The organism is Xanthomonas cannabis (assembly GCF_040616535.1).
In the GTDB taxonomy this organism is placed as follows: domain Bacteria; phylum Pseudomonadota; class Gammaproteobacteria; order Xanthomonadales; family Xanthomonadaceae; genus Xanthomonas; species Xanthomonas cannabis.
In genome coordinates, this window is the sequence record NZ_CP136580.1 from 2,297,970 (window position 1) to 2,759,342 (window position 461,373).

The 461,373-nt window shown below is 65.6% G+C and carries 400 protein-coding genes, 11 tRNA genes, 1 other RNA gene, 3 pseudogenes and 1 riboswitch (2 of these 416 running past the window's edge); of the genes and pseudogenes, 155 read left to right on the top strand and 260 right to left on the bottom strand.

Translation table 11 applies throughout. The annotated features are described in order from the left end of the window. The 15 genes from RZV17_RS09760 to fliE all read right to left on the bottom strand — a co-directional run. Window positions 1-5 carry the start of a diguanylate cyclase gene (locus tag RZV17_RS09760; protein WP_355609293.1) on the bottom strand. 2,863 nt of this gene lie to the left of the window's left edge, so 5 of the gene's 2,868 nt are visible here — the first part of the coding sequence; its start codon is at window positions 3-5; its stop codon lies beyond the left edge, outside the window. 189 nt (window positions 6-194) lie between these two features. Further along, on the bottom strand, window positions 195-986 hold the full coding sequence (fliR, locus tag RZV17_RS09765; RefSeq protein WP_047696075.1) for a flagellar biosynthetic protein FliR: 792 nt from the start codon (window positions 984-986) through the stop codon (window positions 195-197). 13 nt (window positions 987-999) lie between these two features. Next, window positions 1,000-1,269 (bottom strand): flagellar biosynthetic protein FliQ, encoded by a 270-nt coding sequence (locus RZV17_RS09770; RefSeq protein ID WP_005917968.1) that lies wholly within the window; start codon window positions 1,267-1,269, stop codon window positions 1,000-1,002. Between the two features lie 580 nt (window positions 1,270-1,849). After that, window positions 1,850-2,695: a flagellar type III secretion system pore protein FliP gene (gene fliP, locus RZV17_RS09775; protein ID WP_104580591.1), complete on the bottom strand. Its 846-nt coding sequence runs from the start codon at window positions 2,693-2,695 to the stop codon at window positions 1,850-1,852. Window position 2,696: 1 nt separating this feature from the next. Further along, a complete protein-coding gene (gene fliO / locus RZV17_RS09780; protein WP_355586547.1) occupies window positions 2,697-3,104 on the bottom strand; it encodes a flagellar biosynthetic protein FliO in 408 nt (135 codons plus the stop codon). Continuing rightward, window positions 3,101-3,439: a flagellar motor switch protein FliN gene (gene fliN / locus RZV17_RS09785; protein ID WP_355608955.1), complete on the bottom strand. Its 339-nt coding sequence runs from the start codon at window positions 3,437-3,439 to the stop codon at window positions 3,101-3,103. Before fliN ends, fliO begins: the two co-directional genes overlap by 4 nt. Then, entirely contained in the window at window positions 3,436-4,449 is a 1,014-nt protein-coding gene (gene fliM / locus RZV17_RS09790; RefSeq protein WP_039565009.1) for a flagellar motor switch protein FliM, read from the bottom strand. The genes fliN and fliM overlap by 4 nt, the downstream gene beginning before the upstream one ends. A 9-nt stretch (window positions 4,450-4,458) precedes the next feature. Then, a complete protein-coding gene (locus tag RZV17_RS09795) occupies window positions 4,459-5,001 on the bottom strand; it encodes a flagellar basal body-associated protein FliL (protein ID WP_179455335.1) in 543 nt (180 codons plus the stop codon). Window positions 5,002-5,166: 165 nt separating this feature from the next. Beyond that, complete coding sequence (locus tag RZV17_RS09800) at window positions 5,167-6,450, bottom strand: flagellar hook-length control protein FliK (RefSeq protein ID WP_355608958.1); 1,284 nt, start codon at window positions 6,448-6,450, stop codon at window positions 5,167-5,169. Further along, window positions 6,447-6,902 carry a flagellar export protein FliJ gene (gene fliJ, locus RZV17_RS09805; protein WP_039407767.1) on the bottom strand — a complete coding sequence of 152 codons (456 nt, stop codon included), beginning with the start codon at window positions 6,900-6,902 and terminating at the stop codon, window positions 6,447-6,449. Before fliJ ends, RZV17_RS09800 begins: the two co-directional genes overlap by 4 nt. A gap of 3 nt (window positions 6,903-6,905) precedes the next feature. After that, a complete protein-coding gene (locus tag RZV17_RS09810) occupies window positions 6,906-8,282 on the bottom strand; it encodes a FliI/YscN family ATPase (RefSeq protein ID WP_355608962.1) in 1,377 nt (458 codons plus the stop codon). Beyond that, on the bottom strand, window positions 8,279-8,899 hold the full coding sequence (locus tag RZV17_RS09815) for a FliH/SctL family protein (RefSeq protein ID WP_039407761.1): 621 nt from the start codon (window positions 8,897-8,899) through the stop codon (window positions 8,279-8,281). The genes RZV17_RS09810 and RZV17_RS09815 overlap by 4 nt, the downstream gene beginning before the upstream one ends. Next, complete coding sequence (fliG, locus tag RZV17_RS09820; RefSeq protein ID WP_355608965.1) at window positions 8,896-9,885, bottom strand: flagellar motor switch protein FliG; 990 nt, start codon at window positions 9,883-9,885, stop codon at window positions 8,896-8,898. The genes RZV17_RS09815 and fliG overlap by 4 nt, the downstream gene beginning before the upstream one ends. 10 nt (window positions 9,886-9,895) lie before the next feature. Beyond that, a complete protein-coding gene (gene fliF / locus RZV17_RS09825; protein WP_355608968.1) occupies window positions 9,896-11,620 on the bottom strand; it encodes a flagellar basal-body MS-ring/collar protein FliF in 1,725 nt (574 codons plus the stop codon). 13 nt (window positions 11,621-11,633) lie between these two features. Next, window positions 11,634-12,005 carry a flagellar hook-basal body complex protein FliE gene (gene fliE / locus RZV17_RS09830; RefSeq protein ID WP_010373676.1) on the bottom strand — a complete coding sequence of 124 codons (372 nt, stop codon included), beginning with the start codon at window positions 12,003-12,005 and terminating at the stop codon, window positions 11,634-11,636. Here fliE and RZV17_RS09835 point away from each other — a divergent pair. Then, complete coding sequence (locus tag RZV17_RS09835; protein ID WP_355608971.1) at window positions 12,004-12,183, top strand: hypothetical protein; 180 nt, start codon at window positions 12,004-12,006, stop codon at window positions 12,181-12,183. The genes fliE and RZV17_RS09835 overlap by 2 nt on opposite strands. A gap of 762 nt (window positions 12,184-12,945) precedes the next feature. Here the strand turns inward: RZV17_RS09835 and RZV17_RS09840 are convergent. The 37 genes from RZV17_RS09840 to RZV17_RS10020 form a co-directional block, all read right to left on the bottom strand. Continuing rightward, window positions 12,946-16,443: a glycosyltransferase gene (locus tag RZV17_RS09840; RefSeq protein ID WP_355608974.1), complete on the bottom strand. Its 3,498-nt coding sequence runs from the start codon at window positions 16,441-16,443 to the stop codon at window positions 12,946-12,948. 134 nt (window positions 16,444-16,577) lie between these two features. Then, entirely contained in the window at window positions 16,578-18,824 is a 2,247-nt protein-coding gene (locus RZV17_RS09845; RefSeq protein ID WP_355608977.1) for an N-acetylneuraminate synthase family protein, read from the bottom strand. Window positions 18,825-18,839: 15 nt separating this feature from the next. After that, window positions 18,840-20,045 carry a polysaccharide pyruvyl transferase family protein gene (locus RZV17_RS09850; protein WP_355608980.1) on the bottom strand — a complete coding sequence of 402 codons (1,206 nt, stop codon included), beginning with the start codon at window positions 20,043-20,045 and terminating at the stop codon, window positions 18,840-18,842. Further along, on the bottom strand, window positions 20,042-20,761 hold the full coding sequence (locus RZV17_RS09855; protein WP_355608982.1) for an acylneuraminate cytidylyltransferase family protein: 720 nt from the start codon (window positions 20,759-20,761) through the stop codon (window positions 20,042-20,044). Before RZV17_RS09855 ends, RZV17_RS09850 begins: the two co-directional genes overlap by 4 nt. Further along, on the bottom strand, window positions 20,758-21,675 hold the full coding sequence (locus RZV17_RS09860) for a class I SAM-dependent methyltransferase (protein WP_355608985.1): 918 nt from the start codon (window positions 21,673-21,675) through the stop codon (window positions 20,758-20,760). Before RZV17_RS09860 ends, RZV17_RS09855 begins: the two co-directional genes overlap by 4 nt. Continuing rightward, window positions 21,672-23,606 carry a hypothetical protein gene (locus RZV17_RS09865; protein ID WP_355608988.1) on the bottom strand — a complete coding sequence of 645 codons (1,935 nt, stop codon included), beginning with the start codon at window positions 23,604-23,606 and terminating at the stop codon, window positions 21,672-21,674. The genes RZV17_RS09860 and RZV17_RS09865 overlap by 4 nt, the downstream gene beginning before the upstream one ends. A 5-nt stretch (window positions 23,607-23,611) precedes the next feature. Then, on the bottom strand, window positions 23,612-24,079 hold the full coding sequence (locus RZV17_RS09870; protein WP_355608990.1) for a hypothetical protein: 468 nt from the start codon (window positions 24,077-24,079) through the stop codon (window positions 23,612-23,614). 26 nt (window positions 24,080-24,105) lie between these two features. Further along, window positions 24,106-25,323: an FkbM family methyltransferase gene (locus RZV17_RS09875; protein ID WP_355608993.1), complete on the bottom strand. Its 1,218-nt coding sequence runs from the start codon at window positions 25,321-25,323 to the stop codon at window positions 24,106-24,108. A gap of 14 nt (window positions 25,324-25,337) precedes the next feature. After that, window positions 25,338-25,961: a UDP-3-O-(3-hydroxymyristoyl)glucosamine N-acyltransferase gene (locus RZV17_RS09880; RefSeq protein WP_355608996.1), complete on the bottom strand. Its 624-nt coding sequence runs from the start codon at window positions 25,959-25,961 to the stop codon at window positions 25,338-25,340. Next, window positions 25,951-27,096, bottom strand: a complete 1,146-nt coding sequence (locus tag RZV17_RS09885) for a Rieske 2Fe-2S domain-containing protein (RefSeq protein ID WP_355608999.1) — start codon at window positions 27,094-27,096, stop codon at window positions 25,951-25,953. Before RZV17_RS09885 ends, RZV17_RS09880 begins: the two co-directional genes overlap by 11 nt. A gap of 3 nt (window positions 27,097-27,099) precedes the next feature. After that, entirely contained in the window at window positions 27,100-27,750 is a 651-nt protein-coding gene (locus tag RZV17_RS09890) for an acetyltransferase (protein WP_355609002.1), read from the bottom strand. Then, entirely contained in the window at window positions 27,750-28,502 is a 753-nt protein-coding gene (locus RZV17_RS09895; RefSeq protein ID WP_355609004.1) for an SDR family oxidoreductase, read from the bottom strand. Before RZV17_RS09895 ends, RZV17_RS09890 begins: the two co-directional genes overlap by 1 nt. Beyond that, on the bottom strand, window positions 28,499-29,272 hold the full coding sequence (locus RZV17_RS09900) for an SDR family oxidoreductase (protein ID WP_355609007.1): 774 nt from the start codon (window positions 29,270-29,272) through the stop codon (window positions 28,499-28,501). Before RZV17_RS09900 ends, RZV17_RS09895 begins: the two co-directional genes overlap by 4 nt. After that, the gene (locus RZV17_RS09905) at window positions 29,269-30,309 is read right to left on the bottom strand and encodes a ketoacyl-ACP synthase III (RefSeq protein ID WP_355609010.1); all 1,041 of its coding nucleotides are present in this window, start codon (window positions 30,307-30,309) and stop codon (window positions 29,269-29,271) included. Before RZV17_RS09905 ends, RZV17_RS09900 begins: the two co-directional genes overlap by 4 nt. 5 nt (window positions 30,310-30,314) lie before the next feature. Then, entirely contained in the window at window positions 30,315-30,539 is a 225-nt protein-coding gene (locus RZV17_RS09910; protein ID WP_042822332.1) for an acyl carrier protein, read from the bottom strand. A gap of 64 nt (window positions 30,540-30,603) precedes the next feature. Then, window positions 30,604-31,713, bottom strand: a complete 1,110-nt coding sequence (locus RZV17_RS09915; protein ID WP_047696145.1) for a DegT/DnrJ/EryC1/StrS aminotransferase family protein — start codon at window positions 31,711-31,713, stop codon at window positions 30,604-30,606. 120 nt (window positions 31,714-31,833) lie between these two features. Continuing rightward, window positions 31,834-33,318 carry a sigma-54 dependent transcriptional regulator gene (locus RZV17_RS09920; RefSeq protein ID WP_166748551.1) on the bottom strand — a complete coding sequence of 495 codons (1,485 nt, stop codon included), beginning with the start codon at window positions 33,316-33,318 and terminating at the stop codon, window positions 31,834-31,836. After that, window positions 33,311-33,694, bottom strand: coding sequence for a response regulator transcription factor (locus tag RZV17_RS09925; RefSeq protein WP_005997154.1), 384 nt, complete (start codon window positions 33,692-33,694; stop codon window positions 33,311-33,313). Before RZV17_RS09925 ends, RZV17_RS09920 begins: the two co-directional genes overlap by 8 nt. Window positions 33,695-33,702: 8 nt before the next feature. After that, complete coding sequence (gene rpoN / locus RZV17_RS09930; RefSeq protein ID WP_355609015.1) at window positions 33,703-35,106, bottom strand: RNA polymerase factor sigma-54; 1,404 nt, start codon at window positions 35,104-35,106, stop codon at window positions 33,703-33,705. 248 nt (window positions 35,107-35,354) lie between these two features. Continuing rightward, the gene (locus tag RZV17_RS09935) at window positions 35,355-35,987 is read right to left on the bottom strand and encodes a response regulator transcription factor (protein ID WP_003482986.1); all 633 of its coding nucleotides are present in this window, start codon (window positions 35,985-35,987) and stop codon (window positions 35,355-35,357) included. 69 nt (window positions 35,988-36,056) lie between these two features. After that, window positions 36,057-36,623 (bottom strand): PilZ domain-containing protein, encoded by a 567-nt coding sequence (locus RZV17_RS09940; protein WP_355609018.1) that lies wholly within the window; start codon window positions 36,621-36,623, stop codon window positions 36,057-36,059. After that, window positions 36,623-36,916, bottom strand: a complete 294-nt coding sequence (locus tag RZV17_RS09945; protein WP_104580607.1) for a hypothetical protein — start codon at window positions 36,914-36,916, stop codon at window positions 36,623-36,625. The genes RZV17_RS09940 and RZV17_RS09945 overlap by 1 nt, the downstream gene beginning before the upstream one ends. Before the next feature lie 8 nt (window positions 36,917-36,924). After that, window positions 36,925-37,338, bottom strand: a complete 414-nt coding sequence (gene fliS, locus RZV17_RS09950) for a flagellar export chaperone FliS (protein WP_047696154.1) — start codon at window positions 37,336-37,338, stop codon at window positions 36,925-36,927. Window positions 37,339-37,488: 150 nt separating this feature from the next. Beyond that, window positions 37,489-38,814: a flagellar filament capping protein FliD gene (gene fliD / locus RZV17_RS09955; RefSeq protein WP_355609021.1), complete on the bottom strand. Its 1,326-nt coding sequence runs from the start codon at window positions 38,812-38,814 to the stop codon at window positions 37,489-37,491. 270 nt (window positions 38,815-39,084) lie between these two features. Beyond that, window positions 39,085-40,284, bottom strand: a complete 1,200-nt coding sequence (locus RZV17_RS09960; RefSeq protein ID WP_047696158.1) for a flagellin — start codon at window positions 40,282-40,284, stop codon at window positions 39,085-39,087. 318 nt (window positions 40,285-40,602) lie between these two features. Continuing rightward, window positions 40,603-41,808, bottom strand: coding sequence for a flagellar hook-associated protein FlgL (gene flgL, locus RZV17_RS09965; protein ID WP_166744994.1), 1,206 nt, complete (start codon window positions 41,806-41,808; stop codon window positions 40,603-40,605). Beyond that, window positions 41,808-43,682, bottom strand: coding sequence for a flagellar hook-associated protein FlgK (gene flgK / locus RZV17_RS09970; protein ID WP_104580611.1), 1,875 nt, complete (start codon window positions 43,680-43,682; stop codon window positions 41,808-41,810). The genes flgL and flgK overlap by 1 nt, the downstream gene beginning before the upstream one ends. An 11-nt stretch (window positions 43,683-43,693) precedes the next feature. Further along, complete coding sequence (locus RZV17_RS09975; RefSeq protein WP_355609026.1) at window positions 43,694-44,872, bottom strand: flagellar assembly peptidoglycan hydrolase FlgJ; 1,179 nt, start codon at window positions 44,870-44,872, stop codon at window positions 43,694-43,696. A gap of 1 nt (window position 44,873) precedes the next feature. Then, entirely contained in the window at window positions 44,874-45,992 is a 1,119-nt protein-coding gene (locus RZV17_RS09980) for a flagellar basal body P-ring protein FlgI (protein WP_355609028.1), read from the bottom strand. Between the two features lie 10 nt (window positions 45,993-46,002). Beyond that, on the bottom strand, window positions 46,003-46,695 hold the full coding sequence (flgH, locus tag RZV17_RS09985) for a flagellar basal body L-ring protein FlgH (RefSeq protein WP_047696166.1): 693 nt from the start codon (window positions 46,693-46,695) through the stop codon (window positions 46,003-46,005). A 38-nt stretch (window positions 46,696-46,733) separates the two neighbouring features. Then, on the bottom strand, window positions 46,734-47,519 hold the full coding sequence (flgG, locus tag RZV17_RS09990; protein ID WP_047696168.1) for a flagellar basal-body rod protein FlgG: 786 nt from the start codon (window positions 47,517-47,519) through the stop codon (window positions 46,734-46,736). Between the two features lie 773 nt (window positions 47,520-48,292). Continuing rightward, window positions 48,293-49,048, bottom strand: a complete 756-nt coding sequence (gene flgF / locus RZV17_RS09995) for a flagellar basal-body rod protein FlgF (protein ID WP_019300290.1) — start codon at window positions 49,046-49,048, stop codon at window positions 48,293-48,295. A gap of 122 nt (window positions 49,049-49,170) precedes the next feature. Further along, on the bottom strand, window positions 49,171-50,394 hold the full coding sequence (gene flgE, locus RZV17_RS10000; protein WP_047696172.1) for a flagellar hook protein FlgE: 1,224 nt from the start codon (window positions 50,392-50,394) through the stop codon (window positions 49,171-49,173). Window positions 50,395-50,425: 31 nt separating this feature from the next. Further along, a complete protein-coding gene (locus RZV17_RS10005; protein ID WP_039564604.1) occupies window positions 50,426-51,091 on the bottom strand; it encodes a flagellar hook capping FlgD N-terminal domain-containing protein in 666 nt (221 codons plus the stop codon). A 34-nt stretch (window positions 51,092-51,125) separates the two neighbouring features. Beyond that, entirely contained in the window at window positions 51,126-51,533 is a 408-nt protein-coding gene (gene flgC, locus RZV17_RS10010) for a flagellar basal body rod protein FlgC (RefSeq protein ID WP_005914451.1), read from the bottom strand. A gap of 3 nt (window positions 51,534-51,536) precedes the next feature. Then, window positions 51,537-51,938, bottom strand: coding sequence for a flagellar basal body rod protein FlgB (gene flgB, locus RZV17_RS10015; RefSeq protein ID WP_039415202.1), 402 nt, complete (start codon window positions 51,936-51,938; stop codon window positions 51,537-51,539). A 479-nt stretch (window positions 51,939-52,417) separates the two neighbouring features. Next, window positions 52,418-53,362 carry a chemotaxis protein CheV gene (locus tag RZV17_RS10020; protein WP_003482947.1) on the bottom strand — a complete coding sequence of 315 codons (945 nt, stop codon included), beginning with the start codon at window positions 53,360-53,362 and terminating at the stop codon, window positions 52,418-52,420. Window positions 53,363-53,724: 362 nt separating this feature from the next. On the opposite strand from RZV17_RS10020, the gene flgA reads away from it, so the two are divergent. From flgA to RZV17_RS10040, 4 genes are all read left to right on the top strand, one after another. Continuing rightward, complete coding sequence (gene flgA, locus RZV17_RS10025; RefSeq protein ID WP_355609031.1) at window positions 53,725-54,369, top strand: flagellar basal body P-ring formation chaperone FlgA; 645 nt, start codon at window positions 53,725-53,727, stop codon at window positions 54,367-54,369. 66 nt (window positions 54,370-54,435) lie between these two features. Then, window positions 54,436-54,747, top strand: coding sequence for a flagellar biosynthesis anti-sigma factor FlgM (gene flgM / locus RZV17_RS10030; protein ID WP_039403903.1), 312 nt, complete (start codon window positions 54,436-54,438; stop codon window positions 54,745-54,747). Window positions 54,748-54,762: 15 nt separating this feature from the next. Next, on the top strand, window positions 54,763-55,095 hold the full coding sequence (locus tag RZV17_RS10035; protein ID WP_047695196.1) for a flagella protein: 333 nt from the start codon (window positions 54,763-54,765) through the stop codon (window positions 55,093-55,095). A 369-nt stretch (window positions 55,096-55,464) separates the two neighbouring features. Next, a complete protein-coding gene (locus RZV17_RS10040; RefSeq protein WP_047695195.1) occupies window positions 55,465-56,691 on the top strand; it encodes an ATP-binding protein in 1,227 nt (408 codons plus the stop codon). A 171-nt stretch (window positions 56,692-56,862) separates the two neighbouring features. On the opposite strand, the gene RZV17_RS10045 is transcribed toward RZV17_RS10040, so the two are convergent. Together RZV17_RS10045 and RZV17_RS10050 are read right to left on the bottom strand one after the other, a co-directional pair. Continuing rightward, window positions 56,863-58,584: an EAL domain-containing protein gene (locus RZV17_RS10045; RefSeq protein ID WP_039403898.1), complete on the bottom strand. Its 1,722-nt coding sequence runs from the start codon at window positions 58,582-58,584 to the stop codon at window positions 56,863-56,865. 3 nt (window positions 58,585-58,587) lie between these two features. Then, window positions 58,588-60,720 carry a PAS domain S-box protein gene (locus tag RZV17_RS10050; RefSeq protein ID WP_355609036.1) on the bottom strand — a complete coding sequence of 711 codons (2,133 nt, stop codon included), beginning with the start codon at window positions 60,718-60,720 and terminating at the stop codon, window positions 58,588-58,590. A gap of 119 nt (window positions 60,721-60,839) precedes the next feature. Here RZV17_RS10050 and RZV17_RS10055 point away from each other — a divergent pair, with 119 nt between their 5' ends. After that, on the top strand, window positions 60,840-63,626 hold the full coding sequence (locus tag RZV17_RS10055; protein ID WP_184374256.1) for an EAL domain-containing protein: 2,787 nt from the start codon (window positions 60,840-60,842) through the stop codon (window positions 63,624-63,626). Between the two features lie 864 nt (window positions 63,627-64,490). On the opposite strand, the gene RZV17_RS10060 is transcribed toward RZV17_RS10055, so the two are convergent. The 6 genes from RZV17_RS10060 to RZV17_RS10085 all read right to left on the bottom strand — a co-directional run bounded on the left by RZV17_RS10060 (window position 64,491) and on the right by RZV17_RS10085 (window position 68,568). After that, window positions 64,491-64,778 (bottom strand): hypothetical protein, encoded by a 288-nt coding sequence (locus RZV17_RS10060; protein WP_039403892.1) that lies wholly within the window; start codon window positions 64,776-64,778, stop codon window positions 64,491-64,493. Between the two features lie 86 nt (window positions 64,779-64,864). Then, complete coding sequence (locus RZV17_RS10065) at window positions 64,865-66,055, bottom strand: methyl-accepting chemotaxis protein (RefSeq protein WP_039403891.1); 1,191 nt, start codon at window positions 66,053-66,055, stop codon at window positions 64,865-64,867. Window positions 66,056-66,201: 146 nt separating this feature from the next. Next, entirely contained in the window at window positions 66,202-66,816 is a 615-nt protein-coding gene (hflD, locus tag RZV17_RS10070; protein WP_039564599.1) for a high frequency lysogenization protein HflD, read from the bottom strand. Further along, window positions 66,816-67,952: a tRNA 2-thiouridine(34) synthase MnmA gene (gene mnmA, locus RZV17_RS10075; protein WP_355609039.1), complete on the bottom strand. Its 1,137-nt coding sequence runs from the start codon at window positions 67,950-67,952 to the stop codon at window positions 66,816-66,818. The genes hflD and mnmA overlap by 1 nt, the downstream gene beginning before the upstream one ends. After that, window positions 67,949-68,407, bottom strand: coding sequence for an NUDIX hydrolase (locus tag RZV17_RS10080; RefSeq protein WP_104580615.1), 459 nt, complete (start codon window positions 68,405-68,407; stop codon window positions 67,949-67,951). The genes mnmA and RZV17_RS10080 overlap by 4 nt, the downstream gene beginning before the upstream one ends. Continuing rightward, complete coding sequence (locus tag RZV17_RS10085) at window positions 68,404-68,568, bottom strand: hypothetical protein (RefSeq protein WP_355609043.1); 165 nt, start codon at window positions 68,566-68,568, stop codon at window positions 68,404-68,406. The genes RZV17_RS10080 and RZV17_RS10085 overlap by 4 nt, the downstream gene beginning before the upstream one ends. Window positions 68,569-68,657: 89 nt before the next feature. On the opposite strand from RZV17_RS10085, the gene clpS reads away from it, so the two are divergent. Together clpS and clpA are read left to right on the top strand one after the other, a co-directional pair. Continuing rightward, window positions 68,658-68,978, top strand: coding sequence for an ATP-dependent Clp protease adapter ClpS (gene clpS / locus RZV17_RS10090; RefSeq protein ID WP_016901748.1), 321 nt, complete (start codon window positions 68,658-68,660; stop codon window positions 68,976-68,978). A gap of 142 nt (window positions 68,979-69,120) precedes the next feature. Then, the gene (clpA, locus tag RZV17_RS10095; RefSeq protein WP_039403881.1) at window positions 69,121-71,403 is read left to right on the top strand and encodes an ATP-dependent Clp protease ATP-binding subunit ClpA; all 2,283 of its coding nucleotides are present in this window, start codon (window positions 69,121-69,123) and stop codon (window positions 71,401-71,403) included. 420 nt (window positions 71,404-71,823) lie between these two features. Here clpA and infA read toward each other — a convergent pair whose 3' ends face one another. From infA to trxB, 4 genes are all read right to left on the bottom strand, one after another. Then, on the bottom strand, window positions 71,824-72,042 hold the full coding sequence (gene infA, locus RZV17_RS10100) for a translation initiation factor IF-1 (RefSeq protein ID WP_002813418.1): 219 nt from the start codon (window positions 72,040-72,042) through the stop codon (window positions 71,824-71,826). Window positions 72,043-72,122: 80 nt separating this feature from the next. Further along, window positions 72,123-72,872: a leucyl/phenylalanyl-tRNA--protein transferase gene (aat, locus tag RZV17_RS10105; RefSeq protein ID WP_047695185.1), complete on the bottom strand. Its 750-nt coding sequence runs from the start codon at window positions 72,870-72,872 to the stop codon at window positions 72,123-72,125. Window positions 72,873-73,118: 246 nt separating this feature from the next. Continuing rightward, the gene (locus RZV17_RS10110; protein ID WP_355609047.1) at window positions 73,119-74,237 is read right to left on the bottom strand and encodes a GNAT family N-acetyltransferase; all 1,119 of its coding nucleotides are present in this window, start codon (window positions 74,235-74,237) and stop codon (window positions 73,119-73,121) included. A 57-nt stretch (window positions 74,238-74,294) separates the two neighbouring features. Further along, on the bottom strand, window positions 74,295-75,263 hold the full coding sequence (trxB, locus tag RZV17_RS10115) for a thioredoxin-disulfide reductase (RefSeq protein ID WP_184372689.1): 969 nt from the start codon (window positions 75,261-75,263) through the stop codon (window positions 74,295-74,297). Between the two features lie 284 nt (window positions 75,264-75,547). Here trxB and RZV17_RS10120 point away from each other — a divergent pair, with 284 nt between their 5' ends. From RZV17_RS10120 to crcB, 5 genes are all read left to right on the top strand, one after another. Beyond that, window positions 75,548-77,905: a DNA translocase FtsK 4TM domain-containing protein gene (locus RZV17_RS10120; protein ID WP_355609051.1), complete on the top strand. Its 2,358-nt coding sequence runs from the start codon at window positions 75,548-75,550 to the stop codon at window positions 77,903-77,905. Window positions 77,906-78,221: 316 nt separating this feature from the next. After that, complete coding sequence (locus RZV17_RS10125; RefSeq protein ID WP_355609053.1) at window positions 78,222-80,147, top strand: DUF3857 and transglutaminase domain-containing protein; 1,926 nt, start codon at window positions 78,222-78,224, stop codon at window positions 80,145-80,147. A gap of 98 nt (window positions 80,148-80,245) precedes the next feature. Next, window positions 80,246-80,875, top strand: a complete 630-nt coding sequence (lolA, locus tag RZV17_RS10130) for an outer membrane lipoprotein chaperone LolA (protein ID WP_355609056.1) — start codon at window positions 80,246-80,248, stop codon at window positions 80,873-80,875. A 160-nt stretch (window positions 80,876-81,035) separates the two neighbouring features. Further along, window positions 81,036-82,409 (top strand): replication-associated recombination protein A, encoded by a 1,374-nt coding sequence (locus tag RZV17_RS10135; protein WP_355609059.1) that lies wholly within the window; start codon window positions 81,036-81,038, stop codon window positions 82,407-82,409. A gap of 1 nt (window position 82,410) precedes the next feature. Then, window positions 82,411-82,479, top strand: a riboswitch (Fluoride riboswitch). Between the two features lie 114 nt (window positions 82,480-82,593). Continuing rightward, the gene (crcB, locus tag RZV17_RS10140; RefSeq protein WP_039564608.1) at window positions 82,594-82,995 is read left to right on the top strand and encodes a fluoride efflux transporter CrcB; all 402 of its coding nucleotides are present in this window, start codon (window positions 82,594-82,596) and stop codon (window positions 82,993-82,995) included. Between the two features lie 158 nt (window positions 82,996-83,153). On the opposite strand, the gene RZV17_RS10145 is transcribed toward crcB, so the two are convergent. From RZV17_RS10145 to RZV17_RS10155, 3 genes are all read right to left on the bottom strand, one after another. Further along, window positions 83,154-84,359, bottom strand: a complete 1,206-nt coding sequence (locus tag RZV17_RS10145; protein ID WP_039403863.1) for an acetyl-CoA C-acyltransferase — start codon at window positions 84,357-84,359, stop codon at window positions 83,154-83,156. A 162-nt stretch (window positions 84,360-84,521) separates the two neighbouring features. Next, entirely contained in the window at window positions 84,522-86,894 is a 2,373-nt protein-coding gene (locus RZV17_RS10150) for a 3-hydroxyacyl-CoA dehydrogenase/enoyl-CoA hydratase family protein (protein ID WP_184372699.1), read from the bottom strand. A 24-nt stretch (window positions 86,895-86,918) separates the two neighbouring features. Next, window positions 86,919-87,551, bottom strand: coding sequence for a TetR/AcrR family transcriptional regulator (locus RZV17_RS10155; RefSeq protein WP_047695173.1), 633 nt, complete (start codon window positions 87,549-87,551; stop codon window positions 86,919-86,921). Between the two features lie 219 nt (window positions 87,552-87,770). Here RZV17_RS10155 and ndk point away from each other — a divergent pair, with 219 nt between their 5' ends. From ndk to glp, 8 genes are all read left to right on the top strand, one after another. Beyond that, window positions 87,771-88,196 carry a nucleoside-diphosphate kinase gene (gene ndk, locus RZV17_RS10160; RefSeq protein WP_002812972.1) on the top strand — a complete coding sequence of 142 codons (426 nt, stop codon included), beginning with the start codon at window positions 87,771-87,773 and terminating at the stop codon, window positions 88,194-88,196. Window positions 88,197-88,226: 30 nt separating this feature from the next. Next, window positions 88,227-89,420, top strand: coding sequence for a 23S rRNA (adenine(2503)-C(2))-methyltransferase RlmN (rlmN, locus tag RZV17_RS10165; protein WP_228335611.1), 1,194 nt, complete (start codon window positions 88,227-88,229; stop codon window positions 89,418-89,420). Between the two features lie 10 nt (window positions 89,421-89,430). Next, the gene (gene pilW / locus RZV17_RS10170; protein WP_355609297.1) at window positions 89,431-90,219 is read left to right on the top strand and encodes a type IV pilus biogenesis/stability protein PilW; all 789 of its coding nucleotides are present in this window, start codon (window positions 89,431-89,433) and stop codon (window positions 90,217-90,219) included. Beyond that, a complete protein-coding gene (locus tag RZV17_RS10175) occupies window positions 90,216-91,067 on the top strand; it encodes a RodZ domain-containing protein (protein ID WP_355609063.1) in 852 nt (283 codons plus the stop codon). The genes pilW and RZV17_RS10175 overlap by 4 nt, the downstream gene beginning before the upstream one ends. Window positions 91,068-91,137: 70 nt before the next feature. Beyond that, a complete protein-coding gene (locus RZV17_RS10180) occupies window positions 91,138-91,776 on the top strand; it encodes a tetratricopeptide repeat protein (RefSeq protein ID WP_166748571.1) in 639 nt (212 codons plus the stop codon). Continuing rightward, window positions 91,776-92,993, top strand: a complete 1,218-nt coding sequence (gene bamB, locus RZV17_RS10185) for an outer membrane protein assembly factor BamB (protein ID WP_047695165.1) — start codon at window positions 91,776-91,778, stop codon at window positions 92,991-92,993. The genes RZV17_RS10180 and bamB overlap by 1 nt, the downstream gene beginning before the upstream one ends. A 10-nt stretch (window positions 92,994-93,003) precedes the next feature. Next, window positions 93,004-94,401 carry a ribosome biogenesis GTPase Der gene (der, locus tag RZV17_RS10190; RefSeq protein ID WP_039564581.1) on the top strand — a complete coding sequence of 466 codons (1,398 nt, stop codon included), beginning with the start codon at window positions 93,004-93,006 and terminating at the stop codon, window positions 94,399-94,401. Between the two features lie 315 nt (window positions 94,402-94,716). Continuing rightward, the gene (gene glp / locus RZV17_RS10195; RefSeq protein ID WP_355609067.1) at window positions 94,717-95,937 is read left to right on the top strand and encodes a gephyrin-like molybdotransferase Glp; all 1,221 of its coding nucleotides are present in this window, start codon (window positions 94,717-94,719) and stop codon (window positions 95,935-95,937) included. 342 nt (window positions 95,938-96,279) lie between these two features. Here the strand turns inward: glp and moeB are convergent, their stop codons facing one another. Beyond that, complete coding sequence (moeB, locus tag RZV17_RS10200; protein ID WP_047695212.1) at window positions 96,280-97,422, bottom strand: molybdopterin-synthase adenylyltransferase MoeB; 1,143 nt, start codon at window positions 97,420-97,422, stop codon at window positions 96,280-96,282. A gap of 249 nt (window positions 97,423-97,671) precedes the next feature. On the opposite strand from moeB, the gene RZV17_RS10205 reads away from it, so the two are divergent. Together RZV17_RS10205 and RZV17_RS10210 are read left to right on the top strand one after the other, a co-directional pair. Then, window positions 97,672-100,350 carry a TonB-dependent receptor gene (locus RZV17_RS10205; protein WP_355609072.1) on the top strand — a complete coding sequence of 893 codons (2,679 nt, stop codon included), beginning with the start codon at window positions 97,672-97,674 and terminating at the stop codon, window positions 100,348-100,350. Window positions 100,351-100,524: 174 nt separating this feature from the next. Continuing rightward, complete coding sequence (locus tag RZV17_RS10210) at window positions 100,525-100,740, top strand: hypothetical protein (protein WP_104580700.1); 216 nt, start codon at window positions 100,525-100,527, stop codon at window positions 100,738-100,740. A gap of 123 nt (window positions 100,741-100,863) precedes the next feature. Here RZV17_RS10210 and RZV17_RS10215 read toward each other — a convergent pair whose 3' ends face one another. After that, complete coding sequence (locus tag RZV17_RS10215) at window positions 100,864-101,754, bottom strand: SDR family oxidoreductase (RefSeq protein ID WP_355609074.1); 891 nt, start codon at window positions 101,752-101,754, stop codon at window positions 100,864-100,866. A gap of 217 nt (window positions 101,755-101,971) precedes the next feature. Between RZV17_RS10215 and RZV17_RS10220 the strand changes: the two genes are divergently transcribed. The 4 genes from RZV17_RS10220 (at window position 101,972) to RZV17_RS10235 (ending at window position 105,714) form a co-directional block, all read left to right on the top strand. Then, window positions 101,972-103,309 (top strand): cytochrome P450, encoded by a 1,338-nt coding sequence (locus RZV17_RS10220; protein WP_355603133.1) that lies wholly within the window; start codon window positions 101,972-101,974, stop codon window positions 103,307-103,309. A gap of 113 nt (window positions 103,310-103,422) precedes the next feature. Next, window positions 103,423-103,998 carry a DUF4142 domain-containing protein gene (locus RZV17_RS10225; protein WP_355603135.1) on the top strand — a complete coding sequence of 192 codons (576 nt, stop codon included), beginning with the start codon at window positions 103,423-103,425 and terminating at the stop codon, window positions 103,996-103,998. A 3-nt stretch (window positions 103,999-104,001) separates the two neighbouring features. Continuing rightward, on the top strand, window positions 104,002-104,532 hold the full coding sequence (locus RZV17_RS10230) for a hypothetical protein (protein ID WP_355603137.1): 531 nt from the start codon (window positions 104,002-104,004) through the stop codon (window positions 104,530-104,532). Between the two features lie 12 nt (window positions 104,533-104,544). Continuing rightward, on the top strand, window positions 104,545-105,714 hold the full coding sequence (locus RZV17_RS10235) for a zinc-dependent alcohol dehydrogenase (RefSeq protein ID WP_355603140.1): 1,170 nt from the start codon (window positions 104,545-104,547) through the stop codon (window positions 105,712-105,714). Window positions 105,715-105,782: 68 nt separating this feature from the next. Here RZV17_RS10235 and RZV17_RS10240 read toward each other — a convergent pair whose 3' ends face one another. Next, complete coding sequence (locus tag RZV17_RS10240; protein WP_166745025.1) at window positions 105,783-106,559, bottom strand: OBAP family protein; 777 nt, start codon at window positions 106,557-106,559, stop codon at window positions 105,783-105,785. A gap of 150 nt (window positions 106,560-106,709) precedes the next feature. Here RZV17_RS10240 and xth point away from each other — a divergent pair, with 150 nt between their 5' ends. Further along, window positions 106,710-107,753 carry an exodeoxyribonuclease III gene (gene xth, locus RZV17_RS10245; RefSeq protein ID WP_184440543.1) on the top strand — a complete coding sequence of 348 codons (1,044 nt, stop codon included), beginning with the start codon at window positions 106,710-106,712 and terminating at the stop codon, window positions 107,751-107,753. A 272-nt stretch (window positions 107,754-108,025) separates the two neighbouring features. Here the strand turns inward: xth and RZV17_RS10250 are convergent, their stop codons facing one another. After that, window positions 108,026-108,301, bottom strand: coding sequence for a membrane protein (locus RZV17_RS10250; RefSeq protein WP_039403771.1), 276 nt, complete (start codon window positions 108,299-108,301; stop codon window positions 108,026-108,028). A 193-nt stretch (window positions 108,302-108,494) separates the two neighbouring features. Between RZV17_RS10250 and RZV17_RS10255 the strand changes: the two genes are divergently transcribed. Genes RZV17_RS10255 through RZV17_RS10265 form a run of 3 tightly spaced genes read left to right on the top strand, consistent with a single transcriptional unit; the run spans window position 108,495 to window position 110,701 of the window. After that, window positions 108,495-109,748 carry a molybdopterin molybdotransferase MoeA gene (locus RZV17_RS10255; RefSeq protein ID WP_355603143.1) on the top strand — a complete coding sequence of 418 codons (1,254 nt, stop codon included), beginning with the start codon at window positions 108,495-108,497 and terminating at the stop codon, window positions 109,746-109,748. A 37-nt stretch (window positions 109,749-109,785) separates the two neighbouring features. Continuing rightward, the gene (locus RZV17_RS10260) at window positions 109,786-110,355 is read left to right on the top strand and encodes a molybdenum cofactor guanylyltransferase (RefSeq protein ID WP_355603146.1); all 570 of its coding nucleotides are present in this window, start codon (window positions 109,786-109,788) and stop codon (window positions 110,353-110,355) included. Further along, entirely contained in the window at window positions 110,339-110,701 is a 363-nt protein-coding gene (locus tag RZV17_RS10265) for a hypothetical protein (RefSeq protein WP_104580633.1), read from the top strand. The genes RZV17_RS10260 and RZV17_RS10265 overlap by 17 nt, the downstream gene beginning before the upstream one ends. A 100-nt stretch (window positions 110,702-110,801) precedes the next feature. Here RZV17_RS10265 and RZV17_RS10270 read toward each other — a convergent pair. Beyond that, a non-coding RNA gene (locus tag RZV17_RS10270) (sX9 sRNA) lies at window positions 110,802-110,875 on the bottom strand. 92 nt (window positions 110,876-110,967) lie between these two features. After that, window positions 110,968-111,972: an NAD(P)-dependent oxidoreductase gene (locus RZV17_RS10275; RefSeq protein WP_355603149.1), complete on the bottom strand. Its 1,005-nt coding sequence runs from the start codon at window positions 111,970-111,972 to the stop codon at window positions 110,968-110,970. Window positions 111,973-112,056: 84 nt separating this feature from the next. On the opposite strand from RZV17_RS10275, the gene RZV17_RS10280 reads away from it, so the two are divergent. From RZV17_RS10280 to cobA, 7 genes are all read left to right on the top strand, one after another. Then, window positions 112,057-112,629 (top strand): ANTAR domain-containing response regulator, encoded by a 573-nt coding sequence (locus tag RZV17_RS10280; protein ID WP_039403910.1) that lies wholly within the window; start codon window positions 112,057-112,059, stop codon window positions 112,627-112,629. Window positions 112,630-112,633: 4 nt separating this feature from the next. After that, window positions 112,634-113,713, top strand: a complete 1,080-nt coding sequence (locus RZV17_RS10285; protein ID WP_184554355.1) for a CmpA/NrtA family ABC transporter substrate-binding protein — start codon at window positions 112,634-112,636, stop codon at window positions 113,711-113,713. Window positions 113,714-115,285: 1,572 nt separating this feature from the next. Continuing rightward, window positions 115,286-116,455, top strand: coding sequence for a NarK/NasA family nitrate transporter (locus tag RZV17_RS10290; RefSeq protein WP_179456040.1), 1,170 nt, complete (start codon window positions 115,286-115,288; stop codon window positions 116,453-116,455). 58 nt (window positions 116,456-116,513) lie between these two features. Beyond that, entirely contained in the window at window positions 116,514-118,931 is a 2,418-nt protein-coding gene (gene nirB / locus RZV17_RS10295; protein WP_233548935.1) for a nitrite reductase large subunit NirB, read from the top strand. After that, window positions 118,928-119,293 (top strand): nitrite reductase small subunit NirD, encoded by a 366-nt coding sequence (gene nirD, locus RZV17_RS10300; protein WP_179455799.1) that lies wholly within the window; start codon window positions 118,928-118,930, stop codon window positions 119,291-119,293. The genes nirB and nirD overlap by 4 nt, the downstream gene beginning before the upstream one ends. Continuing rightward, window positions 119,290-122,088 carry a molybdopterin-dependent oxidoreductase gene (locus RZV17_RS10305; RefSeq protein ID WP_355603154.1) on the top strand — a complete coding sequence of 933 codons (2,799 nt, stop codon included), beginning with the start codon at window positions 119,290-119,292 and terminating at the stop codon, window positions 122,086-122,088. Before nirD ends, RZV17_RS10305 begins: the two co-directional genes overlap by 4 nt. 65 nt (window positions 122,089-122,153) lie before the next feature. Beyond that, window positions 122,154-122,900, top strand: coding sequence for a uroporphyrinogen-III C-methyltransferase (cobA, locus tag RZV17_RS10310; protein ID WP_355609302.1), 747 nt, complete (start codon window positions 122,154-122,156; stop codon window positions 122,898-122,900). Window positions 122,901-122,956: 56 nt separating this feature from the next. Here cobA and RZV17_RS10315 read toward each other — a convergent pair whose 3' ends face one another. Genes RZV17_RS10315 through RZV17_RS10340 form a run of 6 tightly spaced genes read right to left on the bottom strand, consistent with a single transcriptional unit; the run spans window position 122,957 to window position 128,954 of the window. After that, a complete protein-coding gene (locus RZV17_RS10315; RefSeq protein WP_355603157.1) occupies window positions 122,957-123,991 on the bottom strand; it encodes an acyltransferase in 1,035 nt (344 codons plus the stop codon). Between the two features lie 38 nt (window positions 123,992-124,029). Continuing rightward, window positions 124,030-125,331 carry an SAF domain-containing protein gene (locus RZV17_RS10320; RefSeq protein ID WP_355603160.1) on the bottom strand — a complete coding sequence of 434 codons (1,302 nt, stop codon included), beginning with the start codon at window positions 125,329-125,331 and terminating at the stop codon, window positions 124,030-124,032. After that, window positions 125,328-125,909, bottom strand: a complete 582-nt coding sequence (rfbC, locus tag RZV17_RS10325; protein ID WP_355603163.1) for a dTDP-4-dehydrorhamnose 3,5-epimerase — start codon at window positions 125,907-125,909, stop codon at window positions 125,328-125,330. The genes RZV17_RS10320 and rfbC overlap by 4 nt, the downstream gene beginning before the upstream one ends. Further along, window positions 125,906-126,955 (bottom strand): NAD(P)-dependent oxidoreductase, encoded by a 1,050-nt coding sequence (locus RZV17_RS10330; protein WP_039564450.1) that lies wholly within the window; start codon window positions 126,953-126,955, stop codon window positions 125,906-125,908. The genes rfbC and RZV17_RS10330 overlap by 4 nt, the downstream gene beginning before the upstream one ends. Before the next feature lie 2 nt (window positions 126,956-126,957). Then, window positions 126,958-127,731: a glucose-1-phosphate cytidylyltransferase gene (gene rfbF, locus RZV17_RS10335; RefSeq protein ID WP_104580641.1), complete on the bottom strand. Its 774-nt coding sequence runs from the start codon at window positions 127,729-127,731 to the stop codon at window positions 126,958-126,960. Window positions 127,732-127,769: 38 nt separating this feature from the next. Then, complete coding sequence (locus RZV17_RS10340) at window positions 127,770-128,954, bottom strand: glycosyltransferase (protein WP_355603168.1); 1,185 nt, start codon at window positions 128,952-128,954, stop codon at window positions 127,770-127,772. 234 nt (window positions 128,955-129,188) lie between these two features. On the opposite strand from RZV17_RS10340, the gene RZV17_RS10345 reads away from it, so the two are divergent. The 5 genes from RZV17_RS10345 to RZV17_RS10365 all read left to right on the top strand — a co-directional run bounded on the left by RZV17_RS10345 (window position 129,189) and on the right by RZV17_RS10365 (window position 133,292). Beyond that, the gene (locus RZV17_RS10345) at window positions 129,189-130,349 is read left to right on the top strand and encodes an NAD(P)/FAD-dependent oxidoreductase (protein WP_355603171.1); all 1,161 of its coding nucleotides are present in this window, start codon (window positions 129,189-129,191) and stop codon (window positions 130,347-130,349) included. Then, entirely contained in the window at window positions 130,340-130,648 is a 309-nt protein-coding gene (locus RZV17_RS10350) for a hypothetical protein (RefSeq protein WP_047695135.1), read from the top strand. Before RZV17_RS10345 ends, RZV17_RS10350 begins: the two co-directional genes overlap by 10 nt. Window positions 130,649-130,885: 237 nt before the next feature. Further along, window positions 130,886-131,143 carry a KGG domain-containing protein gene (locus tag RZV17_RS10355; protein ID WP_039411372.1) on the top strand — a complete coding sequence of 86 codons (258 nt, stop codon included), beginning with the start codon at window positions 130,886-130,888 and terminating at the stop codon, window positions 131,141-131,143. A 605-nt stretch (window positions 131,144-131,748) separates the two neighbouring features. Further along, complete coding sequence (locus tag RZV17_RS10360; RefSeq protein WP_039411375.1) at window positions 131,749-132,258, top strand: ferritin-like domain-containing protein; 510 nt, start codon at window positions 131,749-131,751, stop codon at window positions 132,256-132,258. Window positions 132,259-132,371: 113 nt separating this feature from the next. After that, window positions 132,372-133,292: a M14 family metallocarboxypeptidase gene (locus tag RZV17_RS10365; protein ID WP_355603174.1), complete on the top strand. Its 921-nt coding sequence runs from the start codon at window positions 132,372-132,374 to the stop codon at window positions 133,290-133,292. Window positions 133,293-133,391: 99 nt separating this feature from the next. Here the strand turns inward: RZV17_RS10365 and RZV17_RS10370 are convergent, their stop codons facing one another. Then, on the bottom strand, window positions 133,392-135,203 hold the full coding sequence (locus RZV17_RS10370; protein WP_355603177.1) for an EAL domain-containing protein: 1,812 nt from the start codon (window positions 135,201-135,203) through the stop codon (window positions 133,392-133,394). A 728-nt stretch (window positions 135,204-135,931) separates the two neighbouring features. Here RZV17_RS10370 and RZV17_RS10375 point away from each other — a divergent pair. Next, on the top strand, window positions 135,932-146,131 hold the full coding sequence (locus RZV17_RS10375) for an autotransporter-associated beta strand repeat-containing protein (RefSeq protein WP_355603180.1): 10,200 nt from the start codon (window positions 135,932-135,934) through the stop codon (window positions 146,129-146,131). Window positions 146,132-146,402: 271 nt separating this feature from the next. Here RZV17_RS10375 and RZV17_RS10380 read toward each other — a convergent pair whose 3' ends face one another. After that, window positions 146,403-149,213 carry a S8 family serine peptidase gene (locus RZV17_RS10380; protein ID WP_355603183.1) on the bottom strand — a complete coding sequence of 937 codons (2,811 nt, stop codon included), beginning with the start codon at window positions 149,211-149,213 and terminating at the stop codon, window positions 146,403-146,405. A 1,208-nt stretch (window positions 149,214-150,421) separates the two neighbouring features. Here RZV17_RS10380 and RZV17_RS10385 point away from each other — a divergent pair. Next, window positions 150,422-150,712, top strand: coding sequence for a hypothetical protein (locus RZV17_RS10385; RefSeq protein WP_355603186.1), 291 nt, complete (start codon window positions 150,422-150,424; stop codon window positions 150,710-150,712). 63 nt (window positions 150,713-150,775) lie between these two features. Here the strand turns inward: RZV17_RS10385 and RZV17_RS10390 are convergent, their stop codons facing one another. Then, window positions 150,776-151,408, bottom strand: coding sequence for a carboxymuconolactone decarboxylase family protein (locus tag RZV17_RS10390; protein ID WP_355603189.1), 633 nt, complete (start codon window positions 151,406-151,408; stop codon window positions 150,776-150,778). A gap of 857 nt (window positions 151,409-152,265) precedes the next feature. Here RZV17_RS10390 and RZV17_RS10395 point away from each other — a divergent pair. The 4 genes from RZV17_RS10395 to RZV17_RS10410 all read left to right on the top strand — a co-directional run bounded on the left by RZV17_RS10395 (window position 152,266) and on the right by RZV17_RS10410 (window position 156,455). Continuing rightward, complete coding sequence (locus tag RZV17_RS10395) at window positions 152,266-152,682, top strand: hypothetical protein (RefSeq protein ID WP_166748598.1); 417 nt, start codon at window positions 152,266-152,268, stop codon at window positions 152,680-152,682. Continuing rightward, window positions 152,679-153,995 carry a sorbosone dehydrogenase family protein gene (locus RZV17_RS10400; RefSeq protein WP_355603192.1) on the top strand — a complete coding sequence of 439 codons (1,317 nt, stop codon included), beginning with the start codon at window positions 152,679-152,681 and terminating at the stop codon, window positions 153,993-153,995. Before RZV17_RS10395 ends, RZV17_RS10400 begins: the two co-directional genes overlap by 4 nt. Window positions 153,996-154,393: 398 nt before the next feature. Further along, window positions 154,394-155,077: a thermonuclease family protein gene (locus RZV17_RS10405; protein ID WP_355603195.1), complete on the top strand. Its 684-nt coding sequence runs from the start codon at window positions 154,394-154,396 to the stop codon at window positions 155,075-155,077. Between the two features lie 319 nt (window positions 155,078-155,396). Continuing rightward, entirely contained in the window at window positions 155,397-156,455 is a 1,059-nt protein-coding gene (locus tag RZV17_RS10410) for a Gfo/Idh/MocA family oxidoreductase (RefSeq protein ID WP_355603197.1), read from the top strand. A gap of 69 nt (window positions 156,456-156,524) precedes the next feature. Here RZV17_RS10410 and RZV17_RS10415 read toward each other — a convergent pair whose 3' ends face one another. From RZV17_RS10415 to RZV17_RS10425, 3 genes are all read right to left on the bottom strand, one after another. Next, complete coding sequence (locus RZV17_RS10415) at window positions 156,525-156,800, bottom strand: hypothetical protein (protein WP_039414552.1); 276 nt, start codon at window positions 156,798-156,800, stop codon at window positions 156,525-156,527. 147 nt (window positions 156,801-156,947) lie between these two features. Beyond that, window positions 156,948-157,373 (bottom strand): YqaA family protein, encoded by a 426-nt coding sequence (locus RZV17_RS10420; protein ID WP_047695124.1) that lies wholly within the window; start codon window positions 157,371-157,373, stop codon window positions 156,948-156,950. A 367-nt stretch (window positions 157,374-157,740) separates the two neighbouring features. Then, window positions 157,741-158,283, bottom strand: a complete 543-nt coding sequence (locus RZV17_RS10425) for a TetR family transcriptional regulator (protein ID WP_355603201.1) — start codon at window positions 158,281-158,283, stop codon at window positions 157,741-157,743. Window positions 158,284-158,512: 229 nt separating this feature from the next. Between RZV17_RS10425 and RZV17_RS10430 the strand changes: the two genes are divergently transcribed. Further along, window positions 158,513-159,124, top strand: a complete 612-nt coding sequence (locus RZV17_RS10430) for a DUF1349 domain-containing protein (RefSeq protein WP_355609305.1) — start codon at window positions 158,513-158,515, stop codon at window positions 159,122-159,124. 190 nt (window positions 159,125-159,314) lie between these two features. Here RZV17_RS10430 and RZV17_RS10435 read toward each other — a convergent pair whose 3' ends face one another. Beyond that, a complete protein-coding gene (locus RZV17_RS10435) occupies window positions 159,315-160,676 on the bottom strand; it encodes a thioredoxin family protein (RefSeq protein ID WP_355603204.1) in 1,362 nt (453 codons plus the stop codon). 488 nt (window positions 160,677-161,164) lie between these two features. Between RZV17_RS10435 and RZV17_RS10440 the strand changes: the two genes are divergently transcribed. Beyond that, the gene (locus RZV17_RS10440; protein ID WP_184384527.1) at window positions 161,165-161,326 is read left to right on the top strand and encodes a hypothetical protein; all 162 of its coding nucleotides are present in this window, start codon (window positions 161,165-161,167) and stop codon (window positions 161,324-161,326) included. Between the two features lie 421 nt (window positions 161,327-161,747). On the opposite strand, the gene RZV17_RS10445 is transcribed toward RZV17_RS10440, so the two are convergent. From RZV17_RS10445 to RZV17_RS10460, 4 genes are all read right to left on the bottom strand, one after another. Further along, window positions 161,748-162,317, bottom strand: a complete 570-nt coding sequence (locus RZV17_RS10445) for a hypothetical protein (protein ID WP_355603207.1) — start codon at window positions 162,315-162,317, stop codon at window positions 161,748-161,750. A gap of 488 nt (window positions 162,318-162,805) precedes the next feature. Further along, entirely contained in the window at window positions 162,806-163,288 is a 483-nt protein-coding gene (locus RZV17_RS10450) for a hypothetical protein (protein ID WP_355603210.1), read from the bottom strand. 81 nt (window positions 163,289-163,369) lie between these two features. Next, window positions 163,370-163,834, bottom strand: coding sequence for an Ig-like domain-containing protein (locus tag RZV17_RS10455; RefSeq protein WP_139015216.1), 465 nt, complete (start codon window positions 163,832-163,834; stop codon window positions 163,370-163,372). Window positions 163,835-163,867: 33 nt separating this feature from the next. Next, window positions 163,868-164,218: an Ig-like domain-containing protein gene (locus RZV17_RS10460; protein ID WP_355603214.1), complete on the bottom strand. Its 351-nt coding sequence runs from the start codon at window positions 164,216-164,218 to the stop codon at window positions 163,868-163,870. Between the two features lie 187 nt (window positions 164,219-164,405). Between RZV17_RS10460 and RZV17_RS10465 the strand changes: the two genes are divergently transcribed. Both RZV17_RS10465 and RZV17_RS10470 read left to right on the top strand, forming a co-directional pair. Next, on the top strand, window positions 164,406-164,693 hold the full coding sequence (locus RZV17_RS10465) for a hypothetical protein (RefSeq protein WP_355603216.1): 288 nt from the start codon (window positions 164,406-164,408) through the stop codon (window positions 164,691-164,693). Between the two features lie 92 nt (window positions 164,694-164,785). Next, window positions 164,786-165,061: pseudogene (locus RZV17_RS10470) on the top strand (MFS transporter); the annotation flags it as partial. Window positions 165,062-165,244: 183 nt separating this feature from the next. On the opposite strand, the gene RZV17_RS10475 reads toward RZV17_RS10470, so the two are convergent. From RZV17_RS10475 to RZV17_RS10495, 5 genes are all read right to left on the bottom strand, one after another. Continuing rightward, a complete protein-coding gene (locus RZV17_RS10475) occupies window positions 165,245-165,391 on the bottom strand; it encodes a hypothetical protein (RefSeq protein ID WP_158255450.1) in 147 nt (48 codons plus the stop codon). Window positions 165,392-165,513: 122 nt separating this feature from the next. Beyond that, window positions 165,514-168,009 (bottom strand): TonB-dependent receptor domain-containing protein, encoded by a 2,496-nt coding sequence (locus tag RZV17_RS10480; RefSeq protein ID WP_199680079.1) that lies wholly within the window; start codon window positions 168,007-168,009, stop codon window positions 165,514-165,516. Between the two features lie 472 nt (window positions 168,010-168,481). Beyond that, window positions 168,482-169,132, bottom strand: coding sequence for a TraX family protein (locus tag RZV17_RS10485; RefSeq protein WP_104580675.1), 651 nt, complete (start codon window positions 169,130-169,132; stop codon window positions 168,482-168,484). A gap of 109 nt (window positions 169,133-169,241) precedes the next feature. Beyond that, window positions 169,242-171,029: a transmembrane repetitive protein gene (locus RZV17_RS10490; protein ID WP_355603221.1), complete on the bottom strand. Its 1,788-nt coding sequence runs from the start codon at window positions 171,027-171,029 to the stop codon at window positions 169,242-169,244. Window positions 171,030-171,042: 13 nt separating this feature from the next. Further along, window positions 171,043-171,642: an NfuA family Fe-S biogenesis protein gene (locus RZV17_RS10495; protein ID WP_039409117.1), complete on the bottom strand. Its 600-nt coding sequence runs from the start codon at window positions 171,640-171,642 to the stop codon at window positions 171,043-171,045. 88 nt (window positions 171,643-171,730) lie between these two features. Here RZV17_RS10495 and RZV17_RS10500 point away from each other — a divergent pair, with 88 nt between their 5' ends. The 4 genes from RZV17_RS10500 to RZV17_RS10515 all read left to right on the top strand — a co-directional run bounded on the left by RZV17_RS10500 (window position 171,731) and on the right by RZV17_RS10515 (window position 175,577). Continuing rightward, window positions 171,731-172,087 carry a 4a-hydroxytetrahydrobiopterin dehydratase gene (locus RZV17_RS10500; RefSeq protein ID WP_039409115.1) on the top strand — a complete coding sequence of 119 codons (357 nt, stop codon included), beginning with the start codon at window positions 171,731-171,733 and terminating at the stop codon, window positions 172,085-172,087. Beyond that, window positions 172,084-172,506 (top strand): energy transducer TonB, encoded by a 423-nt coding sequence (locus tag RZV17_RS10505; protein WP_104580677.1) that lies wholly within the window; start codon window positions 172,084-172,086, stop codon window positions 172,504-172,506. The genes RZV17_RS10500 and RZV17_RS10505 overlap by 4 nt, the downstream gene beginning before the upstream one ends. 210 nt (window positions 172,507-172,716) lie before the next feature. Further along, the gene (zupT, locus tag RZV17_RS10510; RefSeq protein ID WP_039409112.1) at window positions 172,717-173,535 is read left to right on the top strand and encodes a zinc transporter ZupT; all 819 of its coding nucleotides are present in this window, start codon (window positions 172,717-172,719) and stop codon (window positions 173,533-173,535) included. A gap of 242 nt (window positions 173,536-173,777) precedes the next feature. Further along, window positions 173,778-175,577: a DUF3300 domain-containing protein gene (locus tag RZV17_RS10515; RefSeq protein ID WP_355603225.1), complete on the top strand. Its 1,800-nt coding sequence runs from the start codon at window positions 173,778-173,780 to the stop codon at window positions 175,575-175,577. A 156-nt stretch (window positions 175,578-175,733) separates the two neighbouring features. On the opposite strand, the gene RZV17_RS10520 is transcribed toward RZV17_RS10515, so the two are convergent. Next, window positions 175,734-176,720 (bottom strand): RluA family pseudouridine synthase, encoded by a 987-nt coding sequence (locus RZV17_RS10520; protein WP_104580679.1) that lies wholly within the window; start codon window positions 176,718-176,720, stop codon window positions 175,734-175,736. A gap of 411 nt (window positions 176,721-177,131) precedes the next feature. On the opposite strand from RZV17_RS10520, the gene RZV17_RS10525 reads away from it, so the two are divergent. Then, window positions 177,132-180,866 carry an Rne/Rng family ribonuclease gene (locus RZV17_RS10525; protein WP_355609309.1) on the top strand — a complete coding sequence of 1,245 codons (3,735 nt, stop codon included), beginning with the start codon at window positions 177,132-177,134 and terminating at the stop codon, window positions 180,864-180,866. A gap of 576 nt (window positions 180,867-181,442) precedes the next feature. Here RZV17_RS10525 and RZV17_RS10530 read toward each other — a convergent pair. The 3 genes from RZV17_RS10530 to RZV17_RS10540 form a co-directional block, all read right to left on the bottom strand. Further along, a complete protein-coding gene (locus RZV17_RS10530) occupies window positions 181,443-182,090 on the bottom strand; it encodes a response regulator (RefSeq protein ID WP_039409104.1) in 648 nt (215 codons plus the stop codon). 208 nt (window positions 182,091-182,298) lie between these two features. Further along, a complete protein-coding gene (locus tag RZV17_RS10535; protein ID WP_355603228.1) occupies window positions 182,299-183,060 on the bottom strand; it encodes a sulfurtransferase in 762 nt (253 codons plus the stop codon). 159 nt (window positions 183,061-183,219) lie between these two features. Continuing rightward, window positions 183,220-183,585 (bottom strand): DUF6164 family protein, encoded by a 366-nt coding sequence (locus RZV17_RS10540; RefSeq protein WP_047694826.1) that lies wholly within the window; start codon window positions 183,583-183,585, stop codon window positions 183,220-183,222. A gap of 59 nt (window positions 183,586-183,644) precedes the next feature. Between RZV17_RS10540 and RZV17_RS10545 the strand changes: the two genes are divergently transcribed. Further along, entirely contained in the window at window positions 183,645-184,076 is a 432-nt protein-coding gene (locus RZV17_RS10545; protein WP_047694828.1) for an FKBP-type peptidyl-prolyl cis-trans isomerase, read from the top strand. Between the two features lie 11 nt (window positions 184,077-184,087). Continuing rightward, the gene (locus tag RZV17_RS10550) at window positions 184,088-185,350 is read left to right on the top strand and encodes a TIGR03862 family flavoprotein (RefSeq protein ID WP_355609312.1); all 1,263 of its coding nucleotides are present in this window, start codon (window positions 184,088-184,090) and stop codon (window positions 185,348-185,350) included. Here RZV17_RS10550 and RZV17_RS10555 read toward each other — a convergent pair. Beyond that, complete coding sequence (locus RZV17_RS10555; RefSeq protein ID WP_355603231.1) at window positions 185,334-186,626, bottom strand: nucleotide sugar dehydrogenase; 1,293 nt, start codon at window positions 186,624-186,626, stop codon at window positions 185,334-185,336. The genes RZV17_RS10550 and RZV17_RS10555 overlap by 17 nt on opposite strands. 140 nt (window positions 186,627-186,766) lie before the next feature. Between RZV17_RS10555 and RZV17_RS10560 the strand changes: the two genes are divergently transcribed. Continuing rightward, a tRNA-Leu gene (locus tag RZV17_RS10560) sits at window positions 186,767-186,850 on the top strand. Window positions 186,851-187,415: 565 nt separating this feature from the next. Here the strand turns inward: RZV17_RS10560 and RZV17_RS10565 are convergent. The 13 genes and pseudogenes from RZV17_RS10565 to RZV17_RS10625 all read right to left on the bottom strand — a co-directional run. Further along, window positions 187,416-187,491 (bottom strand) — tRNA-Gly (locus RZV17_RS10565). A gap of 83 nt (window positions 187,492-187,574) precedes the next feature. Further along, window positions 187,575-187,648, bottom strand: a tRNA-Cys gene (locus tag RZV17_RS10570). A gap of 68 nt (window positions 187,649-187,716) precedes the next feature. Next, window positions 187,717-187,792: transfer RNA gene (locus RZV17_RS10575), tRNA-Gly, on the bottom strand. 36 nt (window positions 187,793-187,828) lie between these two features. After that, window positions 187,829-188,461 carry a CDP-diacylglycerol--glycerol-3-phosphate 3-phosphatidyltransferase gene (gene pgsA, locus RZV17_RS10580; protein WP_047694836.1) on the bottom strand — a complete coding sequence of 211 codons (633 nt, stop codon included), beginning with the start codon at window positions 188,459-188,461 and terminating at the stop codon, window positions 187,829-187,831. Beyond that, the gene (gene uvrC / locus RZV17_RS10585; protein ID WP_355603234.1) at window positions 188,461-190,317 is read right to left on the bottom strand and encodes an excinuclease ABC subunit UvrC; all 1,857 of its coding nucleotides are present in this window, start codon (window positions 190,315-190,317) and stop codon (window positions 188,461-188,463) included. Before uvrC ends, pgsA begins: the two co-directional genes overlap by 1 nt. Beyond that, a complete protein-coding gene (locus RZV17_RS10590) occupies window positions 190,314-191,732 on the bottom strand; it encodes a hypothetical protein (RefSeq protein ID WP_355603237.1) in 1,419 nt (472 codons plus the stop codon). The genes uvrC and RZV17_RS10590 overlap by 4 nt, the downstream gene beginning before the upstream one ends. 23 nt (window positions 191,733-191,755) lie before the next feature. Then, a pseudogene (locus RZV17_RS10595) lies at window positions 191,756-192,219 on the bottom strand (low molecular weight protein-tyrosine-phosphatase). Beyond that, the gene (kdsB, locus tag RZV17_RS10600; protein ID WP_355603240.1) at window positions 192,216-192,995 is read right to left on the bottom strand and encodes a 3-deoxy-manno-octulosonate cytidylyltransferase; all 780 of its coding nucleotides are present in this window, start codon (window positions 192,993-192,995) and stop codon (window positions 192,216-192,218) included. Before kdsB ends, RZV17_RS10595 begins: the two are co-directional and overlap by 4 nt. Window positions 192,996-193,295: 300 nt before the next feature. Then, window positions 193,296-194,333 carry a tetraacyldisaccharide 4'-kinase gene (gene lpxK, locus RZV17_RS10605; RefSeq protein ID WP_355603243.1) on the bottom strand — a complete coding sequence of 346 codons (1,038 nt, stop codon included), beginning with the start codon at window positions 194,331-194,333 and terminating at the stop codon, window positions 193,296-193,298. Continuing rightward, window positions 194,330-196,099, bottom strand: coding sequence for a lipid A export permease/ATP-binding protein MsbA (gene msbA / locus RZV17_RS10610; protein ID WP_039409079.1), 1,770 nt, complete (start codon window positions 196,097-196,099; stop codon window positions 194,330-194,332). The genes lpxK and msbA overlap by 4 nt, the downstream gene beginning before the upstream one ends. Beyond that, complete coding sequence (locus RZV17_RS10615) at window positions 196,096-196,551, bottom strand: biopolymer transporter ExbD (protein WP_166744353.1); 456 nt, start codon at window positions 196,549-196,551, stop codon at window positions 196,096-196,098. Before RZV17_RS10615 ends, msbA begins: the two co-directional genes overlap by 4 nt. A 3-nt stretch (window positions 196,552-196,554) precedes the next feature. Further along, window positions 196,555-197,217, bottom strand: a complete 663-nt coding sequence (locus tag RZV17_RS10620; protein WP_184374308.1) for a MotA/TolQ/ExbB proton channel family protein — start codon at window positions 197,215-197,217, stop codon at window positions 196,555-196,557. Next, window positions 197,111-199,642 (bottom strand): annotated as a pseudogene (locus RZV17_RS10625) (DNA internalization-related competence protein ComEC/Rec2); the annotation flags it as partial. The pseudogene RZV17_RS10625 and the gene RZV17_RS10620, both read right to left, overlap by 107 nt. A 425-nt stretch (window positions 199,643-200,067) precedes the next feature. On the opposite strand from RZV17_RS10625, the gene RZV17_RS10630 reads away from it, so the two are divergent. Beyond that, entirely contained in the window at window positions 200,068-201,132 is a 1,065-nt protein-coding gene (locus RZV17_RS10630) for an SDR family oxidoreductase (protein WP_355603248.1), read from the top strand. A 347-nt stretch (window positions 201,133-201,479) separates the two neighbouring features. Here RZV17_RS10630 and lolD read toward each other — a convergent pair whose 3' ends face one another. The 10 genes from lolD to RZV17_RS10680 form a co-directional block, all read right to left on the bottom strand. Continuing rightward, window positions 201,480-202,235 carry a lipoprotein-releasing ABC transporter ATP-binding protein LolD gene (gene lolD, locus RZV17_RS10635; protein ID WP_047694857.1) on the bottom strand — a complete coding sequence of 252 codons (756 nt, stop codon included), beginning with the start codon at window positions 202,233-202,235 and terminating at the stop codon, window positions 201,480-201,482. After that, the gene (locus RZV17_RS10640; protein WP_104580692.1) at window positions 202,228-203,469 is read right to left on the bottom strand and encodes a lipoprotein-releasing ABC transporter permease subunit; all 1,242 of its coding nucleotides are present in this window, start codon (window positions 203,467-203,469) and stop codon (window positions 202,228-202,230) included. The genes lolD and RZV17_RS10640 overlap by 8 nt, the downstream gene beginning before the upstream one ends. Window positions 203,470-203,492: 23 nt before the next feature. Next, a complete protein-coding gene (locus tag RZV17_RS10645; protein ID WP_166748619.1) occupies window positions 203,493-203,945 on the bottom strand; it encodes a hypothetical protein in 453 nt (150 codons plus the stop codon). Continuing rightward, window positions 203,896-204,144 carry a succinate dehydrogenase assembly factor 2 gene (locus RZV17_RS10650; RefSeq protein ID WP_047694862.1) on the bottom strand — a complete coding sequence of 83 codons (249 nt, stop codon included), beginning with the start codon at window positions 204,142-204,144 and terminating at the stop codon, window positions 203,896-203,898. Before RZV17_RS10650 ends, RZV17_RS10645 begins: the two co-directional genes overlap by 50 nt. 108 nt (window positions 204,145-204,252) lie before the next feature. Further along, window positions 204,253-205,035, bottom strand: coding sequence for a succinate dehydrogenase iron-sulfur subunit (locus RZV17_RS10655; RefSeq protein WP_039409057.1), 783 nt, complete (start codon window positions 205,033-205,035; stop codon window positions 204,253-204,255). A 16-nt stretch (window positions 205,036-205,051) separates the two neighbouring features. After that, the gene (locus RZV17_RS10660; RefSeq protein ID WP_047694864.1) at window positions 205,052-205,261 is read right to left on the bottom strand and encodes a hypothetical protein; all 210 of its coding nucleotides are present in this window, start codon (window positions 205,259-205,261) and stop codon (window positions 205,052-205,054) included. Between the two features lie 3 nt (window positions 205,262-205,264). Beyond that, window positions 205,265-207,055, bottom strand: a complete 1,791-nt coding sequence (sdhA, locus tag RZV17_RS10665; RefSeq protein ID WP_039409054.1) for a succinate dehydrogenase flavoprotein subunit — start codon at window positions 207,053-207,055, stop codon at window positions 205,265-205,267. Between the two features lie 33 nt (window positions 207,056-207,088). Continuing rightward, window positions 207,089-207,475 (bottom strand): succinate dehydrogenase, hydrophobic membrane anchor protein, encoded by a 387-nt coding sequence (gene sdhD, locus RZV17_RS10670; protein WP_039409052.1) that lies wholly within the window; start codon window positions 207,473-207,475, stop codon window positions 207,089-207,091. Continuing rightward, window positions 207,472-207,867: a succinate dehydrogenase, cytochrome b556 subunit gene (gene sdhC, locus RZV17_RS10675; RefSeq protein WP_047694866.1), complete on the bottom strand. Its 396-nt coding sequence runs from the start codon at window positions 207,865-207,867 to the stop codon at window positions 207,472-207,474. The genes sdhD and sdhC overlap by 4 nt, the downstream gene beginning before the upstream one ends. 56 nt (window positions 207,868-207,923) lie before the next feature. Continuing rightward, a complete protein-coding gene (locus tag RZV17_RS10680; RefSeq protein WP_338063804.1) occupies window positions 207,924-208,232 on the bottom strand; it encodes a DUF1674 domain-containing protein in 309 nt (102 codons plus the stop codon). Between RZV17_RS10680 and RZV17_RS10685 the strand changes: the two genes are divergently transcribed. Further along, window positions 208,134-209,006, top strand: coding sequence for a folate-binding protein YgfZ (locus RZV17_RS10685; protein WP_047694868.1), 873 nt, complete (start codon window positions 208,134-208,136; stop codon window positions 209,004-209,006). The genes RZV17_RS10680 and RZV17_RS10685 overlap by 99 nt on opposite strands. Here RZV17_RS10685 and ugpC read toward each other — a convergent pair. Further along, window positions 209,003-210,091 carry an ABC transporter ATP-binding protein gene (gene ugpC / locus RZV17_RS10690; protein WP_047694870.1) on the bottom strand — a complete coding sequence of 363 codons (1,089 nt, stop codon included), beginning with the start codon at window positions 210,089-210,091 and terminating at the stop codon, window positions 209,003-209,005. The two genes, RZV17_RS10685 and ugpC, sit on opposite strands and share 4 nt — an antisense overlap. A 420-nt stretch (window positions 210,092-210,511) precedes the next feature. Between ugpC and zwf the strand changes: the two genes are divergently transcribed. The 6 genes from zwf to RZV17_RS10720 all read left to right on the top strand — a co-directional run bounded on the left by zwf (window position 210,512) and on the right by RZV17_RS10720 (window position 217,869). Further along, a complete protein-coding gene (gene zwf, locus RZV17_RS10695; protein ID WP_104580695.1) occupies window positions 210,512-211,942 on the top strand; it encodes a glucose-6-phosphate dehydrogenase in 1,431 nt (476 codons plus the stop codon). Continuing rightward, the gene (gene glk, locus RZV17_RS10700; protein WP_005995646.1) at window positions 211,939-212,946 is read left to right on the top strand and encodes a glucokinase; all 1,008 of its coding nucleotides are present in this window, start codon (window positions 211,939-211,941) and stop codon (window positions 212,944-212,946) included. The genes zwf and glk overlap by 4 nt, the downstream gene beginning before the upstream one ends. Next, window positions 212,943-213,662, top strand: a complete 720-nt coding sequence (pgl, locus tag RZV17_RS10705; RefSeq protein WP_355603257.1) for a 6-phosphogluconolactonase — start codon at window positions 212,943-212,945, stop codon at window positions 213,660-213,662. Before glk ends, pgl begins: the two co-directional genes overlap by 4 nt. 142 nt (window positions 213,663-213,804) lie before the next feature. After that, window positions 213,805-215,721 carry a phosphogluconate dehydratase gene (edd, locus tag RZV17_RS10710; protein WP_355603260.1) on the top strand — a complete coding sequence of 639 codons (1,917 nt, stop codon included), beginning with the start codon at window positions 213,805-213,807 and terminating at the stop codon, window positions 215,719-215,721. A gap of 52 nt (window positions 215,722-215,773) precedes the next feature. Beyond that, window positions 215,774-216,433, top strand: a complete 660-nt coding sequence (locus RZV17_RS10715; RefSeq protein ID WP_039409030.1) for a bifunctional 4-hydroxy-2-oxoglutarate aldolase/2-dehydro-3-deoxy-phosphogluconate aldolase — start codon at window positions 215,774-215,776, stop codon at window positions 216,431-216,433. A gap of 491 nt (window positions 216,434-216,924) precedes the next feature. Continuing rightward, entirely contained in the window at window positions 216,925-217,869 is a 945-nt protein-coding gene (locus tag RZV17_RS10720) for an IS1595 family transposase (protein ID WP_355603263.1), read from the top strand. Between the two features lie 95 nt (window positions 217,870-217,964). On the opposite strand, the gene RZV17_RS10725 is transcribed toward RZV17_RS10720, so the two are convergent. The 3 genes from RZV17_RS10725 to RZV17_RS10735 are packed head-to-tail and all read right to left on the bottom strand — an operon-like array spanning window position 217,965 to window position 225,678. Further along, window positions 217,965-221,048, bottom strand: coding sequence for an efflux RND transporter permease subunit (locus RZV17_RS10725; RefSeq protein WP_355603266.1), 3,084 nt, complete (start codon window positions 221,046-221,048; stop codon window positions 217,965-217,967). Further along, a complete protein-coding gene (locus RZV17_RS10730; RefSeq protein ID WP_355603269.1) occupies window positions 221,045-224,551 on the bottom strand; it encodes an efflux RND transporter permease subunit in 3,507 nt (1,168 codons plus the stop codon). Before RZV17_RS10730 ends, RZV17_RS10725 begins: the two co-directional genes overlap by 4 nt. Beyond that, the gene (locus RZV17_RS10735) at window positions 224,548-225,678 is read right to left on the bottom strand and encodes an efflux RND transporter periplasmic adaptor subunit (protein WP_355603272.1); all 1,131 of its coding nucleotides are present in this window, start codon (window positions 225,676-225,678) and stop codon (window positions 224,548-224,550) included. The genes RZV17_RS10730 and RZV17_RS10735 overlap by 4 nt, the downstream gene beginning before the upstream one ends. 204 nt (window positions 225,679-225,882) lie before the next feature. Between RZV17_RS10735 and RZV17_RS10740 the strand changes: the two genes are divergently transcribed. From RZV17_RS10740 to RZV17_RS10765, 6 genes are all read left to right on the top strand, one after another. Continuing rightward, complete coding sequence (locus RZV17_RS10740; RefSeq protein ID WP_047694883.1) at window positions 225,883-226,275, top strand: cytochrome c; 393 nt, start codon at window positions 225,883-225,885, stop codon at window positions 226,273-226,275. A gap of 8 nt (window positions 226,276-226,283) precedes the next feature. Further along, window positions 226,284-226,742: a cytochrome c gene (locus tag RZV17_RS10745; RefSeq protein ID WP_355603276.1), complete on the top strand. Its 459-nt coding sequence runs from the start codon at window positions 226,284-226,286 to the stop codon at window positions 226,740-226,742. Between the two features lie 92 nt (window positions 226,743-226,834). Further along, window positions 226,835-226,910 (top strand) — tRNA-Ala (locus tag RZV17_RS10750). A gap of 47 nt (window positions 226,911-226,957) precedes the next feature. Further along, a tRNA-Glu gene (locus RZV17_RS10755) sits at window positions 226,958-227,033 on the top strand. A 561-nt stretch (window positions 227,034-227,594) separates the two neighbouring features. After that, window positions 227,595-227,670, top strand: a tRNA-Ala gene (locus RZV17_RS10760). Between the two features lie 47 nt (window positions 227,671-227,717). After that, window positions 227,718-227,793 (top strand) — tRNA-Glu (locus RZV17_RS10765). 226 nt (window positions 227,794-228,019) lie between these two features. Here the strand turns inward: RZV17_RS10765 and RZV17_RS10770 are convergent. Both RZV17_RS10770 and RZV17_RS10775 read right to left on the bottom strand, forming a co-directional pair. Beyond that, a complete protein-coding gene (locus RZV17_RS10770) occupies window positions 228,020-228,283 on the bottom strand; it encodes a hypothetical protein (RefSeq protein WP_184371175.1) in 264 nt (87 codons plus the stop codon). A gap of 311 nt (window positions 228,284-228,594) precedes the next feature. Next, window positions 228,595-228,681: transfer RNA gene (locus tag RZV17_RS10775), tRNA-Leu, on the bottom strand. Window positions 228,682-228,819: 138 nt separating this feature from the next. On the opposite strand from RZV17_RS10775, the gene RZV17_RS10780 reads away from it, so the two are divergent. Together RZV17_RS10780 and RZV17_RS10785 are read left to right on the top strand one after the other, a co-directional pair. Beyond that, complete coding sequence (locus tag RZV17_RS10780) at window positions 228,820-229,200, top strand: response regulator (protein ID WP_039409661.1); 381 nt, start codon at window positions 228,820-228,822, stop codon at window positions 229,198-229,200. Window positions 229,201-229,374: 174 nt separating this feature from the next. Beyond that, window positions 229,375-233,079 (top strand): PAS domain S-box protein, encoded by a 3,705-nt coding sequence (locus RZV17_RS10785; RefSeq protein ID WP_338122374.1) that lies wholly within the window; start codon window positions 229,375-229,377, stop codon window positions 233,077-233,079. A gap of 325 nt (window positions 233,080-233,404) precedes the next feature. Here RZV17_RS10785 and RZV17_RS10790 read toward each other — a convergent pair whose 3' ends face one another. Together RZV17_RS10790 and RZV17_RS10795 are read right to left on the bottom strand one after the other, a co-directional pair. After that, window positions 233,405-235,768: a Tex family protein gene (locus RZV17_RS10790; protein WP_047694888.1), complete on the bottom strand. Its 2,364-nt coding sequence runs from the start codon at window positions 235,766-235,768 to the stop codon at window positions 233,405-233,407. A 102-nt stretch (window positions 235,769-235,870) separates the two neighbouring features. Continuing rightward, a complete protein-coding gene (locus tag RZV17_RS10795) occupies window positions 235,871-236,098 on the bottom strand; it encodes a hypothetical protein (RefSeq protein ID WP_039409670.1) in 228 nt (75 codons plus the stop codon). Between the two features lie 189 nt (window positions 236,099-236,287). Between RZV17_RS10795 and RZV17_RS10800 the strand changes: the two genes are divergently transcribed. Continuing rightward, window positions 236,288-237,499: an FAD-dependent oxidoreductase gene (locus RZV17_RS10800; protein ID WP_355603279.1), complete on the top strand. Its 1,212-nt coding sequence runs from the start codon at window positions 236,288-236,290 to the stop codon at window positions 237,497-237,499. A gap of 235 nt (window positions 237,500-237,734) precedes the next feature. Here the strand turns inward: RZV17_RS10800 and RZV17_RS10805 are convergent, their stop codons facing one another. The 5 genes from RZV17_RS10805 to RZV17_RS10825 all read right to left on the bottom strand — a co-directional run bounded on the left by RZV17_RS10805 (window position 237,735) and on the right by RZV17_RS10825 (window position 241,463). After that, window positions 237,735-238,199 (bottom strand): hypothetical protein, encoded by a 465-nt coding sequence (locus tag RZV17_RS10805; RefSeq protein ID WP_166744373.1) that lies wholly within the window; start codon window positions 238,197-238,199, stop codon window positions 237,735-237,737. Next, window positions 238,196-238,393, bottom strand: a complete 198-nt coding sequence (locus tag RZV17_RS10810; RefSeq protein ID WP_029219975.1) for a PspC domain-containing protein — start codon at window positions 238,391-238,393, stop codon at window positions 238,196-238,198. The genes RZV17_RS10805 and RZV17_RS10810 overlap by 4 nt, the downstream gene beginning before the upstream one ends. Window positions 238,394-238,499: 106 nt before the next feature. Next, window positions 238,500-239,573 (bottom strand): class III poly(R)-hydroxyalkanoic acid synthase subunit PhaC, encoded by a 1,074-nt coding sequence (locus RZV17_RS10815; protein WP_355603282.1) that lies wholly within the window; start codon window positions 239,571-239,573, stop codon window positions 238,500-238,502. After that, window positions 239,570-240,793: a class III poly(R)-hydroxyalkanoic acid synthase subunit PhaE gene (gene phaE, locus RZV17_RS10820; protein WP_355603285.1), complete on the bottom strand. Its 1,224-nt coding sequence runs from the start codon at window positions 240,791-240,793 to the stop codon at window positions 239,570-239,572. Before phaE ends, RZV17_RS10815 begins: the two co-directional genes overlap by 4 nt. A 55-nt stretch (window positions 240,794-240,848) precedes the next feature. Next, a complete protein-coding gene (locus tag RZV17_RS10825; protein ID WP_039409759.1) occupies window positions 240,849-241,463 on the bottom strand; it encodes a phosphatidylcholine/phosphatidylserine synthase in 615 nt (204 codons plus the stop codon). 128 nt (window positions 241,464-241,591) lie between these two features. On the opposite strand from RZV17_RS10825, the gene RZV17_RS10830 reads away from it, so the two are divergent. Further along, the gene (locus RZV17_RS10830; protein WP_355603288.1) at window positions 241,592-242,350 is read left to right on the top strand and encodes a 3-hydroxybutyrate dehydrogenase; all 759 of its coding nucleotides are present in this window, start codon (window positions 241,592-241,594) and stop codon (window positions 242,348-242,350) included. Window positions 242,351-242,706: 356 nt separating this feature from the next. On the opposite strand, the gene RZV17_RS10835 is transcribed toward RZV17_RS10830, so the two are convergent. The 3 genes from RZV17_RS10835 to RZV17_RS10845 all read right to left on the bottom strand — a co-directional run bounded on the left by RZV17_RS10835 (window position 242,707) and on the right by RZV17_RS10845 (window position 244,958). Continuing rightward, window positions 242,707-243,195 (bottom strand): 8-oxo-dGTP diphosphatase, encoded by a 489-nt coding sequence (locus RZV17_RS10835; protein ID WP_039409691.1) that lies wholly within the window; start codon window positions 243,193-243,195, stop codon window positions 242,707-242,709. A gap of 230 nt (window positions 243,196-243,425) precedes the next feature. Beyond that, window positions 243,426-243,935 (bottom strand): DUF1249 domain-containing protein, encoded by a 510-nt coding sequence (locus RZV17_RS10840; RefSeq protein ID WP_123137235.1) that lies wholly within the window; start codon window positions 243,933-243,935, stop codon window positions 243,426-243,428. Between the two features lie 201 nt (window positions 243,936-244,136). Then, window positions 244,137-244,958 carry a pyruvate, water dikinase regulatory protein gene (locus RZV17_RS10845; RefSeq protein WP_047694908.1) on the bottom strand — a complete coding sequence of 274 codons (822 nt, stop codon included), beginning with the start codon at window positions 244,956-244,958 and terminating at the stop codon, window positions 244,137-244,139. Between the two features lie 142 nt (window positions 244,959-245,100). On the opposite strand from RZV17_RS10845, the gene ppsA reads away from it, so the two are divergent. Both ppsA and RZV17_RS10855 read left to right on the top strand, forming a co-directional pair. Next, window positions 245,101-247,479: a phosphoenolpyruvate synthase gene (gene ppsA / locus RZV17_RS10850; protein WP_355603292.1), complete on the top strand. Its 2,379-nt coding sequence runs from the start codon at window positions 245,101-245,103 to the stop codon at window positions 247,477-247,479. Continuing rightward, complete coding sequence (locus RZV17_RS10855) at window positions 247,479-248,444, top strand: mechanosensitive ion channel domain-containing protein (RefSeq protein ID WP_355603295.1); 966 nt, start codon at window positions 247,479-247,481, stop codon at window positions 248,442-248,444. The genes ppsA and RZV17_RS10855 overlap by 1 nt, the downstream gene beginning before the upstream one ends. 159 nt (window positions 248,445-248,603) lie before the next feature. On the opposite strand, the gene orn is transcribed toward RZV17_RS10855, so the two are convergent. From orn to mntR, 3 genes are all read right to left on the bottom strand, one after another. Continuing rightward, window positions 248,604-249,188: an oligoribonuclease gene (orn, locus tag RZV17_RS10860; RefSeq protein ID WP_039564095.1), complete on the bottom strand. Its 585-nt coding sequence runs from the start codon at window positions 249,186-249,188 to the stop codon at window positions 248,604-248,606. 71 nt (window positions 249,189-249,259) lie between these two features. Then, window positions 249,260-249,715, bottom strand: coding sequence for a tRNA adenosine(34) deaminase TadA (gene tadA / locus RZV17_RS10865; RefSeq protein ID WP_052077038.1), 456 nt, complete (start codon window positions 249,713-249,715; stop codon window positions 249,260-249,262). A gap of 68 nt (window positions 249,716-249,783) precedes the next feature. After that, window positions 249,784-250,251, bottom strand: coding sequence for a manganese-binding transcriptional regulator MntR (mntR, locus tag RZV17_RS10870; RefSeq protein ID WP_039409702.1), 468 nt, complete (start codon window positions 250,249-250,251; stop codon window positions 249,784-249,786). Window positions 250,252-250,394: 143 nt separating this feature from the next. On the opposite strand from mntR, the gene RZV17_RS10875 reads away from it, so the two are divergent. Both RZV17_RS10875 and RZV17_RS10880 read left to right on the top strand, forming a co-directional pair. Further along, a complete protein-coding gene (locus tag RZV17_RS10875; protein WP_355603299.1) occupies window positions 250,395-251,729 on the top strand; it encodes an Nramp family divalent metal transporter in 1,335 nt (444 codons plus the stop codon). Between the two features lie 513 nt (window positions 251,730-252,242). Next, window positions 252,243-253,067: an alpha/beta hydrolase gene (locus tag RZV17_RS10880; RefSeq protein ID WP_355609315.1), complete on the top strand. Its 825-nt coding sequence runs from the start codon at window positions 252,243-252,245 to the stop codon at window positions 253,065-253,067. 170 nt (window positions 253,068-253,237) lie between these two features. Here RZV17_RS10880 and RZV17_RS10885 read toward each other — a convergent pair whose 3' ends face one another. From RZV17_RS10885 to RZV17_RS10915, 7 genes are all read right to left on the bottom strand, one after another. Then, window positions 253,238-253,396 (bottom strand): XapX domain-containing protein, encoded by a 159-nt coding sequence (locus RZV17_RS10885; protein WP_039409705.1) that lies wholly within the window; start codon window positions 253,394-253,396, stop codon window positions 253,238-253,240. Continuing rightward, entirely contained in the window at window positions 253,393-253,623 is a 231-nt protein-coding gene (locus tag RZV17_RS10890) for a DUF1427 family protein (RefSeq protein WP_039409767.1), read from the bottom strand. Before RZV17_RS10890 ends, RZV17_RS10885 begins: the two co-directional genes overlap by 4 nt. A 5-nt stretch (window positions 253,624-253,628) precedes the next feature. Next, window positions 253,629-255,257 carry an MFS transporter gene (locus RZV17_RS10895; RefSeq protein WP_355603302.1) on the bottom strand — a complete coding sequence of 543 codons (1,629 nt, stop codon included), beginning with the start codon at window positions 255,255-255,257 and terminating at the stop codon, window positions 253,629-253,631. A gap of 85 nt (window positions 255,258-255,342) precedes the next feature. Beyond that, the gene (locus RZV17_RS10900) at window positions 255,343-257,184 is read right to left on the bottom strand and encodes an amidohydrolase (protein WP_355603305.1); all 1,842 of its coding nucleotides are present in this window, start codon (window positions 257,182-257,184) and stop codon (window positions 255,343-255,345) included. 113 nt (window positions 257,185-257,297) lie between these two features. After that, the gene (locus RZV17_RS10905) at window positions 257,298-257,684 is read right to left on the bottom strand and encodes a DoxX family protein (protein ID WP_179456062.1); all 387 of its coding nucleotides are present in this window, start codon (window positions 257,682-257,684) and stop codon (window positions 257,298-257,300) included. A gap of 47 nt (window positions 257,685-257,731) precedes the next feature. After that, entirely contained in the window at window positions 257,732-258,388 is a 657-nt protein-coding gene (locus RZV17_RS10910; RefSeq protein WP_047694923.1) for a hydrolase, read from the bottom strand. Further along, on the bottom strand, window positions 258,385-258,858 hold the full coding sequence (locus RZV17_RS10915) for a helix-turn-helix transcriptional regulator (RefSeq protein WP_355504657.1): 474 nt from the start codon (window positions 258,856-258,858) through the stop codon (window positions 258,385-258,387). The genes RZV17_RS10910 and RZV17_RS10915 overlap by 4 nt, the downstream gene beginning before the upstream one ends. Before the next feature lie 472 nt (window positions 258,859-259,330). On the opposite strand from RZV17_RS10915, the gene RZV17_RS10920 reads away from it, so the two are divergent. From RZV17_RS10920 to RZV17_RS10945, 6 genes are all read left to right on the top strand, one after another. Beyond that, window positions 259,331-262,423, top strand: coding sequence for a triple tyrosine motif-containing protein (locus RZV17_RS10920; RefSeq protein WP_355603309.1), 3,093 nt, complete (start codon window positions 259,331-259,333; stop codon window positions 262,421-262,423). Beyond that, window positions 262,416-263,057, top strand: coding sequence for a response regulator transcription factor (locus tag RZV17_RS10925; protein ID WP_166744384.1), 642 nt, complete (start codon window positions 262,416-262,418; stop codon window positions 263,055-263,057). Before RZV17_RS10920 ends, RZV17_RS10925 begins: the two co-directional genes overlap by 8 nt. A 391-nt stretch (window positions 263,058-263,448) precedes the next feature. Beyond that, window positions 263,449-264,576: a Cache 3/Cache 2 fusion domain-containing protein gene (locus tag RZV17_RS10930; RefSeq protein ID WP_047694931.1), complete on the top strand. Its 1,128-nt coding sequence runs from the start codon at window positions 263,449-263,451 to the stop codon at window positions 264,574-264,576. A 43-nt stretch (window positions 264,577-264,619) separates the two neighbouring features. Beyond that, window positions 264,620-265,261, top strand: coding sequence for a hypothetical protein (locus RZV17_RS10935; protein ID WP_166744386.1), 642 nt, complete (start codon window positions 264,620-264,622; stop codon window positions 265,259-265,261). A 364-nt stretch (window positions 265,262-265,625) separates the two neighbouring features. Then, window positions 265,626-266,303 (top strand): TetR/AcrR family transcriptional regulator, encoded by a 678-nt coding sequence (locus RZV17_RS10940; RefSeq protein WP_355603314.1) that lies wholly within the window; start codon window positions 265,626-265,628, stop codon window positions 266,301-266,303. A 209-nt stretch (window positions 266,304-266,512) separates the two neighbouring features. Further along, entirely contained in the window at window positions 266,513-267,436 is a 924-nt protein-coding gene (locus RZV17_RS10945; protein ID WP_179455920.1) for an NADP-dependent oxidoreductase, read from the top strand. 366 nt (window positions 267,437-267,802) lie between these two features. On the opposite strand, the gene RZV17_RS10950 is transcribed toward RZV17_RS10945, so the two are convergent. Next, window positions 267,803-268,561 carry an SDR family NAD(P)-dependent oxidoreductase gene (locus RZV17_RS10950; RefSeq protein ID WP_166751074.1) on the bottom strand — a complete coding sequence of 253 codons (759 nt, stop codon included), beginning with the start codon at window positions 268,559-268,561 and terminating at the stop codon, window positions 267,803-267,805. A 155-nt stretch (window positions 268,562-268,716) separates the two neighbouring features. On the opposite strand from RZV17_RS10950, the gene RZV17_RS10955 reads away from it, so the two are divergent. Then, window positions 268,717-269,628 carry an AraC family transcriptional regulator gene (locus RZV17_RS10955; protein ID WP_184374982.1) on the top strand — a complete coding sequence of 304 codons (912 nt, stop codon included), beginning with the start codon at window positions 268,717-268,719 and terminating at the stop codon, window positions 269,626-269,628. A 380-nt stretch (window positions 269,629-270,008) separates the two neighbouring features. Here RZV17_RS10955 and RZV17_RS10960 read toward each other — a convergent pair whose 3' ends face one another. The 18 genes from RZV17_RS10960 to RZV17_RS11045 form a co-directional block, all read right to left on the bottom strand. Continuing rightward, a complete protein-coding gene (locus RZV17_RS10960; RefSeq protein ID WP_355603320.1) occupies window positions 270,009-271,778 on the bottom strand; it encodes a hypothetical protein in 1,770 nt (589 codons plus the stop codon). 35 nt (window positions 271,779-271,813) lie between these two features. Next, the gene (locus RZV17_RS10965) at window positions 271,814-273,481 is read right to left on the bottom strand and encodes a hypothetical protein (protein ID WP_355603323.1); all 1,668 of its coding nucleotides are present in this window, start codon (window positions 273,479-273,481) and stop codon (window positions 271,814-271,816) included. A 106-nt stretch (window positions 273,482-273,587) separates the two neighbouring features. Beyond that, window positions 273,588-274,274, bottom strand: coding sequence for a YfbU family protein (locus RZV17_RS10970; RefSeq protein ID WP_355603326.1), 687 nt, complete (start codon window positions 274,272-274,274; stop codon window positions 273,588-273,590). 148 nt (window positions 274,275-274,422) lie between these two features. Beyond that, window positions 274,423-274,701, bottom strand: coding sequence for a DUF2274 domain-containing protein (locus RZV17_RS10975; RefSeq protein ID WP_355603329.1), 279 nt, complete (start codon window positions 274,699-274,701; stop codon window positions 274,423-274,425). Beyond that, window positions 274,698-275,978 carry a TrbI/VirB10 family protein gene (locus RZV17_RS10980; RefSeq protein WP_355603332.1) on the bottom strand — a complete coding sequence of 427 codons (1,281 nt, stop codon included), beginning with the start codon at window positions 275,976-275,978 and terminating at the stop codon, window positions 274,698-274,700. Before RZV17_RS10980 ends, RZV17_RS10975 begins: the two co-directional genes overlap by 4 nt. A 2-nt stretch (window positions 275,979-275,980) precedes the next feature. Further along, complete coding sequence (trbG, locus tag RZV17_RS10985) at window positions 275,981-276,973, bottom strand: P-type conjugative transfer protein TrbG (RefSeq protein ID WP_355609319.1); 993 nt, start codon at window positions 276,971-276,973, stop codon at window positions 275,981-275,983. Further along, window positions 276,970-277,674: a conjugal transfer protein TrbF gene (trbF, locus tag RZV17_RS10990; protein ID WP_054440884.1), complete on the bottom strand. Its 705-nt coding sequence runs from the start codon at window positions 277,672-277,674 to the stop codon at window positions 276,970-276,972. The genes trbG and trbF overlap by 4 nt, the downstream gene beginning before the upstream one ends. 17 nt (window positions 277,675-277,691) lie before the next feature. After that, complete coding sequence (gene trbL / locus RZV17_RS10995; RefSeq protein ID WP_355603337.1) at window positions 277,692-279,074, bottom strand: P-type conjugative transfer protein TrbL; 1,383 nt, start codon at window positions 279,072-279,074, stop codon at window positions 277,692-277,694. Next, window positions 279,071-279,397, bottom strand: a complete 327-nt coding sequence (locus RZV17_RS11000; RefSeq protein ID WP_218503177.1) for a hypothetical protein — start codon at window positions 279,395-279,397, stop codon at window positions 279,071-279,073. The genes trbL and RZV17_RS11000 overlap by 4 nt, the downstream gene beginning before the upstream one ends. A gap of 12 nt (window positions 279,398-279,409) precedes the next feature. Continuing rightward, entirely contained in the window at window positions 279,410-280,093 is a 684-nt protein-coding gene (gene trbJ, locus RZV17_RS11005) for a P-type conjugative transfer protein TrbJ (RefSeq protein ID WP_355609322.1), read from the bottom strand. 50 nt (window positions 280,094-280,143) lie between these two features. Beyond that, a complete protein-coding gene (trbE, locus tag RZV17_RS11010; RefSeq protein WP_218503179.1) occupies window positions 280,144-282,594 on the bottom strand; it encodes a conjugal transfer protein TrbE in 2,451 nt (816 codons plus the stop codon). 12 nt (window positions 282,595-282,606) lie between these two features. Next, on the bottom strand, window positions 282,607-282,879 hold the full coding sequence (locus tag RZV17_RS11015; protein WP_218503180.1) for a VirB3 family type IV secretion system protein: 273 nt from the start codon (window positions 282,877-282,879) through the stop codon (window positions 282,607-282,609). After that, complete coding sequence (locus RZV17_RS11020) at window positions 282,876-283,268, bottom strand: TrbC/VirB2 family protein (RefSeq protein WP_218503181.1); 393 nt, start codon at window positions 283,266-283,268, stop codon at window positions 282,876-282,878. The genes RZV17_RS11015 and RZV17_RS11020 overlap by 4 nt, the downstream gene beginning before the upstream one ends. Then, the gene (gene trbB / locus RZV17_RS11025; RefSeq protein ID WP_218503182.1) at window positions 283,265-284,335 is read right to left on the bottom strand and encodes a P-type conjugative transfer ATPase TrbB; all 1,071 of its coding nucleotides are present in this window, start codon (window positions 284,333-284,335) and stop codon (window positions 283,265-283,267) included. Before trbB ends, RZV17_RS11020 begins: the two co-directional genes overlap by 4 nt. Then, window positions 284,332-284,808, bottom strand: coding sequence for a ribbon-helix-helix protein, CopG family (locus RZV17_RS11030; protein ID WP_218503183.1), 477 nt, complete (start codon window positions 284,806-284,808; stop codon window positions 284,332-284,334). Before RZV17_RS11030 ends, trbB begins: the two co-directional genes overlap by 4 nt. Then, a complete protein-coding gene (locus RZV17_RS11035) occupies window positions 284,805-286,805 on the bottom strand; it encodes a conjugal transfer protein TraG (RefSeq protein ID WP_355603344.1) in 2,001 nt (666 codons plus the stop codon). Before RZV17_RS11035 ends, RZV17_RS11030 begins: the two co-directional genes overlap by 4 nt. A gap of 233 nt (window positions 286,806-287,038) precedes the next feature. Continuing rightward, window positions 287,039-287,302 carry an EexN family lipoprotein gene (locus tag RZV17_RS11040; RefSeq protein ID WP_355603347.1) on the bottom strand — a complete coding sequence of 88 codons (264 nt, stop codon included), beginning with the start codon at window positions 287,300-287,302 and terminating at the stop codon, window positions 287,039-287,041. Further along, on the bottom strand, window positions 287,299-288,243 hold the full coding sequence (locus RZV17_RS11045) for a LysR substrate-binding domain-containing protein (RefSeq protein ID WP_355603350.1): 945 nt from the start codon (window positions 288,241-288,243) through the stop codon (window positions 287,299-287,301). Before RZV17_RS11045 ends, RZV17_RS11040 begins: the two co-directional genes overlap by 4 nt. 395 nt (window positions 288,244-288,638) lie before the next feature. Here RZV17_RS11045 and RZV17_RS11050 point away from each other — a divergent pair, with 395 nt between their 5' ends. Continuing rightward, window positions 288,639-288,779, top strand: a complete 141-nt coding sequence (locus tag RZV17_RS11050) for a MarR family winged helix-turn-helix transcriptional regulator (protein WP_355603353.1) — start codon at window positions 288,639-288,641, stop codon at window positions 288,777-288,779. A 234-nt stretch (window positions 288,780-289,013) separates the two neighbouring features. On the opposite strand, the gene RZV17_RS11055 is transcribed toward RZV17_RS11050, so the two are convergent. Then, window positions 289,014-289,370 (bottom strand): DUF1330 domain-containing protein, encoded by a 357-nt coding sequence (locus RZV17_RS11055; protein ID WP_355603356.1) that lies wholly within the window; start codon window positions 289,368-289,370, stop codon window positions 289,014-289,016. Window positions 289,371-289,426: 56 nt separating this feature from the next. Then, window positions 289,427-290,440: an NAD(P)-dependent alcohol dehydrogenase gene (locus RZV17_RS11060; RefSeq protein ID WP_355603359.1), complete on the bottom strand. Its 1,014-nt coding sequence runs from the start codon at window positions 290,438-290,440 to the stop codon at window positions 289,427-289,429. A gap of 90 nt (window positions 290,441-290,530) precedes the next feature. Here RZV17_RS11060 and RZV17_RS11065 point away from each other — a divergent pair, with 90 nt between their 5' ends. Beyond that, window positions 290,531-291,436: a LysR family transcriptional regulator gene (locus RZV17_RS11065; protein ID WP_277569161.1), complete on the top strand. Its 906-nt coding sequence runs from the start codon at window positions 290,531-290,533 to the stop codon at window positions 291,434-291,436. Window positions 291,437-291,459: 23 nt separating this feature from the next. Here the strand turns inward: RZV17_RS11065 and RZV17_RS11070 are convergent, their stop codons facing one another. From RZV17_RS11070 to RZV17_RS11110, 9 genes are all read right to left on the bottom strand, one after another. Then, complete coding sequence (locus tag RZV17_RS11070; protein WP_355603364.1) at window positions 291,460-293,454, bottom strand: relaxase/mobilization nuclease and DUF3363 domain-containing protein; 1,995 nt, start codon at window positions 293,452-293,454, stop codon at window positions 291,460-291,462. 436 nt (window positions 293,455-293,890) lie between these two features. Continuing rightward, a complete protein-coding gene (locus tag RZV17_RS11075; RefSeq protein ID WP_355603367.1) occupies window positions 293,891-294,478 on the bottom strand; it encodes a S26 family signal peptidase in 588 nt (195 codons plus the stop codon). Further along, entirely contained in the window at window positions 294,475-295,011 is a 537-nt protein-coding gene (locus tag RZV17_RS11080; protein WP_355603370.1) for a DUF2840 domain-containing protein, read from the bottom strand. The genes RZV17_RS11075 and RZV17_RS11080 overlap by 4 nt, the downstream gene beginning before the upstream one ends. Next, window positions 295,008-295,271 carry a chromosome partitioning protein ParB gene (locus RZV17_RS11085; protein ID WP_355603373.1) on the bottom strand — a complete coding sequence of 88 codons (264 nt, stop codon included), beginning with the start codon at window positions 295,269-295,271 and terminating at the stop codon, window positions 295,008-295,010. Before RZV17_RS11085 ends, RZV17_RS11080 begins: the two co-directional genes overlap by 4 nt. Further along, window positions 295,268-295,906 carry a ParA family partition ATPase gene (parA, locus tag RZV17_RS11090; protein WP_355603376.1) on the bottom strand — a complete coding sequence of 213 codons (639 nt, stop codon included), beginning with the start codon at window positions 295,904-295,906 and terminating at the stop codon, window positions 295,268-295,270. Before parA ends, RZV17_RS11085 begins: the two co-directional genes overlap by 4 nt. A 253-nt stretch (window positions 295,907-296,159) precedes the next feature. Beyond that, entirely contained in the window at window positions 296,160-297,017 is an 858-nt protein-coding gene (locus RZV17_RS11095; protein ID WP_355603378.1) for a replication initiator protein A, read from the bottom strand. A gap of 26 nt (window positions 297,018-297,043) precedes the next feature. Beyond that, window positions 297,044-297,334: a helix-turn-helix domain-containing protein gene (locus RZV17_RS11100; protein ID WP_355603381.1), complete on the bottom strand. Its 291-nt coding sequence runs from the start codon at window positions 297,332-297,334 to the stop codon at window positions 297,044-297,046. Between the two features lie 83 nt (window positions 297,335-297,417). After that, window positions 297,418-298,167 (bottom strand): DNA -binding domain-containing protein, encoded by a 750-nt coding sequence (locus tag RZV17_RS11105; protein ID WP_355603384.1) that lies wholly within the window; start codon window positions 298,165-298,167, stop codon window positions 297,418-297,420. A gap of 341 nt (window positions 298,168-298,508) precedes the next feature. Beyond that, window positions 298,509-298,856 carry a DUF2958 domain-containing protein gene (locus RZV17_RS11110; protein WP_355603387.1) on the bottom strand — a complete coding sequence of 116 codons (348 nt, stop codon included), beginning with the start codon at window positions 298,854-298,856 and terminating at the stop codon, window positions 298,509-298,511. Window positions 298,857-299,079: 223 nt separating this feature from the next. Here RZV17_RS11110 and RZV17_RS11115 point away from each other — a divergent pair, with 223 nt between their 5' ends. Both RZV17_RS11115 and RZV17_RS11120 read left to right on the top strand, forming a co-directional pair. Further along, the gene (locus RZV17_RS11115) at window positions 299,080-299,373 is read left to right on the top strand and encodes a helix-turn-helix domain-containing protein (protein ID WP_287804343.1); all 294 of its coding nucleotides are present in this window, start codon (window positions 299,080-299,082) and stop codon (window positions 299,371-299,373) included. Window positions 299,374-299,602: 229 nt separating this feature from the next. Further along, window positions 299,603-300,646 carry a DUF4917 family protein gene (locus tag RZV17_RS11120; RefSeq protein ID WP_355603391.1) on the top strand — a complete coding sequence of 348 codons (1,044 nt, stop codon included), beginning with the start codon at window positions 299,603-299,605 and terminating at the stop codon, window positions 300,644-300,646. A gap of 343 nt (window positions 300,647-300,989) precedes the next feature. Here RZV17_RS11120 and RZV17_RS11125 read toward each other — a convergent pair whose 3' ends face one another. From RZV17_RS11125 to RZV17_RS11145, 5 genes are all read right to left on the bottom strand, one after another. Further along, window positions 300,990-301,304 carry a DUF736 domain-containing protein gene (locus tag RZV17_RS11125; RefSeq protein ID WP_355603394.1) on the bottom strand — a complete coding sequence of 105 codons (315 nt, stop codon included), beginning with the start codon at window positions 301,302-301,304 and terminating at the stop codon, window positions 300,990-300,992. Between the two features lie 808 nt (window positions 301,305-302,112). After that, entirely contained in the window at window positions 302,113-302,928 is an 816-nt protein-coding gene (locus tag RZV17_RS11130; protein ID WP_355603397.1) for a hypothetical protein, read from the bottom strand. Window positions 302,929-303,167: 239 nt separating this feature from the next. Next, window positions 303,168-303,380, bottom strand: a complete 213-nt coding sequence (locus RZV17_RS11135; RefSeq protein ID WP_355603400.1) for a hypothetical protein — start codon at window positions 303,378-303,380, stop codon at window positions 303,168-303,170. Window positions 303,381-303,441: 61 nt separating this feature from the next. After that, on the bottom strand, window positions 303,442-305,496 hold the full coding sequence (locus tag RZV17_RS11140; RefSeq protein WP_355603403.1) for a ParB/RepB/Spo0J family partition protein: 2,055 nt from the start codon (window positions 305,494-305,496) through the stop codon (window positions 303,442-303,444). A gap of 65 nt (window positions 305,497-305,561) precedes the next feature. Continuing rightward, window positions 305,562-306,389, bottom strand: a complete 828-nt coding sequence (locus RZV17_RS11145) for a DUF932 domain-containing protein (RefSeq protein ID WP_355603406.1) — start codon at window positions 306,387-306,389, stop codon at window positions 305,562-305,564. Between the two features lie 589 nt (window positions 306,390-306,978). On the opposite strand from RZV17_RS11145, the gene RZV17_RS11150 reads away from it, so the two are divergent. After that, the gene (locus RZV17_RS11150) at window positions 306,979-307,266 is read left to right on the top strand and encodes a DUF3892 domain-containing protein (protein WP_355603409.1); all 288 of its coding nucleotides are present in this window, start codon (window positions 306,979-306,981) and stop codon (window positions 307,264-307,266) included. Between the two features lie 62 nt (window positions 307,267-307,328). On the opposite strand, the gene RZV17_RS11155 is transcribed toward RZV17_RS11150, so the two are convergent. Continuing rightward, entirely contained in the window at window positions 307,329-307,679 is a 351-nt protein-coding gene (locus RZV17_RS11155; protein ID WP_355603412.1) for a DUF2958 domain-containing protein, read from the bottom strand. 324 nt (window positions 307,680-308,003) lie between these two features. Between RZV17_RS11155 and RZV17_RS11160 the strand changes: the two genes are divergently transcribed. Both RZV17_RS11160 and RZV17_RS11165 read left to right on the top strand, forming a co-directional pair. Beyond that, complete coding sequence (locus tag RZV17_RS11160; RefSeq protein ID WP_355603415.1) at window positions 308,004-309,263, top strand: hypothetical protein; 1,260 nt, start codon at window positions 308,004-308,006, stop codon at window positions 309,261-309,263. Between the two features lie 102 nt (window positions 309,264-309,365). After that, window positions 309,366-309,749: an AlpA family phage regulatory protein gene (locus RZV17_RS11165; protein WP_355603418.1), complete on the top strand. Its 384-nt coding sequence runs from the start codon at window positions 309,366-309,368 to the stop codon at window positions 309,747-309,749. Window positions 309,750-309,759: 10 nt separating this feature from the next. Here the strand turns inward: RZV17_RS11165 and RZV17_RS11170 are convergent, their stop codons facing one another. The 7 genes from RZV17_RS11170 to folD form a co-directional block, all read right to left on the bottom strand. Further along, window positions 309,760-316,338: a hypothetical protein gene (locus RZV17_RS11170; protein ID WP_355603421.1), complete on the bottom strand. Its 6,579-nt coding sequence runs from the start codon at window positions 316,336-316,338 to the stop codon at window positions 309,760-309,762. 141 nt (window positions 316,339-316,479) lie between these two features. Then, window positions 316,480-317,430, bottom strand: a complete 951-nt coding sequence (locus RZV17_RS11175) for a nucleotidyl transferase AbiEii/AbiGii toxin family protein (RefSeq protein ID WP_355603424.1) — start codon at window positions 317,428-317,430, stop codon at window positions 316,480-316,482. Next, window positions 317,414-318,238, bottom strand: coding sequence for a type IV toxin-antitoxin system AbiEi family antitoxin domain-containing protein (locus RZV17_RS11180; RefSeq protein WP_355609325.1), 825 nt, complete (start codon window positions 318,236-318,238; stop codon window positions 317,414-317,416). The genes RZV17_RS11175 and RZV17_RS11180 overlap by 17 nt, the downstream gene beginning before the upstream one ends. A 155-nt stretch (window positions 318,239-318,393) precedes the next feature. Beyond that, on the bottom strand, window positions 318,394-319,650 hold the full coding sequence (locus tag RZV17_RS11185; protein WP_355603427.1) for a tyrosine-type recombinase/integrase: 1,257 nt from the start codon (window positions 319,648-319,650) through the stop codon (window positions 318,394-318,396). A 300-nt stretch (window positions 319,651-319,950) separates the two neighbouring features. Then, window positions 319,951-321,516 carry a glutamine-hydrolyzing GMP synthase gene (guaA, locus tag RZV17_RS11190; RefSeq protein ID WP_355603430.1) on the bottom strand — a complete coding sequence of 522 codons (1,566 nt, stop codon included), beginning with the start codon at window positions 321,514-321,516 and terminating at the stop codon, window positions 319,951-319,953. A gap of 120 nt (window positions 321,517-321,636) precedes the next feature. After that, entirely contained in the window at window positions 321,637-323,094 is a 1,458-nt protein-coding gene (gene guaB / locus RZV17_RS11195; RefSeq protein WP_039409741.1) for an IMP dehydrogenase, read from the bottom strand. A 180-nt stretch (window positions 323,095-323,274) separates the two neighbouring features. Continuing rightward, window positions 323,275-324,186 (bottom strand): bifunctional methylenetetrahydrofolate dehydrogenase/methenyltetrahydrofolate cyclohydrolase FolD, encoded by a 912-nt coding sequence (gene folD / locus RZV17_RS11200; protein WP_104579685.1) that lies wholly within the window; start codon window positions 324,184-324,186, stop codon window positions 323,275-323,277. A gap of 49 nt (window positions 324,187-324,235) precedes the next feature. On the opposite strand from folD, the gene RZV17_RS11205 reads away from it, so the two are divergent. Further along, the gene (locus tag RZV17_RS11205) at window positions 324,236-324,571 is read left to right on the top strand and encodes a DUF1244 domain-containing protein (RefSeq protein ID WP_047694936.1); all 336 of its coding nucleotides are present in this window, start codon (window positions 324,236-324,238) and stop codon (window positions 324,569-324,571) included. Between the two features lie 269 nt (window positions 324,572-324,840). Here the strand turns inward: RZV17_RS11205 and galU are convergent, their stop codons facing one another. From galU to cmk, 8 genes are all read right to left on the bottom strand, one after another. Next, the gene (galU, locus tag RZV17_RS11210) at window positions 324,841-325,734 is read right to left on the bottom strand and encodes a UTP--glucose-1-phosphate uridylyltransferase GalU (protein ID WP_047694937.1); all 894 of its coding nucleotides are present in this window, start codon (window positions 325,732-325,734) and stop codon (window positions 324,841-324,843) included. After that, window positions 325,734-327,641, bottom strand: a complete 1,908-nt coding sequence (locus RZV17_RS11215; protein WP_166751078.1) for a nucleoside-diphosphate sugar epimerase/dehydratase — start codon at window positions 327,639-327,641, stop codon at window positions 325,734-325,736. The genes galU and RZV17_RS11215 overlap by 1 nt, the downstream gene beginning before the upstream one ends. 13 nt (window positions 327,642-327,654) lie before the next feature. Continuing rightward, a complete protein-coding gene (locus RZV17_RS11220) occupies window positions 327,655-328,629 on the bottom strand; it encodes a glycosyltransferase family 4 protein (RefSeq protein ID WP_355603435.1) in 975 nt (324 codons plus the stop codon). 269 nt (window positions 328,630-328,898) lie between these two features. Beyond that, window positions 328,899-330,077 carry a lipopolysaccharide assembly protein LapB gene (lapB, locus tag RZV17_RS11225; RefSeq protein ID WP_355603438.1) on the bottom strand — a complete coding sequence of 393 codons (1,179 nt, stop codon included), beginning with the start codon at window positions 330,075-330,077 and terminating at the stop codon, window positions 328,899-328,901. A 6-nt stretch (window positions 330,078-330,083) separates the two neighbouring features. Next, on the bottom strand, window positions 330,084-330,389 hold the full coding sequence (locus RZV17_RS11230; RefSeq protein WP_039409757.1) for a lipopolysaccharide assembly protein LapA domain-containing protein: 306 nt from the start codon (window positions 330,387-330,389) through the stop codon (window positions 330,084-330,086). 67 nt (window positions 330,390-330,456) lie between these two features. Continuing rightward, a complete protein-coding gene (locus tag RZV17_RS11235) occupies window positions 330,457-330,768 on the bottom strand; it encodes an integration host factor subunit beta (protein ID WP_355603441.1) in 312 nt (103 codons plus the stop codon). Window positions 330,769-330,856: 88 nt separating this feature from the next. Continuing rightward, window positions 330,857-332,542, bottom strand: a complete 1,686-nt coding sequence (rpsA, locus tag RZV17_RS11240; RefSeq protein WP_016903550.1) for a 30S ribosomal protein S1 — start codon at window positions 332,540-332,542, stop codon at window positions 330,857-330,859. A gap of 182 nt (window positions 332,543-332,724) precedes the next feature. After that, a complete protein-coding gene (gene cmk / locus RZV17_RS11245) occupies window positions 332,725-333,408 on the bottom strand; it encodes a (d)CMP kinase (protein WP_039414613.1) in 684 nt (227 codons plus the stop codon). Between the two features lie 174 nt (window positions 333,409-333,582). Between cmk and ykgO the strand changes: the two genes are divergently transcribed. The 6 genes from ykgO (at window position 333,583) to RZV17_RS11275 (ending at window position 338,270) form a co-directional block, all read left to right on the top strand. Then, the gene (gene ykgO, locus RZV17_RS11250) at window positions 333,583-333,708 is read left to right on the top strand and encodes a type B 50S ribosomal protein L36 (protein ID WP_005913193.1); all 126 of its coding nucleotides are present in this window, start codon (window positions 333,583-333,585) and stop codon (window positions 333,706-333,708) included. A gap of 199 nt (window positions 333,709-333,907) precedes the next feature. Then, complete coding sequence (locus RZV17_RS11255) at window positions 333,908-334,249, top strand: hypothetical protein (protein ID WP_039414634.1); 342 nt, start codon at window positions 333,908-333,910, stop codon at window positions 334,247-334,249. Between the two features lie 229 nt (window positions 334,250-334,478). After that, window positions 334,479-335,513, top strand: coding sequence for an agmatine/peptidylarginine deiminase (locus tag RZV17_RS11260; RefSeq protein ID WP_039564075.1), 1,035 nt, complete (start codon window positions 334,479-334,481; stop codon window positions 335,511-335,513). A gap of 115 nt (window positions 335,514-335,628) precedes the next feature. Continuing rightward, window positions 335,629-336,513: a carbon-nitrogen hydrolase gene (locus tag RZV17_RS11265; protein WP_047694940.1), complete on the top strand. Its 885-nt coding sequence runs from the start codon at window positions 335,629-335,631 to the stop codon at window positions 336,511-336,513. A 4-nt stretch (window positions 336,514-336,517) separates the two neighbouring features. Beyond that, window positions 336,518-337,057: a GNAT family N-acetyltransferase gene (locus RZV17_RS11270; RefSeq protein ID WP_047694941.1), complete on the top strand. Its 540-nt coding sequence runs from the start codon at window positions 336,518-336,520 to the stop codon at window positions 337,055-337,057. Continuing rightward, the gene (locus RZV17_RS11275) at window positions 337,050-338,270 is read left to right on the top strand and encodes a TraB/GumN family protein (protein WP_047694942.1); all 1,221 of its coding nucleotides are present in this window, start codon (window positions 337,050-337,052) and stop codon (window positions 338,268-338,270) included. The genes RZV17_RS11270 and RZV17_RS11275 overlap by 8 nt, the downstream gene beginning before the upstream one ends. 92 nt (window positions 338,271-338,362) lie before the next feature. On the opposite strand, the gene RZV17_RS11280 is transcribed toward RZV17_RS11275, so the two are convergent. The 10 genes from RZV17_RS11280 to RZV17_RS11325 all read right to left on the bottom strand — a co-directional run bounded on the left by RZV17_RS11280 (window position 338,363) and on the right by RZV17_RS11325 (window position 352,567). Next, window positions 338,363-339,286, bottom strand: a complete 924-nt coding sequence (locus tag RZV17_RS11280; RefSeq protein ID WP_355609328.1) for an endonuclease/exonuclease/phosphatase family protein — start codon at window positions 339,284-339,286, stop codon at window positions 338,363-338,365. Window positions 339,287-339,348: 62 nt separating this feature from the next. Next, window positions 339,349-342,486, bottom strand: coding sequence for a discoidin domain-containing protein (locus tag RZV17_RS11285; RefSeq protein WP_355603448.1), 3,138 nt, complete (start codon window positions 342,484-342,486; stop codon window positions 339,349-339,351). 26 nt (window positions 342,487-342,512) lie between these two features. Further along, window positions 342,513-343,349, bottom strand: a complete 837-nt coding sequence (locus RZV17_RS11290) for a carbohydrate ABC transporter permease (RefSeq protein WP_039412596.1) — start codon at window positions 343,347-343,349, stop codon at window positions 342,513-342,515. Then, window positions 343,346-344,230: a carbohydrate ABC transporter permease gene (locus RZV17_RS11295; RefSeq protein WP_081419495.1), complete on the bottom strand. Its 885-nt coding sequence runs from the start codon at window positions 344,228-344,230 to the stop codon at window positions 343,346-343,348. Before RZV17_RS11295 ends, RZV17_RS11290 begins: the two co-directional genes overlap by 4 nt. Continuing rightward, window positions 344,227-345,594 carry a sugar ABC transporter substrate-binding protein gene (locus RZV17_RS11300; RefSeq protein ID WP_184440386.1) on the bottom strand — a complete coding sequence of 456 codons (1,368 nt, stop codon included), beginning with the start codon at window positions 345,592-345,594 and terminating at the stop codon, window positions 344,227-344,229. Before RZV17_RS11300 ends, RZV17_RS11295 begins: the two co-directional genes overlap by 4 nt. Before the next feature lie 3 nt (window positions 345,595-345,597). Then, on the bottom strand, window positions 345,598-347,217 hold the full coding sequence (locus RZV17_RS11305; protein ID WP_047694946.1) for a glucoamylase family protein: 1,620 nt from the start codon (window positions 347,215-347,217) through the stop codon (window positions 345,598-345,600). A 103-nt stretch (window positions 347,218-347,320) separates the two neighbouring features. After that, window positions 347,321-350,299: a TonB-dependent receptor gene (locus tag RZV17_RS11310; protein WP_355603453.1), complete on the bottom strand. Its 2,979-nt coding sequence runs from the start codon at window positions 350,297-350,299 to the stop codon at window positions 347,321-347,323. Between the two features lie 104 nt (window positions 350,300-350,403). Next, window positions 350,404-351,426, bottom strand: coding sequence for a LacI family DNA-binding transcriptional regulator (locus tag RZV17_RS11315; protein WP_047694948.1), 1,023 nt, complete (start codon window positions 351,424-351,426; stop codon window positions 350,404-350,406). Between the two features lie 575 nt (window positions 351,427-352,001). After that, complete coding sequence (locus RZV17_RS11320; protein ID WP_047694949.1) at window positions 352,002-352,271, bottom strand: BolA family transcriptional regulator; 270 nt, start codon at window positions 352,269-352,271, stop codon at window positions 352,002-352,004. Beyond that, complete coding sequence (locus tag RZV17_RS11325) at window positions 352,268-352,567, bottom strand: YciI family protein (RefSeq protein WP_039412619.1); 300 nt, start codon at window positions 352,565-352,567, stop codon at window positions 352,268-352,270. The genes RZV17_RS11320 and RZV17_RS11325 overlap by 4 nt, the downstream gene beginning before the upstream one ends. 350 nt (window positions 352,568-352,917) lie before the next feature. On the opposite strand from RZV17_RS11325, the gene RZV17_RS11330 reads away from it, so the two are divergent. From RZV17_RS11330 to RZV17_RS11340, 3 genes are read left to right on the top strand one after another with little or no spacing between them, the layout of a single operon-like run. Then, window positions 352,918-353,823 carry a ScpA family protein gene (locus tag RZV17_RS11330; protein WP_039412622.1) on the top strand — a complete coding sequence of 302 codons (906 nt, stop codon included), beginning with the start codon at window positions 352,918-352,920 and terminating at the stop codon, window positions 353,821-353,823. 13 nt (window positions 353,824-353,836) lie between these two features. Next, complete coding sequence (scpB, locus tag RZV17_RS11335) at window positions 353,837-355,051, top strand: SMC-Scp complex subunit ScpB (RefSeq protein WP_355603457.1); 1,215 nt, start codon at window positions 353,837-353,839, stop codon at window positions 355,049-355,051. Further along, complete coding sequence (locus RZV17_RS11340; RefSeq protein ID WP_355603460.1) at window positions 355,044-356,681, top strand: pseudouridine synthase; 1,638 nt, start codon at window positions 355,044-355,046, stop codon at window positions 356,679-356,681. The genes scpB and RZV17_RS11340 overlap by 8 nt, the downstream gene beginning before the upstream one ends. A 204-nt stretch (window positions 356,682-356,885) precedes the next feature. Here RZV17_RS11340 and RZV17_RS11345 read toward each other — a convergent pair whose 3' ends face one another. Further along, window positions 356,886-357,323: a hypothetical protein gene (locus tag RZV17_RS11345; protein ID WP_355603463.1), complete on the bottom strand. Its 438-nt coding sequence runs from the start codon at window positions 357,321-357,323 to the stop codon at window positions 356,886-356,888. A 163-nt stretch (window positions 357,324-357,486) separates the two neighbouring features. Here RZV17_RS11345 and RZV17_RS11350 point away from each other — a divergent pair, with 163 nt between their 5' ends. Beyond that, window positions 357,487-358,257, top strand: a complete 771-nt coding sequence (locus RZV17_RS11350; RefSeq protein WP_355603466.1) for a glutaminyl-peptide cyclotransferase — start codon at window positions 357,487-357,489, stop codon at window positions 358,255-358,257. Window positions 358,258-358,346: 89 nt separating this feature from the next. On the opposite strand, the gene RZV17_RS11355 is transcribed toward RZV17_RS11350, so the two are convergent. Beyond that, window positions 358,347-359,150: an amidohydrolase gene (locus RZV17_RS11355; protein ID WP_355603469.1), complete on the bottom strand. Its 804-nt coding sequence runs from the start codon at window positions 359,148-359,150 to the stop codon at window positions 358,347-358,349. 239 nt (window positions 359,151-359,389) lie between these two features. Continuing rightward, window positions 359,390-360,538 (bottom strand): pyridoxal phosphate-dependent aminotransferase, encoded by a 1,149-nt coding sequence (locus tag RZV17_RS11360; RefSeq protein WP_355603471.1) that lies wholly within the window; start codon window positions 360,536-360,538, stop codon window positions 359,390-359,392. A gap of 226 nt (window positions 360,539-360,764) precedes the next feature. On the opposite strand from RZV17_RS11360, the gene ccmA reads away from it, so the two are divergent. From ccmA to RZV17_RS11415, 11 genes are all read left to right on the top strand, one after another. After that, on the top strand, window positions 360,765-361,409 hold the full coding sequence (gene ccmA, locus RZV17_RS11365) for a heme ABC exporter ATP-binding protein CcmA (RefSeq protein ID WP_039414312.1): 645 nt from the start codon (window positions 360,765-360,767) through the stop codon (window positions 361,407-361,409). After that, window positions 361,406-362,101 carry a heme exporter protein CcmB gene (ccmB, locus tag RZV17_RS11370; RefSeq protein ID WP_039414310.1) on the top strand — a complete coding sequence of 232 codons (696 nt, stop codon included), beginning with the start codon at window positions 361,406-361,408 and terminating at the stop codon, window positions 362,099-362,101. The genes ccmA and ccmB overlap by 4 nt, the downstream gene beginning before the upstream one ends. Before the next feature lie 112 nt (window positions 362,102-362,213). Then, window positions 362,214-362,963 carry a heme ABC transporter permease gene (locus RZV17_RS11375; RefSeq protein WP_047696538.1) on the top strand — a complete coding sequence of 250 codons (750 nt, stop codon included), beginning with the start codon at window positions 362,214-362,216 and terminating at the stop codon, window positions 362,961-362,963. Continuing rightward, window positions 362,960-363,130 (top strand): heme exporter protein CcmD, encoded by a 171-nt coding sequence (locus RZV17_RS11380; RefSeq protein WP_166751088.1) that lies wholly within the window; start codon window positions 362,960-362,962, stop codon window positions 363,128-363,130. The genes RZV17_RS11375 and RZV17_RS11380 overlap by 4 nt, the downstream gene beginning before the upstream one ends. Continuing rightward, window positions 363,127-363,585, top strand: a complete 459-nt coding sequence (ccmE, locus tag RZV17_RS11385; RefSeq protein WP_184374997.1) for a cytochrome c maturation protein CcmE — start codon at window positions 363,127-363,129, stop codon at window positions 363,583-363,585. The genes RZV17_RS11380 and ccmE overlap by 4 nt, the downstream gene beginning before the upstream one ends. 318 nt (window positions 363,586-363,903) lie before the next feature. Then, window positions 363,904-365,841 carry a heme lyase CcmF/NrfE family subunit gene (locus RZV17_RS11390; protein WP_355603476.1) on the top strand — a complete coding sequence of 646 codons (1,938 nt, stop codon included), beginning with the start codon at window positions 363,904-363,906 and terminating at the stop codon, window positions 365,839-365,841. Continuing rightward, window positions 365,834-366,436: a DsbE family thiol:disulfide interchange protein gene (locus RZV17_RS11395; RefSeq protein WP_039565919.1), complete on the top strand. Its 603-nt coding sequence runs from the start codon at window positions 365,834-365,836 to the stop codon at window positions 366,434-366,436. Before RZV17_RS11390 ends, RZV17_RS11395 begins: the two co-directional genes overlap by 8 nt. Further along, window positions 366,433-366,870 carry a cytochrome c-type biogenesis protein gene (locus RZV17_RS11400; protein WP_047696546.1) on the top strand — a complete coding sequence of 146 codons (438 nt, stop codon included), beginning with the start codon at window positions 366,433-366,435 and terminating at the stop codon, window positions 366,868-366,870. Before RZV17_RS11395 ends, RZV17_RS11400 begins: the two co-directional genes overlap by 4 nt. Next, window positions 366,870-367,883, top strand: coding sequence for a tetratricopeptide repeat protein (locus RZV17_RS11405; protein ID WP_184370854.1), 1,014 nt, complete (start codon window positions 366,870-366,872; stop codon window positions 367,881-367,883). Before RZV17_RS11400 ends, RZV17_RS11405 begins: the two co-directional genes overlap by 1 nt. Before the next feature lie 854 nt (window positions 367,884-368,737). After that, window positions 368,738-369,922, top strand: coding sequence for a homoserine O-acetyltransferase (locus RZV17_RS11410; RefSeq protein WP_179455951.1), 1,185 nt, complete (start codon window positions 368,738-368,740; stop codon window positions 369,920-369,922). 101 nt (window positions 369,923-370,023) lie between these two features. Beyond that, complete coding sequence (locus RZV17_RS11415) at window positions 370,024-370,323, top strand: DUF1294 domain-containing protein (RefSeq protein ID WP_104579719.1); 300 nt, start codon at window positions 370,024-370,026, stop codon at window positions 370,321-370,323. 54 nt (window positions 370,324-370,377) lie between these two features. On the opposite strand, the gene cydC is transcribed toward RZV17_RS11415, so the two are convergent. Both cydC and cydD read right to left on the bottom strand, forming a co-directional pair. Next, window positions 370,378-372,054 carry a thiol reductant ABC exporter subunit CydC gene (gene cydC, locus RZV17_RS11420; RefSeq protein ID WP_184370857.1) on the bottom strand — a complete coding sequence of 559 codons (1,677 nt, stop codon included), beginning with the start codon at window positions 372,052-372,054 and terminating at the stop codon, window positions 370,378-370,380. Continuing rightward, a complete protein-coding gene (gene cydD, locus RZV17_RS11425) occupies window positions 372,051-373,760 on the bottom strand; it encodes a thiol reductant ABC exporter subunit CydD (protein WP_184370860.1) in 1,710 nt (569 codons plus the stop codon). Before cydD ends, cydC begins: the two co-directional genes overlap by 4 nt. 177 nt (window positions 373,761-373,937) lie before the next feature. Here cydD and RZV17_RS11430 point away from each other — a divergent pair, with 177 nt between their 5' ends. Together RZV17_RS11430 and cydB are read left to right on the top strand one after the other, a co-directional pair. Beyond that, window positions 373,938-375,560 (top strand): cytochrome ubiquinol oxidase subunit I, encoded by a 1,623-nt coding sequence (locus RZV17_RS11430; RefSeq protein ID WP_166744406.1) that lies wholly within the window; start codon window positions 373,938-373,940, stop codon window positions 375,558-375,560. A 15-nt stretch (window positions 375,561-375,575) separates the two neighbouring features. After that, window positions 375,576-376,727: a cytochrome d ubiquinol oxidase subunit II gene (cydB, locus tag RZV17_RS11435; RefSeq protein WP_355603485.1), complete on the top strand. Its 1,152-nt coding sequence runs from the start codon at window positions 375,576-375,578 to the stop codon at window positions 376,725-376,727. 91 nt (window positions 376,728-376,818) lie between these two features. Here the strand turns inward: cydB and RZV17_RS11440 are convergent, their stop codons facing one another. After that, on the bottom strand, window positions 376,819-376,950 hold the full coding sequence (locus tag RZV17_RS11440) for a hypothetical protein (protein WP_355603488.1): 132 nt from the start codon (window positions 376,948-376,950) through the stop codon (window positions 376,819-376,821). Between RZV17_RS11440 and cydX the strand changes: the two genes are divergently transcribed. The 3 genes from cydX (at window position 376,949) to RZV17_RS11455 (ending at window position 378,546) form a co-directional block, all read left to right on the top strand. After that, window positions 376,949-377,059, top strand: coding sequence for a cytochrome bd-I oxidase subunit CydX (cydX, locus tag RZV17_RS11445; protein ID WP_047696850.1), 111 nt, complete (start codon window positions 376,949-376,951; stop codon window positions 377,057-377,059). The genes RZV17_RS11440 and cydX overlap by 2 nt on opposite strands. 60 nt (window positions 377,060-377,119) lie before the next feature. Further along, window positions 377,120-377,196: transfer RNA gene (locus RZV17_RS11450), tRNA-Pro, on the top strand. A 123-nt stretch (window positions 377,197-377,319) separates the two neighbouring features. Beyond that, the gene (locus tag RZV17_RS11455; protein WP_039414269.1) at window positions 377,320-378,546 is read left to right on the top strand and encodes an MFS transporter; all 1,227 of its coding nucleotides are present in this window, start codon (window positions 377,320-377,322) and stop codon (window positions 378,544-378,546) included. Here the strand turns inward: RZV17_RS11455 and RZV17_RS11460 are convergent. From RZV17_RS11460 to RZV17_RS11520, 13 genes are all read right to left on the bottom strand, one after another. Beyond that, window positions 378,527-380,440 carry a CocE/NonD family hydrolase gene (locus RZV17_RS11460; RefSeq protein WP_179455958.1) on the bottom strand — a complete coding sequence of 638 codons (1,914 nt, stop codon included), beginning with the start codon at window positions 380,438-380,440 and terminating at the stop codon, window positions 378,527-378,529. The two genes, RZV17_RS11455 and RZV17_RS11460, sit on opposite strands and share 20 nt — an antisense overlap. Window positions 380,441-380,926: 486 nt before the next feature. Beyond that, window positions 380,927-382,171, bottom strand: a complete 1,245-nt coding sequence (locus RZV17_RS11465) for a glutamate-5-semialdehyde dehydrogenase (RefSeq protein ID WP_179455959.1) — start codon at window positions 382,169-382,171, stop codon at window positions 380,927-380,929. Between the two features lie 160 nt (window positions 382,172-382,331). Continuing rightward, the gene (proB, locus tag RZV17_RS11470; protein WP_179455960.1) at window positions 382,332-383,483 is read right to left on the bottom strand and encodes a glutamate 5-kinase; all 1,152 of its coding nucleotides are present in this window, start codon (window positions 383,481-383,483) and stop codon (window positions 382,332-382,334) included. A gap of 12 nt (window positions 383,484-383,495) precedes the next feature. Further along, complete coding sequence (locus RZV17_RS11475; RefSeq protein WP_039414258.1) at window positions 383,496-383,756, bottom strand: YciI family protein; 261 nt, start codon at window positions 383,754-383,756, stop codon at window positions 383,496-383,498. Then, complete coding sequence (locus tag RZV17_RS11480) at window positions 383,756-384,115, bottom strand: cupin domain-containing protein (RefSeq protein WP_184375007.1); 360 nt, start codon at window positions 384,113-384,115, stop codon at window positions 383,756-383,758. The genes RZV17_RS11475 and RZV17_RS11480 overlap by 1 nt, the downstream gene beginning before the upstream one ends. Then, window positions 384,115-385,410, bottom strand: coding sequence for an argininosuccinate lyase (locus RZV17_RS11485; RefSeq protein WP_166744411.1), 1,296 nt, complete (start codon window positions 385,408-385,410; stop codon window positions 384,115-384,117). Before RZV17_RS11485 ends, RZV17_RS11480 begins: the two co-directional genes overlap by 1 nt. 40 nt (window positions 385,411-385,450) lie before the next feature. Beyond that, complete coding sequence (argC, locus tag RZV17_RS11490; protein WP_179455961.1) at window positions 385,451-386,407, bottom strand: N-acetyl-gamma-glutamyl-phosphate reductase; 957 nt, start codon at window positions 386,405-386,407, stop codon at window positions 385,451-385,453. Continuing rightward, window positions 386,404-387,015 (bottom strand): GNAT family N-acetyltransferase, encoded by a 612-nt coding sequence (locus RZV17_RS11495; RefSeq protein ID WP_184370866.1) that lies wholly within the window; start codon window positions 387,013-387,015, stop codon window positions 386,404-386,406. Before RZV17_RS11495 ends, argC begins: the two co-directional genes overlap by 4 nt. 5 nt (window positions 387,016-387,020) lie before the next feature. Beyond that, on the bottom strand, window positions 387,021-388,364 hold the full coding sequence (locus RZV17_RS11500; protein WP_179455963.1) for an acetylglutamate kinase: 1,344 nt from the start codon (window positions 388,362-388,364) through the stop codon (window positions 387,021-387,023). Window positions 388,365-388,409: 45 nt separating this feature from the next. Then, on the bottom strand, window positions 388,410-389,507 hold the full coding sequence (locus RZV17_RS11505) for an acetylornithine deacetylase (protein ID WP_179455964.1): 1,098 nt from the start codon (window positions 389,505-389,507) through the stop codon (window positions 388,410-388,412). Window positions 389,508-389,745: 238 nt separating this feature from the next. Further along, a complete protein-coding gene (locus tag RZV17_RS11510) occupies window positions 389,746-390,987 on the bottom strand; it encodes an argininosuccinate synthase (RefSeq protein ID WP_039414240.1) in 1,242 nt (413 codons plus the stop codon). Window positions 390,988-391,058: 71 nt separating this feature from the next. Then, window positions 391,059-392,084 (bottom strand): N-acetylornithine carbamoyltransferase, encoded by a 1,026-nt coding sequence (locus RZV17_RS11515; RefSeq protein WP_007963158.1) that lies wholly within the window; start codon window positions 392,082-392,084, stop codon window positions 391,059-391,061. 310 nt (window positions 392,085-392,394) lie between these two features. Further along, entirely contained in the window at window positions 392,395-392,889 is a 495-nt protein-coding gene (locus tag RZV17_RS11520) for a hypothetical protein (protein ID WP_047694959.1), read from the bottom strand. 177 nt (window positions 392,890-393,066) lie between these two features. On the opposite strand from RZV17_RS11520, the gene cysS reads away from it, so the two are divergent. From cysS to RZV17_RS11535, 3 genes are all read left to right on the top strand, one after another. Next, on the top strand, window positions 393,067-394,482 hold the full coding sequence (gene cysS / locus RZV17_RS11525) for a cysteine--tRNA ligase (RefSeq protein WP_355603501.1): 1,416 nt from the start codon (window positions 393,067-393,069) through the stop codon (window positions 394,480-394,482). 457 nt (window positions 394,483-394,939) lie between these two features. Next, window positions 394,940-395,377 (top strand): SufE family protein, encoded by a 438-nt coding sequence (locus RZV17_RS11530; protein WP_039407583.1) that lies wholly within the window; start codon window positions 394,940-394,942, stop codon window positions 395,375-395,377. Then, window positions 395,374-396,624, top strand: coding sequence for an MFS transporter (locus RZV17_RS11535; RefSeq protein ID WP_355603505.1), 1,251 nt, complete (start codon window positions 395,374-395,376; stop codon window positions 396,622-396,624). Before RZV17_RS11530 ends, RZV17_RS11535 begins: the two co-directional genes overlap by 4 nt. A gap of 305 nt (window positions 396,625-396,929) precedes the next feature. Here the strand turns inward: RZV17_RS11535 and dksA are convergent, their stop codons facing one another. Further along, entirely contained in the window at window positions 396,930-397,955 is a 1,026-nt protein-coding gene (dksA, locus tag RZV17_RS11540; protein WP_104579702.1) for an RNA polymerase-binding protein DksA, read from the bottom strand. An 84-nt stretch (window positions 397,956-398,039) separates the two neighbouring features. On the opposite strand from dksA, the gene yidD reads away from it, so the two are divergent. From yidD to RZV17_RS11555, 3 genes are read left to right on the top strand one after another with little or no spacing between them, the layout of a single operon-like run. Further along, complete coding sequence (yidD, locus tag RZV17_RS11545; protein WP_068838601.1) at window positions 398,040-398,336, top strand: membrane protein insertion efficiency factor YidD; 297 nt, start codon at window positions 398,040-398,042, stop codon at window positions 398,334-398,336. Next, a complete protein-coding gene (locus tag RZV17_RS11550; RefSeq protein WP_355603510.1) occupies window positions 398,333-399,682 on the top strand; it encodes a dihydroorotase in 1,350 nt (449 codons plus the stop codon). Before yidD ends, RZV17_RS11550 begins: the two co-directional genes overlap by 4 nt. After that, window positions 399,682-400,524, top strand: coding sequence for a M23 family metallopeptidase (locus RZV17_RS11555; protein WP_355603513.1), 843 nt, complete (start codon window positions 399,682-399,684; stop codon window positions 400,522-400,524). Before RZV17_RS11550 ends, RZV17_RS11555 begins: the two co-directional genes overlap by 1 nt. Window positions 400,525-401,085: 561 nt before the next feature. Here the strand turns inward: RZV17_RS11555 and RZV17_RS11560 are convergent. After that, entirely contained in the window at window positions 401,086-401,379 is a 294-nt protein-coding gene (locus RZV17_RS11560) for a hypothetical protein (RefSeq protein ID WP_355603516.1), read from the bottom strand. A gap of 468 nt (window positions 401,380-401,847) precedes the next feature. Here RZV17_RS11560 and eat point away from each other — a divergent pair, with 468 nt between their 5' ends. From eat to eutC, 3 genes are read left to right on the top strand one after another with little or no spacing between them, the layout of a single operon-like run. Further along, on the top strand, window positions 401,848-403,212 hold the full coding sequence (gene eat / locus RZV17_RS11565) for an ethanolamine permease (protein ID WP_355603519.1): 1,365 nt from the start codon (window positions 401,848-401,850) through the stop codon (window positions 403,210-403,212). Beyond that, window positions 403,209-404,621 carry an ethanolamine ammonia-lyase subunit EutB gene (locus tag RZV17_RS11570; protein ID WP_355603522.1) on the top strand — a complete coding sequence of 471 codons (1,413 nt, stop codon included), beginning with the start codon at window positions 403,209-403,211 and terminating at the stop codon, window positions 404,619-404,621. The genes eat and RZV17_RS11570 overlap by 4 nt, the downstream gene beginning before the upstream one ends. After that, the gene (eutC, locus tag RZV17_RS11575; RefSeq protein ID WP_355603525.1) at window positions 404,618-405,436 is read left to right on the top strand and encodes an ethanolamine ammonia-lyase subunit EutC; all 819 of its coding nucleotides are present in this window, start codon (window positions 404,618-404,620) and stop codon (window positions 405,434-405,436) included. Before RZV17_RS11570 ends, eutC begins: the two co-directional genes overlap by 4 nt. A gap of 49 nt (window positions 405,437-405,485) precedes the next feature. Here eutC and RZV17_RS11580 read toward each other — a convergent pair whose 3' ends face one another. From RZV17_RS11580 to RZV17_RS11590, 3 genes are all read right to left on the bottom strand, one after another. After that, window positions 405,486-405,776: a hypothetical protein gene (locus tag RZV17_RS11580; protein ID WP_355603528.1), complete on the bottom strand. Its 291-nt coding sequence runs from the start codon at window positions 405,774-405,776 to the stop codon at window positions 405,486-405,488. 94 nt (window positions 405,777-405,870) lie between these two features. Beyond that, a complete protein-coding gene (locus tag RZV17_RS11585) occupies window positions 405,871-406,752 on the bottom strand; it encodes an MBL fold metallo-hydrolase (protein WP_355603531.1) in 882 nt (293 codons plus the stop codon). 116 nt (window positions 406,753-406,868) lie between these two features. After that, a complete protein-coding gene (locus RZV17_RS11590; RefSeq protein ID WP_039407610.1) occupies window positions 406,869-407,357 on the bottom strand; it encodes a pyridoxamine 5'-phosphate oxidase family protein in 489 nt (162 codons plus the stop codon). A 409-nt stretch (window positions 407,358-407,766) separates the two neighbouring features. Here RZV17_RS11590 and RZV17_RS11595 point away from each other — a divergent pair, with 409 nt between their 5' ends. Next, window positions 407,767-408,906 carry a putative acyl-CoA thioester hydrolase gene (locus RZV17_RS11595; protein ID WP_355609332.1) on the top strand — a complete coding sequence of 380 codons (1,140 nt, stop codon included), beginning with the start codon at window positions 407,767-407,769 and terminating at the stop codon, window positions 408,904-408,906. A 387-nt stretch (window positions 408,907-409,293) separates the two neighbouring features. Then, window positions 409,294-410,961 carry a glycosyl hydrolase family 28 protein gene (locus RZV17_RS11600; RefSeq protein WP_355603534.1) on the top strand — a complete coding sequence of 556 codons (1,668 nt, stop codon included), beginning with the start codon at window positions 409,294-409,296 and terminating at the stop codon, window positions 410,959-410,961. Between the two features lie 66 nt (window positions 410,962-411,027). Here RZV17_RS11600 and RZV17_RS11605 read toward each other — a convergent pair whose 3' ends face one another. The 6 genes from RZV17_RS11605 to efp form a co-directional block, all read right to left on the bottom strand. After that, complete coding sequence (locus tag RZV17_RS11605) at window positions 411,028-411,717, bottom strand: phytoene/squalene synthase family protein (RefSeq protein WP_166748729.1); 690 nt, start codon at window positions 411,715-411,717, stop codon at window positions 411,028-411,030. Window positions 411,718-411,745: 28 nt separating this feature from the next. Next, the gene (locus RZV17_RS11610; protein ID WP_355603537.1) at window positions 411,746-412,411 is read right to left on the bottom strand and encodes a phosphoglycolate phosphatase; all 666 of its coding nucleotides are present in this window, start codon (window positions 412,409-412,411) and stop codon (window positions 411,746-411,748) included. 112 nt (window positions 412,412-412,523) lie between these two features. Continuing rightward, on the bottom strand, window positions 412,524-413,243 hold the full coding sequence (ubiG, locus tag RZV17_RS11615) for a bifunctional 2-polyprenyl-6-hydroxyphenol methylase/3-demethylubiquinol 3-O-methyltransferase UbiG (protein WP_039407691.1): 720 nt from the start codon (window positions 413,241-413,243) through the stop codon (window positions 412,524-412,526). A 29-nt stretch (window positions 413,244-413,272) separates the two neighbouring features. Further along, window positions 413,273-414,610 carry a TRZ/ATZ family hydrolase gene (locus RZV17_RS11620; RefSeq protein ID WP_047697848.1) on the bottom strand — a complete coding sequence of 446 codons (1,338 nt, stop codon included), beginning with the start codon at window positions 414,608-414,610 and terminating at the stop codon, window positions 413,273-413,275. 18 nt (window positions 414,611-414,628) lie between these two features. Continuing rightward, complete coding sequence (locus tag RZV17_RS11625) at window positions 414,629-415,477, bottom strand: hypothetical protein (protein ID WP_233548906.1); 849 nt, start codon at window positions 415,475-415,477, stop codon at window positions 414,629-414,631. 4 nt (window positions 415,478-415,481) lie between these two features. Further along, window positions 415,482-416,048 (bottom strand): elongation factor P, encoded by a 567-nt coding sequence (gene efp / locus RZV17_RS11630; protein WP_039407624.1) that lies wholly within the window; start codon window positions 416,046-416,048, stop codon window positions 415,482-415,484. Window positions 416,049-416,149: 101 nt separating this feature from the next. On the opposite strand from efp, the gene epmB reads away from it, so the two are divergent. Further along, the gene (gene epmB / locus RZV17_RS11635; RefSeq protein ID WP_179455993.1) at window positions 416,150-417,178 is read left to right on the top strand and encodes an EF-P beta-lysylation protein EpmB; all 1,029 of its coding nucleotides are present in this window, start codon (window positions 416,150-416,152) and stop codon (window positions 417,176-417,178) included. Window positions 417,179-417,316: 138 nt separating this feature from the next. Here the strand turns inward: epmB and RZV17_RS11640 are convergent, their stop codons facing one another. The 3 genes from RZV17_RS11640 to RZV17_RS11650 are packed head-to-tail and all read right to left on the bottom strand — an operon-like array spanning window position 417,317 to window position 421,176. Continuing rightward, window positions 417,317-419,434: a bifunctional diguanylate cyclase/phosphodiesterase gene (locus tag RZV17_RS11640; protein WP_104579642.1), complete on the bottom strand. Its 2,118-nt coding sequence runs from the start codon at window positions 419,432-419,434 to the stop codon at window positions 417,317-417,319. Further along, the gene (locus tag RZV17_RS11645; protein ID WP_047697830.1) at window positions 419,431-420,360 is read right to left on the bottom strand and encodes a phosphate/phosphite/phosphonate ABC transporter substrate-binding protein; all 930 of its coding nucleotides are present in this window, start codon (window positions 420,358-420,360) and stop codon (window positions 419,431-419,433) included. Before RZV17_RS11645 ends, RZV17_RS11640 begins: the two co-directional genes overlap by 4 nt. A 51-nt stretch (window positions 420,361-420,411) precedes the next feature. After that, window positions 420,412-421,176 carry an RNA methyltransferase gene (locus RZV17_RS11650; RefSeq protein ID WP_179455994.1) on the bottom strand — a complete coding sequence of 255 codons (765 nt, stop codon included), beginning with the start codon at window positions 421,174-421,176 and terminating at the stop codon, window positions 420,412-420,414. Between the two features lie 116 nt (window positions 421,177-421,292). Here RZV17_RS11650 and RZV17_RS11655 point away from each other — a divergent pair, with 116 nt between their 5' ends. Next, a complete protein-coding gene (locus RZV17_RS11655; RefSeq protein ID WP_355603542.1) occupies window positions 421,293-422,126 on the top strand; it encodes an inositol monophosphatase family protein in 834 nt (277 codons plus the stop codon). A 159-nt stretch (window positions 422,127-422,285) separates the two neighbouring features. Here RZV17_RS11655 and RZV17_RS11660 read toward each other — a convergent pair whose 3' ends face one another. After that, a complete protein-coding gene (locus tag RZV17_RS11660; protein WP_039407641.1) occupies window positions 422,286-422,897 on the bottom strand; it encodes a superoxide dismutase in 612 nt (203 codons plus the stop codon). 260 nt (window positions 422,898-423,157) lie between these two features. Here RZV17_RS11660 and RZV17_RS11665 point away from each other — a divergent pair, with 260 nt between their 5' ends. After that, on the top strand, window positions 423,158-423,598 hold the full coding sequence (locus RZV17_RS11665; protein ID WP_104579640.1) for a ribonuclease: 441 nt from the start codon (window positions 423,158-423,160) through the stop codon (window positions 423,596-423,598). Beyond that, window positions 423,595-424,020 carry a barstar family protein gene (locus tag RZV17_RS11670; RefSeq protein WP_039407647.1) on the top strand — a complete coding sequence of 142 codons (426 nt, stop codon included), beginning with the start codon at window positions 423,595-423,597 and terminating at the stop codon, window positions 424,018-424,020. Before RZV17_RS11665 ends, RZV17_RS11670 begins: the two co-directional genes overlap by 4 nt. A 166-nt stretch (window positions 424,021-424,186) precedes the next feature. Here RZV17_RS11670 and RZV17_RS11675 read toward each other — a convergent pair whose 3' ends face one another. Then, window positions 424,187-426,076: an ATP-binding cassette domain-containing protein gene (locus RZV17_RS11675; RefSeq protein ID WP_355603546.1), complete on the bottom strand. Its 1,890-nt coding sequence runs from the start codon at window positions 426,074-426,076 to the stop codon at window positions 424,187-424,189. A 110-nt stretch (window positions 426,077-426,186) separates the two neighbouring features. Between RZV17_RS11675 and dbpA the strand changes: the two genes are divergently transcribed. Next, window positions 426,187-427,563 (top strand): ATP-dependent RNA helicase DbpA, encoded by a 1,377-nt coding sequence (gene dbpA / locus RZV17_RS11680; RefSeq protein ID WP_355603550.1) that lies wholly within the window; start codon window positions 426,187-426,189, stop codon window positions 427,561-427,563. Between the two features lie 299 nt (window positions 427,564-427,862). Here the strand turns inward: dbpA and RZV17_RS11685 are convergent, their stop codons facing one another. Continuing rightward, window positions 427,863-428,423: an adenine phosphoribosyltransferase gene (locus tag RZV17_RS11685; protein ID WP_355603553.1), complete on the bottom strand. Its 561-nt coding sequence runs from the start codon at window positions 428,421-428,423 to the stop codon at window positions 427,863-427,865. Window positions 428,424-428,517: 94 nt separating this feature from the next. Continuing rightward, window positions 428,518-430,074: a protein adenylyltransferase SelO gene (locus RZV17_RS11690; protein ID WP_355603556.1), complete on the bottom strand. Its 1,557-nt coding sequence runs from the start codon at window positions 430,072-430,074 to the stop codon at window positions 428,518-428,520. Window positions 430,075-430,336: 262 nt separating this feature from the next. Here RZV17_RS11690 and RZV17_RS11695 point away from each other — a divergent pair, with 262 nt between their 5' ends. Beyond that, the gene (locus tag RZV17_RS11695; RefSeq protein WP_355603559.1) at window positions 430,337-431,212 is read left to right on the top strand and encodes an alpha/beta hydrolase; all 876 of its coding nucleotides are present in this window, start codon (window positions 430,337-430,339) and stop codon (window positions 431,210-431,212) included. A gap of 100 nt (window positions 431,213-431,312) precedes the next feature. On the opposite strand, the gene RZV17_RS11700 is transcribed toward RZV17_RS11695, so the two are convergent. Next, a complete protein-coding gene (locus RZV17_RS11700) occupies window positions 431,313-432,011 on the bottom strand; it encodes a glutathione S-transferase (protein ID WP_104579634.1) in 699 nt (232 codons plus the stop codon). 371 nt (window positions 432,012-432,382) lie between these two features. Then, window positions 432,383-432,598, bottom strand: a complete 216-nt coding sequence (locus tag RZV17_RS11705; RefSeq protein ID WP_005923176.1) for a cold-shock protein — start codon at window positions 432,596-432,598, stop codon at window positions 432,383-432,385. A 268-nt stretch (window positions 432,599-432,866) separates the two neighbouring features. Here RZV17_RS11705 and RZV17_RS11710 point away from each other — a divergent pair, with 268 nt between their 5' ends. The 4 genes from RZV17_RS11710 (at window position 432,867) to RZV17_RS11725 (ending at window position 437,432) form a co-directional block, all read left to right on the top strand. Beyond that, entirely contained in the window at window positions 432,867-433,352 is a 486-nt protein-coding gene (locus RZV17_RS11710) for a YaiI/YqxD family protein (RefSeq protein ID WP_047697810.1), read from the top strand. Between the two features lie 56 nt (window positions 433,353-433,408). Then, window positions 433,409-433,957, top strand: coding sequence for a YaeQ family protein (locus tag RZV17_RS11715; protein WP_355603564.1), 549 nt, complete (start codon window positions 433,409-433,411; stop codon window positions 433,955-433,957). Continuing rightward, window positions 433,954-435,135, top strand: a complete 1,182-nt coding sequence (locus RZV17_RS11720; protein ID WP_355603567.1) for an NAD(P)/FAD-dependent oxidoreductase — start codon at window positions 433,954-433,956, stop codon at window positions 435,133-435,135. Before RZV17_RS11715 ends, RZV17_RS11720 begins: the two co-directional genes overlap by 4 nt. Before the next feature lie 227 nt (window positions 435,136-435,362). Beyond that, window positions 435,363-437,432, top strand: coding sequence for an EAL domain-containing protein (locus RZV17_RS11725; RefSeq protein WP_047697805.1), 2,070 nt, complete (start codon window positions 435,363-435,365; stop codon window positions 437,430-437,432). 220 nt (window positions 437,433-437,652) lie between these two features. Here RZV17_RS11725 and htpX read toward each other — a convergent pair whose 3' ends face one another. Then, window positions 437,653-438,531, bottom strand: a complete 879-nt coding sequence (gene htpX / locus RZV17_RS11730) for a protease HtpX (protein ID WP_166748737.1) — start codon at window positions 438,529-438,531, stop codon at window positions 437,653-437,655. Window positions 438,532-438,628: 97 nt separating this feature from the next. Here htpX and gluQRS point away from each other — a divergent pair, with 97 nt between their 5' ends. The 3 genes from gluQRS to phaR all read left to right on the top strand — a co-directional run bounded on the left by gluQRS (window position 438,629) and on the right by phaR (window position 441,077). Beyond that, window positions 438,629-439,528 carry a tRNA glutamyl-Q(34) synthetase GluQRS gene (gluQRS, locus tag RZV17_RS11735; protein WP_355603571.1) on the top strand — a complete coding sequence of 300 codons (900 nt, stop codon included), beginning with the start codon at window positions 438,629-438,631 and terminating at the stop codon, window positions 439,526-439,528. 73 nt (window positions 439,529-439,601) lie between these two features. Further along, window positions 439,602-440,342 carry a beta-ketoacyl-ACP reductase gene (locus RZV17_RS11740; protein WP_047697799.1) on the top strand — a complete coding sequence of 247 codons (741 nt, stop codon included), beginning with the start codon at window positions 439,602-439,604 and terminating at the stop codon, window positions 440,340-440,342. 159 nt (window positions 440,343-440,501) lie between these two features. Next, the gene (gene phaR / locus RZV17_RS11745) at window positions 440,502-441,077 is read left to right on the top strand and encodes a polyhydroxyalkanoate synthesis repressor PhaR (protein WP_039410688.1); all 576 of its coding nucleotides are present in this window, start codon (window positions 440,502-440,504) and stop codon (window positions 441,075-441,077) included. A 184-nt stretch (window positions 441,078-441,261) separates the two neighbouring features. Here the strand turns inward: phaR and RZV17_RS11750 are convergent, their stop codons facing one another. The 6 genes from RZV17_RS11750 to RZV17_RS11775 form a co-directional block, all read right to left on the bottom strand. Next, window positions 441,262-442,224 carry a TraB/GumN family protein gene (locus tag RZV17_RS11750; protein ID WP_355609335.1) on the bottom strand — a complete coding sequence of 321 codons (963 nt, stop codon included), beginning with the start codon at window positions 442,222-442,224 and terminating at the stop codon, window positions 441,262-441,264. A 21-nt stretch (window positions 442,225-442,245) separates the two neighbouring features. After that, window positions 442,246-443,181 (bottom strand): DUF1684 domain-containing protein, encoded by a 936-nt coding sequence (locus RZV17_RS11755; RefSeq protein WP_355603574.1) that lies wholly within the window; start codon window positions 443,179-443,181, stop codon window positions 442,246-442,248. Beyond that, entirely contained in the window at window positions 443,181-445,037 is a 1,857-nt protein-coding gene (gene mutL / locus RZV17_RS11760) for a DNA mismatch repair endonuclease MutL (protein ID WP_355603577.1), read from the bottom strand. The genes RZV17_RS11755 and mutL overlap by 1 nt, the downstream gene beginning before the upstream one ends. A gap of 138 nt (window positions 445,038-445,175) precedes the next feature. Continuing rightward, entirely contained in the window at window positions 445,176-446,837 is a 1,662-nt protein-coding gene (locus RZV17_RS11765) for an N-acetylmuramoyl-L-alanine amidase (RefSeq protein ID WP_355603580.1), read from the bottom strand. 70 nt (window positions 446,838-446,907) lie between these two features. Next, the gene (tsaE, locus tag RZV17_RS11770; RefSeq protein ID WP_355603583.1) at window positions 446,908-447,408 is read right to left on the bottom strand and encodes a tRNA (adenosine(37)-N6)-threonylcarbamoyltransferase complex ATPase subunit type 1 TsaE; all 501 of its coding nucleotides are present in this window, start codon (window positions 447,406-447,408) and stop codon (window positions 446,908-446,910) included. Continuing rightward, a complete protein-coding gene (locus RZV17_RS11775) occupies window positions 447,405-448,892 on the bottom strand; it encodes an NAD(P)H-hydrate dehydratase (RefSeq protein WP_355603586.1) in 1,488 nt (495 codons plus the stop codon). The genes tsaE and RZV17_RS11775 overlap by 4 nt, the downstream gene beginning before the upstream one ends. A gap of 24 nt (window positions 448,893-448,916) precedes the next feature. On the opposite strand from RZV17_RS11775, the gene queG reads away from it, so the two are divergent. Both queG and xseA read left to right on the top strand, forming a co-directional pair. Further along, window positions 448,917-449,984, top strand: a complete 1,068-nt coding sequence (gene queG / locus RZV17_RS11780; RefSeq protein ID WP_355603589.1) for a tRNA epoxyqueuosine(34) reductase QueG — start codon at window positions 448,917-448,919, stop codon at window positions 449,982-449,984. A gap of 146 nt (window positions 449,985-450,130) precedes the next feature. Then, window positions 450,131-451,468, top strand: coding sequence for an exodeoxyribonuclease VII large subunit (gene xseA / locus RZV17_RS11785; protein ID WP_355603592.1), 1,338 nt, complete (start codon window positions 450,131-450,133; stop codon window positions 451,466-451,468). A gap of 294 nt (window positions 451,469-451,762) precedes the next feature. Here xseA and RZV17_RS11790 read toward each other — a convergent pair whose 3' ends face one another. Continuing rightward, entirely contained in the window at window positions 451,763-453,010 is a 1,248-nt protein-coding gene (locus tag RZV17_RS11790; protein WP_355603595.1) for an AcvB/VirJ family lysyl-phosphatidylglycerol hydrolase, read from the bottom strand. Between the two features lie 304 nt (window positions 453,011-453,314). Next, window positions 453,315-455,129 carry a formylglycine-generating enzyme family protein gene (locus tag RZV17_RS11795; protein WP_355603598.1) on the bottom strand — a complete coding sequence of 605 codons (1,815 nt, stop codon included), beginning with the start codon at window positions 455,127-455,129 and terminating at the stop codon, window positions 453,315-453,317. A 148-nt stretch (window positions 455,130-455,277) separates the two neighbouring features. Here RZV17_RS11795 and rnd point away from each other — a divergent pair, with 148 nt between their 5' ends. Beyond that, window positions 455,278-456,372, top strand: coding sequence for a ribonuclease D (gene rnd / locus RZV17_RS11800; protein ID WP_355603601.1), 1,095 nt, complete (start codon window positions 455,278-455,280; stop codon window positions 456,370-456,372). An 81-nt stretch (window positions 456,373-456,453) separates the two neighbouring features. Here the strand turns inward: rnd and ligD are convergent, their stop codons facing one another. Both ligD and RZV17_RS11810 read right to left on the bottom strand, forming a co-directional pair. Continuing rightward, window positions 456,454-459,024 carry a DNA ligase D gene (ligD, locus tag RZV17_RS11805; protein WP_355603604.1) on the bottom strand — a complete coding sequence of 857 codons (2,571 nt, stop codon included), beginning with the start codon at window positions 459,022-459,024 and terminating at the stop codon, window positions 456,454-456,456. A 14-nt stretch (window positions 459,025-459,038) separates the two neighbouring features. Further along, a complete protein-coding gene (locus RZV17_RS11810; RefSeq protein ID WP_068835655.1) occupies window positions 459,039-459,215 on the bottom strand; it encodes a DUF3606 domain-containing protein in 177 nt (58 codons plus the stop codon). A 221-nt stretch (window positions 459,216-459,436) separates the two neighbouring features. Here RZV17_RS11810 and RZV17_RS11815 point away from each other — a divergent pair, with 221 nt between their 5' ends. The 4 genes from RZV17_RS11815 to RZV17_RS11830 form a co-directional block, all read left to right on the top strand. After that, entirely contained in the window at window positions 459,437-459,838 is a 402-nt protein-coding gene (locus RZV17_RS11815) for an H-NS family nucleoid-associated regulatory protein (protein ID WP_003485983.1), read from the top strand. Between the two features lie 86 nt (window positions 459,839-459,924). Further along, a tRNA-Ala gene (locus tag RZV17_RS11820) sits at window positions 459,925-460,000 on the top strand. 149 nt (window positions 460,001-460,149) lie between these two features. Further along, a complete protein-coding gene (locus RZV17_RS11825) occupies window positions 460,150-460,326 on the top strand; it encodes a hypothetical protein (RefSeq protein WP_355603607.1) in 177 nt (58 codons plus the stop codon). A gap of 195 nt (window positions 460,327-460,521) precedes the next feature. After that, window positions 460,522-461,373 carry the 5' portion of a diguanylate cyclase domain-containing protein gene (locus RZV17_RS11830; RefSeq protein WP_355603610.1) on the top strand. 237 nt of this gene lie beyond the right edge of the window, so the window shows 852 of its 1,089 coding nt (coding positions 1-852); it begins with the start codon at window positions 460,522-460,524; the stop codon falls past the right edge of the window.

Here is a 461,373-nt window from a genome sequence, read left to right on the forward strand (position 1 = left end):
GTCATGCAGGCCAGCAGCAGCGCGACCGCCAGCAGCCACAGACGCGCCCGCGACGCAGCGCGTCGCGAAGCAGGGCAGGCGAACAGCGCTGAGATGAGCATCGGTTTCCGCGGAAAGAGGGGTGTGCCGATTGAACGGGCCAATCGTCCCCAGCGTTGACGGCGACCGGTTACAAAACTTGAGGTGTGGCGTGGTCAGCCCGTCAGTTCTCTGGCGGCATCGAAGGCAGTGTCGAACATGCGTTGCACCGGCGGGGCGAATTCGCTCGCAAAGCTGGACAACAGGAACAGTCCCAGCAACACCGTCAGCGGCAGGCCCAGCTGCATGGGGTTCAGCGCCGGTGCCGCCTTGGCCAGTGCGCCGAAGGCCAGGTTGACCGCCAGCATCGCCACCATCATCGGCAACGCCAGGGTCAACCCGCCGCGCAGGATCTGCAGGAACAATGTCGGCGCCACTTCGGCAAAGGCGCCGGCATCGGGGATTGCGGTGCCGATCGGCAGCGCCTTGTAGCTGTCCACCAGCAGCGCGATCACCGCCAGGTGGCCGTTGGCAGCAAAGAACAACAGCCCGAAACCGATATAGAACCACTGTGCGATCACGCCGGAGGTCACCCCGCGCATCGGGTCGGACATCTGCGCGAACGACAGGCCGGTGGACTGCGACACCAGCTCGCCGGCCAGCGCGCCCGCCTCGAAGATCAGCTTGAGCATGAAGCCCATGCTCGCGCCCACCGCCAGCTCGCGCGCAATGCTCAGCACTGCGCTGGCGGTGAACCCGTCCCACTCGGGCACTGGCGGCAGGATCGGTGCCAGCGCCATCGCCAGGGTCCCGGTCAGCATGACCCGCACCCGCCCGGGCACCGCACGCGTGCCGATCAACGGCATGGCGGTCAGCAAGGCGCCGGTCCGCAGCATCGTCCACATGATCGCCCCGACCATCGCAAACGCGCGCTGGCCGTCGATCACCATCTGGGTGGCAGCATCCATCCGTGCCGGCCCGCTAGCCGATCAGATGCGGAATGCGCTGGAACAGCGCGATGGTGAACTCCACCAGGTGCCCCAGCAGCATGCTGCCGGTGGCAAACAAGGTGGCCGTCAACGCGACCGCCTTGGCCACGAACGCAATGGTGGGTTCGTTCAACTGGGTGGCGGCCTGCACCACGCCAATGACCACACCGACCACCAGCACCGCCAGCAGCATCGGCCCGGCAATCCACAGGACGGTGACCAGGCCACCACGCAATTCAGTCAGGGCGATTTCAGGGCTCATGGGGTGCTGTGATGCAAGTGGGGTGCCAATGGGGGCGGGGAATCGGGATTCGGGAATCGGGAATCGGGAGTCGGGAGTCGGGAGTCGGGAATCGGGAATCGGGAATCGGGAATCGGGAATCGGGAATCGGGAATCGGGAATCGGGAGGCGGGAGGCGGGAGGCGGGAGGCGGGAGTCGGGAGTCGGGAGTCGGGAATCGGGAATCGGGAATCGGGAATCGGGAATCGGGAGGCGGGAGGCGGGAGGCGGGAGGCGGGAGGCGGGAGTGTGAATAGGGGGAGGAGAGCTGAGCTGGTTCGACGGTGTATGGGCTCAGGGAGCTGCGGGCTGCAGGAGCTGGCCCCTCTCCTGCGGGAGAGGGGTTGGGGTGAGGGTGCGGGGCGAAGCCACCCGTGTTGTGTCGCTCCGCTGGGGCATTGCTCCGCTGTAGGCTTCGGCCGCCACTGGCTGCACTGGCTATCGCCGTTGTCATTTGCTCTGCAGTAGCGTCGGCGCTTGCTGCTCTACCTCGGGACCGCCCACCGAAGCCGGCAAACCGGGTAGACACGCAAGCAGGGCGGCGCGCATGCAGGCCTTGCGGCTACGACGCGTTGAAGCTCGCCGCCAGCGTGCCGACCACCAAGACCCAGCCATCCACCAGGATGAACAGCAAAATCTTGAACGGCGCGGAGATCAGCATCGGCGACAGCATCATCATGCCCATCGACATCAGCACGCTGGCCACCACCAGGTCGATGATCACGAACGGGATGAAGATGAGAAAGCCGATTTCGAAGGCGGTCTTCAGCTCGCTGGTCACGAACGAGGCCACCAGCACCGGGAACGGCACCGCGTCCGGGCCGGCGTACTTGCCGTCGCCGGCCATGCCCGCGAAGGTCATCAGATCGGTCTCGCGGATCTGCGCCAGCATGAAGGCGCGCAGCGGCTGGGTGGTCAATGTCCAGGCGGTGGAGAAGTCGATCTGGTTGTTGAGGTACGGCTGCAGGCCGGCGCCCCACATCTTCTGCCACACCGGCATCATCACCAGTGCGGTCAGGAACATCGCCAGGCCCAGCAGCACCTGATTGGACGGGGTCTGGCCGGTGCCCAGCGCCTGGCGCAGCAGGCCCAGCACGATGGTGATGCGGGTGAAGGCAGTCAGCACCAGCAGCATCGACGGCAGCAGGGTGATCGCCGTCATCAGCAGCAGGGTCTGCAACGGCAGGCTGACCGGCTGGTCGCCGATGCGGCCCACGCTCACGTTGGGCAGGTTCGGCAGCTGGTTGGAACCGGGCGGCACTGCCGCCGGGGCAGCGGCAGGGGCGGCGGCCTGGGCCATCGACGGCAGCGCGGCCGGGGCGGCGGCGGCCAGCAGCGGGCAGCTCATCACCAGCAGGATCAACACCAGGCGGAGGCTGCGCCCCCAGCGATTCCAGCTACTGAACATGTCACGGATCCTTGCGCAGCTTCTGAGCGAGCAGCTGGGCGAAATTGGGGAGTTGCTTGAGGTTGGGCAGGGTGGGGGCAGGCGTGGGCGGCAGCGGTTCGGGCAGGGTATGCAGGGTGCTGATGCCGCCGGCGGTGACGCCGAGCAACAGCTGCTGGCCGTTCACTTCCACCACCACCACGCGCTCCTTGGCACCCACTGCCAGGCTGGTCACCACGCGCAGGCCCTCGCTGCTGCGAAATCCGCTGCCGGGCATGCGCTTGAGCAACCAGCCCAGGCCGACGATCAGCGCGAGCACCAACAGCAATGCAAAGACTGCGCCAAACAGGCCAGGCGAGGACGGCGCCTGCGCGCCGACCTGGGTGGCCTTTGCCGCGGCCGGCGCCGCGGCGGCCAGCAGGCCGATCACCGCAGCCTCCGGATCCGTTCGCTGGGGCTGACCACATCGGTCAGGCGGATGCCGAAGCGGTCGTTGATGACCACCACTTCGCCATGCGCGATCAGGGTGCCGTTGACGTAGACGTCCAGCGGTTCGCCGGCGCCGCGCTCCAGTTCCACCACCGAGCCCTGGTTGAGCTGCAGCAGGTTGCGGATCGGGATGCGCGCACGGCCCACTTCCAGCGACAGCGTCACCGGCACGTCCAGGATCACGTCCAGGTTGAGGTCGGCAGCGTTCTGGTCTTGCTCGGCCTGCAGGCTGTCGAAGGTGGCGGGCGCGGCGTCGAGGGTGTCGGAGTTGATCATGAGTTGGAGTCCTGGGAGGGAACGGCGCGCGGGGCTTGCACGCCCGGCGGGCGCACGGCGGTGATCTTGACGGCGTTGTTGCCGTTGGAGACGCCGAATTCGCCGGTGAACAAGGGGATGTCTTCAACGCACAGCGGCACCTGGGCGGGCAGGTCGATCGGCAGGATGTCGCCGACCTTCAGGCCGGTGAGCTGGCGCAGGCTCATGCGCTTGCTGGCCAGCACGCTGGACAGGGTCACTTCGGCGGTGTCCAGCTGCTCGCGCAGCATCACGTTCCAGGAGTCGTCGCGGTCGTTGCGGTCGCTCTGGATGCCGGCGTCGAGCAGTTCGCGGATCGGCTCCAGCATCGAGTACGGCAGGGTGATGTGGATCTCGCCGCCGCCGCCTTCCAGCTCCACATGGAACCGGCATACCACCACGTACTCGCGCGGGGTGACGATGTTGGCGAAGTGCGGGTTGATCTCCGAATTGATGTACTCGAAGTCCACGTCCATCACCGGCGCCCAGGCTTCCTTCAGGTCGGCGAAGGTCTGCTTGAGCATCAGCTGGATCACGCGCATCTCGGTGGCGGTGAATTCGCGGCCTTCGATGCGGGTGTGGAAGCGGCCGTCGCCACCGAAGAAGTTGTCCACCACGGTGAACACCAGGGTCGGTTCGAACACGATCAGGCCGGTGCCGCGAAGCGGCTTGAAGCGGATCAGGTTGAGGTTGGTCGGCACATACAGCGAGTGCATGTACTCGTTGAACTTGACCAGGTCGATGCCGCGCACCGACAGGTCGGCCGAGCGCCGGATCAGGTTGAACAGGCCGATCCGCCACAACCGCGCAAAGCGCTCGTTGACCATCTCCAGGGTCGGCATGCGACCGCGGATGATGCGGTCCTGGCTGGACAGGTCGTACTGGCGCGCCTCGCCGGGCAACGGCTCCGGCTCGGTGTTGACCGCGCCCGAATCCACGCCGTGCAGCAGGGCATCGATTTCGTCCTGGGAAAGCAGGTCACTGACGCTCATCGGGCAGCCTTACTGGGTAACGAAACTGGTGAACAGCAGTTCTTCGACGCACTTCTTGCCGGTTTCGCTGGTCATGACCTTCTGCGCTTCGGCCAGCGCGGATTTCTGCAGCTTCTGCTTGCCGGCCAGGTCGGCCACGTCGGTGGCCTTGACCTGGGACAGCAGCATCAGCAGGTGCGCGCGGATGGCGGGCGCGTTTTCGGTAATGAGTTTGAGCTCTTCCGGGTCGCGGGTGACCAGCTGCACTTCGACCTGCAGGTACTGCGGGCCGTCGCCCGGGTCGGCCAGGTTGACCACGATCGCCGGGTCCATCGGAAAGTACTGGGCCGGCTTGGGGACTTCGGCCACCTTGGGTGCGTCGTGCTTGCCGCCTTTCTCCTCACCCTTGTGGCCCAGAAAGAACCAGGCGCCGCCGCCGGCCGCGGCCAGCACGACCACGCCAATGGCGATCAGCAGAAGAGGCTTCTTGCCGCCTTTCTTCTTTTCGTCCTTGTCTTCGCTCTTTTCGGGTTTCTTTGCGGCTGCCACGGTGTGCTCCAGGGGAATGCTCACCCGATGGATGCAATCGGCATGCCAAAACTGCGACGGTTTCCTGGCGCGGTGTGCGCGCAGACGTGAAAACCCCCGCAAGCCTTGCGCTGCAGGGGTGTCGGGCGGGCGGCAGCGGCGCCGGGGCGGCCGGTTTGCGCAGTGCGCCGGCCGATCCGGCGCGCTGGCTCAGGCGTAGGCGTCCAGCAATCCACGCTGGCGCAACACCACCGACGGAATTCCGACGGGCGGGCTGTCGTCCAGGCTGAGGCCATTGCCGTCGCGGCCACCGCCATTGCGGTTGCCGGTCTGGCTCTGCTGTTGCTGCCCTACATCGGCCTGCCCGAGCTGGAAGCCGTTCTGCCCGAGCATGTCGCGCAGCCGCGGCAGGCTCTGTTCCAGCGCCTGACGGGTGTCGGCATTGGCGGCGGTAAAGCTGGCGTTGACCTTGTCGCCATCCAGATGCAGGCGCACCTCCACCGGGCCCATCTCGTTCGGGGTGACCTTGATATGGGCGTGGCCGATCTTCTGGTCGGCCAGCCAGCTCAGGCGCGCGCCCATGGCGTCGTCGAAGCTGTCGCTGCCCAGGTCAGGGGTGGGGGTGGGCGAGGCGCTGAAGATCGGTGTCGCCTCCTGCAGGCGGTTGAGTGCCGGCGCGGTGGTGGTCGGCAGGACGAATGCCGGGGCATCCGGCGCGGCCGGAGCTGCGCTGTCGTCGGCGACCGGCTCCAGTGCCTTGGCGGCCATGCTCATCAGCGCGGCGGTCTGCGCATCGCCGCTCACTGCCGTGGTCGAGGTGGGCTTGGCGCCGGCAAGGGCGGCCGGCGCCAGCGCGCCCAGGGCGGGTAGGGCGGTCGTGGCCGTCGCGGTGGCGGCGGGGGCGGCTGCGTCGGTGGGCAATGCGGTCGCTGCGGGCGTGGCGCTGGCTGCGCCGGCCATGCTGGCGGTCAGCGCTGCGGCTGCCGCAGCCAGGACGTCGCCGCCCGGCAGCGCCTGGGCCAACAGGCCCATGCCGAAGCCGCCCAGGCCTTGCGGCGGCCAGCCGGCATCGGTGCTGGTGGCCGTTTCGGCGGTCGCGTCTTCGCTGGCAGCGGCGGCCTTGGCGGTCTTGCCGCTCTTGCCGGCGCTGGCGGCCGTGCTGCTGTCGGTGGTTGCCGGATCCTTGGTGGCGCTGGAGGTGGCGGGCTTGGCCTGGCCGTCCTGCGCACGCGGCCGTGCGGTGGCATCGCCGGCCGCATCGTCGCGCGTGTCGTCGTCGCGCTGGGTGTCGGACTGCTTGGGCTTGGGCGCGGCCGGCTTGGCCGGCACGCGCTCGGGCGCCTGCGCGTGGCCGGGCGTATTGGCAGGATGGAGCATGCGCGCAAACTGGTCCTTGGCCGGGTCCTGCTCGGACGACGGGTCGCTGTAGCTGGACTTCTTGCCGTTACCGGCAAGCGCGCCGAGGCCGGCGGCGAAGGCGGACAGGGGGTTCATGCGGATTCTCCGTGAGTATCTTCGGCCCGCGCCAGGCGCGAGCGACGTGCGCCCAGATCGTCCATCTCGCGCTGGTCGCGGCGTTCGATCACCTTGTTCTCCTGGGCGCGGTAGCTGGCCGCCAGTTGCTCCAGCACCTGCTTCTCGCGGCTGGCCAGCAGCAGGCGGGTGCGCTCGGATTCGACCTTGGCGATGTTGCTCTGCACGGTCTGTGCCTGCTGCAGCACGGCGCTGTCGAGCCGGTCCAGAAAGGCGCGGCGGTTGCTCAGCGCTACCGCGCTGGTGCCGGCCATGTGGCTGTTGGCGTATTCCTCGGCGTAGCGGCGCAGTTCTTCCAGGCGCGACTGATGGGTCTCCAGGGTGCGCTGGCGCTCGGCCAGGTCGCGGGCGACCTTGTCTTCCTGTTCCTGGGCCCGCCGCAGCAGGGGATCGATTCGCTTGGACTGCATCATGGATTAGTTCTCTGGTTCCACCAGCTGCTGCAGTGCAGACAGGCTGTCGCTCAGCAGCGAGGCCTTGTGCACGTCCTGGCCGAGGAATTCGACGATTTCCGGCCAGCGTGCCAGCGCCTCGTCGGTGGCCGGGTCGCTGCCACGCTGGTAGGCGCCAATGGCGATCAGGTCGCGGTTGGCGGTGTAGGCGGAGAGCAGCCGCTTGAGCTTGCGGATGCGCAGGCGCCACGGTTCGTCGGCGATGTCCTGCACCACACGGCTGACCGAGGATTCCAGGTCGATGGCCGGGTACAGGCCGCTGTCGGCCACCCGACGCGAGAGCAGGATGTGGCCGTCCAGGATGGCGCGGGCGGCGTCGGCGATCGGGTCCTGCGGGTCGTCGCCTTCGGTCAGCACGGTGTAGAACGCAGTGATCGAGCCGCGGCCCTTCGCGCCGTTGCCGGCGCGTTCCACCAGCGCCGGCAATTTGGCGAACACCGACGGCGGGTAGCCGCGGGTGGTCGGCGGCTCGCCCACCGACAGGCCGATCTCACGCTGCGCCTGGGCGAAGCGGGTCAGCGAATCCATCAGCAGCAACACGTTCAAGCCCTGGTCGCGGAACCATTCGGCAATGGCGGTGGCGCGGTAGGCGCCATGCAGGCGTGCCAGCGGCGGGCGGTCGGCCGGGGCGGCCACCACCACGGCGCGGCGCAGGCCTTCTTCGCCCAGGGTGGTTTCGACGAAATCGCGCACTTCGCGGCCACGTTCGCCGATCAGCCCGACCACGATCACGTCCGCCGAAGTGAAGCGGGTCATCATGCCCAGCAGCGTCGATTTACCGACGCCGGAGCCGGCGAACAGGCCCACGCGCTGGCCGCGGCCGATCGGCAGCATGGCGTTGATGGCGCGCACGCCGACGTCCAGCGAGGTGGTGATGGGTTCGCGCGCCAGCGGGTTGATCGACACGCCTGCCATGCCGACGCTGCCCTCGGCGCGGATCGGGCCCTTGCCGTCGAGCGGGGTGCCGTCGCTGTCGATGACGCGGCCGAGCAGGCCTTCGCCCACTTCCACGCCGCCGCGGCGCCGCGAGGGCACCACGCGCGCGTTCGGCAGCAGGCCGTGCAGTTCGGCGCTGGGCATCAGGTAGGTACGTTCGCCGGCAAAACCGACCACTTCGGCGTCGACCCAGCCGCCATCGACCTCGACCTTGCAGGTGGCGCCCATTGGCGCTTCGCAGCCGGTCGCTTCCAGGGTCAGGCCGACCGCGCGGCGCAGGATGCCTTCGCGGATCAGGGTGCGGCCGGCGGTGGGTTCCAGGCCGAGCGTGCCCAGGCGCGTGGCCAGGCGCAGATTGCGTGCATCCAGCCAATCGGCCGGGGTGGCGCCGAACAGGGCGCTCACAGGCCCGCTCCGGATTTGCGCATGACTGTCTCCAGCGCGGCCCGCAGGCGCGCATCCAGGGTGCCATCGACGCGCACGCTTTCGGCGTGCACGCGCAGGTCGCCGCGGCTCAGGCTCATATCCGGGGCCACGCGGGTGGTGCTGCTGGGCGCCAGATGCGGTAGCAGCGCGGTGATGTCGTCCGGGTGCAGGCGCACCTCGACCTCGCGGCCGGCACCGCCCACCGCATCGACCGCCTCACCGACCAGGTCGGCCAACAACTGCGGTTCCACCTGGTAGGCGCGCCCGACCAACTGGCCGGCGATGCGCACGGCCAGCTCGCCAAGCGCGCCGACCACCTCGTTTTCCAGCCGCGCCAGCGGGCGGGTGAAGTTGTCCAGGATGCCGTCGATCTGCGCGGTGAGACGGCGCACCTCGGACTGGCCCTGGGCAAAGCCCTCGGCATGTCCGCGGGCGAAACCTTCCTGCTGGGCGGCGTCTTCGATGGCCTGGATCTCTTCCAGGGTCGGCGGGCGCAGCACCGGCTCGAGCATGGCCGGTTCGTCGTACTCCGGCTCCGGCAGGGCCGGGGCCATGTGCAGGTCGGGGGCCAGCCAGCGGGTGACCACGTCGTTCATACCATGGCCTCCGCACCGGCGCCGCCCAGGCTGATGGCGCCTTCGTCAGCCAGGCGGCGGACGATGGTGAGGATTTCCTTCTGCGCCGCTTCCACGTCGGCCAGGCGCACCGGGCCGCGCGCTTCCATGTCCTCAAGCAGGATTTCGGCCGCGCGCTGGGACATGTTGCGGGTGATCTTTTCGCGCACCTTGGTGTCGGCGCCGCGCAGGGCCAGGCCCAGGCGCTCGCCGGAGACTTCGCGCAGCAGCGTCTGCAGGCCGCGGTCGTCCAGGTCCACCAGGTTGTCGAACACGAACATCAGGTCCTGGATCTTGCCGGCCAGGTCGGCATCGATCTTGCCGATCTCGCCCAGCACGCCCTGGTCGGAGCCGGTGTCCAGGAAATTGAGGATGTTAGCCGCCACCTTGATGCCGCCCACGTTGGACGACTTCAGGTTCTGGTTGCCGGCAAACTGGCGCTCCATGATGTCGTTGAGCTCGCTCAGCGCGTTCGGCGGAATGCCGTCCAGGGTGGCGATGCGCAGCAGCACGTCGGCGCGGGTACGCTCGGGCAGCAGCTTCAGCGCTTCGGCGGCCTGGTCACTGTCCAGATGCGCCATGACGATGGCGATGATCTGCGGGTGTTCATTGCGCACCAGGTCGGCGACCGCGCGCGGGTCCATCCACTTCAGGGTGTCCAGGCCGGTGGTGTTGCGGCCCAGCAGGATGCGGTCGATCAGGCCACCGGCCTTGTCGGCGCCCAGCGCCTGGATCAGCACGTTGCGGATGTAGTCGTCCGCGCCCACGCCAAGCGAGGTCTTGCCCGCCAGTTCGCCGTTGAAGTCGTCCATCACCTTTTCGACCTGATCGCGCGAGATGCCGGTCATGGTGGCCATGGCGATGCCGATCTTCTGCACCTCCTTGGGGTCCATGTGCTTGAGCACCTCGGCCGCATCGCTCTCACCCAGCGACAGCAACAGCACTGCGGCGCGCTGCACTCCGGTCATCGGTTGTGTTTCAGGCTTCACTGGCGACCCATCCCTTCACGACTTGTGCGACACGTTTTGAATCGGCTTTGACTGCCTCGCGAGCCACGCGCATGCGCTCTTCGTAGGCGTCTGGCAGAGCGATCGGGGTCTTCTTGTCCTGACCGATCTGCGCGGTGTCTTCTTCCAGGCGGGGCATCAGGTCGTCGTCTTCGTCGACCATCCGCACGTCGGCGCTCTGTGGAGTGCCATCCTTGCCAGCCTTGGCCTGCTTGTCCTTGACCGCGGTCACGCCAGTGAGCTGACGCAGGGTGGGGCGCACCACACCGAACAGCAGCGCCAGCACCACCACCGCACCGACCAGCAGGCGCAGACCGTTCTGCACGCGCGGGTCTTCCCACCACTTCGGGCCTTCCTCGCCCGCCACCGCTTCGCGCACGAACGGGGCATTCATGACCGACACCGTGTCGCCACGTGCCGCGTCGAAGCCCACCGCCTGCTTGACCAGGCCTTCGATGCGGGTGAGCTCGGCGGCGGTAAGCGGCTGCTCCACCATCTTGCCCTTGGCACCGGGGCGCGGCACGTTGTCCAGCAGCACCGCCACCGACACCCGCTTGATGCGGCCGGCCGGCTGGCGGGTGTGTTGCAAGGTTCGGTCCAATTCGTAGTTGCGGGTGGCGCTCTTGGAACTTTCGGTCGGCGCGGCGGGTGCGGCGGCCTGGCTGTTGGCGGCCGCTGGAGCCCCGGGGGCGCCTGCGACGGCCGGTGCCGGCGGCTGGCCCGGGCTGTTGCTGGTGGCGCCCGGAGGGCCCTGCGGGCCGGTGGCGCTGGTGCTGGTGTCGCTGACCTGCTCGCTGCGCAGCTTGGCCGGCTCGCCGTTATAGAGTTCGCGGGCTTCTTCCACCACCGAGAAGTCCATATCCACGCTGACTTCCGGGTTGACCCGGCCCGGGCCGGTCATCGGCTCGAGCAGCTCGCGGATGCGCTGGTTATAGGAGCTTTCCTGGCGGCGCACCTGTTCGAACTGGGCGGCGTGCTGGGCAGCGTCGCTGTTCGGGTCGGCGATGGAGAGCATGCGCCCGCTCTGATCGACCACGGTGACGCGCTCGGGGGTCATGTCCGGAATGCTGGAGGCCACCAGATTGACGATGGCATCGACCTGATTGCGCTCCAGGCCCTGGCCGCCGCGCAGTTCCAGCACCACCGAGGCGCTGGCCACATCGCGCTGGCGGGTGAAGGCGCTGGGCTTGGGAATGGCCAGATGCACACGCGCCTCGCGCACCGGGCGCAGGGTGCCGATGGTGCGCGAGAGTTCGGTTTCCAGCGCATGCTGGTAACGGGCGTTTTCCACGAACTGGCTGACGCCAAAGCCCGGGTCCTTTTCCATCAGCTCGAAGCCGCCGCCGGTTTCCTTGCCGGTCAGGCCGGAGCCGGCCAGCTTCAGGCGCGCGTCGTACAGGCGATCCTGCGGCACCGAGATCGCGCCGGTGCCCTGGTCGATCTTGAACGGGATCTGCGCGGTGCGCAGCAGGTCGGCAGCTTCCGCGTTGCCCTTCTCATCCAGGCCGGTGTACAGCGCCTGGTAGCCCGGCTTCTGCGACCAGAAGAAGACCGCCAGACCGGCCGCGACCGCCAGGGCGATCATCGCCATCATGGTCAGCTTGCGGGTGATCTGCAGGCTGCGGACACGGTCGAACCATTGCCCCGCCTTCTCGGCGTTCTGGTTCATGTTTTCTTTGCTGATCGCGAGAGCCATGTGTCGTCAACCTTTACAGCGGCATGTTCATGACGTCCTGGTAAGCCTGGACGAGACGGTTGCGGACTTCCACGGTGGCGCGGAAGGCCACCTGGGACTGCTGGGAGGCGACCATGACCCGTGCCAGATCGGCACTGGGGTCGCCCATTTCGAATGCTTTGGACAGCGCGCCGGCCTTCTGCTGCGCCTCGTTGACGCCGCCGATGGCGCCGCGCAAGGTCTCGCTGAAGCTCGGTGCCTGGGTGGCCGGCGTTCCCTGTGCGCCGGCCAGCCCCTGGATCTGATTGCCACGCGCCGCATCGCCCACCGCGCCCATGGGGCCTTGGCCCATCTGCGTCTGGTAGCTGCGGATCTGCGAAAGGATCGAGGTAACGGAGTCGCTCATGGGTGCGGTCAGCCAGGAAGGCATCCACACCAATGCAAGCGGCGTGCCGAAATCGCGCCGGGATTCCGGCGCGGGTATGTTCCTGTCGCGGCTGGGGCGTTCGGGGCGCAGCGTGATTGCCCCCATCCGCCCTTCGGGCACCTTCCCCCGCAAGCGGGAGAAGGGGAGTGATGGATAGTCAGTTGCAGTGCAACCAACAGATCACGCGCAGCCCGGCTGTCCTTCTCCCGAAGCGGGAGAAGGTGGCGCGCAGCGCCAGATGAGGGCAACACCATCAATGGCGAAGCGGCTCAAACGGGGCGATGCGCGGCGCTGGAGTGAACACATGCCCCCATCCGCCCTTCGGGCACCTTCCCCCGCAAGCGGGAGAAGGGAACCGGTAGGCGACCAGTCGCAGCGCAACCAACAGATCACACGCAGCCCGCTTTCCTTCTCCCGCGTGCGGGAGAAAGTGGCGCGCAGCGCCGGATGAGGGCAGCACCATCAATGGCAACGCGGCTCAAACGGGGCGATGCACGGCGCTGGGGTGTAAACACATGCCCCCATCCGCCCTTCGGGCACCTTCCCCCGCAAGCGGGAGAAGGGGAGTGATGGATAGTCAGTTGCAGTGCAACCAACAGATCACACGCAGCCCGGCTGTCCTTCTCCCGCCAGCGGGAGAAGGTGGCGCGCAGCGCCGGATGAGGGCAACACCATCAATGGCGACGCGGCTCAAACGGGGCGATGCGCGGCGCCGGGGTGTAGACACATTCCCCCATCCGCCCTTCAGGAACCTTCCCCCGCAAGCGGGAGAAGGGAACCGGTAGGCGACCAGTCGCAGCGCAACCAACAGATCACACGCAGCCCGGCTTTCCTTCTCCCGCCAGCGGGAGAAGGTGGCGCGCAGCGCCGGATGAGGGCGACTGCAAACGGAAAAACACCCAAGCAGCACGCTCGGGCGCTAGTCCGGCAACCACGCGGCTCGCCAGGTGTCCAGATTGCTGCCGCTCAGCATCCAGTCGCGCCGCACTACCTCACGCAGGGCGGCTCCCTTGGCGCGCGTCGCAGCCGGATCGGCCAGATGCTCGCGGATGGCGCCGATCCAGTCGCGGTAGCGGTTCTTCACCAGCGTCACCGGCAGGCTGCCCTGGTAGCAGCGCACGTCGCTGGCGATCACCGGATAACCGCAGGCGCCGTACTCCAGCAGGCGCAGATTGCTCTTGCATTCGTTGAACAGGTTCTGCTCCACCGGCGCCAGCGCCAGATCCAGGTCCAGCGCCGCCAATGCGGCGGGGTAGTGATCGATCTGCACACCCGGCTGAAACTGGTGGATGTGCTGGCGCAGCGCGAACGGGTACATCCCCATGAACACCCATTCCACCTCGCCGGCGAGCTCTTTCACGACGTCGGCAATTAGCTCCAGATCGCCGGTGTGGCTGGCGCCGCCAGCCCAGCCGACGCGCGGCTTGCCGCCGTGGCGCACCGGCCGCTCCGGCAGCGACTCCCACCAATGGGGCGGCAGGCGGTTTTCTGCCACGCGAATATCGCTGTGCAGGCCGGCAAACGCCTCGGCCAGGGCAGGGGTGGAGACCACGAAGCGGTCCACCATGCCCAACCCCCGCCGCACCGTCTTCAGGATGTCCTTGGGCATCTGCGCGCGGTGCGCGTTCTTCAGCGGCAGATTGGGCAGGTAATCGTCCAGCTCGTAGACCTTGAAGGCGCGCGACAGCGCCTTCATCCGCCGCATCGCTTCCAGCCGAGCCTCGCCGACCTGGCGCTGCAGGATCACCACGTCAGGATACTGACGCGCCAATTCGGCGATCTCCAGGTAGCCATTGAACAGCACACCCTCGGCCAGCCCGGCCTCGCGCAGGGCGCGCAGCGGCTGGATCACCCGGTAATGCCCGCAGCCCTCGATATCGGCCGGCAGCGCCAATACGCGCGGCAGCGGCCGCCACGATTGCAACGGCCGCCAGCTGGCGCGCGGATCGGCCAGCGCGAAGCCCGCGCCCGGGTCCAGCGAAAACCCGGGGTTGTAGGCCGGGTCGTTGGCCATCACCGGGAGCCAGCGCGCGTACATCGCCTCTTCCTCGATGGCGGTGGCGGGTAGTGCGTCGGGTGGGTCGATCAACAGCTGCGCGCGCGCGGCATAGACATTGAGGTAGCCGGCCTGCTGCAGTCGCAGGCATAGATCGACATCGCTCCACTGCGCCAACGCAGGCTCCTGCGCAAAACCGCCCGCGTCGATAAATAACTGACGCGGCAGCATCAGGCACTCGCCACTGAGTGCGCTGTAGTTCTGGTCCAGTTGCAGGCGCTGCAGATAGCCCGATTCGTCGAATGCCGCACCTTCGAACGCGCGCGCCGCCGGTGCCCCCAGGCCCAGCAGCAGCCCGGCGTGATGCACGGTGCCATCGCCTCGCAGCAGCTTGCCGGCGACTGCGCCAACCTCTGGCCGCAGCGCATGGTTGAGCAACTGATCGAGCCAATCGGCTTTCATCACTGCGGCACCGGCAGACAGCCATAGCAGCACGGCCCCACGCGCGTGTTCGGCGGCCGCATTGCAGACCGCCTCGCGCGCTGGTTCGCCGGCAAAGCGCAGCACGCGGATCTGCTGCATGCCCAGCGCCTCGATGCCGGCAAGCCAGTCGCGCAGCTCTGGTTGGCTGCTGGGGCGGTCCAGCAGCAACACCTCGTAATGCGGGTAGCTGGTATTGGCAAGAATGCTTTCCAGGCAACGCTGCGCCTGTGGCAGGCGGCCGTCGATCAGCGCCAGAATGCTCACCAAGGGCTGCTGCGCGTGCCGGTAGTCCACTGCATGCCGGCCGGGACCGGCGCTGTGCACGCGCCCGTCCATATACCCGCGCGCGGCGAGGTGACGGGCAATGGCCCGCTGTTCGTCTTCGTCGTCATGCGGCAGCGCGGCCGATGCAACCAGCAAGGGCTCGGCGATATGACGAATGCAGCCCAGCCCGTAGCGCTCGATCAAGCCGAGTTGGTAATCCAGTTCAAATGCCGCACCTGGTCCCGTGGGGAAGCCGCCATCGGCCAACAGCGTGCCGTGCCGGAACAACCAATGCCGCGACATCGTCGACGGCGCGCTCAGCAACACATCCAGATACAGCGCCGGCCGCAGCGCCAGCCCAAGCTGGCCGTGATCCAGAGCCACGACCTCGTCAGCGTAGATCGCCTGGCACTCGTCGGGCAAGGCGAGCATCTCCAGCGCCAGCATCAGCAGGCCGCTGGCAGTGAACAGGCTGCCGGCGTCGACCAGCAGCACCCAATCGATCGCGTCCTGCGCGGCGATGACGCGATTGAGCGCTGCCGGCAAGCCGTGCTCGTCGATCAGCACGCCGCGCTCGCCAAGCCCGGCAACTTGCTGCGGTGCGCTGCTGATGACCCAGGTGTGATGCTGCCGATAGCAGGCCACCGCATCCAGACTGGCCCGGGTTGCCGCGACCGCTGCGGCATCGCCTTGGCGGTCGATCAGCAGTACCGCGATGCGCGGCCCGCCGGCATGCGCCTGCAGGCGGGCATCGATCAACCCGCGCTGCACATCGCTGGGATGGCGCACGCCCAGCCACGTCGCAGGCGACACCCGCTCGGCCATCCCGGCGCTTTGCATCAATGCATTGACCAGATCCACCGGCTTGAACACCCGCGCCTTGTGCGGGCTGAGCGGTGCGACCCGCACCTGCCGGTTATCGCCAGTCTCGCGTCGCCACCCGAGCTGACGGATGCCCTGACGCAGATCCTCGTGCCCCTGGTCGCCGACGCCGGGTTGGTCGCGGCCGGTCTGGCTGAACTGCGCGCTGGACACGCGGAAGTGCGTGAGCGGGCTGGCCAGAAACGCCAGGTTGCCGTGGCGCAGCAGCTTCACGTAGATCGCCAGATCGCCGACCCAGTGGATCGGCTTGCCGTTCAACATCATCAGCGTGTCGCCCAACGCCACCAGGTCGGCGCGTCGGCACAGCACGCAGCTGGGCTCGCCGATGAAGTTGATGGCGTGGTCGGCTAGGAACGACACCAGCTCCGGCCCATCGATCAGCACGTCTTCGTCGAACGGAAAGCTGGTGGCCAGGATGTCCGGCAACGGCGCGCCGTCGTCATCGATCCGCAGCCGGCGCGAGGACGCCAGCATGGTGCCGGGGTTGCGTTCCATCGCCGCGACCAGTTGCGAAATGCAGTCTGGTTGCAGCACGTCGTCGTCGTGTAGGAACTTAATGTAAGTGCCCTGTGCAAGGCTAATCCCTTTCAGCTTGCTGCCGAGTTCGCCAAGTCGAACTGGATTGCGGAAATAGCGGATCGGGAAAGGGCATTCCAGCGCATGCCGCGCGACGCATTGCTCGATCAGCGCATCGACACTGTCGTCGCAGACGATCAGCTCAAGTCTGGGGTGGGACTGCAGAGCTCCGCTCCTAAGCGCTTCATCCAGATAGCGCAGCTTGTAGGCGGGCATCACGATGCTGACAAGTGCACAGGTGGCGGAGCGATCGTCTGAGTGGTGCATCATGGGCCAATGAGCAGTTCGAAAAAAGGCGCTTAGGCGGGGTCGATAGCAAACAGCGGGAGGTCCGGACAGGCAGTAACGGTTTAGATCATCGCGTGGAGGCGATTTAGCGCTTTCCACGCGCCTTCGCTGCCATTCTTGTGACCCTGCCATATCTCCGGGATGAAGCTCGGCTTGTGCGGGAGACTGCTAGCGATTGTCAGGAATTCTCGCCAATCCACTTCGCCATCTCCGATCTGGAGACCTTCGCCATCCACACCTCTGGCATCAGCCAGATGCATATGCGCGATATACGGGGCGACCGTGCGCACGAACGCTGCAAACGATTCGCCGCGATGATTGCAGGCGAGTTTGGAATGGGACACGTCCAGGCAGATGCGCAGTCCATGTTTCTTGCAGAACGCGGCCGTGGAGTCCGCATCAACGAAAATGTTATGGAATTGCTGCCCACCGAAATGCCAGGGAAAAGGTGGCATTGTCTGCGGGAGGATCTCGACTCCGCTCGTGTCCAGTTGCTCCAAGCTCAGTTCCAGTTGCGCGTACAACGTGCTCAATGCATCGGCAGGACAATGTCCGGACCGGCTAAAGCCGCCGACGTTGGTGACGATGAGCGGGCAAGCGGTACGTTTGAAATAGGGTGTTAGTTCGCGGGCGAGCTCGATGACGCGCTGCATTTCATGCACCGAGCGCTGGCGATACGCGTCGTCAGGCGAACATAGGTCCAGCGTGTGGTCGCCCGCAAATAGTTCCGGGGCGTGCACGACCAGGCCCAGATCCAGCGGTGCAGTGAGCAAAGGACGGAAGTCCAGTTCCAGGTCTTTGTAGCTGAGATGGATCTCGAGAAGGTCCATGTTCGATTGGGCCCTGATCGCGTGCAGGTCGTGGTAACGCACCGGCACTCCCCATGGCAAAGCGAAATTGTATTCGCGCGCGCTGGTGGTGCCCTCTCCAAGATCGCTGGGAAAAAAACACTCCCCCGACTTCTTCGATGTCGAAAGGCTGCGGCCAAGCAACTCGTGCTTACGATTGGGCTGTAGTCCCTGGCCGGGGCTGCGGATTTGTACCATCTCGGCGGTCACCACGCTGCCGGCGGGGATGTCACAGGCGGCGACCAAACTCTTGGCCAGCGTCTCGCGGTTCATCAACTCACCCTGCGACACCTGGCGCGGGTTGTGCGTCCCGAGCGCCTGTTCCACCTGTCTGATTCCTTCCACCATGCGCGAAAATTCGCTCGGCAGCAGGCTGACCTTGTGATCGTTGCCTTCCTGCTCCCTGTCCAGGGTGAAGTGCTTTTCGATGACCTTGGCACCCAACGCCACGGCAGCCACCGCAACATGGATGTCACGCTCATGGCCTGAGTAGCCCACTAGCCCCCCACTGATCTCCTTCAAATGTCGCAAGTAGTGGAGATTGACGTCTTTGAACGGAGCAGGGTAGGTGGAATTGCAGTGCAGCAGCACGAAGTTCGCGCCGACGCTATGCAGGTGGCGCACCCCATCCAGGATCTCCGCCTCGGTGCACATACCGGTTGAACAGATCATTGGCTTGCCGCTGGCGGCAATTGCCTCGATCAGTTCGTAATTGGTGAAGTCTGCCGACGCAACCTTGTAGCCTGGTAAGCCGTAGTGCTCGAGTTTGCTCAGGCTGGTGTGATCCCACGGGGTGCACAGCGGCACCATGCGACGTGCACGACAATGGTCGAACGCACGGAACAGGTCGCTGTCAGTGAGCTGAAAGCGGCTGAGCAGGTCTAGCGTGTACTGTGCGCCCAGATCGGCGCTGGCGTCGTTGCTGTCGCCTGCGTTGCGGTAAAGGGTCTGCAGGTCGCGCATCTGGAACTTGGCGCAATCGGCGCCTGCGGCAGCGGCGGCGTCGATCAACCGCAGCGCCGTTGCCAGGTCGCCCTGGTGGTTGTTCCCGATCTCGGCGATGACAAAGGTGGGTGCGTCCTCGTCCAACAGGCGCCCCTCAAGTTCCAGGCGTACCTTGCCCGACAGTGCCACCGCCTTGATGCGCTGATTAGGGTCCAGCAGCGGGACCGCCAGCACCTTGTGGCTTAGCAGGGCGCGGATGGCATCGGGCGCATCAGTGTCGGCCGCGGCCACGAAGCACCGGTTCATCACCAGCGACACCGGCGCATTCAAATCGATCTGCGTGGTCTGGGTCAGCCAGCGGCGCAGGTCTCCATCAGTGAGTACGCCTTCCAGGACGCCGCTCTCGGACACAGCGAAAATCAGCCGCTGCGCGTTGCCGCTCATCTTGTTGAGCGCAGCAATCAGGCTGTCCTCGGAAAATATGACGAGTTTTGCGAGGTCTCGGGTAATGCGCATGCGGGGGATGGAATCCTATCGGGTAACTGCGTCGCCACCTGGGTGCAGCAGGGTGCGGTCGATCCAGTCGAGGTTGCCTTGGGTTTCCTCCCAGACCGCCTGCTGGCTGACGGCGATCTCGGCATGTACGGCAGCGCGTTCGGTTTCCAAGCGATGCAACACGCGTGCCAGCGTTTGTGGCAGCGCTTCGTTGTCGACCTCCACGCCCCATGCCGGGCGCTGGATATCATCAAGCAGGAACCGCATCTTGTCGTGGCTGATCAGCGACAGAATCGGGCGGCGCAGGCCGAACGGGATCATCTGCGCGTGCCCGCGCATGCCGAAGGCCAAGTCGACTCGCGCGTAGAATGCCATCACCGCATCCGGACCGGCATCGGTCAGGTCCTCGGTGTCGTAGTCCACCTCGGCGGCATCCAGGTAGGGCTCGATCTCGCGGTCCGCGCTCTTGTGGGCGACGTTGACGATACGCCAGCCGCGATCCTGGGCGCTGCGCACGGCGTGGGCGACGCGGGCCAGCAGGGATTGTTGCGCGTCGCCGAACCGGTGGCCGGCGCGGTCGAACGCGGCGTTGAAGGCCAGCACTTGGCTCTGCCCGGCATCGTGCTGTTGCGCCGCGCGGCGGTGCTCGGGGTAGAGCTGCCACAGCACGTTGGTCGGGCAGAACTGGCGACGCAGGCGTGCGGCCTGCGCGTCAGATAGGTAGCGTTGCAGGGCCTGGATGGACCCGCTATTGCGCAGGCTGAAGAACGGGGCTCGCTCGGCGACCGCACGCAGATGGTCGGTAAACACAGGGTCGAAGTCCGGCTGCCCACGGAAGCGGTTGTAGCCGATTGCAAACACGATCAATGGCACGCGCAGTGCCTGCACAGCCTCCACCGAGCTGTTCCATTGCCAGCCACTGCGTGACACGTCGCTGCCGGCCTGGTCGCGCAGTAGCAGACCGCCGCCGCCGATCACCACACCGTCGAAGTCGCGGTTGGCGCGCTGCGCGTCCTCCAGGTCGAAGGCTTGCCAGGCCTGGCGCAGTTCCCAGTCGAACGGCCCGATCAGGCTGTCGAAGGCGTGCCGCACCACCGGGAACAAGAGCGTGTCGCCGGCGTTGCGGTTGGCCGAGTTGTGCACGCCGATGTGTAGCAGGCGCTTGGCGCCGGCACGGCCGCTGCTCAGCATGGTGGGGAAGACGGGCGGCTGGGTGTGGGTTCTGAGCGCGTGCAGTGTCATGGAACGATATCGCCGTTGGGAGCGGGCCAAGCTGCGAGCAGTCGCCGCGCCAAGACCAAGTCGGCCTGGCTGTTGATGTCTACCGAGCGCAGGCTATCCATCACATAGCCCAATGCGCCCTCGATATGGAAGGTGCCGGCGCGCCGCAGCGCGTCCGGCCGGGCCAGGAAAAGCGAACCGTTGACGCCGTACAGCTTGCGCAGGCCTTGGCGTTGCGCGTTGCGGTTCTGGGCCGGATCCACCATCTCCAGCCGCTCCTGGTCCAGGTAGCGCAGGTTGGTCATGTACTTGCCCAGGTCGGCGACGCTGATCACTGCTTCGGCTCGTTGTCGATCGAACAACTGCACGACCTGTCGCACGTCCTCGGCACTGCGCAGCGGGCTGGTGGGCAACAGCATCATCACCCCTTGCGGAGCGCATTGCTGGTGTTCCTCAAGCCAGCGCAGGGCGTGCAGGACGACCTGCACGGCATGCACGTCGTCGCCGGCCAGCTCGGGCGGGCGTACGAACGGGGTTTCCGCGCCAAATCGACGCGCCGTCTCGCCAATCTCTAGGTCGTCGGTGGAAACCACCACCTGGTCCACGACACCCGATTCGAGCGCCGCGGTGATGGTCCACGCGAGCAGAGGCCTACCGCCGAGCGGGACCAGATTCTTACGCGCGATGCCCTTTGAGCCTCCACGCGCCGGCACTACCGCCACGATGCGCCCGCTCATGCTGTGTCCCTTGCCGATGGCACCTGCGCCGTGGCGATCAGCGTGTCCGTGCGGTCGATCCGCGCCAGTGCCGCCTCGTACTGCGCGTGCAGCCCCTCCGCGTCGAGGAACGCCCATGTCTGGTGGCCGGCGGGCGCCTGCTTGCTGAGCCAGTGCAGGTGGTTGGACAAGGGGTAGCGCTGCTGCCCGCGGATCTCCACCTGTTCGAAACCGGCGCTTTCCAGCAGGATCCGTAGGCTCTGCCGCGTGTGCAGGACCAGGTGCTCACTCCAGAACGTAAAAGCCTTGAAAGCTTCACAGTCGTACAGGGTGAACAGCGCGTCGCGCGCATGCGGCACCTCGATCAGCAAGGTGCCGCCGGGTTTGAGCGTGCCGCGCAACCGCGCGAGCGTGCGCGAGGGCTCGGTCAGGTGTTCAAGCACATGAAACATGCTGACGATGTCGAGCGAACCCGGGCCGATCTGGTGCAGGTCGCCCACCACGGCGTGGCCTTTGGCGGCGGTAATCGCGGCGCGCTGGCGGTTGGGTTCCAGGCCCACGGCCAGCGCCGCCTGCCCGGCGAACTCATCCAGCATGCCACCCAGCCCGCAGCCGAAATCCAGCCACCGCCGGTTGCGCAGCAGCGCACCGAACGCCTCGGCGCGGCGGATGTTGTCCTCCAGGCGCGGCGTCTCCACATGGCGACCGTCCACCGCGTGACCGGTGCGTTCGGGCTTGGCCGCGTAGTAGTCCAGTGACATGTGCGCGCTGCTGGACAGGACGATCACCTCGCTCAGCGGGTCGCGCAGCACCGTGATGTCGTCGCGGTCGCGCACGCGCGGGTAGAACGGGCGCAGCCGTTCGCGCACGAGGATTCCCAGCGCCTCCAGCTCGGCGGCGAACGGCGGCAGCGGCGCGTGCGGGTCCGCGCTCATGTGCGCTGCCGTCTGACGTCTGGCGCGTCCACCCACTCCAGCGCCAGATGCGGCGAGGGTGTGATCTTCGCCAGCAGGCGCCCGTCGTTCTCGAAGTGGCGCCTGGCCACGACAAAGGAACGGCGCATGTAGTCGGTAAGCGTGTCCATGTCCTCCTGCCTGCGGTTGTGCGTACCGCCATGAAAGTAGGGTTGCGAATAATCCAGGTCTACGCCTCCGACCAGTACCCGCGAGAATCCCATGTAGAAGGCCAACTGGATCGCATCGAGTACGACCGTATAGCCGGAGTAGAGCATGAGTGATGGGTCATGGGAGAAGTGCGCAGGGTCATCGAACATGCATCCCCCCGGCGTTTGGCTGACCTCCAGTGCAACGATGTCCTGGCGGGCGAGTTCCTCCGGCCACTGCTTCTCGATCAGTGCATAGGCTTCCTTGCCAAAAAATTTAATGCCGGCGTGGATACCCATCACCCGCTCGGCCCAGGTCTGGAAGTTGATCGCGTCACGCATCAGGTAGTACGCCGGGCGGAACGCGAAGCCCTGCGCCTCCAGTTCGAAGGCGCGGTTGCACCAGAACGACTCGCGTGCCATCAGCGCATCGATGTCCAGGTCCTGCAGCGACGGCGCGTTGCCCAGGATGTAGGCGGTCTGTCCGGCCTTGCTGTCCTTCATGCGCTGGATACGTCCACGCATTCCGCTGGCCGGCACGGGCTTGGCGCTGGGCGCCACCGCGACCTGGGCTTGTTCCAGTGCTGCGATGCGCCGCCGCTGCACGATGCCACCGGAGCGCTCAAACGCGCGCCAGGGCAGGGAGCGCTCCCAGTTGAGCGCCTTCTCATGTTCACCCCAGGCATCGAACGTCTCGCGCGCATGATGCCTGTCGATGGACCTTAGTCTGGCGACCCGTGGTGCAGGGGCATCGGGCGTGAGCACCGCATGCCAGAACGCCGGAGCAAGGAGCTCCTCGAAGTGCACCTGCAGGTAGCCGACGTCGCCTTGCGCCGTTGCCAAGGGCGTAAAAGGCCGCGCCAGGGTGTGTGCGACTTTGTCGAACCACGCTGCCTCCTGAAGCAGTGGTGCCGAGATGCCGACAAGCTCGAGATCGTCATGCGCGCTGAGGATCTGGTAGGCGCTCTGTGGGCAGGGGCGAACCTGCACGCCCAGCAACGAAGACAAACGTGCCCGCGTGCGCTCCCCGGCCTGTGCCGAGTGCGCGTCGGAGTAGTCCACCATGCACAGCAGCCTGCGCTGTTCCCGCAGCGCATCCAGGCGCTGGACAAAATCGCCGGCGTGCAAAAAACTCCCATCCTCGGCAAGCAGCGCACTGTCCGACTCCGGCTGAGTGACAAAGATCAGCGTGCCGTCGAGGTCGAAGATATGCCGTTTGCTCTCCTGCAGCCGGCTACGATGTGCGCGCAGATTCGCTCCTAGCAAGGCCGCTTCCAGCCGCAGTTCCTCGTCGGGTACCGCGTGGGCGGCGATGCGTTGGCGCAGCGGGCTTATTGACGTGTCCAGCGCGAAATAGAGATCCCGGCCGAAGCACAGCGGCGAGTAGCGCAGATCCAGAAAGGCGGTGCCGCGCTCGACGCAGGCCTCGCGAAGCCAGGTCGGCATGTCGTACGACAACACCAGCAGCTCGTCGGTTAGATGCGAAAACAGGTAGTCCAACGCGGCTGCCGGCATCCGGCAATAGGTCGCGGCCCACAGAGCATCTGGGTCAAGGTCCTTTCCTTGAGCAGCGAGCGCCCGGAACTGTGCCTGGTCGAATGCTGGCGATAAGCCATGCGGCATCCTGCCGCCGGGCGCATGGCCGATATCGATATCGCAGCCTTGCCGTATCGGCTCACGTACTAGGTCGAAAATACTATCTGACGTCGTGCCTGATGGATGCAGTAGATCAGGAACACAGGCGATACGCGTAATGGCAAGCATGGAGTTCAGTTCAACAGCGCCGCGATCAGATTGCCCGGAGCGGTGTCCGGCTGGCGCGGCATGATGCGGTGGGGGCGTGTGTTGCACCTGCCGATATCAAGGATCGAGCGTTGCCTGAAGAGCACGGCAGTGACGCTCGCACCGTCATGTCCAAACGCAGTGGCGAGCGCAGGAATGCCCGGGAAATCTTCCCGGATTGGGTCCTTCATCGTTCGAACACGATACGAATATGTTCTGTTGATCTCTTCTGCACGTTGATCTAAGAGCTTTGCATGCAGCTTGCTAAAAATTTGGTCAAGCTTCACCTTGCACCCGGACGGCGCTTTCAGAAAACCATTGGGGACGCAGCGCTTTTCGATGTTCTGGTCTCTGATATCACCTTGTGAATGCCTCATTATTTTCAAAAATTTTGACATTTCAAGGTATTCGAAAGGAGATGAGTTAAAAATAAAGATCTTGCTTGGGTCGGTCATTGATACGCTCATTCTATGTCAGAGCGTCAATAAAAATAGAGGCAGGTATCCCAACGATCTGGGGTGTGATGGCGCACACCGATCCTGTAATCCGGGTTCAGCGATAGCGCGAAATCGCTCAGATCCAGCAGGTCGGTAGCCCTGTGATAGGCGGAGATCGCCATTTTTGGCTTGCACTGAACAATCGCACCCTGCGCTCCTTTCAGGGCCGAAAGTTCCGACCCCTCTATATCCATTTTGATGAAGGTAGGTGCATCGTCGATCACATCGTCGATCGGGCGTACGTCGATCATGTCTGCTGGTTCGCAAGCCTCACTCGAAGGTTTGACGAAGCCGCCGTGACCACCTTCGTGGTTGAATGGAACCCTGCTTTGTGTCTCGCCTACGCCGCAGTCATGCAGACTGATTCTGGACGCCAGAGGTGTGCCTTCGTAGCGGCGTAACACGTTCTTCAATTTTCTGATGTTGATTCGATCGGGTTCAATCATCCACGAACGCGAGAATTGACCTTTGGTGACGCCAATCAGGCCTGCGAGCGACTCGCCGATTGATGCGCCGCAATCAACCATCTTTTCCGTGTTGCCAAATTGGAGCAGGCCGGAGCGGAAGTACAAAGTGGTGTAGGGGCGCTCGATTTCGTGGTAGTACTCGGGGTTACAGGTTAGGTGAAAGTTGAGGACAGAGAACAGGGTTTGTGTCGAGTAGGCATCGGAAAAGCGTTTTGCCAAGCGCTGAAACCTGGAGACGTTACGTACGATTTCCTTTCCCCAGTCGTCCACCCGGAAATCTACACGCCCCTGCAGACAAAAAGCGCGAACGGCCTGTTCAAAGTTGATATGAGCAATCCCGTGCTGCCTACAGACCTGGTCAAAAAATCGCTTGGGTCCATCATATCGACAGGTATTGAGGGCGATAATATCGCCAGACTTGGCCAATTCTATGAATTTGTCCGTCGAGATAATGGGAGTGCCGTAATACAGCGCACCTGAGTGATAGCGGAAATCGTCCACCGAGGCGACCACATTGCAGTGCCGGTCCTGCTTCAGGTTCAGCAAGTGCGCGCCGAACCCTCTGGTTCCTAAGACGACCACCTTGACTTCGTTGCCAAATTTTGCAACGAGGTGGCGAACATCCTCGGGAACACCGAACATCGGATCACCAGCCAGGCCCTCGGCGGAGACATGAAACGTTTCTTCCATTGCCTGCGGGTCGATGTTTAGTTTGAATTGAATAGCGGTCTGCATGATTGACCCCTGGCTCAGGTTTCATAAACATGGATTGGACTGTCGTAACGAGCGTCGAAATAGGTCTTGGCAGGCACGTCTTCACCATAGACGCGAGCCCACCCAAGTTCGCAGCTTCGGCCTACCTTGACGCCCCCACGCACAATGGCGCCGGTGCGCAGGATGCTATTGCTGCCGATTTCGACCCCCGCACCAATTTGCACACCGTTCTCTATCCAGCATGACGATTTGACGCGGCATGCCGCTCCGAGGTGCGCGCCGGCATGGATGACGGTGTTGTAGTCGATCCTGCACCCGTGCCCGACGACAGCATTGGCACCCACGAACGCGTTGAGCCCGATGACCGTGCCAGCGCCGATGGCTGCGCTTGGGTGGATGAAGGGCTCCAGCTTGAAGCCACGTTCCATTGCTGCCTGCATCAGTTCCATGCGCTTGAAGTTGCCGAAGCGCTCGTCGAAAGCCACGAACATGGCCCCGTCGGTCGGATTCAGCCCATCCAGCACGCCAAGATCGAATTCGTGTTCCGTGTCTTGTGGCACGTCGACCCTGCTGATCATCTCGTCCTGCCGCGTCTGCTTCCAGGCATGAAAGGCCAGGTCGAGATAGTCGCTGCTGCCGATGATCCTCCTAGATTTCATGTTCGGTCTCCATCAGCGTCGTGTACCAGCGTTCGACCAGGCGATTCATCGATTCATAGGCACCCTGGGTGGGTAGCGGGGCGTCTGTGTGCAATGCCGCCTGTACCCGCTCCATGATGTCTACGTCTTCGCCCACCACCACCTTGCTGCCGTGCATCTGTGCCAGTAGCACTTGGCTGGAAGAACTGTAAGCCTCTTTCTTGCGTGCGCTAAACCAATGGATTTCCAGGTCGGTCCGGTCCGGTGCGACGGGGATGTGGTGTTCCAGCGTGAAAGAATAGCCGCCGTTGGAACTAGCGATATGCATGTTCGGGAAGGCCAACCAGTTAAAGTAGGCATCCTGCTCGCCCCAGCGCTCCACCTTATCGTGCCAGCCAAAGTGCTGAAGGTTGGGTATGGGTGCTTCCGGGCCGCCGAAACTGAAGCGACGCATTTCTCGCCTCAAGGCTGCGGGCGAGCTATCTTGCAACGCTTCAGTGGACTCCCTAGCTTGCTCTTCGTTTACCTCGGCAACGAAGCTGACGCTCTTGGCCAAGGTCTTGGGGTGGACGAAGCGCGGGTGATTGGCATCCCGAAGATTTTCGTAAGCGAGTTTCCAGTTGTATCGGCCACTCCAGGTGGTCACCATCACCTCAGTGTCATAGGCGTTGGAACTACCTTCCAGCAAGTTGATGAAGTCTGCCGAAAACTGCTCCTCGATGGGCAACGGGTTGGGATCGAGGTTGACGAACAGCAGGTTGCCGATGGTGCGAAGCGAAAATTCGCGCAGCTTCAAGCTGTCCTTTTCACGACTGTCCAGCCGATAGATCGCTTCGCAGTCCGGGATGTTCTTCACCTTGCCTTGTTCGTCGTAACTCCAAGCGTGGTAGGGGCAGACCAATGGCCGGCAACCGATAGCACCGGTTTGAATCAGTGCACTGCGGTGGAGGCAGACGTTCTCGAACGCACGAATTTGGCCGTGGAAGTTCTGGATCACCAGGGGAATGCCCGCGATCTTGCGGGTGATGAAGCAGTTGTTCTCCTGCAACAGTGTCTTGAGCCCTGCAAACAGCCAAACCCGACGGAAGATCTTGCGCTGCTCGCGCTCAAAGATCTCCTGCGACAAGTAATACTTGGGGTGCATCCGGGAGCGCATGGATCAGTCTGTTGGTCTATTTTTGTGAAAAACGATTTTGGCAGGATTGCCGAACACCGTAGCGCCGGCCGGCACATCCTTCAGTACCACGGCGCCAGCTCCAATAACCGCGTCGTCACCGACCTTGACGCCTGGCATCAGTGTGGCGCGCGGGTGCACGGTAACGAAGTCACCGATCTGCACGCCGCCGCCCATAAAAGCCATTGCACCAACGTGCACGTAGTTGCCGATCCGTACATCGTGCCCAAGCATGCTCTGGGCATGGATGGTGACAAAGTCGCCGATGCGCACGTCCGGCCCGGAATGGACCATTAGGCCAAAGAAGCAGCCCTGTCCGAAGTGCACCCGCCTGCCCAGGCGGACATCAGTGCAGATTGGAATGAACCGCCCGCCTTTTTCGAGGATCGGTAGAGCGTAGCGATGGCGGTCGTAGGGATTGCCCATCGCACAGACGAATACGTCGTCAAGCTGTGGCACATAGCTCATCGGATCGCCGATGATCGGGGTGTCGACACCGTAGCTGTCCAGGATATCGGTGCGACTGTCCAGGAATCCGCCGATCAGCCAGTCCTTGCCATGCCCGGCGTCGCCACGCATTTGCTCCAGGACTTCGCGGCCCCAGCCGCTGGCGCCGATTATGAGTGCGCGCTCCATCAGAGCACCGCCCCGCCGTCCATGACCAGGCTGGTACCGGTGACCCAACGGCTGGCGTCGGCCAGCAGGTAGACCGTAGCGTTGGCGACATCTTTCGGTGTGCCCAGACCCAGTGGATGGCGCGCGCGTTGTTGGTTCAGGAGTTCGTTGAGTCCATTGTCCTCACCCCAGAGGCGGGGAGTGGGCACCGCCGATGGTGAAATCCCATTGACTCTCACACGGTGCTTGGCCTGTTCCAACGCCAAGCACCGGATGATGCCCAACAGACCGGACTTCATTGCCGAGTACGGCCCCACGCCGCGTGTACCAATATGCGCGGAGGTGGACAGCATGAACACGATGGAGCCTTGAGCATTAATGGAATTGGATTGCAGCAGACGCTGCGTCAGCATGACCGGTGCCAGGAAATGAACCTGGTACATGCGCGTCATCAGCTCCTCCTTCAGCTGTCGGATCGGCGACAGCATCTGCCCGCCGAAGCAGTGCACGACGCCGTCGATGCGCTGGCTGGCTTGCACCAGCCGCTCGCGGTCCTCCGACACAGTCAGGTCGGCTTGCACCTGCACATGCCCGTCGCCGGCCAGTTGCGCATGGGTCTGCTGGAGACGCTCGGGATCTCGGCCGCTGATGACCAGGCGCGCGCCGCGCCGTGCGCAGGTGAGCGCGATTTCCTGGCCAAGGCCGGACGATGCGCCGGTGACCAGGATGGTCTTGCCAGTCAGGGAAAAGGCGTTGCGAGTCGGATTGCTCATGCGTAGATGTCCATCGGCACGGTCAGGCCACCATCTACGAGAAAGTAGTTGCGGGTGACCCAGCGACTTGCGTCGGACAGATAAAACACTGCCGCGTACGCCACGTCCTCCGGTTCGCCCAGTCCCAGCGGGGTCAGTTTGGCGTGCTCGTCGATGTTGGCCCCGCTCTGGTTGAGGCCCTCGAGCATCGGTGTTCGCACGTAGCCGGGCACGATGCAGTTGGCGCGAATACCGTGCTTTGCCACTTCCAGCGCCAGAGTGCGCATTGCGCCGAGCAGCGCCCCCTTGCTGGCCGAGTAGGCTGCGGTGGCCACAGGGCCGATGTGCGAACCCACCGCAGAGATAAATAGGATCGAGCCTTTTGCGTTGATGCGCTTTTTCGCCAGCAGGCCGCGCGTCAGTAGCAGCGGTGCATAGACATTGCTGGCGAAGGTTTCGTCCAGATGCGCGCGGTTGATCATCCGGAATGGTGCTAGCCGGGCGATGCCGGCCGCGTGTGCGACACCATCCAGGACACCTACCGAAGCCACGAGATGGTCGATGTCCTCTTGCTTGTCCAGGTTGGCGATCACCTGCTCATGCCCTGTGCCTTCGAGGGTGGCGAAGGTCTCGGCCAAACGTGCTTCGTTGCGGCCGCTGATGACCAGTTGCGCGCCCATCTCCGCGCAGCTCAGTGCGATCTGCCGCCCGATGCCTGAGGATGCACCGGTGACCAGAATGCGTTTGCCCTGCAGCGAGAATGAGTCGTTCGGATCGAGGGCGGAATTCACGACTCGATCAACTCCGGAAACACCGCGCCTTCGATATCCACCAGGCAGGTACCCCAAGACAACCCAATCCCGAAGCCTGAAAGCAGTACACGCTTGGGACCAGATTCCAGTTCCTTGTTGATCCGTGCAGTCATGGTGAGGGGCAACGATGCGCCGCTGGTGTTGCCGAAGTCGCGCAGGGTGGACGGCACCTTTTCGATCGCAAGGCCGAGCTTCTTGCGAATGGTCTCATTGATCATCCGGTTAGCCTGGTGGAATACGAAGTAATCGATGTCATCCTTGCTGACACCGGCATACGCGATCAATTTTTCAACTGCGGGAGGAACGCGCTGGGTCGAGAAGCTGAGCACGGCGGTGCCATCGAGTTGCAGGTCGTTGGCCTGGTGCCAGCGATCCTTCTCGTTCTCACGATAAGGCAGCAGGTGCTGAATGGCGACAGGCTCGCGTTGACCACCCACCGGCAGGATGATGGCCCTGTAACCGCTCCCGTCGCTGTTGAGGTCGAAATACATCGGTGCTGCGTTCTGGTCGAACTCCAGCGCTGTGGCAGTACCGGAATCGGAAAAGATCGGATCTTCCAGATTGGCACTGCGGTCACCGACCAGCAGCAAGCCCTTCTTGACGCCGCCGGCAGCGATCATCGAGCCGAGCAGGTTGATGCCGAACGGGTAGGCCGAGCAGCCCAGATTGACGTCGAAGGCAACCGTGGCATGCGACAGCCCCAGCCTGTCCTGCAGGATGATCGCGGTGGCCGGAATCGGGTAATCCGGCGATTGTGTAACCACGATCAGCGCATCGATCTCCTCGCGCTTCCACTGCAGTTTTTCCAGCAACACCTCCGTCGCATCGAAGGCCAGGTCCGAAAAGCATTGCCAGGGCTGGGACATGCGCCGGGTCTCGATGCCGATGTTGCGCACCAGGCGCTCACGCTCTGAACGGATCTGCGGCCGGCAATCGGTGAGATTGGACACGACCCGCTTCGGCACGCAGGTCGCCATGCCGGCAAAGCGGACGTTGTGCAGCGTGGAGGTCGGCATGGTGCTTACGCCTCGGTCAGTTTGTAGAGATCGCCTACGGTCACGGCGGCAGTGAGATCTTCGCCGGTGATGGTCTTGCCGTATTCCATGTCGAACATCACGATCACGCCGAGCGCCGCCAGCGAATCCCATTCCGGCAATTCCAGTAGCACGGTGTCCAGCGTGACCTCCACCGGCTCCTGGAAGTCGGTGGCGGAGAGGAAGTTCTCGATAAACGTTGCCTGGGTCATGCGATCTCGCCTGGTTGCCTGTTGAAGATGCGGGAGTCTGGAAACACGGTGTTGCGTGTTGCGGTCATGTGGCCTGTTCGCCGGCGATGATGTCAGCGATGGTATCAACCTGATCGGCGGTCAGGCCGGGAAAGATCGGCAAGCACAATACTTGCGCAGCCACCGAACGCGCTACCGGCAACCATGCCGGCGCGGACGAGGGGAGCGCGCGATACATCGGGAAGTCGCTGATCAACGGATAGAAGTAACGCCTCACCAGAATGCCGTGTTCGCGCATCAACTGATACAGGGCATCGCGCGACAGCGGATAGTCGTCCTGCACCAGGATCGGAAAATACGCGTAATTGGCGCTGGACTGTTGCGGGCGTGCCACGCACTGAATGCCACGCACCTCACTGAGCCGCTGCCGATACTGCGCATCGATGGCGCTGCGTTGCGCAATGGCCTCGTCGATGTGCTTGAGCTGCAGCAGGCCGAACGCTGCGCTGATCTCGTTCATCTTGCCGTTGATGCCCGGTGCCACCACCGTGGTTTCGTCGACGAAGCCGAAGTTCTTCAGGTGCCCGATGCGCTGGTAGGTTTTTTCGTCCGGGCAGACAATCGCGCCACCTTCGAAGGTGTTGAACACCTTGGTGGCATGAAAGCTCAGCACGCTCAGGTCGCCGTGGCGCAGGATCGAGCCGCCCTCATCGCGCACCCCGAAGGCATGCGCAGCGTCGTAGATCACCTTCAGGTTGTAGATGTCGGCGATGCGCGTGATCGCACTGGTGTCGCAGGCAGTGCCATAGCAGTGCACCGGCATGATCGCAGTGGTCTGCGGGGTGATGGCCGCTTCGATCTTGGACGGGTCCATGTTGAGCGTCACCGGGTCGATGTCCACGAACACCGGGGTAATGCTTTTCCACAACAACGAATGCGCCGTGGCCACGAACGAGTAGGGCGTGGTGATCACTTCGCCAGTGATGCGCAGCGCCTGCAATGCGGTGATCAAGGCAGTGGTGCCATTGGTCAACAGCGCCAGATGCGGCACACCCAGGTAGGCGCACAACGCCTGCTCCAGGGCGCGGTGCATCTCGCCACCGTTGCTGACGATGCGGCTGGTCCAGATCCGTTCCAGATACGGCAGAAACTCTTCCAGCGGCGGCAGCAGCGGACTGGTGACGGGGATGGGCATCAATGCCTCGCTGGTGCGGGTGGATGTCGGGATTCCGCCGCAGCCGATGGCTGCGGACGGTGTACGCCTGAGGAAGCAAGCGCTATGCCAGCGAGCAGGACCTTGCGTGCGTCGGCACGCTCAATTGGCCAGCTCGGTCTGCTCGCGGTCGATGCCGTACTTGCGCAGCTTTTCGACCAGCGTGGTGCGGCGCAGGCCCAGGAGTTGCGCTGCGTGGGCTACCACGCCCTGCGTACGTTCCAGCGCCTCGTTGATCAAGGCCAGTTCGATGTTGGCCATATGGCCGCGCAGGTCGATGCCGTCGTCGGGCAGGCTGGCGGCCGAGGCCGGTTCCGCATCGGCGGCCTTGGGCTGCAGCGTGACTACATTGCTCGGCAGTGCAGCCACGTCGGTGGGCGCGGCCACCAGTGCCGGCTCCGGCGGCAACTCGACCGGAATGGCCGAGGCGAAATCGCCGCGATAGCGCGCCGGCAGATCCTGCACGCGCACCAGCCCGCCCGGGTGCAGCACAGCCAGGCGCTCCACCAGGTTGGTCAGTTCGCGCACATTGCCGGGCCAGTCATAGCTGCGCAGCGCCTGCAGGGCTTCCTCGGCAAAGCGCACTTCGCCACGGCCGGTACGCGCCAGCTGCCCGGCAATCGTCTGCACCAGCATGGCCAGATCGTCCACGCGCTCGCGCAGCGCCGGCATCTCGATCGGGAACACGTTGAGACGGTAGAACAGGTCCTCACGGAACTGGCCGTCGCTGATGCGCGCTTCCAGGTTGCGGTGGGTGGCAGCGATCACGCGCACGTTGCAGCGGATGGTCTGGCCGCCGCCGACGCGCTCGAAGCTGCGCTCCTGCAGCACGCGCAGCAGCTTCACCTGCATCGGCAGGCTCATGTCGCCAATCTCGTCCAGCAGTAGGGTGCCGCCTTCGGCCATCTCGAAACGGCCCTTGCGCGCACTCAGTGCGCCGGTGAACGCGCCTTTCTCATGGCCGAAGAGTTCGCTTTCCAGCAGGTCCGGCGGGATCGCGCCGCAATTGATGGCGACAAACGGCCCATCACGGCGCGGCGAGTGCTGGTGGATGGCACGTGCCACTACCTCCTTGCCGGTACCGGACTCGCCCAGCACCAGAACGGTGGTGTCGAACGCGGCCACCTGGTCGATCAGCCGGCGCAGGCGGGTCACCGCCTCGCTGTTGCCGGTTGGCCCGGTGTCCTGTTGCACGCCGGCCTGATGCTCGGCATCCAGGCGCTTGAGGCTTGCGCGGCGCAGCAGGGCTTCCAGCTGCGCGTGCCGCAACGGGGTATCCAGCGCCCAGACATTGGCCTCGTGCAGGCCGTGGGTCTGCGCGAACGTGACCGGGCTGCCTTCCATCAGCAGCACCGGCGGCGGCAGCTTGGCATCGGCCAGCCAGTCGAAGAACTTGTCGGCCTGCGCCGCATCCTGCGCCGAACCCACCATCACCGCCATCCATTCGTCGTGGCGATGACGGCCAGGATTGATGTCGGCGCCGTCGGTGACCCAGCGGGGATTGAAGTCCATGAATTCGAGCAGCGACACGGTGCGCTCGGCGCGCACGGCGTCACTGTCGATCAGCAGAATGCGGGACTCACTCATTCCTGGCTCCTTCCGTCAGGCCCTCCAGGATTGGCATGACTTCCTGGATATAGGACAGCTTGCTGACAAAATTGTCAGCACCCGCGCGAAGAGCGTGTTCACGATGCTCGGCATCGTCGAAGTGGCTCGCGATGACAATATACGGCGGATCGTCCTGCGTCTTGATCAGACGCGTGGCCTGCAGCCCGCCCATTTCGGGCATCGCCAGGTCCATCAGCACGACGTTGGGGCGCAGCGACTCAGAGCGCTCGATCGCTTCCAGCCCATTGGCGGCACTGCCCACGATGTTGAGCCACTCCACTTTGCGAAAATGACGCATCGCAGCGTTGATGAAGCCCTCGTGGTCGTCGACCAGCAGCACGGTGAGTTTGCTCATAGTAATCCTTATCCTGCCCGGGCAAGCAGCGGTTTGTTGGTGCGGCGGCGCTCACGTGCCGGGGCGATGTCGAGTTGTTCGCGGTACTTGGCCACGGTGCGGCGCGCAATGTTAACGCCTTGCCGCGACAGCAAACCGGCAATGGCTTCGTCGGCCAGCGGCCGGCCGGCCGGCTCGCTTTCGATCAAGCGGCGCACCATTGCCTTGACTGCCTGGCCGGAGACGCTGGCGCCTTCCAGGCGCACAGCGAAGAAGTGTTTGAGTTCGAAGGTTCCGCGCGGCGTCTGCAGGTACTTGCCGGTGGTGATGCGCGAAATGGTCGATTCGTGCATGCCGATCTCGTCGGCGATTTCCTTCAGTGTGAGTGGCGCCATCGCTTCCTCGCCACGCGCCAGGAACGCGGCCTGGCGCTCGACGATGGCGCGCGTGGCGCGCAGCAGGGTTTCGTAGCGCATCGACAGCCCGCGGGTCAGCCAGCGTGCTTCCTGCAGCATGTCGCGCAGCGGCTGCCCGGCATCACCTGCGTCGGCCAGCGCGCGTTCGTGCACCGGGTTGATGCTGACGCGGTGGGTGGTGGCCGGATTGAGTGCCACGCGCCAGCTGCCATCGGCATGCCAGGCGAGCACGTCCGGGATCACGCTGGCGTTGCTTTCCTGCAGCAGGTCGTCGCCCGGGCGCGGTTGCAGCGACAGGATCAACCGCACCGCCTCGCGCGCGTCCTCCACTTCGGCATCGTGTGCGCGCGCCAGCACCGCGTAGTCGTGGCTCGCCAGCAGGTCCAGGTCGCCAGCCAGGATGCGTGCGGCCAGATGCCGTGCCGGGACGCGGCCGGGCAGGGCGGTCAACTGCGCCTGCAGGCATTCGCGCAGGTCGCAGGCCCCCAGGCCGGCGGGGTCGCCGTGCAGCAGGCGCTGGCGGACTGCTTCGACCGCCTCGACCGTCATCCCCAGACGGTTGGCGCCCAGCTGCTGAAGCGTCGCCAGCGCCTCGGTCAGATACCCGGCGTCGTCGGTCTGCTCCAGCCAGAACGCGGCGGCCCCCAATGCCGCTTCGTCCAGGTCCAGCGCCAGTTCGCGCAGGATGCGCACATGCGGGTCGGTGGACTCGCCGGCGGCCACGCGCTGCATGCGGTCGTCGTCACCGTCGTTCCAACTGCTGCTCTGCACGTCCCACATCGTGCTTTCCGGCAGCTCGTCGAACGCGGCGATATCGCTGGCGCCATCGTCGTTGGTGGTGGCCTCATCCCCGTGATCGGCCAACTCTTCCAACTCCAGCAACGGATTGGTTTCCAGGGCGCGCCGAATTTCCAGTTCCAACTGCATGCCGTCCAATTGCAACAGACGGATCGACTGCAGCAACTGCGGGGTGAGGTGCAGGTGCTGGCCAAGCTGGGCGGAAATGGTCGTCTTCATGGAAGCGCTTCCGATGGGCGCTGCACGCAGCAGCGATGGAACGCATCTTGCAGGAGAATGCGACGGGTTTCTAATCAGGGAGTCGTGTGAGGTGACTCATGATTTTCCTGACAGAGCGTCAGGAATCCCCTGACGTTTTCGGCGAGCTCGAGCGTGCTTGACGGAATTCCGTCACTGTTTTGGGCCGAAATGGCCCGGATGTCCCTTTCACCATCCTGACAGCCGGGCAAACGGCCTGCGGGAGTAGCTCAGACCAGCTCGTTATGGTGCTTGGCCGCCAGCAGCACCAGGTCGTTCGCACGCCGGCAGCCCAACGACTCCATCATGCGCGCGCGATGGGTTTCCACCGTCTTGACGCTGATGCCGAGGTCGGCGGCGATTTCCTTGTTGCTCTGTCCGCGGCCGATCTCGCGCAGGATCTCGCGCTGGCGCGGCGACAGGGCAGCGATGCCGACCGGTTTTTCGCGGCCCAGCATGGGCGCGATCATCTTCGAGGAGATCTGCGGGCTCAGAAATACCTGGCCGGCGGCGGCGGCACGCAGTGCCAGCTCCAGTTCGAGCGGTGCGGCGTCCTTGACCACGAAACCCACGGCGCCGCGATCGAGCGCATCGCGGACGTGCACCGGGTCGTCGTGCATCGACATCATCACCACATGCGTGCGCGGCGCGGCGCGTAACACATCGGTCATGGCATCCAGGCCGCTGCGGCCGGGCAGGGACAGGTCCATCAGCACCAGATCCGGGCGATGCAGGGATGTCATATCCAGGGCTTGTTGCGCGTTGCTGGCCTCACCGACGACATCAATGCCGGCGAAGGTTTGCAGCAGCCTGGACAGGCCTGCACGGACAAGGGTGTGATCGTCGACGATGATGACTCGCACGGCGCAGAAGGGACCTTTTTCGGTATAGGGCACCTTAGCTGACCCGGCGCCTGACGCCAACCATCGGGATCAGCGCTGGCGACGGGCGTCGGCGATCTGACGGCGATGCAAGCGAAACAGATGACGTTCCAGCGCGTCCTGCAGACCCGCCGACAGGGGCGCGAACCGCAGCCACAGCCACTGATCGTGACCATCGCTGGCGCTGGCCAGAACCTCGGCGGGAAGCTGTACCAGTTCAGGAATCCAGTCGGAGGGCTGCAGGCAAACGCTACCGACAGTGCCCGGAGGATGCGGAGTTGCGCAATTCAGGCGGATGCCGCGCACCGACCAGTGCACCAGGTTCTGGATCAGGCCGCTGTCGCCCTGGCGCACCAGGCGGCCGATCAGCGCCAGCATCAGATCGAGTTTGGCATCCATGCGCTGCACCAGCAGCGGCAGGTCGCCGCGGTCTTCGCTGGTCTCTTCGCTGCGCAGGTCTTCCACCTGGCCGAGGCTACGCAGCAGGGTCTCCGCGGCGCTGTGCGCGCCCGCATCGCCACCAGCACGGAAGCCGGCCGGCAGGCGCAGTTCGCAGCTGAGCGTGTCGGCAAACAGCTCGGCCTCGGCCGCTGGCGCGAGTATGCCGAGCGCGGACATCAGATCCGGCCGACCCGTGCGTAGGCGCGGCTGGCCGAGGACGAGGTGCGCTGTGCGCGGATCAGGTCCAGCAGCTTGCGCTGACGCTCGCGCATCATCCGCATCAGGTCCTGGTGCATCGTCAACAGCGTCTGCAGGGCCTCGCGGTCCTGGTCGACGTGCACGTGTTGCGCGTACTGGCGCAGGTGCAGGTCGTGTGCATCCAGCATGGGCGGCATGACTTCGAAGTCCTCGTTCGCCATGGCGATGCGGATGTCGGCCATTTCGGCCTGAAGGCTTTGCACGCTATGCATGGCAGGACTCACGAAACGGCGGAAAGGCCGCGTTGTTCGAGGGGAATGGAGTTCCACGCCGAATCGATTTCGCTGAGCAGATCCAGCGCTTCGGTCAACGCGGTGTCGTCGTTGTGCAGATTGGCTGCGGTCAGGCGCTGCATGACGTAGTCGTACAGGGCCGACAGGTTACCAGCGATCTCGCCGCCGGCTTCGTGATCGAGCGAACCGTTCAAGTGACCGACGATCGCGCAGGCCTCGCCAATGGCCTTGCCCTTGCGCGCCTGGTCGCCCTGCGCCAGGCAGGCCTGGGCCAGACGGATGCGCTGGCAGGCACCGGCAAACAGCAGCGACACCAGCTTGTGCGGGTCGGCTTCGGTCACGCTGGTGGACACGCCGACCTTGCGGTATTGCTCGGCGTACTGACGATTGGAACCGTACATGGATGACTCCTCAATGGGCTGACCTTCGCGGGTCCCGGAGCGCTGTGCTCCTGCGACGACGCTCCTGCCGGAAGGCAAGGCCGAAATCACGATAGGCCCTTCTTGTATCGGCAAGACCCTTGCAGGACTTGAGGATCTGCATCACGGAAATCAGCTTGTCAGCAGGCTGCTGAGCGAGCTGGTGCTGCCCTGCAACTTGCTGATCATGGTTTCCATCGCGGTGAACTGCGCGGTGTAGCGGTCGCTGAGTTTTTCCATGCGTGCATCGAGATCGTCCAGGTCCGATTCGTAGCCCTTGATGGTCTTGTTCAAGCTATCCGAACGCAGGGTCAGCGTGCCGTTTGTGACGTTGACGTTGCTGTCGAGCAGCTTTGTCAGGGTGCCGCCGAACTTGCTGTCCTTGCCGAACACCTCGGCCGCGGCGCCGCCGTCGGATGCGATGGCGGTGTCGAACTTGGCGCCGTCGAAACTCATCACCCCATCCTTGTCGATGGTCAGGCCAAGCGCCTTGAGTTCGTTGACGTTGCCGCTGACCTGGCCGCGTAGCTGTTGCTGCAGGCTGCGCACCAGCGAATCGCCGGTTAACGCCGAAGCGGTCTTGGTGGTGGCGTCGTAGCTGCTGCTTTTCGCCAGCAACGTGTTGGCGGTGTTGTAGGCCGCGGCGAAGGCAGTGAGGTTGCCTTTGAGGCCGCTGGTGTCGGCTGCCACGCCCAGGTTGAACTTGGTGCCTTCGGCCGCCTTGGTGAGGTTGAGCACCACGCCAGGCACGATGTCGGTGACAGTATTGGAGCTGGAGGTGCGCTCGAAGCCGTCCACGCGCACCAAAGCATCGGCCGCGGCCACGGTCTGGTTCAGCCCGCCGGTGACGCCGGGCCCGTAGGCGAGGCTGCTCAGGCTGGGGTCGCTGGCGCTGACGGTCAGCGCGCCCTTGGTGCCCGAATCCACTGCATTGAAGACCAGGTGCTGTCCATCGTTGGCGGTGACCACGCTGGCGGTGACGCCCTTGCCGCCGGCGGCCTTGTTGATGGCCGCAGCGATATCGGTGAGCTTGTCGGTGCCGCTGATATCCACGGTGACGCTCTTGTCGCCGTAGCCGATGGTCAGGGTGCCGCTACCCACGGTGGCATCGGCAGTGAATGCACCGGAAGCGAGTTTTTGCGAGGTCGCTAGCGACACCACTTCCACCGAATAATTGCCCGGCGCCGCCGAGCTGGTGGTGGTGGCGGTGAAGCCCGCATCGGTCGGCACCGTGGCCTTGTAGGCGTTGGTGTCGGCGCTGCTGACCACCTTGTCCAGCGCAGACTTGAGCGTGGTCATGCTGCTCTTGATCTGGCTGATCGCCGACAGCTGCGTCGTCGCAGCGGTGCCGGCCTTGTTGATACGCGCCTGCTCGGGGTCTTTCTGCCGGGACACCAGGGTGGACACCACGGTAGGGATGTCCAACCCGGAGGCGGAAGTGCTGATCACCGATGCCATGTTGCATTCCTCGTCTGGGCGTCCGAAACAGACGGACGCATGAGATTACGTGACGGGTATCGGCCGCATCCGCGAGGACTTTAGCGGCAGCGATGGATCGCGCTCACGCGATGCAGTGATGCAAGTTCCGTACCCGCACAGGCCCGGCGGCCGGCGTCAAAAACCCGTCCGGTCACTTCCCCAGGGCAGCGCCCACAAAAAAGCCCCTCCGAAGAGGGGCTTTGGACTGCTGCGGAGCGCTGCCGCATTGCTGCGGCAGATGACTGCAAGTTACTGCAGCAGGCTCAGCACGTTCTGCGGAACCGACTTGGCCTGGGCCAGCATCGCAGTACCGGCCTGCTGCAGGATCTGCGTGCGGGTCAGTTCGGCGGTTTCCTTGGCGTAGTCGGTGTCGCGGATACGGCTACGCGAGGCCGACAGGTTTTCGGAGGTTGCGCTCAGGTTGGCGATGGTGGAGGTGAAGCGGTTCTGCACCGCACCCATGTCGGCGCGCGAGGAGTTGACCGCGGTCAGCGCCTTGTCGACGATTTCCAGGGCCTTCTGCGAGCCGGAGAACGTGGAGATATCCAGGCTGGCCAGGGTCGAGGCGGTGGAGCCTGAAGCGGCCGAAGCGGTGGTGAGGCCGGCGCCGACGGTGATGCCGGTGGCGCTGGAAGTGCCGGCGGTCAGCGAGGTGAAGTCCTGGCCAGCCTTCAGCGATTCGATCTGCAACGTACCGTCGGTCTTGATCGAAGCGTACATGCCGGTCTGGTCGAGCTTGTCGTTGATCGCCGCAGCAACCTTCTTGTTCACGTCGGCAGCGGTGTCGCCGGAAGCGACCTTGACGTCGGCGATGGTGACGCTCTTCGCAGCGCCGCTGGCGTCATTGAAGGACAGGCTCATGCCGGAGACCGAACCCGACGCGGTGGCGGTGCCGGTCACGCCAGCGCCGGAGACGGCGGCAGCGAAGTTGGCCTTGCCCAGCGAATCGACGTTGGCGTCGACGATGCTGTTGATGCCGATGGTCTGGCCGGCGTCGGCGCCGACCTGGAACAGCGCGCCGGAGAAGTCGCCGTTCAACAGCTTGGTGCCGTTGAAGTTGGTCTGGTTAGCAACGCGGTCGATTTCAGCGGTGAGCTGCTTGACTTCCGAGTTCAGCGCGTCACGGTCGGTGGCCGAGTTGGTGGCGTTGGACGACTGCACCGACAGCTCGCGGATACGCTGCAGGTTGCTGCCGATTTCGACCATCGCGCCTTCGGCGGTCTGGGCCAGCGAGATGCCGTCGTTGGCGTTGCGCGAGGCAACGTCCAGGCCGCGGATCTGCGTGGTGAAGCGTTCGGAAATCGCCAGACCGGCGGCGTCGTCCTTGGCGCTGTTGATGCGCAGGCCGGACGACAGACGCTGGATGCTCGTCGACATGCTGGCGCTGCTGGTGTTGAGGTTACGCTGAGCGTTCAGCGACATTACGTTGGTGTTGATTACCTGTGCCATTTTGATTTCTCCTAAGCGATTTTTCCGGCAAGGGGGACTTGCCCGGAGCCTCCGCAGGGGGGCCATCAAGTTGGCCGTTGCCGCTGCTGAGATGAATAACGGCGTTGCGTCGGGAACCTTTAGCGAAATTCAGTATTTTTTTACTGTTTTTCTGCGTCAGGGCGAATTGCGTAAGCGTTGTGCAGCAAGGGGTTTGGTTTATTCGGCAGCACCCCGAAGATCTTTAGCGCTGGTATAAATTCCACAAAATAAACTCCGTCCGCCTGCACAAAGGCTCACGCGCAGGAGCGAAGTAAAACGCAGGTTTTCTGCTGCAAATCAGCGGATCAGGTTGAACAAGGACGAGGACTGCATCTGCTGAAAAATGGTCTGAGCGGCCTGCAGCGAGGCCTTCTCGAGTTGGTACTGCCCAATCGCCGAGGCGTAATCCAGATCGCGGATCGACGACAGGGTGGTCTTGAGCGTGACTTCGTTGGATTCGAGCAAGGAATTGGCATTGTCGATGGCCGACAACTGCGCGCCGCCCGAAGCGCGCGCATCGATCATCTTCGAGGACGCCTGCGCGATGTCGCGCATCGACGACTGCAGCGTATTGATCATGGCCGCCTTCTGCGGCTGTGTCAGCGTGTCGGAATTGAGGGCGCCGACCAGATCGTCGATGGTGGAAAACACGTCCTTGGTGCCGGACGCGCCGATCTGGAAACTGTCGCCCACCGCCGGTGCGCCGCTGATGCGCATGCGCACGCCGGCAGCGTTGATGTCCTGGCCATCCTTGTAGGTGCCGGTGCCGACCACCGCATTGGTGCTGTCGCGCACCTCGTAGGTATCGGCGGCGGTGAACTGCACGCTGTAGCTGCCGCCGTTCCAGCTGCCGGTGCTCGCATCGCGGCTGAAATCCAGCAGCAGCCCGGTGCCGGCATTGGCGGCATTGGCGTGCGCATCCACGGTGCCGTCGCCGGTGCGGATGCGCATGAAGATTTCGCTGCCGGGCAGGGTGTCGCTGACGAAGGTGTCCGGCGCCACTTCCACCTGCTTCTGGGTCTGGTCGCCGTTGTAGGCGACCCCGCCATTGCCCTTGATGAAGGGCGCGCTGCCGTCGGCGGTACCGCCGAACAGATAGCGCCCGGTGCCGTCGGTACTGTTGGCCAGGCTCACCATGCTGTCGCGCAGCGCGGTCAGCTCCGAGGCGATCGCCTTGCGATCGTCGGGGCTGAGCGAGGAGTTGTTGGCCTGCACCGCCAATTCGGTGACGCGCGCCATTTTGTCGCCGGCCTGCGCGAGCGCGTTTTCCTGCAGCCCGAGGCGGTTCTGCACGTTGTTGGCGTTCTCGCCGAAGCGGGTGATGGCGGCCAGCGCGCGATCCAGGCCGACGGCAGTGCCGGCGGCGACCGGATCGTCCTTGGCGGTGACCAGGCGTTGGCCGCTGGACAGCTGCGATTCGAGCTGGTTCAGCCGCGCCTGCTTGGCCCCCATCGAGGCGACCGACTGGCTGTACATCATGCTGGTGGAGATACGGTCGGTCATCAGCGTACGGCGCCCAGAATGGCTTGGAAGATGGTGTCTGCGGTGGAGATCATCTGTGCGGCGGCCTGGTAGGCCTGCTGCAGTTTCAGCATGTTGGCGGCTTCCTCATCGAGGTTGACGCCGGAAATCGAATCACGGCTGGCCTGCGCCTGGTCGTTGATGACCTTCTGCGCGTCCGAGGCGTAGCTGGCTGCGCGCGCCGCCGAGCCCACCGAGGTGGTCAGGCCCGACAGCGCGCCGTTGAGGGTGACCGTGCCGCTGCTGAGCGCCTTGGCATCGTCGATCTTGGCCAGCAACTTGGCATTGCCGTTGTCGCTGGAGCCGGCACTCATCGGGCCCACGCCGAAGGTGTCGCCGGCCTTGGGCGCACCGTCCAGCGCAAAGCTCCAGCCGTTGGCGCTGATGGTCTGGCCGGCGGTGTAGGCGAACGGGCCGGCGCCGTCGACGGTGTACTGGTTGGCATCGATGAACTCGATCGACGACGGGGCCAGCAGCGCGGGATTCTGCGCATTGGTGACCTTGACATCGCTGATCTTGCCGGTGCCCAGGTTGGCGACGGTGGCGGTGGCCTTGACCGGGGTGGCTGCCGCAATGCGCGAAGGGTCGGTGATGGCCACCGACAGGGTGCCGGCCAGCCCGGCGGTGGGCTGCAGCAGGAACTTGTCGCCGCTGGCCGGGGTGCCGCCGACCACCATGCTCACGCCCTTGAGCACCAGCGGATCGGCAGCGGTGCCGGTGCCGGTCATCGGCACGGCCGAGCCGGTGCTGGCGCTGGTAGCCTTCCACGCAGTGCCGTCGAAGCTGAGCGTGACGTCTTGCCCATCCACGGCCGACATGTTGCTGAAGCTTGCGCTCAGCGACGCGGTGCCGGTGTTCTTCGGGTTGGCGGCAGTGGTGGGTGCGCCGATGTTGAAAAAGTTGCCGCCCATCGCGCCATACAGGTCCATACCCTGGCTGTGGCCGGCGTTGAAGGTGCTGGCCATGCCGACGGCCAGGCGGCCCAGTTCGGCCTGGGTCGGTTCCAGCACGCTGCTGCGGAACTCCAGCAGGCCGCCGATCTGCCCGCCCAACGAATTGGCGCTGAGGCTGACGTTCTGGCCCTGGGTCTGCATCGCCACCTGCAGCTTGGTCGGCTGATACGGGTCGGCGACGGTGGTGAGCTTGGAGGACGTGGTACCGACCACCAGCGCCTGGCCGCCGGCGGTGAAAACGTTCATGAAGCCGCCGTCCTGGATCACCGCGGTACCGCCGGTGTAGCCCACCAGCTTGGTCACCAATGCGTCGCGCTGGTCGAGCATGTCGGGCGAGGCGCTGTCGATGCTGTTGCCGATGGCGCCGTTGATCTTGGCGATCTGCTGCGTCAAGCGATTGACTTCGTCCACCGAGGAGGTCAATCCGCTGTTGACCTCATTGCTCAGGCTGTCCATCTGCCCGTTGAGCTGCTTGAAGCGCGTCGCCAGCGAGTTGCCGCTGTCGAGCATGCTCTGGCGCTCGGCAGTGGAGGAGGCATTGGACGACACCGCGCTGGTGGAGTCGAAGAAGTTCGACCACAGCCCGGCCACGTTGGTGGCGGTGTTGGAATACAGCGCGTCCACGCGATTGGACAGCGAGGACAGCTGCTGCAGGCGCGAGAGCTCGCCGCCGCTGTCGAGCAGGCGCGAAATGGCCAGCTGGTCCGCCACGCGGCCCACGTCGGTGATCTTGGCGCCATTGCCCACGAACGCGTAGCCCATGTCGGTGGGCGTGCGCGTTGCAAATTCCACACGTTGGCGGCTATAGCCTTCGGTATTGATGTTGGCGACGTTATGGCTAACGGTCGACAACGCCCGTTGGAAGGCGATGAGCGCGCTGGTCCCGGTGGACATGATGGACATGAGCGTTTACCTCAACGACGGATGGTGCCAAGCCCGGCAGGCTCGGCGGTGCTGGCATAACGGTTGGACAGATCGGCCGCCGCGTTGCCGATGGCGGCCACCGCTCGGTCGATGGTCGGGCCGTTGGCGATCGCTGCGATCTTGGCGGCGTAGCCCGGATCGGTGGCGTACCCGGCCTGTTGCAAGCCGCGTGCAAAACCCTTGATGTCGGTGCCGGCCTGCAGTGCGCCCTGGTAGCGGCTGTTGTTCTTCAGCAGGCGCACATAGTCGGCAAAGCTTTCCTCGGCCGAGCCGTAGGCGCGGAAATCCGCGGTTTCGGTGGTTTTGACGCCGTTGACGTATTCGTGGGTGCCGGTGGTGACCTTGTTGCCGCTCCAGCCGGTGGCCTTGATGCCGAACAGGTTGTTGGAATCGCCGCCATTGCCGATGCCGCGCCGGCCCCAGCCGGTCTCCAGCGCCGCCTGCGCCACCAGCGCGCGCGGGTCCACGCCGAGTTCGCGCGCGGCCTTCTGCGCATGCGTCCAGATCTTGGCGACGAAACCTTCCGGAGTGCGCTCGCCCAGGCTGGCAGCGGCGCTGCTGGCGGCGCTGGCGTTGACGGCGGCATTGGCGTCGGCCGCGTCGCTGGCGACCACGTCGGCCCAGCGGTCGTTGGCCGACGGCCAGCTCAGTGCGGCCGCGTCGTCGCCGCCGGATTCGCCACCACCGGTGCGCCCGGCAATCAGGTCCAGCACCTGGCTCATGCCGACGCCGCCCAGCGCACCTGCGCCGAGCTTGGCCGCCGCGCCCAGGGTCGCGCCGACGCCGCTGGCGGCGCCATCGCGGGCGGGCAGCGGCAACGAGGCATCGCGCTTGCCGGCAACCAGCGAGTAGGCCTTGGCTGCCTCGGCGGTGCTCAGCGAGGTGTTCAACGCCGGACCGCCGGTGTCGCCACTCAGCTGCTTGGAGATCATCGCCGACAGGCCCAGCCCCTTGCCCTCGGTCAGCGCCTTGGCCATCTGCTGGTCGTACATTTCGCGGAACATCTGGTTTTCGCCCGGAAACATCGGGTCGCCAGAGCTCGCATCGCGCATGCTCTTGACCAGCATCTGCGCGAACTGGCCTTCGAGCTGACGGGAGACCTTGTCGATCTTTGCCGGATCGGCCTTGGTGCTCGGGTTGAGATCAATGGGCGAGGCTGCGATACGCATGTCAGATCACCTCCAGCTCCGCCGTCAGCGCGCCAGCCTGCTTCAGGGCTTCCAGGATGGCGACCAGGTCGCCGGGCGCCGCGCCCACTTCGTTGACCGCGCGGACGATCTGATCGAGCGTGGTGCCGCCTTCGAACTTGAACATGCGGCTGCCTTCGGAGGTGGCCGTGATGGTCGACTGCTGGGTCACCGCAGTGCGGCCGCCGCTGAAGGCGCCCGGCTGGCTGACGTTGGTGTTTTCGCTGATGGTCACGGTGAGCGAGCCATGCGCGATGGCGGCCGGCATCACCCGCACCAGCTGGCCGATGACCACGGTGCCGGTACGCGCATTGACCACCACCTTGGCCGGTGCATCGCCAGGGGAGAGTTCGACATTTTCCAGCCGCGACAGCAGGCCGATGCGCGCGCCCGGGTCTGTCGGCGAGCGCACCGCCACGGTCACGCCATCCACCGCACGTGCGGTGCCGGCGCCGAAGCTGCTGTCGATCGCCGCGACCATGCGCGAGACGGTGGTGAAGTCGTTCTGATGCAAGTTGAGGGTGATCTCGCCGCTGCCGGCAAATACGTCCGGCAAGGCGCGCTCGACGATGGCGCCGTTGGGAATGCGGCCGACGCTGGGAATATTGACCGAGACGCGTGAGCCGTCCTTGCCCTGGGCGCCGAAGCCGCCGACCACCAGGTTGCCCTGTGCCATGGCATAGACCTGGCCATCGGCGCCCTTTAGCGGTGCCATCAGCAGCGAGCCGCCACGCAGCGACACCGCGTTGGCGATCGAGGACACGGTGATGTCGATCGGCTGGCCGGGCTTGGCGAACGGCGGCAATTCGGCGTGGATGGCCACGGCCGCGACGTTTTTCAGCTGCGGGTTGACGTTCGCCGGAACATTGACGCCCAGCTCGCCGAGCAGGTTCTTCAGGCTCTGCACGGTGAAGGGCGCCTGGCTGGTGCGGTCGCCGCTGCCGTCCAGGCCGACCACCAGGCCGTAACCGACCAGCGCATTGCCGCGCACGCCGCCGACCTGGGCAAGATCCTTGATGCGCTCGGCGCTGGCCGGTGCGGCGATTGCGCACAGCGCAACGGCGGCAGCGAGCAGACGGAAGGGCAGGGAAGACAGATTCATGGTCGCAGGCTCAGTAGGGCGACAGACGGGAATTGAAGAAGCGGCTCAGCCAGCCCATCGCGTTGGATTGGGCGATGGCACCGCGGCCGCCGTAGGCGATGCGGGCATCGGCCACCTTGCTCGAGGGCACGGTGTTGTCCGGAGAGATGTCGGCGGCGCGCACGATGCCCTGCACCTGCACCAGCTCGTCGCCCTGGGTCAGGCGCAGCTGCTTCTGCCCCTGGATCACCAGGTTGCCGTTGGGCAGGCGCTGCATCACGGTGACGGTGACGCTGCCCTGCATGCGGTTGCTCTGCGCGGTGTTGCCCTTGCCGTCGAAACTGCGATCGCCGCTGGTGGAATTGCGCAGCACGTCGGTGCCGTTGACGGTGAGCGGCACGCCGAGCAGCGTGGGGGTGCTCATGTCCACGCTGTCGGACTTGCTGACGGTGGTGTTGGCGGTGGACGAGGCGGTGGTGTTTTCGATCAGGTTCACCGTCAGCAGGTCACCGACATCGCGGGCGCGGCGGTCGCCATACAGATTCAGGCTCGGGCCGGCAGCGTAGATCGCACCGGCGGTGGGCTGCGCCACCGGCGCGACCACCGGCACGATCGGCGCCATCGCCGCAAACGGCCGCACATCGCCGGCGGCCACGCAGCCACCCAGCAGCGCGCTGCAGGCGATGGCCAAGCACAGAGAGGAGAGGGAAGGCAGGCGGGACATGGCGTAAGTTCCTGAGAGGGCGGTGAGCGGCGAGCCGATCAGACGTTGTTGTTCAAGTAACCGAGCATGGAGTCGGTGGTGGAAATGGCCTTGGCATTCATTTCGTAGGCGCGCTGCGTCTCGATCATGCTCACCAGCTCTTCCACCGTATTGACGTTGCTGCCTTCCAGCGCGCCCTGCACGGTGTTGCCCAGGCCATTGAGGCCGGGGGTGCCGTTCTGCGCGGGGCCGGAGGCGGTGGTTTCGACGAACAGGTTCTCGCCCTTGGACTGCAGGCCCGAGGGGTTGATGAAGTCGGTGAGCGTCAGCGCGCCGATTTCCTGCGCGGCGGCCTGGCCGGCCAGGGTGACGCTGATGGTGCCGTCGTTGCCGATGGTCAGCGACTGCGCGCCTTCCGGCACCTGGATGCCCGGCTGCAGCGGGTAGCCGCTGTTGGTGACCAGCTCGCCCTGCGCATTGATCTGGAAAGTGCCGTCGCGGGTGTAGGCGGAGGTGCCGTCGGGCATCTGCACTTCGAAGAAGCCGCGGCCGTTGACCATCACGTCGAGGGCGCGGCCGGTCTGCTGCTGGCTGCCCTGGTCGAAGCCCTTGAAGGTGGACACCACGCGCACGCCGGTACCCAGCTGCAGGCCGGTCGGCAGCTGCGTCTGCGCGGAGGTCGAGCCGCCCGGCGCACGCACTTGTTGATACAGCAGGTCTTCGAACGCGGCACGGTCGCGCTTGAAGCCGGTGGTATTGGTATTGGCCAGGTTGTTGGAAATGACCGACATGCGCGTCTGCTGCGCATCCAGCCCGGTTTTGGCGACCCACAAAGCCTGATTCATGACCCGATTCCTCGTTAGACCCGGGGATGTGTTCCGGGTACGGGTGGGTATATGCACGTGGCGTGCCAAAGTGGCGCCGGATTTCTGCCGGGTGTGTGCGGGATCACGCGGGCTGGCTACGCGGGAGCCTGTGCTGCGTTAGCCCCGCTTTTTGGATGTAGCAAAAATCCAAGGCTAAAGCTGAGTCGGTCGAGGGCGCGATGCCCTCACCGCTCGCGGGACACGCCGTAAACCCGTCCATGGGGGCTCCGTGGCGGCATCCATGCCGCCAAGGGTCCCGCAATCGGCGAGGGCACCGCGCCAGACAGTTTGCTGGTGGCCCACCCAAAGCGGGCGAATCAATGCTCGATCAGTTCGCAGCTCTGGTCGCTTGTTTGGGCGTTCGATTGGCACTCGATGCGCGCAAACCGACGGGATGAGCAAATGGCGATCAACAAAGCACTTTGAGCACTGCTCTCATACGGGCACCCACAATCTTCACTGGTCCTTGCCCGCTCACCCTCCCGGAACCTTACGCGGCATGGATGCCGCGGAAGAGCCTCCATGGACGGATTCACGGCGTGTCCCGGGAGGGTGAGCAGGCAAGGGCCCTCCAGCCAAGTCACGGACTAGCTGCCCTGCAGCCGTGCCGCAGATCAGTCGCTCTGTAACGAAGCCCCGGATTTTTTGGTATGCCGAACGCGGGCGCCAACCACGCCTTGCGGTTGCCAGCGGCGGGCTTGGCGAAAAAGTGGCAAGCCCGCCGGCGACGATACAGGCGGCCCGCGCCGCTCTTAGCCGCTCACCCGCAGCAGCGAATTGGCCGATTGTGCGTTGTCGTCGCCGTTCTTGATGATCTTGACCTGCATTTCGAACTGCCGCTGCAGCTGGATCATCTCCACCAGCGCGCCGGCGGCGTCCACGTTGCTGCCTTCCAGCATGCCGCTGTTGATGGTCTTGCCGGTCGCTACCGCAAATGCCTGCGCCGGGTCGGTGCTGGTATTGCGCATCAGCCCGTCCGGGCGCCGCGTCAAACGATCGGCGGGCGCATCGACGACCTTCATCTTGCCGACGATGGCCATGGTCTGCGGGCCTTCGCCCTGCGGAATGATGGAAATGCTGCCGTCGCTACCGATTTCCATCGCCTGGTGCGGCGGAATCGTCATCGGGTTGCCGCCTTCATCCAGCACGGCGTGCCCATTGGCGGTGACCAGCTGGCCATTGGCGGTGAGCGCCAGTTCGCCGTTGCGGGTGTAGGCCTCGCTGCCGTCGGGCGACTGCACGGCCAGCCAGCGGTCCTGCTGCAGCGACACGTCCAGCGGGTTGCCGGTGACCTTCTGATGGCCCTGGCTGCGATCGAAGCCCTGGTCCACATGCAGCGCATCGATCCGCGACGGATACCCCTTGCCCTGGATCTTGAACGCCTCGGTATTGGCCAGCGCGGCCTTGAACCCCACCGTATCGACGTTGGCGAGATTGTGCGACACGGTGCTCTGCGCCTGCAGGGAGGCGCGGGCACCGGTCATCGCAACGTAGAGGGCTTTATCCATGGGAATTCCTTAAGGGCCGGGACCGGGGACCCGGGACTCGGGACCCGGAAGAGCAAGAGCGACGAAGCATCGGCTTTTGCTTTTCCGAGTCCCGGGTCCCGAGTCCCGGGTCCCGAATGTCATTAACGAATATTGATGATCGTCTGGGTGACCTGATCCTGGGTCGAGATCATCTGCGAGTTGGCCTGGAAGTTGCGCTGGGCCACGATCATGTTCACCAGCTGCTCGGTCAGGTCCACGGTGGAGGCCTCCAGCGAGCCGGATTCGATCTGGCCCAGGTCCGAGGTGTCCGGGGCGCCCACGCGGGCGGCGCCGGAGGTGTAGCTTTCGGCCCACATGTTGTTGCCCTGCGACTGCAGGCCCTGCGGATTGACGAAGCTGGCCAGAGACACCTGGCCCAGCGGCTTGTCGGCGCCGTTGGAGTAACGCGCAAACACCACGCCGCTGGTGTCGATGCTGATCTCGTTGAGCTTGCCGCTGGCGTAGCCGTCCTGGCGGGTGTCGCGCAGCGCGAAGGCTTCGCCGTACTGGGTGGAGCCGCTGACATTGAGCTGCATGTTCAGCACGCCGGCGCCGGTGCTCGGGGTGAACGGGTCCATCGCGATGATGCCGTTGGCCGGGGTGGTCAACGCGCCGGTGTCGGAGAACTGCAGGGTGGTCGGCGCGCCAACTGCGGCGCCGTCCACGTAGTTGTGTACCTGCCACTCGTTCGGGTTGGCGGTCTTGACGAAATAGGAAGTCTGCACGTGGCTGACGCCCAGCGAGTCGTAGACGTTGATGCCGCCAGTGGAGTGGCTATAGGTCTTGTCGTCGGCCGGGCTGAACGGGGTCACCGTCGGTGCGGTGGCGTTGCCGGGCAGGGTGAAGGCCAGGTTGACCGTGGAGGTGGATTTGGGCGGGCTGTCGGTGGTCAGCAGCTGCAGGTCCGACAGGCGGCCCACGTCGAAACCGTTGCCGCTCGGGTTGGGCGCGAACACCTGCAGGCGTGCACCCTGCGGGTTGACTACATAGCCGTTGGCGTCGGTCTGGAAGTTGCCGGCGCGGGTGTACATCTTGGCGCCATTGGACGACACGGTGAAGAAGCCTTCGCCGGAGACCGCCAGGTCCAGGCTCCGCCCGGTCGGGTCGATATTGCCCTGCGAGAACTGCTGCGCCACGTTGCTGACGCGCACGCCCGAACCCACCGCATTACGCGACAGGCCGTAGCTGGTGCTCTGGAACATGTCTGCAAACTCGGCGCGCGACTCCTTGAACCCGGTCGTGTTGACGTTGGCGATGTTGTTGGAAGTAACGTTCAGATCGGCATTGGCTGCGTTGATGCCGGACAACGAGGTATTGAAAGCCATGGATGAGTTCCTTTAAGTGTCGGTTGCCGGCTCAGCTGACGCGGAGCACGTTGGCGAGCGGGGAGGTGCCAAGCCCCGTCAGGTTGAGATACAGGCCGTCCGAGCCGATCGTGACGCTGTCCACCGGCGCATCGACGTAGGTGGATAATTTGCTTTTGGAGCCGGCGGTGTCGGTCTGGGTCGCGGTGATGCCGTACTTGCCCGCGGCCATGCGGTTGCCGTTGGCATCGGTGCCGTCCCAGGCGAACGACACCTCACCGGCGGCGCTGGCCGGCACGCTGAGCTGCTTGACGAACGCGCCGTTGGCATCGGTGATTTCGAAGTTGACGGTGCCGGCCGAGGTCGCAGCGACCACGCCCTTGGCCGAGCCGGTGGCGTCGATCGCCACCTGCGCGGAGGGCACCAGCACGTTGTGGCCGACCAGCGCCGCGCCCTTGAGCACCTGATCGCTGTTCATCGAGGTGGTGAAATTGCCGACCTTGGTATTGAGGTCGCCGATGCCCTGCACGGTGGAGAACTGCGCCAACTGGCCCAGAAACGCGCTGTTTTCCATCGGTTTGAGCGGGTCCTGGTGCTGCAGCTGCTCGGTCATCAATTTGAGGAAGTCGGCCTGGCCGAGTGCTTCTTCCTTCTTGGCGACGGTGCTGCCGGTGCTCAGGCCGAGACTTTTGTAGAGATCGCTACCGATCGTGCTCATCTGGAGTGTTCCGTTAGGGAATGGCTAGGACGGGTCAGCGACCCATGGTCAGGGTTGCGAGCGCCAGTTCCTTGGCGGTATTGAGCATTTCCACGCCGGCCTGGTAATTGCGCGAGGCGGAAATCATGTTGACCATCTGCGAGACCGGGTCCACGTCGGGCGAGAACACGTAACCGTCGGCATCGGCCAGCGGATGGCCGGGCTCGTAGCGACGGATCGGCGGCGCATTGGTGGTGGTGATCTCCTTGACGTTGACCGAGGTCAGGCTCGGGTCCTGACGGCTCTGCTGGGCCTGGAAGATCGGCTCGATCGGCTTGTAGGTCGCTTCGGCCGAGCCCGCGACAGAGTCCGCATTGGCAAGGTTGGAGGCGATGGTGCTCAGGCGTACCGACTGCGCATGCAGCGCCGAGCCGGCCACATCGAAGATGGGAAGGTTGCTCATGACTTATTGGCCCGTGATCGCGGTGAGCATCGAGCGCACCTTGGATTCGAGGAAGCTCAGCGACGCGCGGTATTCCAGCGCGGCGCGGCCGTAGGCGGCGCGTTCGGCATCGGGATCGACGGTATTGCCGTCGAGGCTGGGCTGATCGGATTCGCGGGTGATCTGGAAGGGGTTGAGCCCGGCCGCGCCGCCCACTTCATAGTGCTTGGCATCGGTGGCCTGCATCAGGCCGCCATCCTGCACGCCCTGGGCCGACTTCAGCGCCGCTTCGAAGTTGAGATCCTTGGCCTTGTAACCAGGGGTGTCCACATTGCTCAGATTGCTGGCAATGAGCTTCATGCGCTGCTCGCGCAGCGCCAACGCGTCGCCGTGGACGCCGAGGAATGAAGAGAAGGGACTGGACACGGTGCTCTCCCGCGAGTGTTGCAAGGGAGGAAGCAATGTTTGTGCCAAACCGGGATGGTATGGGCGCCGAACTGGCAAACACATCCGCAGTGCCCGACGGACGGTCTTGGAGCGGCTAACAAACCTCGCGAGCATCCGTCAGATAGATGCAGCTGTCGCACTGACGATCGGAGTGCACGCGTGGTACAGGCCGATTCGAGCACCGGCCGCGCTCGCCTGGCAGCTGCGCAGTGGATCTGTCAGCTGCGCTTGGCTGCCATCACCAGACGTGCTGCTGCACGGTTAAGGGCTGCCACTGGCTGTGCAACTTGCAGGCCAACCAGGATTGTCTGGTAGGAATTAGCTCAGCGCAGCGTGTGATCAGCTGCGGCGACGCCTTTTCAAGGCGTGTGCTTGCGTACGGCAACCACTGTATTCCCAGGTCTTTCGGAAGTGGGGGCTGGCCGTCACCCGTAGGGTGGAACGGCCGCACAATTGGATCAGGCCGCTTCGGCGACCACTTTCAGGCGGGCCAGCACGTAATCGGCCAGCTCATGTGCGCTGTACTTGGCCACGAAGGCATTGGCGCCCACCTGCTCGACCATGGCGTTGTTGAACACGCCCGACAGCGAGGTGTGCAGCAGCACATACAGGCCCTGCAGGCCCGGCGTGCGCCGGATTTCCGTCGTCAGTGTGTAGCCGTCCATGGCCGGCATTTCGATATCGGAGATCACCATGGCGTAGCGGTCGGCCGGGTTTTCGCCGGATGCGGCCACCTGCAGCAGGTGATCCAATGCCTGGCGGCCGTCCGAGAGCAGGGTGGCCGAGACGCCCAGCTGGTCGAGCACGCTGCGGATCTGCTGGCGCGCCACGCGCGAATCGTCCACCACCAGCACCTGGAACTGGCGGTCGTAGGCCACCAGCTGCAGCGATGGGTCCAGCTGCACGTCCTTGCTGACCTTGGCGATGTCGGCCAGGACGCTTTCCACGTCGATGACCTGGATCAGTTCGCCCTGGAAGCGCGTCACGGCCGTCAAATAAGTGGCTTCGGCGCCCAGTTCCGGTGGCGGGTGGATGTCTTCCACCGCGATATTGACGATGCGCTCCACGCCGCTGACCAGGAAACCCTGGACCGAGCGGTTGAACTCGGCCACCACCAGGTAGCCAGGCCCGTTCTCGGAGTGCGAATCGCGCTCCGGGTGGCCGATGGCCAGGCCCAAGTCCAGCACCGGCACCGAGCGCCCGCGCACGTCGGCCACGCCGGCGAACTCGGTTGGCAGGCCCGGTACCTGGAACAGCTCCGGCCGGCGCAGCACTTCCTGCACCTTGAAGACGTTGACGCCAAAAAGCTGGCGTCCACCCAGCCTAAACAGCAGCAGCGCCAGTCGATTGTGGCCAGCCAGTCGGGTGCGCTGGTCGATGCGGTTGAGCAGATCGTGGGTCATGGGGCAGATATCGACAGCGCCCCTGGGAAACTTGAGGGCTTTGTGGTTGGTCGGGGGGCGCTGTCGGGATTGGGGATTGGGGAGTCGGGATTCGTAACAGCGGGCAATGGAGACGGAACGGTCTAGGGGGCGGGGGCCATTTAAGGACTGGCCTAGAGATTGATTGAAGCCCACTGCATGGGCAGCAGCGATCAAACCTGCCTGTGGTAGCGCACCGCAATGCCACTAGGCCGGCAGCGCCTCGCACCGGTAAAGCCGGCAACAGCCCGCTCTGACGAATCCCGAATCCCAACTCCCCAATCCCTGCCAAAACAGGCACACCTCTTGCACAGTCTTCCGGGTCTTCCTCCGGATCTGGTCCCATGCGCCCGCTCCTGCTTGTCATCTTGTTGGCTGCCGCTCCGGCCTGGGCCCAGAGCTATCAGTCTGTCGATTCCATTCGTGCGGCGGCGCTGGCCACTGTTGGCCCGGACGCGGAGGCCGAGGCCACGCTCGATCCGGGTCTGCGCATGCCGGCCTGCCCGATCGCGCTGCAGGCCCAGCCCACCGGTACCAATACGGTGGAAGTGGCCTGCCCGCAGCCCGCTGGCTGGCGCCTGTTCGTGCCGCTGAAGGTGCGCCGCAACCAGGATGTGCTGGTGTTGCGCCGCGGCATCAGCGCTGGAGAAACCATCTCGCTAGCCGATATCAGTATCGAGAAGCGTGACGCCGCCCGCATCGCCGGCGCAGTGCTGGCCGACCCGGTGGCCGCGGTGGGCAAGTCGGCCCGCCGCATCCTGCCGGCCGGTTCGTTGCTCTCGTCCAACGATCTGGTGACGCAGCGGCTGGTGCGCCGCGGCGACACCGTCCCGCTGGTGTCGCGCAACGGTGGCCTGGAAGTACGCATGAGCGGTCGCGCGCTGTCCGATGCCGGCGAAAACGAGCGGGTGTCGGTAGAGAATTCCTCGTCGCGGCGAGTGGTGCAGGGCATTGTCGAAGCGAGCGGAACCGTTGTGGTCTCCAGGTAAAAATTTTCTATAAAGTTTTTTTTCTGGGTGCCGTTATCCCCTACGACCTGTAGAGGAGTTCCTGACATGACCCAGAAAATCGAAGGTAATCTACCGACCGCTGCCACCCTTCGCACCGCGGCCACGAGCAGCAAGATCGCTTCGGCTGGCGAAGATCGCGCGTCCCCGGTTGCCGCAACCCCGCCGACCGACAGCGTCAAGCTGACCGGCGAGGCCACCAATCTGCAGAACCTGCAGCGCGAGCTTTCGCAGTCCTCGGCGATCGACACCGGTCGCGTCCAGGCGGTGAAAGAGGCGTTGCAGAACGGCAGCTACTCCATCAACCCGGATGCCATCGCCAGCCGCATGATGGATCTGAATCAGCAACTGGCGGGTTGATTCCCGACTGAAAGGATGAACGTGAACGAGTTCCTGCAACGTCTCAGCAATGCGCTGGCCGGCGAACGCCAGGCATTACTCGAGAACGACATCGATGGCTTGATGCGACACACGCAGGACAAGCTGTCGGCACTGCGCTCGCTCGAAGCGGCAATGCCCGAAGGCGAAGAAGAGCGCCTGCGTGAGCTGGCCGAAGCCAACCGCGCCAATGGCGCGCTGCTGGCACGCCGGCGCCGTGAAGTGAACTGGGCACTGCGTCACCTGGGCCGCACCGAGAGTGCGCCGTCGTATGACGCAAAGGGCCAATCCAACGTGCTGCGCGGCGGACGTTCGCTGGCCGTTGCCTGAGTTGCCCGCGCTGCGCCAACCGCGCGCCGGCCGCTGCTGATGGTCGGCCGCAGGCCAGGGTGCGTGCACGCCCTGCAGGTCTGCCGCCGGTAAAACCGGCACATCGGCCGTGCACGCTTGCCAACTTCGCAACCCGCGACGTGTGCGCACCGCCGCCTATGTGCGTTGATCGTGATGGCACGCATCGCATGCCTACCTGTCGCCAGGCAGCGCCATCCGGATCGCATCTCGAGCACGCCGGATGACACCTCGCACCCATCTGCATGACCACCACGCCCCCTGTTTTGGTCGCCGCTCTAAGACCAAGCGACGATATGGCGTGCCAAGGGTTCGGCGTATATTGAGGTGTCCCTGCTGCCGCCTCGTCCCGTGACCGCCAAGTTCTTTCTCAATCAAGCATTGTTGCCGTCCTCGACCACGCTGCGCGCCTTCGGCGATCAGATGCTCGAAGGCGTGTTGCTGTTCCGCGCTGACGGGCAGCTGATCCTGGCCAACGCCATCGCGCGCCAGAGCCTGTGCAAGGAAGACCCGGCCGACGATCGCAATCTCGGCGAGCGCATTTCGCAGGTATTGCCGTCGGATGCGCTCAACCAGGCGCGCAGCAAGGGCAGCTGGACCGGCAGCCTGCCGGTGGCCGAGCGCGTGGTCATTGCGCATCTGTATTACAACGAAGAGCAGGGCATCGGCCATTTTCTTGCGTTGTTCCATAACATCGAAGGCCAGCAGGACTACGAGCGCGAGCTGCAACAACGCCATGCCGAGCTGCGCCAGGCCTACATGCGCTTGAACGGTGCGCAGGACAAACTGCTGCAGTCCGAAAAAATGGCCTCCATCGGTCAGCTGGCCGCCGGCGTGGCGCACGAGATCAACAATCCGATCGGCTACGTGCACTCCAATCTCGGCAGCCTGCAGGAATACCTGCGCAGCCTGTTCACCCTGATCGAAGCCTACGAGCGCGCGCTGCAGGCGCCGGACCCGAAAGCGCTGATCCCGGAAATCGACGAGATCCGCAACCGTGCCGACATCGACTTCATCAGCCGAGATCTGCCGCAGCTGATGGCCGAGTCGCGCGAAGGCATCGAGCGGGTGACCCGCATCGTGCGCGACCTCAAGGACTTCTCGTACTCGGACCGGTCCGAGTCGTGGAAGATGGTGGACCTGCACGCCGGCCTCGAATCCACGATCAACATCATCTGGAACGAGCTCAAGTACAAGGTCACCCTGGAGCGCAATTACGCCGAGCTGCCGCTGGTGGAATGCCTGCCGTCCGAGCTCAACCAGGTGTACATGAACATGCTGCTCAACGCCGGCCAGGCCATCGTCGAGCGCGGCACGATCACCGTCACCACCGGCCGCGATGAAGCGGAGAACGTCTGGATCCAGTTCCAGGACAGCGGCGCCGGCATTGCACCGGATCTGCTGCAGCGCATCTTCGACCCGTTCTTCACCACCAAACCGGTGGGCAGCGGCACCGGCCTGGGGTTGTCGATTTCCTACGGCATCATCAACAAGCACCACGGCCGCATCGACGTGGAAAGCACGCCGGGGCAGGGCGCCAGTTTCCGGATCGTGTTGCCGATCCGGCAGCCGAAGTAGCTAACGCGCCGGGATTGGTTATTCGGGATTGGGGATTCGCAGTAGCGCTGAAGCGCTGGGATTAGGGATTCGGGATTCGCAGAAGCGGCTGTTGCTATTGCTGATCGCCAATGGGCTATTTGAAGCAATCGCACAGCACTCCGCTTCTAACCAATCCCGAATCCCTAATCCCTACTCCCGGCCATTCCGCAGCTCGTCATGCGTGCGGAACGCCTGGCGGATGTGCTCGCGCAGTTCGTCGTCGTTCCAGGGTTTGGTCAGGAAGCGGTAGATCGCGCCGCGGTTGATCGCCTCGGTCACCGTGGCCAGGTCGGTGTAGCCGGACAGTACCAGGCGCACGGTGTCGGGGTAGAGCATCTTGACCCGGCCCAGGAACTCGGTTCCGCTCATGTCGCTCATGCGCTGGTCTGACAGGATCACCTGCACGTCGTTGGTGGCGAGCAGGTCGAAGGCGTCGCGTACGTTGCCGGCGGCCAGGATGCGGTAGCCGTCGCGGCGGAACAGCCGCACCAGCGAACGCAGGACGTTTTCTTCGTCGTCCAGCAGCAGCAAGGTGCGGTCCGGGCGGCTTTCGGCAAACGATTCCGGGCGGAGATACCGGCGGCGCAGCGCCATGCCTGCAGACTCGGCCGACATCGGCTCGCCGAACAGATAGCCCTGGAAGATGTCGCAGTCGTTGCGGCGCAAGAAGCCCAGCTGCGCTTGCGACTCCACGCCATTGGCGATCACCGTCATGCCCAGCTGGTGGCCCATCGCAATGATCGCGCGTGCAATCGCCGCCTCGCGGCTGCCAGCCGGCGCGCTCTTGATGAAGCTGCGGTCGATCTTCAGCCGGTCCACCGGATAGCGCACCAGCGCGCTGAGGCTGGAATCGCCGGTGCCGAAGTTGTCCAGGCTCAGGCTGATGCCTTCGTTGCGCAGGTTGGCCATCGTCTCGTGGACGAAGTTGACGTTGTTGGTCAACGCACTTTCGTTGATCTCCAGCGTCACGAACTGCGCCGGCACGCCGGCGGTCTGCAGCATGGCCATCACTTCGTTGAAGAAGCCCGGGCGCAGCAGCTGCAGCGTGGAGACGTTGACCGCGATGCTGAAATCGTCAAAGCCCTGGTCGCGCCACAGCCGCGCCTGGCGCACCGCGTTCTGCAGTACCCATTCGCCGATCTGCACGATCACGCCCAGGCGCTCGGCGGTGCGCATGAAGCGCTCCGGCACGAGCATGCCCAGGGTCGGGGATTGCCAACGCAGCAGCGCTTCCATGCCCACGATGCGGCCATCGCGTGCGCTGACCAGCGGCTGGTAGCGCAGCCGCAACTCGCCGTGCGGGATGGCATCGACGATCTGCCGCGCGATGATGCTTTCGCTATGCGCGTTGGTGGCCGAATTGCGCGTGTACAGCCGCACCGTATTGCCACCTTCGCGCGCGGCCTGATAACTGGCTTCCTCGGCGTAGTCGAGCAGGGTGGACAGCGAGGTCGAATGTTCCGGACACAGGCTGATCCCGACCTTGCCGGTCATGAACAAGGTGTACGGCAATACCGACAACGGCAGCTCCAGCTGCTGACGGATCTCTTCGGCAAAATCTTCCGGCAACGGCGTGTCGTCGCGGCGTACCGCCACGATGACCATCTCGTCGCTACCGTGCCGCCACAGCTTGCCGCGGCTGCCGAGGAACTCCTGCAGCCGGCGCGCGGCCAGCGTCAGCGCCTGATCGCCGACCTCGCCACTCATGTTCTCGTTGATCGACGCGAAGTGATCGATATCGACGTGGAAGATCATCAACGGCTGGCCACCGGAAGCGGCAGCGTCGACCAGGTGCAGCAGTTCGGGATTGCCTGCGCCCAGGCGTGTCGGTTTGACGATTTCCAATCCGGGCGGGATCACAGGGCTCCACATGACTCAACGTCCACCATCTTCGTGGACGGACTCGCCGGCCGGGTGATAGGGCAGGCGCAACGTCACGCGCGTGCCTGCTCCGGGAGCCGATTCTATCGCGAGCACACCGCCAACGGTTTGCGCACGCTCACGCATCACGATCAGCCCCAACCCACGCGGACCTTCGGGCTCGAAGCCATCACCGTCATCGACCACCTCCAGACGAAAACTCTCGCGGTCGATCGAATGCAGGCTCATGCGCACCTCGCCCGCGCAGGCGTGCCGCAGCGCATTGGTCAGGCTTTCCTGCGCAATGCGGAAGCAGGCCTGTTCGATCTCGTTGCCCGGGCGTACGTCCAGCGCCTGGATATCCAGCTCCAGCCGCACCTGCGAGGCGCGGAACAGCATCGAAGCCTGCCAGCGCAAGGCTGCTTCCAGCCCCAGTGCATCGAGTTGTGGCGGACGCAACAACATCGACAGATTGCGCAACTTGGTCACCGTGCTGTCAGCCAGCGACACCACCTCCAGCAGGTCCTCACGGCGCGCCTGCGCATCGGGCTCATCCAGCGCCGCGTGTGCAGACAGCTTCATCGCGGTGATCGCCTGGCCGATATCGTCGTGCAGATCGCGCGAGATGGCGCGGCGTTCGTCCTCCTGCAGCGAGAACAATCGCTTGGCCATCGCCTGCAATTCGGCATTGCTCTCGGCCAGCGCATCGCGCATGCGCTCGGGTTCGCTCAGGTCGCGTACCACCAGCAACTTGCAACTGCGCCCGCCATAGCGGATGTCGCCGGCCGACAGACCGGCATAGAACGTGCTGCCGTCGCGACGGCGCATGGCGCGCGCACTGGACACTGGCTCGTTGCGGTCGCTGCCCGCACGCAGGTACTCGCGCACCATCGGCAGGTCGGAGTCGCCGACCAGGGTCTGCAACGGCTCGCCCAGGATCGTTTCGCCCTGGAAGCCAAACTGGGCGGAGCCAGCGGCATTGGCGTACATCACATGCTCGTCGGCCAGGATCAGCACGCCGTCCGGCAGCACCCGCACCAGTTCCTTGAATTGTTCCTCGCGCTCGCGCAGCAGGCGCCGCGACTGTTCGCGTTCGCTCACGTCCTGCAAGGTGCCATGCACGTGGCGGGCGCCGCTGGGCAGGGTCACGCTCTCTGCGCGCAGGTGCACGGTGCGTGGCTGCGAATCGCCGCCGGTCAGCGGCAGCAGCACATCGATCTGCACCTCGCCGCCGGTGCACATGTCTTCGATCATGCGTTCGATGCGGGTCTGGGTGGCGCTGTCGGAAGCGGTCAGCAGCTCTTCCAGCCGATGTTCGCGGCGGTGCATGGGCACGCTGCGCCCCAGGATGCGATACACCGCCGACGAATAGCGGCCCAGACCGGTGGCCCGATCCAGCTGCCACGAGCCCAGCCGCGCGATGCCTTGCGCTTCTTCCAGTCGCTCCAGCGCCTCGTCGCGCAGATGCTGCGCCTGGCGTTCTTCGCTGCGGTCCACCGTCACCACCAGGCGGGCAGGGCCGCTGGCAAGATGCAGCTGGTTGCTACGGACTTCGACATGGCGCAGCCCGCTGCGGGTCAGCAGGTCTTCGTTCAAGACGCAGGTGACCTCGCCCTTGCTGCGGATCTGCGTGATGATCTCTTCCAGCCGCTCGCCATCGGCATTGGGCCAGATCGCCTGCAGCGTCTGCTGCAGGAATTCGTCGCGCTCCCAGCCAAAGAATTCCAGCGCCGCCGGGTTGGCATCGAGAATGCGCATGGTCGCCAGGTCATAGATGAAGGCCGGGCTGGGCAGCGCCAGGAACCTGGCCCGCAGCACGGCCTCCGACTGCGCCAGCTGCGCATGCTCGTCCACGATCAGTGCCACGAAGCGGCGCAGCACCAGGTGGATGACGATGCTGGACAGCAGCAGGAAGCTGGCGTCCGACCAGCGTTCCGGTGCCGCCGCACCGGCCAGGTTGAGCAACCGGTTGCCCAGCAGCAGCCACACCACACCGATCAGCAGGTACAGACCGGTCAGGGTCCACAAGCCCTGCTGCAGGCGCTCGGCGAGGCGAAGTCGGGACACGGGAGGGGACGAAAACGCGGGCACGGCGACAGGTTGGTGCATGGGTCCGCGGACGACCTTTGGAGCTGGCGATGGGGCCATCTTAGCCGTAACTCGGTCCGGTTCGGTCGCGCTGGAAACAGGTGCCTCAACTAATCCGCCGAACGGCCGTTATCCATTGCGACTCCGAGGCAGGGGTCGATCCTTCGGAGTGTTCCAGAGTGGACTCAGGCGTCATTGCAAGCATGCTGCAGCACCCGCTGACCTCGGCGGTGGTGTTGTTGGATGCGCATGGCCAGCCCCTGGCGGCCAACCGCGTTGCGCAGTCCATTGGGCTGCCGGCGACCCTTGGTGCGTATGCCGAAGTGCTGGAAAGCAGTCGCGCCCAGGTGGCCGACAGCGGTGGCATGACCGCCTGCGTGCTGCCGGGAACCGGCGGCGGACGTCTGGAAGGCTGGCTGCGTGCGGTCTGCGACGAGCACGGCCAGGTCATGGCCTTCACCTTGAGCATTCCCGAGCCGATGGGGGCCGATGGCACCAGCCGCTGGGAAATGGGCCTGGACAGCGCCGATCACGGGCTGTGGGACTGGGACATCCCGGCCGATGTGGTGTACCGCTCCGAACGCTGGACGCGCATGCTCGGCTACTCCGAGCAGCCACTGCCGAACAACCTCACCGCGTTGTCCGGGTTGATCCATCCCGATGACCACGCGCACGTCAGCGCGGCGGTGCAGGCGCACCTGGACGGGCGCACCGAGACCTATGTGGCCGAGTTCCGCCTGCGCCAGCACGACGGGCAGTGGCGCTGGATCCTGGACCGCGGCCGCGTGGTCTCGCGCACCGCCGACGGCCGCCCGTTGCGCATGGTCGGCACGCACACCGACGTGCATCACCACAAATTACTCGAGCAGCAGCTGCGCGAGCAGCAGGCCCAGCTCGAAGACGCCCAGCGCATTGCCAGCATGGGCAGCTGGAGCTGGGATTCGACCAAGGACGCGTTGTGGGTCTCGCAGGATTTCCTGCAGCAGCTCGGCATGGCCCAGCTGCGCCTGCACGGCGTCCGCGATCTGCTGCGCCTGCTCGCCCGGTCCTCGCTGGCGCAACTGCGCAGCGCCTGGCGCAAGATCAAGCACGAAGGCTTGCCGGTCCATTTCGAGCTGGAGGTCAACGGCCTGCCCGGCGTCAATCCGCATCATCTGCGGGTGTGGGCACAGCCGGTATTCGATGGCGACGGCAGCATGGTGCGCGTGCTCGGCCAGCTGCAGAACGTCACCGAACAGCGGCAGACCGATGCGTTGATCCGCTGGCGCACCGAGCTGCTCAACCGGGTGTCCGCGCTGGGCAAGATCGGCGGCTGCGAGATCGAGGTCGATACCCGTCGCATGCAGTGGACCGAGGAGTGCTACCGCATCCACGGCCTGCGCAAGGAAAACATCACCCTGGAGCAGGCGCTTGCGCTGTACACCCAGGATTCGCGCGACGCGTTCGAGGCCGCATTGCTGCGCATTTCCGATGGTGGCCTGCCCGAGCAGCTGGAGCTGTGTTTCTACCGCAACTCCGGTCAGCGCATCTGGGTGCAGGTCCTGATCGAACTGGACCGCCGCGAGGGTCTGCCGCCGCGCTATGTCGCCCTGTTCCGCGATGTCACCCGCGAGCGCGAGGCCAATGAGCGTATCGAGCTGCTGGCGCATTACGACCGCCTGACCGGCCTGCCGAACCGCTTCCTGCTGCGCGAGCAGGCCGAAAACGCGATCCGCGAAGCGCATGAGCGCGGCCAGGTGCTGGCCATGCTGTTGATCGATCTGGACGGGTTCAAGAGCATCAACGATTCGTTCGGTCATGCAGCCGGCGACAACCTGCTCAAGCTCGCCTCGGCGCGCCTGCATCAGCATCTGCGCAACAGCGACCTGTTCGGACGCTTCAGCGACGACGAATTCATCGTGCTGCTGCGCGACCTGTCCGAGCCGGAAGATGCCGGCCACGTGGCGCGCAAGCTGATCAGCGCGCTGGGCGAGCCGCTGCGCAAGGATCACGTCACCCTCAAGCTCGGCGCCAGCATCGGCATCGCGCTGCAGGGCGAGGGGCTATCGGACTTCGACAGCCTGCTGCGTGCCGCCGATGCGGCGATGTACGCGGCCAAGGAATCGGGCCGCAACACCTTCCATTACTACAGCCAGGACGTGCTCATGCGAGCGCAGCGCCGGCTGGAGCTCGAACACGCCCTGCAAGGCGCGCTCGAGCGCGAAGAATTCACCCTGGTCTATCAGCCGCTGGTCAATACCGTGGGCGATGCCTCGCCGGCGATCGAAGCGCTGATGCGCTGGAACCGCCCGGGCCATGGCCCCTGCAGCCCTGCCGAATTCATCCCGATTGCCGAAGAATGCGGCGAGATCGTGCGGCTGGGCGAATGGGTCATCGGTGAAGCCTGCCGTCAGGCCGTGGTCTGGGACCGTGCCGGGCTCAATTTCAGCCGTATCGCGGTCAACGTTTCGGCCGTGCAGCTACGCGAGCGCGGCTTTGCCGAGCGCGTGCTGGAGATCTGCCGCGACAACAGCTGGTCACCGTCGCGTCTGGAGCTGGAGCTCACCGAATCGGCCCTCATTCGCGATTCGGATTCGCTGCGGCGCTGTTTCGAACTGTTCGAACAGAACGGCGTTCTGCTGGCGGTGGATGACTTCGGCACCGGCTTTTCCAACCTGCATTACCTCAACCGCTTCCCGGTGCAGCGTCTGAAGATCGACCGCAGCTTCGTACAGGGCATGCTCGACGACGCCAACACCGCCGAGGTGACCCAGGCCATCGTGCATCTGGGCCACGCGCTGGGCATGCAGGTCGTCGCCGAAGGCGTGGAGACCGTGCAGGAAGATGCCTTGCTGCGCCAGCAGGGCTGCGACGAAATCCAGGGCTATTTCTACTCACGCCCGCTGTCGCCGCGCGACATGGCGCAGTGGCTGCGCGAGGCCGAAGCCGGCATGCGGCTGGGTGCACGGCTGGTGATTGCCAGCTGACGCCCAGGCCAGGCCAGCGCCGTCATCCTGATGCCGCGCAGCCACCTGCAGACGTTTTATCCGCTTGCTGCCGCAGGATTGCGGCCTGTGGTCGTGCGGTGGGCTTCCCGCTCCGGCACCACGAACTAAGCAGCGGGCCTGAACGCCAGTTTCCGATCAGGCTCGCGTTGACCGCCCCAACGGGTGTTGAAGCGGCAAGGTGCGCGTAACGCCTTGATGCCGCCCTTGTCAGCAACGTCGAACCAATCCGCTGACGCTGCATCCTGCACTCGAATCCTCGCAATCTGTCTTCATGCGTGCGAGCGCATCGTCAGGTTTTTTCCAGCTGCGAGGTGCCTGTAGCAGATGCAGTTCGTCGGCAACGCTGGTCGGGACGCGGGCCTGGTGACCGCTGGGCATCGCTCAGGAACTGGTGGATTGACTGGCGAGCAGGCGAATGCGCGGGACGAGCGTCCCATCGAAATTCACAATAGACCGCTCATCGTCTGCCGCATCGGACACGCGCGCGAGTGCTGCCGCGGCCAGTGACCCAGGCAAGCGTTCTTCATGGCATCTGTGGCGCTCACCCTGAGAACCAAAGCGAGTTCGCCGCTTGACTGACGGACACCCAGGCTCAGGATTCGGAACGAATCATCCCCAGGTGATCCAGGTGACCGCCGGGGCCACCCGGCCATGCGCGACGATCCGGTCGGGCAGGGCAGGTCAAGGCGGGGATGGTCGCCGCACGCGCCCGCCAGCGAGAGTGGCGGCGATTCGGCACGGCCGACGACAGGGAACCCTTGGATGACGACAGGCACCCCTTGGAATCAGGCAGTTCCACAACACCGCGGGGCGCCTGCCGAGGCACGCCCCGCCGTCACTGCATCAGCGTCCCGATGCGCCCACTGCGGCCCCGTCCAGCCCGAGATCCCAGGCCACCGTGGCAAACAGCAGCTCCTCTTCGCTGCAATCGCGGCGCGGGTTGATCAGCGCCTTGACTTCGGCGAGGGCCGCCAGCTCCAGTCGTTCCAGTGCGGCCGGCATCCGGACACGCCGCAGTCCCGGCTTGGCGGCTGCGCTTTGCGCGATGCGCTCGGCATGTGCGGCGGCCAGTGCCGCTGCCTGCAGCGCGGCGGTGGGAGCGTCATCGAGGGGCGGGGCGAGAAGCGTCATGAGCGAAACACCAGGTCGTTGCGGAACGACAAATCCCCGGAAGGCCGGGGAATGTCGGAATCAGAAGCTGCGCGGCGGCATTGGTCTCAGAACAGCTCGACCGTGCCGGCACCCATGCCCTGCTGTGCCACCGGCTTGTGCGGCGGGCGTTCCCATTCCACACGCATGTCGCGCAGACGGTTGGAGACCTTGGCGAGCGAGGCGACCAGATCGCTGTCGTACACGCCACCATTGCGGTGCAGCAGTTCCTGCAGCGCCACCGCTTCGCGGTTGATCGCTGTCAGGCGATCGAGGTGGGTGTGGATGCCGCTGAGCGTCTGCGTGGCGATGTCCTCGAACTGCAGGGCACGCACCGCTTCGGCCACGCTGCCATCGATGGAGCGTGCACATTCGGAGATTTCGCGCATGCCATCGCCCAAAGAGGCGTTGATCTGGGCGACGTTCTCCAGCATGGCGGCCGACTCATGGCGCGCCTCGCGGGAGCGGTCCATGTGACGCGATGCCAGCTGCGAGACCGTTTCACGCACCTTGGCGATCGATTCCTTGGAGCTGTGTGCCAGCTTGCGGATCTGCTCGTTGAAGGTGGTGGAACGTTCGGACAGGTTGCGCACCTCGTCGGCGACCACCGCGAAGCCGCGACCGGCTTCACCGGCACGTGCTGCTTCGATGGCGGCGTTCAAGGCCAGCAGGTTGGTCTGGTCGGCGATCGACTTGACGTCTTCCAACAGCGCGAAGATGCCATCCAGATGCTGGGCCATCTCATCGATGTGATGGACGGTGTTGGTGCTTTGGCCGCTCACCTGTTCCAGCGCTTCCACCAACTGCTCCATGCGGGAGCTGGCGTGCTGAGCGAAGCGGGCGACGTCGACGCCGGCACTGCCATCGTCACCGGCGCGGTCGACGATACGGGCCAGTGCCTGGCTTTGCTGGCGCGACTTGCGGTTCATCGCTTCGAAGCTGCCACCCAGACCGGACACGGCCTGGCGGATCAGTTCGCGGGCACGCTCGACTTCCGAGCGCGAACCGTCGACTTCGTTGCTGACGAACGTGCGCAGTTCGTTGAGCAGTTGGTCCTGCTCGCGCAGGATGCGGGTCTGGTCCGGATTACGCCGGAACTGGGAATACGTCACCCAGGCAGCGAAACCCAACCAACTGAGGGTCATGGTCGCCAGGATCGCCCAGCGCACCGAAGCGGGCCAGTCGAATCCGACAGCGAAGGGAAACAGCAAGGTCAGGGCCAAAGGGGCGGCCAGACGGATGAGTGGACGTGAATACATGGGCGTTCTCGGCAGAGTCACGGTTGCTGTATCGGCACTGCCCCCATTGTCTTTAGCGACGATCGCCACATCGTCTCGCCCGCGTTGCCGTCAGCGGCTCACGCCAGCGCCCGTTGCGGGCGCCTGAAACCGTCTTCTGCGTCCTCTCACCGCAAGGCGCGATCGACTGCTTCGCTCATCGCGCGCTTGGCAAACAGGAAGTCCCACAGGCTGCCGCCCATCTGCCGCCACAGCACCGCAGAGCGCACTGCTGCCAGCAACAGCGCGCGGATTTCGGCGACCACCCCAGCCTGGCCCAGATAGTGCGGGTTGCCCTGCACCATGACCTTGGGGCGCAGGTGGCTGATGGTCTGCGCGTACAGCCCGCCCAGCGAACTGAGCACATCCGGGTGCGCGCTGTCGTTCAGCTGTTGCGCCTGGCGTGCAGCGGCGTCGATCCCGCTCGATACCGTGGCCACGGTCGCGGTGTCGCGGACGAACCGGCGCTCCAGCTGCAGTACGGCCAGCGCCAGGCGCGGGAGTACATCGTCCTGGCCCTGGTTGCGGAAATAGTTGTGCAGCAAGCGCAGACCCGGCGCCACCGCAGCGGCCGAGCCATACACGGCCTCCGGTGACGCTGCGTCCACCCGGAACACGCTGTCCATGGCGGTACGCACCGTCGCGGCCTCCGAATGCCCGGTCTCGGCGATCCGCCGCACCTGCTGCAGGGCTTGGGCGACGCCGGCAAGCGCCAGCACACGGTGATCCATGGAAACACTCATCAAGCCACACCCTCGGGGGAGAAAGAAGATCCTGCCAATTGACGTTCCAGCGGTGCGTCGGTGGCGGCAATGACCGCGCCGCCGAGGCATTCCTGCCCGTCGTACAGCACCAGCGATTGCCCGGGCGTCACCGCCCGTTGCGGCCGCTCGAAGCGCACCTGCACGCTGCCATCGTCCTGGACGTCCACCGTGCACGGCTCATCCGGCTGGCGGTAACGCGTCTGTGCGGTACAGTCGAACCGGCGTGCCGGCGGCGCGCCGGTCACCCAGTGGGCCTGCTCGGACTGCAGCCAGCGCGACTGCAGCAGCGGGCTGTCGCGATCCTGATCCACATACAGCACGTTGCTGGCCACATCCTTGCCGACCACGTACCACGGCGCCGCGGCCCGGCCGCGCACGCCGCCGATGTTCAGGCCCTCGCGCTGGCCCAGGGTGAAATAGAACACCCCCGGATGCTCGGCAATGCGCTGTCCCTGCGGGTCACGGATCTCGCCGGTGCGGGCGGGCAGGTAGCGCCCCAGAAACTCGCGGAAATCGCGCTCGCCGATGAAGCAGATGCCGGTGGAATCCTTCTTGGCATGTGTCGGCAGGCCGGCATCCTGGGCAATGCGGCGCAGCGTGCTCTTTTCCAGGTCGCCGATCGGGAACAAGGTGGCCGCCAGTTGGGTCTGCCCCAGCTGATGCAGGAAATAACTCTGGTCCTTGCCGCGATCGGCCCCGCGCAGCAGCCGCCAGCGTCCGCCGCTGTGGGCTACCCGGGCGTAATGCCCGGTGGCGATCCGCTCGGCGCCCAATGCCTGGGCGGCGTCCAGAAAGTGCTTGAACTTCACTTCGCGGTTGCACAGCACATCCGGGTTGGGCGTGCGCCCGGCCGCGTACTCGGCCAGAAAATGCTCGAACACGCCGCTCCAGTATTCGCCGGAGAAATCGCGGAAGTGAAACGGAATGCCCAACACGCCGCACACCGCCACCGCATCGCGACGATCGTCTTCGGCGCGGCAATCGCCGCTGCCGTCATCGGCCCAGTTCTGCATGAACAGCCCGGCAATCGGCTCGCCCTGGCCGGCCAGTTTCCACGCGGCCACTGACGAATCCACCCCGCCGGACACGCCCACCACGATGCGCGGCGTGCTCATGCGACGTGCCGCACCAATGCCAGCGGATGGCGCTGCCCGGCTAGGTAATCCGCCACGACCTCCCACACCAACGGGCTGCGCAGCCGCTCGGTCGCATCGCGCAATTCGTCCGGTGTCATCCACAGCGCACGCACCACGCCGGTGTCCAGGCTGCGCTCGGGGTGATGGGTCACCGGCTCGGCTGCGAAGGCGAAGCGCAGAAAGGATTGGCCGTTCGGCGCTTCCCACTGGTAGGTGCCGATGAAGTGGGTGAGCCGCACGTCCCAGCCGGTTTCTTCCAGGGTTTCGCGCACCGCCGCGTCCTGCAGGCTCTCGTTTGGCTCCAGGTGGCCGGCAGGCTGGTTCAGCAACAGGCGGCCGCCGATGGTCTCTTCCACCTGCAGCAGGCGGCCATCGCGCACCACCACAGTGGCCACGGTGACGTCCGGGTGCCAACGCGGATCGGTGGTGCTCATCGGTGACGCTCCTGCGCAAATAGTTGGTAGGCCAGCACATCCGGCGCAGCCATTGCGTCGGCGCTCGCTGCGGGGCCCGGCAGCGCATGCAGTGCCGGAGCCACACACAGGCGGGCAGTGGGCGACGGCGCCGGTCGCAGCGCGGTCAGGGTGTCAGTCATCGAGGGCCAGTCGGGGAGTCGGAGACAAATTGTGCGGGCCGCAGCGTAAATCGTCCAATGCGCACGGCGATGAACCGTATAATGGCCCGATGCCTCGGAAGACCTCCCACGAACACGATCACGGCCTCACCGTCGAAGCCAGCAAGCCTGAAGTGGCGCCACCGCCGCGCTATCAGGTGCTCCTGCTGAACGATGACTACACCCCGATGGATTTCGTGGTGACGGTGCTGCAGCAATTCTTCAACCTCGACCTGGAGCGGGCCACCCAGGTCATGCTGCATGTCCATACCCGCGGGCGCGGCGTCTGTGGGGTCTATAGCCGTGAGGTGGCCGAGTCCAAGGTCGCCCAGGTCAACGAGTTTTCGCGCATGAACCAGCACCCGCTGCTGTGCACGATGGAACAGACCTGAGGCATTCGCCAGATCATTCCAGCAGCGCAACAGTGTGGCTGCAATCACGTGCTAACGCCGTCTGAACATGCCTATCCGATAGGGTTGTGGAAAATTCCAACAAAAGCCGCATATTGTTGGCAACAGCCGTTCGGAGTGACCAATGTTCAGCAAAGACCTAGAGCAAACCATCGGCCAGTGCTACAAGCGAGCACGCGAGGCGCGTCATGAGTTCATGACCGTCGAGCACCTGCTGCTCTCGCTGCTGGACAACCCTTCCGCGCAAGCCGTGCTCAAGGCCTGCGGCGCGGATCAACTGCGTCTGCATAACGATCTGGAGCAGGCCATCGAAGCCTCGGTCTCGCGCCTGGCCGAAGACGATGGTCGCGACACCCAGCCCACGCTGGGCTTCCAGCGTGTGCTGCAACGCGCCGTGTATCACGTGCAGTCCTCCGGCAAGAAGGAAGTCACCGGCGCCAATGTGCTGGTCGCGATCTTCGGCGAGAAGGACTCGCACGCGGTGTATTTCCTGAATCAGCAGGACATCACCCGCCTGGATATCGTCAACTATCTGTCCCACGGCATCGCCAAGCTGGGCGAGGACGGCGAACAGCCGTCCGCAGCCGATGGCGAGCCCAAGAGCGAGGGCGGGGAAGGCGAGGCCAAGAGCGATGCGCTGGCCGAGTACGCCACCAACCTCAACGAGTTGGCCCGCAACGGCAAGATCGACCCGCTGGTCGGGCGGGGCGACGAGATCGAGCGCACCATCCAGGTCCTGTGCCGCCGCCGCAAGAACAACCCGCTGTACGTGGGCGAGGCCGGCGTGGGCAAGACCGCAATTGCGGAGGGCCTGGCCAAGCGCATCGTCGACAACGACGTTCCCGAAGTGCTGGCCGACGCGGTGATCTTTTCGCTCGACCTGGGCGCACTGGTCGCCGGCACCAAATACCGTGGCGACTTCGAGAAGCGCCTCAAGGGCGTGTTGAGCGCGCTCAAGAAGGTCCCCAACGCGGTCCTGTTCATCGACGAGATCCACACCATCATCGGTGCCGGTTCCGCGTCCGGCGGCACCATGGATGCATCCAACCTGATCAAGCCGGCGCTGTCGTCGGGCGAGCTGCGCTGCATCGGCTCGACCACGTTCCAGGAGTATCGCGGTATCTTCGAAAAGGACCGTGCGCTGGCACGTCGCTTCCAGAAGATCGACATCGTCGAGCCGACCGTGGGCGAAACCTTCGAGATCCTGCAGGGCCTCAAGCCCAAGTATGAGGCGCACCACGGCGTGACCTATGCCGACGACGCGCTGCAGGCGGCGGTGGATTTGTCGGTCAAGCACATCGGCGACCGTCTGTTGCCGGACAAGGCGATCGACGTGATCGACGAAGCCGGTGCGCGTCAGCGGCTGCTGCCGGAAGGCAAGCGCAAGGAGCTGATCGACATCGAGGAAATCGAGACCATCGTCGCCAAGATGGCGCGCATTCCGGCCAAGCAGGTCAGTGCGACCGACAAGGACGTGCTGCAGCATCTGGAGCGCAACCTGAAGATGGTGATCTTCGGCCAGAACCCGGCGATCGAAACCCTGGCCGGCTCCATCAAGCTGGCACGTTCGGGTCTGGCCAATCCGGAAAAGCCGATCGGCAACTTCCTGTTCGCCGGCCCGACCGGCGTGGGCAAGACCGAAGTCACCAAGCAGCTGGCGCTGCAATTGGGTATCGAACTGGTGCGTTTCGACATGTCCGAATACATGGAAGCGCATTCGATCAGTCGCCTGATCGGTGCACCTCCGGGCTATGTCGGCTTCGATCAGGGTGGCCTGCTGACTGAAAAGATCGTCAAGACCCCGCACTGCGTGTTGTTGCTGGACGAGGTGGAAAAGGCGCATCCGGACATCTTCAACATCCTGTTGCAGGTCATGGATCGCGGTATCCTCACCGACACCAATGGGCGCGAGGCGAACTTCAAGAACGTGATCTTGGTGATGACCACCAATGCCGGCGCCACCCAGGCGTCGCGTCGGTCGATCGGTTTCACCAAGCAGGATCATTCCACCGATGCGATGGAGTCGATCCGCCGCGGGTTCACGCCGGAGTTCCGCAACCGTCTGGATGCGATCGTGCAGTTCCAGCCGCTGGGCTTCGACCACATCCTGCGCGTGGTGGACAAGTTCATCATCGAGCTGGAGATGCTGCTGCAGGAAAAGCACGTATCGCTGTCGGCCACGCCCACCGCGCGCGATTGGCTGGCGCAACACGGCTTCGACCCGTTGATGGGTGCGCGCCCGATGTCGCGCGTGATCCAGGAGAAGATCAAGCGTCCGCTGGCCGACGAGTTGTTGTTCGGCAAGCTGGTGGAAGGCGGGCGGGTCAACATCGACGTCAAGGACGGCGAGCTGGTCGTGGAGGCGCATCCAGAGCCCGAGCGTTTGCTGCCTGCCACAGTCGACTGATCCCAGCAATTGCTGTCAAAAAAGCCGCTCGAACGAGCGGCTTTTTTGTGCGTACACGCTTGGCGTCAACGCCCCACAAGCGATAGCAGCTTCGATCCGATCACTGTCTGCCCAGACGTCTGCTTGCCATTGCCGACCTTGCAGCATGCTGCGCGTTGATCAGGTGCGCTCAGGCCACTGAGGCGCGACATCGCATCCCGCCGGCCGTCACGCCTGCGACTCACAGCAATGATTCGGTATCCACCCGAGCCTCCTGTGCCGAGTGACTTGCCGCATTGAATACTTGAACTCATGCAGCGTGACGCTACTTGCCGCAGCGAGGGGCCGCAGCTCGTCCCAGCAACGCAAGTTTCAAATGGCAAATTGCAGGCACGACAAAAAGCGGCCATGGGCCGCCTCGCGTCTCAGCACCCAAGCCGCTTACTTCATGCGGTAGGTAATACGGCCTTTGGTCAGGTCGTACGGGGTCATCTCGACCTTGACCCGGTCACCGGTCAGGATGCGGATGTAGTTCTTGCGCATACGGCCGGAGATGTGGGCGATGATCTCGTGCCCGTTTTCCAGCTTGACCCGGAACGTGGTGTTGGGAAGCGTCTCGCTGACGCTGCCTTCGAATTCAATGGAGTCGTCTTTCGACATGTAATCCTGTGCAATCACGGCTGGCCCGGCAGGGCCGTAAGGGACGGCATTTTACGCCCCATCTCCCCGCGGCGCAAATTTTATGTTAAGCGGACTTCACCCAAAGCGCTTGCGGGGCGCTCGCCGTAGCGCTCGGACCAGCTGGCTGCCGGCTCTGCCTGGGCTACCTGATGCTGCACCAACTGCAGGAACTGCGAGCGCGGCACGCGTTGCGCACCCAGGCTCAGCAGGTGCGGGTTTTCCACTTGCGCGTCCAGCAGCGGCCAGCCGCGCGACTGCAGATCGGCAGCCAACGCTGCCAGCGCTACCTTGGAGCCGCCGCTTTCTGCACTGAACATGCTCTCGCCGAAGAACATCCGGCCGATTGCCACGCCGTAGATGCCGCCGACCAGGCGTTGGCCATCGAATACCTCCACCGAGTGCGCATGGCCCAGCCGATGCAGACCGATATAGGCGCGCTGCATCGGCGAGGTGATCCAGGTGCCCTCCTGGCCGGCACGTGGAATCGCCGCGCAGGCAGCGATCACCTGCGCAAAGGCGGTATCGGCACGCACGGTCCAGCTGCTGTTGCGCAGCTGGCGTTTGAAGCGCGAGGACAGGCGCACGCCATCGGTGCGGAACACCATGCGTGGGTCAGGGCTCCACCACAGGATCGGCTGCCCCTCGGAAAACCACGGGAACACGCCGTGTGCGTAGGCGTTGAGCAGCCGCTGCGGCGACAGGTCGCCACCGATGGCCAGCAAACCGTCCGGCTCGCGCAATGCCTGGTCGGCCGGCGGAAACGGTGCGGCCGGATCGGCGGGAAGCAGAAAGGGGAGGGGGCGCGACATCGCGGCAGTTTAGAGCGTGACGTGTGGCGCGCGGTATGCCATGCGACTCAGCCACAAGCAGCAGGGCCAGGGCGAGCACGGACCGAATGCCGGCCAATAGACGGCTGCGCGCCACAGTGGTTGCCATGCGCTGACCACGATCCCCATCCACCTTGCGCAGGCCACTTATGTGGCATGGGACGGCGAGTCCTCGCGCGGCAATGGCCGGCGCGATCCATGTGTCGCGATCGACGCGATCACCGCGCGTCAGCCGCGAAACGGACTGTGCTCGGCCAGCTCAAGCGCGTGCCGGGCGACAGCTTGGCGCTCATCGGCGCACCACTGCGCCAGCGGCTCGCGGAAACCGGGGTCGGCAATCCAGTGCCGGCTGCGCACCAGGGTCGGCAGGAAGCCGCGCGCAATCTTGTGCTCGCCTTGCGCGCCCGGCTCGAAGCGGCTCAGGCCTTCGCGCAGGCAGTATTCGATGCCTTGGTAGTAGCAGGTTTCAAAATGCAGGCCGGGCAGCGCCTCGCCGCCCCAGTAACGCCCGTACAGGGTGTCGCTGCCGCGCAGGCACAGCGCGCCGGCAATGGGTTGCCCATCCAGGTCGGCCAGGAACATCACCAGCTGGCGCGGCAGATGCTGCGCAAGATGGCGCAGGAATTGCGGCGTCAACGCCGGCGAGTTGCCGTATTCGTTGAAGGTCTTGAGATAGAAGCCGTACATCGCGTCCAGATCGGCGTCGCTGGCTTCGTCGCCATGCACGGCGCGTAGCTGCACGCCGGCGCGCTGCACCTTGGCGCGCTCCTGGCGGATGTTCTTGCGTCGCTTGTGGTCCATTGCCGCCAGGAACGACTCGAAGTCGCTCCAGCCGCTGGCGTTGTGCCAGTGGTACTGCAGATCGTTGCGTTCCAGCCAGTCGGCAGCGAACGCGGAATCCTCGTCGGCGGGATGGAAATTCACATGCGCCGAGGACAGCCCGCTGCGCTCGACCAATGCCTGCATCGCCACCAGCAACTGTCCGCGCCACCGGGCTGCGCCCAACAGGCGCGGGCCGGTCACCGGCGAGTAGGGCACCCCGCACAACCACTTGGGGAAGTACTCCTGCCCATAGCGCGCATACGCATGCGCCCAGGCGTGGTCGAACACGAACTCGCCGTGCGAGTTGTTCTTCAGATACCCCGGTGCCGCCGCAACCAGGGTGTCGCCTTCCCACAACGTCAGGTGCAGCGGATTCCAGCCCCAGTCCGGGCGCAGGCACCCTTCGCGCTCGAGACCCTGCAGGAACGCATGGCTGATGAACGGGTGCGTCCCATCGTGCAGCGCGTCCCAGGCACCGGCCGGCAACTCATCCAGCCGACGCAACCAGCGGGCGGTCACGCTCATGCGCGCGGCCTGCCGTTGGCGCTGGCCGCACGGCGCGGCCGGCGGTCAGCGGGCACCTCAGGCGCTCTTGTCGAGATAGCGCTCGGCATCCAGCGCGGCCATGCAGCCGAACCCGGCGGAGGTGATCGCCTGACGGTAGTGCTGGTCGGCGACGTCGCCGGCGGCGAACACGCCGGCCACCGAGGTTTCCGTCGCCGCGCCGTTCAGGCCGGAGCGGATCTCCAGGTAGCCGTTGTTCATGGCCAGCTGGCCATCGAACAACTGCGTGTTTGGATGGTGGCCGATGGCGACGAAGAAGCCATGCGCGTCGATGTCGCGGGTGCTGCCGTCGATGGTGGACTTGACCCGCACCCCGGTCACGCCCGCATCGTTGCCCAGCACCTCGTCGATGGCGTGGTGCCAGACGGTTTCGATCTTGCCGGCGGCAACCTTGGCAAACAGCTTGTCCTGCATGATCTTTTCCGCACGCAGGGTGTCGCGGCGGTGCACCAGGTAGACCTTGCGGGCGATGTTGGACAGGTACAGCGCTTCTTCGACCGCAGTGTTGCCGCCGCCGACCACCACCACGTCCTGGTCCTTGTAGAAGAACCCATCGCAGGTGGCGCACGCCGACACGCCGCGGCCCTTGAAGGCCTCTTCGGTGGGAATGCCCAGGTATTTGGCGGTGGCGCCGGTGGCGATGATCAGCGCGTCGCAGGTGTACTCGGCGCTGTCGCCGATCAGGCGGAACGGCCGCTGCGACAGGTCCGCCGTGTGGATGTGGTCGAAGATCACCTCGGTGTCGAAGCGCTCGGCATGCATCTGCATGCGGTTCATCAGGTCCGGGCCCATCAGGCCATGGGGGTCGCCGGGCCAGTTGTCCACTTCGGTGGTGGTCATCAGCTGACCGCCTTGCTGCAGCCCGGTGATGACCACCGGCTTGAGATTGGCACGCGCGGCATACACCGCGGCGGTCCAGCCGGCCGGGCCGGAGCCGAGGATCAGCAGGCGGGAATGCTTGGCAGGACTGGCAGAAGAGGCGCTCATGTATACTCGCGATCTAGGAATTGATGAGGATGGCGCAGGTCAATCGCGCCCCCGTGGCGGCATAGAGTGGCGGTCCCCACCCGGTGAATCAAGGCGGCGCGATGGAACTGCTTGAGCCGCAGATGGCATGGTCCGCCCGCAGTGCATGTCCGACGCCGCCTCGTGCGGCGTTTTTCGTTGATCCGCATGCGGCGAGGCAGCCGGTGGTCATTCAACAGCTGCCAGCGTGGCCTCAGTCGTTTATTATCAACCACTAACAGCATTTTTCTAAGGTCTGGCTACAGGTGGCAAAGCAGGTTCCCGAACGCAGCAAGCCCGCAGAGGGCAAGTCGTCGTCGCGCAAGCCGGCGGTGGCCGACAATCCGCGTCGGCAAAAGCTCTGGCGCGATCTGGCCTTGATTGCGGTGGCGCCATTGCTGCTGTATCTGCTGGCCAGCCTGTTCACCTATTCGGCCGCCGACCCGGGCTGGTCGCAGACCGGCAGCGTGGTCGCGCCGGTGCACAACATGGGCGGCCGGGTCGGTGCCTGGATCGCCGACGTGTTGCTGCAGCTGTTCGGTTACGTGGCCTTCCTGCTGCCGGTGGTGCTGGGCGCGGTGGCCTGGATCGCCTTGTTCGGCATGGACAAGGAAGGGCAGGCCGAGGCCGACCTGGGGCCTGCGTTGCGCCTGGTCGGCATGGTCGGCTTCCTGATCTCCTCGACCGGCTTCCTGCACCTGCGCCTGTTCAATGGCGACGTCGCGGGGGCGGGCGGCATTCTTGGGCGGTTGGTGAGCAACTCGCTGAGCGCCGGCTTCGGCGTGCTGGGCGCGAACCTGTTCGTGCTGGTGCTGCTGCTGGTGTCGATCACCCTGGCCACGGGCCTGTCGTGGTTTGCGGTGATGGAGCGCATCGGCAGGTGGGTGCTGGCGCTGGGGCCGCTGATGCAGCGCAAGACCCACCAGGCCAGCGAGTGGCAGCAGACCCGGGTGATGCGCGAAGAGCGCGAGGAAGTGCGCAAGGTCGATGCGGTCAAACAGGCCAAGCGCGAGCCGGTGAAGATCGAACCCCCGCCGGCACCGGTGGTGGAAAAAAGCGAACGCGCCAAGCGCGACACCCAGATTCCGATGTTCCAGGGCGTCAGTACCGACGGCTCGGACCTGCCGCCGCTGGCGCTGCTGGACGACCCCAAGCCGCAGGCTAAGGGCTATTCCGAAGAAACCCTGGAGACCTTGTCGCGGCAGATCGAGTTCAAGCTCAAGGACTTCCGCATCGAGGCGCAGGTGGTCGGGGCCTATCCGGGCCCGGTGATCACCCGCTTCGAGATCGAGCCGGCGCCGGGCATCAAGGTCAGCCAGATCAGTTCGCTGGACAAGGACATCGCGCGCGGGCTGTCGGTGAAGTCGGTGCGTGTGGTGGACGTGATTCCGGGCAAGTCGGTGATCGGCCTGGAAATTCCCAACGTCACCCGCGAGATGATCTTCCTGTCGGAGCTTCTGCGCTCCAAGGAATACGACAAGTCGGCCAGCCCACTGACGCTTGCGCTGGGCAAGGACATCGCCGGCCGCCCGACGGTGGCCGATCTGGCGCGCATGCCGCACTTGCTGGTGGCCGGTACCACCGGCTCGGGCAAGTCGGTGGCGGTCAACGCGATGGTGCTGAGCCTGTTGTTCAAGGCCTCGCACAAGGAACTGCGCATGCTGATGATCGACCCGAAGATGCTCGAACTGAGCGTCTACCAGGGCATTCCGCATCTGCTGGCGCCAGTGGTCACCGACATGAAGGAGGCCGCCAACGGCCTGCGCTGGTGCGTGGCCGAGATGGAGCGCCGCTACAAGCTGATGAGCGCGGTGGGCGTGCGCAACCTGGCCGGCTTCAACAAGAAGGTCAAGGACGCCGAGGATGCCGGCCAGCCGCTGATGGACCCGCTGTTCAAGCCGAATCCGGAACTGGGCGAAGCGCCGCGGCCGCTGGAAACGCTGCCGTTCATCGTCATCTTCATCGACGAATTCGCCGACATGATGATGATCGTCGGCAAAAAGGTCGAAGAGCTCATCGCGCGTCTGGCACAGAAGGCACGTGCGGCCGGTATCCACTTGATCCTGGCCACGCAGCGGCCGTCGGTGGACGTGATCACCGGGTTGATCAAGGCCAATATCCCGACCCGCGTGGCATTCCAGGTCAGCTCCAAGATCGACTCGCGCACCATCCTGGACCAGTCGGGCGCCGAGGCGCTGCTGGGCAATGGCGACATGCTGTACCTGCCGCCGGGCACCGCGCTGCCGGACCGCGTGCACGGCGCCTTCGTCAGCGACGAAGAAGTGCATCGCGTGGTCGAGCACCTCAAGGCCAGCGGGCCGGTGTCGTATGTGGATGGCGTACTGGACGAAGTGCAGACCATGGGCGATGGCACGGTGGTCGGTGCGACCGGCCTGCCGGAAAGCAGTGGCGGTGGCGGCGACGAGTCCGACCCGTTGTATGACGAGGCACTGCGGATCGTGACCGAGACCCGACGCGCCTCGATTTCCGGCGTGCAGCGTCGCCTGAAGATCGGCTACAACCGCGCTGCGCGGCTGATCGAGGCAATGGAAGCCGCCGGCGTGGTCAGCCCGCCCGAACACAACGGCGACCGCACGGTGCTGGCACCGCCGCCGCCCAAGTGAGTGCGGCGGCGAGCGCGGCGGGCTGGCCGGCGATCGCTGTGGGCTAGCCGGCGATCGGGACGGGTTGGCGGTACGGGGCGTGCCGATTGCGGCCCGCCGCCGCGCCCGCCGCCTGCGCCCGGGGTCATTCTGGTTGGCCTTGGCGGCTCACTGAGGTGGCCTGCCCAGACCGCCGCGGTCCACCGCGTGTAGCGCAGTGGCGAGCGCAACCGGGCCCGGCAATGCGGCAATGTTGGAGGTCGATGCCTGTCATCGCGCGGCACACCGGCTACCCTGTCTGACGAAGGGCCGCTCCGGCCCGCCGCGATCGAGACCCATGCTGCATCGTCCGTTGTTGTTGTTTGTGCTGATCGTCTCCGCTCCGCTGCTTGCCCAGGCGCAACAGCAGGCCGCGCCTGCCGCGGCTGCACCGCGCACGCAGGCCGACACCAACTACAGTTTCGTGCGCTATCGCGCCGACTACGAAGTGCGCGCCGACGCCAGCAGCGTGGAGACCGACGAGTACGAGATCCTGCTGAAGACCAAGTCGGCGGTGGAGCAGTTCAGCCAGGTGCGGCTGAGCTATAGCGAGAAGATGGAAACCCTCGAGGTACTGGCGGCCTACACCGTTAGCGCCGAAGGCCTGCGCCAGGACGTGGCGACCGACAAGATCTATACCCAGGAGAGCTACTCCAGCGCCTCGGCGGCGATGTACGCCGATCGAAAGGTCAAGGTGGTGGTGTTCCCGAATCTGGCGCCGGGCGCGCGCATCGTCTACCGCGTGCGTCGTGCGCAGAACACCCCGTATTTCCCTGGCTATTTCAGCCTGTGGGAGACCTTCAGCGTGTTTGCGCAGTACGACGATGCGGTGGTTACCCTGGTGGCGCCCAAGGCGCTGCCGATGCATTTGTCCGTGCGCGGCCTGCAGGGCGGCACCAAGCCGGTGGTCCGCGGCGATCAGGCACGTTGGGAGTGGCGGTATCAACGCGCCGTGCCGATGAAGAACCAGAACTGGAGCGCGGCGACCTGGGAGTTCAGCCCCACCTTGATGGCCAGCACCTTCGACAGCTGGTCGCAGATGGGCCTGGCCTATCACGTCAAGGGTGGGCGCGCGGCGGCGGTCACGCCGGCGATCCAGACAGTGGCCGACCAGGTCACCCAAGGCATCGACGACCCGCGCGCGCAGGCGGCGGCACTGTACGCCTGGGTGGCGCGCAACATCCGCTATGTCGCGGTGTATCTGGGCAACGGCGGGCTGGAACCCAATAGCGCCGACAGCATCCTGGCCAACCATTACGGCGACTGCAAGGACCACACCGTCATCCTCGAAGCGCTGCTGGCCGCCAAGGGCATCGCCAGCACGCCGGTGCTGATCGGCGCAGAGGGCGGGCCGACGCTGCCGCCGATCCCGGTGCTGGGGCGCTTCAATCACGCCATCACCTACATCCCGGCGTTCGATCTGTATGTCGATTCAACCAACCCGTACGCACGCTTCGGGCAGTTGCCGGCCGGCGATCTCGGTGCGCCGGTAGTGCACACGCGCGACGGCAAGGTCACGCACACGCTGCCGAACGACCGCAAGGTCAATCGCTATGTCGCGCGTACCGAGTACCGGTTCACGCCGCAGGGCGGCCTGCAGGGCCTGACCACGCTGGATAGCGGGCAGACCGGCGAGGTGGGCCTGCGCGCGATGTTCGTGCAGCTCAATGCGCAAAACCGCAACCGCATCGAAGAGTCGATCATTGCGCAGTCCGGCTTCGACGGCACCGGCGACCTGCTGATACAGGGCGATCCGCTGGACCTGGACGCGCCATTCAACTATCGCTATCGCTTCCAGGCCGACGACGCGGTGGATTTCTCGGTGGTCGGCGGCATGACCTTGCCGGACATGCCGGGGGCCGAATCCACGCGCAGCATCTACACCACCACCTCGGCAGAAGACAATCTGACCCCGTTCTACTGCAATGACAGCGTGCGCGAGGAAACCTACGTGGTGACCTTCCCGGAGACGGTACCGATCATCGCCATTCCGCGCAGCAGCAGGTTTCGCAATGCCGCTGGCGAGTATGTGGTGGACTGGACGCGGCAGGGGCAGACCGTCACGGCGGTACATCGCCTGCAGCGTGCCGCCGTGCGTGGGCCGCAGGCGCTATGCCAGCCGCAGGACTACCGCGCGTTTCGCGAGCTCTACCAGCAGGTGCGACGCGGTTTTCGCGGGCAGATCGTGTATGGCGATCTCGCCAAGGTGCAGACCGCGCCATGACGGCGGGCGAGTGCGCTGCATGAACAGGTCGATGCGATAGCGCTCGCCCATTCATCTATGAAGCTTCAGAATTGGCGCACTCCTTCAGGAAGACCGCGATGCATCGCCAGCTCCGTTATGCCGTCCTCGCCACCGCCCTGTTCGCCGGTACCGCGTTTGCCGGTGCGCGCCAGGAGCTGGATACGTTCACGCGCGGCCTGAAAGGCTTGGACGGGCAGTTCAACCAGCAGGTCACCGATGGCAATGGCCGGGTCAAGGAGCGCTCGAGCGGGCGGGTAGCCTTATCGGCACCGCGCCTGTTCCGTTGGGAATACGCCAAGCCCTACACGCAATTGATCGTGGCCGACGGCAAGAAGGTATGGGTGTTCGACCCCGATCTGGAGCAGGTAACGGTGCGTGCGCAGGGCAGCGAAGAGCAGAACAGCCCGCTGGTGGCACTGATTGACCCGGCGCGCCTGGACAAGCAGTACGACGTCAGCGAAGAAGCCGCACCGCGCGACGGGCTGCAGTGGTTGTCGCTGACGCCCAAGGTCGACACCGAAGCCAGCTTCCAGATGGCCTCGCTCGGCTTCGGCAAGGACGGACTGGCCAGGATGGAGGTCGTCGATGCGGTCGGCCAGCGCACCGCGATCAGCTTCAGCGGGTGGAAACGCAATCCTGCATTTGCCGCCGACACCTTCCGCTACACCCCGGCCAAGGGCGTGGATGTGGTAGGCGACGCGCAGTAACGGGTCGCTTGCACGGCACGTGCAGATGTCTTTCTCTGCAAAGGCGTCTGCTGCCACATCGTGGTTCGCATTCAAGACCCATGCGTGGCCGGCACGGTGCATGCCGCCAACGCGCACCGTCACCGCGATGCCCTAACGCGATGGCGCGATAGAATGGGGCGTGGCACGACCTAGATCCCCCATTGAAGGCACCGCCGATCTGCTCAGCGTGGACGCCGATCACCTGCGTCCGCTGGCGGAGCGCATGCGTCCGCGCACGCTGGATGAAATGGTCGGTCAAAAGCGTCTGCTGACAGCCGACAGCGCGCTGCGCCGCGCGGTGGAATCCGGCCGCGTGCATTCGATGATCCTGTGGGGTCCGCCGGGCTGCGGCAAGACCACGCTGGCGCTGCTGCTGGCGCATTACGCGGATGCCGAATTCAAGGCGATTTCTGCGGTGTTGTCGGGGTTGCCGGAGGTGCGGCAGGTGCTTGCCGAAGCCGCGCAGCGCTTTGCCGGTGGTCGCCGCACGGTGCTGTTCGTCGATGAGGTACATCGCTTCAACAAGGCGCAGCAGGACGCGTTCCTGCCGCATATCGAGCGCGGTACGATTCTGTTCGTCGGCGCGACCACTGAAAACCCGTCGTTCGAATTGAACTCGGCTCTGCTGTCGCGTTGCCGCGTGCACGTGCTGGAAGCGGTGTCGCCGCAGGACATCGTCGAAGCGCTGCAGCGTGCCCTGCACGATTCCGAGCGCGGCCTGGGGCAGGAGCGCATCCAGGTCACCGATGCATCGTTGCTGGAAATCGCCGGCGCCGCCGATGGCGATGTGCGGCGCGCCCTGACCCTGCTGGAAATCGCTGCAGAGCTGGCGACCGGCGAGGGCGGCGAGATCACGCCGCAGACGCTGCTGCAGGTGCTGGCCGACCGCACCCGTCGCTTCGACAAGAACGGCGAACAGTTCTATGACCAGATCTCGGCACTGCACAAGTCCGTGCGCAGTTCCAACCCGGATGCCGCGCTGTACTGGCTCACCCGCATGCTCGACGGCGGCTGCGACCCGGCCTATCTGGCGCGCCGGCTGACCCGCATGGCGATCGAGGACATCGGCCTGGCCGATCCGCGCGCGCAGAGCATGGCGCTGGAGGCGTGGGATATTTACGAGCGCCTGGGTAGCCCGGAAGGCGAACTGGCCTTCGCGCAGCTGGTGCTGTATCTGGCCAGCACGGCCAAATCCAATGCCGGCTATGCCGCCTTCAATCAGGCCAAGGCCGAAGTGCGCGCCACCGGCACGCAAGAGGTGCCGCTGCATCTGCGCAATGCACCGACCAAACTGATGAAGACGCTTGGTTACGGCCAGGATTACCAGTACGACCACGATGCCGAAGGCGGTATCGCACTGGATCAGACCGGATTTCCGGATGCGATGGGAGAGCGGGTCTATTACAACCCGGCACCGCGCGGGCTGGAGATCAAGCTCAAGGAAAAGCTCGATCGGTTGCGCGCCGCGCGTGCCCAGGCGCGGGCTGACAAGGCTGGCAGGTCCACGGCATAATCGGGCCGCAGGAGATGGCATTCCTCCTTGAACCGCACGCGTTCTGCGTGCTGATGATGCCTGCCCACCCCGCCGGGGCGGCAGGTCCGTGCCCGGCATCGCTTCTTGACCGAGGATGGATGATGCCGTTTTTGCATGCTGGTTCTTCAAAGATACTGCCGGCCGCCGACTGCGGGGTTACCGCATGAGCGCGCCGGTGTGGTGGCAGCAACTGTTGCTGGCAATGACCGGCGGAGCGCTGGGGTCGGGACTGCGGTTTGCGATCGGCGCATCGTTGCTGCAGCGCTTTGGCAGCGGGTTCCCGTGGGGAACATTGACCGTCAACCTGGTGGGCTCGTTCGTCGCCGGCGTGCTGATGGTGTGGCTGGAGGCGCGTGGTCCATCCAGCTGGCCGCTACGCGCCTTGTTGATTGTCGGCGTGATCGGCGGGCTGACCACCTTTTCGTCGCTGATGATGGAGTGCCTGATGTTCGCGCGCAGCGACCGCTCGACGCTGATCGGCGTGTATCTGGCGGTGACCCTGGTGGCCGGGCTGGCGTTGGTGTTTGCCGGTGCGCGTGCCGGGCAGTGGTTGATTGCACGCTAGGTTGCGGCTTGTCGCACCTTCGCGACGGGCAAACGCGTCTTGCGTGCTCGGTAAGCCGTGCTCTTCGAATAATCCGAAGGCGTGCTTTCGCACGCCTTCGGTGAGCATCTGGCCTGTTTGACGAGAGCGGCATGGCAGCCGATCTCGCGATGCCTGACTTACAGCGCTTCGATGATGCCCGCTGCACCCATGCCGGTGCCGATGCACATGGTGACCATGCCGTACTTCTGCTGGCGACGACGCAGGCCGTGCACCAGGGTGGCGGCGCGGATTGCGCCGGTGGCGCCCAGCGGATGGCCCAACGCGATCGCGCCGCCCAGCGGGTTGACCTTGGACGGGTCCAGTTCGCTGTCGCGGATCACTGCGAGCGCCTGCGCGGCGAAGGCTTCGTTGAGCTCGATCCAGTCGAGCTGATCCTTGGTCAGGCCGGCCTGCTTGAGTGCCTTGGGGATGGCGGCGATCGGGCCGATGCCCATCACTTCCGGGCGCACGCCGGCGACCGAGAAGCTGACGAAGCGGGCCAGCGGGGTCAGGCCGTAATCCTTGATCGCCTGCTCGGACGCCAACAACACCGCGCCGGCACCATCGCTCATCTGCGACGAATTGCCAGCCGTCACGCTGCCGCCGAACTGGCCATTGCGGAACACCGGGCGCAGCTTGGCCAGGCCTTCGAGCGAACTGTCCGGACGCGGGCCTTCGTCGGTGTCGACCAGGCGCTTGCGCAGCGCGATGACGTTGCCCGCCAGGTCGGGCTGGTGCGAATGGATTTCATACGGGGTGATCTCGTCGCGGAACTCGCCGGCAGCAATCGCGGCAATCGCCTTCTGATGCGAAGCCAATGCGAACGCATCCTGATCTTCGCGCGAGACTTTCCACTCCTCGGCGACCTTTTCGGCGGTGATGCCCATGCCGTAGGCGATGGCCACGTGGTCGTCGGCAAACACGCTCGGCGACATGGCGACCTTGTTGCCCATCATCGGCACCATCGACATCGACTCGGTGCCGCCGGCGAGCATCAGGTCGGCATTGCCCAGGCGGATCTGGTCGGCTGCCATCGCCACGGCCTGGATGCCGGACGAACAGAAGCGATTGATGGTCTGACCAGCGACCGAATTCGGCAGGCCGGCCAACAACACGCCGATGCGCGCCACGTTCATGCCTTGCTCGCCCTCGGGCATGGCACAACCGATGATGGCATCGTCGATCCGCGACAGATCGATGCCCGGCGCCTGCGCGACCACTGCGCGCAGCACGTGCGCCAGCATGTCGTCGGGACGGGTATTGCGGAACACGCCCTTGGGTGCCTTGCCGACCGGCGTACGCGTGGCGGCAACGATGTAGGCGTCTTGAATCTGCTTGCTCATGGCTATCTCCGATAGCCGGGATTCGGGATTCGGGAGTTGGGATTCGTCAAAGCGAATCCGCGTGCCCGAATGTTCCTGCCCGGCGGATGAATTTGGTGGAAGCGAGAATGGTGGAGCACTGGGGACGCGCTGTTACGAATCCCCAATCTCCAATCCCAAATCTCAGTTCCTCAACGGCTTGCCGGTCTTGAGCATGTGCCCAATCCGTGCCTGGGTCTTTTCCTGCTGGGCCAGTTCGACGAAGTGCTTGCGCTCGAGCTTGAGCAACCATTCTTCGTCCACCAGTGCGCCACGATCGACTTCGCCGCCGCACACCACCGTGGCAATACGCGTCGCGATCTCGTAGTCGTACTCGCTGATGAAACGGCCTTCCAGCATGTTGACCAGCAGCATCTTGAAAGTGGCGATACCCACATCGCCGGCGACCTGGATGCGACGGGCCGGCAGCGGAGCGCGGTAGCCACCCTCGGCCAGCGCACGGGCTTCGGCCTTGGCGATGTGCAGTGCCTCGTAGCTGTTGAAGACAATCTTGTCGGTGGCACGCAGCAGGCCCAGCTCCTTGGCGTTGACAGCCGAGTTGGACACCTTGGCCATCGCGACGGTTTCGAAGGTCTTCTTCAGCTCGGCGAACACGTCGCCGCCAGGACCCGCCGCAATCGAAGCGCGGACCGCGATTTCCTTCAGGCCGCCACCGGCCGGCAGCAGGCCGACGCCGGCTTCCACCAGGCCGATGTAGCTTTCCAGCGAGGCCACGGTCTTGGCGCTATGCATCTGGAACTCGCAACCACCGCCCAGTGCCAGGCCGCGCACCGCGGAAATCACCGGCACCTGCGCGTACTTGATGCGCTGGCTGGTGGCCTGGAAATTGGCGACCAAGGCTTCGAATGCATCGACCTTGCCGGCCTGCAGCAGGCCAAGCGCGCCGGCCAAGTCCGCACCGGCGGAGAAGGGTTCTTTCTGCTGCCAGATCACCAACCCGGCGAAGTCCTTCTCGGCGCGGCCGACGACTTCCTGCAGGCCGTTGAGCACGTGGTCGGACACGGTGTTCATCTTGGTCTTGAAGCTGACCACGGCGATGTCGTCGCCGTCATGCCACATGCGCACGCCGTCGTTTTCGAACACGGTCTCGCCCGGCGAAAACTGCTCGCCCAGCAGCGGATCGGGGAAGCGCTGGCGCTTGTAGACCGGCAGGGCAGAGCGCGGCAGTTTGGCATCGCGGGCCGGGCTGTACGAGCCTTCCGCGCCATGCACGCCATCGCGACCATCGAACACCCAGTTCGGCAGCGGCGCGCTACTCATGCTCTTGCCGCTGGAAATATCTTCGGCAATCCACTGCGCCACCTGCTTCCAGCCGGCGGCCTGCCAGGTCTCGAACGGGCCCAGCGACCAACCGTAGCCCCAGCGGATCGCCAGATCCACGTCGCGCGCGGTTTCGGCGATGTCGGCCAGATGGAAAGCGCTGTAGTGGAACAAATCGCGGAACGTGGCCCACAAGAACTGCGCCTGCGGGTGCTGGCTTTCGCGCAGCTTGGCGAACTTTTCAGCCGGGTTCTTGATCTTCAGGATCTCGACCACTTCCGGTGCGGCAGTGCGATCGGCAGCGCGATAGTCCTGCTTTTCCAGGTCCAGCACCACGATGTCCTTGCCGACCTTGCGGAAGATGCCGGCGCCGACCTTCTGGCCCAGTGCGCCCTTGGCGATCAGCGCTTCCAGCCACTTCGGCGCGGTGAAGTATTGGTGCCACGGGTCGTCCGGCAGGGTGTCGCCCATGGTCTTGATGACGTGCGCCATGGTGTCCAGACCGACCACGTCCGAGGTGCGGTAGGTGGCCGACTTGGGGCGGCCGACCAGCGGGCCGGTCAACGCATCGACTTCATCGAAGCCCAGGCCGAACTCCTGCGTGTGATGGATGGTGGACAGGATCGAGAACACGCCGATGCGGTTACCGATGAAGTTCGGGGTGTCCTTGGCGTACACCACGCCCTTGCCGAGTGTGGTGACCAGGAAGGCTTCCAGACCTTCCAGCACGGCCTTGTCGGTGCCCTTGGCCGGAATCAGCTCGGCCAGGTGCATGTAACGCGGCGGGTTGAAGAAATGCACGCCGCAGAAGCGGTGGCGCAGCTGCTCGGGCAGCACGTCGGAGAGCTTGTTGATGCCCAGGCCGGAGGTGTTGGAGGCCAGCACCGCATGCTCGGCCACGAACGGGGCAATCTTCTTGTACAGGTCCTGCTTCCAGTCCATCCGCTCGGCGATCGCCTCGATGATCAGGTCGCAGTCGCGCAGCTGCTCCAGGCCGCTCTCGTAGTTGGCCGGGGTGATCGCCTCGGCCAGCGCCTTGCTGGCGAGCGGGGCAGGGCTGAGCTTGCCGAGATTGGCGATGGCCTTGAGCACGATGCCGTCGGCCGGACCTTCCTTGGCAGGCAGGTCGAACAGCACGGTGTCGACACCGGCATTGGTGAGGTGCGCGGCGATCTGCGCGCCCATGACGCCGGCACCGAGCACGGCGGCGCGACGGACTAGCAACGGATTGGACATAGCAATGGCCTCTTGGTGGAGCGTTTACGGTGTGGAATGAGCACGGAACCCGGGTTCCGCGAAACGAATGAGTTCGCGCGCCGCGCGCGCGCGGTGGTCGGCCTCGCTGACGCCCGCCGGGCGCTTGATCAGGCCGAAGTCGGCCATGGCGTAGGTGAGCGCGCCGGCCAGGAAGTCCAGCCGCCAATACAGCTCTTCCTTGCTCAGGCCCGGCACGCAGACGGCGATGGCCTTGCCGAATTCGCGCAGCACATGACCGTAATGGTCGGACAGGAACTTGCGTAGGTTGTCGTTCTTTTCCGCATAGGCGCGGGCAATCACGCGCACGAAGGCGCCGCCGTTCTGGCGGTCCTGCGCCATCGCCAGTGCCGGCTCGACGAAGGCCGCAAGCACGGCAGTGAGTTCGCCGGGCCGGGATTTCCTTGCTGCCTCCAGCTGCTGCAGCCGTGCGGCAGTCATCTCGTCCATGCGGCGGCGGAACACCTCGTTGACCAGGTTTTCCTTGGAGCCGAAGTGATAGTTGACCGCGGCGATATTCACGTCGGCCTGGGTGGTCAGCTGCCGCAGCGAGGTACCGGCAAACCCATGCTGGGCGAACAGCTCCTCGGCGGCACCGAGAATGCGGTCCTTGGTGGAGAAGTGGGCAGGCTTGGGCATGCGCTAAGGGTGAGGCTCAATCAAACGATTGTTTGAGTCTACGGGCTTGGTTGCAGGCGCGTCATGCGGCACTGCAGCACGATTCAGGGGGCGGTGTGCAAATGGATGGGCGACACGATAGAATTGACCATCGCAAAGAAGCCTAAGCCCGCGTTTTGACGCGGGTTTTTTTCATGATAACCTCGGGCCTTCAGTGGCCCGCCCAACGGAGAACTTCCCATGGCGCTGGAGCGCACCCTGTCCATCATCAAGCCCGACGCCGTTGCCAAGAACGTCATCGGCGAAATCTACAGCCGCTTCGAGAAGGCTGGCCTGAAGGTCGTGGCCGCCAAGTACAAGCAGCTGTCGCGTCGCGAAGCCGAAGGCTTCTACGCCGTGCACCGTGAGCGTCCGTTCTTCAACGCCTTGGTCGAGTTCATGATCTCCGGCCCGGTGATGATCCAGGCGCTGGAAGGCGAGAACGCCGTTGCCGCACACCGTGACCTGCTGGGCGCGACCAATCCCAAGGACGCTGCGCCGGGCACCATCCGCGCCGACTTCGCCGATTCGATCGATGCCAACGCCGCTCACGGCTCGGACTCGGTCGAGAACGCTGCCAACGAAGTTGCGTATTTCTTTGCCGCCACCGAAGTGGTCTCGCGCTGAGGCCGAGAGAGTCGAATCGTGAATGAGGTCGTGATCCCCTCCGTGTTGCAGGACGTACCTGTCCGTACCCCGGAACTGCGCAAGCAGAACCTGCTCGACCTCGACCGCGAGGGACTGGAGCGCTTCTTCGCCGACACCCTCGGCGAGGCGCGTTACCGTGCCCATCAGGTGATGAAGTGGATACACCATCGCTACGTCACCGATTTCGACCAGATGACCGACCTCGGCAAGGCATTGCGTGCGAAGTTGCACCAGCATGCCGAGGTCCTCGTCCCGAACGTCGTGTTCGACAAGCCCTCTACCGACGGCACCCACAAATGGCTGCTGGCCATGGGTACCGACGGCAAGAACGCCATCGAAACCGTGTACATCCCCGACAAGGGCCGCGGCACGCTGTGCGTGTCCTCCCAGGTCGGCTGCGGCTTGAACTGCACGTTCTGTTCAACCGCCACCCAGGGCTTCAACCGCAACCTCACCACCGCCGAGATCATCGGTCAGGTGTGGGTCGCTGCGCGTCACCTGGGCAACGTGCCGCATCAGCAGCGCCGCCTCACCAATGTGGTGATGATGGGCATGGGTGAGCCGTTGATGAATTTCGACAACGTCGTGCGCGCGATGAGCGTGATGCGCGACGATCTGGGCTACGGCCTGGCCAGCAAGCGGGTCACGCTGTCGACCTCCGGCCTGGTGCCGATGATCGACCGGCTTTCCACCGAAAGCGACGTGTCGCTGGCGGTGTCCCTGCATGCCGCCAACGACACGCTGCGCGAGAGCCTGGTGCCGTTGAACAAGAAGTACCCGATCGCCGAGTTGATGGAGTCGTGCGCGCGCTATCTGCGCGGCAGCAAGAAGCGCGACTCGGTGACCTTCGAATACACCTTGATGAAGGGCATCAACGACCAGCCGGAGCATGCGCGCCAGCTGGCCCGGTTGATGCGGCAGTTCGACAATGCGGTGCAGTCCAAGGACGCCGGCAAGGTCAACCTGATTCCGTTCAATCCGTTCCCCGGTACGCGTTACGAGCGCTCGGGCGAGACGGAGATTCGCGCATTCCAGAAGATCCTGCTCGATGCGCAGGTGCTGACGATGGTTCGCCGCACCCGTGGCGACGACATCGACGCGGCATGCGGGCAGCTCAAGGGGCAGGTCATGGACCGTACCCGTCGCCAGGCGGAGTTCCGCCGCACATTGGAAGGGCAGGCCGATCGAGATGCGGCAGCGTGAACTCGCGTTAATGGCGGCCGTGGCGATCGCGTTGTGTGCGGTCGGTTGCGGCGGTCGCAATGCCAAGGCCGGTTCGGCCAAGAGCGTGGAAGAAGTTGCGCCGGTGTATTCGTTCCGCGACGACAAGGCCACCAAGAATCGCCTTGCCGTGCAGGAAAAGCTGGGACTTGCCAGTAACCGGCTACAAACCGGCGACTACGCAGGTGCCGAGGAGCAGGTTCGAGCCGCACTGAAGAAGGATCCGCAGTCGGTGGATGCCATCGGCATGCTGGCGCTGATCCAAGGGGGGCGGGGCGATGTGGCTGGCTCCGGCGCTTCTTATCGCCGTGCGGCCGAATTGGCACCGCAGCGGGGCGATGTGTTGAACAACTACGGTGCCTGGCTGTGCGCCAACGGCTCGCCTGCCGAATCGCTGCTGTGGTTCGACCGGGCGCTGACCGACCGCACCTATGCATCTCCGGCGTCTGCACTCGGTAACGCCGGTGGCTGTGCGATCAAGGCCGGCCAACCCGAACGCGCCACCAGCGACTTGCGCAAGGCGCTCGAACTGGACCCGAATAATCCCTATGCGCTTGAGTCGATGGCGCGTCTGGAAGCGGGGCGTCGTCATTTTTTTGAGGCGCGCGCCTTCATCGAACGGCGGCTTGCGGCTGCACCGGCAACGGCTTCCGTGTTACAACTCGCCATTCAGATTGAGCAAGGGCTAGGCGACAAGGTAGCTGCCAGCCGTTACCAACAGCGGTTGGTCAAGGAATTTCCTGACGCAGCGACCGCTAACCCCGGGGCCAATGCATTGTGATCAGTGATTCCAATCCGAACCCTTTCGAGCAGGAAAAGGGCTGCGGAACGCAGTTGCGCGAGGCGCGTGAAGCTGCAGGTCTGAGCGTGGACGAGGTCGCCGGCAAGCTGCGCATGCCTGCGCGGGTGGTGCATTCGCTGGAGCAGGAAGAGTGGCAGCGCCTGGGTGCGCCGGTGTTCGTACGCGGCCAGTTGCGCAGTTATGCGCGCCTGCTGCAGGTCGACCTGGAGCCGCTGCTGCAGCAGGCGACCATCGCACCCATCGAACCGGTCAAGTTGGTCAGCCACACGCATACCCCGCGTGCCCGGCGCATTCTCGAAAGCACCGCGCGCAAGGCGATGTATGTGGTCATCACCGGGGTGTTCGCCGTGCCTGTCTGGTACGCAACGCGTTCGCACCTGGATGGCAAGGCGCCAAACACGGTATCGCTGGACAGCATGCCGGTTGCGGCCAAGGCCGGCTCTCCCGCTGCCGCGACGCAGCCCGCTGCCGCACCACGCGAACAGCCGGCGCCCTATATCGCGTCGATGACACCGGTGCCGCGTGCCGCCACTGCCGATGAAGCGCCGGCAGCTGCCGGATCCGGCGACCTGTCGCTGAGTTTCAGCGGCGACAGCTGGGTGCAGATCCTGGCCCCGGACGGCAGCGCGGTCGAAAAGGCGCTGATCCGCGCTGGCGAACGCCGCAGTTATTCGCCAGGTCAGGTGGGCCGCATCGTGCTGGGCAATGCGTCGGCGGTACAGGTTCAGCAAGGCGGCAGTATCGTCGATGTGAAACCGTTCCAGCGCGCTAACGTGGCTCGTTTTGCGGTATCCTCCGACGGCTCCGTGGTACCTGCTTCCGAGTGAAGCGGACTGCGGTTTTTCATTTTCCCCTTTTGATGTTCCGCGCCTCCGGGATGACGGAGCGAGAGTACGCATGGCGATCGACGATCTGCTGGACGAGCACGAACAAGGCGAACGCGTTCGTTCCTGGTTGAGAAAGAATGGGGCGGGACTGGTGGGCGGTGTGGTGCTCGGCCTGGCCCTGATCCTGGGCTGGCAGTGGTGGCAGAAGCACACCACGACCGCACTGGTGGAAGCCAACACCCGCTACGAGGCGGTGGTGAAGTCGATCCAGGGCAAGGACCTGGAGAAAGCAGCCAAGGACATCGTGGCGCTGGACGACGGCAAGGGCGGTATCTATGCCGAATTGGCCGCATTGCGCCTGGCGAAGGCGCAGGTCGATGCCGGCAAGAATGCCGAAGCGATCAAGACCCTGCGTGACGTGCCCGCCGAAGGCGAACTCAAGCAGATCGTGCAGCAGCGCCTGGCGCGTGTGCTCACCGAAAGTGGCAAGCCGGACGAAGCGATCAAGCTGCTGGCCGATGCGCAGGACCACGCCAGCCTGGAGATCCGCGCCGATGCGCTGGTGGCCCAGGGCAAGCCGGACGAGGCGCGTGCGCTGTACGCCAAGGCCCTGACCACGGTGGATGTGGCCTCGCCGCAGCGCCGCTTGCTGGAAACCAAGCTGATGGATGTGGGCGGCAAGGTGCCCGATCCGGCGGAGCAGATTTGATGAAGCAGGTTGATATGTATAAGCGCGTTGCGTTGATTGCGGTGATGGGTCTGTCGCTGGCTGGCTGCAGCACCGTCAAGGGCTGGTTTGCCGGGAAGGATGCTGCTGCCAAGAAGGCGCAGGAACCTGCCGAGCTGGTGAAGTTCGAGCCGTCGGTCAAGGTCGACAAGATCTGGTCTACCGGCGTCGGCAAGGGCGAGGGGCATATCGGCGTGCGCCAGCGCCCGGCCGTGGCCGATGGCAAGGTGTATGCAGCGGCCATCACCGGCGGCGTACAGGCGCTGGACCTGCAGACCGGCAAGCGCGTATGGGAATACAAGCCCAAGAAGGAAGAGCGCAACGATCGCAAGTTCAAGCAGCGCCTGTCCGGTGGCCCGGGCGTGGGCGAAGGCCTGGTGGTGATCGGTACGTTGTCCGGCGATGTGATTGCGTTGAACCAGGCCGACGGCACCGAGAAGTGGCGCGCCAAGGTTCCCAACGAAGTGATCGCCGCGCCGGCCATTGCGCAGAACCTGGTGCTGGTACGCAGCAACGATGGCCGCGTCAGCGCTTTCGATGCAGCCACCGGCGAGCGTCGCTGGTTCCATGCCGAAGAAGGTCCGACGCTGTCGGTGCGCGGTAACGCGCCGATCGTGACCGGCCCGGGCGTGGTGTTCGTGGGCAACGACAGCGGCACCTTGAGCGCGCTGGCGCTGCAGGACGGCCGCCCGTTGTGGGAGCAGGCCATCGGCGTGCCGGAAGGCCGCACCGAGCTGGAGCGCATGTCCGACGTGGATGGCGCACCGGTGCTGGATGGCACCACTCTGTACGCCACCAGCTTCAAGAACGAAACCCTGGCGCTGGAAGGCCCGAGCGGCCGACCGCTGTGGACGCGCGATCACGGCGGCGCCGGTGGCGTCGGTGTGTCGTCGGCGGTGGTGGTGGTGTCCGATAACGCCGGTTCGGTGTGGGGCCTGGACAAGAGCAGCGGCGCGGCGATGTGGTCGCAGGCTGCCCTGGCACGTCGCTCACTGACCGGTGTGGCCATCCAGGGCGACTACGCCGTGGTCGGTGACTACAAGGGCTACCTGCACTGGCTGAAACTCAGCGACGGTGCACTGGCCGCGCGCGCTCGCGCTGGACGCGACACGCTGCTGGCGCAGCCGCAGGTCGTCGATGGCATTTTGCTGGTACAAAACACCGACGGCGATCTCACCGCCTTCCGGTTGGCACAATAAGGACCTTGCGATGCTGCCCCTGGTCGCCCTGGTTGGACGGCCCAATGTCGGCAAGTCCACCATCTTCAATGCGCTGACGCGCACCCGCGACGCGCTGGTCCACGACCAGCCCGGCGTCACCCGCGACCGTAACTACGGCGTCTGCCGGCTGGACGAGCAGCAACCCTTCATCGTTGTCGATACCGGCGGTATTGCCGGCGACGAGGAAGGCCTGGCCGGCGCCACTGCGCGTCAGGCGCGTGCCGCCGCCGGCGAGGCGGATCTGGTGCTGTTCGTGGTCGATGGGCGCGAAGGTGCGTCCTCGCTCGATGACGAAATCCTGGCCTGGCTGCGCAAGCTGGCGCGGCCGACCGTGCTGGTCATCAACAAGATCGACGGCACCGACGAAGAGACCGTGCGCTCGGAATTTGCGCGTTATGGCTTCTCCGACGTGGTGGCGTTGTCTGCTGCGCATCGTCAGGGTATCGACGAACTGCTGGAGGAAGTGGGCGCACGCCTGCCCGAGGAAGGGTCCGGCGAGTTGCTGGACAACGACCCGGCGCGTGTGCGGATCGCCTTCGTGGGCCGCCCGAATGTAGGCAAGTCGACGCTGGTCAATCGCCTGTTGGGCGAAGAACGCATGATCGCTTCCGAGGTGCCCGGCACCACCCGTGATTCGATTGCGGTGGATCTGGAGCGCGACAATCGCCAGTACCGCCTGATCGATACCGCCGGCCTGCGCCGTCGCGGCAAGGTGGAAGAGGCGGTCGAGAAGTTCAGTGCGTTCAAGACGCTGCAGGCGATCGAGCAATGCCAGGTGGCGGTGTTGATGCTGGACGCCACCGAAGGTGTGACCGATCAGGACGCGACGATTCTCGGTGCGATCCTGGATGCCGGCCGTGCCTTGGTCGTTGCGATCAACAAGTGGGACGGGCAAAGCGATTACCAACGCGCGCAGGCCGAAGATCTGCTGTCGCGCAAGCTCGGTTTCGTCAGCTGGGCCGAGGCGGTGCGCATCTCCGCGCTGCATGGCTCGGGCATGCGCGAGCTGTTCCAGGCGATCCACCGCGCGCATGCCTCGGCCACGCACGAGTTCAGCACCAGCGAAGTGAATCAGGCGCTGGAAATCGCCTACGAGACCAATCCGCCGCCGAGCATCCGTGGCCACGTCTCCAAGCTGCGCTACGTGCACCCCGGCGGGGCGAATCCGCCGACCTTCATCGTGCATGGCACGCGCCTGAAGGTGCTGCCCGAGTCGTACAAGCGCTACCTGGAAAACTTCTTCCGCAAGCGCTTCAAGCTGGTCGGCACGCCGGTGCGTTTTATCTTCCGCGAGGGTGCCAACCCCTACGAGGGTAAGAAGAACGTGCTGACCGAACGTCAGGTCGCACGCAAGCGGCGCCTGATCCGGCACGTCAAGGGTAAGTAGGTGCATCGAGGCCGCCTGACACGCAATGTTTCAGGCGGTATTGGAAGCTCGATGGTCTGTCGAGCTGTGAGCTGCAGATCAGCTCTGTAGATCGGGGCCATGAAGCTCTGAACGATGTGCTTGAGCTTTCGACCAACGGCTAACGTAATCTCCATCACGTGGATGTGCCTTTTTCCAGCATTGGCGACCATCGAGATCGGCCGAAATCTTGAGTTCACGCGCAATGGCGTGCGTTGTTCGAAGGCACATGCTGCTTCAATAGCCGAGTGACGCGGCCGTCATACGCGCTAGCGGCGCGCTGGTATCCTGCGCGGCATGACCGACTATCCTTCCCGCATTCCTTATGCGCAGGCGCTGCAGATTCTGCGTGCTGTCGCGGCCAGCAACCGTTCGCCCGATGAAAACATCGCCACCTCGCGCGCCGATGGGCGGATCTCCGCCGGCGATCTGATTGCACCGCTGGCGCTGCCGCCATTTGCCAATAGCGCGATGGATGGCTTTGCGCTGCGGCATGCCGATGTCGCTGCGGGCGATACGTCGTTGCAGTTGGTCGGCGAACAATTCGCTGGCGAGCATTGGACCGGCACGCTCGGCGCAGGCCAATGCCTGCGCATCACCACCGGCGCGCCGCTGCCCGATGGCGCCGACACCGTGATTCCCAAGGAAGAGGCCGACGAGCACGACGGCGCCGTGCGGTTTCGCACCACGCCGAAACCGGGCGCAGCCGTGCGGTTGGCCGGCAGCGACGTACGTGCGGGCGATCTGGTGATACAGACCGGGCAGGTGCTGACACCGGCGCGGATTGGCCTGGCGGCGGCACTTGGCGTGTCGCGCCTTGCGGTGGCGCCGCGCCCGACCATCGCGGTGCTGGCCACCGGCGATGAGTTGGTCGAGCCGGGCATGCCGCTCGGGCCGGGCCAGATCTACAACAGCAACCGCGACATGCTGATGGCGCAGCTACGGGCGCTGGGCTACGCGCCAACTGCGTGGCCGACCTTGCCGGACGACCCGCAGCGCATCCGCACGATGCTGGAAGATGCGGCGGCGGCGTTCGATGTGGTGATCACCTGCGGCGGTGTCTCCGCCGGCGAAAAGGATTATCTGCCGCGGCTGATCGGTGAGCTGGGCCGCATCCACTTCTGGCGCGTGCGCATGCGCCCGGGCATGCCGGCGGTGCTGGGGCAGATTGGCCGCTGCCTGGTGCTGGGCCTGCCGGGCAACCCGGTGTCGGTGCTGGCAACGCTGATCGCCTACGGGGTGCCGTTGCTGGATGGATTGCAGGGGCGCAGCGAGCCGCGCCCGGTCTGGCATGCGGCGTTGGCAGACCCATGGGAAAAGCGCCACGAACGCCTGGAGTTCCTGCGCGGACGGCTGGAGTGCGGCGAAGACGGACGTCTGACCGCGCTGCCGCACCGCGGCGACGCTTCGCACTTATTGCGTGGCGCGGCCGACAGCAATGCATTGATCGTCTTGCCCGAGCAGGCGCGGCGTTTCGAGGCCGGCGAGATCGTGCGGGTGATTCCTTACGCGTTGTGAGCGCGCCATGGATCGACTGTGCTCGGCCATGTAGTGCGTTGTTGGAAGGATGATGGACGGCGCAAAGCATGCGACGCGCCTGGCGCCGAGTGTGAATATGCAGGGTGCGCATTCCCTTGCGTGCACATAGTTACGTGGCTTTGTAGCTGAAGCCTTGAACAGTCAAAGCGAGTCGCTCTATAGCCCCTCTTCCTGCGGGAGAGGGGTTGGGGTGAGGGTACGCCGGAAGACAGCCATCTGTGCTTCCCAAGCTGCCGTAATCCTCAAGCCAATAAACCCCGCATCGCACCCCAATCAGTCAGTCGGCCAACCGACATCACATGGTCAACTCACTACCCACTCTCAACCAACCGCACTACCGCAGAACGCGGCGTAATCGGCATAACCGGCAAATACCGCGCCTGGCGCGCACACCGGACACTGCGGATCAGGTGGCAGGCGGATCTCGCGAAAGCGCATCGACAGTGCGTCGAAACTGAGCAGGCGGCCGGCCAGGCTGTCGCCGATGCCGAGCAGCAACTTGATTGCCTCGGTGGCCTGCAGCAGCCCGATGACGCCGGGCAGCACGCCGAGCACGCCGGCCTCGGCGCAGCTGGGTGCAAATTCCGGCGGTGGCGGTTCGGGAAACAGGCAGCGGTAGCAGGGTGCATGTCCACGATGGCGCCCGGCATCGAAAACACTCACCTGGCCTTCGAACTGTTGCACCGCGCCGTACACCAGGGGCTTGCCAAGTTTGACGCAGGCATCGTTGAGCAGATAACGCGCTGGAAAGTTGTCCGCGCCATCGATCACCAGATCGACGTCCTGCAGCAATGCTTCGACATTGCCCGCGGTGACGCGTGTCTGCACCGCATCGACCTGCACGCGCGGATTGAGCGCAGCGATGCGTTGCGCTGCGGAGTTGACCTTGGCGAGGCCGACGCTGTCTTCGGTGTGCAAAATCTGGCGCTGCAGATTGCTGCGGTCCACCACATCATCATCGGCGATGCGCACGTGGCCGACACCGGCGGCGGCCAGATAGAACGCGGCTGGCGAGCCGAGCCCACCCGCGCCGATCAGCAGTACGCGCGCACGCGACAGCCGCCGCTGCCCTTCCACGCCCACCTGCGGCAGGCGCAGATGCCGCGAATACCGCTCGAGAAAATCCTGCTCGTCCGCTGGCAGCGTCGGGCGCACGACCGGCAGCCCGTCGCGTAGCCAGGCAGTGGTTCCGCCCAGCACGGAGGTGACGTTGCCGTACCCGTGCGCCCGCAGCACGTCGGCCGTGTGTGCGGAGCGTTTGCCGCTCTGGCAGATCAGCACGATCTCGCGCGAAGGCGTGGAGAGATGCTGGTCGGGTGCGGTTTCCAGATCGGTCTGCGCGATCGCCAGCGCACCCTCGGCCTGGCCGCCGGCGCGTTCGTGCAGTTGCCGGATGTCGATCAGCAGGGCGCCGTGCAGGGCGCGCGCGCGCGCATCGGCGGGAGAGATGTCGTGGCTGCTCATGGGGCCATTGTCGCGCAAACGCAGGCGCCGTAGCTGCAGTGTGGTGTCGCTTTGCTCGAAGCTGGCGCAAGCCGATGAACGCCGCGTCATGGTGCAGGCGTGCGCGTGGCCGGGATCACGCTGCATTGCCTGCTGCGCGGCTGTAATTCGCACCCGTCAGGGCAGTGCGGCTTGCCCGGCCCGGTTCGCCCCGTCTTGCGTAACGCGCTCCCTCGCGGGCCATCGCAACGACCGCCTCAGGAGAGACACATGTTCATCGCATCCCCGCGCAACGCTGTTGCGCGCCACCTCGTTGCCCGCCGTCCGCTGGCGCTCTGGATCGGGCTGGCGTTGAGCGGCAGCGCACAGGCGCAGCAGGCCACGCCCGACGCCGCCGATGCACCGGAGCCGGCCGCCACGCAGCCCACCGCCACCCTGGACGCGGTACAGGTCAAGGGCGTGCGCAGCAGCGTGGAAAGTGCGATTGCGACCAAGCAGTCCAACGCGGAGATCAGCGATTCGATCGTGGCCGAAGACATCGGCAAGCTGCCCGACAACAGCGTGGCTGCAGCGCTGCAGCGTGTCACCGGCGTGCAGGTGGCGCGTGCCGGTGGCGAGGTGGGGCAGGTGCTGGTGCGCGGCTTGCCCAACGTGGTCACCACCCTGGACGGGCGTAACGTGTTCACCACGGTTGGGCGCGACATGGAGCTGGCCGATGTGCCGGCCGAGTTGCTGCGCAGCGTGGATGTGTACAAGACCACCGGCGCGCAGTTTCAGGAAGGCGGCATTGCCGGCGTGGTCGACGTGCACTTGCGACGGCCGTTCGATTTCGATCAGGACAGCACCATTGCCGGAAGCGTCAGCGCATTGCGCGGCGACCAGTCCGGCAAGACCGTTCCCAACGGCAGCCTCACCCTGAGCCAGCGCCGCGATACCGGGGTGGGGCGGATGGGCTGGATGGGCAGCGTGTCGTACCAGCGTCGGCCGTATCAGGAATCCAATACGCTCTACGGCACCTACGATCTCAAGCCGAATCCGGCCGATCCCAGCCAGCAACTCTACGTGCCCTACAGCGCGGGCGGGTTGATGGCGCGTGGCGATCGCAAGCGCAAATCGGCCAATTTTTCATTCCAGTGGGCACCGAGCGACAACAGCGAGGTGTATGTCGACACGCTGTACATCGGTTACGACAATCGGCCACAGGTGAATTACTGGCTGCCGTTCCCCGGATTGGCCACACCGGAAAACACCGCGTCGGTGAGCGTGCGGCCCGGCACCAACGTGCTGGATGGCCTGGTCGCGCGCGACATGCGTACCCTCTCGAGCACGCAGGCGCACAAGAACGCCTCCGATACCTATCAGGCCGCCCTGGGCGGGCGTTGGACCGGCGAACGCATGCGCCTGAGCAGCGAGGTTGCCTATACCTACAGCACCGCCAAGAACCGCTCTTTCACGCTGGACATGAGCACGCAGGCGCCGCTGTTGCACATGCGCTCCGGCGGCGGCGCAGCCGACACCTGGATCACCCAGGCCGACGGCAGCAGGTACGACATCGCCGCGCCGGGCAATTGGGAATTGACGCAGTACTACGACAGCTGGAACGCGCAGGAGGGCGAGGAGTGGGCGTGGCGCGGCGATGCCGACATCACGCTCGATCTCGGGCCACTGCGGTCGCTGGAGGTCGGTGCGCGCGCCAGCAGGCGCACGGCGACCAACCATTCCGGCGACACCGGTGCGCGCAACAACATCAGCGGTGCGCCGCTGCTGTTGAGCGGTGTGCCTGGGCTGGCTTCGGTGACGCCGGGCAACATGCTCGACGGTGCGCGTGCGTTTACCAGCGACCGCTGGGCCGCAGCCAATCAGGACGTGCTGCTGCAGCAGAGCGCACGCTTGCGCTCGGCGATGGGGCATGGCGCAGATGCGCCGGACGAGAATCCCGCGCTGTTCTTCGACGACCGCGAAGACAATTACGCGCTTTACGCGCAGGTGAATTACGGCTTTTCGGTGGGCTCGATCCCGGTGGATGGACGTATCGGTGCGCGCGCGACGCGGCTGGATTCCATGCTGCAGGGGAGCCAGTCGCTGGATGGTGTGTTGGGCCCGGTCAGCATCGATCGGCGCATCGACAAGGTGTTGCCCAACTACAGCGCCAACCTGACCCTGCACGACAACCTGATGCTGCGCCTGGCCGGCAGCACCACCATCACGCGGCCGGAGTTTGCCGACCTCAACCCGCAGCTGGCCTTGTACCAGTCCACCGAATCGCTGCCGGCACGTGGCAACGGCGGCAATCCACAGCTGCGCCCGGTGGAATCACGCAATGCCGATGTGTCGCTGGAATGGTATTTCCGCCCGGGCTCGTTGCTGTCGGTGGCCGGCTTCCATCGCAGGATCGATGGCTACATCCAGAACTACGCGGCCGACGAGCCGATCGGCGGCGTCGTGTATTCGATCAGCCGGCCGCGCAATGCGGGCGAGGGCACGTTGAAGGGTGTGGAAGTAGGGTACACGCAGTTCTACGACTTCCTGCCGGGCTGGTGGTCCGGCTTTGGCAGCCAGCTCAACTACACCTATATTTCTGCAGAAACCGACTCGCCAGAGGGCATTCGTCAGCCGCTGACCAACGTGTCCAAGAATGCCTACAACGCGATCCTGATGTATGAGTACGCGCACTTTTCTGCGCGCGTGGCCTACAACTGGCGCGGCGATTACGCGGTGAGTTTCAACAGCTCCGGCGACCAGCCCGAGCAGATCAATCAGGGGCGGGAGAAGTGGCTGGACGTGGCATTCAACTACGAGCTCAATGAGCGCCTGACCCTGTTTGCCGAGGCGACCAATCTGTTGGGAACCACGACCACTAATTACTTTGGCCGTCGTGGCGGCGATTTCCCGCGCGAGATCGCATCGCCGGAGCGCACCTATACGCTGGGTTTTCGATTCCGGCTATGACCGGCCTTGGCATCAGGCTCACCGCCGCAGCGGTACCGTAAGCACACACGGACGGTGCGGCGCCAGCTTCGCGCTCGCGGCAGCGCGCAGGCGCTGGCATGCCCAGCGCAGCCACAGTTCCGTCTGATGATCGCCAGGCCTTCCGTCTTCGGCTTTATGTACAAGGAATCCTTCATGACCCACGACATCAATGCGCAACTGAAACAGCTGGAAGAGCAATTACCCGAGATGCGCAGCCAGCATCCGGACGATTTCTGGGATGTGTTCCATGCGCGTGCCGAAAAGATCACCGGCGCGGCCGAATCCCAGGAACAGGCCGCGCAGATCGTCAAGCGCATCGACGAGATTCTGGCGGCCAACCAGCTTGGGCCCGCCGATCCCGGTGCGTGACCGGCGGGCCGTGCGCGCATCCAGTGTGATCTGGCGAATGCTTGCGTTGGTGTGATTGCCTGGTAGAGGCCCCGATGCCGGCCGGTTCTCACCAGCGCGGCACCGGCTACTTCCGTCGCTGCATCAGCTTGCCTTGTGCTCGCCGTGCACGCGGCCACCTTCGCCCGGATGGAACAAGGTTCCCTTGGGATCGCGGGCCGGTGCGCCGCCTTGCTGCGTCTGTGCGCGCACCGCCGAAAGCCGGTCTGCCAGGCGCGGCATCAGCCGGGTGATGGCGATATTGGCACCTGCCATCAGGCCTACCTTGATGTCGCGACCGCCGTGTTCGGCGGCGTGCAATATGGCGTCGGCCACACGCAATGGCTCGATCAGGGGCGGCGGCAGTTGCGGTTCCTGGGGCATGTAATTGCGTGCGTGCTGGGGGTATGGGGTATCGACGGCGGTGGGCTGGATCAGCACCACCGAGACCGGCGATCCTGCGAGGTGTTCGAGCTCGATCCGCAGGCTGTCGGTGAAGCCCTTCACGGCATGCTTGGAGGCCGAATACAGGCCTTGCCACGGCACCACCGCCTCCGATGCCTCACTGCCCAGATTGATGAGCACGCCACCACTGGCCGCCAGCTGCGGCAATGCAATGCGCGAACCGTAGACAACGCCCCAGAAATTGATATCGAACATGCGGCGACCGTCGTGGTCGTCCACCTCCTGCAGCAAGCCGAAGATGGCCACGCCAGCGTTGTTGACCCAGGTGTCGATACGGCCAAAGCGTGCAAGCGCCGCATCCGCGGCGTGTTGCAGCTGCGCGGGGTCGGCCACGTCGGCGACCACCGCGATGGCCTGATGCCCCTGCTCAGTGAGCAGCGCGGCCACCTCCTGCAGGATGCCACTGCTGCGTGCAACCAGCACCACGCGGGCGCCGGCTTCGGCGGCGGCCAGTGCGGTGCATAGCCCGATGCCACTGGAGGCGCCGGTGATGAGAATGACTTGTTGATCGAGCGGGCGATGGGCGGCCATGGCGGGTCTCCTGCGGAAAGCAGTGACGCTAGGCAGACCCGGCGCAGCGCGCAGTGAAGCCAACCGGCTGCCTGGCCGGCGACGCGATGCGCCGCTAACACGCTGCTTCGGCGAGACGTGAAGCCGGCGCATGCGCCGCGTTCCGCACGCTGCGGCGGTTCACGCACTGCTAGCCAGGCAAACCGCAGCGTGGCCCGGTCATGCACAAGGACTCACGATGCCGTCGCCGACCACGCCGCACCAGTGCCCACAGGCACCGTTGTCAGATGTCACTCCACTCGATGCAGCCATCGCACAGGCACCCCGCTGGGATGTATTGCCGCAGTTGCTGCGCCATGGCTATCTGTTTGTCGGCAAACAATGCGACGCACTGGGCAGTGACGCGTTTGCCGCGCGGCTGGCATTGCGGCCGGTTGTGTTTGCACGCGGCCCGGATGCGGTTGCCACGTTCTATCATCCGGGGCGCTTCACGCGCGTTGCGGCGCTCCCACCTACGACCTTGCGCCTGCTGCAGGGCAAGGGCAGCGTGCAGCAGCTCGATGGCGATGCGCACCTGCACCGCAAGCAGTTATTCATGGCCGTGCTATCGCCGGCGCAGACCTCGCGCCTGGTCGATTGCTTTATGGATGAGTGGCAGCAGCAGGCCGGCAATTGGGCACGCAGCGCCTACGTCGTACTGCAGCACGAAGCCGGGCATGTGCTGTATCGCGCAGCGTGTCGCTGGGCCGGGTTGGCGCTGCACGGGCAGGACAGCCGCGCGATGGCACGCGATGTGGCGGCCATGATCGACGGCGCCGGTGCAGTCGGCCTGCGCTGGTTACGCGGCTGGCACGGTCGTCGGCGGGTCGAACAGTGGGTAGGGCGTAGCGTACGTAATCTGTGCCGGGCAAAAACCCCTGCGCAGTCGAGCATTGCAGCGGCCGTGGTGACGCACTGCGAGCTCGATGGCCAGCCAGTGAGTGAGGCCGTGGCCACGACCGAGCTGATCAATCTGCTGCGGCCGATTGTGGCGATTGCACGCTGGATCAGCTTTGCCGCGCTCGCGCTGCATGAAGACCCGACGTTGCGCCCGCGGTTACGCGCCGGCGAGGCGGGATTGCTGCAGAACCTGGTGCAGGAGGTGCGTCGCCACTATCCGTTCTTTCCGATGGTGGCGGGGCGGGTGCGCGTACCGTTCGAATGGCGCGGCCGGCCGTTCCGGCAAGGCGACCGGATGATGCTGGACCTGTATGGAAGCAACCACCACCCGGGCGTGTGGCGACAGCCGCATGTGCTGGACCCCTCACGTTTTCGGCAGTGGCAGGGCAGCGCGTTTGATTTTGTCGCGCAGGATGGTGGTGTGTTCGACCGCGACCATCGGTGTCCCGGAGAGAACCCGACCATCTCGCTGCTGATGGCGGCGGTGGATGCATTGGCCGCCAGCGACTACGTGCTGCCGGCGCAGGACCTGCGTTATCCCCTGAACCGCTTCCCGAGCCAGCCGCGCAGCGGCATGGTGCTCAGCCATTTCCAGCCGGGCGACAGACGCACACCGCGCGACCTTCATGCCGTGTGAGGACGCAGTGCGGCGCAGCAACATTCCTTCGCCACATTGCGACGCGGGCGCGACGACCGAGTCACGTCATGCGGTCCAGCATGACAGGCACCTCATCCAGCTGGAGTTTTGCCATGAAGACACGTCGCCCGCTTTTCGCCCTGATGGCGCTGTGCGCCGGCATCAGTCTCTCTGCCCACGCGCAGGACACGGCGCCCGGCGCCAGGCCATCCGCTCAGCAGCCGACCGGCACCGCCGCGCCGAGCGAGGACGAGCGCGAGGCGCTGGGCATGTTGAGCGCGATCAATCTTGGCGAAATCAATGCGTCCAACCTTGCGTTGCAGAAACAGGTACAGGGCGGCGTGCGCGATTATGCAACCCGTATGGTCAATGAGCACACCGACAACAACCAGAAGATCGCCAAATGGCAGCCCGACACCTCGGCGATGGGCGCCAAGTTGCAGATGACCAAGTCCAAGGCCGAGCTAGGCAAGTTGCAGAAGCTCGAAGGCGATGCGTTTTCGACCGCTTATGTGACGGCCATGGTCAAGGACCACACCGATGCGCTGGCCGCGCTCGACAAGAAGCTGATCCCCGATGCCACCTCGCCGCAGGTGCGTCAGCACCTGCAGACCACCCGTCATCATGTGGCCGATCATCTGGCCGACGCCAAGGCCTTGCAGGCCGGCACCAAGGGCGGAGCCCGCTAAGTCATGTCTGTATCGACGCTCAACCCTGTCATCGTCGACGGCGACGGCACGCGGATCGCGCGCAGCATGACCATCCGTGCCGAGCCGCACCAGATCCTGGATGCCTGGTGCGACGCCAATGTGCAGCAAGCGCTGTTGCAGGGAGCTGCAGACCTGGTGTCCGGCGACGGCCATGCGTCGCGCTGGACGCTGTATGCACCGTTGCATCAGCAGTTGGCGGTCGAGCTGCGGCGCGGCGAAGCGCGCATGGGCGAATCGGTGCGCTACGAGGTTGAGGGCGAGCATGGGCTGCGGCTGGACATCTTGTTGCAGGTACAACCGGCGCGCGGACGCGAGGGCTGCGAGGCCATATTGACCCTGCAGTACGCCGTGGATGGGGTCATCGCGCAACTGCTGACCAAGCTGGTGAACCCGGCACCGTACGTCCTGGCTGGAAAGGGCCTACGCCGCCTGCGTGCATGGCTGGAAGCCGGCGAGATGCCCAGCTTGTTGCATACCCCGTCGGCGCGCGGCAGCGCGCACCCCACTTCCTGAGGAGGCTACTCCGTGCGAGCGCTTTGCTGGAACGGTGTCAACGATTTGCGCGTGGAAACCGTGCCCGATCCGGTGCTGGTCAACCCACGCGATGTCATTCTGAAAGTGGGGCTCACCACCACGTGCGGATCGGATCTGCATTTCATCGATGGCTATCTGCCCACCATGCGCGAGGGCGATGTCATCGGCCACGAGTTCATGGGTACGGTGGTCGAGGTCGGGCGTGCGGTGAAGCATGTGCGCGTCGGGCAACGGGTGGTGGTGCCGTCGTTTATTTCCTGCGGCGGCTGCTGGCATTGCGAGCGCAAGGAATTCTCGTTGTGCGACAACACCAACCCCAACTGGGACCTGCAGGAGCCGCTGTTGGGCCATCCCACTGCCGGGATATATGGCTACACGCACGCGTTCGGGGGATATGCCGGCTCGCATGCCACCTATATCCGCGTTCCGCATGCGGACGTGGGTTGTTTCGAGGTGCCTGACGGCATCTCCGATGAAGACGCCTTGTTTCTGTCCGATGCCGGTCCCACCGGTTTCATGGGCGCGGACTTCTGCGATATCCAGCCCGGCGATACGGTTGCGGTCTGGGGCTGCGGTGCGGTGGGGCTGATGGCGATGCAGAGCGCGCGCATCCTGGGTGCCGAGCGCGTGATCGGCATCGACCGGCTACCGGAGCGCCTGGCGATGGCGCGCGACGTGCTGGGCCTGGAAGTGATCGACTACACGGCGGTCGACAGCGTGGTGGACGTGCTACGCGAAATGACCGCTGGCCGCGGGCCGGATGCGTGCATCGATGCGGTCGGCATGGAAGCCCATGGCACCGGCATCGGCCATGCGTATGACCGCGTCAAGCAGGCCTTGCATCTGCATACCGACCGCGGGCAGGCGCTGCGCGAGGCGATCCTGGCCTGCCGCAAGGGCGGCATTCTCTCGGTATTGGGCGTGTACGGGGTAATGGACAAATTTCCGCTGGGCGCCGTGATGAACAAGGGGCTCACGGTGCGTACCGCGCAGCAGCACGGGCAGCGGTATGTGCCCAGGTTGCTGGAGCTGGCGCAGGCCGGGCGGCTGAAGTCCGGCTTCTTGCTGACCCACAAGATGCCGCTGGTAGATGCCGTGCGCGGCTATGACATGTTCAAGCACAAACACGACGGCTGCGTGCGTGCGGGATTTGTTCCCTAGCTCACGCGCACCGCGCGTGCAGCGATCAGTCGCCCTGCCGCAGATGCAGCAGGGTTTTTTTGCTGGCGTCAGTGGCCGGCTACGTGTGCATCTGCATCCACAACGCCCGGGATGGCTGTTGCGTCGTTGAAGTGGCTGCGTAATGCGTCCACCCCGTGCTGCGGCTTTGCCAGCGGAGTAAGGTCCTGGCGATTGGCACGACGCTCGGCGGTAGAGACCGACGTGGCCCGATCACGCTGATCCATCAACGGTTGCTGCAACTCGCCATCGCGGTTGAACGACCAGGCCAGCATCGGCTCGCCAAGCGGAAGCGTATCGCCAGGCCCGCCATCCTTGCGCGAATGCCAGGTGTGCCAGGTCTTGCCGTAGCTATTGATCTTGCTACGCATCAGCTCCTTTTCCGCTACCAACGGCAGGTTGGGAGCGGACAGCTGGCCGGACAGGATTTCGCCATTGTGCGGATGCCAGAACGCCCGCTCCGGTTCGGGCAGCTGCGCAAACAGCGTTTCGGAGATGATGTACTCCACTCCGGTGAGATTGGCGCGGGCGGTGTTGCCGTCGTAGAGCGCACATTGCGCCAGGTCTTCGTTGACTTGCTGGCAGTAGTGATGCGCTTCCATCTGCTGGTCCGGCGCGTCCTTCATCGGATGGAAGCCCACCAGATAGATGTCGAGCTTGCCGACCGGTCCGTTGGGTTGCAGTACCTTGGCGCCGGCCTCCAGGACATTGGTCTTGGCGCTTTCCGGTGCGCCCGGCGGGGTGACCGACGGCGGACTGCGCGAACAGCTGGCGCATAGGGCAAGACCGATCAACAAGGCTGACTGTCGCATGGCAATCCAATACAGGTGAGTGTGCCCAAGCTAAGAGCGCCGACGGTGGGCACGACGTGAGCGCTGGCGGGCTGACGCGGCGCAGCTTCACCTCGCTTGAGCATCGGCTTCATGCGCTGGCCGCCATGCTGCGCGTTTACCACTGCGAGCACCGGCCGGCACGCCATGGCAACCACCATCCGCAAGATCGCCACGTTCAACGTCAACGGAATCGCCAGCCGCCTGCCGCATCTACTGGAATGGCTCAAGCGCGAGCAGCCTGACATCGTGGGCCTGCAGGAGCTGAAGGCGGTGCAGGAGGCGTTTCCGGAGCAGGCCATTCGCGACGCGGGTTACGGCGTGATCTGGCAAGGCCAGCGGGCCTGGAATGGAGTGGCGTTGCTGGCGCGCGGCGCCGACCCGGTGGAGATCCGCCGCGGCCTGCCATGGGACCCGGGCGACACGCAGAGCCGCTATCTGGAGGCGGCGATTCATGGCGTGGTGGTGGCCTGCCTGTATTTGCCCAACGGCAACCCGCAGCCCGGGCCCAAGTTCGATTACAAGCTTGCCTGGTTTGCGCGCCTGATCCGCCATGCGAAGACGCTGGTGGACCTGCCGCATCCGGTGGCCCTGATCGGCGACTTCAATGTGGTGCCCACCGATGCCGATATCTATGACCCCAAGGGCTGGCGCAAGGACGCCTTGCTGCAACCGGAAAGCCGCCAGGCCTACCAGACATTGGTGGAGCAGGGCTGGACGGACAGCCTGCTGGCCGTGCATGGCGACGCGCCGATCTATACCTTCTGGGATTATTTTCGGCAGCACTTCGCGCGCGATCGCGGTCTGCGTATCGACCATCTGTTGCTCAACCGCGCACTGGCACCGGGCCTGCAGGATGCCGGCGTGGACAAGTGGGTGCGGGCGCTGGAGAAGGCCAGCGATCATGCGCCGACCTGGATCAGCGTGCGCGTGCCCGATGCGATGCCTGAAGCGACTGTCGGCACGCAGGCAGCGCCGGCCGCACGCAAACGTGTGGCGGCGAAGAAAACGCCAGCGCGCAGGGCGGTAACGAAGAAGGCAACCAAGGCCGTTGCCAAGCGCGTGGCGAAGACTGCCGGTGCAGGCGCGGTGGCGAACAAGGACAAGGCCAGCAGTGCGCCTTCTGCCAAGGCTGCGCCCGCCCGCAAGGCGGCAGCGAAGAAGCGCACGCGTCGCGTCGGCACGTCGTAGCGAGATCGCGCAGGAAAGCGGTCGTCACTCGCTGCGGCGCACATCCGGAGCCAGCCACAGTCACTTCCTTACGAATGGTCCCCCACGCGTACCAATAAACGGTGACGCTGGCATGTCCATGCAGCGACGCAGCCGGGCGGGTGCCGCTGTTCGCCTACGGCTGCTGCTGTCTCCTTTGAGCGACGTTCAACCTTTGGGTTACATACGCGTGTTTCGATGCCCCAATCGGAGTACGCACACGCAGGCGCAGTGACTGACGCAGCCAACACCTTTCAATCAGCAAGGCCCAGTCGCCGCCGCTTGATCCGGTGCAACACAAAGCCGGTGATACCGGTCAGCAGGATCAGCGCATTGCTGACGATGAACACGGCATTGCCTACCAGATAGCTGTACAGAATGAACAGCACCGAGGCGCTGATCTGGCCAATGAACAACCAGCGTGACACGCCCTGCGCTTCATCGGACGTCCACTGCTTGTAGATCTGGCGAATCAGGGTGGCGATGAGGATGGCACTGGCCAGCCATCCGACGAGGTCGACGAAGTGCATGCGCTGTAATGGTGAGGAGATGCCGGTGACTGTGCGACGCGCGATGTAGGCAGCGCGTACGAGCAAGTTCAAGCGCGGCGCCTGTGCGCGCGACCCACGCAGTTCCGCGTGCACCCGGCCAGCCCGGCTGTACCGTCCACGCTGCAGCCCGGTATCCTAGCCGCCACGTCTCTCGGTCGGCAGTGCCTCGCTCATGATCAGCTACGCCGAAGCACTTGCCCTCGTGCAGCAGCAGGTCACCACGCTCGCCGGCGAGTGGGTGGACAGCGCCGCGGCCGAGGGCCGGGTGCTTGCGCAGACCCTGTCCAGCCCGGCCGAGCTGCCGCCTTTCGACAACAGTGCGATGGACGGTTTTGCCATCGCCACGGGTGGCCGTGGTGCAGCGGCCGGCAGCGCGCACGACGTGACCGGCATCGTTGCCGCCGGCGCCGATGCGGTCGATGTCGAGGCGGGCGCTGCGTGGGAGATCATGACCGGCGCCGGCATCCCCGCCGGCGCCGATGCGGTGGTGCCGATCGAGCAGGTGGACGTGTTGAGCCAGGTGGGCTCCGGCCTTGGGCGCATCCGTCTGCGCGCCGACGTGCGTGCGGGGCAGCATATCCGTCGCCGCGGCGAGGATGTGCGCCTGCAGGACGCGGTGATCAGTGCCGGTACCGTGCTGCGTGGTGCGCATCTGATGCTGCTGGCCGGCCTGGGGTGTGCGCAGGTCAAGGTGGTACGCCGGCCACGCGTGGCCTTGATCGCAACCGGGCGCGAGTTGATCAGCGACCCCACGCAGCCCTTGCAGCCCGGCCAGATCCGCGATGGCACCAGCAGCTACCTGCGCAGCCAGTTGCGCGCGGCGGGGGCGCAGCTGGTATGGCAGGGGCAGGTGGGCGATGACGATGCCGCGTTCGATGCCGCGCTGGTGCAGGCGCGTGGTGCCGGCGCAGATGTGATTCTGAGTACCGGTGCGGTGTCGCGCGGGCGTTACGACTTTGTTCCCGATGCGCTGGCCCGGCATGCGGCCAGCCTGCTGTTCCACAAGGTTGCGGTGCGCCCGGGCAAGCCGGTGCTGCTGGCGCGCTTTGGCGATGGCGTGTTGTATGTCGGGTTGCCGGGCAACCCGATGGCCAGCGCGGCGGGGCTGCGGTTTTTTGTCGAGCCGGCGCTGCGTGGATTGCTGGGCATGCCTGCCGAGGGGGGGCTACGCGTGGCGTTGGACGCCCCGATGCAGGCGCGGCCGATCTGGCGCCAGCACTTGCGTGCCCGGCTGCAGTGCAACGCAGCGGGCGTGCTGGGCGTGCACATCCTGCCGCAGCAGGAGTCGTTTCGGGTGGCGCCGTTGTTGCAGGCCAATGTCTGGGCGGTGCTGGAGCCGCAGGCGGATGCGGCCGCACCCGCCACCCATGTGGACGTCTTCGGGCTGGGGCATCTGCAGCCGGCGGCGCCGGTGCCCGTGTTGTGAAGCGGCCCGTGTCCATCCGTCTGCTTGTGCGCACTGCATGAGCGCGCTCCCTGCATGGACCGGCGTGGTGCTGGCCGGGGGGCGCTCCTCGCGCATGGGCCGCGACAAGGCCTTGCTGCCCTGGCATGGGCGTCCGCTGATCGCGCAGATGCAGGCCCTGCTGCGCGGCGCCGGGGCGCAGACGGTACTTGTCAGCGGCCTGCGCCCGGAGTACGACGGCATCGCCGATACGCAACCGGACCTGGGCCCGCTCGGCGGCCTGGCAAGCGTGATCGAGCGCGTGCCCGATGCGACCACGCTGGTGGTGGTGCCGGTAGACATGCCGCTGTTGTCCACGGCCTTGCTGGCGCGGCTGCTGGCGCCCTCAGCGCAGCGCTGCGTCACCTTCGAGGAGCAGATGCTGCCGATGCGGCTGGCTGTGGATACCCGTGTGCGCACGGCGTTAGCCGGGCTGATGGCAGGCGAGGCATCGTCACGTTCGCTGCGCGCCCTGCAGCGTTCACTGCAGTGCCATCGCCTTGCAGTCACCGCCAGCGAACGCGCCGCGTTCGTCAATTGCAATACGCCCGAGCAGTGGAGTCAGCTCATCCATGAAAATCCAGATTGACGGCCAGCACCTGCGGTTCCGTATCGACGAAGCCGAACTGGCCACCTTGCTCGCCGGACGCAGCGTCGAGAATCTGAGCCGCCTGCCGAGCGGGCAGGGTGCACGGCTGGTGCGGCACAGCGTGAGCCTCACCGGCGGCCATGCGGCGTGCAACTGCGCCACCGACCACTGGCAATTGCAGGTGCCGCGCGGTGCACTCGAAGAGCATGCGCGCCAACTGCCCAGCCGCGATGGGCTGAGCTTCCGTTTCGATGCGGGCGCCGGGCATGCCGAGCCGATGACGCTGCAGGTGACCTTCGACGTGGATGTGCGCGACAGTGCGCGCACGCGGTTTCCGAAGACGTAGCGGGCAGCTCAGCGGGTGCGCCTGTTGCCAGCCAGATAAGTCGACGAGCGGACCGGGGCAGTGCACAGGCATCCGACGCCTGCAGCGCTGCGGCCTGAGCGGCCAACAAAACGGCGTGAGCACTCGTCAGGTGGGTGCGGGCGGCGCGGGTGAACCGGAGTGCGGCTGGTCCCTGCGGCGTCCACGTACCGGCTGCTCAAGCCTGGCCGCTACGGGTGGGTCTTGTTGCGTGTTCTTGGGCGACACGCCTGCATGACGCGCGACGTTCACCCTGCCAGGCGCACACATGGCGTGCGGCAGAGGCCAGGCACGCGCTCGCAGGCAAGCCCGCCGGCTTTCAGCGCTGCTTCGATGGGCGCCGCCGCTGCGTCGTCGTAGCCCATGCCGCCGCGCAGCGCCACCACGTGCAAGCCATCGTTGGCCAGTTCCAGTAGCAAGGCCTGCTGTGCCCGCGCATCTGCCGGCAGCGCACGCCGCGTTGCATCGCGGCGCGCCAGCTCGAGCACGGCATCGGGTACATCGGCGGCAACCAGCAGCACGTCGGCCAGGTTCATCGCACGCAGCGCCTTCAAGGTCAGCAGCCCCGGGTCGCCGGGGCCGGTGCCGACCAGTTGCACGCTGCCGCGCTCAGGCACGGCGCCGGCATCGTCCAGGGCCGTGTTGAAGGCCACCTCGGCGGCGGCATCGTCGCCGGCCTGCAACAGCAGCGGCACCTGCCCGTCGATGACGCGATCGAACCAGCGCCTGCGGCGGTTCATATCGGGGAACTGGCTGCGGATACGCTCGCGATGACGCGCGAACAGAGCGGCAAACCGGCCAACCGATGCATCCAGCTCGCGCTCGAGCCGCTCACGCAGGCGACGCGCCAGCATCGGCGCGGCGCCGGCTGACGAAATGGCGATCACCAGCGGGTCGCGGTCCACGATCGCCGGCACCTGGTAGGTGGACAGCTCGGCATCGTCCACCACATTGACCAGGCGCTGACGTGCGCCGGCCGCTGCGGCCACGCGCTGATTCAGCTCGGTATCGTCGGTGGCGGCGACCACCAGCCACACCGTGTCGATCCACGCCGGATCGAACGTGCCCCCCAGTTGCTCGAAGCGCCCGGCCTGCATCAGTTCTGCAAGCTCTGGCGACAGTGCATGTGCATACAGGCGGATGTGCGCGCCGGCCTTGAGCAGCGCCAGCACTTTGCGCGTGGCGACCTCGCCACCGCCGATCACCAACACGGCGCGCCCCTGCAGATTTGCGAACAACGGAAACAACGGCATCAGACTCGCTCCGAAAGGATGACTCGCACCGACGGCATGTTGCATGGCACCATCGGCGCACGTCCACACGCCTCGCTGCCGCCAATGCGTGTTTTGCTCGTCAACGATACCGAAAAGCCCATCGGCGAACTGCGCCAGGCATTGACGCGCGCCGGCTATACGGTGCTCGACGATGTGGCCTCGGTCGGTGCGCTGTTGCACGCGGTGCAAAGCCAGCAACCGGATGTGGTGGTGATCGATGTGGATTCGCCCTCGCGCGACACGCTGGAGCAATTGTCGATGCTGCATGCCCATGCGCCGCGCCCGGTGGTGATGTTCTCCGGCGATGGGGACGATGCGCTGATCCACGCCGCCGTCGGTGCCGGCGTGACGGCATACGTAGTAGATGGCCTGGCGCCGGCGCGGCTGGCGCCGATCGTGCAGGTGGCGTTGGCGCGGTTTGCGCACGAAAGCAGCATGCGCAAACGCCTGGACGATGTGCAGCAGGCGTTGCAGGACCGCAAGCAGATCGACCGCGCCAAGGGCTTGTTGATGGAAAAACGCGGCCTCAGCGAGGCCGATGCATACGCTGCGCTGCGCCAGCAGGCGATGAAGCAGGGCGTCAAGCTGGCCGAGGTGGCGCGACGCATCGTGGCCATGGCCGAATTGCTGGGATGATGACATGAGCCAACCTGACGTTCCTGTGTTGCGCGTGGCCTACATGCCGCTGATCGACTGCGCCCCGTTGGTTGCCGCGCAGCGGCTGGGCCTGGACCGCGCGCATGGCCTGCACCTGGAGCTGCAGCGGCAAGCCTCGTGGGCCGGCGTGCGCGACCGCCTGCTGGCCGGCGAGGTGGATGCGGCGCATGCCCTGGCCAGCCTGGTGTACGCCATCGACCTGGGCATTGCCGGGCCGCAATGTCCGATGGCCTTATTGATGACGCTCAACCACAACGGCCAGGCGATCACCATGGCGCCGGGCCTGGCGCAGGCGCTGGCCAATGGCCAGACACTGCCGCAGGCACTGTCAGGGCTGGGTCGGCGCGCAGTGTTCGCGCAGACGTTTCCCACCGGCACGCACGCGTTGTGGCTGTACTACTGGCTGGCTGCAGGCGGGGTAGACCCGATGCACGATGTCGATGTGCTCACCATTCCGCCACCACGGATGCCCGAGGCATTGGCCAGTGGGCTGGTCGATGGGTATTGCTCCGGGGAGCCGTGGGCAGCGGTCGCGCAGGCGCAGGGCAGTGGTGCGCGGGTGATCCGCAGTGGCGAGCTCTGGCCTGGCCATCCAGAGAAGGTGCTGGCGTGCCGGCGCGAGTTCGCCGCCCTGCAGCCGGAGCTGACACAGCAGCTGACCGCCTGCGTGCTGGACGCCTGCCGCTGGCTGGATGCGGGGCCGGACAACCGGGCCCAGTGTGCGCAGTGGCTGGCCGAGCCGCAGCATATCGGGGTGTCGGCAGCGCATCTTGCCGCGTGCCTGGATGCCAATGCGGACGCCGATGCGGCCAACGTCGATGCGACGGCGCTGGCCTTCCATCGCGATGGCGCGGTCAACATGCCGTGGCTATCGGATGGCCAGTGGTTCCTGAGCCAGTTCCAGCGCTGGGGGTGGCACGACATCAAGGACGACGACCTCGCGCGGCTACGGGACATCCATCGCCTGGATAACTACCGCAGTGCCGCCGCGCGCATTGGCGTGGCAGTGCCGGAAGGCGATGACCGCCGCAATCGCTTGTTCGATACACCCAGCGACGACTGACAACCCGCGCGATGGTGACGCGCTGGAGTGGGGATCAGGACAGGGCGGATGCACTGCGACTTTGCTGCAGGGCCTTGCCCGCCCACCGTCGCGGGAGACGCTGCAAGTACGTCGCTGTAGCTCCGTGGCAGCATCCATGCCGCCACGGGTCCCGCGAAGGTGAGGCGCCGCGCCCTCGACCAGACTTGAAGATAGCCAAGTGATCGCGAGACGCACGATACAGTTGTCGCTACCTCATTGCTCAGTAACGGCGGATCAGGCGGAGAGCGGACCATCTGCGCCTTTGCTGCAGGCCCTTGCCCGCCCACCATCGCAGGACACGCCGCAAGTACATCCATGTAGCTCCTTGGCGGCATCCATGCCGCCAAGGGTCCTGCGACGGTGGGCGGGCAAGGGCCAGTGGAGATGGTCGCTGCGCAAAGTTTTCAACAACGGCAAGCCGCGACGCGCTACTCGCTCTCAAACAAAACCGCCAGCCAACTGTCTGGCGTGGTGTCCTCACCGATTGCGGGACCGTGTGGCGGCATGGATGCCGCCACCGAGCCTCCACGGACGGATTCACGGCGTGTCCCGCGAGCGGTGAGGGCGCCGCGCGCTCGACCAGGCGTGAAGATCGCCAAGCGCTCGCGAGACGCACGATGCAGTCGTCGCTGCCTGATTGCTCAATACTGGTGGATCAGGCAGAGAGCGGATCATCTGCGCCTTTGCTGCAGGGCCCTTGCCCGCCCACCATCGCAGGACACGCCGCAAGTACATCCATGTAGCTCCTTGGCGGCATCCATGCCGCCAAGGGTCCCGCGACGGTGGGCGGGCAAGGACCAGTCGAGATGGTCGGTGTGCAAGGATCTCAACCAGCGACCGGCAAGCTGGCGATGCGGTGAACTTTGCTTTTCAACAAAACCACCAACCAACCGTCTGGCGTGGTGTGCTCGCCGATTGCGGGACCGTGTGGCGGCATGGATGCCGCCACCGAGCCCCCATGGACGGGTTTACGGCGTGTCCCGCGAGCGGTGCGGGCACCGCGCCCTCGACCAGACTTGAGAATCGCCAAGCGCTCGCGACACGCACGATGCAGTCGTCGCTACCTGATTGCTCAATCCCGCGAGCGGTGAGGGCCGCGCCTTCGACCAGACTTGAGAATCGCCAAGCGCTCGCGATACGCGCGACGCACGCGATGCAGTCGTCGCCACCTGGCACCTCGCTGCCCGACGGCCACTGCACGGTCTTGGTGCATTACTGCACGAAAGCCGGGAATGGGAAGATGCAAGCGGCACTGCGGTGCCGCTGGAGAAGCCACGGGACTCTCACGCAAACTGACTATTTTTCAATCACTTGTGTTGCCGTGACGCCACGGTGAATAAGTTGGCACGCTGATTGCGTAGCACTCACGTGCAGGTGCAACGGCGTGCCTGCAACAACACGTACACGGTGCAGCGGTTCAACGGCGACCCGCACGCATCCAGGACAACGGCGTCCTTCCGGTTTACCGGAGGGGCGCCGTTTTTTTTGGCCATCGCACTCGAAGAGGTCTCCATGCAGCGCTCGTTCTGGCGATCCGGGCACACGCCCACCTTGTTCGCATCCTTCCTGTATTTCGACCTGAGCTTCATGGTGTGGTATCTGCTGGGACCACTGCAGGTGCCGATTGCGCAATCGCTGGGGCTGGACACGCAGCAGCGCGCCCTGATGGTGGCGGTGCCGATCCTGTGCGGCGCGGTCTTGCGCCTGGTGCTGGGCATGTTTGCCGACCGCATCGGGGCAAAGCGTGCCGGCGTGATGGCGCAGCTTGCCGTGATCGCGGCCTTGTTCGGTGCCTGGCAGTTGGGCGTGCAGAGCATGGGCCAGGTGCTGCTGCTGGGCGTGTTGCTCGGTATCGCCGGCGCTTCGTTTGCGGTGGCATTGCCGTTGGCATCGCGCTGGTATCCGCCCGAGCATCAGGGTACTGCGATGGGCATTGCCGGCGCCGGCAATTCCGGCACGGTGCTGGCGGCATTGTTCGCACCGATGCTGGCGGCAGCGTTCGGCTATCAGAACGTGTTCGGGCTGGCGTGCATCCCGTTGGTGCTGACGTTGATCGTGTTTGCTTCCATCGCCAAGGAGGCGCCCACGCCAGTGGCACGCAAGCAGTGGTCCGACTACGGGCGCGTGCTGGTGGGCAACCGCGATGCGTGGCGCTTCATGTTTTTCTACGCGATCACCTTTGGCGGGTTCTCCGGCTTTGCCAGCGCGCTGCCGGGCTACTTCCACGACCAGTTCGACTTCGATGCGCGTACCGCCGGCTGGGCGACCGCGGCCTGCGTGCTGGCCGGGTCGGTGATGCGGCCGCTGGGCGGGGTGATTGCCGATCGCGTCGGCGGTACCCGCGCCTTGCTGGCGGTGTATCTGCTGGTGGCCACACTGGTGGGCATTGCCGGGTTTGGTGCAGGCGGCGCCACCATCACGCTGGCGTTGTTCGTGCTGACGTTGCTGTGCCTGGGCGCCGGTAATGGCGCGGTGTTCCAGCTGGTGCCGCAGCGGTTCGGTCAGGAGATCGGCGTGATGACCGGGTTGATCGGCATGGCTGGCGGCATTGGCGGCTTTGCACTTGCCGCCGGGTTGGGCGTGCTCAAGCAGCACACCGGCAGCTATGCCCTGGGCATGTGGCTGTTTGCCGCGTTCGCACTCGGCGGCTGGGGCTTGCTGGCTGGCGTCAAGACCCAGTGGCGCAGCGAATGGTCCACCGCCGGCGCGGCACGCGTCTGACATGTCGACAGGAATCCAGGCAATGAAGCAACCCAGATTGGTCGTCATCGGCAACGGCATGGCCGGCATCCGCACGGTGGAAGAACTGCTCAAGCTGATGCCGGGCATGTACCACATCACCGTGTTCGGCGCCGAGCCGCATCCCAACTACAACCGCATCCTGCTTTCACCGGTGCTGGCCGGCGAGCAGGAGTTCGACGATATCGTGTTGAACCCGCTGCAGTGGTACCGCGACAACGGCATCCAGCTGCATCTGAACACCGAAGTCACGCGCATCGACCGGGTGCGTCGCCGCGTGATTGCCGCCGATGGCACCGAGGCCGAATACGACCGGTTGTTGATCGCCACCGGCTCGGTTCCGTTCGTGCTGCCGGTTCCGGGCAATGACTTGAAAGGCGTCATCGGGTATCGCGATATCCAGGACACCCGCACCATGATCGACACCGCGCGCACGAAGCAGCACGCGGTGGTGATCGGCGGCGGGCTGCTGGGCCTTGAGGCGGCCAATGGCCTGAAGCTGCGCGGCATGGACGTCACCGTGGTGCATCTGGCCGGCTGGTTGCTGGAGCGCCAGCTCGACCCGGTGGCCGGCAATCTGCTGCAGCAGGCGCTGCGTGCACGCGGGCTGGAGTTCCGCCTCAACACCGCCACCAGCGCGTTGCTGGGCAATGCGCAGGGCGAGGTGATCGGGGTGAAGTTTGCCGATGGCAGCGAGATTCCGGCCGATCTGGTGGTGATGGCCGCCGGCATCCGCCCCAATACGCGGCTGGCCGAAGAGGCCGGCATCCACTGCTCGCGCGGCATCGTGGTCAACGACAGCCTGCAGAGCTTCGACCCGCGGGTGTACGCGGTGGGCGAGTGCGCCAACCATCGCGGCATTGCCTACGGCCTGGTGGCGCCGTTGTTCGAGCAAGCCAAGGTGTGTGCGAACCATCTGGCGCAGTTCGGCATCGGCATCTATCGCGGATCGGTGGCCTCGACCAAGCTCAAGGTCACCGGGATCGATCTGTTTTCTGCAGGCGATTTCATGGGCGGCGATGGCTGCGAAGAGATCGTGCTGTCCGACCCGGCCGGCGGCGTCTACAAGAAGCTGGTGATCCGCGACGACGTACTGGTGGGGGCGTGCCTGTACGGCGACACCAGCGATGGCGGCTGGTACTTCAAGTTGCTCAAGGACGGCACGCCGATCCAGGCGCAGCGCGACCAGTTGATCTTCGGCGAGAGCGCGTTGGGCGACGCCGGAACCGGCGGCCAGGACCGCGCCAGCGTCATGGCTGACAGCGACGAGGTCTGCGGGTGCAACGGCGTGTGCAAGGGCACGATCGTCAAAGCCATCAGCGAGCAGGGGTTGTTCACCGTCGATGAGGTGAAAAAGCACACCAAGGCGGCCAGCTCCTGCGGTTCGTGCACCGGCTTGGTCGAGCAGATCCTGATGAATTGCCTGGGTTCCAACTTCCAGGAAACCCCGAAGACCAAGGCCGTGTGCGCGTGCACCGATCTGAGTCATGGCGAGGTGCGTCGCGCCATCCGCGAGCACAAGCTGCTCACCCATGCGCAGGCCTACGCCTTCATGGAATGGCGCACGCCCAACGGCTGCGCCACCTGCCGGCCGGCGATCAACTACTACATGCTCTCGACCTGGCCGCATGAAGCCATCGACGACCCGCAATCGCGTTTCATCAACGAGCGTGCGCACGCCAACATCCAGAAGGACGGCACGTTCTCGGTCATTCCGCAGATGAAGGGCGGGGTGACCAATGCGGGCGAGCTGCGCCGCATTGCCGACGTGGCCGACAAATACGCGGTGCCGATGGTCAAGGTCACCGGTGGCCAACGTATCGATCTGCTCGGGGTCAAGAAGGAAGATCTGGTGGATGTGTGGCGCGATCTGGGCATGCCCTCCGGTCACGCCTACGGCAAGTCGATCCGCACGGTGAAGACCTGCGTGGGCAGCGAGTTCTGCCGCTTCGGCACGCAGAACAGCACGCAGATGGGCATCGACCTGGAAACCATGCTGGCCAACATGTGGAGCCCGCACAAGGTGAAGCTGGCAGTGTCCGGTTGCCCGCGCAACTGCGCCGAATCCGGCATCAAGGACGTGGGCATCATCGCGGTGGACTCGGGCTGGGAACTGCACGTTGGCGGCAACGGTGGCATCAAGACCGAAGTGGCGCGCTTCCTGGTCAAGGTGAGCACCGCCGAGGAAGTACGCGAATACACCGGCGCCTTTCTGCAGCTGTATCGCGAGCAGGCTTATTACCTGGACCGCACCGTGCACTACATCGCGCGCGTCGGCCTGGATTACATCCGCGCGCAGGTGGTGGACGACGCGGCCAACCGGCGTGCGCTGTACGAGCGGCTGCTGTATTCGCTCGAAGGCCTGGTCGACCCGTGGAAGGCGCGCATCGCCGGCGAGCGCCGGCAGGAATATCAACCGCTGCGCATTGCCGCGCCGGCCGCCACGGTGGAGGAATGAACATGCCGCACGACGCATGGGTGCGCGTGTGCGCCTTGCAGGATTTGCCGACGCTGGGCGCGCGCGTGCTGGAGGTCGAGGGCCTGCCGCCGATCGCCATCTTCCGCACCGCCAGCGACCAGGTGTTCGCGTTGCGCGACCGCTGCCCGCACAAGGGGGGGCCGCTGTCGCAAGGCATCGTGGCCGGCGACACCGTGACCTGCCCACTGCACGGCTGGGCGATCGCGCTGCAGAGCGGGCAGGCCTGCGCACCGGACGTGGGCTGCGCGCCGCGCTACCCGATCAAGGTAGAGTCCGACGCGGTGTGGATCGTGCTGCAGGCGGTGGCGCAGCCGGACGCCGTTGCCGAGCCGGCCGCATGAGCGAAGGCCTGCAGCCGCCGTCGCCCGCCACCGCAGCCCTGCCGCAAGGGGCTGCGCCGATGCATCGCATCACGCGCTCGACCTGTTGCTACTGCGGGGTGGGCTGCGGTGTGCTGATCCACAGCGAGCACGACGCCGATGGCGAACGCATCGTCGGGATCGAAGGCGAGCCGCTGCATCCTGCCAACCGCGGGCGTCTGTGCAGCAAGGGCCTGGCGCTGCCGCAGACGGTGGCGAGCACGCAGGGGCGGGTTGTCGCGCCGGAGCTGCGCCGTCATCGGCAGGCTCCACGTGCACCGGTGAGCTGGGATCAGGCGCTGCAGCATGTCAGCAGCAAGCTGGCGGCGATCGTGCAGGAGCATGGCCCCGATGCCGTGGCGTTCTATCTGTCGGGGCAGTTGCTCACCGAGGACTACTACGTCTTCAACAAGCTGGCCAAGGGCCTGCTCGGCACCAACAATATCGACACCAATTCGCGCCTGTGCATGTCCAGCGCGGTCACCGGTTACAAGCTTGCGCTCGGCGCGGACGGCCCGCCGACCTGCTACGACGATCTGGAGCTGGCACAGACGGTGCTGTTTGCCGGCAGCAATATGGCGTACGCGCATCCGGTGCTGTTTCGCCGGCTCGAAGACGCACGCGCACGCAACCCGGACATCCGCTGGATCGTGATCGACCCGCGGCGCACCGATACCGCGGCCATGGCCGACCTGCACCTGGCCATCGAACCCGGCACCGACGTCGCCTTGTTCAACGGCATGCTGCACCACCTGATCTGGGAGGGTCTGGTGGATGCGCATTTCGTTGCGGCGCATACGGATCAGTTCGATGCCCTCAAGCGAATGCTGCGCGAATACACCCCGCGCATGAGCGCCGAGATTTGCGGGATCTCGCACGAAGACCTGGTGCAGGCGGCCGAGTGGTTCGGGCGCAGCCCGGCGGCGTTGTCGCTGTATTGCATGGGCTTGAATCAGTCGGCGCACGGCACCGACAAGAATCTGGCGTTGATCAACCTGCATCTGGCCACGGCGCAGATCGGCAAGCCCGGCGCCGGGCCGTTTTCGTTGACCGGCCAGCCCAATGCGATGGGCGGGCGCGAAGTGGGCGGCATGGCGACGATGCTGGCCGCCCATCGCGAGATCGGCAATGCCGAGCATCGCGCGGAGGTGGAACACCTGTGGGGCGTGCCGGCCGGACGCATCTCGCCGACCCCCGGCACACCGGCGGTGCAGTTGTTCGAGCGCCTGCGTACCGGCACGCTGAAGGCGGTGTGGATCGTCTGCACCAACCCCGTGCATTCGATGCCGGAGGTGGCCGGCATCCGCGCCGCGCTGGAACAGGCCGAGCTGGTGATCGTGCAGGACGCGTTTTTTGGCACCGACACCGTGCCGTATGCCGACATCCTGCTGCCGGCGGCCAGCTGGGGCGAGAAGGACGGCACGGTGACCAACTCCGAACGCCGCATCACCCGCGTGCGCAAGGCCGTGGAGCCGCCGGGCCAGGCGCGTGCGGACTGGTGGATCGCCAACGAGGTTGCGCGACGGCTGGAAGCCCGGCTGGCGCCGGCAACCGGCGCGGGGCTGTTCGCATTCGACAGCACCGCGCAGATCTTCGATGAGCACCGTGCGTTGACGGTGGGGCGCGATCTGGACATCGGCGGGCTGGATTACCCGCAACTGGACAACGGCCCGCAGCAATGGCCGTTTCCTGCCGGCGCTGCGCATGGGCAGGCACGACGCTATACCGATGGCGTGTTCGCCACTGCCAATGGCCGCGCGCAGTTCCATGCAACGCCGTATCGCAAGGTGGCCGAAGCCACCTCGGCACGCTTTCCGATGCGCCTGCTCACCGGCCGCCTGCGCGACCAATGGCATGGCATGTCGCGCACCGGTCGCGTGGCCGCTGCCTATGCCCACAGCCCCGAGCCAGCGCTACGCATGCACCCGGACGATGCCGCACGGCGCGGGCTGGTTGCGGGCGAGCTGGTGCAGGTGGCCAGCAAGCGCGGTGCGCTGGTGCTGCCGCTGGAACTGTCGGACGAATTGCGCTCCGGCACGGTGTTTGCGGCAATGCACTGGAGCGGGCAGGCGTTGTCCAGCGGCGGCATCAACGAGGTCAGCACGCCGGCGGTGGATGCGCGCTCGCAGCAGCCCGAGCTCAAGCATGCGGCGGTGCGAGTGGAAAAGGCGGTGTTCGGCTGGCATCTGCTGGCCGCACGCCGTGGCGATGCGTTGGCGTTGCACCAGGCGCTGCAACCGCTGCTGCGCGAGTGCGGCTATGCCAGCCTGCGCCTGCATGCCGAAGCGCCGAGCGACGGTGGCGGCGAGTGGGCGGTCCTGCATGCTGCCTGCGAACGCGCACCCGAGACGGCGTGGATCGAGCGCCTGGTGGCGGCGCTGCAACTGCCAGCCGGCGCCGACGTGCTGGAATACCGCGATCTGCGCCGTGGGCTGATGCGCCGGGTCGGCTGGCGGACCCAGGACGGGCACAGCCATATCGATGGCCTGTTGCTCATCGCAGCCCAGCCCAGTGACGCCAACCAGGCACTGCTGGCCACCGCATTGGCCTGCAAGCCGTGGCGCGCGGCGCGGCTGGCGGTATTTGCGCAGACGCCGGTCGCGCCCAGCGACCCGATCGTCTGCACCTGCATGAACGTTGCGGCGTCGGCGATCCACGCCGCCATCGACGACGGCGCCGATGTGGCGCAGCTCAAGCAACGGCTCGGCTGCGGCACCGTCTGCGGCTCGTGCGTTCCGCAACTGACCCGGCTGTGCCGGCAACCGCGGCTGGCCTGATGCACCTCCACCCTCCACACACTGCGAGATCTCCTATGTCCGTCATTCCTTCCTGCGCGCGTGATGTGGTGTTGTTGTCCGCCGGCCCCGGCGATCTGGACCTGCTGACCATCAAGGCGGTCAAGGCACTGGCCTCGGCACAGGTGCTGCTGCTCGACGACCTGGCCAACCCCGACATCGTGGAACTGGCACCGCAGGCGCGGGTGATCCGCGTGGGCAAGCGCGGCGGTTGCCGCTCCACGCCGCAGGAGTTCATCTGCCGGCTGATGCGGCGGTATGCGTTGCAGGGATTGCGCGTGGTGCGGGTCAAGGGCGGTGACGCATTGTTGTTTGGCCGTGCCGGCGAAGAGATCGGTTTCTTGCGCCGCGCCGGCGTGGGCGTGCAGGTGATCAACGGGGTGAGCGCGGCGTTTGCGGCAGCGGCGGCGCTGGACGTCTCGCTGACCCATCGCAGTCACTGCCACGGCATCAGCTTCGTCACGGCGCACACCCACGACCATGGCGAGCCGAACTGGGGCGCGCTCGCTGCCAGCGGCACCACGCTGGGCATCTACATGGGTTTGCGCCGCGCCGATGCCGTGGCCACGGCATTACTGGCGCATCTGCCGGCCAGCACGCCGGCTGCCATCGTGCAGGCGGCAACGCGGCCGGAGCAACAACGCCGGCTCACCACGCTGGGAGAGCTCGGCGTTACCGCCGCCGCCATGCTGCCGGGCCTGCCGACCTTGCTGCTGGTGGGAGAGGCGCTGTCCGAGGCTTCTGCCGGGTGCGACGACCGCCTTGCTTCGATGCCGGAGCAGGCCGTTGGCTGAGCGGTGCGGGCACCGCAGGCGCGATGCTGCAAGGCGATTGCGAGCGTTGGCTCACGCTAGCGGCGCGCCAGCACGCGCTTGGCCCAGCGCAGTGCGACCCGCTCGTAAAGCAGGTGATACGCCACGCCCAGCAACAGCGCAGCGGCCACGCTCAGCAGCAGATTCACCGGCCAGCTCGCCAGCGCACCGAGGCGCCGGGTGGCACGCGCCACCAGCGACATCAGCGGCATGTGCACCAGGTAGATGGAGTAGGACGCATTGCCGAGCAACAGCAGCGCTGGCCCCACGCGCAGCCAGCCGCGCCATTCCGCACGCACCAGCACCACCAGGGCACCGGCCACTGCCAGGCCGAACAGCGGCGAGTGGGCGCGCTGCAGCCCGCTGCCGACGAAGCACCACAGCGCCACCACCGCGATCGCACCGCCAGCCCACACCGGCCAGCGTGCGGTGCCGAGCGTTGCCCGTGCAGCCAACAGACCGAACACGAACTCCAGCGTGATCGGGTGCAGCAGCAACGCGCGCCAGGACAGATCGACGGGCTGCTCGAACGGTGCACCGGCAACATGATGGAGCGCAACGAGCGCGGCCCATGCCAGCGCGCAGCGCAGCGGGTAGCCGCTGCGAAAGAACAGCCACGCCAGCGCATAGAACATCAGCTCGTAACTCAGCGTCCACGCAACGCCCAACGCGGATTGGCCGTGTACCGGCAGCAGGCTGAGCGTGGCCAGCCACGACCAGCCCATCTCGCCGCTGTCCCAGGCCGGACGCAGCGTGTAGGCCAACGCCAGCGCAAGGCCGACCGGCCAGTACGGCAGATAGATCCGGGTGAGGCGGCTGCTGGCGTAGTCGCGGCTCCAGCCCGGCGTGTGGGTACTGGCGTGGTTGACGTAGTAGAGGATGAAGCCGGATAGCACGAAGAAGAAATCCACGCCCAGATAGCCGTGCGCCAGCGCGGCGGCTACGGCAGCCGGCAATGGCTCCACCAGATGCGTGGTCGGCAGCACGCTATGACTGAGCACCACCAGCAGCGCGGCCAGTGCGCGCCCGGCCTGCAGGAGGCGGAGGGTGGGGCGGGCGGGAAGGGACACCATCGCGAGCGGCAGCGCAGGTGCGGGAGGCCCGCCTGCGGTCAGGCGGCCGGCACGGCAGCGTTGCCGAACATGTCGGTCTGCTCGGCGCGCAGGCGGTCGATCAGACGGTGCCCGGGAAGCTGCACATCGTCGTAGCTGAGCACCTGGTCCTTGCGCACCGCATGGCGCAGCACGCAGCCTTCGGCCACGCCCATCGGCAGCAGCCGCGCCCCTGCGGTGAGGTCGGCACGCTCGCACTGGCCGTAGCTCATGTAACCGCCCAGCCCGTCGATGATCTCGCCCGCGGCAAGGTCGCGCTTGGCGGTGGCGACCACCTCGACCAGGGGCGCCCCCAGCGGCTGCAACACCGCATCGCCCATCAACACCACGCGCGCAACCGACAACGGCACCTCGAAGTGGCACAGGTGATACGGCGTATAGAAGCTGTACAGCGGGCCTTCGCCGAGCTTGTAGAGATTGAGATAGTGCCGCTGCCTGGCATCGTCGTGGCTGGCCAGCACGAACACGCCCGGCGAGGGCAGGGCGCCGACCACGTAATCCACCGCGCCTCCGGCTGCGCGCAAGGCGTCGATGTCGTAGCGCGTGGTCAGCTCGTCCACATGCCCGCGGTGCGTGTAGCCGGTCATGCCACGCTGAAGGATCGACATGCCGGTGCCATTGGCCACGATGGCCTGTTCGAAACTGATCTTGGTGCCGTCGGCGAAGCTGGTCACCATGTGCGGGTCCTGCCCCCACTGCGCCGCAAATGCGGCTTGCGTGGCCGGGGTGCGATACGGGTCCTGCAGTCCCTTGATGTTGCCGCACAGCAACGGGGTCAGGCCGATCGAGCGCACGAAGCGGTACAGGTTCATCTGTACGCCCGGCTGGTCGCCATCGCAGGCACTGAAGATCACCCCGGCCGCGTCGGCCTTGCGCTTGAGCAGCGGGCCGACGGTGCCATCGAGCTCGGCATTCATCGTGACCATATGGCGGCCGTTGGCGATCGCGCCCAGGCTGATGCGGGCGCCATAGTCGATGGCGCCGGTGGCATCGATCAGGCAATCCAGGCCGGCGCATTCGTAGACCAGTGCCGGGTCGTCGGTGACGGCCGGGATGCCGGCAGCGATCTGGCGCTGCAAGGCGCTGGCGCCATCGACCAGCTGCGCCTGTTGGCCGGCCTGCCGATAGGCCTCCAGCGCTTTGTCCACGCTGCGGTTGCAGATCACCGCCACGCGCATGCCCGGTACTGCGTGGGCGATCTGGTTGACCAGCCCGCGCGCCATGAAACCGGCGCCGTACAACCCCACCTGCAACGGGCGCCCGGCGGCTGCACGCGCCTGCAACAAGCGATCCACGTTCATGCGCGCTCCTGCGCGGTGAGCCCGGCCAGCAGGGGAATGCCGTGGGCCTGCGCATCGAAGTCCGGCCAGCCGGTGTCCTTGTCGGAGACGCACTGCGGTACGCGCGGCCAGCGCACGCCGATGCGCGCATCGTCCCAGCGCAGCCCGCGTTCGGCCTGCGGTGCATACATGGCACTGGCGAAGTACAGCGCTTCGGTCTGCGGCTGCAGGGTGATGAAGCCATGCGCAAAGCCGCGCGGCACATACAGCGCCAGACGGTTGTCGGCACTGAGCTCGGTGCCGTACCACTGCAGATAGGTGGGCGAATCCGGGCGCAGGTCGACGATGGCATCCCACAGCGCCCCGCCGATGCAGCGCACGATCTTGACCTCGGCGGCGGGCGGCAACTGGTAGTGCATGCCGCGCAAGGTGCCGGCTTCGGCATTGAACGAGTTGTTGACCTGGACGAACGCAGAGGCCAGACCGGCTTGCGCCATTTCATCGCTGCAGAACACCCGTGCAAACCAGCCGCGCGCATCGCCGCGCGGTTCCGGCGCGATCACGAACGCACCTGCCAGCGGCGTGGGGTGGAAGATCATGCCGCCGCCCTCAGGTCCGGGGCCAGCGTGCCCGCGTCGACCAACTGCTGCAGGATCCGCAGGCGAATGAAGTCCGAGTTCCGGCGAAAGTCGCGATCGTCAAAGCCGGCACGCTGCAGGTCGTCGCGCAGTTCGGTGATGGTGGAGCGCAGTGTCTCCTGCGGCTGATGCGCAGGCGCCAACCGTTCGAACAGGGAGAAATCCACCCGGTAGGAGCGGTTGTCTGCCGGTGCATCGGCGCAGATCGACACGCTTGCGCTGGGGAATGCCACACCCACGGCCTGGGCGAGATCGCGGATCTGCACGTTCCAGCGCTGCGCGCCCGCATTGACGAACAGGAACTGCCCACCGTTGTCCGGTGCGCGACGCGATGCCCAGTCGATGGCACGTGCCATGTCGCGCACGTGGATCAATGGCCGCCACGGCGAGCCGTCCGACAGCACCTCGACGCTGCCGTTGGCCACCGCACCGGCAACGAAATCGTTGAGCACCAGGTCCAGCCGCAGCCGTGGCGACGCGCCGCATGCAGTGGCAAAGCGCAGGCAGGTGATCACCATGCGGGTGTCCAGGCGCGCGAGCGCACGTTCGGTGTCGATCTTGGAGTGCGCATAGGCAGTCAGCGGGGCGACATCGCTGCGCTCGGACCGCGGCGTGCCATCGGCTGCTGCGCCATACACGCTGCAGCTGGACGCGAACACGAAATGCCCTACGCCCGCCTGCGCGGCGGCCTCGGCCACGGCGACGCTGGCACGGCAGTTGATCGCATCGGTGACCTGCTCGAAGCGCTTGCCCATCGCATCGTTGGAAATCGCCGCCAGATGCACCACCGCGTCGAACCCGCGCAGCTGCTGCGCATCGAGATCGCGCACGTCGCCGAACCACTGCTGGTCCAGCACCACTTCCGGCAGCCGTCGCGGGTCGGACAGGCAGTGCGCAAACCAGCCGCGGTCGATGCCGACCAGCCAGGCCTGCGGATAGCGCTGACGTAGGTGCGCGGCCACGACCGGGCCGATATAGCCCATGTTGCCGGTGATCAGAATGCGCATGCTTACTCCCACACGCGCCAGGGCGCGCGATTGGTGGACCAGAGGGTTTCCAGATGGTTGCGGTCGCGCAAGGTGTCCATGGGCTGCCAGAACCCGTCGTGGCGATAGACGCTCAACTGGTCGCGGTCGACCAGCGCTTCCAGCGGGCTGTTTTCCCAGACCGTGCTGTCGTCCTCGATCACGTCGATCACTTGCGGGTCGAGCACGAAGAAGCCCCCGTTGATCAGTCCATCGCCGTCGACCGGCTTCTCGCGGAAACCGGTCACCTGCCCACCGTCCAGGCGCAGTGCGCCAAAGCGCCCCGGTGGCTGCACGGCGGTGACCGTAGCCAGCCGTCCTTCGCGGTGATGCAGCGCGATGGCCGCACCGATGTCAATGTCGGCCACGCCGTCGCCATAGGTCATGCAGAACGCCGATTCGCCGCGCAGATGCTCACGCACCCGACGCAGGCGCCCCCCGGTCATGGTCTGCGCGCCGGTGTCCACCAGCGTCACCCGCCACGGCTCGGCGCGGGTGTTGTGCAAGGTGGTGGTATTGCTGCCGAGGTCGCAGGTCACGTCCGATTCGCGCATGTGGTAGTTCATGAAGAAATCCTTGACCACCTCGCCGCGGTAGCCCAGACAGACGATGAAATCCTGGATGCCGTGATGGGCGTAGATCTTCATGATGTGCCAGAGGATCGGCTTGCCGCCGATCTCCACCATGGGCTTGGGGCGGATGGCGGTTTCCTCGGAAAGGCGCGTGCCCAGCCCGCCCGCCAGAATGACTGCTTTCATTGCTGATCCCTCGATCTGAAACACATGCGGCGCTGCGGTCACGCGGTCAAGCTCATCGCCAGCGTCGGCGGGGAGGCGGCGTGCTCGGCCATGGCGGCCAGACTGTCGAGCAGGGCGATGCGCTCGGCCAGCAACGGTGGGCGCGGCAACTGCAGGGTGTCGAGCACCTGCGCCCAGCGGTGTGCCCAATCGTGCCGGCGCAGTGACTGCACCGTGTTGTGGACGCGCGCCCGTGCCAGGCGGTCGGTCTGCTGCTCCAGCTCCTGCAGGAAGGCGCCAATGTCGTCCAGTGCCGGCGGCAGCTCGATCACCGCGTCCTCCCAATCGAAGAACTGGCCGAACTCCGGGCAGCGTTGCGCCGAGCCGACGATCACGGCGCCGCCGGCCGCGCCTTCGAAATATCGCGTGGCCAGCGCCTGCTTTTGCACGCCCTTGAAAACCCCTGCCGTATTCACGGTGAAGTCGTGTGCCATGAAGAACTTGGCGCGCTTGATCATCGCCGCGGACTGCAAGCGATGCGCAGACCAGTCCGGCACCGCGCCGCCGCGCAGTGCATCGTGCAGGTAGAAGAACTCCGGGTGTGCCCGCGCATGGTCGAGCAGTTGCGCATGGACCTGGGGCACGCGCCGCCCGATGCTCAGCACATCGATGCAGCGCTGCGGCGGCCGTGGCACGGGGGTGGCCAGCACGGTGTCGCAGGCGCTGGCCAGAAACGACACCGGCGTGCGGGTGTACTGCTGCAATGCATCCACGCAACTGGCATTGAGCACGAACACGTGATCGAACTGATCCAGCACCTGCAGCTCGGCTTTCTGCGCGTGCAGCAGTTCTGGCCAGGTCTCCAGCAGGTACACCGCGCGCAGCTGGCAGCGCTGGTGCCAGCCATCGATGCGCGCGAGCGTGCTCAACTCCTTGGGAAACTGGCACACGTAGAAGAACAGGTCGTAGTCACGGTCCAGCCGCTGCGGTTGCGCATTGGACAGGGCGGGGCGGCCGCTCAAACGCCGCAGCGCGGACACACTGCGATACGCAAGCTCGTTGACCAGGTACGACACGCTCGGCGTGACGCCGCGCCCGCTTGTATAGTCCGCTGCCGGCGGACACAGCAGCTGTGCATGTTCCAGGTTGCGGACGACGTTGAGCAATGCATACGCCTGTCCATTGAATGCTTCTGGCCAGGCCTGGTAGTTGGAGGCCAGCAAGACCGAACGCAATGCGTCCATTGAAACTCCTTTGACCAATGCACATCCGAACCGTGCGACCGATGGTCGCGCTCGGGTGGGGTGGACGTGCATGTGTCGAATGCGGCGGGGGAGGCCACTCGAAAACAGCTGTAAATCGTGGCAAAACGCACATCGATAGTAGGAGCTGATCGTGAGAGGCCGGTGAGAACGGTCGCAACAACCCGCGCAGTGCGCCGTGTCGCTACACTGGCCCGCCGTCGAACGAGCGTAGTCATGCATGACGTCGAATGCATCGTGGTGGGCGCAGGCGTCGTCGGGCTCGCCATCGCACGTTGCCTCGCCGTGCAGGGCCACACGGTGCTGGTGCTGGAGTCGGAAGCAGCCATCGGTACGGGCACCAGTGCGCGCAGCAGCGAGGTGATACATGCTGGTCTGTACTATCGGCCCGGTTCGTTGAAGGCACGGTTGTGCGTCCGCGGTAATGCCTTGCTCTATGCGTACTGCGCACACCGCAACGTGCCGCACCGACGCTGCGGAAAGCTCGTCGTCGCCTGCGATCACGCACAGCAGCAACAACTCGATCACCTGCAGCACAATGCGGCGCTCAGTCATGCCCCCGCATTGGTTCCGCTCAGCGCTGCCCAGGTCCGCGCCCGCGAGCCCGCACTGCAGTGCGTCGCTGCACTGGAATCGCAGAGCACCGGCATCGTCGACAGCCATGCGCTGATGCTGGCATTGCAGGGCGATGCACAGGCGCACGGCACCACCGTCGCGTTACGCACGGCGGTGCAGCGCGTCGAACCGGTGGCGCAGGGAGTGCGCGTGGTGATTGCCGACGATGCTGCCACCTCGCTCACCTGCCGCTGGTTGATCAATGCGGCCGGTCATGGCGCGCCATCGCTGGCCGCTACGATCGCGGGCCTGCCCGCGCATGCGCAGGTGCAGGCGTACTTCGCCAAGGGCAGCTATTTCACCCTGGCCGGTCGGGCTCCATTTCGGCAGCTGATCTATCCGCTGCCCGAGCCGGGTGGGCTGGGCGTGCATCTCACCCTCGACCTGCACGGCCGGGCGCGTTTCGGCCCGGACGTGGAATGGGTAGCGCAACCGGACTATCGTTGCGCACCGGCGCCGACGGCGGCGTTTGTCGCTGCTATCCGCCGGTACTGGCCAGGCCTGCCGGACGATGCCCTGCAGCCCGGCTACTGCGGCGTGCGCCCGAAGATCCACGGGCCGGAGCTTGCGGACGCGGACTTCCGCATCGATGGACCGGCACGGCACGGCGTCCCTGGCCTGGTGAACTTGTTCGGCATCGAATCGCCGGGGCTGACCGCGTGCCTGAGCATCGCCGAACATGTGCTGGCGCTGCTGCAGGAACACCCGGCTCCTGTCGACACACCTCCGACCGACCCAAAGGTGGGCACCGCATGTATCTGATCCAGTTGCTGCTGCCGCTGACCGATAACCAGCGCCAGCCGTTTGCATCGAGCCTGTTCGACCGTGTCCACAGCGAGCTGGCCGAGCGCTTCGGCGGCATCACCGCCTACACCCGGGCGCCGGTGAGCGGGGCCTGGCGGGAAGATGGCGCACAGTTGGTGCGCGACGACCTGGTGATCTACGAGGTCATGGCCGACACCCTCGATACAGCCTGGTGGCACAGCTATCGCGCCGATCTGGAACGGCGCTTTCGGCAGGACCAACTGATCGTCCGCGCGCATGACGTCACCTTGCTATAGCGGCGCCTGAGGCCTTGGAGTGATGCCGTCCGGGTTGGGCTGGTAGCGCTACCTGCCTTTGCACCGCAATGGGTCCTGCGTAGCTCAGGCAGGTGTGCAAGATTTGCACAGCGAGCGCAGCGGTTTTTTCCTGCCTGTGTCCGTCTGCCCCCGCCGGGCCTGGTGTTTCGGGTTGGCACGATTGTTGCGGTAAGCCCATTACCCAATGACGTACCCGAAGCATCGAGAGGAGGCACAGTGGAAGACGGTCAGAACAGTACTCGTAGCCGGCGCGGCTTTGCCGCATTGGACCCGGAAAAGCGCCGCCTGCTGGCCAGCAGCGGCGGCAAGGCCGCGCATGCAAGCGGCAATGCGCACGAATTCACCAGTGACGAGGCACGCGAAGCAGGCCGGAAGGGCGGCCAGGCGGTGAGCCGCGATCGCGATCATATGTCGCGTATCGGCAGCAAGGGCGGGCGCTCCAAGCAGGCCAAGCCACAGGAAGAATCCGCGTAACCCCGCAGCGGCATGCGAGGGCATGCCGACGCGGCGCGTGGAATGCAGGCCCTGCGCCATGCGGCGTGGGGCCTGCTGCGTTTTGCGCCCGGCGCTTACTGCGGGCTTGGTAGACAATCGATTGCACGCTGCCGGCCTCGACAGCAGTCATGCTGGTGCCGCAACAAAGGCGGCAGCGATAAGCGCCTGATCCGAAACGTGCCGACGCGCCCAGCGGAAATTTTTGCAGCCCTCCAATCGCACGCCATCGATTGCAGGGAAAAATTTCGCTGTTGGCCATCCGCAGGGCGCACGGTCGGCAGAATTTGCAGGGGCGTGGACGAGCGCCTTGCCTGCGCGGCAAGAGAGTTGATGATGCATGTGGTGTGGTCAGCCGCGACCACGCACGATGCCGAGCGCAACGCGTCTTGCCCCGGGTCTGAAGCCCATGCTCCTGAGGCCCACGCTGGCCAAGCCGGCAGCTACCACATGCACTGCGCTGTCACGCATGCCGCACCAATGTCAACGACGTGTGCAAACGCCACGCACTATTCACCTGAAGCAGCCGCATCTTTCATGCGCTGCGGGCCAGGCTGGAGCCATCGCACACCAACAGGAGATTGCACATGGCCGAACCCAAAGAGAATTTGATGGACTGGCTGCGCGACGCGCACGCCATGGAGCAGCAGGCCGAGCAAATGCTCAAGGCCCAGGCCGCGCGTATCGAGCACTACCCCAAGCTCAAGGCGCGCATCGAGCAGCATCTGGAAGAAACCCTCGGCCAGCAGCGCCTGGTCGAGTCCTGTATCGAACGCCTCGGCGGCTCGCCGTCGGTGATCAAGGACACCATGGGCAAGATGGCTGCCTTTGGTCAGGCGATGGGCGGCATGACCACCTCCGACGAGATCGTGAAGGGAGCGATGGCTAGTTACGTGTTCGAGAACCTGGAGATCGCCACCTACACCGCGCTGCTGGGTGCGGCAAAGACGGTAGGCGACATCGAGACCCAGCGCGTGTGCGAGCAGATCCTGCCGCAGGAGCAGGCCATGTCCGACTGGCTGCTGGCGCATCTGCCCGAGCTGACCGAAGAATTCCTGGTCCGCGATGCCACACCGGGCGTCACTGCCAAGAAGTGAACATAGTCTGCCGGTGGTTGACGGCAGCCCGATGGGCCCCGCACTGCGGGGCCTTTTTTGTTTCTGCAACGCAAGCGCTTACCCTTGCGCCCTCTCTGGCAATGGTTTTACGTATGACTCCGCATTCCGGCTACCCGATCGGTACCCCTGGCCACGCCTGGGGCGAAGACGAACGCAACGCATGGCGCGCCCGTCAGCGCGTACAGCGCAGTTACAGGGACGAGGTTGTGCGTCCGATCGAGGCCTTGGCCGACCGCTACGAACTGATTCCCTACAGCACTGTCGTTGCCGAACAAACCCGGTACCCGTTGCTGGCGCTGCGCAGCGCCCGGTGGGACCCGCGCCTGCCATGCGCGCTGGTGACCGGCGGCGTGCATGGCTATGAGACGAGTGGGGTCCACGGCGCACTGCAGTTCCTGCAGCAGCGCGCAGCCGATTACGCGGGCACGTGCAATCTGCTTGTCGCGCCCTGCGTCAATCCGTGGGGCCATGAGCGGATCCAGCGCTGGAACGCCGAGGCAGTCGACCCCAATCGCGCGTTCCGCGCCAACAGCCCGGCTGCAGAATCGGCGGCACTGATGCAACTGGTGGCGGCCACCGTCGGCACGATGCTGGTGCATATCGATCTGCATGAGACCACCGACAGCGACGAGAGCGAGTTCCGTCCTGCGCTGGCGGCACGCGACGGCGTGGCGTTCGTTCCCGGCAGCATTCCGGATGGTTTCTATCTGGTCGGCGACAGCGAAGATCCGCAGCCCGCCTTTCAGCAGGCGGTGATCGCTGCGGTGGAGCAGGTGACGCATATTGCGCCGGCCGATGCGCAAGGCCAGCTCATCGGCGCGCCGGTGGCCGGCCATGGCGTCATCCATTACCCGGTGCGGCGTCTGGGCCTGTGTGCCGGGGTCACGAACGCACGCTATCGCACCACCACCGAAGTCTATCCGGACAGCCCGCGCGCCACGCCTGCACAATGCAATACGGCGCAGGTGACGGCAATCTGCGCGGCGCTGGATTACGCGCTGCCACATCGCTGAGCGGCCTGCGCCGGCACCTCGCGTTCAACCTGCCGCCTTGATGTCTAACTGAGGTGGCCGGGCCACGGCAGGGCGCCGCATGCGCCCCAGCCACGCAGGTCAGGGCAGCCGGCGACGTGCGCTGGCCTCCTGCACATAGGCGGCGACCAGGTGGGCTTCCATTGGCTTGGACAGCAGGTAGCCCTGCGCTTCATCGCAGCCCCAACTGCGCAGCAGCGCGATCTCGTCGGCATGCTCGATGCCTTCGGCGACGGTGCGGTATCCCAGGGCGCTGGCCAGCCGTACCACTGCTTCGGCGCGCATCTGCATGCCGGCCTTGGTGGCGATGCCGGTGACCAGTGACCGATCCAGCTTGAGCACATTGACCGGCAGTTCGGTGAGATAGCCAAAATTGCTGTAGCCCGTACCGAAGTCGTCGATCGCCACGCTGACCCCGGCGTCGCGCAGGGCGCGCAGGCGTGGCACGGCCTCCACATTGCTGCGCAACCAGCGCCCCTCGGTGATTTCCAGCTCGATCCGCGTGGTCGGAATGCCCAGGTCGTTGCAGCGGTTGATCACGTCCGCGGCTAGATTGATGTTGCCGAAATCGCGCGAAGACAGGTTGATCGAGATGCAGAAATCCAGCCCCTGGGCGCGCCATTGCGCCAACTGCGTCAGGGCGCTCTCGATCACCCAGTTGGTGACGGTGCACATCAGCGCGGTCTTTTCGAACAGCGGGATGAATTCATCCGGGCCAATCGGTCCCAGACTGGCGTGATGCCAGCGCAGCAGCGCCTCGAAACCGATGACCGACAGGTCCTCCAGATCGATACGCGGCTGGAACACCAACCGGAAGTCGCCGGCGTCCAGCGCCTTTTCCGCATCCAGCGCCAGGCGGTACGAGCGTTGGATGGCGTCGTCCTGCGAGGCGCTGTACCAGCACACCACGGCATGGTTGTTGATCGCATCGCCCAGCGACACCAGGCCCTTGCGCATGACATCGTTGGTGTCCGGCTGCTGCGGTGCGAAGCGCACCACACCGGCATGGAAGGTCAGCGACATCGGTACGCCGGCCGCGTCCACTGGTTTGTGCAGCATGTCGCGCAGGTCCAGCAGCAGGTCCTCCATTTCGTCGGGCGCAGAGTTCAGAAGGAAGAACGCAAAGCGCATCGGCGCGACGTGGTAGACCGTGGCCTTGCCACGCAGCGCACGGGTCAGCACGAAGCTGGCATGCCGGATCAATTCCTCCAGCGGCTGCATTCCGAGTGCCTGACGCGCCTCGTTGGCAGCCTGCGTGTCGTAGACCTCGATGAAGGCGGCGATGGTCGGCACCGCATGGCTGCCAAAGGCGAGCGCATCCAGATCCGATTGCAGCTGACGCGCATTGAGCAGGCCGCTATGCGGCTCGCGGCGGCCGGCACCGAATTGCAGTTCCAGCTGCGCAGCTGCCACGTTGGCAAACATCAGCAGCTGTTGATGCTCTTGACTGGCCAGCCTGCGTTCGCGTGTATCGATCACGCATAAGGCGCCGGTGATCCCGGCTTGCGGCGCGCCGACCTGCACGCAGGCGATGAAACGTGCGGGAAGACCCGGGAATGCGGCGTCGCCCAGTTGGATCGGCGCGAGCGCCGCGTGTTCGATGAGTTCGAAGACGCCATTGGCCGACGCCGGCACACGCTCACACAGGGCCATGGCTTGTTCGACGTGGCTGGTGCTGATGCCGCGCGCCGCAAGAACCCGCATGCGGCCGCCTTCGGTGATGGTCAACGCGGCGGCCGGCGCTACCAGTGCATGGCACACCAGCCGTGCAATCTGCTCCAACGGTTCCATTCCGCCAAGATCGATTGGCACACCTGACCAGTCGAACTGGCGGTCCTGCGTTTTGTCGTCCAGAGCAAGCGTCATGTCGTCAGGTTCCGTGTTGAAGATCACACACTGCATGGCTACTAGAAACAAACCGAGGTCATCGATGAGTGACGACCTGCGCCGTCATATTCCATCACACACTCCTCACCCGTTGCCCGGAGCGCCGGAAGTAACAAGCGCGACCGCGGCATGCGATTAATAATTTAAAGGGCTGAGCACGGATGCGATATACCAATAACGCATCGGACAATCGGCGTCGACCATTGCAGTGGTTATATCGATCCAAACGGACTCAGGCAGATAATCCGTGCCGCTCCTGTATTGCAGTGCGAGATGGTTTCCAAAACCACGTCGATATATAGCTCGGCTCGCTTTCACCCGCGTTATTCCAATTAGCTCGCTTGATGCATCCAGCCAGAGCTGCGCGCCAACCTTATGGCGTGGGCTGCCAAGCTACTGATACCTCGGAGAAATGTGCCTCTCCATGACGATTTTCTCGCTCGCGCTTTCCGACGCTTCACGTCCAAGCGGGCAGATGCAAACTGGTTCGCAGATTATGTCCGTGCAACAGATGAGTTTTAGGTTATTGATATTCGTCACAGTTTAATTCGAGGCGGATCGCCTATTAATCTGCGCAGTCGGTTTACCAGGATTGGTATTAATCACTATCGGCCTCAAGCGACTGAGCTGAAGCGGCTCACGCTTTCACCATCTCGATCGTTAGTTCACTCGTCTTCGGGGGCGCGTGTGCGTGTGCACGCAACTTCTTAGCGCGGCTATCAGGGGGAATCAGGATGAATCGTGCATTTGCGCTTGTCTGGAATGCGGCCATTGGCAATTGGGTGGTCACGCATGAATTGGTACGGCGGCGACGTAAACCTGGATCCACACGCCGCGCACTGCCGAGCCTGGTCATTCTTGCGGTGGGGGCCGCCGCGCCGGCGCTGGCCTGGGGCGCGTGTACACCGGCCCTGCCTGCAGCGGGCGCAACCGTCACCTGCACGGGGCTGGCGCTGACCGGCAATGCGTTTGCGAGCAGCGCGAACAACCTGACCGTCAATGTGGCATCCGGTACGCAGATGACCGCCGGTTTGCTCGGTGGCACCGCCATCGCACTGAACGGCACCAACGCAACGCTCAACAACAGTGGTTCGATCGATCCGTCCGTGATCGGTCTGCTGTCGGTGTTGAGCAGCGGCGTCACCATGGGCAATGCGACGTCCACGTCGGTGGTGGCCAACAATTCTCTCGGCGGCAGCATCTACGGCACTGGAAGCCTGCTGGGAGCGAACCTGCTCAATCTCGACGGCATGGCGCTGGGCCTCACCTCGGCCAACAGCGGTGTCGTGCAGATCAATAATGCTGGCCTGATCAGCAACCGCCCGCTGCTCAACCTGTCGGTGCTGGGGGCTGATACGCCGGTGATTGCAGTCACGGGCGGCGGAACCGTCAACGCGGTCAACACCGGCACCATCGAGGGGCGCGTCGGCTTTCAGAGTTCGGCCATAGGCAACAGTTTCGTCAATGCCGGCACCATCACCGGTAGCGTGTCGATGGGTGCCAACAGCACCAACACCTTCACCGCGGTCACCGGCGGCAGCATCGGTAATGGCGGTGGCCTGGCGCTGGAATTGCTGGGCCCCAGCGGCCTGCTGACTTTTGCGCGCACCGGTGTCGTGGACGGTGGTGCCGGCGGCACCAATACATTGATACTGCAGAACGCCGTCACCGGGACCGGCAGTGGCACCACCGGCGCCGGCACCGTCAGCACGGATCAGTACATCAATTTCGGCAGCCTGCGCGTCAACAGCGGTACCTGGACCTTGGGCGGTGCAAGCAACTTCGGTAGCAGCGCGCTCAATGGTGGCGTCCTGCAATTTTCGATACCGGCGCAGCTCGGTACCGCGATCACTGCCAATGGCGGCACCTTGGAATCCACCGCCGCCGGCCTGACCCTGGCGCCCGCCGGTGGCATCACCCTCGCTGCCGGCGGCCTGACGGTGCGGGGCAGCAATGCCCTCACCATCGGCAGCACGCTGGCCGGTGTCGGTGCACTGACCAAGACCGGGACCGGCGGACTGACTCTGACTGGGACCAACACCTTCAGCGGCGGCGTCAACCTGGGCGCCGGTGCAGTGACCGTTGCCAACAACAGCGCGTTGGGAACCGGCACCGTGACCGCAGCCGGTGGCAGCCTGGTGGCCGGCACTGCCCTCAACCTGCCGAACGCGGTGGTGCTCAATGCCGCGCTGGGCATCGGCGGTACGAACAACGTGCGCCTGGGAGGCGCCATCAGTGGAACCGGAGCACTGAACAAGACCGGCGCGGGCACGCTGACCCTTGGCGGGACCAACACCTATACCGGCGGCACCACCCTGAGTGCCGGTACGACCGTGCTGGAAACCGCTGGCGCACTCGGCACCGGCACCGTCACTGCGGCAGGCGGGCTGCTGGATACGACGGCGCCATTGACCTTGGGCAATACATTCGCGCTGAACAGCTCTCTGGGCCTGGGCGCCAGCGGCAATGCGCTCACCTTGAGCGGCACGCTTGCAGGGACGGGCGGCCTCACCAAGACCGGCACCGGCGCACTCACGCTCAATGCTGCAAACACCTATACGGGCGGTACCACGCTCACCGCCGGCACTTTGCAGGTGGGCAATGCAGCTGCACTGGGTACCGGTGCGTTGAATGTCACCGGCGCCTCCAGCCTGAGCACCAGTGCGCCGCTGACCCTGAGCAACGCCGTCAATCTGTCCGGGCCCCTGAGCTGGACCGGCGCCCAGGCCCTGACGTTGGGCGGTGCCATCAACGGAAGCGGCAGCCTGATCAAGAGCGGCGCGGGTGATCTCACGCTGTCCAACACCAATGGCTACACCGGTGGCACCACGCTGAGCAGTGGACGCCTGGTAGTCGGTAACAATGCCGCCCTTGGCACCGGCACCCTCACTGCCAGCGGTGGTGTGCTCGATGCAGCGGCTGCGGCCACGCTCAGCAATGCCATCGCATTGACCGGCAGCGTAGGGGTGGGCAGCAATGGCACCGCCCTGAATCTGGCGGGCACCATCAGCGGCACCGGTGCGTTGAACAAGCTCGGCACCGGCATCCTTACCGTGGGAGGGCTGAACACCTACAGCGGCGGCACCACCCTCAGTGCCGGCACCTTGCAGCTCACCAATGGCAACGCGCTGGGCAGCGGCGCGCTGAACGTCACCGGCAACGCCAACTTGCAGGGCACCACGCCGACGGTGCTGAGCAATGCGATCACGCTCGCCACGGGCGCGCTGACGCTCGACGGCGCGCAGGCGCTGACCTTGAACGGCGGCATTACCGGTGCCGGCAGCCTGGTCAAATCCGGAAGCGGCGATCTCACCCTGAGCGGAACCAATGCGTACACCGGCGGCACCACGCTGAGCGCGGGCAAGCTCACCATCGGCAGCAACAGCGCCCTGGGTGTCGGCGCGCTCACCGCCGCGGCGGGAACCACGCTGGATACCCTTGCAGTCAGCACGCTCGCCAATGCCATTGCACTGACCGGCTTGGTCAACATCGCGGGCAGTAATGCACTCTCACTCACTGGCGACATCACCGGCGTCGGCAGCCTGGACAAGCTCGGCCCCGCCAGCCTCACCCTGGCCGGCAACAACAGTTATGCCGGCGGCACGCGTCTGAGCGCCGGCAGCCTGCTGCTGGGCAGCGATGCAGCGCTGGGCACCGGAACATTGACCGTTGCCGGCGGCCTGCTGGATGGCACGGCCGCGCGCACGCTCACCAACAGCGTGGTGCTGGATGCCGATCTGCTGCTCGGCGGCAGCCAGGATCTCTCGCTCACCGGGCTTGTCAGTGGTGCCGGCGGCCTGGTCAAGAACGGCAACGCGACGCTCACGCTGACCGGCACCAACACGTTTGCCGGCGGTGTGGATCTCAACGCGGGCGCACTGCTGATCGGCACGGGCGCCGCCTTGGGCAGCGGCGCGTTGGCCGCAGCCGATGGCACGCAGCTGCAGGCCACGACGGCCACCACGGTAGGCAACGACGTCACCTTGAACGGCGCGCTGTCGCTCACCGGCAACAACGCCCTCGACCTGAGCGGCACCGTGAGCGGTGCAGGCAGCCTGATCAAACAGGGCACCGGCGCACTGACGCTGACCGGCAATAACCTCTACACCGGCGGTACCGCGTTGAACGCCGGCGCCCTGGTGCTCGGCAGCAACACCGCGCTCGGCACCGGGGCACTCACCGCAGCCGATGGCACGCAACTCACTGCGGGCACAGCGCTCAGTCTGCAGAATGCGCTCACGGTGAACGGCGCACTCGGCATCGACGGTGAGAACCTGACACTCAACGGCGTCATCGATGGTGCAGGAAGCCTGGTCAAAAGCGGAACCCAGACCCTCACCCTCAACGGCGCCAATACCTGGGGCGGCGGCCTTCAGCTGCAATCCGGTGGGCTGGTGGCAGGCAGCGATACCGCGTTGGGCATCGGCACGCTGACGGCGGCCGGTGGCACCACGCTGGATGCAAGCACCTCGGTGAACCTGGCAAACGCGCTCGCGTTGAACGGCGCATTGCGCGTGCCGGGCACCCAGGACATCGCATTGAACGGGGTGATCAGCGGTGCCGGGAGTCTCGACAAGCAGGGCACGGCGACGTTGACCCTGGGCAATGCCAATACGTTCAGTGGTGGCGTCACGCTGGATGCAGGCCGGCTGGTGCTCGGCAATGCGGCGGCCTTGGGCGCAGGCGGCCTGCTGGTTGGCGGACCAGCGCAACTGGACACCACGGCGGCGCTGAATGTGGGCAACGCGGTGCAGTTGGACGACCAGCTCAGCCTGGACGGCAGCAACGACCTGACCTTGAGCGGTGTGGTCAGCGGGACCGGCGCCCTGATCAAGAATGGCGCCACCACCTTGTCGCTCACGGCCAGCAACAGCTACGGCGGGGGCACCACACTCAACGCCGGCACCATTGCGGTCGGCGCAGACACCGCGCTGGGCACCGGCAGCCTGTCGGTTATCGGCAACGCGGTGTTGAGCAATGCCACTGCGGTGGCGCTGGGCAATGGCATCGATCTGGGTGCGGCACTCACCGTCGACAACGCAGCGGACATGCTGGCCAGCGGCACGATCAGCGGTGCGGGCGGCCTGACCAAGACCGGTCTGGGCACCTTGACCCTGAGTGGCAGCAATACCTACACCGGCCCGCTCGCGATCCAGACCGGCACCCTGGTGGCCAGCACGGCCGCCTCGCTCGGAAACGCCAGCACGGTCGATGTGGCCGCTGGCGCGTCCTTGAACCTGACCAGTGGCGGTTTGATCAACGCCCTCAGCGGCGCCGGCAGCGTCGATACCGATGCCGGCGCCACCTTGCAGCTGGGCAGTGGCGACTTCGTCGGCAGTCTTGGGGGGGGCGGTAACCTGGACAAGGTCGGCGCCGGCACCGTGCGGCTGCTGGGCAACAGCCTGATCGGAGGCGCCACGCAGGTCAGCGCCGGCACCCTGGACGTGATTGGCAGCCTGGGCACCAGCGCGTTGAATGTGGCGCTGGGCGGCACCCTGACCGGTAGCGGCAGCAACGGCAGCATTGCCAGTGGGGTGACCATCGGCGACGGCGGGCAGCTGGCATTGACCAGTGGCTCCTCGCTCAGCGTCGGTGGGCTGACGCTGGCACCGGGTGCCTTGTTGGATGTCTCGCTTGCGGCGCCGAGCACCACGCGTCTGCTCGCGGTCAACGGCAATCTCACCCTGGACGGCACGCTCAACATCACCGACATCGGTGGCTTCGGTTCCGGCGTCTATCGATTGATCGACTACACCGGCGCGTTGGCCAATAACGGCGTGCTGTTCGGGGCCATTCCGGGCAGTGTCGACATCAGCCAACTCGCACTGCAGACCGCCATCGGACAACAGATCAACCTGGTGGTCACCGCGCCGGGCAGCATCGTGCAGTTCTGGGACGGCGTGCAGGCCGTGGCCAACGGCACGGTCGATGGCGGCGCAGGTGTATGGGGTGCCGCCACCAACTGGACTGGACAGGATGGCACGGCCAACAGCACCTGGCAGGGCGACTTTGCGGTGTTCTCCGGCACCGCCGGCACGGTAGGCGTGCAGGGCACGCAAGGCGTGGGTGGGCTGCAGTTCGTGACCGACGGTTATCGCCTGAGCGATGCCGGTGGCGGTGCGCTGGACCTGACCACGCCGCTCACCGCCATCCGTGTCGACCCCGGCGCCACGGCCACGATCGACGTCGCTGTCTCCGGCGTCGGTGGCATTGAAAAACTCGACACCGGCACCTTGGTCCTGGACGCAGCCAACAGCTACACCGGCAACACCGCGCTCGGCGGCGGTACGCTCGTGCTGGGCGATGCGCAGGCGCTGGGCACCGGCACCTTGACGGCTGCGGCCGGCACCAACCTCGATAGCAACCAGGCGTTGGCGGTTGGCAATGCAGTGGTGCTCGACGGTGCGGTGAATGTGCTCGGCAGCAACGACCTGACATTGTCCGGGCCGATCGCCGGCGCAGGCAGCCTGATCAAGAATGGCACCAGCACGCTTACGCTCGATGGCGCCAACAGCTACGCCGGTGGCACGGTGTTGAACGCCGGCACGCTGGCGGTTGGCAGCAACACGGCATTGGGCAGCGGCAGCCTGTCGGTGTTGGGCAATGCCAGCTTGAGCAACGCGATCGCCCTGGCGTTGGGCAACAGCATCAACCTGGGTGCGGACCTGAGCATTGCCAATGCAGCCGATCTGGCGTTGACCGGCACGCTCAGCGGCACCGGTGCGTTGACCAAGACCGGCCTGGGCACCTTGACCCTGTCCGGCGCCAACAGCTTCAACGGTCCGGTGGCCGTGCAGGCCGGCGTGCTCGCCACGTCCGCTGCCGGCGGTCTGGGCACCACCAGCACGGTGGATGTGGCGGCAGGCGCCGGATTGTCGCTGGGCGGCAATGCCGCGCTGGGCGCGGTGACCGGGCAGGGCAACGTCGCCATCCTCGGCGGCACCACCTTGCAGCTCGGCGTCAACGACGTCGGCAGCAGCTTTGCCGGCAGCCTGAGCGGTGCCGGTGACCTGGACAAGGTGGGCAACGGCACCGTGCAGCTCACCGGTGCCAGCGCACTGGGCGGCACCACGCAGATCTCCGGCGGCACGCTGGATGTGGACGGCACGCTCGCCAGCATCGGCGGGGTCAACGTGGGCACCGGCGGCACGCTGAGCGGCAGCGGCGTGGTCGATGCGGCTGTCACCGTCAACGACGGTGGTCGGCTGGTGGTGACCAGTGGTGCAGTGTTGACCACCGGCAGCTTGAACATGGCCCCCAACGCCACCCTCGATGCGTTGCTGGGCACGCCCAGCCAGACCGGTGTGCTGGCGGTCAACGGCGACCTGACCCTGGATGGCACGCTCAACATCACCGACATCGGCGGCTTCGGCACGGGTGTGTATCGCCTGATCGATTACGTCGGCGCGCTGACCAACAATGGGCTGGATATCGGCACGCTGCCCGGCACCATCGACCCGACCCAGCTGACGCTGCAGACCGCACTCGCCCAGCAGGTCAACGTGGTGGTGCTGTCGCCCGGCAGCAATGTGCAGTTCTGGGATGGCGCGCAGACCGTGGCCAACGGCAGCGTCGATGGCGGAACCGCCGCATGGACCGCGGGCGGCACCAACTGGACCTCGATCGACGGTCTCACCAACAGCGCCTGGCAGAACAGCTTTGCAGTGTTCGCCGGCAGCGCCGGCACGGTGGGCGTGCAGGGCACCCAGGGCATCACCGGCATGCAGTTCATCACCGATGGCTATGTGCTCGGCGATGGCGGAGCAGGCGCGCTGAGCGCCAATGCCGCCACCACCATCATCCGGGTGGACCCCGGTGTCACCGGCACGATCGATGTCGCCATCGGCGGCACCGGCGCGCTCCAGAAACTCGACACCGGCACCCTGGTCCTGGATGCAGCCAACAGCTACACCGGCGGCACCGCGCTCGGCGGCGGCACGCTGGTCCTCGGCGATGCCCAGGCGCTGGGCACTGGCACCTTGACGGCTGCGGCCGGCACCAGCCTCGATAGCAATCAGGCATTGGCGGTGGGCAATGCAGTGGTGCTGGACGGTGCGGTGAATGTGCTCGGCAGCAACGACCTGACATTGTCCGGCCCGATCGCCGGCGCGGGCAGCCTGATCAAGAATGGCACCAGCACGCTCACGCTCGATGGCGCCAACAGCTACGTAGGTGGCACGGTGTTGAACGCCGGCACGCTGGCGGTTGGCAGCAACACGGCGTTGGGCGGTGGCGCATTGTCGGTCACCGGCGACTCGGTGCTCAGCAACGCGATTGCCGCAGCGTTGGGCAATACGATCAACCTGGGTGCCGTGCTCACCGTGGACAACCCGGCCGACCTGACCCTGTCCGGCAGCCTCGGCGGTAGCGGGGCGCTGATCAAGACCAACACCGGCACGCTGACGCTGGCCGGCAGCAATGCCTACACCGGCGGTACCACGGTGGATGCCGGCACGCTGGTGGGTAACAGTGCGAGCCTGCAGGGCGCCATCGTCGACAATGCCACCCTGGTGTTCGATCAGGCGGCCACTGGCGTCTTCAACGGCTCGATCACCGGCACCGGCGGCGTGGTCAAGGACGGTGCCGGCGCATTGCTGCTCAATGGGGCGAACGGCTACACCGGTGGCACTACCATTGCGGCCGGCAGCCTGGTCGGCGACACCACCAGCCTGCAGGGCGACATCACCAACAACGCAGCACTGGTGTTCAACCAGACCACCGGCGGCGTGTACGCCGGTGTGGTCAGCGGCACCGGGTCGCTGGAAAAGACCGGCACCGGTGTCCTGCAGCTCACCGGCAGCAACAGCTACACCGGCGGCACGTTGGTCAGTGCGGGCAGCTTGATCGGCAACACCGCCAGCCTGCAGGGCAACGTGGTGGACAACGCCACGCTGGTGTTCGACCAGGCCACCGATGGCACGTTTGCCGGTGTCGTCAGCGGTACCGGCAACGTGGTGAAGCAGGGGGCCGGCGTCCTGACGCTTGCCGGGACCAACACCTATGGCGGCGGCACCACCATTGCCAGCGGCACGTTGCAGGGCACCACCGCCAGCCTGCAGGGCAATATCCTCGACAACGCAGTGCTGGTGTTCGATCAGGCCGGCGACGGCAGCTTTGCCGGCAACATCAGCGGCAGCGGCGCGCTGATCAAGAACGGTGTCGGCGCCGTCACCCTGGATGGGGTCAACAGCTATCTCGGCGGCACCGCCGTCAATGCCGGAACGCTGATCGGCGACACCGACAGCCTGCAGGGCAACATCGCCAACAACAGCGCGCTGGTGTTCCTGCAGAACGCCAATGGAACCTACGCCGGCACGCTGTCGGGCACCGGCACTCTGCTCAAGGACGGCCTGGGCACGTTGCTGGTCACCGCGGACAGCAGTGGGTTCACCGGCCCGACCACCATCAGCGCGGGCACCCTGAGCGTGGGCAATCCGGCCAACCCGGGCGCCGCCCTCGGTGGGCCGGTCACGGTCGGACCGGGCGGTACGCTGACCGGCAGCGGGACCATCGGCAGCCTCACCACGTCCGGTGGCACCCTGGCGATCGGCGGGACCACCGGCACGGTCAACATTGGCGGCAACGCCACCATCGGCCCCGGTTCCACCGTGCAGGTCACGCCGGGCAACGGCGGTGTGGTGACGCCGGTGACAGTGGGAGGCGCCGCGACGCTCGCACCAGGCAGCACCTTGCAGGTGGTGCGTGCGGCCGACCTGCCATTGTTCACCGAGATTCCGGTGATCAACGCCGCCGGCGGGCTGAGCGGGCAATTCACCAACGTCATCTCCGACTATGCCTTCATCGACCCGAATGTCAGCACCAGCGCAACGGGGCTGTCGGTCTTCTTCGGCCGCAACACCACCGGCATGGTCGATGCGGTGACCACGCCCAACCAGCAGTCCACCGCCGCTGCAGTGGACGGCCTGCCCACCACCAGCCCGGTGTACCAAGCCGTGGTCCGTCTCCCGGACGATGCGCAGGCGGTGGCCACCGCGTTTGCGTCGCTGTCGGGCGAAAGCCATGCGAGCACCGCCACTGCGATGCTCGACAGTCGCTTCCTCTACAGCGGCATCGGCAATCATCTGCGTGGCGACAGCCAGGACACCCGTATCGGCGAGACCACGGTGTGGATCACCGGCCGCAGCCTGCCCAACCGGGTCGATGGCGATGCCAATGCCATTTCGGTGCGGCGCGAAGACAACGGCATCATGGCCGGTGCCGAGCGGCGCGTCGGGGAGCGCAGCGTGGTCGGCATTGCGGTGGGCAGCCAGGACATCGAAAGCTGGTCGCGCGAGTGGGGCGACCGGGCCGACATCGACGGTACGCATGTCGGCGTGTATGGCCAGGCCGACTGGTCTGCGTTCTCGCTGCAAGGCGCGGTGGACTATGCCGACTACCGCGTGGACGGCTCGCGTCGGGTGATGCTGCCCGGCGTGCTCGAAGAGCGGCTCACCAACGATTACGATGCCACCGCCGTTACCGCCTCGCTGGAAGCGTCCTGGAACCTACGCACCGGCAACGCGGTCTACAGCCCGTTCATCGCGGCCGATTACACCCATCTGAAGACGGATGGGTTCAACGAGCGCGGCGGGATCGCCGCACTGTCTGTCCGCAGCGCCAAGGACGAATTCACCACCAGCACGGTAGGCCTGCGCGGACGTTGGCAACTGGGAGAGCAGGCTTCGCTCTACGCCTCGGTGGGCTGGCGGCATGCCTTCGGCGATCGTGCCGTGCAGCGCTCGGCGGGCTTTGTCGGCACCGGTGCGCAGTTCTCGGTGCAAAGCGTCACCCTAGCCAAGAATGCAGCCATCGGTGAGGTGGGCGTCAGCGTGATCACCTCGCCCAACAGCCGCATGGCATTGTCGTTGCAGGGACTCAACGGCGACGGCCAGACCGCCTACGGCGGGCAGGTGACCTGGGGGTGGAGTTTCTGATCGCAGCAACAGCGTGAACCAACGAGCCCCGGCCTGCCGGGGCTTTTTGGTTTTGCGCAAACCATCGGCAATTTGCCTGGCCAGCGAGCCGGACCTGCCTCCAGCGCATCGCCTGACCACCACGGACCTCGAGCATGATGTCGCTCAGCTGCTCTTGCATGCCTCCTTACGCACGGCACCACACAGCAGAAGGCCCCGGCATGCCGGGGCCTTGCATGCTGAAGCGACACACCCGTCTGACCATGGCGTGCCAGGCACGCCATCGTTGCAATCAGAACTGCCAGCGCAGACCGACGTTGGCGTTGATGCTGTTGGAATCCGAACGCCCGCGCTCGGCACCGACATTGCCATACAGCGAGAACGCATCGTTGAGTTCGTAGCGCACGCCCACCGAGGCGCGCACGGCCTGCCGCGAGACCGGCGTGCCCGCCACGTTGAAGCGCGCTTCCGGCAGACCGGTGAACCAGGCGGTGAAGTCGGCATCCGGATTGCCCAGCAGCGAGCGATACGCAACCAGACCATCGAAGCCCCACTTGCCGTGCACCCGGTGACCACGCACGCCGACTTCGCCATACCCTGCGCGCAGGGTGTCGCTGCCGGCGCTCAGGCCCAACCCGGTCACCGAGGCCTCACTGAACGCGTCCTGGGTCTGGCTGACCACACCTGCCGCCACGAACGGCGACAACCCTGCGTGCGGCATCAGGCCGACTTCGGCACGCAGCGACCAGTTGGTGTCGTGGCGGCTGTCCTGCAGACGCTCGCCGATGCTGCCGGCTTGCACGTTGCGCTCGGTCTCGACATTGCTCATGCCGTACGACCCGATGCCCGACACATACGCCTGGCCGAGCGGCTGATACAGATACGCCGTCATCGCGTAGCGATCCGAGCGCAGACGGCTGGCCGATGCATCGATATGGGCGCGATCCTGGCCCGAGGTCAGCGCCGCGCCCACCACCGTGCCGGCGCCGCCCACCGGCAGATCCACACCGACGGTGGTGGCCTGCTGGGTATAGTCGGCCGAGGCAAAGCCACTGCGGCGCATGTCGCCATCCAGATAGCTGCCCTGCATCCAGGTGGTCAGCGTGGTGGTGTCGGCCAGGTACGGCAGACGATCGGCGGCAACCCGGGCATCGTTGAGTGCGGACTGGAAGCCCAGCGTGCGCTCCACGCCATGCACCTGACCGACCAGCGTCGGCAGCGATGCAGCCACCTGCGCATCGGAAGCCGCCAGCAGCGCGCCGGTGGCGCTGATCAGGCCGCCCAGGTTTGCAGTGTCGCCGGAGGCCACGCGCGTATCCAGCACCTTCACCAGCGTATCGGCCTGGCTTGCACCGCTGACCACTGCCTGCGGTGCACCGGCCGCCTGCGCGCTCGCGGCCGACGCATTCCGCGTCAAGGTTGCGGTGACGGTGGTCGGGTCGTACGCAAGCGAGGCGGTCCAGAAGAAATTGTTGGCGTACTGCACACGGTCGAAGGTGCCTTGCAGGACGCCGGCCTTGACGATCCGTTCGGTGCTGCCGACGGTGTAGCCGGCCGCTTCCGGCAACAGCAGCAGATTGCCCTTCAAGCTGGCAAGGCCGGTGACGGTGAGGCCCTTGCCCAATTCGATGGCGGTGGTGCCGGTCGCGTTGACCAGGCTGTAGCCGCCGTTGATGACACCGCCGCGTGACTCGAAGGTGGCGGAGTTGGCGACCAGAAGATCCGAGCGCAGGCTGCCGGAGAGCGACAGCACGCCATCGACAATGGTGGTGCCGCCGGTGTAGGTATTGGCCCCGCTCAGGGTGAGCTTGCCGGTGCCGTTCTTGGTCAGGCTGCCGGCACCAGAGATATCGTTGCCGAAGGTGCTGTCGTAGCCGGCACCGACGTTGGCCGACCAGTTGCTGGCGAACTGGCCCGGCCCCTTGATGGCCTTGGCCGCATTGACCAGGCCCCAGCCGTACAGCGCGTCCACACCCGGGTCGCCCAGGTCGGTGGCGGTGGTCAGCAAGGTCTGCTGCAGGTTGGACGCGCTCATCCACGGGTACACGCCCAGCACCTGCGCGGCGACGCCGCTGACGGCTGCGGTGGAGAACGAGGTGCCGGCGACCTGGCCCTGCAGCTCGGTGCCGGCCAGCGCTGGCGCGGTGAAGCTGCCCGGCGCGACCAGGCACCACTGCGCCGCTGCACCGCAGTGGTTGGAATAGCTGGTCAGGCCCGCGGCATTCCCGGAGCTATCGACATTGATCGCGCCCACGGCCAGCCAGTTGTTGCGCACACTGGCTTCCTGCACCGGCGTGGCCGCCGGGTACGAAGCTTCCGCCGCGCCTTCATTGCCGGTGGAGGCAACGATCAGCGCATCTGCCTGCACCAGCGGGGTCAGTGCGAACCGCCACGCCGCGGCCGCATTGGCGCTGCCGGCGGCATCGGCGTACGACGCGCCCAGCGACAGGTTGGCGATGCGCACGCCGGAGGCGGCCAGATCCACCGCCGCGCGACGCGCCTGCTGGGTACCGCAGGAATTTTCCGCACAGATACGTGCATAGAACAGGTCTGCATCCGGCGCAACACCGCCGGCAAAACCGTCCTGCGCCGAGCCCAGTACCAGCGCCGACACGATCGTGCCGTGGCCGCGCAGCGCATTGGACGACGACTCGGGCGTGCCCGGGCTGGCGGTGTAATCGTTGACGCTATCGACCTTGCCGTTGATCGGCGTGTAGCTCGGCACCAGATTGTCGTCCAGCACCGCCAGCTTCACCCCCTGACCCCGAGCGCCGGCCTGCTGCGCCAGATCGGCATTGATCGGCACCAGCAGGTTGCTGCCCACGCCCTGGTAGCGGGCAGGCGCAGGGGTCGGAACCGGCGCGGTCTTGGGCAGCGGGTCGGCGGTGGTTTCCGGCGTGGTCGGCGCGGTCGGTGTCGTCGGTGTCGTCGGAACAGCAGGTGCGGGCGTGGTCGGTGCCGGCGTCGTCGGAACAGTCGGCGCCGGCGCGATCACGGTGCTCTGTGGCGGGTCGTTACGGACGTTGCCACCGCCACCGCCGCCGCCACAGGCGGTCAGGACGAGGCAGGAGGCGATGGTTGTTGCAAGCAGCGAGCGATTCATGGGTTGGTCGATTCCGTAGGAGGCGCGCCGCTACTGCTGGATCTGAATCTGGCGCAAAGGGTCCCTGCGCCAGCGATCGCCAGCGAAGGCATATATTTCACGGGTTATTCACTTCGAGGGTTTGCTGGTCCGTCCCCTCGGAGCAGCGCTTGCCACAAACCCGGCTGATGCACGATTGCAGTCGCCGCAGCTTGCGGATTGTTTAACGGCGCTATCTGCTGCCTCTAAAATCTGAATGGACAGTTGCTATTCAGAGATGGATCCGCTCGATAGCCATTTACGATTTAATCCATAGCTAAATCGGATTAAAAGGTGCGCGCATGGCCCGGCCGAAACCGAATGTGACACCGGGCTGGACAATAAGTAGTCACGTTTCTCGAAGGGCGGCAATCCTAGATGAGACCCAAATCGCAGGTAATAGGGGAAACAGCTGGCAGATGTAGGTGTATTGCCCACCCGGCGTAGCGGATTCAAGCGCACGTTAGGGCATCTAACGGGCTCTTCTGCAAGGTGCTGCGTTTGAATATCGGGGGCGCCGCATCCGTACGCTAACCATGGCCTGGACGCCGCGCGATCTATTTATCGGGACGCGGCCACGAGGGTCGGCTGCAATCTTGTCGCGGAGATTGTGCAAAATTCGACGCCATTGGCGCAAAATTACGCAATCGGTTGCATGAAAATGAACGGCTTGAATAATTCTGTTTATTTAACGCTAGTATTTAAATTATTTCCGGCAAGCCGGCACGTCGGAAATATTCGCCAGATGAGGAGGGGTTTCGAAGTATGTTTTAGCGGTCAGCGAATAAATAACTATAAATATTGGCCGTTGCCACTTCCACCCCGGGCCGACGGCCGAGGCTGCCTGAGCTTCGGCGGGCGCTGCCGGCCTGCTGCTCCGTGCGCTATCCACCGCTGCCATTACATGCAGGGGAGGGCGAGCCACCGGCCGGGTAGCCGTCGACGGACTTGATGGTGCAGACGCGCGGAAGGCGCCCTGACCCCGGCGCGTAGCGGCGCCCGTCGCAAGGCGAGGTGCGGCACGACCACCACGACGTCGTCATCGCTTCGCATGGCGCTGCCCTGGAGGCTGCCCAATAAGGGATGCCGACAGCGAAGGGCCTGGCGTCGCGGCGTCACCGGTAGCGTCTGCATAAACCATTCAAAGTGGGACGCTGGCGTGGTGCGGAATCGCCGCTATCCTCGGGTCGATGGGCACCAAGCAAAGCGACACCTTGATGGCGATGGACGGGACCGATCAGGGACTGCCGTATCGTGTCGTCGCCCGCCAGCTGGAGCCTCAACGCGTGGTGCTGGACACCTTGCAGGTGTGCGGGCACACGGTACCTCTGGCGAGCGCGCCCACTTTCGGCTCGCTGCAGAGCGCGCTGGAGATCGGCACCCGACTGGCAGAGCAGTACATCGACCAGTTGATCAGGAAGCAGGCGCTTGCGCGGATGGCACCGCAGCGACGGTCGCCGCACCGCCGCGCTTCCGAATAAGCGGCGTCACCGGCTTGCGGCGCGCCGCCGAATGCATGCGGCATGATCCTGGCAATGACGGGCTTACCGGGTCTTGGCCAACGCTGCCTTGGCGCGCGTTCCGGCGGCGGCGCCGACGCGCTGATCCAGGACCTGGGCCAGTGCGTTCAGCTGCGCCGTGCTCACGCCGATGTTCATGCTGATCTTCAGATGGGCCAGCAATTGCGCTTCCACGCCCTCCAGTGCCGCCAGCATGCTCACCGTGGCCAATTCGCGGCTCACCCAGTCCAGGTTGTCGCGCGCAAAGATGTCGCCGAACAGATGCGTCTTCAAATACGTATCGATGGTCGGCGCAAACTCGAACAGGGGTCCTGCCACCGGTGCGCCGGCCAATTGCGTCTGATTGGCAGTACCCAACGCAAGCAACGCCGGCCCGGTTGGCACCGGGCCCGGCAAGGTGCCGGGCGCATCGTCGAGGCCACGCTGGCGGCGCGCCTGGGTGACCTGCATCAACGCGGCGAGCGCATTGAGGCTGCGTGGAAAGCCGGCGTAGGCGTAGACCTGCACCAGCAGTTCCTTACAGTCGTTGACGCTCAGGCCGGCATCCAGGCCCGCGTTCAAGGCGCCGTCCAGGCGATCGATATCGCCGGCGGCGGCGAATGCAGCAATGGGGACGATGGCCTGCTGCCGGGCCGTGAGGCTGTCCGAGATGGGCATGGTGGTTGACTCCGGAAACTGCTGTCGCGGGGGGAGGGGCAGGACACAGACCGCGGCCACGATGAAGGGCGAGTCGCCACACGCGCAACCACTGCGTCGTGCCAGGCTGCCATGGTTCTCCGCTAGATTTAGGGATAGACGCAGGCGATTCCAAGCGCCTGCTTTTGACCGTGCATGGGTAGACGTGCGGCGGCACGTCGATGTCGCATCAGGCATGCGTCGTCGCCGCGGCACGCTGTTTGACGGTGGCTTGTCGCATCCGGATAAGCGCGTCGTCGGTGTGGAATATTTGCCGATGCGCGTTCGGAATTCGTCGGCATCCTGCGCCTGTGGGAAGCGTACCGGCAGGTGCACGAAGATCTCACCCAATCCAAGTTGCGCGACTGGTGCGGCCGGCATTTCCTCGGCTTCTTGCGCATGCGGGAGTGGCGCGAGCTGCATGCACTGAGGCGAGGACATATGGTCGTGGCGGCCTGTGAGCGGGCGTGCATCGGCACATGGCCATCGCAGCGTCAGGCACGCATCAGATCGACAGACCACCGATATCAGCGAATCACATTCGCTGCCGAGATGCCTGATGGATGCTGCGTTCGGAGAACCGTGCACACGCTGCACTGCATGCCATCGTCGTGGCAAGCACAGCGTCGGTCGCGGTGTCACCGCAAGCGACGCTTCCGCAGCCGACAATCCGTCGTGTGCGCAGCAGCGCCGAGCCCGACTGCATGCGGGTCCCACGCATGGGGCTGCTGTGCTTGCGTGCATCGTGTCAGTGCAGATTCGCCAATATCATCCTGGTCGTCACATGCGAGCTGGCAGCATCGTGGGCACGTTTCGCCATCGTTCCCAATGAGTCCGCCATGAATGCAACCGCTGTCCCGACCCGTGATCGGGCCATCCATCCGTTCCATGCAGCCGTTCTCGGCGGTGTGTGGCCCTTGTTCCTGGGCACACTGCTCAGCGACTACGCCTACTGGAGCAGCTATCAGATCCAATGGAGCAACTTCGCTTCGTGGCTGTTGGTTGGCGCAATGGTTCTCACCACGCTTGCCTTGGTGGCGGCCATCGTTGGGCTGGTGCGTGGCAGCCGCAACGTGATCTATCTCATTGCACTGGTGGCAACGTGGATCGTGGGGTTCTTCGACGCCCTGCATCATGCGCGCGACGCCTGGGCCATCATGCCGGCCGCATTGGTGCTGTCGGGCATTGCCACCTTGTTCGCCCTGGTCGCTACCTGGGCCGGGCTGTCGGGTCTGCGCATGGGAGGTGCACGATGAACCGCGCGACACGTGTTCTGGCGGTCACCGCCCTGGCTGCCGCCCTGGCTGCCTGCGGCAAGGCACCTGAGCTAGACCAACACGGCGCCACGCCGCAATTGCCTGCACCCGACCGTGGCGTGCTGCCTGACATGACGATCGCCGAGCCCACCGCATGGGGCGAGCGCACACCCACCGTTCCGGCGGGCTATCGCATCGCCGCCATCGCCACCGACCTGGGCATCCCGCGGCAGACGCTGGTGCTGCCGAACGGCGACATCCTGGTGGCCGAAGGCCGTGGCGGCGCTGCACCCAATCTCAAGCCCAAGGACATCATTGCCGGCCCGATCAAGGCCAAGGGCACCTCCAAGGCCAAGAGCGGTGACCGCCTCACGTTGTTGCGCGATGCCGACGGCGATGGCACCTATGAACTGAAGACCGTATTCGCCGACAAACTCAACGCGCCCTACGGGCTCGCGTTGATCGGGGACGCGTTGTACGTGGCCAACCAGGATGCGCTGGTGCGATTCGAGTATCGCGAGGGCCAGACCAAGGCCAGCGGCGCGCCGAGCAAGGTGACCGACCTGCCATCGGCCATCAACCACCACTGGACCAAGGCGCTGACCGCCAGTGCCGACGGACGCTACCTGTACGTGGCCATCGGCTCCAACAGCAACATCACCGAGCGCGGCATGGTCGCCGAAGTCGACCGCGCACAGGTGTGGCAGGTGGACGCGGCAACCGGCGCACACAAGCCGTATGCCACCGGTCTACGCAACCCGACCGCACTGGCGATCCAGCCCGGCACCGGTGCGTTGTGGGCCGTGGTCAACGAACGCGATGAAATCGGCCCGAACCTGGTGCCGGACTATCTGACATCGGTACGCGAAGGCGGCTTCTATGGGTGGCCTTACAGCTACTGGGGCAAGAACGTCGACACCCGCGTCATGCCGCAGGACCCTGAAAAAGTCGCCTCCGCCATCGAGCCGGACTACGCCTTGGGCTCGCACGTCGCGGCGCTGGGCGTTGCGTTCTCGTCGAGCGCCCTGGGCGCGAAATTCGCAGACGGCGTGTTCGTCGGCGAACACGGCAGCTGGAACCGCGACCCGCCGGTGGGCTACAAGGTGGTGTTCGTACCGTTCCGCGACGGCCGCCCGGCAGGCGCGCCCATCGACTTCGTCGCCGGCTTCCATGGCGACGACGGCAAGACCCGCGGCCGCCCGGTCGGTGTCACGGTGGACCCGCGCGGCGCACTGATCGTGGCCGACGATCTGGCCAACATCATCTGGCGTGTCACGCCGGAGACTGCGGCCGCTGCACCTGCCTCACAGTAAGTCACCGCCTGCAAGCCTGCCCGGCTCCGCAAGTAGCCGGGCAGGACGCAAGCGCTCCACTGGACGCGCGCCCGGCAGGACGTAGTGTGTTTGCTGCTGAAGTAAACATTGCTCTTTGGTAGATGGTGCCGCAACGACAAGCCCACGGTTTCGGCTGCGTGTGGCGAGATGCGTAACTCGCAGTTGCATCGGCCCATTCAAGGCGGCTGGCCGAGCACAACCGCGCTGACGGGGATAGGCATCCGCATCGCATTGACATACAGTGCCGGCCCCGCGCCGGCAGTGTCACGTGGGCGTCGGGCACAGGACATGGCCGGGCATTGCCATTCGGCTGAAACGTGCAACAAGGCGGCAACGACGGGACGACGTGCTGCCGATCGCCAAGGGTATTGTTGTAGATGGTGTTGAGATGTTTGATGGCGATCGGCGCCGGGCTGCTGTTGATGTCACCGGCTGCTGCAGCAGAGATTGTTGGTCGGGCCACCGTCACGGATGGAGACACGATCACCGTGGCGCAACAACGCATCCGCCTGTGGGGGATCGACGCGCCGGAGAGTGCGCAGCAGTGCAGCGATCAGCTTGGGCGCCCGTGGCCGTGCGGTCGTCGCTCCGCTGCCGCACTGGACAGCCATCTGACGGACAAGACCGTACGCTGTCAGCCGAAGGAGACCGATCGCTACGGTCGCACCGTTGCCGAATGCACGATGCAGGGCCAATCGGTCAACCGCTGGATGGTACGTTCGGGCTGGGCCGTGGCCTATCGCCAGTACGCCACCGCGTTCGTCGCCGACGAGCGCCTCGCCCAGCAGCAACAGCGCAATCTCTGGCAAGGCAGCTTCCAGATGCCTGCCGACTATCGGCGCAACAAACGCAACCAGGTCGCGTCCCGCGTGCGGCCATCGCCGCCCGCACCGGGCCATTGCGCCATCAAGGGCAACATCTCCGGCAAGGGCAACAAGATCTTCCACGTGCCGGGCCAGCGCGACTATGCACGCACCAGCATCTCGGCGGCAAAGGGCGAGCGGTATTTCTGCTCGCCGCAGGAAGCGATCAATGCAGGCTGGCGCCGCGCAGCGCGCTGAGGGGCGGGGCAGTGTGGTCGGGCGCAGCCTGTTCGCGTCCTGCAACCCAATGCCTATCGCTGATGGCGGTTGCTGGCACTGCGTCGCAGCTGCGGCATGCTGTCTGCACGGGCTCGGAAGCAGCACCCAAGCCCCCTGCGGTTGCTGCGCACTGCCGTCATGCATGGGTAACGCGTGCATGCCAGCGCCAGCGCGCCGCCGTGGTCTACAGCCGCGCTCGCCTCGCGGTAAACGCAGTCGCGCATGGTGTTACCTGCAACATGGATCACCTCATCCGGTTTGTTAGCATCGCGCCATCCCCGTAGAGATGCCCATCCCCATGACGTCACTGCATGTACCTGAGCCCGCGCTTTTTCTGCCTGGCCAGGGCGAGCCCTCGCTGCGCTGGGGCGTGCTGGGGCCCGGCGTCATCGCCTCGGCGTTCGTGGGCGCCATGCGTCGTAACACTGCGCAACGTCCGGTTGCGGTGGCCTCGCGCAGTGCCGAGCGTGCGCAGGCGTTTGCGAACGCCTGGGCAATGGACCGTGCGTACGACCGCTACGACGCCTTGGTCGAAGACCCGCATATCGATATCGTCTACGTCGCCACGCCGCATAGCGAACACCTCGAACACGGCCTGCTGGCGTTACGTGCCGGCAAGCATGTGCTGATCGAAAAGCCCATGACCACCTGCGCCGCCGATGCGCGCGTGCTGGTGGAAGAAGCGCATGCGCGCGGCCTGTTCCTGATGGAGGCCATGTGGAGCAGATATCTCCCACACACCTCGGTGATCCGCAGGCTGCTGGCCGACGGCGCGCTTGGTGACGTACGGCATGTGTTTGCCGACCTGAGTCAGCACGGCCCCAGCGACCCCGCACACCGGCAACGCCGGCCCGAACTCGGTGGCGGCGCCTTGCTCGACCTGGGGGTCTACGCCGTGCAGTTCTCTTCCATGATCCTGGCGGCCCCCACCGCAATCACTGCGGTGGGAGCGCTCACCGAGACCGGTGTCGATGCCTTCTCGACCGTGGTGCTGTCGCATGGCGCGCATGCGCAATCCACCCTGATCAATTCCATCGTCGGACGCAGCAGTTCGCGTGCCTATGTCGCCGGCACCGAAGGCCGTATCGACCTGGCCGGCGATTTCCATAATCCGACCACGCTGTACATTGCCGGCAACCAGGATGCCGGCGCCGCCGTGGAATGGACCGACCCGACCGGCATCAAGGGTTACCAGGGACTGTCGTGGCAAGCCACCGCGGCTGCCCGTTACATCGGCCAGGGTTACACCCAATCGCCGCTGCATCCCCTGGATGAAGTGGTGCAGATCATGCACACACTGGACGTGGCACGCGCACAGGTGCAGGCCGCAAGTGCGGCTGGCGCAGCAGCCCTTTGAACAGCGGCGCCATGCAGCTTGCAGCGATGGCGGCGGGCGCCGAGGTTCACTCCGCGCCCGCCGCCTTCCTTACGGCAGATCGCACTTGATCTTGGCATCCACGTAATACGGCTTGGGGACGTCGGGGTTGGTGCTGGTCTTTTCGAACACCACCTCGAACGATGCCGGATCGGCCTTGCCCTGACGCGACGTACAGGCGTCCTGCAGCTTCTTCTTGACCGCCGCAATGCCCGCATCGCGGTTGGCGCCATCGGCGCTGTTGGTCAGGTTGGCGACCTCCGCCCAGGCCTGGGCGCTCAGGCCGAGCAGGCATCCAGCAAGCAACACACTGTGCAGTTGTTTCATACGATCTCCTTTGCGATGTCCGTGATGCACTGTCCTTGGAGACGCAACGGGTGCCCCGCTGCGCGCCGTCAGCATAGGCCGCGTGCGTTAACTGTCCGTCGGCGCGCCTCCGGGGACGAACTCCCCCGACTGACGCGCGTGCTGCGGTCAGCGCATGAGCGACACCGTCGCCCATGCCAGCACGATGTAACGCGTGGTCTTGGCGACAGCCACCAGCGGCAGGAAAACGCGCAGCGGCTCACGCATGACGCCTGCAGCCAGTGTCAGCGGGTCGCCGATCACCGGCATCCAGCTCAGTAGCAACGACCACCTGCCGTACCGGCCATACCACGCCTGCGCACGCGCCAGGGTGGCCGGTTTGACAGGAAACCAGCGTCGCTCCTGAAAGCGCACCACCTCGCGCCCGATCCACCAGTTGATGAGCGAGCCCAGGACGTTGCCCAGGCTCGCTGCCGCAACCAGCCCCACCACCGAGCCGCCATCCAGCAACAAGGCCGCCAACGCCGCTTCCGATTGCGCAGGCAGCAGGGTAGCGGCGATCAACGACAGGGCAAACAGCGAAAGGTACGTCAACGATGACCTGTAGCGGGTGGAGGCGGCTTGAGTGTATCGACGTCCACCGCCAGCGGCCTGGCAATGACTGCTTCCGCAATCGCCCTGGCAGCTGCGGGTGCTGACTGGAGGCAGGCGTCGCGGTGCTTTGGCGGCAACGCAGCGCATGCCGGGCCAACCGGGCGACCGGTAGGGCAGGGCACTGCGAGAATCGCCGGTTGCGCAGCGGCCAGCTGCACACGGGTCACACGCCGCGTGTAGGCCCGTTCGCGAGCAACGCGGCCCTACCGACCAGATGGGCCATGTCTGGCAGTGCGTGCGTCAGCCGGTGCACACCGCACCGCGAGGTTCTGCCTCGCTTGCATGCAGCAACGAGCCTGACCAGCCGTCACAGCAAGGCAAGCTGCCCCACCGCATTGCGCACGCTCTTCTTGGTCATGCGCACCACCGAGCGGTGGATGGTCATGCCTTCGATCAAGGCATCGATCGCGCTTGCAGCGGCCTTGGAAAAATGCAGCTCCAGCGCTGACCGGCTACGTGCCATCCACTGCTCCATGATCGCGGTCATCTCCGGATGACGGCGCGCAAACGCATACAGCTCATAGCTGAGCAGCAGCACCCGCGGGGACGCCGTGCCGTCGGCAAAGATGATGTTCACCACCGCATCGCAGGCTTGGTCGCGGTTCCTGGCAGCGCGGATTTCGGCGGCAAAGTTGCTGGAGACCTCCTGAGAAAAGCGCGTAAAGGCGGCAATCAACAGTTCGTGCATCGAGCCGAAGTAGTAGGTGGTCGCACCCAAGGGCACCTGCGCCTGCTCGGCGACCTTGCGGAAGGTGGTGCCGGCCACGCCATGCTCCACGATCACCTGCAGCGCGGCCAGCTCGATGTGTTCTTTCCGGTTTGGATCCTGGCGCCAGGTTCTGCCGCTCATCTGCATCCACGCACGTATCGACCGCCGTGATGGTAATCGAGAGTTGACTCACCAATTGGTACGGATGTACAAATTGGCGCAATCGGCTTCCGCGCCTGACGCGGAGGCTCCCCGGATGGCATGGCGTAGCCTTACCTTGATAGGAACAGACATGAGCGATTGCGAACAACACCCCATCGATATCGGGCGCAGGCTGGCCCTGGGTGGCCTGGCTGCCGGCAGCGTGGTCATGGCGACCGGTGCAGGCGCAGCAGCGCCCAGCCGCTGGCAGCAGGGCAGCTGGCTCAATGCGCCCAGGCAGCATCGCGTGCTGGGCGACGACGTGCTCGAGGTCGTGACCGACAAGGGCACGGACTTCTGGCGTGAGACGCACTACGGCTTCACGCGCGACAGCGGGCATTTTCTCGGCTTCACGGCGCCGGCTGCATTCACCTGCCAGCTACGCATTCGCGGCCGGTTCGATCAACTCTACGACCAGGCCGGCATCATGATCCGCGCCAACGAACGCCAGTGGGTCAAGGCTGGCATCGAGCTAAGCGACGGCCGCGCCATGCTCAGCAGCGTGCTCACCGACGGCAGGTCGGACTGGGCCACCGGTCCTTACGAGGGAGAGCCGTCCGACTTCTGGATGCGCGCCACCGTCGAAAAGGGCGTGCTGCGCCTGCAGGCGTCCAGGGACGGCATCTACTGGCCGCTGGTACGGCTGTGCCCGTTCCCGGTCGCCGCAAGTTATCTGGCCGGCCCGATGACCTGCACGCCGGAACGCGAAGGCTTGAAGGTGCAGTTCTCGGACTGGCAACTCGGCCCGGTGCTGGGCAAGGAACTGCACGATCTGACGTGAGACATGCGCTGCCAGCGCGATAGGCTCACACCACGATGGGCAGAGTAGGGCGGCGGTGCCTGCAGCCACCGTCGAGGCGCGTCATCAGTGCGATGTGGGTAGCGCACTTGCGAGGTACATGCCAGTGGCGGGATGAGTCGTACGCGCCACCGTGGACGCGCTCGCCGCAGACCTCGCGGCCTAGCGCGGCCTAGCCCAGCCAGGCCGAGCAATCGGTCTTGCTGCCGCACAGGGTTTTGGCCTTCTCGTGCACTCGTGCCATCACCGCAGCGCCTTGCGCACGATGTTGCTTGCTCCAGGCTTGCAGGGATGCGCCGACAGGGTCGAAATGCCTGCGGTTGTTGCGCAGATAGCCGTCGGGCTGCTTGGCCAGATCGCCGAGCACCTGGGTGGCAACTGATTCGATGCCCGGTGCATCGTCCGGGCTGAGCCGGATCATGGCATCCAGGTAAGGCATGCCTCGCTGTATCAGAGTGCCTTCGCTACCTGGGGCTTCGTACGCCTTCTTGAACCACGACAACGCGGTCTTGCGGTCGCCGCGTTCCTCGGCCAGATGGCCCAGGTAAGGCATGTAGAACGAAGGGGTCTTGCTGCGCCCCAGCTCGGCCAGCAGCACCTGTTCGGCGCCGCTGTTGTCGCCCACATCGACCAGCAGGTCGACGGCGGCCTCGATGGTGGACTGACGCTCCTCGGCCGTCTTTGCCGTTGCCAGCGCCCACTGAACGCGCTGATGCACGGTGTCGACCACGTCGGCGGGCAGGGGAGGCTGCGGCCCGGTCGCCTCCGATGCTGCGGGTTGTCCCTGGGCCAACCGTGCGAGGTCGACTGCTGCAGATGCGGTGCGCAAGCGGTCCACGATCGGCAGCGTGGGGTCGGCGTAGGCCTGCGCCAATGCCGCATTCCATGCCTTGGACAAGGCGGCGCGCTCGCCTGCATCGTCGGTGGCGGCGGCCACCAGCGTGGCGGCATACGCGTTCAGTACGTGCAGGTTGGCGCGTACATCCGCCGGGTCTGCGATCACGGCCTGCAGCAATGCTTGCGTTGCCGCGGAGGCCACCGGCTTCTGCTTGCCGACCAGAACCGCCAACAACCCGAAGCGCCGTTGCAGATGCGGCTCCGGCGCTGTCTTTGCCAGCGTGGCGAGCACGCCGGGGGCGTCCTTGGCATCGACCAACTGGTTGTCCAGCAGCCAGCCATAGTTGCTCAGCAACGCCCATTGATCCGGCTTCAGCGATGCCGGAGTCTTCAACGCTGCGTCCAGCAGCTGCTTGGTGCCGGTCGGCAACTGGGTCGCTGCGCGCAGGCTCTGGATGAGCTGGGCCGTGGTGGTGTCGCCGATCACCCGGGTGATTTCGCTGCCGTCCGCACGCAGCATGATCATGGTCGGATAGCCCTTGATCCCAAAGCGCTCACCAGCGGCCTGCGCCTCCTCCAGGTCTCCATCCAGGTGCACCGCTACGAACTGCCGCGCTTGCGCAATGAACGCCGGATCCTTGAACGTAGCGGCCTTGAGGCGATTGCAAGGCGGGCACCACACCGCACCCCAGTACATCAAGAGCGGCTTGCCGGTCTTCCTGGCTTCTTAAAAGGCTTTGTCGACATTGCCTTCCTGCCACTGGATGCTGGCCGGCGCCTGCGCTCGCGCAGTTGTAGGCCGGGAGGGCGCCGCTGACGCCGCGGGTTTTTCGCATCCAGTCAGCGTTGCAAGGACAGCCGAGAGCGTCATCAGTGCCAGGGACCGCGAACGAAGGAACAGTGCCATGCAACGCTTTTGCCTGAAGGAGACGGTTGCACGCGTCATCAGGCAGCCTTGAACGCTGCGCCGCGTGCACCGGCACTGTCACTTCCTTCGATTTCTTGAAGGCCCGGCAATGCGAACTGCTGTCACGCCACGCGCAATCCAGGCCGAAAGCGCGTTTGTCGTGGCGGATTGATTCAGGGTGTCTGGCATTCAACACGGCACGGGCGATGCCTAGGCGTCAAAGATAGCGGACAGCTTCTCGGACGCTTCCGCCGAACGCGTTCCAACCAGAACAGCGCGTGCTGACGAGGCTGGGCACCTTCGAAGTGTTCAATTATCTCAATCGACACCGCACGCGCGTGTCCATGACGCACACCGACTACGCCGTGGTGCTCAAGGAGGGCAAGGTGAGCCAGTTCGGCCCCGGGCAGGTGAGACGGGATGGACTGCATTCGTGGTGATCGATGGAGTGACGCGCTAACGGGGTGACCTGATGGCTGGATGGCGTAGCGGGCTGGCACTTCCTCGCAAGAACACCGCCCTATCGGGACTGGCTTGATAAAGCCCCTCACGCCTAGCTTGCTCATACGGCAGGCGCATCCAGTCGCTGCCTCGCTCCTCATGGTCAACGTGACCGCGGGCGCATCGGGCCCCTGCGGTCCGTTCTTCAACTTGAATGCGAGGTTGATCGTCCAGCGGCCAGCTGGATGCACTTCCATGCGTCGGGTGGTTAAACGGAACCCGGAGCTTTCATAAGATTCGACGTAGATGCGTTCCAGCGCCTGCGGTGTAAGGGGGCGCTGACTGTCTCGCTTTCTGGCTGAATTTTTGCGGCGGTATGCGGCTTGGACAAGAAACGCCTGGGTCAGGAGGACGCCAGGATCATTCGGCGAGCGGCGATGCAGTTCTCTTGTGTGCGTCTGGGGGTGTGAGCTCGATAACGGGCAAGCTTACCCCTAACCGTTGCCTGACCTTTGCCAGCGCAGCGGTATCGGCTTTGATGAGAAGACGTTCTCCCCGTGCGGACGCTGCCAGATCGGAACTACCGACGTCGGCCCACCTGAAGGTTTGTCTGCTCACGCCGCATGGGCATCTGGTTGGCTGGAAGCTAGCGATGTTCAGCGTGGTGCCAGGCGCGTTGGGTCCCTTCGGCGCACTCTTCAACTGAAACACGAGCTCGATCACCCAGCCGCCTGGGGGTGGCGACACATGGCGGCTGGCCAACCGGAATCCGGACTGCTCATAAGATTCGATGTAGGTGCGCTCCAGCGCCCACATCGACATGCCGAGATGAGTCCACTCTTGGAGGATAGGCCGACCTTCCGGAACCTGTTGTGACGTGCCGACATCAGGCACTGCGGTGGCGGAAGGACGATTTTGCGCGGCGGATGGGTGGTTCATCAGTAGCCCCAGGGTCAGGGTGGCGATCAGGATCAATCGACGGGCTTGCATGCAGCGTTCTCCGGTTCTTGGGACATCTTGCCCCCTATGACGATTTCAATGGCCGCCGCCCGTCGGGGGCGGCGGCCATCGCTCAGTCGCGCCGAACCACCAGACCCGTCTGCGCAACCAGTAGATCGATTCCCGACACCGCGCCGCCCAGCAGTGCGGCCCATCCAGTATTCCCCAGCCCCGTCGGGTACGTTCGCGCCGTCGCTGTCCAGTCGATCACGGTCTGGCTGGATGCTCCGAGGTTCACAACAAATTAGCCACCGCCGTGGACGCTTGCGCCAGAGGCCGAGCCGCCGAGACTCGGCCTGCTCCGTCAACTCGCAAGTAGTTTGGCGAGCTGCTTTCGGACTGCACCCATCAACGGTGCAAACCATGCCAGGAGTGGAACTGGAGCGCTCCAGGCGTCCTGCCTCGGCTACACTTCTCTTACCAGCAGTCTGTTTATCGCCATTGCTGCCGAGAACGCGTGTATCGTGGACGCAGTAGCATCACGGTTCGGCCGGACCTGCGTAGGGGATGCTAGACCCCAATCGCCGCTGCACCTTTGCCAGCGCGGCCCTATCGGCTTTGACGAGAGCACGTTCTCCGCGCATATATGCCTCCATATCAGAACTATTGGCATCGGCCCCCAAGAAGCTATCTCTGCGCATGAGGCAGCCGCATCCGTGCGACCCATTGATCAAGATGCGGAGCGTAGTGCTAGGCGCGTCGGATCCCTTCGGCGCACTCTTCAACTGGAACACGAGTTGGATCTTCCAAATTTTGTTGGAGGCATTCCCCAGCTTATGCTTGTGGCGGCTAGCCAGCCGGAAACCGGACTGCTCATAAGATTCGATATAGGCGCGTTCCAGGACCTGCAGCGACATGCCGTTATGCGGCGTGTCGCCGACTGGCTGATGTGCGGCGGATGGATGGTTCATCAGTAACCCCAGGGTCAGGGTGGCAATAACGAGCAATCGACGGGCTTGCATGTGGCGGTCTCCGGTTCTTGGGACATCTTTTCTCTGATATCTATTTCAATGGCCGCCGCCCAGCGGGGCGGCGGTCATCGCTCAGCCGCGCCGTACCACCAGGCCTGTCTGCGCAACCAGCAGATCGATCCCCGATGCCGAGCCGCCCAGCAGTGCGGCCCATCCAGTGTTTCCCAGTCCCGTCGGGTATGTTCCGGCCGTGGCCGTCCAGTCGATCACCGGCTGGCTGGGCGCTCCCAGGTTGACCACGATATAGCCACCGCCCTGGACGCTTCCGGCAGAGGCCGACGCGCCAACGAGAATGCTCATCGCATTGTCGCGGGGCGGGTTCTTCGACACCACCAGGGTGATGCCCGCACTTGCGCTCAGCTTGCCGTCGCTGACCGAGTAGGTGAACGTGTCGGTACCGACGAAGCCGCTCTTCGGGCGATACGTATAGCTGCCATCGCGGTTACGCGTCAGAGACCCCTTCGACGGATGGGAGAGGCTCAGCGTCAGCGCGTAGCCGTCCGGGTCGTTGACCAGGCAGTCGAAGTCGATCCGCACGCTGCCGTCCTCCTGCACCTGGAACGAGGCACTCTAGGCGGTGGTTGCGCGGTTCACCTTCTGCACCGTGATGCTCACCATGGCCACGCCAGATTGTGCATCGCCGTCGGTCGCCCGGTAGCTGAAGCTGTCGGTGCCGTACCAGCCCTTGTCGGGCGTGTAGGTGTAGCTGCCATCGGCGTTGAGCGACAGCTTACCGTGGGATGGCGCGCGGACGAGCAGGGTGGCGAGCCGGTCACCGTCGGCATCGGTGTCGTTGCCGAGCAAATCGATACGCACGGCGGCACCGGCCATGGTGGTGGCCTTGTCGTCCTTGGCGACCGTTGCACGGTTCGGCACCAGTACCGTGTCGTTGGCAAGTACGTCCAGGCGCGTTTCAGCCAATGCCTGGCAGGCGACGCTGTCCAGGCCGTCGCAGGTGACGTGTCGTCACCGTTGATATCCCAGTCGTTGGAAATGTCGGTGCCGGTAGACAGCCAATCAACAGACCTTCACTCCATTTCGCATAATGTATATTATGTAAAAACCGGTGCTCGCTCCACATGCCGCAATGTGCGGCGGCCAACAAACAATGAAGCCAAGCGGCTCACCGGCGCATGAGCTGACGATCCACCTGATCGCACTGGGGCACCGAGAGATTACCTTCATCACCGGACCGACAGGCCGTCATCAGGCCATGACGATAGCGGCGAACGCCTGGCCGGCTACCGGCACGGTCGTGCACCAGCCAATCCAGGAGATGGCAACCACTGCAGTCGATGTACTGCTGGATGCGGTCACCGAACCGATGCCACCGGCCTGGCGCGAGGCGGCACATCCGCATTCGCTGGTTCTGCGCAGCTCCGCGGTCGCGCCCTGATACAGACCAGTGCCCTCCCCCTTTTTACTATGCCGTCTACCACCATGCCCGCATCGCCCAACGCGCAACAACACGCCACGCGTGCTGCATTCTGGCAGGTGTCGCTGGTCGGATACGGGCTTATCGGTGTGGGATGCGCCAACATCGTGCCGGCGTTGTTTTCGATGGCCGGATCGCAACGATCAATGCCTGAAAGCATTGCGATTCCTGCGGTGACAACGCTTGGCTACGCAGGGGTGCTGGCCGGGCCGGCGTTGATCGGATTTGTTTCGCACAGTGCCGGCTTGATCACGGCGCTGATCGGAGTTGCAATCGCACTGCTGGCAGTGGCTGCCGCCGCACCTTTGCTCAGCAGGCTGGCAAAGTAAACGTCCCTGGCCTTCCTCCCTACCCGCGTCAACAACGACGGCCGGGGCTCGGCACGTCTGCCCCGCTTGTCGCAGGAACGCGATACGGCAGAAACTCCGTCTGCCTGGGCAGCGCATTCCACGCAAGCCGCCCGGCATCGCATCACCCATCAACACAGGGGCCGGCTGCGGGCACTGCAACGATCAGGCACGTGCAGCAATCGCCGTGACAGCGTCGGCCAACGCCAGCAGATGACTGGCCGGTGTAAAGACCTGCGGCGTCACGCGGCTGCAGGAGCCGCTGGTGAGGTCGCTGCGCACGACAGTGAAAATGCCGAATTCGTTCTGCAAGGATGCCTGCAGCGCGCTGACCGCTGCTTTCGAACTGCGACCTCGCAGGCGAAATCCGCCCATGTCCGATGCATTACCGGCGTCCGCGGCGCCAATCGACTTGCCATCACCTGGCAGCTCAATCAAAACGTCAGGGCGGCGCGCATGAACACGGTGCGTCCGCTGAAGCCGAAGGGCGATGTTGCGTTGTAAGGATGCATCCCTGCGTTATCCGAACCGTTGCTGCCCGCCGCGACGCTTGCCACCGTGGAGGCAATATTTTCGTCGGGATAAATATCGAACAGATTCTGTGCGCCCAGGCTGACACGCAGTGCGGGCGTTACCTGTGCGGACAGTTCAAGGTCGGTGATGACCTTCGGAGAAAACGTTTGAATCACATCGTAGGTGCTGGCAGAGGCGGCGACCAGGCGGGTGTCGTAGCCGGGCGTGAGCGCGGCCACCTGTGCTGCGTTCCTGGCCGTCATCGCAACCGTGGAGACCTTGCCGTAGCGCGTATTCGTCATGCTGGCCGCAACGCGCCCATGCGTGTAGTTCAGATTGAACATCAGCTTGTCCCGCGGCAGGCTGTCGGAGTAGCGCAGCTGCTGGGTCAAGTCGAACAGTGGCGTCGTAATGCCTAACGCGGCGATCGGCGCGGGTGTGCCGGCAATCTGATCGAACTCGGTCTTGTTGTAGTTGCCGGCAAACGTGCCGGTCAGAACGGAGCCCTCATCGAAGACGCGTCGGTAGTTGACCACCAGGTCCAGGCCGCGGGTGGTCGTATCCACCGCATTGGTCAGGAAGGAGATCGCGGCAAAGCCGGATTGGCCATTGGCGGCCAGATAGTTTGTAAGGCGAGCATCCTGAAACGTCGAGGAAATCGCGATGCGATCACGCAGCTCGATATGGTAGGCGTCCAACGATGCGGACCAGTTGCCGTTCTGAAAGACCGTGCCCAGCGACACGTTGCGGGACGTCTCCGGCTTCAGGTCGGAGGCTCCGGCCAGGCGCGCGGCTGGCGTATCCACTGCGGCCACCCGCACGATCGCCTGCGATCCATTGAGTATCAGCGTGTTGGAGGCGTTGTAGCCGGATTGCGCCAAGGCCGGTGCCCGAAAGCCGGTGTTGTATGACCCGCGCAGTGCGACGAGCGCATTGAATTCCACACGGGCGGCCACCTTGAAATTGGTGGTGTCGCCGAAATCGGAATAGTGTTCGTGGCGCGCGGCAGCGTTCAACAGCAGGCGATCAATCGGCGAATGTTCCGCCTCGGCGTAGACAGCCTGGCTGCGTCGGTCAAGGTCCGCAGTGTCATCCGGCCCGTTGCTCGGACCGGGCTGCGCACCCGGGATCGATGGGCGACCGATATTCGGGCCGTCCAGGATCGGGACGCCGCCGTTGATGTAGCCTTCCTCGGCGCCGGTGAACAGACGGTACCTCTCGTAGCGGTATTCCGCACCCAACGCCAGCCGCAATGAATTTGCATGCCCCAGGGCGATCTCACGATTCAGATCCAGATTCGTGGTCCATTGATCGAACTCGGCGCCGTTGCGGTAGAAGCGCGTCGGCGACTGGGCGCCGAGCGATACATTGACGCTGTTGGCATAGGTCAGGTCCTGTGTGTTGTTGCCGTAGACCGTCGAAAGATCCCAGCCGAATCCGGCCAGGTCGTGCCCGCGCAGCCCTGCAGCGATCGAGGTATTGTCGATGGCGGTATCCAGCGTCGGGCTGTAGCCATCGGGATAGATCGCACGAACGGTCTCGTCCTGCCCTGCGCGCCTGAAGAAGTAGGTAATGTCGCCATCCAGTCGGTTGTGGCCGCCGAACGAATACATCTCCACCGCATCGGACACCGGCATCACCAGGTTGTAGAACAGCTGACGATTGGTGCTGGGCTGTGTGCCCAGGAACGCGGCTCCATCGCGGTCGAAGCGTGCCTCGCGCGGGTCGCGCGTTCCATTGGCGCGCGTCAGGCCGATGCCGGACCCGAAGTTGCCGGATGGCGTCACCAACGCGCCAGTGGCAGTCGTGCCGAAGTACTGTTGACGAGTGTCCGGGCGCGATCGATCGGTGGCACCGATGTCCTGGATTGCCGCTGTCACGCGCAGCACGCCTTCGGAGCCGATCCGAAACCCGGTACCGGCGGCGACCTCATAGGTGTCGCCATCGCCTCGCGCAGTGGTCTGGTAGGTCGTGTGCGCGGTGCTCTGCAGCGAACGGTCCAGGCTCAGGTTGATGACCCCGGAAATCGCATCCGAGCCGTATTGGGCCGCCGCGCCGTCGCGCAGCACTTCGACGCGAGACAGCGCCAGCGATGGAATGGCATTGAAGTCGATCGAGATGTCGCCGCGGCCGATGCCATTGCTCGCGTTGAGATCGGCCGAGGTATGGCGACGCTTGCCATTGATCAGCACCAGCACTTCGCCCGGCCCCAGGCCACGCAACGAAGGCGGCATCAGGTAATCGCCCGCACCGGACGCGATGGGCCGCGGGATGTTGAAACTCGGCACTTCACTCTTGAGCATCTGCAGCAGGTCGACGCGCCCGTTACGCTCCAATTCCTCACGCGACACCAGATCTACCGGCGTCAGCGACTCGGTCAGCGACCGCCCCCCGAAGCGGCTGCCAACGCTCACCATGACCGCGTCCAGCTCCTTATCGACCGAGCCGGCCCGGGCCGCGCCCAGTTCCTGCGCAGCGCCCGGCGTTGCCGCGATCAATCCCACCGACAGAACACCTACCACGCGTAAAGCCTGAGGTTGCACGACTTTCCCCAATGAAATATTAGGTTATATTGTAACAATAAGTGTAGCAGCGCGGTGCGGCTCAGCCCGCTGTCGGCGCATGCGCTGCGTCTGTAGCTGCAACTTGCTCGTCGGAGGCCGCAGTGCGCTGACGCTGTCCCGAGGCGAGATTCTGCAGTTGAGTACGCATTCCTCCCGGCACGGAGCCATGCCGTTATTTTTTGCTGTCATTCGGTGGAGCGCGCCCTGCTCTTCCGCGCTGTGGAGTGCATCGTGCAGCTCGTCCCGCCCATGGGCGACACACGCGCCAGTCTGATTGTCGGCCGTCGCGCAATACTGAATTTCCGGGCCGACTTGAGGGGGTTTCTCAAACCATTGCGTACGACAACCCCGTGAGAACCATCAGATGACCCACGTAGTAGAAATAAAACGCCCTGCGTGTGCGTGGCACGGGAATGCGCAGGCGTGCAAGCGTCAGCAACGGTATCGCCAGCAGTGCCCAGAAATTACCGTTGATGAAAAACAGCGAGGACACCGGCAGTACCAGCAACAAGAGCGCTGACACGCCTTTCGGCAATCGCCGGTGCCATGGATTGCGCCAGTACACCCAGCCGCCCAGCACCACTGCCAGGCCGCTCCATTGGTAATCGACTGCCACCGGCGCCAGCACGGCGCACACCGTCAGAAACACCCAGCGACGGCGCTCGATGCTGAGAATGCAGACCGCAGCCAATGCAAAGGACAGCAGGACATCGAGCGTAAACACCGTCTGCGTCGCGATCGCGGCTACTGGCATGGCGACCAGGCCCCACACGAACAAGCGATTGACCGACTTTTCGACGTCGGCATCGGGCTGCGCGAGGTTGTAGGCCAGAACCAACGCAAACAGCGGGAACGCGACGCGCCCCAACTCGGTCACGACCGGCACATAACCAATTCCCAGGATCTTGAGCGCGTGGTCGCCGGTCATGAAGAGGGCAGCCAGCCATTTCAAGAACTCACGGCCGCCGCTGGTCATTGCGGCGGTTTGCCGTGCCGGTTCGGCCGCGTGCGCGAGCGTACCAGCGAGGGGCTTCGTCGCCCTGCCCCATCGTCAGGTGTTCGGCGGAACGGGAGACGGCCCACGATCATTCGCCACTCCGCCGCAGCGTACCCTTGTCCTCCTGCAGCTCCCGCTTGAACGGCACATCCGGTGGCGGCCTTGCAGTGGCTGGTTGGTCGTTGAGGTTCGGGTCGCTCAGGCCGCAGCCGCCGCCGAATTGCAGCAGCGACACCACGCAGCTGATCTTGGTGGTGGTGCCCGGGATCGGGATCTCGATCTTTTTCAGGCCGCGGCGCACCCATTCCTGCAGCAGCGTCTGGTTGGGCATCCAGTACTTGTCCAGCGAGGTCGGCGTGTAGCCGTACGGCGGCCGTTTGAGCCAGGTGCCGCCCTGGGCGATCTGGTCGCGGGTCCAGGTGTCGGTGTCGCTGCCGGGCGGCCCGCGATCGCCAGCGCCGCTGCCGGCATCGCCGGTCCCGGCCACGCGGACGCTGCCGTCGCTGTTGAACATGCCATCGCGCCGACCATTGCCGCCTGTGGTTTCGCCGCGGCGGTTGCGGTCGGATTTGCTCCAGTCGTCTGCATTGGCGGCGACATCCCATCCGCCGCTGCGGTCAGCAGGCTTCGGGCCGGCATTGCTGTCGGCTGCCGGCTTAGCTGCTGACGATGCTGCCGCGCTGCTGGAACGCTCGGACTGAGAGGGATTGGCCTGCGACTGCGCTGCCGCTTGCACCGATGCTGCGGCGGCGGCTGCCTGCCTCGGGGAAGCATCGGCAGGCGCCGCTTGCGCCGCAGGTGCCGCCGCCACAGGTGCAGGCGTCGGCGCCGGATCGGGCACGCTCGGCAACTCTGCGGTGCGCACCGCGACGTCGGGCATGCGCACCGCCGGTGCTATCTCGCGCACGCGTGCGGCCGGCGCCGGCACTTGTGGGCGCTCGGGTATGACGACGTCGCGCTCGCGCACCGTTGGCGCATCGGCAGTGCGCACCGCCACTTCGGTAGCAGGACGTTTTAGTTCGCGAACCTGCGGGCGCTCGGTCACTGTCTGGATGTCGCGTTGATGGACCTCGACCTGCGGCGCCGCGCGTTCGATGGCACGCGGCGTCAGCGTGATCGTTGGTGGCGGTGGCACGACAAAATCGTTGGTGGCCACCGGCGTTTCGGTCACTTGCAGCGGGGATTCGATCATCACCGGCGGCACCTGCACGGTCACTTGCGGAACATCCGCGGTCACCGGTTCGCTGACCGCATCCGCCGGCTCCGGCGCCGCGTTTTGCATCTGTGCCGTACTGGAGCTTTCGACCGGATCGGCAGCCGGCTGCGCCTGCGTCGGCGATGGAGTTGGTTCGCCCGCTGCCACCGATGCATGTGCTTGCGCTGAAGCAGACGCCGTAGCCGGTGCCGCAGATCCAGGTTGCCCCGCACCACCGCCCTGCTCCACCGCGCCATCGCCAATGAAGGTCATGCGTACCCGCGATTCATCGCCAGGCTTGGTGTCATCCGGCGCCCAGCGCACGGTGACCACCCAGACGAGCAGCGCAATGAAACCGAGGTGGATCAGAAAGCTGCCGAGCAACGCCAAGCAGTGCTGCCGACGCTGATCCTTCGGACGCGGGTCCCAGTGCTGCCACCACAGACTGCAAAATGCCTGGAATGGCGACAGGATGGCTGCGCCGCTCACCTGGCGCTGCGATGGCTGTGCCCGTGCCAGCAGCACATCCGTCAGCTGGCCATCGTTGAACGACGCAGCGGCCTGTGCGCGGTTGCCCATCCAGATACCCCAGCCATACGGCAGGCCGGTACGCCGATCCAGAATGAGCTTGCCCGGCATGCGCGCGCGCAGTGCCTGCAGCAGATCGGCAGCCGTCGTCACCGGTGGTGCGGAATCAGGCCGCGCTGTCGCGCGGAATGTACGGGGCGTCGCCAGTGGCGTGATCGGTGGCATCGCGCACCGCGATCACGCCGGGTACGCGTCCCATCAGCGTCTTCTCGATACCCTGCTTGAGGGTGACATCGGCCATGCCGCAGCCGTGACAGCCGCCGCCGAAACGCAGCAGCACCACGCCATCGGCCGAGACTTCCTGCACCGCCACGCGTCCACCATGCGATGCCAGCTGCGGGTTGATCTCGTTCTCCACCACCCAGCGCACGCGCTCTACCATCGAGGCCGACTCCGCCGGTGCCTCGCCCTTGATCTTGGGCGCCTTGATGGTGAGCTGCTGATTGCCGGTGGACTGGGTGACGTAGTCGATCTCGGCGCCATCCACCCACGGCACGCTGGCCGCCACGACATACAAGGTGAAGCCATCGCAGTCGATGGCCCACTCGTCGCCGCTCAGGTCCGCCGGTTCGGCGAACTCCAGCCGGGCATCGGCGCGCGGGGTTCCCGGGTCCACCGCGCTCAGGCGCACGCCCATGCCGGGCACGCCTTCGCGTTCGATGAGCTTGCGGAAATAGGTCTGGGCTTTGTCGGATATCTGGATCATGCGGGTTATTCTACCGCTCAATGCGCCCTCGCTCATGGAACACCGTGATCCTGGCGGGTGCGCCGTCCGCCACCCCTGCGAGACCGTCATGACCGATCTGATTCCCCTGGAGCAGGCCCATTGCCTTCCGCGCAAGGGCAGCGATCACAAGCTTGGCGAAGCACGCCTGGCCGAGCTGCTGCCGCAGGTTCCCGGCTGGGAGCTGAGCGAAGCCGGCACGGCCATCACCCGCACGTTCCGCTTCGCCGACTATTACCGCACCCTGGCCTTCGTCAACGCGCTGGCCTGGATTGCGCATCGCGAAGACCATCACCCCGACCTGGGCGTGCACTACGACCGGGTCGTGGTGCGTTATTCCACCCACGACGTGGGCGGCCTGAGTGAAAACGACTTCATCTGCGCGGCCAAGACCGCGCAACTCTACGATCAGGGAGTCACTGCATGACCATGTTTCGCGCTGCGCTCGCCGGCCTTTGCCTGACGGCCGGCCTCAGCGGCTGCGGCAAAGCTCCGCAACAGGCCACCACCCCTACCGTGGCCCCCACCGAGCTTGCCGCCATAAAGACGCCGCCGCCCGAATATGCGCCCGAGCTGGCCTGCGCCGGCGTCGGCGGCACCACCGTGCTCCGGGTGGTCGTCGGGACCGAAGGCACGCCGACCGATGTGTCGGTGACGCAGGGCAGCGGCCAGCCGGTGCTGGACGAGGCCGCCCAGAAGCGCGTGCGCGAGTGGAAGTTCAAGGCCGCCACCCGCAACGGGCAGCCGGTGCCACAGACCATCCAGGTGCCGGTCGCGTTCAAGCCGCCGGTGCCGCGCCCGGACGAATGCTTCGCCATCGAAGAACGCGCACGCCGCGGCAGCTGAAGGGGCTGATCGGCGGCGGGCGCAGGCGCTCGCTGCCGCCTACATGAGGCATCGCGCCCATGGGCCTTGCCCGGCGTTCATGTCCCGCACGGTCGCCTTCGACAGCACGCGTTCGTCATCCGTGGATGGCCATCCTGCTGCCGCCAGCGACCACGCACGTGACGTGCCTGCCGCAGGAGCGCTTTCCATTCCACGAGGTCGTCGCATCGCATGCTTGAGGTGTCATCACAGAACGTCTGGACCGCGCTGGCGGTTACGTTGGCCGCGGGACTGGCCACGGGTCTTGGCAGCCTCATGGTGGTGTTCGCCAAAAAGCCCAATCCGCGGCTGCTCGCGTTCGGGCTGGCCTTCGCCGGCGGTGCGATGGTGTATGTGTCGCTGTCGGAAATCCTCAACAAGTCGATCGCGGCGTTTTCCAGCGCCTATAACGACAAGCTGGGTTTCACCTTCGGCACGTTGACCTTCCTGGGCGGCATGCTGTTGATCATGGCGATCGACCGACTGGTGCCCAACCCGCACCAGAGCCTGTCCACGGACGACCCGCAGTTCCGCGACGACAACCGTGCCTACATCCGGCGCGTTGGCCTGATGACTGCGATTGCGATCACGGCGCATAACTTCCCCGAAGGTCTGGCGACGTTTTTCGCCACCCTGGAAAGCCCGGTAGTGGGCATGCCGCTGGCGTTCGCCATCGCCATCCACAACATCCCTGAAGGCATCGCGATCGCGGTGCCGGTGTACTTCGCCACACGTAACAAGTTCTATGCCTTCGGCGCCAGCCTGCTGAGCGGACTGGCCGAACCCATCGGTGCGGGTATCGGCTATCTGGCCTTGTCCAATGTGTTGTCCGACGCCGTGTTCGGTGCGGTGTTCGGGCTGATCTCCGGGGTCATGGTGTTTCTTGCCCTTGACGAGCTGCTGCCGGCAGCCAAGCGCTATGCGCAGGGCCACGAGACCGTCTACGGCCTGGTCTCGGGCATGGGTACGCTGGCAATCAGCCTGGTGTTGTTCCGCTTCGCAACGCCTTGAGTACGGAGTAGGCGATCGAGCACTGCCACGCCGCCAGGAGCCTTGGGCAAGGATCGAAACGTGGCGTTCGCAGCGCACAGGATGACGGTCCACCCACGCTGACGGCCGGCCACTTCGGCAAGCCGCATGGCGGCTGAACATGGGTGCGCAGCCTCGCAATCGCCCGCACGTCAGCCAGCTTCCAGACATTGAATGCGGCGCATGGTACGCGCGTCATCCACGCGCGCACAGCGAGGTGCCGTATGCAACGCACATGGTCACGGGGGCGCCTTGCCTGGGCGTTGGCACTCGCATCGAGCGGTGTCCTGGCGCTCGGCGGCTGCCAACGCAGCGCACCGTCGCCGACACCCACAGCGATGCCAACCGACCCGGCCACCGTCACGCCGACGGCGCCGGCCTACACCGCGCCCACCGCAGACCAGCTGTATCGACTGGTGGCGCCGATCGCCCTGTTTCCCGACAAGCTGCTGGCCCAGACGCTGGCGGCGTCGGTCTATCCCGACCAGGTACTCACGGCGCAGGACTGGTTGCGCAGCAACCGCGCCCTGACAGCCGCCGACCGCGCGCAGGCCACAGTCGCGCAGCCCTGGGACCCCAGCGTCAAGGCCTTGACCGCCTTCCCCGATGTCGTGGACCAGTTGGCTGGCAATCTCGACTGGACCCGCGCACTGGGCGAGGCTTACGCACATGACCCGAACGACGTGCTCGACGCAGTGCAGATCATGCGCCAGCGGGCGCAAGCCAGCGGCCACCTGCGCAGCACGCCACAGCAGCAGGTCCAGGTCGCCCGGCACGTCGTGGTAACGCCGATCCTGGACGGAGAACGCGTCCCACCGCCCTCGCAGGTGATCACCATCGAGCCTGCGCAACCGCAGGTGGTGTATGTGCCGCGCTATGACCCGGACGTGGTGTACGGAACCCCGGTGAATGTGTACCGCGAGTACCGCTACCGCCCGGTGCGTTGGTATGACCAGGGCGATGTGGCGACCGTCGGCGCGGTGTCGTTTGGCGTCGGTGTGCTGGTCGGCAGCGCATTGGAGCACCACCACGGCTGGTTCGGCTGGGCCACGCCAGCGCCGGCGTGGCATCACTGGGGCTGGAACAGCTGGGGCGTGGACTGGAACGCGCCACCAGCCGCACCGCATTACGTGGTCTACCAGAATCGCGTCTACGCGCCCCGTACCACCATCACCGACAACCACACCACCGTTGTGGATGCGCGGTCCTCTGTGCACCAGCAGGACCAGCGTCAGTGGTCGAACACGACCTACACGCCTGTGCCGGGACCGGAGGTTGCGAAAGCAGGCTCGCCCGCGGCGCGCACGGCCATGCCGACCGCAGCGGCTGCACCATCTCTCGGTACGTTGCCGCGACCAACCGCACTGGCGCCTTTGCCCGCCGACCTGCACCATGCGCCCGACGTCGCGCACCTGTCCGCACCGCACTTCACTGCGCAGATGCTGCAGGCAGGACGCCCGGTGGCCGCGAGAGCTCCGCAGCCCGTGCCTGTCAGCCTGCCGTCGCCAGCGCGCCCAGCGACCACGCCGCACCCGATGCCCGCTGCCGAACCTCCGGCAATGCGGACGGGCGAATCGTCGATCGCGCTGGCGCGCATGCCACCACTGCCGGCACATCAGGCGCTGCCTGCGGGCGCTATCCGCCCTGCCAGTGAACCGGCTCGTGAAACCGCTCGTCCCACCCTGTCGCTGCGCGAGGCGTTTACCGCCCGGAACATGCACGACATCCCGCCGCGCACGCTGGCACCGCTGCAGCCCCGGCCGCCTCAGTTGCGGGAACAACCCCGCGTGGCGCCTCGCCAGCAAGCCGCGCTCGTGATGCCATCGCGGGCGGAACATCAACTACCGGTGCGACCGCCGCGTCCGGAGCCACGCCCGCTGATGCAGGTTCAGGCGCAGCAGCATCCGCAGCGCGTCGCCACGTTCGCCACACCCCGCGCCGCCCCAGATCGTGCGCCGGCACCTCGGCCGTCCCAATCGCATGCGCAGGCGCCGTCGCATCACGAGCGTCGTCACGACAGCTGAGGCGGCTGTCGTCGGCATCGCGTAGCCGTCCTACACGTCGAGGGAAATGGCCGAAGCTGGCGCCCCCATGTGCCGCCTTCTTTCGCTACGCCACAGGCCCTGGCTGACTCCGGTCAGCCAGGGCTGCATTGATCCGCTGGCGTAGCACCCCCTGCGTCAGCGGCCCAGGCGGTCCAGTGCCTCGGCCAACTCCGGCGCCAGCGGCGCGCTCAGCACATACGGTGTCTTGCCGGAATCCAGCGCGAACTCCAGCGACGCCGCGTGCAGGAACAGCCGCTTCAGGCCCAACTGGTCACGCAGCCGCTTGTTGACCTCGGCCTCGCCGTACTTGTCGTCGCCGGCCACCGGGTGCCCCAGGTGCTGGGCATGTACACGGATCTGGTGGGTACGGCCGGTCTCGATGCGCACTTCGCAATACGAGTGCCCGCCGCGCCGTTCCAGCAACTTGAAATGGCTCAGCGACGGCTTGCCGATCGCATTCACCTGCACATGCCGCTCGCCCCCCTGGCGCAGGCCGATATGCAGCGGCGCGTCCACCGTCATCACGCCGTCGGGCATGCGCCCGACCAGCAAGGTGAGGTAGCGCTTGGTGATGCCGCGGCCCTCGACGCGGTCGTCCTCGCGCATCAAGGCCTGCAGCTCGGTCAGCGCCGAGCGCTTCTTGGCCACGATCAATAGGCCGGATGTATCGCGATCGAGCCGGTGTACCAGTTCCAGGGTCTGATTCGGCCGCAACGCCCTTAGGGTTTCGATGGCACCGAAGCTGATCCCGCTGCCGCCATGGCTGGCAACCCCGGACGGCTTGTTGAGCGCTAGCAGCCGCGCATCCTCGAACACGATGGCCGCTTCCAGCCGGGCCAGGAACGACGACGGTGGCGCGGCCTTGTCGCCCTCCTCGTTCACCCGCACCGGCGGGATGCGCACTTCTTCGCCACCCTCGAGCTTGCGCTCGGCCTTGGCCCGCCCGCCGTTCACCCGCACCTGGCCACTGCGGACCAGCTTGTAGATCAGGCTGCGCGGCGCGCCCTTGAGCTGGCCAAGCAGGAAATTGTCCAGCCGCTGCCCTGCACGGTCTTCCGGAACTTTGAGAATGCGCACGCCCACACGGTCGGCAGGCGGCTTGGGGGGCTGGGGGTCGGTCATCCGGCTCTTTATTCTGTTACACTCGGCGAGCGAGATAAGGGTTTGATTTCGTTGGAAGTTGATTGGCCAGAAGCCTGACTTCCGATGATTCCGGCACAGTGCGCGACCACCGCCCCAGGGGCGGCCATGTTAGCGGCTCACCGGCCTACCCGGCCATCGCCGGCGGTCTTTGACCGTTGCGCTGAACATGTCCCGTGCGCTGCCCCGGTTCGTCCGGACGCGGCTGCCGGCCCTGAAACACCTATAAAACCTAAAGACAAGCGCTCCCGCGGCATGCCGTGGTGTTGCAGCGCTGGAAACCCTGGTCAGGCCTGTCCGCGCGTTGCGCGAAGGGCCGACAAGCTGTTCCAGAGGCGAAACGTCACGGCGTTCCGCGCGGTAGAGCGCGTGAGGAACGCAACAATGAAGCGAATGCTGATCAACGCAACGCAGGCCGAAGAGCTGCGCGTGGCGATTGTGGACGGCCAGACCCTGTACGACATCGACATCGAACAGCCGTCCAAGGAACAAAAGAAATCCAACATCTACAAGGGCCGCATCACCCGGCTAGAGCCTTCTCTGGAAGCGGCGTTCGTGGACTATGGCGCCGAGCGCCATGGCTTCCTGCCGCTGAAGGAAATCTCCCGCGACTATTTCCAGGCCGGCGTCGACCACAACAAGTCGACCATTCGCGAGCTGCTGCGCGAAGGCCAGGAAATCGTGGTGCAGGTCGACAAGGAAGAACGCGGCAACAAGGGCGCCGCCCTGACCACGTTCATTTCGCTGGCCGGCCGCTACATGGTGCTGATGCCCAATTCGCCGAGCGCCGGTGGCGTCTCGCGCCGGATCGAGGGCGAAGACCGCGCCGCGTTGAAGGAAGCGCTGGACAAGCTCGACATCCCCGACGACATGGGCGTGATCATCCGCACCGCCGGTGTGGGGCGTGATGCCGAAGAACTGCAGTGGGATCTGGACTACCTGCTGCAGACCTGGAAGGCGATCGCCGAGGCCGCGCTGAGCAAGCCGGCCGCCTTCCTGATCTACCAGGAATCGCGCCTGATCATCCGCGCCCTGCGCGACTACCTGCGCGCCGATGTGGGCGAAATCCTGGTCGATACGCCGGAGCTGTATGCCGACGCCCAGGAATTCATGAAGCAGGTGATGCCGCAGAGTCTGCGCAAGCTCAAGCATTACACCGACGACATCCCGCTGTTCAATCGCTTCCAGATCGAATCGCAGATCGAAGGCGCCTACGAGCGCAACGTGCGCCTGCCCTCGGGCGGCTCGATCGTGGTGGACCAGACCGAAGCGCTGACCGCCGTCGACGTGAACTCCTCGCGCGCCACCAAGGGCAGCGATATCGAAGAGACCGCGTTCCAGACCAATCTGGAAGCGGCCGAAGAAGTGGCACGCCAGTTGCGCTTGCGCGACCTGGGTGGCCTGGTGGTGATCGACTTCATCGACATGGCCTCGTCCAAGCACCAGCGCGAAGTCGAAAACAAGCTGCAGAACGCGCTCAAGTACGACCGCGCCCGCGTGCAGCTTGGCCGTATCTCGCGCTTCGGCTTGATGGAAATGAGCCGCCAGCGCCTGCGTCCAAGCCTGGGCGAATCCAGCCAGATCGTGTGCCCGCGTTGCGACGGCCATGGCCGCATGCGCAGTGTCGAGTCGCTGTCGCTGTCGATCATCCGCGTGGCCGAAGAGCACGCCATGAAGGAAAACACCGGGCAGGTGCTGGTCCAGGCCCCGGTGGAAATCGCCAACTACCTGCTCAACGAAAAGCGCAGCGCGCTGCGTGAGATCGAGCAGCGCCACGAGTCGCCGATCATCATTGTCGCCGACGAGCAGCTGCACACCCCGCACTACGAAGTCACCCGCCTGCGCGAAAACGAGCTGGGCGAAGACAGCGGCAAGCCGAGCTACCAGCGCGGCACCCCGCGCAAGCTGCCGGTGCATGCGCTGACCAAGGCGCAGTTGAACATCCCGGCGGCCCCGGCGGTGACCTCGATCAAGCCGAGCCAGCCGGCGCCTGTGCGTGAAGAGGCCCCTGCCCCGGTGGCGCCCGTCGCGGTACCGGCCCCGGTGGTGACGGTGCCAATCCCGGCGCCGGTCACTGGTGTGGTTGGTTGGTTGAAGCGCATCTTCGGCGGGGTCGAGCCGATCGCGCCAGCGCCCGAGACGACCCAGCGCCCGCGGCAGAACGATGCCGGCCGTAATCCACGTAACGAGCGCGGTGAACGTGGCGGCCAACGCCGTGACGGACGCGATGCCCGCAATGGCGGCAACGGCAATCAGCGCGGCAATGGCAACGGCGCCAACAAGGAACGTCGCGACGAGCGCCGCCAGCCGGCCAATGGCCAGAACGGCCAGGCCGCGCAAAACGGCGCCCAGGCCCAGCAGCAGGTGCAGGCGCCCAAGCCGCCGCGCAACGAGTCGCAGGCACCGAAGCAGCAACAGCCGCAGCAGCAGAAGCCCAAGCAGCAGAACCAGGCGCCCCGTCCGCCACGTGCACCTGCACAGCAGGATGGCGCACCGTCCGAGCGGCAGCCGCGTCCTGCACGTCAGGATGAAGGGACCGCCTCGGCGCAGACCCTGACCTCGACGGCAGCAAGTGCAACGACGACGGGTGTGGTTGCAGCCATCGCTGAAACCGCTGCGCCTGCCACCGTGCAAGCCAGTGCGGCTGAGGCCACCCAGGCACACCCGGTCGAGGTTGTGGTGAGCGAGTCCACGGCCGATCGCGGCAGTGACGCGGTTGCGGATGCTCCCGGCCAGGAAGGCGCGGGCGATGATGCGGCTAATGGCGAAGGTGGAAGCCGTCGCCGCCGCGGTCGTCGCGGCGGCCGTCGTCGTCGTCGTGGCGCCGGCGCAAACGGTGAGGGTGGCAGCAACGTGGATGGTCTGGAGACGGACGATCTCGATGGCGATGTTGATGGTGATCTGGAAGGCGACAACGACGGCGACGAAGCCAATACGCAGGGCCAGGCATCTGCCGCTCCGCGTGCGGGTCAGCCGGAGTTCGACTTCGATGATGACGCTCCCGCGCCGGCCGCCCGCACCAGGCCCGAGCCCGACGCTGCGGCACCGGTGAAACCACGCCCGGTTCCCAAGGAACGTGCGGAAACCCAGTCGGGCAGCGATACCACCGCGACGACGGCGCCGGTGTCCAACGCGGCACCGTCGTTCGAGCAGCAAGCCACAGCCCCGGCTGCCGCAGCAGCGGAGCGGGCACGCAATGACGCTGCCGTCGCGGCAGCGCCGGCGCGGACTGCGTCTGCTCCGGCAGCAGCGACTCCGGCGAGCTCGCAAGAGGTCACTGCGACCTCGCCCGCAGCTCCGGCCCCGATCGCCAAGCAGGCGTCGGCAACCGAGGCAACGCCGGCCGCCAGCTCGGCACCAGTGGCGGTTGACGCCACTGTGCCCTCGCCCGCTGCCGAGGTACCTGCGGTGACGGCGACACCGGGCAGCGCGGCAGCGCCTGCCGCACCGGCGGCTGTCACCAAGCCAGTCGCGCCAGCTGCTGCACCGTCGTCGACGAGCGAGCCGACCGTTGTTACGCAGCCGACGCCGGTCCCCGAGGCATCGACTGATGCCGCAGCGTCCTCGGCCGGTACGCCGGACCGCCCTACTGCAACCGTGCCGGAAACGTCGGCAGCACAGCCGGAGCCTGCCAAGCCGTCGGCATCGACGTCGGTGACGGCAGAGCAGGCTGCTCCTGCAGCGGCTGCATCAACCGCTCCTTCTGCGCAGGCCGCCGTGGTGACCGCCAAGGCACCGCATGCCGAGCAGACCAGTGCAGTCGCTCCGTCCGTCGATGTCGCAGTGACCTCGACCACGACGGTGCCGCAGACGCCTGTTGCAGACGAAGCAGCCGCTCCGCCGGTACGCAAGCCCTACGCGCCGGTGCAGACGACCATGCTGGACGCACTGGCCCCAAAGGATGATGCAGCACCTGCAACGTCTGCTACGCCGGTCCCGCCCAAGGCGCAGCAAACGCAGCCGGCAGCGGTAGCGCCTGCAGCTACGCAGCGGCCGGACGCCGACGCGCCGAAGGCGACCGTTGTTGTCTCCGAAGCGTCCAAGTCTGCAGCGTCGTCGGCTGATGCCGATGCCGAGGGTGCCTCCAAAGAAGATGGTGACGCCGACAAGCCGCGTGACCAGCACTGATCGTTACGCCGGCCGCACTACCTGACCTGCATTAGCCGGTCAGGAAGCGTCAAGACACAGCGGCCTTCGGGCCGCTGTTTTTTTTTGCGCGTGTGGTGCTGATAGCGCTGCAAAAGAAAGCCCTGCGCCAGGCCACTCTAGTTCGCGCATCGCAAGAACCTGCTCCCACACCGCCGTGCAGCGGCCAGATCTGTGCGGGCCAGCGGATGCTGATCGAGCCTGAAGCGACTTCAGCGCTCTTGTCGTGAGAACTCCCGGAGTGCAGCAGGCGCCGCGCTACGTCGTGGCTGCAGGCCATCGCTTGACCACCTGCCAGTCCTGATGTCCTGTCGCTTGCTGCGATGGACGCTTTTTCGGCGTGTAGGCGCTGCCTGAGTCAACGGAATCGCCTTGTCCTGCGCCGCGCGCTGCGTTTGCATCAGCGGAATCGCCTCGCCCTGCGCTGCGTGCTGCGATAACCGCTTACAAGCCTTCGCCAGCGGATCCAGGGCGCCAGCCAGCTTTACGCACTTTGGAACCGGAAACCTGACCGATTGAACCCATGCAGCGCAGTGCTCAACGAGCGACGGCCAGGCGTCACATCGTGCGGGCAGGATCGGTCAGGCCGTATTGATTGGCCAGACGGGCCAACGCGATGTTGTCCTGGATGCCGACCTTTTCGAACAGGCGCGCCTTGTGCGTATTGATGGTCTTGGCACTGAGATTCAGGCGCTTGGCGATGTCTTCCTGGCGCAGGCCCTGGGTCAGCAACAAGGCCACCTCCAGCTCGCGTGGCGACAACGCATCGAAGGGGGAGCCGCCACCTTCGAGATTGGACAGCGCCAGATTCTGCGCAATCGTGTTGCCCAGATAACGCCGCCCCAACGCCACCTCGCGTACTGCGCGGAGCAATTCATGCGCATCGCCCCCCTTGCCCACGTAGCCGGACGCACCGGCTTCGAGCAAGCGCTTGGGCAGCGGACCATCTTCGAGTACGGACACGATGATCACGCGCGTGCCGTAATCGCCCTTGACGATGCGCTCGGTGATTTCAAGACCGCTCACGCCGGGCAGGTGCAGATCGCACAGCACGATATCGGGCTTGAGTTGACGAACCTGCGGCAAGGCGGCTTCACCGCTCTCTGCCTCACCCACCACATCGACGTCCACTTCCTTGGACAGGATCATTTTCATGCCGGTACGCACGAGTGCATGATCGTCGATCAGAAAAACTCTGATGGTCATCCTTGTTGTCCTCGCTGTGCGGCTGGCTGATGCAGCCTAGCTCCGTGAATAATTCAGGGCAAGCTCGATGCAACGTATTACGCTCAAGTTAGAGCGAACTGCACGCATTCCGACGTGTAGTACCACGTGGCGGCTCTGTAGTGCAGCGTGTTGACATGATGCGAGCGCCTGCAATGCCAGCTGCATCGGGCAACCCAGTCGTGCCCGGTCAGACTTTTCCTGGCTCGGTGGTCCGCGCGTCGTCCACCAGCGGCCGCAATTGCGGGTCCAGTGCAACGCGCTCGTCGAAGACGAAACAGCGGCCGTCGTAGCCTTCGCCGCCGACTTCCTCGAAATAGCCCAGGATGCCGCCCTCCAACTGCAGCACGTTGTCCATGCCCTCGGCCTGCATCCAGACAGCGGCCTTTTCGCAACGGATACCGCCGGTGCAAAAGCTCACCACCGTGGCATCGGCCAACGCGGTGCGGTGCGGCTCAAGGGCTGCAGGCAGGTCGGTGAACTTGTCGATCGGCAAGGTCAGGGCGCCATGAAACGTGCCATAGGCCACTTCCTGCGCATTGCGCGTGTCCAGCAGCACCAGCGGGCGACCACGATCATCGTGGCCAGTGCGCATCCACTCCCGCAACACTGCGGGGCTCACTGCAGGCGCACGGCCCGGCAGTGGCGATGCATCCTGGCGACGGAAGCTGATGATCTCCGGCTTGACCTTCACCTTGAGCCGCGCAAAGGGCTGATGCGTGCTCTGGCTGTACTTGATGCGCATGTGCGCAAAGCGGCTGTCTGACTGCAACCACAGGTAGAACGCGTCAATCCGGTCCGCCTCGCCCGCCAGAAAGAGATTGATGCCCTCCTCGGCCACCAGCACCGAGCCCTTCAGCAGGTGCTGTTCGGCCTGCGCCAGCACGCTGTCGGCCAGCGGCTGCGGGTCCTGGATGGCGACGAAGTGGTAAGCCGCAGTATTGGTAATCATGCGGCTATTTTAAGGCGGCAGGCCAGAGCTAGCGAGCGCTTGGACAAGATCGAACGTGCTCCGGAACGGCGCGGCGCAGCGGCACGCGGCGCGCTGCTCGATGGCAGAGGCATTGGATCTGCCGCGATCTCGGTCACATCGGTCCCGGCCCCGGACCGCTCAGCCGCGCAACAGCAGAAACGGCAGTAACACCAACGAGGCCACGACCAGCATGCCCAGTAGCGTGGCGATCACGAAGACCGGGCGTTTGCGCAGCAATGCGCCAAAGGTTTCGGCGGTGCCGGCGGCAATCGCCTCCTGGCGCTGCGCGCGTGCGATCGCGCCGCGCTGTGCTTGGTAGGCACCCAGCAAGGCCTTGGCGCGTGCATGGTCCGCATCGTCGCTGAGCCAGATGCCGCCTGCGGAGATCCCCCAGTTGCTGGGCCGCGTTTCGTAGATCTGTACCAGGTGCTCGCGCATCAGCGCCCGTACCTCGTCGGCCTCGTCGTCGGGGACATTGCGCAGGTTGAGCAGCAGCTTGGCCATGGGACGATGATACCGGGAGCCAGGTGCGATAATGGCGGCCTTCCTTCACGGACATACCCATGCGCCTTGTGCTGACGCTCTGTGCCGCCCTGCTGCTTGCCAGCTGTGCGCCCGCCCTGCCGCCTTCCGGGGGCACCATCGCCAGCTTCGAGCGGATCGACCGTACTGCCGGTACCGGCGCGGAGGCCACGCCCGGTTCCCTGGTGACGGTGCATTACACCGGCTGGCTGTACGACGAAAAAGCCGCCGACAAACACGGCAAGAAGTTCGACAGCTCGCTGGATCGCGCCGAGCCGTTCCAGTTCGTGCTGGGTGGCCGCCAGGTGATCCGCGGTTGGGACGAAGGCGTTGCCGGCATGCGCGTGGGCGGCAAGCGCACCTTGATGATCCCCCCGGACTACGGCTATGGCGACAACGGCGCAGGCGGTGTCATACCCCCGGGCGCTTCGCTGGTGTTCGATGTGGAATTGCTCGGCGTGCAGCCGCGCTGAGTGCGAAAGTGATGATGGATGCGAGCAGACCGCGGCTGACGGTCATTGGCGGCGGGCCTGCGGGATTGATGGCTGCCGAAGTGGCGTGTGCTGCCGGGATCGCCGTGGATCTGTACGAGGCGAAAGGCTCGGTGGGGCGCAAATTCCTGATCGCCGGCAAGGGCGGACTCAATCTCACCCACTCCGATCCGATGCCGCTGTTCGCCCAGCGCTATCGTGAGCGCACGCCGATGGTGGCGGCGTGGCTGCAAGAGTTCGATGCCGATGCATTGCGCGCCTGGGCGCGCGAGCTGGGCGTGGAGACCTATGTCGGCAGCTCCGGGCGGGTGTTTCCGATCGACCGCAAGGCTGCGCCCTTGCTGCGCGGCTGGGTGCGTCGCCTCAAGGACCAGGGCGTCACCTTTCATGTGCAGCATCTCTGGCTGGGATGGAATGCTGACGGTGCGCTGCGATTTTCCACACCCGCCGGCGCTATCGACCTCCAGGCGGATGCAACGGTGCTGGCACTGGGTGGCGGCAGTTGGCCGCAGCTTGGCTCCGATGGCGCCTGGCAGGCCCCGCTGCAGCAGCACGGCATCGCCGTGCGCCCCTTGGTACCGGCCAACTGCGGCTTCGATCTCGACTGGAGTGCGCATTTCTCGCAACGGCATGCGGGCGCACCGCTCAAACCGGTGGTCGCGCATTGGCGCGACAGCACGGGCGTGCAGCACGCGCTGCAGGGCGAATGCGTGATCACAGAAACCGGGATCGAGGGCAGCCTGATCTATGCCATCGCGGCCGAGCTGCGTACGCAGATCGAGGCGCATGGCACAACCGAATTGGTGCTGGATCTGCTACCCGACCGTTCGCTGGAGCGCGTTGGCGCCGAGTTGGCCAGGCCGCGCAAGGGGCGTAGTTTCAGCGAACATCTGCGCCGCCAAATCGGTATCGAGGGCGTCAAGGCCGCGCTGGTCTATGAACTGCTCGGCAAACAGGCCGGCGACGATTCGGCGTTGGTGGCACGCACGCTCAAGCAACTCCCGCTGCGGCTGCTGCGGCCGCGCCCGCTCGCAGAGGCGATCAGCTCGGCCGGTGGCGTGGAACTGGAAGCCCTGGACGCGCAGTTGATGGCGCTGGCGCGCCCCGGCGTGTTCTGTGCAGGCGAAATGCTGGACTGGGAAGCACCGACCGGCGGCTATCTGCTGACCGCCTGCTTCGCCAGCGGGCATCGCGCTGCGTCTGGTGCGATCGAGTGGCTAAAGCAGCACGGCAATCAACTCACAGCCGATCACTGACGGCCACGCGCGGCCACACCGATTTGACGTCGTAGACCACCGCACCTGGCTTGCCCAGTGCAGCAATGCGCTGGGCGTCGTAGTCGCGATACTGGGCATGCGCCACCGCCAGCACGACGGCGTCATAGGCGCCCTCCTCCGGGCCTTCGCATAACTGCACGCCGGCATGCAGCAGCGCCTCTGCAGGGTCGGCCCAGGGATCGCAGGTGTCGACCTGCACATCGGCCGCCTGCAGCAATTGCACCAGCTCCAGGGCACGGCTGTTGCGCAGGTCCGGGCAGTTTTCCTTGAAGGTGGCACCCAATACCAGCACCCTCGCCTGCGCGAGCGCAACGCCGCGCATCGCCAGCATGCCGCAGACCCGCTCGGCCACGTGCCGGCCCACGCGATTGTTGACTTGCCGCGCGGTGTGAATGAGGTCGGGGTGGTAGCCCACGCTTTCGGATTTGTGCATTAGGTAGTACGGGTCCACCCCGATGCAATGCCCGCCGACCAGGCCGGGGCGGAATGGCAGGAAATTCCATTTGGTGCCTGCCGCTTCCAGGACATCGAGCGTGTCGATGCCGAGCTTGTCGAAGATCAACGCCAGCTCGTTGACCAGCGCGATGTTGACGTCGCGCTGGATGTTCTCCACCACCTTGGCCGCTTCGGCCACACGCATCGACGACGCACGCCAGGTGCCGGCAGTGATGATGCTGGTATACAGCGCATCGACCGCATCGGCTGCCTGCGGCGTCGAGCCGGAGGTGATCTTGCGGATATCGCGCAGCCGGCGTTGCCGGTCGCCTGGATTGACCCGCTCCGGACTGTAGCCACAGAAAAAATCGGTATTGAAACGCAGGCCGGACACCGCTTCCAGCAACGGCACACAGACTTCTTCGGTGGTGCCCGGGTATACGGTCGACTCGTAGATCACCAGATCGCCCGGCTTGAGCGCGGCAGCGATCAACCTGGTGGCGCTGCGCAACGGTTCCAGATCCGGCTGTTCGAAACTATCGATCGGCGTCGGGACGGTGACGATAAAGATGCTGCACGTCGCCAGGTCCTCCGCGGCCGCGCTATAGCGTAGCTGAGTGGCCGCAGCCAGTTCGCCATCGTCCAGTTCCAGCGTGGCATCGTGCCCTTCGCGCAGCTGCGCAACCCGGTGCGCATCGATGTCGAAACCCAGTGTGTCTTGCTGCTCGCCGAACGCCACTGCCAGTGGCAGGCCGACATAGCCCAGTCCGATGACGGCGATGCGTGCGTACTGCGGTGGGACAAGCGGGGTGCCGGACATGCAATTCCTCGGGATCGCGCGATCGGTTGCCGCGCAGCTGTGCGGCGGCAGCATAGCGCACGCGGGATTTGGACCGGCAGTTGGCACGATCTTCGTCTGGAGATTCACAATCGCCGCGCAATCAGGCACGCTATCGTCATGCCCGGGTGGCGAAATTGGTAGACGCAAGGGACTTAAAATCCCTCAGCTGTGAGGCTATGCGGGTTCGACCCCCGCCCCGGGCACACCCCACCGCAGCGTAGGTCTGCTTCTGCACCGATGACGTGAGGCACCGTCATCCGATAGCAGACTGAGTTGACTTCGCGACAACTCAACGTGACGTGCTTTCACTGTCTGCGGCCGTAGCTGCTCATCTCATGCTGAAGCAGGCCATAGCGGCGATGAGCTGCGTTGGCATTCTGTCAATCGGCACTGCCCCTTTCGCAGTCATCCACGTCACAAGGCTCGACGCCACGCTTGGTGAGTAGGCATACGACCCGAACGGCGTCCAAGATCCAGTCGAGGCAGAAAGCGGCTACCGCTACTCGGTATGCGTCGGTTTCGCTGATGCAAGGCCGCACAACGACGTATCCGGGCGAGATTGCCTATGCGCGCAGGGGTGCAGAGAGCGGCACCAGCGCAATGCGTTGCCGCCTAGGCGGTTGCAACTCCACATCCGGCAGCGCCCACTACGCCATCGCTCAAAAATGCTTTCCAAAGCATCTCTACCAGGCCGGTAACGGCGCACATCCAGACACACAGATACAAATAAAAAACCCTGGATATCATCTGATATCCAGGGTTCGAATTTGGAGCGGGAAACGAGACTCGAACTCGCGACCTCAACCTTGGCAAGGTTGCGCTCTACCAACTGAGCTATTCCCGCGTGAAACTAAATTGTACAGCTTGTCACTTCGTTGCGCTAGCCCTGTCATCGTTGCCGATGCAAAAAAAAAAGCGCATGCGATGTGGAGGCCTGGGCCGGAATTGAACCGGCGTACGCGGATTTGCAGTCCGCTGCATAACCACTCTACCACCAGGCCGAAACATCTAACCCAAGGCATCCTGCCTTGAAACGACGAGGCCCCGACACGGGAGCCTTGTCACTAACTGGAGCGGGAAACGAGACTCGAACTCGCGACCTCAACCTTGGCAAGGTTGCGCTCTACCAACTGAGCTATTCCCGCTTGGGAGGCGAAATTCTACAGCGAACAGCATAGGTGTCAACTGTTGCTTTCGATTTTTTTCGGCTTGTTGCTGATTGCGGCTTTTTCGTCGGCACGCAGGCTCGGCCAGGCCGCCTGCAGATATTGGAAACCCGACCACAGCGTCAGCAGCGCGGCGATTGCCAGCGTCCAGTATCCGGCACGGAAGATCAGATTGCCCAACCAGATTTCGTGCGTCGGCATCTGCCCCGGCGTGACCGAATACAGCAGGCAGAGCAACGCCACCATCTGCGCGGTGGTCTTGACCTTGCCGATCACGGCCACGCGCACCTTGGCACGCTGCCCGATCTCGGCCATCCACTCGCGCAGCGCGGAGACGGCGATCTCGCGGCCGACGATCACTGCTGCCCAGAAGGCCATCCACGGGGTGGGATGACCCTGCACGATCAGGAACAACGCCACTGCGACCATCAACTTGTCGGCAACCGGGTCCAGAAACGCGCCGAACGCGGAATACTGGTGATAGCGCCGCGCGACCCAGCCATCCAGCCAGTCGGTGATGGCAGCCAGCGCGAACACGCCGGCGGACGCAAAATTTGTCCAGGTGTACGGCAGGTAGAACACCACGACCAGCACCGGGATCATCAGGATCCTCAGCAGTGTCAGCCACGTGGGGATGGTCAACTTCATTACGGACTCGACTCGCCTGCCGCATCGGGAAGCGCCAGCCCGTGCAGGTTAGCGTAGATTCGCGCGGCAAGTGCGGCGTTGACTCCGTCCACCCGCGCGATCTCGGCCTCGCCAGCGGCCTTGAGGCCGACCAGACCGCCGAAATGCTTGAGCAGGCTGGCGCGACGTCGGGGCCCGATACCGGGAATATCCTCGAGCTTGCTGGTCATGCGCGCCTTCTGGCGGCGTCCGCGGTGACCGGTGATGGCAAAGCGGTGCGCTTCGTCACGCACCTGCTGGATGAACTGCAGCGCCGGCGACGCCGCGCCTGGGCGCAGCTCGCGGCCGTCGGCCATTACCAGCGCCTCGTGCCCTGCCCTGCGCTCCTCGCCCTTGGCCACGCCTACCAGCAGGACATTCTCGACGCCCAGGTCGGCCAGTGCGGCCTGGGCCTGGGCCAGCTGGCCGGCACCGCCGTCAATCAACAGCACATCGGGCAGCACGCCGTTTTCTTCCACCGCGCGCCGGAACCGCCGCTCGATCGCCTGCCGCATCGCGGCGTAGTCGTCGCCCGGGGTGATGCCGGAAATATTGAAGCGCCGATACTGGCCGCGCACCGGGCCGCTGGCATCGAATACCACGCACGACGCGACGGTGGCTTCGCCCATGGTGTGGCTGATGTCGAAGCACTCCACCCGCTTGACCGATTCGGCAAGCCCGAGCATCTCGCGCAGCGCTTCGCTGCGAGCGTGCTGCGCGCTCTGGCTGGTGAGCTCGGTCACCAGCGTCAGCTGCGCGTTGCGGGTCGCCAGCAGCAGATAGCCGGCACGCTCGCCGCGCACGTTCCGCTTCAGCGCGACCTTGTGTTCGGCAGCGGCACTGAGTGCGGCTTCGATCAGTTCGGCCTCGGGGATTTCGCGATCCAGCAGGATCTCGCGCGGCGGCGAATGCTCGGCGTAATACTGCGATACGAATGCACCGAGAATCTCGTCGGCGCTGTCCTCACCGTTGGTCTTGGGAAAGAACGAGCGCGTACCCAGGTTGCGGCCATCGCGGAAGCTCAGCAGCAGCACGCAGGCCTGGCTGGACTGCGTGGCGCAGGCCAGCACGTCCAGGTCGGCGGCGCGGCCATCGACGTACTGGCGGTTCTGCATGCTGCGTAACGACGACAACAGATCGCGCAGGCGCGCAGCACGCTCGAATTCCAGCGCTTCGCTGGCCTGCTGCATCGAATGCATGATCTCTTCGCCGAGCTGGTCGCTCTTGCCTTCCAGAAACATGGTGGCGCGGCGCACCGACTCGGCGTAATCGGGCGCGGCCACCAGATCCACGCATGGGCCACTGCAACGGCCGATCTGATACTGCAGACATGGCCGCGAGCGGTTACGGAACACGCTGTCCTCGCAACTGCGCAACTTGAACAGCTTGTGCATCAGGCTCAGCGTCTCACGTACGCCGGTCACGCCGGTGTACGGGCCGAAGTAGCGCCCCTGCACGGCACGTGGGCCACGATGCAAGGCGATCCGCGGCCAGTCCTCGCGCGTGAGCAGCACGTACGGGTAGCTCTTGTCATCGCGCAAGGACACGTTGTAGCGCGGCGACAGCGACTTGATGAGCTGGTTTTCCAGCAGCAGCGCTTCGGCTTCGCTGCGGGTCACGGTGACGTCCATGCGCGCCACCTGCGACAGCATCGAGGTCAGCCGTGCATTCTTCGGCGTGCCGTTGAAATAGCTGCCCACGCGCTTGCGCAGCGCGCCCGCCTTGCCGACGTACAGCAAGGTGTCGTCGGCCGCATACATGCGGTAGACGCCGGGCGCGGTGCTCAGCTGCGCAGCAAACGCTTTTCCATCGAAATCGGCTTGGGGCCTTGCGTTCATTCGTCTATCGCAACATCACTCAGTACGCCGCTTGCCAGGTCGTAACGCAGCACGGCATGGGCATCGGTTTCGGCAATCCAGACCGCACCGGCGGCCACCGCCAGACCGGCCGGGCCATGCAGGCGCCGCGGCAGCTCGACCGTGGTCAGCTCGCCGCCGCCCAGGCGCAGGCAGCGCAGGCGGCCGTTGCCGGTGTCGGCGATCCACAGCAACGGCGAGTCGGCGGCCAGCGCGATGGCCTGCGGAAACTGCAACTGCGCGGTGCCGCGTGGCCCGTCCTCATCGCCGAACTGCCACAGGCCCTGCCCGCCGACCAGGGTCTGCACCAGGTCACCGCGCAACTGCATGGTGCGGATCGACGAGCCCAGCCCATCGCAGACGTACGCCACTTGCTGCACTGACGCCAATCCTGCCGGTTGCGCGAAAGCTGCGAGATGGCCACTGCCATCGCGGATTTCAAGGGAGCCGGTGCCGGCGCGCGCACTCAATGCCGCGCGACCCAGGTCGTAGCTCCAGATGCGGTTATCGCCGGCCATGGCGATCAGCACCTGGTTGTCGGCAACGGCCAGACCCTGCGGGTAGTTCAGAGCGGACGCGCCGGCGAACGCCAGCGGCCCTTCGACCGGCTCGCCTGAGCGACCGGTGCCGCACAGGGTGTCCACCTGCCCGCTGCGCAGGTTGATGCGCCGTAACGCGTGGTTGCCGGTATCGGCGACGTAGAGCTGGTCGCGTTCCAGTGCCAGGCCTTGCGGGCGGCGAAATGCGGCTTCGCCGATGCCGCCATCGATGAGATCGGCGTTGCCATGTCCGAACTGACGCAGCACACGGCCGCCATGCGTGCACTCGAGCACGCGATGGTGGCCGGTGTCGGCGACGTACAGACGGTCTTCGGTTGCGGCCAGGCCGGTGGGAAAGCGCAATGCCAACCGCGGCTCGGGGTCGCGCTCGGCCACGCCCTGCAGGTCTGCATCGGAAGGCGGCTGCTGGCCGTCGCACAAGGCGGCCAGCGCCCTGTCCAGATCGCCGGTGACGCCGACCAGGCGCTGGCGCTCGCGCCCGTAGGCGTCCAGCAGCACCAGCGTGGGCCAGGACTGGATGTTGAACCGGCGCCAGGTTTCCCAGTCCTTGTCGAGCAGGATCGGCGCGCTGACGCCGTGGCCGCGCAACTGCTTGAGCGAGCGTTGCGGCAGACGCTCGCTGTCGAAGCGCGGCACCTGCACCACGATCACCTGCAAGCGCCCGGGGCTGCGGGCCTGCCATTGCGCCAGTTCGGCCAGGCGTTCGGCGCACCACACCGAGCTGGCGTTGACGAAGGCCAGCACGAGCGCACGGCCGCGATGTTCCTGCAAGGTGGACGGCCTGGCGTTGAGCCAGGTGGGAAATTCCGGCAGTTCCTGGGTGAGCTGGGCATTCATGCGGTGATTATGCCCAAGCGTGATTAGCCTCGGGTGAGTCTGGCCACCGTCTGCCGCGCGGCGGTATCGACCAGTTGCCAGACCTGCTCGAAATCCTTGCTGCTGCCGGTATATGGGTCGGGGATGTCGTCACGTGTCTCCACGCCGGCCCACGGCAACCACAGTGCCACCTTGTCGCGCAGCGATGCGGGGGCGATCCGTTGCAGATCACGTAGATTGTTGCCGTCGGCGCACAGCAGCCAGTCGAAATGCTCGAAATCCTCGCGCAGCACCTGACGCGCACGCAGGCCGGAAATGTCGACACCATGCCCGCGCGCGCAGCGGATGGCGCGCGGGTCCGGCGGATCGCCAGCGTGCCAATCGCCGGTACCGGCCGAATCGACCTGGATGCGCCGCGACAGCCGCGCCTCGTCCAGTTGCGCGCGTACGGCGCCCTCGCCCATCGGCGAGCGGCAGATATTGCCAGACACACGATCAACAGCTTCATGCAGAGGCCACGCGCGCCTGGGCACGGGCCAGATCATCGGGCGTGTCGATGCCCGGCGGAAACTGCTCCGGCGTCAACGCAACGGCGATGCGATGCCCGGCCTCCATCACCCGCAGCTGCTCCAGCGATTCGAGGCGTTCCAGCATGCCCGGTGGCATGGCCGCAAACCGTTGCAGGAAACCGGCGCGGTACGCGTAGATGCCGATATGACGCAGCCACTGCCCGTCCACCGGCAGCTGCTCGGGTTGGCTGGCGAAGCTGTCGCGGTGCCAGGGGATCGGCGCGCGGCTGAAATACAGCGCATCCCCGCCTGCGGTGCGCACCAGCTTCACCACGTTCGGGTCGAACAGGTCATGCGCGGTGTCCACCTGTGCGGCAAGCGTGGCCATGTCGGCGCCCGAGTGCAGCAGCAGCTCAGCGACTGCGCGGATGCCGGCGGCAGGCGCAAAGGGCTCGTCGCCTTGCAGATTCACCACGCAGGTGTCCGCATCCCAGCCGGCGATGCGCGCGCATTCGGCAAGGCGGTCGGTACCGGAGAGGTGCTCGCTACCGGTCATGGCCACCTGCACGCCCGGCACGTGCGCGATGGCTTCGGCAATCCGCGCATCATCGGTGGCCACCCAGACCCCGCGCGCGCCGGCCAGCAGCGCCCGCTCGGCCACATGCTGGATCATCGGACGATCGCCGAGGCGTTGCAGCGGCTTGCCGGGCAAGCGCGTGGACGCGTAGCGTGCCGGGATGGCGACGACGAAATCGGCAGGCGTTGGATTGGTCATGCGTATGCGCTCTGAACGGCAGAATGGTGGGATGGATGTCGGCAAGGTGATCGCAGTGCGCCTGCCCGCAGCACACGCCGCTGCACGACTGCAGCAGCGCGCCACGGGGCCAACGTCAGGCTGATTCGCAGTGTAGTGGCTGACCTGCATGCACCAGTGCAAGCAGGGATGTTGCGAGTGCGTCGATGGCATTGCGACATGCGTGGTTGCCACGGAGCGGATGATGCCTGCGCTCTTGGGCACCAACCCCCACGCTCCTATCCGTGCCTCGCGCGCTATACCGCGCAGCGTGGCCGCAGTTCATGCGCCTTGGCGGCTTGCCAGCTTGTTCAGGCGGTCCAGCAGGCTCACCCAGAACGCAGCAGGCAGGTCCGCCTTGAGCGGCACGCTGTACAGCCACTCGTCGGCAAATGGTCGGCACTTCACCGCATCTTTTTCGGTCATCAGCACCGGCAGGCGACTGCCGAAGCTGAAATCTGCAGCGCGATACACATGATGGTCCGGGAACGCATGCGGCACCACGCCAATGCCGCGTGCCCGCAGCATCGCAAAGAACCGCTCCGGGTGCGCGATGCCAGCCACCGCATGCACGCGCTGCCCGGCCAGCATGCTCAAGGGTTGCGCGCGCTTGCCATCCATCGGTTGCACGCTGTCGATGCTGAGCCGCATCTGCCACTCGCCGAAACCGGAATCGTCCGGCGCCTGCGGGGCCGCGGTAGCGCTGGCCTGGCCAAGATTGACCACCCGAAAATCACAATCGCGTGCACGCGCAGCCGGTTCGCGCAGCGGCCCGGCCGGCAGCAGCCGGCCATTGCCGTAGCGGCGCTGGCCATCGACCACTTCGATCTCCACGTCGCGCGCCAGCCGGTAGTGCTGCAGACCGTCGTCGCACACGATGATGTCGCAACCTGCTTCCACCAGCGCCCTGGCGGCAGCGACGCGGTCGCTGTCCACGCGCACGCGCGCGCCGGTCTTCCAGGCGATCAGGACCGGCTCGTCGCCGCCCAGTGCCACCGGGGTATCGGCATCCACCCAGCGGGCCATGCCTGCGTCATCGCGACCATAGCCGCGGCTGGCCACGCCGGGCGTCCAGCCGGCATCCTGCAACTTGGACACCAGGGCAATGGTCAGCGGGGTCTTGCCGGTGCCTCCAGCGGTGACATTGCCGACCACGATCACCGGCGCCGGGATGCCATGCCGCTTGCGCAAGCCACGCCGGTAGACGCTGCGCCGCAACGCAATGGCCGCTGCGTAGATCGGTGCCAGCAGGCGTGCGGCCAGCGGGATCGGGCTGTTGTCGTACCAATAACCCGGGGTGCGGGTGCCGCGCTTGCTCATGCCTGGCGTTCGCGGAACTGCATGCCGTGCAGATGCGAATACAGCCCGCCCTGCGCCAGCAATTCGCTGTGGGTGCCGCGCTCGACGATGCGGCCCTGGTCCATCACCAATACCTGGTCGGCATGTTCGATGGTGGACAGGCGGTGTGCGATCACCAGCGTGGTGCGGTCGGGCATCAGCTTGTGCAGGGCATCCTGCACCAGCCGCTCGGATTCGTTGTCCAGCGCTGCGGTGGCTTCATCCAGAATCAGGATGGGCGCATCCTTGAGCATCGCACGTGCGATCGCCAGGCGCTGCCGCTGCCCGCCCGACAGGCGACCGCCCTTCGTCCCGACATGCGACTGCAGCCCCTCGGGCAATTGCGCGACGAACTCCATCGCATTGGCGCCCAGAATCGCACGCTCCAGTTGCCCGGCATCTGCGGTGCGCATTTCGCCATAGGCGACGTTGTCGGCGATGCTGCCGTCGAACAGCATCACCTGTTGTCCGACCAGCGCGATCTGTCGACGCAGATCGGCCAGCGCGTAGGCCTGCACCGGATGTCCGTCGAGCAGGATCTGCCCTGCCTCGGCTTCGTAGAAGCGCGGGATCAGCTTGATCAGACTGGATTTGCCGCTGCCGGAGCGGCCGACGATCGCGGTGACCGTGCCGGGCTGCGCGACGAAGCTGACCTCGGCCAGCGCAGGATTCACCTGGCCGGGATAGCGTGCGGTCACATCGCGGAATTCGATCAAGCCCTTTGCGCGGGTGAGCGGCACCGTTCCCTGATCGGGCTCGTCGGGGCTGTCGAGCACCGAAAACAGGCGCTCGGCGGAGGCCAGCCCACGCTGCACCATGTTCTGCACATTGGTGAGCTGCTTGAGGCCCGGAATGATCGTGAGCATGGAGGTCATCAGCACCACGAAGTCGCCCGCGGTCAGCCGCCCGGCCAAGGCCTGTGCACCTGCCACGAACAGCAGCGCCGACAGCCCGATCGCACCGATCATCTGCACCGTGGCGGTGGAAATGCCGCGCGTGGATTCGACCTTCATCGCCAGCCGCAGATTGCGGTCGGCCAGCGCGCCATAGCGCTCCATTTCGGTCTGTTGGGCGCCGTAGATCTTGACCTCCTGGTGGCTGGACAAGGTCTGGTCGGCGGCCTGCAACAAGTGCGCGCCGCTTTCCTGGATGCTGTGGCTGATGCGCCGATACCGGCGCGCCACCTTGTCCATCACCCAGGCCAGGACCGGCGCCAGCACCAGGATGGTCAGGGTGACCTGCCAGCTATGCCACAGCATCAGCGCCAACGCGCCGATCACCTGCAACGACTGCTGGATCATCACCTTGACCGCATCCACGGCTGCCTGCGCCACCTGGTCCGAGTCCGAGCCCAGACGGATCAACATCGACGGCACCGGCTCGGAATCGAACCGCGAGCCAGGCAGGCGCAGGTATTTGGCCATCACCTTGACGCGCAGATCGCGCGCGATGCTGCGCGCGGATTTGCCCATCGCCATGTCGGTGATGTAGCCGGCCACCCCACGCACCACAAACAGCAGGATGATCTGCACCGGCAACCAGCGGCTGACCTCGGCATTCTTGTAGATGAAGGTTTCGTCGGTGATCGGCTTCATCAACGCCAGAAAGCCGGTGGTGCCTGCCGCTTCGATCAACGCGGCGATCAGTGCGGCGACCAGCAACAGCCGGTACGGCTTGGCGAAAGCCAGCAGGCGACGGTACGTGCGCCAGGACGAAACTGGCGCCGGGCGGTCGGTGGAGGTGGTCACTGGCGAGTTCCGTTAGTACGTGTCGTGCCGGCGCTGCCGGTCTGGGGCGCCGTGGCGATGGCAATGCGCCGGAAGCCGAGCTGCCCCAACGCATCCTGCGCAGTGACCACGGCTTGGTAGGGCGTCCGTGCATCGGCGCGCATCAGCACCGTCTGCTCGCGGTCATCGCCGGCAATCTGGGCGATGGTCTGCTTGAGCGAATCCACATCCGAGCGCAGTACTTCCTGATCGTTGATGAAGTAATGGCCATCGGCATTGACCAGCACACTGAGCGCGCGCGGCGGCGCACTGGTGTTCTGGTCGCTGGCAGTGGGCAGCTGCAATTGCAGCGTGGAGCGTGCGTCGAAGGTCGTGGTCACCACGAAGAAGATGATGAGGACGAGGATGACGTCAATCAATGGCACCAGATCGATGTGCGGCTCGTCCTGGCTTCGGTCGCTGCCGATGCGCATCCGTCAGCCCTTCGCCGTGACGGGCTTGGCAACTGCCGGCGCCGGCACTGCAGCCGAAACAACCGGTCGGCCGTCCATGGTGTCCAGCAGCAAGGTGGCCTCCTGCTCCATCTCGATGATGTAGCCGGCAATGCGCCCCTTGAAGAAGCGATGCGCCATCAATGCCGGCACCGCGATGATCATGCCGGTGGCGGTACAGACCAGCGCCTTGCCGATGCCGCCGGCGAGCTGATTCACATCGCCCACGCCGTGATCGAGGATGCCCAGAAACATCTGGATCATGCCGACCACGGTGCCCAACAGCCCCAGCAACGGCCCGGCCGAGGCAATCGTGCCCAGCGCATTCAGATAACGCTCCATGCGATGCACCACGTGGCGACCGGTGTCCTCGATCCGCTCGCGGATCAGATCACGCGGCCGGCCACGCACATCCAGCGCGGCGGCCAGCACCGCGCCCAACGGCGAGTTGCGCCGCAGCGATTCGATATGGGAGGGATCCAGCTTGCCGCGTGCAGCCCAGTTGCGGACCTCCTCACCCAGCCCGGGCGGTGTCACTTCGTTGCGGCGCAAGGTCCACAGACGTTCCAGCACGATCGCCAAGGCGACCACACCCAACAACAGCAACGGCACCATCGGCCAACCGCCCGCCTTGACCAGCTCCAACACGATGTGATTCCTCCGGCAGCGCGGCCGCCTATTCGCTCGCCGATAGGATAGCAGCCGACCGCCGCCGTTCCGCAGCATCCCACAGCCGCGGCTGCCAGCGCCGTCGCTCGCGGACCTGCAGGCCATCGGCGCCGAGCCAGACCCTGATTGCGCCGGACTCGGCCGTATCGAGCACCTCCGCGCCACTGCCCTGCCAACGCTGCACGACCTGCGCGCGCGGATGCCCGAAGCGGTTGCCGTACCCGGAGGACACCAGCGCCAACCGCGCACCGGTGGCAGCAACGAAGCCGGCATGCGACCCGTCTGCGCTGCCATGGTGCGGCACCACCACGAGGTCGGCGTGCAACGCGCCCGCCTGCGCGCGCATCAGCCGACGCTCCACCAGCGCATCGATATCCCCCGGAAGCAAGGCGCTGACGTGTGGCGTCTGCACCAGCAGCACGCAGCTGGATTGATTGCGCAAATACGGGAAATCGGCACCTGGATGCAGGAAGCGAAAGCGCACGCCATCCCACTCCCAGCGCTGCCCCGCATGACAGCGCGCACTGACATCCAGCGGTGCGCCGGGTGGCGCCAACGTGGCTGCGACCGGCAACCCCGCGCGCACCGCGGCATAGCCGCCGGCATGATCGGCATCGGCATGACTGAGCACGAGCGCGTCCAGCCGGCGCACCCCGAGCGCGCGCAAGGCCGGCAGGACCACGCGCTCGCCGGCGTCGAAGCCGTCGCGCACCGCCGGGCCGGTGTCCAACAGCAGTGCATGCCGTTGCGTGCGCACCAGCACCGCCAGCCCCTGCCCCACATCCATCACCTGCACGTCGGCTTCGCCGGCGCCGGGCATGGCGCGATCCGGCCAGAGCAGCGGCAGCCACAACAGGGCCGCCATGGTCTTGCCCGGCGTGCCGCGCGGCAGCAACAGCCAGAACGCGCCCAGCAGCGCGGCGATCAGCGCGATCGCATCGGATTCGGGCACCCACCACAAGGCCACCGTGGTCTGCCCAAGCCAGACAAAGCCCGGCCAGGTCAGCTCGAAACACCACCCCGCCAACTGCCACGCCCAGACCCCCGCTCCGACGTACAGTGCCTCCAGTGCGGTACCGATCAGGCATAGCGGAACAACCACGAAGGTCCACCACGGAATCGCGATCAGATTGGCAAACGGGCCCACCAGCGAGGCTTGCCCGAACAAGCTGACCGTCAGCGGCAGCAGACCCACCGTGGCAACGGTCTGTGCGGACAGAAAGCCGCGCAGGATGGCGCGGTCGTCGGCCGGCAGGCACCACACCAACCAGGCGACGCCGGCGAAACTGAGCCAGAAGCCTGCCACCAGCACGCTCAACGGGTCCCAGGCCACTACCGCGAGCAAGGCCAGTGCAAGCATCTGCGCCGTTGTGGCGCGTCGACGCGCCACGCGCGCCACGGCAACGACCGCGATCATCAACACGGTGCGGACCGTCGGCAAGGCCAGGCCGGCCAGCACCGCGTAGGCGGTCGCACCGATCAACGCAGCGATTGCTGCGGCGTGGATGCGTGGAATCACGATGGCAAGGCCCGGCCGCCATCGCCACACACCGGTGACTGCCAATGCAAAGAAGGCAGCCACCAGGCCGACATGGAAGCCCGAGATCGCGATCAGATGACTGAGCCCGGTCGCGCGCAAGGTTGCCCATGCGGCATCGTCCAGCCCACGCGTATCGCCCAGTGCCAGGGCGCGCAGATACGGCGCCGAAGGCCCGGGCACCTGCTCGGCAATTCGTTGCGACATGCGGTCGCGCCAGGCGTCCACACCGTGCGGCGCGACGATCTGGCGCGCGCCGTCGGGGTCGCGCACATAGCCGGTCGCGGCGATGCGCTGCGCCAGGGCCTGGCGTTCGGCATCGAACCCGCCGGGGTTACGCAAGCCGCGTGGCGCTCGCAGCTTGAGGCGCAGCTGCCAGTGCGCTCCGCCGCGCAGGGCCGCGCGCGGGCCGATCCGGTCGGTGCCGAAGGCGTCGTACCAGGCCAGCTGCAACAGCTTGCCGCGCAATGCCGGCGGCTGCGTCCGATCGGCGTCGACGCGCAGCTGGAAGCGTGTCCGGCGTTGCTCGGCCACTGGCAGGCCGATGATCCGCCCCTGTACCGCGCGTTCGCGCGCTTCGTCACCTGGCAGCAGCTGCGACTGCAGCACGGTGGTGGCGTGCCAGCCGGTGAGTCCAAACCCCAGCGACACCGTTGCAAGCCCCAGCATCCAGGCGCCGTGGCGCGGCCACCGCCACAGGACGATGCCGATGATCAGCACGCCTGCGAGCAGGCACCCAATGTAGAGCGCGCGCGGCAGCACTGCGGGCGACCACGCGCAGCCAACGACACCCAGCAGCATGGCAGCTGCAACAGGTACCGCCGAGGCAAACCGCGGCGGTGGCGGCGCTTGTGCTGACACATCCATGTCGCTGGTCCAGCTCCTGAAGGTTCAGGCCGAGAGCACGAGCCTAGACCACGGCTCGGACCGGCCATAGCGGCGATCTGCGCCGTGTCAGGTAGGAAAAAGCGGATCGTAACGGACACACCCTGCGCGGGCGCGAGAGTGCGGTGGGCGTTGCACCTTGCAGCGGTCGTCCCGGCCGACATGCCTGCACTGCGCAGCGGCACGCCGAGCAACGGAGCCGACGAGCGAGCTCGATCGAACGCGGTGAGCGCGACACCGCGGCATCCGCTTCCGTCTACGCCATCGAGGCATCACCGTGCCGATCAGCAGGACGCTACGTGACGCACGATCGCCAGTGCAGCCTGCCAGCCGACGCCGCCCCCAATTCGCCTCGATTTCATGAGCGAAGCGCTATGTTCGACGCTGTTTCCGAGGAGTTCCCCCACATGCGTAAAGGCATTGCATTGATTGTCGGCGTGACCGGCATTTCCGGTTACAACCTCGCCAACGTTCTGGTTGCCGATGGATGGACCGTTTACGGCCTCGCACGTCGCCCACTGCCGCAGGATGGCGTCATTCCCGTCGCAGCCGACCTGCTCGACGCGGATAGCACGGCCAAGGCCTTGCGTGGCCTGCCGATTACCCACGTATTTTTCTGCACCTGGACGCGTCGCGACACCGAGCGCGAGAACGTCGAAGCCAACGGCGCAATGATGCGTCACCTGTGCGATGCGCTGAGCGATGCGCCGCTGCAGCACATGGCCCTGGTCACCGGCACCAAGCATTATCTGGGTGCGTTCGAAAACTACGGCAGCGGCAAGGCCGAAACGCCGTTCCGCGAAAGCGAACCACGCCAGCCGGGCGAGAATTTCTATTACACGCTCGAAGACCTGCTGTTCGCGCACGCCGAGCGTCATGGCTTCGGGTGGAGCGTGCATCGTTCGCACACCATGATCGGCATGGCCAATGGTAGCAATGCGATGAACATGGGCGTGACGCTGGCGGTCTATGCATCGCTGTGCAAGCACACCGGCCAGCCCTTCGTATTCCCGGGCTCGCAGGCGCAGTGGAACAGCCTCACCGATCTGACCGATGCCGGGCTGCTCGGGCGTCAGCTGGCCTGGGCAGGCCTGAGCCCGGCCGCACGCAACCAGGCCTTCAATACCGTCAATGGCGATGTATTCCGCTGGCGCTGGATGTGGGGCGAGATCGCCGCGTTTTTCGAACTCGACGCCGCGCCCTGCCCGGACACGCCGCAGCCGTTGGAGGCACGTCTGACCGAGGCGGCCCCTGCGCTCTGGGCCGAACTGGCGGCAAAGCACGACCTGGTGGAAGCGGACGTCAATCGCCTGGCCTCGTGGTGGCATACCGATGCGGACCTGGGCCGCGAGATCGAGTGCGTCAACGACATGACCAAGAGCCGCGAGCTGGGCTTTGTAGATTTCTACGACAGCCGCGCCTCGTTCTTCGAGCTGTTTACCCGGTTGCGGGCGCTGCGCATCACCCCCTGATCGATGGCGTTGCATCGCTGCGGGTCGGCCTTCGACCCGCAGCAGTACACGATCTGCCGCATCACGGTCGGCAGGCTCGCAGCGGTAACGTGGGGTACTTCTTTCGTTGCGCCGAGCGCCGTGTACGTTTTCGTTCGCGGAGCGCCCACACAGCGTTCGTCACGCAGAGCGCAACGCAGTCATTCGCATCTCAGGGCGGATCGGGTAAGCGCCACCGCATACTCACTTGCGATACCACAATGATCCGCAGGCATCGTGCAAGTGACTTCTGCCCCATTAGTGGAGGGCAACGCAATCGCCCTCCCGATGCAGCGCTGCCGAACCGGCGACAGCGCCTCGGTGACTGACTACACCGCCGACGGCGCCAATTCGCGCAGCCTGCCTTGATGCAGCTCCAGCACGCGGTCCAGACGCCGCGCCAGGCTGCGGTCGTGCGTCACCAGCACCAGGCTGGTGCGCTGCGCGCGGTTGAGTTCCAGCATCAGCTCGAACACCGTGCCGGCGGTCTTGTCGTCGAGATTGCCGGTGGGTTCGTCGCCCAGCACGCAGCCGGGCTTGTTGACCAGGGCGCGCGCCACTGCGCAACGTTGACGCTCGCCGCCCGACAGCTCGCTGGGCTTGTGTTCGATGCGATGCCCGAGCCCGACCGATTCCAGCAACTGCAGCGCCTGCGCCCTGGCAACCGGCACGTCCTGGCCCGACAGCAGCACCGGCATCATCACGTTCTCCAGTGCGGTGAATTCCGGCAGCAGGTGATGGAACTGATACACGAAACCGAGCGCCTGGTTGCGCAGCTTGCCGCGCTGGCCATCGGACAGCGCCGACATGCGCTCGCCCGCCACATACACTTCGCCCGAGGTCGGAATGTCCAGCCCGCCAAGCAGGTGCAGCAAGGTGCTCTTGCCGGCACCGGACGCGCCGACGATCGCCACGGTCTCGCCGGTGGCCACCGCCAGATCCAGGCCGTCGAAAACCGGCGTGCGCATCTTGCCTTCGGCGTAGGTCTTGGCCAGACCCTCGGCCCGAATCACTGCCTCTGCCTGGTTTGGCTTTTGCACGACCGATTCCCGATTCCCGAATCCCGAATCCCGGATCTCATTCATAACGCAGCGCCTCCGCCGGCTGGGTGCGTGAGGCGCGCCACGCCGGATACAGGGTCGCCAGGAAACTCATCACCAATGCCACCACGGTGATCACCACCACATCCTGGGTCTGCATGTCGGTGGGCAGGCCGGTGATGTAATAGACGTCTTCCGGCAGCAGCTTGACGCTGAAGATCGTTTCGATCACACCAAGGATGCGCTCGAGATTGAGCGTCAGCACGATGCCGCCGATCACGCCCATGATCGTGCCCATGAAACCGATCAACGACCCCTGCACCATGAACACCTGCATCACCCCGCCGGGCGACAGGCCCAGTGTGCGCAGGATGGCGATGTCGGCCTGCTTGTCGGTCACCAGCATCACCTGCGACGACACCAGGTTGAAGGCGCCCATCGCCACGATCAGCGACAGCAGGATGCCCATCACGGTCTTTTCCATCTTCAGCGAGTGATAGAGATTGGCGTTTTCCTGCGTCCAGTCGCTCACCCGGTACGGGCCGTGCAGTTTCACCGCCAGATCGCGCGCCACCGGCCAGGCCTGATCCATGTCGTGCAGTTTCAGGCGCACGCCGGTCACGCCGTCCATGCGCAAGACGCGCGCCAGATCCTGCATGTTGACCACTGCCAGTCCGCGATCGATTTCGTTGTAACCGGCCTCGAAGATTCCACTGACGGTAAAGCGCTTGAGCCGCGGCATGGCGCCCAACGGCGTGGCCTGGGTATCGCTGAGCAGCACGACGATGCCGTCGCCTACGTCCACGCCCAGCCACAGGGCCAGTTCCTTGCCGATGACGATGTTGTAGGAACCGGGCGTCAGGCTGTCCACCGAGCCCTGCTGCATCTTCTTGGCCAGCACCGACACCTTGGCCTCTTCCGACGGGACGACGCCACGCACGATGGCCGGCTGCTTGCGCGGGCCCTGCAGCAACGATTCGGTTTCGATGTAGGGGGCCGCGCCAGCGATACGCGGGTCGGCCATGGCGACCTCGACCGCATGCTCCCAATCGCGCATGGGCGCGCCGTCGGCACTGACGGTGGCATGCGCGGCCATCTGCAACAGACGGTCGCGGATCTCTTTCTGGAAACCGCTCATCACCGCCAGCGTGGTGATCAGCACGGTGACGCCCAGGGCGATGCCCAGGATCGATGCCATCGAGATAAACGAGATGAAGCCATTGCGCCGCTTGGCGCGCAGGTAGCGCAAGCCGATGGCAACCGGGATAGGTTTGAACATGCGGTTCAACCAGGAAAGGGACGCTATGGTGCCACTAGCGACCGCCGGGACGAAATGGCGTGTGCGTGAGCGGCCAGACGCAGTTCACGTCGTTGCGTCGCCGGCAGGGTGTCAGGCCAGAAATGCAGGCGTTCGCGGCGTGCATCGGCACGTGTCCACGACACCACCGCGATCGGCCCACGCCACGCAACCTGCAGGTCCTGCACGGCTTGGCCGTCGATGCTGGCGGGCAGCTCGCCCCACGGGATCAGCACCTGCCGCGCAGGCGAGCGCAACAACGCCCCAAGCGAGCGCGCGGCAGATACCGGCACCCAGGCAGACAGCAACGCCGCCAGCCACAGCGGCACCCCGCTACGCCACACCGCGCACAGCGCCAGCACGGCCAGTGCGCTCACTGCGCAGACAAGCCCGCGCGAAGGCCGCCACTCAAGCCGGCAAGGCGCGGATATCGGCGATGAGGGCGGCATTGGCGGCATCGGGGCAGGCCTCGTATCCCATGAACCAGCGCCACAACTTATCGTCTTCGCAATCCAGCAGCTGTAGGAAAACCGCGCGCTCGGACTCGGAAGCCTGCGCCCAGCGTTGATCCAGATAACGCCCGAACAGTTGGTCCAGTTCACGCATGCCACGCCGGCAACGCCAGCGCAGCTTTTTCAGCAAGGTTTGCTCGTCCATTTCATCTCCCTATCGCCTGGCCAGAGGCGAAAACGACAGCGGCACCTGACCCAAGGGCCGGTGCCGCTGCGAACCACATCCCGCCAGGCGGGACCGCGCTGCCAGCAATCAGGCGCGACGCGCCATCATCAGCTTCTTGATTTCGGCAATGGCCAGTGCCGGATTCAGGCCCTTCGGGCAGGTCCGTGCGCAGTTCATGATGGTGTGGCAGCGATACAGCTTGAACGGGTCTTCCAGATCGTCCAGGCGCGCACCGGTGTCTTCGTCGCGCGAGTCGATGATCCAGCGGTAGGCCTGCAACAGGATGGCCGGGCCCAGGTAACGCTCGCCGTTCCACCAGTAGCTCGGGCAGCTGGTCGAGCAGCACGCGCACAGGATGCACTCGTACAGGCCGTCGAGCTTCTTGCGATCTTCCGGCGACTGCAGGCGCTCGCGATCCGGCGGCGGCGGGGTCTGGGTGCGGATCCAGGGTTTGATCGAGGCGTACTGCGCATAGAAATGCGTCAGGTCCGGCACCAGATCCTTGATCACGCTCATGTGCGGCAACGGATAGATCGGCACTTCCGACTTGCCGCAGGCCGCAATCGCCTTGGTGCAGGCCAGCGTATTGGTGCCGTCGATGTTCATCGCGCACGAGCCGCAGATACCTTCGCGGCACGAACGACGGAACGCCAAGGTCGGGTCGATCTCGTTCTTGATCTTGATCAGCGCGTCCAACACCATCGGGCCGCACTTGTCGAGATCGATCTCATAGCTGTCGGTACGCGGGTTGGCGTCGCCATCCGGATCCCAGCGGTAGACCTTGAAGGTGCGCGTGTTCTTGGCGCCCTGTGCAGGGTAATGCTTGCCCTTGCCGATCTTTGAATTCTTGGGGAGGGTGAACTCTGCCATAGCTGCTCTCGTTGGCTCAGGCGATGCGCGGTGCGAACGACAACCGCACCGTGCGCATGAAAGTGAAAACGGTGGATGCCACCATCGAATCGATAGCGCAGCGGCCGGCCAGTTGCCGGCGCTGCGCCTGCGTCCTGCGACGGCCTCGTTGCTGCACGATGGCGCCGCTCTGCCGGAACACACCGGCAGGCACCTTCGACGCAGACGTGGCGTGTTGCAGACGCATCAATCAGTACACGCGCGGCTTCGGCGGGACCACGTCCACGTCCTTGCTCAGCGTGTACATGTGCACCGGGCGATACTCGAATTCGCACTTGCCCTTGTCGTCGACGGTCACCAGCGTGTGCTTCTGCCAGTTGACGTCGTCGCGGTCCGGGAAGTCCTCGTGCGAGTGCGCGCCACGGCTTTCCTTGCGTTGCTCGGCCGAATTGATCGTCGCCACTGCATTGAGCAGCAGGTTGTTCAATTCGTAGGTCTCGATCAGGTCCGAGTTCCACACCAGCGAGCGGTCCGACACCTTGACGTCTTCGAAGGAAGCGAAGATCTCGGCCATCTTGTCCACGCCTTCCTTCAGCGTCTTGCTGGTACGGAACACGGCCGCGTCCGACTGCATGGTGCGCTGCATGTTGTCGCGGATCACCGAGGTCGGCGTGGAGCCGTTGGCATAGCGCAGCTTGTCCAGCAGGCCCAGCGCCTTGTCGCAGGCATCGGACGGCAGCGGCTTGTGCGGCTGGTTGGTCTTGACCGTTTCGGCGCAACGGTTGGCCACCGCACGACCGAACACCACCAGGTCCAGCAACGAGTTGGAGCCCAGGCGGTTTGCGCCATGCACCGACACGCAGGCAGCTTCGCCGATGGCGTACAGACCGGGCACCACCGCGTCCGGGTTGTCGCCCTGCTTGCGCACGACTTCGCCGTAATAGTTGGTCGGGATGCCACCCATGTTGTAGTGCACGGTTGGCAGCACCGGAATCGGCTGCTTGGTCACGTCCACACCGGCAAAGATGTGCGCGCTCTCGGCGATACCGGGCAGCTTGTCGTTGATCACTTCCGGGCCGAGGTGGGTCAGGTCGAGCAGGATGTGGTCCTTGTGCTCGCCCACGCCACGGCCTTCGCGGATCTCCACCGTCATCGACCGCGACACCACGTCGCGCGAGGCCAGATCCTTGTAGTGCGGTGCATAGCGCTCCATGAAGCGCTCGCCATTGCTGTTACGCAGAATGCCGCCTTCGCCGCGCACGCCCTCGGTGATCAGGCAGCCCGCACCATAAATGCCGGTGGGATGGAACTGCACGAACTCCATGTCCTGCACCGGCAGGCCGGCACGCATCACCAGGCCGCCGCCGTCACCGGTACAGGTATGCGCGGAGGTGGCGCTGAAATAGGCACGGCCGTAACCGCCGGTGGCCAGCACCACGCCATGGGCGCGGAACAGGTGCAACGTGCCATCGGCCATGTCCAGCGCAAGCACGCCGCGGCAGACGCCTTCTTCGTCGAAGATCAGGTCGAGTGCGAAATACTCGATCATGAAGCGCGCGTTGTGCGCCAGCGACTGCTGGTACAGCGTGTGCAACATGGCGTGGCCGGTACGGTCGGCTGCGGCGCAGGTGCGCTGCGCGGACGGGCCTTCGCCGTACTTGGTGGTCATGCCGCCGAACGGACGCTGGTAGATCTTGCCCTCTTCGGTGCGCGAGAACGGCACACCGTAGTGCTCCAGCTCGATGATGGCCGGGATCGCCTCGCGACACATGTACTCGATCGCGTCCTGGTCGCCCAGCCAGTCGGAGCCCTTGATGGTGTCGTAGAAGTGATAGCGCCAGTCGTCCTCGCCCATGTTGCCGAGCGCCGCGGAAATACCGCCCTGCGCGGCAACGGTATGCGAACGGGTCGGGAAGACCTTGGTCAGGCAGACGGTCTGCAAGCCCTTCTGGGCCAGACCGAACGTGGCGCGCAGGCCGGCACCGCCGGCGCCTACCACGACCATGTCGTACTTGTGTTCTGTGATCTTGTAAGCGGACATCGAATTATGGATTCCTGTTTGGTCGCTGGCGACTCAGCTGATGCCGAGCGCGATACGCGCCACGGCAAACACGCTGACGATGGCGCCCAGCACGGCGACGAAGCGCACGATGGTCTGCGCCGCAAGCGCGAGCAGCGAGTTGTGCACGTAATCTTCCAGCACCACCTGCATGCCCAGCTGCGCATGCCAGAACGAGGCGATCAGGAAGCCGACCAGCAGAATCGCGTTCCACGGCTTGGCAACGGCGGCGCTGGCGGTCGCATGGTCGGCGCCGACCAGGCTCAGCACGAAGATCAGGAACCAGATCGACAACGGCACCAGGGCGGTGGCGGTCAGGCGCTGGACGACGAAATGCTCGGTACCGGTCTTGGCGGCACCCAGGCCTCGCACGTTTTTGAGCGGGGTACGGTAGCGGCTCATGCAGCACCTCCAGACAACAGGACGTAAGCCCAGATCGCGGCGGTGAGCACCAGGCTCAGCACCACCGACAGCCAGCCCAGGCTGACGAACGAACGCACGGCGTAGCCCTGGCCAAAGTCCTGCAGGATGTGGCGCAACCCACCGAACAGGTGGAATGCAAAGCTCCAGGTCCAGCCGAACAGGAACACCTGCCCGTACCAGGCGGCAGCATGTTCGCGCAGGCAATTCCAGTGGTCGGGGCCAAGCATCAATGTGAGCAAGGCGGCGGCAATTCCCAAGGCGCCGACCGACAGAACAATGCCGGTGGCTCGATTGAGAATCGAGGTCACCATCTGGATCTGCCAGCGGTACACCTGGAGATGCGGGGAAAGAGGACGTTCGCGGATCGCCATTCGCTGGGCTCGTTATCTCGGCTGGGCGGCACTAGGCCGCTGTGGCTAAAAGCTGCTCAAAAATCGATGCAGCGTCCATTTTTTTCCCAGTCGCCGTAGCGCGTTGGCTCAGGGCCGTCGCGCCCACCGATCTCTTTGGGCAGTGGCTTCTTCTCGGGAATGTGCTCCTGAGGGGAAGGCTGCGTCTCGGAATCCTGCGATGGCGTGGGGGTTGGATGGCCTATCATAGTGGTCTCACAACATTGCGATTTTAGTCCTCCCCTTCCGTGGCTGACAACCTGAATCTTATTCCGCAGGGTTTTGGCTCCCTGCACGACATGCAATACGTCCGATTGGCCGGCGCGGATGCAGTGGCGTTTGCGCATGCCCAATTTGCCAATGACGTCCAGGCGCTGGCGATCGGGCAGTGGCAATGGAATGCGTGGTTGACGGCGAAGGGGCGCGTGGTTGCCATCTTCGCACTCCTGCGTGAGGACGACGCGCAATTGCTGATGCTGTTGCCGGACGGCAATGCAGCCGAGATCGCCGCGCAGCTCGGCCGTTTCGTGTTCCGGCGCAAGCTGACAATCAACGCCATCAAGCTATCGGCGTACGGCGGCTTCGAGCCGGCGCAACGCGCGTACGGTGCACACGCCGATATCGGAACGCTGCATATCGCGCTGGACATGGGCACAGCCGGGCGGCCGCGCACGCTGCTGCTTGTGCAGCACACGGCATTGGCCGCGCCTATAGAAGTGCCGAGCATCGACGCGCGATGGCGCCAGGAAGATCTGCAACTGGGGCTGGTTCGCCTGCCGCAGGCCCAGCGCGAACAGTGGACGCCGCAACAACTTGCGCTGGACCGTCTGCACGCCTTCAGCGTCAAGAAGGGCTGCTACCCCGGCCAAGAAATCGTGGCGCGCACGCACTTTCTGGGCAAGGCCAAGCGTGCGTTGCAGTTGCTGAAGATCGAAGGCAAGGCCGAAGCCGGCGACAGTGTCGTGCTCGACGGCACCGCCATCGGGACAGTGGTCAGTGTCGCCGAACCACTGGCGCTGGCCGTGCTTCCGCTGGATCTGGCCCTGGGCGATGACGCCGTGCTGCAGGCAGGCGCGCACCGCGCGCGCCCGCTCGCCCTCCTTCCCGGCCTGGAGCGTTAGGCCGGTTCCAGCCGCTGCCCGGTCGCCGGGTCGAAGAAATGCAGCGCATCACTGCGCAAGGCCAGGCGCAGCGGCTGCCCGACCGCAGGCAGGGCCTGCGGCGCCACACGGATCACCAGCGGCTGGCCGCCGCGGTCCAGGTTGAGGAAGATCTCGTTGCCTACCGGCTCGATCACTTCCACCCGTGCCTCGAAGCCCAGCCGTGCGTCTTCGGACGGTTGCAGGTGCTCGGGGCGCACGCCGACGATCACGTCCTGACCGAACCAGCGACGATCAACCCGGGCAGCGCCCAACGGCACCCGCCAGCCGTCGGCCAGCACCAGGTGCAGGCCATCCTGCTCGTCCAGACGCCCCTGCAGCACATTCATTGCCGGGCTGCCCAGAAAGCCGGCCACGAACAGATTGGCCGGGCGGTCGTACAGCGCCATCGGGCTGTCGATCTGCTGGATCACGCCGTCCTTGAGCACCACGATGCGCTGGCCGAGCGTCATCGCCTCGACCTGGTCGTGGGTGACATAGATCATGGTGGTGCCGAGCTTGCGATGCAGCTGCGCGATCTCGGTGCGCACGCTGTGGCGCAGCTTGGCGTCCAGGTTGGACAGCGGCTCATCGAGCAGGAACACCGAGGATTCGCGCACCATCGCCCGGCCCAGTGCCACGCGCTGGCGCTGGCCGCCGGACATGGCCTTGGGCAGCTTGTCCAGCATCGGGGTCAGGCCCAGCAGCTCGGCCGCATTGTTGACGCGCTCGGCGATGACCTGCTTCGGGTGGCCGCGCAGCTTGAGCCCGAAGGCCAGATTCTCGGCGACGGTCATGTGCGGATAAAGCGCGTAGCTCTGGAACACCATGGCGATGTCGCGGTCTTTCGGCGCCACGTCGTTGACCACGCGCTCGCCGATCTTGAGCGTGCCGGCGCTGATGTCCTCCAGCCCGGCGATCATGCGCAGCAAGGTCGACTTGCCGCAGCCGGACGGCCCGACCAGCACCATCAACTCGCCGTCGGCGACCTCGAAGCTTGCGCCCTGCACCGCCACCTGGCCGTTTTCATAGACCTTGCGGACACCTTCCAACTGCACTTTCGCCATCGTTCGGCCTCGACTGTGTATGCGCCCTGCCCTCGGCCCTCCCGACGGCAATGACGACCGACCCGTTTGCGCGAAATCTCTGTGCAAACGAATGCATTGGTTTATTCTGACATGTAATCGTTTTCACATGGCAACATCGATCTCGGGAGGGACCATGCCGCTACCGACGCACGCCGCAGTTTCCAGTGGCGTCACCAGTGACTCGTCACCCGGCATTCCGCCACGCAGGTGCAGGTATGCCGCCGGGGCGCTAACCCCTCACGGCCCGTTGCTGCAACAATCGGGGGCTGGACGTCAGCGTCCATCCCCCGCTGCGCGCACGCAAGTGTCGCTCAGGAACAGACGTACCGACCGCCGGCTGTCCGGCGCCTTTCCGCCAAGCCGCTGATAACGATGTCTCCAGAATCTGAAACTCGGTCCATGCATAACACCCTGATCCTGTTCGGCGCCACCGGCGATCTCGCCCAGCGCTATCTCTTCCCCTCCCTGCTGCGCTTGTTCGTCGACGGCCTGTTGCCGGAGGACTTCCGCATCCGTGCGCTGGCATTGTCGCCGCACGACACCGAGGCCTTCCGCGAGGTGCTGCGGCCGCGCCTGACCGAGGCGTTGCCGATCGCCACGCCCGAGCAGATCCAGACATTGCTGCAGCGGGTGGACTACCGCTCGGTGGATCTGCGCGATGCCGAGTCGGTGGCCAATGCCGTGCGCGAGCTGGCCAACCGCCAGTGCGTCAGCTACCTGGCGATCCCGCCGGGGCTGTACATCAGCACCTGCCAGGGCCTGGCCCTGGGTGGCGCGCTGGCGGCACCGCACCGGCTGATGCTGGAAAAACCGATCGGCCACGATTCGGACAGCGCCCGCGAGATCCTGCAGTCGATCGGCGCGCTGATCGACGAAGACCGCGTGTTCCGTCTCGACCATTACCTGGGCAAGGCGGCGGTGCAGAACCTGATCGCGCTGCGCTTCGGCAACACGCTGCTCGAAGCGGTGTGGAACCGCACGTATATCGAGTCGGTGCAGATCCTGGTCGCCGAAAGCGAAGGCGTGGACGGGCGCGACGCGTATTACGCGCGCTCCGGCGCCCTGCGCGACATGGTCCAGAGCCATATCCTGCAGCTGTTGTGCCTGGTGGCGATGGAGCCGCCGGCCTCGCTGGAAGCCGACCGCATCCGCGACGAGAAGGTCAAGGTACTACGGGCGCTGCGCCCGATGACCGCCGACCACGCCGCGCATGACAGCGTGCGCGGCCGCTACACCGCCGGCACCATCAACGGCCAACCGGCGCAGGCCTATCACCCGCCGGAAGGCAGCGACGTGGAAACCTTCGTCGCGGTGACTGCGCATATCGACAACTGGCGCTGGGCCGGGGTGCCGTTCCACCTGTGCACCGGCAAGCGCCTGGCCGAGCGCTCCACCCGGATCGTGGTGACGCTCAAGCCGGTCACGCATTGGCTGTTCGAGCGCCCGGACCGCCAGAACGCGGTGCCCAACCGCCTGACCTTCCAGCTGCAGCCACAGGAAAACATCGAACTCGGCCTGATGAGCAGCCTGGCCGGCCCGGAATGGGGCGCCATCGAACTGCAGCCGCTGGAACTGGAACTGTCGGTGCCAACCGGCCTGCACCGCCGCATCGCTTACGAGCGGCTGTTCGTGGACGCCTTCAACGGCAACCCGGCCCTGTTCGTGCGCGATGACGAGGTCAAGGCCGCGTGGGCCTGGATCGACAGCGTCAGCGATGCCTGGAAGGACGCAGCCCTGCCGTTGCAGCCCTACCCGGCTGGCAGCTGGGGCCCCGACGCCGCCACCCCGTTCCTGCCTCCGGCCACCGACGCACAGGGAAACAACGCATGACCGCTCCTTCCAAGCCGGTGCTGGTTGCCGATATCGGCGGCACCAACGCGCGCTTCGCGCTGGCCGATGTCGACGCCTCGGTACCGCTGCTGGATGACACCTCGCGCGAATTTGCGGTGGTGGAGTTCGCTTCGCTTGGCGAAGCCGCGCGTTACTACCTCGACCAGATCGGCGTGCAGGCCACCCAGGGCGTGTTCGCCGTGGCCGGCCGCGTCGATGGCGACGAAGCCCGCATCACCAATCATCCGTGGGTGATCTCGCGCACGCGCACCGCCAGCATGCTGGGTTTCAGCACGCTGCACCTGATCAACGACTTCGCCGCCCAGGCCATGGCGATCAGCCTGTTGCGGCCACAGGACGTGGTGCAGGTCGGCGGCGCCAGCTGGCGGCCGGCGCCGATCGATCAGCCGCGCAACTATGGCGTGATCGGTCCCGGCACCGGCCTGGGCGTGGGTGGTCTGATCATCCGCAACGGGCGCTGTTTTCCGCTGGAAACCGAAGGTGGCCATGTCAGCTTCCCGCCGGGCACGCCCGAGGAAATCCGCGTGCTGGAGATCCTCTCCGAGCAGTTCGGCCGGGTCTCCAACGAGCGCCTGATCTGCGGGCCGGGGCTGGTCAACATCCATCGCGCCCTGAGCGAGATCGCCGGGGTCGACCCGGGCCCGCTGGAGCCCAAGGACATCACCGCACGCGCAGCCGCTGGCGACCCGCGTTCGGCGCGCACCATCGACCTGTTCTGCGCCATCTTCGGTGCGATCGCCGGCGACATGGTGCTGATGCAGGGCGCCTGGGACGGCGTGTTCCTCACCGGCGGGCTGGTGCCCAAGGTGCTGGATTCGCTGCAGCACTCCGGCTTCCGCCAGCGTTTCGAACACAAGGGGCGGTTCTCCGCCATCATGTCGCGGGTGCCGTCGCTGGCGGTCATGCATCCGCATGCCGGCCTGCTTGGCGCCGCCGCGTATGCGGTGGACGCGCAACGCCAGCACCCCGGGGAGCAGCGATGAACCTGCAGGACAACCCGCGCATCACCCTGGTGCGTTACGACGACCCGGCCGAGTGGACCGAGGCGGTGGCCAGCGAAATGGCCGACCTGCTCGAACAGGAGATTTCGCGGCGTGGCCAGGCGCGCATGCTGCTCTCGGGCGGCACGACGCCGTCGCCGGTGTACGAATCCCTCGCCCACCGCCCGCTGGACTGGTCGCGGGTGGAGGTGGGCCTGGTCGACGAGCGCTGGCTCTCGCCGCAGGACCAGGACAGCAACGCCTGGCTGGTCAATCACAGCTTCCTGAGCCATGCGCCGGCGGCCACCTTCATCCCGCTGGTGCGCCCCGGCAAGCAGTTGCCCGAGTGCGTGCACACCGCCAACCTGCAGGCCACCCATGCCGAGCCGGCCTGTCTGGCGGTGCTGGGCATGGGCGGCGACGGACACACCGCTTCGCTGTTCCCAGGCTCCACCGACCTGCCCAAGGCGCTCGCCAGCCCGCAGCCGTACGCCTCGCTGGATGCGACCGGCTGCCCGGGCGCGAACCAGTGGCCATTGCGCATCACCCTCACGCCTGCCGGTCTGTCCGCGATTCCGACCCGCCTGCTGCTGTTGCGCGGCAAGCAGAAGCTGGATGTGTTGCAGGCCGCGCTGGCAGGCGAGGATGTCGGCGAGTACCCGATCCGCGTGGCGCTGCAGCAGCCTGGTCCGCGCTTGCGGGTGCATTGGTGTCAGTGATGCGAGTTCCCTCGCAGGAGGCGATCTTGCGCGAGTCCTTTGCGAGAGCCGATCTCGTGCGACACCTTCGCAACAGCCCGCACATCCATGTGCGGGGAATCAAAAGCGCATTTCCTTTCCCGTTTCTCATAGCCGGTAGCCAATGAGCCTGCATCCGAACATCCAAGCTGTCACCGACCGTATCCGCAAGCGCAGCGCGCCGTCGCGCGCGGCGTATCTGGCCGGTCTCGATGCCGCCCTGCGCGAGGGACCGTTCCGTAGCCGTTTGAGCTGCGGCAATCTTGCCCATGGCTTTGCTGCGTCCGAGCCGACCGACAAGTCGCGCCTGCGCGGTGCGGCCACCCCCAATCTGGGCATCATCACCGCCTATAACGACATGCTGTCGGCGCATCAGCCGTTCGAGCATTATCCGCAGCTGATCCGCGACACGGCGCGTTCGCTCGGCGCCACCGCGCAGGTCGCCGGTGGCGTACCGGCCATGTGCGACGGCGTGACCCAGGGCCGCGCCGGCATGGAACTGTCGCTGTTCTCGCGCGACAACATTGCCCAGGCGGCCGCGATCGGCCTGAGTCACGACATGTTCGACAGCGTGGTGTACCTGGGCGTATGCGACAAGATCGTGCCGGGGCTGTTGATCGGCGCGCTGGCATTCGGGCACCTGCCGGCGATCTTCATGCCGGCCGGCCCGATGACGCCGGGCATCCCGAACAAGCAGAAGGCCGAAGTGCGCGAGCGCTATGCCGCCGGCGAAGCCACCCGCGCCGAACTGCTGGAAGCGGAATCTTCGTCTTACCACTCGCCCGGCACCTGCACCTTCTACGGCACCGCCAATTCCAACCAGGTGTTGCTGGAGGCGATGGGCGTGCAGTTGCCCGGCGCCTCGTTCGTCAACCCGGAATTGCCGCTGCGCGACGCGTTGACCCGCGAGGGCACCGCACGTGCGTTGGCGATCTCCGCGTTGGGCCAGGATTTCCGCCCGTTTGGCCGCCTGATCGACGAGCGCGCCATCGTCAACGCGGTGGTCGCGCTGATGGCCACCGGCGGCTCGACCAACCACACCATCCACTGGATCGCGGTGGCACGTGCGGCCGGCATCGTGCTGACCTGGGACGACATGGATCTGATTTCGCAGACCGTGCCGCTGCTGACCCGCGTCTATCCGAACGGGGAGGCCGACGTGAACCGCTTCCAGGCCGCGGGCGGCACCGCGTTCGTGTTCCGCGAGCTGATGGACGCCGGCTACATGCACGACGACCTGCCCACCGTGGTCGAGGGCGGCATGCGCGCCTACGTCAACGAGCCACGCCTGCAGGACGGCAAGGTCACCTATGTTCCGGGTACCGCGACCACCGCCGACGACAGCGTGGCGCGCCCGGTCAGCGATGCCTTCGAAGCGCAGGGCGGGCTGCGGCTGCTGCGCGGCAACCTGGGGCGGTCGCTGATCAAGCTGTCGGCGGTCAAGCCGCAGCATCGCAAGATCGAAGCGCCGGCGGTGGTGATCGACACGCCGCAGGTGCTCAACAAGCTGCATGCCGCCGGCGTGCTGCCGCACGATTTCGTGGTGGTGCTGCGCTACCAGGGCCCGCGCGCGAACGGTATGCCCGAGCTGCATTCGATGGCGCCGTTGCTGGGCCTGTTGCAGAACCAGGGCCGCCGCGTGGCCTTGGTGACCGATGGCCGCCTTTCCGGCGCGTCGGGCAAGTTCCCGGCGGCGATCCATCTCACCCCCGAGGCGGCGCGCGGCGGCCCGATCGGACGCGTCCGCGAAGGCGACATCGTGCGTCTGGACGGCGAAGCCGGCATCCTGGAAGTGCTGGTCTCGGCCGAAGAATGGGCATCGCGCGAGGTGGCGCCGAACACCGCCGTGGCGGGCAACGACCTGGGCCGCAACCTGTTTGCGATCAACCGGCAGGTCGTCGGCCCGGCCGACCAGGGCGCGATCTCCATTTCCTGCGGCCCGACCCATCCGGACGGTGCGCTGTGGAGCTACGACGCCGAATACGAACTCGGGGCCGATGCGGCCGCGGCGGCCGCACCGCACGAGTCCAAGGACGCCTGACCCCTTACCCTCTGCGCGGCCGCCCCGGCGGCCGCCGTCTAATGGAGTTGCAATGACGATTGCCCAGACCCAGAACACCGCCGAACAGCTGCTGCGCGACGCCGGCATCCTGCCGGTGGTCACTGTCGACACGCTGGACCAGGCACGCCGCGTCGCCGATGCGCTGCTGGAAGGCGGCCTGCCCGCGATCGAGCTGACCTTGCGCACGCCGGTGGCGATCGACGCGCTGGCGATGCTCAAGCGCGAGCTTCCCAACATCGTGATCGGCGCCGGCACCGTGCTCAGCGAACTGCAGTTGCGTCAGTCGGTGGATGCCGGCGCCGACTTCCTGGTGACCCCGGGCACGCCTGCACCGCTAGCGCGCCTGCTGGCCGATGCGCCGATTCCGGCCGTACCTGGCGCAGCGACGCCGACCGAGCTGCTGACCTTGATGGGCCTCGGCTTCCGGGTGTGCAAGCTGTTCCCGGCCACCGCCGTGGGCGGTCTGCAGATGCTCAAGGGCCTGGCCGGTCCGTTGTCCGAGCTCAAGCTTTGCCCCACCGGCGGCATCAGCGAAGCCAACGCGGCCGAGTTCCTGTCGCAGCCCAACGTGCTGTGCATCGGTGGTTCGTGGATGGTGCCCAAGGACTGGCTGGCACAGGGCCAGTGGGACAAGGTCAAGGAAAGCTCGGCCAAGGCCGCGGCGATCGTGCGCCAGGTGCGTGCGGGCTGAGTGCTGGACACTTTGTTCGGCGAATTGATGACCGGATGTGAGGGATCCAGCGCGTCGGAAAGGACGTGCTGATCCTCTCAACAAGGTTTGGAGACCCAGTACTCATGCGTGGTGGTTGCCACTCCAACCTCTTGATCGCAGGCTGAAAAACGATCTTTTTAAGCGTCGCTTGCTACGCGACTTTGCTGATCGAAGCCATGGCGATGACAAACCGTGGCGGCAGCGTGGCGGGGGATTGGCGCAGAGCGGCACAGGGATGTGCCGCGACGGCGCGTCAGACAGGATGTCTGCCGCGCCGAAGAGCTGATCCCCGGCCGGGCTGCCGCCTCTCACCGAAGCCAGTGGCTAACAGGCAGGTGCCTCGGTCCCCGTATCAACCGGAGAGCCGTACCCTCACCCTAACCCCTCTCCCGGCGGCCTGATTAGCGCTGTGTCTCAGCTGGTGATGCTGCCTGGGTTTAGAAATGCAGGATCTTCAGTGAGATACGACGATGACGTTCAATCGGATCCAGTTCCAGAAGGGGCTCTCGATTCAGGCTTTTCTGAGCCGTTATGGCTCGGAGGCGCAATGTGTCGAGGCGTTGATGCAAGCCAGATGGCCTAATGGCTTCGTGTGTCCGCAGTGCGGGCACACGCATGCCAGTCGCTTTGAACGCGGCCACCAGCAGCTGTGGCAATGTACGCGCTGCCGGGTACAGACCAGCTTGACCGCCGGCACGCCGATGGCGGACACCAAGCTTTCCTTGCAGGTGTGGTGGCTGGCCATCTATCTGGTGAGCCAAGCCAAGAACGGAATTGCCGCGCTGGAACTGGCTCGGCAGTTGGGCGTCTGTTATCGCACTGCATGGCGGATCAAGCACAAAGTGATGGCGGCGATGGCCGATCGCGAGCAGTCACGCCGGCTTGAGGGAGAGGTCCAGATCGATGATGCCTATCTGGGGGGCGAACGCGCCGGTGGTCCCGGAGAACCGCAGTGGCGCAACAAAGTGCCCTTTATCGCAGCGGTTTCCTTGCAGCACGGGCGCCCGCAGTACCTGCGCCTGGATGTGGTCTCCAGCTTCCGAAGAAGCGTCGTGCACACCTGGGCCCAGCAGGCACTGGCACCGGGCACCCATGTGGTCAGTGACGGGCTGACCGCCTTCACCGGCGTGGGCTGGGCAGGCCTGAGCCACGATGCCATCGTGACCGGAGGCGGCCGCAAGGGCGCCCAGCAGCCTCGTCTGCGTTGGATCAACACGATCCTGGGCAATCTCAAAACCGCCCTTAGCGGCACCCACCATGCGGTGAACTTCGCGAAATACGGCGCGCGCTACCTGCATGCGCATGCCTACCGGTTCAATCGCCGCTTCGACCTGGCCGCCATGGTGCCGCGTCTCGCCAGCGCCTTCGCCAACGCGGGAAGGCGCACAGAGCGGCAACTACGTACGCCCAGCTGAGACACAGCGCTAATCAGGTCCCGGCGGGAGAGGGGCTTGATGCATCGCGCGCCTTTCAAGAGCCACAGCCGCATTGTTAGGCAGCACCTCGTTCGCTACTCCAACGCAGCGTTCATCGGCGTTGTCTTCGGCACACCGCGCGCACGTCGTACCAGCGCCGCTGCGCCGTTGCTCATGTCATCCAGAATGGCGTAGATCGTCGGCAGGAACAGCAGGCTCACCACCGTCGAAAAGGCCAGGCCGCCGGCAATGGCACGCGCCATCGGGAAGTACGGCGGGCCGTCGTTGAACATCGTGGTGCTGGTCAGCGAGATCGGCACCATCGCCAGGATGGCGGTACCCATGGTCATCATGATCGGCCGCAGCCGCTCGCGTGACCCCTCCACCAGCGCCTGCGTGCGCCCCATGCCGCGGCGGCGCAGATTGTTGATGTGCTCGATCATCACGATGCCGTTGTTCACCACCACGCCCATCAACACCAGGATACCGATGAAGGACATGATTCCGAACGCAGTGCCGGTGATCCAGAACAGCCAGAACACCCCGAAAATGGAAAACAGCACGCCGCTCATGATCGCCGCCGGGAACAACAGCGACTCGAAGACGGCGGCCATCACCACGTAGATCATCACCAGCGCGATCACCAGGTTGAACACCATCTGGCCCATCGCCTCGCCATCGTCCTGGTAATCGCCGCCGTCGAAGGTGTAGCTGTAGCCGGCCGGGAAACGCATCGCCTTGAGCGGTTTTTCCATCGCAGCGCGCGCCTCCGGCACGGTGACCTTCTCCGCGAGGTTGGCCTTGATGGTCAGCGTGGTCTGCCGATTGGTGCGACCGATCTGGGTGGCGGCCGGACGGATCTGCACCTCCACCAGGCTCAGCAACGGCACGCTGCGGCCATCCTTCGTGCGCACCGTAAAGCTGGCCAGGTCTTCCGGCTTGCTCTGTTCGGCACCGGCAAAGCGCACCCACACCGGCACCTCGTTGTCGCCACGCCGGAACTCGCGCAGCGGCGTGCCACGCAACGCCAAGCCGACGAAGCTGGCCACCTGCTCGGCACTGAAGCCGAACGCCGCCGCCCGCTCCCGATCCACCCGAATTGCCAGTTCGCTGGTGCGATCGCCGGTGTCCACATGCACGTCGCGCAGCTCCTTGCGTTGTGCCAGCAGCGGAATCACGTCGTCGGCCAACGCCTTGAGCGCCTCGGTCGAATCGCCGACCAACTGCACCTGTACGCCTTGATTGCCGCTGCCGCCGTCGCCCTGATTGCCGATGCTGTAATCGGCACGCGCAGACCGCGGCAGCTCCTTGCGGATTTGTTCCAGCAAAGGCGGCAGGTCCTTGACCTTGCTCGCATCGAAGGTCACCACGGTATTGCTGCCTTCCACCTCGCTGAACCACGAATAGATCTGCGTGATGTGGTATTTGGCGCGATTGGCTTCGAGATAGTTTTCCACCCGGCCGATCTCATCGCCCAGCTGCTCGCGCGTGTACGAGCCCTTCCACTGATACTGGATATAGGCCTCGTTGCCGCCATCGCCACCGAACATGTCGACCTTGGTCAGCTTCATCGGCACCAGGCTGATCGCACTGACCAGGATGATTCCGGTGACGCTCCAGCCGCGATGCGCCAGCGTCCATGCCAGCACGCGCGCGTAACGCCGCTGCAGCCGCGCGATCACGCCGCGCTCGGAGGTCACCATCGGCGGCGTCTTCATGCGCGCCGACAGCATCGGAATGAGGCTGATCGCCACCAGCCACGACGCCAGCAGCGACACCGAAATGGTGATCGCGATCTGCGCCATGAAGATGCTGATGTTGTTGGTCTCGCCGAACAGGTTCGGCACGAACACGATGCAATGGCAGAGCGTGCCGGCGCTGAGCGCGATCGCCACGCTACGCGTGCCCAGTAGCGCCGCCAGCTGCGGTTGGCCGGGCATGCGCTCGCGCTCCTGGTAGATGCTTTCCACCACCACCACGGCGTTGTCGACCAGCATGCCGACCGCCAGCAACAGGCCCATCATGGTCAGGATGTTGAGCGTGACACCGACGAAATACATGAAGCCCAGCGTGATCGCAAAGCAGATCGGGATGGCCAGCGTCACCATCAGCGTGGAGGGCCAGTGCCGCAGGAAAAAGAACAGCACGGTGATCGACAGCAGCAACCCTACCGCGCCGGCTTCGGCCAGTTCGGCCAGCGACGAGGTCACCGCCTTGCCCTGATTGTCGATGACCTTGACCTGCACATCGCGCATTGCCGGCTCGGCGCGGATGTCCTCGACCTCCTTCAAGGCCAGCCGCGAGACGTCCACCAGGTTGGCGCTGCGCTCCTTGTAGATATCCAGACCGATCGCCGGCCGCCCATCGAGCCGGCGACCGTAGTTCATGCGGGTCGGCTTCAGGCGTACCTGGGCGATATCGCCCAGGCGAAGACCCTTGGCGTTGAGCACCAGCTCGCGCAATTCCTGCAGATCGCGCAGTTCGCCGATCGGCTGCACGCGGATGCGCTGGCCGTTGTCGTCGATCTGGCCGGCAGATACCGAGAAATTGAGCTTGCCCAGCCGCTCGCTCAGGTCGTTGAGGCTGAGGTCGTGCGCGGTGAGGCGGTCCGGTGCGATGGCGATTTCGACTTCGTTCGGCGGCGCGCCGGAAATTTCCACCTTCGCTACGCCGGGGATGCGCTCGATGCGCCGCTTGAACTCGCGGTCCAGCATGTCATAGGCGCCGGTCAGGTCGGTCTGGCTGGCCAGGCGCACCTTGAGCACCGGCTCGTCGCTGCTGGACCACTTGAAGATGTGGAAGCGTTGCAGATCATCCGGAAAATCGTCGCGGATGGCATCCAGACGCTCGCGCGCGTCCGAGGCGGCAATGGCGATGTCGCGATCCCAGTCGCTGAACTCGATAAAGATATTGGCGCCATCGGCAGTGGCCGTGGAGCGCATGCGCTTGATGCCGGTCATCGTCGCCAGGGCTTCTTCGGCCGGCCGCACCAGGTTGCGCTCCACCTCATCCGGGGTGGAGCCGGTGTACGGCAGCTGCACGAACAGGAATGGCGCGGAGATGTCCGGCAAGGCTTCCAGCGGCAGCCGGAACGCGGCGATCAGGCCCACCACCACCAGCGACACGAAGCACATGATGGTGGTGACCGGCCGGCGGATGCTGAAGGCGGCAACGCTCATAGCGCCTCCAGTCCGTCGGCATGGCCGCCGGCGGGCGCCTCGCGTCGTGCCATCCGCCGGCCACGCTCCAGGTAGTAGGCATCGGCACGCCGGTCCAGCAGGTCGTACACCACCGGTATCACCAGCAAGGTCAGCAACGTCGAGACCAGCAGGCCGCCGATCACGGTGATCGCCATCGGTGCGCGCACCTCCGCGCCCTCGCCCATGGCCACTGCCAGCGGCAGGAAGCCGAACAAGGTGCACAAGGTGGTCATGATGATCGGACGCAAGCGCGAGCGTGCGCCTTCGATCAATGCCTCGCGCTTGGGCACGCCGTCTTCGCGCAGCTGGTTGACCTTGTCGATCAGGATGATCGCGTTCTTGGTCACCAGCCCCACCAGCAGGATCAGGCCGATGAACACCACCACCGAGACCGGCTTGCCGGTCATCAGCAGCGCCAGCACCGCGCCCACCATCGCCAGCGGGATGGTGAACAGGATGACGAACGGATGCAGCAGCGATTCGAACTGCGAGGCCATCACCAGATACACCAGAAAGATCGCCAGACCGAACGCGAACAGCAGCGACTTGACCGACTGCGCCAGTTCCTCGCCCTGCCCGCCGATGTGCATGCCCACGCCGGCAGCGAGCGGGTCCTTGCGCACCATCGTCTCCACTTCACGCACCGCGCCACCCAGGTCGATGTCCTTCAGGCCGGCCGACACGATTGCCACCCGCGTCTGATCGGCGCGATGGATCTCGCTCGGGCCGGTGGTCGCCAGCACTTCGGCCACTGCCGCCAGGCGCACCGGCCGGCTGCTGCCGGGGTTGACGATCAGCTGGCGAATCGCCTCCACGCTGGCGCGGTCGCTATGCTGCGCGCGCACCAGCACATCGATCTTGCGATCGCGAAAGCTGTAGCGCGTGGCCACATCGCCGCGCACCTTCTTGACGATGACATCGGCGATCTGCCGCGTGGTCAGCCCCAACGCACCGGCGCGCTCCTGGTCGAAGCGGATCTGGATTTCCGGGAAGCCTTCCTCCACCGTGGACTTCACGTCCGCATAGTGGCCATTGGCGCGCAGCATCGCCGCCAGCTTCTGTCCGGCCTGTTCCAGCTCGCCCAGATCCTGCCCGCGCAGTTCCACTTCCAGCGGCGTCGAAAAACTGAACAACGCCGGCCGCGCGAAATCCACCTGCGCACCCGGATGCCCGGCCATGCTGCTGCGCAGCCGCTGCGTGGCGGCGGCTTCCACGTCCGGGCTGCCGCCGCCGGCCATCACCACGGTGAGCTTGCCGATGTTCTCGCCGCTCTCGGTGGGATTGGCATCCAGCCGCGTGCCGCTGCCGCTGACGCCGTACAACGAGGCAACGCCGGGGTCCTTGTCATGGGCCAGCTGCAGCTCGCGCACCAGCGCATCGGTCTGCGCCAGGGGCGTGCCGGACGGCAGTTTGACGGTCATTTCGAAGCGGTCCTGGGCCAGCTGCGGAATCAGGTCCGCGCCCAGCATCGGCACCAGAAACACCGTGCCGATAAATGCGGCCGCTGCCAGACCCAGCACCAGGCCAGGACGCCTCAAGGCCGCCGGCAACATCGCCAGATAACCACGCTCGGCACGCCCATACGGCGCCATCGCCAGGTCGCTGGCCTTGCGCATCACCGGCCCCACCACCCGCGCAATGCCGCGCCACAGTTTGACCACCGCCCACGCTGTGCCGAAGAACGCATACCGCACGCCCGCTCCGGCCCCGCGCCGCCCGGCGGCCACCGGCTTGAGCCAGCGCTGCTCCGGCTGCCACTGCGGGTGGCTCGGCTCGTCCGGGAACGCCATCGGCGGCGCGCCCTTGAGCGAACTCAGCATCGGGATCAGCGTCATCGACACCACCAGCGAGATCGCGATCGCAATCGCCACCGTCAACGCCTGGTCGCGGAACAACTGCCCGGCGATGCCTTCCACGAACACCAGCGGCAGGAACACCGCAATGGTGGTCAGCGTGGAGGCCATCACCGCCATGCTGACTTCGCGGGTGCCGGCAATGGCCGCGTCCAGCACGCTCAAGCCGCGTTCGCGTGCCTTGGCAATGCTCTCCAGCACCACGATCGAGTCGTCCACCACCAGGCCGGTAGCCAACGCCAGCCCGCCCAGCGACATCACATTGAGGCTCAGCCCCAGCTGGCCCATGAAGAAGAACGTGGTGATGATCGACACCGGTAACGACAGGCTGATCACGAATGTGCTCCAGCCATCGCGCAGGAACAGGAAGATGATCAGGATCGCCAGCACGCCGCCGATCACCGCGTCTTTCTTGACGTCGCTGATCGCATGCTCGATGAAGTGCGATTGGTCTTCGATGGTGGTGATGTCCACATCGCCCGGCACCGTCGCCTTCAGTTGCTCCAGGCGCTTGCGCAGCGCCGCCGCCGTGGACACGGTGTTGGCGTCACCTTCCTTGTAGATCGCCAACTCCACTGCTTCCTTGCCGCCCAGGCGGATGATCGCCTCGCGTTCCTTGTAGCCCTGGCGCACCTGCGCCACATCCTTCAGCCGCACCGGCATGCCGCCGGCAATGCTGCTGCTGGACGCCGACGAAGTGCTCTGCACTTCGGCTGCAGCTGCAAGCGCTGCTTGCGAACCGGTGGACGCCGCAATGGCATACATCTGCTGCATCGCCGCTTCGGCCGCGCTGCCGCTGCTGCTCTGCGTGGTCACCAGCATGTTGCGGATCTCGTCCAGATCCACGAACTGGTTCACCGTGCGCACCAGATAGCGTTGCGAGCCCTCTTCCAGCCGGCCGCCGGAGATATTGACGTTCTCTTCCTTGAGCCGGGTGATCACGTTGTCGATGGGCAGATTGAGCTGGGCCAGCTTCTGCTGATCGATATCGACCTGGATCTCGTCTTCCAGCCCGCCACCGACCTTGACCGCGGCCACGCCGGCCACGGGTTCAAGTTTCTTTTTCAGATCTTCATCGGCGTAACGACGCAGCCCGGTGAGCTGGCGGATCGCATCGGTGTCGGAGGCCGGCGCCTGCTTGGGCGACAACGCCAGCCGCATGATCGGCTCGGTGGAAGGATTGAAGCGCAGCAACACCGGCGGCTTGGTTTCCAGCGGCAGCGACAAGGCTTCCATCTTGTCGCGCACTTCCAGGCTGGCCTGGTCCATGTTGGTGCCCCAGGCAAACTCCAGCACCACATCGCTCTGCCCGGTGCGCGAGATCGACTTGAGCTTGCGCAGGTTCTTGACCACGCCAACGGCTTCTTCCACCGGCTCGGTCACCAACGTCTCGATTTCCGCTGGCGCCGCACCGGTGTATTCGGTGCGCACGGTGAGCGTGGGATAGCTCAGGTCCGGCAGCAGATTGACCTTGAGGCTGCGCAGCGCGATCAGGCCGAACAGCAGCATGGTGACGGTGATCATGGCGATGGTCACCCGTCGCCGCGTGGCGAAGGCGACCAGGCCACCACCGGGCGATGGTGCATGCGGGTCGTGCACGGGACCGTGCGGGTTGCCGTGGTCACTCATGCGTGCGTCTCATCGCGTGCAGCAGCCGGAGCAGCGGCGACCGGCTTGCGATCGGGCTGGCCGATCACCTGCACGGCAGTGCCATCGCGCAGCGCCACCTTGCCGGCCGTCACTACCTGATCGCCCTCTTTCAAACCCTGGCGCACTTCCAGCCACGGCCCTTCGGCGTAGCCCAGCTTCACCGCTACGCGACTGGCCTTGCCATTGCGCACCACGAACACCGCCGGCTCGCCATCGTCGAGCAACGCCAGGCGCGGGATCACCAACGCATCCTTGCGCTGGTCGTAATCGATGCGGATGCGCCCGAACATGCCCGGCTGCAGCGACTCGGCGCCCTTACCGAACGCGCAGACCACCCGGAACGTGCCGCTGCCCGAATCCACCACCGGCGCAATGCGGTCCACCTTGCCGACGAACTGCTGGCCGGGCAGCGCATCGGCCAACAAGGTCACCGGCTGGCCGGATTTGAGCGTGGCCAGCTCGCGCTCGGGCACGTTGAGCGTGGCTTCCAGCTGCGAATCGTCGACGATGCGAAAGATCGGCGTGTTGATCTGCACGAAGTTGCCGGTCTTGATCGAACGCGAGGCGATCACCCCGGAAATCGGCGCCTGCACCGTGGTGTAGGACAGCTCCAGCGATGCCAGACGGTGCTGCGCGCGGCTGTTTTCCACATCGAACTTGAGCTGATCCACATCCGCTGCGCTCACCAGTTGCTGGCCCACCAACTGCGTGGCACGGCGATAACTGTTTTCCAGCTTGCGGAGTTGCGCTTCGCTCTGCGCCACTGCCAGGTGCGCGCGGTCCGGATCCAGTCGCACCAGCGCCTGGCCGGCTGACACCTTCTGACCTTCTTCCACCAGCACCGCCAGCGCAACGCCCGAGGTCTTGGCCACCACCTGCGCTTCGGCGCGCGGCTCCAGCGCTGCGGTGCCGGTGTAACTGGCGGCCACCGCGCGCCGCGCCGCCTTGGCGGTCTCCACCGGCACCGCGTCCACGGTCTTCTTTTCTTCTGCAGCCTTGGCCTCGCCCTCTCCTGCCTTGCAACCGCCCAGCAGCAGGCTCGTGGTGATCAACAATGCGGCGGCGCAGGTTCCGCTGCGGCCGGGCAAGAAGGAGAATGGCGACATCGTCGTGTCCTAGTGGATGCGTGAACAGGTGTTGTAGGCAAGTAAACCACCTGGGCACATATGCCGCCAATGCGCCAAAGGTCATGGTCTGTTCAACTTCGCGTATTCACCCCGTTTGCGCCGCGCCAAATCGCAGGCATACTCGGTCCGGTTCCGTAACGCCCCCACGTGCGGACGCTCAATCAGTCTTCCGGATACGAAACCATGCGCCCGCAGCCGCTCGCCGCTTGTCTCGCTCTGGTCGTCTTCCTGCCGTTTGGGGGCGCATCAGCAACACCATCCGTCACGCCTGCAGCTCCGGCCACGCCGGCACCTGCCACGGCCGCCCCCGCACCCGCTGCACCGTCCGGCAATCCGTCCAACGGTCGCCTGCTTGCCTATACCTGCCAGGGCTGCCACGGCGTCACCGGCTACAAGAACGCCTACCCCAGCTATCGCGTGCCCAAGATCGGCGGGCAGTCTGCCCAATACCTGACGCAGGCGCTGACCGAGTACCGCCAGGGCAAGCGCAAGCATCCGACCATGCAGGCGCAGGCACAGAGTTTTTCCGAGCAGGACATCGCCGACATCTCAGCCTTTCTGTCCACCCTCAAATAAGCGCCCACATGCCGAACGCCCTGCACGCTCCGCGTCTAGCCATCGTCCTGGTCGCTGCCCTGATGGCGGCCTGCTCCCAATCCCAGGTCGAGTCCACCGATCACTCCGCCGGCGATGCCGGCCACGCCAGCGGCGAACATGGCTCGGGCTCCTCCGCCGGCCTGCCGACCGGCCGCGCCGATGCCGGCGACAAGCTGGCACATGCCAAGGGCAAGGCCACCGGCCAGAGCTGCGTTGATTGCCACGGTGCCGACGGCAACGCGCCAATCGACCCCAGTTATCCCAAACTCGGTGGCCAGTACGGCGACTACCTGGCGCATGCATTGCAGGCGTATCGCAGCGGCGACCGCCAGCATCCGTTGATGACCGCGCAGGCGACTGCACTGAGCGACCAGGACATTGCCGATCTCGCCGCCTACTTCGGTGCGCGGCAGACCCAGCTGCGTGACCTGAACGGCGTCAAGTGAGCCGGCGCGGCGCACGCGCGCCGTCTCATTCGGAATGAAAAAGCGCTTGCGCGAACATTCACAGGCCGCTATCATTTCGTTCTCAGTTTCGTGGGGCCATAGCTCAGCTGGGAGAGCGCCTGCATGGCATGCAGGAGGTCGGCGGTTCGATCCCGCCTGGCTCCACCACTTCAGACATTAGGCCGTCTAAAGTGACAACTCAGGTTTTGATACGCGTCCCCATCGTCTAGAGGCCTAGGACACCACCCTTTCACGGTGGACACCGGGGTTCGAATCCCCGTGGGGACGCCAATCATCCAAAAGCCCCGGCAATGCCGGGGCTTTTTTATGCGTTTTGCGTGCGCTTGTGACCGCAGGGCCGCGCGCTGCTGCGGGCGCGCTGCAGCTGTCCTGCGCCACGACGTGCATTCCGCTTCAGCGCCGCTTCGCCCTCGCGTGCATGTGAACTGATGACGGCCACTGCTCCGCGAAAGAGTACACGCGTAACCTCAGCGCGGGCGAACGCGCCGATGCCTCACCTGTGCAGAGATCGATCTTCGTTTCCTGCGCCATGCGTCCAGCGCCTGCTCGTTCCAAAAGATCTTGCAGCAAGCACGGCATTGCAGTGGACAGTGCGTAACGTCAGCAAGCGCGTCCACGCATGATGCAGCGCGCCGTGCCACGAACGACGAGGCGCCCAGAATGCGAATGCGCCACTGATGGCAAGCCCGCGAAGAACGCAGAACGCAGCAGGCACTTTCGCGCGCGTGGCCATGCCGTCATCGACGCGCAACGATGGGCGCGCATCTTTTTTGCGCAGATCGCTTCCCAAAGTCGTTTTCAGTCGCTATGATTGCCGGCTCGCAGCAACGCGGGGCCATAGCTCAGCTGGGAGAGCGCCTGCATGGCATGCAGGAGGTCGGCGGTTCGATCCCGCCTGGCTCCACCATTTCAGACATTAGGCCGTCTGGTTTGGACAACGAGGTTTTGATACGCGTCCCCATCGTCTAGAGGCCTAGGACACCACCCTTTCACGGTGGACACCGGGGTTCGAATCCCCGTGGGGACGCCAATCATCCAAAAGCCCCGGCAATGCCGGGGCTTTTTTTATCTGACGATCGATGTCCCGCGAGCTGCAGGCTCGTCACTCGCGTCCATATTCGAAGACCTGGCGCCTGTGTGCATCCTTCACTCTTGCCTGCCTGCAGTGCACACGCATGCACATCCCGACGAGCACCGACGATCACTCGCGCGGCAGGAGCAGCTTGCGCGACCGGCACATGTTGGGTGCAGGAGCCTCAGGCCTGGCCATCATCCAGTGCCTTGCGACCTTCGTGCGTCAGATCGATGTCGCCGTCTTCGGCCTGTGTGGCATAGCCCGCACGTACCGCCCAGTTTCCCTCTTCGTCCGATACCGGCTTGGTATCGTGGATGTCGCGAAGAATGCGCAATTGCTGCGAAGAATCGTAGTCCATGGAGGCCACCTGTTTGAAGGAGACCTCCACGGTACGCACCGTGCGTGATGGTTGCGTGCCTGCGCTGTTGTCGGCGGCGATGGACAAACACGCCATTTCAGCGCCACACATGTGGTCGCCACACGCGGCGAATCGACGGCATGGGCGAAGCGAATGAGGGCGCACATTGCTTCGCATGGAACACGAGGCGCATTGCGTGAACTGCCAAACGCAGCGGCGCCGCATATGCGGGCATCAAACAAGCGACAGCACCAGGCCGGGTTCCAGCGCGATCAACACGCCGGGTGCACGCGCGGATAAAACGCCGCCGCTGCTGCGTGCGCTCAATCGCCAGCCCGCCAATAGCAAAAAGCCCCTCCGGCGGTTGCCGGAAGGGCTTTGCTGAAACCGTAACATTCTGGTGCCGAAGGTGGGACTCGAACCCACACGCTTTTAAGGGCGGCGGATTTTGAGTCCGCTGCGTCTACCGATTCCGCCACTTCGGCGTGGCCGCGCAGTATAGCGACTTGAGAATGAAACGAACAGTGTCACAACGCGCCTGACGAATTCAGGTGCCTGAGGCGTCGGCGGCACCGTGCCTGGTCAGGGCCGATATACTGGCCGACTTGGTGAAGGAGTAAGCAATGTCGGTGTTGCGTGGAGTTCGGGTACTCGTGGTCGAAAACGATGACATGAATGCCATGCTGCTCGAGTTGCAACTGGTCCATGCTGGCGCGGCCGTCGCCGGCCCGGTCGGCGAAGTCCATCAGGCCCTGCGGTTGATCCAGGACGATGCGCCCGATATCGCCGTGCTGGACTATCGGCTGGGCAACGGGGAGACCAGCGAGCCGGTTGCGCGGTTGCTGTCCGAGCGCGGCATCCCGTTCGTGCTGGCCACCGGCGTCGCCAGTACCAGCATCCCTGCCGGCTTCGAACGCGGCGTGATCCTCACCAAGCCCTATCTCTCCGAGGAACTGGTCAACGCTCTCTTGCGTGCCCGGCAGCTGAGCGGCGCCAGCAGCTGAGACGTGCGCCCTGCCCTGTCGCAGCCTGACCGATGATCGCGGCCCGGGTTGCCAGCCGACCGGTTGCCACTAAAATCCAGGCATCGAAGACGACAGGCGGGTTGCTGGATGGAAAGTGCCGTGTCGCCGTATGCCGGCTTGCTGCCGGAGACGAGCGAAACTGCCGCCCTGCTCTTGGCGTCTGCATGCGCCGCCGATCCGCTGCTGTGCGGTCATCCGGCGCTGCGTACCTCCCTATCGATCTGCCTGCATGCACGACATCCGATGCTGCTGGTGTGGGGCGAGCACGGGTACTGCGTTTACAACGATGCCTGCATCGACACATTGGGCGAGCGTCACCCGGCCGCGTTCGGCCGGCCGCTTGCCGAGCTGACTGGCGCCGACGCCACGGACACGCTGCCTGCCGGTGTACGCGCCGCCTTGAATCTGTCGACCTGGTCGTGCAGCCCAGTGCTGGATGCCGGCCGGCAGGTGGGTGCGCTGTATGTCGCCGCTGCACCTGTCAAGGCGACAGATCGGTCAGATCGCAGTGCGGCGACGCGCGTCGCAACGCCAGCGCTCGACCAGGCTCCGGCTTTCATGGCGGTGTTGCGTGGCCCGGACTACGTCTTCGAGACGGTCAACCAACGCTTCCACGATCTCGTCGGAGAGCGGCCGCTCCTCGGCCGTCCCTTGCTGGAGGCGATGCCGGAAATCGCCGACCAAGGGTATCTGGCACTGCTCGACGACGTGCGCCGCAGTGGGCGGCCTTTCATCGGCGAATCGATGACGGCCTACCTGCAGCGCACGCCGGGCAGCGCGCCTGACGAAACCTTCGTAGACTTCCTGTACCAGCCGATGCGCGACAGCGATGGGCGCGTCGACGCGATCCTGGTGCATGGTTTCGATGTCACCGCGCAGCGCCGCGTCGAGAGTCGCGACAGCTTCCTGTTGATGCTCGAAGACGCCCTGCAGCATGTCTCCGATCCGCGGCACATCATCGACACCAGCGTGCGCCTGCTGGGCGAACATCTGCAGGCCAACCGGTGTGCGTTCGGGCTGGCGGCCGCCGATGGCGGCACCATGCACGTCATCAGCGATCACGTGCAGGACATGCCCAGCCTGCAGGGCGATTTTCCGCTGGAAGCAGCACAGGGCCTGCGCGACGCGCTGCTGCAAAACCGCCCCTGGTTCACCACCGACGCGATGGCGCCCGGGGCGCCGGACTATGTGGCCGAGCAGTATCGTCGCTCGGGACTGCGCGCCTCGCTGGCGATTCCGCTGCACAAGCACGGCCGGCTGGTGGCGGCCATCGGTGTGCATCAGCGCGCACCGCGGCGTTGGTTGTCCACCGAAATCGAGCTGGTCCGTCTGGTGGCGGCACGCTGCTGGGAGTCGATGCAACGCGCCAAGGCGCAGCAGCAGCTGGCAGCGAGCGAGGCGCGCCTGCGCCGCCTGGCCGACACCTTGCCGCAGATCATTTTCATTGCCGGAGCGGATGGCCAGCCGCGCTACTTCAACCAGCGCTGGTACGAATACACCGGGCTGGACCCGGCCGACCACGAGACCGCCGCCTGGCACCAGGCCCATACCGCCGACGGTCTGCGTCTGTCGGGACAGGCCTGGCAGGACGCGCTGCAGGGCGAGCGCGCCTACGAAGTGGAGTGCGAGCTGCAGCGTCACGATGGTCAGGCGCGCTGGCACCTGACGCGCGCACTGCCGGTGCGTGGCGACGATGGTGGTATCAGCGAGTGGATCGGCACCTATACCGACATCCACGACCGCCGCACCTTCGAGCAGCAACTACGTGAAAGCGAGATCCGCTTCCGCGCACTGTGCGAGACCGTGCCGGCGATGATCTGGATGGCCGATGCGCAAGGCGATTGCGTCTACTGGAACCCACGCTGGTACCACTTCACCGGACAGGCCGAGGATCAGGCGCTGGATCAGGGATGGTGGGACGTGATGCATCCGGACGATGCCGGGCGCGTGCGCTTGGCATTCGAACAGGCGCTGCAGCGGCGTGGCGAATTCCTGGCCGAATACCGGGTACGCCGCCATGACGGGCAGTACCGCTGGTGCATCGATACCGCCTCGCCGCACTTCGCGAGCGACGGGCGCTTCTTGGGGCATATCGGCTCGCTGACCGATATCTCCGAGCGCAAGCTGATCGAAGACGCCACCGCGTCCGACCGCGCGATCCTGAGCCTGATTACCACCGGCGCGCCATTGCCGGTGGTGCTGGATGCCATCGCCCTGAGCGTGGAAGCACGCGGCGAGATCGCGCTGTATTGCTCGGTGATGGTGCTCGACGAGGTACGGCACACCCTGAGCTTCGGTTCGGCGCCGCATTTTCCGGTCGATTACCCCGGCCCGTTCGAGCCGGTGCCGGCAGGGCCGGAAGGACCACCGTGCGCACGCTCTGCGCATCTTGGCCAACAAGTCGTCTGTGCCGATATCCAGGCCGAACCCAGCTTCAGCCGCCACCATGCGGTGTCGGCGGCACTGGGCATCGTGGCGTGCTGCGTGACGCCGATCCTGTCCAGCGACGGCCAGGTGCTGGGGACGCTCAACATCTATTACGACCGCCCGCATCTGCCCTCGCTGCGCGAGCAGGCCATGGCCCGCTCGGCGTCGCACCTGGCCGGCATCGTGATCGAGCGGACACGGGTGGACGCCAGGCTCGCATTGTCGCTGCAGGCAGAAACGGCCGCGCGTAACCAGGCGGAGCATGCCAACCGGGTCAAGGACGAATTCCTGGCCACCCTGAGCCACGAGCTGCGCACGCCACTCAACGCCATCCTGGGGTGGTCGCGGCTGATGCAATCGCAGACCTTCGCACCGGACAACCTGGGCAAGGGCCTGGTCATCATCGAACGCAGTGCGCGTGCGCAGACCCAGATCATCGACGACCTGCTGGACATGAGCGCGATCCTGTCCGGCAAGATCCGGCTGCAGGCCGAGCATTTCGACATCGCCGGGCTGGCGCGCAGCACTGTGGAACTGATGCAGCCGGCCGCGCTCGCACGCGAGATTGCGTTGGACCTGGACGCACCGGTCGATGGCGAGCTGTGGTTTTTCGGCGATGCCGGGCGCCTGCAGCAGGTGCTCTCCAATCTGCTCAGCAACGCGCTCAAGTTCACCGCGCCCGGCGGCAGCGTGCGGGTGGGCCTGGAGGTGGACGACGGGCGTCTGCGCCTGTGCGTGCACGACAGCGGGATCGGCATCGCGCCGGATTTCCTTCCGCATGTTTTCGACCGCTTTCGCCAGGCCGATGCCGGTACGACACGCCGCGTGGGCGGCCTGGGACTGGGCCTGTCGATCTCCCGCCAGCTGGTGGACCTACATGGCGGCAGCCTGGGCGCTTCCAGCCCCGGTGCGGGCCAGGGCTCGACCTTCACCATCGTGCTGCCGTTCCAGCATGGCGTCAGCGATTGGCGCCCCGCGTCGGCCGAGCTCGCGCCTTCGGGACCGCTGCCGGCCGACTGCCATGGTCGCCTGGCCGATGTGCGCATCCTGCTGGTCGATGACGACCAGGATTCACGCGAGGCAGTGATGCAGTTCTTGATGCTTGCCGGCGCACAGGTGCAGGCGGCCGGTTCGGTGGATGCGGCCGAGCACTGTCTGGCTGCCGCGCCGTTCGATGTGCTGGTCAGCGATATCGCGATGCCGCTGCGCGATGGCTACGATCTCATCCGCACGGTGCGTGCCGGCCGCGCCGATCTGCCGCGGCACATCCCGGCGATCGCACTGACCGCCTATGTGCGCGAAGAGGACCGCGACCGTGCCGTGGTGGCCGGTTTCGATGCGCATATGGGCAAGCCGGTGGAGCCGCCCGGGTTGGTGGATCTGATCGAACGTCTGGTAGTGCCCGCACGCACGCGGCATGGCGCGTCGTGATGGCCTCAAGGGAAGGCGGCAGGCTGCTGACAGCGCCTGCAATCAGGCCGAGGTGATGCCCACGGCCCGCAGCAGCCGGCGGCATGGATCACGCGCAATCACACCTGCCGCCCGCGCACGGACACCGCGTGCGTGCTGCCGGGCGGACGTGCCGGGGCGCGAGAAACGTAGGTGTGCCGTTGTTTCATAGCGGCTGGGCAGCAGCGTCCCGAGGCGACTGAGCACACAGGGACAACGGTCGCAGCGGCGGTCATGCCGCGCCGCGACCTGCTGGGTAAGGCCGCCCCCCACCCTGCCCCGACCACGTCGGCCGGGGCGCCTTGGCTCAGCTGCGCTTGGCGCGCGCGAACGCGGCCGCCAACGCGTTGTCGGCCGGGGGCGCGGTGATGCGCGGCTTGTTGTTGCCGGCTGCCGGCCCACGTCCGCCGCCATCGCGGCGACCCTGCCCGGGCCCGCCATGACCGCGCGCCTCGCGCGATGGCGCCGTGCCGTCGGCCGGTGGCGGCGTGTCGGACAGGCGACAGGTGAGCGCGATGCGCTTGCGTGCCACGTCCACCTCCAGCACCTTGACCTTGACGATGTCGCCGGCCTTGACCACATCGCGCGGATCCTTGACGAAGGTATCGGCCAACGCGGAGATATGCACCAAACCGTCCTGATGCACGCCGATATCGACGAAGGCGCCAAACGCGGCCACGTTGCTGACCACGCCTTCCAGCACCATGCCCGGCTTGAGGTGCTTGATGTCTTCGATACCTTCGGCAAACTGCGCGGCCTTGAACTCCGGGCGCGGGTCGCGGCCGGGTTTTTCCAGCTCTTTCAGAATGTCGCGCACGGTCGGCACACCGAACTGCTCGTCGGTGAACAGCTCCGGCTTGAGCGCGCGCAGAAAGCTGCCATCGCCCAGCAACGCCTTGATCGGCTTGCCGGTATTGGCAACGATGCGCTCGACCACCGGATAGGCTTCCGGATGTACCGCCGACACATCCAGCGGCTCGTCGCCATCGGCAATACGCAGGAAGCCGGCGCATTGTTCGAAGGTCTTGTCGCCCAGTCGCGGCACCTTGAGCAGGTCCTTGCGGCGCTTGAACGGGCCGTTGTCGTCGCGATGGCGCACGATGTTCTCGGCCACGGTGCTGGACAAGCCGGACACCCGCGACAGCAACGCCGCCGACGCGGTATTGACGTAGACGCCGACTGCGTTGACGCAATCCTCCACGCGCGCGTCCAGCGCCTTGGCCAGGCGATATTGATCGACGTCGTGCTGGTACTGGCCCACGCCGATTGCCTTGGGCTCGATCTTGACCAGCTCGGCCAAGGGGTCCTGCAGCCGCCGCGCGATCGACACCGCGCCGCGCAACGACACATCCAGGTTGGGAAATTCCTTGGCAGCGAATTCCGAAGCCGAATACACCGACGCACCGGCCTCGCTGACCACGATCTTCTGCAGCTTGGTGGCTCCGCACAACGCGATCGCCTCACCGGCCAGTTTGTCGGTTTCGCGGCTGGCGGTGCCGTTGCCGATCGCGATCAGCTCCACGTTGTGCCGCATGCACAATGTCCTGATCGTCTGCAGCGACTGCTCCCACTGGCGTTTGGGCTCGTGCGGATAGATCGTCTCGGTGGCCACCAGTTTGCCGGTGGCATCGACCACGGCGATCTTGCAACCGGTGCGGATGCCCGGGTCCAGCCCCAGCACCACGCGCGGGCCCGCCGGCGCGGCCAGCATCAGGTCCTTGAGATTGTCGCCGAACACCGCAATCGCCTCGGCCTCGGCCTTTTCGCGCGCCTGATTGAACAGGTCCAGCAGCAGGTGCATGTGCAGCTTGGCACGCCAGGTCAGCCGGCACGCGTCGAGCAACCAGCGATCGGCCGGCCGGCCTTCATTGGAAATACCGGCATTGCGCGCCACCCGCCCTTCGGCGTACTGGTGGCCGGCTTCAGCATCGGTGCCAGGGTCCAGATCGAGATAGAGGATTTCTTCGCGGCGCGCGCGAAACAGCGCCAGCAGGCGGTGCGATGGAATCTTTGCCAGCGACTCGGCATGGTCGAAATAGTCGCGGTACTTGGCACCGGCCTCTTCCTTGCCCTCGGCCACCTTTGCGCGGATCACGCCGTGATCGTTGAGCCAGCTGCGCAGCTCGCCCACCAGGGCAGCGTCCTCGCCCCAACGTTCCATCAGGATGGCACGTGCGCCTTCCAGTGCAGCCTTGATGTCGGCCACGCCCTTGTCGGCGTCGATGAAGGCCGCAGCGGCCACTTCCGGCGCCTGGGCCGGATCGGCCAACAAGCCGTCGGCCAAGGGCTCCAGCCCGGCTTCGCGTGCGATCTGCGCGCGGGTGCGCCGCTTGGGCTTGTAGGGCAGGTACAGATCTTCCAGCCGCGACTTGGTATCGGCCGCCGCGATCTCGTTACGCAACTCGTCGCTGAGTTTGCCTTGCTCCCCGATGCTGGACAGGATCGCCGTACGGCGCTCTTCCAGTTCGCGCAGATAGGTCAGGCGCATTTCGAGGTTACGCAGCTGGGTATCGTCCAGGCCGCCAGTGACTTCCTTGCGGTAGCGGGCGATGAACGGAACACTGGCGCCCTCGTCGAGCAGGGCAATGGCGGCGCGCGCCTGGGCGGGCTGGGCACCGATCTCGTCGGCGATGGTGCGAGCGATCTGCTGGGCAAGCTGGCTATCGTGCATGACGGCGCGGGTAAACCGCTTCACTGAAAACCCGCATTTTCGCAGTGCAGGCCCGCCACGGAAACCCGTTGACAGCGCCGCCGTAAACCTATGCCGTCGCGCTCAGCTGGCGCGGTGGGCGTAATGGGTGGCGGCGCGCTCGACCAGGATGCTCTCCTGCAGCGATTCCAGCGCCATGACACGGATCTTGCCCACGTCCTTCAGCGGCACCATGCGCTCGACGTAGATCTCCGGACCACTGGCGGTCATGGTGCGCGACTTGCTGAAGCCGTAAGGCACAACGCCCTTGTCGCCATCTTTGCTGCCACCGACGTACAGGACAATCGACATGTCACACCCTCTTGCTGCAGTTGTTGCGTTGGGAGGCGCGAGCATAACCAGCGCGCCGTGAGGAGCTTTCCACGCACGTTAACGCCGGCTGTTTGCGGTTTGGTGACGGGCTGAAAGCCGCGCCCGCCTCACGACCGCTTCACCCCGCTTGGCCGTCCAATCTCGGACCGCCCGCACGTACGACATCGCATGGACCTCAAAAGCGGCTATCCCTTCTGGTCGATCCGCAACGGATTGATGCGCGCCTATCCGCGCCTGGAGCAGGCCACCCACAGCGAGGTCGTGATCGTCGGCGGCGGCGTCACTGCCGCGCTGATTGCCCACGAGTTGCTGCGCAATGGCCACGACGTCATGGTGGTCGAGCAACGCGAAATCGGCTGGGGCAGCACCTCGGCCAGCACCGCGCTGCTGCAGTACGAAATCGACACTCCGATGATCGAACTGGCCAGGCAGTACGGCATGCCGGCAGCCGCGCTCGCCTACCGCGCCTGCGCGCAGGCCATCGTCGATCTGCAGGACCTGTGCGACAGCCTCGGCGGCTGCGATTTCACCCGCCAGGACAGCCTGTACTACGCCAGCCGCGCGCGCGACCTCAACGACCTGCGCAGCGAGCTGGATGCGCGCCGGACGCATCGGCTGCCGGTGGAATGGGTCGAGCGCGAACCGTTGTGGCACGACTATGGCGTGCGCTCGGACGGCGCGATCCTCAGCCGCCTGGCGGCCAGCGTCGACCCGTACCGGCTGTGCTATCGCCTGTTTGCCGAATGCGAGCAATACGGCGCGCGCATCTTTGATCGCACCAGCATCGCCTCGATCGTACCGCAGGCGCAGCATGTCGAGTTGCGCACCGAAGAAGGCATCACGGTCCGCGCCGGGCACGTGATCATGGCGGCCGGCTACGGCAACCAGCGGTGGCTCTCGCAACGCGTGGCACGCAACCGCAGCAGCTACGCGTTCGTGACCGACCCGCTGCACGACAGCGACATGGGCGCGCTCAGGCACACCATGATGTGGGAGACCGCACGACCATATCTGTACATGCGCAGCACGCCCGATGGCCGTGTGGTGGCAGGCGGCGAAGACGACAATGTCGACATCCCCGCACGCCGCGATACGCGCGTGCAGGGCAAATTGAAGACACTGCTGAAGAGGATCGGCAAGACCATGCCGGACATGCGCCTGCGCCCGGTGTTTTCGTGGGCCGGCACGTTTGCCGAAACCGCCGACGGGCTGCCGTTCTTCGGAGCACATGCCGAACATGGCCCGCGCCTGCTGTTTGCGATGGCCTATGGCGGCAATGGCATCACCTATAGCGCGATCGGGGCTGGCCTGCTGCGTGCGCAGCTGGAAGGCAGGCCGCATCCACTGCACGCGCTGTTCGGGTTCGAACGATTGGGTTGAGCGCGCCGGGCCTGGCTGCGGCGTTGCCGGCCGGCTCCGTGGCAGATGTCGCGGCCGGCATTGCATCACGCAAGGATTGATCTCACTCGCCTGCACTGAATCGCACTGGCAAGCTCACGTTTCTACCGCGCGCAATGTAATCGCCTGACGCATCAGGTGCACGGCAAGCATCCGGAGCGCCTGACAGCCGACGCCTGCGATCAGCATGCGGCACCACCCCGTACCGAGCAGCGATTCAGCGCATCAGGCCCTGGACCGACCATGGCCACCATCCCTGCCCATGCAGCGCATAGGCATCGGCCGCACGCTCCAGCGGGTTGCGCACGTGGATGCCGCCACACAGCAGATACACCGGCAGAAACAGCGGCCCGAGCACCATGTATTGATAGACATGCGCACGCTCGTGGTCACCCAGGCGTACCGGCGGATCTTCACAACGGCCGGCCGCATGCGCGTAGGTGCTGCACTGCAGGTCCAGCGACGCCCCCTTGAGCAGGATCACATTGCCAAGCGTCATCGCCCCGCCCGGCCCCCACGGCCAGGCATGAAAGACGATGGCATGTTCCTGAGGCGACCAACGCGCACGTGCACCACCACAGCTGCCGATGAGACCCACCAACACGCCGAGCGCGGTATTGGGCAGGGTCCATAACGCGCCCAGCAGCAGCAGGGCCGCTCGCCCGCGCGGCGCCGGGTTCAATCGGCCTGGTTGGGGATCAGCAGCCACAGGATCAGATAGACCAGGATGCCGGGGAACGCGGCCGAGGCGATCGAGACGATGACGAACAACACGCGCAGCAGCGTGGAGCTCCAGCCGAAGCGGCGCGCGATGCCACCGACGACGCCGGCAATCATGCGATCGTTGAGAGAACGGGACAGTGCGGTGGTGGCCATGGGCAGACTCCTGAAAACGTGGCGGTCAGTCTAGAAACACCGACGACAGCGAACCGTGACGGCGTTTCAGGACGATCCACACCCGGCCATTGCAACCGCCCGTCCGTCAGCGGTCGTCGCGGGCCTGCAGCCAGCGATGGATGGCCACCGGTACCTCGCGCTGCGCACGCCCGGACACATAGATGCCGATATGCCCGCCGCGAAAACTCAGCTCGCTGTAATCCTGGCTTCCCACCAGCCCGCGCAACGCACGCGAGGCGTCGGGCGGCACCAGATGATCATGCTCGGCGTAGATGTTGAGAACCGGCATGTCCACGTCCTGCAGATCCACCGCCTGCCCGCCGATGGCCACCTGCCCGGTCACCAGCCCATTACGTTGATAGAACAAGGTGACGAACTCGCGGAACGCCTCGCCGGCAAGATCGGGCGAGTCGAAGATCCATTTTTCCATGCGCAGGAAATCTTCCAGCGCCTGCTTGTCGTCCAGAATGTCCAGCAGGCCGACATACTTCTGCAGATTGAGCCGGAACGGTTTGAGCATCAGGTAACTGGCGTTCATCAGATCCGCCGGCACGTTGCCCATGGTGTCGACGAACAGGTCCACATCGACCATGCGCGCCCAGTTGGACAGCATGTTGTCGGGAGTGTGGAAATCCACCGGCGTGACCATGGTGATCAGGTTGCGCACCTTGTGGCGTTGCAGCGCGGCATAGCACAGCGAGAACGTGCCGCCCTGGCAGATGCCGAGCACGTCGACCGCGTCCAGCCCCGCATACGCGCGCAGGTGGTCCACCGCGCCATCGATGTAACGCAGCAGATAGTCTTCGAGGGTGAGGTAGCGCTCGGAGCGGTCCGGGTAGCCCCAGTCCAGCACATAGACATCCTGGCCGTGGCTCAGCAGCCCCTTGACCAGCGATCGGTCGGCCTGCAAGTCCACCATGTAGGGCCGGTTGACCAGCGCATACACGATCAGCAGCGGCGTCCTGGCCACCGGTGCCTGATCGCCGACGAAGCGGTACAGCACCACCTTGCCGTCGCGCCAGATCTCTTCGCGCTCGGTGACTCCGTAGTCGACGTCTTCCACGCCGGGCAGCAACTTGAGGCCCTCGCGCAACTTGCGCTGCAGCGACAGGGTTTCCTGCATCAGGTCTTCGGCACTGAATCCCAACGGCCCTTTCATGCCTTGGCTCCACGTGACCTGCCTGCGGCCGGCTTGCGGACGGGCGAGGTAGCCGGTGTCGCTGTCGAGGTGGGTCTCGAGGCAGGCGTGGATGCAGGTTTTGCTGCAGCGGTCTTTTTCACTGCAGGCTTTGCCGACGATGCCGCCTTGGGGGCCGCCGCCCTTGCTGCAGACTGCTTGCCCGCGTCGGTCGATGCCGAACGCCCGGGCGCCGTTCCAGCATTGGGTGGCGCTGCACGCCTGGACGGTGCCGCAGCACCCGGATCGGCCGGCGTGGCCTGCGCAGGCTTGCCGGCGGGGCTGACGCCCACGCCGCTGCGTAGCATGCGCCGCACCACGCGTTCCAGGTCTGCGATGCGGCGGTGGGCGGCATCCATTTCCGAGCGCGTCGGCATCCCGAAGCGTTCGCTGAGCTGTTCGACTTCTTCCTGCAGGGCGGCGCGCAACCGCATATGCGCATTGGCAAACCCGCCGTACACCTGGCGAAACTGGTCCGACAGGGCCACATCGGCGTAGGACTCTTCGGCAGCCTCGATCCACAGATCGAACAAGGCGCGCGCACTGGTCAGCTGACTACCGCTGCTTTCGTGCTCGCCCAGCTTGCTGGTGAACCGGCTGAACGCCTGCTCGATTGCGGCCTTCAGCTGCTCGCCGTACGCCTGCGACTGCGCCTGATACTCCTGCTGCGCGCGGGCGAGCTTCTGCAGCCGGGCCTGATGATTGCGGTTGAGGCCAAACGCGGGCATGTCCAGCCACGGTGCATTTTCTTCGCGCCACTTGCCCACGGTCTGCGCAGCCTCCTGCAGCCACGGGTCGAAGCCGCCGGGGCTGCCGCCGCGCAGCGAGCCCAGCGTCCATTGCATCAATTGTTCGCCCTGCCCCTGCACGGCGCGCCGCCAGGCATCGGAGACTTCGTTGGCCGAGGTATCGCGGCCGGCAAACTGGGCGGCCACCTGCTGCATGGTGCCGAACCAGCCTCCGGCCTGGGTCCGGAAGCGGTCGATCGCCTCCTGCGCCTGCGGCGCGGCCTGGGTGGGCAACAACTGCGACCACCAGTCAACGGCCTTGCGCCAGTCCTGCGGGGCCTCGCCTGACGGGCCCGGCGGTGGCTGCGCCCCAGCGGCGGACTGACCGTGACGCATGGCATCTCCCCAGGCGCTCCAGTACTGGCGCGCCTTGTCCTCGAAGTTGCCGTTGTCCGAACCGCTGCTTGCCATCATCCCCTCCCGTGACCGTCCACCCAGCCATCCTACCGCGTGCGCCCGCGTGTGCCGGTCAGGGTTTGGGTATCCGCAAAGTCTTGCTGATCATCAGCGAGCCGGAGATGGCAAACAGCAGCACCAGCGGGTGGAACTGCCACGGCCCGAGTTGCCACTGCCCCCACCACAGGGTCTGGCCGATGTGCCCGCTGCTGGCGGCCACTGCAAGCAGGATCACCAGCACCAGGCTGGTCGGAATCGGCGTGCCTTCGAAGTACGGCACCTTGTCGGCGTCGCCGGCGATCTCTTCGGCGGTCACGTTGTAGCGTGCCAGCCGGCTGACCCCGCAGCACACGAAGTAGCTCAGCACCAGCCAGTCCCAACCGCCGCGCATGCCGCAGGCGTAACCGAGCGCTGCCGGCGCCACACCAAAGGAGATCACATCCGCCAGCGAATCCAGTTCGCGGCCCAGCGTGGAAGACGCCTTGCGCCAACGCGCGACATGCCCGTCGAGCGCGTCGAAGACGAACGCCAGCGGAATCAGCGCCATACCCAGCAGCAGATCGCCACGGTGGCCTTCCTGCAGGAAGCGCATTGCCGCAAACACCGCTCCGGTGCCACAGAAGGCGTTGGCCAGCGTGAACCAGTCCGCCAGTTGGAAATCGCGCAGCATCGAGAAATGGCGTTTCATGCGGAACCTGATCAGAACGAGGCGCAAAGGGTAACGCGCGCGCGCCAGGCAGGCGACCGTTTCGGCATCCTCCGCTAGGCTGACGACCAGCGTGGCCGCTCCGGCCACGCACTGCTCAAGGACACCCGATGCGCAGCATCCTGATCACCGGCGCGGGCAGCGGCATTGGCGCCGGCCTTGCCGCCCAACTGGCAACCGATGGCCACCACCTGCTGGTCAGCGACATGGACCATGCCGCCGCCACCCACGTCGCGCAGCAACTGCGCGATGCGGGCGGCTCGGCCGAGGCACTGGCGCTGGACGTCACCGACGATGACAGCATTGCGCAGGCCCTGGCGACGGCCTCCCGCGCGCCGCAGGTGCTGGTGAATAACGCCGGCCTGCAGCAGGTGGCTGCGCTGGAAGACTTCCCCATGCAGCGCTGGGCGCTGCTGGTGGACGTGATGCTGACCGGCGCTGCGCGACTCAGCCGTGCGGTGCTGCCCAGCATGCGTGCGGCCGGCTATGGCCGCATCGTCAACATCGGCAGCATCCATTCGCTGGTGGCCAGCCCCTACAAGAGCGCCTATGTGGCCGCCAAGCACGGCCTGGTCGGGCTGGCCAAGGTGATCGCGCTGGAGGCCGCCGACTGCGACATCACCGTCAACACGCTCTGCCCCAGCTATGTGCGCACGCCGCTGGTGGAGCGCCAGATTGCCGACCAGGCCCGCACCCGCGGCATCGCCGAAGATGCGGTGATCCGCGATGTGATGCTCAAGCCGATGCCCAAGGGCGCCTTCATTGAGTACGACGAGCTGGCCGGCACGGTGGCCTTCCTGATGTCGCATGCCGCGCGCAACATCACCGGGCAGTCGATCGCCATCGACGGCGGCTGGACGGCGCAATGAGCGAGCTGGCGAAACTTTCGCCAGCCAGCTCGACAACGTTGCAGCGCAAGGGCACCGGGCAGTTGTCCACAGACTTGCCCAGCCGTCATCCACAGGCGATGTGGAGAAGTGCACAACCGCATCGCGGGACCGACGTCGGTGTCGATGCCGGCAGCGTATCGTTGCAGCGGGCAATAGGGTTGTGCTCGCTGTAGCGGACGCGCGCGCTGGACTGACTGAAGCGCGCGCGCGGCGCTGCCAGGTGCAGTGCGTGCACGCGCGGTGCAGCAACTGGCTCGCTGCAGAGCGCTCGCCCGACTATGCATATGGACCAGCGCAGCAGGCGCCTGATCAGGCGCTGCGATCTCCCGCGCGCCTCAGACGCGCGAGTACGTCCACGATTGCATGCGTCCATCGCGGTAGGGCATGACGCCGTGAAACGGGCGCGGGTCGCCATCGAACACCAGCGGCAGGAAATGGCGGTCGCCTTCCCACATCGGCACCTGGTCCATCTGCGCGACCGGAATCCATTCCAGCGTGCCCTCCGGATTGGAGGTGTGCGGCGTGCCCTGGAAACTGCGGATCAGAAAGACGAAACCCAGCCAGTCCTCGCCCTGCTTGCCGAACCCGGGCCAGCTGATGGTGCCGCGCAGTTGCATGTCGCCACAGTCGACGCCGGCCTCTTCGCGGATCTCGCGACGCATGCAGGCCAGCACGTCCTCGTCCGGCTCCACCTTGCCACCCAGCCCGTTGTACTTGCCCAGATGCTGATCGCCGGGACGCGCATTGCGGTGGATCATCAGCACCTGCGTGCCGTCCGGCGACAGCAGGTAGCCAAGCGTGGCGACAATCGGGGTATAGGGCATGGCACGGAATCTGACACGAAGCGCAGCAGTATGACCGATGCAGTCAAGGCTCGCGCGACACGACCGGCCTGTGCAGGATGCTTGTGCACCGATTGTCGGTCTTGCAGGAAGACCGACGAAGCCACCCGGCGAACACACCGGTAACGCTCGAGGCCGCCACGTTGCACAACCGTGCAAGCCTCGCCAACTGCGGCACACCGGGCTCGCAAGCCACGCCAGCGTTTCGCGTCTTAGCCGACAGCGGCCTGCGAACCGGGCCGCGGCGGCGCAACGTAATCGGTATCGAGCTGCAGCGTGGCGACACCGTGACCGCGTTCGGCCAGGTACTCCAGCCATTTGCCCAGGAAGGTGTTCATGCGCATGCGATGGCTGATCAGCTCGGCCGGCGGCGGAAACATTCCCATGACGTCCTGCCAGCGACGGCCGACGTAGCAATGCGTGGTCTCGGCCTGGCGCGCATCGCGGTACAGACGCACGTAGGCAGACGGGTCGGGCTCGCCGGTGACCGGGTCGCACAGGTCGTAGGTCAGCCGCAGTTCGACGGTGTAGCGATGGCACTCGATCACATCCAGGCGCAAATCCAGGCCGTCGCCGATCGAGGACACATACGACCCGGGTGCCAGATCGCCGGGTGCGAACAGACGGGTCAGGTGCTGGAAGTTTTCTGCATACAACCCCATCAGCCAGCCAAACCGGCTCAGGCGGGGGATGATTTCGAGTTTGCTCAATGCTTGGGCCATGCACCGATCCTACACGCTGCGCTGCCGCACGGGCAGCATTGACGAGGGCCCGATCGCAGGCCTACCTTGGCGAGGCGCTGCCCCGCCCGCTTGATTTCCGCTGGGTTGCCGGCAAGCCGGCCGCCGCGCCGCCGATACGTCCGCAGCGTGAACGCGACGCTTGCTTGCCCACTCCCGAATCCCGCCCTACCAATCCCGGCCTCAGAACATCTCGCGCTGCAGCCCCAGTGTGGACAGCACCTTGCTGGAGATTTCCTCGATCGAGGTATTGGTGGTGCTCAACGAAGGAATGCGTTCCATCTGGAACATCCGCTCGGCAATGGCCACCTCGCGGCGACAGGTTTCAGCCGCGCTGTAGCGCGAATTGGCGCGACGTTCCTGGCGGATCTGCTGCAGACGCTCCGGATCGATGGTCAGACCGAACAACTTGCTGCGGTAATTACGCAAGCGCGGCGGTAGCCGTTCGTTCTCCAGGTCTTCTTCGGTCAACGGATAGTTGGCGGCGCGGATACCGTAATGCAAGGCCAGGTAGATGCAGGTCGGCGTCTTGCCCGCACGCGACACCGCCACCAGGATCACGTCGGCCTCGTCGTAATTGAGCGCAATGCCGTCGTCATGGCTGAGGGCGAAGTTCATCGCATTGATGCGGCGGTGATAGGTCTCGAAATCCACCATGCCGTGTGCACGCCCGACACGCGAATGGCGCGGCGCATTGAGCTCGCGCTCAAGCGGCTCGATGAAGGGCGCAAATACGTCCAGCATCAACGCCCCGCTCTCGGCCAGGATCATGCTCAACTGTGGATCGACGCACGAATTGACGACCACTGGACGCACCTGGTACCGCTCCCCGGCCGCGCGCACCCGCATCGCGGCGTCGCGCGCTTTTTCTGCATCATCAATGAACGACATGCGGTCGGTGACGAAGTTGAATCCGCTGAACTGGGTGAGCAGGCTGTGCCCAATCGTTTCAGCGGTGATACCGGTTCCATCGGAGACGTAAAACACCGGCCGGATTGTTGACATCAAGACCACCTCTTTGAACTGGCGTCCAAAACTTACGGGTTCATGCTTGTGCAGATTCCGCTGTGCACTGCATCATAGCGGCTTCTTCCTACGGACGCGGCCATCCAGCCCGCTCGGGCGATGGCCATACGGAGCATCGCGCTTGAACGAGAATATCCTGTGGTTGCATGAGCTACGCCTGGCCGATCTGGCCCGCGTAGGCGGTAAAAATTCCTCGCTCGGCGAGATGATCGGCAACCTGGCCGGGCTGGGCGTGTCGGTTCCGGGTGGATATGCGACCACCGCCGAAGCTTTCAAGGACTTCATCGCACACAACGACCTGTCCAAGCGCATTTTCGACAAGCTCGAAACGCTAGATGTCGAGGACGTCAATGCCCTGACCGTGGCCGGCAAGGAAATCCGTGGCTGGGTGATCGACGCCCCGCTGCAGCCGGAGCTGGACCGCGACATCCGCACTGCCTACGACAAGCTGTGCGCCGAAAACGGTGGCGGCGAAGTGGCCGTGGCCGTGCGTTCGTCGGCCACCGCCGAAGATCTGCCGGACGCCTCGTTCGCCGGCCAGCAGGAAACCTTCCTCAACGTGACCGGCGCCGACGATGTGGTGCACAAGGTCAAGGAAGTGTTCGCCTCGCTCTATAACGATCGTGCAATCGCCTACCGCGTGCATCACGGTTTCAAGCACGAGGACGTGTTCCTGTCGGCAGGTGTGCAGTTGATGGTGCGCTCGGGCGTGGGTTCGTCGGGCGTGCTGTTCACGCTGGACACCGAATCCGGCTTCCGCGACGTGGTGTTCGTCACCTCCAGCTTCGGCCTGGGCGAGATGGTCGTGCAGGGCGCGGTCAATCCGGACGAATTCTACGTCTACAAGCCCACGCTCACGGCCGGCAAGCCGGCGATCCTGCGTCGCTCGCTGGGCAGCAAGGCCATTCGCATGGTGTATTCGGATGTGCCGGGCGAACGCGTGCGTATCGAAGACACGCCGGTAGAGCTGCGCAGCACCTTCTCGATCAGCGACGAGGACGTGCAGGAACTGTCCAAGCAGGCGCTGGTCATCGAAAAGCATTACGGCCGCCCGATGGATATCGAGTGGGCCAAGGACGGTGTCAGCGGCAAGCTGTTCATCGTGCAGGCGCGCCCGGAAACGGTGAAGTCGCGCAGCCACGCCACCCAGATCGAGCGCTTCTCGCTGGAGGCCAAGGACGCCAAGATCCTGGTCGAAGGCCGCGCAGTCGGTGCCAAGATCGGTAGCGGCGTCGCACGTGTGGTGCGCTCGCTGGAAGACATGAATCGGGTCCAGGCCGGCGACGTGTTGATCGCCGACATGACCGACCCCGATTGGGAGCCGGTGATGAAGCGCGCCTCGGCGATCGTGACCAACCGTGGCGGGCGCACCTGCCATGCGGCGATCATCGCGCGCGAACTCGGCGTGCCGGCGGTGGTCGGCTCGGGCAACGCCACCGAGGTCATCAGCGACGGCCAGCCAGTGACCGTGAGCTGCGCCGAAGGCGATACCGGCTTCATCTACGACGGAGAGCTGGCGTTCGAGCGCACCACCACCGATCTGGGCAACATGCCGCCTGCCCCGCTCAAGATCATGATGAACGTGGCCAACCCGGAGCGCGCCTTCGACTTCGGCCAGTTGCCCAACGCCGGCATCGGCCTGGCGCGTCTGGAGATGATCATTGCCGCGCATATCGGCATCCACCCGAACGCGCTGCTGGAGTACGACAAGCAGGACGCCGATGTCCGCAAGAAGATCGACGCCAAGATCGCCGGCTACGGCGACCCGGTGAGCTTCTACGTCAACCGTCTTGCCGAGGGCATCGCCACCCTCACCGCCTCGGTGGCACCGAATACGGTGATCGTGCGTTTGTCGGACTTCAAGTCCAACGAGTACGCCAACCTGATCGGCGGCTCGCGCTACGAACCGCATGAAGAGAACCCGATGATCGGCTTCCGTGGCGCAAGCCGCTATGTCGATCCGTCCTTCACCAAGGCGTTCGCGCTGGAGTGCAAGGCGGTGCTGAAGGTGCGCAACGAGATGGGCCTGAACAACCTCTGGGTGATGATCCCGTTCGTGCGTACGCTGGAAGAAGGCCGCAAGGTGATCGAGGTGCTGGAGCAGAACGGGCTCAAGCAGGGCGAGAACGGGCTGAAGATCATCATGATGTGCGAGTTGCCGTCCAACGCCCTGCTGGCCGACGAGTTCCTGGAGATCTTCGACGGCTTCTCGATCGGCTCCAACGACCTGACCCAGCTGACCCTGGGTCTGGATCGCGACTCGTCGATCGTGGCGCACCTGTTCGACGAGCGGAATCCGGCAGTCAAGAAGTTGCTCTCGATGGCCATCAAGTCGGCGCGCGCCAAGGGCAAATACGTCGGCATCTGCGGCCAGGGGCCGTCGGATCACCCGGAACTGGCGGAGTGGTTGATGCAGGAAGGCATCGAATCGGTGTCGTTGAACCCTGACACTGTGGTCGATACCTGGCTGCGGCTGGCCAAACTCAAGAGCGAGAGCTGATGGGGCTGTTTGGTGCATTGGTGGCAGCCGCTGCGGGAGCAGCGGCTGCCAAGCCGGCGGCGGTGAAGACTGCCGAACCGGCATTCAATTGGTCGACCATCCCGTGGGCGCAGTACGCCCTCAACTGGGGAGTCGCACTGCTGATCGTGGTGATCGGCATGTGGCTGGCCAGGCAGCTGAGCCAATGGCTGCATCGTGTTCTGAGCCGTGCCCGGGTCGAGATCACGCTGACCAACTTCCTGCGCAATGTCGTCTACGCATTGCTGCTGGTCCTGGTATTTGTCAGTGCACTGAGCCAGATCGGTGTGCCGCCGACCTCGTTGATTGCGGTGCTGGGTGCGGCCGGCCTGGCCGTGGGTCTGGCCTTGAAGGACTCGCTGTCCAATATCGCCGCCGGGGTCATGCTGATCGTGTTGCGGCCGATGCGCGACGGCGACCATGTCTTCATTGCGGGCCAGGAAGGCATTGTCGACGAGATCCGGATCTTCCAGACCCGGGTGCGCTCGTTCGATGAGCGCATGATCACCCTGCCCAACAGCACGATCACCACCGCACCCATCATCAACTACAGCACCCTGCCCAACCGGCGTCTCGAGGTGACTGTTGGCGTGGGCTATGAAGACGATCTGAAAAAGGCCCAGCAGCTATTGCTGCAGATCGCCAAGGACAATCCCAACATCCTGGAATCGCCCGCGCCGTTCGTGCAGGTGACCAATCTGGGCGAGAGCACGGTGGATCTGATGTTGTTTGCCTACGCCACCAACGGCAACTTCGGCGCGGCCAAGAGCACCACGCTGGAGCAGATCCGCAACCAGCTGCTGGAAAATGGACTCAGCATTCCGTATCCGCAACGCGATCTGCATGTGTATCACCACGACGCCGACGGCAAGCCGATCTCGGAGCTGCTGCTCAAGGGCGTCACCGACGATGGCGACCTGACCAAGGGGCCACCGCTGGCACGCTGAGCCAGCTATTTACGGCGAACAAAAGGCCGCATCGGAAGATGCGGCCTTTGTTGTTTTCGACGGGCATTACGGGTGCATGCGTTCTCACGAAAGCGCGCACAGATGCTGACATCCTCCGATCGCATCAGGCCCGGGCTTCCGCTGCAGCTGCAGGGCCGATCAGCCCTGCACGCCTGCCTCGGTGTCGCCACCCAGTGCGCCCATGAACTGGCGATAGTGGCGCAGCTCGTCGATGGAATCGCGGACGTCGCTCAGTGCGGTATGCGCCGAGCTCTTGGCAAACCCGTTGGCCACCGTCGGCGCCCAGCGACGCGCCAGCTCCTTGATGGTGGAGACGTCCAGGTTGCGATAGTGGAAGTAGCGCTCCAGCCGCGACATCTGGCGGTGCAGGAAGCGGCGATCCTGGCAGATCGAATTGCCGCACATCGGCGAAGCGCCGGCACGGATCCACTCGCTCAGGAATGCCACGGTCTGCGCTTCCGCCTGCGCATGGGTGACCTGGCTGTCCAGCACGCGTTGCCACAGTCCCGAGCGCCGATGCTGGTTGCGGTTCCACTCATCCATCGCCTCCAGGGTTTCCAGCGGATGGGCAATGGCCAGTTCCGGCCCTTCGGCAAGCACGTTCAACTGCGCATCGGTCACGATGGTGGCGATCTCGATGATGGAATCGCGGTCGGTATCCAGGCCGGTCATCTCCAGATCGATCCAGATCAGTCGGTCGTTGCCTGCAAGGGTGTCTGCCATATCGCGGTCCTGTGGAGAGCCGTCGCCGGCCGGATGCTGGAAAGGGCGCGCATCATACCGCGGCAAGCCGCTCACGGCAGCAGCGGCGGCTTGCCGCGCTTGGCGCGGAAATAATTGGTCAGGCGCAGACTGGCGTCGGCCGCCAGCACCCCGCCGCTGACCTGCACACGGTGGTTGTGGCGCGGGTCGGCAAGCAGGTCGAACACGCTGCCGCAGGCGCCGGTCTTGGGGTCGCTTGCCGCGAACACCACGCGCGCGATGCGCGCATGGATCATGGCCATGGCACACATCGCACATGGCTCCAGGGTGACATAGAGCGTGCAGCCGATCAGGCGGTGATTGGCCAGCCGGCGGCCGCCCTCGCGCATGGCCATGATCTCGGCGTGCGCGCTGGGATCGTGACTGGCGATGTTGTAGTTCCAGCCTTCGCCCAGCAGTGTGCCGGCTGCATCGACCAGCACCGCCCCTACCGGAATCTCGTCATAGTCGCGCTCGGCACGCTCGGCCAGGCGCAAGGCGTGCTGCATCCAACGCGTGTCGAGCGCCGCCTGGGACGCATCGAGCGCTGCACCGGCCGGTGCGTCGGCCGACGCGTTCACGCGGCCGGGCCGCCCTGGCGGTCCAGAAACGCGGCAAAGGCCGCCACGGTGGCCTCGCTGACATGGTGCTCGATGCCCTCGGCATCGCGGCGGGCGGTGGCCTCGTCGATGCCAAGGGCAAGCAGGAAGCGTTCGACGATCTGGTGCCGCTGGCGACTGGACGCGGCCAATGCCTCGCCCGCCGGGGTCAGGAAGACGCCACGATACGGCCGCTGCACCACCCAGCCATCGCGCACCAGGCGCTTGAGCATCTTGGCCACGGTGGGTTGGGCCACGCCCAGGCGCGCGGCGATATCGACCTGGCGCGCCTCGCCGCCGTCCACCAGCAGGTCGGAGATCAGCTCCACGTAGTCCTCGACCAGCTCGGCGCGGCGCGCTTCGCGCACCTGGCGGAAGCTCTCCATATGCACCTGCGCATCGATCAGGGACGGCGTGGCCGCCTCCAGCTTTTCGCTCTTGCCCACCCTTGTCCTCGTCATCCCGTCCGGCCTCGCTGCCGGGGTGCCTAGTTTGAGGCACGCGGCCGATCAATACGATTGGGTTTGCCAATGCTCAACAGCATAGCACTTGCTATATCATCCCATTGACCGCCCTTTATCTGCCGCGCATGTCCACCGATACCCCCGCGTCTGTCCGCTTGCCCGCCGCGTCCACTGGTGGGTTGGGAGATCACCACGCCAGCGTGGCCGTCCCTGGCGGTGGCCACTGGTGGTTCCGGCTGCTGGCGTTCCTGGGACCGGGCTACATGGTGTCGGTGGGGTACATGGACCCGGGCAACTGGGCCACCGACCTGGCCGGCGGTTCGCAGTTCGGCTACCTGCTGCTGTCGGTGATCCTGCTGTCCAACATCATGGCCATCGTGCTGCAGGGCCTGTCGGCGCGGCTGGGGATTGCCACCGGCCTGGACCTGGCGCAGGCCTGCCGGGCGCGCTACCCGCGCGGCGTGAACCTGGCCTTGTGGGGACTGTGCGAGCTGGCGATCATCGCCTGCGATCTAGCCGAAGTGATCGGCACGGCGATCGCGTTGAAGCTGCTGTTCGGCATCCCGCTGACGCTGGGCGCGATCATCACCGCAGTGGATGTGGTGCTGGTGCTGCTGTTGATGCACCGGGGCTTCCGTGCGCTGGAAGCATTCGTGATGGCCCTGCTGCTGATCATCTTCGTGTGTTTCGGCATCCAGATCGCGCTGGCGGCCCCGCCGATTGCCGCGGTGCTGGGCGGCTTCATTCCGCACGCGCGCGTGGTCACCGACCCGCAGGCGCTGTACCTGGCGATCGGCATCATCGGGGCGACCGTAATGCCGCATAACCTGTATCTGCATTCCTCCATCGTGCAGACACGTGCGTACCCGCGTACCGATGACGGACGGCGCTCGGCACTGCGCTGGGCGGTCACCGACAGCACGGTGGCGCTGATGTTCGCATTGTTCATCAATGCCTCGATCCTGATCCTGGCCGCAGCGGTGTTTCATGCGCAAGGCCGCACCGACGTGCAGGAGATCGAACAGGCGCACGCGCTGCTGGCACCGATGCTGGGCGTGGGCTTAGCCTCGACCCTGTTCGCAGTCGCCCTGCTCGCCTCTGGCGTCAACTCCACCGTGACCGCGACCCTGGCCGGGCAGATCGTGATGGAAGGCTTCCTGCAACTGCGGCTGCCGCCATGGCTGCGCCGGTTGCTGACCCGCGGTATCGCCATCGTGCCGGTGGTGGTGGTGACCTGGTTGTACGGCGAAGCCGGCACGGCGCGGCTGCTGGTGCTGAGCCAGGTGGTGCTGTCGATGCAACTGCCGTTTGCGGTGATCCCCCTGGTGCGCTTCGTCGCCGACCGCCGACTGATGGGCGCGCTGGTGGCGCCGGCGTGGCTGGTGCGCGTGGCCTGGCTGATTGCCGCAGTGATCGTGGCCTTGAACGGCAAGCTGCTGTGGGACACCGCGCTGCACTGAGGGTCGCGTGCGGGCTACGCTTTTCGACATCGCATCCATGCGCTCCGCGCGCGTGCGCACGACGCAGCCCATCGATTGATCGCCGGGCAGAAGCGCCCCGTTTGCACTCCTGCGCGCTGACGGGCAGGCCCTGCCACGTGCAGTGAGCGACGCGCACGCCTGCAGACGTCCAGAGCAGCAGAGCGCACGCAGATGCAATCTGCAACGGCCTTGCAAGCGGTCTACTGCGCAGATGCACCGGCATGTCCGTGACTGCGCCGCACCCAATGGCGTGGGCACGCGCCGCATGGGATGCACTGCGCCATGCGACCGCCGGGCTGCATGCCCTCGCCCACAGGAGTTTCTATGGATCCGTTCGAGGCGCACCCGGCCGATGCCGGACGCCGCAGCTTTCTCATCTCCGGCACGGCTGCCGTGGCAGCGTTGTCGCTGCCCACGTTTGCCACGGCCGCGACGCCCACTCACCACGCGTCTGCCACCCCACCCCACTCGTCCACTCACGGAGTCAACCCGATGTCCAATTTCGTCAAACGCCCCGACGGGGCCGCCATTTTTTACAAGGACTGGGGCAAGGGCCAGCCGGTCGTGTTTGCACACGGTTGGCCACTCAGCGGCGATGCCTGGGACGCGCAGATGCTGTTCATGGGGCAGCACGGCTACCGCGTCATCGCGCATGACCGCCGCAGCCATGGCCGTTCCAGCCAGACCTGGGACGGCAACAACATGGACACCTACGCCGACGACCTGGCCGCCGTAATCGAAGCGCTGGACCTGAAGGATGCCATCCTGGTCGGCCATTCCACCGGCGGTGGCGAAGTGGCGCACTATGTGGGCCGTCATGGCAGCAAGCGCGTGGCCAAGGTGGTGCTGGTCGGCGCGGTGCCGCCGCAGATGGTCAAGAGCCCGACCAATCCCGGCGGCCTGCCGATGAGCGTGTTCGACGGCATCCGCGACGGCGTGGCCAAGGACCGCTCGCAGTTCTACCAGGACCTGGCCACGCCGTTCTTCGGCGCCAACCGCGACGGCAACAAGGTCACCCAGGGCATGCGCGACTCGTTCTGGCTGCAGGGGATGCTGGGCGGCCACAAGGGTCAGTACGACTGCATCAGGGAATTCTCCGAGGTCGACTACACCGCCGACCTGAAGAAGATCGATGTGCCGGCACTGGTGGTGCATGGCGACGACGACCAGATCGTCCCGATCGATGCATCGGCCAAGCTGTCGGCCAAGATCATCAAGAATGCCGAGCTGAAGATCTATGCCGGCGCGCCGCATGGCCTGACCCTCACCCACGCCGATCAGTTCAACAAGGATCTGCTGGCGTTCGCCAAGGCCTGATCGCTGCTGTCACGCGCACGACAAGGGCCGGCTCGTGAGAGCCGGCCTTTTCTGCGTTGACGATGCCGATGCTGGATCCGGGAAGGGCTGAATCAACGGTGCGAGCAGTCTTCAGTTGGATGTGTGCGGCACTGCTGTTTGCATCAACAGTATCCAGGTGCAGCGCTGCCTTATTGCAGCAACCAGTCGGCCAGCAGGAACCCGCCGCTCATTGCCACTACTAGCAGCGCACCGGTCAGGCGTGGCGGTGCCGGCAACGGCAGATCGAGCAGACGACAGCCAACGCCAATCGCCAGTGCAAGCAGCACCCCGAGTAATGCCAGGCTCATGCGTCGCCCTGCCCTGCACTGCGGCCGCTGGGTCCGCCGCAATGCGTCAGATGACGTGCGGCACGCCGGGCCAGGAACCGGTCGGCCACTGCATAGCCGCATGTCATCGCCAGCACCAGCAGCGCGCCGACAAAGGCCGTTGGTGCAGGCGATGGAATACCGGCGGCACGGCAACCGACGCCGATGGCCACGCCCAGCACGACACCGCCGATGAACTTCCAGTTCACGGCCATCAGATATCCGAATGCGCATGCGGCGGCACTGCAGCACCGCCGCCGCCAACGAAGTGGCGCACCACCGGCGCGCGTTCGCCCTGATGCAGGGCACGGATCTGTTCCTGCAGCTGGCGGTCATCGCCGGTGACGCGCTCGTGCTGTCGCAGGTGTTCCAGCCACGAGGCGACGATGAAGTACTCGAGTTGCACTCCGGGCGTCGCCGCATCCTCGGCAATACCCCAGACCACCGCGCCATCGCGGCGTCGCGCGTTGCCCAGCTGCGTCATCAGCTGCAGGAACGTGAGGCGCGCATCGGCGGCGATGCGGTATTCCACCGTTACCAGCACCGGGCCGCGATCGTGTTCCACCGCGTCCGATTGCGCCGGTGCGGGCCAGTGCCCGCCGGGTGCGAGGTCCAGCTGTTCGGTGCCGGCAATGCGCGCCCGCTTGACCAGCAGCGCGGCGATGACCGCACCGGCGGCGGCGATCTGCAGGGCAACCGCGATCGAGGTGCGCTGCGCCAGCGCGCCCCATAGCAGCGAGCCGGCCGCCATGCCTGCCGAGAACACCACGATGTACAACGACAGTGCGCGCGCGCGCACCCAGGCAGGCACTGCGGTCTGCGCGGCGATCTGCAACGACGACAACACGGTGATCCAGGCCAGACCGTTGACCACCATCACCACGCACAACACGCCGATCTGACGCGACAGCGACAGCCCCAGCAACGAGGCTGCGCACACCACGGTGGCGACCAACACCAGCAGGTCGCGGTCGTAGCGCGCGCGCAGGCGCGGCAGCAGCAGCGCACCGCTGATCGCGCCAATGCCGATGCAGCCCAGCAGGATGCCGTAACTGCCGGCGCCCAGCTGCATGTCGCGGCGGACCACCAGCGGCAGCAAGGCCGTCAATGCGCTGGCAAACAGGAAGAACCCCGCGGCCTTGATCAGCACCGCCTGCAGGCGCCCTGCGCGTGCGGCGTAGCGCAGGCCCGCACGCAGGCCCGCGCCAAAACTCTCCGGCGGCAACGCCGAAGCATCCGCCTCGCGGCGCCAGCGCCACAGCACCAGTAACATCAGGCCGAAGGTCACCCCGTTGAGCAGAAACGCCCACGGCGGCCCGAACTGCGCCACGATCAGCCCACCGATCGCCGGGCCGATCGAACGCGCGATGTTCATGCCGATCGAATTGAGCGCCACCGCCGAGGCCAGCATCGGGCGCGGCACCAGTTCCGACACGATCGCCGCTTGCGCCGGCATGGCCATCGCCGCCCCCATGCCCATCGCAAAGGTCAGTGCCACCAGCACCCAGGGAGTCAGCAGCTGCAGATGCGCGAGCACCGCCAGCGCACCGGCCACCAGCAGCATCCAGCCCTGGGTGAGCATCAGATAACGGCGGCGGTCGACGATGTCGGCCAGGGTGCCGGCAGCCAGGGCAAACAGCACCACCGGCAAGGTGGTGGCCGATTGCACCGCGGCCACCATCAGCGGTGAGCCGGTCTGCTCGGCCATGACCCAGGAGGCGGCGACATCGTTGATCCAGGTGCCGATGTTGCTGCCCAGAATCGCCAGCCACAGCGCGCGGAAGATCGGCGCACGCAGCGGCGCCCAGGCACCGCCATCGGCAGGTGCGGCAGAAGAAGTCATTGCAGCAAGGCTCCAGGTGACGAAGCAGGACGAATGGCGCAGCGCGGCCACACGCAGCTGCCTGCGCGTGGCCGCGCGGCCGGTGTCAGAACGCGAAGCATGAGCAACCCAATGCGCCCCAGAAACCGCGCAGGTCGTCGCTCGGCGCTGCATGCTGGGCCGCATGTTGGTATGGCCCGTGCGCCTGGCAGCCGTGGCCATGCACGTGCGCGGCGCCGGCCAATGCACTGGCTCCGCCGCCCACGTGGTAGCCACCAAACCGGTTGACTGGTGACCAGTCCGGCATCGCAGGCGGCAAGCGCGGTGCCAGCGCCGCGAAGTCGCCATCGCCATGCACCACCTGCCCGCCCAAGACGGTGAGCACACTGGTGATGTCGGCAATGGCGGCGTCGTCGACACGAAAATAATCGTCCGACAACACGATGAAGTCCGCCAGCTGCCCGGCCACCAGGGTGCCCTTGGTGGACTCGTCGCCGGAGAACCAGGCACTGCCCTGGGTCCACAGGCGCAGCGCCTGCTCGCGATCGAGCAAGTTTTCCTCGCCGTACAGCGCAAGCCCGCCGACGGTGCGCCCGGTCACCAGCCACGACAGCGCCACCCACGGGTTGTAGCTGGCCACCCGCGTGGCATCGGTGCCGGCGCCCACCGGGACACCGGCAGCCAGCATGCGCCGCACCGGTGGCGTGTGCCGCGCCGCCTGCACGCCATAGCGCTCCACAAACGCCTCGCCCTGGTAGGCCATGCGGTGTTGCACGGCGATGCCGCCATTCAGCGCGCGGATGCGGTCGATGTTGCGCGGCGTGATGGTCTCGGCGTGATCGATGAACCAGTGCAGGCCATCGAACGGGATGTCGGCATCGACCTTCTCGTACACATCGAGAATGCGCTCGATGCTTTCGTCGTAGGTGGCGTGGATCCGGAACGGCCAGCGTTTCTCGACCAGCAGCCGCACCACCTGCTCCAGCTCGGGCTCCAGCTCCGGCGGCAGCTCCGGCCGTGGCTCGCTGAACAATTCGAAGTCCGCCGCAGAGAACACCAGCATTTCGCCGGCACCGTTGTGACGCAGCAGGTCATCGCCCTGGCGCACCGGTAGCAGCTCGGTCCAGCCACGGAAGTCCTGCACCTCCTTGTCCTTGTTCTGGGTGAACAGGTTGTAGGCGATGCGCACGCTCAGCTGGCCAGCCGCATGCAGTTGTTCGATGACCTGGTAGTCCTCCGGATAATTCTGGAAGCCGCCGCCGGCATCGATCACCGAGGTGATGCCCAGGCGATTGAGTTCGCGCATGAAATGGCGGGTGGAATTGGCCTGGTATTCCACCGGCAGGCGCGGGCCCTTGGCGAGGCTTGCGTACAGGATCAGTGCATTGGGCTTGGCCAGCAGCAGACCGGTGGGATTGCCGAGCTTGTCGCGTTCGATGCGCCCGCCGGGCGGGTCCTGCGTGTTCTTGTCGTAACCGCAGGCACGCAAGGCCGCACGATTGAGCAAGGCGCGATCGTACAGATGCAGCAGAAACACCGGTGTATCCGGCGCAATCGCATTGATCTCCTCCAGCGTGGGCAGGCGCTTTTCGACGAACTGATGCGAGGTGAAACCGCCGACCACGCGCACCCACTGCGGCGCCGGAGTGCGATCGACCTGCGCCTTGAGCATGGCCATTGCATCGGCCAGCGAACGCACGCCATCCCAACGCAACTCCAGGTTGTAGTTGAGCCCGCCGCGGATCAGATGGGTATGGCTGTCGTTGAGGCCGGGCAGCAGGCGCCGTCCCTGTGCATCGATGATGCGGGCACCTTCAGCCATGGCCATGATCTGCGCATCGTCGCCAACCGCGACGATGCGCCCAGCGCTGACGGCAAGTGCGGTGGCACTGGGCCGACGCGGATCGAGCGTGGTGATGCGCGCATTGCGAACGACGAGATCGGCCATGGCAGGCGTCCTTGAAGCGGAGGAAGCGCCGGGCAGCACGCCCAGCGCAAGACCGGCCGCGGCGCCTTGCATCAGCAGGCGCCGCCCGGCATCGTGATCGCCCGGCACGCGGCTCATGCCGCACCCTGCCGGCGCAGCCCATCCAGCGACCACGGACCAGCGCCGGCGGCGACCAGCGCCAGCAACACCAGCAGCCACATCGACGGATATTCCATGCCGCCATGCATCCAGAACCAGCCTTTCGGCATCGCCACCAGCACGGTGGTGGCGATGAACAGCGCCGCCAACGCGGCACTCGCACGGGTCCAGAACCCGAACAGCACCGCCAGCCCGGACAGTGTCTGCACCAACGCCAGCACCAACGGCAACGGGGTGGTGGACGGAAGCCCGAACTGCTGCAACTCTGCTGCAAAACCGCCCAGCCCGGGTCCACCAAACCACCCGAGCAATTTGCCCAGCCCGTGCGGCAGCAGGAAGCCGCCGCCGGCAATGCGCAGCATCAACAATGCCGCGGCAGCACCGGCCTCACTGCGTGGCCTAGGTGCGTTCAATGCCCGCCTTCCTGGGCGCCGAACATGCTCTTGGCGTACTGGATGCCGATGCCGTAGCCGCCGGCGTGTGCGCGTGCGATGCCGGTGGTGAGCTCGTAGGTGTCGCCACGCGCCCAATCGCGCTGCAATTCCAGCAGGTACTGCACGCTGGTGATCGGCGCGGCGCCGGCCTGCACCATGCGGGTGACGGCGCGTTCGTGCGCTTCGTCGCTGACATCGCCGCAGGCGTCGGTGATGACGTAGACCTCGAAGCCCTGCTCGATGGCCGACAGGGCCGGGCCGACGATGCACACGCTGGTCCAAAGCCCGGCAATCACCAGGCGCTGCTTGCCGATGGCATTGACGCGGTCGATCACCCCCTGGTCTTCCCAGGCATTCATGCTGGTGCGATCGAACACCGGCTCACCCGGAAAGATGTCCGGCAACTCCGGAAACAGCGGGCCGGAGAACGACTTTTCCGCCACGGTGGTCAGGATCACCGGCACCTTGAAGCCCTTGGCGCCCTTGGCAATCAGCGACACGTTGTTGCGCAGTGCCGAGATGTCGATGGTGTGGGTGGCAAAGGCCATCTGCGACTGATGGTCGATCAGGATCAAGGTGTGATCGCCGGGCGACAGCAGGGCGTTACCGGGGACGGCGGTGGCAGTGGTCATGCGTGTTGCTCCTGGGAGGTGGAAAAGGAATGACCGGTGTGCCGATGCGCACGCGGTGCGGGTATTGCCAGACAGCGATCGACCGCAACCTGCGCGGCAAAGCGCGCCGGCGTGCAGCCGGTGGCGTTGCGGAAGCTGCGCACGAAATGGCTTTGATCGAAGAAGCACAGATCGGTGGCGATCTGGCTGATGGTGTGGCGGCCTTCGCGCAACATGGCCTGCGCACATTCGAGCCGACGACGGCGCAGGTATTCCATCGGGCTGGCGCCGATGGCGTCGCGAAACACCCGTGCGAAATGGAAACGGCTCATGCAGGCAGCGCCGGCCAGGTGCGCCACGCCGATCGGCTCGTATAGGTGCGTCTCGATGTAATGCAGCGCTCTTGCCACCGCACGTGTGCGTGGTGCATGCGGCGACAGCGTGGCAGCGGCATGCAGATCGGGGCGACCTGTGGCAATCAGACGTGCCATGCGGCGTCTCCGGCGGGGAATGCCGCCATGGTGCGGCGAGCCCCGGCATCGCCCCACCCCTGATGGTGAGGCCGATCGCTCACTCTTTCGGGGGAGCGGCATGCCCTTGCAACGCAGCGGCATGTTGGTCATCACAGCACCGCGCGGTGCGCGCTGGCAGCCACGCGCCGCTACGCAGCCATTGCCCAAGTTGCGGTGTGAGGCTCCCCTGCAGACAGTGGCGCAGGTGAGCACGGGCGGCAGAGCGAACGCCACTGCAAGAGCCGCACGATGCAAGGCCAAAGATCCTCTGCAGACCAGCGTTGGCACGCACCAGACTGCGAGCGCGCCAGCGCGCAGTGCGTGATGCATGCGTGCTGCGTGCAGGCAGGCGTGACTGCGCGTCATTCCATGCGTACCCGATTTGGCGCCGGACGTCCCTCCCCCGAAAGAGGTGGTGGTGCTTCCCCCGATCTCGCCCGACAATGCCGCGATGCCGCATGCCCCCGTCATCCGATCACGCCTGCTGTTTCGCCTGTGCGCAGTGGTGCTCGTCGTCGTGTGCAGTGGCTTGCCGTGGTGCGCGCTCGCCGCACGTGGCGACATCGTCGCGACCCGCGCCGGGCTGTTGCAGTTCCACCACACCGCCTGGAGCACCGAGCGCGGTGCGCCGGCCGACATCTGGGACATCCAGCAGGCCGACGCCGGCCCGTTGTGGCTGGCCACCGGCTTCGGCCTTTTCCAGTTCGATGGAGAGCGCTTCACGCGCCAGGCGCCACCGGATGGCGAGGCCTATGCATCGCACAACATGACGGCGCTGTCGCTGGCGCCGGACGACACCGCGTGGATCGGCTATTTCAACGCCGGCATCGACCGCCTTGCAGACGGTCACCTCACCCACTTCGCCCCGGGCAAGGACGTGCCCGACGGCATGGTGTTCCGGATCGAGCACGATGGCAGCGGGCGCATGTGGGCCGCCATCGATGGCGGTCTGTGCTGGTTCGATGGCCAACGCTGGCAGCGCGCCGGCGCCGATTGGGGATACACGGCCGCGCGCGCCCACTGGCTGCTGCGCGACGTGCGCGGCGTGCTCTGGGTCAGCGACGGCACCCAGATTCTGTCGTTGCGCCCCGGTGCGCGACGCTTCGAACCCAGCGGCCAGCCGGTGGGCCTGTACGTCACCATGGCCGAGAGCCCGGACGGCGTGATCTGGGTCGCCGACCCTTACCGCGGCGTCTTCGCGTTGACCGATTCCAAGGGCCAGGTCGTGCCGGCGAGTGCGCGCGCCCAGCCGCAATTTCCCGGCGTCTTCGCACGGCGCATTCGTTTCATGCGCGATGGCGCGCTGTGGGGCAGCGACTATGCCGCGCACGGCGTGTTCCGCATCGCCCTGCCTGCAGCACCGGCACCGGTGCTGGAACGCTTCGGACCGGTGCAAGGGCTGACCTCGGCGACCGCCGGGCCCCTGCTCGAAGATCGCGAAGGCAACCTGTGGGCCGGCACCAATCTGGGCCTGAATCGCTTTCGACACCGCGCATTGCTGCCGCTGGCCGCGTTGCTGCCGGGCCAGCCGATGGCGGTGGCCACCTTTGCGACCGCCCCGGGCGCCTCGCCCGGCCCGCTGCTGGCCAGCCTGCGCGACGACCGCGTGCTCGCGTTGAGCCGCGAGCGCATCGTGCGCCTGCAGCACGGCGCGCCTGCCGCCAGCACCCTGGCAGTGCCCGCAAGCGCCAGCGGCTGGGTGCTCGGCGAACACGCCCTGCTGCGTCTGCAGGCCGGCCATGCGCAGGCGGTGGCGTTGCCGCTCGGCGCGACACCCGGCGCCATTCGCGCCTTCATGGTGGACAGCCACGACCAGCCATGGGTCTGCCCGGATGCCGGTGGCCCCCACGTCTTCGATGGCAAGGCGTGGGTGCCCGTTGCCACGCTGCAGGACACGCCCTGCTCGGTGCTGACCACGACCCGGGACGGCGGCCTGTGGGTGGGCACCGTCAAGGGCGAAGTGCGCGTGCTGCAGGGGCAACAACTCAAACGCTACGCCGCAGCCGATGGCCTGTCGGTGGGGCCGATCACCGCCATCTGGCACGGGCCCACGCTCACCCTGGTCGCCGGCGAGACCGGGCTGGCCCTGCTCGGCGCCGATGGCCGCTTCCATCAGGTAGCCGACCAGAGCGCGCCGCTGCTGCAGGGCATCACCGGCATCGTGCAGGACCGGCACGGCATGCTGTGGTTGAACGGCAACCGTGGCGTGGTGCAGGTAGCGCAACGGGCATTGCTGAGCAGCGTGCGCGCTGGCGTGGTCGGCCCGATGCGGCTGTACGACATCATGGATGGGTTGCCCGGCATCGCCCAGCAGGCCACGCCGGTGCCTACCGCCATCGCCGCCGATGACGGCCTGCTGTGGTTCACCACCAACCAGGGCCTGGCCTGGCTCGACCCGGACCAGACCTACCGCAATCCCACCGCGCCGGATGTCTTCATCACCGAGATCGTCGCCAACGACCGGCCCTACCCGCGCGACGACGGCCTGCGCCTGCCCAAGTGGACCGACCGCCTGCGCATCGGCTATGACGCGGTCAGCCTCACCCGCCCCGAGCGGGTGCGCTTCCGCTACCGGCTGGAGGGCGTGGACGCACGCTGGCAGGACGCCGGCAATCGCAACGAGGCGTTCTATACGAATCTGGCGCCAGGCCGTTACCGCTTCCGCATCGCCGCCGCCAACAACGATGGCGTCTGGAACGCGCGCGGCGACACGCTCGATTTCGTCATCGAGGCGGCCTTCGTGCAGACCTGGCAGTTCAAGGTCTGCGCCGCACTGGCACTGCTGCTGACCCTTGCCCTGCTGTGGCGCATGCGCACCCGCCAGGTGGCCGGACGCCTGCGGGCTCGACTGGAAGAGCGGTACCGCGAACGCGAGCGTATCGCCCGCGAGCTGCACGACACCTTGTTGCAGGGCACGCAAGGATTGATCCTGCGGCTGCATGCCGCCAGCCGCTCGCTGCCCTGGAACGACCCCCGCCGGCTGGAACTGGAACAAGCGGTGGATCTGGCCGAGAACGCCCTGATCGAGGGCCGCGACCGCGTCAACGGCCTGCGCGACAGCTACTCGCTGCGCGAGGACCTGGCCGCCGCGCTGCAGCGCTCGCGCAACGCCAGCATGCCCCCGCCCGCGGCCGAGTTGCAGGTCTTGGTGGACGGCCGAGCGGTGGCGCTGCGTCCGCTGGTGGCCGACGAACTGTTCCAGCTGGGCCGCGAGGCACTGGCCAACGCCGACCGGCATGCCGCGGCCACGCGCATCGCGCTGGAACTGCGTTATGGTTCACGTGACTTCACGCTGCGCATCCGCGACGATGGCTGCGGCCTGGACCCGGACGTGCTGCATGGTCAGGCGCGCACCGGGCACTGGGGGCTGACCGGCATGCAGGAACGCGCGCAGCGCATCGGCGCCAAGATGCAATTGTGGTCGCGTCCGGGCAGCGGCACCGAGATCCAGATCGTGCTACCCGCCCGTACCGCTTACGCACGGCCGCCGCGCTGGTGGTGGCCCTTTGGACACGCACGCTCCATGGAGAGCTTCAATGGCTGAGACGGTCAAACCAACCAACGTGCTGGTGGTGGACGATCATCCGTTGCTGCGCGATGGCCTGAGCGCCATGCTTGCCGCCGAACGCGACATGCGCGTGGTGGGCGAGGCCGAAGATGGCGAGCAGGCGGTGGCCTGCTACACCCGCCTGCGCCCGGACGTGGTGTTGATGGACCTGCAGATGCCGCACGTGGATGGCGTGGAAGCCATCCAGCGCATCCGCCGCGTCGACCCGTCCGCCAAGGTCATCGTGCTGACCACCTACACCGGCGATGTGCGTGCGGTGCGCGCCCTGCAGGCCGGCGCCTGCGGCTACCTGCTCAAGAGCGCGTTGCGGCGCGAACTGGTCGACACCATCCGCGACGTGCGCCGTGGCCAGCGCCGGCATGTGCCGGCGTCGGTGGCCGAAAACATCGCCGCCCACGTGCTCGACGACGCACTGTCCGCCCGCGAGACCGAGGTGCTCAACCTGGTCGCCACCGGCTGCTCCAACAAGCAGATCGGCAATGCGCTGACCATCGCCGAAGAGACGGTCAAGGCGCACATGAAGAACATCCTCGCCAAGCTGGGCGTGCGTGATCGCACCCATGCGGTCACCGTCGCGCTGCGCCGCGGAATCCTGTCGCTGGAAACCTGAGCGACACCGGTGCCCGGCCCGCATCGATCGAACAGCGGGGATCGAACTTCACCCACGACGTTTTGCCTGCAGCCATGCCGATCTGCAGCGCGGCAGCGTGACTGGCGAAAGTACGGACCTGGACTGGTCCGGCAAGCGCGCGCCCCGGGCTGCAGTCGCCCAGTCCACTCCGCCAACTTTGCAACACGGTCGAGCATTCTTGAACGCAAGGCGCACGCCATGATCGGTGCACCCTGTCAAATGGATCGGCTTGAGCTATCGTATGCACCGCCAGCGGCATGGGGGCCGCTTCAGCATCATGGGTGACAGCCGATAACGGCTACGTCCGACCGCCGCACGACGCCGCGGCGGCCATCGTTTCAATCATTTAAACGCGTTCAGGGGAATTGCGATGCTTCGTCACTCTTTGCGGGTGCGCCTGCTGTTGCCGGTGCTGGCCTTGGTGCTGGTCGTGGTGGTGGCACTGACGGTCATTCTGGCCATTACCGAAGCGAACCGGGTCAAGTTCGAAGCCGGCGACTCGATCGAGCGCCAGTCGGTGTCCTTGCAGACCTTGTTCGCGGTCACCCGCTCGATGATGCTCGACCGTGTCAATTCCTCCATGCGCCAGCTGCGCAAGGAAGCCAATGCGCAGGGCGCACCGAGCGTGGGCAACGAGATCCGCGTCGCCGATCGCAATGCCAATGACCTGTTGCTGGGCCAGCGCCCGCAGGCCAACGTCTTCACCATGCTGGACGACGTCACCGCCATCCACGAAGGCACCGCCACGCTGTTCTCGCGCACCGGCGACGACTTCGTGCGTATCTCCACCAACGTCAAGAAGGACGACGGCAGCCGCGCCATCGGCACCGTGCTCGACCCCAATGGCCAGGCCGCCGCCAAGCTGCGCAATGGCGAAAGCTTCTACGGCGTGGTCGACATCCTCGGCAACCCGTACGTCACCGGCTACGAGCCGATCTTCGCCGGCAGCGACAAGCGCGTCATCGGCGCCTGGTACGTCGGCTACAAGGCCGATACGCAGGCCCTGGAAAACGTGGTCAGCAGCCGCCGCGTGCTCGACTCCGGCTTCATCGCCGTATTCGACAGCAAGAACAAGCTGCGCTTCCAGTCCACCACCGGCGCCACCACCGACACCGCCACCATCGAGCGCATCGTCAAGGACAGCCCGGACGACTGGGTCGTGACCAAGCAGGAAGTGCCCGATTGGGGCTTCACCCTGGTGTCGGCGTATCCCAAGAGCGACGTCAATGGCGTGATCGTGCGTCAGTCGCTGTGGATTGCCGGCATCGGCCTGCTGGTGTGCGCGCTGTTGCTCGGCCTGCAATGGGCGCTGATCTGGAGCCGCGTGTTGCGCCCCATCCAGCATCTGACCACCGTGGCCGAAGAACTGAGCCTGGGCAAGTGGAACCACACCATCGACGAGGTCAACCTCAAGGATGAAATTGGTACCCTGGCGCGCGCCATTTCCCGCCTGTCCAACAGTGTCCGGCTGGCCATGGAGCGCCTCAGCAAACGCTGAGCCGCTTCACCTGACCCGTACCAAATGATGCAAGGAAGACGCCATGTCCACTGAATTCCGTCCGCTGATCGATGTCCTGCGCGAGCTCAGGGCGTTGGCATTGAAGAAGGCGTCCGGCTTTCTGTTTGTCGTCACCGAAGAAAATCATTCCTGCATCGTTCGCATCAATGCCGGGCAGATCGAAGAAGTGGTCTTCCGCATGCTGCGCAATGACGAGGCCGTGCAACGCCTCACCATGGTCGGTGCGGCGAAGGCCCGCTTTCAGGTCGACCCCGGCGCCGGCATGGGCAAGCCGTCGCTGCTGAGCGAAGACTCCCGCCAGTGGTTGATGGGCGGGTTCGAGCAGGACCTGGGCGGTGCGCCGGCACCAGCCCGTGCACCGGTCGCGCCCGCAGCGGCGCCGGTTGCACCGGCACCGATCGCAGCGCAGGCCCCTGCACCGTCGGCCCTTGCACCTTCGACCACCGGCGGCGCGGGTGCACCGGACGACCAGGTTCGCGATGCGCTGGAAAAGGTCGCATTGAATTATCTCGGCCCGATTGCCGGCATGCTCTGCGACGAAGCCTGGGAAGCCTCCAGCGATATCGAACAGGTCCTCAGCCAGCTCGGCGCCAACCTGGCTACGCCGCAGGAAGCACAAAAGTTCATGGCCGATGCCCGCGTGGCACTGGCCAAGGTGCGCTGAGGCAAGCGCCGTCGCGTCCGGCAATCTGGGTCCGGGCATCGCTCACGGTGGCTGCGCCAGCAGCGACAAAGCCCGCGATTGCAGCAGGGACGCATCACTCACCGATGCAGCCAGATCGGTCTCCACAGCCCAGAATATAGACGAGCGCCCAGCGCTCGTTTTTTTTCGCGTCCGTCAGCCTGCGGGCGGACATCGGCACGCGCTGCCGCGTTGCAGCCGCACCGCCCGACCAGCTGCTCGGCGCGTTGCTCGCCGCTGTCAACGCCCCATGCACAGCAGTGCGACGCGCCACGGAAAACACCAACATCACTTGCGTTCGCAAAATGGTAAGGTACAGTACCTCACCAAATGCACAATCAGGCTCATGGCAATCCCGCACTCCGACGCCCGCATCCACCGCACGACCAAGGGTGCGCAGCGCATCCACGACCTCATCGTGGTGGCGTCCGAGCGCTTTCTGGAGCTGGGCTTCGACGCTGTTTCGGTGGACGACCTCATCGCCACGGTTGGTGGCTCGCGACGCAATGTCTATGCGCATTTCGGCGGCAAGGAAGGGCTGTTCAAGGCGGCGATGCTGCACGTGGCCGCAGAGATGGCCAAGCCGCTCGATGCACTGGTCATCGAAGGGCGCAATCCTGCAGACGTATTGCCCGCACTCGGCCATAGCCTCGTGCGCACCGCGCTGTCGCCGCACACACTGGCCGTGCATCGCATCCTGACCAACGAGGGCAAACGCTTTCCGGATATCGCCCAGGCGATGTTGAATGCCAGCTACCTCAAGATTCAGGACAAGGTGGCCAAGTGGATCGCCACCCAGCAAGGCGATGCCCCCGGCCAGTTCACCGATCGCCTGTCCGCTCATGTGCTGGCGGAGCAGTTCATGAGCATGACCGCCAGCCACGTCAAGTTGCTGGCAATCGTCGGCCTGATCAGCCCGCCACTGCACACGTCGGAAATCGACAGCATCGTCGGCAACGCGGTCTGTACCTTGCTGCAGGGCGCAACGGTCGGCCAGCGCACCGTCAAGGCACAGAGCGGATAACCCGCAACACCTCGCACCCACCACGCGGCGATGCGGTAACGACCCACTGCCGTGCATTGCATCTCGCGTTTTCGCCTGGTCGGTCGATCTGGCGTGCCTGACCGTGCCTGCCGCTCATCTCACCGGGCGTTGCCGACGCAACACCTGTCCCACCGCCACGATAGCTGCCGCACGCAGCGTCGCCTCGTTCAACTCCATCGGAGCACCTCATGAAAGCTGTCCGTCTCCATCGATTCAATGACCGTCCCGCCACGGAAGACATCGCCGTGCCCGACATCGCGTCGGATCAGGTGCTGCTGCGCGTATACGCCGCTGCACTCAACCCGCTCGACGCGCTGGTGGTTTCCGGCGCTGCCCGGCACTTTTTCGATATTTCCCTGCCCATCACCCTGGGCACCGACTTCGTCGGCGTGATCGAACGCGTCGGTGCTGCAGTGACGCAGTGGCAACCGGGCGACCGTGTGCTGGTCTGGACCGATGCCGGCAGCAGCGGCGCGGTTGCCGAATTCGCCGCCGTCGCGGCCACCGCCTGCGTCGCGCTGCCGCCCGGCCTGTCGGCGGCCGAAGGCGCTGCGATTCCCACCGCCGGCATCACCGCATGGCATGCGCTGTTCTCCACCGCGCGCCTCAAGGCAGGCGAAACCGTGTTGATCCATGCCGCTGCCGGCGGCGTAGGCAGCTTTGCGGTGCAGTTCGCGCGCAAGGCCGGCGCCCGCGTCATCGCAACAGCCTCCGGTGATGGCCTGGACCTGGTCCGTCACCTGGGCGCCGATGAAGTCATCGACTACACCGCAGAGGACTTCACCGCCATCGCGTCCAACGTGGACGTCGTGCTGGACCTGGTCGGCGGCGACACCCAGACACAGTCGTATGCGGTGCTGCGTGCGGGTGGACGCCTGGTCTCCACGGCCATGCCGCCGGACGAGGCAACCGCCAATGCACACGGCGTGCTGGCCAGCATGTTCTATGCAAAACCCTACGCAGACCGTCTGGATCAGCTGGTGGCATCCATCGTCGCGCAAGGTGTGCGCGTGGTCATCGACAGCACTGCGTCCATCGACGCCTTCGACCAGGCCTGGGCGCGCCTGACCTCGCGCAAGGCACGCGGCAAGATCGTTGTCTCGCTCGTCTGACGCGCCCTGACTACCGGATCACCATATGACCAACGCACCCTCTCTTGGCGGCAGCTTCGCTGCGTTGCGATAGCGAACCGCATTGCCGGGTGATGGCTCACTGCGCTCCCGTGAAACCACTGCATGTCTGAGCGACATGCGCGACCGCAGCGCGCATGCCGGTACGTCACGCAATCGCATCGAAGTGACGGTGGCAAGGTCATGCAGAAGGGAGGGCAAGCCGCTGCCGTTCTGCATCACTTGTTTGTCCAAGACACGCGGCCACGTGCAGCACCGTGGCCGCGACGGCGGCTTACCAATCTGCGCCCTGCTGGCGTGGGCATGCAGTCCCACCGATAGACTGGCAGGGACGGGTGGCATTTCCGCTCAGAGCAGTTGGCCGCCGGAAATGTCGAAGGTGGTGCCGTTGGCCCAGTGCATGTCATTGGACAGGATTGCCGCCACTGCGCCGCCGATATCGTCCGGCAAGCCCACACGTCCCAGCGCGATGCCCTGCGCCACATAGGCGTTCACATCCTGGTTGTCGCGCACCGCGCCACCGCCAAAATCGGTCGCGATGGCGCCGGGCGCAATGGCGTTGACGCGGATCTGCCGCGCACCAAGCTCCACCGCCATGTAACGGGTCAGCACTTCGATGGCTGCCTTCACCGCTGCATAGATGCCGTAGCCCGGCAGGGTGAAGCGCACGAATCCGGACGAGACATTCAGGATGCGGCCACCGTCTTCCAGCAACGGCAGCAGCGCCTGGGTCAGAAAGATCGGGCCACGCAGATGGGTTTCCACCAGCGACGCAAACTGCGCCTGGGTGGCGTCCACGAAGTTCGAGAACAGACCATTGCCGGCGTTGTTGACCACGAAATCGAAGCGCTCACGGCCGAACTCGGCCTTCAGCGTCTCGGCCACTGCAGTGGTGAAGGTCGGATAGCTGGAAATGTCGGTGATATCGAGCGGCAGCATCGCCGCCTTGCCGCCGAGCGCCTGGATTTCGTGCGTCAGCGTGTCCGCTTCGGCGCCGCCGCTGCGATAGGTACCGATGATGTGGACACCGCGCCTGGCGAGGTGCAGCGCCATGTTGCGTCCAAGGCCGCGGCTGGCGCCGGTGATGAGTGCGATCTGAGGGGTCATGCGTGGTCTCTGCTGGATGGGTGCGCCTGTCGGCGCTTTTCGACCCGCCCACGATAGGCAACGAGCGCCGACCAACCCACGCCTGATGCGCTCAATTCATTGCCCGATTGTCTCAGGCATCTTGTACGGCGGTCGGCCCCCGGCATAATCGCTGCATGCAGCACGCCCTGGTACCCCACCTTCAGATCGCCCTGCGCCATGCCCCGCCGGGCCTGACCTCCACCCCTATTCCGCGGGTGGATCTGTGCGTGGGGCAAGGCTCCACGGACCAGGCGCCATGCCTGTATCGCTCGATGATCTGTTTCATCCTGCAGGGCTCCAAGCGCGTCGCGCTCAACGACGCCTTGCTGAGCTACGACAGCGAACATTATCTGATCAGTGCCCTGGACCTGCCGTTGATCGGCCAGATTCTGGATGCCCCGGACGGGCAGCCCTACGTTGCGGTGTCGCTGGTGCTGGATCCGGCCGTGCTGGCGGAGCTGGCCGCAACCATGCCGCCGGTACGCGAGAGCGAACAAAAGGGCATGGGCATCGCCATCAATCCCATGACGCCCACCCTCCGCGACACCTTGCTGCGGCTGTTGTCCCTGCTGGACACACCCGCCGACATCCCGGTGCTGGCTCCGATGCTCGAGCGCGAATTGCTCTATCGTCTCCTGCAAGGCCCGCAAGGCCGCCTGCTACGGCAGATCGCCCAGCCCGAAGGCGCACTCGGCAGTATCCGGCGCGCGGTGGCCTGGATCAGGGACAATTTCGATGCACGGCTGCGCATCGATGCACTGTGCGCGGCAAGCGGCATGAGCCGGGCGAGTCTGCATCGCCACTTTCTGTCGCTGACCGGCCTGAGCCCGATCCAGTATCAGAAACACCTCCGACTGCAGGAAGCGCGCCAGCTTCTGCTCGCTGGCGAGCATCGCGCGTCCGATGTCGCCTTCGCCGTCGGCTATGAGAGCGCCTCGCAATTCAGCCGCGAATATCTCCGCCAGTTCGGCGCGCCTCCCGCACGCGATGTCCGCGCGGTGCGTCAGGCGATCGGCTCCTCCACCCGGCCCGACTCCGCACCGTGAGTGCCTGCCGCGCGACGTGGCCTGATTGCAGGCAGATCGTTACGCATCAATCCCTGCCCGGAACGCTGTGCTGAAAGCCGAAAGCCCGCATAAAGCGGGCTTTCAGTGTGCTGGGGCTAGCGAACGCTGGTCAGGGCCAGACTGCCCCTCACTCCCACTCAATCATCAACAGGTCGCCCAAGCCCGCATGGCTAAAGGGATTGGCTGTGATTGACATGGATCTTTACCGTCGCTTATACCGTCAGAAACGCACATCTTTTGCCGGCGCGGGAGATGGAGCGATTCGCGGGACAGCGACTCTTGCGACACCATCATCAATCAGGTCATAGGATACAGAAAACGCGGCATTCTTGCCCGTTCAATGCCAGCTGATTGATCGCCTACGGCCGTCTCAACAGCGTCTCGATTGCTGTGGCCACTGCCTCTAGGGCACTGATGACGCCATCCATGACGAAATCGAGCGCGCGGCCATAGCCCTCGTTGACGTTCGCCGTGTCAAAGCCAAGGCGCTGCAGGGTCGCGAGGCACTGCTCCACGGTTTCGTGAGCGTCGGCAATACGAAGGTCGTTGTTCAGGAACAGGGACGCCATCGCTTCACTGCGGATGCGCCAACCTTCTGGCTCTACCCCTGAAGCAAAGGCATCACTTGCCTCCTCATGAGCATTCAACCTTTCGATGACGTTCAGAAGGGCCTGCAGCAGCTTGAGGCTTCCAAGATCCCTGACAGCAGCTCTCGGACATCCGGCAGCCTCCAACAACGACTTGAGGTAGCCATTGGGAACGCGTTGCCACACCTCGTGCAAGCCTTTGCAGCGAGCCAAGAACATCTGTTGCGACATGTCTAATGGTGCGACCTGGGCTAACCGACTGAGCGCCGGATAGGCTGACCAACCATTAGCCGCTACCTCTGCACGATCAAAGCCCGTCAGCTCCACCGCCGACTTGTTCAGCCCCACGGTTGCGCCGAGTGCGGAAAGGCCGTCACCCAATCGTAGAAGCACATCGAGCTGCCGCTGCACCTTCGCAACCACATGCTCTTCATTCCGGTCCACATGCGCCAAGTCGGCCGGATCGACCACGAATGAGCGGGCGTGAACTATCTCGCGATCCGGCTTCGGCTTGTACAACTCGCGCATCGGCACTTGGATCAGATTTCTTCCGACCCGCCGGCATTCGGTGAAACTCCACTGCCCTCTATATGACGGACTGCAGTACCACTGTCCTCCAATATGCGTCGGAGTCGTGTCGTAGAAAGTGCTCTGTTCGTACTTCTGGAGAAACCTATCGTCGAGGTAGACCGGATCATGTCCCGCCAGTGCATTCGCACGCGAGTGGGTCATGGCCTGAGCGTCACCAGGCCACAGAACGCCCTCAGCAGTCTGCTCTGGACAGAGCTCCGGCACCACCGCCTCGACCGAAGCCCAGAGCTGGAGCAGGAGCCCACCCTTGTGCTCGCGGATGTCCAGTTCATACCAAGCCACCCCTTCCGCAGGCTTGCGCCCCACATGGGACTCTCCCCCCATGATCGCGCGGACTTCCGGGACATCTGGTAGCTGGACTGAGTAATAGAAGATTCGCACACCCCGGGCGCCACGCAGCCAAAGATAGCGACGGAGGTACTCATTCGACATTCGCCAACTGACGGCTCTCTTCAAGTTCCAGTGGAAGTCACTGGAAACCTCGCCCTCGGCCACACCAAACTCTGGAAGCCCCAAGTCATCGTAGACCAGACGTTGCTGATCATTGCCGACGCAGCGGGGTGTCAGTCCAAGAGTCATCCAGACCTTCTCGGCTAGATTGAAGGTGTAGAACGAGCCATCACCCCACGCCGCGACGACGTAGTCATGGCCCGATATCGACGGAGAAAAATCGGCCGAGCAGCCACGCTCGTCGCCGGCAGGAACGGAGTACTCGACCACACCACCGCCTGCCTCAGATAGAACTTCGATAGGGCCATCATCCAGCCCGGGAACCACGGCCATCAGCAAATGCAGGTGCTCGGCTCGCTCTCCATGCGGATCGGACTCCTGCATGGAGGCTACCTCCACGAATTGGCTTGGCGACAGGCCGACAGGCTCCAGCAAGCCGCGCAGCCTTGGTGGTATGACCTGAACCGGGATAGGAAACTCTGCTAGATAGTCAAACGGCATGATTCTTCTTGTGGGGTTCTCAATAGTGGCCAGTGCTAGGCACTTTGCTGTTGCGGCTGCTCAGCGGCCGGCAGCATGATGTCGCGCCAACTGATCGGAACAGCAGGCAGCATATTCGCCTCGGCCTCCAACAGCCCAGTGTGTCCAGGGTGGTTCTCCACAGCTAGCGCCACAATTTCGCGACATCCTTCCATGTCGCCGACGCCCCGAAGTCGCTCGGCCAACTCCAAGGCAAGTGCAGCCTCGAACAGCCGAGGGAGCCTCAGACCATTTGCAGCGGCGCGCCGACGCAAGTAGGTATTCAGCGCTGCTCGATGGTCTTCCAGCGACCAGGGTACGGTTTGTCCAGATAGCGCATGAGCAATCAGAGCTTCCGAGGAAGATTCTCCAAGCTCCTCTTGCATCAACTTATCGATTGCCGGAGGCATCGGAGCCAAATCCTGTCTCGCCACATGCATATTGAACAACGCATGCAAAGCCAAGTACGGCAGTCTGAGGCGTTTCTCCAATCGGGGAACAATCTCGCGCGCAGCAGCCAACACCGGCCTCAAATCTGTCACGACTGCATCAGGCTCTCTGAGAAGCCAAGATGCAAGCTGCTGCAAAAAACCTTCTAGCTTGTCACGACCAGCTTTCGTAATGTCACCTTCAGCACGGCCGACCCAGTACTGCGGAGCCATGCGCACTTGAACAACACCGCTTCGCTCCAGGCGGTAGTTGTAAGGCTCATACTGCACGGCAGGCTGACGCATGACGAATTCAATGATGACACTACGCATCAAACGCGAAAGGCCTTGAAGCGTCAGATGTGTGGTCCGATCTTCGATCGCAGTCTCGCCGTGGCCGTGCCCCAATGTCACGGTATCCGGCAGCCGTCGAAGTTGATGCACATATTTGGATCGCGATTGGTAAGCCGTACCAAGCGCCTCTGCAAGATCCGATCTGCCCAGCAGTAGATCGCTGGCAGTACTGGAGGCCTGACGAAAGTACGCGGGCGTGGTATGGGCTAATGCGAACTCTCGGAAGCGACGCGCTAGCGCGACGTGTTCAACCCTGAGGAGAGCCTCCCTGACACGTTGCGCAATCACTTCGTCTGCCCCAGACAATGCCTCATCGACCGCTTTGCGCTTGCGCTCGTCAAATGAATCCCAGTCGCTCTCATGGCCGTCAAAGTCCTGGGCGAGCGACTCTACGGATGCAACGAGCAATGTATAGGCCAGTTCCAAATCATCAGCAATGCGATGCATTCCGTTGATGTAGGTCCGAAGCGCGCGCATAACACCTAGAAAGGTGCGCCGCGGCAGTCCGATGAGCTTCTCGACAAACGCTTCCAGAAACTTCAAATCATCTGCTTGGCACCAGATCTCTCTATCGAAGAACCGGCGGACAAGCGTTTGCGGAGCGACCATCGTTGCCAATCCGCGCTGTCCAGTCGTTAGTCTTCTGGCCAGATCAACGTCGGGCGTACAAACACAGTTCAACGCAAAGGACACCACAACTGAATAGTCCTGGAGGTAGGGATCGACAGTAGAGGAAACGAGCACACCCGGCCCCTGCTCCTCGCCTTCCATGCGCTCAGTCAACTCATAAACCAGGACAGTGGGACGTATCGAATAGCTCGATGACGGCGACAGTCGTCCCGCGGCTGTTTCGACAGCATTCTCCCTAGCGAGAATTGCATTCGTATAGAGCATCCCGCGCAAGAGGTTTTCCCTGCCTGCGGGTCTAGTGAACAGCTTCCCAGTAGCGATTTGGAGCACGCTTCCTCCCGCTCAGTTTTAGATCAACTGCAACGAATATTCCTCTATCTCAGCGCTCGGCACTCAGAATCTCGATGATCTGGTCGGCGCTCAAGTCTTGCCCGAATCCGAGAGTCGCCCGGATGGGTTCGAACGCTGCAGCCATGCGGCCATACCTCGCTGCTGTTGGAGCATGGGAGTTGAAGTCGCGCCCCTTGAAGCGGGAGAACCGCCCCATCTTCTCCACAAGGAATCGTGCGATGCTCATCAGCCCGCTCTCGTTATTGCCGTCGAAGCCGGCAAACTTCGGCAAATATCCATGGTTGGACGCCTTGACTTTCTCCACATCCTTAGCAGGGAGTTTTTCCAACCGCCCCTCGATGAAGTCCCACGTGTCCAGTACGTTGACGACGAGGGTGACATCGGCAGGACGGTCGGCGTGGTTGTGAAAGAGCCCCTGCATGTCCCAGGTTGGCGCCCAATAGTGCCCCCCATAGATCGACTCTGCGACGAAATTAACGTCAGTCTCAGTAGGCACCTTCAGGTGCTTCACGAGGTCGCGCAACAGCATGAAGTTCAGCTTGTCGCCCGCGGTCAGCTGGATGCTATTACCCGTTGCGGTATTTAGCCCGAGGCCTACGAGTTGGCGAACTGCGTCTGAACGAGAGCTGGCTTGACCTGTTCGATCCATCCATTCGTCAACGCGCTGCAGCAGCTCCTCGTCCAAGCGCAGTTCCAGCCGTTCAGTCCGTCCCATGTACAATTCTCCGTTAGTACGGTTAAATACCGGTTTACCGTACAATTGTACGGCATTGAATTTAATAGCACAAGTGGTTTTGGGGCAAGGGGACGACAGCACATCACAACCCCGCTCCATTTCAGGACACACGTGGTTAGCTGGGGAGTTACCCTGACGAGTCGGCAGAGCCGGACGGCGGCTTGGCAGGTGCGATAAGAGCCCTTCGCTTGACGTTCAGCCCCCTAAACCCTCGATCGCCAGCCATGAAGGCTTCGAGCATGTGCGGGATTAGCATCGCAGGATCGACTACTTCGTCGTACGTCTGCGCGTACTGCTCGGCATAGAGATCAAGGTTGGCTTTCAGGCTGGCCGGGCAAGCAAAGGTGAGCTTGACGTTCTCGGTCTTTGGCAACGGGCCGAGCCGTAGCTTCTTAGCCGTGCTCATTGTGAAGTCCCCCGATTGAAGAACAGCGGCTGGTACGGCCGCAGCACCAGATCCCGGTTGACGATGATGCGAACCGGCAGGCCCGGCCGTTGCGTCAAGGTCGGCTGGATGTTGAGGTTGCGCCGGGTCATCTCCTGGCCGACCTGATTGATGCTGTCCTGCGCGCTGTCGCGCCCAGCGATGATGACGCGATCACCATCCTGCCGGTTCTCCGGCGCTGCCAGCTCGGCACCGACGCCCAGCAGCGTGGTCAGTGCCGCACCGGCAAAGATGCGGCTCCAGTGATAGTCCACATCGTCCTCCAGCCCGGCATAGCCGGCCGGGTCGGTGCCGGCTAGGTTGTCGAGCGTGAGCGAAGACGTGTCCGGCAGGATGATCCGGTTCCAGACGACTTGAACGCGGCTCTGCCCGTAGCTGACCTGGCTGTTGTATTTGCCCAGGATGCGCGAACCCTGCGGAATCAGCAGGAAGCGCCCGGTGGCTGTGTCATAGACCGGCTCCGTCACCGTGGCGATCACGTCGCCGGGCAAGTCCGACTTGATGCCCGTCATCAAGGCGCCTGCGACCACGGTTCCGGCCATGACCTGATACGGCGAGGTTGGCAGCGTCAGGTTGCCGGAATTACGGGTTTCTGTGGAACCGCCTTTCAGGAACGCCTCTTTCTGGTCTTGCCGGTTCTGCACGGCGGTCGGGTCGGCAGGCTGGGCCGCCGTCGAGGCCGGGCCAGGCGCCAGCGGGTCGAACGCCGCATTGGCGGTGAAGCCCGGCGCGGCAGTCACCTGTGTCTGCGCCACCGGCGTGGCCTTCTGCGAACCCGAGCGGAAGAACACCGTCGAGGCCGCTGCCGCTTCTGCCTCCTTGCGCAGCGCGTCGTTGGGATCATGGCCGGGGGCCGCATAGGCGGCCGTCACCGGTTGCTGCGACTTCACGATGGCCGGGCCAAGATCGCCCGGCAGCGGCGGCCCCAGCTCCGGCACGGATGCCGGCAAAGGGGGCGGCAGCTTGGAATAGTCCGCCGGCAGCGCGTCGAGCCCTTCCGACTTGGAGACGCGATCGACGTTGTAAAGCTCGGTCTGCTCCGTGGCACCGCGCCGCTGCGGTTGCAGCGACCACATCAGCGCGCCGAGCACGGCGACCGACAGGGTGCCGGCGAGCATGGCCAGCGTGCGCCGGTTCAAGCGCGTGACCGGGCGCGGCTGTGCGCGCAGCGCCACCGCCTCGGGCGCGACCTTGCCCGCCAGTGGCGTGGCGAGGTCGGGAGTGTCGTCCTGGCTCATGGTCAGTTCCTCCGCGCCACGGCATCGGTGCGCTCGATGCGTACGACGTCACCACCATCGCCACCCAGGCGCAGTTCGGCCGCGCCGAACAGCCGATCCACGATGTAGTACGGCGAGCGGAAACGGTGGTTCACCAGTTGCCCGTCGCCCTGCGCGCCAATGACGAACAGCGGTGGCAGCTCGCCTTGGGCGATACCCGGAGGGAATTGGATATAGACCTTCTCGCCGTCATCGAAGGCACGCAGCGGCTTCCACGGCGGGTTGCTGCCCGACACCGCGTAGCGGAAGCGAATTTTCTCCAGCGACAGGCCGGCATCGACCGGCGCGGCGGCGCTGGCCGCCTGCGCCTGGCGCTGCAAGGCCAGCATCCGGTCTTTCGGATAGTCCCAGGACACCGACGCCATCCACGCCTTTTCCGTCGAGGTCAGCTCCAGCAGGTACGTCCGGCGGCTGGTGGTGATGACCAGATTGGTTTTCAGGGCCGAGCGGATCGGCTTGACCAGCACGTTCACGCGCAGGTCGGCGCCGCTACCGCTGGACGTGTCGCCGACGATCCAGCGCACGGTATCGCCGGCGGCGACAGTGACAAGCTCCTCGCCTGGCTGGAGCGAAACTACGGTGACGCGCCCCGGCGCGGCATAGACTTGGTAGAGAGCGCCGTCGGTGAAAGGCCACACCTGAATCGCATTGACGTAGCCCTCGCGGGTCGGCGCGATGCGCGCCTCGGCATTGGCGCGCGAAACGCGCACCTTTTCGTCGGCCGGCTCCGGCACAACAGGGGCCTCGTCGAGTTCCGGCAGCGGCTTCAATTGTGCCGGCAGCGCCAGTGGCTCGGGCACGGCCACGACTTCGACCGGCTTGGGCGGCTCGGGCAGCGGTTGCGCCTGCACCGGCTCATCGAGCGAAATGGTCGGCGGCGGTTTGCCCTGCGAGGCGCAGCCCGCCAGGGCCAGCAGGATCAACGGCAAAACGGATTTACTGAAAAGTGCATTCATGGCTTGGCTCCTTCGGAAGAATCCAGTTCGCGGCTCCACGCCAGGCCATTGACGTAGATGCCCAAGGGATTGCGGCGCAGGCGTTCTTCAGTGCGCGGGGTTTGCAGGACGATGGACACCACGGCCGTCCACCGTTCCAGCCCGGCGGCCGCGCCATTGACATAGCGGCGTTCCGTCCAGCGCACGTTGAAAGACGTGTCGCTGGCGCGAACCACGCTGGTGATCTGTACCGTCACCGACTCCTTGCCGATGCGCGCGAACGGGTCATTGGTGCGGGCGTAGTCGTTGAGCACGGCCGCGCCCTTGTCGGTGGTGTAGTCGTAGGCATCCAGCCAGTTCTGCCGCACAACGATGGGATCGACAGACAGTGAGCGCACCAGGCCGACGAAGCGCGCCAGGTGGTGCGCGATCTGCGCATCGGCGGGCCGATACGGCGTGGCGGCTTCGCCCACAGCGCGTACCTGTCCGGCCTGATCGACCTCGATGACGTAAGGCGTCACGATGGACTGCGCGGAACGCCAAACCAGGCCGCCGGCCATCAGCAGCGCAAGCACCAGGCAGCCGAAGGCCATTAGCCGCCAGTTCTTCGCCTGCACGCGGGCCGAGCCGATACGGTCGTCCCACACCTGGGCGGCGGATTGATACGGGGTGGCAGGTTGCGGCGTATCGGCATAGCGCACCTGCGGTCGCTTGAATCGCATAGGGTTCTCCTTGGTGGTCACGTATCGGAATCGCGCAGGCTCGGGCCTTGCCCCGAGCCGCCGCCGTCGCCACCGCGCAGCGTGTGGGCGGCGGTGGTCGCGGCATGGGTGATTTGCTGGCGACGGTGCATCCGTTTGGCCCAGGCGGGTTGCTCTTGCTTGGGCGCGCTGGCGGCGCCGTCCGCGCCTTCGGCCGCAGCGGCCTGGCCGGAACCGGCAGCGCCGGCGCCGGCATCGGTGCCGTTCCAGCCAGCCCGGAAGGAATCGGCCACCTTCTGCCCGGCGGCGGAAGCGCCGGACGCGGCGCGGCGGCCTGCTGCCTGCGCGCCGGTCTTGGCGACATTGCCGAGGCCAGCCGCCGCGCCCTTGGCCCCGCCGCCCGCAGCGGCGGAACCGGCCTGGAATGCGGACTTGGCGCTGCTGGCCGCCGACGTGGCGGCGCGTGCGCCACTGCTGGCCAGCTTGGCGGCGGCCGGGGCCATGCGTGCCCCGGCCATGACGGCACCGCCCACGCCAGTCGCGGCGGCACCGATGGCAACGCCCGTGCCGACAGCACCAACCGCCGCGCCGGCCATCGCGCCCGCGCCGAGTTGCGGCGCACCGGACATGAGGCCCGTGGCGATGCCGGGTCCGAAGATGCCCAGCGCGAGCAAGGCGAGCGAGGCCAGCATCACGACCAGCGCGTGGTCGATGGATGGCTCGTCCGGATGCACCTGGAACTCGGCGAACAGGCCGGAACCGATGCCGACGATGACGGCCAGCACCAACACCTTGATGCCTGACGACACCACGTTGCCTAGCACCTTTTCCGCGAGGAACGAGGTCTTGTTCCAGAGCGCGAAGGGGATCAAGACGAAGCCGGCGAGCGTGGTCAGTTTGAACTCGATCAGCGTGATGAAAAGCTGTACTGCCAGCACGAAGAAGCAGAGGATCACCACCAGCCAGGCGATGAACAGCACCACGATGGGGTCGATGTTCACGAACACCTCGGGGAACCCAGCCATGTCCCCGATCTGTTCCAGAATCGGCGCGGCAGCGTCGATGCCGGTCTTCGCCAGGCGGCCCGGCTGAAGAAAGTTCTCCATCGTGATAGCCGATCCAGTGGCGGTGATCCCCAAGCCAGCGAACGAACGGAACACGATGCTCGCCAGCCAGTTGAAGTTGCCGATGATGTAAGCGAACGCGCCGACGTAGAGCACCTTGCGCAGCAGCTTGGCGATCACGTCCTCACCCTGGCCGGTGGCGTGGCTCATGGCCCAATACAGACCTGCGATCGTCATGTCGATGACGATGAGCGTAGCGGTGAGAAACGCCACTTCGCCTTGCAGTAAACCGAAACCCGAGTCGATGTAGCGCGAGAACGTATCGAGGAACCGGTCGATGATGGTCACGTCGTTCATGGCGAATCCTCAGGTGGGGTGAGCGGAACGGCGCCCTCTGGCAATTCATCTGCGGGCGTATCGAAGCTCGGCGGAATCGGCGGGAGTTCAGCCAGCGAGCTGTATTCGTCCGGCCCGGTATGGCCGGCGAAAAAGCGCCGCCGAAAGGCTTCGGCGGCGGCGCGGCAGGCGTCATAACCCACGGACTGCCGGTCGGCCGCGCATTGCCCGCGCAATGCCTTGAGTCGCGCGGGATCTGCGGTCAGGGCATCGGCCAGGTTCTCTGGCGGCTGCTGGCCGCAAGCGGTCAGCAGCACGGCCAGCACGACGGAAGCGCATCGCATGGCCGACTCCGGTCAGTTGGTGTAGAAGTTGACGGACTGCGGCGTGTATGGCGTGCCAGTGCCGAGGAAGCGGCGTCGCACTTCGCGGGCACGCTCGGTGGCTGCGGCTTGTCTTGCAAGCTCCAGCGCAGCCGCGCGATCTTGAGTGATCTGGAGTCGTTGCGACTGGATCGACTGCTTTGCCTGCAAAGCCAACAACTGGTTCGACGCCTGCATCGCCTGCAGCGCACCCTGAGACGACTGGCTCTTACTGACTAAGTCCGCAAGAACACTTTCGTCATCGCTCAGGTTCTGCGACACCTGCGCCTGCATCTGCATGGTTGTCTGTAAGCCGTTGAGCGTATTTTTCCAACGCTGTTGCGCGTCGCGATACATCTGGTCACCGCTGACGGTTGCGGCGTACTGCTCGGGATACAGACGCGCAAACTCCCGATCAAGGTTCGTTACCTCGTAGGCCAAGCCCCGGCCTTGCTCCATGAGGCGCTGGGTCGTCGCCAGATTGGCGCGCAACTGACCTACGACGCTGGATGGCAAGCTGGCAAGATTGCGAGCCTGATTCATCAACATCTGTGCTTCGTTCTGGAGCTGGTTGATCTGGTTGTTGATCTGCTCCAGCGTGCGGATAGCGGTCAGCGTGTTCTGCACCAAGTTGACGGGATCAACGAAGGTGAGTGCCGCCGCCGGCTGGGCGAACATCAGCGAGCCGGCCAGCGCGGCGGCGAGCGAAACGGAAAGCACATGGGTCTTCATGGCAGGTTCTCCTGTCGTGGTTGGGAAAGGAAAGAAGCCGCCGCCGGCGAGGACGGCAGCAGGTCGGCGGCCCAATCGAGGCCGCGATGGCGCAGCCACGCACCGCCAAAGCCGGGAGCGCCGGCCTGCGTCAGCACACCGTCGATGTCGCGCTGGTCTTGCGGTGCGGATGCGCCGGCAAAGGCGAGCGCGGCCGGCCCCAAGTCGAGGTCGAACACGCGGTTGCCGAGGCGCGATTGGTAGTAGTAGTCGCGCTTGGGCTGCGCAGTGGCGACGATTTCGATTTGCCGGCTGTTGAGGCCGAAGGCCTCGTAGATCGTGCGAATCTGCGGCTCGGTGGCCTGCGGGTTAGGTAAGAAAATCCTGCTCGCGCAGCTTTCGATGACCGCCGGTGCGATGGATGACTCTTTGACGTCTGCGAGCGACTGCGTATCGAAAACGACGGAAACCTGCTTTTTTCGCAAGGTCTTGAGCCACTGCCGAAGCCGGGCCGCGAATATGGGATCGTCCAGAAAGACCCATGCCTCCCCGAGAAATAGCATCGTTGGCGAGCCGTCGAATCGTTCTTCCAGGCGGGCAAAGAGATAGTTCAGAACGGCCAGCACGGCGGCCTTGCTGTGCATGAGTTCTTCCATCTCGAAGCACTGCACATCCGCGCTACCCAGCCGGTCGTGGTCTGCATCCAGCAACTTGCCGTGAGCGCCGCCGAGGACATAGGGAGCGAGCGCCTGGCGCAGCACGTTTGATTGCAGCAAAACGGACAGACCGGTCAGCGTGCGCTGCTCCACGGGCGCACCGGCCAGACTGCCGAGCGCCGACCAGATGGCAGCCTTCTCGTCTGGGCCGACGGTCACACCTTCGTGCAGCAAGCGCCCTTCGATCCATTCGGCGGCCCAAGTGCGGTGGCCCTCTCGGTCGATGCGGGCGAGAGGTTGAAAGGCGATCTCACCATCCGCACTGAGGTCGTAGTGCTCGCCACCCAGGCCCAAAGTAGCAGCGCGTATGGACCGCCCCACGTCAAAGATAAAGACGCGCGAGCCGGGATAACGGCGGAACTGCATGGCCATCATGGCGACCAAGACCGACTTGCCCATGCCCGTAGGGCCGACGATCATCGTGTGCCCCACGTCGCCGATGTGCGTCACCAGCCGGAATGGCGTCGCGCCATCGGTGCGCGTGACGATCAGCGGCGGGCCGTCCAGATGCTTGTTGCGCTCGGGGCCTGCCCACACCGCCGAGACTGGCATCATGTGCGCCAAGTTCAGCGTCGAGACGATGGGCTGGCGCACGTTGGCATAGGCGTTGCCGGGAATGGACGACAACCAAGCATCGACTGCATTGAGTGTTTCAGGGATGGTCACGAAGCCCCGGCCTTGAATCACGCGTTCCACCATGCGCAGCTTCTCGTCGGCCACGGCCGGGTCGGCATCGAGCACCGTCACCGTGGCGGTGAGGTAGCCGAAGGCGACTTGATCGCTGCCAAGCTCCTGCAAGGCTGCGTCCGCGTCGGCCGCCTTGTTGCTGGCATCCGTGTCCACCAGCGGCGATTCCTGCTGGAAGATCGTTTCGCGCAGCAACGCGATGACGTTCTTCCGTTTTGCAAACCATTGGCGGCGCAGGCGGCCCAGCTCTTTTTCCGCCTCCGCTTTGTCGAGGCAGAGGAACCGGGTACTCCAGCGATAGGCAAAGCCCAGGCGGTTGAGGTCGTCCAGCAGGCCCGGCCAGGTCGAGGTCGGGAAGCCCCGTATCGACACCACGCGCAGGTGCTGGTCGCCCAGCATCGGCGCGAGGCCGCCGACCAGGGCGGAATCGGCCAGCAGCGCGTCGAGGTGGAAAGGCACCTCGGGCACGCCCACACGGTAGCGCCGCGTCGAAACTGTGGCGTGCAGGTAGGTCAGAGTCTGCGCGTCATCCAGCCAGGCGATTTCCGGCATCACGCCATCGATCAGGTCGAACACGCGATCCGTTTCCGCGACGAAGGCATCGAGCCGCCCGCGCCAGTCCACGCCATCGCCGGGCGCGTGCTCGTAGAGCAGCTTGGCGGCGCGCGCGCGGGACTCCTCCGGCGGTAGGTAAGCCAGCGTCAGGTGATAGGCGCTCTCGAAGTGGTTGCCCGATTCCTCGAAGGCTGCGCGGCGTTCCTCGTCCACGAGCCACGACAGTGGTTCGGGAAACTCCGAGTGCGGATAGTCTGCGGCCGGTCGGCGCTCGGCCTCGATGAACAGCGCCCAGCCCGAACCCAGCCGGCGCAGCGCGTTGTTGAGCCGCGCCGTGGTGGCGATCAGCTCGCCTTGCGTGGCGCTGTCCAGATCCGGCCCGCGAAAGCGCGCCGTGCGCTGAAACGAACCATCCTTGTTCAGCACCACGCCTGGCGCGATCAGCCCGGCCCAGGGCAGCCAGTCGGCCAGCAAGGCGGGCCGCTGGCGGTATTCTGCAAGGTTCAGCATGGCGGCGTCCCCCTACACGTCCAGCAGCGGCTTGTGCTTGATGTGCCGAGCGAAGACCTGCATGAACTGCGGATCGACGCGCGCTCCCCACACCGCCAGCGAATGGCCGACGATCCAGAGCACCACGCCAAGAATCCAAAGTTGCAGGCCCAGCCCGACGGCGGCTGCCAGCGTGCCGTTGGCAATCGCCACGGTGCGCGGTGCGCCGCCCATCAAGAGCGGTTCGGTCAGCGAACGATGCAGCGGCACTTCAAAGCCGGCCGCGAAGTTGTCCGGCCTGCTCATACGACGGCCCCGCCGGAGAAGCTGAAGAACGACAGGAAGAAGCTCGAAGCCGCGAACGCGATGGACAGGCCGAACACGATCTGGATCAGCTTGCGAAAGCCCCCCGACGTGTCGCCGAAGGCCAGCGCGAGGCCCGTGGCGATGATGATGATGACCGCGACGATGCGCGCCACCGGCCCCTGGATCGACTCCAGAATGGATTGCAACGGGCCTTCCCACGGCATCGAGGAGCCGGCGGCCTGCGCCGTTCCGGCCAGGAACAGCAGCAGTGCGGTCAGCAGCAGCCCTTCCCCCGCAGGGCGGGCCAGGCTGCGCAGTCGTGCCAGGCTGGACAGGTGGGGAAACGGATTTACGGAAAAGCGGAAAGCGTGAGCGTGCATCTGCGTCATGGCAGTTCTCCAGGTTGGTCAGGGGACGGGAAAGGCGTAGCGGCATCGGCTGCAAGAGGAACCTCCGGCAGGTCCGGAAACGGCGTTTCCAGCGCGTCCGCCAGGCGATAGCCGGCGCCGTCGAAGGCGACGACACGGGCAATGCTTCCGACGCGGCGCTTGCGGCCGCGTCCGGCGATGTGGATGACGACGTTGACCGCCTCGGCGATCAGCGCACGGGGCGGTTTCACGGCCACTTCGAGAATCAGTTGTTCCAGGCGCAGCAGCGCGCCCAGCGCAGAACCGGCATGGATCGTGGCGATACCGCCGGGATGGCCGGTGCCCCACACTTTGATGAGGTCGAGGGCTTCGCCGCCACGCACTTCGCCGACGATCACGCGGTCGGGCCGCAGGCGCATCGTGGCGCGCACCAGCTCAGTCATCGACACGACGCCGGCGCGGGTGCGTAGCGGCACTTGGTCGCGGGCGGCACATTGCAACTCGATGGTGTCTTCGAGCACCAGCACGCGGTCGCCCGTGGCGGCGATCTCGGCCAGTAGCGCGTTCGCTAGCGTGGTCTTGCCGCTGCTGGTCGCGCCCGCGATCAGGATGTTCTGGCGTTCGCGCACGGCGCGGCGCAGGAAGTCCGCCTGCTCTGCGGTCAGGATGCCGTCGCTGACGTAGCGATCCAGGCCGATGATGCTCACGGCCCGCTTGCGCAGCGCGAAGGCTGGCCCCGAGGCGGCCGGTGGCAGAATGCCCTCGAAGCGCTCGCCGGTTTCCGGCAGTTCGGCGGTCAAGAGCGGCTGGCCGCGATGCACCTCCGCGCCGACATGCGCGGCAACCAGGCGGATGATGCGTTCACCATCAGCCTCGGGCAGTTCCACGCCCAGCGACGAGCGACCCGACGACAACCGATCCACCCATAAGGTGCGATCGGGGTTGAGCATGACTTCCACCACGTCCGGGTCTTCCAGCGCGGCAGCGATCAGCGGCCCCATCGCTGTGCGCAGCATCTGGATGCGGCGATCCTGGGATGCCGCTGCGGATGAGCGGGGCTCGGGTGGGATCTGCGGAACGGCGCTCATGAGTCACGCTCCGCAGCGCGTTCCTTGGCTTCGGCCTGCGCCGCCGCGTCATCCATTCGCATCGGGTCGGGATGCAGTTCTTCCACCACATCGCGCACCAGGCTCCGGCCACGCAGCAGGTGGCGCCCAAGCTGTTCGAGGAACTGCTCGAAGCGCGCCTTGCCCTGCGCACGGGCCGCGTCTTGGTGGGCCTCGGGAACCGGTGTGCTAACGGTGAGGAAGTAGCGGATGAACAGCGCCAGCGTCTCGATCTGGATGTTCTGGTCACGTTCCAGACGCTCGGCCTGCCGCGACAAGCGATCCAGTCGCTTGGCGGTCGCCGCCTCGCGCTGGTCGGCCGCGTCCGGCGACAGCCAGGACGCCAGCGCCGCCGCGACGATGGACGACTTGGACACGCCCTTCTTGGCGGCCAGTTCGTCGAGGCGCTTGGCGTGCTCGTGCTGGATGAACAGATTGAGGCGGTATTGGCTCATAGTTCGATTCCGTCGTTAGGGTCAAGAGAAGCCAGCCGGGCCGTGCGCTGCATGGCCGGGTCGAGCTGGCCGGGAAGCGGCAGCGGCAGGTCGTCGTCGTCATCGAGCAGCCCCAGGTCGCTGCCTACGGACAGCGGTTCGGGGCTGTATTCGGTGCCTTCGGATAGCTCGGGCTGGCAGCGCGGGCCGCCGTCATCCGAGCCACTCAGGTCGTCGGCGGATGCCGAGGCCGGCGCGGCGGGCACGGCCGGGATCGCCAGTCCGCTCCAGTCGTCGGGCCTTTCTGGCGGCACGTCGGCGTACTGCTCGGCCGCTAGCGGGGGCGGCGGTAGTACGCGGCGCTTGAAATTGGCGTCGGTGTAGTAGCGCAGCTTCTTGGCCTTGATCGGCGCGACGCTGGACACCATCACCACGGAGTCATCGGGTGGGAGTTGCATCACCTCGCCCGGCGTCAGGAGCGGGCGCGCGGTTTCCTGCCGCGACACCATCAGGTGCCCCAGCCACGGCGCGAGCCGGTGGCCCGCATAGTTGCGCTGGGCGCGCAGCTCGGTCGCGGTGCCGAGCGTTTCGGAAATCCTTTTCGCCGTGCGTTCGTCGTTGGTGGCGAACGTCACGCGAACGTGGCAGTTATCGAGGATGGAATGGTTCTGCCCATACGCCTTGTCGATCTGGTTGAGCGACTGTGCGATGAGGAAGCTGCGGATGCCGTAGCCGGCCATGAAGGCAAGCGCCGACTCGAAGAAGTCGAGCCGACCCAGCGCCGGAAACTCGTCCAGCATCAGCAGCAGCTTGTGCCGGCGCGCGATGCCATCGCTGCCGTCGAGCGATTCGGTTAGCCGCCGCCCGATCTGGTTCAAGATGAGCCGGATCAGCGGCTTGGTGCGGCTTATATCGGAGGGCGGCACCACCAAATAGAGCGATACCGGGTGCTCGGCGGAAATCAGGTCGGCGATGCGCCAATCGCAGCGCGACGTGACTTCGGCCACTGTCGGGTCGCGGTACAGACCGAGAAACGACATGGCGGTGGAGAGCACGCCCGATCGCTCGTTGTCCGACTTGTTCAGCACTTCGCGGGCAGCCGATGCGACGACCGGGTGCGGCGCATCGCTAAGGTGCTTCGTCGTCATCATCCGGTGCAGCGTCAGCTCGAACGGGCAAGCCGGGTCACTGAGGAAGTTGGCGACGCCGCGCAGCGTCTTGTCTTCGCCTGCGTAGAGCACATGCAGGATCGCGCCGACCAGCAACGCGTGCGAGGTCTTTTCCCAATGGTTGCGACGTTCGAGCGCGCCGTCGGGATCGACCAGAATATCGGCTACGTTCTGCACGTCACGCACTTCATGCGCGCCGCGCCGCACTTCCAGCAACGGGTTATAGGCCGCCGACTTCGCATCGGTCGGGTTGAACAGCAGGCAATGACTAAACCGCGAACGCCAGCCGGCGGTGAGTGTCCAGTTCTCGCCTTTGATGTCGTGAACGACGACGGACGCGGGCCAGCTCAACAAAGTGGGTACCACCAGCCCCACGCCTTTGCCGCTGCGAGTGGGCGCGAAGGTCAGGACGTGTTCTGGGCCTTCGTGCCGCAGGTACTGCCCGCGATGCAGGCCGAGGAAAACGCCGGCCGGCTGGGTCAGGCCGGCCTTGCGAATGTCATCCGCATCGGCCCAGCGAGCGGAACCGTAGGTGGTGACAAGGCGCGCTTGCCGCGAGCGCCACACGGACATGGCGATGGCGACCACCACAGCCGCAAGACCGCTACCACCCGCAATGGCCCCGCCGATGTCGAAGACGTGTGGCGCATAGGCATCAAAGAAGAACCACCACTCGAACAATCGCCAAGGGTGATAGACCGGGGTGCCAAAGAAGTCGAACCAGGGCGAGCCAAGGCGTAGTTGGTAGCCCAGGGCGGCGGCTGTCCATTGAGTTGCACTCCACACACCGGCGATCACGATGCCGAATACGGCGGCGATCTGGCCGAACAGTACGCCCTGAGCTTGCATTGACAGGCCTCCGTTTCCCCTGCCCTGATTCCTCATTCAAAAGCGGCACAGCAACGTGCCGCATGGGGTGAGGATCAGTGCCGGATCAGTGCCGGTCAAAGACCGTTATCGCAGGCAATGTGATGCAAAAAGCATCGTTTCACGCTGCAAAGAAACCAGTAAAAACGCCGCAGGCGCGAGCGCGCTGCGGCGTGTTGACTAAGAAGGGCTGCAATTCTTGGGAAGTTCAGTAATTAGAACTTCGGCGGTGTCTCGTATGGCGTATAGGGTGTCGTTCCATCGCCATAGAACCGTTTTCGCGCGGCTTCAGCAACCCGGTTGCACAACAGGTCGCCAAGCGTTGCGCGATCAATTTTGCATTGCTGGCGCAGTTCCTTCAAGCGTGCCGGATCGGCGGCGAGTTCTTTCACGGTCGGCACGTTGGACTGCCTAGGCGTCTCCGACGGGCTGCAGGCCGTTAGCACCACGATCAGAAGTAAAGGCATCATCTGCTTCATAGCTCGATTTCCTCCTGTGCATCAGGTTCAGCTGGTAGCGCGGGCCTCGTGCCTTCTGGCAAATCTATGGCCTGCACCCGCTCGATGAATCGGGACAGCACCTCGGGAACCTCGCCCTCGCGCCGCAACAGGTATGTCGTCAGCATCGGGGAGCGCCCAGCCAAGGGCCGGGCTACCACGCCAAGCTCCCGGCTTGCTGCGATGTGCGGCGCACCGGCCAAGCCCAAGGCGAAGCCTGCCGACACCACCACCATCATCAACTCGAACGAGGCGACACGCTCGACGATCAGGGGTTCACGTTCAGAACGACGAAGGACCCGCTCTACTTGGCGGGCGTGGCCTTCGCACGCCTGCGGGTCGCATAACACCAATGGGAACTGCAGCAGGTCGTGCAGCGGGATACGCTTGAACTTCAGAAGATGGTGCCTTGCGGGGACGGCCACCATCAGCGGATCGCTCCACACCGCCTCTGCCGCGATGCCCTCGCCTACTTCGTCCGACTGCGCGAAGCCCACGTCGTACAGATCATCTTGGAGTCCTTTGATTTGTTGCGACAAAGGCACTTGGAAGAGGCGAATGTCGACTTCGGGTTCTTCCTGGCGGCAGAGTGCGAGCAAGGCAGGCAGGCGCGAGGGCGTGATGCCATCGGACAGCGCGATTCTCAGTTGGCCGTGAAAGCCATTGGATGCCGCTGTCACACTGTCGCGCGCTTGCTGCAACGCAGTGAACACGCGTGGCACGTGCTCAAGGAATAGCTTGCCTGCCCGTGTCAGACGCGTGCTTCGGCTAGTCCGGATGAATAGCTGCTCCCCCAGGTCTTCTTCCAATTCCTTGATGGTGCGAGAGAGTGGTGATTGCTCAATGTGCAGCCTTTCTGCCGCACGGGCGAAATGGAGTTCTTCCGCAACGGCGATGAAGCAACGCAGATGTCGAAGTTCCATTTCAATCTATCCGTGAACATTTTCGAAATAGCTTGGCGAAGATTTACCAAGTGGGGTTATGAGCGACTGGAGCACTTGGACCTCAATGCGGAGGTACTTCTTCGATGACCCAACCATGGTTACTTGTGCGCGATTTGCGCGCGTTACTGCGCCTCTGCTTGCGGTAGGCTTTGATGACGACCCGTGGGAAACGCCGCCAGGCATCGACCTATTGGTGGGACAGCTGACTCACTCCAATGTAGAGCGTCGCCAGTTTTCACCGTCTGAAGCTGGCACCGCAATCGGCCATATGGTTTTCTTCCGGCGTCGCAATGAGACAACATTGTGGACGGATGTGTCGGCGTGGTTGAAGTCGCACAAATAATCCAAGTCGACCTTCTCTGACCTATGCGCAAATGGGCGCTGTGTTCTACCTAGCCCGCCAAAACGGGGCGCTTATTGGAGATGTGGCTGGAGCACTCGGTATCGGAGCGCCAGCGATGAGCGGGATGGTCAACAGTCTGGAAGAGACTGGATTTCTCAATCGCAGGCGGTAGGAAGGAGATGGCCGCCCCATTCACTTGCATTTGACATCCAATGGACATGCTGCCTATCGACTGGCGAAGCGTGAATTGAAAACCCTGAACACCCTGCTTGCAGAAGATTTCTCAGAGTGCCAGATACGCACCGTAGCAGGATGGTTAGAAATACTACAAAACCAAGTTTGAACCAAGACCTACCGATCTAGACAATCGGAAGGATAAATCAAAGCTCGAATGCCACAGCCGTATTCATCGCCCCACATGTATTGTTGCGTGATCCCTGACCTGCGTGCACAGCATCTGCTGCGAACTCACGGTACCGCCAGAAAATTGGCGATTAACAGGCAAACCTTCCACCAAGAAGGTCAAGTATCTTGCACCACTCAACGCTGCTTGATACTCCTCGCTGTAGTACCAAGACTTGGCATCTTGCATCGTTGGGAAAGACACGAGGACAATACCTTCAGGTGTCTCCCCCTCCAATACTTCCAACTCACCGCACGCAGCGAGCATGGACACTGGTAAGCGGCGAGCAAGTCGCCGACCTTCTGAGCTAGGTATCGAGCTCCGGGTGTTGAAAATTCTCCATTCGAATAAATAGCGCATACGCAGTAATGAGCAGCCCTAATCGCTAATAAGATTAATTATGTAGAGACAGGCGCTTAGTCGCTGATGACGACCTTTCCAAAAACATTGCGGGAAATCAATTTCTCATAGGCGAGCTTGGCATCTTCAAAAGCAAAGCGACTATCAATCACGGGTCGGATGCCTGAAGCAGTGATAAACTGAATCAAGTCCTCAAGATCCTGCCGACTGCCGAGCGCGATGGGCTGATAACGCGCCTGACTCATGAACATCGACATGAACTCCACAGAACCTTGCGAGCCGGCAAGCATCCCCACCATTGAGACTTGGCCACTCACTGCAATGGCTTTGACCGATTGCTCAAATGTCCCCGGGCCACCAACCTCGACGATTCGAGTGGCGCCATTTCCACCAGTCAAATCACGCACTTGTTCCGACCAATTGGGCTGTTCTTTGTAATTGATCGTTTCATCGGCGCCCAATGCGCGGAGTTTCTTGGCTTTCTCATCGTTGGACGTGGTGGCGATCACAGTCGCACCTATCGCCTTCGCCAGTTGGAGGGCGAACAGCGACACACCCCCGGTTCCTTGCGTAACGATCGTGTCACCGGCTTTCACCCCTTTGATGGCGGACCACGCAGTGACACCTGCGCAAGGCAGGGTTGCGGCCTCATCGAAGCCTAAGATGTCCGGAATCGACACCAGTGCTTCGGCCGGGACGGTTCGGTAGTCTGCAAGCCAACCATCAACGTTGACCGAATAATGCGAATACTGCCCGGTGTACGCACCATCAATCCATTCAGGGAAGAAGGTATTGGTAACCCGGTCGCCTACTTGGAACCGCGTGACTCCGGCGCCCACGGCGGCGATCTCGCCTGCACCGTCAGAAAGCGGAATACGACCACTAGGAATGGGAACGTAGTTGCCCTCCAGGATCATGATGTCCCGATAGTTAAGCGAAGATGCACGCACACGCACGAGAACCTCACCATCACCTGGCGTGGGCACAGTGACTGAACGGACGGCGAGCCCAGCAATGCCGGTGGTACTGTCGATGCCGAAGGCACGGGAGTGTTGCGCGGATATGCTCATTTCTGCGATTCCTACCAAAGAGAAGAGAACTCCATACTCTCTGATTAGATGGTGCTTGAGAATCCACTTTAGACTGTTCATACTGTGTAGATGAGCTACACAATAGAACGAGGCGATCTTGATGGAGTGATCGTGTTCCTCGCAGTTGCGGAGGAGCGTGGCTTTCGTGCTGCCGCAAGACGCCTAGGAATTACTCCGTCAGCGGTCAGCCAAGCGATCCGCACGTTTGAGGCACGCATTGGAGTGGCTTTGGTCGCCCGCACGACCCGAAGCGTCGGGCTCACCGAGGCCGGCGAGCGGTTGTTATTGCAGGTAAAGCCTGCTGCACAACAGGTGCTTCAAGGGATCGAAGCAGCTCGCAGTCTAGGAGAGACGATCACAGGTCTTCTGCGCATCAATGTTCCAAAGCCGAGTGTTGCTATGCTCACTGAACGCTTCGTAGCCGGCTTCCTACGAACGAATCCAGGATTGCAGCTAGAATTTGTTGGCGATGACCGGCTGGTGGACATCATCGGCGAGGGCTGTGACGCTGGTGTTCGGCCCAGGTCTTTTGTCCAAGCAGATATGGTGGCACTGCCGCTAACCCCAGAGGAACCGCAAGTCGTAGTCGGCTCTCCATCATTACTTGCACGTTACGGCTATCCAACAAAACCAGCCGATATTCGAGACTTTCCTTGCATCACCTTCCGCCTTGCTGGAATTGCCATCGCCGAGTGGTCATTCAAAGTTGGGGCGGAGCGAATCTCCATTCCGATCGGTGGCCCGCTCATATTGGATGATGTGGCTGCATGCGTACATGCCGCAGAGCAAGGCGTGGGGCTATTTCGGCTTCCGCGCTCGATCGTGTCTCGCAATATTCATGCGGGCACGTTGGAAGTTGTTTTAAGCGACTTCTCGGAAATGTTTCCTGGCTTGTCGCTCTACTATCCAAGCCGACGCACTGTACTTCCGAAACTTAAAGCATTCGTTGACTATCTGGCGTCCCACAAAGCCTGACAGTCCTTCATTGGTGGTTGTCTTCAACCGATCGTAGGCCCTCTTTGTCGCCCGAAATCCCACGACACGCCACCGCCACGAACCGTGGCGGCGAGCTGCTGTCCTAGTCGCAGCTCAATCACGGGCCGCCATGGCACCAGGCTGAAACCCTTGCCGTCATCAAGCATCGCATAGCGCCCGCTCGCCAGCATGACGGAGCGTCGGTAGATGCCGGCGACGCGCTGCCGATCCATCGTTGGGCGGTGCTCCAGGCCGGTCTCGGCGGCAATGTCCTTCGCTGCCTGCGCCAGCTCCCGATTGCGCAGCGTTTCCAGCAGATTCCGGGCAAGAATCACCCGCCGTCCGCGCCGCTGGGCCAGCCCCTGTTCTTCGAGGAAGTCGGCGCGCTGCTGCAAGGCTCGCTTGGCATCGCCACCAAAGCCCAGGTCGCCCAATTCCCGGCCGCCGACGATCAGTTGTTGGTCGAGCCAGGTCGCGCCGATTATGCGGGCCTGCCGCTCGATCGGTAGGTGAGATTTCAGTTCCACGGCCACGCCGCCCAGCCGCTGCGCATCGTACTGGCGCCCACGCTCGGCCAGGTCGTCCGGCACTTTCCATAGCCCTTCGGCCACGCGCTCCACGATGCCGGCCCGGCGCAGGGCTTCCAGCCTTCGGACATGGGCGGCGACGATTTCCTGCGGATCACGGCCGGGCTTGGCTCGCCCTTGCTCGATCGCAAGGTGATGATCGGTGCGGTACAGGCCATCGCTGGCCAACGCGGCGATGTTCTTGTCTGCTGCCCGCACCTCGGCGGAACCGCGTACCTCCACCACGGCTCCGGTGGGATAGTTCGCCAGTTCGTCGCGGGCGTTGAGCGCGACGTAGTGTGCCTTGCCGTCCACGCCGTCGATGACCAGATAGCCACGGTCGTGCAGCTCGTCGGCCAGCCCCTTGGCGGCTACGCGTCCCGTGATGCTGCGGCCATCGTCGCCCGGCTCGAACACCGCCAGCTCTCGCGGCTGGCCGCTCATGGCCCGCTGCATGGTACGGATGATGTCGCCACGCTCACCCAAGGCGCGCAAGGTCTTCTCAGCATCAGCATGGACGACCCAGGTGCCGGGCTGCGTTTCGTCGGCCAGGCCGAACCGCCGCAAGCGTTGCAAACGGCCGATCAGCAGCAGGCGCTGGCGCTGCAGCGTCGGTTCGTTGAAGCGTTCGGCCTGCACCCAGCCGCCCTCGCCCGCCCCCCGTTGAAGCGTGCGGTCGAGGCTGGTCCATCGCTCTTGTTCTACCTCGCGCGCTAAGGTCTGCTGGATTTCCAGTTGGGTGCGCGGCCCCAGCCATTCCGTCGCCAGCTCTGCGGCCCGATGACGGAAGCCATGCGCGATGTAGTCGCCCGCGATGATGAGGTCTTTACAAGTGTCGTCGCGCCCGCGCACGATCAGATGGGTATGCGGGTTGTCGGTGTTCCAGTGATCCACCGCCACCCAATCCAGTCGGGTGCCCAGGTCAGCCTCCATCCGGTTCATCAGGTGCCGGGTGTAGGTACGTAGGTCGTCCAGCTCCGCACCCTCTTCCGGCGAGACGATGAAGCGGAAATGATGCCTGTCGTCATGGCAGCGTTCCTTGAAAGCATCGAGGTCGGCTTCGTCGTTCTGCGGCCCGTAGGCACGGCCCGGCTCGCCGTCCCGGCCGGCACCGTCGCGCTCGATGTAGCGCAGGTGCTTGGCAAGCGATTGCGGGCTGGCGTTACGTTGGTTGACCAGCAGCGTTTTGATGGTCACGCGCCGTGACAAAGGGGTCAGCTTTGCGCCTACGAAGCGCGCCGCCGTATGGCCGCGTCCAAGCCGTGAGCCGGGCCGCTGACCGACGTGCTGGCCGCTCCCGCCAGCGGCTGGACGGCGTACCGCGAACTTGCCGCCGCTGGCTTTGCTAGCCTGCTTGAGCAGCTTGGAGACGAACCTCTGGCCCTGTCCTGTGCTTCGGTTCTTCAGGGCGCCAGGACGCACGCGGAAATCAGCGTCGCGGCGGTCAGTCATGGCTGCCGCTCCTGCAAGCTCCGGCATATCCGGGCGTGTGAAGCACGCGGACATGCCTGCATTGGCGCGACCTTCGCGCCGCACGCGGCACGGCGGCAAAGCCGCTGCGTGCCGCGCCATCCCCACGTGCAGACTGGCTTTCGACGCGGCCCAGTGCCGCGCCCTTTTGTCTTGCCTTCCGCCTTTGCCTCCCGCATCCGCTCCCGGCATCGGCGGCCGGGTGGCGCTGCTGCACCAGCAGCCAGCACCCCGGCGAACACGGCAATGGCCGCAGGCCAGCCGCGTTCGGGGCAAGACGCCTGCACGTTGGATGGCCGCGCCGGAGACAGCGCGAAGTGCTGTGCGAATGCACACGCACTGCACGCGCGACGACACGGCGAGAGCAGCCGGAGCAGCACGCCTGATAGCACGATGATGCGCAGCGAATCGGCGGCCATCATGGGCGAGACTCCAGCCAGACCGGGCGCGCCACGCCGGTCACGGCGGTTGCGCTGACCGGCCCGAAATACCGGCTGTCGAACGACGCCGGATTGGTGATGCTGAGCAGGAACAGCTCGCCAGGCCGAAGGCGGCGGCACTGCTGCCAGGATGGCAGCGGCCGGCCCCAGCGGTCGGCAGGCAGCACGGCGGCCGAAGGCACGCCGTCGATGCGGACGCTGCCCCCTGTAATGCACACTTCCTGCGGTGCCATCGCCCCTACGCGCTTGAGCAGCGGCACGCGCGTCGGCAGGTAGCCGCGCTGCGCAGCCAGCGCGGCTGCCTCGGCGGGCAGCGGCACCAGCACGATGCTGCCCACGGACAACGGACGTGGCGGCGAGCTGGCGCGGCGGTCGAGCGGATCGACGCGATACCAGCCGACCGCCACGCTGTCGGACGGGTTGTAGGTCAGGCGCGGCTGCGGATGCACGAAGGATGCCCAGGCCAGCGCAGCGAGACCGCAGGCAGACAGGCCCGTCAGCACGAAGCGAGTGCGCAGGCGGGAGCGAGGACGCGGCGCGGTGCCATGAGTGGAAATGGTCGTCATGGCAACGCCCTCCCGGCCAGCCAGGCGGTGTGCCGCTCGGCATCGTATTCAGGCAACGGCAAGCGCGCCGCAAGCCGGTTGGCGAGCGTGCGCCAGTACGCAGGCGAAGCGACGGCAGGCGCGATGCCCAGCGCCTCGATGGCGTCGATGCGCTCCAGCACGGCGCGCACCGCGTTCTCGCCCTCGGCGTGCAGCAGCAGGCGCGCGCCCGGCTGCACGCCGGGAATGCGCTGCGCCGCGTCCAGCGGCGTGCAAGCCTGCATCACCATGAGTTGCCACCGGATCGTGCCGTAGTCGTTGGACTGCCAGCGAATGCGGCAGAACACGGCGTTCGGCATGAACACGGCGACGCTGCGCCAGCGGTCGAGCCGCAGCGTGCGCGCCGGTTCGCCAAAGCGCAGATAGAGCTCGAATCGGTGCTCCAGGAAGACTAGCGAAACGCGCGTCAGCGGCGTTGAGGTAGGCCGTGCCGCGTGTGGCAGCGATGGTGCCGCCGTGGCCGCGTCAGCAGCAGGCAAAGCGGATGCAGTCATGATCTGTTCTCCGGGAATTCACGCTCCAGCAGCGCGCGCAGCAGGTCGGCCACCGTCACGCCCTGCGTGAAGGCCGACACCTTGATGCGCGAGCGCATGGCGGGCGTGATGTCGAGGGTCAGGCGAGCCGTGTAGAGGTCGCCCTTCTGGAGGTCATCGGCGCTGCCTTGGCGAATCCACGCCTCGGCGTGCGGATTCGCGGGCGGACGTGCGCCGATGCCGACTCGCTTTGCCGTGCGTTTGCTGGCGGGACTGCTCATGACGGCCACCGCAGCAGTTCATCGACCAGCGCAGTGATTTCGCGCGCGGCGGCGCTGTCCGGCGCCGTCTCGCGCGCCAGCCGGCCAGCGGCCGCGCTGTCGGCGAACACGATGCGTTGATGTACTTCCGCGCGCAGCGCAGGAAGCGGCTGCTCGGCCAGCGCGCCGCGTGCTTCGCGTCCGATGACGGTGGTACTGACGCGCCGGTTGATGACGAAGGCCGCGCGCAGCGCAGGCCTGAATACCTGCGCCTCGCGGATCAGCGCCACCATCTCAGCAGAAGCCCACAGGTCGTAGGGACTGGGCTGCACCGGGATCAGCACGCGCTCGGCCGCCAATAGCGCAGAGCGCGCCAAGGCCGCAATCCTGGGTGGCCCATCAATGACAACATGATCGGCCCGCTTGGCGAGTTCTGGCGCTTCCTGATGCAGCGTTTCGCGTGCGAGACCCACGGCGCTGAACAGCCGTGGCAAACCTTGCTGGCTGCGGCGCTGGGTCCAGTCCAGCGCGGAGCCTTGCGGGTCGGCATCCAGCAGGATGACTGACTGCCCGCGCATCGCCAGCTCGCCGGCGATGTGGGTGGCGAGCGTGGTCTTGCCAACGCCGCCTTTCTGGTTGAGCAGCGCGACGATCATGGCCTGGCCCTCCGTGTTGGAAAGCCCGGCTGTTGCTGCCGCTTTTCGCGCCGCGTGGTGGTTGTCCACCGAGGCGCGGCGCTTCTACTAAAAGTTAGAGAATTTAAGTTAGGGAAGTTAGGAGAAGTCGAAACCCGCGCCAGCATTGGCTTTCCGGCCGATTTTGTTGCCTGATAGCACGAGGATTCGTTGCCTGATAGCACGATACCTCTGTTGCCTGATAGCACGAGTCCGTCCACAGGCCATCCCGCAGTTATCCCCGTGCCGTGGGCGGCACGGGCCGGAACGTCAGCAGCGGTGCCGGAGCAGTGCTGAGGTATTCGATTCCCAGGCGGTAGCCGGGCAAGGCTTGCCGGGCCACCAGCGCCCGCAGGTCGGCGGCAAAGTCGTAGTACCGCGCCACGCTGCCCGACTTGCGGTACAGGTGCTGGAAGTCGAATTGCCACCCACCCGGCTGGCGCCCGCCGTGCTTGCGCACCAGCCGATACAACCACCGTTCGATGCCCCCGGTCAGCCGGAAATACGCCGGGTCGATGGTCAGCACCAGGGCGGCATCGAGCACGCCCGCATAGAACCAGTCCGGCAGGATCAATTCGAGCCCCAGCGGCGTGCCCTTGGCATCGGCCAGTTCCTTCCACTCGTTGATCCACGAGAAGCGGTGCAGGCGCCGCCCGGTCGTCTCGCGGATCGACGTGGCCACGGTTGTGGATTGCAGGCGATCCAGCGCGGCCTTGAGGCGCTGGTAGTCGCGCAGCGACGTACCGCGTCCGATGAAGCGCAGGATCTCGTAAGGCGTGGCCTGCATCAGCCGCGACGGGCGCAGGCCCGCGTCGCGCGCTTCCACGATCTGGCTGGCGGCCCAGATCAGCACGTCGGCATCCCAGATCGTGGCGATGCCGTGCTCCTGCGTGCCCTCGACGCGGATCGTGATGCCGCCGGCCTGGAAGTCGATCGGCGCCGTGCGCCGCGACTTCGCCAGCGAGAAGAACGGAAAGGCCATCAAGTCCTGGCTGTCGCGCGGCGCCATGTCGCCCGGCAAGGCGCGGAACAGGTCGAGCTGTTCGCGCTCCAGCACGGGCCGCTGCCGGGGCGGCAGCGCAGGGCTGGTCATGGCGAAGGCCATCCGCGCGCCAGCGATCAGCGCGCACGGCTGTCCGCCGAGTGCTGCTCGGCGTATTCGGGATCGGACGTGCTCTCGAAGCTGCGCTCGGCGGCCCAGGCATCGAGGTCGGCCACGGCGTACATGACGCGGCGACCGAACTTGCGAAACTTGGGGCCGCCACCCAGCACGCGCTGCTTCTCCAGCGTGCGCGGCGACAGCCGCAGGTAGTCGGCGGCTTCGTCGTTGGTGAGATAACGCTGCGGTTGCGCGGCAGCGGTCGAGGTGGTTGCGGGAGCGGCGGCAGGCCGCAAGGGAGCGGGACGCATGGTGAGAACCTCCATCGGTTGCAGGGCTCCGGCCACACAGCGCAACCGGATGGAGGAAGTCTCAGAAAACGAAGCCCTCCTGCTCAGGGTCGTTTTGCGTGACCTTCAAAACGACCCTTCTCAAGCGGCGGTAGCTGTGCTAGGCGGCGATAGCCGCCGCGCATCAGCGCATCGCCGCGCCGCGTCAGGCGGCGTACCTTGGAGCGCAGGCCACCGTCGCTGTACCAACCGGCCGCGGCATCCACGCCGAACAAGCCTTCGGCGATCTCATGCAAGGACGCGCCCGCCAGGGTCGCGTCGAGCGCCTGCAGGGTGTGCAGCTCCAGCAGCGCGGCAGGGGGCGGCCTGGGCCGAGCCATTGGCGCAGGCGTGTCAGGCAGATGGGCGGCGCCACGGCCACGATAGGCATGGGCCACGGCCATGCCGTCCTCCAGGCCTGGCGCCAGCGCGAAGCGCAGGCAATGGCCGGGGCTGCGCGCGATCAGCGCCAGTCCCTTGCCGTCGTGCAGCAGCTGCTTGTGACCGGGGATACGCCAGAAGGCGAAGGTGGTGGCATCTGGCGGTGGATCTGCATCGGGATGGAGCTGCACCACGGCTTCATGGCCAGGCAGCCAGGCCGGATGTGCGTCACGCGCATCCAGGGCCGGGTCTTCCAGCAGACGCAGGCCCCAGCGATGCGCAGCATCGGGGCGGTGCGCACGGCGCAGCCAGTCGAACCGGTAGTCGGGATGGCGGCGCAGATACTCCCAAGCCAGCGCCAGCGTGTCCAGGCACAGGACGTAGAGGTAGGCGGCAGTCGGATACCAGTGCGCGACGTAGTGCGGCTCGGCCATGACGCAAGCTCCCGTACAGCAGGACTGCCGTCACCGGTTTCACACGCAAACGTCACTACATCGAACTGGCATCCAATCGTGAATAAGCTGGTAGATTGGTAACTTGCGTGTTAAGACGAAAAGCATCCGATGGATTGCGTGAATCGTCTGAATGCGACGGTGGCGCGCGAGGAAATGCGGCCTCCTGCGATATCCACCGTGCCTGATGGCACGGCCGGCATCATGACTGTTTGCGTCAGGGTGGCACTGGTTTGGTGCAACAGTGCGGACTAAGACCTGACGGGTCTGGAGCAAGGCCAAAATAGTCTCAATGCGCCCGGCTTGGCCGTGGCGCGAACGGCTCAATCGAGGACGGAACCGTTCTCCTGGGCCAGCTGCAGGTACTCCGACAACGGGCGCACTGCCCGGAAGTACAGGTCCCGCATCACGGGCTGCTGACGCGGCCCGACGATGGATGCGAGATCGGACAGCTTGATCTCGCCCAGCTCGGGCATTCCCAGCCCCAGGTCGATCAAGCCATAGGCCGTGTCGCCGTCGGCGGGGTCGAGCGAAACCAGCAGCCAGGTGGCGTGCGCGTCTGGCGTGAACAACCGCACTACAGGCAGCGGGTCGTTGGCCAGGCCAACGGCCCGGGCCCGACCGTGTTCCAGAAGTTGCTTGCGCTCGTCCTCGGTGATGAGCCGGTTCATGGGTACCCCCTCATTCGCACAAAACCGCCGAAGCGTGAAGGCGCAGAACCGTATCGGCGGGTTTGAGGAAAGGCTCGGATGCGGCTTTGCGCTTCTGTGAGAAACCGCAGATACGGATCTCCGTAAAAGCGCAAAAGCAGCAGGCCAACATGATTGAACACTATAGATTGTAGTCCTATAGGGCGCAATCGGCTGTCATCTTGGATTTTGGGGAGATCCAAGGTTGGCAGCGAAACATACATTGTCGGAGGCACTAAAGACCATCAGGAAAGCGCGTGGTTTGAGCCAGGAAGCGTTCTCGGACGTGTCCAGCCGTACCTACATGAGTACGCTGGAGCGCGACCTGAAGAGCCCGACGTTGAACAAACTGGCCGAGCTGTGCGAGGTCATGGAAGTGCATCCGCTCACGCTGCTGACGCTGGCCTATGCCGGTGACGACCTGCAGCAGGCCGACCAACTGCTGGCGCAGGTGCGCCAGGAGTTGGAGACTGTGGCGAAGAAGAGTGACACGCCATAGCGTGCGCGGGCGCTGGCATGGCCGATCCGGCTCAGCCGGTTCGGGGTGTCGAAGGGCGCCAAGCTCTGCGCGGCGGGGATAGCCCCGCAGGGCTTTCCCTTGGAGGCAGGCGAAGCACGCAGCGCCGCAGGCCAATGGGGGGCACGAGAGCAGCATGAACGGATTGCCTGAGTCCACGACAATCCCTCGAAACATCAGCGTATAAGCAAGCACCAAGGAGGAGCCCGGGATGCCGCACCCCATCGCGCAGTGGACGCAGATCGCACCCAACTACCAACGAGGCACGATTCTTCTGGGCAATGGAGCCAGCATGGCTGTCTCGCCCAGCTTCGGCTACGGCTCGCTGCTGGAGCATGCCCAGCGAAGTGGCTTGCTCGCAGATGATGTGAATCGCCTCTTTCACTTTTTCGGAACATCCGACTTTGAGCTGATCCTTCGACTGGTCTGGCAGGCGTCCAACGTCAACAAGTCACTGCAGATACCCGACCTTCGCACGCACCAGGCCTACCTGAATGTTCGAGAGTGTTTGATTCAAGCCGTGCGCGATGTGCATCCTGAGTACGACCAGGTGAACGGTCAGTTGCCAAGCATGTACCAGTTCCTCAAGGGATTCGACACTGTCATTTCGCTGAACTACGACTTGCTGGTCTACTGGACGATGACCTATGGGCTCAACATCCCAGACGGTCATCTGTTCAAGGATTGCTTCCTCGGGAACGGCGCACACGGCGCATTCAATGATGCGTGGCAAAGATTCCGTGAGCCCTATAGGGAGCAGACCAACACGTTGGTGTTCTATCCCCACGGAAACTTAGCTCTGTGCCGCAATGCTGTGGAACAGGAGCTCAAGATCCATAACGCTGGAGCGGGCTTACTTGAGGCAATTCTTCAAGCGTGGCGCAGCGAGCAATTCGTGCCGCTGTTCGTCAGCGAGGGAACGATGCAGCAGAAGGTGTCCTCGATCCAGAATAGCTACTACTTGGCTACTGTTTACAGGGAGGTGCTCACATCGCAGCGATTCAGGTTGACGCTGTTCGGTTGGGGACTCGGGGAGCATGACCGGCATCTGCTGAAGCGGATGCGTGGAACCGGAATTCAACGGGTGGCGGTCTCTGTTTTTGGCGGTAGTCAGGTCTACTGCAACTACGCATACCAAGTCATTCAGGATGATCTTGGTCCTGTTCAGGTCGATTTTTTCGATAGCGAAAGCCCCGGTTGCTGGATTCACGCAGTGCCACCGGTTCCTCCGGGACTTGGTCAGTTCGGGCTCTAGCGCGATCTTGAATTGTCCGCCAGCTTGGCACAGCCGGTTTGGGATAGTGGGGGGGCGCCAAGCTCTGCGCGGCGGGGATAGGCCGCAGGGCTTTCCCCCGAAGGCAAGCGAAGCGCGCAGCACCGCAGGCGCGAAGGCGTGAGGGATTGAAGCCGGATGGCCGTGACGGCAAAGGCGGCACGGGGCGCAGCCCGAAAGCCCGACGGGGCAACGCACCGGCACACCATGCCATTCCCGCTGTCACGGACTCAACGCATATCGAAGCAGCCTCGCATGGGTCACGCCCCAGCGACGTTGCCGCCATTCCGCACTGCGCCCCGCGGTGGGCGGGGCGCAGCGGCGGTCACACCGCCTGGGGCTTGCTGCGCGACCAGATCAGGTCGTGCGTGCCGTCCTCGCCTTCGATCAGGCGGGCATAGACCGTGGCCGGAAACGAAGGATCGTCGAGGGTCACCGAGATGTAGTCCCGCCCGGCCTCGCTGGTCTTCTTCCACGCCGCGCCGATGTCGTGGCCGGCCGCCTGCAGGCGGAAGTCCGGGGCTTTCTCGTTGTCCCCCTTGTCGTTGGGAACCAGCTTGACCTTGACGTTGAGCGTCAGGGTGCGAAGCGTGCCGGAGAAGCCGTCTTTGTCTGCGGTGAAGGTGCCGATGTTGGCCATGATGAAACTCCTTTTGGTTGAACAAGGTTCGCGCCCATCGCGTCCTTGTTGTGGTCCGGCCGGCGGGGGACGGGCGGGCTGCACCGCTTGCGGTCGCAACGCAGTGGAGAACCGGGAGGTGCAAAGAATTTGTCCCGCGAGGAATGCACGCAGTGCAGGGGAAATTCTTTGCGCCGCACGGTTGCAGCCATGAAGCCCGAGGCGCAGCCGCGCCACCGCCAGGATTCACAACAACACAAGGACGCCTCGGGCCGAACCGCTCCAAAAGGAGATGGGGCCGACTCGGCACCCCCGCTGCACAACTTCACCGGCTCGTCCCCTGACGCGGGCCAGGTCAACCTCCCGACGACGAGTGAGAACGCTCCTGCCGCACCCTGCGGTGTCGGTTTTGAGGCGTGGCCGTGGAAGCTCCATGACGAGGCCGGGCGGCGTGTCCGTGAACCTTCCTTCGTGACGTGACGGGCGAGAACCGTCAGCGTCTGGGACGGCACGCATTCGCACAACCTGCCGGAGCAAGCCCCGGCGTACCCGCCTCAGCCCTGCCCATTGCGGCGGGGCGCTGGCCTGGCCGATCCGGCTCAGCCGGTTCGGCGGTATCGAGGGGCGCCAAGCTCGCGCGGCGGGGATGGGCCTTGCGCCGACCCCCCGGAGGCAAGCGTAGCGCGCAGCGCCGCAGGCGCGAAGGCGTGAGGGATCGAAGCCAGAGGGCCGTGACGGCAAAGTCGGCACGGGGCGCAGCCCGAGAGCCCGGCGGCGCATTGCGCCGACACGCCCAAGATCTTCAACCGATCAGCGCAGACGGAAAACGCTATGCCTTGCTGGCCTTCCACTTGGCAAACCAATGCGTGGCCGAACGAAGCGAAATCCTCATCAGGTAAGCCGCAGCCAACGGGGTTGCATGGGCTTCAAAGAGCTGGAAAACGCAATCCGCGCCACGCTTGCTCAGGGCACCGTTTTCCTTGATGTTCCTCGGGTGGCCGGGTTGGGCCGATTTCATGACCGACTCCGGGATGGCCTTCATGATGCGATTCGTTTCCGCAATCACCTTGTTGGCCTTCACGATGCCCTGGTTGACCCGCCTCTTCAGCCGCTCAATCTCCGCAATGTAGGTCTTCTCCGCCGCTTCAAAGGCCAGGAAGTCGAGCGACGCCATCATGATGAACTTCTTCATCATGCCCTTGCTCACCTTCTGCCGCAGCGCCTTGGCCCGCTTGGCGGCTGTGTAGTCATACAAAGGCATCGGCTTGAAGGTCTTGGGGTCACGTCTTGCCAGATCAGAATAGGCGCCCACATCCACGGTCAGATCATGGATGGTGTGCCCAATGATGTTGCGATAGTCCACCAGTTCCTTGAGTTCATCGCTCTCGGCCTGGTCAATGACGCCATCGGACACCAACACGGCGCGGGCCAGTTCCAGCTTCTTGCCTTCCTTGGTCTTGGGTTTGCCATCACTGAGGCGATTTACCCCGTGCAATTGGTCAGTGGCCTCGATGGAGCCCATGATGAAGCGCCGCAAATCCTCCATGTAGAAAAGGACCAGCACCATCTCAAAGGCTCGGATTTTGAGAATGTCGGCTTCCCATGCGGCAGGAGCCTTGCCATGCGGACGATGTTCTTTGCTCATCAGATATTGCCCCCCATATCACTTCACTTTAATGGCACTCGTCGTTTAAGGCGGCAATGGAAGAAGGCATCGCGCGACACAGCGATGCCTTCAACGCCGCCGCCTGAGTGCCAGCGAAGGCGGCTGCGTTCTGATTGGGCTGTTGGGCCTTCAACACCGGGCGCGGCCACTGCCGCGCCCGGATTTTTGAAGTTCACCGCGCCCAGGGCGGAACGGCCTGGGCGCGGTGCTGACGATGTTTATTCCTTCGTCTCGATGATCCACCACATGGCACACGGCAAGGCGCGGCCCGTGATGGGGTGAATGTCTGTGAGGTCGGCGCAGGCCGTCCAGCCCGAGGGCGGGCGGTAACCGCGCACGTCGCCATCGCCGTGCCAGCGGCGGGCGCGCACCGTGCCAGGGGCGTAGATCGCCGCCATGCGCGGGCGGCTGGTGGTGTTGATGGTGGGCATGGTTCGGCTCCCTGCGGCGAGGCGCCCCGGCTGGGGCCGGGGCGCTTGCCTTCGGTACGGGTCAAGCGGCCAGCGCCTCGGCGGGTTCGTCCGCCATTGCCTCGGTATCCTCCTCCGGGGCGTCCTGCTCCTGCGTTTCCTCCGGCGCAGCCTCTGCGCCCTCAGTCTTGAAGATGGCAGGCATCCAGCCCGCGCCGTTCACCAGCCGCTCGGCCTCGCTGGCAATATCGGCCTTCTTCAATTTCGCCAGCCGGTTGACGCTCTCGGGCGCGAACTCGCCCACGGCTTGCAGAACCGCCGCCTTCGGAACGTGCTTGAAATAGCCTTCCGCAGTGGGTTGCCACCATGCAGCCATATCGAGGCCCACGGCCTGGGCCAGTTCCGCGCCGGGCTGCTGCGCCGTGGCGCGAGGCGTCACCACGTCCACCGTCGAAGCCACGCACACGGCCAGCAGCTTGACCAGTTCGGCTTGCTCCATCGCCATCAGCGCAGCGAACAGTTCGGCGCTGTCCTCCGGGAGCTTATCGTCCCATCCCTGTTGCAGTTCGCGCAGGGCCGCGGCGGCAGGCGATTCCGGCCAATCGGGGGCCATGCCTGCCAGCCGGTCTTGCACCGTGAGGCGCACGCCCAGCGGCAGATCGTGGCCGTAGTTGCGGCTCTGCAAGACCGTCTGCACCATGCCATGCACCAGCGCAGCCAGTGCGACTTGCGGATGCTGGGCGACTTCGATTTGCAGCGCGGCGGTGCGATGGGCGCTCAGGCGCTGGGCCAGCCGGTCGGAAATCGCTGTGGCCTTGGGCGCTTCGTCTTCCTCGCCTTCGTCATCGCTGGCAGCATCCGCGCCGCTGAACCCTTGGCGCAGCTTCTCCAGCGTGCGCAGCGCCTTGGCCTCGGCCTCACGCAGCAGCCCGCGATGGATCACGGCCTCGCCGTTGCGGTCGATGGTGACGATGGCACCGGCTGCGGCCTTCACGTTCGCGCCGTACCCCTGCAAGCCATCTTCCAGCGCTTGCAACTGCTCGCCCAGCCGCCCGCCTTCCTCTTGCAGCGCGTCGGCCTTGTCCTCGTCGTCGGCATCCGTCGCGGCATCTATGGCTTCGGCGACCTCCTGCATCTTGCCTTGCAGCTTCTCGATGCGCTGCGCTTCGCGCTTATTCGGCTCGCGCCGCTCCCTCGGCGCACGCTGGAAGGCGTGCAGGTCGGCATGGGTCACGCTCGGCGTGGCATCGGCCCAAGCCCAGCCCTCGGCCTTCACCTCGGCGGCGATGCCTGCCAGCTTGTCTTGCGCCAGCAGCTCCAGCAGCGCCGCTTCGGTCAGGTACACGCCCGCATCGCCTTCCGCGAACAGGTCGCGGCGAACCCCGCCGCCCGCCTGCTCGTATGCGTCCAGCCCGACGAAGCGCACCAGCGGATGGCGGTAGGCGTCAATCTCGCGCTCGGTGAGGCGTTCGCGCAGCGCGGACGGTTGGCGCTGCCACTGCGGCGCATCGTAGAACGCGCTCTCCTGCGCGGCGTGGTCATCAGTGATGGAAAGCGCCATCAACTGATCCAGCGTCACGGCATCGGCCCGGTAGTCCGCCATCAGGCGCGGCGAGACATTCGCCAGCTTCAAACGGCGCTGCACCACCAGCGGCGTGACGGAGAAATCCGCCGCAATGTCCTCGATGGGCCGGCCTTCAGCCACCAGAGCCGCAAAAGCTTCAAACTGGTCTGCGGGGTGCATGGCTTCGCGCTGCACGTTCTCGGTCAGGCTGGCGGTGCGGGCCGTGCCATCGGCCACCTGTAGGCAAGGCACCTCCCAATCCTTGGCGATGCGGTGTTTCTTCGCCAGCAGCTTGAGGGCCGCGAGGCGACGGCCACCCGCGACTACCTCGTAATGCTCGCCATCGGCGGTGGGAATCACGATCAGGTTTTGCAGCAGGCCCACGCGCTGGACGCTCGCGGCCAGTTCGGGGATGGACATGCGCGGGACGGTCTTGCGCACGTTGCGGCCCGTGGGGCGCAGCACCAGCCGCGACAGCGGAACCAGAATCATGTGCTTGCTCGGGTCGGCGGCTTGCAGCACGTTGGCGCGAGTGTCGAGGGCTTGGGCTTCGGTGTAAGTAACGGCGTTCATGGTGTATCTCCAGTCGAGCGAAACAAGGGAATGGAGGGGAACCGCCCCTCCGGCGGGGGAACGGTTCAAGCCTTGAGCTGGCGCATGCCATCGGCCAGCAGCCACAGGGCACGGTTCAGGCGAATGTCGGAATCGATGCCCTGCACGGGCCGGGTTTGCTGCCTGCGGCCATTGGCTGCGCGGCCAGCCAATCCGCCCTTGGTCAAGTTCTCCTGCGTGCGGTTGAACACGCTCCACAGGTCGGGGCGGCGGTCGTCGAACCGGCGCGGCATCAGGATTTGCGATTCGGTGATGGGTGCGGGCTTGTCCGGGTCGTCGTACTTGAGGGACAGCGCGGCGCGGGCGAACACTTCGGATTCGCCCTCGTCCAGCGTGATGCCGCGCATCAGGTCGCGGGATGCCTTCACCTGCTCGAAGCCGCCCAACACTTGGTATGCGCCTTGGATGACGAGCCCGGCCACGTCGCCTTTGTGAGGCACGCGCACATCGGCCACGGTGTCGCCGCAGACAAGGCCATTGCTGCAAACGAAACGGAACATCCCGGCCAGCATCTGATAGCTGCTGGTGCCGTCATGGGAATTCAGGAGGACGATTTCATTGGCTTCCGCGCCGTTGATCTGGCTGGCGTGGCGCAGGCGCAGCATGTGTTTCGTGTGCTCGCGTTTGCCTTCATCACGCACGCGGGTCTGCGTCACCATGAAGGGCTGGAAACCCTCCTTGCGCAGTTCGGTCAGCACGGCAGCGGTGGGGATGTAGCGGTACCGCTCGGAACGGCTTTCATGCGGGGCGTCCGCGAAGATGGACGGGGCCACGCGGCGGATTTGGTCATCGGACAGCGGGGAATCGCTGCGCAACGACGGGGAACGGGAAGCGAAACGGGATGCGATTTGCATGGCACTCTCCTGACAAAGTTGCTGTTGAAGAAACCGCACACCGGATTCCTAGATTCGAAGCCCAGCCTTTCGGCTGTTCGGTGCGGTCGGCACGAAGAACCCGGTTGGCCTCGTTGCCACCGTCTTTCCTGAGTTCATCGCCCGCGACGGTCAGGAGCGCGCGGACGGGGGCCGTCAAGGAGGCAAGCGCAGGGTGGGTGCGGCCCGCAGGCGCAGCCGAGGACACGGCCCTGCGCGCCTTGATGGCACCCGGCCGCGGGCTACAGTCGCGGATAAGGTGATGAAGTCAGGGAAGACGGCTGGACATGGCAACGGCCCTCCCTGTGTGCAGACCGCACGGCAAGCGAAGCGCGCAGGCCCGAAGCTGGAAGCCGGGCCGGAGGCGTCAGCCGAGCGGAGCGAGGGAACGATGGAAGCCCGACAGGGGCGAGACCCTGCAGGGGGCTCGATGCGCAGCACAACAGCGCGACCGGCCATGTTTTCTGGCCGGGGACGTCCGGGTTTCAAGGCTTTCTGCGCACACTTGAAACGGACGCTTACGTCTCCAACTTTCTGAGCGGCATGCCGCCATCAACACGGGAGGAGAGATATGGCAGATTTCTGCATCACGGCCGTTAGCTACAACAAGGATCGCAGCCACATTGAGCAAGTGCAGGTGCGCGAGGAGAAGGAGAAAACAATCGGCGCAATCCGAACTGTGCCGCGCGCCTTTGTGGCAGACCTTATTCGTCTTGGTAAAGCTACCTTCCAGACGAGAGTGAAAGTTGACGACATTTGGAAGCTCGGCGCGCAGGTGCATCTCATTGAGGATGTCTATCTGACGACCGATAAGAACAGCACCAAGCGGGACAATCTGGGGAATTTGCCGGAGTTCTAAGGCCAGGCACGCTGCCTCGCATTGCGGGAAAAGGAGCGCCTTGCGGCGCTCCCAAGGCCGGGTTAGACAACGATCCGCCCGACCAGCCGCGCATCGCGCGCATAGGCGCTCAACCGCTTCTCGGCGCGGAAAGACAGATCGCACTCGACCGGCAACCCCAGTCGCCCGCGCACCGTCGCCAGCTCCTGCAGGCTGACCCAGCCGATCTCCGGCGCCCCCAGCCCCAGGTCGCAAAGGCCGAAGGCGTGATCGTGGTCATCGGGATCAATCTCGGTCAACAGCCAGGTCGCGCCGGCATCCGGCGTGAACAGCTTGACCACGGGCGCCGGATCGAAGTCCGGGTTGTCTAAGGATTCGCGGCCGTTGGCCAACAGCACGATGCGCTGCTCGTCGGTGATGAGCGCGTTGTTCATGGTGAACTCCTGAGAGGTTGCCGGGCGGAATTGCCCGTCCCTTCCAGGGCACGGCGCAGCGCAAGCAGTCAGGGGTCAACGACGGCCGCCAGGACGCAAGCGCCAGCGGCGCGCAGCCCTTGACGGCGAGAACGCCGTGGCACGATGAGGAGAACAGCAAGCCGCCCACCCGCCACCTCAGGCCTCCAGCATTTGGGCAAGCGAAGCGCGCAGGCCCGACGCCAGGGCGGAGGCGTCAGCCGACAGGCAGCGCCGACTGGTACTCACAGCTTCGCGCTCATTTCAATCAACTCGATCTCACAGATCCACCACTAAGAGAAGTTCATGCTCGATACCCCGATCACCGACGCCCTGTTGTCGGCCCTTCTCAACCGTGACGCGGCTGCACTTGATGCAATCCAGGCACACCGCGCCGCCGAATGCGCATCCATTCGCACCGTCATTTGTACCGACGCTTCGGGGGCAGTCGATCTGGATCTCGGACTCAGCGTGTCCTCCAGCGACTATGTGACCTCATTTTTTGAGGGGCCTCGCGCGTTTTTCATGTCAACAGGAGCAAGCGTCCAGGCCCGCCTGACGGGTGGCAGATCGAACGTGCTGATCGACTTCTCTCTCAGCTTCGACTCGAATTTCGCTGAGAAGCTACGCGCAGTCATCGCTGGCGAGAACATTCAGCAGGCTGATCGAGATAGGGTTCTCGAAATTCTCATGCTCAAGGCTCGAAACCGGCATGTGCAATTCGACGTGATGCCATTTCTCATCGAGAACACACGGCTGGCTCGCAAGGAGCCCTCCAACGAGCGCCCTCTGAATACGTTGATCGCATTCCGTATGCTCGACCACCTGGATTGGGATACCTTCCGGAATGACCCCGGCCGCTTCGTCTTCAATGCTTCATCCGAGGACCTGAAGGCACAACTCCGCCCCGATGCAGAAGCCTTCCTGGCTGAACTGCAAGCCAGCGCAGAGATCAGCCACCAAGAAGCCAAGAGCGCTGGAACACAGGCGCTGCTACTGAGATTCGTGCGACTTTGGCATGAGGAGCGCAAACCGAACAGAAATCGCATCCTGCGTGAACTCATCCGTTTCAGTATCCATAAGCTAGGGGCGATTCCGCTCACCGAAATACGGCTGATCTGGAGCGGCATGACCTCTAACCTGGGTTCACCGTTCTTCGGTCCCATCATGGGTCGATCCCCTGACATGGTGCAGAAGATTCGCGGGATGGCCTGGGACATGACACTGCTCCGCGTCATGGAGCAGATCGCCACAGCCAGCCAAGTCGGCTCCTTCTTCATTCCCTATTTCGTGTCGATGGATCGCCGCTGGCGCCACTTGCTGCGCCTAAATCCAGTGCGACTGATGGTGATTGACGACGCGCATCGCCGCGTGATCTTCGCCCGCACCAATGAGCAGGAATTCCAGCGCGTACTGGAAGAATGCACGCGGACCGAGTTTCAGTCGGAGATGACATCTGAAAAGATCGAAGCCCGCCGCAGATCGGCGCAAGCCATTGAATTGAACGCCATGCAGCAGCTCGTCGCCGAAGAAGAGCGCCATTGGCTCGCAGCAACAGCCGAGTGAAATCAAAGGACGTTGCAGAAACGCGTTGAGTTTGCTGTTCTACGCTCCAGCAAGTTGTCGCGATAGGTACTGAACCTCACCATGTCTCCATGTTGCGTACTCGTGGAGGCAGAGGTGGCACAACTATCGCAAGCGTCGAACGCAGTTGGTGTCGACACCGGTCAGTCTCTTCCGCTACCGGGGACGAACGCCTACGAGGCACTGCCGCAATTTCCAAAGCGCAGCGCCCTTCCCTTCCGGCGCACGATCCGCCGTCAGGAACTGCGGCAGATCGTCCCCCTAGCAGAAACGACCATCTACGAGATGGAGCGCCGCGGCGAGTTCCCGCGTCGCTTCAACCTGACTCCACGCTGTGTTGTTTGGGACTTGGCCGAAGTGGAAGCGTGGATCGAGGAGCGCAAGCAAGCCCCCCGCGATGGCATCTCGAAGCCCGACGTCCACCTACGAAAAACCCGCCCTGTCCGGGCGGGCTCGAGTGAGGAGTGAGGTCGCCCCCTTATTCGGACGATAGGCGTTCGATGACTATTCGATACTGCTCCTCGCTAATCGGTGGATCGTTGCGCCGAGACAGCCATTCGTCGGGCAGGCCTGCGATCGCGCGGAACCGCGGATAGAAATCGCGCCGCCGATCGGGGTCGAGCGTCGCAAGAGCTTCCTTGGCTTGTCGAGAGAGGCCTCGCGGCGACCGAATCTGGCCGCGTTCATCGATGACGACCACCAGCGATCGATGGGTAAATCCGCTGGTGTCCCCGGCGCGTCCGCTCGACTTCCCTCTATGGTATTTCTGGAGCGTGAGTGCGACGACAAGACTACGCTCGGATGCCTTGAGCAGGGAAAGCAATGGGTCACGACTGACGAGCAAGCGGTATCCAGTCTCGCTCCAGGCATACTCACCCCGTCCACCCTCAGCACCCCAGGCTTCGGCACGATAGGCTGTTCTCCCTTCGATTGACCAGCGGCGGATCACCTCATCATCTGCGACAGTCCCCAACAGGTCTCGCGTCCGATCCGATGGGAAAGGCCTGTTGAGTGCAGTGGCGGCACCATAGGGATCATGCCGATCGAGCTGGCGCTCGGTGTTCGGTGCCTTTGCGACCCATGGCTGAACCGTGTGACCGTCGCCACCGAAGTGACGCGCAATCTCATCTTCATCGTCAGGCAACCACCTAAAGAATGCTTCAGCTGACAGCACGGCCATGACCACTGCTCGCGCATCGCCGGCATTCGCCAGTACGCTTTGAAGCGTGACCGTTGTGTCTCGCCCGATCGACCAACGCCCCGCGACCGGAAGCCAATCTGCCGCTACCTTGCCGTCCAGCAAGCTGAGCAACGGTGTCAGCAGATTGCTGTCTTCGCGGATGGTGCCTTTCTCACCGCTCTCCGGCATGGGCATGTCCGCCTCCTTGGTAAGGTCGAGCGGAAACGGATCGGTGAGATCGGCAAGCCAAAGACCGTCGCTTCTTGACAGCGTGTATTCCCTCAGGAACGCGGCCCAAGCATCACCGCCCCAGTCCTCGCCGACAACCACCCGTGTCGCCAGCAACTCACCAGCGACAAGCATGAGTGCATGCCATCCGAGATATCCCCCATACCGATCTCGGTCCGGAACATATCCCGACGACCAAGATGCGTCATCGCTTCTGCCACGTGGGCAATCGTGCATTCCTCGGACGGTTGTGTCCGAACGCCGCACCCACGCGCTGATGCGATCTTCCACCTCCCAGCCTGGACAAGCGAAGACGTGGCACAAGCGCTCGACCTGGTATTTGTTGAAGTCGTAGTCGAGGTGGAAGCCATCCTCTGATTGCGGCGAAGCGTCTGGCCTCGGTGCATACCGGAACTCGCGATAGTCGGCCCGAGGAGCCGATGGGAAGGGCGACCGGTTTGCGAGGCCAAGCTTGGCGATCAGAGCTTCGTGCTCTTCGGGTGCGAGTGCAGGCGCAAGCTCGCGAAGTACGTCTATCGCGAACGCACGCATGACAACGTGAGGGAACTCAGTGGAAAAGGCGATTCGCTCGAAGAACGCGCGATGGGAGGCAAATGTGGGAGCAGCGTCTTTCGCTACTCGAGCGAGTGCGATCAACAGCCAGAGCTGCGCATGCATTACGTAGAAAGGCAGCTTCGCATCGCCGAAAGGCAAGCTCGAAGCAGACCCAAAGCGTTCGATCAGTCGTTCAATGACATCGGACCGTCCGGCCACCACCAATCGCCGCACCGCATGGGCTGCGCGCCAGCGCATTGCTGCGATGGGATGGCCGAGCCTCGCCCACACGAGCCCCGCCACGAATGTCGCCTCGTCGGACGAAACCGTAAAACGCGCGTCCCACGGCCCATCCCCAACTTCGGACGGCAGCTTTTCATCTGTGCTCGCCAGAAACCGTTCGAGGCCTTCCGCAATGGCGCTGGCACTGACGTCAGACGCCAGTCTCGCGGCGAGTGCGAGCCAGGCATTACCACCAAGACTGTCCGCGGCGCTCCGGAGCGCTGCAACTACGTGCTCGACAAGGGTTGCACGGTCAGCATGAAAATGCTGCTCCAGCCCCCGCCAGTTGCCCCACGCGTCGGTGCTTGAACTGGCAAGTTCGGCGGCGTGCTTGGTGGCAAGGCGCAGTCCCAAGTCAGGTAGAGCATCACGCATAGCCGCCGACGACCTACCCCACTCCTCCAAGTAGTCGTCCAGCGCGTGGATTTTGTCGGCAAGCGTGGCAGCCGTTGTTTCAACGACCGCGCGGACGAACCCGAGGCGCTCGGCGGGAGAGTTTGCTCGCTTGGCCAAATCGATCAGTGTCCGAACCGGCCAGCGCCGCCCTGACTGGTCAATCTCCTCGTTGAGGATCTGACGGTCAATGTCGTCTGAGTCCGTGAGGTCCACTGGGAAGACGGGCGGGGGCTCCGACGCGGTCGACGGAGGCATGACCGTTCGCGATTCGGATTGGGGTCCAAGGCGAGTAAGCAGGCCCTCGATTCGTGTTCGAGCATGAGAAGCGGCGGGGAGACTACGCTCAGCGAGGTCATGTAGCCGTTCGATCGTCTCCCGTGCGGGAGACAGTTGATCCTCGCGATCGATCTCGACCATAAGGAGATCGAAGAACCATTCCCATCGCTCTTGAGGTAGACGGCAAATGACCTCTGACGCGAAGCCCGAGATGTGCCACGTCCACGTTTCGACCGGAGCAGCCAGACCAAATAGAGCGACGGCGGCTTCAACAGAAAGCTTCGAATCACGAACGAGGACAGTTAACGCTGGGCCGAGTGACAGTCCGAGCCGAGCTGCGTCACGATCGTCCAGCCGTGCCAGCGTAGCCAACGTCGCCCGACCAGCAATCGGCACCATCGTTTTCGCGTATTCAGTCCAGGGGAATTTGCCATCCTCGTTCTGATTCAGTTCAAGGATACGCGCCAGGGTGTGCGCCGCCGCCGGCGGAAGTTCGGGACCCGAATAGTGGCTGGTCAGTTCCAACAAGTGGTTGGTACGATCGAAGTCATCCGATCCAATCGCCTCGGCAAGATCGAGCGCACGGCGAAAATAGGCCGCAGCCTCTTCAGTGCTTACTCGCCAGGCTGCGCGAGCGAGATCCCCGTAGGATGAGATTCTGGATCCGACATCGGTATCGAGTTGGATCTTGCGTTCGATATGGCCGGCAAGGAGGAGCGCAGCATCATGGCACTGGGGGGTACGCGACAGTCGAGCAACCGCATTGGTCAGCTCCGGCGTGAATAGGCCTGGTGCACTCGCTGCCCACTCGGCCATGCGCTTCGCAAGCGAGGCATTGAGCGCACCTAACGCATCGGCAAGATCAAAAATCACTCGGAAACCGTTCCGCGCGAGATACGCCTTCCCGTCCCGATACGGATAGTTGGATGACTGCTCAACATCACGGACAAGTCGGTCAAAGGCCGCGGCCACCATCTCGTCCCGCTCCTTTCCATTGGGCGGACGAATGATGTCGGCGACATCCTGCGCATAGCTCAGCATCGGCAAGATCCGGCTACCAAGCGCACGCGAATAGTCCGATCGCTTTTCCTCGTCGAGTCCATCGCGCCGCTTCCGTCGGTGCCGAGTTCCATCGAACTTCGGACCGGCCAGCTTCTGGTTAAGTACCCGGCTGAAGGTCGCTGCGCCCCGCGACCGAGCACCTGCAGGCACCAATCCGATGAATTCAGCCGGCGCTATGTCGATCAAGGCGGCGCGCTTCCGGCTCAAGGCGGCTCGAACACCGGCGGCCAGTACGGTCACGTGGATCGCACGGTCGCTCGGATACTGACTGGAATAGTCATAGACACTTGGCGATGTAAGTGCAGTTCCAGCGAGGATGCTTGCTGCCTCGCTCTCCATGCCGAGCTCTATCGCCAGCGCCGATGCCAGCACGCTGGCCATCGCCAAGCCTTCGCTTTTGCCAGTCCCAGAAGATGCGGCCGCAAGTGCCGTGACAATCCTTCTGGCGTGGGATGGTTCACGACCGACGAGTGGAAGCGCGGCAGCGTAGAGTGCGCGAGATGGCAGTCGACAACGCAGCAGCCGCGTTGCGACGCGCGTCTTGGGCGGATGCGCCGATTGCTGGTGTCGATCCAGAAGATCGAACAAGTCCTGAAACTTGGCGAAAGCCGTACCGTCATCTTGACGGGCGAAGAACTCCGCAACGCGCACGTCATTGCCCGCCAGCATCTCGACATAGGCAAAGCCAATATCGTCCCACTGCCTTGAGGTGCTCGATTCGCTAAAGCGCGCGCTGCGTTTGGTGTGCGCGGCCCAGTTGTGCCAGTCGATTGATCGCCGAGCGTGGCGACGAGCCTCGTCTCGGTCGCCTGCAAATGCGTTCGCAAGTGCAAGCGCGGCGTGTTTCCCTCCAGGCCAGCCAACATTGGTCGCGAAAAGCCGTCGCAAGGCTTCGGGGTCACCCGCCACTGCGGTGAGATCAGGATGCTCGTATAGGAAGCGGTCGGATCGCTCATGGCCCGCGGCAACGAGCGATGCTTCCAGCAGCAGACGGAGAAGATCGTCGCGCCGCCTCAGCTCTCCCGCCAGTGCTATCGCGGCAGTAATCCGCGATAGACGGATGTCGCGTGCGCTTACCTGTGAAGCGCCTCGGGGAACACGCAGATCGTAGGCCAGTTGGATGAGTTGATCGGCATCGCGTAGCGAGGTGAGCAACGCTGGCAGCGCCCGGGCTGCATAGTTTGAGGCGAGCTGTCGTTCTTGGAGAGCGGCGATAACGCGATCTCGACCGGCCTGGCTCGCGCCGTAGCTTGATCGGATCAGGGTCTCGGTCGGTTCATCGCGGAACATCAGGCCGTGTGGTGTTCGCTCAAGCAAGGGGGCAAGGTCGGCCGCGAAGCTTTCAACCTGCTCCGCGATCAAACCGTGAGCTGCAGCAAGCTCTTCAATGGGAACTGGGGGCGCCAGCAAGGCGATGCCTGTGAGCAGGAGGTCAATGTCCGCGTCGTTGGCGCCGCGAGCGCGCGCAGTTTCGCGCGCTTCGTTGAGACGTTTGCGAAGCAGCAGGTCGAGCAGGTCTTGTGGCTCTCCCGGTGTGTCAGGGAAAGACACGGGATCAAACGGCCGTCCGGTCGTGATCAGGTTGTCGAGACAGCGTGGGTTGCGACCTGACCGTGTCAGCAGAGCGGCGATCTCGTCGGCCGAAGCATCCGGCACGCGCCGCTCGACGAGGGCTCGTACTTCCGCGTCAGTGAACAGTGGAATCGTGAAAGAACGATGCGAGGTATCGCCGGTTGCCAGCGCGAGCCGTTCAGTTCGGCACGATGCGACGATGCGAACGCCGTCGATCGGATCGACGCTGATGCTGCGCATGAGAAGGTGTGCGAACGATGATGTCGCGGTATCCCGCGCGGCAAGACCGGCGTGGTCGATCGCGTCGAGCACCAGTGAAACACATGCATCGCTGCGAGTTCGCCGAGCCGTCTCCACCGATTGGGCGAGCCGTCGGCGGAATGCCCTGAGCAAGCCCGTAACGTCCGCCACTGGCAACAGAATGTCGCACAGGCCTTGTCCAGCCATAAGATTGGCAAGGTGGACAAGCGTCCTTTCCGGGAGGTGCCGACCGTCAGCAGGATCCCGCCAGCGACCGGCGCCGAAGCCATCGAAGAGCACCACGGGGCCATCGGCTCGCAATCGGTCGGCGAGGCCTTGCATCAAGACAGTCTTGCCCATCCCGCCCGCAGCATGGACAACGAGAGGAAGACCAACTTCACGGGCGAGGATCGCAATGTCGCCAAGAACATCGCGCTGAATGACTACCTCAACCTCGGGGAACGCGTCGGGCGTGGGATACAGCCGATCCTCGTGCTCCACTTCCAACTCAGCCAAAACCGCTACCCGGTCAACTCGTTTGTCCCTCTCGCTACCGGGACCGGCCTTGATCCTGATGAGATTCCGCAATTTGAGCAGGCGTTTCTCCGCATCCGGATCCCCTGGTTCGCTCCATGCGGCGAGAGTCGCTGAAATCGCTCGCTCAGCCTCGGTCAAGCTTCCCTTGCTGCCGACCAATTCCAATCGCCGCAGCAGGTCAGCAAAGGGATGGGGATAGTCTTTCAGAGCTTCTGCGATCTGGCCTGTTTGGCGGGCTACATCACCGGCTTCTTGGGTGCCCGCGACAACCGCTGCGATCGCCGTCCCTAGGTTCTCGTGGATGGGCCTGTTCGTAGCAAATTCATACCGGACCACGGCGAGAACATGATCATCACCGTGCGTTGCCCGAAGCTCTGCATCGGTCGCGGCAAACTTGGTAAGAGTTGATGCCAGGTCAGCAGCTCGAACTGCCGTGTCGGCGCTTGCGATCGAGTATTTGAACTGAACGACCGTGACTCGATGCGCCCGGGCAACATCGGTGGCGCCGTGGTACCGGACAAGATCGGCAATCTCGACCGCACCAGTTCCCAAGCTCTGTTCGTCTCGCTCATCGAAACCCTCAAGCGTGATAGAGGTAAGGTCGGTCGACGGCGGCAGGAGTTCAAGAGCTGTACGTGCGGCCCAAGCTTCATGAAAGGCGTGGCCCGCCTTTGATGCTCGAACTTTGTCGATTTCTATCGGCCGTGTGCCAGTATCGTTGTCATTCATGATCGGCTCCGCTCCCAGTCAAACGGAGCATCGGTTCACTCGCTGTCTGCCTGTCGGCGCAAAGCATGGTCCTGCAACTCATGTCTCGGCCTAACTCATAGAGCAGTGTGAAATCGTGAGCCATCGCGTCAGCCCTCCTCATCATCCGCCGCCTGCAACCCGTGCCAGCGCTTCTTCAAGCGCCTGGCGGTCTGCCGCACGCTTGTCTGCCGTGCGCTGCGCGAGGTTGCGCAGCTTGCGCCGCACACCCGGCAACTCCGCCGCATGCGCAAGCCCGATCAGGCCGAAGTCCGGCTGCTCGTTCTCCACGGACCACAGGAACGCACACGACGGCTCATCCAGCCACGCTGCCACACGCGACAACAGGCGCTCGCGGCTTTCCAGCAAGGCTCCGACCTCAATGGGCTCGGTCGTCATGCCCTTGAAATGCGCCTCAAAAGTGGCCTCGAAATCCGCAGGCGCGCGCGGCGCCAGCATCTCCCACGCCGGTTTGGGGCTGCAAGTCAGGTACACGAGGAAGGTGCGCCAGAGCATCTCATCCGCCCGTTCATCGTCCAGCAGCAAGCCCACATCGAAAAGATCGCGCGGATGCTGCCGCGACAGCGCCGCCGCGAGCTTGCCGGCATAGAGGTCGGCGAAATCCAGCACCTGCACCTCGGCGAAGCCGAATGCGTCCTCCACCCGCGGGCGCACCACCATTCTGCGCACCGGATGCACTGTGCCGCGCATCACCGGCGTCGTCTCGATCTGCACGCGTGCGCGGCCGCGGCTAGCCACCAGCCGCGTGACCGTCCCTGCGCCCTCGCCCGCCGAGGTCTGCACCTGCAGTTGCAACGGGCGGGCGCGCAGCACATCTGCCAATCGCCCAAGGGCTTCGGCAATCAGCTTCGCATCCTCGGCGTAGTCGTGGACAGGCAGCCAGGCCAGATCGATATCCACCGACAAGCGCGGCAGGTCGTGCTCGAAGAGGTTGATGGCCGTGCCGCCCTTGAGCGCAAAGCGCGGCTCCTGCGCGAGCACCGGCAGGATATCGACCAGCAGCCGCACCCGGTCGGTGTAGCGCCGATCCCAATGGTCAAGCCAGGTGCTCATCGAGGTCTCCCGGCAGGGTGATCTGGTAAGTCGGATGCAAGCGCCCGCCGGGCACCAGCGCGCGCTTGCCCCGGCCCAGTTCGACCCCATCGAGGGGCACATGAGACAGCCACGCATGCTTGTGGCGTTCGGCCAGGGCCAGGAACAGCCGCTTCGCCTTGATGCTGCGGCAGTGGCCCAGCATCAGACCGACACGCTGCGGCCGCAGCGTCGTCATCGCTTGCATCAGCGCATCAGCCTCATAGACCAGCGCCGCATCCGACACGCCATCGCACAGCTCCAGCATGGCCCGCTCGGGCGTGGAGCACACCAGTGCCGACTCGGCACCCGAGTCCATCCGATGCCACGCCAGCCCCTGCCCGGCCAGCACGGACTCGGACACCTCGGCCGTGAATGACACGGCAGGCAGATCGAACGGGCCCTTGCCCAGGAACGCGAAGCGCTCCTGCAGCGGCAGCTTGCTCATCCAGCCTGGCGGCCGCTCCGGCCCATAGAGGGTAATCGTCCCGGCATCGCCCAGGCGCAGGTAGTGCTCGTGCCCCTGCAGGGTTAGCGCGAAGCGCCCCCCTACATGCAGCGGCATCCCCTCCCCGGCTTGCAGGCTGCGCACCACACCATCCCACTGCAGACGCCCGCCCTGGCGCATATACACGCCACGGGCCGGCGACACCAGCCAGCCACTGCCCACATAGCGTGCGACGAGGCTGTTCGAGTAGCCGTGCGCCCGTAGCCAGCGACTGGAAACCAAGCGCGTGTCGCCCAGATCAGCCAAGAGGCGGTTCAGTTTTCCTGCATTTTGGTCACCCATAGTGCTCAAAATACAGCTTTCTCGAACTTCTGCCAAGACTCGATGGTTCGGAAGATGAGAAATTCGATCACTTACGGTGATCTTTTTTCGACAACGGCAAACCACCCGCTGTCCATCAGCGGCACGTTCCAAGAGGATCTGCATGCGATCCCCTGTCACACGGTCGCACTCAGTACCGGCACCACCACGTTCTCCGGCATCAGCTTCGGCACGTAGGTCTGGCCATCGATCCAGGCATCGACCATGTTGGCCCACTCCTGCAGCATGTGGCGCCGCTGCTCGGCGTACTCGGCTTTGTTGTAGATCGAGCGCGAGGAACGCCCCTCCTCGTGCGCAAGGCACTTCTCGATCCAGTCGCGGTTGAATCCGATCTCGTTGAGCAGCGTCGAGCCGGTGCGGCGCAGATCGTGGACGGTGAAGGGCTCCAACGGCAGACCCGCAGCCTTCGCTCGCTCCGCGACGATCTGCGTGACCCGGTTCAAGGTCGCATTCGACATGCAGCGGTCGGCGTCGTAGCGCGATGGCAGCACGAACTTGGAACCAGCCGCGCAGGTGTGCAAGGCCACGAAAATGTCGAGCGCTTGGCGCGACAGATAGACCACGTGCGGGTTGCGCCCCTTCATGCGCTGCTTCGGGATCGTCCAGGTCGCGTTCTCGAAATCGACCTCATCCCAGGTGGCCTGGATCAGCTCGCTCTTGCGCACCAGGGTCAGCAGGATCATGCGCAGCGCCAGCCGGATAGTCGGATAGGTCGCCACCGATTCCATCTGCCGCGCCATCAGCCGGATCTCTAGCGGCGACAAGGCGCGATCCTTCGGCGCGAAGGTCGCAATCGACGCGGCCCCTACATGCTCAGCCGGGTTGTCCACCTTCTCGCCGTGCAGGATGGCGAAGGCATAGACCTGCTTCACGATGTCGCGAACGTGTACCGCAGTGGCTGGAGCACCGCGCGCCTTCACCTTGTTGCAGAGGGCGCGCAGGTCATCAGCGGTGATTTCGTTGAGCTGCCTATTCTGGAAGGCCGGCAGGATGTCCCGATCGACGATGCTCTTGCGCATTGCCTTGGTGCTGTCGGCCATTCGAGCGCCGGCTAGCCACTTCTCGGTCACGTCGCCAAAGGTCTTGGCGGCGGTCAGCCGGCGCTTCTCGCGCTGCTTCTCCAGCGCGGGGGACTTGCCCTGGGCCACGGCCTTCTTGGCGTCGATCAGTTTTTCGCGGGCCATCGCCAGCGAAATACCCGCAGGCCCGTAGCGGCCAATGGTCAGGGTCTCACGGCGCCCGTTGAGACGGTAATCGTAGCGGAAGGTGACGGTACCGGTGGGCGATACCGTCACGTACATCCCGTCCCGGTCAGAAGCCTTATAAGTCAATGACTTAGGCTTCAAATTACGCAGTGCGGTGTCGGTAAGCATCGAGGTTTTCCTCCTGTTGGTGACGGCTTTTACCGTCAGGGGCCAGGAGACCTGCTGATGCCCGGAAAGCCGCATGAAATCAGCTTTCCAGAGGAGACTTTTACCGTCAAAGACCGGTTTGGCCTCAATAGTGAACGGGAGGGTCTTAATCCGGCCTCCGGTTCTTACCGCCACATTTACCGCCAATCTGTTCCGCTGGCCGGCGATAGCCACCGATAGCTGTCGTGACGTATTTCCTTTTAAATCAATACGTTACGGCGGTTTTTCGATAGCTGGCGATAGTCTCCGAAGGACGTCAGTTCACTCCCACTCGATCGTCGCCGGCGGCTTGCCGGAGATGTCGTAGACCACGCGCGAGACGCCGCGCAATTCATTGATGATGCGGTTGCTCACCGTACCGAGGAAGTCGTACGGCAGATGCGCCCAATGCGCCGTCATGAAATCAATCGTCTCCACCGCGCGCAGCGCGACCACCCATTCGTAGGCGCGTGCGTCGCCTACCACGCCGACCGATTTCACCGGCAGGAACACCGCGAATGCCTGACTGGTTTTGTCGTAAAGATCGGCCTTGCGCAATTCGTCGATGAAGATCGCATCGGCCTTGGCCAGCAACTCGGCGTATTCGCGCTTCACCTCGCCCAGGATGCGCACACCCAGGCCGGGACCGGGGAACGGGTGGCGATACACCATCGTACGCGGCAACCCGAGTTCGACGCCGAGGCGGCGCACTTCGTCCTTGAACAACTCGCGCAGCGGTTCGACCAGGCCCAGCTTCATGTGCTCGGGCAGGCCACCGACATTGTGATGGCTCTTGATCACATGCGCCTTGCCGGTCTTGCTGCCGGCCGACTCGATGACGTCCGGGTAGATCGTGCCCTGCGCCAGCCACTTGGCATTGGCCAGCTTGTTGGATTCTTCGTCGAAGATCTCCACGAACAGGTTGCCGATAATCTTGCGCTTGGCTTCCGGATCGCTCACGCCCTGCAGCGCACTGAAATAGCGGTCGGCGGCATTGACGCGGATGACCTTGACGCCCATGTGCTCGGCGAACATCGCCATCACCTGGTCGCCTTCCTGCCAGCGCAGCAGGCCGGTGTCGACGAACACGCAGGTCAGTTTGTCGCCGATCGCCTTGTGCAACAGTGCCGCGACCACCGACGAATCCACACCGCCCGACAAGCCCAGGATCACTTCATCCTCGCCCACCTGTTCGCGCACGCGCGCGATCTGGTCGTCGATGATGTTGGCTGCGGTCCACAGCGTCTGGCAGCCGCAGACATCCACCACGAAGCGGCGCAGCAGGGTCTGGCCCTGCAAGGTATGCGTCACTTCCGGATGGAACTGCACGCCATACCAGCGCTTGTCTTCGTTGGACATCGCGGCCACCGGGATGCGGTCGGTCACGGCGGTAATGGTGAAACCCGGCGGCACCTGCGAGACGTGGTCGCCGTGGCTCATCCATACATTCAGGCGCGCTGCACAGGCGTGGTCGGTCAGGCCGGAGAACAGCGCATCGGCCGCCACCACGTCCACTTCGGCATGCCCGAATTCGCGTTGATCGGCGGCTTCGGTCGCACCGCCCAACTGCGCGGCCAACGTCTGCATGCCATAGCAGATGCCGAACACCGGCAAACCGCTGTCGAACACTTGCTGCGGCGCGACCGGCGCGCCCGGCAGCGTGGTCGATTCCGGCCCACCGGACAGGATGATGCCCTTGGCGCCAAAGCCGGCGATTTCGGACGGATCGTGATCCCATGCCCAGATCTCGCAATAGACCCCCAGCTCGCGAATGCGCCGCGCAATCAGCTGCGTGTACTGCGCGCCGAAATCGAGGATGAGGATCTTGTCGCTATGGATGTTGGTCATTGAGAGCCGGGAATCGGGAATCGGGATTGGGGAATCGCAACAGCAAACGTGGCGCCAGCCACCATCGGACGAGGAAGCGGCGGGCTCTTACGATCCCGAGTTCCGATTCCCCATTCCCAATTATCCAGCGCGATAGTTCGGCGGCTCTTTGGTGATCTGCACGTCGTGGACGTGGCTCTCGCGCTGGCCGGCGCCGGTGATCTTGACGAACTTGGGCTTGGTGCGCATCTCTTCGATGGTGGCGCAGCCCACATAGCCCATGGTCGCGCGCAGTCCACCGATGAGCTGATGGATGATGCCGCCAACCGGGCCGCGATACGGCACACGTCCTTCGATGCCTTCGGGAACCAGCTTGTCGGCGTCGGAAGCGTCCTGGAAATAGCGGTCCTTGGAGCCCTTCTCCATCGCACCCAGGCTGCCCATGCCGCGATAGCTCTTGTAGCTGCGGCCCTGGAACAATTCGACCTCGCCCGGCGCCTCTTCGGTGCCTGCCAGCAGGCCACCGACCATCACCGTGGACGCGCCAGCCACCAGCGCCTTGCCGATGTCGCCGGAATAGCGGATGCCGCCATCGGCGATCAGCGGAATCCGGTCCTGCAGCGCTTCGGCCACCATATCCACCGCGGTGATCTGCGGCACGCCCACACCTGCGACCACACGCGTGGTGCAGATCGAGCCGGGGCCCACGCCGACCTTGACCGCATCGGCACCGGCATCCATCAACGCCAGCGCGGCATCGCCGGTGACGATGTTGCCGCCAATCACCTGCAACTGCGGGTAGGTCTTCTTGACCCAGGCCACGCGATCGATCACGCCCTGCGAATGGCCATGCGCGGTGTCGACGATGACCACGTCCACGCCGGCGGCGGCCAGCAGCTCGATGCGCTGTTCGGTATCACCGCCCACGCCCACGGCCGCACCCACCAGCAGTCGCGTGGCGCTGTCCTTGGCCGCGTTGGGGTTGTCGGTCTTCTTCTGAATGTCCTTGACCGTGATCAGCCCACGCAGCTCGAAGCTGTCGTTGACCACCAGGATCTTTTCGATGCGGTTGCGATGCAGCAGCTCCAGCACTTCCTCGTCGCTGGCGCCCTCGCGCACGGTGATCAGGCGATCCTTCTTGGTCATGATGTGGCGGACCGGATCGTCCAGCTTCTTCTCGAAGCGCATGTCGCGGCTGGTGACGATGCCGACCAGTTCGCTGCCATCGACCACCGGCACGCCGGAGATGTTGCGCGCACGCGTCAGCGCGATCACCTCGCCGATGGTGGTGTCCGGGCTCACCGTGAACGGCTCGGTGATGACGCCGGACTCGAACTTCTTGACCTTGGCCACTTCGGCCGCCTGCTGCGCAGGGGTCAGGTTCTTGTGGATGATGCCGATGCCGCCCAGCTGGGCCATGGCCACCGCCAGGCGGTGCTCGGTCACCGTGTCCATCGCGGCCGAAAGGATCGGCAGCTTCAGACGCAGATCGCGGGTCAGCCGGGTTTCCAGGCTGACATCCTTGGGCAGGACGATCGAATGGGCGGGGACGAGCGAGACGTCGTCGTAGGTAAGAGCTTCAGCCTGGATGCGTAGCATCGGCGGACCCGAGTTTGGGGAAGCGCGGCATTTTAACGCATTGGGGCCGGGAGTGGGGAATCGGAATTCGGGATCGGCAAAGGCGCCGCCCTGCACCGCCCGGCGTTCGTCAGGATGCCGATGGCCCGCCGATCCCGGACGCAGTCCGGATCGGCCGACGCATGCGCTTCGCCGTTGCCTTTAACGAATCCCCAATCCCGAATCCCCACTCCCAGCCGCATCAGCGGCCTCGATGGTGTTCTGCATCAGCGTGGCCACTGTCATCGGCCCGACCCCACCCGGCACCGGAGTGATCCACGCGGCCCGCTGCACGGCGGCGTCGAAGCCGACATCACCCACCAGGCGTCCATCCTCGAGCCGGTTGATGCCGACATCGATCACCACCGCGCCCGGCTTGACCCATTCGCCGGGGATCAGCCCGGGCCGGCCCACCGCCACCACCAGGATGTCGGCATTGCGCACGCTGGCTTCCAGCACGTCGGCCGGAGTGAACTTGTGGCAGCTGGTCACCGTGCAACCGGCAATCAACAACTCCAGCCCCATCGGGCGGCCTACGTGGTTGCTCACGCCAACGATGGTGGCATTGCGCCCGCGCACGGGCTGATCGGTATGCCCGAGCAGGGTCACGATGCCGCGCGGCGTGCACGGGCGCAGGCCGAATTCGCGCAATGCCAGGTGCCCGACGTTCTGCGGATGGAAGCCATCCACATCCTTGCGCGGGTCGATCCGCTGGATCAGCCGGTTGGCATCTGGAATGCCCGGCAACGGTAGCTGGATCAGAATGCCGTGGATCTTGGGATCGGCGTTGAGCTCGTCGATCAGTGCCGCCAGCTCTGCTTCGCTGGTGCCCTGCGGCAGGTCGTAGTCGAAGGCCTCGATGCCCACCTTTTCCGCCGCACGCCGCTTGTTGCGCACATACACCGACGAGGCCGGATCGCCGCCCACCAGCACCACCGCCAGGCCCGGCCGTGTCTTGCCGGCGGCCACGCGCGCATCCACCCGCAGCTTCAGGCCGTCGAGCAACTCCTCGGCAATGCGCCGGCCATCGAGAAGGCGGGCCGGAGCGGAAGCAGCTGGCGCGGAAGCGGTCATGGGGCGTCAGGTGTAGAGTCGAAGGCCGTCCATTGTCCCCGATTCCGTCATGAGCGACATCACTCCGATCAGCACCTCGAGCAACGACCCGACCACCACGGCTATCGAGGCGGCCGCATTTCGCCGGTTGCTGCAGCATCTCAACCAGGATCGCACCGATGTGCAGAACATTGACCTGATGATTCTTGCCGGCTTCTGCCGCAACTGCCTGGGCGACTGGTACCGCGAAGCGGCCGAAGCGCAGGGGCAGCCGATGAGCAAGGACCAGGCACGCGAGGCGGTCTATGGCATGCCGTTTGCGCAGTGGAAGCAGCAGCATCAAAAAGATGCCACGCCCGAGCAGCTGGAGGCCTTCGCCGCTGCACAACGCAAGCACGCGCCCTGACATCGCCGCGGCACGGGCACAGGCACACCGGTCGCGCTGCAGGTATGCCGCCGCCGGCAGCACTGAGCTGCCGCCAAAACCCTGCTAACGGTTCCTGCGACGCTGCGCAGATCGTGGCGTTCCATGACGTCGCAACCGCTGCCCTGCCCCGTCAAGCCAGGACAACTCACCTCGATGGTTGCCAGCCTGCGTTTGGCACGGCGCGACACGCTGGCCCAAAAAAAACGGCGCCCAAGGGCGCCGTTTCTCAAAGCACTTGCTGCAAGACCTCAGCCGCGTGCATCCGCCTGAGCCAGCGCAGTGCGCAGGATTTCCTTCGCCGGGCCACCATGCTTTTCGTGCTCGAGGGCAAAGTGCACAGTCGCCTCGATCAGGCCGATGTGGGCACCACAGTCGAAACGACGGCCCTCGAAACGGAATGCGTCGACCTGCTCTTTCTTCAACAGTTCGGCGATTGCGTCGGTCAACTGGATCTCGCCGCCCGCACCCGCACCGGTGGACTCGAGCAGATCGAAGATCTTCGGGCTGAGCACATAACGGCCGACCACGGCCAGGTTGCTCGGTGCCACTTCCGGCTTGGGCTTTTCCACGATCGCGTTGATGCGGCCCTTGCGGCCGTCGAACGCGTCGGTGGACACGATGCCGTAGCTGGCCGTCTTGTCATGCGGAACATCTTCCACCGCAATGACGCTGCCGCCCGACGCTTCTGCCACGTCGGCCATCTGGGTCAGCGCGGCATCGCCGCGGTTCCACATCAGATCATCCGGCAGCAGTACGGCGAACGGCTCGTCGCCGACCACCGCCTTGGCGCACAACACCGCATGGCCCAGACCCAATGCCTCGGCCTGCGTCACGAAAATGGCGCGAACGCCCTCCGGCAACGCGTGGCGCACCAGCTCCAGCTGCTCGAGCTTGCCTGCACGCTCGAGCTTCTGCTCCAGCTCGTAGGCCTTGTCGAAATAGTCGGCAATCGAGTGCTTGTAGCGGTTGGTGACGAAGATCAGCGTATCGCACCCGGCCTGGATGGCCTCGTCGACGGCGTACTGGATCAATGGTTTGTCGATGATTGGCAGCATTTCCTTCGGCACCGTCTTGGTGGCCGGAAGAAAGCGGGTCCCAAGACCTGCGACGGGGAATACGGCCTTGCGAATACGCTGGCTCATTACAGTCTTCTGACCTCACGTGCGGGGAATGGAACGACCGTATCAGATCGCGCGTCGACTTTCCGTCGAGCAGCCGCGAAATCCGGCATCAGGCTGCCCAACACAGTCTCCATTGCCTTGATGTCATAGCGATTAACCGCCTCACGCAAACGCGTCACCAGCTGCAGTACCTGTTCGTGCGAGAACTCGCGCACGCCGGCCTCCAGAATCTTCGGGTGCGCGGTGGGGCGGTAGTCTTCGTCGGAATAGAACAGCGTCTCGTGCAGCTTTTCGCCCGGGCGCAAGCCGGTATAGAGAATCGCCACATCCTTGCCCGGCTGCTTGCCGGCCAGACGGATCATCTGTTCGGCAAGCAAACGGATCGGCACGGGCTCGCCCATGTCCAGCGTATAGATCGCGCCATGCGAGGCGGAGGCCGCCGCCTGGATCACCAGCTGGCAGGCTTCGGGGATGGTCATGAAGTAGCGGGTCACATCCGGATGCGTCACCGTGACCGGGCCACCCTGGCGAATCTGCTCGCGGAACAAGGGCACGACGCTGCCGGCGGAATCGAGCACGTTGCCGAAGCGCACCGTGATGAAGCGCGTCGGTGCATCGCGCGCGTCAAGACTCTGGCAGATCATCTCCGCATAGCGCTTGCTCGCACCGAGCACATTGACCGGCTCGACCGCCTTGTCGGTGGAAATGAAGACAAAGGTTTCGATGCGGGCACGCTGACAGGCGCGCGCGACGTTTTCCGTCGCCAGCACGTTGTTGCGCACCGCCTCGCGCAGTTGTTCTTCGAGCAACGGCACCTGCTTGTAGGCGGCGGCATGGAACACCGCGTCGGGCGCCGCAGTGCTCAAGGCATGCGCCACCACCGCCGGGTCGCCGCAATCGCCAAGCACGCGCACCACCTCGATGTCCGGGAACAGCCGGCGCAGATCCGAGTCGATGGTCAGCAGGGCCAGCTCGTCGATCTCCAGCAACACGATGCGACGGGCACCGTGGCGCGCACATTGCCGACAGACTTCCGAGCCGATGGAACCACCGGCGCCGGTCACCATCACCGTCTTGTTGGTCAGCCAGTCGCGGATCAGGCGCCAGTCGGGCGTGACCGGCTTGCGATTGAGCAGGTCCTCGATCGCCACTTCCTTCAGCTCGCCCGGCAGCGAGCGCCCTTCCAGCACATTGATCAGCTTGGGCACCATCCGGAACGGCAGCCCGGTGCTTTCGCAGATCGCCACCACGCGCTGCATGCCGGACGCGTCCAGCGACGGGATCGCGATCACCAGCAGCTTGGCAGCGGTTTCCTTGGCGATCGAGGCAGCCTCATCCAGGTTACCCAGCACGTTGAGGCCCTGGATCTTGGCACCGTGCAGGTTGGCCGCATCGTCCAGAAAGCCGACCGGCACGAAAGTGCCGGTGCGGCGTAGATCGCGCACCAGGCCTTCGGCGGCGCGCCCGGCACCCAGAATCAACACGCGCTGCGCGGTATCGCCGGAATGCGCAATCTGGTAGTCCTTCCAGGCGCGATACAGCAGGCGCGGCGTTCCCAGCAGCGCAGACAGGGCGAAGGGATAGACCACCAGCACCGACAACGGCACCCCATCCAGGCGGTCGTACGACAGCGCCAGCACGATGGCCACCAGCCCGAGAAAGCTCGATTTGAAGATGTTCCAGAGGTCGGGCACCGACGCGAAGCGCCACAGTCCGCGGTACAGCCCCATCTTCCAGAACACCAGTCCCTGCGCCACCAGCACCACGCCGGTGCGCCAGTCCCACAACGGAAGATCGGGGGCCTCGCGCAGCATCGAGTAACGGCCCGCGTGCAGCAGTTGCCAGCACACCCAGACCATCAATAGGTCGTGTACCACCACTGCCACTTGCGGCAGCGCCTTGGTCAAACGGTCACGCCAGGAAATCATAGGAATCCGTTACTCAGGAATTGCGCAGTCCATCGCGCAGAAAGAACCAGATGGCAGTCACGCCAACGCCCCAGACGAGCGCGGCGACAACCTGCTGCCAGAAAGCATCATGACGAATTAACACAAACAAGCAGACGGCAGTGACGCTGAAAGCGAAGTAAACACCAGTAACCGGAACGTGTGTCGCAAGACGGCGCGCCAGGCGCTGATAGACATGCTGCGCATGTGGCTCCCACCACCGCTGACCGCCGAGCATGCGAGTCAGCAGTGTGAAGCCGGCGTCTACAAGAAAGGCGGTCAAGGGTAGCCAGCCGATCCACCAGCTGAGTTGTCCGCCCGCCACGCTCAGGGCAAGCAGCGCGGCCAGCACATACCCCAATGCACCGCTACCGCCATCGCCGAGAAAGATCCGCGCGCGCGGGAAGTTGAACGGCAGGAAGCCCAGACACGCCGCTGCCACTGTCAGGCCGGCCAAGGACCACCCGTCCGGGACCACGGCAGCGAAGGCCAGCGCGGCCAGCGCCGCCTGACTGGCAGCCAGGCCGTTGATGCCATCCATGAAGTTCCAGACATTGATCAGCACGACCGATGCGGCCGCGCTAAGGATGCCGTCCAGAACATCGCCGGTGGAATGAAAGACCAGCAGCCCGAGCGATGCGGAGGCGATCAGGTGGATGGCAAAACGTACCCGGGCCGACAACGGGCGATGGTCGTCCAACCAACCCACTCCCGCCACCAGGATCAACCCGACCGCAAACCAGCCGACCACCGTGCGTACGGCAGGCCAGGCCACCCCTGCCGTCGCGCAGCCCAGCAAAATAGCCACGACGATCGCCATGCCACCGCCGCGCGGCGTGGCCACGACATGGCTACGTCGCTCGCCGGGATGGTCGAGCAGACGGCGGTGCAGCGCGTAACGCCGCAGCAGCCACGTGCCAACCGCGGCGACCACCAAGTGCAGCGCGCACCAGAGCCAATCGTGCAGCATCAGCGGGGCTCACCACGGTACGCGCCACGGGCACGTGGCGGCTGCATCAAAACGGTGCCGCTGGCCCTGACACAGCAGCCGGGCCACATGCTCGCTGTTTCAGCGCAGAGCGAGCCACACTGCAGGCTGCCGTTGATGGTGGAGGGCCGCACGCGCAAGCCCTGAGCCGTGCGGATCACCACAGGGCCCCGCCCACGCATGGCGCGAACGCCCGCCCACGAGGACTGGGCAAGGCCGGAGGTCGGTTGCCTGGATCGCGCCAACACGCCTTACACCACCGCGTAGTTCAGCAGCGGCTTGACCGTGCCCCATTCCTTGCAGCTCGGGCACTGCCAGTGGTGGGTCTTTGCACCGAACCCGCAACGCGTGCAGCGGTAGCTGGGATTGCGCACCAGCAACTGGTCGGTGATGTGCTTGAGATCGTTCAAGGTGCCCACCGGATCGCTGCCTTCGGCAAGCGTCAGGTCGATCAAGGCCGATTCGCCACGGACCGAGGGCCGATCCTTGAGCTGTCGGCCGAGATACGCCAGCGCAGGCGCCACGCCATCCTGCGCTTCCATCAGCTGCGTCAGCGCCAGCACCGGGGCGATGCCGCGATAGTGCTCGGTCATCTCCGACAGGAAATTACGCGCACCGGCGATATCGCCGACGCGGCGATATGCCGCCATCAGCGCCGGGATGATCTCCGGCAGGTACTCCGGATCATGCCGGGCCGCGCGCTCGAACGCGCGCACGGCGGCTTCGTCGTGGCCGCGTTCGCCTTCGATGCGCCCTTCCAGAATGCCGGCGCGCACCGACGTACCGTCTGCCTGATAGGCCCGCGCAATCGCCTGCAGGGCCTCATCGGCCTTGCCCAATCCGCGGTAGCGGTCGGCCAGCTCGCACTCGAACTGCGAGATCAGCTTGCCCATCGGCTCGCCAGTGACTTCTTCATAGCGGGTGGCGTTATCGATCGCCTTTTCCCAGTCACGCTCGGCCTGGTAGATGCCGATCAGATGACGCAGCGCCTGCGGAGCGCGCTGATCGAGCTGCGCAAGTTCGGTGAAGACCGTTTCGGCACGATCCAGCAGACCGGACTTCATGTAGTCCTCGCCCAACGCAAGCAGGGCCTGCACCCGCTGCTGGTCGGTCAGGTCGGCGCGCTGCACCAGGCCCTGGTGCAGGCGGATGGCGCGATCCACCTCGCCACGACGGCGGAACAGGTGGCCCAGTGCCACCTGCGTCTCGAAGGTTTCCTTGTCCAATTCGGCGATGTGCAGAAACAGCTCGATCGCCTTATCCGGCTGCTCGTTGAGCAGATAGTTCAGACCGCGGAAATACGTGCTGGACAGACGACTGACCTGGGTATCGCCGTGGCGCTGACCACCGCGTCGACCGACGATCCAGCCGCTCAATGCCGCCAACGGTAGAAACAGGAAAAACCAGAACCACTCGGTCAGGAAGTCCATACGTGCTTAGAGTCCATCGAGAGGGCGCGGCTCGACGGCGGCAGGCGTGATCGGCCCGGCGTCGGCGCGGCTGACCGCAACAGCCTTGTTGGCCTGGCGCAGCTTGGAATAGAGGGGAATGACCACACTGACCAGCACCATGCCGGCACCGATCAACACACCCACCAGCAGCGCGGCAATGATCGCGACTCCGGAGGTGGTATGCACACTGGAGAACAGGAAATCGAGAGTGATGTCCTGCGAATTGACGGCACCGATGACCAGGCCGACCAACAGGAAAGCCAACATCACCAACAAGCGAAACACCTTCATCGCGAGACTCCGTCGGGAAGGGGCCTAGCTTAACCGAGCCGACATAAACGCAGCGGGAGAGCCGCCGTCAGTCCGCCGCACCGGCCAGATCGACCGGGACCACGGAGCTGACGCGCTCACGCAATTCCTTGCCTGGCTTGAAATGGGGAACATGCTTGCCCGGCAACGCGACCGATTCACCGGTCTTGGGATTGCGTCCCAGACGAGGTGGACGGTAATGCAGCGAAAAACTGCCGAAGCCACGAATTTCGATCCGATCACCATCGGACAGCGCCTGCCCCATCATCTCCAGCAGCGACTTCACTGCCAGATCCACGTCGTCCGACTTCAGATGCGCTTGGCGTCGCGCCAGGATTTCAATCAATTCGGACTTGGTCATGGGAAGACTTGCTTTTTTCGACTGACACATCGGAATCGGCCCGGGCAAGCCCGGGCCGATCCATCACGCTCGCGAGAGCGCTACGCGCTTACTCGGACTTGTTGCTGTTCAACTGTGCACGCAGCAGCGCGCCCAGCTGGGTCATGCCGCCCGACGCAGCGGAAGACTGATATTCCTCCAGCGTCTCGCGCATTTCGGCATCGTCCTTGGCCTTGATCGACAGCTGCAGGGTGCGGCCCTTGCGGTCCATGCCCACGAACTTGGCTTCGATCTTGTCGCCGACCTTCAGGTGCTGGGTCGCATCGTCGACGCGCTCGTTGGCGATGTCGCGTGCAGCGACGTAGCCTTCGATGCCATCGGCCAGGTCGATCGTGGCGCCCTTGGCATCCACTTCACGCACCACGCCTTCCACCTTCGAACCCTTCGGGTTGGACGCCATGTACTGGCCGAACGGGTCCTGCTCCAGCTGCTTGACGCCCAGGCTGATGCGCTCGCGTTCCGGGTCAACTGCCAGCACGACGGCTTCCAGCGTGTCGCCCTTCTTGTAGTTGCGCACGACATCTTCGCCGGTGGTGTTCCAGCTGATGTCGGACAGGTGCACCAGGCCGTCGATGCCGCCGTCCAGACCGATGAAGATGCCGAAGTCGGTGATCGACTTGATCTGACCGGACACCTTGTCGTTCTTCTTGTGGGTGGCAGCGAAGGTTTCCCACGGATTGGCGGCAACCTGCTTCATGCCCAGCGAGATGCGGCGACGCTCCTCGTCGACATCCAGCACCATCACTTCGACTTCGTCACCAACCTGCACAACCTTGGACGGGTTGACGTTCTTGTTGGTCCAATCCATTTCGGAGACGTGCACCAGACCTTCGACGCCCGGCTCGATCTCGACGAATGCGCCGTAATCGGTGACGTTGGAGACCTTGCCGAACACGCGGCTGTTGGCCGGGTAACGACGTGCGATGTTGTCCCACGGATCTTCGCCCAGCTGCTTCAGGCCGAGGCTGACGCGGTTACGCTCGCGATCGAACTTCAGCACGCGCACGTCCAGCTCGTCGCCGACATTGACGACTTCGGACGGATGGCGCACGCGCTTCCAGGCCATGTCGGTGATGTGCAGCAGGCCGTCGATACCGCCCAGGTCCACGAATGCGCCGTAGTCGGTCAGGTTCTTGACGACACCCTTCAGGATCGCGCCTTCCTGCAGCTTGTCCATCAGCTGCTCGCGCTCTTCCGAGTGCTCGCTCTCGACCACTGCACGACGCGACACAACCACGTTGTTGCGCTTGCGGTCCAGCTTGATCAGCTTGAACTCGAGTTCCTTGCCTTCCAGGTAGGCCGGGTCGCGCACCGGGCGCACATCCACCAGCGAACCGGGCAGGAACGCGCGGACATCCTTGATGTCCACGGTAAAACCACCCTTGACCTTGCCGCTGATGCGGCCGGTGATGGTTTCGTTCTTTTCCAACGCTTCTTCCAGCTCGTCCCACACCATCGCGCGCTTAGCCTTCTCGCGCGACAACACGGTTTCGCCGAAGCCGTTTTCGATGGAGTCCAGCGCAACCTTGACCTGGTCGCCCACGCCCACATCGATCTCGCCAGCGTCATTACGGAACTGCTCGATCGGCACGATGCCTTCGGACTTCAGGCCAGCGTTGATCACCACCACGTCGCCGCGCACTTCCACGACGGTACCGGTGACGATCGAGCCCGGCTTCAGCTTCGCCAGATTGGCTTGACTGGCTTCGAACAGTTCAGCAAAAGATTCTGTCATTTGGATTTACTCAGTTGAACACACGGGCGCCGGTCGTCGGGGTGCGACAGAGACGGACCGCCCAGCCTGTTGGTCGACCCCAACAACGAGTCGGTTTGGAAGTAGTAGAACCGCCACGCAGGATGCGCGACGGAGCCTTGGAACGCCTTACGGTCGGCGGGACAGGCCCGCTTGCGGAACGCTTACGACGGCGTGCGGGCAGCGATCACCGCAACCACACGCTGGACGACATCCTCGATCCCGATTCCGCTGGTATCGATCAGCACGGCGTCTTCGGCCGGCCGCAATGGCGCCACCACCCGCTGCGCATCTCTGGCATCTCGAGCCATGATCTCGCGCAGCAGGTCGTCAAAGATAACCGAAACACCCTTTTCCATCAACTGTTTATGGCGACGGCCCGCACGTTCTTCGGCACTGGCGGTCAGGAAGACCTTGAAGGCGGCGTCCGGGAAGATCACCGTGCCCATGTCGCGCCCGTCGGCGACCAGCCCGGGCGCCCGCCTGAATGCGCGCTGGCGTTCCTTGAGCGCGCTGCGCACCTCCGGGATCGCGGCGATCGCCGAGGCCAGGGCTCCGGTGGTTTCCAGGCGCAATTCGCCGGTGGCGTCCACCCCGTTGACCAGCACCCGCAAGCCTGCCTCACCCGCGTCGTCGAACTCCACCTTCGTGTCAAAGGTGCAGCGCACCAGGGCGGCCGGGTCGGAGACATCCAGATCGGCCCAGCTCGCCGCCACCCCTACCGCACGATAGAGTGCACCCGAATCGAGATAGTGCCAGCCCAGCCGGGCGGCTACGATCCGGCTGACCGTGCCCTTGCCGGCGCCGGAGGGACCATCGATGGTGAGGACGGGTGAAAGGTCGGTCATTCAGGCTTCCGGGAGCGGCATCAGACGGTAGTGTAGCGCCGCACGCCACGATTGCGCTGCAACCACTTGAAAGCACGACGAAAAGCCGGTTAGAATTGCCGGCTTAATTGCGAGTGCACCCTTCGAACGCGGGCACTCTTCCATCGAACCCAACCGTTTACACCGAGGTGTGCCATGAAAGTCCTGTCCTCCCTGAAGTCTGCGAAGACCCGTCACCGCGACTGCAAGGTGGTCCGCCGCCGCGGCAAGGTCTTCGTGATCTGCAAGTCGAACCCGCGTTTCAAGGCGCGTCAGCGCTAAGCCTTTACGGCGCGTGCAAGACCCGAGAAAGCCGCCTCCGGGCGGTTTTTTCTTGGCCGCTGCTTCACGTCGGCAGTGCTTCGCCCGTGGCGGAAGGTCTCCGCGCCTGCCGGGCGGTCATTGCATCAAGACGCAACGCGGGTGCTGGTTTTTTGCTGTAATCACCATCTGAAATCTTGTCCACTGGGGAGTAGATGACATGCGCAACCGTTTGTTTGTGATGCCGCCGATCGTGCTGACAATCGCGCTGATGGGGATCAGTGCCGTCGCGTCGGCCGATACGCTGCTGGTCGATCGTGCACAGCAGAAGCCTGCCGCCGCCCTGCCCTTGCGTGGTGACAGCATGAGCCAGGTCGAAGGCCGCTACGGCGCGCCAACGGAAAAGCTCGACCCGCGCGGCGGCCAGAAGCGCCAGTGGCCGACCATCCATCGCTGGGTGTATCCGGCGTTCACCGTGTACTTCGAAAAGAGCAAGGTGATCGACGTGGTGGCCAACAAGGCCGATGCCAACGAAATCGGGCCGAAGCCGCCGATCCGTTGACGACAACGCAGCCGCAGTTGCTGGCGCCTGCGCGCCGCACCTGCGGCCATCACGGTATGCGGCGTGAGGTGCGTTGCGCCCGTCAGCAGCCGGACATGCGCTGCTGCGAATCTGTACCAAGCCCGGGCGCGTCCATGCACGCCCGGGCTGCAAGAGCCCGCATTCGCCTGCGGGAGACCGATGAACGTGCAGGCGGCTGCCCGCACACCAAGAAGAGTAATTGCCAGGCATGACCGACCGTCTTCGTTTTCCCGCCGAGTGGGAACCTCAATCCGCCGTGCTGCTCGCGTGGCCGCATGCCGGTACCGATTGGGCCGAGCGCCTGGCCGATGTGGAAGAGACCTATATCGCGCTGGTGACGGCGATTTCCCGATTCGAGCCGGTGGTCATCTGCGTGGCCGATGACGATCTGCAGATCTACGCCGAAGCACGGCTGCGTTCGGCGCGGGTGGACATGGCACGCGTGCGTTTCGTGGTCGCTGCCTACAACGACACCTGGCTGCGCGATTCGGGCCCGATCACGCTGCGCCAGGATGGCGGCTTCCGGCTGATGGATTTCCGCTTCACCGGCTGGGGCGGCAAATTCGAGGCCAGCCTGGACGATCAATTGGTGAGCTCGCTGGAGGCCGCGCAGGTGTTTGTGCCGACGCCGGTGCAGACGGTGGACTTTGCACTGGAAGGCGGCGCGATTGAAACCGACGGCGCCGGCACCCTGCTGACGACCTGGAAGTGCCTGCACGAACGCCACCCGCAGCGCACCCGCGAATCGCTGAGCAGCGATCTGGCCACATGGCTGGCGCAGGACCGCGTGCTATGGCTGGATCACGGTTACCTGGAAGGCGACGATACCGACGCGCATATCGATACGCTGGCGCGCTTTGCCGGCCCGGATGCGATCGTCTACCAGGGCTGCGATGTGCCGGGCGATTCGCATTACGCCGAACTGCAGGCGATGGGCAATGAACTGGCGGCCCTGCGCAAGGCCGACGGCCAGCCCTATCGGCTGTTCGTGCTGCCCTGGGCCGAGCCGATCCTGGACCAGGGCCGGCGGCTTGCGGCGTCGTACGCCAACTTCCTGATCGTCAACGGCGCGGTGCTGATGCCGGCCTACGGCGATCCGGCCGATACGGTGGCGCAGGCGGTGCTGGCGCAGGCGTTCCCGCAGCACGAGATCGTGGCAGTGCCGTGCCGTGCGCTGATCTGGCAGAACGGCAGCCTGCATTGCCTGACCATGCAGGTGCCGGCCGGCCTGCTCGCCGCCTGACCGTTGTCGACCCGACGGCTGCTCCAGGCAGCGCGTCGTTTCTTGTTCCGGCCGGCAGGCCGGTGTTATGCCATGGCGCGCTACCGTAGTGCGCTACCTTGCAGGATGAGATGCCATGTCCCGTCACCCTCTTTCCGTCGCGCTGATCCAGGAGCGCAACCACGGCGACGCCGAGGCCAATCTGGCCGTCATCGAGTCGCGCGTGGCCGAAGCCGCCGCGCAGGGCGCCAAGCTGGTGCTGCTGCAGGAGCTGCATAACGGTGCGTATTTCTGCCAGCACGAGTCGGTGGACGAATTCGACCTGGCCGAGCCGATTCCCGGCCCCAGTACCGACCGTCTGGGAGCGCTGGCCAAGCAGCACGGCGTGGTGTTGGTGGCCTCGTTGTTCGAGCGCCGCGCCGCCGGCCTGTATCACAACACCGCGGTGGTGTTCGAAACCGACGGCCGCCTGCTCGGCAAGTACCGCAAGATGCACATCCCCGACGACCCGGGCTTCTACGAGAAGTTCTACTTCACCCCGGGCGATCTGGGGTTCACGCCGATCGACACCTCGGTCGGCCGCCTGGGCGTGCTGGTGTGCTGGGATCAGTGGTATCCGGAAGCCGCGCGGTTGATGGCGCTGGCCGGTGCGGAACTGCTGCTCTACCCCACCGCGATCGGCTGGGACCCGAACGACCAGCAAGCCGAGCAGGAGCGCCAGCGCGATGCGTGGATCCTGAGCCATCGCGGACATGCGGTGGCCAACGGCGTGCCGGTGCTGTCGTGCAACCGCGTCGGGCATGAGCCCTCGCCGCTGGGTGCCTCGGGCATCCAGTTCTGGGGCAACAGCCATGTGCTGGGGCCGCAGGGCGAATTCATTGCCGAAGCCGGCCAGGACCCGACCGTGCTGATCTGCGATGTCGATCTGCAGCGCAGCGAACATGTGCGGCGTATCTGGCCGTTCCTGCGTGATCGCCGCATCGATGCGTACGGCGACCTGCTCAAGCGCTACATCGACTGACCGCATGCCCGTCGAGCTGCGTGCAGTCCGCGATGCGGACATCCCGGCGATCACAGCGATCTATGCGGAGCAGATCGCCGGGTTCAACACCTACGAATACAGCGCGCCCTCCAGCGAAGAGATGCGGGCCCGCGTGCAGGCGATCGTGGACGCGGGCTACCCGTACCTGGTCGCCGAGTACGACGGGACCGTGGTCGGTTATGCCTATGTCAGCGCGTTTCGTGCGCGCACCGGGTATCGCTTCACGGTCGAGAACTCGATCTATCTCGCTGCCGACATGCAAGGCCGCGGCATCGGCAAGGCCTTGCTGGGCGAGCTGATCTCGATCTGCGAACAGCGCGGCTACCGGCAGATGATTGCGGTGATCGGCGATGCCGCCAACCAGGCATCGCGACGGCTGCATGAACGTTTTGGATTTCGCACAGTCGGAGTGTTCACCGGTATCGGCCGCAAGCAGGGCCGCTGGTTGGACGGCGTGCAGATGCAGCGCCCGCTCGGCTCCGGTGACACCGCCCCTCCTTCTGATGAATACCCCAATGACTGAGCAGACCACCCCCGTTCTGGACGATGCGCTGTCCGGCCAGCCGCACCGCATCGTCGAACGCGATGGCGTGCGTTACACCTTGCTGGGCACCGCGCACGTGTCGCTGGCCAGCGTGGCGGCGGTGCAACGTGCGATCGGCAGCGGCCGCTACGATGCGGTGGCCGTGGAGCTGGATGCGCAGCGGTTGCAGGCGCTCAGCGACCCGGATGCTCTTGCCCGACTGGATCTGGTGCAGGTGATCCGCAAGGGCCGCGTGGCCCTGTTCGCCGCGAACCTGGCGCTGGCCGCCTACCAGCGCCGCCTGGCCAAGCAGCTCGGCATCGAGCCGGGTGCCGAATTGAAAGAGGCGGTCAACCTGGCGCGAGCGCAGGGGCTGCCGGTGCATCTGATCGATCGCGAAGTCGGGCTGACCTTCAAGCGTGCATCCGGGCGGCTGGGCTTCTTCGGCAAGATGAAGTTGGCTGGCGGCCTGCTTGGCGGGCTGTTCGCCGCTGACGAAGTCGGCGAAGAGGAGATCGAGAAGCTCAAGCAGGGCGACATGCTGGAGGCGAGCTTCGGCGACTTTGCCAGCGAAAGTCCGGAGCTGTACGAGACGGTGATTGCCGAGCGCGATCGCTACATGGCCACGCGTCTGCGCGAAGAAGCCGGTGCCGGACAGCACGAGGTGCTGGCAGTGGTCGGTGCAGGCCATCTGGCCGGCCTGGCGCGGCATCTGGAGCAGGACACCGATGCACCCGGTCCGCTGCGCGAGTCGCTGGAGTACGTACAGCAGCGCAAGCGCATCCCCTGGATTACGCTGGGCATCCTGGCGGTGATCATCGCCGGCATCGGGATCGGCTTCTGGCGCGGTGGCCTGAGCATGGGCGCCGACCTGCTGCTGCAGTGGGCGATGTATACCGGCGGCCTGGCGGCATTGGGCTGCCTGCTGGCGGGCAGCCATCCGTTGAGCATTCTCACCGCCGCGGTGGTGGCACCGTTCAAGCCGTTCCGTCTGAGCGTGCCGACCGGTGCGTTCGCGGCACTGGTCGAAGTGCATATGCGCAAGCCGGCCTATGGCGATTTCTTGTCCTTGCGCGACGATGCGCAGACGCTGCGCGGCTGGTATCGCAATCGCGTCTCGCGCGTGGTGCTGACGTTCCTGCTGACCAATTTCGGCAGCATGGCCGGGGTGTGGCTGGCGGGTGTGCAGATCTTCAATCGGCTGCATGGATGAGCGTGAGGGCGCCGCAGTGCGCTGTCTTGTAGGAGCGCACCTGGGCGCGACGGGGCGTTATCGGTAACGCTCCGTCGCGCCCGGGTGCGCTCCTACGGCATTCGGTCGCTCGGTGCGGACTGCGCCGGTGGCGCGAGCTGCAGGCGCACCCACACGCCGTAGTGATCCGATGCCCAGCGACCTTCGGCGTAGGGCGTGTCGAACAGGATGCGTGCTTCGCGGGCGAGTAGGCGGGTCTGCTGGAAGAACACGTGGTCGATGCGCGCCGGCTTGTCGAAGATGTGCATGTTCAAGGTGCTGACCGTGACATCGCTAGTGCGATGCACGCTGCCGTAGCTGTCGCCATAGCCCTTGCGTAGTGCTTGCAGATCCAGTGCATCGGCGGCGGTGTTGAAGTCGCCGGCAATCACCACCGGCGCCTGCGCACTCGTGGAGGAAATGAACTCCAGCAGATCGCCGACCTGGCGCGTGCGCGTGGCGGTGCCGCGCGCATCGGCACGTTCATTGAGATGGGTGACGTAGACGTTGACCGGCTGGCCGTCGACATCGATCTGCAGATGCGCGGCAACCCGATAGTCGTCCAGCGGCTGCAGCAGGCGCTCATGGCGCGCCAGCACCTTGCGCCGGCTCAGCAGCGCATTGCCGTAGCGCTTGGGCGCACCGACAGGATCGACCGAGACGAAGATGACCGCGTACCCAAGCTTCCGCGCCAGCCAGACGGCCTGGTTTTCCAAGCTGCCGCGCCGCTCGATGACCTCCTGCAGTGCGATCACGTCCGGCGCCAGCTGCCTGAGTTCCTTGGCGATATGCGCGCGACGGCCTGGCCAGTCCTCGCGGTCGTGATGCAGGTTGAGCGTGACCAGGGTCATCTCGCGCGCCTGTGCGGTGGAGGCAGTCGCCGGCCCTGATCCGGCAACCACCGCGGCCGCGCCACGCGGCTTCGCTTGATCGGTCTGGAGCCGCACTTCCGCCGGCCCTGCCTGGGCTGCCGCAGAGCACGCCCCCAACAGCGCCACCGAGGCCAGCATCAGGCCGCGGTGGCGCCACTGCCCTGCCCGTCGCGGACAAGGCACGAGCATCATTGCGCGGTCTTCTCGGCCCGCCGCACCGCGCTAGGCACATAGATCTGCACCGTGGCTGGCAGCTGCTGGATGCGCAGCTCGCCATTCTGCCAGTCGACCGATTCGCCGTTGACGCTGGCCTTGCCCGGTTCGCCCTGGTACGGCCACGCAAACACCACACCGCCCGGCGGCATCAGCAAGCCGGGGTGCAGCTGCAGTTGCAGCTGTTTTTCGCTGCGCTGCAAGCTGTAGTTGAGGCGGCCGTAAGGTGTACGCAATTCGGCGATGCCGATGCCCTTGCCCTCGAACCAGCGCGTCGGCGTGCCGGCGGCAATCACGAGGCTCTGGTCGGATTCGCGGGTGTAGGCAAACATGTCCAGCACCGAGCGGACGAAGTCCGAGGCCACCCAGGCATGCGGCAGGTCGCCGACGAAGAACGGCGTGCGCGGGGTGCGCGAGACCACTTCGGCCCACTGGTTCCAGGGCTGCGGCGCGCGGTCCTTGAAGAAGAACGCAGTGGCATCCCAGGCACGCTCGCGCCAGCCCAGCCTTACGAATGCGGCCACGTTGCGCCACTCGTACGGCGTGTAGTCCTTCCATTCGCGCTTGCTGTCGCGGCGGTCGGAGAACTCCTTCCAGTAGCGCTCGAAGGTGTTGTTCAACAATTCCTGCGGCAGGCGCTGCTGCTCGCCACCCGGAGTGAGCGCGATGGTGGTGGAGGTGGCGTCGAAATCACCGAGTTCGGCCGAGCCGGGCAGGAAATCGAGGTTGTGCTGGCGCACCGCTGCACCGAGCGAGGCGATCAGGTCGCCACTAAATTCATCACGTGCGGCGCCGAACCGGGCGGCGTCATCCGGCTTGTCGAGCGCGCCGGCCAGCATGGCGGCGTCCTTGTAACCGCGCAGGGCCCAGAAGTTGTCCCAGTACGAATGTACCGGCTTGGCCGAATAGCCTTCGTGGCTGATCGACACCGGCATCATTCCGTAGAACGCCGGGTTGCGCATGAAATTGTCTTCGGTGCGTTCGCTGGCGCGCAGTTTTTCCATGTAGTCGTAGGCGCCGGTGACGTGCGGCCACATCTTTTCCAGGAACGCCTTGTCGCCGGTGTAGCGGTAGTACTCAGCGATGTTGTAGATCAGCTCGCCATGGCTATCGTTTTCCGGCACCGGGTCGCTGCCGCGGTCGTCCACGCAGCACGGCACCATGCCGTCGGCGAACTGGAACGGCGCGAACCAGTCGACATAGTCGCGCACCACGTCTTCGCGGCCCAGCCGCAGCAGCCCTTCGGAAATCATCGCGCCGTCGCGGATCCAGCTGCGCGAATACGAGCGCGTGCCCGGCTGCAGGCGCGGGCCGATACGCGAAATCAGCATGTGCGCCAGCGCCGTGCGCAAGGTGTCGACCACCGGCTTGCCTTCGGCCGGCACGCTGATGCGCACCCGATCGAGCTTGCTGCGCCATTGCTGGGCGACCTGCTGCTGCGCCGTGTCGGCATCGAAGCCGGCCGGCAACTGCGTGGCGCCGGTCTGCGGAATGACCAGCGCCACTTCACGCCGCTGACCAGGCTCCAGCTTCCAGCGATACAGCAGCACACCCGAGGCCAGGCCGGTTTCGTCCTTGACCTGGGTGACTGTTGGCGGCGTGGCGGCGGTGAGATGGCTGACGTCCATGCCGCTGTCGAAGGCGCTGGCAAAGCTGGCATCCGGGCGCTGCGCAGCGAACACGCGCGGCTTGCCGTTGACGCTGACCTGGCCGCCGTCCACGGCCAGCTGGTCGATCCGGCTGACGCCGCCCAGGGTATTGAGGAACTGCGCCGGCGGGTTGACCTGGAATGGACGCACGGCCAGCGCCAGGGTGAAGTCCCGCGCCTCCTTGCCGGTGTTGTGCAGTTGGTAACGCGCGACCAGTTGCGCCTGATCTGGAGTGCCCTGCACGAAGGCAGTGACGCGTAGATTCATCAGGTCGTGGTGCCAATCGACACTGGGAATCGGCAGGTAATCGTCCTGCAGGCTCTGCTCGCTACTGACGTCGGACCAGTGCAGCACCTTGCCGCCGGTGACCACGAACGGTTCGATACTGAAACCGCCCTTACCCACTTCCACCGCACCGTCTTCGCCGATCAGGCCCTGCTCGGTGCCGCCATCCAGACCCAGGATGGTCCAGTACGGCTGCTCGCCGGAGAAGCCGCGCGGATAACTGCCACGCGGTAGCTGCGCGGCCAGCGACTTGATGAAGTCATTGGGCGTTGCGGCGAATGCCAGCGGCTGCAACTGCACTTCCTTGATGCCGTAGCGCCAGTTGGGGCCGTCCTTGAGATCGAAACGCAGGTAGCGCGCCTCGGTATCGGGCAGCGCCAGCCAGTCGGTACCGCCCGCACCGGCGGTGACGGTGCGCAGGTCGCGCCAGCTGCGCCCATCAGCGGAGGCACGCACCACATATTGCGAGGCCTGCAGGCCGGGCACCCACTGCACCACCGCGCCGCCGAATTCGCGCACCTTGCCCAGGTCCAGCGTGACCGTCTGTTGCTTGACCGCGCCGCTGAGCCAGAAGGTGTCGGGCTTGCCGTCGGCCAGGCGTTGTTCCAGCGCGGGCGCGGTGTCTGTGATGGCCTCGGCCTTGAGCGGCGAGGTGTCTTCCGGCGGCAACGGGGTGAGGGTCAGCCGATCGAAGCACACCGTGCCCTTGCCGCCCACCTTGTTATAGATGGTGAATTCCACGTCCGCGCTGCTGCGCAGTTGCTTGTCCGCACCCGGGCCCCAGGCTTTTTCGATGTTGCGCTTGCGGTAGTTGAACGTGGTCCAGTTCTTCGGAAACGTGAAGCCCGGCCGGTTGACCCACCACACGTTGTCGCCGCTGGCATCGATCAGCTTGACCTGCAGATCGTTGGACGGCGAGTCGCCGCGCAGCGAAAACCCGAGGCGGTAGTTCTCTGGATAGTCGATCGGCAGGTTGCGGCGGATGCCGACATAACCGGACACGCCATTGAAGTTGTAGTCCAGGCACAACGCATGCCCGCCGGATGTCGTGGCCACCGGCCGCAGCGAACCGCTGACCTGGTTGGAGACCACCAGGCGCCACGCGCCGATGTCGTTGAAACCGTCGAGCACGCGCTCCTGCGCCTGCGCCACGCCCGCACCACTGGCAACGGCGGCCATGGCAAGCACTGCCCGAACGATCGGTTTCACCCCTTCACACTCCCCAGCAGAAGACCTTGGATGTAGTAACGCTGCAACGCCAGGAACAATAGCAGTACCGGAATCACCGTCACCACTGCACCGGCCATCATCAGTTCCACGTCCATGATGTGCTCGCGCGACAGCGCCGCCAGCGCCACCGGCAAGGTGTATTGCTCCTGGTCGGTCAGCACGATCAGCGGCCACATGAAGTCATTCCACGAGCCCATGAAGGTGAAGATGGTCAGGGTGACCAGCACCGGCTTGAGCATCGGCAGCACGATCTGGAAGAAGATCCGCATCTCGCTGGCGCCATCGATGCGCGCGGCCTCGATCAATTCATCGGGAATGCTGCGCGCGTACTGGCGCACCAGGAAGATGCCAAACACCGTGGCCAAGGCCGGCACCACCACCCCGCCGATGTTGTTGACCAGGTGCAGCTGCTTCATCAGAAGGAACAGCGGCAGCATCGCCACCTGCGCCGGGATCACCAACGCGGCCATCAGGATCTTGAAGATGCGCTCGCGGCCGACGAACTGCAGCTTGGCGAACGCATAGCCGGCCATGGTGTTGATCAGCAGCGAGCCCAACGTGATCAGCCCGGACACCAGCAGGCTGTTGGCGAAGTTGCGCGCCATGCCGGTGCGCGCAAACAGCTCGTGGTAGTTGGCGGTGGTGAACGCCGAGGGCAGCATTGGCGGCGGAAACCGGCTGGCCTCGCCGGTGGGCATGAACGACACAGACAGCATCCATAGCAGCGGCGCCAGGCTGATCAGGGCCAGCACCAGCAGGCCGCCGTTGATCAGCACGGCATTCCAGCGCGATTCGCCGACATCACGGCTCATATCAGGTCCTTCTTGCGGCCAAAGCGCAACATCACGGTGGTCACCGCCAGGATGATCAGGAACAACAGGAACGCCACTGCCGATGCACGGCCGAGGTTCCACCACTTGAAGCCTTCTTCGAACATGAAATACAGCACGCTGACGGTGCTCTGGAGCGGGTCGCCGCGGGTCATCACGTAGGGTTCGGCAAACAGCTGGAAATAGCCGGAAATGGTGATCACGCCAACCACCATCAGCACCGGGCCGAGCATCGGCAAGGTGATGTGCAGGAACTGCTTCCAGCGCGAGGCGCCGTCGATGCGCGCGGCCTCGTACAGGTCTTGCGGGATCGCCTGCAGCCCGGCCAGGAAGATCACCATGTTGTAGCCAAAGTTCTTCCACACCGCGAACAGCATGATGGTGGGCATGGCCCAGCGCGGGTCGCCCAGCCAGTCGATCGGAGCGATGCCCAGATGGCTGAGGCCGAAGTTCACCAGGCCGTATTTGATGTGGAACAGGTAACGCCAGATCACCGCCACCGCCACCAGGGTGGTCACCACCGGCGCGAACAGGGCAGTGCGGAACAGCGCCTTGAAGCGCGAGGCCTTGGCATTGAGCAGGAGCGCGGCGCCGAGCGAGACGCCGATCGACATCGGCACGCCCAGCAGCACGAAATACGTGGTGTTCCACAGCGACTTCCAGAACAGCGGCGTCTGCAGCAGTTCGACGTAGTTGCCCAGGCCGACGAAGCGCAGATGGCTGCTGTCGGCCAGTGCGTACAGGTCGAAGTCGGTGACGCTGAGCACCAGCGCGGCGAACACCGGCACGCCGAAGAACATGCCCAGCACCATGATCGACGGCGCGGCGAACACCCAGCCGGCGACGGAATTGCGTTTCATCATGGTGCGGCTCCCTGGCCCGCGGCGGCGGCTGGCGTGACGATTTCTGCAGACGGCGCTACCGCGGGTGTGGCCCCCTCACCGGCCGGACCGACATGCCCGCCCTCCTGCTCGAAGATCCAGCGGCGCTTGGCCAGAATCTCGTCAACGCGTTGATCCAGTTCCTGCACGGCGGCGTCGTGCGATTGACCGCCGCGCACCACGCGCTCGGTCACCAGACGCATTTCCTGCACGATTCGCTCCCACTCCAGCACCTTGGGCGTGGCCTTGACCCGCTCAAGCTGGTCGCCGAAGGCATGCGCCAGTTCGTCGTTGGCCAGCGACGGCAACTTCCAGGTGCTGCGGCGCGGCGGCAGGTCGCCGATGATGGCGTGGAAACGCGCCTGCACCTGCGGCTGCGACAGATATTCGATCAGCTTCCAGCTGGCGTCCTTGCGTTGCGAGGACTTGAAGATCACCAGGCTGGAGCCGCCGGCAATGCCCGCACCCAGGCCGTTCGGCCCAGGCAATGCAGCGGTGCCCCACTTGCCTTCCATGCCCGGCGGCTGGCGCAGCTTGAACTCGCGCACGTTCCAGGGCCCGGACAGGTAGAACGCGTAGTAGCCATTGAAGAATTCGTACCAGACGTTGGACACCTGGGTCTCGGAGACCTTCGGCGCCCAGCCCTTCTGGTACATGCCGTCGTAGAAGCCCAGCGCCTTGCGGAAACCTGCGCCGCGGAAGTTGCCGTAGTTGTCGTGGTCGCGCAGCAGGCGGTCGTCCTGCTGCAGCGCGAACGACAGTTGCTGTTCGAACTCGTTGAGCGGCATCAGGATGGCGTAGCGGTCGGGGCCGACCTTGCGCTTGATCGCCGCCATCACCTGTTCCATCTCCGCCCAGGTCTTGGGCATTTCGCTATAGCCGGCCTCGCGCAGCAGATCCTTGCGATAGAACAGCAGGCGCGTGTCCACATACCACGGCACCCCGTACAGCGTGCCATCGACCACGTTGGTGTCCCACACGCCAGGAAAGTAGTCGGCCGGGTCGACGATCGTCGAGCGCGCCACATACGGCTGCATCGGCTCCAGGGTGTCGAGCAGCGCAAATTCCGGCAGCCAGGTGTTGCCGAGCTGGCACACGTCCGGCAAGCCGTCGGCGGCAAAGGCGGTGAGCAGCTTTTCGTGCGCCGCGGTCATCGGGATGTTCTGCACATCGACGTGGATGTCCGGGTTCTGCTTTTCGAAGTCGGCCACCAGCTCGGCGACCACTTCGGCTTCCTTGCCCATGGCCCAGAAGCGCACGGTGGTCTTGGCGGGGTCGGAGCGATTACATCCCGCCGCACCTGCACACAAGGCGGCGGCCAGCATCAACAGTTTCAAAAGGCGCACGGATTACTCGGGTTTTTGGCGTTGCGAGGGGTCTTGCTGGGCCTGGGCGGCGGCGGCACGCGATTCGGCCATGCCCAGCGAGCGGGCAGCCGCCTTTTGCTCGTCCTTCTGCGGCAAGGGCTGCGGCTCACCCTCGGGCGTGAGCCAGCCACCGGTGAAGCCGGCGCGTTCCAGACCAGCGCGGATGTAGGGGTTCTTTTTCATCACCGTCCAGACGAATTCGTTCTGGTAGTTGGCAATCATCGCCAGAATCGGGCCCTGGTCGATGGCGATGTAATCGCTGGCCACCCAGCCGCGGTCCGGCACCATGCGCCCGGTCTTGAGCGGGATGTCGTAATTGAAGCTGGGGTTGAACGAGTCCAGGAACCCGTAACTGGAATACAGGAAGTTGCCGTAACGCTTGTGCATTTCCTCGGTGGCCGGGATCACCACTTCCGGGGCGAACACGATCGAGGAGATCGCCGCCGACGGCACGATGGTGCCGTCGTCGAAGTTCTCGCGCAGGCCGGCGCCGCGCGAGGAGTAATGGCGGAACTGGCGCTGCTCGCCGCGGTATTCCTGGCTGGTGTTCTGCGGGCCGTCGCCGGCGGTCAGGCCCCAGACGTTCTCGCCGTAGTCCTTCCACTTCATCGGGTTGTCGATGGCGTAGTCGCGCTGGGCCAGGGTGGCGCGGCGGCTGTTGAGGAAGTAGTCGATGCCGCGTTCGCGCATGTACTGGTCCTGGATATCGCGGAAATCGATCCAGACATGGCTGTACTGGTGGCCGAACAGCGGGCCGAAGGACAGGTATTCCTGGCCCTGGTATACGCCCCAGTCGTTGTTGTAGGTGCGGGTCCAGCTGGTCCACGCTTCCGGGTCGACGCCGTGCGTGGGCGAGCCCAGCGCGAGGATGTACAGCATCATCGCCTCGTTGTAGCCCATCCAGTCGTGGTCGATGAAGCCGCTCTCGGGGAACCAGCCCATCGAGATCAGCGGCGCACGCTGCTGCAGCCAGCGCCAGTCCACGCGCTTGTAGAGCGTGTCGGCGATCTGGCGGATTTCTTTTTCGCGCGGGTCCTCGCCGTCGTAATACGACTGGGTGAACAACACGCCCATCATCAGCAGTGCGGTGTCCACGCTCGACAGTTCGACCCAGCTGTCGTAGCGGTTGCCCTGCTGCATGTCGAGAAAGTGGTAGTAGAAGCCCTTGTACCCGGCCCGACCGGTCCGCTGCGGCCCCATCGGCGCGTCGCGGAAGAATTTCAGGGTGGTCAGGGTGCGGTCGATCGCCTGATTGCGGCTGACCCAGCCGTTCTCGATGCCGATCGGATACGCGGTCAGCGCGAACCCGACCGAGGCGATGCTGGCAAACGGACGCGACGGAAACCGGTCCGGGGACAGTCCGTTGAGTTCATTGGTGGTGTCCCAGAAGAACTGGAAGGTGCGGCGTTCGATGTCCGAGAACAGCGGCGGCAGCGGCGGCTTGACCGGTTTGGGCGGCAACTGCGCCTCGATCAGGATGACTTTCACCGGCGCCTTCTTTTCGGCCACCTTGGGTTCCTCGGCCTGTTTACAGGACGCCAGCAGCAGCGCGCCCAGCAATAGTGGAATCGTCAACCAACGCGACGTGTTGCCCCTGTCCATCCGCCCCCCGCTTGTGTAATCGATTACATCTCGCACGCCAACCTACCCTATCCAAGCGCCGAGTTCGACCGCCCCGGCCGTGTTGCCGGGGCGGTCGAGGACCTTACCAGTCCAGACCGAAGGCCAGACGGAAGGTACGCATCGGCGACGCCAACACACCGGTCGGTGTGCCGTAAGCCGTGTTCAAGTCAGCCAGTGTCCCGGTATCGCCGTTAAAGTTGGCGTAGTTCACCCAATTGAACACGTTGAGGATATCCGCACGCACGTTGAATTTGACACCTGCGCCGGTATCCCACTGCTTGTTGGCCGCAATGCTGAACTCCTTGTAGCCCAGGGTGCCGTCCGGCTTGAACTGGATGATGTCGCATTGATCGTTGCCGGCAAGGCAATTCTGGCCGTAGCGCGCGGTCTGGCTGGCCAGCGACAGCTTGCCGGACAGCTTGATCTCGTACGGCAGCTCATAGATGCCGGTGACCACCAGGCGGTTCTTGGGAATGCCGCCGGCTTCACGCCAGCCGTAATCCTGGATACGTTCGCGGTCCAGCGCGTAGTGCTCGCCGAACTGGCGGTTCTCCTTGGCATCGGAATAGGTATAGGCCACGGTCAGGCCCCAACCGGAGTCTTCGTCGAACGGCTTTTCGATCTGCAGCGCGAGCTGGTTGTTGCGGGTCTCCACGCCATTGGTGCCCAGCACGATGGCGCTGTAGCCATCCGGGCCGTCGGTCGGCACGCCCGAGGTGGTGCCCGGCTGGAAGAACGAACCGTCGGGCAGACGGTTGCCGCGCAGGAAGGCAAAGCCGTCGTGGCTTTCGATGCGGCTCAGGGTGACATCGGTGAACCAGTCCTGGCCCCACAGCGGCACCATGTTGCGCATGCCGATGCTGAATTGGTCGGAGTACGGGGTCTTGATGTTGTTGTCGATCAGGTAGATCTCGCGCCCGCCGCCGCCGGCACTGGTGGCCGCCAGCGCGTCGAGCCCTTGCTGGGTGCTGTAGGCCGGATTCCACGCCGTGCACGGGTCGCCCAGGCAGGCGCCGTTGTTGGCGCTGGTGAAGTAGTAGCTATACGACTTGAACGAGTTGTTGAGTTGCTCCAGGGCCAGGTAGTCGAAGATGTTGCGGTCGTACGCACGGCCGGCACCGCCATAGATCACGTGGGCCTGGTCGCCGAACAGGTCGTAGGACGCGCCCAGGCGCGGCTGCCAGGCATCCTTGAAGGCCTTGCGGTTGTTGCCGGTGCTGATGAAGTTGTTGATGTTGTAGTTGGCGTTTTGCAGGTTGGGCCAGTTCTGCAACGCACCGGCCACGTCCGTCGGGGTGACGAAGTCCAGGAAGGCCGGGGTTTCTTCGTAGTCGTAGCGCACGCCCAGGTTCAGGGTCCAGTGCTCGTTGACCTCCCAGTCGTCCTGCAGGTAGATGCCGTACTGCTTGTTCTTGGACACCACCGACCCGCCACCTTCCACCAGCGGCGCGCCGAAGCGCACGCGGTACGGCGTCTGCACGTCGGTGAGGATGTTGTAGTAGTACTGCGGGTTGGCCGGATTGAACTGGGTCGAGTCCAGATCGATGCTCTTGAACTTCACGCCCATCTTGACGGTGTGGGCGCCATGCCATTCCAGGCTGTTCAAGGTCAGGTCGTCCTGGAAGGTCCAGCCCTTCTGGCCCTTGCGCTGGAAGCTGCTGCCGGCGCCGGCAGACAGGACTTCGTCCTCGATCCCGCGCACCGGCACGTAGCTCAGCACGTAGCCGGTGCCGTCGTTGAGCGGCGCCTGGTTCCAGAACGCGCTTTCGTAGCTCAGGTTGGCTTCGTTGAGGAAATTGGCGCCGCTGTACTGCCAGCGCAGGTTGGCGCGCTTTTCTTCCTGGCCGTTGACGCTGCCGTGCTCGTAGGTCGAGGTGCGGCCGACGTCGTTGAGCTCGTCTTCCTTGCGGTACTTGCCGGTCAGTTCGAACAGGTTGTTCTCGCCGATGGTCCAGTCGATCTTGCCGAAGTACAGGTCTTCCTTGAACGGCGTGCTGTAGGTGGCCACCAGCGGCTGCAGCTGCGCCGGCAGCTGGTCGATACGGTCGGAATAGATCGAGCCGGGGATCACCACGTTGGGCGTGGTGTATTCCTTGGCTTCATAGGCGATGAAGAAATGCGCCTTGTCCTGGAGGATCGGGCCGCTGAAGGTGGCGCCGTACTGGGTTTCCTCGAAGTCGTCGCGCACGCCGGCCTTCTTCTCCAGCGGGCTCTCCTCGCGCCAGCCGTCGTTGCTGGTATCCCAGAAGAAGCTGCCATGGAAATCGTTGGTGCCCGACTTGGACGAGGCCACGATGGCCGCGCCGCTGACCTGATCGAACTCGGCCTTGTAGTTGGAGGTGATGACCTTGTATTCGCCGATCGCCGATTGCGGGAACGGGTTGCCGCGGCTGGAATCCTGGCCACTGACGCCGCCGGTCAGCACGTAGTTCTTCTGGCTGACGCCGTCGATGTACACGTTGGTGCCCTCGGCCGAGGTGGCGCCCGAGCGCACCTTGGTGGTGCCGTTGGCGTCGCGGGTGAACTGCACGTTCGGCACGGTGTCGGCCAGTTCCAGGAAGTTGCGCGTGGCACGCGGCAGGTTCTGGATCTGCACGTTGGAGATGTAGGTGGCGTTTTCGGAGGTACGGGTTTCCACCAGCACCGGTGGCGCCTTGACCTGCACCGCATCCAGCGTGGTGGCGTTACCACCGGCCGCCGCAGCCGGCTCGCCGCCGACGCCCAGGTTCAGGGTCGCGGTCTGGCCGACCTGCACCGTCACGTTCTGCGAGCTGGTCTGGCCGTTGGCGGTGACGTCGATGCGATAGGAGCCGGGCGGCAGGCCACCGACCGAGTAACCGCCGTTGCTGACCTGCACGGTCCGGGTCAGTCCGGTGGCGAGATTGGTCGCGGTGACCTGGGCCTGCGCCGCAGGTGCAGCATCGACGGTGACCTGGCCGCGGATGGTCGCCGCGGTGCTCTGCGCAAACGCAGGCGCGGCGCCCAGCAGCAGGCAGCTGGCCAGGGCGCAGCTGAGCAGCTTGCGCGCCGGGCGCGCGATATGGGAGTGGTGGTGGCGCATTGGTCCCTCCAGGGATCGGTACAGATTGTTGTTGTGGCGTTGCGGTCTTGCAGGAACGACCGCTGCGGGGGCAGCGGGAGCGGACAGGACGTCCGCGAAAAAGGTCAGCCGCCGGCGTCGCCGGCTCCGCAGGACGCACGGATCACCAGCTCGGGCCGCAGCAGTTGGCGCAGGCCGTCGTCACCGCCTGGGGTCTCGACCAGCCGCATCAGGCGGGTCATTGCCTGCTCACCCAGGCGCGCGATGCTGACCCGCATCGTGGTCAGCGCCGGGTGCACGAAACGCGCCAGCGGGATGTCGTCGAAACCGGCCAGCGCAACGTCGTCCGGGACCACGATATCGGCCTGCGCAAAGGCGTAGAGGCAGCCCAGCGCGGTCATGTCGTTGGCGGCGAACACCGCATCGGGCAGCGGGCCGGCGGCCAGCATGGCCAGCCCCGCGCGATGGCCGGAGGCTTCGTCGAAGTCGCCGGCATATTCGATGCCCTGCGCCTGCTCACCGTGTGCGGCCATCGCGTCACGAAACCCGCGCAGGCGCTCGCGCGCATCGAAATTGAGCGCCGGCCCGCCGATGAAGGCGATGCGTCGGTGCCCAGCCCGCAACAGGTGCTCGGTCATGGCCATGGCGCCGGCGTGGTCGTCGATGCTCAGCACCGGATAGCCGGCTCCGGGCAGGTGGGCATTGATCAGCACCGTGGGCAGCGACTGCGGCAGGTTGTCGGTCAGGAAACCGGGCTGCTCGGCATACGGCGAAAGCACCAGCAAGCCATCCACCCGACCCCGCATCGAGCGCAGCGCCCTGCCCTGGGCCTCCGGATCACCGTGATAGCTGGACACCAGCAGGTGCTGGCCGGCAGCGCGGGCGGCGCCATCGATGCCACGGATCAACTCGGAAAAGAATTCGCCGTACAGATCCGGCAGCACCACGCCCAGGGTCTGGGAGCGCCGGCTGCTCAGACTGCGCGCAGCAGCGTGCGGGCTGTAGCGCAGCCGTTCGGCGACCTCCATGACGTGCTGGCGCACCGGCCCGGCCACGTTGTCGTGCCCGTTGAGCGCGCGCGACACCGTCGCCACGGACACCTGCGCTTCCCGTGCAACATCTTTGATGGTGACCGCACCCTTGGCCATGCGTGTCGCCCTCCGCGACCGGCTTCCCAAAACTGGCGCGGACTGTAAGCGTTTTCATAAGCGGGCGTAAACCCCTGTCTTCACGCGTGTGAAACCGCTTACAGATCAAGCATCTGCAAGTGATGAATACGTGAAGCAATGTGCTGCGACGCAACAAATACGTGCCCATGTGTCCACAAACGAAGCACAACGCGGATCACGGTTGGCAGTTTTCTCCGCGGCGTGACCGGTGCGGGCATGACCACCCGGCAAGGCGTGTCGGGCTGTTGACAGCGCGTGGGCGAAGTTCGTGACACCGACGCGCCAGCGCGGCTACCAAGGGCTGAATCTCTATCGTGTCGCGCCTCGCAAGTAGCTCGCAGAAAGAGTGCGTGATGGGCCATCGCCGGCAATGCAGCAGCGCTCAGGTGTACTACGGCTATGTCATGGAGGTGCTGCTGCCAGGCGCCATGGCTGGGTCGTCCTCCCGGGCACTGCCGCGCCCGTAGGAGCGCACCCGGGCGCGACGGGGCTTTATCGGTAACGCTCTGTCGCGCCCGGGTGCGCTCCTGCACGACGCGGTCTGGTCGCTTCGGCTAGCCGGCTTCCCCCGGCGCCAATGCCTCGATCGACAAGGCATGGATATCGGTCTGCATCATCTCGCCGACGGCCGCGTACACCGCGCGGTGGCGCGCGAGCGGCGGCTTGCCGGCGAAGGCGGCACTGACCACGCGGACATTGAAATGCCCGCGCCCGTCGCGTGCGCCGGCATGGCCTGCGTGGCGATGACTGTCATCCACCACCTCCAGCTCGGTCGGCGCCAGCGCCGCCTGCACCGCAGCGCGGATTCGCTCGACCCGGCTCATGGCAACACCCGCCGGAACGGGCGGACCTCCGTGCGCACGTACACGCCGGCCTCCACGTACGGGTCGGCGTCGGCCCATGCGCGCGCATCCTCCAGCGCGTCGAACTCGGCGATCACCACACTGCCGCTGAAGCCGGCCGGACCGGGATCCTCGGCGTCGATGGCCGGGCATGGGCCCGCTACCAGCAAGCGGCCCGCTGCCGCCAAGGCCTGCAGGCGCGCCAGATGCGCCGGTCGCGCCTGCTGCCGCGCCGCCAGGGCGTCGGCCCGGTCATACCCTTCGATTACGTACCACACACGCCACCTCGCCAGAACTTGAAGATCACCGCCCGATTCTAGCCGCGTCAGTGCTGGACACCGCCCCCGCGCACGCATTACCCTTGGCACCACTGCACACGCAACCGGACGCAGCGGCCCGTCGGCCCAGGCCCCACGCCACACTCGACGAGCGATTCGCTGCCCACCGCCGGCTCGCGTAGACGACCTCCTCGCTGTTCCGTCGCCGCACGCCACGCGGCGCACGTTATATGTGGATTTGTGGGATCGTGCCGGCCCAGGCACGACATTGATCGTAATAACTCAAGGCAAAGCCCTGCAGGCACGGCTTAAGACCGTGGCCGGCGACCGCAAGACCCGATGTCGACCTGATGAATTCCGAACTCGCGCACGTCGCGACTCCGCCAGCCACGAGCGCGCCGCCACAGCAGCAGGAAATGCCGCTGGCGGTGGTGCATGGGCAACCGGTGCTGCAGATCCCGCAGGATCTGTATATCCCGCCGGACGCGCTGGAAGTCATCCTGGATGCCTTCGAAGGCCCGCTGGACCTGCTGCTGTACCTGATCCGGCGCCAGAACCTGGATATTCTGGATATTCCCGTCGCCGAGATCACCCGGCAGTACGTGGACTACATCAACGTGATGCAGGAGCTGCGCTTCGAACTGGCCGCCGAATATCTGGTGATGGCCGCGATCCTGGCCGAGATCAAGTCGCGCATGTTGTTGCCGCGCCCGCCGAGCCAGGATGGCGAAGAAGAAGATCCGCGCGCCGAGCTGGTACGTCGCCTGCAGGAATACGAGCGCTTCAAGCAGGCCGCCGAGGATCTGGACACCCTGCCCCGCATGGGCCGCGACAGCGCGCCGGTGCAGGCGCATCTGCCCGAGCGCGCGGCGGTCAAGCTGCCGCCGCCGGTGGAACTGAAAGAAATGCTGATGGCGCTGTACGACGTGCTCAAGCGCGCCGAGCTGTTTACCGGCCATGCGATCAAGCGCGAGGCGCTGAGCGTGCGCCAGCGCATGGGCGATGTGCTGAGCCGCCTGGACGACGGCAGGTTCTATCGCTTCGAATCGCTGTTCACTGCCGAGGAAGGCAAGCTCGGCGTGCTGGTCACCTTCCTGGCGCTGCTCGAATTGGCCAAGGAGCAGTTGCTGGACATCGTGCAGGAAGCGCCGCTGGCGCCGATCTACGTGAAGTCGCTGGCGTTGGGCAACACCAATGCGCCGCTGCAATTCTCCAGCGAATTCGATGACAGCGATGCTGCCAACGAACCTATCTGAAGCCGATCACCGAATGGATCAAGCGCTGATCACCCGCATCATCGAAGCCGCCCTGCTGGCGAGCAGCCAGCCGCTGACGCTGGCGCAATTGCAGGGTTTGTTTCCGGAAGAAGAACCCGCGCCGCCCGGCAGCGTGGAGCGCGCGCTGGAACTGCTGCGCGAGGGCTGCGCCGAGCGCGGCGTGGAACTGGTCGAGGTGGCCTCGGGCTTCCGCTTCCAGGTCAAGGCCGAGGTGCATGGCTGGGTGGCACGGCTGTGGACCGAGCGCCGCACCAAGTACACCCGCGCCACGCTGGAAACGTTGGCCTTGATTGCCTACCGCCAGCCGATCACCCGCGGCGAGATCGAGCAGGTGCGCGGCGTGGCGGTCAGCAGCAACATCATCCAGGCGCTGGAAGAACGCGAGTGGATCCGCGTGGTCGGCCACCGCGATGTCCCCGGCAAGCCCGCCCTGTTCGGTACCACCAAGGGCTTTCTGGATTATTTCGGGCTCAAGCGATTGGACGAGCTGCCGCCATTGTCTGAGTTGAAGGACATCGCCGAGCTGGAACCGCAGCTGCCGCTGGACCGCGACGGGCAACTGGATGGTGCCATGCCGGCGTCGGCGGCGATGCAGACCGCGCAGGATCAGGCAGAAGCCGATGCGGCTGGCGCTGGAGGCGCCGATGCGGATGCAACTGCTGATGGCGCTGACATTGATGGTGCCGACGTTGATGGCGCTGATGCAGACGCCACCACCGCTGACGCCGCGGCCGATGACAGCGACATCAGCGTGACGCAGGAGGATCTGGAAGCCCCCGGGACCGCCGCGGTGGCAAGCCAGGACAGCAGTTCCCAGGCAGCAACCGATCATCAGGCCAATGCCGGGCGCGATCCCGAAACAGACATCGACACCGTTGCCGACCAGCACGCGCCGGCAACGGCCAGCGATGCCGGGGTCGACCAGCAACACCACGCTCTCCACGACGCCATCGACATGGACGATGCCGACGCGACGGGCGCGCAGACATCGCAACACCCGGGGCATGCCCCGGCGCAGGACCAGGACACGCACCACCCAGATGACGCCCGCGAGGGCGACCCCGACACCGCGCCGGGAACGCGCGCGGATGCAGTGAACGAAGACGAAGACAACGCCGTCGCGACGACGACCGTGGCTGTTGACGAAGCCGATTCCGACCCAGAGGCCGACCCGCAACGCGGCGGCCGGAGCCAGACACATGAGTGACACCCCCCGCAAGCTGTCGTTGAACAAGCTTTCCCTCAAGCGCGACAGCGCGCCCGAAGCGCCCAAGCTGGAAGAGCGCCTGCACAAGGTGCTGGCCCAGGCCGGCCTGGGCTCGCGCCGCGCGCTGGAGCAGCGTATTGCCGATGGCCTGATCAAGGTCAATGGCGCCGTCGCGCAGACCGGCATGTCGGTGCGCAGCGGCGACAAGATCGAACTGGACGGCCGCAGTTTCGTGGCCAGCGCGCTGACCGAACCGTCGCGCGTGCTGATCTACAACAAGCCCGAAGGCGAAGTGACCACGCGCGAAGATCCCGAAGGCCGCCCGACCGTGTTCGAGTCGCTGCCGGCACTGAAGGGCTCGCGCTGGATCGCCATCGGCCGCCTGGACATCAACACCACCGGCCTGTTGCTGCTGACCACCGACGGTGAGCTGGCCAACGCGATGATGCACCCCTCCTACGAGGTCGAGCGCGAGTACGTGGTGCGCGTGCGTGCCCCGGAAGGCGAAGAAGCGGTCTCCGACGCCATCATCGAGCGGCTGTCGCGCGGTGTGCTGCTGGAAGACGGCGGCGCCAAGTTCGACGAGATCGAGCGCATCGGCGGCACCGACTCGCACGACTGGTTCCGCGTTGTCGTCAAGGAAGGCCGCAACCGCGAAGTGCGCCGCCTGTGGGAATCGCAGGGCTGCCAGGTCAGCCGCCTCAAGCGCAGCCGCTACGGCAAGATCTCGCTGCCGCGCGAACTGCTGCGTGGTCAGTCGGTGGAAGTGGCGCAGGAGAAGGTGGAAAGCCTGCGCGCCGAACTCAAGCTGGAAGAAGGCGCGCCGTCGGCACTGACCCTGCAGCCGGTGATCGGCCAGCGCCGCGCCGCCAAGTCCACCGTGCACGTCTCGCGCGATGGCCGCAGCAATGCCTACGTCAATGGCCAGACCTCCGGTGCCGATGAAGGCCGTGAGCTGCGTCGCTTCGACAACCTGCGCGAAGATCGCGGCCGCGGCGGTCGCGGCAAGCCGGGCGGCTTCAAGGGTGGCCTGACCGTCAGCGGCGAAGCGGCGGCCAAGCAGTCGCAGCAACGCCCGTTCAAGCAGCGCGGCCCGGCCAAGGGCGATCGCTCGCTGCCCGATGGCAACCCGGCGGCATTCCGCAGCTGGTACGTGCCCGATGGCGTGAGCACCGGTCCGAGCGGCCACCGCAACGCCGGCCCGGGGGGCAACAGCACCGGCCAGGCACGTCCGTATGCCAAGAAGGGTCCAGGCGGCGCGCGTCCGGGTGCCGGTGGCCAGGGCCGCGGCGGCGCAGGCGGTCAGGGTCAATCGCAGGGGCAAGGCCAGGGACAGCGCAAGCATCCCTATGGTCACCCGGGTAATGCGCCGAGCTTTCCGTCCGATCATGCCAACCCGGGTTTCAGCCCGTATGGCGCTGCGCGTCCTGCCGGACGCCCGAGTGGCGGCCGTCCGACGGGCCCGGGCGGTCATCGCGGCCCTGCAGCCGGCAATCGCGGCCCCGGTGGTCCGGGCGGTGGCGCGCGCGGACCAGGTGGTCCCGGCGGCGCACCGCGTGGTGGCCCGGGCGGCCGTCCGCCGGGTGGCGGCAACCGTCGTCCGCCAGGCGGCGGCAATCGCGGTCGCTGAGCATCAGCCGATCCGCGCAACAAAAAACGGCCCCTCGTGGGGCCGTTTTCTTTTGTTGTGGCCGACACGATGGACCTTCGACTGGAGCAGAGGATTCCGCCGGGTCCACTCAGGCAGTCGCGCCAGCAGCCGCTGTCTGGCGCAAGCTTGCCGCGAGGCAGGAGCCCCGCGCATCGGTCGATGCGCGCGACGCGATGCTGCCGCTTACTTGCGGCGCTCGATCACGAAGTTGCCTACATTGACACCCAGATCCACACCCTCGCCGGTACCTGCCAGCGCCAGCGAAATATCGCCCTTGGTGACCACCTGTGCGGTGCTCGACTTCACAATGCCCGCATGCGCTTCGGCGGCGGCATAGGTGCCGAACAGGTCGTTGAGGCTATAGGCACCGGAGAACGACCCACGGCCGCCGGTGATCTTGGACTTGCCTACCGTCAGGCCGCCGCCCTTGCTGGAAATCTTGACCGGAATGACCGCGCCGTTGTCGCAGGTGATGGTGCCGGTGCCGCTGGCGGTCTTGTAGAAGACCGACCAGCCGGACAGATTGAACTTCAGCTGGCAATCGATATTGCCGGCGGCCTGCGCCTGCGGGGCCAGCGTTGCCGCGCCAAGCAGGGCAAAAAGAGACAGTGACTTGAGCATGTGTGCGTTGCCGGTGATGGACGTGGCGCGAGACTAGCAGCGCCCATGTGGCAGCCGCGACAAGGTGGCGGCAACGTTCCAACTCGCGTTCAGCCAATCATTACCCGCATCCCGTCCCTGCGTGAGTGCTGCGGGCACGGGCGCGGCGTGGGATGATCGGCGCATGTCACGCACTGCCCACTCGCTGCTCTTCGTCGCCTTGTTGCTGCCCTCGCTCGCGCATTGCGGCGAGGCGATTCCGGCCACTGGTTACGCGGTCGTCAACCGCTATCCGCACGACACCGCCGCCTATACCGAGGGCCTGTTCTATCTGGATGGCCACCTGTACGAGAGCACCGGCGAGCTGGGCCATTCCAGCGTTCGCAAGGTCGAGCTGAAAAGCGGCCGGGTGCTGCAGCAGGTGGATACGCCGGCGCCCTACTACGGCGAAGGCATCGTGGCCTGGCACGACAGGGTGATTCAGCTGACCTGGCGCAACCAGCGAGGCTTCGTCTACGACCTGGCCACGCTGGCGCCGCGTTCGCAGTTTTCCTACCAGGGCGAAGGCTGGGCGCTGACCAGTGACGCGCGCCAGCTGTACATGAGCGATGGCACCGCCAGCATCCGCCGGCTGGACCCGCAGACCCTGAAGCAGATCGGCAGCATCCAGGTCACCGCGCGCGGCCGCCCGCTGGACAATCTCAACGAGCTGGAATGGGTGAAGGGCGAGCTGTGGGCCAATGTCTGGCTGACCACCCGCATCGCACGGATCGACCCGGCCAGCGGCAAGGTCATCGGCTGGATCGACCTGAAAGCGTTGGTCCCAGATGCCGACACGTTGACCGACCCCAGCAACGACGTGCTCAACGGCATCGCCTATGACGCAGAACACGACCGCGTGTTCGTCACCGGCAAGCGTTGGCCGACGATCTATGAGATCAAATTGGCTGAGTAGCTGGGATTCGGGATTCGGGATTCGGGATTGGGGATTGGTGACAGCGGCGTGCTGGTACCTGGGCTGGATTTGCTTGTACCAATTCCAAATCACGAATCCCGAATCTCGAATCGATCGGCATCGAGCATCGCCGGGAAGCGCGCGCGGTGCTCGGCCAGTGCGGCTGCACTGATGGTGGTGGTGACGACCTGTTCGCGCTCGCGGATTTCGACCTGCGGCTGGCCGAGGAAATCGATCACCGCGCTGTCGCCGGCGTAGTGCAACTGATTGCCGTCCACGCCGATGCGGTTGACCGCGGCAACGAAGCACAGGTTTTCGATCGCACGGGCGCGCAGCAAGGTCTTCCACGCGTAGGCGCGGGCGGACGGCCAGTTGGCGACGAACAGTTGCAGATCGAAATCCAGCTGTCCCGGGCGTTCCACATCGAAGCGGTTGCGGCAGAACACCGGAAAGCGCAGGTCGTAGCAGACCTGCGGATTGATCCGCCAGCCCTTCCACTCGACACAGAGGCGATCGCGCCCGGCCGCATAACGCAGGTGCTCGTTGCCGAAGCGGAACAGGTGACGCTTGTCGTAGTACTGCAGCGCGCCATCGGGCGTGGCCCACAGCAGCCGATTGAACACCCCCGCAGCGGTGCGCAATTGCACGCTACCGGTGACCGCCGCACCCAACCGCGCCGCCTGTGCGCGCACCCAGGCCACGGTCGGCCCGTCCATGCCTTCGGCCTTGTCGATGGCGTCGTTGGAAAACCCGCTGGTAAAGGTCTCCGGCAGGATCACCAGATCGGTCTGCCCGGTCAGCGGCTCCAGCAACGCGCCGTAATAGTCGCGATTGCCAGCCGGGTCATGCCAGCGGGTGTCGCCTTGGATCAGGGAGATGCGCAGATCGTTCATAGAGAGACGGGGATTTGGGATTCGGGATTCGGGATTCGGGATTCGGGATTCGGAATTCGGGATTGGGGATTCGGGATTGGGGATTCGGGATTGGGGATTCGGGATTGGGGATTCGGGATTGGGGATTCGAAATAGCGGGTGTCGGGCGGCTTGGTGCCATCGGTGTCGTATAGATTCGAAGCGACAAGCGGCGCGCCGCCGTTGCCAATCCCCAATCCCGACTCCCGAATCCCAGCTCGTCAGAGCTTCTGCAAACGCTCGATCGCCGCATCCAATGTCGCATCGTTCTTGGCAAAACACAGGCGTGCCAAACGCTGCCCCGCCGGTGCGTTTTCGTAGAACGGCGATAGCGGGATCGCGGCCACGCCCTTCTCCACCGTCAGCCACTTCACGAACTCGGTGTCGGGCAGATCGCTGATGGCCGAATAGTCCACCAGTTGGAAGTAGCCGCCGGGCACCGGCAACGGCTTCAGGCGCGTGGTCAACAGCTGCTCGCGGAAACGGTCGCGCTTGGCCTGATAGAAGGCGCCCAGTTGTTCGTCGTGCTCGGGCTCGTCGCGGATCATCGCGGCAAAGGCGTGCTGGGCCGGGCCGAAACTGGTGAAGGTGTTGTACTGGTGCACCTTGCGGAATTCGGCCGTCAGCGCCGGCGGTGCGATGGCGTAGCCGATCTTCCAGCCGGTGCAGTGATAGGTCTTGCCGAAGCTCGAAATCACGAATGCGCGCTCGCGCAATTGCGGCCAGCGCAGCACCGATTCGTGGCGGTGGCCGTCGAACACGATGTGCTCGTAGACCTCGTCCGACAGCAGGAAGATGTCGGTGTCGCGTAGCAGCTCGGTCAGCGCCCGCATGTCGTCGGCCGAAAGCATGGCGCCGGAGGGGTTGTGCGGCGAATTGATCATCAACAGGCGCGTCTTCGGCGTGATCGCGGCGCGCAAGGCGTCCCAGTCGACCGCGAAGGTCTGCGGGTGCAGCGCCACGTGCACCGCACGCGCGCCGGCCAGATCGATCGCCGGCTCGTAGCAGTCGTAGGCCGGGTCCAGCACGATGACCTCTTCACCGGCCCGCACCACCGCGTGGATGGCGTTGAAGATGGCCTCGGTGGCGCCGCTGGTGACGGTGATCTCGGTGTCGGCATCGACCTGCGCGCCGTAGCAGCGCTGCGCCTTGCCGGCGATGGCCTGACGCAGCGCCGCCACGCCGGTCATCGGCGGGTACTGGTTGTGGCCGGCGCGCATGGCACGGTCCAGCTCATCGACCAGGCGCTGCGGTACCGCGAAATCCGGGAAGCCCTGACCCAGGTTGACCGCGCCGTGCTCGGCCGCCAGCTGCGACATGACGGTAAAGATGGTGGTGCCCACCTTGGGCAGCTTGGTCGTGAGGAGCATGGTGCCTGTCCGGACAAGAAACGGGGGACCGCGAGTGTACGCAAAGCCGCCAGGCGGATGCGCCCGGACGCTGCAAAACAGCGTTCCCCGACCCACCGCGGCGCCTCCGGCGCTGCCTCATACGTCCCCGGCGTGCCACCATCGTCGCTACAATGCGCGCCCGGTCTGGTGCGCCCTCGCCCCGGTCCTTCCCCATGCCGTCCTGCGACGGGAGCCCGCTGCACCGATGATCGAACCGCTGCACACCGCACCACCGCTGCTGGCGGCGCACGCCCTGGCCTTCAGCCGCAACGAGGAGCCGGTGTTCGGCCCGCTGGATTTCCATGTCGATGCCGGCGAAGCCCTGTTGGTGCAAGGCGACAACGGCGCCGGCAAGACCACGCTGCTGCGCGTGCTGGCCGGGCTGCTGCATGTGGAGCGCGGGCAGATCCAGATCGACGGCAAGACTGCGCGGCGCGGCGACCGCAGCCGCTTCATGGCCTACCTGGGCCACCTGCCCGGCCTGAAGGCCGACCTCAGCACCCTGGAGAACCTGCACTTCCTGTGCGGCCTGCATGGCCGCCGTGCCAAGCAGATGCCGGGCAGCGCGCTGGCCATCGTGGGGCTGGCCGGCTACGAAGATGCCCTGGTGCGGCAATTGTCGGCGGGGCAACGCAAGCGCCTGGCGCTGGCGCGGCTGTGGCTGTCGCCGGCGCCGCTGTGGCTGCTGGACGAGCCGTACGCGAATCTGGATCTGGACGGCATCACCCTGGTCAACCGGATGATCTCCGCGCACCTGCGCGGCGGCGGCGCGGCGCTGGTCACCACCCATGGCGCCTATGCGGCGCCGCCGGTGCGCACTCGCATGCTCACCCTGGAGGCGGCAGCATGAGCACGCCTTCGCCACAACCCTCGTTGCTGCAGGCCGGCCGCGCGCTGTTGCGTCGCGATCTGCAGCTGCTGTGGCGCCGTCGCAGCGACGCCTTGCAGCCGGCGCTGTTCGCGCTGCTGATCGTGGTGCTGTTCGCGCTGGGCCTGGGCGGACGCCCGGACCTGCTGGCGCAGGCGGCACCGGCGGTGCTATGGCTGTCGGTGCTGCTCGCCGGCCTGTTGTCGCTGGACGCGCTGTTCCGCAGCGATGTCGACGACGGCTCGATGGAGCAGTGGCTGCTGGCACCGGTGCCGCTGGCCTGGTTGATTGCGGTGCGCGTGCTGCTGCATTGGGCAACCAGTGCGTTACCGCTGATTGCTGTGACGCCGCTGCTCGGCGAATTGCTGCACCTGCCGCATGACCAATTGCCGGTGCTGCTGGCATCGTTGGCGCTGGGCACGCCGCTTTTGAGCCTGCTCGGCGCGGTGGTCGCTGCACTGACTGTCACCATGAAACGCTCTGGTATTCTCGTGGCATTGCTGGCGCTGCCGTTGTATGTGCCGGTGCTGGTGTTCGGGGCCGGCAGCGTGGCGGCGAGCGGACAAGGGCAGGATGCGGTGGGTGCGTTGCTGCTGCTGGGTGCGGGCTTGGTGATCGGCATCGTGCTGGCACCGCTGGCAGCGGCGGCGGCGATCCGGATTTCGCTGAGCTGATCGACGTTACAGATGCGCCGTTGACGGGACACCGTAGGTCGTACGGCGGTGTCGTACCGAGAGCTGTCTCCATGCAAGAAGCCATCGCCATGCCAAGAGCCATCGCCACCGCATGAACGTCGTCGCCCGCTGGTTCCACCAACTCGCCTCGCCGCCGATCTTCGACCGATTCACTGCGCGCTGGGCGCCGTGGTGCCATGCGCTGGCCGCGTTGCTGCTGGGCGCCGGCATCTGGCAGGCCTTGTTTGCGGTGCCGGCCGATTACCAGCAGGGCGACAGTTTCCGCATCCTGTATATCCATGTGCCAAGCGCGTGGATGAGTCTGTTCGTGTTCGGGGTGATGGCGGTGTACGCGGCGATCGCGCTGATCTGGCGCATCAAGGTGTGCGAGATCCTGGCGATGGCATGCGCGCCCATCGGCGCGGCGTTCACCGTGATCACGCTGTTGACCGGCAGCATCTGGGGCAAACCGATGTGGGGCGCCTGGTGGGACTGGGACCCGCGCCTGACCACCGAACTGATCCTGTTGTTCCTGTATCTGGGGGTGATCGGGCTGTACCACGCCATCGACGACCGTCGCCAGGCCGCACGCGCGGCTGGCTTGCTGGCGATCGTCGGCGTGGTGCTGCTGCCGGTGATCCGCTACTCGGTGGTGTGGTGGAATTCGCTGCACCAGGGCCAGAGCATTCGCCTGTTCGGGCCATCGACCATCGATGCCAGCATGTTGCTGCCGTTGTGGCTGATGGTGATCGGCACCAAGTTCTGGTTCGCCGGCTCCCTGCTCACCCGCGCGCGCGCCGACAACCTGCGCCGCGAGGCCGGCAAGGCCTGGATCGTGCGCGATGCGGAGGGCACGGCATGAGCTACCTACCCTATGTCGTCGCTGCCTATGCGGTGTTCGTGCTGGTGCTGCTGTGGGACTTGATCGCCGGCCGCTGGCAGGTGCGCCGTGCATTGAGGGTTGCGCAGGCGCGCCGCCTGCGTGAGCGCAAGCGCGTGCTGCCCAGCGATGCAGAGCTGAGCCGATGAACCCGCAACGTCGCCGCCGTCTGTGGCTGGTGATCGCGCTGGTGCTGGCCGGGGGGCTGGCGACCACGCTGGTGGCCATGGCCCTGCAGCGCAACGTGGCCTATCTCTACACGCCTTCGGAAGTGCTGCGTGGCGATGCCGGCGCGCATTCCCGTTTTCGGCTTGGCGGCATGGTCGAGAAAGGCTCGTTCAAAAGAGCCTCCGGTTCGCTGGAGGCACAGTTCCGCGTTACCGATGGCGACGCGCAGCTGCCGGTACGCTACGACCGCATCCTGCCGGACCTGTTCCGCGAAGGTCAGGCGGTGGTGGCCACCGGTCGCATGCAGCAGGGCGTGTTCGTTGCCGAAGATGTGCTGGCCAAGCACGATGAAACCTATATGCCCAAGGAAGTGGCCGACAAGATGGGCAGTGCGCACCGCAAGCATCAGGTGGCCCCCGGCAAGGTGATGCAGTGAGGGATGGACTGATGGACGGCGCTGCCGGGGCCTGCGACCGGCGATCGGAAGTGCGGAAGAGACTCGATGCAGTCGTCGGAAGCTGCGCGGCGGGTGTGTCTTCCGGTGTTCCCGGCGGCACGTGGGACGCTTCTCGCCCCTTCCGCCGGCCGACGCACGCGCCGGCCACGGAAGACGGCGCGATCGCAAGAAGCGGCGTTGCACGTCACCGGGCTTGGCGCGCCACCCTGTGCCGCGGTCTGTGCGGGTCTTCCGACGTGGTCCGTCTGCCTGCCGCTTCCGCTGGCCCGTTCCACACCGCCCGGTTCTGGGTCGCCCATGCTTCCTGAGCTCGGCACCTTTCTGCTGGTGCTGGCCCTGCTGGTGGCGCTGGTGCAGGCCGCCGTGCCGTTGGCCGGCGCCCAGCGTGGCCGCAGCAGCTGGATGGCAGTGGCGCGGCCGGCGGCGCTGGTGCAGCTGGGCCTGATCGCCACCGCCTTTGCGGTGCTGACGCATGCGTTTCTGGTACAGGACTTTTCGGTGCGCTATGTCGCCGAAAATTCCAACAGCCTGCTGCCGGTCATGTACCGCTACTCGGCGGTCTGGGGCGCGCACGAAGGCTCGCTGCTGCTGTGGACCCTGGTACTGGCGCTGTGGACCGGCGCGGTGGCGCTGTGGTCGCGGCAATTGCCGGCACAGGTCGTGGCGCGCGTGCTGGGGGTGATGGCGCTGATCAGCGTCGGCTTTCTGGCCTTCCTGTTGTTCACCTCCAACCCGTTTGCGCGCCTGGTGCCGGTACCGCTGGAAGGCGCCGACCTCAATCCACTGCTGCAGGATCCGGGCCTGATCATCCATCCGCCGATGCTGTATTGCGGCTATGTCGGCTTTGCGGTGCCGTTCGCCTTCGCCATTGCTGCATTGCTGGAAGGCCGCATGGACGCACGCTGGCTACGCTGGACGCGGCCGTGGACCAATGTGGCGTGGTCGATGCTCACCGTGGGCATCGCGCTGGGCAGCTGGTGGGCGTATTACGAACTGGGCTGGGGCGGCTGGTGGTTCTGGGACCCGGTGGAAAACGCCAGTTTCATGCCGTGGCTGGTCGGCACCGCCCTGCTGCATTCGCAGGCGGTCACCGAAAAACGCGGCAGCTTTGCCAGCTGGACCCTGCTGCTCGCCATTGCCGCTTTTGCACTGTCGCTGCTGGGCACCTTCCTGGTGCGCTCAGGCGTGTTGACCAGCGTGCATTCGTTTGCCGCCGACCCGTCACGCGGACTGTTCATCCTGGTGTTCCTGCTGGCGGTGGTCGGTGGCTCGCTGCTGCTGTACGCGCTGCGCGCGCCACGGATGTCGCCCGACGCTGATCCGCGCCGCGCATTTGCCGGCAGCTCGCGCGAAACCTTGTTGCTGTTGAACAACCTGCTGCTCGCCTGCGCCTGCGCGATGGTGCTGTTGGGCACGCTGTATCCGCTGCTGGCCGATGCGCTGGGCCTGGGCAAGCTGTCGGTCGGCCCACCCTACTTCGGCACGCTGTTCGTGGTGTTGATGGCACCACTGGTGGCGCTGTTGCCGTTTGGCCCGCTCACCCGCTGGCAGCGCGAACAGGCCTCGCGGCCGCTGGCGCTGCTGGCGCCGTGGGCGGCCCTGGCGCTGGCGGCCGGAGCGCTGGCCTGGTTCATGGCGCCGCAAGGCCAGTTCAAGGCCGCGATCGGTGTGGCCGGCGCGGCCTGGGTGATGCTGGGCACCGCACGCTTCCTGTGGACGCGGCGGGCGGCCAAGGGCCGTCGCTACACCGCCGAAATGCTGGGCATGGTGCTGGCGCATCTGGGCGTGGCGGTGTTCCTGGCCGGTGCCTTGCTGGTTGAATCGCTGAGCCTGCAACGCGAAGTGGCGCTGGCGCCCGGCCAGCAGGTGCAGCTCGGCCGCTATGCGCTGCACTTCGACAGCCTGGAAGAACGGCGGGGACCCAATTACGTGTCCGACCGCGCCAACCTGCAGGTGTTCAAGGACGACGCGCCGGTCGGCATGCTGCATGCAGAAAAGCGTCGCTACGCCAGCGGCGGACAAACCCTCACCGAGGCGGCGATCCGCCCCGGCCCGTTCGGCGACCTGTATGTCGCCCTTGGCGAACCGCTGGGCAATCAGGCCTGGGCGGTGCGCGTCCACCTCAAACCGTTCGTGCGCTGGATTTGGCTGGGGGCGCTGCTGATGGCGCTCGGCGGCCTGGTCACGGCCGCCGACCGGCGTTTTCGTCGTTCTCCGGAGATCCAAGATGGTTGAGTCACGTTCGCCCCGCCTGCCCACGGCCGTCCTCGTGGGCGCCATCGTGCTGCTGCTCGCACTTGCAGCACTGCTGGTCTATGCGGTGGTGCGCTCAGGTCACGACGATCGCGATGCCCTGCCCTCCGCGCTGATCGGCAAACCGGCACCGGAGTTCGCGCTGCCGCTGCTGCACGACCCCAGCATCGTGGTGCATGCGCGCGAGCTGCGCGGTGCGCCGTACATCATCAACGTATGGGGCAGCTGGTGCCCGGCCTGCCGTGAGGAACATCCGGTGCTGAGCCGCTTTGCGCTGACCAAGCGCGTGCGCGTGATCGGCTACAACTGGAAGGACGAGCGCGCCGATGCGTTGCGCTGGCTGGAGCAACTGGGCAACCCGTATCTGCTGGTGGTCGCCGATCAAGATGGCCGCACCGCCATCGACTTCGGCATCGCTGCTGCACCGGAGACATTTCTGGTCGACGGGCGCGGCGTGGTGCGCTGGAAATACAGCGGCATGCTGACCCAATCCATCATCGACACCCAGCTGATTCCGGCGCTGAGCAAGATCGAACGCTCGCCCACTGCCGCTCCGGACCTGCACGCCAACCAATGACGCGCGCCTGGCTGCTGACGTTGCTGCTGTTGCTGCCCTGGCTGGCCCTGGCCCAGCCGGTCGGCGACCCATCGCCGCTGCAGTACCGCTCGGCGGCGGAAGAAGCGCGTTTCCACGCGCTGACCGCCGAGCTGCGCTGCGTGCAGTGCCAGAACCAGTCGCTGGCCGATTCCAACGCGCAGATTGCGCAGGACCTGCGTCGCGAGGTGCTGGCGCTGATGCACGACGGCCGCAGCGATGCGCAGATCCGCCAGTTTCTGGTCGCCCGGTATGGCGAGTTCGTGTTGTACCGCCCGCAGGTGGAATCGCGCACCTGGCTGTTGTGGTTCGGCCCGTTGCTGGTGCTGCTGCTGGGCGGGGTGGCAGTGATGATGGTGGTGCGTCGGCGCAGTGCGGCCGCACCCGCGTTACCCGCCGACGAGCAGGAGTGGTGATGGCCGGCTTTGTCATTGCGGTGATCGTGATCGCGTTGCTCGCGTTCGGCGTGGCGCTGCGGCCGCTCTGGCGTGAAACGCGCGGCCTGGCGGCCGGCATTGCGGTGCTGTTGCTGGCTGCCAGTGCGGCGTTGTACTGGCTGGTCGGCACGCCCTCGGCGATCGAGCAGGCCGCCAACCGGCCGGCCGCCCCGCGCACCTTGGACGAAGCCATTGCGCAGCTGCGCACGGCGCTGGCGCGCAATCCCGATCAGGCCGAAGGCTGGGTGCTGCTGGGGCGCTCGCTGTCCAGCCAGCAGAAGTTTGCCGAGGCCCGCGATGCCTTCGCGCGCGCGGTCACCTTGCGCCCGGACGAGCCGGATGTGCTGGTGGCCGCCGCGCAATCGCGCATGCTGGCCGACGACAGCGGCCGCCCGGACCCGCAGGCCATGCGCCTGCTCGAACACGCGTTGGTGGTAGCGCCTGACCATCAACGCGCACGCTGGTTCCTGGGCGTGGTGCAACGTCAGGCCGGCCAACCCGCCCAAGCCAGCGCCACCTGGGAACCGCTGCTGCGGGTGGTCGACGCCAGCACCCGCCCTGGCCTGCTCGAACAGATCAACGCCGCGCGGCAGGAAGCCAAGCTTGAGCCGATCCAGACACCGGCGGTGCCCGCCGCCGATGCAGCCGGTGGCAAACGCATCCAGGTGCGTGTAACGCTGGATGCGGAGTTCGCAAAACGGGCGGGCCTGCCCAACGACACCAGCGTGTTCGTGATCGCGCGTGCGGCCGACACACCGATGCCGGTAGCAGTGGAAAAACACGCACTGAGCGAACTGCCGTTGACCCTCACCCTCGACGACGGCGACAGCCCGATGCCGACGCGCCCGCTGTCGTCGCTGGACAAGGTGCAGGTGCTGGCCCGGCTATCGCGCAGCGGCAACGCCATGCGCCAGGCAGATGACGTCGAGAGCGTGCCGGTGACGGTGGAGCTGCCGGCAGGCGCCCCAGTGGAACTGGTGATCGGCCGCTGAGTGCTCGCCGTGTGTCATTGCACGCCTTGGGGCCAATGGACAAGGAGCGATCAAGCAGATGACGTCGAGAGCGTGCCGGTGACGGTGGAGCTGCCGGCAGGCGCCCCAGTGGAACTGGTGATCGGCCGCTGAGTGCTCGCCGTGTGTCATTGCACGCCTTGGGGCTAATGGACAAGGAGCGATCAACAAGACGCAGGCTGCAACCGCATGCAGTTGCGCGCCACCATCGTGACCGCTTGAAAGCTCTGCGCACCGACCACCATGACTGGCCCTGCGCCTTTGCTGCCCGGATCAAGCAATCAGGTAGCGACGCCTGCATTGTGCCTATCGCGATCGCGTGGCGATCTTCACGTCTGGTCGAGGGCGCGGCGCCCTCACCGCTCGCGGGACACGCCGCCAGTACGTCCATATAGGTTCGATAGCGGCATCCATGCCGCCACACGCTCCCGCACTCGGCGAGGACACCACGCTATACAGTTGGCTGGTGGTTTTGTTGAAAAGCCTGGCGGTTTTGTTGAAAAGCAAAGACACCGCGTCGCAGTTTGCTAGTCGCTGTTGAAATCCATGCAGACCGACCATCTCCACTGGTCCTTGCCCGCCCACCATCGCGGGACCCTTGGCGGCATGGATGCCGCCAAGGAGCTACATGGATGTACTTGCGGCGTGTCCTGCGATGGTGGGCGGGCAAGGGCCCTGCAACCAAGTTGCAGCTCACGCGCTTTAAAGAGCGGCATCACACCACGCAACGGCTCAAACCAATTCCCCGTTCCCCGTTCCCAATTCCCAATTCCCGATTCCCGATTCCCGATTCCCACCCTGCACCCAGCGCATCCCATGGCAGATAGAATTGCGACATGACTGAATTCATTCCTCCCGGCACGCTCTACCACGCACTGCCTTCGCCGTTTCCGATGAAACGCGGTGGCGTGTTGCATCAGGCACGCGTGGCGTACGAGACATGGGGCACGCTGGCCGCAGACCGCAGCAACGCCATCCTGATCGTCACCGGCCTGTCGCCGAACGCGCACGCTGCAGCCAACCAGGCCAATCCCGAGCCGGGTTGGTGGGACGCGATGGTCGGGCCGGGCAAGCCGATCGATACCGCCCGCTGGTTCGTGGTGTGCGTCAATTCGCTGGGCAGCTGCAAGGGCTCCACCGGGCCGGCGTCGATCGATCCGGCGACCGGGCAGCCGTATCGGCTGACATTTCCGGACCTGTCGATCGAAGACGTGGCCGATGCAGCCGCCGATGTCGTGCGCGCACTGGGCATCACCCAGCTGGCCTGCCTGATCGGCAACTCGATGGGCGGCATGACGGCGCTGGCATTGTTGCTGCGCCATCCGGGCATTGCACGCAATCACATCAACATCTCCGGCAGCGCGCAGGCGTTGCCGTTTTCCATCGCCATCCGCTCGCTGCAACGTGAAGCGATCCGGCTGGACCCGCACTGGAATGGCGGCAATTACGACGACATGCACTACCCGGAGTCGGGCATGCGTATGGCGCGCAAGCTTGGCGTGATCACGTATCGCTCGGCACTGGAGTGGGATGGTCGCTTCGGCAGGGTGCGGCTGGATTCCGAACAGGCCGCCGATGACCCGTTTGGCCTGGAATTCCAGGTGGAAAGTTATCTGGAAGGCCATGCGCGCCGTTTCGTGCGCTTCTTCGACCCCAACTGCTATCTGTATCTGAGCCGCTCGATGGACTGGTTCGACCTGGCCGAATCCGTTGACACGGCCCCGGTCGATGCGACGCGGACCGTCGACACGCACAGCAGCATCGCGTCCGCAGACGTCTCCACCGACGCCGAAGTGTTGGCCGGCCTGGCCAACATCCGCATTGCGCGTGCGCTGTCGATCGGCGCCAACACCGACATCCTGTTTCCGGTGCAGCAGCAGGAGCAGATTGCCACAGGCCTGCGCGCAGGCGGCGCCGATGCCCGCTTCCTCGGCCTGGATTCACCGCAGGGCCACGATGCCTTCCTGGTGGATTTCGCCCGTTTCGGCCCGGCAGTCCGCGACTTCCTGGACGCCTGCTGATTGCCAGGTCCAGAGCCACTTCCAGAGCCAGAGCACGGCCCTCGCAAACCACCAGCAGCGTACTGCCGCGCCGGCTGCTGGCCGGCCTGTTCGCGGTCGGCATGCTCGGCCTGGTGCTCGCAGACCGGCTACCGGCCGCGATTGCGCTCTGGTACGCGGTGACGAGCATTGCCGCGCTGATCGCCTATCGGCTGGACAAGACCGCCGCCACGCGCGGCCAGCGCCGCACCCCGGAAGCCACCCTGCATGCCATCGCCTTGCTCGGCGGCTGGCCCGGCGCGCTGCTGGCGCAGTCGCTGTTCCGGCACAAGACCGTAAAGACCTCGTTCCAGATCGCGTTCTGGGTCAGCGCGCTGGCGAACGCCGCGGCCCTGGCGTGGGCGGTGTATCTGACGAGGTGAGGCGTGTCGTCGACCTGGTCTTGTCGGCGCATGACGCACCGCTCGTCCGACGGCTCACTCCAGCGCTTGCAGCACTCCGCCCCGCATGCGGTAGTGCCGATGCACCACGCCCGCAGGCACGCTGTCGTGGGTGATCATCACCAGGCTGCGCTCACCCAGTACGGCGGCAAGGTCGAGCAGCAAGGCGTGCGCGGTGTCCACGTCCAAGCCGTCGGTGGGTTCGTCCAGCAGCAGGATCGGGGCATTGCGCAACAGCGCGCGGGCCAGTGCGAGGCGGCGCGCCTGGCCTGCGGAGAGCGTGGCGCCGTTTTCGCCAACCCAGGTGTCCAGCCCATCCTGGGCGGTGGCCCAGGCGCGCAGACGCACCTGGTCCAGCGCTGCCCACAGTGCGGCATCGTCGGCATCGGCAGCGCCGATGGCCAGGTTGTCTCGCACGGTGCCGGCGAACACCGGCGCATTCTGCGGCAGCCAGGCGATGCGCCGATGCCACTGCGCCTGCGCAAAGGCTTTTAGATCAATGCCGGCATAGCGCACCTGCCCGGCGTGCGGGTCCCACAGGCGCAGCAGCAGGGCCGACAAGGTGCTCTTGCCGCTGCCGCTGTCGCCGCTGATGGCGATACGCTCGCCGGGCGCCAGGGTCAGGTCCAGCGCCTGCAGCACCGGACGCACGCCGCCCGGCCACGCGAAGGACACCTGCTGCAGTTGCAGCGTGCCGCTGACCGGTACATCGACGGGCTGTGCAGGGTCGCTGACCGAGGGTGCCTGATCGACGATGGCCTGCAGGCGTCTGGCGGCCACGCGCGCACTCTGCAACGCCTGCAGCGCCAGCCCGGCACCGGCCCAGACTTCCAGCAGCGCCATGGTCAGGAACACCAGCCCTGCCGCCAGTTCGGCCGTAATCAAGCCGCGCTCGGCAGCGTGCAGCGCCAGCCACAGCATGCCGGCCAGCCCGATGCCGCCGCACGCCGCATGCAACGCCGTGCCGGCAATCAGGTGCCGGCGCTGCAGGCGGTCGCCCTGCACCACGTCGGCTGCAGCGGCATCGGCCTGCTGCAGCCAGGCGCCCTGCGCATCGATGGCGGCCAGATCGGCCGCGCCCTCGAGCCCTTCGAACGCCTGCGTGCGCAGCACCGTGCGCTGCTGCGCACGCAGCCGCTCGCGTCGTGCGCCGCCACGTGCAACCTGCCACGGCACCAGCCCGCCGATCAGCACGCCGAGCACCAGCAACAGCAGCGCGGCAGGCAGGTAGATCAACGCAGCGGCAACCAGCCCGGCCAGCCAGATGCCGAGCAGTGCGCTCAGCGGGGCAAGCGCACGCACGCTCAGACCGTCCACCTCGCCGATGTCGGACATCAGCCGCGCCAGCAGATCGCCGGTGCGCGTGGCCGACAACCGGCCCGGCGCAAGCGGCAGCGCGCGCCGGAAGAACCACACGCGCAGATCGCGCGCAATGCGCAGCGTCGCATCGTGCCCGATCACCTTTTCGCCGTAGCGCGACACGATGCGGGCAAAGGTCAGCGCGCGGATGCCCGCCGAGGGCGAGAAGAAATTGAAGCCCGCGCCCATGCCGGCCACGCCGGCCAGGGCCGCGGCAGTCAGGAAGCTGCCGGACAGGCCCAGCAGCCCCACCCCGGCAAGCGCGGTGACCAGCACCAGCAGCGCCGACAGCAGCAGGCGCCATGCATGCCGGTGAAACACATCGCGCAGATGGTCGTGGCGTGGGTCGCTCATGGCTGCTCCACCGTGACGCTGGCGCCGTGCAGATCGATCACCGTGTCGGCCCAGCGCATCACGGCCGGACTATGCGTGGCCAGCACCACTGCACGGCCGCGCGCAAACACGCCCAACGTGCGTAGCAGCTCCGCTTCGGTGTCGGGATCGAGAAAGGCGGTGGGCTCGTCCAGCAGCAGCAGGTCCGGCTCGCGCAACAGCAGCCGCGCCAAGGCCACGCGCCGCGCCTCGCCGCCGGACAGGCCGAAGCCGCGTTCGCCGATCACCGTGTCCAGGCCGGCCGGCAGCTGCGCGGCAAACCGCATCACCTGCGCCGCATCGGCCACCGCCAGCAGCCGCGCGTTGCTGGCCTGCGGGTCGGCAAGGCGTAGGTTGTCGGCAATGCTGCCGTGAAACAGGTAGGGCCGCTGGGTGGCGTAGCCCACCCGCGTCCCGGGGCGCAGCACCACGCTACCCGCCTCCGGCGTCAACCAACCGGCCAGGCCCTCCAGCAAGGTGCTCTTGCCGCTGCCGCTGGCACCGATCAACGCCACGCGCTGGCCGGGCTGCAACGCCAGCGAACACTGCGTCACCACCGCATGCGGCGCGCCCGGCGGGCGCAACGCCAGATCGCGTACCTGCAGCAGCGGCGCACGCGCCTGCGCCGGCTCCAGTGGACGTGGCGGCGGCGCGCCGGCAGGCGCCGGCTCGGCGTCAACGCCTTCCAGCAGTCGCTCGGCTTCGGCCACCGCTGCCAGCGCATTGGCGCGGTCGTGGTAATGCGCAGCAAGACGTCGCAGCGGCGCGAAGAATTCCGGTGCCAGCAGCAAGCAGAACATGCCCGCGCCCAGGGACGGCAGCCCATGCAGGTCGAGCATGCCCAGATAGCTCAGGCCGAAGTACAAGGCCACGATCGCCACGCTCACCGACGCGAAGAACTCCAGCACGGTGGACGACAGGAACGCGATGCGCAGCACTTTCAGCGAGCGCTCGCGCACGCCCTCGGCGGCGGCGGCAATCCCGCGCAATTCCGTCTGGCCGCGGCCGTACACGCGCAGCAGGCCCAGGCCCTTCAGACGATCGGCGAAATGCCCGCCCATGCGTGCCAGCTCGCCCAGCTGCTCGCGGCCGGCGGCCTCGGCGCCCCAGCCCACCAGCATCATGAACAACGGGATCAACGGCGCGGTCAGCAACAGCACCAGGCCCACCACCCAATCGACTGAAAACACCGCAATCAGGATCAGCGGTGGCACCAGGAGCATCTCGGTCCGCGCCAACTGATAGCCGACGAAATACCCTTCCAGCGCATCGGTATGCGCCAGGCTCAGTTCGCCGAGCTCGCCGCTGCGTTGCCGGCGCAGCCACACCGGACCGTGCTGCACCAGACGACGCGCGATGCGTGCACGTAGCGCGCGCTTGGCCACATCGGCCACCTCGCCGGTCAGCGCTTGCGCCCAGGCCGTGAGCAGCGCACGGCCGAGCACGGCCACCAGCAGGCCGATGCCCACGTCGCGCAGCTGCGCCACGGCCACGTGCCGCACCAGCACTGCCTGCAGTAACCAGGCAATCGCGGCCGATTGCGCGAGCAGCAGCACCCCGGACAGCGCCACGGCCACACAGGCCAGCCGCCGCGCACGTGCGGCGGGTACGGCCAATGCATCCAGCCATTGGCCGCGCTGGCGGCGCTGGGCGGGTGTTTCGCTGGCTCGCACGCTGGGCTGGCTCACATCGGTTCGGTCGAAGACTGCTCACTGCAAGCGATTGTAAGTCGCCACCCGCCGCTGCGGGATGGGCATTGTGCCGCAGCTCATCGGGGCCGCATTGATTTGGATCAACGCGCCGGGCGCGGAAGGAGCAGATGATCCGCCGCATCCACTACCGATTCTCAACCAGGCCACCCCGCCATGATCGACTCGACAGTTGTCGAACTGTCGCGGCTGCAGTTCGCAGTCACCGCGATGTACCACTTCATCTTTCCGCCGCTGACCATGGGGCTGTCGTTCCTGCTCGGCATCATGGAAAGCGTCTACGTCATGACCGGCAAGCAGATCTGGCGACGCATGACCATGTTCTGGGGCGTGCTGTTCGGCATCAACTTCGCCATGGGGGTCGGCACCGGCATCGTGATGGAGTTCGAGTTCGGCATGAACTGGTCGTACTACAGCCATTACGTCGGCGACATCTTCGGTGCACCGCTGGCGATCGAAGGGCTGATGGCCTTCTTCCTGGAGGCGACCTTCCTGGGCCTGTTCTTCCTGGGCTGGAACCGCCTGAGCAAGGTGCAGCACCTGATCACCACCTGGCTGGTGGCGCTGGGCAGCAACTTCTCCGCGCTGTGGATCCTGATCGCCAATGGCTGGATGCAGAACCCGGCCGGCGCGGTGTTCAACCCGGACACCATGCGCATGGAAGTGGTCGACTTTGTCGCCGTGCTGTTCAACCCGGTGGCGCAGGCCAAGTTCGTGCACACCGTCAGTGCGGGCTACGTGCTGGGTGCGGTGTTCGTGATGTCGATCAGCGCGTTCTATCTGCTACGCGGCAAGCATGTGGAGATGGCGCGGCGCTCGTTCGCGGTGGCCGCCGCGTTTGGCCTGCTGTCGTCGCTGTCGGTAGTGGTGCTGGGCGATGAAAGCGGTTATGCCGCCAACGAGCACCAGAAGATGAAGCTGGCCGCGATCGAGGCGATGTGGGAAACCGAAGCTGCGCCGGCCGACTTCACTGCGTTCGGCATTCCGAACCAGACCACCCATCGCAACGATTACGCGATCAAGATCCCGTACCTGATGGGCCTGATCGCCACGCGCTCGCTGGATGAGCCGATTCCAGGCATTCTTGAATTGGTGGGCCGTGCCGAACACCGCATCCGCGGTGGCCAGATCGCCTACGGCGCACTGCAACGCATTCGCGCCGACAAGAACGATGCCGAAGCACGCAAGGTCTTCGATGCGCATTGGCAGGACCTGGGCCACGGCCTGCTGCTCAAGCGCTACCGCGACGACATCGGCAACGCCACGCCCGAGCAGATCGCCCAGGCCGCGATGGACACGGTGCCACGCGTGCTGCCGCTGTTCTGGACCTTCCGCATCATGGCGGCCATCGGCATCTACCTGATCGCCTTCTTTGCGGTGGCGTTCTGGTTTGCGTGCAAGCACAACTTCCAGGAAAAGCGCTGGTTCCTGACCCTGGCACTGTGGACGTTGCCGCTGCCGTGGATCGCGATTGAATGCGGCTGGTTCGTGGCCGAGTACGGCCGCCAGCCGTGGGCGGTGGAAGGCGTGCTGCCCACGTTCTACGCCGCATCGGGGCTGGATCTGTACGAGATCGTGATGACGCTGGTCGGGTTCACCGCGCTGTACACCACGCTGCTGGTCATCGCGATCAAGCTGTCGTTGAAGACCATCCGCAAGGGACCGGATGCGATGTTCCCGCCGACCCAAGGCACCCCATCGCCGCACAGCGATTCGCCCCACGCGTCCTCACCCAACGCCCCATTGAGCACCGGCGCGCTGGCCGGCGGCGCACCGTAAGCCAGGAGAGACACCATGGATTTCATCTTGCTCGACTACACCACATTGCGCGTGATCTGGTGGCTGTTGCTTGGCGTATTGCTGTCCGGTTACGCGGTGATGGGCGGCTTCGATCTGGGCGTCAGCAGCTTGCTGCCGCTGGTTGCCCGCAACGATGCCGAACGCCGGCTGGTGATCAACACCATCGGCCCGGTCTGGGAAGGCAACCAGGTGTGGCTGATCCTGGGCGGCGGTGCCATCTTCGCCGCGTTCCCGCCCTTGTACGCGGTGAGTTTTTCCGGGTTCTACCTGGCGATGTTCGTGATCCTGTTTGCGCTGATCCTGCGCCCGGTGGGCTTCAAGTTCCGCGGCAAGCTGGTCGGCCAGCGCTGGCGCAACAACTGGGACTGGGCGCTGTTTGTCGGCGGTTTCATCCCGGCGCTGATCATGGGCGTGGCCGTTGGCAATGTGCTGCTGGGGGTGCCGTTCCATTTCGACGACAGCATGCGCACGTACTACACCGGCAACCTGTTCGGCCTGCTGACGCCGTTTGCGTTGCTGGCCGGTGTGCTCAGCGTGGCGATGCTGGTTGCGCATGGTGCGGCCATGCTGGTGCTCAAGACCGATGGCCCGGTGGCCGAGCGTGCGGCGCGTTTTGGCAGCATCGCGGCGCTGATTGCAGTGGGCGTGTTTGCCGCGGCCGGTGCCTGGGTCGCGCTTGGCCTGCCCGGCTATGCGGTGACCTCGGTGCTGGCGACCGACGCGCAGACCAATCCACTGGCCAAGTCCGCTGCACTCACCGCCGCCGGCGGCTGGCTGCACAACTACAGCAGCATGCCGGCCACCTTGCTGGCCCCCTTGGTCGGGCTGCTCGGGCTCGCCATGAGCGCCGTGCTGTTGCGCGTGCGGCGTGGCGGCCTGGCCTTCATCGCCTCGGGCAGCGCCATCGTGGGCATCGTCTTCACCGTGGGCCTTGCGCTGTTTCCGTTCCTGTTGCCCTCCTCCACTGCACCGAGCGCCAGCCTGACGCTGTGGGATGCCTCCAGCAGCCGGCTCACGTTGTGGATCATGCTGCTGGCCACCACCATGTTCATGCCGATCATCCTGGCCTACACGACGTGGGTGTATCGCGTGCTCAGGGGCAAGGTCACCGACGACGAACTGTCGGCCAATCCCAACGCGTATTGAGGGCGGCCGCCCACCCGACCGACGTCGCCCACCGCGGTGCGGCGTGCTTCGGTAGCGGCCTGGTGCGCTCGCACGCGGTGGCTGCTTCGCGCTACGCAACCGGGCAATGACTGCCCGGTTCGTGGCGCTGGCGCTTCATCTCACGTTCTTGCGGCGACACCAGCGCAATGGCGCCGCCGCGTTCGCCATCCCACTTTCGCAACGATTCGAGGAGCAACATCATGTGGTACTTCGCCTGGATTCTCGGTACCGGCCTGGCGGCACTGGCCGCAGTGCTCAACGGCATGTGGTTCGAAGCACGCGAGCCCGAGCGCATCCAACCGCCGCAGTAAAAATAATTGCGCAAGATGCTTGCCGATTCCGCATTCCCTATGTAACATACGCGGCTCCTTCGGGGTGTAGCTCAGTCTGGTAGAGCGCTACGTTCGGGACGTAGAGGTCGCAGGTTCGAATCCTGTCTCCCCGACCAGTTTCAAAACACAAAACCGGCCTCGTGCCGGTTTTGTGTTTTCAGGCGCCGTCGCACGCATGTGTACGGTGCGGATGGTCTGTCATGTCTGTTGTCACCGCCGCCGCTTCCTCGTCCGCCCAATTGCGTGGTCGCGGCCTGGTGCTGGCTGCCATTTTGTTGTCGGCCTTCAACCTGCGCACTGCGGTGACCTCGCTGACGCCGCTACTCGAGCGTATCGCCGACGAATACGCCTTCGGTGCACCGACGATGGGTGCGCTGGGCATGTTGCCCACCGCTGCCTTTGCGTTGACTGGTGTGGCGACCCCGGCGGTGTTGCGTCGCATCGGCTTGTTGCGTACTGCCTTGTTGTCGATGGCGCTGGCGACGCTTGGCATGGTCTTGCGGCCGCTGTTGCCGGGCACCACCGGGCTGCTGCTCGGCTCGCTGGTGGCGCTGGCCGGCATGGGCATGGGCAACGTGGTGCTGCCGCCGTTGGTGAAACGCTATTTCGGCGACCGCGTGGGCCGCGTCAGCACGCTGTACATCACCGTGCTGCAGGTGGGCACCTTGCTGCCGGCGTTGCTGGCGGTGCCGGTGGCCGATGCGCTGGGCTGGCGCAGCTCGATGGTGGTGTGGGTGATGCCGGCTCTGCTGGCATTGGCGGCGTGGGCGCTGGTGCACGCCAGCCAGGGTCGCCTGCGCGCCACCGGCCCGGCGCCGGTCACCCCGACCCCGGAGGCCGAGGGCCGGGTCGCACGCACCGCGCTGGGCTGGAGCATGGCGGTCACCTTCGGCATGACGTCGTTGGTTACCTATTCCATGTTCACCTGGTTGCCCACGCTGCTGCGCGAAGCCGGCGCCTCGCCTGCCTTCGGCGGCACCATGGTGGCGTTGTTCGCGGCGCTGGGCATGGTGGGTGCGCTGACCATGCCGGCGCTGGCGGTGCGCATGCGCAACCCCTTCCCGATCGTGCTGGCGTGCGCGGCCTGTCATCTGATCGCGTTCGCCGGGCTGTGGTGGGCACCGCTGGCCGCGCCGATCCTGTGGGTGACCCTGCTCGGCCTGGGCCCGAGCACCTTTCCGCTGGCGCTGGTGCTGGTCAACCAGCGCAGCCGCACCGCGGCCGGCTCGGCCGCACTGTCCGGGTTCTCGCAAGGCATGGGCTATGCGATGAGCTGCCTGGGACCGTTTCTGTTCGGCTGGCTGCACGCCCACCGCGGCGGCTGGACCTCCCCGTTCGTGTTCCTGGTGATCTGCATCCTGGTGCAGCTGGCCGCCGCCTGGGTGGCCTGCCGTCCGCAACTGCTGGAAGACAGCTGGGCGCAGCCGGCACGCGGCGCCCGTGCGGTCAACGCACCGGCAGACTGATGTAGCTGGGCTGCTCGGGGCTCACGTACACCCGTTGCGTGGCCTTCTGATACTCGCCCGGCTTGGCGAAGAAGATATTGGGCACGTAGGTCTGCGGGTTGCGGTCGTAGAGCGGGAACAGGCTGGACTGCACCTGCACCATCACCCGATGGCCCGGCTGGAAGGTGTGGTTGGCAGTCGGCAAACCGAACTGGTACGCCAGCGGCTGGTTGGCCGCCAGTGGCTTGGGCGTGCTGAAGCTCTCGCGGTAGCGGCCGCGGAAGATCGCCAGCGACACCGGCAACTCGTAGCCACCCATCTTCGGGTCCGATGCCATCTCGTCCGGATACACGTCGATCAGCTTGACCACCCAGTCGCTGTCGCTGCCGCTGGTGGACGCCTGCAGATGCACCTCCGGTGCGCCGGCGATCTGCAGCGGCTCGGTCAACGGCTCGGTGACGAAGGTCAGCACGTCCGGGCGGCCGTCGACAAAGCGCTGGTCGTGCACCAGCCAGGTGGTCCACATGCTGCGGTCGCCAAAATCCACCGGGCGTGGCACGAACGGCACCGGCTTGGCCGGGTCGGAGACGTACTCTTCGAAGCCGGGCTGCCCGGCTGCCGGCGCCTTGAACGACAACTTGCCACCGGCCTGCAGATACAGCGGCCTGCTCGCCGCCGCGCAGCCCTTGGCGCAGCTGCGCGGCCAGGCTTGCAGGCGGTCCCAGTGGTTCTCGCCGGTGTTGTAGATGAACACCGGCGGTGTGCTGGCCTTGGGCGCGCCGTCGACCAGGTACTGGTCGAAGAACGGGCGCAGCACCTCGGAGCGGAACTGCCGCGCGGTATCGCCGTTGAAGTTCAGCGCGCCCAGCGAACCGCCATCGTAGTTCACCTGGCTGTGCCGCCACGGGCCCATCACCAGGTAGTTGAGCGTATTGCCCTTGTCACGCGGCTCCATCGCCGCGTAGCTATGAACCGCGCCCCACATGTCTTCCTGATCCCACAGGCCTTGCAGCCACATCGTGGGCACCTTCAGTGGCGTGCGCGCCATCACCTTGTCCAGCGCCTGCTCCTGCCAGAACGCATCGTAGGCGGCGTGTTCGGTGAGCTTGTGCCACCACGGCAACTGCTCGAGGCCGGCGGCCCTGGCGAAGTCGCCGGCCGAGCCGGCACGCAGGAAGTTGCTGTAGTCGTCGTGCCCCTGCCGCGCGATGCCGGTGCCCTTGCCGCGCTGGGTGAGCTGGCCGGTGAAGTAGTCGAAGTTCACCTGGCGGAACGCGCCGTAGTTGAACCAGTCGTCGCCCATCCAGCCGTCGATCATCGGGCTTTCCGGCACCGCCACCTTGAGCGCCGGATGCGGGTTGGTCAGCGCCATCACCACGGTGAAACCTTCGTAGGACGAGCCGATCATGCCGACCTTGCCGTTGGACTCCTTCACGTTTTTCACCAGCCAGTCGATGGTGTCCCAGGCATCGGTGGCATGGTCCACCTCGCTGGGATTGAGCGCACCGCGCAGCGGCCGGGTCATCACGTAATCGCCTTCGGAGCCGTACTTGCCGCGCACGTCCTGGATCACGCGGATGTAGCTGCCTTCCACGAATACGTCGTCGCCCTGCGCCAGCAGGTCCTTCATATGCGGCGATGCCATGCGCTCGGTGCGCCCGCTGGCGTTGTACGGGGTGCGCGTGAGCACCATCGGCGCGTTGCGCGCGCCCTTGGGCAGCACGATCACCGTATGCAGCTTGACCCCGTCGCGCATCGGGATCATCACCTCGCGCTTGATGTAGTCGTTGGCGGCATCGCCGGCCACGAACGGCTTGCCGGTGATGTCCGGCGTCATTGCTGCGGTCTGGGCGAAGGCGCTGCCGGTGCTGGCGGCAATGGCGGTGGCGAGCAGGCAGGCGGCAAGGCGGCGCATCGACAACTCCGGAGTGTGCGGGGGGCAATCGTCGACTGTAGGCAGACGCCGGGCTGCCGGGGGAGTGTCAAAGGTCGTGGTTGCGGCGTGCGACGGCCCGAGTCTCTGTGGCGCTGACTGACTGACTGACGGCCCGGATGCGCGACCGTCGACTGCGCGCCTGTCCCGAAGTGGTGGCGAGCTCTGAACCCGGAACTTGCGGCGCGCACGCCAACCGGCGCAAGGCCGGCGCGCTGCAGCGGCGCGCTGCCGGCATCTGCGGTGGCTCTCTGCGGCTCCGCTGCGGCACCGTGTCGCGGTACCCGAGGCCAACCACGTGCTGCAGCGCATGGCCGACCAGGGTTTCGTCAGCCAGGCCGAAGCCGATGCCGCCAAGGCGGTGCCGATGCCTCCGCGGACTAACCCGCAGTGCGTAACTCCTCGCTGCGCGCAGGGACATACCAACCGGCGCAGACGCGCGCCACGCCAACGGCGCCGCTGAGTGCGTCAGTGCCGCACCTGCCCCTCGCCGCGCACCACGAACCGCTCCACGGTGAGTGCCTCCAAACCCATCGGCCCATACGAATGCAGCCGCGTTGTCGAGATGCCGATCTCCGCGCCCAGGCCGAGTTCGCCGCCATCGGAAAACCGCGAAGAGGCATTGACCATCACCACCGCCGAGCGCAGCGACTGCACGAACTTGTCGGCGTTGGCTGCGTCCTGGGTGGCGATCACTTCGGTATGGTCCGAGCCGTACCGGCGGATATGGGCCAGCGCCGTGTCCAGATCCGGCACCACGCGAATGGCCAGGATCAGCTCGAGATATTCGGCGGCATAGTCGTCATCGGTGGCCAGCGCGATCTCCGGCAGCAGCGCACGTGTTGCCGCGTCGCCACGCAGTTCGACGTGACGCGCGCGCAATGCGGCGGCAGCGGCGGGCAGAAAGCGCTCTGCCACCTCCGCGTGCACCAGCAGGGTTTCCAGGGCGTTGCAGGCCGAGGGGCGGCTTGCCTTGCCATCGATCAGCAGGCGCACCGCAAGCTCCACGTTGGCCGAAGCATCCACAAATAGATGGCACACGCCCTTGTAATGCTTGATCACCGGCACCCGCGCATGTTCGGCGACGAAGCGGATCAGCCCCTCGCCACCGCGCGGGATCGCCAGGTCGACGATATCGCTGAGCTGCAGCAACTCCAGCATGGTCTCGCGGCGCAGATCCTGCACCAGCGTCAATGCCGCTTCAGGGATATCGGCCGCGCGCAAGGCACGCTGCAAGGCATGCGCAATGGCGGTGTTGGAGTGGATTGCTTCGGAGCCACCGCGCAGGATCACGCCATTGCCGGCCTTGATGCACAGCGCTGCCGCATCGGCAGTCACATTCGGGCGCGCTTCGTAGATCATTGCAATCACCCCCAGCGGCACGCGCACCTTCTGCACGACGATGCCATTGGGGCGAACATCCTCGCGCGTGACCTGGCCGACCGGATCGGGCAATTGCGCCACCTCGCGCAGCGCGGCAGCGATGCCAGCCAGACGGGCGTCGTCCAGCGCCAGCCGGTCGAGCATGGCCGTGCCGGTGCCCTTGGCGCGGGCGGCTTCAAGATCGCGCGCGTTGGCGGCAAGGATCGATGCGGCATCGGCTTCCAGCGCGGCAGCCATCGCCTCGAGCAGGTCCTGCTTGGCCTGCGCAGAAAGTTGCGAGAGCACCTGCGCCGCATCACGGCATTGCAGGGCGAGGGATTTGATGGTCATTGGAGGGCCGGGATTTGGGAGTCGGGATTGGGGATTGGTAAAAACAGTCCGTCTCGTTTTACCACTACACGGGGATCAGTCACCCGGACGCGGAGGCGGTGGTTGGAAAACGCAATGCACAGGCGTTTGCGAATCCCCACTCCCGAATCCCCAATCCCGGCTACAAAAGCACCAAATCATCGCGATGCACCACGTTCTCGCCATAGCTATACCCAAGCACGCTGTCGATCTCGCGCGAATGGCGGCGTGCGATGCGGCGGATATCCACCGCCGAATACTGGCTGACGCCGCGCGCCAGGCAACGCTCGCCATCATGATCGCGCAGGCGGATCTCCACCATGTCGCCGCGCCGGAAATCGCCCTCCGCGCCGGCCACCCCGCCCGGCAGCAGCGAGGCGCCCTTGTCGGTCAGCGCGGCGGCGGCACCGGCATCGATCAGGATTGCGCCCGCCTCCACCGGTGCGTGGCGCAGCCAGTACTTGCGGGCGGCGATGCGCGTGCGCGCGGCATGGATCCGCGTGCCATGCAGGCGACCCTGCGCCAGGCCGCGCACCACATCGCCACTGCGGCCATTGAACAGATAGGTCTCAATGCCGGCCGCGCCGGCCTTGGCGGCGGCCTCCAGCTTGGTGCGCATGCCGCCGGTACCCACGCTGCTGCCGCTGCCGCCGGCCATGGCCAGCACCTGCGGGGTCAGTTCGGGCACATCGTCCAGGGGTCGCGCCAGCGGATTGCTGCGTGGATCGGCGCTGTACAGGCCATCGATGTCGGTGGCAATGAACAAGGCATCGGCATCGACCAGCGCGGCCACGATTGCGGCCAGGTTGTCGTTGTCGCCCAGCTTGAGCTCGTCCACCGAGACGGTGTCGTTTTCGTTGATCACCGGCAACGCGCCCAGCCGCAGCAATTCGCCCAGGGTGGCGCGTGCGTTGAGATAGCGGCGGCGGTTACGCAGGTCGTCGTGGGTGAGCAACACCTGCGCCACCGGGCGCTCGAAAAAGCGCTGCCAGAGCGCGATCAACTGCGCCTGGCCCAATGCCGCCAGCGCCTGCCGCGCGGCGATCGGCGCGCCGATCTCGGCGGCCTTCGGCAGGATCGCGCGGCCGGCAGCCACGGCGCCCGACGACACGATCACAAGCTCGCGCCCGGCGATCAGATTGGCCGATACGAACTGCGCCAGCCCCAGCGCGAAGCGCGGCGACAAGCCCCCGCCATCGGCAGCGAGCAGGCTGCTGCCGACCTTGAGTACCGCGCGCCGCCACGGCGGCAGGGGCTGCTCGATGAAAGGCGAAGGGCTTGCAGGCGTGGTCATGTCGGCGGCGGCTCAGTGCGTGTTCCACTCGTGCACGGTCAGCGTCGATGCGCCGCGCAGCACCAACGGGTCGCGTGCCACGATCTGCTGCGCCTGCGCCAGGCCCTGCACGTTGACAAGCACATACGCACCGCCGCTGCCGTCGCTGAAGCCACCGGTCAGTTCGAGCTGCCCGGCCGCGCGCAGCGCGTCGAGAAATGCGCGATGCGGCGCCACCACATCGGCAGGAAACTGCGGATTGCGCATCGCCAGCACCAGATAACGTGTGGACATCAGCCTGCCTCGCTATCGGCGGCGGGCTTGGGCTCGTTGCGGCCGAACGGCGTGGAAATCACCAGGAACCGCGCTTCCACATCCGCAAGATTGTGCATCTGATGGGTGGAACCCGGCGGCACGTGCAGGCTTTGCCCGGCGCGCAGTACATGCCGCTCGCCGTCCAGCTGCAGCATCACCTCGCCGGACAACACATAAAAAAAATGCCGCGCGCGGCTGTGCCGGTGGCGCAACTCCGCAGCGCCCGGCGGCATGTGCTCTTCAAGCACGCTCAGGTTGGGGTCGCGCAACAGGTGCCAGCCGTCGCAGGCCTCGCCCCAGGGGTAATGCTCTGCGCTGTCGGTGCTGATCATGGCCATCAGCGCAGCGCCTCCCAACGGGCACGCAGCACATCCAGTTGCAGGTCCGCAGCGGCGCCCGGCGAGACGCGTGCGGCCAGGCTGCCTTCCGGCGTACGTCCCTGACCTGCAGTGTCGGACGATTCGGCTGCGGCCTTGTAGGCCTCGCGGAACGGCACACCGGCCACGGCCGCTTCCACCGCCACATCGGTGGCATACATGCCCGAATCGATGGCCGCATGCAGCTTGTCCGGCCGCCATTCCAGATTGGCCAGCAACGCCGGCAGCAGCTCCAGCGCGGCCAGACCACGGCCGAAGCCATGCACGATGGCGCCCTTGCTGCTCTGCAGATCGCGGTGATAGCCCGAGGGCAGCGACAGCAGCTGTTCGATCTCGGTGCGCGCGGCCGCCACGCTGGCGTGGGTGGCACGCATCAGTTCGATCACGTCCGGGTTGCGCTTGTTCGGCATGATCGAACTGCCGGTGGTGTACTGCGCCGGCAATGCAACGAAGGCGAACTCGCCGCTGGTGAACAGCGACAGATCCCAGGCAATCCGGCGCAGATCCAGCGTGGTGCTGCCCAACGCTTCGAGCGCCGCCAGCTCGTATTTGCCGCGCGAGAGCTGCGCGTAGATGGGCGAGACCTGCAGCCGCGCAAACCCCAGCTCGGCGGTGGTATGCGCACGATCCAGTGGCAGGTTCACGCCATAGCCGGCGGCGGTGCCGAGCGGATTGCTGTCCACCAGCTGCAAGGTGTCGGTGGCGCGCACTGCATTGTCGATAAAGGCTTCCGCCCAGCCCGCCCACCACATGCCGGCCGACGACACCACCGCCCGCTGGATGTGCGTGTAACCGGGCACCGGCAAATCGGCCTCGGCCTGCGCACGGTCCAGCGCCACCTTGGCGATCTCCGCGCTAAGCGTCGCCACACGCTGCAGCTTGTCCTTCAACCACAGCCGCGTGGCGACCAGGATCTGATCGTTGCGGCTGCGCCCGGTGTGGATCTTGCGGCCGGCATCGCCCAGACGCTCGGTCAGGCGCGCTTCGATGGCCGAATGGCAGTCCTCGTACTGTTCATCGAGCACGAACGCACCGCTGCGGAAGTCGTCGGCCAGCAGATCGAGCTGCTCGCTCAGACCGCCCAGCTCCTGCAGCGACAGGATGCCGATGTGCTGCAGCCCCTGCGCATGCGCCTTGCTGGCAGCGATGTCGTGCAGGAAGAACTCGCGGTCCAGGATGACGTCGTCGCCGGCCAGGAAGCTCTGGATCTTGGCGTCCACCGCCACGCCGGGTTTTTGCCACAACAGATTGGTCATTGGGGGTCCTTTTGCGGGACCGGGGACCCGGTCCCGACGATTACAGTGGAATTGCCATCAGCTCGTCCCAGCCCAGCGCCAGGTTGAGGTTCTGCATGGCCTGGGTAGCGGCGCCCTTGAGCAGGTTGTCCAGCGTTGCCACCACCACCACGCGCTTGTTGCCGGGTGCCGACGTGACACCACCGATCTGCACACCGTGCTTGCCGGCGATGCGGCTCACCCACGGCGCCTCTTCGACCATCTCGATCAGTGGCTCGTCGGCGTACCGCTGCGCATAGCGCGCCTGGATCTGCTCGCGCGTCAGCGGCTGCTGCAACCACAGGTTGACGGTCATGGTGATGCCACGGAAATGCGGCGCGACATGCGGCATGAATTCCACCGGCACGCCGAGCTGCGCAGACACTTCGCGCTCGTGCATATGGTTGGTCAGCGCATACGGCATCAGGTTGTCCGCCAGCAACGCGGGGTTGTTCTTGTCCGACGGCGTGGTGCCCGCACCGGAATAGCCGGACACGCCGAAGCACTGCGGTGGACCGGCCAGTTGATCGAGCAACGGCGCGATGGTCAGCTGCATGGCGGTGGCATAGCAGCCCGGGTTGCTGATGCGCTTCTGCCCGGCGTACCTGGCGCGCGTCAGCTCCGGCAGCCCGTAGTACCAGGCCGGATCGAAGCGGTAATCGGCGGACAGATCGATCAACACCGTCTGCGGCCTGGCTGCGTCGATCGCTGCGACGAAAGGCTCGGCCTTGCCGTTCGGCAAGGCCAGAATCACCACGTCGGCGGCCTTGGCAGCCACCGCATCGGCATCCAGGCTTTCGTAATGCAACTCGCCCTCATAGGCCTGGTTATGCTCGGCCACGGGCTGGCCGGCCAGTTCACGCGAGGACACAAAAACCAGCTGCAGATGCGGGTGCGCCTGCACCAGCTTGATCAGTTCCGAACCGGTGTGCCCGCGTGCGCCGACAATCCCGATCGTTGTCATTGTTTGAGCAGTCATGCGTTTGCTTCCAGGCGGAACTGCAGGTGGCGTTTCACCCCGGCCCATTCCGTATCGATGATGGAGAACACCACGGTATCGCGCGGCGTGCCGTCGGCATGGCGGGTGTGATTGCGCAGCACGCCGTCCTGCTTTGCGCCCAGCCGCGCGATCGCCGCGCGCGAGGTGTGATTGAACCAGCTGGTCTCGAACACCACGCTCAGGCAGCCCAGCGTCTCGAACGCATGCTGCAGCAACATCAGCTTGACTTGGGTGTTGACGCCGCTGCGCTGCACGCGTGGCGCGTACCAGGTGTAGCCGATCGACAGCCGTGGCACGCTGGCATCCAGGGCGTAGTAGCGCGTGCAGCCCACGATCTCGCCGGCGGCATCGCGCACCACGTACGGCAGCGCAGTGCCATCGGCGCGCGCCGCCAGGGCGGCCGCAATGTAGGCATCCACCTGGGCAGGTGCCGGCACGCCGGTGTACCACAGCTGCGACAACGCCCCGTCGCCCAGCGCAACACGCATGCCGTCGGCATGGGCTGTCTGCAAGGGCTCAAGCGTGGCGTGCTGCCCACGCAGGACAGGCAGCTGGCTCCACGACGATGGCAACGCAACGGATGTCATCGCACTCAGCCCAGCAAGGTCGGCTGACGCGTCGCGCAATGCGCCACGCAGTGCTGGATCTGCTCGAAATTTTCCAGCCCGTACCAGAACACCTTCCACTTTTCCTGCTTGATGCAGCCGTCGGATTCGGCGTAATAGAAGATATTGACCTGGTTGTTGTGACGCGAGCGCCAGAACAGCTGCGGCGTTTCTTCGCGCATCACGTTCCACACCGCGCGGCCCAGGCCCTCGCCTTGCGCATCGTCGAGCACGGCGAACTTGTCCAGGTAGGTCAGCCGGCCGGCACCGAACTGGCCTTCGTCGGTCAGGATCACCGCAGCGCGATAGTTTTCGCTCACATAGGCACGCAGCAGCTTGGTGGTGCTGAAATAGTCCGGTACCAGCGTGCGGCCAAAGCTTGATTCAATCAGCGAGGTCAGCCGCGGCAGATCCAGTTCGTCCCACAAGCTGGCGCGCAGCACGCGCTCGCCACGCCGCACCAGCGTGCCCGAGCCCTTGTGCGTGAACAGCTCCTTGGCCAGGTCTGCCGGCCGGGTGATCGACACCGACGATTCCAGCGGCAGGCGGTCGAGCAAGTCCTTGATCTGCTCGATCTTCACCCGCATGCCGCCATTGATCCACGGCTGCTGCATCAGATGATCGAACTCGGTGGACAGGTTGATCGAATCGATCAGCTTGCCATCGGCGTCCAGCAGGCCGCCGGTGCCGGTGAGGAAGATGATCTTGTACGGCTGCAGCTCCTGGACCAGTTCGTTGGCGGCGAAATCCGCATTGACGTTGAGGATCTGCCCGCTGGGCGTTTCGCCCAGGCTGGTGATCACCGGGATGGAGCCAGCCTGCAGGCTGGCTTCGATCGGCGCCAAATTGACCGCCTTGACCTCGCCCACCAGGCCATACGTATCGCGATCCAGATACTGCGCCTCGAACACACCACCGGTGATCGACGTCGCACGCGCGCCGTTCTGCTGCAGCGCCTCCACCAGCTTGAGGTTGGACGCCTGGAACACCTTGCGCACGATCGCCAGCGCTTCCGGCGAGGTCACCCGCAGGCCGTTGACGGTCTGTTTTTCGATGCCCGCCGCCGACAGCTCGGCATCCAGCTGCGGGCCCGCACCGTGCAGGACGATCGGCGTCAGCCCTACTTCCTGCAGGAACGACAGCGACGAGGTCAGTGCGTCCAGGTCGTCGCGCAGCACTGCGCCGCCCACCTTGACCACTGCAAAGCGCTTGGCATCCAGCTGCGAAAAACGCTTGAGGTACTGGCTGATTTCCTTGGCGCTGGCCATGCTCGAAAGCAGGCGCACGATGGTTTGGCGGGTCTGTTTGTGGGGCTGTGCGGAGAGGGACATTGCCGTGATCGAAAGAGGAAGGGATGCGCCAGGCGCGGAAGGCGGTTACAGGGAACCGTTGATGATGCGGTGCACCGACTCGGCGTAACGCTGCAGTTGCTCCAGGGTGATGAACTCATCGGCGGTGTGCGCCTGCGCGATATCGCCCGGACCGTAGACCAGCGCGGTGTAGCCGCCTGCCGAAAACAACGAGGCCTCGGTCCAGAAGTCCACCGCATTGCCGATCGGCAGGTCCAGCGCATCAGCCACGTCGCGCGCGGCCAGGCGACGTTCTTCTGCACGCGCGATGTCGCCTGAGGGCAGGCTCGGGCCGCGAAAGGTTTCTTCGAAATGCGCTGCTACCGGATCGGCAAACCCGGCGAAGGTCGCCAGCAGGCCATCCACGTCCATCGATGGCAACGGGCGGAAGCCGAACCGCAGCTCGGCCGCCGGCGCAATCATGTTGGCCTTGATGCCGCCATCGACACGGCCGATGTTGAAGCGCAATCCGGTCAACCCGCCGAAGCGTGCATGCGCCAGCGACTCGACATGATCCAGCGCCTTGCCGCCCCAGCGCATCGCCTGGTGCAAGGCGCTTGCAGAAGGGTCCTGCTTGCCCGATGCATGACCGGCGCGGCCGGCAAACCGCATCAGCACCGAGCTGATGCCGCGGTGTGCCAGCACCGCTTCGCTCATAGTGGGCTCGGCCACCAGCACCGCCTCATACGGCAGGCCGCGCGCCAGAAACGCCGCGATACAGCGCGGGTCGTTGGCTTCTTCGTCTGACGAGAACAGAAACGCTGCGTCGCCATCGCCGGCATTGGCCGCCGCCACCAACGCCGCTGCCGCGCCCTTGATATCGCACACGCCCAGCCCGATCACGCGGTCGTCGGTGCGCCGCATCACGTGCGGGTCGGCACTCCAGTGCGGCGAATCCGGCACGGTATCCAGATGCACATTGAACAGGTACTTCGGCGTGCCGCGTACCGCATACAGGCTGACGGCCCCGTCGCCGTGGTCGATCACCTCGACCTCGAACCCCGGCAATTGCGCGCGCAGGTACTCGAAGATGCCACCGGTGGTGATCGCACGCGGCGGGTTGCGGGTGTCGAAAGACACCAGCTGTTGCAGATGCGTCAGTGTGTTGTCGAGCAGTGTGGTCATTGATCGCGTCTTGATTGCATCGGGTCGCGTGTGATTGGTCTTTTTTGAGTGCGTCGGGCAGCGTGGGTCGATCGTTCCAACGCCCATCCAGCCCTTCCCCCGCCTGCGGGGGAAGGTGCCGACAGGGCGGATGGGGGCATGCGGCAGGTCGCCCTCATCCGGCGCTGCCCTCATCCGGCGCTATGCGCCACCTTCTCCCGCATGCGGGAGAAGCAACGTCGTCTGCGGAGCGATTGCCTCAGCGGTTCACCTGCGCATACAACGTGGAGCTCATCCCGAACAACTTGATGAAGCCTTCGGCTTCTTCCACACCCCAGTCGGCCGATTGCGCATACGTCGCGCCCTTGGTGTTGAGCAGGTGCGGCGAACGCACCGCCACCGCATCGACGCGGCCACCGCGGGTTTCCAGCGTGACTTCGCCGTTGACCTTGGCCTGCGAGGACTTCAGGAATGCCTCGATGTCGGTCTTGAGCGGGTCGTGGTAGAAACCTTCGTACACCAGCTCCACCCACTTGCGCGCCACGTCCGGCTTGAAGCGGTTCTGCTGCTTGGTCAGCACCGCATCCTCCAGCGCACGGTGCGCGGTGAGCAGCGAAATCAGACCCGGTGCCTCGAACACGATGCGGCCCTTCAGGCCGATCACGGTGTCGCCGGTGTAGACGCCGCGGCCCACGCCGTATTGCGCGAACAAGGTGTTGAGCTTGGCCAGGATCTTCGCACCCGGCAGCGGCTTGCCATCGAGCTCGACGGCCTCGCCCTCGACGAACTTCAGCGTCACCGTCAGTGCCTCGGTCGGCCACGCGCTGCGCGGCGCGCACCAGCCACGTGCACCCTCGCCCGGCGCTTCCCAACGGTCGATCTCGCCGCCGGACATGGTCAGGCCCAGCAGGTTCTCGTTGATGGTGTAGGCCTGCTGCTTGGCACGCACGCCGAAGCCGCGCGCTTCCAGGTACTTCTGCTCGTAGGCACGCGTCTGCGTGTGTTCCTTCTGGATTTCACGGATCGGCGCGACGATCTGGTAATCGCCCAGTGCCTTTACCGCCAGGTCGAAACGCACCTGATCGTTGCCCATGCCGGTGCAGCCATGCGCAATGATGCGCGTGCCCAGTTCTTCAGCGCGCTTGAGCGCGGCATCCACGATCAGGTAACGGTCCGATACCAGCAACGGATACTGGCCCTGGTAGCCCTCGCCCGCCCACACGAACGGCTTGACGAAGCCTTCCCAGATCGCCGGACCGCCATCGACGGTGACATGGCTGGCGGCGCCCAGTTCGGCGGCACGCTTCTCGATGAACTCACGCTCTTCGGCATCCACCCCGCCGGTGTCGGCGAACACGGTATGCACCGCATAGCCGCGTTCCTGCAGATACGGAATGCAGAAGCTTGTGTCGAGACCACCGGAGAAAGCGAGGACGATATCTTTGCTGCCGGGATTGGAGATTGGGGATTCGGGATTGGTGGAAGCGGTCTGTTGCGACATGGGGGTCTCTTTAGAAGTTGACTAAGTTAGGTCGGGAGCGGAGTTCGCCGTTGCGAATCCCTAATCCCCAATCACGAATCCCGGCTGCCCTGGCCCACCAGGGCAGCCATGATCGCCTTCTGCACATGCAGACGGTTCTCGGCTTCATCGATGGCGATGCAGTTGGGCGAATCCATCACCGCATCGGTGGCCTTGACGTTGCGACGCAGCGGCAGGCAATGCGAGAACACGCCGTTGTTGGTCAGCGCCATCTTGCGTTCGTCGACGATGAAGTGCTGGTACTGGTCGCGGATCGGCTTTTCCGGCTCCCAGTTGCCGAAGAACGGCAGCGCGCCCCAGCTCTTGGCATACACCACATCGGCGCCGGCATAGGCGCTGTCGATGTCATGGCTCACCTGCAGCGAACCGCCGCTTTCGGCCACGTTCTGCGCCGCCCAGTCCATGTAGCGCTGGTCCAGGATGTAGTCCGGCGTCGGGCACAGCAGGGTCACGTCCATGCCCATGCGGGTGGCGATCGTCAGCGCGGAATTGGCTACCGCGGTGTTGAGCGGCTTGGGGTGGTAGGTCCAGGTCAGCACGTACTTCTTGCCGCGCAGATCCTGCGTGCCGAAATGCTCCTGCAGCGCCAGCGCATGCGCCAGCTCCTGGCATGGGTGGGTGATGGTCTCCATGTTGATCACCGGCACCGGCGAATACTTGGCAAAGCTCTTGAGCACCTGGTCTTCGCGGTCCTTGGACCAGTCGACGAACTTCGGAAACGCGCGCACGCCGATCAGGTCGACATAGCGCCCCAGCACGCGCGCCACTTCAGCGATGTGCTCCTCGGTGTCACCGTCCATCACCGTGCCCAGGTTGAACTCGATGGGCCACGCATCCTTGCCCGGCTGCAGCACCACCGCATGCCCACCCAGTTGGAACGCGCCCAGCTCGAAACTGGTGCGGGTGCGCATCGACGGGTTGAAGAACACCAGCGCGATCGACTTGCCCTTCAGCTCGCTTCCCAGCTTGTTGCGTTTGAACAGCGCGGCCTGGGTCAACAGCGCGTCCAGTTCGGCGCGGCTCCAGTCCTGGGTGTTCAAGAAGTGCTTCAGTGACATCGATCGATCCTTTGCTGCGTGCTGCTGCTGCGTGGTCCGCCAGGAGCGACGGGGTGCGCGACATGCGCGTTTCTTGCGGTTGAAACTTTCGTGACGCCAAAACAAAAAAACCCAGCCTGCGGGCTGGGTTCTCAACGACGGACAGCAAAACGCCCCGGTTACCCAGCGAAAATGTGGGATTCCGGTCGGCGGGCACGCGAGGTCATGCCGGAGGCCATCCGGGCGGCGCTGGTGTCGTGCTGAAAGGGGTTTGCTTGCATAGGGCGCGAATCCTCGCATGCATGCGGGCACGGCGCAACCGCTATACGTCTCATCGCGGCGGCGCGACGATGGCATCGGGAATGTACGGGGTCACCGAGACCCGGATGCGCAGCCGGTTGCCCGGATCTTCCGGTAACCGCGAGCGGTATTTGGTGCCCTTGTAGACGTAATCCACGTCGAAGGCGATCGGGCGCCGGAACTCGCGCGGCACTTCCACCACCTTGCAGTTGCGGCGCGTGCTGGTCGGCGGCACCGCCGCAGGCGCCGCCGGCTCGGGACGCCGCGAGAACATTTCCTTGACCGAATCAACCATGCGGTTGATGCGCCCTTCGTCCTCGGCCGGCGTGGCCGCCACCTGGGCCGCCTGCTCGGACTCGCACTGTTCTTCGATGCGGGTGGCGCGCAAGGTCTGGTAGACCGGCTCCACATTGAGCACCTGCGCGTAGTCCAGCTTCACGTTCTCGATCACCACGACCCGGTTCTTGGGGTCCGGCTCTGCCGCGTGCACCGAGGTTGCCTGCCAGGCCAGGACACACAGCAGCATGAAGAACGGAGAAGGTCGCATCAGTACCAGGAAGGCGCAGCCGGGCAATACGTAAGTGTATGGAGCTTGCGATCTCCGGGGCTGAACGCAGCCCATCCGGTTACCGGTGTCACGGTGCCGGTTCGCCATCCTGCCGCAACGGGCTAGAATCGCGCGGTTACCCTTTTTCGGATGCCGATGAGCCTGCGCCTGCATAACAACCTGACGCGGCGGGTCGAGCCGTTCGCGCCGCTCGATCCGTCCAGCCCCACCCTGTATGTGTGCGGCCCTACCGTCTACAACTACGCGCACATCGGCAACGCCCGCGGCCCGGTGGTGTTCGACGTCCTGGCCGCGCTGCTGCGGCGCCGCTATGGCGCGCTGCGCTACGCACGCAACATCACCGACGTGGACGACAAGATCAACGCCGCCGCGCAGGCGCAGGGCGTGCCGATCTCGACCATCACCGACCGCTTCGCCGCGATCTACCGGCAGGACATGGCCGCGCTCGGCGTGGTGCCACCGGACATCGAACCGGAGGCCACCGCACACATCCCGCAGATCGTGGCGATGATCGAGCAGTTGATCGCCAGTGGGCATGCCTACGCCGCCGAAGGCCACGTCCTGTTTGCGGTCGCCAGCTTCGAAGGCTACGGCAAGCTGTCGCGCCGCGACCCGGACGAAATGCTGGCCGGCGCGCGCGTGGACGTAGCGCCCTACAAGCGCGACCCCGGCGACTTCGTGCTGTGGAAGCCGTCCAGCGACGACCTGCCCGGCTGGGACTCGCCCTGGGGCCGCGGCCGCCCGGGCTGGCATATCGAATGCTCGGCGATGGCCGCCGCGCATTTGGGCCCGACCATCGACATCCACGCCGGCGGCGTGGACCTGCAGTTCCCGCACCACGAAAACGAGATTGCGCAGAGCGAGTGCGCGCACGGCGGCGCCACCTTCGCACGCTTCTGGCTGCACAACGGCATGCTCAATTTCAGCGGCGCCAAGATGAGCAAGTCGCTGGGCAACATCGAAACCGTGCACGACCTGATCGCCAGGCATCCGCCGGAGGCATTGCGCCTTGCGCTGCTGAGTGCGCATTACCGGCAGCCGCTGGATTGGTCGGAGGCATTGATCGAGGACCAGGTCAAACGGCTGGACGGTTTGTACGGCACCTTGCGGGGCCTGCAGGCAGTTGAAGCGGAGCCAACGATTCCCGAGCCGATCGAAGACGCACTCAACGACGATCTCAACACGCCGTTGGCGCTTGCGGTGCTGGCAAAGCTGGCGAAGGAAGCCAACCGGGCGCTGCTCGATGTCGCTTCGGCCGGCAATCCGACGAACGCCCCGAGCCCGGAGATGCTTGCAGCATTGCAACGCGCCAAGGCTGAGCTGCTCGGCGCCGGACTGGCACTGGGCCTGTTGCAACAGGACCCGGCCGCCTGGTTCTCGCGCGGCACCGACGCTGGCGACGATGCACGCATCACCGCGCTGGTGGAAGAACGCAGCGCCGCGAAGAAAGCCAGGGATTTCGCCCGTGCCGACGCCATCCGCACGCAACTGGCAGACGAAGGCATCGTGCTTGAAGACACCCCCCAGGGCGTACGCTGGAAGCGCGCATGACCTTCCCTTCTCCCACTGGGAGAAGGTGGCGCGCAGCGCCGGATGAGGGTGCGGGCGAAGCCTCATGAGAGACCTTGATGCATGTGGCTGCGCACGTACCCTCACCCCAACCCCTCTCCCGGCGGGAGAGGGGCTAGTTCATGGCAATGCCCTATTCCCCGGCGCACTCCTTTGACGTACTTATTTTGAAACCGCTCGTGCATACCCATCTTTCCGACGCAAACGCCTGTCCCTTCTCTCACCGGGAGAAGGTGGCGCGCAGCGCCGGATGAGGGTGCGGGCGAAGCCACATGCATCAAAACGCCAGGCTTGGCGCGCACCTCACTCCGGCCCTGCTCTGCGACCCGGCCCGCGCTGGCAGCGCGGTTGCTCCAAGGCCCGCGCGCCGGTGGCACGCAAACCACGCCTTCTCGCCCCAGCGCGAAAGGGGCTTTGACCAACGCTTCTGGATGTCCTGATGACCAACTCCCCCTTTCCGCTCGAACCCACTGCCGTCGAGGCACAGACGGCCATTGCCGATGAGTTCTCCTTCTTCGGCGACTGGTCCGAGCGCTACCAGTACCTGATCGACCTGGGCCGCAAACTGCCCACCTTCCCCGAACAGTGGAAGACCGAAGAACACCGCCTGCACGGCTGCCAGTCGATGGTGTGGATCGTGCCCGAAGGCAATGCCGAGCGGCTGGACTTCCATGCCGTCAGCGATTCGGCCATCGTTTCGGGGCTGATCTATCTGGCATTGCGCGTGTATTCCGGGCGTAGCGCGCAAGAGATTCTGGCCACCGAGCCGGACTACATCGCCGGCATTGGCTTGGCCAAGCACCTGTCGCCGACCCGCAGCAACGGCGTGGCCGCCATGCTGGCCTTCATCCGCGACACCGCGCGCGCGCAGCAGTGAGCACGCCCGCGCCCTCGCCTGCCGATTCGTTGCGCACGCTGTTCGCCCATCCAGGGTTTGGCCAGGTGCTGCTGTACCGCGTGGCGGCGATGCTGTCGTACCAGATCGTGGCGGTCACGGTCGGCTGGCACATCTACGAGATCACCCGCAATCCGCTCTCGCTGGGCCTGATCGGCCTGGCGGAGATCCTGCCGTTCTTCTGCATCGCCCCGTTTGCCGGCTATCTGGTCGATCACCTGCCGCGTCGCCGGCTGGGCATGGTGGCGGTGCTGGGCCTGGTCGCCACTGCACTCCTGCTGCTGGCGATCACGCAAGGCTGGTTGCCGGTGCAAGGCGTGTGGCCGATCTATGCCGCCATTGCGCTGACCGGCGCGGCGCGCTCGTTCCTGTCGCCGGTCTACAACGCCCTGTTCGCCCGTGCACTGCCCCGCGAAGCGTTCGCACGCGGCGCCAGCATCGGCAGCGTCACCTTCCAGGCCGGCATGGTGATCGGCCCGGCGCTGGGCGGCGTGCTGGTCGGCTGGGGCGGCAAGGGGCTGGCCTATGGCGTGGCTGCCAGCGTGGCGATGGTGGCGATTCTGGCGCTGGCGCTGTTGCGCGTGAGCGAGCCGGTCAACGAGGGCCCGCGCGCGCCGATCTTCCGCAGCATCGCCGAAGGCGCGCAGTTCGTGCTGTCCAACCAGATCATGCTGGGCGCGATGGCGCTGGACATGTTCTCGGTCCTGCTGGGCGGCGCGGTGTCGATGCTGCCGGCCTTCATCCACGACATCCTGCACTACGGCCCCGAAGGCCTGGGCATCCTGCGCGGTGCGCCGGCACTGGGCTCGATCGTGGTGGGCGTCTGGCTGGCGCGCCACCCGTTGCAGCGCAACGCCGGGCGTGTGCTGATGCTGTCGGTGGCCGGGTTCGGGTTGTGCACCATCGCCTTCGGGCTGTCGCGTCATTTCTGGCTGTCGGCGGCGATCCTGCTGGTGTACGGGATGTGCGACGGGGTGTCGGTGGTGGTGCGGCAAACCATCCTGCAGCTGGCCACGCCCGATGCCATGCGCGGCCGGGTGTCGTCGATCAACGGCATCTTCATCGGCTCGTCCAACGAGCTGGGCGCGTTCTACGACGGCGTGATGGCGCGCCTGGTCGGGCTGGTGCCGGCGGTGGTGATCGGTGGCTGCGTCACCCTGGGCGTGGTGGCGACCACGGCCTGGAAGGCGCCGCGCCTGCGCAAGCTGGATTTGCGCGAGCTGCAATAGCCGGATGTACAGGCAGCAGCGGCCGCGGATGCGGTCGCTGCTGCCTGTCGCGTTGGAGCATCCTTGCGCCGCACGCCGGCACACGCGCCCGCTGTATGCCCTGCCATGGGTGGCCACATCACGCGGCGCGCGATGCGACGGCGCGGTACCACGATTATCCGTCATGCGAGACCGCACGCAGATCGTTCGGGTGGCAGCCACGTCGGCCCTGCCGCTGCGGCTAACCATACGCCTGCACACCGCGCGCGGCGACCATAAAAAAACCCCGCGTTGGCGGGGTCTTTCGTGAGCGTCGAGGCGCCGGATCAGTCGCCCTGCTGCTTCTGCAGATGCTCCCAACGCTCCTGGGCGTCGATGGTGCGCTCGGCGGTGAGACGCGCTTCCAGGCGATCCAGACCAATTTCTTCGCCAGTATCGACGCAGTACCCGTAGTCGCCGTCTTCCAGACGCTTGAGGGTGCTGTCGATCTTGGAGATCAGCTTGCGTGCGCGGTCACGCGCGCGCAGTTCCAGCGAGTTCTCGGTCTCGCGCGTGGCACGCTCGGCTTCGTCGCCGATGTCGCGCACTTCTTCGCGCAGGTTTTCGATGGTCTGCTTGGATTCCTCGACCATCTCGTTGCGCCAACTCTGCAGGCGCTGACGGAAGTATTCCTGCTGCAGCTTGCTCATGTACTCCTCGTCCGCAGACGGCTTGTAGCCCTGCGGGAGGATCGGGCGCCCGGTGGCGTCGTCGGTCTTGTAGTCGACCACCTTGTACTTGGTCTTGGGCGTCTGACTGGACGGCTTGGCGGTCACGGCCACAGCCACCTTGCCGACCGGACGGGTCGCGGCGGGCTTGGCGGGGGCTTCGGTTTTGGTTGGCGTTTTAGCGGAAGATTTCGAAACGGGCACGGGATTCTTAGGTGACGGGGTCGCAGGCTTTGCCGGCTTCGCAGGGACGGCCTTGGGGGCCGGTGCGGGCGCGGGCTTTTCAGCCTTGACCGGGACTGACTTGGCCGCAGCCGGCTTGGTGGCCGGCTTCGGTACGGACTTGGACGCCGCCGGCTTTGCGGCCGGCTTGGCGGCAGCCGGAGCTGCCTTGCTGGCCGCCGGCTTGGCAGCAGTCTTGGCGACAGGTTTCGCGGGCTTGGTCGCTGCGGGCTTGGAGACCGGCGCCTGCTTGGCAGCGGTCTTGGTCGCAGCTGCCTTCTTGGCAACCGGTTGCTTGGGGGCCGGCGCCGCCTTCTTGGCGGCCGGTTTTGCAGCGGCGGGCGCCGCTGCCTTCTTCGCAACGGGTTTGGCGGACTTCTTGGCGGCCTCTACGGCCTTTTTTGCAGGTTTTTTAGCAGCCACGAAACGCTCTTCCTTGGTTCCCCCGGGGCCCGGGAAAGCGGGTCTTTATAGCGTACCCCGCAGACCCCCGGCAACCACCTATTAATGCAACTCGCATATGATTGGCAAGTGATCTCACGCCTGCTCATCGCGCTGTTGCGCTTCTACAAGCTGTTCATCAGCCCCCTGCTAGGGCCGCGCTGCCGGTTTGCGCCCAGCTGCTCGGAGTATGCGATGACTGCCATCGGCCGCTTCGGCCCGCTACGCGGTTGCTGGCTGGCCGCACGCCGGCTGGGCCGCTGCCACCCTTTCCATCCGGGCGGGTTCGATCCGGTGCCCGATGCGCCCGGCGCCGCCACGCCATCTTCTTCTTCCTGCCGCTGCAAAGGACCTCATCCATGAGCCGAACCCTCATCATCAATGCCCGCCTGGTCAACGAAGGCAAGGAGTTCGATGCCGACCTGCTGATCGAGGGTGGTCGCATCGCCAGAATCGACAGCAGCATCACACCCGCCGACCGCGATACCGTGGTGGACGCGGCCGGGCGCTGGGTGCTGCCGGGCATGATCGACGACCAGGTGCATTTCCGTGAGCCGGGCCTGACCCACAAGGGCGACATCGCCACCGAATCCGGTGCGGCCGTGGCCGGCGGCCTGACCAGCTTCATGGACATGCCCAATACCAACCCGCCGACCCTGGATGCGGCCGCGCTGCAGTCCAAGTACGACGCCGCGGCCGGGCGCGCCTGGGCCAACTATGGTTTCTACATGGGCGCCAGCAACGACAACCTGGCCAACATCCAGTCGCTGGACCCCAAGACGGCGCCGGGCATCAAGGTGTTCATGGGCGCCTCCACCGGCAACATGCTGGTCGATAACCCCGAAACCCTGGACGCCATCTTCCGGGACGCGCCCACCCCCATCATCACCCACTGCGAAGACACGCCGACCATCGATGCGACGATGGCGCAGTACAAGGAGAAGTACGGCGACGCGCTGACGCCGGACATGCACCCGGACATCCGCTCGCGCGCAGCCTGCCTGAAGTCCTCGCAGCTGGCGGTGGCGTTGGCGCGCAGGCACAACACCCGCCTGCACGTGCTACACATCTCCACCGCCGATGAGCTGTCGCTGTTCGACGCCGGGCCGCTGGTGGACGCCGACGGCAAGCTGCGCAAGCGCATCACCGCCGAGACCTGCATCCACTTCCTGCGTTTCGACCGCAGCGACTACGCGCGCCTGGGCAACCTGATCAAGTGCAACCCGGCGATCAAGGACCCCGAGGACCGTCTGGCCTTGATCCAGGCGCTGGCCGAAGACGTGATCGACGTGCTTGCCACCGACCACGCCCCGCACACCTGGGAAGAGAAGCAGAAGCCGTACGCACAGGCGCCCTCGGGCCTGCCGCTGGTGCAGTACGCACTGGTCGCCGCACTGGAGCTGGTGCACGAAGGCAAGCTGCCGATCACCCGTATCGTGCAGAAGTTCGCGCATGCACCGGCACAGCTGTTCGATGTGGAACAGCGCGGCTTCCTGCGCGAAGGCTATTTCGCCGACCTGGTGATGATCGACAACACCCCGTTCACCGTGAAGCGCGAGCAGGTGTTGTCCAAGTGCGGCTGGTCGCCGTTCGAAGGCACCACCTTCCGCTCGCGCATCGCCGCGACCTGGGTCAACGGCCAGCAGGTGTGGGACGGCGAGCAGCTGGTCGGCAGCGCCGCCGGCCAGCGCCTGACCTTCGACCGCTGATGCGCGCAAGCCTGTTGGGCGCCTGGTTGATCCTGGCGCCGGTCGCGCTGGTGGCAGGTACTGCCGATGCGCAGAGCGCGACCGCCGCGACTGATGTCGTGTTTCCGCAAAGCGCCTCGCAAGGTGCGCTGCTGATCGGCAAGGTGCCGGCGGGCAGCAAGGTGCAGTACGCCGGCCGGACCCTGCGTGTAAGCGGCTATGGAAGCGTGGTGTTCGGTATCGGCCGCGATGCCACCGGGCCATTGCAGGTGCAGATCACCCCGCCCGGAGGCAACACGCAGACCGTGAGCATCGCAGTGACGCCGCGCGACTGGCCGATCGAGCGCGTCAACGGCGTGCCGCCCAAGACAGTCAATCCACCGCCAGCAATCGCCGAACGGATCAAGCGCGAGCAGGCGCAGGTCACGGCGGCGCGCGATCGCGACGATGCACGTACCGATTTTGCGCAGCCCTTCATTTGGCCGGTGCAGGGGCGCATCAGCGGCCGGTTTGGCAACGCACGCGTCTACAACGGGCAACCCGGCGCCGGCCATTCGGGCATGGATATCGCCGTGCCCACCGGCACCCCGGTGAAGGCACCGGCGGCCGGCGTGGTGACGTTCGCGGCGCCGGATCTGTATCTCACCGGCGGTACGGTGCTGCTGGATCACGGCTTTGGCGTGAGCTCGAATTTCCTGCATTTGTCGCGTATCGACGTGAAGGTGGGCGATCGGGTCGAGCAAGGCCAGGTGATTGCCGCGGTTGGTGCCACCGGGCGTGCCACCGGGCCGCATCTGCATTGGGGGATGAACTGGTTCGAAACCCGCATCGATCCGTTGCTGGTGCTCGAACGCGGCAAATAACGTGCGGGCTATCCGAGGCAGCACGCTCTCCGGCGCGCGGCGGCGCGGTTGCTCTCGCGCGGCATCGACATCACTGCGGCGCGGTTCGACGTGCGGATCGATCCATTGCTGGTGCTCGAACGCGGCAAATAAAACCGGCGGGCTATCTGAGGCGGCACGCTCTCCGGCGCGCGGCGGCGCGGTTGCTCTCGCGCGGCGTCGACATCACTGCGGCGCGGTTCGACGTGCGGATCGATCCATTGCTGGTGCTCGAACGCGGCAAATAACGTGCGGGCTATCTAGAGGCGTCACGCTCTCCGACACGCGGCGGCGCGGCTGCTGTCGCGCGGCGTCAAGATCACTGCGGCGCGGTTCGACGTGCGGATCGATCCATTGCTGATGCTCGAACGCGGTAGATAACGTGCGGGCTATCTGAGGCGTCACGCTCAGGCGCGCGGCGGCGCGGTTGCTGTCGCGCGGCATCGACATCACTGCGGCGCGGTTCGACGTGCGGATCGATCCATTGCTGGTGCTCGAACGCGGTAAATAACGCGGTAAATAACGCGGTAAATAACGTGCGGGCTATCTGAGACGGCACGCTCTCCGGCGCGCGGCGGCGCGGTTGCTGTCGCGCGGCGTCGACATCAGTGCGCGCGGTTCGACGTGCGGATCGATCCATTGCTGGTGCTCGAACGCGGCAAATAACGTGCGGGCTATCTGAGCCGTCACGCCCTCCGGCGCGTGGCGGCGCGGTTGCTGTTGCGCGGCGTCAAGATCACTGCGGCGCGGTTCGACGTGCGGATCGATCCGTTGCTGGTGCGGATTCGGCGCGCCACCAATCAGGCGTCGCAGGCAATGCCCGGCGTGAGGCCGCACTTGCCTTCTCCCCCCGGGAGAAGGTGGCGCGCAGCGCCGGATGAGGGTGCGGCAGCGTCAGGTATCTTGCGGTACGCGCCTCCTCAAAGCCCCTGCGCAACGGCCGGCGGCGGGCCTGGAGCCGGGACTTGCCTGAGGGCACATCTGCAGCGGCAATGCCGGCTGCCGCAATCGCCCATGGCAGCGATGCAGAGACGATGCTCCTGTACACAACCCGCTTCCAAGCACAGACCTGTCTGCGGAAAGCGCGTCCGTAGAGCGCATGTCATCCACGCGCACGCGCGTCTCGCCGCTGCCCGCCACCTTGGCTTGGCAGACCTACCCGCTGCGCATGTGTCCGCCAGCAGGCTTTGCGGTATAACCGGAAGGCCGCCGAGCGTCGGCTGATTGCAGCGCCAGCTCAGCTCGCGACGGTCCATCCGCGCCACTGGCGGACGTGCCTGGTCTCCCCTCCCCCGACTGCAGGAGATGTGCGACATGCGCAACGAGCAACTCAAGCCCACCCTCGGCACCTGGCAGTTATGGGGTATTGCGGTGGGCCTGGTGATCTCCGGCGAGTATTTCGGCTGGAGTTATGGCTGGGGTACTGCAGGGACATTGGGGTTCCTGGTCACCACGTTGCTGGTCGCGGTGATGTACACCTGCTTCATCTTCAGCTTCACCGAACTGACCACTGCCATCCCGAACGCGGGCGGCCCGTTCGCCTACAGCCTGCGTGCGTTCGGCACCTATGGCGGCATGCTCGCAGGCCTGGCCACCCTGATCGAATTCATGTTTGCCCCGCCCGCCATTGCGATGGCCATCGGGGCGTACCTGAACGTGCAGTTCCCCACGCTCGACCCGCGCATCGCGGCGATCGGCGCGTACGGGATCTTCATGAGCTTGAACATCGTCGGCGTGGCGATTGCGGCCACCTTCGAGTTGATCGTGACCTTGCTGGCGGTGATCGAGCTGCTGGTCTTCATGGGCGTGGTGGCGCCGGGTTTCAGCGTGGCGCGCTTTACGGCCAATGGCTGGGCCGGCAGCGACGTGTTCGGGCCGGCGGCGATCTCCGGCATCTTTGCGGCGATTCCGTTTGCGATCTGGTTCTTCCTGGCGATCGAAGGCGCCGCCATGGCGGCCGAGGAAGCCAAGGACCCCAGGCGCACCATTCCGCGCGCCTACATCGCCGGCATCCTCACCCTGGTGGCGCTGACGCTGGGCGTGATGGTGTTTGCCGGCGGCGTGGGCGACTGGCGTCAGCTGTCCAACATCAACGATCCGCTGCCGCAGGCGATGGAGGCAGTGGTGGGCAACAGTTCCACCTGGCTGCATATGCTGGTGTGGATCGGCCTGTTCGGCCTGGTCGCCAGCTTCCACGGCATCATCCTGGGCTATTCGCGACAATTCTTCGCCTTGGCACGCGCCGGCTTCCTGCCGCACGGGCTGGCGAAACTGTCGCGCTTCCGCACGCCACATCGCGCGATCCTGGCCGGCGGCGTCATCGGCATTGCGGCCATCTGCAGCGACGGCGTCGTCAAGATCCAGGGCATGTCGCTGACCGCGGCCATGATCACCATGTCGGTGTTCGGTGCAATCGTGATGTATGTCATGAGCATGCTCAGCCTGTTCACACTGCGCCGTCGCGAACCGGGGCTGGAGCGCAGCTTCCGGGCTCCGGGCTATCCGGTGGTACCGGCGGTCGCGCTGGCGCTGGCGGTGGTGTGCCTGGTGGCGATGGTGTGGTTCAACCCGATCGTGGCGGTGATCTTCGTCGGCCTGCTGCTGCTCGGCGCAGCCTGTTGCGTGCTGAGTCTGCGTCGCCAGGGCGCCACTGCGGCCGGCAGCACATGAGCGGCTTCGCCTTCACTGCCGGTGGCGAGCGTTTCCGGTTTGCCGATCTCAAACAGTTGCTGGCCAAGGCCACACCGGCCCGCTCGGGCGATCAGCTGGCCGGGCTGGCGGCCGAATCCGGGCTGCAACGGGCGGCAGCGCAGATGGCGCTGGCAGATCTGCCGCTGCGCCATTTCCTGCAGGAAGCGGTGGTGCCCTATGACAGCGACGAAGTCACCCGGCTGATCGTCGACCAGCACGATGCGACGGCGTTTGCCGCGGTGGCGCATCTCACCGTCGGCGGCTTTCGCGACTGGTTGCTGGGCCCGCAGGCCGACGAAGCCACATTGGCGGCGCTGGCACCGGGGCTGACGCCGGAAATGGTGGCTGCGGTGTCCAAGCTGATGCGGGTGCAGGACCTGATCCTGGTGGCGCAGAAGACACGTGTGGTCACGCGCTTTCGCAACACCCTGGGCCTGCGTGGCCGGCTGTCGACGCGGCTGCAGCCCAACCACCCCACCGACGATGCCACCGGCATTGCCGCCAGCGTGCTCGACGGCCTGCTGTACGGCAACGGCGATGCAGTGATCGGCATCAACCCGGCCAGCGACAGTCTGGCGGCAACCACCGCGTTGCTGCGCATGCTCGATGCGGTGATCACCGGCTATCAGATTCCCACCCAATCGTGCGTGCTTGCGCATATCACCACCACCATCGACGCCATCAACCGCGGCGTGCCGGTGGATCTGGTGTTCCAGTCCATCGCAGGCACCGAAGCGGCCAACGCCAGCTTCGGCATCAATCTGGCGCTCTTGCAGGAAGGCTACGAGGCCGGCCTGTCGCTGCGCCGGGGCAGCGTCGGCGACAACGTGATGTATTTCGAGACCGGCCAGGGCAGCGCCTTGTCGGCCAACGCGCACCACGGCGTGGACCAACAGACCTGCGAGGTGCGCGCGTATGCGGTGGCGCGGCAGTTCAAGCCGCTGCTGGTCAACACCGTGGTCGGCTTCATCGGCCCGGAGTATCTGTATGACGGCAAGCAGATCATCCGCGCCGGGCTGGAGGATCATTTCTGCGGCAAATTGCTCGGCGTGCCGATGGGCTGCGACATCTGCTACACCAATCATGCCGAAGCCGATCAGGACGACATGGACATGTTGCTCACCCTGCTCGGCACGGCCGGCATCAACTTCATCATGGGCATCCCCGGCTCGGACGATGTGATGCTCAACTACCAGACCACCTCGTTCCACGATGCGCTGTATGCGCGCCAGGCGCTTGGCCTGCGCGCCGCGCCCGAGTTCGAGCAGTGGCTGGAGCAACACGGCATCCTGCGGTTGCACGACGACGGGCGGTTTGAACTGGGCAGCGAGGTCCCGGCACCGTTTCGTCGTGTGCTCTCGCAGCTGCCTTCCGGTACCCCATCGTGAGCAACCCGGCCACACCACCGCGCGATGCATGGGCACGGCTACGCCAATTGACCCCGGCGCGCATTGCGCTGGGGCGGGTCGGCACCAGCCTGCCAACTGCTGCCCACCTGGAGTTCCAACTGGCGCATGCACAGGCGCGGGATGCGGTACACCTGGCATTCGACCCGGCTGCGTTGCAGGCTGCGCTGCGGCAACGAGGACGCGACAGCATCCTGTTGCAGAGCGCGGCAGCAGACCGCCATACCTATCTGCAGCGCCCGGACCTGGGCCGCTGCCTGGCCGACACTGCGGCGACCCAGCTACGTGGCCAGACCGCAGTGCACGGCGGCGGCCACGATGTGGCGGTGGTGATCGCCGACGGCCTGTCCGCGCTGGCGGTACACCGGCATGCCGTGCCGATGGTGGAACACATCGACGCATTGGCAGTGCAGCAAGGCTGGACAGTGGCGCCAGCGGCGCTGGTCGCACAGGGGCGCGTGGCGGTGGGCGATGAAGTGGGCGAACTGCTCAAGGCGCGCGCAGTCATCGTGTTGATCGGCGAACGTCCCGGGCTCAGCTCGCCCGACAGCCTGGGGCTCTATCTCACCTACGCACCGCGCGTCGGCCTGACCGATGCCGCGCGCAACTGCATTTCCAATATTCGTGCAGAAGGCCTGAGCTATGCCGACGCGACGCACAAGCTGGCGTACCTGCTACGCGAGGCCTTCCGGCGCAGGCTCTCCGGCGTGCAGCTCAAGGATGAAGCCGAGCAGCCGGCCCTGCTCTCCAACGGACCGGCCGACGCGGCTCCACGCAACTTCCTGCTGCCTGACTGACCTGCACCGGCCGCCGACGCACGCCTGCCCGCACGCACCACCGAGGAGCCTACTTCAGCGCGCCATCCTGCGGATTGCTGGCTGCATAGGTGCTGGTCTGCAATTCGTTGTCGTGCGGGTGGCGCAGCGCCTGACGTACATCGTCCGGAAGTTGCTCCACATCCAGCATCACCTTGCCCGAGTACACATCGCGCACCACCGATGCCGGCAGCACGAAGTCGCCACCGTTTTCGATATTGATCACCAGTTCCGCGCCGTCGTTGCGGATATCGCGCACCGCGCCAACGCCGACTTCACCGTCGCGCAGGAACACCATCTGGCCGATTTCGATCTGCTGCATTGTCTGTCTCCGTCTGAGGCATCGCGACACCCTGCGCAACGCTATGAGCGACGATCATGGCGCTGCGCGGTGTCTGGGGGCGGTGAAGCGCAGATCAGTGCGGCGTCGGCGCGTGCAGCAAGGCGCCTGCCGGCAGGCGTGCCGGCTGCCCGGCGACGCGCTCGAACTCGGTGATGTCGTGCGAGCAGAACAGCTCGACCTCCCCGCCGTGGTGCTGACGCAGGTGACGCAAACGTTGCTGGTTGCCCAGCCGCGCGGCGCGATCCTTTTCCAGCATCCACTGATACAGGCGCAACCCCGGCGTGCAGTACGGTTGCTGCGCATCCATCTCGCGATGGAAGAAATACGCATCGCCTGCCAGCAGCAACCAGCGTTCGGTGCTGCGCACGGCAATGGCCGCATGCCCCAGCGTGTGGCCCGGCAGCGGCAGCATCAGGATCTCCGGCGGCAGGCCGTGCAGGTCGCGCACGCAGTCCAGGCCCATCCAGCGTTCGCCGGCAAGCGCGTCATAGCCACGCCATTGACCACGTGTGGACCACTGCTGCGGCCGGAAGCGTTGCCGATCCATCCAGGTGCGCTGCGCAAATGCCGCGTCACGCTCGCTCGCCATCAGATGCACACGCGCATGCGGGAAGTCATCCAGCCCGCCGGCATGATCGAAATCCAGATGGGTCAGGATGATGTGCCGCACATCGCGCGGGTCCAGGCCCAGGCGTTGAATCTGCCGAATCGCCGTCATATCCTCGCGTAGCTCCGGCCTGACCAGGGCCAGAAAGAAACCGCTCAGACGTGCGCGTGGCTCGGCCACATCGCGCAACCCGAAGCCGGTGTCGATCAGCACCAGCCCGGCGCTGGTTTCCACCAGCAGACAGTGGCAACACAGGTGACCGCGATTCAATACACCAGGCGTGCGAGCGTCCATCAGATGCCCGCCCAGCGGACACGTGGAAATGCAGTTCAGGTGATGCACGCGCATCGGCGCGCTCCGCTTGGCGGGCCAGCGTTGCAGTGCTGGCGTCGCACCCCGGTGACCATTCGTGCCACCGGAGTGCGCATGCACACGCGACCTTGACGGCCGCGTGCGCGAGGAGCTCAGCGCAGCGGAACGTCCGCGACCTTGTCCTGGTAATCCTTCTTCGGGTCGACGCCAAACAAGACCTTGATCCCGGCAAGCAGGCTGGAGCCGTTGAGCCAGATCTGTGCGTGGTCCGCGTCCAGGCGCAGCAGCGCCAATTTCGGGTCGTCCTTTCCGCCTTCGTACCATGCGGCCACGTGCGGGTTCCACAAGCGCTCGACCACGGCAGGATCGGTGTCCTCGCGCAGGGAACCGCTGATGCTGGCGAACAGGTCATGCCCCTTGCTGCTGAAAGCGCCGATGACGCGACGGCCCTGCCCCAGCATCGCGATCAATGCATTGTCCTTGGAGGTGAAGAACCAGATCGGGCCGCCGCTGTCGCCTTCGATCTGCGCGGTCATCGGACGCGCATGGCCGTCTTCGACGCCATCCAGGCCCAGCATCACGGTGCGGTCGGACTTCAAGGCCTTCCAGAATTTGTCCTGCAGTTCTTTGGGATCTGCCATTTCGATTCCTGACGTACGCGTTTGCACGCGGGCCGCTGAGTCTGGAAGGGCGCATGCCCACGGCATGTGAGGACGCGGCGCTGCACCATGCATCCGGCAATGCCGGCCCACGCAGCATCGCCTGGTGAGCGCGCCGGGACCTGGTCCCGTTGCAAACCGTGATCACCCCGCACATCTCGTACATTGCTTCGCACCGTCGGTCATCCACAAGCGAGCCCGGCAGTACCATCGCCCTGCCCCGCGTGCGGCGACTGACGTGAGTTCGAGTGGATGGCCGCTGCGACGTGGCGGCCATCCACTAGAACTGCCGGCATCTGCCGGCATTTCACAGGTATGCACGCATCCCTTCCCAAGCGAGCACCTCACCATGTCCGTCCCGTCCTTGCGCACGACCTGCATCGCCGCTGCATTGCTGACGCTTGTCAGCGTCGATGCATCAGCACTCACCGGCACCGCCACGCGGCCGCAGCTCACCCGCAGCGAAGCCAGCACCTATACGATCACCCAGGCACTGGCCAAGACCGGGCCAATCACCGCACCGGTCACCGACAACTGGAATCCCACCGCCGGCGTGGCGCTGCTCACTGCCGACTACGCCGTGGCCGCGGACGGCTCCACCAATTACCGCAGCGTGCAATCGGCGATCGATGCAGCGGTGACCGCCGGTGGCACCACGCGCCGCTACATCAGCATCAAGGCGGGCACCTACACCGAGCTGGTCTGCGTGCCGGCCAACGCGCCGCCGTTGACGCTGTTCGGGCTGGGCGCGTCCGCAGGCGACACCGTCATTCGCTTCAACAACGCCAACCCCACGCCCAAGCCGGCGGGCACCGCCAGCCACGCCTGCGCCAGCAATGCGGCGGCGACCACGGTCGGCACGTCCAACAGCGCCACGGTGACGGTGCGCGCCGCCGACTTCCAGGCGCGCCATCTGCGCATTGAAAACAGCTACATCGAAGGTACCTTCGCAGACGTAAACCAGTCGGCGGTCGCACTGGCCGTGCGCGGCGACAAGGCAAGTTTCGAAGATGTAGTTGTACAGGGCAACCAGGACACCTTGCTGATCAGCGCGACCAACGCAGCCAACGTGAATCGCGCGTATTTCAAGAACAGTACGATCGATGGAGATGTCGACTTCATCTTCGGCTCGGGCATCGGCGTGTTCGACAGCTCGAACATCCGCTCCGTAGGTTCGCGTCTGGGCGCCACCCGAGGCGGTTACATCTTCGCACCCAGTACGCGGCCAGGTAGCACATACGGCTTCCTGGTGATCAACAGCAGGTTCGTTGCATTGTCCGGCTCGCCCGACAACCAGACCTACCTGGGCCGTGCCTGGGACGAAGGTGTCAGCGGCCTGAGCGCGTATGTCAACGGCACCTCGCCCAACGGCCAAGTCACGGTGCGCGATTCCACCCTGGGCAGCCACATCCGCAAGGCGGCGCCGTGGAATGCATCCACGGCCAACCGTCCGTTCTGCAGCAGCGGCTGTGCCAACTCCGCAAACCGTTTCTATGAGTACGGCAACAGCGGTGCAGGCGCCGCCGACTGAGCTGTCTGCAACAGCGTCCTGGACGACGCGCGTGGCTTTCAAGGGCGCGATGACGCCCGGCACTGCAACCAGCGCCCGTTGGCCTGGCGCGCGACGCGCCAGGCCAACAGGCCCTCTGGTCTTGTTGCTGCCGTGCCGTTGAGTGCGGTGCGCCACGGAATTGCAGCAATGCATTGCTGGCTTCGGCAAGACGGTGCTGAGTTCGCCCCGCCGACGCCGGGCAGCGGGGCAAGGCGCCACGCTGGCGCCCGCACCTGACCGATCGGCACCGCGGGGCATCAAACCGCCGCCCGTGCAACTGCATGCAACCACGCCACCGTCATGACCGCAGGTGGCTGCCGTGCACAGATCGGGCAGGCGCGTCCTGTCCTCCCCGGAGCACTCCCAATGCCTAGCCCCACCTCTCTCACCCGCGCGCCACTGACCGTGGCATTGATTGGCCTGATCAGCCTCCAGGCCGGCGCCGCACCACCACATGCGCAGGCGGATGCCGATAGCGCGCACAGCATCTCCACCAGCTGGGGCGTGATCCGGCAGCCGACGCTGCCGACACAGATCTGCAGCACGCTCAAGGCGGCCCTGGTGCCGGTTGCCGGTTCACTGGATGCGCTCGATCAGGATCCGGCGCGCTCCAAGCGCGATACCGCGCGCCTGCAGGCCGCCATCGACGATTGCCCGGCGGGCAGCGCGGTGCATCTGGTCCCCGGCGATGCAGGCGAGTCGGGCCTGTTGACCGGCCCGCTCACCATCAAGAGCGGCGTCACGTTGTGGATCGACCGCAACGTCACCGTGTTCGCCTCGCGTAATCCGCAGGACTATGACAACGGCCTGGGCACCTGCGGTACCGCCACCACTGACAAGGCCAAGTCGTGCAATCCGCTGATCCATTTTTCCGACACCGCCAACAGCGCCATCGTCGGCGCCGGCAAGATCGACGGCCGCGGCGGAAGCACGCTCACCGCCGGGCCCAATGCCGGCAAGGCCAGCTGGTGGGATCTTGCCTATCTCAACGTCACCAAGGGCTTGAGCCAGCACGTGCCGCGCCTGATGCAGATCGACAACAGCACCGACGTAACGCTGTACGACATCACCCTGGAAAACTCGCCCAACTTCCACGTCATCAGCGACAACGTGGTGGGGCTGACTGCATGGGGCATCAAGATCCTGGCGCCCAGCCTGGTGTATTCGCGCCCCGGGTACCGCTGCCCGGCCGGCAGCACGCCGGACGTCAATCCGCATGCGACCTGTTTTACCCCGGAAACCGCCAAGAATACCGACGGATTCGACCCTGGCCAGTCGAAGAACGTGCTGCTGGCCTATTCGTACATCGGCACCGGCGATGATGGCGTGGCCATCAAGGCAGGGGCCAAGGCCACGCGCGTCATCGCCTCGGAGAACATGCTGTTCGCCTACAACCAGTTCTATTTCACGCATGGCTTTTCGCTGGGCAGCGAAACCGACGCCGGCATGCGCCACATCGCCGTGCGCGGCTTGAGCATCGACGGCTTCAACGCCAACGACGTTGCGCGCGACCCGTATTCGGCCAATGGCCTGCGCATCAAGTCAGACGCCTCGCGTGGCGGGCAGGTCTCCGACATCAGTTTCGACACCATCTGCATGCGCGGCGTCGCGCGTCCGCTGGTGTTCGATGCCAACTACGCCAACGCGGCCGTGCACGGCAAGATCCCGCAGTTCAGCGGCATCTCGCTGCGCAATGTGCATTCGCTGGGTTCAACGACCCTCGGCGCCGGCGAACTGAGCTTTTACGGGTATCGCGATGCCAGCACCACGCGGCCGATCACCCTGTCGCTGGACAATGTCGTGCTCGATGGCGGCAAGGTCAGCTTTGCGCAGCCCCACTTCGGCGGACCGGCCAGCAATCCGGGTGCGGTGCATTTCAGCTTCAACGGCGGCCCGGTGAGCTTCTACGACCAGCTCACGGCCTCGATGCCGGACGATGTGCAGCTGCAGGGCACGCCCGGTCCGGGCAAGCCGCTGGACTGCAGCAATGCCTTCATTGCGTACCACACCGTGCTGCCCGATTCGCCGATCTGATCGCGGCCACGCGTGCGCCCTGAAGCCCGGTGGCTGCATTCCAGCAGGATGCAGCCAGCGGGCGTTTCACGCCGAGCCGCTGGCAGCCCGCCAGCTATGCCACAGCTGCTGGACCGGCGGCGGATAGGCCGCCTTGCCGGCCAGCTCGCGCTGCAGGCGCAGCCGTGCCAGCCGCGACCATACCCGGTGCGGTCGCGCCAGGGCCGGCTTGCGCGGCCACGCACGCAGCAACTGCGTGCGCCATGCCACCGTGGTCACGCCGCCAGGCGCTGCGCTATCGCCGGCCACGCGCTGGCGTGCGTCCAGCCATTGCACCGCCACCGCCGTGGCATCGCCCGGCTGTGCACGCGCAAACAGCACCGCTTCCACCGCAACCACTGCCTGGGCGAAGTCACGCAGCTGCTCCAGTGCCTGCTGCAACGATGCAGGCTGCACACGCGCGGCCTGCATCGCGGGCAAGGTGTCGGCCAGTTGCGCCCACGGCGCACGTACCGGCTCCAGCACGCGCCCCAATGGGTGACGCGAGCGCTGGCTGGACCAGTCGCGCAGCTCCTGCTGCCACCAGGCCAGCTTGGCATCGGCCGGCAACGGGTCGCCGGCGATGTTCATGATGTCCTCCCATTCCTGCAGCAACGCAAACCAGGCAGCGCTCAGGCGCCGCTGCGGTTCGGGAACGAAAGGCTCGGCAACCGACCACTCCGGCCAGCGGGTGCGCCACTTGTCGAGAAAACTGTCGAGAGCACTGGATTGGCTCATGGCTGGTCCGAAAAAAAGCGAAAGAAGATCAGGTCTGCGGCCATGTCGCCGGGTCCCACAACTGCTGCGGATGCTCCACCAGCACATCGGCCTGCCAGCGCGATGGTGCATCGTCATGTAAACGATAGCCCCACAACACCGCCACCGACGGCATGCCGGCCGCGCGCGCTGCAACGATGTCGCGTTCGTCATCGCCAACATAGACGCACTGCGCAGGCGCCACAGCGATGCGTTCGGCAGCGGTCAGCAGCGGCAACGGATGCGGCTTGCGCTCGGGCAGGCTGTCGCCACCGATCAACACGGCGCAGCGCTGCTGCCACCCAAGTTGCGGCAGGATCAGACGCGCAAGGTATTCGGGCTTGTTGGTCACCACGCCCCAGCTGCAGCCGGCATCGTCCAGCCGCGACAACAGCGCCTCGATACCATCGAACAGCTGCGACTGCGTGCCGATCAAGCCTTCATAACGCTGCAGAAATTCCGGCACCAGGGCCGTGCGCGCATCGGCATCGAGCTCGGCAAACGCCACGCCCAGCATGGCACGCGCCCCTTTCGACACCACCGGACGCAACTGTTCCAACGCCAGCGGCGCACGGGCGCGTGCCGCCAGCATCGCGTTGACGGTCGCCAGCATGTCCGGCGCGCTATCCAGCAAGGTGCCATCCAGATCGAACAACGCCGCGCGCGGAAGGCTCACAGGACCACCGCCATCACGCGGCGATCCGCAACCGGACCTGCGCCGGGATCCATCAAGATCCCTGCCAACCGCCGTTGCGACTCCCGGCTCCCAACTCGCGACTGCCTGCCCGTCACGGCTTTACCGCATACGCCAGGTAATTGACCTCGGTGCGCGAAGACAACCGCGCGCGGTTGCGCCACGGCTCGTAGAGCATGCCGCTGACGTCGTCCAGCTGCAGCTCGGCATTGCGCAACCAGGCCGCCAGCTCTGCCGGCTTGATGAAATCCTTGTAGTGATGGGTGCCCTTGGGCAGCAGCCGCGCGATGTATTCGGCGCCCACCACCGCCAGCGCGAACGCGGCCGGGGTGCGGTTGAGCGTGGACAGGAACAGCTTGCCGCCCGGCTTGAGCAGGCTGGCGCAGGCGCGGATGATCGCGGTCGGGTCCGGCACGTGTTCGAGCATTTCCATGCAGGTCACCGCATCGAAACTGCCTGGCTGTTCGGCCGCCAGGTCTTCCACCGACTGCACGCGGTAGTCCACCTGCACGCCCGATTCCAGGCTGTGCAGGCGCGCCACCTTGACCAGCTCCGGCGCCAGATCGATCGCGGTGACCTGCGCGCCCAGGCGTGCCATCGACTCGCTGAGCAGGCCGCCGCCGCACCCCACATCGAGCACGCGCGCGCCGGCCAGCTGCTGGCGTGCGGACACGTACTGCAGACGCACCGGGTTGAGCGCATGCAGCGGCTTCTGCGGGCCGTCTGCGTCCCACCAGCGGTTGGCCAGTGCGGCAAACTTGTCCAGTTCGGCCTGATGGAAGTTGGTGGAACTGGAGTGGGTCGTGGGATTCATGCGGAACTCCGGGATGCGATGACGCGCGCTCAGGCGCGGACGGTGCGGATGCGGTCGCGCCATTGCCGCGCGTTGGCGACGAGGGCCGCGGTATCCATGTCGATCAGCTCGCGCTGCACCAGCTTGGGCTTGCCGGCGATCCACACATCGGTGACCTGATGCCGGCCGGCCGCGTAGATCAGCTGCGACAACACATGATGCAGCGGCTGGGTTTCCAGTGCGGCAAGATCCACGCAGACCAGGTCGGCCTGCTTGCCGACTTCGATCGAGCCGATCCTGTCGCCGAAGCCCAACGCACGTGCACCGCCCAGCGTGGCCGCGCGCAGCGTGGTCGCCGCGTCCAGGGCGGTGGCATCGTTGGCCACCGCCTTGGCCAGGATGGCGGCGGTGCGATTCTCGCTGAACATGTCCAGGTCGTTGTTGCTGGCGCAGCCGTCGGTGCCGATGGCCAGGTTCACGCCTGCACGCTGCAGCGCGCAAGCCGGACAAAACCCCGAAGCCAGCTTGAGGTTGGATTCCGGGCAATGCACCACGCTGACGCCGCGCTCGGCGCACAGGTGGATTTCGGCATCGGTGAGCTGGGTCATGTGCACGGCGATCAGGCGGTCGTTGACCAGGCCAAGCCGGTCCAGGCGCGCCAGCGGGCGCTGCCCGTACTGCGTGATCGAGTCGGCCACTTCCTGCGCGGTTTCATGCGTATGCAGATGCACCGGCATGTCCAGCTGGTCGGCGAGCATGCGCACGCGTTCGAAGTTGGCATCGTTCACCGTGTACGGCGCATGCGGCGCGAACGCGGTGCTGATCAACGGATCGTCGCGCCACTGGTCGTGCAACTCGCCGGCACGCGCGAAATACTCATCGTCCGACGACGCCCACGCGGTGGGGAAATCGATGATCACCGCACCGACCAGTGCGCGGAACCCGTGCTGCTTGTAGACCGCTGCCTGCACATCGGCAAAGAAGTAGTTTTCGTTGACGCAGGTGGTGCCGCCGCGCAGCATCTCGGCGATCGCCAGCGTGGTGCCGTCGGCGACGAACTCCGGCCCGATCACCGCCGCTTCCACCGGCCAGATGTGCTGCTGCAGCCACACCATCAACGGCAGGTCGTCGGCGACGCCGCGCAGCAGCGTCATCGGGTTGTGCGTATGCGCGTTGACCAGGCCCGGCATCAGCGCCGCGTCCGGGCGCGACACGGTCTGGGCCGGCGCAAAGCGCGCGCGTGCCTGCGCAGTCGGCAGGATCGCCACGATCACGCCGCCGCGCACGGCCACGGCATGATCTTCGAGGACCACCGCATGCGGTTCGATCGGCACCACGTAGCCGGCTTCGATCAGCAGGTCGCACGGTTCTGGGGGAGCATTGGTCATGAGCGGATCCATAGAAGGTTAGTTGCCGAACGGCCAGCTGGCATTGCCGCCGGAGGTCGCCACATAGCGTGTTCCGTCGTAGCGCAACAGCTGCCGTGCGCGACGCGTGCGTTCGGCATCGGGGCCGCCGCCGGTCACGCTCTCAAGGGTGCGGATGTTTGCGGTCAGGACGATGTCCGCATAGCCGGCGTGTGACTGCGGTGCCATCGCCAGGGCCAGCTCTGCACTTTCGGTGATCACCCCGCCCTGCCCCGGACTGCAGGGTTCGCCCTTGACGCGCTGCCAGAGCGACAGATCGCGTTGCAGCACCGGGCGCAGCGTGCGTCCGTCGCGGACCAGCAGGGTCAGTGCATCCTCGCTGCTGAAATCCGGGCAACTGGGCCCACGCGCGACGCTGTGCACGACCACGCCGATCGCGCGCGTCCCGGGCGCCACGTCGTAGCGCGCGGTATCCAGACGCAGGCTGTCGGCATCAAGCTCGAAGGCGGCGTCTTCGCCCAGGGCCTGCGTATAGCCGGCCAGCACCTTGCCGCTGGCGGCGTCCAGCAGGGCAACGCGCAATTGCAGTTCACGCTCGCCTGGCGCGGCGGCATCGGCGGCAAACGCGATGGCCGCCAGCCGGATCGTCGCATCGTAGGGCCAGAGCTTGCAGGTCTGCGCCACCACGCGATCGTCTGGCGCCGTAGCGACGGCGCCGTCGAATACGTCGGCCTGCGCCACCGCTGCAATGCTGCGTGCATCGCAGGTTGCGGCGGCCGCGTGGGCAAGCGCCGGGCAGGCGGCCAGCGCGGCGCACAGCACGCCGCCCACGACCCACGGGACACCGGCATCGCGTCGCGCTCGCTCCAGCCAGTGTCCGGCGCGCATGCGGTTACTTGACGCGCGCGGAGTATTCGCCCGAGCGGGTGTCGACCTTGATCACTTCGTCCTGGTTGACGAACAGCGGCACGCGCACCACGGCACCGGTTTCCAGCGTGGCCGGCTTGCCGCCGCCGCCGGAGGTATCGCCACGCACGCCCGGGTCGGTCTCGGTGATCTTGAGCTCGACGAAGTTCGGCGGCTGGACCCAGATCGGCGCGCCGTTCCACAGCGTCACGATGCAGTCTTCCTCGCCCTTGAGCCACTTCTCGGCGCCGCCCATGCCGGCCTTGTCGGCCTGCACCTGCTCGAAGGATTCCGGGTCCATGAAGTGCCAGTACTCGCCATCGCTGTACAGGTAGCGCATGTCGGTGTCGACCACGTCGGCCACTTCCACGTCGTCGGTCGCCTTCATGGTCATTTCGACCACGCGCCCGGACTTGATGAAGCGGTACTTCATGCGGGTGAAGGCCTGGCCCTTGCCCGGCTTGACGTACTCGGTCTCGGTGATGACCGCCGGTTCGTTATTGACCAGGATCTTCATGCCGTTCTTGACATCGTTCATGCCAACAGTGGCCATGGTGCAGCTCCTCGATAAGACCACGACCCGCCACTCTGGGGCGGGTCGGATTAGAATGGGGCGCCCGCCATCACCGGCGGGCATTGGTTTTGTGACCGCACATGATAACCGCAGCCCCCCTCGCCTTGCAGCCGTCCCCGCTCCCCATCCTGCAGCCGCCGCGCTGGCAACAGCAGTGGCGCGACGCCGTGCGCGACCCGCGCGCCCTGCTGGCGCTGCTGGGCCTGGAGGCGCAGGCCGCCGGCATCAGCGATGAAGCGGCGGCGCAGTTCCCGCTGCGGGTGCCGCACGCGTTCGTGGCCCGGATGCGGCCTGGCGACCTCAACGACCCGCTGCTGCGCCAGGTGCTGCCGCTGGACGCGGAGATGCAGCCGGTTCCCGGCTTCGGCCTGGATGCGGTCGGCGATGCGGCTGCAAAAACCGCCGCCGGGGTGATCCAGAAATACCGCGGCCGTGCCTTGCTGATCGCCACCGGTAGTTGCGCGGTGCACTGCCGCTACTGCTTCCGTCGCCACTTCCCGTATGCAGACGAAACCGCCGCCCGCGACGGCTGGCGCGCGGCCGTGGCCGCGATCGCGGCCGACCCGGGCATCGACGAAGTACTGCTCTCCGGTGGCGACCCGCTGTCGCTGGCCACGCCCAAGCTGGTCGAACTGACCGACGCCCTGGCCGGGATCCCGCACCTCAAGCGCCTGCGCATCCACAGCCGCCTGCCGGTGGTGCTGCCCGAACGCGTGGACGCAGCGCTGCTGGCCTGGCTGCGCAGCCTGCCGTGGCCGGTGGCGTTCGTAATCCATGCCAACCATGCCAACGAGTTCGACGCCGCGGTGGACGCTGCCGTGCATGCCCTGCGCGGCGCTGGCGCGCAGGTGCTCAATCAGGCCGTGCTGCTGCGCGGCGTCAACGACAGCGTGGACGCGCTGGCCGCCCTGAGCGAGCGCAGCTTTGCGGCCGGTGTGCTGCCGTACTACCTGCACCAGCTCGACCGCGTGGCCGGCGTGGCGCATTTCGAAGTCGACGACACCCGGGCACGTGCCCTGCATGCGGCACTGGCCACGCGCCTGTCCGGCTACCTGGTCCCGCGCCTGGTGCGCGAAATCCCCGGCGACACCGGCAAGCGCCCGCTGTAACCGTCACCGCCATCGGCGCTCACGTGCACTGTAGGAGCGCCCTTGGGCGCGATGCAGCCTTACCGGTAGTGCTCCATCGCGCCCGAGGGCGCTCCTACGCACAGCGGTGCGGCACGTTAAAGCGACGTATGCACGCACTCACCCCGCCGCGATCAGCTTGACCATGTCCGCCGGGCTCAGCGGGCGGCTGAACCAGTAGCCCTGCCCCAGGTCGCAGCCGCGCTCGCGCAGCAGGTTGAACTGCGCTTCCTGCTCGATGCCTTCGGCCACCACGGTGATCCCCAGCGAATGGGCCATGTTGATGATCGCGGTGGTCAGCGCCAGATCGTCCGGGTCGCGCTGCAGGTCGGCGATGAAACTCTTGTCGATCTTGACACCGTCCACCGGTACCTGGCGCAGGTGGCTCAGGCCGGAGAAACCGGTACCGAAGTCGTCCAGCCACACTTTCACGCCGGTGCGGTGCAGCTGGTCGAGCAGGCTGGCCGCCATCATCTCGTCGCCGATCACCGCGGTCTCGGTGAGCTCCAGATGCAATCGGGCAGCTGGCAACCCGGACTCGGCCAGGCACTCGGCCACGGTGTCGATCAGCGCACCGCTGCGCAACTGCCGCGGCGAGACGTTGACCGAAATGAACAGCCCATCGCCCATCATCGGCCACTGCGCCGCCTCCAGGCAGGCCGCACGCAGGACCTTGGGACCGATCACCTCGATCAACCCGCTCTGCTCGGCGATGTCGATGAAGGTGGACGGCGCGATCGTGCCCAGCGCCGGATGCTGCCAGCGCAGCAGCACCTCCACGCCCACCAGCACGCGGTCGCTGGTGCGGTAGATCGGCTGGTACACCAGCCGTAGTTCGTCGCGCTCCCACGCACCGCGCAGCTCGTGCTCCATATGCACGCGGCGTTCGACCGCATGGTCGGCGGCACGGCTGTAGAACCGGTGGCAATTCTTGCCGGCGACCTTGGCCTGGTACATCGCAATGTCGCCGTTCTTGAGCAGCGCGGTGGCATCGTTGGCATCGTCGGGGAACAGCGTGATGCCGATCGAGGTGCCCAGGAACACTTCGCGCCCCTGCACGTTCAACGGGCGGCTCAATTCGTGCACCAGGCGGTCCGCCAGCTGCGCGGCCAGCAAGCTGACATCGCCGCTCTGCAGCAGGATCACGAACTCGTCGCCGCCAAAGCGCGCCAGAATCGCGTCGTCGCCCCCCAGCGCGCAGACCGCGCGACTGATGCGGCTGGCGAACTGCAGCAAGGCTTCGTCGCCGGCCTCGTGGCCCAGGGTGTCGTTGACGCGCTTGAAGTCATCGATATCGGCAAACAGCAAGGCCAGCTTGCTGTCGGTGCTGCGCGCGGTATTGAGCAGATGGTCCAGCCCCTCGCGGAAACCCAGCCGGTTGGTCAGCCCGGTCAGCGCGTCGGTGTAGGCCATGTGGCGCACCTCGCGATCGTGCCGGGCAATGCTCTCGCTCATGCGGCCGAACGCAGAGATCAGCTCGCCGATCTCGTCGTTGCGCGGGTGCGGCGGCAGCTGCACGGCATAGTCGCCGCGCTCGATCTGCCGCGCCGCCGCCGCCAGCAGCCGCACCGGCGCCACCAGCGTGCGCTGCACGTAGATCGCCAGCAGCACGCCCAACCCCACCAGCGCAGCCAGCAGCACCAGCAGCCAACCCAGATCGCGCTTGCCGATCGCGTTGAGGTTTTCGACCAGGGTCAGGTTGGCGCCAGACTCGATCCTGCGCACACGCTCGCGCGACATGCCCACGCGCACCCCGCCGATGCGCTGGTCGCCGATCTTGATCGGTACCGTGACCTCCAGCACCTCGGGCGAGGACTGCAGCAGCATCGCCCGTGCGCTGACCGCCTTGGCCGCCAGCGGGTCGGTCATGGTCTGGCCGTAGCGCTGCAGGGTGGGCGTGCCGTCATGCACCAGCCGGCCGCGGCGGTCGAACACCAGCACGTAGCTGACCACCTGCTGGCGCGCGGCATTGCGCACCAGCGCGCCCACGGCACCCAGGTCGGAGTAATACAGCGGGTTGGCCAGGCCGGAGGCCAGCTCGGTGGCCAGCGTCTCGCCACGGGTGCGCAGGCTGCGGTCGAACAGCTCATGCAGGATCTGCGCGCTCAAGCCCCGCACCTCGCGCTGCATGGCGCTCTGGCGTTGCAGCAGCGAAGCCAGGATCGCGCCGACCAGCAGCAGGGTCAGCGCCATGACCAACAGGAAACGTGCCTGCAACCCGAAGCGCACCTGACTCATTCCATCTCATCCCTGACGTGTTGCAGGCCCGCGCTCAATGCGTCCAGACGCCGGCGGCTCTGCCCATCCACAGGATGAAACGCGCTGGTGCCGAAGAACCGCTTGAGTGCCGGCCCGGCCTTCGGGTCGGAGGCGGCCTGTAATAGCACGATGCGCAGGCGGCGCTCCACCGCCGGGTCCATGCCGGTGCGCACCATCTCCACCGCGCGCGGCACCGGCGCACTGCGGTAGACGATGCGGAAGTCGCGCCGGAATACCGGGGGCAGATGCCGCTCGTCGTCCCAATCGAGATTGCTGAACGCCCCGGCATCGACCAGCCGCTTGTGCACGAACGCGGCGATGTTCAATTTCGAGCCGACCATCAGATAGCCGACCGAGCCCAGCACCTGGGTGTCGTCCGGCGACAGCAGCACATCGCAGGCAAGACCGTTGCGCATCAGCTCCAGCATCGGCACCAGATATCCACTGGTGGACGAGGCGTTCTGCAAGGCCAGGGTGTGCCCACGCAGTTGCCCGAGCGACTGGATCGGACTGTCGCGGCGCACGAAGAACACCGTGTGGAACTCGCGCACGCCGCCGCGCTCGGTCATCAGCAGCGGATGCGCGCTGCCGCGCCGCTCCAGCAACATTGCCGCACCGGTGGTCTCGCTGACCCAGTCCACCCGGCCGCGCCGCAGATAGCTGGACATCTGCCGCGCATCCGGTGCCATCAGGATCTCGCCGCGGCGGATGCCGACCTCGCGCATGCGCGGCACCACATAGTCCAGCAGCGGCTTGAGTTGATCGTAATGCGTGGCCGGATCATCGCTGATCCGCCCTAGCACCAGGACCGGGGAAGGCGCTGCCGCAGCGGTTACGGCCAAGCCTGCGCCGGCGATCAGCCAGCAGGCACTCAGACACCATCGTAGACCGCGCAAAACCGACACTCCCCTAGAGCCGCGGACAGCCTAGCCGAATCTTCAAAGATGTGACAGACGTCAGTTTCCGGCGCGCCTGGCCAACATGGCCATGCGCTGCGCGTCCGACAGGATGCCGCGGATCAGGCGCACCTCCTGCTCGGTCATCTCCGCACGCAGCAGCAACCGTCGCAGCTTGCGCATCGCCGACTCCGGCGCACGCCCCTTGTGGAAATCGATCTCGTCCAGCGTGTCGCCCAGCTGGCCGAACATGCCTTCCAGCTGCGCATGACTGGCCGGGCCGTCGCGCAGGCCGGCAGCGGCCGCAGCGACCGGTTCGGCCTCACCGGACGCCAGCTGCGCCAACCGCACTTCGTAGGCCAGCACCTGCACCGCCGCGGCCAGATTGAGCGAACTGAACTGCGGGTCGGAGGGGATATGCACGGCGGCATGGCAGAGCTGCAATTCGTCGTTGGTCAGGCCGGTACGCTCGCGGCCGAACACGAACGCCACTTCGGCCGGCTCGCCCGCCTTGGCCAGGGCGCGCTGCGCGCCTTCGTCGGGCAGCAGTTCTTCCAGCGCCACCCGACGCGCACGCGCAGTACAGCCGATGACCAGGGTGCAATCGGCCACTGCCTCGCCCAGGGTCGCGAAAATCGGCGCATCACCCAGCACGTCTTCAGCACCGGCCGAGCGCCGGTAGGCGTCTTCGTCGAGCGCACGTTCCGGCGCCACCAGCACCAGGCGCGTCACACCCATCGTTTTCATCGCACGTGCGGCGGCGCCGATGTTGCCTGGATGCTGGGTACCGACAAGAACAAAACGGATGCGCTGAGTGACGGACATGAACGGAGATTGGGGAGCGATTCGGTCGTAGATGGTAAACTGCGCGGCCGGCTTTGGCGCCGGACCGCTCTTTTACCTTCGTCATCGTCCATTCTGCCTTCACGGGAGCTTTAACCATGCAGAAACCCGCCGTCACCGTCATGGTCAAAGCCGCCCGCCTCGCCGGCAATGTGCTGTTGCGCGGTATCAACAAGCTAGATGCACTCAACGTGGTGCAGAAAGGCCGCATGGACTACGCCAGCGAAGTCGATGCCGATGCCGAGAAGGTCATCATCAAGGAACTCAAGCGCGGCTACCCCGAGTACGCCGTGTTCGGCGAAGAAGGCGGCGTGCAGGGCGGCAAGAGTGGCCGCTACACCTGGGTAATCGACCCGCTCGACGGCACCAGCAATTACCTGCGCGGCTTTCCGCATTACTGCGTGTCGATCGCGCTGGTGGAAAATGGCGAACCCACCGATGCGGTGATCTTCGACCCGCTGCGCAATGAGCTGTTCACTGCCAGCCGTGGCGCCGGCGCGGTGCTCAACGACCGCCGCATCCGCATCGCCGAGCGCAAGGATCTGGAAGGCGCCATGGTCCACACCGGCTTCCCGCCGCGCGAGCGTGCACGCGCCAGCGCGCAGCTCAAGTGCGTGGATGCGTTGCTGGTGCAGGCCGAAGACGTGCGCCGCACCGGTTCGGCGGCGCTGGACCTGGCCTATGTGGCCTGCGGCCGTGCCGATGCCTACTTCGAAGCCGGCGTCAAAGCCTGGGACATCGCCGCCGGCGTGTTGCTGGTGCGCGAGGCCGGTGGCCGGGTCTGCGACTACAAGGGCGCCATCCCGCCGCGCATGGACAACATGGGCCCGGAAACCCAGCAGATCGTGGCCGGCAACATCAAGATCAGCGACGCGCTGCAGAAGGTCATCGTCAACACCGGCTACGCCCGCGAGTTCGACGCCAAGTTCTGATCGGCGCCGCTTCGGTTGCGGTAGGAGCACGCTTGCGCGCGATGGAGCTTTCCACGGGAATGCCCATCGCGACCGAGGTCGCTCCTACGACGTAGACCGCACAACGAAGAAGGCCGGGGTCGCTCCCGGCCTTCTTGCGTTACAGCGTCAGCTCAAGACTCAGGCGATCGCGGCGTGGTAGCGGCGCTCGACTTCGTCCCAGTTGACCGCGTTGTAGAACGCGCCGATGTATTCCGGGCGACGGTTCTGGTACTTCAGGTAGTACGCGTGTTCCCACACGTCCAGACCCAGGATCGGGGTGTTGCCTTCGAACAGCGGGCTGTCCTGGTTGGCGGTGCTTTCCACCACCAGCTTCTTGTCCGGGGTCACGCTCAACCACGCCCAACCCGAGCCAAAGCGGCTGACGGCGGCCTTGGTGAAGGCTTCCTTGAACTTCTCGAAGCCACCGATGTCCTTGTCGATCGCCTTGGCGACCTCGCCCTTGGGCTCGCCGCCACCATTGGGCGACAGCACGGTCCAGAACAGCGAGTGGTTGGCGTGGCCGCCACCGTTGTTACGCACCGGGCCCTGCAGGTTTTCCGGCAGGCTCTTCAGCTTGGACACCAGTTCGTCGATCGGCAGGTCCGCATACTCGGTCCCTTCCAGCGCCGCATTGACGTTGTTGATGTAGGTCTGGTGATGCTTGGTGTGATGGATTTCCATCGTCTGCGCATCGATGTTCGGTTCCAGCGCGTCGTAGGCATAAGGCAACTGCGGAAGGGTGTAAGCCATGCGTGTCTCCTGGACTTGCCGCCCGGCGAAGGCCGGGCGTTGCGGGGTAGATGGTAAGGACGGCGGCGGCGCTTACCAAGGGTGCTGGCAGGGAAACTTCATCCCATCGCATGCCGCGCGGTATTCGCTGCACACCTTGCACCATGCCCCGGTTACTTGCGCGTGAACCGTATAGGTGCCCGGCCGCGTTCAAAGTCGACACAGTCGCGCGGCGGCATACTTGCTCTGCCGCACACATTCCCGCTTTACGGATCATCTTCATGCGCAAACCCGCTTTGCTGATCGTCGCCATCGTGCTGCTCGTTGCCGGCTTGTGGGGCATGCGCACGCTGCAGACGCCCAAGCCGCAGTTTGCCCCGCAACTCAGCGCACCCATCGCCACCGCAGCGGTCGCACGCCAGGTGCCGCGCTTGCCCGCCTTCCTGCCCACCGAAGCGATGGGCACCATCGTGCTGATCCAGCGCGGCGGTCCATTTCCGTATCCGCAGGATGGCGCGGTGTTCGGCAACCGCGAACATCGCCTGCCGGAGCGCCCGCGCGGCTATTACCGCGAGTACACCGTCGATACACCCGGTAGCGCCGACCGTGGTGCGCGCCGCATCGTCACCGGAGGCACGCCACCGCAGGCCTGGTACTACAGCGACGACCATTACCAGAGTTTCAAGGCGTTCCAGGGCCCGACGCCGGAGCAGGCACCATGAGCGCAGGCGATTTCGCGCTGAACCTGTCCGACCCGCAGCAGTCGGGCGTGTATCAGGCCGACACCGACGACCTGGACACCATGGCCGCACTTGCCCGTGACGCGGGTCTGCGCATCCTGCGCGTGGACCTGGCCACCTGCAGCGACAAACGCATGCTGCTGATGCGCCTGGCGACCCAGCTGGATTTTCCCGCCAGCTTCGGCCGCAACTGGGATGCGCTGAGCGATGCCTTGCAGGACCTGGCATGGCTGCCGTCGCCACGCGGGTATGCGCTGTTGATCGATGGTGCGGACGCGCTGGCAAATGCCGCACCGAACGACCGCGATACGTTGCTGGATATCCTCGATGAAGCCGCCACGCGCTGGGCGGCGCGTGCACTGACCTTTACGGCGTTCGTCGCTCCGGCCAGCGCCTGCGGGTAAGTGCCTCGCCCGGGCACGCGCGCTGACGACACCTAAGAATCACGGGACACCACAACGGCCGATCAGCCGCGTCTCAGGCCGATCGCGCTCGTCGCCCATCACGCAGCGCGCCGATCACCCGAACACGTGGATCAGTACCGGCACATCATGCGCGCCGGCACGCCGGTCAACTATCCAGCTCGCTCCAGCGCGCATAGGCCGCGTCCAGCTGCGCCTGCGCCTGGCTCAGTGCGTCGGTGTGCGCGGTCATCGCCGCACTGTCGCGCTGATAGAACCCCGGGTCGTTCATCGCCTCGGTCAGCGCGGCAACCTGCTGCTCCAGCGTCTCGATCAGGGCCGGCAACTGTTCCAGCTCGCGCGTTTCCTTGTAGCCCAGCTTGCGCTTGGGTGCGGCATCCACCTGCGCCGCCGCAACCGGCGTGGTTGGCGCCGCGGTAGCAGACGCCTTGGCGACCGCCATCGCACTGGTCGCCGGCGTGCGCCGCTGCCGCAGCGAATCGCTGTAGCCACCGATGTAATCGCCGATCAGGCCATCGCCTTCCATCACCAGCGTGGAGGTCACCACGTTGTCGAGGAAGTCGCGGTCATGGCTGACCAGCAGCAAAGTGCCGCTGTATTCGCCCAGCAATTCTTCCAGCAGCTCCAGCGTTTCCACATCCAGGTCGTTGGTCGGTTCGTCCATCACCAGCAGGTTGGAAGGCTGAGCGAACAGCCGTGCCAGCAGCAGGCGATTGCGCTCGCCGCCGGACAGCCGCGTGATCGGTGCGCGCGCACGCTCGGGGGTGAACAAAAAATCCTGCAGATAGGCATGCACATGCTTGCGCTTGCCATTGATCTCCAGGAAATCGCGGCCTTCGGCCACGTTCTCGATCGCGCTCCAGTCTTCGCGCAGCGTCGAGCGGTATTGGTCGAAATAGGCGATCTGCAGGTTGGTGCCGATGCGGATCTCGCCTTCCTGCGCCTGCAGATCGCCCAGCAACAGCTTGAGCAAGGTGGTCTTGCCGCTGCCGTTGGGGCCGATCAGGCCGATGCGGTCGCCGCGCTGGATGATGGTGGAGAAATCCTTGACCATGGTGCGCGCACCGAAGGCGAAGCCGACCTCCTTGGCCTCGATCACCTTCTTGCCGGACGACTCGCCCTGCGAGACTTCCATGCGCACATTGCCGGTGAGATCGCGGCGCTGCACGCGCTCGTTGCGCATCGATTCCAGGCGTCGCACACGGCCTTCGTCGCGGGTGCGACGCGCCTTGATGCCCTGGCGGATCCAGATCTCTTCCTGCGCCAGCAACTTGTCGAAGCGCGCATTTTCCTGCGCCTGCGCATTGAGCCGCTCTTCGCGACGCCGCTCGTAATTGGCCCAGTCGCCCGGCCAGCTGGTAACCTGGCCGCGGTCGATTTCCACGATGCGCGTCGCCAACGCACGCAGGAAGCGCCGGTCATGGGTGACGAACAGCACGCTGCCGTTCCAGCCCTTCAGGAAGGTTTCCAGCCAATCGATGGCTTCGATATCCAGATGGTTGGTCGGCTCGTCCAGCAGCAGCACATCCGGCGAGGACACCAGCGAGCGCGCCAGCAGCACGCGCCGCTTCATGCCGCCGGACAGCCGCGCGAACTCCGCATCGCCATCCAGTTCCAGCTTGGTCAGCGTCTCGGTGACACGCTGGTCCAGCGCCCAGCCGTCGGCTGCATCGATCTTGGCCTGCACCTTGCCGAAGGCGTCGGCGTCGAAGACCTCGGCATGGCTGAGCTGGTGGAATTCAGCCAACCAATGGCCCAACTCGCCCAGACCGTCGGCCACCACGTCGAACACGCTGCCGCCGGTGCCCTGCGGCACCTCCTGCTCCAGCCGCGCGATGCGCACACCCTGCTGCACGCGCACTTCGCCGTCGTCGGGCTTGAGCTCGCCGGCAATCAGTTTCATCAAGGTCGATTTGCCGGCGCCGTTGCGGCCGATCAGGGCGATACGCTCGCCCGGCTCGATCGTGAGGTCGGTTTTTTCCAGCAACAAGGGGCCGCCGACGCTGTAGTCGACGCTTTGCAGAGTGATTAAAGGCATGCCGCGATTGTACGGGATTGGGGATTGGGGATTCGGGATTGGCAAGAGCACAGGCTGTTGCGGTGACGAATCCCGAATCCCCAATTCCGAATCCCGGGCTAAAATGCGCCATGAACGAATTTTCCGCGCTGCCGCTGTCGCCGGCCCTGGCCCCCGGCATCGACGCCCTTGGCTACACCGTGCTTACTCCCATCCAGGCGCAGAGCCTGCCGCCGATCCTGCAGGGGCTGGACGTCATTGCCCAGGCGCCGACCGGCAGCGGCAAGACCGCCGCCTTCGGGCTGGGCCTGCTCCAGAAGCTCGACCCGGCACTGACCCGCGCGCAGGCGCTGGTGCTCTGCCCCACCCGCGAACTGGCCGACCAGGTCGGCAAGCAGCTGCGCAAGCTCGCCACCGGCATCCCCAACATGAAGCTGGTGGTGCTCACCGGCGGCATGCCGCTCGGCCCGCAGCTGGCCTCGCTGGAAGCGCACGACCCGCAGGTGGTGGTCGGTACGCCCGGACGCATCCAGGAACTGGCCCGCAAGCGCGCCCTGCACCTGGGCGGCGTGCGCACGCTGGTGCTGGACGAAGCCGACCGCATGCTCGACATGGGCTTTGAAGAACCCATCCGCGAGATCGCCAGCCGCTGCGACAAGCATCGCCAGAGCCTGCTGTTTTCGGCCACCTTCCCCGACAGCATCCGCACGCTGGCGCGCGAGATCCTGAAAGACCCGGTCGAAATCACCGTCGAAGGCGCCGACAACGCGCCGGAGATCGATCAGCAGTTCTTCGAGGTCGACCCGACCTATCGGCAAAAGGCCGTCGCCGGCCTGTTGTTGCGCTTCAATCCCGAATCCAGCGTGGTGTTCTGCAATACCCGCAAGGAAGTGGACGAGGTGGCCGGCTCGCTGCAGGAGTTCGGCTTCTCCGCGCTCGCACTGCATGGCGACATGGAACAGCGCGACCGCGACGAAGTGCTGGTGCGCTTCGTCAACCGCAGCTGCAATGTACTGGTGGCCAGCGACGTGGCCGCGCGCGGGCTGGACGTGGAAGACCTGTCGGCAGTGGTCAACTACGAGCTGCCCACCGACACCGAAACCTATCGCCATCGCATCGGCCGTACCGCGCGTGCCGGCAAGCACGGCCTGGCGCTGAGCCTGGTGGCGCCGCGTGAAGCGGCGCGTGCGCAGGCACTGGAAGCCGAACAAGGCCAGCCGTTGAAATGGTCGCGGGCGCCGTTGGCCACTGCGCGCCCGGCACAGTTGCCGCAGGCGGCAATGACCACGTTGCGCATCGATGGCGGCAAGACCGACAAACTGCGCGCCGGCGATATCCTGGGCGCACTTACCGGCGAAGCCGGGCTGTCGGGCGCGGCGATCGGCAAGATTGCGATCTACCCCACCCGCTCCTATGTCGCGATCGCGCGCGCGCAGGTCGCCAAGGCGCTGGCGCACCTGCATGCGGGCAAGATCAAGGGACGCCGCTTCCGGGTCAGCAAGCTCTGAGCAGACAGCGGCCGGTGCGATACCGGCCGCGGGCATGGCAGTGATGGCGTCGCGCGAATGCACACACGCGTGCACCCGCCGGCCATTGCCTCATGCATTCAGGACGAGCGTGGCGCGCCCATGCCAGCATCGCAGCGGACCAACCGGGCACGCAGAAGCCGACCATGAGCCGCGTATTCCGGCTCTTCCACCCGCAAGCCAACCACATGTTCAGCCTGCGTGGCCACCGCAGCGGTCTGCACGTGGTTCAAGCGGCAGCTGCGCGCGTCCAGGGACGGCACGCAGCGGACGAACGGCGCTCAATACGACAAGGTCGCCAGCAGCGGCACGTCATCGGCCCACTTCGCGCGGCCCTGCAGCGCGGTCAGCTCGACCAACACCGCAGCGCCAACGATTTCCAGCTCCAGCTGTGCGGCCAGGCCGAGCGCCGCACGCAACGTCCCGCCGGTGGCCAGCACGTCGTCGACGATCAGCACGCGCGCGCCGCGCGGCAGCGCATCCTCATGCATCTCAATACGGTCGGTGCCGTACTCCAGCGCGTATTCCTGGATCAGGGTACGTCCAGGCAGCTTGCCCGGCTTGCGCACCGGTACGAAGCCGGTCCGCAATTCGCGTGCCAGCGCCGCGCCCAGGATGAAGCCGCGCGCCTCGATGCCCAGCACCGCATCCAGCGGCGTGGTCCGCCAGGGCTGCGCCATTTCGTCCAGCGCCGACGCAAAATCGGGGCCATCGGACAGCAGTGGGGTGATGTCCTTGAAGACGATGCCTGGCTTGGGGAAATCGGCGATATCGCGGATCAGCTCCGACCAGTGGTTGGGGCCGGATGGATGGGTGCCGGCGCAGCGGCTGCAATCTGTCATGGTGGTGGCGGCAATGTGGCCAGTGGGGTGCGGCCTATTCTAGGCTGCGCGCGACCTTGACGCTGCGTTTACGGCATACGTGCATCTGAGCCGGTCAGGAACTGCACGACAGCATCGAACATCCGGCACGGTCGCGCGCCCAGTCCGGGCGTCGCGCGGCAAACGCCTCGCGGCCCGGCTGGTCGTCATACGGCCGCCGCATCACGTCCAGCAGTGCCTGCACACCGGACGCATCGCCCTGCTCGGCCTTGTCGATCGCCTGCTGCGCCAGATAGTTGCGCAGCACATAGCGCGGGTTGGCCAAACGCATGCGGGTACGCCGTTGCTCGGGCGGCAGCGTGTCCTGCTTCAGGCGCGCGGCATAGCGCTGCAACCACTCGTGTAGCTGCGGCGCATCGGCCACGCGCTTGTCTTCGTCGTAGAAGGCGTCGCGCAGCAGGTCCGGATCCGGTTGCTCGGCGGAAACGTCGATCAGCGCGCGGAAGGTCAGTGTCATGTCCATTTCCGACTCGCGCATCAGCGCGCGCAGTGCATCGATCAACTGCAGGTCTTCGTCGCGGCACTCCGCCAAACCCAGCTTGGCGGCGGTATCGGTGCGATCGCAGGCCAGATAGGTGTCGCGGAACCGGTCCAGCCCCTGCTGCAGCGGCGCGGCGTCGGCGAACAGTGGCGCCAACGCCTGCGCCAGGCGGCCAAGATTCCAGTAGGCCACCTGCGGCTGGGTACCGAAGCGGTAACGCCGGCCCTGCGCGTCGGTGGTGTTGGGCGTCCAGTCCGGGTCGTAGTCGTCCACCCAGCCATACGGGCCGTAATCGATGGTCAACCCCAGGATCGACATGTTGTCGGTATTCATCACCCCATGCACGAACCCCACCCGCATCCAGTGCGCCACCATCACCGCAGTGCGTTCGCAAACCTGTGCAAACCAGTCGGCGTACAGGGCCTCGCCGGTACCGGAAAGCTGCGCAAAATCGCGGGCGATGGTGAACTCCACCCACTGCCGCAACAGCGCGATGTCGCCCCGCGCACTCGGCAATTCAAAATTGCCGAAGCGGACGAACGACGGCGCCACGCGGCAGACAATCGCGCCCGGCTCGCGCTGCGGCCGGCCGTCGTAGAACATGTCGCGCACCACCGCATCGCCTGTGGTCACCAGGCTCAGTGCGCGCGTGGTCGGCACCCCCAGGTGGTGCATGGCCTCGCTGCACAGGAACTCGCGGATCGACGAGCGCAGCACGGCGCGGCCGTCGGCACCGCGCGAATACGGGGTCGGGCCGGCACCCTTGAGTTGCAGTTCATAGCGGCCCCCATCGACGCCGATCGCCTCGCCCAGCGAAATCGCCCGGCCGTCGCCCAGCTGCCCGGCCCAGTGTCCGAACTGATGCCCGCCGTAGTTAACCGCCCAGGGCTGCATGCCCGGATACAGCGCATTGCCACCAAAGACCTCGGCAAAGCGCGCACTGGCGAGCTCGGCCCCGTCCATTCCCAGCAGCTGCGCCACGTCCGGCGAATAGGCGACCAGGCGCGGGGCGGCGACCGGGGTGGGCAGGACCGACGACCAGGCCGCGCTCACCTCGCGACGGCGCACGCCCTGTTCCGGGTCACCAGGCAACTGCTGGCGCAGGCGGTTATCAAAGTGCAATCGTGTCATGGCGCCAAGCCTAGGCCACCGACGGTGAACTCGGCATGGGCCGCGCCGCATCCGGCGCCGCGCGCGCACCGTATCTTCACTTCGCATTCCGATACCAAGCGAGCTCTTCGTGCACATGCCAGCGACGCCCGATCGCCGCTAATACGCCTCCACCGTTGCCTGCCCGCGCGATATGCGGCGCCGCCCCACCGTCATGGCACAGCATCAACGCATGCCGCGATACCCGCTTGCCCCCTCTCCTGACTGATCATCGACATCGCCCATGCCTGTTCGCCCCTCCCGTTGGATCCGCCCCGCCCTGTTACTGCTCGGCTCGCTGACGATGACCGCCTGCAGCAGCGTGTTCTTCGGCGGCATCAACGCCGCCTCCAGCCGTGACGGCGTCATCGAGCATCACGACCAGGTCTTCGATCCGGCACACGGCCTGGCGCTGGACGTCTACCAGCCGCGCGGCGTGGTCGACGCACCGGTGGTGGTGTTCTTCTACGGCGGCACCTGGAAACGCGGCAAGCGCGCGAACTACCGCTGGATGGGCCGCGCCCTGGCACGTCAGGGCGTGGTGGCCATGGTGGCCGACTACCGCAAGTACCCGCAGGTGGGCCTGCAAGGCTTCATGACGGATGCGGCCAGCGCCACCGCGTGGGGCCTGCAGCATGCGCATGACTATGGCGGCGACCCCAAGCGGCTGGCGGTCATGGGGCATTCGGCCGGTGCGCATATCGCGGGCCTGCTGGCCACCGATCGCAGCTGGCTGCAGGCGCAAGGCCTGCAGCCGCAGCAGCTGTGCGGCTTCGTCGGTTTGGCCGGCCCCTACGATTTCCTCCCCATGACCGACCCCGAGCTGGTCGAGATCTTCGGTACCTCGCCCACTGACCAAGCCAGGTCGCAGCCGGTCCTGTTCGTCGACGGCGATGAGCCGCCCATGCTGCTGCTGCATGGCGACGCCGACCACGTCGTCGAGCCACAGAACAGCCTCTCGCTGGCGTCGGCCATGCGGCGCAAGGGCGAAGACGTGCAGGTCAAGCAGTATCCGCACGTCGGTCATATGGGCCTGGTACTGGCCTTCCGCAAACCGCTGACCGGCTCGCCGGAGCTGCGCGACACCCTGCAGTTCCTGCGGCAGTGCAAGGCGCCCTGAGCCGGACGCAGCCTGCCGGAGAAGGACGGCCGGGCACCTCGACGGTCACGATCAATGGGACCGCCGGCGTCGCGTTCATCGCCACGCCGGCACACCACCATCAGGCGTTGCGGCTGCGCCCCATCAGCTCGTAAGGGCCTCCCTTCTTAAGCGCTGCCTGATACGCGGGGCGCGCTTCGATCCGCTGCAGGAACGCGGCCAGGCGCGGGTAATGCTCCAGCCCGCCACCACGCGCCGCCGCGGCCTGGACCGGGAAACTCATCTGGATGTCGGCAGCGGTGAAGCGCTCCCCCGCGAACCAGGCGTTGGCCTGCAGCGACTGCTCCATCCAGTCCATGTGCAGTTTGACCTGCGGGCCGACAAAGCCCGACATCGCCTTGTCCACGATCGCGCGCGCGACCGGTTTGGCGAAGAACGGCATCGGCGCGCTGCGAATCCGGCCGAAGATCAGCGTCATCAGCAGCGGCGGCATGGCCGAGCCTTCGGCGTAGTGCATCCAGTAACGGAACTGCTGCCGCTCGGGTGAGTCGATCGGCCGCGGCGGCGGCGACAACGCGCATTCGGTGTCGTAGCGCTCGGTGAGATAGTCCAGGATCGCACCGGATTCAGCGATGGTCAGCTCGCCATCCACAATCACTGGCGATTTGCCCAGCGGGTGGATCGCCCGCAGCGCCGCCGGTGCCAGCATGGTCTTGGGGTCGCGCTCGTGCCGCACGATCTGGTACGGCAGCGCCAGTTCTTCCAGCAACCACAGCACACGCTGCGACCGGGAGTTGTTGAGATGGTGAACGGTGATCATGAAGGCGTCCGCAGGCGGAAAACCCCATCGTAACCAGCGCCGCGTCGTTGCCGCGCGCAAAGCCCGTGGTTCTGTTCACTGCCAGCGGTTGGCACGCGTATCGTCCAGCTGGATGGATGCAACGCGACAGGGTGCAGACAGCGATGCACGCCGCCGGCCGGCCTGTCGACAGGGATAACGAGATCGACCAAGGACAGCCTGCCACCCATCGCCTGGTGCTGATCGCCCATAGGACACCGGCAACTGCCAAGGGCAGCGACAGGCCGCCACTTGATGCACGGACCTGTTCCGCCTGGCCGACGCACGGCCAATAAAAAACGCCGGTCGCTTGCGCGACCGGCGTTTTTGGCAACCTTACGGTTGCAGACGGATTAGACCGCCTGCACCTGGTCAGCCTGCATGCCCTTCTGGCCCTGCACGGCGACAAAGGTGACCTTCTGGCCTTCCTGCAGCGACTTGAAGCCGGTGCCCTGGATGGCACGGAAGTGCACGAACAGGTCCGGGCCGCTTTCCGGGGTGATGAAGCCGAAGCCCTTGGCATCGTTGAACCACTTCACGGTACCGCTCTGACGTGATGCGTCTGACATTTTACTAACTCCTGAACTATAGATGGATAAATCGCAGCGTCCGAAAAGCCGGAGCTGAGACTGAGTTGCAGGCGTTGGTAAAGCGGAACGATGAAGCGAGATCTGTAACGATCCGGCTGCACCAGGCCACGATTCACGGTGACCCTTGCAAACACAGTGCGTGCACAGTACTCGTGTTTTCGGCAAAAAGCGACACCTGGCGTCAAATCTTTTGCAGTCAGGCCAAATCCCACCGTCTGTCAGGCACTTCCCCATCCACACTCCACCGATGAAGACACCCCAAGCCCCCCTCCGCGCGCAGATCTGGGTCGACGCCGACGCCTGCCCCGCGGTGATCCGCGACATCCTGTTCCGCGCTGCCGCACGCACCGGCGTCGCGGTCACCCTGGTCGCCAACCATTACCTGAGCACGCCCACCCTGCCCCACGTCCGGGCCCTGCAGGTTCCGGGCGGGCCGGATGCGGCCGACGATGCCATCGCCGAGCGGGTCGCTGCCGGCGACCTGGTGGTCACCCAGGACATCCCCTTGGCGGCACGCGCACTGGAAGCCGGCGCTACAGCAGTGGGCCTGCGCGGCGAGGCGTTCACCAGCAACACCATCAAGGAGCGCCTGTCGGTGCGTGGCTTCATGGAGGAGCTGCGTGGCGCCGGCATTGCGACCGGCGGGCCGCCGGCGTTGCATGCGCGTGATCGGCAGGCGTTTGCCGCGCAGCTGGATCGTTGGCTGGCCGCGCAACCGCGCAGCCCGGCGTAACGCGCCACGTCCGGGGTGGGCGCGTATCATGAGCGCCCTTTGCAATCGGCATCCTGATGGCCCTCACTGCCACCGTCCGAAGGGCGGAACTTCAGATCAGCGACATGGACCGCGGCTACTACGCCAACCATTCACTGACCCTGGCCCAGCATCCTTCCGAAACCGACGAGCGCCTGATGGTGCGTTTGCTGGCATTTGCCCTGTTTGCCGACGACCGGCTGGAATTCGGCCGCGGCCTCAGCAACGACGACGAACCGGACCTGTGGCGACGCGACTACACCGGCGACCCGGACCTGTGGATCGACCTCGGCCAGCCCGACGAAAGCCGCGTGCGCAAGGCCTGCAACCGCTCGCGCGAGGTGGTGGTGATCGGCTACGGCGGCCAGGCCACCGAAACATGGTGGAAGAAGCACGCCAACACCATGGGCCGGCATCGCAACCTGCGCGTGATCGAGCTCGACGCGCAGTCCACCGAGGCCCTGGGCGCGCTGATCCAGCGCGGCATGCGCTTTGACGTCATCATCCAGGACGGCGAGGTGCAGATGCTGGCCGACCACGGCAGCGTCACCCTGACCCCGATGGTGCGGCAAGCCCCGGCCGAATGAGCATGCGGTGCGACGTGCTGGTCATCGGTGCCGGCGCTGCCGGGCTGATGAGCGCCTTCACTGCCGGCCGGCGCGGCCGCCAGGTGCTGGTGATCGACCATGCCAACAAGGTCGGCAAGAAGATCCTGATGTCAGGCGGCGGGCGCTGCAATTTCACCAATACTGGTACGGCGCCCGGCAATTTCATTTCGGCCAATCGGCATTTCTGCAAATCCGCGCTGGCGCGCTATCGCCCGGCAGATTTCGTGGACATGGTCGAACGCCATGGCATTGCCTATCACGAGAAAGAGCTGGGGCAGTTGTTCTGCGACATCTCCTCCAAGCAGATCGTGCGCATGCTGCTGGACGAGTGCGAGGCGGCCGGCGTGCAGATCCGCACCCAGTGCGAGGTGCTGTCGGTCCAGCGCGGCAGCGACGGCTTCGAGGTGCAGACCAGCCAGGGACGCGTGCAGGCGCAATCGTTGATCGTGGCCACCGGCGGGCTGTCGATCCCCAGCATGGGCGCCAGCGGATTCGGCTATGCGCTGGCCCAGCAGTTCGGCCACACGCTGCTGCCGACACGGGCCGGGCTGGTGCCGCTGACCCTGAGCGGCAAGCACCAGGAACGCCTGCACGACCTGTCCGGGCTGGCGTTGCCGGTGGAGGCGCACTGCAACGGGGCCAGCTTCCGCAACTTCATGCTGCTGACCCATCGCGGCGTGAGCGGGCCGGCGATCCTGCAGATCTCGTCCTATTGGCAGCCGGGCGACGAGCTGCGCCTGGACCTGCTGCCAGGCCACGACGCCGGCGCCTGGCTGCGCGAGCAGAAGCAACAGCGCGGCGCGACCGAATTGCGCAACGTGCTGGCAGAGGTGTTGCCGAAACGGTTCGCGCAGCGCCTGTGCGAGGTGTGGTTGCCGGACAGGCCGGTCCGTCAGCTGGATCCGCCGCAGCTGCAGAGCGCTGCCGACCTGCTCGGCGCCTTCCCGCTGATTGCCAGCGGAACAGAAGGCTACCGGACCGCTGAAGTAACGCTCGGCGGGGTCGATACCCACCAGGTCTCCAGCAGCACGCTGGAGTCGCGACTGGTGCCCGGCCTGTACTTCGTTGGCGAAGTCCTGGACGTCACCGGCTGGCTGGGCGGCTACAACTTCCAGTGGGCATGGGCGTCCGGCCATTCCGCCGGCAGCGTCGCATAGGGCGACCGGCACGTCGTGCCGGTGGTGACCTATCGCGTGGTCGGTGACACGCAGGCCGTTGTGGAGCAATGCAGCGATCAGCAACCGAGTGCGGTGCGCCGGTCCTGAGGAAGGACACTGGCACGCGCAATCAGTGCACTACGTCTCACACTTGATGCGGCATGCTCCACATACATGGACGTGCCAGACCCCTTCGTGTATTAAAGCCCGTCTCCAGGGAGCCGCGCATGCAAAAAGGCAAAGATCTCACCCTCCGCCTGATGATCGTCGATGACAGCGTGGAGAGCGCCGAGACCATCGTCACCGCATTGCGCAATGGCGGCATTGCAGTGCGCCCGTCGCGACCGCAAACCCAGGAGGAACTGGCCAGCATGCTGTCGGGCCAGATCGATCTGGCGCTGCAGGGGCAGGCGCAACAGGTGCCCATGAGCGCGCTGCAGGCGCAGATCGCCGGCAGCGGCAAGGACATTCCGATCATCCTGCTGGCCGATCGGATCGAAGAGAACGCGCTGGTCGAGGCCGCTTCGCACGGCGTGCGCGCGATTGCGCTGCGCCATCGTCCCGAACACCTGCTGGCGTTGGTGCGCTCGGAGTGGGACGACCTGCAGGCGCGCCGCGGGCTGCGCCGCATCGAGGCGCAGATGCGCGAAACCGAGCGGCGTTGCGATGCGTTGATCGCCTCCTCGCGCGACCCCATCGCCTACGTGCACGAAGGCATGCATATCCGCGCCAACGAGGCGTATCTGGAAATGTTCGGCTTCGAGTCGTTCGAGGATGTCGAAGGCGTCTCGCTGCTGGACATGATCGCCGCGCAGTACGTGGACGACTTCAAGCAGTTGCTCAAGGCGATGGCCAAGGGTGAACCGCCGCCGGCGCAGTACAAGGTGGACGCACGCCGGCTGGAAGGCGACACCTTCCCGGCGACGATGGAGTTCGCCACCGCCACCTATGAAGGCGAGCCGTGCATCCAGGTGGTGTTCCGGCGCCGCGAGGAATTTGATCCGGAACTGGCACGCGAGGTCGAGGACCTGCGCCAGCGCGACCAGGTCACCGGCCTGCTCAACCGCCCCACCTTCATGGTGGCGCTGGAACAGGCCGTGGCACAGGCCGGTCGCAGCGAAGGCCAGTCCGGCTTCCTGTTGATCGAGCCGGATCATTACGCGCGCATCCTGCCGGAAATCGGCCTGGATTCGGCCGATGCCTTGATCGCCGCCATGGCCGCGCACGTGGCCGGCGTGGTGGACGACAGCGTGGTGGCCGCACGTTTCGGCGAGCACAGTTTTGCCCTGCTGATGGACGGCAACTACGCCCGCACCCATGCGGTTGCCGAAGCCGTGCGCGATGCGTTTGCGCAGCATGTCTTCAGCGTGGGCTCGCGCTCGGCCACGGTCACGGTCAGCATCGGCGGCGTGCAGATCGGCGAAAAGATCGCCAGCATCGGCCAGGTGCTCAATCGCGGCACCGAGGCCGTGCGCACCACGGCCGAGCTCGGTGGAAATGCGGCAAGCATCTACGACCCGGCGGCCTCCGACCGCGCCGAGGAAGAACGCATCGAACGCTGGGTCGAGCAGCTGCGCGAGGCGCTGGTGGGCGATGGCTTCCTGCTGCATTACCAGCCGGTGCTCAACCTGCAGGGCGAGCCGCTGGAGCTGTACCAGGCCTTCCTGCGGCTGGAGCGCAATGGCGAGATGATGTCGCCGAACGCCTTCATGGCGATCGCCGAAGAGCACGACCTGATCACCGAAATCGATCGCTGGGTGGTCGCGCGTGCGATCCGGCAACTGGGCGAACGGCAACGCGCCGGGCACAAGACGCATCTGCTGGTCCGGATCGGGCCGAACTCGTTCTCGGACCCGCAGATGGTCGACATCATCCGCGAACAGCTGGCGGTCTATGGCGTGCCCGGCGAACGGCTGTGGCTGCAGACGCCAGAATCGAAGGTGTTCACCCATCTGCGCAATGCCCAGCAGTTTCTGGCGGCGGTGTCGGCCATGGGCTGCAAGGTCGGGCTGGAGCAGTTCGGCTCGGGCCTGGATTCGTTCCAGCTGCTGGCGCACTTCCAGCCGGCCTTCCTCAAGCTGGATCGCGGCATCACCAGCGACGTCGCCTCGGCGCGCGACAGCCAGGAAAAGATTCGCGAGATCACCTCGCGCGCGCAGCCGGCCGGCATCCTGACCGTGGCCGAGTTCGTGGCCGATGCGCAATCGATGAGCAGCTTCTTCAGTGCCGGCGTGGACTACGTGCAAGGCGATTTCGTGGCACCAACCGGGCCGCTGATGAACTACGAGTTCGGCTGAGCCAACCGCAAGCCGGCAGCGCAGCACAGCGAGGCCCGCAATGCGCGGGCCTTTTGTTGTCTCTGGCAATGATCCCGAGTGGGTCGCTGGCCGGCCAGACCGTGCGGCGGACCGGTTCGGTGAGCATGGAGATTGAAGCTAATGCTCCAGCTACCGGAGCCAATCCCGGCTGCAGCGCCTTCCACATAGTTCAGCGCCCGCAGCGATCCCGGTACCGCTCTTACATCGCCGTGCCATTGGCCGCTCGCAGCGCGGCGATACGCTCGCTCAGCGGCGGGTGGCTCAGGAACAGACGACGCAACCCATCGCCCACGCCTCCGGAAATCCCGAAGGCCTGCACCTGCGAGGGCAAGGTGTTCTGGCCGTGGTTGAGCGACAGGCGCTCCAGTGCGGCAATCATCTTGCTGCGCCCGGCCAGATGCGCACCACCGGCGTCGGCGCGGAATTCGCGGCGCCGCGAGAACCACATCGCGATCATGGTCGCGAACAGGCCGAAAACCATCTCCAGCGCGAACACGATGATGTAGTACGCAAAGCCTCGACCTCCCTCGCGGTTGCCCGACATCGCGCTGTCGATGATGCCGCCGACGACGCGTGCCAGCACGATCACGAAGGTGTTCAGCACGCCCTGCAGTAGCGCCATGGTCACCATGTCGCCGTTGGCGACGTGCGCGATCTCATGGCCCAGCACCGCTTCGGCCTCGTCCTGGCTCATGTTCTGCAGCAGGCCCGTGGACACGGCCACCAGGGCATTGTTGCGGTTGGCGCCGGTGGCGAAGGCATTGATTTCCGGTCCGTCGTAGACCGCCACTTCCGGCATGCCGATGCCGGCTGCCTGCGCCTGACGCCGCACCGTCTCCAGCAACCAGCGCTCGGTCGGCGTGCGCGCTTCGGTGATCACCTGCGCACCAGTACTGCGCTTGGCCATGAACTTGGACAGCAGCAACGAGATGAACGATCCACCGAAACCGAAGACGGCAGCCATCACCAACAATCCACTCATTTGCGCGGGATTGACGCCCAGCACCGACATGACGATGCCGGCGAGCATCAGCACCGCAAAGTTGGTCAGCAGGAACAGGAAAATGCGGTTGAACATGGCGCGATGGCTCCACTCATGCGGGGTGAACTGCTGCGGATCTGCGGACGCTGCGGCTTGAAATCAAGCAAGCTCCTGACCGACGATTCAGCCTCCCATGCGCCCACTTCCCTATCGCGGCCGTTTTGCGCCCTCCCCGACCGGCCCGCTGCATTTCGGCTCCCTGCTGGCGGCCTTCGGCAGTTGGCTGCTTGCCCGCCATGCCGGCGGCCAGTGGTGCGTGCGCATCGAGGACATCGACCCGCCGCGCGCCGAGCCGGGCGCGTCAGAGCGGCAATTGCGCACGTTGAGCGCCTTCGGCCTGGTGTCGGACCTGCCGGTGATCCGGCAGTCCGCGCGCGACGCACACTACACCGCTGCACTGAGCGCGCTGCTGCAGGCCGGGCTGGCCTTCGAGTGCAGCTGCAGCCGCGCCGATCTGGCCGCCATGGGCGGTCTCCACCACGCATGCGTCGCCCCGCTGGGCAAGCGCCGCGCGGTGCGTCTGCGGGTGCCGGCGCAGCCGCCGGTCGGCTTCGACGACACACTGCAGGGCCGCGTGGTGCAGGACGTCTATGCCGAAGTCGGCGATGTGGTGCTGCGCCGCGCCGATGGCTATTGGGCCTACCAGTTGGCCGTAGTGGTGGACGACGCCGCGCAGGCCGTGACCGATGTCGTGCGCGGCGCCGACCTGCTCGATTCCACGCCACGCCAGATCCTGCTGCAGCGCGCCCTGGGCCTGCCGCAACCGCGCTACCTGCATCTGCCGCTGATCCTGGACGCCGACGGCCGCAAGCTGTCCAAATCGCACGCCGCGCCCGCACTGGACGACACCGACCCGCTACCTGCCCTGCATGCGGCCTGGCGCGCGCTGGGCCAGCTGCCGGCCGCGCTGCCGCGGCACGGCAGCGTGGCCACGGTGCTGCAGCATGCCGTGCAGCATTTTTCGCCGGGGCGACTGCCGCAGAGCGCGACCCTGGGCACCGATGGGCGCGCATCGCAGCCCGCGCGTGACTAGAATTGCGACCCAGCACCGGCACCGGGCACCTGCGCCCTGATCGCCTCGGCCTCACCTGCTCATTGGAGTCGTCATGACATCTCGCGTCGCATTGGTCACCGGCGGCACCGGCGGTATCGGTACCGCCATCTGCAAACGCCTGGCCGACCAGGGTCACCGGGTCGCCAGCAACTTCCGTAACGAGGACAAGGCGCGCGACTGGCAGCAACGCATGCAGACGCAGGGCTACGAGGTGGCCTTGTTCCGCGGCGACGTCGCCTCGTCCGAACATGCACGCGCGCTGGTCGAAGACGTCGAAGCGTCACTGGGGCCCATCGAGGTGCTGGTCAACAACGCCGGCATCACCCGCGATACCACCTTTCACCGCATGACCGCCGAACAGTGGCACGACGTCATCAACACCAACCTCAATTCGGTGTTCAACGTCACCCGCCCGGTGATCGAAGGCATGCGCAAGCGCGGCTGGGGCCGGGTGATCCAGATCAGCTCCATCAATGGTCTCAAGGGCCAGTACGGCCAGGCCAACTACGCCGCGGCCAAGGCCGGCATGCATGGCTTCACAATTTCGCTGGCGCGCGAGAACGCCGCCTTTGGGGTGACGGTCAACACGGTCTCGCCTGGCTATGTGGCCACCGACATGGTGATGGCGGTTCCGGAGGAAGTGCGCGCCAAGATCGTGGCCGATATCCCCACCGGCCGGCTGGGGCGCCCGGAAGAGATTGCCTATGCAGTGGCGTTCCTGGTTGCCGAAGAGGCTGCCTGGATCACCGGGTCCAATCTGGACATCAACGGCGGCCACCACATGGGCTGGTAACGTTTGCTGCAACTTTGCGATGCAGCATGGATTTACTTCAAAAACCATGCTGCGCAACATTTTTAATGTGTCCGCTTAAGCAAATAAGGCTGTTTGGCTGTTGCAACCGCTGCTGCGCTGCGCCATCCTGCGCGCACTATCAGTGTGAGTGAACGTTCCATGGCCGGACTTCGCATCATCAAGAAGTATCCCAATCGCCGTCTCTACGACACGGAAATTTCCAGCTACATCACCATCGAAGATGTGCGCCAGTTGATCATCGACGGCGAGGAGTTCGAAGTCCGCGATGCCAAGAGTGGCGAAGATTTGAGTCGTGCCGTCCTGCTGCAAATCATTGCCGACCAGGAACAGGACGGTGAGCCGATGCTCTCCACCCAGTTGCTGAGCCAGATCATCCGCTTCTACGGGGATTCGCTGCAGGGCTTCATGGGCAACTACCTGGAGCGCAGCATGCAGGTGTTCCTGGACCAGCAGCAGCAGTTCCGCCAGCAGATGGGCAACCTGCTCGGGCAGACCCCCTGGGCGATGATGAACCAGCTGACCGAGCGCAACCTGGAGTTGTGGCAGGAGTTCCAGCGCAACTTCGGCGCCGGCTTTGGCCGCCCCGGCGGCCCGGGCACCCCGCCGACCCCGCCCGGCGCCGGCAGTATGGGCAGCGGCCCGATGGGCACCGGCACGCACGGCACTTCCGGCAGCCATACCGGCACCACCGGCAAGGCCCGCAACCGCGGTTGACCCGCACGGTGGCATCCCGGAGCAGCAGCGAATCCACCTGCTGCTCCGTTCACAGGCAGGCATGACCGCTAGTCCGACCTTGCTGCACCCTGGACGCATCGAGTGTCCCAGCAGTGTTCGCCCCTGACTGACGCTTGGTGTCGCACCCATCGGGCCCGGGCGCGTCTGCGCCGGACACGATCCGTTAGCGGCCCGGCGGTTGCGCACAGGCCGAACAGATCCGCTCCACGTGGTAGCCGCGCGCGCGCAGGCGCTCCACAACCCCGTCGTTACCGAGCAGGTGCAACGCACCGACCACCACCAGCGTGGTCCCGCTGCCCTTGCCCAGCTGCTTTTCCAGCCGCGGCACCCAGCGCGCATTGCGCTCGACATTGATGTCCTGATACAGCGCCGGATACTGGCGGCGGAGGTCTTCGGCCATCTGCGTGGACAGCGTCTGCACATCCCCCCTGCGCCAGGCCGCGTGCAGCTGGCGCAGCTGATCGGTGGTCGCGGCTTCGTCTAGCGACTCTTCCAGCAACTGATGCTGCTCGGTTGGCGACATCGCGTCGAGCAACGCGATCTGCTCTTCGGCGCGCTCCAGCCCTTCGGCCGGCTTGCCCCTGGCTTGCGCCTGCTGCATCAGGTAATGGTCCAGGCCGGCATTTGGGTCCATGCCCTGGCGGGCCATCTCGGCCATGCTGATCGAGAGCGCGACAAACCAGGGCTTGAGCGGCTGCAATGCGTCGACCGACATGCCGTGCGTGCGTGCGTAGCTGCCGAGCGCCTGCCAGGTCCTGGCATCCAGCACGTCCTGCAGGGTCCGGCCGTCGCTGCGGCGCGCCACCTGCAACATGCGGCTGGCCAGCTGCGGCGATTGCGCGTCCGATGGCGGCAACTCGAAGACCAGCCGGTCGGCCTTGGCAAATGCCTGCATCACGTCCGGCGACAGCGGGTAATCGCTGGGCTTGAGCACGTGGAAAGAGCCCAGCAGATAGAGCGTGCCGCCCTTGCCATCGACCTTCCATAGCAGCGGCACCGGCGGATTGGCGGGCACCTTGTTGGCCGCACGTGCGCAGACCGGCGCAACCGCCCCGCTCCACAGTGCCAGGCCGAGCATCGCGCTGCGGCCCCAGGCAGCCAGCCGCACTTTCATTACGTTGACCATCACCGATTCCCCCTCATCACGTCAGTGCGGCACCTTGTAGGCCTTTTCGCCGGCCGACACCGCCAGGTCGATCCGGTTTTCCGGTGGCGGCAAGGGACAGGTGGCGAACGGGGTAAACGCGCACGGCGGGTTGTAGGCGCGATTGAAGTCGACCACCACGTGCCCGGAGGCGTCGGGCACGTCCAGGTCCAGAAAGCGCCCGGCCGGATAGCTGCCGTGGCCGCTGGTGCGGTCGGCGAACACCACGAACATGGGTCGCCCCGGCTCGCCGATCGTCTCCAGCCGATAGGTCTTGCCGTCGCGCTCGAATTCGATCGCCCCTGCATTGGGCTGTTCGCTACTGATGCCGACGATGTCCACGATGGGGATGGTCTTACCGACATCGTTGGGTACGTAGCGCGCGGCGACGCGCCATGCCGGATCCACCGGCCAGTAGTCCAGCCCGGCGAAGTGGGTGCGCGAGGGCGCGTCGGCATGCTTGACGCGCAATGCATAGCGGTCGCCGCGATGGATCAGGCCGAGCACGCCCTTGCCCTCGTCGAACTGGATCAGCGTCGGCCGCGCATCGCGATCGGACTGGAAGCGGATCCTGCCGGTCAGCGGCTTGCCGTCCACGCTGAGGGCCGCGCCGCGCTCGGGCACGAACCACACCACACCTCCCTCGCTAGACACCATGCCCATCTTCGGCGGGCCGACCGCGAGTTTGATCCCACTGTCTGCGCTGCTGCCGATGTAGTGCGCCTTCAGCGAGAGCCAGTGCAGGCCAACCAGGCTGGTCCAGCCATCGGGAGCGCGCAGTTCTTTCAGCCGCGCTTCGCGCCAGGCGGCGGTATCGGCCAGAAACGTCTTGTCCAGCGCCACCGGCGCCTGCGGCGGCGCGCTGTCGCGCCCACAGCCGGCCAGCGTTGCGACCACCAGCATGCCGAGCAGCCAGCCCCTCCCCCCGTGCACTGCCATCAACGTCCCCTGAGAAACCAACGATCGATATCGCTCAGCGTAAACCGAGCCCAGGTGGGTCGGCCATGGTTGCATTGACCCGAGCGCTCGGTGGCTTCCATATCGCGCAGCAACGCGTTCATTTCTGGCACGGTGAGGCGACGGTTGGCGCGCACGGCGCCGTGGCAGGCCATGGTGGAGAGAAGTTCGTCGCGCGCACTGGCGATACGCCGGCTTTGCCCATGTTCGCGCAGATCGCCGAGCACATCGCGCAGCAGCGCCTCCGGCTCGGCGTTGGCGAGCAACGCGGGAATGCTGCGTACGTGCAGCGATTGCGGGCCGGCACGGGTGATCTCAAAGCCCAGGCTGGCCAGGGTATCGGCTTCGCGCTCGGCGGTATCGGCCTCGCGCTCGCCCACCGCCAGCGTGATGGGCACCAGCAGCGGCTGCGCATGCAGGCCGATGCTGTCGTGCGCGTTCTTGAGCCGTTCGTAGCCGATGCGCTCGTGTGCGGCGTGCATATCCACCACGATCAGGCCTTCGGCGTTTTCGGACAGGATGTAGATGCCGTGCAACTGCGCCACCGCGTAGCCAAGCGGCGGCACCCCGCTGTCTTCGGCGGTGGCCGGCAGGCCGGTGCCGGAGAGCTGTGGCAGCTGTGCACTGCCGGGCGGCGGCGCATACAGCGCACTGTAGGCCGCGCGCGCTTCGTCCACGCGCAAGCCCAACGGCGTCTGCGAGGGCGTCCAGTTGGCGTAGCGTCCGGAGCCGCCGCCACCGCTGGCGGTGCTGCCGTAGCTGGCGCCGCCACTGAGGCCCGCCCCCATCACACCCGCGGCGTCCGCCGCAGGAGCGTCGCTGCCGATGCTGTTGGGCGTGGTACCGGCACGCGTCTGCGCCAAGGCGTCCTGCAAGGTGCGGTAGACGAAGTCGTGGATCAGCCGCGCTTCGCGGAAGCGCACCTCGTGCTTGGCCGGATGCACGTTGACGTCCACCCGCGCCGGGTCCAGTTCCAGGAACAGCACGTAGGCAGGCTGGCGGCCATGGAACAGCACATCGCCATAGGCCATCTTGACCGCGTGCGCCACGCTGCGATCGCGCACCGAGCGGCCATTGACGTAGAGATATTGCTGGTCGGTGCTGGCACGCGAGTAATGCGGTTGCGCCACCCAACCATGCAGGCGCAGGCCGGCGCCGCTGTGATCCACGCGCAGCGCCTGGCGCGCAAAATCCTCGCCCAGCGTTTCGCCAAGGCGTGCGTCCGAATACAGGTCACCCGGCTTGTAGCGACGCGACGGCTTGCCGTTGTGCGACACGCGCAATTCCACATCCGGGCGCGCCAGCGCCAACGAGCGCAGCCACTCTTCGATGTGCCCGAGCTCGGTACGTTCGGCACGCAGGAACTTGCGGCGTGCCGGCACGTTGAAGAACAGCTCGCGCACCTCGACCGTGGTGCCGGGCGCGTGTGCGTGCGGGGTCACCTCGCCCAGCCGGCCGCCGTCGATCTGCAGCGCCGAACCGTGCTCGGCATCGGCGCGACGCGAGATCAGGGTGAAGCGGCTGACCGAGGCGATCGAGGGCAAGGCTTCGCCGCGAAAACCGAGTGTGGCCACGGTTTCAAGATCGTCGAGCGAGGCGATCTTGCTGGTGGCATGCCGCGAGACTGCCAGCGGCAGCTCGTCGGGCGTGATGCCGCCGCCGTTGTCGCGGATGCGGATCAGGCGCACGCCGCCTTCTTCCAGCTCGATGTCCACCCGGGTGGCGCCGGCGTCGAGCGCGTTCTCGACCAGCTCCTTGACCACGGAAGCGGGCCGCTCGACGACCTCGCCGGCGGCGATCTGATTGATCAGGATCTCGGGCAGCTGGCGGATCGCCATCAGCGCGCACTCCGGCGCAGGATGCGCGGCATGCAGTACAGCGGGGGTGACACGGACAAGACAGACCTCGGCACGGCGACCCGGCGACGCACAGGCGCCGACATCTCGGGATTCAGGGCCGAATGATAGCCGAGCGGGTCAGCGGCTGCCGCCGGCCACGGTGCCGACGGCATCGGCTTCGGCCTGCGCGCGCGCGGCGAACAAGGTGCCCGGCGGCGGCTGGCGCGTAAAGAACGTATCGATACCGTCCAGCACCGCAGCGGCGATCTTGCGCTGGTAGGCCGGATCGATCAGGCGACGCTCTTCGTCCGGATTGGAGATGAACGCGGTTTCCACCAGCATGGCCGGCATATCCGAGGTGCGCAGCACCGCGAAATTGGCGCGCTCCAGCTGCGGCTTGTGATTGTTGCCGATGCGCTTGAGCCCACCGAGCACGTGGCCGGCGGCGTCTTCGGAGGCTTTCATATGCCCGCTCTGGGCCAGGTCCAGCAATACGTTGGCCAGCGTGCTTTCGGTCTGCTGCAGACGCACGCCACCGACCAGGTCGGCGGCATTTTCCTTGTCGGCCAGCCAGCGCGCGCGCTGTGAGGAAGCGCCCTTGGTGGACAACACGTACACCGACGATCCGGTGGCGCTGCGGTTTTCGGCCGCATCGGCGTGGATCGAAATGAAGATGTCGGCCTTGGCGGCGCGTGCCTTCTGCGCGCGCATCGGCAGCGGGATGAACACATCGGTGTCGCGGGTCAGGTACGCCTTCATGCCGGGCGTGGCGTTGATCTGGCGGGCCAGCTCGCGGCCGACCGCCAGGGTCACGTCCTTCTCGCGCTTGCCGGTGGGGCCCATGGCCCCGGGGTCCTGGCCGCCATGACCCGGGTCGATGGCGACGATCAACGGCCGCATGCCGGGCGCCATCTTGACCCGCGATGCCTCACTGGGCAGCACCGGACGCGGCGGCAGGTCGTCGTCGGTGGCAGCGCCCGGCACTGCCGCAGCTGGACCCACGCCCGCAGCAGCCATCGGCGCGCCGCCACCATTGAGGATGGCGGCAGCGGAGGCGCCGGCCGTTGTGGGCGCACCGGGCACCGGCGCGCCCGGGCCCGCAACGACGCGATTGGGTTGGGCGCTGCCGGCCGTCGTCGGCGCGGCCGCCGCAGCGGTTCCGGGACGCGGCGTCGGCACCCCGGTGGCGACCGTGGTCGGCACTGCTGCCTGCGTGACGGTCGGCATCGCCGAAGCAGGCACCACGACCGGGGCCGGCGGCGGAGGTGGCGCCGCAGATGCACGTTGCGCGGATGCGGCCAGCACTGCGGTGGCACGCGCCGCTTCGGCCTGTGCATCGACGACGCGTGGCGGCGGTGCCGCGGCAGGTACCGGTGCGCTGGCAACGGCGGAGGGGGGTGCTGGATCGCCGGGCCATTCGATCACCAGGGTCGAGGCACTGCCGAGCGTCTGCATTTGCGGTTTCAGCGCAGTGACCGCGCTGGACAGCTCGAACACCACGCGGAACGTGCCCGGCACCGGTTGCCCGGTGCGCACGGAGGTCACCAGGCCGGCGGCCGGCGGCAGCTTGAGCCCACGCGCCGCGGCCGAATCCGGGAAGTCCACCACCAACCGATTGGGGTTGGCCAGCGACAAGGTCTTGAAGCCGCCGCTGCCGGCCAACTGGATTTCTGCACGGGTGCCGGTGGCGCCAGTGCTGACGCCGACGCCCTTGATTTCGCCAGCCCACGCAGCAAAAACCGCCAGGCTGAGGCTGGCGGTCAAGGCGGCACGACTGAACTGGCGGATCCCCGGTGTCATGGCGCTGGATTCAATCACCCAAGCGGGTGAATTGCAAGGTGATTTCCCTTAATAATCCGTAACCTGGCGTTCATTCTTCCTGTGGGCTGACAAAAAGCGCCCGCAACTCGGCCTGATCGGCGAGGCGCGCCAGCCAGTCGCGCCCGGTCTGGCTACGGCCCAGCAGACGAGCACGTCGGCCATCGCCATCGACAGCCAGTTCCACATCCAGGTCCACCGCCGGCAGGGCACCTGCGCCCCGCTCCGGCCATTCCACCAGCCACAGGCTGGCGCTGCCTTCGTCCAGGCCAAGGAAATCCAGCTCGCCGGCCTGCCCGATGCGGTACAGGTCCAGGTGCCAGGCTTCGTCGCCGGGGCCCAGCGGATAGCGCTCGATCAGGGTATAGGTGGGGCTGCGGATCGGCCCGCTGACACCGAGCGCCCGCAGCAGCGCGCGCGCCAGCGTGGACTTGCCCGCGCCCAGGTCGCCATGCAGCTGGACCATCGCGTTGGCGGGCCGGACTGCCGCCATTGCGCGGCCCAGCGTCTCGGTGGCCTCGGCATCGATCAGGTAGGCAGCAAGAGGCGTCATGCAGTGGCTCCGGCATTGGCAAGGCGACGCAGCTGCGGCAGCAGGTCAGTGGGCAACAGGCCGCGTTCGCCGTCGCGCGCCGCCGCGTCGCCGGCGCAGGCATGCAGCAAGGCGCCCAGGCTGGCGGCATCCAGGGCCGCCCAGCCCTGGCCCAGCAAGGCGGCGATCACGCCGGTCAACAGGTCACCCATGCCACCGACGGCCATGCCCGGGTTGCCGGCGTCGATGATCCGCGGCACCGCGTGCGGGGCCGCCACCACGCTGCCGGCGCCCTTGAGCACCACCACCGCGTCGAAGCGCTGGGCCAACGCGGCAGCGGCGGTCAGGCGGTCGCGCTGCACCTGCGCGGTGGACAGCCCCAGTAATCGACCGGCTTCGCCGGGATGCGGGGTCAGCACCCGCGGGCCACGCGTGGGCACCGGATTTGACGCCAACAGGTTCAGGCCATCGGCGTCGATGACGACGGCGCTGTCCGAGCCCAGGACCGCACGCCACAACGTCTGGGCCCACGGGTCCTGGCCCAGGCCGGGCCCGAGCGCGACCACATCGGCGGCATCGGCCAGGGCGGCGATGTCGTCGCCCGCCTGCACCGCGCGCACCATCGCTTCGGGGCAACGCGCCAGCAACGGGGTCACGTGCTCGGCACGGGTGGCCACCTGCACCAGCCCGGCGCCGCTGCGCAGCGCGGCTTCGGCGGTCAGCATGATTGCCCCGCCGCTGCCCAGATTGCCGCCCACACACAGCACCCGGCCCGATTCACCCTTGTGCGTGTTGCGCCGCCGGGGCCGCAACTGCGCCGCCAGCGCGTCGATGTCCCAGCGATGCGCGGCAGGCGTAAGCCCGTCGAATGCAGAGCCCGGCACGTCCAGCGTTGCGGTGCCGCGGTCGCCTGCGTATTCCAGGGCGTCGCCGGTGTACAGGCCGACATGCGGCACGATGAATTGCAAGGTCGCCTGCGCACGCACGGCCGTCTCGAACGCCACGCCATGGTCGGCGTCGATGCCGCTGGGCACGTCCAGCGCCAGCACCGGAACGCCGCAACTATTGACCGCCTCGATCAGCGCTGCGGTTGGCGCATCGGGCGCGCGGTTCAGGCCGATGCCGAACAGCGCATCCACGATCACATCGGCCTGCGCCAGCGGATACGGAAACAGCTCGATCGCGCCGCCCACCGCCAGGTAGTCGGTGCAGGCGCGCTGGGCCAGCTCCGATGCCGGGCCCCGCTCGGGCAGATGCACCACCCGCACCTGGCGCCCGGCGCGCTGCGCCAACCGCGCCAGCACATAGCCATCGCCACCGTTGTTGCCGGTCCCGCAGACCACCACGATGCGGCGCGCCTGCGGCCAGCGCTCCAGCAACCATTGCCAGGCGGCCTGCCCGGCACGTTGCATCAGGATGTAGCCATCGCCACCGAGCAGCGCGGTGGCCTGCGCATCGAGCGTGCGCGCGGCAGCGGAATCGTAAAGAGCGAGCGGTGCGTACATGCAGGGAATTCTATACTTGTCGTCATGTCTGCCGTCCTCGCCCGCCCCGACCCCACCGATGCCGCCGCGCGCATCCGTGCGCTTGCACGCGAAGCGGGCTTTCAACGCTGCGGTATCGCCGGCATCGAATTGGGCGAAGACGAAGTGCATCTGCGCAGCTGGCTGGAAGAAGGCCTGTACGGCACGATGCACTGGATGGCCCAGCACGGCGACAAGCGCTCGCGGCCGCAGGAGCTGGTGCCGGGCACCTTGCGGGTGTTGTCGGTGGGCATGGATTACGGCCGCAAGGACGACACCGAGGCCTGGAATACCTTGCACGACGGCAACCGTGCGTACGTGGCGCGCTATGCGCTGGGGCGCGACTACCACAAGCTGATGCGCAACCGGCTGCAGAAACTGGCCGAGCGCATCCAGGGCGAGATCGGCGCCTTCGGTTACCGCGTGTTTGTGGATTCCGCGCCGGTGCTGGAGCGCGCACTGGCGCGCAACGCGGGACTGGGCTGGATCGGCAAACACACCTGCCTGATCGATCGCAACGGCGGCTCGTGGTTCTTCCTGGGCGAGATCTATCTGGATCTGCCGCTGCCGATCGACACGCCGGCCACCGCGCATTGCGGCACCTGCACGCGCTGCATCGACATCTGCCCGACCCAGGCCATCATCGCGCCGTACCGGCTGGATGCGCGTCGCTGCATTGCCTACCTTACCATCGAACACGACGGTCCAATTCCGGAAGAAATGCGCAAGCCGATCGGCAACCGCATCTTCGGCTGCGACGATTGCCAGCTGATCTGCCCCTGGAACAAGTTCGCCAAGCGCACCGATGAGCCCGACTTCCGCGCCCGCAATGCGCTGGATGTGGCAACGCTGCCGCAGCTGTTTGCCTGGGACGAGGACGAATTCCTGCGCCGCACCGAAGGTAGCCCGATCCGCCGCAGCGGCCACGAACGCTGGCTGCGCAATATCGCGGTGGGCCTGGGCAATGCACCGGGCACGCCGGAAGTCTTGGCCGCCCTGGAGATGCGTCGCCACCACGACTCGGAACTGGTACGCGAACACGCCGGCTGGGCGCTGGCGCAGCACGGCATCTGAGTCACCGGCATTCGCTGCGTGCACCGATGCAGCCCGTGGCATCTGCAGCATGCGCGCAGCAGGCGACGGCCACGCTCTGCCACCGGCCGCCCGGGCGTTCGGAAGGCGATCACCCACACGCTTCCCCGCTACGGGATAATGTGGCGATGGCCGACCGCAACGAACAGATCCTCACTCCCAGCCAGCTCAATACGCTGGCGCGCGACCTGCTGGAAGGCAGCTTCCCGCTGGTGTGGGTGGAAGCCGAGCTGAGCAGCGTCACCCGCCCGTCCTCGGGCCATCTGTACTTCACGCTCAAGGACGCGCGCGCGCAGATCCGTTGCGCGATGTTCAAGCCCAAGAGCACCTGGCTGAAGTTCCAGCCGCGCGAAGGCTTGCGCGTGCTCGCACGCGGCCGCCTCACCCTGTACGAAGCACGCGGCGACTACCAACTGGTGCTCGACCATATGGAAGAAGCCGGCGAAGGCGCGCTGCGACGTGCCTTCGACCAATTGCGTGCGCGCCTGGCGGACGAAGGCTTGTTCGATGCCGAGCGCAAGCAACCGCTGCCGGTGCATATACGCCGCCTGGCGGTGATCACCTCGCCCAGCGGTGCGGCGGTGCGCGATGTGCTCAGTGTGCTGGCGCGACGCTTCCCGCTGCTGGAGGTGGACCTGTTGCCGTCGCTGGTGCAAGGCGACAGCGCCGCAGCACAAGTGACATCCCTGCTGCAGCGCGCCGATGCCTCCGGGCGTTACGACGTCATCCTGATCACCCGCGGTGGCGGCTCGCTGGAAGACCTGTGGGCCTTCAACGACGAACGTCTGGCGCGCGCGATCGCCGCTGCGCAGACCCCGGTGGTCTCGGCGGTCGGTCACGAGACCGACTTCAGCCTGAGCGATTTCGTGGCCGACGTGCGTGCGCCCACGCCGTCGGTGGCAGCCGAGCTGCTGGTGCCCGATCAGCGTGAACTGGTGGCGCGGGTGAGGCGCGCGCAGGCACGCATGGCCCAGCTGCAACAGCATGCCCTGGGGAACGCGATGCAACGCGCCGACCGGCTTGCGCTGCGCCTGCGTGCGCACAGCCCGCAGGCGCGGCTGCAGCTGCTGCACCGGCGCCAGGAAGAGGCCGGCCGTCAGCTGCGCGCGCGCATGGCCCAGGTGCTGGAACGCCTGCAGACGCGCGTGCAACGCGGGCAGGCGCACCTGCAGGTGCATAACCCGCAGCGCAACCTCGCCAGCTTGCAACAGCGGCTGCGCGCCCTGCATCCGCAAGCGGCCATGCAACGGCGCTTGCAGCACGATCAGTTGCGGCTGCGCGGCCTGGCGCGCTCGCTGGAAGCGGTGAGCCCGCTTGCCACCGTGTCACGCGGCTATGCCATCGTGACCCGCCCTGCCGATGGCAGCGTGGTGCGCAGCGCCGCCGACGTGGTGGCCGGCGAGCGCCTGCGTGCGCAACTGGCCGATGGCAGCATCGCTGTGCGGGTGGAATCTGGCGAAGGCTGAAAGCAAGCAGCCCACGACGACGCGGTGTCTGCAGCACTGCTGCCGCTCGGCGCCTGATTGATCAGTCGAAGAGTGCCGCGCCAGGTCGCGCCGCCATCGGTCGGCGCGCTGACAGCGAACCCTGAATAAGCCGTCGGGGCGGCGAACAGACCCGGCATTGCGCTCGGGCACTGCGGCCACCGCCGCCAGGAATCAGGCACCGGTGCCTGGCAGAGCGTGCTCGACTGCGATCGTCGGTCGTCGATCAAGCGCTCCGGAAAACGTCGTCTAGTGCTTCTTCAACGCTGAGCGGCGTCAGGAGCGGCCAGGCATCTGCGCGGCGTGCTGCCAGCCCTGCATCAGCAGCGTGGTCAACACCACCGGGTCGTGATCGAAATGGTGGCCGCCGGGCCGCATCGCCACCTCGACGCCCCGCGCGCGCAGCTCCGGGCACAGCGTGTCCTTTTCTTCGCTGCCATAGATGCACTGCAGCCGATGCGCGTCCAGCGACTGGATGGCGGGCTCCACATCGCGCTCGGCATCGTTGTGCCAGCCCAGCCAGCCGCCGACACGCACCTTGAAGTCGGCCTGGTGGCCAAGCCCGAGCAGGCTGACGAACTGCACGGAGGCGCGCTGCTGCGGCGACAGTTCCGGGTAGGCGAACGGCAGGATGTCGGCACCGAACGAATACCCCACCAACGCGACGTGCTGGATGTGCCAGCGCTGGCGATAGGCCGCGATTACCCGATCCAGGTCCGCGCCCACCTGCTGCGGGGTACGGCTGGCCCAGAAGTACCGCAGGCTGTTCCAGCCCACCACCGACACCCCCTGCTGCTGCAGCTGCGCGGCGATGCCCTTGTCCAGCTCGCGCCAGCCGCCATCGCCGGAGAGCATCACCACCAGGCGGTCGCTGCCGGGTGCGTGCAGCTCGACCAGCGGCAGGTCACCAAGGCCCTGCGCCTGGGCCGCCTGGAAGTGGCCGCGCGTGGCGGCAGCGATCTGCATCGGGCTGGCGCCGTCGACCAGATCGTCGAGAAAGCCCTGATTGGCATCGGGCACGTCGCGCGAACATGCCAGCCCGGTGTCGGTGGTGCCGGCATCGGCAACCACCGCACCGCCCAGCACGTCCGGCGCCGACGACGCCAGCGCCTGGCGTGCCAGCACGGCGCCATCGCCCTGCCCCACCAGCACCGGCGGCAGGAAGGCATCCACATGTTCGGCGCGCAACAATTTCTTGCCGAGCCGCTCGGCGTCGTCGGCCAGCGAGCTGCAGGCCGCGTGGTGCGAGCGCAGGCGCTCGCGGTAGCTGGCGGTATCGACCACCGCAACCAGCGCACCGTCATCGCTCAGCATGTCGGCCAGGCGCTGGCCGTCCTGCGGATGGGCGCTGTCGGGCAGCAACACCACCATGGCCTTGGGCGTGCCTTCCGGGCGCACGATCTCCACGGCGTGGTAGTGCCCGGCGGTGTTGCCCTCCTGCATGTGCCGCGCCACGGCATAGCCGCTGCCGCCGATCAGCAAGGTCGCCATGACCCAACGAAACATCGTGATCCCCATGCTCATCGCGGCAGTCCTTCAGAAGCGCTGGCGCTTCGACAGCCGCACGCATCACCGGTTCCATCCGCGCGCGGGCAGTGTTCGCTGCGGTTAAGCCAACGGATCCTGACATGTCATGCATGGTGCTGGGCCGGCGCTACGCAGTCTGCATCCGGCCTCCGCTATGCGCATCAAAGGGCCGAAAAATCTCTGCATCGAGAATTCCAGGCTGTAGTCGCTCGTCTCAGGAAACGCTGTTTGGTGGAGGTGAGCGGATTGGTGGAGGTGGGCGGAATCGAACTGCCATCCCGAAGCATCCATCTCCTCAACTCTAGATCCCGCGCGCCAGCCGGAAACCGATCCGCGCACTGGTGGTATCGGAGTCCTGCGATTGCCGCCACGCTGCGCGTGTCTGCTGCGGCGAGTTGGCCCAGCTGCCGCCGCGGATCATGCGCTGCCGGCAACCCGGGTTGAACCATGCCGCGCCATCGGCCGGCGCCCGGCGATAGCTGGCGTGCCAGCAGTCGGCCACCCATTCGCTCAGGTTGCCGCCTATGTCGTGCAAGCCCCAGGCGTTGGCGCGGAAACTGCCTACCGGTGCCGGGCCCCAGAAGCCGTCGCCGTAGCCGACGAAGCCGTTGTTCCAGTGCCGGCCGCTGCGCGATACATCGTTGCCGCCGGTGAAATTGCCCGTGTCGCGCGGTGGCGAGCCGGCATTCCCCCACGGATAGCGCCCGGTGGTGCCGGCGCGCACCGCGTACTCGAACTCGGCCTCGCTGGGCACGTGGTAATGGCGGCCGGTCTGCTCCGACAGCCAGGACGCATACGCCTCCGCATCACGGATGCTGACGTGCATCACCGGGCTGTTGGGCGCGGCCCGTGCGCCGTTGTAGTCGGACTGCCAGTCCACGCCGCTGCGGCGGATGAAGTTGCCGCTGCGCTCGTCGTACACCACCGAATGCCCGCGCCGGGTGGCCCGTGGTCGCGCACCGGTGGCCTCGACGAACTGGCGGAACTCGGCCACCGTCACCTCGGTGATCGACAACGCAAAGCCGCGTGCGAAGCGCACGTAATGCGCCGGGCGCTCGTTGTCGGAGGCCCCCGGTTCGGCATCGCCGGCACCCATCTGGAAGGCACCATGCGGCACCACGATCATCTGCGGTCCGCGCCCGCCGAGCTTGAGCCCGTCGGTGAACACCTGCCCGGGCCGGAAGCTGCCGTAATGGGTGGCCAATTCCAGCCGACGGCGCAGATCACCCGCCATCGGGTCGCCGGGGTCGGCGATGCGCAGCACCTCGGCCAGTTTCTCGCCGGCGGCCTTGAGACCGCGCGGCGACGTCAGGTCGTGCAGGCCGGCATCGTGCAGCGCCGCGATCTGCGCGCGCCGTGTGCGCTCGATGCGCGCGCGCGCATCGGCAATGGTGGGCGCGCGGTCGCGCACCTGCCCGGCCATCTGCAGCCAGTACCGCGCACCGACGAAATCGCCGGCGTCGGCGGCCTGTTCGGCGCGTTCGAGCAGTCCGCTTTCCACTGCGGCCAGGCCCTGGCGCGTGCGTGGGTTGTCCGGGTCCAGTTGCGCGGCATCGCGAAAGTTCACCAGCGCGCCGTTGCCGTCTTCGCCCAACCGGCCACCGCGCAGATCGTCTTCACCGGCCCGGTTGAACCCGAGCACGCGCTGGGCGGTTTCCACTTCGCGCTGCAGCGCACGCACCTTCGGGTCCTGCGGTGCGAGCGCCAGCGCCACGATGGCCAGCTCGCGCGCCTGTTCCAGCGCATCGTCCTGTCGCTCGGTCTGGGCAACCAAGGCCTGCCCGCGCTCGAGCAAGCGCGCGCGGGCCTGCTCCAGCCCGCGCCGGCTGGCTGCGTCCTTGCCGCCGGCGCGTTGCTGGATGGCCAGATACAACGGGATCGCATCGTCGGCGTCGCGGTACAGGCGATCGTCCTGCAAGGCCGCGTCGGCGCGCTTGCGTGCCTGCGCCAGAGGCTCATCGCCCAGATCCACGGCCGGCGGTTGCCACTGTGCAACGGTCTCGGCGGATTCTTCGCCGCCGATGGAGACATTGGGTGTGCCTGGCTGCCGCGTCGCCGCCGGCGCTTGTGCAGCCGGCGCCGGAGTCGGCGCCGGGGCACGCGAACAGGCACACATGCTGAGCGCCACCAGTGCCCACGCTGCCATCCGGTTACCGCACTTGCCCACCACCTGCTCCTTCCAGTGCTCTGCCGCACGACAGGCGATCGCGACGTTAGGCTATTCTGCGCGTTCTGCGCAAACCCTTGCTGTCGACGGAAATCACGTGCCCCATTGGATCACCCACCCCTCCGAGCTGACCGAGCGCCTGCAGGCAGCGCGCCCGTCGCGCATCGGCCTGGATACCGAATTCATTCGCGAACGCACCTACTGGCCGCAACTGGCGCTGGTGCAGATGGCCATCGGCGAGGAGATCCTGCTGATCGATCCGCTGATCCCGGGCATGAACGCGGCGCTCAAGGAGTGGTTGACCGCCACCGACATCGTCAAGGTGATGCATAGCGCCAGCGAAGACCTGGTCACCTTCAAGTGCGCGTGCGGCGTGCTGCCGCGGCCGCTGTTCGACACCCAGATCGCTGCCGCCCTGGCCGGTGTCGGCGGCGGCATGGGCTATCAGAAACTGGTGCAGGAAGTGACCGGCACCTTGCTGACCAAGGGCGAGACCCGCTCGGACTGGATGCGCCGCCCGCTCTCTCCGTCGCAGCTGGAATACGCCGCCGACGACGTGCGTTATCTGTTTGCGCTGCACGATGAGCTGACCCGTCGCCTGACCGAGCAGCACCGCCTGGGCTGGCTGGCCGAAGATGCCGAGCGGCTGCTGGCCACCGTCGAGCACGACGATGGCGAACGTTGGCCGCATGTGAGCCTGCGCACCGCGCAGTTCCTGGAGCCGGCCGCGCAACGTCGGCTGCTGCGGCTGCTGCGCTGGCGCGATCTGCAGGCGCGCCAGAGCGACCGTCCGCGCAGCTGGATCCTGGACAACGAATTGGCCAGCCAGCTGGCGCGGTTTCCGCCCGCGGATCTGGACGCGCTGCTGCGCCAGTTCGACAAATTCCCCAAGGCCCCGCGCAAGCTCGCCGCTGCGGTCTGGGAGGCGCTCAACACGCCGCTGCCGGACGAAGACAGCGCCCCGCTGGCGCAGGCGGCCACCGATGGAAACAAGGCGGTGCTCAAGCGCCTGCAGGATGCCGTGGCGCAGCGCAGTCGCGAACTGGGCCTGCCGGACGGCCTGCTTGCTTCGCGGCGACATCTGGAAACGCTGATCGAGCAACACGCTTGGCCCGCGGCCCTGGGCCAATGGCGCCGGCAGCTGCTGGAAGCACACCTGCTGCCGCTGCTGGCCGATCCTGCCACGCAGTGAGATCGGCTTCATGCAAAGAGCCCGCAGCAATGCGGGCTTTTCATTGCGTGCATCGGCCCACCTGCGATCCCCTGGCAGGCGTCAGTCCTGCGCCGCCCAACGTGCCAGGTTCTGCTGGATATGATCCATGTCTGCCCATGGGTCCTTGCGCCGACGGCGCAGTTTCTCCGGCACATCGCGTAGCGTGAATGCATCGGCACGGTGCAGCTTGGGCAGATCCGACCATGGCAGCGGCAAGGCCACCGGTGCGCCCGGCCGGCCCCGCAGCGAATACGATGCCACCGCCGTGGCGCCACGACCGTTGCGCAGATAATCGACAAAGATGCGCTTGTTGCGAAACCGCTTGGTCGCGGTGGCGACAAAGCGCTCCGGTTCCGACTGCGCCAGCGCATCGGCAAAGCCCTTGGCAAAGCGTTTGGTCAGGTCCCAGTCGCAGCCCGGGTTCAGGGGCACCACCACATGCAGCCCCTTGCCGCCGGACACGCGCAGGAACGATTCCAGTTCCAGCTGCGCCAGCAGCTTGCGGATATCGGTCGCCGCGCGCTTGACCTCGGCAAACGGCACGTCCGGGCCCGGGTCCAGGTCGAACACCACCCGGTCGGCCACGTCGGGGCGGGCAGCGTGCGAGCCCCAGGGATGGAACTCCAGCGCGTTGAATTGCACCAGCTCAAGCAGCCCGGGCGCATCGTCCACGACCAGGTAATAGGCATTGTTGCCGGTGTCCTCCTTCAACCTGACCGAACTGACGCGCTCCAGCCCGGCGGTGTGGTGTTTCTGGAAGAAGCACGGCTTCTCTGCCCCGTTCGGGCAGCGGATGATCGAGAGCGGGCGGCCGACGATTTCCGGCAGCAGATGGTCCATTACGGCCTGGTAGTAGTCCCAGACGTCGCCCTTGGTCGCGCGGATATCCGGGTAGATGAGTTTGCTCGGACTGGACAGCGCCGGCACCGCCGAAGTGGACGTCGCGCTTTTCGCGCTGGGCGGCGGCGACGACGCAGGCGTCCCCTTGGACCGGCGCGATGGCGTCCTGCGCAAGCCTGCAGCCGCACCGCCAGCCGCATCGCTGTCGGCCAGGTCGGCAATGCGCTTGTCCGGGCGCAGCGCCTTGAATGAGGCCTGCCGCAATAGCTGCTGACCACCGATGCCGCGGTAGAACACCTCCACCACGAACCGCGGCGCAAACCAGGTTGCGCCGCGCAGGTCGGTGTCGTCGGTCGGCACATGGGCGGTGGGTGTCCGCGTGCCGCCCTCCAGCTGCGGCGTCACCTCGCGCATCAGCGCATCGGAAAAGCCCGATCCCACCCGGCCGACGTACAGCCAGCCGTGCACCGGGTCGGGTGTGGCCAACAGCAGCGAACCGAACCCCGTGCGGCTGCCCTTGGGCGCGGTATAGCCCACCACCGCGTATTCCTGGCTGGCCAATTGTTTGGTCTTGCGCCAGTCGTCACTGCGGCCACCGTGATAGGGCCGGTCCGCACGCTTGGAGATGATGCCTTCGAAATGCTGCTCGCCCGCGACGCGGAACGCCTGCTGTCCATCGCCTTCCACATGCGAGCTATACGCCAGGTGCGACGTCAGCGCGGCGGCCATCACCTCCTGCAACAGTTGCTTGCGCTGGATCAGGGGCGCCTGGCTGATGTCCACGCCGTCCACGTGCAGCAGATCGAAGACTGCCAGCGCGAGCGGCATCTGGCGCTCACCGGACAAGGTCGCCTGCAGCAGATTGAAGTCCTGCTTGGTGCCGCGCCCGGCGATCAACTCGCCATCCAGCTGCGCCGAGCGCAAGCCCAGCGACTGGATCGCATCGCGGATCTCGGGCGTCTTGTCGGTCCACTCCAGCGCATTGCGCGACCACAACCGCACCCGCCCGTCGCTCACGGTCGCCAGGATGCGGTAACCATCCCACTTGATTTCGTGTAGCCACTGCGCGCCATCGGGGGGCGCCTGGCCCAGCTTGGCAAGCTGCGGCTCGAACGGCGCATCGGCCAGCTCGGCGCGGCGCGCGTTGCTGAGGGCGAGCGCCTGTTTCGCCCAGTCCCGGCGCTTGCCGGCGACCGGCGCAGGCACGTGCGTAAGTGCCTTGCGCCCGGCCTTGCCGGCGCCGGCGCGACGCACATCGGCGGCGGGCGCGGCAGCGACGTCTGCCAACAGGTCGTCGGCCTCCAGCGTGCCGGCGTAGGCGTCGTCTTCCTTGAACAGCAACCACTGCGGCTGCCGCGCCGGCTTGCTGGACCGTACTAGGTGCCAGCCGCCCTTCAACTTGCTGCCGAACAGCTCAAACCGTAGATGCCCCTTGGCCAATTGCGCCTCGGGGTCGCCAGCAGTGGCCCATACCCCGTGGTCGAACTGGGCCACGTGGCCGCCGCCATACTCGCCCTTGGGAATCTCTCCTTCGAACTCTGCATAGTCGACCGGGTGATCCTCCACCTCTACGGCCATGCGCTTGACCTTGGGGTCATAGCTCGGCCCTTTCGGGACTGCCCAGCTCTTGAGCGCATCGCCCACCTGCAGGCGGAAGTCGTAATGACGCCGGCTGGCGTGGTGCAGCTGCACCACGAAGATCGCGCGCTGCCCGGCGGGCACGGTCTTGCCGGGCTCGGGCTCGCGGGTCTTGTCGAAGCTGCGCTTGCGGCGATACTCGCTCAGGCTCATCGGGGCTGCCGGGCCTACTTCCGCAGATGCTCACGCACGCTGGCAGCGACCGGACCGACCTGTTTTACGGCAGCGCGCAGTTCGTCGGCGCTGACGCCCAGCGCCTTGGTCCAGTACTGCAGCTCATAGGCTTCGTTGACATTGATGCGGTCGCGGTCGGGCGAGCCGGTGTTGTGTTTGTCGTCGCTCATCAGCTGGCTCCTGTATCGTCGTGGTCGGGTTTGCTGGCGTGCGTGTAAGCTGGACAACGCCTGCAACGACGATGCGAAAGCGGCCGAACAGATCTCGTGAAAGGCCTGTTCACGCCATGTGCAAGCAACCGCACCCGCAGCGGCCGCCCCCGGGCCGCATGCCATAATGGCGCGCGCCCCTAGGGCGGCGTCTCCACTCTTTATTCCGAGGCCATACCTCTGTGAGCAATACCTCTTCGAAACTGGATTCCATCGCGCAAGCCAAAGCCAAGTTGCTGGACGAGCTGCAGAAGCTGGAAGAACAGGAGAAAACCGAGCGCGCGAGCGAGGCATCCTCTGCGCATGCCACCATCGTCTCGCTGCTCGAGCAGTTCGCCGGCCACTTCAACACCAAGCAACGCAACGACATCGCCGCCTACCTGGGCACCACCGCTGCGCGCAAGGAAGTGGTCAAGAGCGGCCGCAGCGAAGTGAAGCCGAAGTACGAACTGCCGCACACCGGAGAGACCTGGTCCGGCCGTGGCCGCACCCCGAAGGCCTTTGCCGCGTGGGAAGGCTCGGTGTCGTACAAGGAATGGAAGGCCAAGAACCCGGACCTCAAGTTCCCGCTGGTACGCGAGTAAGCGTTGCAGGATCGCGCCCTTGCCGCGCGGTCGATCGCCCGTTGTCTTGGCGAACCGCCTGGCATGTGGTTAGAATCGAGACACGTGGGGCGGTAGCTCAGCTGGGAGAGCGTCGCGTTCGCATCGCGAAGGTCGAGGGTTCGATCCCCTTCCGCTCCACCACGGCATCAAACCAGGAGCCTCGGACGTCCGCGTCCGGGGCTCTTGCGTATGGGGCACCCCCGCGTGCACGCCAGGCGGCCGCCGCCATGGCACCGGGATCACACCCGCTGCGCTAACGTGCGCCGCACCAACACACCGGAGCCGACGCCATGAGCAACCAACAGCGCCCACCTGATACCGACGCCGACGACGCCAGTGGCGTCTCCGAGAGCCAGGAGTCGCGCAAGCAGGACGAAGCGGCCAAGCAACGCCCAGGCCAGGAGGACCTCAAGGTGCATGACGAGCACAGCCGTCGCCCTAAGGGCAACGTTGGCCAGGGCGGGTAATCGTCCAGCTTAATCGCCCGTGGCACGGCCGGACTGGGATCGAGGCCGCCTGCTGTGGCCCCGGGATATGGCAAGATCCGGACACGTTGGCCGCCAGGCGGTCGGCGACCGCCGGATGGCCGGCTCGCACCACGGCAGCGATCATTGCCGCCGACATTTCCACGCCTAGATGGCGTCCTGTTGCAAAGGCCTTGCATGCAGCTTCCAGACGCGCCCGCGTTGCATTTGATCCACGCGACCCTGTTGCCGGGCGAGGTCGGCGCGGTGCTGGGTGCGCGCGCACCGGCCAACGAGGACGAGCGTGTGGCGGCGCTGCACGCCTATCAGCTGTTGGATACCCCTGCCGAGCAGCCCTATGACGCGCTCACCGCCGACGCAGCAGCCGTGTGCCGCACGCCGATGGCGCTGATTTCGTTGGTCGATACGCAGCGGCAATGGTTCAAGTCACGGATCGGCATGCAGCAGGCCGAAACGCCGCGCACGCTGTCGTTCTGTGCACACGCCATTCTCGAACCCGATCAGCTGATGGAGGTGTCCGACACCCATCTGGATGCGCGTTTCGTCGACAACGCGCTGGTCACTGGCGAGCCGCAGATCCGCTTCTATGCCGGCGCTCCGCTGCTGACGTCCGACGGCATTGCATTGGGCACCCTGTGCGTGCTCGACCGAACGCCGCGGCGTCTGTCCGGTGCCGAGCGCGACGCGCTGCGCGCACTGGCCCGGCAGGTGGTGGACACCATCGAACTGCGGCGTGCGGCCAGGCTGGTGGAACTGGACGCATTGCGCGACGAACGCACCGGGCTCTGGAACCGCGCCGGGCTGGAGCGCGGCTTGCAGGAGCTTGCGACCATGCGCGCAGACGAGACCGGGCAGCACGCGCTGGGGTTTTTGCTGATCGATCTGGACGGCTTCAAGCGCCGGAAGCTGCAGGCAGGTGCGGCCGCGGCCGATGCGACCCTGGCCCAGGCGGCGCAGCTGATCGAGACCCGGTTGCCGCCCTCCGCGCTCGTGGCGCGGCTGGACGGCGACCGCTTCTGCGTGGCACTT

Coding starts and splice junctions, on each gene's coding strand:
- fliR (WP_047696075.1), bottom strand. CDS start 986: ATGGATGCTGCCACCCAGATGGTGATCGACGGCCAGCGCGCGTTTGCG.
- RZV17_RS09770 (WP_005917968.1), bottom strand. CDS start 1,269: ATGAGCCCTGAAATCGCCCTGACTGAATTGCGTGGTGGCCTGGTCACC.
- fliP (WP_104580591.1), bottom strand. CDS start 2,695: ATGTTCAGTAGCTGGAATCGCTGGGGGCGCAGCCTCCGCCTGGTGTTG.
- fliN (WP_355608955.1), bottom strand. CDS start 3,439: ATGATCAACTCCGACACCCTCGACGCCGCGCCCGCCACCTTCGACAGC.
- fliM (WP_039565009.1), bottom strand. CDS start 4,449: ATGAGCGTCAGTGACCTGCTTTCCCAGGACGAAATCGATGCCCTGCTG.
- RZV17_RS09800 (WP_355608958.1), bottom strand. CDS start 6,450: ATGAACCCCCTGTCCGCCTTCGCCGCCGGCCTCGGCGCGCTTGCCGGT.
- fliJ (WP_039407767.1), bottom strand. CDS start 6,902: ATGATGCAGTCCAAGCGAATCGATCCCCTGCTGCGGCGGGCCCAGGAA.
- RZV17_RS09815 (WP_039407761.1), bottom strand. CDS start 8,899: ATGAACGACGTGGTCACCCGCTGGCTGGCCCCCGACCTGCACATGGCC.
- fliG (WP_355608965.1), bottom strand. CDS start 9,885: ATGACCGGAGTGCAGCGCGCCGCAGTGCTGTTGCTGTCGCTGGGTGAG.
- fliF (WP_355608968.1), bottom strand. CDS start 11,620: ATGGCTCTCGCGATCAGCAAAGAAAACATGAACCAGAACGCCGAGAAG.
- RZV17_RS09835 (WP_355608971.1), top strand. CDS start 12,004: ATGGGTGCGGTCAGCCAGGAAGGCATCCACACCAATGCAAGCGGCGTG.
- fliE (WP_010373676.1), bottom strand. CDS start 12,005: ATGAGCGACTCCGTTACCTCGATCCTTTCGCAGATCCGCAGCTACCAG.
- RZV17_RS09840 (WP_355608974.1), bottom strand. CDS start 16,443: ATGCCCGCCTACAAGCTGCGCTATCTGGATGAAGCGCTTAGGAGCGGA.
- RZV17_RS09845 (WP_355608977.1), bottom strand. CDS start 18,824: ATGCGCATTACCCGAGACCTCGCAAAACTCGTCATATTTTCCGAGGAC.
- RZV17_RS09850 (WP_355608980.1), bottom strand. CDS start 20,045: ATGACACTGCACGCGCTCAGAACCCACACCCAGCCGCCCGTCTTCCCC.
- RZV17_RS09855 (WP_355608982.1), bottom strand. CDS start 20,761: ATGAGCGGGCGCATCGTGGCGGTAGTGCCGGCGCGTGGAGGCTCAAAG.
- RZV17_RS09860 (WP_355608985.1), bottom strand. CDS start 21,675: ATGAGCGCGGACCCGCACGCGCCGCTGCCGCCGTTCGCCGCCGAGCTG.
- RZV17_RS09865 (WP_355608988.1), bottom strand. CDS start 23,606: ATGCTTGCCATTACGCGTATCGCCTGTGTTCCTGATCTACTGCATCCA.
- RZV17_RS09870 (WP_355608990.1), bottom strand. CDS start 24,079: ATGACCGACCCAAGCAAGATCTTTATTTTTAACTCATCTCCTTTCGAA.
- RZV17_RS09875 (WP_355608993.1), bottom strand. CDS start 25,323: ATGCAGACCGCTATTCAATTCAAACTAAACATCGACCCGCAGGCAATG.
- RZV17_RS09880 (WP_355608996.1), bottom strand. CDS start 25,961: ATGAAATCTAGGAGGATCATCGGCAGCAGCGACTATCTCGACCTGGCC.
- RZV17_RS09885 (WP_355608999.1), bottom strand. CDS start 27,096: ATGCGCTCCCGGATGCACCCCAAGTATTACTTGTCGCAGGAGATCTTT.
- RZV17_RS09890 (WP_355609002.1), bottom strand. CDS start 27,750: ATGGAGCGCGCACTCATAATCGGCGCCAGCGGCTGGGGCCGCGAAGTC.
- RZV17_RS09895 (WP_355609004.1), bottom strand. CDS start 28,502: ATGAGCAATCCGACTCGCAACGCCTTTTCCCTGACTGGCAAGACCATC.
- RZV17_RS09905 (WP_355609010.1), bottom strand. CDS start 30,309: ATGCCGACCTCCACGCTGCACAACGTCCGCTTTGCCGGCATGGCGACC.
- RZV17_RS09910 (WP_042822332.1), bottom strand. CDS start 30,539: ATGACCCAGGCAACGTTTATCGAGAACTTCCTCTCCGCCACCGACTTC.
- RZV17_RS09915 (WP_047696145.1), bottom strand. CDS start 31,713: ATGCCCATCCCCGTCACCAGTCCGCTGCTGCCGCCGCTGGAAGAGTTT.
- RZV17_RS09920 (WP_166748551.1), bottom strand. CDS start 33,318: ATGAGTGAGTCCCGCATTCTGCTGATCGACAGTGACGCCGTGCGCGCC.
- RZV17_RS09925 (WP_005997154.1), bottom strand. CDS start 33,694: ATGAGCAAACTCACCGTGCTGCTGGTCGACGACCACGAGGGCTTCATC.
- rpoN (WP_355609015.1), bottom strand. CDS start 35,106: ATGAAGACGACCATTTCCGCCCAGCTTGGCCAGCACCTGCACCTCACC.
- RZV17_RS09940 (WP_355609018.1), bottom strand. CDS start 36,623: ATGTCCGCGCTCGGCATACTCGCGCCAGCGGCCGAGGCCGAGCTGTTT.
- RZV17_RS09945 (WP_104580607.1), bottom strand. CDS start 36,916: ATGCATAGCGTGCAAAGCCTTCAGGCCGAAATGGCCGACATCCGCATC.
- fliS (WP_047696154.1), bottom strand. CDS start 37,338: ATGTACGGTTCCAATCGTCAGTACGCCGAGCAATACCGCAAGGTCGGC.
- fliD (WP_355609021.1), bottom strand. CDS start 38,814: ATGGCATCGGTGATCAGCACTTCCGCCTCCGGGTTGGACATCCCTACC.
- RZV17_RS09960 (WP_047696158.1), bottom strand. CDS start 40,284: ATGGCACAGGTAATCAACACCAACGTAATGTCGCTGAACGCTCAGCGT.
- flgL (WP_166744994.1), bottom strand. CDS start 41,808: ATGACCGACCGTATCTCCACCAGCATGATGTACAGCCAGTCGGTCGCC.
- flgK (WP_104580611.1), bottom strand. CDS start 43,682: ATGTCCATCATGTCCACCGGGACCAGCGCGCTCATCGCCTTCCAACGG.
- RZV17_RS09975 (WP_355609026.1), bottom strand. CDS start 44,872: ATGCGTATCGCAGCCTCGCCCATTGATCTCAACCCGAGCACCAAGGCC.
- RZV17_RS09980 (WP_355609028.1), bottom strand. CDS start 45,992: ATGAATCTGTCTTCCCTGCCCTTCCGTCTGCTCGCTGCCGCCGTTGCG.
- flgH (WP_047696166.1), bottom strand. CDS start 46,695: ATGTCCCGCCTGCCTTCCCTCTCCTCTCTGTGCTTGGCCATCGCCTGC.
- flgG (WP_047696168.1), bottom strand. CDS start 47,519: ATGAATCAGGCTTTGTGGGTCGCCAAAACCGGGCTGGATGCGCAGCAG.
- flgF (WP_019300290.1), bottom strand. CDS start 49,048: ATGGATAAAGCCCTCTACGTTGCGATGACCGGTGCCCGCGCCTCCCTG.
- flgE (WP_047696172.1), bottom strand. CDS start 50,394: ATGGCTTTCAATACCTCGTTGTCCGGCATCAACGCAGCCAATGCCGAT.
- RZV17_RS10005 (WP_039564604.1), bottom strand. CDS start 51,091: ATGAGCACGATCGGTAGCGATCTCTACAAAAGTCTCGGCCTGAGCACC.
- flgC (WP_005914451.1), bottom strand. CDS start 51,533: ATGAGCAACCTTCCCATCTTCGATGTGGCCGGCTCGGCGCTGCATGCG.
- RZV17_RS10020 (WP_003482947.1), bottom strand. CDS start 53,362: ATGACCCACGATCTGCTCAACCGCATCGACCAGCGCACCCGACTGGCT.
- flgA (WP_355609031.1), top strand. CDS start 53,725: ATGCGCCCGCTCCTGCTTGTCATCTTGTTGGCTGCCGCTCCGGCCTGG.
- flgM (WP_039403903.1), top strand. CDS start 54,436: ATGACCCAGAAAATCGAAGGTAATCTACCGACCGCTGCCACCCTTCGC.
- RZV17_RS10035 (WP_047695196.1), top strand. CDS start 54,763: ATGAACGTGAACGAGTTCCTGCAACGTCTCAGCAATGCGCTGGCCGGC.
- RZV17_RS10045 (WP_039403898.1), bottom strand. CDS start 58,584: ATGTGGAGCCCTGTGATCCCGCCCGGATTGGAAATCGTCAAACCGACA.
- RZV17_RS10050 (WP_355609036.1), bottom strand. CDS start 60,720: ATGGCCCCATCGCCAGCTCCAAAGGTCGTCCGCGGACCCATGCACCAA.
- RZV17_RS10060 (WP_039403892.1), bottom strand. CDS start 64,778: ATGACGCTTCTCGCCCCGCCCCTCGATGACGCTCCCACCGCCGCGCTG.
- RZV17_RS10065 (WP_039403891.1), bottom strand. CDS start 66,055: ATGTATTCACGTCCACTCATCCGTCTGGCCGCCCCTTTGGCCCTGACC.
- hflD (WP_039564599.1), bottom strand. CDS start 66,816: ATGAGTGTTTCCATGGATCACCGTGTGCTGGCGCTTGCCGGCGTCGCC.
- mnmA (WP_355609039.1), bottom strand. CDS start 67,952: ATGAGCACGCCGCGCATCGTGGTGGGCGTGTCCGGCGGGGTGGATTCG.
- RZV17_RS10080 (WP_104580615.1), bottom strand. CDS start 68,407: ATGAGCACCACCGATCCGCGTTGGCACCCGGACGTCACCGTGGCCACT.
- RZV17_RS10085 (WP_355609043.1), bottom strand. CDS start 68,568: ATGACTGACACCCTGACCGCGCTGCGACCGGCGCCGTCGCCCACTGCC.
- clpS (WP_016901748.1), top strand. CDS start 68,658: ATGCCTCGGAAGACCTCCCACGAACACGATCACGGCCTCACCGTCGAA.
- clpA (WP_039403881.1), top strand. CDS start 69,121: ATGTTCAGCAAAGACCTAGAGCAAACCATCGGCCAGTGCTACAAGCGA.
- infA (WP_002813418.1), bottom strand. CDS start 72,042: ATGTCGAAAGACGACTCCATTGAATTCGAAGGCAGCGTCAGCGAGACG.
- aat (WP_047695185.1), bottom strand. CDS start 72,872: ATGTCGCGCCCCCTCCCCTTTCTGCTTCCCGCCGATCCGGCCGCACCG.
- RZV17_RS10110 (WP_355609047.1), bottom strand. CDS start 74,237: ATGAGCGTGACCGCCCGCTGGTTGCGTCGGCTGGATGAGTTGCCGGCC.
- trxB (WP_184372689.1), bottom strand. CDS start 75,263: ATGAGCGCCTCTTCTGCCAGTCCTGCCAAGCATTCCCGCCTGCTGATC.
- RZV17_RS10125 (WP_355609053.1), top strand. CDS start 78,222: ATGCTGCATCGTCCGTTGTTGTTGTTTGTGCTGATCGTCTCCGCTCCG.
- lolA (WP_355609056.1), top strand. CDS start 80,246: ATGCATCGCCAGCTCCGTTATGCCGTCCTCGCCACCGCCCTGTTCGCC.
- crcB (WP_039564608.1), top strand. CDS start 82,594: ATGAGCGCGCCGGTGTGGTGGCAGCAACTGTTGCTGGCAATGACCGGC.
- RZV17_RS10145 (WP_039403863.1), bottom strand. CDS start 84,359: ATGAGCAAGCAGATTCAAGACGCCTACATCGTTGCCGCCACGCGTACG.
- RZV17_RS10150 (WP_184372699.1), bottom strand. CDS start 86,894: ATGTCCAATCCGTTGCTAGTCCGTCGCGCCGCCGTGCTCGGTGCCGGC.
- RZV17_RS10155 (WP_047695173.1), bottom strand. CDS start 87,551: ATGCCCAAGCCTGCCCACTTCTCCACCAAGGACCGCATTCTCGGTGCC.
- ndk (WP_002812972.1), top strand. CDS start 87,771: ATGGCGCTGGAGCGCACCCTGTCCATCATCAAGCCCGACGCCGTTGCC.
- pilW (WP_355609297.1), top strand. CDS start 89,431: ATGGCGGCCGTGGCGATCGCGTTGTGTGCGGTCGGTTGCGGCGGTCGC.
- RZV17_RS10180 (WP_166748571.1), top strand. CDS start 91,138: ATGGCGATCGACGATCTGCTGGACGAGCACGAACAAGGCGAACGCGTT.
- bamB (WP_047695165.1), top strand. CDS start 91,776: ATGAAGCAGGTTGATATGTATAAGCGCGTTGCGTTGATTGCGGTGATG.
- der (WP_039564581.1), top strand. CDS start 93,004: ATGCTGCCCCTGGTCGCCCTGGTTGGACGGCCCAATGTCGGCAAGTCC.
- glp (WP_355609067.1), top strand. CDS start 94,717: ATGACCGACTATCCTTCCCGCATTCCTTATGCGCAGGCGCTGCAGATT.
- moeB (WP_047695212.1), bottom strand. CDS start 97,422: ATGAGCAGCCACGACATCTCTCCCGCCGATGCGCGCGCGCGCGCCCTG.
- RZV17_RS10205 (WP_355609072.1), top strand. CDS start 97,672: ATGTTCATCGCATCCCCGCGCAACGCTGTTGCGCGCCACCTCGTTGCC.
- RZV17_RS10210 (WP_104580700.1), top strand. CDS start 100,525: ATGACCCACGACATCAATGCGCAACTGAAACAGCTGGAAGAGCAATTA.
- RZV17_RS10215 (WP_355609074.1), bottom strand. CDS start 101,754: ATGGCCGCCCATCGCCCGCTCGATCAACAAGTCATTCTCATCACCGGC.
- RZV17_RS10220 (WP_355603133.1), top strand. CDS start 101,972: ATGCCGTCGCCGACCACGCCGCACCAGTGCCCACAGGCACCGTTGTCA.
- RZV17_RS10225 (WP_355603135.1), top strand. CDS start 103,423: ATGAAGACACGTCGCCCGCTTTTCGCCCTGATGGCGCTGTGCGCCGGC.
- RZV17_RS10230 (WP_355603137.1), top strand. CDS start 104,002: ATGTCTGTATCGACGCTCAACCCTGTCATCGTCGACGGCGACGGCACG.
- xth (WP_184440543.1), top strand. CDS start 106,710: ATGGCAACCACCATCCGCAAGATCGCCACGTTCAACGTCAACGGAATC.
- RZV17_RS10250 (WP_039403771.1), bottom strand. CDS start 108,301: ATGCACTTCGTCGACCTCGTCGGATGGCTGGCCAGTGCCATCCTCATC.
- RZV17_RS10255 (WP_355603143.1), top strand. CDS start 108,495: ATGATCAGCTACGCCGAAGCACTTGCCCTCGTGCAGCAGCAGGTCACC.
- RZV17_RS10260 (WP_355603146.1), top strand. CDS start 109,786: ATGAGCGCGCTCCCTGCATGGACCGGCGTGGTGCTGGCCGGGGGGCGC.
- RZV17_RS10265 (WP_104580633.1), top strand. CDS start 110,339: ATGAAAATCCAGATTGACGGCCAGCACCTGCGGTTCCGTATCGACGAA.
- RZV17_RS10275 (WP_355603149.1), bottom strand. CDS start 111,972: ATGCCGTTGTTTCCGTTGTTCGCAAATCTGCAGGGGCGCGCCGTGTTG.
- RZV17_RS10280 (WP_039403910.1), top strand. CDS start 112,057: ATGCGTGTTTTGCTCGTCAACGATACCGAAAAGCCCATCGGCGAACTG.
- RZV17_RS10285 (WP_184554355.1), top strand. CDS start 112,634: ATGAGCCAACCTGACGTTCCTGTGTTGCGCGTGGCCTACATGCCGCTG.
- nirB (WP_233548935.1), top strand. CDS start 116,514: ATGGCCGGCATCCGCACGGTGGAAGAACTGCTCAAGCTGATGCCGGGC.
- nirD (WP_179455799.1), top strand. CDS start 118,928: ATGAACATGCCGCACGACGCATGGGTGCGCGTGTGCGCCTTGCAGGAT.
- RZV17_RS10305 (WP_355603154.1), top strand. CDS start 119,290: ATGAGCGAAGGCCTGCAGCCGCCGTCGCCCGCCACCGCAGCCCTGCCG.
- RZV17_RS10315 (WP_355603157.1), bottom strand. CDS start 123,991: ATGGTGTCCCTTCCCGCCCGCCCCACCCTCCGCCTCCTGCAGGCCGGG.
- RZV17_RS10320 (WP_355603160.1), bottom strand. CDS start 125,331: ATGAACGTGGATCGCTTGTTGCAGGCGCGTGCAGCCGCCGGGCGCCCG.
- rfbC (WP_355603163.1), bottom strand. CDS start 125,909: ATGATCTTCCACCCCACGCCGCTGGCAGGTGCGTTCGTGATCGCGCCG.
- RZV17_RS10330 (WP_039564450.1), bottom strand. CDS start 126,955: ATGCGCATTCTGATCACCGGCAACATGGGCTATATCGGCCCGGTCGTG.
- rfbF (WP_104580641.1), bottom strand. CDS start 127,731: ATGAAAGCAGTCATTCTGGCGGGCGGGCTGGGCACGCGCCTTTCCGAG.
- RZV17_RS10340 (WP_355603168.1), bottom strand. CDS start 128,954: ATGGACGCATTGCGTTCGGTCTTGCTGGCCTCCAACTACCAGGCCTGG.
- RZV17_RS10345 (WP_355603171.1), top strand. CDS start 129,189: ATGCATGACGTCGAATGCATCGTGGTGGGCGCAGGCGTCGTCGGGCTC.
- RZV17_RS10350 (WP_047695135.1), top strand. CDS start 130,340: ATGTATCTGATCCAGTTGCTGCTGCCGCTGACCGATAACCAGCGCCAG.
- RZV17_RS10360 (WP_039411375.1), top strand. CDS start 131,749: ATGGCCGAACCCAAAGAGAATTTGATGGACTGGCTGCGCGACGCGCAC.
- RZV17_RS10365 (WP_355603174.1), top strand. CDS start 132,372: ATGACTCCGCATTCCGGCTACCCGATCGGTACCCCTGGCCACGCCTGG.
- RZV17_RS10375 (WP_355603180.1), top strand. CDS start 135,932: ATGAATCGTGCATTTGCGCTTGTCTGGAATGCGGCCATTGGCAATTGG.
- RZV17_RS10380 (WP_355603183.1), bottom strand. CDS start 149,213: ATGAATCGCTCGCTGCTTGCAACAACCATCGCCTCCTGCCTCGTCCTG.
- RZV17_RS10385 (WP_355603186.1), top strand. CDS start 150,422: ATGGGCACCAAGCAAAGCGACACCTTGATGGCGATGGACGGGACCGAT.
- RZV17_RS10390 (WP_355603189.1), bottom strand. CDS start 151,408: ATGCCCATCTCGGACAGCCTCACGGCCCGGCAGCAGGCCATCGTCCCC.
- RZV17_RS10395 (WP_166748598.1), top strand. CDS start 152,266: ATGAATGCAACCGCTGTCCCGACCCGTGATCGGGCCATCCATCCGTTC.
- RZV17_RS10400 (WP_355603192.1), top strand. CDS start 152,679: ATGAACCGCGCGACACGTGTTCTGGCGGTCACCGCCCTGGCTGCCGCC.
- RZV17_RS10405 (WP_355603195.1), top strand. CDS start 154,394: ATGGTGTTGAGATGTTTGATGGCGATCGGCGCCGGGCTGCTGTTGATG.
- RZV17_RS10410 (WP_355603197.1), top strand. CDS start 155,397: ATGACGTCACTGCATGTACCTGAGCCCGCGCTTTTTCTGCCTGGCCAG.
- RZV17_RS10415 (WP_039414552.1), bottom strand. CDS start 156,800: ATGAAACAACTGCACAGTGTGTTGCTTGCTGGATGCCTGCTCGGCCTG.
- RZV17_RS10425 (WP_355603201.1), bottom strand. CDS start 158,283: ATGAGCGGCAGAACCTGGCGCCAGGATCCAAACCGGAAAGAACACATC.
- RZV17_RS10430 (WP_355609305.1), top strand. CDS start 158,513: ATGGCGACCGGTGCAGGCGCAGCAGCGCCCAGCCGCTGGCAGCAGGGC.
- RZV17_RS10435 (WP_355603204.1), bottom strand. CDS start 160,676: ATGTACTGGGGTGCGGTGTGGTGCCCGCCTTGCAATCGCCTCAAGGCC.
- RZV17_RS10445 (WP_355603207.1), bottom strand. CDS start 162,317: ATGCAAGCCCGTCGATTGATCCTGATCGCCACCCTGACCCTGGGGCTA.
- RZV17_RS10450 (WP_355603210.1), bottom strand. CDS start 163,288: ATGCAAGCCCGTCGATTGCTCGTTATTGCCACCCTGACCCTGGGGTTA.
- RZV17_RS10465 (WP_355603216.1), top strand. CDS start 164,406: ATGAAGCCAAGCGGCTCACCGGCGCATGAGCTGACGATCCACCTGATC.
- RZV17_RS10480 (WP_199680079.1), bottom strand. CDS start 168,009: ATGGTGAGCGTTGGCAGCCGCTTCGGGGGGCGGTCGCTGACCGAGTCG.
- RZV17_RS10485 (WP_104580675.1), bottom strand. CDS start 169,132: ATGACCAGCGGCGGCCGTGAGTTCTTGAAATGGCTGGCTGCCCTCTTC.
- RZV17_RS10495 (WP_039409117.1), bottom strand. CDS start 171,642: ATGATCCAGATATCCGACAAAGCCCAGACCTATTTCCGCAAGCTCATC.
- RZV17_RS10500 (WP_039409115.1), top strand. CDS start 171,731: ATGACCGATCTGATTCCCCTGGAGCAGGCCCATTGCCTTCCGCGCAAG.
- RZV17_RS10505 (WP_104580677.1), top strand. CDS start 172,084: ATGACCATGTTTCGCGCTGCGCTCGCCGGCCTTTGCCTGACGGCCGGC.
- zupT (WP_039409112.1), top strand. CDS start 172,717: ATGCTTGAGGTGTCATCACAGAACGTCTGGACCGCGCTGGCGGTTACG.
- RZV17_RS10515 (WP_355603225.1), top strand. CDS start 173,778: ATGCAACGCACATGGTCACGGGGGCGCCTTGCCTGGGCGTTGGCACTC.
- RZV17_RS10520 (WP_104580679.1), bottom strand. CDS start 176,720: ATGACCGACCCCCAGCCCCCCAAGCCGCCTGCCGACCGTGTGGGCGTG.
- RZV17_RS10525 (WP_355609309.1), top strand. CDS start 177,132: ATGCTGATCAACGCAACGCAGGCCGAAGAGCTGCGCGTGGCGATTGTG.
- RZV17_RS10530 (WP_039409104.1), bottom strand. CDS start 182,090: ATGACCATCAGAGTTTTTCTGATCGACGATCATGCACTCGTGCGTACC.
- RZV17_RS10535 (WP_355603228.1), bottom strand. CDS start 183,060: ATGATTACCAATACTGCGGCTTACCACTTCGTCGCCATCCAGGACCCG.
- RZV17_RS10540 (WP_047694826.1), bottom strand. CDS start 183,585: ATGGCCAAGCTGCTGCTCAACCTGCGCAATGTCCCCGACGACGAGGCC.
- RZV17_RS10545 (WP_047694828.1), top strand. CDS start 183,645: ATGCGCCTTGTGCTGACGCTCTGTGCCGCCCTGCTGCTTGCCAGCTGT.
- RZV17_RS10550 (WP_355609312.1), top strand. CDS start 184,088: ATGATGGATGCGAGCAGACCGCGGCTGACGGTCATTGGCGGCGGGCCT.
- RZV17_RS10555 (WP_355603231.1), bottom strand. CDS start 186,626: ATGTCCGGCACCCCGCTTGTCCCACCGCAGTACGCACGCATCGCCGTC.
- pgsA (WP_047694836.1), bottom strand. CDS start 188,461: ATGAAGTTGACCATCCCCACGTGGCTGACACTGCTGAGGATCCTGATG.
- uvrC (WP_355603234.1), bottom strand. CDS start 190,317: ATGAACGCAAGGCCCCAAGCCGATTTCGATGGAAAAGCGTTTGCTGCG.
- RZV17_RS10590 (WP_355603237.1), bottom strand. CDS start 191,732: ATGAATGCCCAGCTCACCCAGGAACTGCCGGAATTTCCCACCTGGCTC.
- kdsB (WP_355603240.1), bottom strand. CDS start 192,995: ATGACCAATCCAACGCCTGCCGATTTCGTCGTCGCCATCCCGGCACGC.
- lpxK (WP_355603243.1), bottom strand. CDS start 194,333: ATGAGCAAGCGCGGCACCCGCACCCCGGGTTATTGGTACGACAACAGC.
- RZV17_RS10615 (WP_166744353.1), bottom strand. CDS start 196,551: ATGCGCATCGGCAGCGACCGAAGCCAGGACGAGCCGCACATCGATCTG.
- RZV17_RS10630 (WP_355603248.1), top strand. CDS start 200,068: ATGCGTAAAGGCATTGCATTGATTGTCGGCGTGACCGGCATTTCCGGT.
- lolD (WP_047694857.1), bottom strand. CDS start 202,235: ATGAATGAGATCCGGGATTCGGGATTCGGGAATCGGGAATCGGTCGTG.
- RZV17_RS10640 (WP_104580692.1), bottom strand. CDS start 203,469: ATGTTCAAACCTATCCCGGTTGCCATCGGCTTGCGCTACCTGCGCGCC.
- RZV17_RS10645 (WP_166748619.1), bottom strand. CDS start 203,945: ATGCCGCCAATGCCGCCCTCATCGCCGATATCCGCGCCTTGCCGGCTT.
- RZV17_RS10650 (WP_047694862.1), bottom strand. CDS start 204,144: ATGGACGAGCAAACCTTGCTGAAAAAGCTGCGCTGGCGTTGCCGGCGT.
- RZV17_RS10655 (WP_039409057.1), bottom strand. CDS start 205,035: ATGGCAGAGTTCACCCTCCCCAAGAATTCAAAGATCGGCAAGGGCAAG.
- RZV17_RS10660 (WP_047694864.1), bottom strand. CDS start 205,261: ATGCGTCTGCAACACGCCACGTCTGCGTCGAAGGTGCCTGCCGGTGTG.
- sdhA (WP_039409054.1), bottom strand. CDS start 207,055: ATGTCCGCTTACAAGATCACAGAACACAAGTACGACATGGTCGTGGTA.
- sdhD (WP_039409052.1), bottom strand. CDS start 207,475: ATGAGCCGCTACCGTACCCCGCTCAAAAACGTGCGAGGCCTGGGTGCC.
- sdhC (WP_047694866.1), bottom strand. CDS start 207,867: ATGGCGATCCGCGAACGTCCTCTTTCCCCGCATCTCCAGGTGTACCGC.
- RZV17_RS10680 (WP_338063804.1), bottom strand. CDS start 208,232: ATGCGCAAACGCCACTGCATCCGCGCCGGCCAATCGGACGTATTGCAT.
- ugpC (WP_047694870.1), bottom strand. CDS start 210,091: ATGGCGAAAGTGCAGTTGGAAGGTGTCCGCAAGGTCTATGAAAACGGC.
- zwf (WP_104580695.1), top strand. CDS start 210,512: ATGCATAACACCCTGATCCTGTTCGGCGCCACCGGCGATCTCGCCCAG.
- glk (WP_005995646.1), top strand. CDS start 211,939: ATGACCGCTCCTTCCAAGCCGGTGCTGGTTGCCGATATCGGCGGCACC.
- pgl (WP_355603257.1), top strand. CDS start 212,943: ATGAACCTGCAGGACAACCCGCGCATCACCCTGGTGCGTTACGACGAC.
- edd (WP_355603260.1), top strand. CDS start 213,805: ATGAGCCTGCATCCGAACATCCAAGCTGTCACCGACCGTATCCGCAAG.
- RZV17_RS10715 (WP_039409030.1), top strand. CDS start 215,774: ATGACGATTGCCCAGACCCAGAACACCGCCGAACAGCTGCTGCGCGAC.
- RZV17_RS10720 (WP_355603263.1), top strand. CDS start 216,925: ATGACGTTCAATCGGATCCAGTTCCAGAAGGGGCTCTCGATTCAGGCT.
- RZV17_RS10725 (WP_355603266.1), bottom strand. CDS start 221,048: ATGAGCGTTGCCGCCTTCAGCATCCGCCGGCCGGTCACCACCATCATG.
- RZV17_RS10730 (WP_355603269.1), bottom strand. CDS start 224,551: ATGAGTGACCACGGCAACCCGCACGGTCCCGTGCACGACCCGCATGCA.
- RZV17_RS10735 (WP_355603272.1), bottom strand. CDS start 225,678: ATGTCGCCATTCTCCTTCTTGCCCGGCCGCAGCGGAACCTGCGCCGCC.
- RZV17_RS10740 (WP_047694883.1), top strand. CDS start 225,883: ATGCGCCCGCAGCCGCTCGCCGCTTGTCTCGCTCTGGTCGTCTTCCTG.
- RZV17_RS10745 (WP_355603276.1), top strand. CDS start 226,284: ATGCCGAACGCCCTGCACGCTCCGCGTCTAGCCATCGTCCTGGTCGCT.
- RZV17_RS10780 (WP_039409661.1), top strand. CDS start 228,820: ATGTCGGTGTTGCGTGGAGTTCGGGTACTCGTGGTCGAAAACGATGAC.
- RZV17_RS10790 (WP_047694888.1), bottom strand. CDS start 235,768: ATGCACGATAGCCAGCTTGCCCAGCAGATCGCTCGCACCATCGCCGAC.
- RZV17_RS10795 (WP_039409670.1), bottom strand. CDS start 236,098: ATGTCGATTGTCCTGTACGTCGGTGGCAGCAAAGATGGCGACAAGGGC.
- RZV17_RS10800 (WP_355603279.1), top strand. CDS start 236,288: ATGGACCTCAAAAGCGGCTATCCCTTCTGGTCGATCCGCAACGGATTG.
- RZV17_RS10810 (WP_029219975.1), bottom strand. CDS start 238,393: ATGGCCACCACCGCACTGTCCCGTTCTCTCAACGATCGCATGATTGCC.
- RZV17_RS10815 (WP_355603282.1), bottom strand. CDS start 239,573: ATGAAAGGGCCGTTGGGATTCAGTGCCGAAGACCTGATGCAGGAAACC.
- phaE (WP_355603285.1), bottom strand. CDS start 240,793: ATGATGGCAAGCAGCGGTTCGGACAACGGCAACTTCGAGGACAAGGCG.
- RZV17_RS10825 (WP_039409759.1), bottom strand. CDS start 241,463: ATGAAACGCCATTTCTCGATGCTGCGCGATTTCCAACTGGCGGACTGG.
- RZV17_RS10830 (WP_355603288.1), top strand. CDS start 241,592: ATGCGCAGCATCCTGATCACCGGCGCGGGCAGCGGCATTGGCGCCGGC.
- RZV17_RS10835 (WP_039409691.1), bottom strand. CDS start 243,195: ATGCCCTATACCCCGATTGTCGCCACGCTTGGCTACCTGCTGTCGCCG.
- RZV17_RS10840 (WP_123137235.1), bottom strand. CDS start 243,935: ATGGCCCAAGCATTGAGCAAACTCGAAATCATCCCCCGCCTGAGCCGG.
- RZV17_RS10845 (WP_047694908.1), bottom strand. CDS start 244,958: ATGTCAACAATCCGGCCGGTGTTTTACGTCTCCGATGGAACCGGTATC.
- RZV17_RS10855 (WP_355603295.1), top strand. CDS start 247,479: ATGGGGCTGTTTGGTGCATTGGTGGCAGCCGCTGCGGGAGCAGCGGCT.
- orn (WP_039564095.1), bottom strand. CDS start 249,188: ATGGCAGACACCCTTGCAGGCAACGACCGACTGATCTGGATCGATCTG.
- tadA (WP_052077038.1), bottom strand. CDS start 249,715: ATGCAGCACGCCTTGCGCCTGGCCGAGCGTGCCGAGCGCGACTATGAC.
- RZV17_RS10875 (WP_355603299.1), top strand. CDS start 250,395: ATGTCCACCGATACCCCCGCGTCTGTCCGCTTGCCCGCCGCGTCCACT.
- RZV17_RS10880 (WP_355609315.1), top strand. CDS start 252,243: ATGTCCAATTTCGTCAAACGCCCCGACGGGGCCGCCATTTTTTACAAG.
- RZV17_RS10885 (WP_039409705.1), bottom strand. CDS start 253,396: ATGAGCCTGGCATTACTCGGGGTGCTGCTTGCACTGGCGATTGGCGTT.
- RZV17_RS10895 (WP_355603302.1), bottom strand. CDS start 255,257: ATGACTTCTTCTGCCGCACCTGCCGATGGCGGTGCCTGGGCGCCGCTG.
- RZV17_RS10900 (WP_355603305.1), bottom strand. CDS start 257,184: ATGGCCGATCTCGTCGTTCGCAATGCGCGCATCACCACGCTCGATCCG.
- RZV17_RS10905 (WP_179456062.1), bottom strand. CDS start 257,684: ATGCTGCGCATTGCCGGCGGCGGCTTCCTGCTGCCGCACGGGCTGGGC.
- RZV17_RS10910 (WP_047694923.1), bottom strand. CDS start 258,388: ATGACCACTGCCACCGCCGTCCCCGGTAACGCCCTGCTGTCGCCCGGC.
- RZV17_RS10915 (WP_355504657.1), bottom strand. CDS start 258,858: ATGGCACGTCTGATTGCCACAGGTCGCCCCGATCTGCATGCCGCTGCC.
- RZV17_RS10920 (WP_355603309.1), top strand. CDS start 259,331: ATGCCGCATGCCCCCGTCATCCGATCACGCCTGCTGTTTCGCCTGTGC.
- RZV17_RS10925 (WP_166744384.1), top strand. CDS start 262,416: ATGGCTGAGACGGTCAAACCAACCAACGTGCTGGTGGTGGACGATCAT.
- RZV17_RS10930 (WP_047694931.1), top strand. CDS start 263,449: ATGCTTCGTCACTCTTTGCGGGTGCGCCTGCTGTTGCCGGTGCTGGCC.
- RZV17_RS10935 (WP_166744386.1), top strand. CDS start 264,620: ATGTCCACTGAATTCCGTCCGCTGATCGATGTCCTGCGCGAGCTCAGG.
- RZV17_RS10940 (WP_355603314.1), top strand. CDS start 265,626: ATGGCAATCCCGCACTCCGACGCCCGCATCCACCGCACGACCAAGGGT.
- RZV17_RS10945 (WP_179455920.1), top strand. CDS start 266,513: ATGAAAGCTGTCCGTCTCCATCGATTCAATGACCGTCCCGCCACGGAA.
- RZV17_RS10950 (WP_166751074.1), bottom strand. CDS start 268,561: ATGACCCCTCAGATCGCACTCATCACCGGCGCCAGCCGCGGCCTTGGA.
- RZV17_RS10955 (WP_184374982.1), top strand. CDS start 268,717: ATGCAGCACGCCCTGGTACCCCACCTTCAGATCGCCCTGCGCCATGCC.
- RZV17_RS10960 (WP_355603320.1), bottom strand. CDS start 271,778: ATGCCGTTTGACTATCTAGCAGAGTTTCCTATCCCGGTTCAGGTCATA.
- RZV17_RS10970 (WP_355603326.1), bottom strand. CDS start 274,274: ATGGGACGGACTGAACGGCTGGAACTGCGCTTGGACGAGGAGCTGCTG.
- RZV17_RS10975 (WP_355603329.1), bottom strand. CDS start 274,701: ATGAGCACGGCTAAGAAGCTACGGCTCGGCCCGTTGCCAAAGACCGAG.
- RZV17_RS10980 (WP_355603332.1), bottom strand. CDS start 275,978: ATGAGCCAGGACGACACTCCCGACCTCGCCACGCCACTGGCGGGCAAG.
- trbG (WP_355609319.1), bottom strand. CDS start 276,973: ATGAATGCACTTTTCAGTAAATCCGTTTTGCCGTTGATCCTGCTGGCC.
- trbF (WP_054440884.1), bottom strand. CDS start 277,674: ATGCGATTCAAGCGACCGCAGGTGCGCTATGCCGATACGCCGCAACCT.
- trbL (WP_355603337.1), bottom strand. CDS start 279,074: ATGAACGACGTGACCATCATCGACCGGTTCCTCGATACGTTCTCGCGC.
- RZV17_RS11000 (WP_218503177.1), bottom strand. CDS start 279,397: ATGCGATGCGCTTCCGTCGTGCTGGCCGTGCTGCTGACCGCTTGCGGC.
- trbJ (WP_355609322.1), bottom strand. CDS start 280,093: ATGTTCGCCCAGCCGGCGGCGGCACTCACCTTCGTTGATCCCGTCAAC.
- trbE (WP_218503179.1), bottom strand. CDS start 282,594: ATGCTGAACCTTGCAGAATACCGCCAGCGGCCCGCCTTGCTGGCCGAC.
- RZV17_RS11015 (WP_218503180.1), bottom strand. CDS start 282,879: ATGAGCAGGCCGGACAACTTCGCGGCCGGCTTTGAAGTGCCGCTGCAT.
- RZV17_RS11020 (WP_218503181.1), bottom strand. CDS start 283,268: ATGACGCAGATGCACGCTCACGCTTTCCGCTTTTCCGTAAATCCGTTT.
- trbB (WP_218503182.1), bottom strand. CDS start 284,335: ATGAGCGCCGTTCCGCAGATCCCACCCGAGCCCCGCTCATCCGCAGCG.
- RZV17_RS11030 (WP_218503183.1), bottom strand. CDS start 284,808: ATGAGCCAATACCGCCTCAATCTGTTCATCCAGCACGAGCACGCCAAG.
- RZV17_RS11035 (WP_355603344.1), bottom strand. CDS start 286,805: ATGCAAGCTCAGGGCGTACTGTTCGGCCAGATCGCCGCCGTATTCGGC.
- RZV17_RS11040 (WP_355603347.1), bottom strand. CDS start 287,302: ATGAAGCAGATGATGCCTTTACTTCTGATCGTGGTGCTAACGGCCTGC.
- RZV17_RS11045 (WP_355603350.1), bottom strand. CDS start 288,243: ATGGAACTTCGACATCTGCGTTGCTTCATCGCCGTTGCGGAAGAACTC.
- RZV17_RS11050 (WP_355603353.1), top strand. CDS start 288,639: ATGGGCGCTGTGTTCTACCTAGCCCGCCAAAACGGGGCGCTTATTGGA.
- RZV17_RS11055 (WP_355603356.1), bottom strand. CDS start 289,370: ATGCGCTATTTATTCGAATGGAGAATTTTCAACACCCGGAGCTCGATA.
- RZV17_RS11060 (WP_355603359.1), bottom strand. CDS start 290,440: ATGAGCATATCCGCGCAACACTCCCGTGCCTTCGGCATCGACAGTACC.
- RZV17_RS11065 (WP_277569161.1), top strand. CDS start 290,531: ATGAGCTACACAATAGAACGAGGCGATCTTGATGGAGTGATCGTGTTC.
- RZV17_RS11070 (WP_355603364.1), bottom strand. CDS start 293,454: ATGACTGACCGCCGCGACGCTGATTTCCGCGTGCGTCCTGGCGCCCTG.
- RZV17_RS11075 (WP_355603367.1), bottom strand. CDS start 294,478: ATGACGACCATTTCCACTCATGGCACCGCGCCGCGTCCTCGCTCCCGC.
- RZV17_RS11080 (WP_355603370.1), bottom strand. CDS start 295,011: ATGACTGCATCCGCTTTGCCTGCTGCTGACGCGGCCACGGCGGCACCA.
- RZV17_RS11085 (WP_355603373.1), bottom strand. CDS start 295,271: ATGAGCAGTCCCGCCAGCAAACGCACGGCAAAGCGAGTCGGCATCGGC.
- parA (WP_355603376.1), bottom strand. CDS start 295,906: ATGATCGTCGCGCTGCTCAACCAGAAAGGCGGCGTTGGCAAGACCACG.
- RZV17_RS11095 (WP_355603378.1), bottom strand. CDS start 297,017: ATGACCAGCCCTGCGCTGCCGCCCCGGCAGCGGCCCGTGCTGGAGCGC.
- RZV17_RS11100 (WP_355603381.1), bottom strand. CDS start 297,334: ATGCGTCCCGCTCCCTTGCGGCCTGCCGCCGCTCCCGCAACCACCTCG.
- RZV17_RS11105 (WP_355603384.1), bottom strand. CDS start 298,167: ATGGCCGAGCCGCACTACGTCGCGCACTGGTATCCGACTGCCGCCTAC.
- RZV17_RS11110 (WP_355603387.1), bottom strand. CDS start 298,856: ATGAACCGGCTCATCACCGAGGACGAGCGCAAGCAACTTCTGGAACAC.
- RZV17_RS11120 (WP_355603391.1), top strand. CDS start 299,603: ATGCCGCACCCCATCGCGCAGTGGACGCAGATCGCACCCAACTACCAA.
- RZV17_RS11125 (WP_355603394.1), bottom strand. CDS start 301,304: ATGGCCAACATCGGCACCTTCACCGCAGACAAAGACGGCTTCTCCGGC.
- RZV17_RS11130 (WP_355603397.1), bottom strand. CDS start 302,928: ATGAGCAAAGAACATCGTCCGCATGGCAAGGCTCCTGCCGCATGGGAA.
- RZV17_RS11135 (WP_355603400.1), bottom strand. CDS start 303,380: ATGCCCACCATCAACACCACCAGCCGCCCGCGCATGGCGGCGATCTAC.
- RZV17_RS11140 (WP_355603403.1), bottom strand. CDS start 305,496: ATGAACGCCGTTACTTACACCGAAGCCCAAGCCCTCGACACTCGCGCC.
- RZV17_RS11145 (WP_355603406.1), bottom strand. CDS start 306,389: ATGCAAATCGCATCCCGTTTCGCTTCCCGTTCCCCGTCGTTGCGCAGC.
- RZV17_RS11150 (WP_355603409.1), top strand. CDS start 306,979: ATGGCAGATTTCTGCATCACGGCCGTTAGCTACAACAAGGATCGCAGC.
- RZV17_RS11155 (WP_355603412.1), bottom strand. CDS start 307,679: ATGAACAACGCGCTCATCACCGACGAGCAGCGCATCGTGCTGTTGGCC.
- RZV17_RS11160 (WP_355603415.1), top strand. CDS start 308,004: ATGCTCGATACCCCGATCACCGACGCCCTGTTGTCGGCCCTTCTCAAC.
- RZV17_RS11170 (WP_355603421.1), bottom strand. CDS start 316,338: ATGAATGACAACGATACTGGCACACGGCCGATAGAAATCGACAAAGTT.
- RZV17_RS11175 (WP_355603424.1), bottom strand. CDS start 317,430: ATGAGCACCTGGCTTGACCATTGGGATCGGCGCTACACCGACCGGGTG.
- RZV17_RS11180 (WP_355609325.1), bottom strand. CDS start 318,238: ATGGGTGACCAAAATGCAGGAAAACTGAACCGCCTCTTGGCTGATCTG.
- RZV17_RS11185 (WP_355603427.1), bottom strand. CDS start 319,650: ATGCTTACCGACACCGCACTGCGTAATTTGAAGCCTAAGTCATTGACT.
- guaA (WP_355603430.1), bottom strand. CDS start 321,516: ATGACCAACATCCATAGCGACAAGATCCTCATCCTCGATTTCGGCGCG.
- guaB (WP_039409741.1), bottom strand. CDS start 323,094: ATGCTACGCATCCAGGCTGAAGCTCTTACCTACGACGACGTCTCGCTC.
- folD (WP_104579685.1), bottom strand. CDS start 324,186: ATGACCGCTTCCGCGCCAGCTGCTTCCGCTCCGGCCCGCCTTCTCGAT.
- RZV17_RS11205 (WP_047694936.1), top strand. CDS start 324,236: ATGAGCGACATCACTCCGATCAGCACCTCGAGCAACGACCCGACCACC.
- galU (WP_047694937.1), bottom strand. CDS start 325,734: ATGAGCCAGCGTATTCGCAAGGCCGTATTCCCCGTCGCAGGTCTTGGG.
- RZV17_RS11215 (WP_166751078.1), bottom strand. CDS start 327,641: ATGATTTCCTGGCGTGACCGTTTGACCAAGGCGCTGCCGCAAGTGGCA.
- RZV17_RS11220 (WP_355603435.1), bottom strand. CDS start 328,629: ATGCTGCACGATTGGCTCTGGTGCGCGCTGCACTTGGTGGTCGCCGCG.
- lapB (WP_355603438.1), bottom strand. CDS start 330,077: ATGGACTTCCTGACCGAGTGGTTCTGGTTTTTCCTGTTTCTACCGTTG.
- RZV17_RS11230 (WP_039409757.1), bottom strand. CDS start 330,389: ATGAAGGTGTTTCGCTTGTTGGTGATGTTGGCTTTCCTGTTGGTCGGC.
- RZV17_RS11235 (WP_355603441.1), bottom strand. CDS start 330,768: ATGACCAAGTCCGAATTGATTGAAATCCTGGCGCGACGCCAAGCGCAT.
- rpsA (WP_016903550.1), bottom strand. CDS start 332,542: ATGACAGAATCTTTTGCTGAACTGTTCGAAGCCAGTCAAGCCAATCTG.
- cmk (WP_039414613.1), bottom strand. CDS start 333,408: ATGACCGACCTTTCACCCGTCCTCACCATCGATGGTCCCTCCGGCGCC.
- ykgO (WP_005913193.1), top strand. CDS start 333,583: ATGAAAGTCCTGTCCTCCCTGAAGTCTGCGAAGACCCGTCACCGCGAC.
- RZV17_RS11255 (WP_039414634.1), top strand. CDS start 333,908: ATGCGCAACCGTTTGTTTGTGATGCCGCCGATCGTGCTGACAATCGCG.
- RZV17_RS11260 (WP_039564075.1), top strand. CDS start 334,479: ATGACCGACCGTCTTCGTTTTCCCGCCGAGTGGGAACCTCAATCCGCC.
- RZV17_RS11265 (WP_047694940.1), top strand. CDS start 335,629: ATGTCCCGTCACCCTCTTTCCGTCGCGCTGATCCAGGAGCGCAACCAC.
- RZV17_RS11270 (WP_047694941.1), top strand. CDS start 336,518: ATGCCCGTCGAGCTGCGTGCAGTCCGCGATGCGGACATCCCGGCGATC.
- RZV17_RS11275 (WP_047694942.1), top strand. CDS start 337,050: ATGACTGAGCAGACCACCCCCGTTCTGGACGATGCGCTGTCCGGCCAG.
- RZV17_RS11285 (WP_355603448.1), bottom strand. CDS start 342,486: ATGGCCGCCGTTGCCAGTGGTGCGGGCGTGGCGCAGGCGCAGGAGCGC.
- RZV17_RS11290 (WP_039412596.1), bottom strand. CDS start 343,349: ATGAGCCGTGATGTCGGCGAATCGCGCTGGAATGCCGTGCTGATCAAC.
- RZV17_RS11295 (WP_081419495.1), bottom strand. CDS start 344,230: ATGATGAAACGCAATTCCGTCGCCGGCTGGGTGTTCGCCGCGCCGTCG.
- RZV17_RS11305 (WP_047694946.1), bottom strand. CDS start 347,217: ATGGACAGGGGCAACACGTCGCGTTGGTTGACGATTCCACTATTGCTG.
- RZV17_RS11310 (WP_355603453.1), bottom strand. CDS start 350,299: ATGCGCCACCACCACTCCCATATCGCGCGCCCGGCGCGCAAGCTGCTC.
- RZV17_RS11315 (WP_047694948.1), bottom strand. CDS start 351,426: ATGGCCAAGGGTGCGGTCACCATCAAAGATGTTGCACGGGAAGCGCAG.
- RZV17_RS11320 (WP_047694949.1), bottom strand. CDS start 352,271: ATGAGCCGGGTCGAGCGAATCCGCGCTGCGGTGCAGGCGGCGCTGGCG.
- RZV17_RS11330 (WP_039412622.1), top strand. CDS start 352,918: ATGAATTCCGAACTCGCGCACGTCGCGACTCCGCCAGCCACGAGCGCG.
- scpB (WP_355603457.1), top strand. CDS start 353,837: ATGGATCAAGCGCTGATCACCCGCATCATCGAAGCCGCCCTGCTGGCG.
- RZV17_RS11340 (WP_355603460.1), top strand. CDS start 355,044: ATGAGTGACACCCCCCGCAAGCTGTCGTTGAACAAGCTTTCCCTCAAG.
- RZV17_RS11345 (WP_355603463.1), bottom strand. CDS start 357,323: ATGCTCAAGTCACTGTCTCTTTTTGCCCTGCTTGGCGCGGCAACGCTG.
- RZV17_RS11350 (WP_355603466.1), top strand. CDS start 357,487: ATGTCACGCACTGCCCACTCGCTGCTCTTCGTCGCCTTGTTGCTGCCC.
- RZV17_RS11355 (WP_355603469.1), bottom strand. CDS start 359,150: ATGAACGATCTGCGCATCTCCCTGATCCAAGGCGACACCCGCTGGCAT.
- RZV17_RS11360 (WP_355603471.1), bottom strand. CDS start 360,538: ATGCTCCTCACGACCAAGCTGCCCAAGGTGGGCACCACCATCTTTACC.
- ccmA (WP_039414312.1), top strand. CDS start 360,765: ATGATCGAACCGCTGCACACCGCACCACCGCTGCTGGCGGCGCACGCC.
- ccmB (WP_039414310.1), top strand. CDS start 361,406: ATGAGCACGCCTTCGCCACAACCCTCGTTGCTGCAGGCCGGCCGCGCG.
- RZV17_RS11375 (WP_047696538.1), top strand. CDS start 362,214: ATGAACGTCGTCGCCCGCTGGTTCCACCAACTCGCCTCGCCGCCGATC.
- RZV17_RS11380 (WP_166751088.1), top strand. CDS start 362,960: ATGAGCTACCTACCCTATGTCGTCGCTGCCTATGCGGTGTTCGTGCTG.
- ccmE (WP_184374997.1), top strand. CDS start 363,127: ATGAACCCGCAACGTCGCCGCCGTCTGTGGCTGGTGATCGCGCTGGTG.
- RZV17_RS11390 (WP_355603476.1), top strand. CDS start 363,904: ATGCTTCCTGAGCTCGGCACCTTTCTGCTGGTGCTGGCCCTGCTGGTG.
- RZV17_RS11395 (WP_039565919.1), top strand. CDS start 365,834: ATGGTTGAGTCACGTTCGCCCCGCCTGCCCACGGCCGTCCTCGTGGGC.
- RZV17_RS11400 (WP_047696546.1), top strand. CDS start 366,433: ATGACGCGCGCCTGGCTGCTGACGTTGCTGCTGTTGCTGCCCTGGCTG.
- RZV17_RS11405 (WP_184370854.1), top strand. CDS start 366,870: ATGGCCGGCTTTGTCATTGCGGTGATCGTGATCGCGTTGCTCGCGTTC.
- RZV17_RS11410 (WP_179455951.1), top strand. CDS start 368,738: ATGACTGAATTCATTCCTCCCGGCACGCTCTACCACGCACTGCCTTCG.
- RZV17_RS11415 (WP_104579719.1), top strand. CDS start 370,024: ATGCTCGGCCTGGTGCTCGCAGACCGGCTACCGGCCGCGATTGCGCTC.
- cydC (WP_184370857.1), bottom strand. CDS start 372,054: ATGAGCGACCCACGCCACGACCATCTGCGCGATGTGTTTCACCGGCAT.
- RZV17_RS11430 (WP_166744406.1), top strand. CDS start 373,938: ATGATCGACTCGACAGTTGTCGAACTGTCGCGGCTGCAGTTCGCAGTC.
- cydB (WP_355603485.1), top strand. CDS start 375,576: ATGGATTTCATCTTGCTCGACTACACCACATTGCGCGTGATCTGGTGG.
- cydX (WP_047696850.1), top strand. CDS start 376,949: ATGTGGTACTTCGCCTGGATTCTCGGTACCGGCCTGGCGGCACTGGCC.
- RZV17_RS11440 (WP_355603488.1), bottom strand. CDS start 376,950: ATGATGTTGCTCCTCGAATCGTTGCGAAAGTGGGATGGCGAACGCGGC.
- RZV17_RS11460 (WP_179455958.1), bottom strand. CDS start 380,440: ATGCGCCGCCTTGCCGCCTGCCTGCTCGCCACCGCCATTGCCGCCAGC.
- RZV17_RS11465 (WP_179455959.1), bottom strand. CDS start 382,171: ATGACCATCAAATCCCTCGCCCTGCAATGCCGTGATGCGGCGCAGGTG.
- proB (WP_179455960.1), bottom strand. CDS start 383,483: ATGACCACGCCTGCAAGCCCTTCGCCTTTCATCGAGCAGCCCCTGCCG.
- RZV17_RS11475 (WP_039414258.1), bottom strand. CDS start 383,756: ATGTCCACACGTTATCTGGTGCTGGCGATGCGCAATCCGCAGTTTCCT.
- RZV17_RS11480 (WP_184375007.1), bottom strand. CDS start 384,115: ATGGCCATGATCAGCACCGACAGCGCAGAGCATTACCCCTGGGGCGAG.
- RZV17_RS11485 (WP_166744411.1), bottom strand. CDS start 385,410: ATGACCAATCTGTTGTGGCAAAAACCCGGCGTGGCGGTGGACGCCAAG.
- argC (WP_179455961.1), bottom strand. CDS start 386,407: ATGACTGCTCAAACAATGACAACGATCGGGATTGTCGGCGCACGCGGG.
- RZV17_RS11495 (WP_184370866.1), bottom strand. CDS start 387,015: ATGACATCCGTTGCGTTGCCATCGTCGTGGAGCCAGCTGCCTGTCCTG.
- RZV17_RS11500 (WP_179455963.1), bottom strand. CDS start 388,364: ATGTCCCTCTCCGCACAGCCCCACAAACAGACCCGCCAAACCATCGTG.
- RZV17_RS11505 (WP_179455964.1), bottom strand. CDS start 389,507: ATGACCACACTGCTCGACAACACACTGACGCATCTGCAACAGCTGGTG.
- RZV17_RS11510 (WP_039414240.1), bottom strand. CDS start 390,987: ATGTCGCAACAGACCGCTTCCACCAATCCCGAATCCCCAATCTCCAAT.
- RZV17_RS11515 (WP_007963158.1), bottom strand. CDS start 392,084: ATGTCACTGAAGCACTTCTTGAACACCCAGGACTGGAGCCGCGCCGAA.
- RZV17_RS11520 (WP_047694959.1), bottom strand. CDS start 392,889: ATGCTGCTGTGTGTCCTGGCCTGGCAGGCAACCTCGGTGCACGCGGCA.
- cysS (WP_355603501.1), top strand. CDS start 393,067: ATGAGCCTGCGCCTGCATAACAACCTGACGCGGCGGGTCGAGCCGTTC.
- RZV17_RS11530 (WP_039407583.1), top strand. CDS start 394,940: ATGACCAACTCCCCCTTTCCGCTCGAACCCACTGCCGTCGAGGCACAG.
- yidD (WP_068838601.1), top strand. CDS start 398,040: ATGCAACTCGCATATGATTGGCAAGTGATCTCACGCCTGCTCATCGCG.
- RZV17_RS11550 (WP_355603510.1), top strand. CDS start 398,333: ATGAGCCGAACCCTCATCATCAATGCCCGCCTGGTCAACGAAGGCAAG.
- RZV17_RS11555 (WP_355603513.1), top strand. CDS start 399,682: ATGCGCGCAAGCCTGTTGGGCGCCTGGTTGATCCTGGCGCCGGTCGCG.
- eat (WP_355603519.1), top strand. CDS start 401,848: ATGTGCGACATGCGCAACGAGCAACTCAAGCCCACCCTCGGCACCTGG.
- RZV17_RS11570 (WP_355603522.1), top strand. CDS start 403,209: ATGAGCGGCTTCGCCTTCACTGCCGGTGGCGAGCGTTTCCGGTTTGCC.
- RZV17_RS11580 (WP_355603528.1), bottom strand. CDS start 405,776: ATGCAGCAGATCGAAATCGGCCAGATGGTGTTCCTGCGCGACGGTGAA.
- RZV17_RS11585 (WP_355603531.1), bottom strand. CDS start 406,752: ATGCGCGTGCATCACCTGAACTGCATTTCCACGTGTCCGCTGGGCGGG.
- RZV17_RS11590 (WP_039407610.1), bottom strand. CDS start 407,357: ATGGCAGATCCCAAAGAACTGCAGGACAAATTCTGGAAGGCCTTGAAG.
- RZV17_RS11600 (WP_355603534.1), top strand. CDS start 409,294: ATGCCTAGCCCCACCTCTCTCACCCGCGCGCCACTGACCGTGGCATTG.
- RZV17_RS11605 (WP_166748729.1), bottom strand. CDS start 411,717: ATGAGCCAATCCAGTGCTCTCGACAGTTTTCTCGACAAGTGGCGCACC.
- ubiG (WP_039407691.1), bottom strand. CDS start 413,243: ATGAATCCCACGACCCACTCCAGTTCCACCAACTTCCATCAGGCCGAA.
- RZV17_RS11620 (WP_047697848.1), bottom strand. CDS start 414,610: ATGACCAATGCTCCCCCAGAACCGTGCGACCTGCTGATCGAAGCCGGC.
- RZV17_RS11625 (WP_233548906.1), bottom strand. CDS start 415,477: ATGCGCGCCGGACACTGGCTGGAGCGAGCGCGACGCGATGCCGGTGTC.
- efp (WP_039407624.1), bottom strand. CDS start 416,048: ATGGCCACTGTTGGCATGAACGATGTCAAGAACGGCATGAAGATCCTG.
- epmB (WP_179455993.1), top strand. CDS start 416,150: ATGATAACCGCAGCCCCCCTCGCCTTGCAGCCGTCCCCGCTCCCCATC.
- RZV17_RS11640 (WP_104579642.1), bottom strand. CDS start 419,434: ATGAGTCAGGTGCGCTTCGGGTTGCAGGCACGTTTCCTGTTGGTCATG.
- RZV17_RS11650 (WP_179455994.1), bottom strand. CDS start 421,176: ATGTCCGTCACTCAGCGCATCCGTTTTGTTCTTGTCGGTACCCAGCAT.
- RZV17_RS11655 (WP_355603542.1), top strand. CDS start 421,293: ATGCAGAAACCCGCCGTCACCGTCATGGTCAAAGCCGCCCGCCTCGCC.
- RZV17_RS11660 (WP_039407641.1), bottom strand. CDS start 422,897: ATGGCTTACACCCTTCCGCAGTTGCCTTATGCCTACGACGCGCTGGAA.
- RZV17_RS11665 (WP_104579640.1), top strand. CDS start 423,158: ATGCGCAAACCCGCTTTGCTGATCGTCGCCATCGTGCTGCTCGTTGCC.
- RZV17_RS11670 (WP_039407647.1), top strand. CDS start 423,595: ATGAGCGCAGGCGATTTCGCGCTGAACCTGTCCGACCCGCAGCAGTCG.
- RZV17_RS11675 (WP_355603546.1), bottom strand. CDS start 426,076: ATGCCTTTAATCACTCTGCAAAGCGTCGACTACAGCGTCGGCGGCCCC.
- dbpA (WP_355603550.1), top strand. CDS start 426,187: ATGAACGAATTTTCCGCGCTGCCGCTGTCGCCGGCCCTGGCCCCCGGC.
- RZV17_RS11685 (WP_355603553.1), bottom strand. CDS start 428,423: ATGACAGATTGCAGCCGCTGCGCCGGCACCCATCCATCCGGCCCCAAC.
- RZV17_RS11690 (WP_355603556.1), bottom strand. CDS start 430,074: ATGACACGATTGCACTTTGATAACCGCCTGCGCCAGCAGTTGCCTGGT.
- RZV17_RS11695 (WP_355603559.1), top strand. CDS start 430,337: ATGCCTGTTCGCCCCTCCCGTTGGATCCGCCCCGCCCTGTTACTGCTC.
- RZV17_RS11700 (WP_104579634.1), bottom strand. CDS start 432,011: ATGATCACCGTTCACCATCTCAACAACTCCCGGTCGCAGCGTGTGCTG.
- RZV17_RS11705 (WP_005923176.1), bottom strand. CDS start 432,598: ATGTCAGACGCATCACGTCAGAGCGGTACCGTGAAGTGGTTCAACGAT.
- RZV17_RS11710 (WP_047697810.1), top strand. CDS start 432,867: ATGAAGACACCCCAAGCCCCCCTCCGCGCGCAGATCTGGGTCGACGCC.
- RZV17_RS11715 (WP_355603564.1), top strand. CDS start 433,409: ATGGCCCTCACTGCCACCGTCCGAAGGGCGGAACTTCAGATCAGCGAC.
- RZV17_RS11720 (WP_355603567.1), top strand. CDS start 433,954: ATGAGCATGCGGTGCGACGTGCTGGTCATCGGTGCCGGCGCTGCCGGG.
- RZV17_RS11725 (WP_047697805.1), top strand. CDS start 435,363: ATGCAAAAAGGCAAAGATCTCACCCTCCGCCTGATGATCGTCGATGAC.
- htpX (WP_166748737.1), bottom strand. CDS start 438,531: ATGTTCAACCGCATTTTCCTGTTCCTGCTGACCAACTTTGCGGTGCTG.
- gluQRS (WP_355603571.1), top strand. CDS start 438,629: ATGCGCCCACTTCCCTATCGCGGCCGTTTTGCGCCCTCCCCGACCGGC.
- RZV17_RS11740 (WP_047697799.1), top strand. CDS start 439,602: ATGACATCTCGCGTCGCATTGGTCACCGGCGGCACCGGCGGTATCGGT.
- phaR (WP_039410688.1), top strand. CDS start 440,502: ATGGCCGGACTTCGCATCATCAAGAAGTATCCCAATCGCCGTCTCTAC.
- RZV17_RS11750 (WP_355609335.1), bottom strand. CDS start 442,224: ATGGTCAACGTAATGAAAGTGCGGCTGGCTGCCTGGGGCCGCAGCGCG.
- RZV17_RS11755 (WP_355603574.1), bottom strand. CDS start 443,181: ATGGCAGTGCACGGGGGGAGGGGCTGGCTGCTCGGCATGCTGGTGGTC.
- mutL (WP_355603577.1), bottom strand. CDS start 445,037: ATGGCGATCCGCCAGCTGCCCGAGATCCTGATCAATCAGATCGCCGCC.
- RZV17_RS11765 (WP_355603580.1), bottom strand. CDS start 446,837: ATGACACCGGGGATCCGCCAGTTCAGTCGTGCCGCCTTGACCGCCAGC.
- tsaE (WP_355603583.1), bottom strand. CDS start 447,408: ATGACGCCTCTTGCTGCCTACCTGATCGATGCCGAGGCCACCGAGACG.
- RZV17_RS11775 (WP_355603586.1), bottom strand. CDS start 448,892: ATGTACGCACCGCTCGCTCTTTACGATTCCGCTGCCGCGCGCACGCTC.
- queG (WP_355603589.1), top strand. CDS start 448,917: ATGTCTGCCGTCCTCGCCCGCCCCGACCCCACCGATGCCGCCGCGCGC.
- xseA (WP_355603592.1), top strand. CDS start 450,131: ATGGCCGACCGCAACGAACAGATCCTCACTCCCAGCCAGCTCAATACG.
- RZV17_RS11790 (WP_355603595.1), bottom strand. CDS start 453,010: ATGAGCATGGGGATCACGATGTTTCGTTGGGTCATGGCGACCTTGCTG.
- RZV17_RS11795 (WP_355603598.1), bottom strand. CDS start 455,129: ATGTGTGCCTGTTCGCGTGCCCCGGCGCCGACTCCGGCGCCGGCTGCA.
- ligD (WP_355603604.1), bottom strand. CDS start 459,024: ATGAGCCTGAGCGAGTATCGCCGCAAGCGCAGCTTCGACAAGACCCGC.
- RZV17_RS11810 (WP_068835655.1), bottom strand. CDS start 459,215: ATGAGCGACGACAAACACAACACCGGCTCGCCCGACCGCGACCGCATC.
- RZV17_RS11825 (WP_355603607.1), top strand. CDS start 460,150: ATGAGCAACCAACAGCGCCCACCTGATACCGACGCCGACGACGCCAGT.